Source organism: Stenotrophomonas sp. YJH_SMC_17 (assembly GCF_059371655.1).
Window position 1 is genome coordinate 1 of the sequence record NZ_JCAFUU010000002.1, and the last position, 461373, is coordinate 461373.

Here is a 461373-nt window from a genome sequence, read left to right on the forward strand (position 1 = left end):
CCGTTTGTTTTTCCCCAACGCCAACCCAACGGGCGTTTGGATGGACGGAACACTGCGTTCGTGTGACAACGCGTTTGCCGATCCGGGCCGCTCAACGGCCGGCGTCTGGCCGCCTGTCGTATACGACTTCTGTCTAGCGCCGGGCAAATGCTGCTGTGCGATAATGACCTGATCCCCGGCACAGGCCGAGGACGTCATTCACGTGCCTGACCAATGCGCTTGGGCAGGCGCCTTCCCATGAAGGAGCGCACACAGTGTCCGATCTTGATCAGGTCACGCTCAACGCCGGCGACAAGTCGGTCGTTCTGCCCGTCATCAAACCCACCCTTGGCAACGACTGCGTCGACATCGCGAAGCTGACCAAGGAAACGGGGTATTTCACCTACGATTCCGGCTTCACCGCGACGGCCAGCTGCAAGTCCGCCATCACCTACATCGACGGCGACAAGGGCGTGCTGCTGTACCGCGGCTACCCGATCGAACAGCTGTCGGAAAAGTCGAGCTACGTCGAAGTGGCCTACCTGCTGATCAACGGCGAGCGCCCGAGCGCCGAGCAGCTGAAGGCCTTCACCGATGAGCTGGCTGCCGAAGCCAACGTCGACGATTCGATCAACACCCTGATCGGCAGCTTCGCCAAGGATGCCCATCCGATGGCGATCCTGGCCGCTGCGATCGCGCAGCTGTCGGCCATCTACCACGACTCGCTGGACCTGTCCGACGCCGAACAGCGCCGCCAGGCTGCCGTGCGCCTGATCGCCAAGGTGCCGACCCTGTCGGCGCTGATCTACCGCCACGGCAAGGGCCTGCCGGCCAACAAGCCGGACACCTCGCTGGACTACGTCAGCCGCTTCCTGAAGCAGACCTTCGAGTCGGCTGACGGCCAGTACGATCTGAACCCGGACGTGGTCAAGGCGCTGGACCTGCTGTTCATCCTGCACGCCGACCACGAGCAGAACGCCTCGACCTCGACCGTGCGCCTGGTCGGTTCGACCGGTGCCAACCCGTACGCGTCTGTCGCCGCTGGCGTCACCGCGCTGTGGGGTCCGGCCCACGGCGGTGCCAACGAAGCCGTGCTGAAGATGCTGGAAGAGATCGGCACTGCCGACAACGTCGAGTCCGCCGTGGTCAAGGCCAAGGACAAGACCTCCGGCTTCCGCCTGATGGGCTTCGGCCACCGCGTGTACAAGAACTTCGACCCGCGCGCCAAGGTCATCGGCGAGATGACCAGCAAGGTGCTCAAGCAGCTGGGCGTGCAGGATCCGCTGCTGGACGTGGCCGTGAAGCTGGAACAGGCCGCGCTGCAGGACGAGTACTTCGTCGCCCGCAAGCTGTACCCGAACGTCGATTTCTACAGCGGCATCATCTACAAGGCGCTGCAGATCCCGACCGAGATGTTCACCGTCATGTTCGCCCTGGGCCGTACCTCCGGCTGGGTGTCGCATTGGCTGGAACAGCAGGTCGACCCGGAAATGAAGATCGGCCGTCCGCGCCAGGTCTACACCGGCAGCGACGTGCGCGACTACCAGGGCTGATCGCCCGAGGTCATTCGTGAGAAGAACGCCCCGCATCCGCGGGGCGTTTTTTTCTTGCCGCCACCCCGGTGGGTGCCAACCTTGCTTGGCACGCGCTTCACCGCGCAAAGACCGCGTGATTCAAGGGTCTCGCCAGCTTCACAACCGCTCGCGCAGCCTCAGGACGCCAGCTGCATCCGCAGCACCTGAAATGGAGCGTCCACCCCATGAGTACCCGATTCGACCCACCCGAGCGCGGCCCGCTCGGTCCCGATGTCGCCACTGTCGTCACCGCCCCCATCGTCGCCCCTCCCAGCGAAAGCGCCGTCTCCTGGGGCGCGATCTTCGCCGGTGCCGCCGCTGCCGCCGCACTCTCCCTCATCCTGCTCATCCTCGGTGTCGGCCTTGGCCTGTCCTCGGTATCGCCGTGGTCCTTCGAGGGCGTCAGCAAGGAAACCTTCGGCTGGTCCAGCATCGCCTGGCTCACCTTCACCGCGCTGGCCGCCTCCGGCCTGGGGGGCTATCTCGCTGGTCGCCTGCGCACCAAGTGGACGCAGATCCACGGTGATGAAACCTACTTCCGCGATACCGCACACGGCTTCGTGTCGTGGGCCGTCGCCACGCTGTTGACTGCGGGCCTGCTGACCTCGGCCATCGGCGGCGTGCTCGGCACGGGCGCGAAGGTGGCCGGCGCCACTGCAGGCGCCGCTGCGTCCACGGCCGGCGTAGCCGCCGCAGGTGCCGGTAGCGCCGCCGCGGCCGCACCGGAAGGCGACCTCAACTATTGGGTGGATTCGCTGTTCCGCAACGCCACCCACCCGGGCGCGGATGTCGCAGATGCACCGCCGGCGCCGCCCGCACCCGGCACGGCGCCAGGCAACGGCCCGATGGACCCGGCCGCGCCGCCGCCGGTCGCCAGCCCTGGCCCGCGCGATGCGCGCATGGCGCAGCCGCCGCGTCCGATGCCGGGCCACGGCCCGATGGGCGACCGCCGGGAAGTCCGTGCCGAAGTGAACCGCATCATCGTCAACAGCCTGCAGGGCGATGGCCTCGATCCGGCCGACACCCAGTACCTGTCGCAGCTCATCGCGCGCGAGACCGGCATGAGCCCGGCCGAAGCGCAGGCCCGTGTGACCGATGTGCAGACGCGCATGCGTGCCGCGCTGGAGAAGGCAAAGACCACCGCCAAGCAGGCGGCCGATGATGCGCGCAAAGCAGCGGCTTACGCCGCACTGTGGCTGTTCATCACCCTGCTGATCGGCGCGTTCTTCGCCAGCCTCAGCGCCACCTGGGGCGGCCGCCGCCGCGACCTGTAACCCGCATTCCATGCAAGGAGACCTGCCATGAAAATGATTCTGCTCTGGCTGTTGGGCGTGCCGATTCCGCTGCTGATCCTGTACGCGATTTTCTTCTGATCGCACGTGTTTGAATGCTCTGACCATCAGGCCGCCGCAAGGCGGCCTGATGCGTTTGGCATCCGTGTAAACAACCCACGCATGGCGTGGATCTACTGGGCGCTCGCTCTCCATCCGGTAGCGCCGGGCCATGCCAGCCGGTTGTTGGCGCAATCGACCACTCTCCACGCCTTCCTCGCAAACGCGCAATGCATCTTCTTGCATTCTGTAGTGAGGCAAGTTGCATTCAGTCGGATCATTGAGCCGCGTCGAGGAATGCGCTTAACAATCCGCGATTTAGGAATCGTTGAATGGATTCGGAATAGGGCGGATTTCTACCATTGTCTCCGTCGCCACTTTCCCACCCGGAAGTCGCGGCGCTTCCCTCCCTCCTCCTCCTCCTCCTGGGAGGGAAGCTCTCCCTTTACTGTCCGAGAGAGACAACCCGATGAACGCCATTCTGAAGAAGGCCGCGCTCGCTGCAGCGCTGGTCACCGCGTCGCTGTCCGCGCACGCCGCTGAATCCCACATCCAGGTCTACGCCGATGTCGACCTGACCCTGGCCCTGCTGAAGGAAGACGGCAGCGCGCTGCCCACCGAAGTGCGCCTGAACCATGTGCCGGGCCTGGGCCTGACCCCCTACACCGAGCGCGTGCGCATCTACACCAACGACGAAGACATGGACGTGGGCGTGCGCTTGATCACCGCGCCCAGCTTGGTCCGTACCACCGGCGCGGCACCGGCCGTGCCGCTCACCGTCAGCCTCATGGGGCGCGCGCTCACCGTGGCCGAGCAGGACTTCCTGGCTTCGGATCTCTATAGCGGTGCGCTGGAAGGCCATTCGGTTGTGCTGGATCTCACTATCGGCCAGACCAGCCAGGCCCCGTTGACCGTGGCCGGCAAGTACGAAGGCATGGTCAGCATCGCGATGGTGCAGAAGGCCGGCACCCCGTAACACCCTGTGCCGGCCCGCACGCCGGGTCGGCCTTTCCAGGCCATTCCCCATGAAAGCCCACGCACCCGCCGTCACCCGGCTGGCGATGGCGCTCGCCTTGTCGATGGCCACGCCGCTGGTCGCGGCACGCGGCGTCCCCGCCGGTTTCGAAGATCTGGTCGAAGGCCAGACCGAACAACTCGACATCCGCCTGTTCGGCCGCAGCGCCGGGCTGTCGCCAGTGCGCGTCACTCTGGAACATGTGCAGGTGGAAGATCCCGTACGCGTGTTGCAGGCGCTCGATCTTCCCGCCGAGGCGCAGGCCGTGCTGCTGCCGGCGCTGTCGCAGCCGCTGCCGCGCAACAGCCACCTGGCCTGCCGCTACGGCAGCGGCACCGCCGGCTGCGGCTATCTGGATCCGCCGGAAGACCCCGCGGCCGTGCGCGCGCTGTACGACGAAGGCGAGGGCGCATTGCGTCTGTTCGTGGCCCGGCAGTGGATCCGCGGCGAGCCCGCCAACGATCGCTTCCACCAGATCAGCCGCAACGCCGAAAACGCCTTCCTGCACCAGCAGACCCTCAATTTCAGCGGCGGCCGCGGCTATCAGGCGCTCACCGCGCAGGGCGCCGGCACGCTGGGATTGTTCCAGCGCGGCCACGCCAAGGTCGATTGGAACTTCAACAGCCAGCAGTACCGCGGTGGCCGCCGCCGCCAGGATTTCCAGTTCGACAATGCCTATTACCGCCACGACCTGGGCCAGCAGCACTACCTGCAGGCCGGGCGCATGGACCGCCGCAACCTGTCCAGCCCGCAGGGCGGCACCTTCAGTTTCAGCATGCTGCCGATGGACCGCTTCCAGGGCCTGCGCGTGGGCACCACCCAGGCCTACGTGGATGCAGAGAGCGCCGTGCAGGCCACGCCGCTCACCGTGCTGCTGGCGCGCGATGCCCGCGTGGATGCATTCGATGGCGAGCGCCTGCTGCAGACCTTCTACCTGCAGGCCGGCATCAACGAACTGGACACCCGCCGCTTTCCGTTTGGCAGCTACACCGTGATGCTGCGCATCTACGAAGACGGCGTGCTGGTGCGCAGCGAAGACGCGCCGTTCGACAAGGGCGGCAACTGGGCCAACGGCAGCGTGCAGTGGTTCCTGCAGGGCGGCCGCCGCAACGAGCGCCGCGATGATCGCTTCAACGATGAACTGGCGGCCATGGCCGGCCTGCGCGTGCCGCTGGGGCGCGATGCGGCAGTGACCGCCGGTGTGGCTGACCTCGGCGGCTTCAGCTATGGCGAGCTGCGCCTGGACCTGCGCCGGCAGTTTGAGACCCAGGATATACGCGCCACCTTCAGCGGCCTGCGCGGCAGCGATGGCAGCAGTGGCCAGCAGCATCAGCTGTCGTACCGCCGCCATGCGTCGTGGAATGTTTACCACCAGCGCCTGCGTGGGCAGGCCTGCCAGTTCAACGATGATGCGCGCGACCGCCTGGGCTGCGCCGATTCACTCAGTGCTTCGGTGTCGCTGCCACTGGCAGGCGGCAGTGCCTACCTGGCCTACACCAAGCGCCAGACCTGGAGCCGTGGCGCGCTGCTGCGCGACGAATGGGACGACCCCATGGCCGGCCTTGACCCGCTGCTGCCGTGGCAGCCGCGCTACCAGCGCGAACCACGGCAGAGCCGCACCTGGCAGGCCAGCTACAACCGCATGCAGCGCTGGCAGGAATTCAGCGTGTCCGCGCGCGTGGGCGTGTGGCAGCAGCACAGCCGCAGCCGCCTTAATGGCGATCGCGACCGTGGTGTGTTCCTCAGCCTGTCCTTCAGCCGCCTGCAGCGCCGCGATATCGGCTCATCGCAGCGGCGCTACAGCGTGGACATGCGCCAGCCGCAGCACGCGCGCCCGGAAGTGAACTACAGCGCCTCGCAGACCCTGCGCCAGGAAGTGGATACGCAGTTCCGCGAGGCCACCCTGGAAGTGCGCGGCAACAACAACGAACGCTACAGCGCATCGCTGGGCGGGCAGCTGCAGAACCGCCTGGGCCATACCTCGGTGGCGGTGGCGCACTACGCGCAGCACGGCCGCGATGAACTGTCCTACAGCGCCACGCACAGTTCCGGGCTGGCGCTGGGCCGCCGCGGCTTCTACTGGGGTGGCGGCGTGGGTGCCGATGCCGGCCTGGCCGTGCAGGTGGATACCGTAGACGACCTGGAACTGACCGGCGTGGCTGCCGAACTGCAGGTGGGCGGCATGCGCCGGCAGAAGCTGGCGCTGGGCGAGCGCCGCCTGCTGCCGCTGTCGGCCTACCAGTCGCACCGCGCCGAAGTGCAGGACGCCAGCGCCCTGGGCAGTGATGCCGCCATCCGCGTGAGCGGCGTGGGTGGCGCGCGCCCGCTGTTCCTGGCGCCCGGCCGCCTGCTGCGCCTGCCGGTGCCGATCGAGGTGACCTACACCTTCATCGGCAACGCCCGCGACGTGGCCGGCGTGCCGCTGGGCGGCGCCCGCATCCTCAACGCACCGGTGCCCGGCACCGGCGCCAACGGCGGCTTCGTCGCCGATTTCCCGCGTCGCGAACGCACGCTCTACCTGCTGCAGGACGACCGCCTGCTGCACTGCCCACTGCAGGTGCGCGAGCGCCGCAGCGTGGTGATGCTGGTCGGCGCCGTGCACTGCGAACCGCTGGCCGTGGCCCAGCTGCCGGCGGAAATCCGCCAGCAGGCCCGCGTGACCCGGTTGCTGCAGGAACAGGCGCTGATGGCCGCCACGCCGCAGACCGCAGCAGCAGGAGGTACGCCATGAACCGGCGTGGAGTGTGGGTGGTGATGCTGGTGACCGCACTGGCGGCACTGGTGTGTGTGCCGAGGGCGTGGGGGCAGAGGCCGCCGGAGACGCATCCGGTGAGTACCCACGAAGATGTAGTCGCGTCTTGGGATCGATCATCCAGACCTTCGAATGTCGAGCTCTGGACCTCCAAGAAGTTGATTGCATATGACGCAAGTATGCCGGCGAGCCCCTATGCGACGAGTCATATCGTTTGCTCCTCGGAAGAGGACAGCACAAACGGGAGTTGCCCGACTTCAGGACGCAACTTGACCTCCGGCTATGGAACGATCTATCTCAAGTTTCGGGAGGTCCGATCGGGTTTGGAGACATTAGTAGGGCTCCAAGGTGCTCTCACGCGAGCGATGACGGGTCAGGCATGTAGCAGTGATTACTGGCACGCGTCTAAACGACACTTGTGGTCAAACTCGCTCGATCGATGTGCTTCGGACCAGCCTGCGGGGCTCGGGGTCGAGTTGTTCATCACCGGCACTGAACTGGATAGGTTGGTTGCCGGACATTGGTTGGCCGACCTTCGACTTGAGTTAGTGGGAATCGAGGGTGGAGGAAACGTCAAGTACGACTTCTCGCTCGACTTCACCATCACCGACCACAACGCGGTCTCCATCTATTTCCCGCAGTACGAAAGCACCACGCCACTCGTAAACCTCGACGCACGCTACGACCCCATCCGGCAGACACTGGAAGGCCGTGTGGTCGTGGACATGTGTCTGTACGACGGCCTCGGCTCGCAGGCGTCCTACCTGGCGGTGACCGCGCGCGATACCACCTCGCGCCCGCCGGGCCCAAGCGGCTTCTCGTTGTGGCACGAAACCAGCGGCAGCGATGACAGCCAGCGCCTGGACTACACCATCACGCTGGACCACAACGGCACGCCTGTGCCGCTGGCCAACGGCGTGGAGGAACGGCTTGGTGGCATCGACAGTGCGCGCCTGCGCCTGGTGATGCTGCCGGGCATGAGCCAGCCGGTGTTCTGCGTACCCACGCCGATGACGCTGGACATGCCACGCGTCCCTTCGCCCTCCAAGCGCCCGGGCACCTACTGGGGTGACCTGACGGTCGAGCTCCGCGTGCCTGCTGCCGTGCCCTGATTCCAAGGAGAAACCATGAAGCCCCTTGCCCTCTTTCTGTTGTCCCTGTCGTTGCTGCTGGCATTGCCGGCGCAGGCCAACCTGACCGTGCATCCGATGCGCTCGTCGGTGGATGCCAAGCGCGGCACGCAGATCCGCATCTACTCCCAATCCACCCAGCCACAGTACATCCAGGCCTCGCTGCGGCGCATTGTCGATGCGGCCGACGCCAGCGAGCACGAAGTGGAAGTGGAGCCCAGCGAGGCGGCCATCGCCATCACCCCGGGCAAGTTCGCGCTGGCCGGCGGCGGCAACCGCCTGATCCGCGTCATTCCGCTGCAACCGGTACAACAGGAGACGGCGTACCGCGTGTATTTCGAAGGCGTACGCGGCCCGGACGAAACCGGGCTGGACCCCGCTGACAGCGCACAAGCCAGCGTGGGCGTGAATCTGGTCTGGGGAGCACTGGTGAATGTACTGCCCGCCGACGGCACCGTGCTGCCGCGCGTGCACGGCCGAACCCTGCGCAACGAAGGCACCCTGCGCCTGGGCATCACCAGCATCTCCGACTGCGAAGGCACGCGCTGCACCGCCCATGCGGTGTCGCGAAGCCTGTACCCCGGAAGCGAACTGACCCTGCCGTTCGAAGTGTTGCCCGGCCATAGCGTGCAGCTGCGCTACCGGCTCAGCCGCGATGGCTACCGCGAGCACGTGCAGACCCTTTCCCCCTGATCCCCACACCCCGCCGTGTGCAACGGTGCCGGCGGGTCTCTTTTCCTTCCATTGTTAAGGAGAACCACCATGAACAAGATCTACTGCAAACTTTGGTCCACCGCCCGGCAATGCTGGGTGGTCGCCAGCGAACTGACCACCGCGCGCGGCAAGGCCGCACCTGCAACCCGCGTCGGTGCCAGCCCGATCCTGCTGGCGGCCCTTGCTGGTGCACTCGTGCTGCCAGGTGCACAGGCCTCGCACTTCCTGGGGTGCGACACAAGCGCCGGGGGCCAGCTGGTTCGCTGCGCGCCGTTCGCAGGACATACCGATGGCGTGAACTACGCCGATGCTGCCAACGGTAGCAGGAACTACATGGGATTCGGCGCGGGCAACTACACTGACGGTTCCTACTCGACCAGCTTTGGCAACAGCAGCTATGCCAAGGGTGACTACGTGGCAGTGTTTGGTCACGGCGCCCGTACTACAGACGGCTATTCGGCCGTGTTTGGTGCCCGTGCGCTGGGTGACGGGTTGGGCACCAGCGCCTTTGGCAACGATGCCAAAGCGCGCGGAAAGAACAGCCTTGCCTTCGGCAGTGGCGCGCAGACGGCCGATGGCGGTGGTGAAGATCGCATTGCCATCGGCGGCGATGCCCATGCTGGCAACAGCGGCTATACCGGTGCTATTTCCATTGGTGGCAGGGCCAGATCGGCCTATGATGGTGTCTCCCTTGGCTTCCAGGCGAACGCACAGGCAGCTGGCGCCGTAGCACTGGGCAAGGGCGCGCAGGCACAGCAGACGGGTTCGGTAGCCTTGGGCCGCGATTCGATAGCCACGCAGACCGACACGGTCTCCGTTGGCAATGCAACGAAGAAGCGCAGGATCGTCAATGTCGCTGATGGCGCAGTGAACAGCAGCAGCTACGACGCGGTGAACGGACGTACGCTGCAGCGTGAGAAGGATGCGCTGAATGCAAGTATCGGTACAGTGCGCACTGCGGCGAGCACAGCCAAGACGGCAGCCGACAACGCCCGGTCCATTGCCGACCAAGCGTTGGCCAAGGCCAACACCCAGGGCTACGCGGTAGCCACCGGCTCGCCCGTCACCGAGGCCAACAAGGCTACTGCTACTGGCAACGTGTCCGTGGCGCTGGGTCATTCGGCACGTGCCGAGGGCGCGGCTGCCGCTGCGTTCGGCAACGGTGCCAAGGCCCTGGGTACCAATGCCATCGCCATGGGCAGCGTTGCCGAGGCCAGCGGCACCAATGCCATGGCAATTGGCGGCAACAGCAAGGCCACCCACAACAACGCGGTGGCACTGGGTGAGCGCTCGGTCACCACCGCGGCCGACCAGGTGTCGGTGGGCAACGCCACGCTCAAGCGCAGCATCGTGAACGTAAAGGATGGCCTGTTGGCGGCCGGTAGTAGCGAGGCGGTCACCGGCAACCAGCTGCATGCCACCAACACACAGGTCAATGCGGTGAAAGCCCGCTTGGACGCCGCTGCCGTGGCATTGGGCAGTGCCGCGGCCGCTGAGGGCGGTGGTGCAAGTGCCAGTGCCGCGCTCGGATCCGGCGCCAAGGCGTACAACAGCAACGGCATCGCGCTGGGTGCCGACGCACGTGCCAATGTCGATGCCGCAGGCAACAAGAGCACGGGCACCGGGGGCGTGGCGCTGGGCGCAAACAGCCGCAGCGGTAACGGGGCTGTCGCTGCCGGCCTGCGTGCGTCCGCGGTGGGCGACCGCGGCGTGGCCATGGGGAATGATGCAAAGGCCGAGGGTGCCCAATCCACGGCCGTGGGCTACCAGGCAAGTGCCAGCAATGGGCAGGCTGCAGCGTTTGGTCGGGGAGCCGAGGCATCCGGCTTGTACGCACTTTCCGTTGGCAGCCTCTCCAAGGCCTCCGCACAGGGCGCCGTGGCGCTGGGGAACGGGGCCAACGCTAGCCATAGTGGCAGCGTGGCCTTGGGCCAGGGCTCGGTGACGACGGGCACCAACCAGGTGTCGGTTGGCAAAGCCGGCGGCGAGCGGAAGATCGTCAACGTGGGCGATGGTGCGTTGAATGCCACCAGCACCGACGCGGTGACGGGCCGGCAGCTCAACACCACCAACACCAACGTGACCACGGCGCAGAATACTGCCGCGGCGGCGCAGACCGCCGCAGGCACGGCACAGACCACGGCCAACACCGCTGTGGCCAAGGCCGATGCGCTGGGTGGCCTGGTCAGCCAGGTATCCGCCACGGGCAATGTGCGCCTCGGTGGTGAGAACACCGGCACCACCCTGGACATGCGCAACAAGTCCAACGCCAACCGCAAGCTGAGCGGCGTGGCCGATGCCACGCTCAATGGCACCAGCACCGAGGCAGTGACCGGCCGCCAGCTCAACACCACCAACACCAACGTGACCGCCGCGCAGAACACCGCCACGGCGGCACAGACGGCCGCAGGCATGGCACAGACCACGGCCAATGCCGCCGTGGCCAAGGTCGATGCGCTCGGGGGGCTGGTCAGCCAGGTGTCCGGCAGCGGCAACGTGCGTCTGGGTGGTGAGAACACGGGAACAATCGTGGATGTAGCCAACAAGAACGGCGGCAAGCGTCGGGTCTACAACATTGCCGACGGCGTGGTATCGGGTGGCAGCACCGACGCGGTGACGGGCAGCCAGTTGTTTGCCACGAACGAGCTGGTGCGGGTGCAGGGCGAGAACTTGACCGAGCATGACGGGCGTATTGCTGACAACCGCAGCGAGCTGGAGAAGTTGCGTGGGGAGTTCGACAACTTCGATCCGGAATTGGATGGCGTGGTGAAGTTTGATGCTGATGGCCATGTGGATGTGGCCGGCGGCAAGGTGAAGGGTGTTGCTGCGGGGGATATCAGTTCTGCGGGGAGTACGGATGCGGTTAATGGTGGGCAGTTGTTTGCAACGAACGAGCGGCTCAGGAAAATGGAGCTTGACTCAGAGCTCATTTCGTTGGGTAAGGAGTCGTCGGCTCGCGCTGCCGAAGCAGGAACTTTCTCTGTGGCAATTGGCAACTCGGCCGTCGCCACAACTGCAACAGAGGGTGGGACTGCAGTGGGCAGCTTCGCCGCCGCGCTGGGTAGGAACTCCGTTGCGTTGGGTAGGGCTGCCCAGGTCGAGAGTCATGCCGAAAATGGATTCGCGTTGGGTGCGGGAAGCTTTGTTGAAGCGAATGATGGAGTGGCGATCGGTAGTGGCGCACGCGTGGGTGTTGGGGCTGAGATGGGCGTGGCCGTTGGCGCCAATTCAGTGGCAACGGAAGCAATGACTGTTTCCTTTGGGGATAATTCATTCAAGCGCAGACTCGTTAACGTCGCCCGCGCAAGGGGGAGTAACGATGCGGTAGTTCTCGAGCAGCTTGATGAGGCTGTCTCTGTTTTTGGTGGTGGTGCGGGGATAGATAGGGATGGAAGAATAATCTCGCCGACCTACAACGTTCAAGGTGGAAGCCAGAATACCGTCGGTGATGCATTGGCTGCACTGGACAGTGCCGTCGTAACTGGTGGTGCGCGCGTAGACCGCGTGGAGGATCAGCTTCGTTCAGTGTTCCAGGATGGGCCATCTGTACGCGCTGATGGCTTGGGCCAGCTAAGCCTCTCCGGTGCCAATGGCATGATCCTGTCCAACCTGGCTGATGGCCTTATTGCAGCGGGTAGCCGTGATGCGGTGACCGGCAATCAGCTGTTTGATGTCAAGCAGGACATCGAGAAGAATCGTGCTGGCCTTGAGGATCTTCGGGCTGGTAGTAACGGAAATCCGTCGTTTGATTCCATGTCTACAGCACGGGGGGGCGTGATCGACTTCGGTGGTTCGCGCTTGACCGGGGTTGCTGATGGTTCGCTGTCAAGCGGAAGCCAAGATGTGGTAAATGGTGGGCAGCTCTTTGCGACGAATGTTCGGATTGATGAACTTCAAGAACGTTCAAAGTTCTTTGTGGCGAAGGGAAGCTCCGGGGCTTCAGCTTCTGCGGGACAAGATTCCGTTGCCATCGGGGATTCGTCACGGGCGGGTACTTCGGCCAATGGTGGCGCCACAGCCGTTGGTGCCTATTCAAGTGCGCTCGCCGAGGGATCTGTAGCTATAGGGCGTGGTTCATTTGTATCGATGGGTGCTGAAAATGGGTTCTCGCTAGGGACCGGTGCCAACGTCTATGCGAAAAATGGACTGTCTATAGGCAGGCTTAGTGAAGTTGAATCAACGGCGTATGGCGCAGTTGCCTTGGGGTCTGAATCGGTAGCCTCGGAGGCAATGGTGGTATCGGTTGGCCACCAAAGAATGACAAGGAGAATAGTGAATGTCGGTAGAGGTACTAGCGACAACGACGCAACAACGGTAGCCCAGCTTAGGGATTCTCTCGCTGTACTCGGCGGCGACGTCGACGCCAACGGCAACATCATCAGTCCCACCTTCAACGTGCAGGGCGGCCAGCAGTCCACGCTCAACGATGCCCTGGCCACGCTCGATTCGGCCGTCATCACCGGTACCCAGCGCGTGGACCGCGTGGAATCGCAGCTGCGCTCGGTGTTCCAGGATGGCCCCTCGCTCCGATCCGATGGCCTGAACCAGCTCAACCTGGCCGGTGCCAACGGCATGGTCCTGTCCAACGTGGCCAACGGCTACGTCGGTGCCGGCAGCCGCGATGCGGTCAACGGCGGCCAGCTGTACTCGTTGCAGCAGCAGCTCAATGGCCGCGTGGATGGCCTGGAGCAGCGTCTGGACGGCCAGCCGCAGGCACCGCAGTCGCGTGCGCTCACCATCGCATCGGCTGATGCCGGTGCGCCGGCCGCCGTACCTGCTGCATCGCCCGAGCCGGAGACCCCCGCCACGCCGCCGCCGTCTGCCGCCGACAACAAGGTGGCCGACAACGGCGCGCCGCCGCCGCCCACCCCGCAGGCCGATGCACCGAAGCCGGAAGCGCCCACCCCGCAGGTGGACACCGCGGAGCTGGAGAAGATGCTGGCCCGTGCCAACGAGTACAGCGATGGCATCAGCCGCGAGGTCGACCGCCGCCTGGACAAGATGGACAAGCGCTTCAACCGCATGGCCGCGATGAGCAGCGCGCAGAGTGCGATGGCGATGAACACCGCCGGCTTGAACACCTACAACCGCCTCGGCGCGGGCGTGGGCTACAGCGAGGGTGAATCGGCCATGGCCGTGGGTTACCAGCGCGTGTTGAACGACAAGGGCTCGGCCACCTTCAGCCTCAATGGCGCGTTCACCAACAGCGGCGAACGTACCGTGGGCGTGGGTGTGGGCATCGGCTGGTAAGCCATGACGCCCCGGCGTGGTGCGCGTAACGAGCCCCGCCGCGCCGGGGCACTGGCCGAGGAGATGGCAATGTACGGTTGGGTACGTCGATTCATGAGCTACCGCAGCTTCTATCTGTGGCGTGCGCGGTACTACTACTACACCCGGCACCTGAACGGCTGGATGCTGGCCAGTCTGCTGTGCCTGTCCGGTGTGGTCATGCTGCTCTGGTACTACTGGCGGTTCACCAATGTGCCTCCGCCGCGCATCCACCCGCAGGCGGCCGCGTTGCGGGTGGAGGGCATCGGCAAGGAAGCGATTCACCGCATCGTGCTGGTGCGTCATGGCAGCAACACGCCCGGGCAACCGTACGTCACCGCGGAGGAGATCCGTGCCAGCACGCGGAGAACCATGCGGGTACGGCAGGCGATGGAAAGCGAAGTGGCGTGGCGGTTGAAGGCCAACCTGCTGGCGGACATTGCCGACTACATCGAGACCACGGGCGGCTGTGCGCCCTATCGCTGCACGCGTGTGGTGGACCACATCGCCTCCCTGCGTGAGGCGGCCGAGGAGAACGCCGGCATCAACCGCGCGCTGCAGACCATTCTGGATGGGCCCCACGATCTGGTGCCGAGCCTGGAAAGCAGCGATCGCCAGCGGGTGAAGAGCGGCTGGTCTGATTCGTTCAGCGATATCTATCACCAGGCGTGGTTGTTGAATGACCTGCAGACCATGCACGCGCAGATGATGGACGAGTATCCGAAGCGTGCCGCTGCACCCTGGCTGGCCGAATGGATGAGTGACCCCGAGCCGCTGCGCGGCACCGGATTGCCACTGTAGCGCCGAGCCAGGCTCGGCTGCTCTTCGGCCAGGCATCCGCACCATCTGAAGCACAATGCGGACCAACGGTTCGCACCCACCCAGGGAAGGTGCCGCTGCGCTCGCCGGCCAAAGGCCGGCGCGGCCGTCGTCATCCGCCGATGTACGCGGTGATCTCCGCTTCCGCCAGCACCTGCCGCAACTGCGCGACAGACGCGCGCCGCATCGGCTTCTCATCCACCGGCGACAACGGTGCCTGGCGCAGGGCGTCGTACGGCAGTACGGCCAGGTCGAAGGTCAGTTCCTCGGCACTGAACACCCACACCGGCACGTCCAGGCTGCGCTCGCGGTCCATGCGCAGGCGGCGTACCCGCGATTCTGCAGGAATGCCATGCTCGTCCAGGAAGCGATGCACGGCCTCCGGGTCGTCGCTGTGCAGGTGCAGCTGCACGGGGCTGTTGGCGTCGGCGGTGCCGTCCAGCACCGGGCCGGCCAGGCGCGGGGAGAAGCCGTGCAGGAACTCCAGCGCACGCATTGCGGCCTCGCGACGACGCTGCAGTTCGTTGCGGTGCTGGGGCCCGGAGAACAGCCGCTGGTACTCGCGCAGGGCGTCTTCGATCTCGGTGTTGCGGGGCAGGGAGGCATCGTCGTGGATGCCGAGCCGGCTGGCGGCCTTCAACTTGGCCTGGTGGTAGTCGCGGATGCCGCCTTCGGCCATCAGGCGGGCGGCTTCGTGGGCGAGGCGGTGGCGCCGCTCGCGGGTCTGGCTGGCAGCATGCTGACGGGCGCGGTGCATGCGATGACTCCCTGTTGCGACCTGGCTACAGACTAGCGCACGGATGTGACATCGGCTTGGGTATGACCAATGTTGCTGCTCTGGCAGGTGCCGACCAAGGTTGGCCGCTACCGGGGCAGGGCAGGCCGTTGATCCTGTGGAGCCGAGCCGCTCGGCTCCGGGCCCCGCGGTAGAGCAGCCGAGCATGGGCTCGGCTCTGCAAAGGCGGGGCCAACCAAGGTTGGCACCCGCCCCACCTGCCTCTTAGAAGATATCGAACGCGGCGGCGTCGGCCTGCGGCGTATTGAGGTTCAGGTCGTAGTCGGTCAGGCGGTCCATGTCTTCCACCTTCACCCACTCGGTCGCGCCGTTGAGGGTGGCCTGGACCATGCCGCTGGGCGGATCGTTCTGCGCGATCGGGGTGTCCTTCAGCGCGGTGCGCATGTAGTCGATCCAGATCGGCAGGGCGGCCTTGCCGCCGTATTCGCGGTAGCCCAGCGAGCGGAAGTCGTCGCGGCCCACCCACACGGTGGTCACGTACGGGCCACCGAAGCCGGAGAACCAGGCATCGCGGTGGTCGTTGGTGGAGCCGGTCTTGCCACCCACGTCCTCGCGGCCAAGTACCTTGGCCTGCACGCCGGTACCGCGCTGCACGACGTCGCGCATCATCGACACCAGCTGGTAGGCGGTGCGGGCGTCGATCGCGCGCGGGGCGGTGCGGGCGTCCGGGTTGGCCGGCGCGGCCGGGGTTTCGGTCTTGGCTTCGGCCTTGGCCGCAGCGGCCGGGTCCACCTTCGGGGCCGGGGCGCCGAAGTTGAAGCCGTCCACCACCTGGTTGACCGGCTGGTCGCTGCTGCCGGCGCACTCGCGGCAGGCCAGCGCCGGGTTTTCCTTGAATACCAGGTTGCCGTCGCGGTCGTTCACCTGGTCGATCAGCCAGGTGTCCACGCGCGAGCCGCCATTGGCGAACACGGCGTAGCCGCGGGCCACCGACAGCGGGGTGAGCGAAGCGGTACCCAGCGACATCGACAGGTTCGGCGGCAGTTCCGATTCGGCAAAGCCAAACTCGCTGATGTACTTGCGCGCGTAGTCCACGCCCATGCCGTCCAGCAGGCGCACCGAGACCAGGTTGCGCGACTGCACCAGCGCTTCACGCAGGCGCATGGGGCCGCGGAAGCCGCCGCCGTCGTTCTGAGGTGCCCAGGTCTTGCCGCGGCGGTCGCGGAACACGACCGGGGCGTCGAGCACGATCGAGGCCGGGTTGTAGCCCTTGTCGAAGGCGGCCGCGTAGACGAACGGCTTGAAGCTCGAACCCGGCTGGCGACGGGCCTGGGTGGCGCGGTTGAACTTGTTGCCGGAGAAGCTGAAGCCACCGACCAGCGCCTTCAGCGCGCCGCTGTGGGCATCCAGCGAGACCAGCGCGGACTGGCCGCGCGGGATCTGGTCCAGCAGCCACTCACCTTCCTTGGCACCGGCCCGCACGCGCACGATGTCACCGCGCTGCACCAGCTTGCCCGGGGTCTTGTTGGTCCACTTGGCGGCACCGGCCGGCAGCACGATCTCGGTGCGGTTGGCCAGCACCACGGTGGCGCTGCCATCGGCGCCGGTGCTGGCGACGATCGCGGGCAGCAGGCCGGCTTGGCCGAACATGCCGCGCAGGTGCTCGGCCAGGGCGGCGGCGTCTTCACCGGGGCCCACCTGCACCTGCTTCTCCACGCCGTGCCAGCCGTGGCGGTGGTCGTACAGCAGCAGGCCGTCGCGCACCGACTGGTTGGCGGCGGTCTGCAGGGTGGAGTCGATGGTGGTGGTGACGTGGTAACCCTTGTTGACCACGTCACCGCCGAAGCGGGCGATCATTTCCTGGCGCACCAGCTCGGCCACGTACGGGGCATCGACCTGCACCGGCGGCTCATGCGCGGTGGCGTGCATCGGCACGGCCTTGGCCGCGTCGGCCTCGGCCTGGCTGACGAACTTCAGGTCGGCCATGCGCTGCAGCACGTAGTTGTCGCGGCGCTGGCGGGCACGTTCCGGGTTGGAGATCGGGTTGCCCGACGAGGGGAACTTGGGGATACCGGCCAGCGAAGCCATTTCATCCAGGTCCAGCTCGTTCAGCTTCTTGCCGTAATAGAACTCGGCGGCGGCGGCCACGCCGTAGGCGCGGTTGCCGAAGAAGCTCTTGTTCAGGTACAGCTCGAAGATCTCATCCTTGCTCAGCTCGGACTCGATCTTCCGCGCCAGCAGGATCTCGGCCAGCTTGCGGGTGTAGCTGTACTCGGAACTGAGGAAGAACTGGCGGGCCACCTGCTGGGTGATGGTGGAGCCACCCGGCACGCGCTTGTCGCTGGTGGTGGCCAGCAGCCACACCGCACGGCCGATGCCCATGTAGTCCACGCCGCCATGCTCGTAGAAACGGGCGTCCTCGGTGGCCAGGAACGCCTGCTTCAGCTTCTCCGGCACGTCCTTCATGGTGATCGGGGTGCGTCGGGTCTCGCCGAACACCGCCATCAGCTTGCCGTCGGCAGCATAGACGTACATCGGCTCCTGCATTTCCACGTCGCGCAGGGTCTGCACGTCGGGAAGCTTGGAGGACACAGCGTAGTACAGACCGCCCACGGCGGCCGCGCCGATCAGCGCCAGGACCAGGACAATCAGGAAGATCCAGCGCAGCCAGCGGCGGAGTCGAGTCATCGGGTTCAGATTCCGATTGCGAATTTCGTGGTCGCAGAGTATAGATTACGCAAGGTGGCGGCTGGGGTCGGCACCGGGGAGCGCAAGGGGAACAGTCAGGGGCTGCATCGTGAATCCGTGAGGAACTTCACAGCAGGGCCGTTGCCATTTGCTAAGAATACGTTATTAATGCTCGGACGCAGGTCTTGCGTCCAAGTGCCCGTCGGCAGGGGAGAAACCGTGGGGCTCATCCCAAAAAGTCAGTCGCCGCTTGTAGGCGTCGACATCAGTTCGACTGCGGTAAAGCTTTTGCAGCTGTCCCGCAGCGGCAATCGTTTCCGTGTGGAACACTACGCTGTGGAACCTCTTCCGCCGAATGCGGTGGTGGAGAAGAACATCGTGGAAGTGGAGGCCGTGGGTGAGGCCATCCGCCGTGCGATGAACCGTTCAGGCAGCAAGGCCAAGCTGGCCGCTGCCGCCGTCGCCGGGTCGGCGGTGATCACCAAGGTGATCCCGATGCCGGCCGAGCTCGACGAGAACGACATGGAAGCCCAGATCGAGCTGGAAGCGGTCAACTACATTCCGTACCCGATCGAGGAAGTGAACCTGGACTTCGAGGTGATCGGGGCGATCCCGAACAACCCGGAGATGGTCCAGGTGCTGCTGGCCGCGTCGCGTTCGGAGAACGTGGAACTGCGCCAGTCCGCGCTGGAGCTGGGTGGCCTGCAGGCCAAGGTGATGGACGTGGAGGCCTTCGCGGTCGAGAACGCCTACGCCCTGGTCGCCAGCGAGCTGCCGGTATCCATCGACGGCGTGGTCGCGCTGGTCGACATCGGCGCCACCATGACCACCCTCAATGTCCTGCGCGGTGGCCGCAGCCTGTACAGCCGCGAACAGGTGTTCGGTGGCAAGCAGCTGACCGACGAGATCATGCGCCGCTACGGCCTGAGCTACGAAGAGGCCGGCCTGGCCAAGCGCCAGGGCGGGTTGCCGGAAAGCTACGAGATGGAAGTGCTGGAGCCGTTCAAGGAGGCGACGGTCCAGCAGATCAGCCGCCTGCTGCAGTTTTTCTATGCCGGCAGCGAATTCAACCGCGTCGACCACATCGTGCTGGCCGGCGGCTGCGCCGTGCTGGGGGGGCTGCCGGAGATGGTCGAAGAACAGCTGGGCGTGCCGACCGTGGTCGCCAACCCGCTGGCACAGATGACCCTGGGCCCGAAGGTGAACGCCCATGCGCTGGCCCAGGATGCCCCCGCGCTGATGATCGCCACCGGTCTGGCGCTGAGGAGCTTTGACTGATGGCACGCATCAATCTATTGCCCTGGCGCGCCGAGCGGCGCAAGCAACGCCAGCGCGAGTTCTACGCAATGCTGGGCATGGCCGCCATCGGTGGCCTGCTGCTGTCGCTGCTGATCTGGTTCTACTACGACCGGCAGGTGAGCGGCCAGATGGACCGCAACACCTATCTGGAAGCCGAGATCGAGAAGGTCAAGGAACAGAACAAGGAGATCGACCGCCTCGATGCGCAGAAGGACCGCCTGCTGGCCCGCAAGAAGGTGATCGAGGAACTGCAGGCCAAGCGCTCGCAGATGGTTCACCTGTTCGACGCATTGGTGCGCACGATTCCCGACGGTGTGGTGCTGACTGCGCTGAAGCAGGAAGGTGACGTGCTGACCCTGGAAGGCCGCACCCAGTCCAATGCCCGCGTTTCGGCCTACATGCGCAATCTGGAGACGTCCGGCTGGATGACCAACCCGGAGCTGTCGATCATCGAAGCGCGTGACCCGGAGAAGGACAAGGACGGCAAGGCCGGCCCGCTGGCCGACACCAAGGCGCTGCCGTATGTGTTCGTGGTGAAGGTGAAGCTGCCGGCACAGAGCGAGGAAGTGGCCGGCACGCCAGGCCTCAATGCCGATGGCTCGGTTGCGACGGCCCCACCGGCGCCGGTGGCACCGCTTGCCGCTGGCCCGGATGCCGCCACGCCTGCCGTACCGGCGGCTCAAGCCGCTGGCCCGGCAGCGACCCCGGCGGCACCGACGCTGGCAGCACCGGCCGCACCGGCTGCCAAGCCCGCTCCGAGACCTGAGGGCAGCCGCCTGGCGCAGCCGCCGCAGGCCCTCCATGCCCCGCTGCAGGGGGATCGCGCATGAGCCAGAAAATCGATCTGAAGAATCTGGATTTCAACGACATCGGCAACTGGCCGCAGAAGGCCAAGATCGTCTTCTGCTCGTTGCTGGCCCTGGTCATCATGTTCGTTGCGTGGATGCTGCTGATCAGCGGCAAGCGCGAAGAGCTGGCCGGCCTGGAATCGAAGGAAACCGAGCTGCGCGCCGAGTTCTCCAAGCAGCAGGAACGCGCGGTGAACCTGGGGCCGCTGAAGCAGCAGCTGGCACAGATGGAGCAGGTGCTGCAGCAGATGCTTCGGCAGCTGCCCAGCAAGACCGAAATGCCGGACCTGATCATCGACATCTCGCAGACCGCGCTGTCCAGCGGCCTGACCAGCCAGCTGTTCGAACCGGAACAGGAGCAGGTCAAGGAGTTCTACGCCGAGAAGCCGATCAAGCTGAAGATGGTGGGCAGCTACCACCAGTTCGGCGCGTTCGTCAGTGGCGTGGCCTCGTTGCCGCGCGTGGTGATCCTGACCATGCACGACATCAACCTGAAGCCGGCGGACAAGACCGGCGGCAGCGTGCGCGCCGGTGCGCTGGAGCTCTCCGGTACGGTCAAGACCTATCGCTATCTCGACGAAACCGAGGTGCAGGAACAGCAGAAGGCTGAAGCCGGCAAGGAGGGCAGCAAGTGATCCGTTCCTTCTTTGCACGTTGCGCAATGGTCGCTGCGGTGTTGCTGCTGGCCGCCTGTGGGCGTGGCGTGACCAGCACGCCGGGCGACGCGCCGAATCTCGAGAAGTGGGTGGAAGGCGAACGTGCCCGGCCGGCGCAGCCGCTGGAACCGTTGCCTGTGATGCAGCAGTTCGAGACCTTCGAGTACTCCGCGCAGGGCCTGCGTGATCCGTTCACCGATGCCTGGACCAATCCGCAGGGGAATGGCGGGTTGCGGCCGGATCCGAACCGGCGCAAGGAGCCCCTGGAGGGCTTCCCGCTGGATGCGCTGGACATGGTCGGTACCATCGGGACCGGCGGCGGCACCGTGGCGCTGGTGATGGGGCCGGACAAGGTGACCTACCGGGTGCGCCCGGGCGGTTACCTGGGGCAGAGCGACGGGCGGGTCACCGCGGTCTTCGAAGACCGTGTGGAGCTGATCGAACTGGTGCCGGATGGCGCGGGTGGCTGGCTGGAACGGCCGGCAACGCTCTCGCTTGAAGATCAATGATCGTTTACTGGGGATAGCACGATGACCTTTCACCAAGCCAAGGGGCTGCGTCCCATCCGGCGCTCTACCTTGAACCGTGTCAGCGCGCTGGGAGTCGCGCTGATGCTGGCCTGCGCTCCGGCGCTGGCCGCCGCACCGGCGGAGAAGCCGGTGGGCACCACCGTCGCACCGGCCGCGGCACCCGCCGGCCTGTCGGTGGCCAAGATCGATTTCAAGCGCGGCGATGATGGTGCAGGCCGCCTGATCGTACAGTTTGATGGCCAGGGCGCGATGCCGGACCTGCGCACGCAGGGCAACAGCGTGGTGGTGGACGTCGGCAACGCCCGTCTGCCGGCCAACCTGCAGAAGCCGTTGAACGTGGTCGACTTCGCCACGCCGGTGCAGCGCATCGACGCCAAGCCGTCCGGTGCCGGCACCCAGCTGGTGCTGAGCACCGGCGGTGCCGTGGAGTCGCTGGCCTACCAGAGCGGCAACGAGTACGTGGTCGAGATCAGCCCGCGGCAGGCACCGGCCGCCGTCGGTGCAGTCACTGCCGGCAGCGTCACCCAGGCGGCCAAGGCCGTCGGCCAGCGCGGCTTCACCGGCAAGCCGGTGACCTTCAACTTCCAGGACGTGCCGGTGCGCACCGTGCTGCAGTTGATCGCCGAAGAGTCCAACCTCAACGTGGTCGCCTCCGATTCGGTGCAGGGCAATGTGACCCTGCGCCTGGTCAATGTGCCGTGGGACCAGGCACTGGACATCGTGCTGCGTGCCAAGGGCCTGGACAAGCGACGGGACGGCAGCGTGATCTGGGTCGGGCCGCAGGCCGAACTGGCCAAGTTCGAGCAGGAGAAGGAAGACGCGCGCATCGCCATCGAGAACCGCGAAGACCTGGTGACCGATTACGTCCAGATCAACTACCACAGCGCGACCCAGATCTTCAAAGCGCTGACCGAAGCCAAGGGCATCGGTGGTGGTGGCGCTGGCGGTGCAGGTGGCGGGGGTGGTGGTGGCTCATCGCAGGAGGAAAGTGGCTTCCTGTCCGGCCGTGGCCGCATCGTCGCCGATGAGCGCACCAACACGCTGATGATCAGCGACATTCCGAAGAAGATCGCGCGCATGCGCGAGCTGATCAACGTGATCGACCGCCCGGTCGACCAGGTGCTGATCGAGAGCCGCATCGTCATCGCTACCGATACGTTCGCACGTGAGCTGGGTGCGCGGTTCGGCATCAGCGGCAGCCGCGACAACGCGTATTTCAGCGGCAACCTGGAGGCCAATGAGGCGACCCGCAAGTCGCAGGTCGAAGCCAATGCGACCAATGCCAAGGCGTATCGCGACTGGGTAGCCGGTGGCAGCACGGGCCCGGCGCCGGTCCCGGTCGGCTCGGCGATCACCCGTGGCCTGAACTGGGCCATGCCGGCGGCGTCCACCAACCCGGCGGGCTCGCTGGCGCTGTCGATCCTCAATGCCGGCTACCTGCTGGACGTGGAGTTGTCGGCCATGCAGGAAGAGTCGCGTGGTGAAGTGATCTCCAACCCGCGCGTGGTGACCACCAACCAGCGCGAAGCCCTGATCAAGCAGGGCAAGGAAATCGGCTATGTGACCATCAGTGCCGGTGCGGGCGGTGTCGCTACGCCGAACGTGCAGTTCAAGGAAGTGGTGCTGGAGCTGAAGGTCACCCCGACCATCACCAACGACAACCGCGTGTTCCTCAACATGCAGGTGAAGAAGGACGAAGTGGATCGGCTGATCCAGCTGGAAGGCTACGGCACCGTGCCGTCGATCAACCGCCGCGAAGTGAATACCGCGGTGCTGGTCGAAGACGGGCAGACCGTGGTCATCGGTGGTGTGTACGAGTTCACCGACCGCAACAGCATCAGCAAGGTTCCGTTCCTGGGCGACGTCCCGTTCCTGGGCAACCTGTTCAAGAAGCGTGGCCGCAGCAAGGACAAGGCCGAGCTGCTGGTGTTCGTCACCCCGAAGGTGCTGCGCGTGGCCAAGCAGAACTGAGCCAACGCCACCTGCAACACGAAGGAGGGCCGCCATGTGCGGCCCTTCTTCGTTCATGCAGGTAGATCCACGCCATGCGTGGATGGGATAGCCGTTCAGCCGTTCTTGATGCCAATCGCAAGGCACCCTGCGATGATGTCGGGAACCCGTGCCGTCCTGCGCCGGTCAAAGGCCCCCATGAACCTGCCACCGCCGATGCCCGAAAACGTCTCGCCGCCGCCCGCGCCGGCCACCTCCCGCCTGCATGGCGCCTTCAACCAGTTGCGCGACGCGCTGTCGGCCGAAATCGTCGGCCAGGCGGCCTTGGTCGAACGCCTGTTGATCGCATTGCTGGCCGACGGGCATCTGCTGGTGGAGGGCGCCCCGGGCCTGGCCAAGACCACGGCCATCCGTGCGCTGGCCTCCCGCCTGGAGGCGGATTTCGCGCGCGTACAGTTCACCCCCGACCTGCTGCCGGCCGACCTGACTGGCACCGAGATCTGGCGCCCGCAGGAAGGCCGCTTCGAGTTCGTACCCGGCCCGATCTTCCATCCGATCCTGCTGGCCGATGAAATCAACCGTGCGCCGGCCAAGGTGCAGTCGGCGCTGCTGGAAGCGATGGGCGAGCGCCAGGTCACCGTTGGCCGACACACTTACGCATTGCCGCCGCTGTTCCTGGTGATGGCCACGCAGAACCCGATCGAGCAGGAAGGTACCTTCCCGCTGCCGGAGGCGCAGCTGGACCGTTTCCTGATGCACGTGCGCATCGGCTACCCGGACCAGGCGGCCGAATCGGAGATCCTGCGCCTGGCCCGCGAGCGCGCCCGCGGCGCGTTGGGCGAGGCCGCACCCGCACCGGAAAAGATGCCGATGCAGGATGTGTTCGATGCGCGCCGCGAGGTGCTGGACCTGCACATGGCACCGGCACTGGAACGCTATCTGGTCGAACTGGTGCTGGCCTCGCGCGACCCGTCGCGCTACGACGCCGGCCTCGGCCGCCGCATCGCGTGGGGTGCCAGCCCGCGCGGTTCCATCGCACTGGAACGCTGCGCGCGCGCGCGGGCCTGGCTGGCTGGCCGCGACTTCGTCACCCCAGATGATGTGCGCGCGGTGGCCGCCGACGTGCTGCGCCATCGCGTGCTGCCCAGCTACGAAGCCACCGCCGAGGGCTGGGACGGCGAGCGCCTGGTGCAGGAGCTGCTGGCCCGGGTGCCGGCACCCTGAGCCTGCGCATGACCGATCCGTCCCTGGAACCGGTGTCCACCGTCAGCGATGGCGACGGGCTGCGCCCACAGCTGTCCGAACTGGTCGCCCTGCGCCGCCTGGCGCAACGTCCGCCGCCGCCGCGCCGTGGCCGCGCCGGCAACGCTGGGCAGGCGCCATCGCCATTGCGTGGCCGTGGCATGGAATATGCCGAGTCGCGCGAGTACGTGGCCGGTGACGACGCGCGCCATATCGACTGGCGCGTGACCGCGCGCACCGGCCGTGCCCATACCAAGCTGTTCCAGGCCGAGCGCGAGCGGGTCAGCCTGATCGTGGCCGACACCTCACCGGCGCTGTACTTCGGCACTCGCGTGCGCTTCAAGTCGGTACAGGCCGCACGCGCCGGCGCCGTCGCCGCGTGGTCGGCGCAGCGTCGCGGCGATCGTGTGGGCGCGTTGCGTGGCAGTGATCGCGAGGCACCGATTGCACCGGCGGGTGGTCCGCGCGGCGTACTGCGCGTGCTCGACGCGCTCACCCGCTGGTACGCGCAGCCGCCCGCCGACGATCTCGGCCTGGAGCGCGCGCTGGACCATGCCGCCCGCGTGCTGCGTCCCGGGGCGCGCATGCTGGTGCTGGCCGATCCGCAGCAGGCGGCGCGGATTCCGCCGGTGCGCTGGAGCGCGCTGGCCCAGCACCATGACCTCAGCCTGGTGCTGCTCGTCGATCCGCTCGAACTGCAGCCGCCCTCGGCCGCCCTGCAGTTCCAGGCCGCGCAGCAGCGCATCGGCCTCGACCTGCGCCGCAGCGACGTGCAGGCGCACTGGCAGGCGCACTTCGTCGAACCGCTGCAGGCACTGCGCCGCCAGCTCGGTGCACGCCGTGTCGACGTGCAGGTGCTGTCCACCGATGCGCCCAGCGACGCGTGGCTGGCAGCGTCACCGACCGAGGTGCCGGCATGAGTGCCACCCTGCCGCTGCGCGATGTGCAGCTGCCGCCGGCACCGTCGTGGTGGCCACCGGCACCCGGCTATCTGATGATCGGCGGCGTGGTGCTGCTGGTGGTGCTGGTGCTCGCTGTCATCGGATGGCAGCGCCGCCGCCGTCGCCAGCGTTGGTTGCAGGCATTCGACCAGGAACTGGCCACCACCACCGATGCCACCGCGGAACTGGCGGTGATCGCCGGCCTGCTGCGCCGCGCCGCGCGGCAGGCGCAGCCGGGCAGTGAATCCCTGCGCGACGCTGCGTGGTGGCAGCGTGTGGATCCGAAGGGCACGTTGCCCGATGCGCGGCGCAGCCTGTTGGCCGAAGGCGCCTATCGCCCCCGCGTGGACGCCAGCGAAGTGGCGGCCGTGCGCTGCTGGGCCCGCGAGCGCTACCTGGCGATGCTGCTGGAGCGCCGCCGATGAACCTGCTGGCAAGTTACTGGCCGTGGCCGGACCTGCAGCTGGCGTGGCCGCTGGCCCTGCTGGCGTTACCGCTGCCGCTGCTGATGCGCTGGTGGAAGCGTCGCGCCGATGCGGGTGCGGCATTGCGCGTGCCGTATGCCGCCAGCGAGCTGGAAGCGTTGTCCGGTGGTGGCCGGGTGGACGTGTCGTGGCTGCGCACGGTGCTGCTGTGGCTGGCGTGGTGTGCGCTGTGCATCGCGCTCGCGCGCCCGCAGCAGCTGGGTGAAGCCATCACTCCACCGCAGCAGGGCCGGCAGATGATGCTGGCGATGGACGTGTCCGGCAGCATGGGCGAGGGCGACATGGTGCTGGGTGGGCAGGCGGTCGATCGACTCACCGCCGCCAAGGCGGTGCTGGCCGATTTCCTCGACCGCCGTGTGGGGGATCGAATCGGCCTGCTGATCTTCGGTGATCGCGCCTACACGCTCACGCCGATCACCGCCGATCTGGCCAGCGTGCGCGACCAGCTGCGCGACAGCGTGGTTGGCCTGGCCGGCCGCGAGACCGCCATCGGTGACGCCATCGGTCTGGCGGTGAAGCGCCTGCGCAGCCAACCCGAAGGCCAGCGCGTGTTGATCCTGCTCACCGATGGTGTGAGCAACGCGGGTGTGCTGGAGCCGCTGCGCGCGGCCGAAGTCGCGCAGGCCGAGGGCGTACGCATCCACACGGTCGCGTTTGGTGGCGATGGCAGCATGCGCTTCCTCGGCATTCCCATTTCCGCCGACCAGGACCCGGTCGACGAGGCCACGCTGAAGAAGATTGCCAGCTTGACCGGCGGCCAGTTCTTCCGTGCACGCGATACCGCGCAACTGGCCGGCATCTATGCCGAACTGGACCGGCTGGAGCCGATCGCGGCGAAGGGGCCGAGCCTGCGCCCGCGCGAGGAACGTTATGCGTGGCCACTGGGGCTGGCAGTGTTGCTGGGTGCGTTGGCCTGGCTGTGGCCGGAGCGTCGCCGATGATCGCCCTCGCTTCGAATCTTCCCGACTGGAACGCGCTGCACTTCCTGCGCCCGGAGTGGCTGTGGGCACTGCTGGCGTTGCCGGTGATCGTCGCCGTGGCGTTGTACCGGCAGCGGCGCAGCGACGCGTGGCGTCAGGCGGTGGATGCACACCTGTTGCCGCATCTGCTGGCGGCCGGTGTGCGCCGTCGCGTGCGACTGCCGTGGGCGATTGTGCTGGGCTGGACGCTGGCATCACTGGCCATGGCCGGACCGAGCTGGCGGCAGCAGGCACAACCGATGTTCCAGCCCAGCGCACCGCTGCTGGTGGTGCTGGATCTGTCCAGCCGCATCACTGCCACCGACCTGCCACCGTCGCGCCTGCTGCAGGCACGGGCCAAGGTCGGTGAGCTCCTGCGCGCACGCAAGGGCGGGCAGGTCGGTCTGGTGGTGTACGCCGAAGATGCCTACACCGTGGCGCCGTTGACCGATGACGGCAGCAACGTTGCGCTGTATCTGGATGCCTTGTCGCCGGATGTGATGCCGCGTGACGGCCAGCGTGCCGACCGTGGCATCGACTGGGCCACGCGGCTGATGCGGCAGATCGCTGCACCGCAGGGACAGATCCTGCTGGTCACCGATCAAACCGATGGCGAAGCTGCGCTGGCTGCAGCGCAGGCGCGCGGTCTTGGCCTGCAGGTGTCGGTACTGGGCCTGGGCACGCCCGCGGGCGCGGCCTACCGTGATGGCAGTGGGCAGATCCGCCAGGCCGCGCTGGATGAAGGCAGCCTGCGCGCGGTGGCCACCGCAGGCGGCGGCCGCTATGTGCGCATCGCCGCCGATGACAGTGACCTGCGCGCGCTGGGCGTGCTTGATGCGCGCGAAGGCAGCGCCGCGCAGCGGCCCGGCGAGGGCAAGCAGTGGCGCGATGAAGGGTTCTGGCTGCTGCCACCGGTGATGCTGCTGGCGCTGCTGGCCTTCCGACGCCGCGCGGTGCTGGCGGCGCTGCTGGCGGTGGGCCTGCTGCCGTGGATGAGTGACGTGCACGCGCAGATGCCTGCGGCGCCCGCCTCGCCGCCGGTGCAGGGCTCGCTGTGGAAGCGTGCCGACCAGGTACAGCACCAGCGTTTGGCCGAAGGCGTGCAGGCCTACCGTAACGGCGACTTTGCCACCGCGCGCAGGCAGTTCGAAGGCATCGACAGCGATGCCGGTTGGTATAACCTCGCCAACACGCTGGCGCGCCAGGGCAACTACGACGACGCGATCGCCGCTTACGATCGCGCACTCGCGCTGCATCCCGGCATGGCCGATGCGGTTGCCAATCGTGCGGTGGTCGATGCCGCGCGCAAGCGCAAGCCCCCGGGTGGCAAAGGCCAGGATCAGCAGAAGCCACCGCAGAACGGGCAGCAGAAGCAGCAGAACGATCCGCAGGGCCAGCAGAATCCGCAAGGCCAGCAGCCGCAGCAGGGCCAGAGAGACCCCGGGCAGGGCCAGCCTTCGCCGGGTCAGCAGGGCCAGCCCAAGCCGGGTGACGACAGCACGCAATCGAAGCCGCAGTCTGGCGAACGCAGCCGCGATGGCCAGCAGGCGCCGCCGCAGGTCGAGGATGCCAAGGCCCAGGCGCAGGCCGATGAGCAGCAGCGCCAGCGCATGCAGCAGGCGATGCAGCAGGCGCGCGAAGGCGAAGCGGACAAGGACGGCAAGCCAGTGCCGGCCGGTGACGGCCGCACACCGCGCCAGCGCGAAGAACAACAGGCCGTGGAGGCCTGGATGCGACGTGTGCCGGATGATCCGGGTGCGTTGCTGCGGGCCAAGTTCCAGCTGGAAAACGAACGCAGGAAGAGGGAAGGGCGATGACGCGGGCGATCAACATGCACGGGCACTGGCCACGGCGGGTGCTGGCAGCACTGCTGTTGTGGCTGCCATTGCTGGCCTGGGCGCAACCGCGCGCCTGGCTCGACCGCGACCGCATCGCGATGGGCGATACGGTCACCCTCAATGTCGAGAGCGACCAGGGCGCGCCGGACTTCACGCCGCTGCGCACCGACTTCGACCTCAGCGGGCAGACCAGCAGCCGCCAGGTGGAGTGGAGCAACGGCAGCATGCAGCAGCGCAATCTGTATGGCGTAGCGCTGACGCCGCGACGCAGCGGCGCGCTGGTGGTGCCTGGCCTGCAGGTCGGCAGTGTGCGCACCGCGCCGCTGACCCTGCAGGTGGACGCCGCTGCCGTCGCCGGCCCTGACAGCAATGCGATGGCCTTCATCGAGACCGTTGTCGACGATGAGACGCCCTATGTGCAGCAGAGCGTGGGCGTGGTGGTACGGCTGTACTTCGCATCGCAGCTGGCGTCGGGTGAACTGGTGCTGGATACCCCGGCCGGTGCGTCGTTGCAGCGGGTGGGTGATGACCGCACCGACGTGCGGCAGGTCAATGGCCGCCGCTACAACGTGGTCGAGCGGCGCTTCCTGCTGATTCCTGAGCGCAGCGGTGCACTTCGGCTGGCCGGTGCGCGTTTCAGTGGGCGCAGTGCCGGTGGCTTCTTCGACGACTTCTTTGGCGGCGGCGACGGGCGGATGAATGCCACCGGCGCCGACCGCACGTTGCAGGTACAGGCACAGCCGGCACAGGCGCCGCAGCCGTGGCTGCCGTTGCAGGGCCTGCAGCTGCGCTACACCAGTGCACCGACCAGCGCCCGTACGGGCGAAGCGGCCAATGTGGTGGTCGAAGCGATTGCCGAAGGGGCGACCCGCGCGCAGTTCACCGACCTGCCGGTGCCCGACGTCGGCAGCGCCGCACAGGTGTTCGCCGAACCGGCGCAGTACGAAGAGACCTTCAACGGCAGCACGCCGCGGCTGAAGATCACCCGCCGTTATTCGATCGTGCCGCGCCAGCCGGGTTCGCTGGTGGTGCCGGGGCCGCGCCTGCCGTGGTGGGATGTTCGTGCGGGCAAGCCACAGGAAGCGAAGCTGCCGGACCTGACACTCGCCGTCGCAGCCGGTAATGGCGGCGGCAGTGCTTCACCTGCGCCGCTGCCGCCGATCGACACCGATGCCGCGCTGCCGGGGGGCGATGGCCAGGACAGCCGTATCGCGGCCACCGATCCGCGCGCCAGCGGCCTGGCCGAGCGTCCGTGGCCATGGATGGGCGCCACCATCGGCCTGGCGATGCTGTGGCTGCTGACCCTGCTGTGGGGCTGGCAGCGTGGCCGCCGCCCCCGTGAAACTGCGCCGGTGGCAGGCACGCCGGCTGTGCCGACTGTGGCGAGCGGACGTGCCGGCCTGGCCGACCTGCGCCGCGCACTGGATGGCGAAGGCTTCGATCAGGTAGAAGCGCAGTTGTGCGCGATGGCCGGTGTTGAGCGCATCGAGCAGGTCATCGCGCGGTTGGATGACCCGGCCCAGCGCCAGGTGCTGCAGGACCTGCAGCAGGCCCGCTGGGGCGGGCAGGGCGATCTGGCATCGCTGCGTTCGCGTCTGCGCGAGGTCTTCCGTGACGGACCGCACTGGTCGGCAGCTGCCGGCCCCGCCGACACTGGCCTGGCGCCGCTGTATCCACCGCGGCGAACCTGAACCGGCGTCGCTTGCGCGCTTTGTTAGAGTGCATTCATTTTTCGAGGAAACCCGCGTATGACAGCAGCTGCTGCCGACAAGAAGAAGTTGCCCCTGCATTGGAAGATGGGCATCGGCTTTGCGATCGGCCTGGTCCTGGGACTGATCGTGCACGCCCTGGGCGGCAGCGTCGATGGTCTGCAGGCCGGTGCCAAGTGGGTCATGGACTACGTCACCACCCCGGCGTCGGGCCTGTTCCTCAACCTGATCTTCATGCTGATCGTGCCGCTGATCTTCTCGGCGCTGATCATGGGCGTGTCGGAGATGGGCGACATCCGCGCCCTCGGCCGCATCGGCTGGAAGACCCTGGCCTACACCGTGCTGCTGTCCGGCATCGCCGTGGGCATCGGCCTGGTGCTGGTGAACGTGCTCAAGCCCGGCGCGGGCGTCGACCCGCAGACCGCGGCGCTGATGCTGTCGGAGAACGCCGAGCGCAGCAAGGAGATCGTGGCTGGCATCCATGGCACGCCGAAGGGCATGGACATGCTGCTGTCGATCGTACCGAGCAACGTGCTGCAGGCGGCGTCGGACAACGGCGCGATCCTGTCGCTGATGTTCTTCGCGCTGATGTTCGGTATCGGCATGGTGCTGACCGACAACGAGAAGGTCGCCCCGCTGCGTCGCGCCATCGAAGGCGTGTTCGAAATCTCGATGACCCTGATCAACCTGGTCATCCGCCTGGCCCCGTACGCGGTGGCCTGCTTCATGTTCAACCTGGCCGCACTGTTCGGCTTCGAGCTGATCATCCGCCTCGGTGCCTACGTGGGCGTGGTGGTGCTGGCGCTGGGCCTGCACATGATCGTGACCTACGGCACCGCCGTGTGGCTGTCCGGCCGTTCGCCGCTGTCGTTCTTCCGCGATACCCAGGAAGCGACGGTGATGGCGTTCTCCACCGCCTCCAGCAACGCGACCCTGCCGACCGCGTTGCGCGTGGCCGACCAGATGGGCCTGCCGCAGCGCGTGTCGCGCTTCGTGCTGACCGTGGGCGCCACCGCCAACCAGAACGGCACCGCGCTGTTCGAGGGCGTGACGGTGATCTTCCTGGCCCAGTTCTTCGGCGTGGACCTGAGCATCGGCCAGCAGTTCATGGTGATGGCGGTCTGCATCCTCGGTGGCATCGGTACCGCTGGCGTGCCATCCGGCTCGCTGCCGGTGGTGGCGATGATCTGCGCCATGGTGGGCGTGAACCCGCTGGGCATCGGCCTGATCCTGGGCGTGAACCACTTCCTGGACATGTGCCGTACCGCACTGAACGTGACCGGCGACCTGGCCCTGACCACCCTGGTGGCCAAGGGCGAGCCGCACGACGGCCCGGCGCTGGCACCGCACCAGGACTGAGCCGGGCGCCACTGCTGGCGACCCGATCGGGGTCGGATCCCATTCCGCACGGAATGGGCTCCGACCCCTTTTCACATGCGGCATCGAGCGGAAATCCTCACGTTGCCGTCCAGCGGCCGCCACGACCGGGCAGAGTGGGCTGACCCCCCGCCCGGCGACTATGGGACAATAGGCCGCCCGCACGTCCGCGGCCGCCTCCCGATTCCGACAGAACCATGACGCAGCCTACCCGTCGCCAGTTGGCCAACGCCATCCGCTTCCTTGCCGCCGATGCGGTTGAAACCGCAAAGTCCGGCCACCCCGGCATGCCCATGGGCATGGCCGACATCGCCGAAGTCCTCTGGAACGACTACCTCCGCCATAACCCGAGCAATCCGCACTGGTTCAACCGCGACCGTTTCGTGCTGTCCAACGGCCACGGTTCGATGCTGCAGTACGCGCTGCTGCACCTGAGCGGTTACGACCTGCCGATCGAGCAGCTGAAGCTGTTCCGCCAGCTGGGCAGCCACACCGCCGGCCACCCGGAACGCCACGAGACCCCGGGCGTGGAAACCACCACCGGCCCGCTGGGCCAGGGTTTCGCCAATGCCGTGGGCTTCGCCCTGGCCGAGAAGCTGCTGGCACAGCGCTTCAACCGCCCGGAGCTGGAAGTGGTCGACCACCGCACCTGGGTGTTCATGGGCGATGGCTGCCTGATGGAAGGCGTGTCGCATGAAGCCGCGTCGCTGGCCGGCACCTGGGGCCTGCACAAGCTGGTCTGCTTCTGGGACAACAACCACATCTCCATCGACGGCAATGTCGAGGGCTGGTTCACCGACAACACCCCGGAGCGTTTCGAAGCCTATGGCTGGAACGTGGTCCGCGACGTCGACGGCCATGATCCGGAAAGCATCAAGGCCGGCATCGAGGCCGCGCTGTCGCAGAGCGACAAGCCGACCCTGATCTGCTGCCGCACCACCATTGGTTTTGGTTCGCCGAACAAGGCGGGCAAGGAATCCAGCCACGGCGCGCCGCTGGGCAAGGACGAGCTGGAAGCCACCCGCAAGCAGCTGGGCTGGGAATACGGTCCGTTCGAGATCCCGCAGGCGATCTACGACGGCTGGCGCGCCAATGGCGCCGGCACCCTGCGCCAGGCCGAGTGGGAACAGCTGTTCGACAAGTACGCCAGCCAGTACCCGGCCGAAGCGGCCGAACTGACCCGTCGCTCGCACGGCGAACTGCCGGCCGACTTCGTGGCCAAGGCCGATGCCTACATCGCCCAGGTGGCCGCTGAAGGCCCGACGATCGCCTCGCGCAAGGCCTCGCAGCTGGCCATCGAAGCCTACGCCCCGCTGCTGCCGGAAATCGTCGGCGGCTCGGCTGACCTGGCGCACTCCAACCTGACGCTCTGGAAGGGCAGCACGTCGGTCGCCAGCGACGACGCCAACGCCAACTACGTGTACTACGGCGTGCGCGAGTTCGGCATGACCGCCATTGCCAACGGCCTGGCCCTGCACGGTGGCTTCATTCCGTTCGACGCCACCTTCCTGGTGTTCAGCGACTACGCCCGCAACGGCGTGCGCATGAGCGCGCTGATCCCGGCCCATGCCATCCACGTCTACACCCACGACTCGATCGGCCTGGGCGAAGACGGCCCGACCCACCAGCCGGTGGAGCACCTGGCCTCGCTGCGCTACATCCCGAACAACGACGTGTGGCGCCCGTGCGACGCCGTTGAATCGGCAGTGAGCTGGAAGGCCGCGATCACCCGCCAGGATGGCCCGAGCTGCCTGGTGTTCAGCCGCCAGAACCTGCCGCACCAGCCGCGCAACGCCAAGCAGATCGCCCAGATCGAGCGCGGTGGCTACGTGCTGGCCGATGCCGCCGGTACCCCGGACGTGATCCTGATCGCCACCGGTTCGGAAGTCTCGCTGGCCACCGAAGCCAAGGCCCAGCTGGATGCGGCCGGCCTCAAGACCCGCGTGGTCTCGATGCCGTCCACCGACGTGTTCCTGCGCCAGGATGCGGCCTACCGTGAATCGGTGCTGCCCAACGCCGTGCGCAAGCGCGTGGCGGTGGAAGCCGGCGTGACCGGTTTCTGGCGCCAGTTCGTCGGCCTGGACGGCGCGGTGATCGGCATCGACACCTTCGGTGCTTCGGCCCCGGCCGACCAGCTGTACAAGCACTTCGGCATCACCACCGCCCACGTGGTGGAAGCGGCCAAGGCGCTGTAAGCAGCATCGCAAAGCAGAAAAGGGAAAGGCCGGCGCAAGCCGGCCTTTCTCGTTTTCCTGGGTAGATCCACGCCATGTGTGGACGAGGAAAGGGGACGGCATGTTCCGCCCGGCGGCGGCGCTGTCGCGTTGGCCTCTTCATCTGACCTGCGTTCCTTGCGAAAAGGAGAGTCTGCCGAGGCACCCTCTATAGTAAAAATGGTCAAGAAGCGCGGCGTAGAAACCTGTACTGGATTTGCGGAGTGTAAGGTGTTGCCTTACACTGATGCTGCATGATCGTCAGCTTCAGGCATAAGGGTCTGAAAGCGCTCTATGAGCGGGGCGATATTTCAGGAGTTCGTGCCGATCATGTGGCTCGGTTGCGGCGTTTGCTTCTGCAGTTGGATCAAGCCCGGCTGCCTGGAGACATGGGGCTGCCCGGAAATCGCCTGCACCCCCTGCGCGGAAGCTACAGCGGCTACTGGGCTGTAAGTGTCTCGGCGAGTTGGCGATTGGTGTTCCGCTTTTGCGGGCTGGACGTCGAACTGGTCGATTACCTTGATTACCACTAGGAGGCCGTTCGATGCCGTTGCATGATCCGCCGCACCCCGGAGAATCGCTGCGCGAAGACATCCTGCCGGCGATCAGCATGTCGATCAGTGCGCTGGCGCAGCATCTTGGCTATTCCCGCGGACAGCTGTCGACCATCATCAACGGGCACGCCGGCATCTCCGCGGAGCTGGCATTCCGCCTCGAGCTTGCGGGTCTGGGCAATGCCCGCATGTGGCTGGCGATGCAGGCGGCATACGATCTGTGGCAAGTCGAGCATCGAGCGCATCCACCCATTGCCCGCCTGTACCTTGAGGATGCAGTGAGGATGGAGCGGTAGATCCACGCCATGCGTGGATGAGCGCCGGTGCGTCGGGCGCGTCTCGGAAGCTGTTTCAGCTGGTACGCGCCAACGCCAGGCGCAGCAGGCGCGCATCCAGGCGCTCTGCGAAATCCTTGGGCGCCTGCAGGCCCATGCGCTGCAGGTACACCGCATCGCCGTCGCCGGCCGGTTGTCGCAGCGCGGCCCAGACCGTGCGCAGCTTGTCGCCCCGGGTCTGCGTGTTGGCCTTCAGCCAGCCCAGTGCCTTCACCAGTACCTGCTCGATCTCGTTGAAGTCGCTGCCGAGCGGGTAGTCAGGCAGGCTGCCATCGGCGCGGAACGGGGCCAGTGCCGCGGCCAATGCCTGCGGCGTATTGCGCTGGAGGCGCTGCGGGTCCGGCTGGGTCACCGCCAGCAGCTTGCGCGCGGCCTGCGCCTGCTGCAGCAGGCCACCCTGGAACGGGGCTTCGGTGATCGCGGTCATCGCCTGCACGCAGTCCTCGTCGGTCAGCCCGCGCAGATCGGCGATGCCGTACTCGTTGAGGTAGATGTCGCGCAGGTGGCGTGGGATGGTGGTGTGCCCGTAGTTCCAGCGCACGTTGGATTCGCGGCGCCCCTTGTCATCGCGCGCGGCGCGGAACATCAGCACGCTGCGCGCTTCCGGCAGGGCATGTGCCATCGCCACGAAGTTGTACTGGCCACCCACGCCGGACACCACGCGGCCATCGTCCAGCGCATCCGACACCGCCGCGCCCAGCGCGGTGGCCATCATGCAGGAATTGAAGAAGCGCGCGTGCCGGCGCTGCAGGCGTTCCAGCGTCTCGTTGCCACCGTACAGCTGGTTGATCTCGCTGATGCGGCGCATGCCGATCGCACGGCATTCGTCTTCCGGCAGCGTGCGCAGCCACTCGTAGAACTCCGGGGAGCCCAGGTAGAACGCGCCGTGCAGGTACTCGCCCTCGGCGGCCAGGGTGGCGTGGTCGATGGACAGCGTGCTGCCGTTCTCGATGCGCTGCATCAGCGCCAGGTCGTCGTGCACCTTGCGCTTGATCACCCCGGTCTGCACCAGCCGGCGGAAGCCCTCGTTGAGCATCTCGCTGCAGCCGTACAGGCCGACCTCGAACGGATCCAGCCCGCCGATCTCCTGCACCAGCGGGTGGCTGGCCAGCTGCGGATCCAGCGCATGCAGCACGCGGCGGTAGCGCGCGTTGTCGGTGTGGCGCAGCGCCAGCGCATGGCTGAGCGCGTCGGCCAGCGTGCCGATGCCGATCTGCAGGGTGCCGCCGTCGCGGACCAGGGTGCTGGCATACAGGCCGATGGCGTAGTCGGCATCGCCGACCGGCTGCCGCGGCAGGCCGAACAGTGCCGGATACGGCGGTGGCGGGGTGATCACCAGATCGAAGAACGACACGTCGACCGTGGCCGAGCCGCCCAGGTAGGGCAGCTGCGGGTCGATCTCGGCGATCAGCAGGGGCCGCGGCAGGCCACGCGCGGCGATGGCATCGAGCGTGTCCTGGGTGATGTCGTTGTTGCACGACAGCGACAGCCGACGATCATCCGGCCGCATCGCCACCTTCTGCACGATCACCTGCGGCGCGCGCTGGGCGACCGCGTCGGCGGCGTGGGTGTAGTTCAGGCTGGTATAGCTGGACTGCGCCTGGCGCGAACCGAGCAGGGCGCCGGACTGCATGTAGAACTCTTCCACCTGCACATGTGCCGGCAGCGCGTCGCGTGCAATCGCATCGGCATAGGCCAGGCGCGGGAAATCGTCGCCGAAATGGCGCTGCGCGAACGGCGCCATGAAGCGCGCTTCCAGGCCGTTGCCGCGCGCCTTTGGCGGGTTCAACGATAGCGCGGTATACAGCTGCAATGGCCGCGACGGGTCGTGCTCGACGCGCGCGTACAGGGCATTGAGCAGCCGGTGCGGCTTGCCCAGCGCCAGCGGTGCCCCGATCCGCAACGGCCCGTCCACGCGCGCAAACAACCAGTCGACAGCGGCGTCCAGGTCGGTGAGGTGTTCGGTCATGCGGGGCGGTCCTGCGTGTGGGGGAGTGCGGGCATTACAGCATGTCGGGCTTGAACCGCCGTCGACGCGAGACTTCGGCGCCGGACACCATGAACTGCCCATCGCCGCGGTAGTGCACCGTGCGCGGCAGCTTCGGCCGTGGCGCTACGTGTGCGTGCACGATTTCCCAGATGAACAGGTTGTTCGATGCCACCTGGCTGTCGTCGTACAACCGGCATTCGAAGTTCGAGTGACATTGCCCGACCAGTGGTGCGCCGACCTCGCGTGCGGGCAGCGCGTCAAGCCCGAACCGGGCGAACTTGTCGACCTCGCGACCACTGCAGTTGCCGATGTCCACCACGGTATCGAGCAGCTCCACGCCGGGTACGTTGATCACGCACTCGCCGCTGCCGACGGCCAGTGCATGGCTGTGGTTCTCATTCGACAGGTAGGTTGCGACCAGCGACGGCGAGAAGCCCATCACCATGTGCCAGCCCATCGTCATCAGGTTGCGCTGGCCGCGCCAGGCGGTGCTGACCAGCACGATCGGGCCGGGTTCGAGGAAGCGGCGGGCCTGCTCGACCGGGAAGTCTTTCTTGGGCAGTGCTTTCATCCGAAGCCTGGGGCGGGAGGAACCGATGCTGGCGCAGCCGGGATGAACCCGGAGTCGAGGGGCTTGACAGGTAGTTCGATTACGCGCGTAATCAGATCGTCGATTACGGATGTAAACCATGACCCCGATCAGCGAAGCCGAAGCCGTTGTGATGGAGGTGCTGTGGCAGCAGGCACCGCGTAGTGCCGATGATGTGGTGGCCGCGCTGGCCCATCGCGACTGGGCCGAGCCGACCATCAAGACCCTGCTCAACCGCCTGCTGACCAAGGGCGCGATCGCCGCCGAGCGCGATGGACGGCGCTACCTGTACCGGCCGCTGCTGCAGCGGCAGGCCTGGGTGGAGGCGCAGAGCCAGGACTTCATCGGGCGCGTCTTCGAGGGCCGCGTGGCGCCACTGGTGGCGCACTTCAGCGAACGGGGGCAGCTGAGCGCGCAGGACATCGCCGAACTGAAGAAGCTGATCCAGGAGCTGGACCATGACTGAGCTGCTCGACGGACTGTGGCGGACCAGCCTGTGGCTGGCGGTGGGCGTGCTGCTGCTGGCGGCGCTGCGACCGCTGCTGGTGAGCCTGGGCGGCGCCGGGCTGGCCTATCGCAGCTGGTGGCTGCTGCCGTTGCTGCTGGTGACCTTGCTGCTGCCATTGCCACAGGCTGCGGTGTTGCAGCACGTGCCGACAGTGGCGCTGAAGGTGGTGCCTGGGGCCGTGGATGGACTGACCGGGCAATCACTGCCGTGGACCCTGCTGTTGCTGCTGGCATGGGTGCTGGGGACAGGCATCTGCCTGCTGCGCGACCTGCGTGCGCAGCGCCGTTTCGAACGCAGCATGGGCCCACTGCGTGCGCGTGCCGATGGCAGCTGGCAGGCCAGCGGCGATCCCGGGTTGCCGGCACTGGTCGGCCTGTGGCGACCGCGCATCGTGGTCGGCCCGGCATTCGACCAGCAGTTCACCGCACAGGAGCAGAACCTGATCCTGCAGCACGAGCGCAGCCATCGCCGCCATGGCGACCACTGGGCCAACGGCGCGCTGCTGCTGGTCCGCGCGGTGTTCTGGTTCCACCCGCTGCTGCCGTGGGCCGCACGCCGCTTCCTGCGCGACCAGGAACTCGCCTGCGATGCCCGCACCATCGGCCCGCAGCCTGCGCTGCGGGGCCTCTATGCCAGCACGCTGCTGAAGGCGCAGCTGGTCCACCCGGTTGCGCCAGCGGTCTGCCATTGGCGCAGCCAACCCGTGTTGAAGGAGCGTATCGCCATGTTGAAGCAGTCCAAGCGGAAGGCATTGCCGTGGGTGTCGGGGCAGGTGCTGGTGGTCGGGTTGTGCGTGGGAATGGGCGCGGTGGCGTGGGCCAGCCAGGGCGGTGCGGCCGGTGGCACCCGGATCGGTGTCGAGCCGTTCGAACATGCGCAAGAGGATGCGGCAAAGGCGGGGCTGGACCGTCCCATCCAGGTGGACAAGATGCCGCCACCGTCCTACCCGAAGTCTGCCTTCGAGCAACGCCAGGTAGGCGTGGTCAATCTGCGCATCGAAGTGGATGCACAGGGCCAGCCGACCGATGTGCAGGTGCTCAGTGCGACCAATCCGGGGGTGTTCGACGCCGTCTCCATCGCCGCCGCGCGCAGCTGGACCTATCGCCCCGCGGTGAAGAACGGCAAGGCGGTGGCGGGTGCCGTACGCATTCCGATCACCTACGCCATGGATGACACCGAGGACGCGAAGTGAGGTCCGCGCCGCTGTTGATGATGGCGGCGCTGCTGATGGGGTGTGCAACCCAGGATCGCCTGACCACCGTCGATACCCGCAGCGAGAATGTCGGTCACCAGCGCCTGCGGCCCGATGCGGGGGGAGGGGGCGGCCAGATCCAGCCCTACACGCTGGCCGCCAGCGAAGGCTACCGCATGCCGCAGCTGCATACGGCACCTGACCCGGTGGTGGGCGAGCGCGATCCACGTACGTCGTTGCCGCCGACCACGGTCTGCCTGCAGGTGGTGGTGGATGCGCAGGGCAGCGTTGAGCGCAGCATGCCGCTGACCGACCGCAGCGAATGCAGTGCGGGTCGGGCGCCGGAGAACGCGCCCCTGCTGCAGGCCGCGCAGGAGGCGGTTGCGATGTGGAAGTACTCGTCCGCCGCGGTCTGCCACTTCGCAGCGGGCAAGGTACCTGCCGATCGCGGTGACTGCCGCGGCGCCGAGCGGGTCGAGCCGGTGGCCGTTACCCTGCAGTACGCCTTCACCTTCGAGGTCGTGAAGGGCCAGCATGTGGTGCGTGCACAGGGCCGGTAGTGCCGGGCCATGCGCGACCAGGCAGGCGCCGTCGCCCGCACAGGCGTACAGTGCGGGCGTCACGGCAACGGAAGCTGGGGATGAAGATCTGGACAGTCATGCTGGCCGGGCTTTCCTGTGTACTGGCCGGTTGCACGCCGCATGGGCAGGACAACCACGACCTGGACGCATATCGAAATGGTCCACCGGCCTGCTCGGCCGGCAGCTACCTGGCAGCGCTGGGCGAGCCCGCACGCGTGGCGTATCTGCGGGGAGCGCTGCAGGTCCGCCCGCGACCGCCCTGCATCGCCGAACTGCTCGCCGCCCAGCCGCCGGCCTTCCTGCCGGTTGCACGGCAGGCGATCCTCGATGGGGGAGAGCGCAGTGATCTTTCGCTTCTGGCCGGCGCGGTGGCAATGAAGGTCGATCGCGGCGAAATCACCGCTGCACAGGTGGAGGCGCTGCAGCTGCAGGCGGCCTGTACCGATTCCCCAGGGGCACCGGCGCAATGCGCGGAACAGCTGCAGCGCCTGCGGCAGGCCTTGCAGGAACTGAAGGACCCCTCCTCGCGTGTATTGACGCAGAAGTCGAAGGTACGCCTGTCAGATGCGTCTGCCACCAGGCGGGTGGAAGCCACGCTTGCCATGCGCACGGCCGATGCACCGGCCGCAAGCGGCGTTGCGTGCGGCGGGACCACCGCGCCATGCCGTGAGGTCACGCATCTGGAACTGCGCGTGGACGGCCAGCCGGTTCCCGTGGCGTACTCGGTGTACCGCGATCTCTTCGATCTGCATCGCGGAACCCTGAAGGCAGATGCTGGCGGCGGTGTGCTGGACCTGCAGGGCGGCGACGCATCGGAGAGTTACAACGTGCGCATCCGCTTCGCTGCGCAGCGCGTGCTGTCACGGCAGATGTATGTGGGCACGACGCAGGATGACCTGCTGCAGGAAACCGTCGATCACGAGGTGATCTACGAGTGAGGCGCCTCGATGAAGCGGGCGCGCGCAAGCGTCATGCCCCGCCCTGGATGTTGGCCTTCACCGCCGGCTGCATCAGCGCCGGCTCGGCCAGCGTGGCATCGCGGGCCTGGCGCACGCTGACGAACTCCGCTTCGGCCACGCCGTCATGCACGTGGATGTTGTGCGCGCGCTGTTCGCCGATGGTGGTTTCGTTGGCGAAATCACGACCGCCCGGACCGTAGTCGTGGCAGACGAATACGCGGGTCGCGTCGGGCAGGGCCAGCAGACGCTGGATCGAACGGTACAGCTGCGCGGCATCGCCGCCCGGGAAGTCGCAGCGGGCGGTGCCGCCGTCTGGCATGAACAGCGAGTCGCCGGTGAACAGTGCATCGCCGATCAGGTAGGCGACGCTGTCGCTGGTATGCCCGGGCACGGCGATCACGCGTCCATCCAGTCCGCCAAGGGCGAAGGTTTCGCCATCGCTGAACAGGTGGTCGAAGATGTCATCCGCAGCAGGAAGCCGCAGGCCATAGCGCGGTGCAAACGTCGCCTGCACCGCACGGATGCCTTCGCCGATGGCGAGCGTGGCCTGCGGGAAGCGCTGCTTGAGCCGACGCCCCGCCGACACATGGTCGGCGTGGGCGTGGGTTTCCAGCAGCCAGCGCAGCTGCAGGCCCTGCTGTTCGATGGCCTGCAGCACGTCGCGCAGCGGTGACTCGCTGCTGGCGTCGGTGTCCGGGTCGTAGTCCAAGACCGGGTCGATCAGCGCTGCCTCGCCGCTGGCCGGATCGCTGGCCAGGTAGCTGAAGGTATTGCTGTCACGGTGGAAGAACGACTGCACCTGGACTGACATTGGAACGCTCCTCAGCGCGTGCCGAGCACGCGGTTCAGCAACTGCGCCAGGTTCTCGCCGGCCAGTCGCAGCTGCGCTTCGGCCAGCGGCCGGTAGCGCTCGGTGTATTCATCACCGATCTTACGCGTGGCCGGATAAACGCCAGCTTGCATGGAAATGCGGCAGCTGGCCTCGGCCCAGGCCTGGGGGTCGCGCTGCGGGTTGGACTGGCGTGCCAGCTTCGGCGCGCGCTGGCTCTGCAGCAGCGGCAGGTAGCCGGCATCGTCCAGCTTGCGGGTGTTGAGCATGCCGCTGTCCCACAGCGAGTGCAGGTTGGTACCGCGGTTGCCGAACTGCAGCTGGAAATCGTTGCCGCCCTTGTCATGGGCGTAGCCGGCGTGCATCGGCTGGTGGATGTCACCCACCAGGTGCACGACGAACTTCAGCGCCTGCAGGCGCTCGCCGTCGGTCAGGCTGCGGTCGCCGAGGATGGCACTCTGTGCTTTCAGTGCCTCGACAATGCAGTTGCCGCTCTTGCAGTGCTTCGGTGCTTCGTAGTGGCAGTTGTCTTCGGCGATGTTGACGTAGTGCCAACCGGCCGAGCGACGGCCCAGGCCGGGGTCCTTGGCGCGCAGCTGATCGGCCCAGGGCGCGATGCTGGCCAGGGTGGCGTCTGGCTCGGTGGCCAGCAGACGGTCCACTTCGGCGCGGGCGGCGGGGTTGAGGCGGGCGTCGGCGACTTCGGCAACCAGGCGGTGGCCTTGTGCGCCCCAGGCATGGGCCGGGGCGGAAGCGGACAGCAGGGCCGGCGCCAGGGCGGCGGCGAGGAACAGGGAGTGCAGGGCTTTCATGCGCACATTCTAGCGGGCCTCGGCAGGCCCGGGCTTGATCACGCCTGGCGTTCGCCACGCGGCCTTGATGCGGCGGCCGCTAGGGTGGCCCGTGCACATGCGGGGGAGGGGCCGATGGCGATCACGGACAGGCGCATCACGGTCGAGCATCCCGATGACGGCGGGTTCGCCGCCGCGTTCGATGCCCAGGTGGTCTGGCGCATGCGCTGGGCCTGCGCCGTGGCAGGCGCGTTCTCGCTGGGCTTTGCCGTGCTCGATACCTACTGGTTGCCGCCGGACGTACACGCGCCGGTGCTGCGCTGGCGGCTGGGCGTTCTGCTGCCGGCACTGCTGCTCGGCGTCGCGCTGACCTTCGTGCCGGTGCTGCGGCGCCACCTGCAGTGGCTGGGCGGCAGCGTCGTGCTGGTCAGCGGGCTGGCGCTGGTGACCATGATCTGGACCGCGCATCGTGCCGGCGTGAACTACCCCTACGAAGGCATCAGCCTGTTCCTGTTGCTGAACTACTTCCTGTGCGGGCTGCGTTTCGGGGTGGCGACGCTGACCGGAACCCTGATCGCGCTGGCGTTCGTGCTGGCCGAGCTGCAGGTGGGCCGGCACTGGGCGCAGATGCTGCAGAGCGTGATGTTCGTGCTGGCCAGCAACCTGGCCGGCATTGTCGGCAGCTACATTTCCGAACGGCAGGCGCGTGCAACGTGGCGGGCCGAGCAGCGCCTGGATGCATTGGCCAACCACGATGGGCTGACCGGACTGCTGAACCGGCGCGCCTTCGATCGCCAGGCCAACCAGATCTTCCAGCGCTATCTGCGTACGTCGCATGCGCGTGGCGCACTGCGCATCGCCATGATCGATATCGACTACTTCAAGCGCTACAACGACCACCACGGCCATCCCGCCGGCGACACCGTGCTGCATGCGGTGGCGACGACCCTGGCTGCTCAGCTGCGTGGTAGCGACTCGGTGGTGGCGCGCTACGGCGGCGAAGAGTTCGTGGCGCTGGGGCACTGGGCGCCGGGACAACCGGAATCAGCGCCGTTCGAGCAGCTTCGGCAACAGGTGCAGGCGCTGGCGATCGCACATGCCGATTCGGATGCGGCCCCGGTGGTGAGCGTGAGCATCGGTGTCGCACGCTGGCATGACGATGGTGGCGATACGCTGGAACAGGCATTGGCGCGGGCCGATGCAGCGCTGTACCGCGCCAAGGAAGGCGGCCGCAACCGGGTGGAAGTGGCGCCGGATCAATAATCGACTGAAAGCGAGCCGTGCTCGGCTGCTTTTCTTCGGGTACCTGCGCGCTCCGCGCGATAGCCGAGCATGGCTCGGCTCTACAGATGAGCGCGCCTCTGCATGCTTTCCAAAAAAAGCCCCGGCAAAGACCGGGGCAACATGCTGCGAGGGTTTTGCGTTCAGCGGGGGAGCGGGGGAAGCCCCCGCGCCCGGCACACGCTTAGAACTTGAAGACGTACGACGCGCCGTAGACCAGCGGATCGATGTTGACCGTGCCGATCTTCTCGCCGTTCAACTTCACCTTGCTGTCGATGTCGATCCAGCGCATGTCCACGCGCAGGGCGCCCTTCTCGCCGATCGCGAAGTCGATGCCGGCATGCGCGGCCAGGCCCCACGAATCCTGCAGCTTCAGCTTGCTGCCGGCCAATGCGCCGGTGGTGTCTTCGCTGAAGAAGGTGGTGTAGTTCACGCCGGCGCCGACGAACGGCGAGACCTTGCCCTTGCTGTTGAAGTGGTACTGCAGGGTCACCACCGGCGGCAGCTGCTTGGTGCTGCCCACGCGGCCCAGGCCGTTGATGTTGATGTCGTGCTTGAACGGCAGCGCGGCCAGCACTTCGATGCCCAGGTTGTCGGCGATGAAGTACTCGCCGGTGATGGTCGGCTTGACGTCGTTGTCGACGTCGACCTTCAGGGTGTGGCCGGCCAGCCAGCCGTTGTTCGACTTCGGCGCCACCTGGTGGACGCCGGCCGAGACGGTCCAGTCACCCTTGGACTGGGCCATGGCCGGGGCGGCGGCGAGGGTCAGGGCGGCGGCCAGGCCGGCCAGGATCAAGGGGGAGGTCTTGCGCATGGGGGTGATCTCGTTGCTGGGTGGATGGCGACAGTCTCGGCCTCACGCCGCGCTAACGCTTTGATCCGGATCAAATCCTGTCCGCCCGCCCTCTGGCGCGGGGGCTGGCCCACGGTGGCCTGCCCCGGTTTGCTAGACTTGTGGGCCCTATCCATCCCGCCGCACCCGTCGCGGCCGCAGGAGCTTGAGAACATGGCAATCAAGGTTGGTATCAACGGTTTCGGTCGCATCGGGCGTAACGTCCTGCGCTCGGCGGTGCTGAACTTCGGCGACGACATCGAAATCGTGGCCATCAACGATCTGCTGGAGCCGGATTACCTGGCGTACATGCTCAAGTACGACTCCGTGCACGGCCGCTTCAAGGCCGACGTGGCCGTGCAGGGCAACGACCTGCTGGTGAACGGCAAGAAGATCCGCCTGACCCAGGAACGCGACCCGGCCAACCTGAAGTGGGACGAAGTCGGCGCCGACGTGGTGCTGGAAGCCACCGGCCTGTTCCTGACCAAGGAAACCGCGCAGAAGCACATCGATGCGGGCGCGAAGAAGGTCATCATGTCGGCCCCGTCGAAGGACGACACGCCGATGTTCGTGTTCGGCGTGAACGACAAGACCTACGCCGGCCAGGCCATCATTTCCAACGCGTCGTGCACCACCAACTGCCTGGCCCCGCTGGCCAAGGTCATCAACGACAAGTGGGGCATCAAGCGTGGCCTGATGACCACGGTGCATGCGGCCACCGCCACCCAGAAGACCGTCGATGGCCCGTCCAACAAGGACTGGCGCGGCGGCCGTGGCATCCTGGAAAACATCATTCCGTCGTCCACCGGTGCGGCAAAGGCCGTCGGCGTGGTCATTCCGGAACTGAACAAGAAGCTGACCGGCATGAGCTTCCGCGTCCCGACCTCCGACGTGTCGGTGGTCGACCTGACCGTCGAGCTGGAAAAGGAAGCCACCTACGCCGAGATCTGCGCCGAAGTGAAGGCACAGAGCGAAGGCGCGCTGAAGGGCATCCTGGGCTACACCGAAGACAAGGTGGTGGCCACCGATTTCGTCGGTGAAACCCACACCTCGGTGTTCGACGCCGACGCCGGCATCGCCCTGGACGGCACCTTCGTCAAGCTCGTGTCGTGGTACGACAACGAGTGGGGCTATTCCAACAAGTGCCTGGAAATGGCCAAGGTTGTCGCCGCCAAGTAAGGCCGGCGAAGATCGCACGCGGACCCCGGCCTGGCCGGGGTTCGTCGTTTATGGGGCCGGCCCTGTCGTAGCATGGCCCGGTCGACCGCTGCCGCTGGGGCGCGGGATTGCAATGGAAGCATGCAATGGAAGCATTGATAGCCCTGGTGGTACTGGTTCTGCTGGCCATCCCGCTGCTGCTGGTGGTGGCGCTGGTGATGATTGCTGGCCTGCGCCGCCGTGTGGCCGCGCTGGAAGGTGCCCTGGCCACCATGCCGGCCGCCCGGCCTCCCGCTGCGGCCACCGCCACCGAAGCGGCGCCTGCTCGGCCGGTGGCGACGCCTTCGGCCAGCGCCGATCCGCCGTTCCTGCGGCCGGTGGCGGCTACACCACAACCGCCGCCGGCGCCGCAGCCGCCGGCGCCGGAAGCCCCGCCTGCCGACACGCCTGCGCCCCGTGCCGTCACGCCGCCGCCGGTACCGGTGGCGCCACCGCTGCCGGCCGAACCGGCATTGCCGAATTTCATCGAACGCGGCATCGGCGCGGTCAAGCGCTGGTTCACCGAAGGCAACGTGCCGGTGAAGATCGGCATGCTGGTGCTGCTGGCCGGTGTCGCCGCGCTGCTCAAGTACGTCAGTGACCAGGGCTGGCTGGTGCTGCCGATCGAACTGCGCCTGGCCGGTGTCACCGTGGGTGCACTGGCACTGTTGGCGTTCGGCTGGCACCAGCGCGAGCGCCGGCGCCTGTTTGCACTGGCACTGCAGGGCGGTGCCATTGGCGTGCTGCTGCTGACCATCTTCGCCGCGTTCAAACGGTTCGAGTTGCTCAACCCCGGGTTTGCCTTCGCCAGTTCGATCGCGCTGGTGGCAGGCCTGTGCGTGCTTGCGGTGGTGCAGAACTCGCGAACGCTGGCGGTGCTGGGCATCCTGGCCGGCTTCATGGCGCCGTTGTGGCTGTCCACCGGCCGCGGCAATCACGTGGGGTTGTTCAGCTACTACGCGGTCCTCAATGCCGGCGTCTTCGCCATCGCCTGGTTCCGTCCGTGGCGCGCGCTGAACCTGCTGGGCTTTGCCTTCACCTTCGGCATCGGCACGTTCTGGGGCGTGCTGCAGTACGCGCCGGACAAGTTCAGCAGCACCGAGCCGTTCCTGCTGCTGTTCTTCGCCTTCTACCTGCTGATCCCGCTGCTTTACGCACGCCGGCAACCGGCCGGCCGGCGCGACCTGGTCGATGGCAGCCTGGTGTTCGGCACGCCGCTGGTCGCGTTCTCGCTGCAGGCGGGCATGCTGCATGAGGCGCCGATGACGCTGGCACTGTGCGCGCTCGGCCTGGCCGCGGTCTACGCGGTGCTGGCGTGGGCGTTGATCCGGCGCGCGTCGTACACCGTGCTGGCGCAGTCGCATGCCGTGCTGGCGGTGGGCTTTGCCACGCTGGCGGTGCCGCTGGCGCTGTCGGCACGCGCCACCGGTGCGGTGTTCGCGCTGGAAGGTGCCGGCCTGGCCTGGTTGGGCCTGCGCCAGAAGCGCTGGTTGCCGCAGGTGTCCGGTGCACTGTTGCAGATCGGCGCCGCGTTCGCCTTCGTGGCCGGCGGCGACCACTGGCACGAGGACCTGCGCTTCCTGATCAATCCGACCGCCATCGGCGCGCTGCTGCTGGCGCTGGCAGGTTTCGCCTCGGCATGGAGCTACCAGCGCCGGCCGCGCCATGAGATCGCACTGGTCTACTACCTGTGGGGCCTGCTGTGGTGGCTGGGCGGCCTGGTACACGAGATCACCCGTTTCTTCCCGTACCGCATCGAAGTGGATGCGCTGCTGGTGCTGGCTGCGGTCACGGCCTGGCTGGCCGCCGAAGTGCAGCGCCGCCAGCCGGCCCGTGCGCTGGGCGTGACTGCGCTGGCGATGCTGGCGCTGGGCTTCCCGCTGGCGCTGATGCAGAGCGACGCGCACCAGCAGCCGTTCGCCGGCTACGGTGCGTTGGCCTGGGCGGTATTTGCCGTGCTCGGTGTGCGCACGCTGCTGTGCCTGCGCCAGGGCGGTGACAGCGTGGCGCGCATCGCGCAGTTCCTGTGGTGGCTGCTGTGGCCCTCGCTGCTTTCGTTGCTGGCCCTGTGGGGCGGCGGCGAGGCCGGTCTGGCACAGGGCTGGACGACGCTGCTGGTGACGCTGCCGTGGCTGCTGATGGCGTCACTCTCGCTGTGGCGCTGGAATACGCTGCGCTGGCCATTGGGTGAAGCGTTCGATCCCATGCGCACGCCGCTGCAGTGCGTGCTGTTCGGCCTGCTGTCGATCGGCTGGCTGTTGGGTCAGCTGTTGCCGGGCGATGCTTCTCCGTTGCTCTGGCTGCCGGTGCTGAACCCGGCCGAGCTTGGGCAGTGGCTCAGCCTGTTGCTGCTTGCGCGCTGGCTGTACAGCGACCAGGCGCCGAAGGCACTGCTGGGTATACGCATGCCGCTGCTGTCACTGGCAACGTTCGTTGCGCTGACCAGCGTGGTGCTGCATGGCGTGCACCAGTGGGGCGGCCTGTCGTGGAACGCGTCGATGATGCGCTTCAGCCTGGCGCAGACCAGCCTGACCGTACTGTGGAGCGTGCTCGGCGTGATCGCCTGGGTATGGGGTTCACGTCGCGGCCAGCGCGTGTTGTGGATGGTCGGTGCCGTGCTGATGGGCGTGGTGCTGGCCAAGCTGGTCATCGTCGATCGCCAGCACCTGGGCAACCTGCTGGGCATCGCATCGTTCATCGCCTACGGCCTGCTGTGCACCGTCGTGGGTTATCTGGCACCGGCACCGCCCAGCGCGGCGCCGACTGTGGAGGAAAAACAATGAAAACGTGGAGCAGGGCGCGGCTGCCGGCGATGTTCGGCCTGCTGGCCGCCGTCGCGGTACAGGCCGCCGATTACCGCACGCAGTACGCCGAACAATGGCCGCTGACGTTGTCCAGCGCGCAGTCCGGTGCCTATCGCGTCGTGCTGGAGCCGGCGATCTACCGTCGCGCCGGTACCGCGGACCTGAGCGATCTGCAGGTGTTCAATGCCGCGGGCCAATCGCTGCCGTCCGCCTTGCTGGCGCCCGATCAGCCGCTGGCGCAGCCACCGGTGCAGCGTGAACTGCCCTGGTTCGCACTGCCGCCGCTGGCCGAAGCGCAGCGCAACGATCTGCAGTTGCTGACCGAGCGCGATACCGATGGCCGCGTGCGTCGCGTCGAAGCACGCGTGAGTGGCGGTGCGGCGGCGAGCGGGCAGGGGGGCTGGCTGATCGACGCCAGCGTGCTCGGCCAGCAGCCGGTGGCGGCGCTGGTACTGGATTGGGCCGACAGCGGACAGCCGCTGCAGGCACAGGTGCAGCTGGATGCCAGCGACGACCTGCAGCACTGGCGCCCGATCGGGCGCGATATCCCGCTGGTCGACCTGCAGCGTGCCGGCAAGCGCCTGCTGCAGCGCCGCCTGCAGGTGGACGGCGAGGCCCGCTACCTGCGCGTGCTGGCGCAGGGCGATGCGCGCCTGCCGACGCTGCGCAGCGTACTGGCCGAGCTGCCGCCGGCGCCGGCCACACTGCCGTGGGAGTGGCTGTCGCTGGAGCCGACCTCGCAGGGCAAGGGTGAATACACCTTCGAAATGGATGGCCGGTTCCCGGTTGCGCGTGCCGACGTGGCCAGCACCGACAACAGCCTGGTGCAGTGGACATTGTTCAGCCGCGACAACGAGAGCGCGGAGTGGCAGCGCCGCAGTGCGCCTTGGATTGCCTACCAGCTGCAGCAGGGTACGCAGGGCCCGCGCCAGCAGTCGGCGGCACAGCCGCTGGGGGGCGTGCATCGCGACCGCTACTGGAAGCTGGTTGCGAATCCTGCCGAAACCGCGACTGCGCCGTCCCTGCGCCTGGGCTACCAGCCGGAAGTGCTGGTGTTCCTGAGCCAGGGCGCGGCGCCCTATGCGCTGGCGGTGGGCAGCACCACTGCACGCAGGATGGAGGCGCCGATCGGCGTGCTGATTGAAGAGCTGCGCCAGCGCAATGACCCGTCATGGCAGCCGACGCTGGCGCGCCTGGAGGGCAGCCCGGAGCCGCTGGCGGGTGACGCGGCGCTGCAACCGCAGCGTGACTGGAAGGCGTGGTTGCTGTGGGCCTTGCTGGGGCTGGGTGTGCTGGTGGTGGGTGGCCTGGCGGTCAGCCTGCTTCGGCAGAAGCCTGCGCCTTCGGCGTAGGTTCGGGCGAACGGCGGAGCCCCTCGTGGGTGGGGTGGGTCGTGTAAAGCAGAAGCAAAAGCCGCGCTTGGCCGGGCGGGGTGGGTTCGCGGGAGACGCCGTGAACCCACCCCGCCCGGCCTCTGACAGTTTCCGGTTGCTTCCACCCACGGAAGAGAAAGAAGAAGAGCAAAAGCAGCCTGGCTGCGCGCTTCTTGTAGAGCCGAGCCCACGCTCGGCTGCTGTTCGCGGTAGATCCAGCCGAGCATGGGCTCGGCTCTACAGAACAGCTGACCCCTTCCTTCTTCATCCGACACCGCCCCGGCCCACCCCCAGCATCATGAAGCGCCAGCGCTTTGGCAGTTGCTGTTGCCGTTGCCGTGCGCCTCTGCCTGCCGCAGGCATCGACCCCCCCACCACCCGCACCCGATACAATGGCCGTCTGCCGTAGCCCGGCATCCCGTCCCTGAGCCAAAGAGTTGCCCATGTCCATCGTCCGCATGACCGACCTCGACCTCTCCGGCAAGCGCGTGCTGATCCGCCAGGATCTGAACGTGCCGATCGAGAATGGCCGCATCACTTCCGAACAGCGCATCACCGCTTCGCTGCCGACGCTCAAGCGCGCACTGGAGCAGGGCGCCGCAGTGATGGTCACCTCGCACCTGGGGCGCCCGAAGGAAGGCGTGTGGAGCGAAGCCGAGTCTCTGGCGCCGGTCGCCCAGCGCCTGTCCGAGCTGCTGGGCCGCGAGGTTCCGCTGGTGCGCGACTGGGTCGACGGCGTCGACGTGCAGCCGGGCCAGCTGGTGCTGCTGGAAAACTGCCGCATGAACGTCGGCGAGGGCAAGGACGATGAAGCCCTGTCGAAGAAGTACGCGGCGCTGTGCGATGTGTTCGTGATGGATGCCTTCGGCACCGCGCACCGTGCCCAGGCCTCCACCCACGGCGTCATCCGCTTCGCCCCGGTCGCTGCCGGTGGCCCGCTGCTGATGGCCGAACTGGACGCGCTGGCGCAGGCGCTGGATGCACCGGCCAAGCCGCTGCTGGCCATCGTGGCCGGCAGCAAGGTCAGCACCAAGCTGGAACTGCTGGCCAACCTGGTCGGCAAGGTGGATCAGCTGATCGTCGGTGGCGGCATCGCCAATACCTTCATCGCCGCCGCCGGCTACAACGTCGGCAAGTCGCTGTACGAACCGGACCTGCTGGATACCGCGAAGAAGATCGTGGCCGATGCCAAGGCGCGTGGCGCCGACATCCCGCTGCCGGTGGACGTGGTCACCGCCAAGCAGTTCCTGCCTGATGCCGCCGCGGAAGTGAAGGCGGTCGACGCCGTTGCCGAAGACGATCTGATCCTGGACATCGGCCCGCAGACCGCCGCGCAGTACGCGCAGCTGATCGAAAAGGCCGGCACCGTGGTCTGGAACGGTCCGGTCGGTGTGTTCGAGTTCGAAGCTTTCAGCAAGGGTACCGAAGCACTGGCCCGCGCCATCGCCAGCTCGCCGGCCTTCTCCATCGCGGGCGGTGGCGATACCCTGGCGGCGGTCGACAAGTTCGATATCGCCAAGGACGTCAGCTACATCTCCACTGGTGGCGGCGCGTTCCTGGAGTTCCTGGAAGGCAAGATCCTGCCGGCAGTGGCGGCACTCGACGCGCGCGGCGCATGAGTGCCGACCACGGCAAGGATGTCCTGTTCTTCGACCTGGACGGCACGCTGATCGATTCGCAGGTGGGCATCACCGCCTGCATCGCCTATGCGCTGCAGAAGATGGACCATCCGGTACCGGCGCAGGAAACGCTGCTGGGCTGGATCGGTCCGTCGCTGCGCACCACCTTCGCGCCGCTGTTCGGTGAACCGGCGCGGGTGGAGCAGGCGGTGGACTATTACCGCGAGCGCTTCGACGCCGAAGGTTGGCGCGAGCACACGGTGTACCCGCTGATGGAAGACACGCTGCGCACGCTGCATGGTCGTGGCCACCGCCTGGCGGTGGTTACGGCCAAGAACGAGCCGCACGCGCGGCGCATCCTCGCCCATCTGCCATTTGGCGGATTGTTCGAGGAGATCGTCGGTTCGACCCTGGATGGCTCGCGCAGCCACAAGCCGGAGCTGGTCGGTGAAGCGCTGCGTCGGCTGCAGGTGCAGCCCGCGCAGTGCTGGATGATCGGCGACCGGCGCATGGACATCGAGGGCGCGCGCCACCACGGTCTGCGAAGCGTGGGCGTGCTGTGGGGTTTCGGCGGTGAAGCCGAACTGACCGAAGCCGGTGCCGGCCAGCTGGCCCGTGAGCCGGCGCAGCTGACCACGCTGTTGGCCTAGGCGCCTGTAGAGCCGAGCCCATGCTCGGCTGCTTCGGCGTGTGGCCAGCCGAGCATGGGCTCGGCTCTACAGAATGCCCTGCGCCAGCGTATGTCCGGACCATGTCCTCTCGATGACCCGCGGAGTCAGACAGCACAAGGCTGTAACCGTATACATGCGGCGTGAAGGATGTGCTAATTTCCGTTCTTTATCGGGAGAGGCCCATTCACCATGTTCGAGCGTCAGCGTCGCACCAAGATCCTTGCCACCCTCGGTCCGGCCACCGATCCGCCGGGCGTGCTGGAGGATCTGTTCCGCGCCGGTGTCAACGTGGTGCGCCTCAACTTCAGTCATGGTGACCCCTCCGGCCAGGCCAAGCGTGCCGCCGAAGTGCGTGCCGCCGCCGCCCGCGTGGGCGTGGAAGTGGGCATTCTGGCCGACCTGCCGGGCCCCAAGATCCGCATCGAGCGCTTCGCTGAAGGCAAGGTGCAGCTGAAGGCGGGCGACCGCTTCGACCTGATCGCCAGCGAGAACGCCGGTCCGGGCAATAGCAGCCAGGTCGGTGTCAGCTACCTCGGCCTGCCGCAGGACGTGGGTCCAGGCGACGTGCTGCTGCTCGACGACGGCCTGATGCAGCTGCAGGTGGTGGAAGTACAGGGCGATCGCATCGTCAACACCGTGCTCAACGATGGTGTGCTGTCCGACCGCAAGGGCCTGAACAAGCAGGGTGGCGGCCTGTCGCTGGGCGCGCTGACCGAGCGTGACAAGGAACTGATCGGCATCGTCGCCAAGATCGGTGTCGACTTCATTGCCGTGTCGTTCTGCCGCAACGCGCAGGACATGAACGATGCGCGTGACATCGCACGCTCGCACGGCTGTGATGCGGCCCTGGTGTCGAAGATCGAGCGCACCGAGGCGATCGAGAACCTGGAAGAGATCGTCGAGGCCAGCGACGTGGTGATGGTCGCGCGTGGCGATCTGGGCGTGGAAATCGGCGATGCCGAGCTGCCGGGCCTGCAGAAGAAGATCATCAAGGCCTCGCTGGCGCAGAACAAGGTGGTGATCACCGCCACGCAGATGCTGCAGTCGATGGTGGAAAGCCCGATCCCGACCCGTGCCGAAGTGCTGGACGTGGCCAACTCGGTCATCGATGGCACCGATGCGGTGATGCTGTCGGCCGAAACCGCCGCCGGTGCCTATCCGGTGAAGGCCGTGGAAGCGATGGCGCGCATCTGCCTGGGCGCCGAGCGCCAGTTCCAGACCGAGACCGACTTCAACGCCTCGCCGCGCAACCTGGAACGTGCCGACCAGGCCATTGCGATGGCCACCATGTTCCTGTCGCAGCACGTGGGCGTGCGCGCGATCGTGGCGATGACCGAATCCGGTGGTACCGCGCGCTATCTGTCGCGTTTCCGCGCCAAGGCACCGGTGTTCGCGGTGACCCGCCATGACGGTGCACGCCGACAGATGGCGCTGATGCGCGATGTCTACCCGATCAACTTCGACAGCCGTGGCCTGACCCCGCGCGAAGCCGCGCGTGGCAGCATCCGCCTGCTGGTCGAATCGGAACTGCTGCAGTCTGGCGACCGCGTGGTGTTCACCAGCGGCGAACACATGGAAACCCTGGGCGCTACCAACACGCTGCGCCTGCTGGAAGTAGGCGACGACGGCCGCGCCATCGGCCTGGGCGACCTGTAAGCGGAACCGCCGGGCCAGGGTCAGAGCCCCTGCGGGGATCTGACCCCAGGGCCGGATCCCCGCAGGGGCTCTGATCCCATGGCACAGGACATACGGTGTCCTGTGTGGACATTGGAATCGTTTCCATCCTGACCTCGACACCGGGGCAACGGGTGGCGGGGCTATACTTACGTTTTTCCCGCACCCGCCACAGGAAATACATGAGCATCGAACAGCTGGCCGAAACCGCCCAGGCCATGGTCGCCCCGGGCAAGGGCATCATCGCGATCGACGAATCCACCGCTACCATCGCCAAGCGTTTCGCCGGCGTCGGTATCGAGAACACCGAGGAGAACCGTCGTGCCTACCGCGAGCTGCTGCTGACCACGCCGAAGCTCAACGAGCACATTTCCGGCGCCATCCTGTACGACGAAACCATCCGCCAGTCGACCAAGGACGGCGTGCCGTTCGCCAAGTACATGGCCGACCACGGCATGATTCCGGGCATCAAGGTGGACAAGGGTGCACACCCGCTGGCCGGCTGCCCGGGCGAGCTGGTCACCGAAGGCCTGGACGGCCTGCGTGAGCGCCTGCAGGAGTACTACAAGCTGGGCGCGCGTTTCGCCAAGTGGCGTGCGGTCATCAACATCGGCGAGAGCATTCCGTCGGGCACCTGCATCGAATCCAACGCGCACGCACTGGCCCGTTATGCCGCCCTGTGCCAGGAATGCGGCCTGGTGCCGATGGTTGAGCCGGAAGTGATCATGGACGGCGACCACGACATCGAGACCTGCTACGAAGTCACCGAAGCCACCCTGCGTTCGCTGTTCGACGCGCTGTACCAGCAGAACGTGCTGCTGGAAGGCACCATCCTGAAGGCGTCGATGGTCATCTCCGGCAAGAACTGCGATGAGCAGGCCGACGTCGAGGAAGTGGCCGAATCGACCGTGATGTGCCTGAAGAGCACCGTGCCGGCGATCCTGCCGGGCGTGGTGTTCCTGTCCGGTGGCCAGAGCGACGAGCAGTCGACCGAACACCTGAACGCGATGAACCAGCTGGGCAACCTGCCGTGGCCGCTGAGCTTCTCCTACGGCCGCGCCATGCAGCAGGCCGCACTGAAGCTGTGGGCCAAGGACATGAAGGGCAACTACGCCGCTGCCCAGAAGACCGTGTACGAGCGCGCCAGGGACAACGGCCTGGCTGCGCTGGGCAAGTGGAACGGTTGATCCGTCCCATCGCTGGATGAACAGGGCAACGCCGGCATCACGCCGGCGTTTGCTTTTGCGGGTATCGTTTCCGGCCCCGCGCGCCCGGCCGGCACGCGGGAACTACATGGAAGGCCAAGGAGAAACAACATGCGTTTGGCAGCACTCACACTGACCGTTGCTGCGGTCCTGGTCGCCGGCGGTTGCAACCGCATCGGCAGCAGTGGTGACGCAGGCAAGGCCGCGTCGCTCGATTTCGACAAGCCGGTGTCTGGCGAGATCACCTCGCGCAGTGGCATCAACTTCAACGACGGCAGCCATCACCAGCTCTACCAGATCAAGCTGGAAGACAAGGACCTGGTCGGCCTGAAGCTCACCGGTGCGCTCAGCGGCTCGATCGCCGTGTTCAACAACGGCAGCCTCGTTTCCACCAGCAACACTGGTTACGAGCGCGAAGGCGACGTCTCGCTGGCGTTCCGTGCCAATGGTGGCGGCACCTACCAGGTAGCGGTCAATGCCGATGGCCCGACCGCCTTTGGTCCGTATCGCCTGCGCGCCGAGAAGCTGAAACCCTACGACGGCAAGCCGTTGGCGGGCAGTGGCGAAATCGTGGACATGCTGGCCAGTGACTCGCAGGACTACACCCTGCAGGTGGACAAGGCCGGCCTGTACGAAATCCGCCTGGTGTCGGATGTGTTCGATCCGGTGCTGAAGCTGTCGGGCCAGGGCGTTGAAGCAGAAAACGACGATGGCAACGACAGCACCAACTCGCGCCTGAGCCTGTCGCTGAAGCCGGGCAAGTACACCCTGACCGCGCGTGGTCTTGGCAACGGGGTCAATGGCATGTTCACCCTGTCGGCCAACCGCATCGAGCTGCCGGGCAACCTGGTTGAGCGCGATGGCACGGCGCTGCCGAAGTCGGGCAGCGTGTACACCATGCTGGACAACGAAGGCCGCCGCCGCTTCCTGCTGACCCTGGATCGTCCCGCCGACGTGCGCCTTGATGCGATCTCCAGCCAGGTCGATACCGTACTGCGCGTGGTCGGTGGCGATGTCGAACTGACCGACGACGACGGTGGCAACGGCACCAATGCGCGCCTGGAAGAGACCCTGCCAGCCGGTCACTACACCGTCGACGTGTCGAGCCTGAACGACGCCGCCGGCCTGGTGGAAGTGCGCGTGCAGGTGGATGGTGCCAGCGCTGACGGTGCTGCGGCCTCCGCGGCCCGCGCTGCTGCCGACGCTGCAGCCGCCTCGGCCGATGACGCTGCTGCGGTGGAGGCTGCCAGCCGTTGAACGTGATCCAGGCCATGCGTGGATGACATCAACGGTGCAACGCAAAAAGGCCGGGCAATGCCCGGCCTTTTCTTTTCCATGCTGCGTCGGATTTCAATGCGCAGCGGCAAGGCCTGCATCGCCGAGCGGCGGCAGCATCGTGCCGCGTGGCTCGTTTTCCGTGCTCTGGCCGGCGGCGGCCAGCGCCTGCTGGTAGGCCTTGGCGGTGGCCGTGTTGAACGCGACCAGCACGATGCGCATCGGTTGCGCGTGGCTGCGCTGCCATGCCAGCGTTTCCGTCACTGCGATCTGTGCGGCCTGGTACAGCGGATAGCCATACACGCCGCAGCTGATGGCCGGGAATGCAATCGACTGCACGCCCAGCGACTCGGCCAGCTGCAGCGACTTCCAGTAGCAGTTGGCCAGCAGTGCCGGTTCATCGCGCTGACCGTCGTGCCAGACCGGCCCGACCGTGTGCAGCACATGGCGTGCCGGCAGTGCATAGGCACCGGTGGCGCGCACTTCGCCGGTCGGGCAACGCACGCCCGGGCGCAGCTCCGGCAGCCGCTCGCATTCGGCCAGCAATGCGCGGCCGGCTGCACGATGGATCGCGCCGTCGACACCGCCACCACCGAGCAGTGTTTCGTTGGCCGCGTTGACGATCGCATCCACCGCCAGGGTCGTGATGTCGCCCTGCCAAACTTCGATCTTCATGCGTCCGTCTCCTGCCTGTGAGGTGATCCGCGCAGCATCTGCGCCGGCTGTTCCCACGGTAGGGGACAGGGCATCGATACTGCGTCATGACCGTCTCACGCGCTGCGATCCGACGGCCTCCACGCACGATGGCGGGCGACGCCTTCACGCAGGCTGAAGCAGAACGGGGTCAGAGCCTTTTCCGGATGGAAAAGGCTCTGACCCCGGGTGTCACGGCAGGCCGGCCAGCCAATCGTCGTCGGAGCCCTCATTCACATCAGCAAACAGCGGCGTGGAGAAATAGCGTTCACCGGTGTCCGGCAGCATCGCCAGGATCACCGAGCCCGGTTCAGCGCGGGCCGCGACGTCCAGCGCGCTGGCCACGGTGGCGCCGGCGGAGATGCCGACGAAGATGCCTTCCTCCGCGGCCAGTCGACGTGCGGTAGCGATCGCGCGGTCATCGTCCACCGACACCAGCTCGTCCACCACATCGCGGTTGAGTACATCCGGCACGAAGTCCGGCGTCCAGCCCTGGATCTTGTGCGGCTTCCAGTCATCGCCCTTCAGCAGTGCGGCGCCGGCCGGCTCGGTGGCGATGATGCGGGTCTGCGGGCGCGCAACCTTCAGTACCTCACCGACGCCGGTGAGCGTGCCACCGGTGCCCCAGCCGCTGACGAAGTAGTCCAGCCGCTTGCCGGCGAAGTCGCGCAGGATTTCGGCGGCGGTGGTGTTGCGGTGATACGCCGGATTGGCGGGGTTGGCGAACTGGCTGGCCAGGAACCAGCCATGCTGCTCGGCCAGTTCGCGCGCCTTGCGCACCATCCCGCTGCCGCGTTCGGCGGCCGGGGTCAGGATCACCTTCGCGCCATACGCGCGCATCAGCTTGCGGCGTTCCACCGAGAAGGTCTCGACCATCGTCGCCACGAACTTGTAGCCGCGCGCGGCGGCCACCATCGCCAAGGCAACGCCGGTGTTGCCGGAGGTGGCCTCCACGATCGTGTCGCCCGGCTTGAGCACGCCGCGCGCTTCGGCGTCGAGGATGATCGCCAGCGCCAGGCGGTCCTTCACCGAGCCGCCCGGGTTGAACGACTCGACCTTGGCGTAGAGGCTGACCTGCGGCGGCGCCAGGCGCTGCAGCTTGACGATGGGGGTGTTGCCGACGGTATCGAGGATGGAGTCGTACAGGGCCATGGAAGCGCTCCGGAAACGGGGCCGCGCCGGGCTTCGGCGGGCGAAGGGGGAGGGCTGGCTGTTCAGGCCAGCGGCTGCCGGCTGACCGTAGCGCCGGCATATGACGCCCGGAAATGACCAGATACCTTTCTTAAACAACCTTTGGTTATAAGCTGGTGACGGCAATTGACCCTAGAGTGGACCTCCGCCCCACGCCGCCCGCCTGCCCATGACGCTGACCCAGCTGCGCTACCTGGTTGCCATCGCCGACGCCGAGCTGAACATCACGCTGGCCGCCTCGCGCGTGCACGCCACCCAGCCCGGCCTGTCCAAGCAGCTCAAGCAGCTGGAGGACGAGCTCGGCTTCCTGTTGTTCGTGCGCAAGGGCCGCAGCCTGGAGTCGGTCACGCCGGCCGGCACCGAGGTCATCGCCCGCGCCCGCGCGGTGCTGGCCGAGGCCAACAACATCCGCACCTATGCCGCCAACCAGCGCCGTGAAAGCCAGGGCCAGCTGATCCTGACCTCCACCCACACCCAGGCACGCTTCGTGCTGCCGCCCGCGGTGGCAGCAATCAAGCAGGCCTACCCGCAGGTGAGCGTGCACCTGCAGCAGGCCGGCGAAGCCGACGCGCTGGACCGCCTGAACCAGGGCGATGCCGATATCGCGATCATCAGTACTGCCGGTGGCGAACCCACCGATGGCATCGCGGTACCGCTGTTCCGCTGGCGACGGCTGGTGGTGGTGCCCAAGGGCCATCCGCTGGATCGCGCCGGTCGTGCACCGGACCTGGCCGCGCTGGCCCGCCAACCGTTGATCAGCTACGAATCCTCGACCCGCCCGAACTCGTCGTTGCAGCGCGCCTTCGCTGCTCACGGTCTGGTGCCGGACCTGGCACTGACCGCGCTCGACGCCGACCTGATCAAGACCTACGTGCGCACCGGGCTGGGCGTGGGGCTGCTGGCTGAGATGGCGGTCAGTTCCAACGACGAAGACCTGAGATCGTGGCCGGCGCCGGACCCGATCAGCGAGTGCATCGCCTGGGCGGTGCTGCCGCGCGACCGGGTGCTGCGTGATTACGCGCTGGAACTGGTGCATGTGCTGGCACCGCAGATTGATCCGCGCGATCTGCGAAGAGTTCTGGATGGCAACCAGGCCGCTGCCTGGCCGGTGCCACCGACCTGGGAATCCCTGACCCAGACCATCACGGTGTGAGGTTGGTCGAGCAGGGCTTGCAGCCCTGCACCTGCTGCGGACCAAAGCAACAGCAACAGCAACAGCAGAAGCGGCATTCCGTGGGTTGGCGGGGCGGTGTGGGCAGGCAGGACACGCCGTAAACCCATCCATGGGGGCTCGATGGCGCCATCCATGGCGCCAACGGTCCTGACTGCCCACACCGCCCCACCTCTGACAGATTCCGGCGGCTGTTGGCATGTGTCGACCTTGGTCGACACATCTGTCAGATATCGAGATACATCTGGGGTCAGATCCGTTTTCCTTCGGAAAACGGATCTGACCCCGAGAGTCGTTCTGACAGATCGCTGAAAACTGTCAAAGGCGGGGTGGGTCCGGTTGCGGGAGTGTCCGCGGCATGGATGCCGCGGCCAAGCCCCCAAGGACGGGTTTACGGCGTCTCCCGCAACCGGACCCACGCCGCCCACCCCCAGCAAACCGTTTTTGCTTTTGCCGTTGCTTCGGCTTTTGCCATTGATTCAGCGGGTGCAGGGCTGCAAGCCCTGCCGACAAACCTCCTCCTGCGACGGTTCGTCGCACGGGCAACCCTGTACCCGCCTCTACACTAGCGGGGTGACCCGCTTGTCCCGCCCGCAGCGCCTTCTGCTCCAGCTCGCCATCCTGGCGACGCTGCTGATGGTGCTTGCGCCACTGGTCAGCCGCGCGCTGCAACCGCAGCCGATGGATCACGCGGCGATGGCGGGCATGGACCACGCCGCGATGGGCCATGACATGCACGACATGCCCATGGCCGGGCACGATCAGCACGGCGCTGCGCCGGCAGCGCCCAACCGCCCGGCCGATCCGCACGCCATGCACGGCGAAGCCTGCGAGTACTGCGTGCTGGCGATGCGCCTGCTGCCGTGGCTGGCGGTGCTGGTGCTGCTGTTGCCGCTGTTGTGGCGGCCGCGCCTGGTGTTCCCGTGGTCGCAGCAGGTGCTGCCTGCGCTGCGCTGGCCAGCACATGCCGCGCGTGGGCCACCGCGCGTCTCCATCGTCCGCTGATGTTCCCGTGAATCTGCCGCACGACGCCTGACCGGGCGCCATGCGCGCGTGCGTACCTTGGAGCTGTTCCGATGAAGATGACTTCCCGCCCTGCGGGCGCCTGCGTGCGCCTGCCGGTTGCCTTTGGCCTGGCCGTGGCCACGTCACTGGCCCACGCTGCGCCTGCCGAACAGGCGCGCACCCTCGATACGATGGTGGTCACCGCCGCCGCGCCGTCCTCGCCGCTGCACTGGGTGACCGATCCGCGCCTGCCGCGGCAGCCGGTGCCGGCCAGTGATGGCGCCGATTACCTGAAGACCGTTCCCGGCTTCTCCGCCATCCGCAACGGCGGCACCAATGGCGACCCGGTGCTGCGCGGCATGTTCGGTTCGCGCCTGAACATCCTCAGCAACGACGGCAACCTGATCGGTGCCTGCCCGTCGCGCATGGACAATCCGCTGTCCTACATCGCGCCGGAGAGCTTCGACCGGCTGACCATCATCAAGGGGCCGCAGAGCGTGCGCTGGGGTGCAGGTGCGTCGGCCGGTACCGTGCGCTTCGAGCGCGACACGCCGCGCTTCGAAGAACCGGGCCTGCGTGCCGATGCCAGTGCGCTGGTCGGTTCGCGCAACCGCAACGACCAGGTGCTGGACCTGACCCTGGGCAACCCGACCGGGTACGTGCGTGCCAGCGGCAACCGTTCCGAAGCCGATGACTACAAGGATGGCCACGGTGACGTGGTGCCGTCGAAGTGGCGCAAGTGGAACGGTGACGTGGCCATCGGCTGGACGCCGGACGCCGATACGCTGCTGGAAATCTCCGCCGGTGCCGGCGATGCGATCGCGCGCTATGCCGGGCGTGGCATGGACGGCGCCGCGTTCGAGCGCACCAGCTACGCGGCACGCTTCGAGAAGCGCAACCTGCCGGGCGCGTGGGACACGGTGCAGGCCAACGTGTACTACAACGAAGCCGACCACGTGATGGACAACTACACGCTGCGCACGCCGAATCCCGACAGCATGATGCCGATGCCGATGGCATCGAACGTGGACCGCCGAACCCAGGGCGGCCGGGTCAGTTCCGAGTGGCGTTGGCAGGACGTGCAGCTGGTGGCCGGTGTGGATGGCGAGGACAGCCGCCATCGCGGGCGCATGGGCATGGGCCGCGATACCTACCGCCAGGCCGCGTGGGCGACCGATGCCGACTTCCGCCGCTATGGCGTGTTCACCGAACTGACGCTGGGCGCCGGCACCGACCAGCGCTGGATCAGTGGCCTGCGCATCGATCGCGCCAGCGTGCGCGATGATCGGCAGTCGATCCGCGGCATGATGGAGAACATGCCCAATCCGACGTCGGGCCAACGCCGCAAGGAATGGCTGGGCAGTGGTTTCCTGCGTTACGAACAGGACCTGGCCGATGGCTTGACCGGGTATGCCGGTCTCGGCCACAGCCAGCGCATGCCCGACTACTGGGAGCTGTTCTCGCCCGATCACGGCCCGGCCGGTGCACCGAACGCGTTTGCCGGCATCCAGCCGGAGCGCACCACCCAGCTCGACGTCGGCCTGCAGTACAAGGGCCCGCGCGTGCAGGCCTGGGTCTCGGCCTACGCCGGGCAGATCCAGGACTACATCCTGTTCACCTATCACGGCAGCGGCATGATGGGCATGAGCCAGGCCGGCAACATCGATGCGCGCATCGCTGGTGCCGAGGCGGGGCTGGAAGTGAGCCTGGCCGAACAGTGGAAGCTGGGGGGCACGCTGGCCTACGCCTGGGGCGAGAACCGCGACCAGCAGCGTCCGCTGCCGCAGATGCCGCCGCTGGAAGCGCGTCTGAGTGCGAACTGGGAAGGCCAGCGCTGGAGTGCCGGGGCACTGCTGCGCGCGGTGACCCACCAGCACCGCGTGGCCGACGGGCAGGGCAACGTGGTCGCGCAGGACCTGGGGCCCAGTGCCGGCTTCGCCACGTTCGCGCTCAATGCGGCGTACCGTTTCAGTTCGCAACTGCAGCTCAGTGCGGGCGTGGACAACGTGTTCGACCGCGCCTACAGCGAGCACCTGAACCTGGCCGGCAGTGCCGACTTCGGCTTCCCGGCCGACCCGGTGCGCATCAACGAGCCCGGGCGCAGCCTGTGGATGAAGGTGAACTACCGGTACTGATCCGCCGGGCATGGCCTGGCGCTGCCCACGCGCCGGGCAAAAAAACGGGGCCGGATCCCCGCCAGGATCCGCCCCCTGCCCAACGCCCTCGGTCGGGCAGCTTCGACTCTACGACGGCAATGCCTGCGGTGCACGGCTGGATACACCCCGACACACGCCGACACCGCCGCCATCAGCCTTGCATGGAACGGGTTCAAGGCGCCATCGCGGTGCCGGCTCCACGCCGGTAAACGCTTGGCACATACCGCTTTTGCAGGCCCTTGCCTACACTCGGCGGCCGTGGATCAATCAGGACCGTTCATGTTGGCTCGTATCGCTTCGACCCTGGCCCTTGGCCTCAGCCTGGCCGTGCTGGCCGGGTGCGCAGGCAAACAGGAGGCCGCCGCGCGTCGGCAGGGCGAAGCAGTGCCGGTTACCGCGCAGGTCGTGCAGCCCACGCAGTGGAACGACACCCTGCAGGCACTGGGCACCGCCAAGGCGCGCGAGTCGATCAGCGTCACCGCCAAGGTCAGCGAGATCGTCGAGAAGGTGCATTTCGAAAGCGGCCAGCACATCGCCGCCGGTGCGCCGATCGTGACCCTGCGCGGCCAGGCCCAGGAAGCGGCGCTGGTGCAGGCGCAGGCCACCTTCCACGAGGCCGACCAGCTGTACAAGCGCCAGCGCGAGCTGGCCTCCCAGCGGTTGGTGTCCAGCGCCACGCTGGATACGCAGAAGTCGATCCGTGATGCCGCTGAGGCGCGCGTGATGCAGATGCAGGCCGACATCGGTGATCGCCGTGTGCGCGCACCGTTCGCCGGCGTGCTCGGCATCCGCCAGGTCAGCCCTGGCTCGCTGGTGACCCCGACCACGGTCATCGCCACGCTCGACGACATCGAGCACATGCACATCGATTTCCAGGTGCCGGAAGTGGAACTGGCCGCGCTGGGCGTCGGTGACAAGGTCAGTGCCACCAGCGTGGCGTGGCCGGGCCGTACCTTCGAGGGCGTGGTCAGCACCATCGACGCACGCATCGATCCGGCCACCCGTGCGGTGACCGTGCGCGCCGACTTCGCCAACGGCGACCACGCACTGCGCCCCGGCATGCTGCTGGACGTGCGCCTGTTCCGTCCCGAGCGCCCGGCGCTGGTGGTGCCGGAAATCGCCGTGGTGCAGGTCGGCCGCGATACCTTCGTGTACCGCATCAAGAACGACGACAGCGTCGAGCGCGTGGACGTGGTGACCGGTGCGCGCCGTGCCGGCGTGGTCGAGATCAAGCAGGGCCTGGAGGCCGGCCAGCGCATCGTGGTCGACGGCACCGGCAAGCTGCGCCCGGGCCTGAAGGTCGCGGCCAAGGATGCGGCACCGGCCAGCGGCGCGAAGCCGGCTGACGCGCCGGCACCGGTCGCGGCCGAGGGCCACGGCGGATGAAGCTGTCCGACGTCTCCATCCAGCGGCCGGTGTTCGCCGTGGTGATGAGCCTGCTGTTGCTGGTGCTGGGCGTGATGTCCTTCACCCGGCTGACCCTGCGCGAACTGCCGGCCATTGATCCGCCGATCGTGTCGGTGTCGGTGGACTACACCGGCGCGTCGGCGGCGGTCATCGAAAGCCGCATCACCCAGGTGCTGGAAGACGCACTGGCCGGCATCGAAGGCATTGATACGATCAACGCGCGCAGCACCAACGGCCGCTCGCAGGTCAGCATCGAGTTCACTTCCAACCGCGATATCGAAGCGGCGGCCAATGACGTGCGCGATGCGGTCAGCCGTGTCGCCGACCGCATGCCGGAAGAAGCGCGGCCGCCGGAAATCGCCAAGGTCGAAAGCGATGCCGACCCGATCATCTGGTTCAACATGGTCTCCTCGACCATGGACACGCTGGAACTGAGCGACTACGCCGACCGCTATGTGGTCGACCGCTTCTCCAGCCTCGACGGCGTGGCCCAGGTCCGCATCGGTGGCCGCCAGCGCTACGCGATGCGCATCTGGCTGGACCGTGACCAGCTGGCCGCGCGTGGGCTGACCACCGGCGATGTGGAAACCGCACTGCGCAACGAGAACGTGGAACTGCCGGCCGGCCGCATCGAGTCGACCGACCGCGATTTCACCCTGCGCGTGGAGCGCAACTACATCAAGCCGGAAGACTTCGCGACCATCCCGCTGGGCAAGGGCCGCGATGGCTATGTGGTGCGCATGGGCGACGTGGCGAAGATCGAGCTGGCCTCGGCCGAGCGTCGCGCTTACTACCGCAGCAACGGTGAGCCGGGCATCGGCCTGGGCATCGTCAAGACCTCCACCGCCAACTCGCTGGATGTGGCGCGCACCGCGCGTGCTGAAGCCGAGCGTGTGGCGCTGTCGCTGCCCAAGGGCACACAGATCTTTGTTGCGTTCGACAACACCACCTTCATCGAAGCCGCCGTGGACCGCGTCTACGCCACGCTGGTGGAGGCGATGATCCTGGTGCTGGCGGTGATCTGGCTGTTCCTCGGCAGCTTCCGTGCCGCACTGATTCCGGCGGTGACCGTGCCGGTCTGCCTGGTGGCCGCGTTCATCGCACTGTATGCGTTCGACTTCTCGATCAACCTGCTGACCCTGCTCGCTCTGGTGCTGTGCATCGGCCTGGTGGTGGACGACGCGATCGTGGTGGTGGAGAACGTGCAGCGCCGCATCGATCTGGGCGAGCCACCGCTGGTGGCCTCCAAGCGCGGCACCGCACAGGTCGCCTTCGCGGTGATCGCCACCACCGCAGTGCTGGTTGCGGTGTTCCTGCCGGTCGGTTTCCTGGAAGGCAATACCGGCCGCCTGTTCCGCGAACTGGCGGTGGCGCTGGCGGCAGCGGTGGCGCTGTCCGCGTTCGTGGCGCTGACGCTGACGCCGATGATGGCGTCCAAGCTGCTCAAGCCGCACACGGGTCAGGCACCGCGTGGCCTGCATGGCTTCATCAACCGCAACCTGGAACGCCTGGCCTCGGGCTATGGCCGCGTACTCGACCACCATGTCGACCGCACCTGGATCTACCTGCTGGTGATGGTGGCCGCGCTGGCTGCCAGTTGGGGCCTGCTGAAACTGCTGCCGTCGGAGCTGGCGCCGGCCGAAGACCGCGGTTCATTCCAGATCATGATCGACGGCCCGGAAGGCGCCGGCTACGACTACACCGTGCAGCAGGTGCAGCAGGTGGAAGCGCTGCTGGCACCGCACGTCGGCCCCGACAAGCCGATCGTGCGTGCCAATCCGCGCGTGCCGGGTGGCTGGGGCGCGAGCGAGGAAATGCACACCGGCCGCGTCAGCATCTTCCTGCAGCCGTGGCGCCAGCGCAGCGAGGCCACGCCGGATGTGGCCAATGAACTGCAGAAGGAACTGGACACGATCCGCGGCGTGCGTGTGCGTACGCAGGTGGGCGGCGGGCTGGTGCGCAGTGGCGGCCAGCCCTTCCAGATCGTGCTGGGTGGGCCGGAATACGCGGAAATCGCCCAGTGGCGCGACCGCGTCCTGCTGCGCATGGCTGACAATCCGGGCCTGGTCGGCCCGGATTCGGACTACAAGGAAACCCGGCCGCAGATGCGGGTGAACATCGACCGCCAGCGTGCGGCGGATCTCGGCGTGCCGGTCACCGCGATCGGTTCGGCGCTGGAAACCATGATGGGCTCGCGCCGCGTCACCACCTTCGTCGACAACGGCGAGGAGTACGACGTGCTGGTGCAGGCCGGCCGCGATGGTCGCGCCAGCCCGGCCGACCTGGCCGCGATCCGCGTGCGCGCCACCTCCGGCGAGCTGGTGCCGCTGTCCAACCTGGTCACGCTCAGTGAAGTGGCCGAGGCGGGCACGCTGAACCGCTTCAACCGCCTGCGCTCGATCACCATCACCGCCGGCCTTGCGCCGGGCTATCCGCTGGGCGAGGCCATTGCCTGGGCGCAGAACGTGGCCCGCGAAGAGCTGCCGCAGTACGCGCAGGTGAACTGGAAGGGCGAATCGCGCGAGTACCAGAGCGCCGGTGGCGCGGTGCTGCTGACCTTCGCGATGGCCCTGCTGGTGGTGTACCTGGTGCTGGCCGCCCAGTTCGAAAGCTTCATCCACCCGCTCACCATCATGCTGACCGTGCCGCTGGGCGTGCTCGGCGCGCTGGTCGGCCTGTGGGTGAGCGGGGGCACGGTGAATCTTTTCAGCCAGATCGGCATCGTCATGCTGGTCGGCCTGGCGGCGAAGAACGGCATCCTCATCGTCGAATTCGCCAACCAGCTGCGCGACGACGGGCGCACCGTGCGCGAGGCGATCATCGAATCGGCGATGGTGCGCCTGCGCCCGATCCTGATGACCTCGATCGCCACCGTGGTGGGTGCGATCCCGCTGGTGGTGGCCGGTGGCCCTGGCTCGGCCAGCCGCGGCACCATCGGCATCGTGATCATCTTCGGCGTGACCCTCTCGACGTTCCTGTCGCTGTTCGTGGTGCCGGCGTTCTACGCGCGGCTGGCCCCGTACACCCGCTCGCCGGAAGCAGTGAAGCGCGAACTGGAGAAGCAGGAAGCCGAGTCGCCCTCGGTGGGCGGGCATGCCTGACCCTCGCGCCGACAGGGTCGGACCGGGGGTCGGATCCCTTTCCCAACGGGAAAGGGCTCTGACCCCACCACTGCGAGGCGACGGCTTCCAACTTCGCCCCTGGCGCTCCGACGACCTCGCGTCCCTGCTGCGCCACGCCAACGACCCGGACGTTTCGCGCGGCCTGCGTGACCGCTTCCCTTACCCGTACACCCGCGAGGACGGCGAGGCCTTCCTGGCCGGCCGCGTGCTCGCCCCCGGCACCCTCAACCTGGCCATCGTGATCGATGGCCACGCCTGCGGCAGTATCGGCGCGCAGCCGGGCACGGCCGAGCGCGGGCATGCCGCCGAATTGGGATACTGGTTGGGTCAGGCCCATTGGGGCCAGGGCGTCATGACCCGCGTCGTGGCCCTGTTCGCCCCCTGGGTGATGGACGAGCTGCGCCTGTTCAGGCTGCAGGCCGAGGTCCTGGATTTCAACGAAGGCTCGGCCCGCGTGCTGCTGGCCAACGGCTTCAGTGAAGAGGGCACGGCCCGCTGCGCGGTGTACAAGCGCGGCCAGCTGCACGACCTGCGCCGCTTCGCCCGGGTACGCACGCAGCTGCCCTGAGCGCGCAGGCTGGTCGCTGTAGAGCCGAGCCCATGCCCGGCTGCCCTCGGGGGCCCAAGCCGAGCATGGGCTCGGCTCTACAAGACAGCGCTACCGCAGCGGCCTTCGATCAGGGAGAATCGACCGGTCCCCTCCAGCCGACGGGACGTCCTTACAACCCGCCGACTGGAGAGAGCGCGCGTGGAAGCTACCGTACATTTCATCAACAGCATCATCTGGAGCAAGGCACTGATCTTCATGTGCCTGGCCGCCGGCCTGTTCTTCAGCCTGCGCACCCGCTTCATGCAGATCCGGGGTTTCCTCGAGATGTGCCGCCTCACCGTCAGGGGGGAGAAATCCGATGCCGGCGTGTCCTCGTTCCAGGCCCTGGCCATGTCGATGGCCGGCCGCATGGGCATCGGCAACATCGCCGGCGTGGCCACCGCCATCGCCTTCGGCGGCCCCGGCGCGATCTTCTGGATGTGGGTGATGGGCTTCCTCGGCGCGTCCACCTCGTACGTGGAATGCACCCTGGCGCAGATCTACAAGACCAAGGATGCCGAAGGCCGCTACCGCGGTGGCCCGGCCTACTACATCGAAAAGGCGATGGGCCTGAAGTGGTACGCGCTGGCCTTCGCCATCGCCACGATCATCGCCGCCGGCTTCCTGATGCCGGGCGTGCAGGCCAATGCCATCGCCGACAGCATCATCAACGCCTGCCGCGGCACCGCCCTGTGCGGCCCGCTTGATGGCCAGGCCTTCGGCATGGAATCGGTGCAGGCGCTGAAGCTGGGCATCGGCATCGTGGTGGCGCTGCTGCTGGGCGTGGTGATCTTCGGTGGCGTCAAGCGCATCGCCAACTTCGCCGAAGTGGTGGTGCCGTTCATGGCCGCCGGTTTCATCCTGACGGCCATCGTCATCATGATCATCAACTACGACCGCGTGCCGGACATGTTCGGCATCATCTTCAAGAGCGCCTTCGGCACGCACGCGGCGTTCGGCGCGATGATGGGCCTGGCAGTGGAGTGGGGCATCAAGCGCGGCATCTACGCCAACGAAGCCGGCCAGGGTTCGGGCCCGCACGCGGCGGCCGCCTCGGAAGTCTCGCACCCGGCCAAGCAGGGTTACGTGCAGGCCTTCGCCATCTACTTCGACACCATGATGGTGTGCACCGCCACCGCGTTCCTGATCCTGGCCAGCGGTACCTACAACGTGTACTCGCCGGCAGGCGCCAGCGCGCCGCCGATCTTCCAGGGCCTGGCCGGCATTCCGGAAGGTGCGGGTTACGCGCAGGCCGGCGTGGAAGCGGTGCTGCCGGGCTGGGGCTCGGCGTTCGTCTCGATCGCCATCTTCTTCTTCGCCTTCACCACCATCATGGCGTACTACTACATGGCCGAGACCAACCTCAGCTATGTGAACCACAACAAGAAGCGCCCGCTCACCGTGCTGCTGCTGCGCCTGGGCATCATCGGCATGGTCGTGTTCGGGGCGTTCCACAATGCCACCCTGGCCTGGGCGCTGGGTGACATCGGCGTGGGCCTGATGGCCTGGCTGAACATCATTGCCATCCTCATCATCCAGAAGCCGGCCATGCTGGCCCTGCGTGATTACGAACGACAGAAGAAGCTCGGCCTCGATCCGACCTTCGACCCCGATGCCCTGGGCATCAAGAACGCCGATTTCTGGCGTCAACGCAAGCTGGAGTTGTCCCGTAGTGAATGATCCCTGGAAGAATGCCCGCCGCCCGTCGTCGCGACCGCCGCGGGCCACCCCGCTGCCGCCGCGTGAGGGCGGCACCCCGCCGCCGGGGCGCGGCAACGACGAACTGCGCCTGTATGGCTGGAACGCCGTGCAGGCGCTGTTCGCCAAGCGCCCGCAGGCGTTGCGCAAGCTGTACCTGGTGGACGCGCTGATTCCGCGCATGCAGCCGGTGCTGAAGTGGTGCGTGGCCAACCGCGTGGGCTACCGCGTCGTCGAGGAAGGCGACCTCAACAAGCTGGCCGCCACCACCCATCACGAAGGCCTGGTGGCCGACGTGCTGCGCGCGCCGGTGGTGCCGCTGGCACAGTGGCTGGCCGATCTGGGCGAAGGCCCGGCGCTGGCGTTGTGGCTGGACGGTGTCGGCAATCCGCACAATTTCGGCGCGATCCTGCGCTCGGCCGCGCACTTCGGGGTCAAGGCGCTGCTGCTGCCGGCCGGCAGCACGCTGGCGCTGTCCGGTGCCGCCGCACGCGTGGCCGAAGGCGGTGCGGAATCGGTGCCACTGGTGCAGTTGCCGGAGGCCGCGGAGGCGATGGCACAGCTGCGCAGCGCCGGTTTTGGCCTGGCCGCGACGCTGGTTGAGGGCGGTGATGACGTGTTCCGCGCGTCGCTGCCGGACCGGCTGGTGTATGTGATGGGCGCCGAAGGCGAGGGCATGGACCGTGGCTTGGCGAGCCAGTGCGATCTGCAGGTCTCGATCCCCGGCAGTGGTGCGGTGGAGAGCCTGAACGTGGCCTCGGCCACGGCCGTGCTGCTGGCGCAGTGGGCCAGTCGACGCGATTGAGCCTCTGAGCGGGGTCAGATCCCTCGCCTGCGCGAGGGTTCTGACCCCGCCGGTTCCGGATTCAGGACCCGCCGTGGTGGGTGCGAACCTTCGTTCGCACCGCTCCTGCCGCTGCGCTCGCCGGGCAGGGCCCGGCGCTACCGCATCATTCGTTCGGCGGCGTGGTCGCCTTGGCTTCGCTGCCGAAGTTGCCATCAGCCTCCGCCGCCAGATACGCGAACACGGTGTAGGCAGCCACATTCTGCGCAAGCGCCTTCGGGTCGATCTTGTCCAGCGTGTCGTCGGCGGTGTGGTGCAGGTGGAAGTAGTCCGAGCCGTCCTGCGCCAGCCACGCCCACGCACCGCCCTTGGCGGCCAGCGGGCCGACGTCCGGGCCCGGGCCACCCTTGTCGGCCTGGTACTCGATGCCCAGCGGCTTCATTACTTCGGCAATCTGCTTCGTCGCTTCGCGCGAGCCTTCCGGGTTCGGCGAACCGGTATTGAAGGCGTAGATGCGGCCGGCGCCGAAGTCGCTCTCGGCAGCCAGCTGGTGCAGGGCCACGTCCTTTGCATGCGCTTCGGCGTAGGCCTTGCCGCCATACAGGCCCTGTTCTTCGTTGGCGAAGGCAACCACGCGGATGGTGCGCTTCGGTGCCTGCTTGAGCTGGCCGATCAGATGGCCTGCGGCCATGGTGATGCCCACGCCCGCGCCGTCATCCACCGCGCCGGTGCCCAGGTCCCACGAATCCAGGTGACCACCGATCACCACCACTTCCTTCGGCAGGCTGCGGCCTGTGATCTCGCCGATGACGTTGTACGAGGTGGCGGTGCCATCCCAGCCGCAGTCCAGCGCCACCTTCACCGTGGTGCTGCCACGGGCCAGCAGGCGCGCCAGCTGGTCGGCATCGGGCACCGACAGCGCCGCCGACGGCACGGGGGTCAGGCCCTCATCGAAACGGGTGATGCCGGTATGTGGCACACGGTGCGAGTCGGTACCGGCCGAGCGCATCAGGAAGCCCACCGCGCCCTTGCGGATCGCCTCGGACGGGCCCTTGCTGCGGATCGCGCCGCCACGGCCGTAGTCGCGGCCATCGCGGAACGGCAGCATCTGGTAATCGACAAAGGCGATCTTGCCCTTCAGCGAACCGGCCGGTGCGGCCTGCAGCGCGGCCAGGTCGGCGAAGCGCACCACCTCGGCTTCCACGGTGCCGCCCGGGCTGCCCCCCAGTGCGGTGATCTGCAGCGGCTGCGGGTTCCTGCCGGTCACGGCGGCGTGTTCACTGCGGCGCTCCCACTTCGGGAAGGTCACCGGTTCTTTCCACACCTTGTCGAAGCCCAGCGCCTTGAACTTGGCTTCGGCCCAGGCCACCGCACGGGCGTCGGCTTCGCTGCCGGCAATGCGCGGACCGATTTCGGTGGTAAGCGATTCGACCACCTTCCAGCCGGTGTCGTCGGCCAGCGCCTGGTCGCGCAGCTGCGCGGCCGTGGCCAGCGAGGCCGGGGTCAGGGTGGTGGTGTGCGGTGCTGCAAAGGCCGGAGCGGCCAGCAGGGCAAGGGACGATGCGATGGCAAGGACGCGGCGACGCATGGGCAACTCCGGAAGGGACCAAGCCTTGGAGCTTAACAGTCGTTCAGGCCCGCGCATGGGCGGGAGGTCATGGCTGGCGCGAACGCAGTTTTCCGACACGTCCGGCAAAGCGAAAGCCGCGCCGGAGCGGGGCTTTCGCCTGCTTCTGTAGAGCCGAGCCCATGCTCGGCTGCCTTGCAGATCAGCCGAGCGTGGGCTCGGCTCTACAGGTGGGAGGGGCGCCGATGGCGCCCGGTGCCCTTATTTCTTCAGGCTGTCGCGGATCTCCCGCAGCAGCACCACTTCCTCGGCCGGCGCTGCCGGTGCCGCTTCCTTCTTGCGCGACAGGCGGTTGATCACCTTGATCACCAGGAAAATGGCGAAGGCCACGATCACGAACTGGATCAGCGTGTTGATGAAGTCACCGTAGCCGATCACCACCGCCGGAATCTCCTTGCCGTCCGGCCCGATGCGGGCCGGCGACAGCGTCCACGCCAGCTGCGAGAAATCCACCTTGCCGATCAGCAGGCCCAGCGGTGGCATGATGATCTTCTCCACCAGCGCGGTCACGATCTTGCCGAAGGCTGCGCCGATCACCACGCCGACGGCGAGGTCGATGACGTTGCCGCGCATCGCGAATTCCTTGAACTCGGTGAGCATTCCCATTGTTGTTGTTCTCCGGTGGGGAAGTGGACAGCGCGCAGGGTAGCGCAGGTGATGTCAGCCCGCGATCACGCCATGGCGTTCGGCCACGTTTTCCAGGCGCGCACTGAAGCGATCGCCCGGCTTCAAAGCGGCGACCCCGGACGGCGTGCCCATGAACACCAGATCGCCCGCGCGCAGCTGCCACAGCTTGGACAGCTCGTGCAGGATCTCCGGCACGTTCCAGATCATCTGGTCCAGCAGCGCCTGCTGGCGCACCTCGCCGTTGACCTCCAGCGACAGGTTCAGCGCGGCCAGGTCGCCGACTTCCTCGGCGTGGACGATTTCGCTGATCGGCGCGGAGGCATCGAAGCCCTTGGCGGCGTCCCACGGATGGCCCTTGTCCTTGGCCGCGGCCTGCAGGTCGCGGCGGGTCAGGTCCAGGCCAACGGCGTAGCCGTAGACCAGCGCATCGGCATCGGCCACGGCCAGCTCGCCCGCGGGCGCATCACGGCCGATCGCCACCACCAGCTCCACTTCGTGGTGCAGGTTGGCGGTTGCCGGCGGGTAGGGGATCACGTCGTCGTGGCCGACCACGATGGCATCGGCCGGCTTGCTGAAGAACATCGGGCGGCCGCGGTCATCGTCCGCCGGTACCGCCGCGCCCATTTCACGGGCGTGGTCAGCAAAGTTGCGGCCGACGCAGTAGATGCGGTGCACGGGGAAGCTGCCGCCACCGGCTACCGGCACACGCGGCAGGGCTACGGCAGGGATCACATCGGAGACATCGGACATGCGGGCATCCAGGAAGGGCGTGCCCGCAGTCTAGAACGCATGGCGCCCGCCGTCAGCGGGCGCGGAAGACGTGGATCAGCGCGAGGCCGGCAGCACCGGCTTGCGCACTACGCGGTACTCGCCCTCGACCACGGTCGGGTCGACCGGACGCGCGGCGCCGGGCTTGCGCGAGGCCAGCAGCTTCCACGCCAGGCCGACCAGGATCATCGCCGCACCGACGAACACACCGATGAACACCATCGCGGCCAGGATCGCCAGGCCGAGCAGGCCCACGGCAACGCGCACCAGCGGGTGGCGCGGCTTGCGCGGCGCGAACAGGGTGCGGAACTGGGTGAAGGCGGATGCGCGATTGAACATGGCGGCTCGATAGGCTGGGATCAGCGAAACCAGAGTATCGGGACGCGCCACCGTCATTGAGTGAAAAACTCGTTAAATATAGCCTGTGCTTATTACGGATCAATGACTTGTGTTCATGTCACAGCCAGTCACCTGAGCAGGCATGCGACAATTCCGGTTTACCGTCCGAGCCTTCGCCATGACTACCGCCGCTGCCCTGATCGCCCTTGATGCCATTGCCGATGGCGCCTTTGCCGAGGTCGAAGCGGTGGTCGAGGGCGATGCCGAGTCGCTGGTGCTGTACCGCGACGGCGCGCAGGTGCGGGCGTTCCTGAACATCTGCCCGCACGCCGGCCGCCGCTTGGACTGGGCCCCGGGCCAGTTCCTGAAGAGCCGCGAGGGCCACCTGGTCTGCGCCGCGCATGGCGCCTCGTTCGCGCTGGACAGCGGCGACTGCATTGCCGGCCCCTGCAAGGGCGACCGCCTGCGCGCAGTGCCGTTGGACGTGCGCGACGGGCAGGTGTACCTGGCCTGAGGCCGGGCGATGTTGCCTGAGGTGGGTGCGGACCGTTGGTCCGCACGCTCCGCTGCAGGGAAGCTTCGTGCGGACCAACGGTCCGCACCTACCGATTGCAATCCCGCAGGTGCAGGGCGCAGCCCTGCCGATCAACTCACTCAGAACATCAGGTTGATCATCAACACCACCACGCAGGTGTAGATCAGCGACAGCGGCCCGCCCACCCGCCACATCTCGCGCGGGGTGTAGTTGGCCGGGCCGGTGATCATCGAGATCACCGGGTTGGAGGCCGTCATCAGGTTGTTGGACGCCGACAGCGCTACGATCAGCGCGAACGCGGTCGGGTTGCCGCCCGCTGCCAGCGCCAGGTTCACCGCAATGGGCACCATCACGATGGTCGCGCCCACATGGCTGATCACCAGCGAGAACGCCGTGGTCAACAGCGCCAGCGCCACTTCCAGCACCCAGATCGGAATGCCGGTGGGCAGCTTGTCGATCGTGTGGCCGGCCACCCATGCCGCCGCACCGCTGGAATCCATCGCCCAGCCGAGTGGAATCAGCCCGGCCATCATGAACACCGTCTTCCAGTTGATCGAGGCATAGGCCTCGTCCATCCGCAGCACGCCGGTCAGCAGCATGCCGGCCACGCCGGTCATCAGCGTCAGCGCCACCGGCAGCTTGCTGGTCAGCGCGATCAGGATGGTCAACGCGAAGATCGCCATCGCGATCTTGAACTTGTGCGGGCGCTGTTCGCCCGTCGGGTAGTCGGTGACCACCACGAAATCGCGGCTCTTGGCGGCCTGCGCCAGGTCGGTCCAGATGCTGTGGAAGACCAGCATGTCACCGGCGCGCAGCTGCACGTCGCGCACGTCCTCGCGGATCACCTGCTTGTCGCGGTTGATCGCCAGCAGGCTGATGCCGCGCTCCTTGCGCAGGCGCAGGTCGGCCGCGCTTTTGCCGATCACGTTCGAGGTCGGCGGCACCACCGCCTCGGAAATACCGGCCCGGCTCGGGTTGAACAGGTCGCCCAGGTGCTTCAGGCGCGAAGACATGCGCAGGAACTGGTTCTGCGCGAAATCGTTGATCTGCTGGCGCGGGCCCATCGCACCGAGCACGCTGCCGACCCAGATGCGCATTTCCGCCGGCGGCGCCAGGCGGGTGTCGTTGCCGGTCTTCAACGCCAGCAGCAGCGGGGCATCGTGCAGGTTCTCGGCCTCGCCCAGCGTCATCCCCACCAGCGGGCTTTCGGCGGTGACCACCAGTTCGAATACATCACCTTCAATGCCGTAGGTCTTGGCGAAGTAGCTCTCGGTGCGCGCCGGGGTGACACCGTCGTTGACCAGGCTTTCTTCTTCAACCAGCTTGCGGTCGCCGTAGTAGCGGAAATACAGCAGCGAGGCGATCAGCAGGGCCACGCCGATCGGCAGCGGCGCGAACATGCGCAGCGGCTCGATGGTGGCCAGGCCCGAGGGCAGGTTGTTGTTGGCCGAGGCCAGCAGATCGTTCAGCAGGATCAGCGGTGAGTTGCCGACCATGGTCAGCGCGCCGCCCATCACGATCGCCGCCGAAATCGGCAGCAGCAGGCGCTGCATCGTCAGCCCGGTGCGCGCCGCCAGCCGCGAAGCGACCGGCAGGTACAGCGCCATCACCGACGGGTTCTGCATGAAGGACGAGTTCAGACCGGCGATGGCGGTGGTCATCATCAGCAGCCGCTGCTCGACCCCATGGCCACGCCGCAGCAGCCACGCGGCCAGCCGGTTCAGTGCCCCGGTGCGGTCCAGGCCCGCACCGAGGATGGTGGTGGCGATGATGCTCATCACCGCGTTACCGGAGAAACCGCCGAAGATTTCCTCCGGCGCGATCAGGCCGGTGACACCCAGCACCACCAGCACCACCAGCGCGACCACGTCGGCGCGGATGCGCTCGAACAGGAACATCGCCATCGTGAAGCCGACCAGCCCGAGCACGAGCTTCATGTCGTTGGTCAGCGTCAGCGCGGTGTCCATGTGGGGCGCGGTGTCCTCAGGCGATCGTCAGGTGCGGTCGTACAGCAGGTCCCAGACGCCATGGCCGAGCTTCTGGCCGCGGGTCTCGAAGTGGGTCTGCGGGCGCCAGTCCGGGCGCGGCACGCTGCCACGCGGGCCGGCACGATTGACCAGCCCGGCGGTGGCATCGAGCACGTCCCACATCTGCTCGGCGTAGTCTTCCCAGTCGGTCGCGCAGTGCAGGCGGCCGCCCGGGCGCAGCTTGCGCACCAGCAGGTCGGCGAACGCCGGTTGCAGCAGGCGGCGCTTGTTGTGGCGCTTCTTGTGCCACGGGTCCGGGAAGTAGATGCGCACTTCATCCAGCGCGCCGTCGGCGATCTCGTTCTGCAGCACCTCCACCGCGTCGTGGTGGTACAGGCGCACGTGGTCGGCGTTGTCCTCGGCCAGCGCGTTCAGCAGGCGGCCCACGCCTGGGGCGTGCACTTCAATGCCGATGTAGTCGCGCGACGGGTCGTGCTGGGCGGCGAAGCGCAGCGCGGCACCGTTGCCGAAGCCGATTTCCAGCACCTTGTGCGCCGGGCGGCCGAAGGTGGCGTCCAGGTCACGCGGCTGGCCGTTGTAGTCGATGCCGAAGCGCGGCCAGCGTTCGTCGAACGCGCGCTGCTGGGCGGGGGTGAAGCGGCCCTGGCGCAGCACGAAGCTGCGCACCTCGCGGCGGCCCTCGCTGACGGTGAAGGGCTTGGGCGGAGCCTTGGAGCCGGCGCTGTCAAAAGGATTGGTCATCAGCCGATCAGCCCATCCACCGGAGAGGAGGCGCTGGCGTAGCGCTTGCGCGGGATGCGCCCGGCCAGGAAGGCCTCGCGGCCGGCCTCGACCGCCTTGCGCATGGCGCTGGCCATCAGCACCGGGCTGCGTGCGCCGGCAATGGCGGTGTTCATCAGCACGCCGTCGCAGCCCAGCTCCATCGCAATGGCGGCATCCGACGCGGTACCGACGCCAGCGTCGACAATGATCGGCACCTTGGCGTCTTCGATGATCTGCAGCAGGTTGTACTTGTTCTGGATGCCCAGGCCCGAACCGATCGGCGCGGCCAGCGGCATCACCGCGGCGCAGCCGATCTCTTCCAGGCGCTTGGCCAGGATCGGGTCGTCGGAGGTGTAGACCATCACCTCGAAGCCGTCCTTGACCAGCTGCTCGGCAGCCTTGAGGGTCTGTACCACGTCCGGGTACAGCGACTTCTGGTCGCCCAGCACTTCCAGCTTGGTCAGGTTGTGGCCGTCCAGCAGCTCACGGGCCAGGCGGCAGGTGCGCACGGCATCTTCGGCGGTGTAGCAGCCGGCGGTGTTGGGCAGGATGGTGTAGCGCTCCGGCGGCAGCACGTCGAGCAGGTTCGGCTCGCCCGGGTTCTGCCCGATGTTGGTGCGGCGGATCGCCACGGTGACGATCTGGGCGCCCGCGGCCTCGGTGGCCAGGCGGGTTTCTTCCAGATCCTTGAACTTGCCGGTGCCGGTCAGCAGCCGCGAGCCATAGGTCTTGCCGGCGATCACCAGCGAATCGGGGGAGACATGAACGTTCATGGCGCGATTATCGCTTATCCGCCTGAAGATGGGGTCACGCCGGAAACGGGTTCGGATCCCTTTGCCAGCGGCAAAGGACTCTGACCCGTGGCGCGATGCGTGGGGTCAGAGCCCCTCGCGGTGCGAGGGGATCCGACCCCTTGGCCTCAGCCCCCACCCAGCGCGTGCACGATCTCCACCACGTCGCCTTCGGCCAGCACATGCTCGCTGTGGCGGCTGCGGCTGACGATCTCGCCGTTGACCTCCACCGCCACACGGCGCTGCAGCAGCTGCTCGGTTTCGAGCAGGTCATGGAGGGTCGCCGAAGCGGGCAGGGTACGGGGTTCACCGTTGAGCTGGATGTTCATCCCTGCATTGTCGCTGATGGCCCGCCAGGATCGGAACCTTTGCAATCTGCGCCGGATGCCAGTTCCAGCACAGCAAGGCCTGGCGGGATGAGGCGACAATCCATGCGGCGGCGCAGCGTGAGCAAAAGGCGGCACGGTGAAACCATTCACCGTGCGCCGGCGTACGTGTGCCGGGTCCTTCTCTATTTTTCCCCACAGGAGTTTCCAGATGCAGCTCAGCAAACACCCGATCCGCTCCCTGATGGCGGCCGCGATCGCGCTGGCCGCGCTTCCAGCCATGGCAGGCGAGTCCCCGTTCACGCGCACCGTGTTCTTCGGCGACAGCCTGACCGACAGTGGCTACTACCGCCCGCTGATCCAGCCGGCCGACGCCCGCCCGGTCTCCGGCCAGTTCACCACCAACCCCGGCCTGGTCTGGGCCCAGTTCGTGGCTGACTACTACGGCACCAACGCCAATCCGAACGGCAACGGTCAGAGCGGCGACAACTATTCCGTGGGCGGTGCCCGCGTGGGCGTCGACCTCACCCAGCCCGCCTTCGGCAACGTGCCGGTGCCGTCGCTGAAGACGCAGACCGCCCAGTACCTGGCCGCCAATGGCGGCAAGGCCGACGCCAATGCCCTGTACACCGTCTGGGGCGGCGCCAACGATCTGTTCTCGATCACCGCGCCGGCGCAGGCATCGGCGGTCATCGGCGCTGCCGTGACCAACCAGATCGGCATCGTGGCGTCGCTGAAGCAGGCCGGCGCCCAGTACGTGATGGTGCCCAACCTGCCGGACGTGGGCACCACCCCGGGCTTCATCGATCGCGGCGCAGCCGGCCAGGCGCAGGGAACCGCCCTGTCCACGGCCTACAACAACGCGCTGTATGGCGGCCTGAAGCAGGCCGGCATCGATTTCATTCCGCTCGATACCTACACCCTGCTGCACGAGATCATCGCCAACCCGGGCATGTACGGCTTCAGCAACGTCACCGGCCGCGCCTGCCTGGTGCCGTCGTCGCTGGCCTGCAGCCCGTTGGCCTATGTGCGCCCCGATGCGGCAAGCACCTACCTCTTCGCCGATGACGTGCACCCGACCACGGCGGCCCACCAGATGCTGGGCCAGTACGCCATCTCGATCCTGGAAGGCCCGCGCCTGCAGCAGGTGCTGAGCCACTCGGCACAGACCATCGGCCGTTCGCGCGCCGACCAGGTCAGCCTGCACCGCAGTGGTCGCCCGGCCGACGGCCTGTCCTGGTGGGGCGGCGTGCGCGGTGATCTGCAGCGCTACGACCATGCCGACCTGTACGACGGCATGGCGCCGGCCGGCCTGTTCGGCGTTGACTGGGCCCGCGACGGCATGGTCTTCGGTGGCTTCGCCGGCTTCGGCCGCCTCAATGCCGACTTCGGCAACAGCCGTGGCGATTTCACCCAGAAGGACACCACTGCCGGTCTGTTCGCCGGTTGGTACGGCGACCGCATCTGGGTGAACGGCCAGGTCAGCTACACCTGGCTGTCGTATGACGTGAACCGCAAGGTCCAGCTGGGCCCGGCGACGCGCGAGCACAGCGGTTCGCCCGACGGCAGCAACCTGACCGCAGCACTGAACGCCGGCTATGAGTTCGGCACCGAAGGCGGCTTCCGCCACGGCCCGATCGCTTCGGTGATCTGGCAGAAGGTGAAGATCGACGGCTACACCGAAGGTGCCAGTACCGGCACGATGGCCACCGCTCTGGGCTACGGCAAGCAGGACGCCGATTCCACCGTGGGCCGCATCGGCTGGCAGGCGCGCTTCGATGGCGGCACCGTGAAGCCGTATGTGCAGCTGACCTACGACCACGAGTTCGAGGACACCAAGCAGGCCAGCGCCTGGGTGCAGAGCCTGCCGGCCGTCGGCATGTACCGTGTGCCGGGCATGGACTTCGACAAGAACTACGCCACCGCCATCCTCGGTGCCCGCATGGAGCTGTTCGGCCTGCAGAGCAACGTGGGCCTGAGCGCCACGGCCGGGCAGAAGCGTGCGCAGGACGCGACGCTGTTCGCCAGCTTCAGCGGCAGCTTCTGATCCAGGACGGGGTCAGCGCCCTTTCCTCGCGGAAGGGGATCTGACCCCATTGCGCCAAGGGGCGGATCCGTTGCCGGAAGGAAGCGGCTCTGCCCCCACTGCGGCATGCCGCCATTGCACAACACCGGCAGCTCCGCATAGACTTTCACCCTGCAACGCGGGCGTAGCTCAATGGTAGAGCTGTAGCTTCCCAAGCTACTGACGTGGGTTCGATTCCCATCGCCCGCTCCACGTTTTCCCACAAACTCCGGCTCGCCTGCGCCACTGCCGCACGTCATCGCCTGTTCCGGTACGGAATTCCCCTGCGGTACCTCTCCAGCCCGGAATGCGTTTGCGCCGGATGTCTGCCTGTCTTCGGTCCTGCATGTCGTGCCGCGAGACGAAGGCGGGTCAACGACGCCTGCGCTAGACTCCGCTGAACCCAACACGGAAGTTCTCGCATGCGTCGTCCGATTCTACTGATGGCTGTATTACTGGCGGGGTGCGCGACAAGTCCCAAAGGGCTTGAGCGCCCGGAATACGCCTCTGTGTTTACGGTGGACCAGGGATATCAGCTGACGCTGAAGCGGATTGTTGCGGCCACCGAGGAGTGCCGGCCTGTGCAGCTCCTGCCCGTCGGTCAGCTGATCAACGATGTGCAGAACTACAACGACCTGAAGGAAGCCAGGATCGTCCAAGGCGCATCCGGCGTCGGCACCCAGATTTACAAGGTGATCGCACTCAAGGAAGTGGAGGGCGTCACAACCGTCACCCTGTACACCAAGGCGCGGGCAGGCGAAGCGCTCGCCAGCCTGAAGAAGTGGGCGGCTGGAAGCACCGAGTGCAAATGACGGTGTTCCTGATTGGCTCAGGCCTGCGCGGTCGCCAGTGACTGCGCATACCCTTCGGTAAAGAACTCCGACAACGCCTGCCGCTGCTCAGCGCTGATCGCGCACGACGCATCGGCCGCATAGTCGAAGTGCACCATCACGCAGCGCCCGCTGGCGACCAGCACGTCGTGCTGAAACGCCTGCTGCACGATCGACAGCGAGGAGCGGCCGATGTTCTCGATGCGGGTCTCGATGCACACCTCGTGCCCCGGCTGGATCTGCTGCAGGAAGTCGATTTCGTAGCGGCGCAGGATCAGCGTCAGGTCGCGCATGCTGGCCTCCCGGCTGAAATGCCGGAAGATCTCCTGGCGGCCTTCTTCGAACCAGACGGGCAGGGCGGTGTTGGTCACGTGACCCAGTACGTCCACTTCGGAAAAGCGGGGAGTGACCTTCAGCGCCACGGGGCCTCCTGGGGCGTTGCGGGTGAAGTCCCCGGCGACGGCATTTCCATCGCCGGAGACAGGACGGCGGCTCCCCGCGGTCAGTCGGAGTAGAAGCCGTTTCCGAGCGTGCCGGGCAGGCTGGTTTCCGGCCACGGCATCAGTGACGTGCAGGCGTCATACAACGTGCAGAAATCCTGTCGCAGCTGCGCAGGTACCCAGCTTCCGTAGGAAACGTCAGTGGAATCTCCCACGCAAGCGTAGGACACATCGATCCAGCGCGTATTGGCATGTGAGGCAATGCCCTGGTGCTGGGTCTTGCCCGTGCAATAGCGCAGGCCCTGGCCGATCAGCGTGTTGTTGGCGTCGAAGTAGAGCCGGGAGACTGCATGGGTCGGCGCAGCCTGCACTTGGGCAGCGCCTCCCACCAGGCCAAACAGCAACAACAGCGGAATTCCCATTCGCATCTGTGGTTCTCCTTGGATTGTGTAAGCCGGCCGTGTCCTGTCCTGTAGCCGGCAGGGCATCTTCGCACAGCCCTGCGCAGCCCGCAGATATGGGCGCCGGCACGGCATCATCCACCCGCCACACGCCCGCGCTATGCTGCGCGCCTGCCGTCCGATCCCGCCGCGATGAAGCTCGCCATCCTGTCCCGCAACAGCTCCCTGTACTCCACCCGCCGGCTGGTCGAGGCGGCGCGCGCGCGCGGCCACACCGTGCGCATCCTGGACCCGCTGCGCTGCTACATGCGCATCGCCGCCGATGGCTTCTCGATGCACTACAAGGGCCGGCCGATGACCGGCGTGGACATGGTCATCCCGCGCATTGGTGCCTCGATCACCCGCTACGGCACCGCAGTCCTGCGCCAGTTCGAACTGATGGGCGCGCGCACGCCCAATCCGTCCGATGCGATCCTGCGCTCGCGCGACAAGCTGCGCGCGCACCAGCTGCTGGCGGCCAAGGGCATCGACATGCCGGTCACCGTGTTCGGTGACAACCCCGATGACACTGTCGACCTGCTGTCCATGCTGGGCCCGCCGCCGCACGTGGTGAAGCTCAACGAGGGTACCCAGGGGCGCGGCGTCATCCTCACCGAGAAGGCCAGCGCCTCCCGTGGCATCGTCGAGGCGCTGCGTGGGCTGTACGCCAACTTCCTGATGCAGGAGTTCATCGGCGAGGCCAAGGGCGCCGACCTGCGCTGCTTCGTGGTCGGCGACCAGGTGGTGGCTTCGATGCAGCGCCAAGCACCGGAGGGCGACTTCCGCTCCAATCTGCACGCCGGAGGTACCGCCGTGGCGGCCAAGGCCAGCCGCGCCGAGCAGCAGGTGGCGGTGCGATCGGCCAAGGCACTGGGCCTGTCGGTCTGCGGGGTGGACCTGATCCGCTCCACGCGCGGCCCGCTGGTGTTGGAAGTGAACTCCACGCCGGGGCTGGAGGGCATCGAGGCCGCCTGCGGAGTGGACGTGGCCACGCGCATCATCGAGCACGTCGAGAAGCTTAAAAAGCCCTGACTAATCAATGTCTTGAAATTCTCATGGGTGGATGAGGCGGCACTTAACATGCCTTTAATCGGCCCGGGCGTAGGCTTCAGCGAACCGCAGCTCTGCCTCTCAGCAGGATCGGTATCGGGATACAACTTCAGACCCAGGCGGGGGCACCGCCTGGGTCTTTTTTATGCCGGTCTGTGGTCCGCGCCATCCCTGCCGGAAGTCCCTTGTGGTGAAACAGGCGGACTCGTAGAGTTGGGCCTTCGTTCCGGGATGGATCGGGAGGTTGGCGATGTACCGCATCACGATGATCGCGCTGTTGCTGGGCCTGTCTGCTGTAGCCCAGGCCAAGTCTGAAAAATCCGTGGTCCAGATGGACCGGCAGGCCCCGGTGGCCGAGCAGGTACGCAAGGTCGAAAAGGCCCTGGACGACGGTGATTACAATGAAATCTCCGCCGATGACCGCAATACAGTACGGCAGGCACTGGCGCGCATCAGCCAGCGCATGGGCGACCGCCAGACCGTGCAGGAACTGCCCGGCGCCTCGCAGAACGAAGTCTTCAACGACCAGGAACGGATCAACACCATTCTGGCCCGCGCCCATGATGACAGCCGGCAGATCTGCCAGTACACGCGTGCGACCGGCAGCAACATGCCCAAGAGCCGCTGCCTGACCGTGGCCGAGCGCCGTCGCATCGAGGAGAAGGGCAAGGCGCTGATCCATGACCAGCGGACCTTCAACAACCTCAGTCCGCCCGGCAACCGCTAGGCCGTCCGCCGCCCCGGCGGTTGGCACTTGCTGGCGTGAAGGCGGTGCGAATACAGTCGGCATTCAACCCAAACAAGGATTCGTTTGTCATGAAGCCTCTTCTGATACCTGCAGTCCTGATCCTGGGACTGACCCTGGCCACCACCACCACCAACGCCGCCACCAAGCGGGCCGGTGAGGTCTTCATCCCGGGCAAGCCACTCCAGCAGCAGATCGAGCGCATCGAAGTCGAGCTCAATGATGGCGAGACCTACAGCGAACTGAAGCCGACCGAACGCACCCGTGTGCGCGAGGCGCTGGTACGCATGCGCACCGCTGTCGAGCAGCATCCGAACCGTGATTCGATGCCTGAACAGGTGCGAACCGATGTCTTCAACGACCAGGAGATCGTGAACACGGTTTTGACACAGGCGCGTGAAGATAGTCGTCTAATATGCCAACGTGAAAAGGTCATCGGTTCGAACCGATCCACGACACAGTGCATGACCGTCGCCGAGCGTGAGCGGCAGAAGGACAGGGCACAGCACGATCTGAGCAAGGCTCAGCACGTCGGCAAAATCGTCAATTAGAGGTGACAGTGAGAATCCTGGTAATCGAAGACAACAGCGACATTGCGGCCAACCTGGGCGACTACCTGGAGGACCGGGGGCACACCGTGGACTTCGCGGCTGACGGGGTTACCGGTCTGCACCTGGCCGTGGTGCACGAGTTCGACGCGATCGTGCTGGATCTCAATCTGCCAGGCATGGACGGCATCGAGGTCTGCCGCAAGTTGCGCAATGAAGCGCGCAAGCAGACCCCGGTACTGATGCTCACTGCCCGCGATTCGCTGGACAACAAGCTGGCCGGCTTCGATTCCGGTGCCGACGACTACCTGATCAAGCCGTTCGCGCTGCAGGAAGTGGAAGTGCGTCTGAACGCCCTGTCGCGCCGCGGCAAGGGCGTGCAGACCCGCGTGCTGGAAACCGGCGATCTGGAATACAACCTGGATACGCTGGAAGTGCGCCGCCAAGGCAAGTTGCTGCAGCTCAACCCGACCGCGCTGAAGATCCTGCAGGCGCTGATGGAAGCGGCCCCTGCCGTGGTGACCCGCCAGGAACTGGAAACCCGCGTGTGGGGCGAAGAGCTGCCCGACTCGGACTCGCTGCGCGTACACATTCATGGCCTGCGTGCGGTGGTCGACAAGCCGTTTGAAGTGCCGCTGATCCAGACCCGCCATGGCATCGGATACCGTATCGCCACCCCGGAAGCCTGATTCCGTGGCAGCCAAGGGGGAGCGCCGGCGCACGCCCTATCGGCGGCGCCTGCGCAGCCGCATCATCGTGTCGTTCGTGTTGTTGGGCTTCTGCCTGACAACACTGTTCGCGTTCGCCACCAACTGGGCCCGCCTGCGCGTGGAAAACCAGCTGGTGGAAGAGCTGATGAACCGCAACATCGATGAGTACGCGCGGCGCTACTACGAACACCCGGGCCACAACCCGGACGCACCGGTGCTGCAGATCCGTGCGTATGCTTATTCCAAGGACAAGTTCGACCGTGTGCGCGAAGAGCGCGCGCAGTGGGCGGGCTTTTCCGATGGCATCCACAGCGTCAGCGGCGACGAACACGGCGAACCCTATTCCTACAAGCTGGCCGTGCGGAAGACGCCCGACGCCTGGTTCTTCCTCGCCTATGACATGACCGACAGCGTGCGCGGCGGCAAGCAGCTCAACCGCGCGCTGGTGTTGTCGGTGCTGGTGTTCAGCGTGCTGTCGCTGGTGCTGGGCTGGTGGTCGGCGTCGAAGGTGATGAAGCCGGTGTCGGATCTGGCAGCGCGTCTGCGTGCCTATCGTGGCGGCACCAGCGATCCCGAGCCGTTGGCACCACGCTTCCCCGACGACGAGGTGGGCCAGCTGGCCCAGGCGCTGGACGACTATTCGTCGCGGCTGACCGAAGTGGTGCAGCGCGACCGCGAGTTCAACGCAGACGTCAGCCACGAACTGCGCACGCCGCTGGCGGTGATCCGTGGCGCCACCGAGCTGCTGCTGACCCGGCCCGGCCTGGACGAAAAGGTACTGCAGCGCCTGCAGCGCATCCAGCGTGCCGAGCAGCAGTGCAGCGACCTGATCGGCGCGTTGCTGTTGCTGTCGCGCAACGAGCGCGGGCAGGGCACCAGCAACGTGGCCCGTGTGGCAGAACAACTGCTGGACGCGCACCGCGCGCAGCTGGGCGGCAAGCCACTGGAACTGGCGCTGGAGGGTGAGCGTGATCTGGTCATCGATGCGCCGGAAGCGGCGTTGTCGGTGGCGCTGGGCAACCTGATCGGCAACGCCGTGAAGTACTCGCAGGATGGCGAGGTTCGCGTGCACGTGGGCGCCAACGCGGTGTCGGTGACCGACAGCGGCCCGGGCCTGAGCGAAGAGGACGCTGCCAAGCTGTTCCAGCGCGGCTATCGCGGTACCCACGCCGGCCATTCGCAGGGTGGCGGCATCGGCCTGTCGATCGTCAGCCGCCTGTGCGATCTGTACGGCTGGCAGGTGAGCGTGCGCCCCGGTGGCGAGCGCGGCGTGATCGCCACCCTGACGTTCTCGCCGAAGCCCTTGTAAGCGCCTGCTTCGTGTAGAGCCGAGCCTACGCTCGGCTGCCTTGCCTTGCCTTGCCTTGCCTTTCCGGAGCCGAGCATGGGCTCGGCTCTACAGTAGATCCACGCCACGCGTGGATGAGCACACCAGTAGATCCACGCCACGTGTGGATGAGCGCACCAGTAGATCCGCGCCACACGTGGATGCATTCCGGTGATGCCGGCCGCTGGCCGGCAACCCGGCCTCAGCCCCCAGCCAGCCCCAGGTACCGTGCGTGCAGGGCTTCCACCTGCGCCTGCAGCTCATCCGGGTGCCCATCATTGACCACCACGTCATCGGCCAGCGCCAACCGCTGCGCGCGGCTGGCCTGGGCGGCAATCATCCGGTCGGCCAGCGCGGCATCAATGCCATCGCGCTGCATCAGCCGGGCGTGTTGCACGGCTTCGGGTGCATCCACCAGCAGCACCCGGTCCAGCCACGGGTAGGCCTTCCGCCCACCGACCTCGGTCAGCAGCGGAATGGCGGCAATCGCATAAGGGCTTTCAGCCTGCTCGCACTGCTGTTGCATCAGCAGGCGGATGGCCGGGTGGGTGATGGCTTCCAGTGCCGTCCGTTCTGCCGGATCGGCGAAGACGTGGGCGCGCAGGCGGCCCCGGTCCAGGCTGCCATCGGCCAGCAGCATGCCGGCGCCGAAGCGCTCGGCGATACGGGCCAGGGCGGGGCTGCCGGCGGCGACCGCGGCCCGGGCGGCCAGGTCGGCGTCGGCCACCACGATCCCCAGCGCCTCGAAGCGCCGGGTCACCTCACTCTTGCCAGCGGCGATGCCGCCGGTCAGGCCAACCACATAGCGGCTCATGGGGACTCCCCTCAGCGCAGCCCGCTCATCACCATGTACTGCTCTACCAGCGGTGCACCCCACATGAAGTACAACCAGCCGGCGATGGCCAGGTAGGGGCCGAACGGAATCGGCGTGGCACGGTCACGGCCGCGGCTGTAAAGCCAGATCGAGCCGATGATGGCGCCCAGCACCGACGAAAGCAGGATGATCGGCAGGATGCCCTTCAGGCCGCACCAGGCGCCGAGCGCCGCCAGCAGCTTGAAATCGCCGTGGCCCATGCCTTCCTTGCCGGTCAGCTGCTTGAACAGCCACCAGACCATCCACAGCGACAGATAACCCACCGCCGCACCGACCAGTGCGGGCTTGGCCGGCATGTACAGATTGTCGATGTTGCCTATCAGCCCCAGCCACATCAGCGGCAGGGTGAGCTGGTCGGGCAGCAGCTGCGTGCGCAGGTCGATGCCGGACAGGGCGATCAGGAAGCAGGTCAGCACGATGGCGCCGAAGCCCTGCCAGCCGAAGCCGAACTGCCACACGCAGGCCAGCACCAGCACCGAGGTCAGCGCCTCCACCAGCGGGTACTGCAGCGAGATGGGTGCCTTGCAGTGACGGCACTTGCCACCCTGGATGATCCAGCTGAACAGGGGGATGTTCTCGTACCAGCTCAGCTTGTGCTTGCAGTGCGGGCAGTGCGACGGCTCGACCACGATCCCCGGTGGGGGCGGTTCATAGAAGTCCGGTTCCTCCAGGACCTCGCGCGCATCGCGCTTCCACTGCCATTCCAGCCGCTTGGGCAGGCGCAGGATGACAACGTTCAGGAAACTGCCCAGCAGCAGTCCCAGGGCGGCCGCGGCAGGGTAGCCGAGGCCGGGATGCTGGTCGAGAAAAGCCATGTATGTGTTATCCGACGACGGCGCCGAGTTTGAAGATGGGAAGATACATGGCAATCACCATGCCGCCCACAATGGTACCAATGAACACCATGATCATCGGCTCCAGCAGGCTGCTCAGGGCATCCACCGAATTGTTGACCTCCTGCTCGTAGTACTCAGCCACCTTGAACAGCATGGCGTCCAAGGCGCCGGCTTCTTCGCCGATGCCGGTCATCTGGATGACCATGTGCGGGAACAGGTTGGTCTGCTTCATCGACATGTTCACCGGGTAACCCACCGAGACGTCGTCGCGCATGCGCAGCACCGCCTCCTCGTACACGGTATTGCCGGTGGCGCCGGCCACGATGCCCAGCGCCTCCACCAGCGGGACGCCGGCCTTGAAGGTCACCGCGGTGGTACGCGAGAAGCGGGCGATGGCGCTGTTGTGCATGATCTGCCCGATCACCGGAACCTTCAGCACGAACCGGTCCATCGCGTGCTGCATCTTCGGTGAGCGCTTGTAGGCCATGATCGCACCGACCGCGGTGCCGATCGCGATCAGCAGCATCAGCCACCACCACGACACCATGAATCTCGACAGGTTCACCACCATCTGGGTGAAGGCGGGAAGGTCAGCGCCGAAGCTCTTGAACACGTCCTCGAACTGCGGCACCACGAACACCAGCATGATGCCGCTGACCAGCATGGCCACCACCACCACCATGATCGGGTAGAACAGCGCTTTCTTGATCTTGCCCTTCAGCGCTTCGATGTTTTCCTTGTAGGTGGCCACCGTGTCCAGCACGGTTTCCAGCACGCCAGCGCCTTCGCCGGCCCGCACCAGGTTGCGGTACAGCTCATCGAACTGCACCGGGTGCTTGCTGACCGCCTCGTACATCGAGGAGCCTCCCTCGATGTCGGTGCGGATGGTATCGACCATCTTCTTCATCCGCGGGTTCTTGTGCCCGCTGGCGATGATGTCCAGCGCCGACACGATCGGCACGCCGGATTTCATCATCGTGGCCATCTGCCGGCTGAAGAAGGCGATGTCCTTGGGCTTGACCGGGCTGCCGGCGGCACCGAACAGCGGTTTCGACTTGGGCTTGACCTGGCCCGGGTTGATGCCCTGGCGGCGCAGCTCGGCGCGCAGCAGGTTGGCGTTCTTGGCCAGCTGCTCGCCCTTCATCTTCACGCCCCGCTTGTCGGTCCCCTCCCAGACAAACGGCTGCAGCTCCATGGTGGCGCGCGCCACCGGCTCTTTCTTGATCGCACTGCGACTGACAGACATGTTGGCTCCCCAAGACCCGCCATCCCCAGGCGGGTAACTAGCCATCGATGGTAGCGGGTTCAAGGCCGGATGGGCAGTTGGCGGGCGGCCCAGCGTGCGATTTCGTGCCGGGTGCCGACCAAAGGTGACGCACTGCGTCACATTGCCGCGTCCATCGCAGATTCGGAAGCGGGGGGTTCCCATCCTCGAAATTGCTGCCATCATGGGCGCGGGGAAATCCAGGGGGAGGCGTGCCGGGGTTGGCACGCAACCTGCGTTGATCCACCCGCAGGGCATGGGGCCCGCTCAACCGGCGCTGTCCGGTCCGATCCCGTGCACTGAACTCAACCACCACTATCTTGGGGATGTACCAATGAAGAACCAGAAGGGCTTCACCCTTATCGAACTGATGATCGTCGTCGCGATCATCGCCATCCTGGCCGCCATCGCACTGCCGGCCTACCAGGACTACACCTCGAAGTCGAAGGTCACCGCTGCGCTGGCCGACCTGGCCTCGCACAAGACCCAGTTTGAGATGGAAGTCAGCAACGGCAACAAGCCGACGCTGGCAACCGCTGGCTTCCAGAGCAAGGAAACCGGTAGCTGCAGTGCTATCGATGTGACTGAGGGTGGCATGAAGTGCACCATTCGTGATCCGGGCCGTATCGGTGAGAATTCAACGATCTCGCTGAATTACACGCAGGCGTCTGGTGAGGGCGAGGCTGCGGTGGCAGGTGGTTTCGTTTGTCAGACTTCGGCTGTCGATGCCAAGTTCATTCCGAAGGGTTGTAAGTAATTCAATCGGACCCACCAGGCTTAGTAGTTTAGGTTTGACTAGGCCCTCGTGAGGAGACACAAGGCCCGCTTCGGCGGGCCTTGTGCTGACTGGAATGCGAATCCCGGTCAGCACACAGCAATGGGGATTGCTGGATCAAACAGGGGGAGTCATGAACACACAGAAGGGCTTCACGCTCATCGAGCTGATGATCGTGGTGGCCATCATTGCCATACTTGCCGCGATCGCAATGGTGGCATTTCAGCCTTACATCGTTCGCACCCAGTTGACGGCCGCGCTGGCCGACATCAGCCCTGGCAAGACGCTGGTGGAGATCGTTGTCTATCAGGGACGTCCTGTCAGTGAGGTCACACCTCAACTTATCGGCGGTGCCCAGAACGCCCACTGCTCCAAGGTCGAAGCCGAGCTCAGCGAATCCGGCGTCGGCCACATCAGCTGCACCTTGAAAGGCCACAGCGCGCTGGACGGCAACGACCTGATCCTGCGCCGCTCCGCCGAGGGCATCTGGAGCTGCGATGGCAGCGCGTTCGAAGCGCGCTATCGTCCGACCGGCTGCTGATCACACTTCAGCTTCAATGGGATGCTGGCCGGCCCTTGACGGGGCTATCATCCCCGGGGGAGTCAGGATCGTGCCTGCCAGGCCGGGAATGCCGGGCAAGGCAGTGTTGCTCATGGATTGGCGATGCCGGTGGCCGTTGGGTCGCGGCGGGTTCTGCTGCCCCGTGCGGTGTCCGTGCAAGACGCACGGCATGGCATGACCCCATGAGCCAAGGATTCATATGAACGCTGTCACCACCGCCAATCTTGTCGGCATCACCGGCCTGGCCCGTCGCCTGGTGCAGGACGGGGCCCTGGACGAGGCCTCCGCCCGCGACGCCATGGCCAAGGCCGCGGCCGCCCGCCAGCCACTGCCAACGTGGTTCGCGCAGAACAAGCTGGTCAATGCCTCGCAGCTGGCCGCCGCCAACGCGGTCGAGTTCGGCATGCCGCTTTTCGACGTGTCCACCTTCGACGCCAGCCAGAACGCGATGAACCTGGTCAGCGAGGAGCTGCTGCGCAAGCACAACGTGCTGCCGCTGTTCAAGCGCGGTGGCAGGCTGTTCGTCGGCACCAGCAACCCGACCCACTCGCTGGACGAGATCAAGTTCCACACCAATCTGGTGGTCGAGCCCATCCTGGTCGATGAAGACCAGATCCGTCGCACGCTGGAGCAGTGGCATGCCAGCCACGACGCGATCGGCGACGCGCTGGGGGGCGACGACGAGGGCATGGGCAATCTGGACGTGGCGGCCGGCGACGAGGATCTCGGTGCCAGCAGCGACTCCGGCATCGACGCCAAGGGCGACGACACCCCGGTGGTGAAGTTCGTCAACAAGGTGCTGGTGGACGCGATCCGCAAGGGTGCCTCGGACATCCATTTCGAGCCCTACGAAGACGACTACCGCGTGCGCCTGCGCATCGACGGCCTGCTGAAAATGGTGGCGCGCGCGCCGGTGAAGTTGAACCAGCGCATTGCCGCGCGCCTGAAGGTGATGGCGCAGCTGGACATCGCCGAGAAGCGCGTGCCGCAGGACGGGCGCATCAAGCTCAACCTGTCCAAGACAAAGCAGATCGACTTCCGCGTCAGCACGCTGCCGACCCTGTTCGGCGAGAAGGTGGTGCTGCGTATCCTCGATGGCAGCGCGGCCAAGCTGGGCATCGACAAGCTGGGTTACGAGCCGGACCAGCAGAAGCTGTTCCTGGATGCCATCCACAAGCCCTACGGCATGGTGCTGGTGACCGGCCCGACCGGTTCGGGCAAGACCGTGTCGCTGTACACCGCGCTGGGCATCCTCAACGATGAGACGCGCAACATTTCCACTGCCGAAGATCCGGTGGAAATCCGCCTGCCCGGCGTCAACCAGGTGCAGCAGAACAACAAGCGCGGCATGACCTTCGCTGCGGCACTGCGCTCGTTCCTGCGACAGGATCCGGACATCATCATGGTCGGCGAAATCCGCGACCTGGAGACCGCCGAAATCGCGATCAAGGCGGCGCAGACCGGCCATATGGTGCTGTCCACGCTGCATACCAACGACGCGCCGCAGACCATCGCGCGTTTGATGAACATGGGCATCGCCCCGTACAACATCACCAGTTCGGTGACGCTGGTGATCGCCCAGCGCCTGGCGCGCCGGCTGTGCGGCAACTGCAAGAGGCGTTCGGAGCTTCCCGCACATGCCCTGCTGGCCGAAGGCTTCACCCAGGCGCAGCTGGATGCGGGTATCGAACTGTACGAGGCCGTTGGCTGCGACGAATGCACCGAGGGCTACAAGGGCCGAACCGGCATCTACCAGGTCATGCCGATGACCGATGAGATCGCCACCATCGTGCTGGCCGGGGGCAATGCGCTGCAGATTGCCGAGGCGGCGCAGCAGATCGGGGTGAATGACCTGCGCCAGTCTGCATTGAAGAAGGCCGCGGCAGGTATCACCAGCCTGGCCGAGATCAACCGCGTCACCAAGGATTGAGGTGGAGCCGGGCCATGCCCGGCTGATGGCCCGGAGAGCAGCCGAGCGTGGGCTCGGCTCTACAGTAGATCCACGCCATGCGTGGATGCCCCGCAATGCACAGTAGATCCACGCCATGCGTGGATGCCCCGCAATGCACAGTAGATCCACGCCATGCGTGGATGGCGCGGCGGCGCAACCCCAACCAGGGTTGGCGCCTGCCCGGGCCGTTCGGCCCTTACTCCATCCCCAGTTTTTTCAGCTTGTAGCGCAGCGCACGGAAGGTGATGCCCAGCTGCGCGGCGGTACGGGTCTTGTTCCAGCGGTTCTCTTCCAGCGCACGCTGGATGGCGCTGCGTTCAAGCTGCTCGATGTACGAGGGCAGGGCGGCGCTGCCCGGCTGCAGGTCCGCTACCGCTTCGGCGGGCGCGGCACTGCCCGGCGTACGCGGCGCGTGCTGCGGCAGGCGCAGGTCATCGGCGCCGATGCGGTCTTCTTCGGCCAGTGCCAGCGCGCGTTCCAGGATGTTCTCCAGCTCGCGCACATTGCCCGGGAACGCATAGTGGGCCAGCGCCTCCAGCGCGGACGGCGCCAGCAGCGGGGTGGCGCGGCCGTGGCTGCGGGCCAGGCGGGCCAGCACGGCGGCGGCGAGTTCCGGCAGGTCCTGGCGGCGCTCGCGCAGCGGCGGCACTTTCAACTCGATCACGTTGATGCGGTAGTACAGATCGTGGCGGAAGCGCCCGTCCTCGACCAGTTCGGCCAGGTCCTTGTGGGTGGCCGAGAGGATGCGGACGTCCACCGGCTCTTCGTTGGCCGCGCCCACCGCGCGCACCGACTTCTCCTGGATCGCGCGCAGCAGCTTCACCTGCATCTGCAGCGGCAGCTCGGCTACTTCGTCCAGGAACAGGGTGCCCCCGTGCGCGGCCTGGAACAGGCCCGGCTTGTCGGCGTGGGCGCCGCTGAAGCTGCCCTTGCGGTGGCCGAAGAACTCGCTCTCCATCAACTCGCCGGGAATGGCGCCGCAGTTGACCGGCACGAACGGCCCTGCCGCACGCGCACCCTGGGCGTGGATCGTGCGAGCGACCAGCTCCTTGCCAACCCCGGATTCACCGAGGATGTAGACCGGCGCCTGGCTGCGCGCGACCTTGCTGATGGTGGTGCGCAGTACGTCCATGGCCGGCGAAGCGCCGAGCAGGCGCGCTGCCTGTTCGGTGGCGGGGCCGGGCGCAGGCCGTTCGCTGTTGTTGAGTTCCAGCGCGTGCTTGACCAGCCCACGCAGCACCGAGATGTCCACTGGCTTGCTGACGAAGTCGAAGGCACCGGCCTTCAGCGCCTCCACCGCCAGATCCATGCTGCCGAAGGCGGTGATCATCGCCACCGGCGTGCGCGGGTAGTGCTGGGCGATTTCGCTGACCAGCTCGATGCCGTTGCCGTCCGGCAGGCGCATGTCGGTGATGCACAGGTCGTACGGATTGCTGGCCAGCAGCTCACGTGCCTCGGCCAGGTTGGCGGCGGTACTGATGCGCAGCCCCATGCGGCCGAGGGTCAGCACCAGCAGTTCGCGGATGTCGCGTTCGTCGTCGACGACGAGGGCGCTGCGGGTTTCATTCATGGGCGTGAAAGATAAACGAGGCGGTTGGAAGCGACAAATGTTTGACGCACAGAGTTGGAATCAGCTGGGCAGCAGCGTATGCGGGCCGGGTAGCACCAGGCGGAAGCAGGAGCCACCGGCCGGCACCGCGATGTAGTCCAGGCGGGCCTGGTTGGCGCGGCACAGCTCGCGTGCGATGTACAGGCCCAGCCCGGTGCCATGCTCGGACGTCGTGAAGAAGGGCCGGAACAGCTGTACGGCCACGCTCTCGGGGATGCCCGGGCCACGGTCCATCACGTCGATCACCGCGCTGCGTTCGTGCTGGGCCACGCGCAGCCGCACCCGCGCCGGTTGCTGGCCGATGCGGCCGTACTTCAGTGCGTTGTGCACCAGCACGGTCAGCACTTGGTAGAGATGCTTCGCGTCAACCTGGGCCATCACCGAACTGTCATTGATGATCGGTTCGATGCTGTCGGTCTCCAGTGTCTGGCCCTGCTTGTACTCCAGCACGAAGCGGCGCACGAAGGCGGCCAGGTCCACGTTCTCGGGCGTGGCGCGCTCGCGCCGGGCCAGGCCCAGCACGCTTTCGACGATGCCGTTGGTGCGCTGGCACTGCTGGCGGATGATCTGCAGCAGGCGGCGGTCACTCTCGTTGAAGCCGGTACCTTCCTCAAGCAGCTGCACGGCATAGTTGATCGCCGCCAGTGGGTTGCGGATTTCGTGGGCGAGGCTGGCCGAGAAGCGGCCCATGGCCGAGAGGGTGAGCGATTCGGCGCGGCGCGACACCACGCTGGAATCATCCAGGAACACCAGCGCAAGGTCGCTGCCTGCCAGCAGGCGGGCGAAGCGCGGCTGCACTTCCGGCTGGTCGGGGTTGAGCTGCAGCGGCAGTTCGTCCTGCGCCCAGCCATTGCGCCAGCGCTGCAGGCGGCGCGCCAGTTCCGGCGCGGCGCTGGCCAGGTCCAGGCGACCGCTTTCGCCGTTGCCCTCATTGTCGCCCAGCAGCATCGAGGCGGCTTCGTTGGCCAGAGTGATGCGGTTGTCGGCGTCCACCACCAGCACGCCGGTGCGCATGCGGCGGATGATCAGTTCGTTGATCTGGAACAGATTGGCCACTTCATCGCCGCGCTGGTTGGCCAGCTGCTGGTTGCGGCGGGCGCGGTTGCCCACCTGGTAGCTGATGAAGGCCAGTGCCAGGTAGCTGGTGGCGAACATCGCAAGTTCGGCCAGGGTGCGGGTGGGGTCGCCGCCTTCCAGCAGCTTCCAGGTGTACTCCACGCCGGTGGCCAGGCTGGCGGCCAGTGCCAGGCCCAGCCCCAGGCTGAGCGGCAGCAGGGTGGCGGCCGCGGCGATGTTGAACAGCAGCGACATCGAGATGCCGGCACTGGCGCCGGGCAGGGCGTGCGACAGCAGGGTGGCGGCGACGATATCCACCAGTACGCCGCTGACCACGATCGGGCGCAGCCAGCGTTCGTTGCGGCCGACCACCAGGGCCAGCAGCGACAGGGCCAGGTAGATGACCGCAACGACATCGGCCAGCCGCGGGTGATGGGCTTCGCCGACCATGGCCGACAAGGGGCTGTAGAGCAGGGCGGCGATGACCGTAGCGATCAGCACCCGGTACAGCGCGAAGAAATACAGTTCACGCCGCGGAATCGATTCGATGCGGTCGATCAATGAAGCACTGGGTGACACGCCGGAACTCCCCTTCTGGCTGCCTGGGTGTGGATTCTGCGGCGGGCCTGGCCGGCGTCCCCTGATGCCGGGCCGGCACGTCGCGTTTGCGAAGGCCAGTATAGGGCCCCCGGCCGGGCGCCGCCGACGTGAGCCGGATCGCGCATTTGGCACGTTGCGGACACTGGTGGCCAGCCCCGGCCTGGGTGCAACTGCCTGAATGACCGCGAAAATCCGCCCGCGTCTGGCGTTTTGTACAGACTTCTTTGCGCCCCGGCGCTGGCTCGGCCACAATAGTGGGCCCGCCGCGGTCCATGCCGGCGCCCCGCCGGGGCCCTGAGGAATTGCGTGCGGTCGTTCCTATTCCCACGGTGACGCATGAATTTCCACGAATACCAGTCAAAACAACTGCTTGCCGAGTACGGCATCCCGGTCCCGGCCGGCAAGGTCGCTGCGACCCCGGACGAAGCGGTTGCCGCTGCCAACTCCCTGGGCCAGGGCCCCTGGATGGTCAAGGCGCAGATCCACGCTGGCGGCCGCGGCAAGGCTGGCGGCGTCAAGTTCTGCAAGACCACCGACGATGTGAAGGCCGCTGCGGCCAAGATGCTCGGCACCAAGATGGCCACCTACCAGACCGCAGGCGTTGAACTGCCGGTCAACCTGGTGCTGGTGACCACCGCCGGCGAGATCGTCAAGGAACTGTACCTGTCGGTGCTGGTCGACCGTGGTACCAAGACCATCACCTACATCGCCTCTTCGGAAGGCGGCGTGGAAATCGAGCAGGTCGCTGCTGAAACCCCGGAGCTGATCCACTCGCTGAACGTCGACTTCGTCGAAGGCGTGCAGGGCTACCACGGCCGTGATTTCGGCTTCAAGCTGGGCCTGACCGCCAAGCAGGCCGGCCAGTTCGCCAGCATCATGGTGAACCTGTACCGCCTGTTCAACGAAAAGGACCTGGCCCTGGTTGAAATCAACCCGCTGGCCATCTTGGACGACGGCAACCTGTACGCGCTGGACGGCAAGTTCGACAGCGACGACAACGCCGCGTTCCGCCAGAAGGCCCTGGTCGCCATGCGCGACAAGACCCAGGAAGATCCGACCGAAGTGATCGCTTCGGAGCTGGACATCAACTACGTCACCATGGACGGCAACATCGGCTGCATGGTGAACGGCGCCGGCCTGGCCATGGCCACCATGGACGTCATCAAGCTCAACGGCGGCGAGCCGGCGAACTTCCTGGACGTGGGCGGCGGTGCCAACAAGCAGCGCGTCATCGAAGCCTTCAAGCTGATCCTGTCCTCGGACAAGGTCGAAGGCATCTTCGTCAACATCTTCGGCGGCATCGTCCGCTGCGACATGATTGCCGAAGGCATCATCGCCGCCGTGAAGGAAGTGGGCGTCAAGGTTCCGGTCGTGGTGCGCCTGGAAGGCACCAACGTGGAAGAAGGCAAGCAGCTGCTGCGTGACAGCGGCATGGCCATCATCCCGGCTGACAACATCAACGATGGCGCCAAGAAGATCGTTGAAGCTGTCAAGAACGCCGCCTGATACCGACACCAAGGAATTCCAATGTCTGTTTTGATCAACAAGAACACCAAGGTGATCGTGCAGGGCTTCACCGGCCAGCAGGGCACCTTCCACGCCACTCAGATGATCGAGTACGGCACCCAGGTTGTCGGCGGCGTGACCCCGGGCAAGGGTGGCACCACCCATATCGACCTGCCGGTCTTCAACACCGTGGCCGACGCCGTGCAGAGCACCGGCGCCAATGCCTCGGTCATCTACGTGCCGCCGCCGTACGCGGCTGACGCGATCCTGGAAGCCGCTGCTGCCGGCATCAAGGTCATCGTCTGCATCACCGAAGGCATCCCGGTGCTGGACATGCTGCGCGTCAAGAACGTGCTGACCCGTTCGCATCCGGACACCGTGCTGATCGGGCCGAACTGCCCGGGCGTCATCACCCCGGGTGAGTGCAAGATCGGCATCATGCCGGGCCACATCCATCAGCCGGGCAAGATCGGCATCGTGTCGCGTTCGGGCACCCTGACCTATGAAGCGGTCAAGCAGACCACCGAAGTCGGCCTGGGCCAGTCCACCTGCATCGGCATCGGTGGTGACCCGATCAACGGCCTGAACTTCGTCGACTGCCTGAAGCTGTTCAACGAAGACCCGCAGACCGAAGGCATCATCATGGTTGGCGAAATCGGCGGTGACGCTGAAGAAGCCGGCGCCGAGTACATCAAGAACCACGTGAAGAAGCCGGTCGTCGGTTTCATCGCCGGTGCGTCGGCTCCGGCCGGCAAGCGCATGGGCCACGCCGGTGCGATTGCCTCGGGCGGCAAGGGCACGGCCGAAGGCAAGTTCGCCGCCATGGAAGCTGCCGGTGTCGTCACCGTCCGCTCGCCGGGCGACCTGGGCGCTGCCATCGCCAAGCTGGTGAAATAAGAACGACTGCCTCTGGCAGCCGATTCTGTAGAGCCGAGCCCACGCTCGGCTTGCTTTGGAAAAGCCGCCCTCGGGCGGCTTTTCTGCGTCTGGCGGCCGCCTGGTCGGCCCATCCACGCACGGCGTGGATCTACTGAGCCGGGGCTGTCCACGCAGTGAACGCCTCCGGCGGGCGCATGGCGCAGCGTTACAATGGCGGCATTGCAACCACAGGCTGGATTCCCATGGCTTCGATCCGCATCGCGATGGCGCAGTTCGACTTCCCGGTCGGCGATGTCGCCGGCAACACCGAGCGCATCATCGAGATGATCGGCCAGGCGCGCGATGAGTACGGCGCCGAGCTGGTGATGTTCCCCGAGCTGGCGGTGAGTGGTTATCCGCCGGAAGACCTGCTGCTGCGCCCGGGCTTCCTGTACGAGTGCGAGCAGGCGATGACCCGAATCGCCGCGGCCTGCCGTGGCATCACCGCCGTGGTCGGCTGGCCGCAGGCGGCTGGCGCGGTGGTCTACAACGCGGCCAGCGTGCTGCGCGATGGCCTGGTCGAGCAGACCTACCGCAAGCGTGAGTTGCCCAATTACGCCGTGTTCGACGAACGCCGCTACTTCGATATCGATCCGGACGGCGGCAGCTGCGTGTTCGAGGTCAATGGCATTCCGGTCGGCCTGCTGATCTGCGAAGACCTGTGGTTTGCCGAGCCGCTGGCCGACACCGTGCGCGCCGGTGCGCAGCTGGTGGTGGTGCCCAACGCCTCGCCTTACGAGCGCGGCAAGCACGCCCAGCGCGACGCGGTGCTGGCCGCACGCACCCGCGAGAGCGGGGCGGCGATCGCCTACCTCAACGTGGTGGGCGGCCAGGACGCGCTGGTGTTCGATGGCGCCTCGGTGGTGGCCGATGGCGACGGTACCGTGCATCCGGCGGCGGCGGCGTTCGTCGACCAGTGGCTGGTGGTGGAGTACGACGGCGAAACCCGCCGCTTCATGCCGCATGTGTGGATGGACGACGGCGACGAGAGCATGGACGCGCTGGCCTGGCGCGCCGTTACCCGTGGCATCCAGGACTACTGCCGCAAGAATGGCTTCAGGAAGGTGTGGCTGGGGCTGTCCGGTGGCATCGATTCGGCGCTGGTGCTGGCGTTGGCCGTGGACGCGATGGGCGCCGAGAACGTCACGGCCGTGCGCCTGCCGTCGCGCTACACCGCCGGCCTGTCCAATGATCTGGCCGCCGAGCAGTGCCGGGCGCTGGGGGTGAAGCTGGAGGCGGTCTCGATCGAGCCGGCGTTCAAGGGCCTGATGGAATCGCTGGCGCCGATGTTCGAAGGCACCGCGCCGGACGTGACCGAAGAAAACCTGCAGTCGCGCAGCCGCGGGGTGATCCTGATGGCGTTGGCCAACAAGTTCGGCGGCCTGTTGCTGACCACCGGCAACAAGAGCGAGTACGCGGTCGGCTACGCCACCATCTACGGCGACATGTGCGGTGGCTATGCGCCGCTGAAGGACCTGTACAAGACCGAAGTGTTCGGCCTGTCGAAGTGGCGCAATACAGTGGGTGGTGCACCGGTCATCCCGCCGGCGGTGATCAGCCGCCCGCCGTCGGCCGAACTGCGCGAGAACCAGCTGGACCAGGACTCCCTGCCGGCCTATGACGTGCTGGACGGCATCCTGTACCGCTACATCGATCAGGAACAGTCGCGCGGGGAGATCGTCGCCGCCGGTTACGACGCGGCCGTAGTTGACCGCGTGCTGCGCCTGGTGCGCATCAGCGAGTGGAAGCGGCACCAGGCCGCACCGGGGCCCAAGGTCTCGCGTCGCGCGTTCGGCCGCGAGCGTCGTTACCCGATCAGCAACGGCTACAAGGGGTAAGGGCGGCCCGGCCCCCCTTCCCGGGTAGGTGCGGACCTTGGTCCGCACGGTGTTCGACGATCATCCACGCAGGGCGTGGAACTACTGCGCGGCGTCCAGCAGTTTTTCCAGGCCGATGCCTTCGGCGGCTTCGTCGAAACGGGCATCCGCCAGGCGAGCGCGTACGAACGCCAGCCCATCCGCAGCCGCTGCATCCAGCGTGCCTCGATGGTCAACCGGATATCGACGGAATGCTACCGGCTCGCCTCGCAGGGTCAGGCCTGCGGCATACAGCAGGGTGGTCAGATAAGGCACATCGCGGTCTTCGCTGCCATGGCCCAGCATCAACGGCTGGCTGAAACCGCGGCGTGGTACGCCCAGATAGTCGTGAAGCAAAGCCCAGATGCCGGGCACGCTGGTCAGTGGTGCGCTGAACATCGACCCGGTATCGGCCCCCTCCAATGTGGCCGCCAGCTCGCCCAGGCATTGCTGGCGCGCCAGCGCGACCCGCGCGCGGCCTTCATCGCTGAGGACGCGGTCGATCTGCGGTGCAACCTGCAACAGGCCGTCGAGCAGATAAGCGTGATACGCGTCGAGCGCGCCGGGATTGGCGACGCGGTTGTCCGGCTTCATCACCAGGGCGGTCAGCTCCACGGCGGTGGGCGTTCCCGTGGTGAAGCTGCCGCGGTAACGCAACGACGCCCCACCGTAGGTGGGCGCGAGGTAGCCTGCAGTGAGCGCGGCGGCGCCGCCCTGCGAATGACCCACCGAGACCCAGCGGGGGGAAAGGCGGTTGCCGAGTAACTGGTGGCTGGCCTTGACGAGATCGATGGCGTTGCGCGCGGCAGTGCGCACGTGCAGGTAGGCATGGTCGCCTGGAGTTCCGAGGCCTTGGTAGTCCGCGGCGACGACGGCGTAGCCCTGTGCCAGGAACTGATCGAGGAAGCGCCCGTCGCGTTCGGGTTGGTAGGGGCCGGAGACCGAGGGCGCGCAGTGATCGGCGATGCCCTGGGTGCCATGTGCCCAGGAAACAACCGGCCAGCCGCCCGCTGGCGCCGTGCCTGCCGGCAGATAGAGCAGACCGGTGCCCTGCGCCAACCGGCCGTGATGATCGGGCGTGCGGTAGCTGAGCAGGTACGCCTGGGATGCCTTGGAGGGCACCCAGGCGGCACGATAGGGCGCTGCGCTGAGCAGCTCGCCCGGCTCTGCGGCCTGGACGGCGATGGGCAGGCCCAGCAGGGCAGCGGTGACGGCGGCCAGCAACGGGCGGGCGCGGAAAACGGATGGGGACATGTGGACTCCAGACAGGCGGAAATGGCCGTGCGCCGGAGTGTGGAGGGCGGTGCGCGTGCGGTCTGGGAACGGCATCGCAACGGCAGGGAATTCGTAGTATTCCTAGCGCCAGCGAACCATCCACGCATGGCCTGGACCTACCCACAAAGAAAGGGCCCCTTGCGGGGCCCTCTGCTTTCTTATTTCTTTTCCAGTCGCGCGTTGCGCTGGCCGGTGCTGGCGGACTTCTCGCCGGCGAACGGGTTCAGCTTGCGGATCATCCACGGGTACTTCGGCCACTTGCCTTCCAGCCACGGGTGGTCCGGCTGGTTCAGCTGCAGGACGCGGCGGGCGTCGTCGGCCAGGGTCTTGTTGCCCAGGTGGGTGTAGGAATCGGCCAGGACGGCCACGGCGTCGTACTGGAACGCGCTCTGCGGATAGGTTTCCAGCAGGTAGTTGGCGCGGCCGACGGCCGAGACCCAGGCGCCGCGGCGCATGTAGTACAGGGCGTTGTCCAGCTCGTGCTGGGCAAACACGTCACGCAGTTCCAGCATGCGCTGGCGTGCATCGGCGGCGTAGCGGCTGTTCGGGTAACGGTCAACCACAATGTTGAAGTCCGAATACGCCTGGTGCGGCGTGGACAGATCACGGCGGCTGGCGTCCAGGGACCATACGCGACGCAGGAAAACCGTACTGCGGTTGGAGTTGGCCAGGCCGCGCAGGTAGTACATGTACGCGATGTTGCGGTGGGTCGGGTAGGTACGGATGAAGCGGTCGATGCTGGACACCGCATCATCGTGCTTGCCGGCCTTGTACTGCGCGTAGGCGGTTTCGATCATCGCCTGTTCGGTGTACGGACCGTACGGATACTGGGCCACCAGGCGGCGGAAACTGGATTCAGCCCCGCTCCAGTTGCCACCCTGCATAAGCTTGTGGCTCTTCTCGTACAACTGTTCGACCGGCGTCCCTTCATCGGGCCGATCGCCCTTCTTGGCGCCACGGTGGCAGCCGGTGGCGGCGATGACCAGCACCAGCAGCAGGGCGGTGAGGCGGACGGGCGCGGAGAGCATGGAGGAGCGTCGGATCATGAGGTCGAGGCGGGACGCGGCTGGAATACGAAGGGTCGATGATAGCCTAGTGTCCTGTCCAGCGACTGAAACCGGCCGCCGGGACCCCAAAATTTCAAAGAATGCCCCCTGCCATGTCTGAACAACCCTCTGAATCGGCCCGCCAGGCCATCGTCCCCGACACCGCTGCCGGCCGCCGTTTCGACGCCGTCGTGGCCGAACTGTTCCCCGAATACTCGCGTTCGCGCCTGACCGAGTGGATCAAGGCGGGGGAGGTGCTGCTGGATGGCGCCCAGGTGCGCCCGCGCGATCCGCTGCGCGGCGGCGAGGTGGTGACCCTCAACGTGGTGCTGGAAACCCAGACCGACGCCCAGCCGGAGGACATCCCGCTGGACGTGCTGTTCGAGGATGAGCACCTGCTGGTGATCAACAAGCCGGTCGGCCTGGTGGTGCACCCGGGGGCCGGCAACCACAGCGGCACCCTGGTCAACGCCCTGCTGTTCCGCGACCCGTCGGTGGCGGTGCTGCCGCGCGCTGGCATCGTGCATCGCCTGGACAAGGACACCAGCGGCGTGATGGTGGTGGCCAAGACCCTGGAAGCGCAGACCGCGCTGGTCGAGCAGCTGGCCGCACGCGACGTGCATCGCCAGTACCTGGCGATCGTGATGGGTGCGCTGGTGGCCGGTGGCACCGCCGATGCCCCGATCGACCGCCATCCGCGCGACCGCCTGAAGATGGCGGTGCGCGAGGACGGCAAGGAGGCGATCACCCACTACCGACTGCGCGAGCGCTTCCGTGCGCACACCGCGCTGGAGTGCCGCCTGGAAACCGGGCGTACCCACCAGATCCGCGTGCACATGGCGCACGTGCGCCATCCGATCATCGGTGACCCGCTGTACGGCGGTGCGCTGAAGCTGCCCAAGGGCGCAAGCGACGAGTTGGTGGCCGCGCTGCGCGGCTTCAAGCGCCAGGCCCTGCATGCCGAGACCCTGGAGTTCACCCACCCGATCACCGGTGAGCCGGTGCGCAATACCGCGCCGGTGCCCGAGGACATGCTGCACCTGATGAAGGTGCTGCGCGAAGACAGCGAAGCCTTCGCCGCGCGCGAGCGGGACCGCTGGTGACCACCGCGCTGCCGTTGCTGAAGGCCGACTGGCCGGCGCCTCCGGGCGTCCACGCGCTGACCACGCGCCGGCATGGCGCGGGCATCTCGCCGGCACCGTTCGCGCAGTTCAACCTGGGCAACCGGCACGCGGCCGAGGGTGACACCCCGGCCAACGTCGAGCACAACCGCCAGCTGCTGCAGCAGGGGCTGGCGTTGCCGTCGGCACCGCACTGGCTGCGCCAGGTGCACAGCAGCACCGTGCTGCGCTTCAACGCGCCGCCGGTGCCGGGTGCCGCCGAGCCGGTGGCCGACGCCGCGGTGACCTCGGTGCCCGGCGTGGTGCTGGCGATCCTGACCGCCGACTGCCTGCCGGTGGTGTTCGCCGCCGCCGATGGCAGTGAGGTGGGCGCGGCGCATGCCGGCTGGCGTGGCCTGGCCGACGGCATGCTGGAGGCCACCGTGGCGGCCATGCAGACGCCGCCGGCGCAGTTGCGCGCCTGGCTGGGACCGGCCGCCGGGCCGGCCGATTACGAGATCGGTGAAGAGGTCTACCACGCCTTCGTCGGACACGATCCGGCCGCCGAGGTGGCGTTCGCAGCGACCCGCGCAGGTCATTGGAAGGTGGATCTGTTCGCGTTGGCCCGCCAGCGCCTGCAGGCGGCGGGCATGGACCCGGCGCAGGTATACGGCGGCACGGTGTCGACCATGGCCGATCCGGACCTGTACTCGCACCGGCGCGACCGCCGCACCGGACGCATGGCGACGCTGGCCTGGATCGCACCCTGACTACGCCCCTGTTTGCACGGGTACTGGGGCCGGCCTTCGCCACCCTGGCACCGCCGGTGCAGGCGCTGCACGCCGCACCACAGCCGTGCCGCTACGTGGGGAAGGCGCGGATCCAGCGCGGGCGTCACGGGCTGGTGCCGCTGCTGGCCGCAGTGGCACGGTTGCCGAAGAGCGGCGACGCGCTGCCAACCGAAGTGGTATTCAGCACACACGGGCAGGGCGAACAATGGGCGCGGCGCTTTGGTCGCTGGCCGATGGTGTCGCGGCTGTGGGCGCATGAGGGATACCTGCGCGAGCATCTGGGCGCGGTGCGCTTCGAATTCGACCTGCAGGCCCGCGAGGGTGGCATCGACTGGTCGGTGCGCCGGGTCTGGGCGTTCGGGCCGCTACCGCTACCGGGGCGCTGGTTTGGTGGCGTGCGCTGCCGTGAAGCCTGGCAGGGTGAGCGCTACACTTTCCTGGTCGATGTGACTTTGCCCTGGGTGGGAGCGCTGATCCGCTATGAAGGCTGGCTCGAACCGCAGTGAGGCGGCTGCCGATGGCGGCAGCGCGGTGATCGTGTTCGACGGCGTCTGCGCGCTGTGCAGCCGATGGGTGCGGTTCCTGCTGCGTTTCGACCGCAACGGGCGCTACCGCTTCGCAGCGATGCAGGGCGCGCAGGGCAGCGCACTGCTGCGCACGCACGGGCTGGACCCGCAGGACCCGGCCTCGTTCCTGCTGCTGGATACGCAGGGCGCGTGGACCGATACCGATGCGATCCTGCGCGTGCTGGCGGGGCTGGGCGGTGCCTGGCGCCTGACCTGCGTGCTGCGGTCAGTGCCGCGCGGCTGGCGGGATGCCGCGTATCGCGTGCTGGCGCGCAACCGCTACCGCTGGTTTGGCAGGCATGATGCGTGCCACCTGCCGGCGCCGGAACACCTCGCGCGGTTCCTGGATTGATCGCCTGTCTTCTGTAGCGTCGAGCAAGCTCGACGCTACAGGGGCGGCCTCGTCAGCCCTCCAGCACGTCCAGATAGCTGCGCCGCCAGTGGTTGATGTCGTAGGTGCGCAGGTGCTCCATCATTGCGTGCCAGCGTTCCTTGCGCCTGTGCAGCGACATCGTTGCGGCCGTTGCGATGGCGTCGGCCACGCCGTCCAGATCGTGCGGGTTCACCAGCAGCGCCTGCTTCAGTTCGTCGGCGGCGCCGGCCAGCAGCGACAGCACCAGCACGCCGGGATCGTCCGGGTCCTGCGAGGCCACGTATTCCTTGGCCACCAGGTTCATGCCATCGCGCAGCGGGGTGACCAGGCCCACCGCCGCCGCCCGGTAGAAGCCGGTGAGGGTGGCATGGGTGAAGTTCTGGTTGACGTAGCGCAGCGGCGTCCAGTCCGGCTCGGCGTGGCCGCCGTTGATGTGGCCGGCGATCTGCTCCAGCTGGCTGCGCAGTTGCCGGTACTCGGTGACATCACCCCGCGAGACCGGGGCGATCTGCAGGTAGGTCAGCGAACCGCGCTGGTCCGGATGGCGCTCCAGGTAGCGCTCGAAGCCGAGGAAGCGTTCGGGCAGGCCCTTGGAATAGTCCAGGCGGTCGACGCCGATCGCCAGCTGGCGGTCTCGCAGGCTGGCGCGCAGGTTCTTCACAGCCGCCTTGGCCGCGGCGGTACCGGCCTGCCGCGCGATCAGCTCGGTGTCGATGCCGATCGGGAAGGCGGCCGCACGGAACCGGCGCCCACCGGGCGCTTCCAGTTCGCCGTTGTCGAGCACGCGGCCGCCGCCGAACAGGCGCAGGTAAGTCTGGAAGCGATCGGCATCGCGCTGGGTCTGGAAGCCGACCAGATCGTAGGCGTACAGCGCGGAGAACAGCCGCAGGTGATCGGGCATCGCCTGCAGCAGGTCGGCCGAGGGCATCGGGATGTGCAGGAAGAAGCCGATGCGGCAGCCGATGCCACGCTCGCGCAGCAGCGCGCCAAGCGGGATCAGGTGGTAGTCGTGGATCCAGACGATGTCGTCTTCGCGCAGCAACGGTGCGAGCTTGTCGGCGAACAGCGCGTTGACCTTGTGGTACGTCTCGCGGGTACCGCGGTCGTAGTCGACCAGGTCGAGGCGGAAGTGCAGCAGCGGCCACAAGGTGCGGTTGGCGAAGCCGTTGTAGTAGCCATCCACCTCGCGCTTGCTCAGGTCCAGGGTGACGAATTCGATGTCGCCGTCCTTCTGCGTGTGCAGCGTGCCACTGCCATCGCGCACGCTCTTGCCGCTCCAGCCGAACCACATCCCGCCGCGTTCCTTCAGCGCGGCAAGCAGGCCGACCGCCAGGCCGCCGGCACGGTTTTCGCCGGGCACGGCTACACGGTTTGAAACCACAACCAGACGGCTCACGACGCCTCCTGCCAGGATCGCGACAGGCGCATCGCGGCGGTGATCAGGCCGACGTGCGAATAGGTCTGCGGGAAATTGCCCCAGGCCTCGCCGCTGTCGAAGGCCAAGTCCTCCGACAGCAGGCCCAGGTGGTTGCGCTGCTTCAGCAACGTCTCGAACATCTCGCGTGCCTCATCCAGACGCCCGATCGCGGCCAGCGCATCGATGTACCAGAACGTGCAGATGGTGAAGCTGGTTTCCGGTTCGCCGAAGTCATCCGGTGCCACATAGCGGTACAGCGAGTTGCCATGCTTGAGGTCGCGGCCGATGGCTTCGACGGTCGCGATGAAACGGGCGTCCAGTGCATCGATGAAGCCGATATCGGCCAGCAGCAGCAAGGAGGCGTCCAGTCGGTGACCACCGAAGGTATCGGTGAAGTGGCCAAGCTCGTCGCTCCAGGCTTCAGCCATGATGCGCGCGTGGATGGTGTCGGCGCGCTCGCGCCAATAGTGCGCCCGGTCGTCGCGCTTCAGGCGCACGGCGATCTTGCACAGACGGTCGCAGGCCGCCCAGCACATCGCGCTGGTATAGGTGTGCACCTCGGTACGGCCGCGGAACTCCCACAGGCCTGCATCGGGTACGTCATGCAGGGCGAAGGCCTGCTCGCCGAGCGGTTCAAGGCGGGCGAAGGTGTGTGCGTCACCCGGGTCCTGCAGGCGGCGGTCGAAGAACAGCTGGGTGGAGGCCAACACCACGCTGCCGTACACATCGTGCTGGCGCTGCACCCAGGCCAGGTTGCCACGGCGCACCGGGCCCATGCCGCGGTAGCCGGACAGCGTGGGCACCTCGTCCTCGTCCAGCTTGGCCTCGAAGCCGATGCCATACAACGGCTGCAGCGTGCCGTCGGTGGTAGCCAGGTTGAAGATGTAGCCGAGGAACTGCTCCATCGTGCGCGTGGCGCCAAGACGGTTCAGTGCACGCACCACGAAGGCGGCATCGCGCAGCCAGCAGTAGCGGTAATCCCAGTTGCGCACGCTGCCGGGCGCTTCCGGAATGGAGGTGGTCATCGCCGCGATGATCGCGCCGCTGTCCTCGTACTGGCACAGCTTCAGCGTGATCGCACTGCGGATCACCGCGTCCTGCCATTCCAGCGGAATGGACAGGTAGCGCACCCATTCGCGCCAGTAGTCGCGGGTGCGCTGGAAGGCTTCCTGCACATAGCCGCTGATCGAACGGTTGAGCGATTCGTCCACGCCCAGGATCAGATGGATCGGATGGTTGAGCACAAACGGCAGGCCATCACGCACGAAGCGCACCGGCACGTCGGTGGTGAGCCGCAATACGTGTTCGGGCAGGATCCAGCGCACATGGTTGCTGCCCCAGGTCGACTCGGGAACGCGTGCGCCCCAGTCCGCCAGCGGTCGCGCACGCACGGTGATGCGTGGGCTGCCGGACAAGGGGCGCACCTGGCGGATCAGACTGACCGGCCGGTAGAAGCGGTCGTTCTGGCGCCAGCGCGGGGCGAAGTCCAGGATTTCCAGTGCGCCGCCGTGCGTGTCACGCAGCACGGTGCGCAGGATCGCGGTATTGGTGAGGTATTCCTGCTCGCTGTCGGCGAAGTCCTCCAGCTCGATGGCGAAGTCACCACCGGTCCGCTGGTTGGGACCCAGCAGGGCGCAGAACGTCGGGTCGCCGTCGAAGGTGGGCAGGCAGCTCCAGACAACACGGGCATGTTTGTCGACCAGGGCGCCGAAGCTGCCGTTGCCGACCACGCCCAGATCAAGATCGGGTTGGGTCATCACGCGGTACATCTCGGTTGCGGCCGTGGGGGGGGGCCGGGTCAATAGGCATTCTCACGCAGCCAGGCGTGCACGCTGCGTATGTCGGGCAGTGCGAACACCGCCGCGCTGGGTTCACGTTCACCCACCAGCACGCTCCAGCCATGCTGGCCGTTGGCAGCATCGAAGCCGAATTCATCGGTGAGGTCATCGCCCATGAACACAGGCAGGCGGCCGCGGAACGGCAGGTATTGCATCATCCTTCGTATCGCGCGGCCCTTGTCGGTGCCGACGGGAACGAACTCGACCACGTGGTCACCGGGCTGCAGGCGATAGCTGGTGCGGCCGCGCACGTGGCGGTCGGCGAATGCGCGGACGTCGCGGGCGGCGTGTGGCGCACCGCGCCAATGCAGGGCCAGGCCCACGCCCTTGTCCTCGACCAGTACGCCAGGATGCCCATGGGCGAAACGCATCGCCTGCTGGTGCAGGGCGTGCAGCCATTCGGCGGTGTCGTCGTCGTGCTCGTCGCGCAGGACGCGGCCATCCTGGCCACGCAGTTCGTGGCCATGCAGGCCGGCGGCGGGCAGCTGCAGCGGAGCGAACAGCTGGTCCAGCTGTTCAAGCGGGCGACCACTGACCAGTGCCACGGCACCTTCCAGGCGGTCGCTGATGCGGCCGATGGCTTCACGCACATCCGGCAGCAGCTGCACGGCATCCGGGCGCGCAGCAAATTCGATCAGGGTGCCATCGACATCGAGGAACAACGCGCAGGCGTCGTCCAACAAGGGCGGTGGCGGACGCAGGGGGAGCGGTTCAGCCATGCCCCCACCTTGCCAGCGTGGGCGTGTAGGGCAGGTCGAGGCAGGGCGACAGTTCACTGACCTGTCGGCCCTGGACCGGCGGCGGGGCAGCGCCGACGGGGTAGAGTCGACTGTTAGTCGACTATCGCGCGCAGCGCGGGATTTTCGCGATCTGCGCGAAGAGCAGTCGACTAACAGTCGACTCTACCCCGCCGGCTCCACCGGGTCGATTCTGTGAATCAGAACGTATAGCGGACGCGGCCGTAGTAGTACGCGCCGTTGCTGCCGATCGGCGACAGCACGTCGTACGGCAGGTTGCCGAAGTAGTGGATATCGCTGTTGGATCGATCCGGGTAGTTGTCCGTCAGGTTCTGGCCGCCAATGGCCACGCTCCAGCGCGGGGTGATGCGGTACTCCACCTCGGCATCCAGCTGCCATTCGGCCTGGTAGGTCTGGCGCGGGATGTAGCCGTCACCGAAGTTGAACACGCGGGTGGCGCTGCCATAGCGGTTCACGCGGGTGCTCAGCGACCAGTGGTCGTTGCTCCAGGCTGCCGAGAAACTACCGCGCGTACGCGGCGTGGCATCGGTGAGCGTGTTGGTCTCTTCGATGCCGAACAGCACGTAGTCCGGGTTCAGTGCGCGCAGCTGCGCCGGCGTGGCGAGCACGTTCTTCAGCGTGGTCCTGGTGTAGGCGTAGGTGCCGGTCAGCAGCAGCTGGCCATCGCCCAGCGACTGGCGCCAGTTGCTCACCAGTTCGGCGCCACGGGTGCGGGTGTCGGCGGCGTTGACGAAGAAGCTGGCGCTCTGCAGGCCGGTGACGCCGTAATTGGCCGCCACATAGTCGGTCAGCGCATCACCGGTGATGCTCTCCGACAGCGCGATGCGATCGTCGATGTCGATCTGGAAGAAGTCCAGCGACAGGTCGAAGTGCTCGCCGATGCGGCTGGTGAAGCCCAGCGAGGTGTTGATCGACTTCTCAGGCTTGAGGTTCTGCGCACCCAGGCCACGCGCGATCGGATTGTTGACCGACAGCAAACGGCCCTGCACCAGCTGGCCGCCGGCGTTGTAGCCGGTGGAGGTGGATTCGTAGCCGATCTGCGCCAACGACGGTGCACGGAAATTGTTGGAAATGGCACCGCGCAGCGCGAAGGCCGGCGTGAACGCGTAGCGCAGGCCGAGCTTGCCGGTCAGTTCGCCACCGAAGTCGTCGCTGTGCTCGTAGCGTGCGGCCAGATCGGTGGAGAACGTTTCGCCGAACTGGCTGGACAGGCTGGCATAGGCACTGGCCACATCGCGCGACAGGCGCGCCGCATCCTGCGGGGTCAGGCCGCCACCGGCCTGCGAGCCGGTCGGGCGATCGGTGTACGGGCCAGCGGCGTAGCTGGCCGGGTCACCCGGACGGGTCTGGTAGCGCTCGTGGCGCGCTTCTGCGCCCAGTCCCAGGGTGTGGCTGATGCTCTCGCTCTGGGTGAACACGCGGCTCAGATCGAGGTTGCCCACGGTCTGCGCGTACGCGTAGTCGGCAGTCTTGAAACGGGTCGGGCTGGTTGGGCCCAGCGAGGCGTTGAGCGAGTCGCGCAGGCGGTAGGTGAAGTCGTTCTGGCCGTAATCCACGCTGCCGTCGTAGCTCCACTCGCCCCACTGGCCGCGCACGCCGGCCACGGCCTGCACGTCGCGGTTCTCGCCTTCGGAGATCGGGCGGTAACCGTTCGGATAGACCTGCTTCCAGTTGGCATCGCCATCGGGGTAGCGGAAGTAGTTCGCGCCTTCGGTATCACGCTGGTTGAAGGTGCCGAACGCGTAGAACGTCGAGGTCTGGCCGACCGGGATCTCGGTGTTCAGCCACAGGTTGATGTCCTTGCTCTTGCCATCGCCCAGCACGTAGTTGCGCTTGCCCTGCAATGCCAGGTTGTCGGGGGTCTGGTCCCACGGCGGAATCTGGTCGAAGCCGGCGCGGTTGGTGCCGTTGCGGTGCTTGTATTCCAGGCCGACGCGCAGGAAGCCGCCGTCCTCGCCCAGCGAGGTGCCGACCTTGGCACTGATGTTGCCGGTCTGGCCGTCAGTGAGGGTGCGGCCGATCGGCTTGAGGTCGGTGTGGTTGGCGCCGTAGCTGGCCTCGATCTCGCCGCCGTCGCCGCCGTTGTCCAGGATCACGTTGATCACACCGGCGACCGCATCGGAGCCGTACAGCGCACCGGCACCATCGCGCAGCACTTCGATGCGCTTGATCGCGCTGACTGGAATCGAGTTGAAGTCGACCGGCGTGGTGCCCTTGCCGATCTTGCTGTCGGTGTTGACCAGCGCGGTGTGGTGGCGGCGCTTGCCATTGACCAGCACCAGCACCTGGTCCGGCGACAGGCCGCGCAGCTGCGCGGCGCGCACATGGTCGGCGCCACCGGAGTTGGACTGGCGCGGGAAGTTGAACGACGGCAGCAGCGCCTGCAGTGCGCTGCCCAGCTCACCGTTGACCACGCCGGCCTTGCGGATGTCCTCGGCGGTGAGCACGTCCACCGGCGAGGTCGATTCGAGCACGGTGCGGTCGGCGGCACGGGTGCCGGTGACGATCACCGTGTCCAGGTTGGTGGCGTCCTGGGCCAGGGCCGGGACGGCGGCGGAGGAAAGCGCGAGGGCGATGGCGAGGCCGAGCGGCGACGCGGGCAGGCGGGCGGACATGGGGGCTCCAGCAACAACGACGACGGGGAAGGGGGAGATAGTTTCACTTACATCCATCCGGATGAAGCGATATATTATCTTCGCGTGATGGCTGGTGCCGATGCAAGCCCCTGCCGGTCCGGCATGAGTTGATGCCCTGTTGGCATCAGCACGCCGGGCCGGCGGCGCTGTACGCTGCCGGCTCGCCCTGTCCCCCTTCCCCGGAGCTGTACCGATGAAACACCTTGGTCTCGTCTTTGCCGTGCTGCTGGCCACCAGCGGCTGCGCCAGCCTGTCCTCGCAGGCGCCCAGCGCCTATGCCACGGCCACCACCGCCGACCTGAAGGGCGATGCCGCACGCCCGTCCGATGGCCACGGCTGGGTACGCAGCGAGCTGTACTTCGGCGTGGGCGAGGAGCAGGGCGCGGGCAGCCGTCCGCAGGCCGACACCATCAGCGAGGCGCAGTGGCGCGCCTTCCTGGACAAGCAGGTGACCCCGCGCTTCCCGGATGGCCTGACCGTATTCGATGCCTACGGCCAGTGGCTGTTCCGCGGCGATGACGCGCCCAACCGCCTGCGCACCAAGGTGCTGGTGGTGCTGCATGAGGACACCCCGCAGCGTCGCGCCGATATCGAAGCGATCCGCCTGGCGTGGAAGCAGCAGACCCAGCATCAATCGGTGCTGTGGTCGCGGCAGCCGGTCGAGGTGTCGTTCTGAGTTGAAGGTGCCGCCGCGGTGCCGCAGGAAGCGATGATGAAACTCAGGGAATGCGTGCTGGGCCTGGTGCTGGCAGGACTGCTGGCACCGTCGGCGCAGGCACATGGCGACGACGGCGAAACGCTGCGGTTCCAGGTGGCCGCGCACGTGCAGGCGCATGCCGATCCCCAACAGGATGGCAGCATCGCAGTGCAGCTGTCGCCGTCAGGCAAGCGCCAGACGCTGGCGGGCGCGGCGGATGCCGACGGCAATTCGCGGTGGGGTCTGGAGGACGTCGATTTCGATGGCTACCCGGAACTGGTCGCGCGCGCATCGGTGGGCATGGTCAACGAAGCGGTGGCGGTATACCGGTTCGATCCGGCCAGCGCTTCGTATCGCGTGCTGCAGGCCGAAACCCACGGCAAGGACAGCTGCGGTGACCTGATGGGGCTGAGCGTGGACGTTGCCACCCGCACCCTCAGCAGCAGTTGCCGCAGCGGGCCGATGTGGTACACCGACCAGTACCGGTTCGCGGGTGCGAAGCTCTACCTGTACCGCGCCGAGAGCCTGTTGATGCTCGACGATGCTTTGAACGCCGCGCTGCAGTGGGAACAGACCGAAGAGCAAGGCCCGCTGGCGGTCTGGCGCACCTATGATCCTGCCGGCCGTGTGCTGGAGAGCGCGATTGCCGATGGCCTGGGTGCACCGCCCGATGGTCCGCTCCGTGGCCAGCAGGCCACCGTGATTCCAGCACGCCTGTTCCTGTTCGACCGCCCGGGCGCGCCCAGCACCAAGCGTTACCTGGTGCAGGGCGACCACGTGGAAATGCTGGATGAACAGGACGGTTGGATGAAGCTGCGCTACCGCAACCCGAAAAGCGGCGCGGTGGAAGGCTGGATCAACGCCAATGATTGACGAGACGCCTGCCCTCGGTTTGCACATCGTGGCGACGGGCGGCGTGCCCACGGGGGCATCACTTCATCAGGTCTAGCCTCGGACGTTCCCCCGTTCGAGGATGTATCCAATGAGCAAGCGCGTGGCCGAAATCGTGGTGGACGCCCTGCAGCAGGCGGGAGTCCGCCGTTGCTACGGCATCGTGGGCGATACGCTCAACCATGTGACCGATGCGATGCATGGCAGTGACATCGCCTGGGTGCACGTGCGCCATGAAGAAGTGGCGGCGTTTGCCGCCGGCGCCGATTCGCTGGTGAGCGGTGAGCTGACCGCCTGCGCCGGTTCCTGCGGCCCCGGCAGCCTGCACTTCATCAACGGTGTGTTCGAGAGCAACCGCAATCGTGCGCCGATGGTGCTGATCGCCAGCCAGGTGGTGACCAGCGAGCTGGGCATGGAATTCCCGCAGGAAGTGGACTTCAAGGCGGTGTACGCCAGCTGTTCGGTGTTCTGCGAGCAGGTGCACAGTGCCGAGCAGGCGCGGCGCGTGGTCACCCTGGCCTGCCAGGCGGCGATCAGCCGCCGCGGCGTGGCGGTGGTGATCCTGCCGGCCGACATCAGCCAGGCCGAAGTGAAGCACGATGTGCCGTTCTCGGTGCACTACACCCAACCGGTGCTGCGTCCTTCCGACGCCGAGCTGCAACGCATCGCCGAACTGCTGGGGCAGGGCAGGCGCATCGGTATCTACGCGGGTGCCGGTTGCCAGGGCGCGCACGCGCAGCTGCTGGAACTGGCCCGGCGCCTGCAGGCGCCGATCGCGCACACCTCGCGCGCCAAGGACTTCGTCGAGCCGGACAACCCGTACAACATGGGCATGACCGGCATCTTCGGCATCGAGTCCGGCTTCCACACACTGATGGAGTGCGACACGCTGCTGCTGCTCGGCGCCGATTTCGCCTGGGGCCAGTTCTACCCCGACAAGGCCACGATCATCCAGGTCGACCGCGATGGCAGCCACCTCGGCCGGCGCCATCCGGTGAACCTGGGCGTGGTGGGCGATATCGCGCCGACGCTGGATGCGCTGCTGCCGTTGCTGCCGCCGCGCGAGGACAGCACGTTCCTGGACGAATGCATCGAACGTCGCGACAAGGCGCTGAAGAAGCGCGAGCAGGAAGAGCAGCCGGGCGAAGGCGAGCTGATCCATCCGCAGCACCTGACCGCATTGCTGTCGAAGTATGCGACGGACGATGCGCTGTTTACCGCCGATGGTGGTTCACCGATGGTCTGGGTGCTGCGGCATATCCGCGTCAATGGCCGCCGCCGCACGCTGACCAGCCTGCTGCACGGCACGATGGCCAACGCGATGCCGCAGGCATTGGGCCTGCAGAAGGCGTTCCCGGGCCGGCAGGTGATCTCGCTGTCCGGCGATGGCGGCCTGGCGATGCTGCTGGGTGATCTGCTGACCGCGGTGCAGGAAAACCTGCCGATCAAGGTGGTGGTGTTCAACAACGGCTCGCTGAACTTCGTCGAGCTGGAACAGAAGGTGGAAGGCCTGCTGGACAACTACACCGATCTGAAGAACCCGGATTTCGGCCGCCTTGCCGAAGTGATTGGTTTCCACGGACGCACCGTGACCCGCAGCGAGGATCTGGAAGAAGCGGTGCAGGACTTCCTGTCGCAACGTGGCCCGGCATTGCTGGACGTGCATACCAGCCGCGCCGAACTGGTGATGCCGCCACAGATCGAGGCCAAGCAGGTGGCCGGTACCGCGCTGTATGCCGCCAAGGCGGTGTTGAACGGCCGCTTCGACGACGTGAAGCATCTGCTGGTGGACAACTTCCTGAAGAAGTGAGGGTTGGTCGATGCAGGGCTGCGCCCTGCACCCGCTACGAGCCAGAGCCAGAGCAGAAGCGGGTTTCCTGAGGGATGGCGGGGTGGGTCCGGTTGCGGGGGACGCCGTAAACCCGTCCCTGGGGGCTTGGCCGCGGCATCCATGCCGCGGACACCCCCGCAACCGGACCCACCCCGCCTTCGACAGCTTCCTGCAATCTGCCGGAACGGGATATTGCACTGGTGGGTGTCGACCTTGGTCGACACGGTAGATCCACGCCATGCGTGGATGAACGAAAGAATGATCGGAATGATCTTCTGTAGAGCCGAGCCATGCTCGGTTCGGAGGTTTCGCGTACAGCAGCCGGGCATGGGCTCGGCGCTACAACGAGAGCCTGCCTTTGCCTTTGCCTTTGATCTTTTGATTCTCTTCCGTGGCTGGCACGCGCAGGAAACTGTGGGAGGCCGGTCGGGATGGGCTGCGCAGGACCGTTGGCGCCATGGATGGCGCCATCGAGCCCCCAGGGACGGGTTTACGGCGTGTCCTGCGCAGCCCATCCCGACCGGCCCAACTCGCAATGCCATTCGACTAACAGTCGACTCTACCCGCGCCCAGCCACGAGGGGCCCCGCCGTTGGCTGGAACCCATCATTCCACCGCGGAATTGGCGCCCGGGCCCCGCTGGGCCTACCATCGGCGGTCCCCACCCCCACCGCCCCTTCCATGTCCGCTCCCGCTTCCGCCGCACCGCGTCGCTGGTTCGTCTCCGGCGACTTCAACGGCTTCTTCGGCCTGGTCGTCGACAACCTCTCCATCCTCGGCTTCATCGCCATGGCCCTGGTCGGGATCTTCCAGTTCCCCGCCGACGTGGTGTTCGGCCGCATGTTCCCCGGCACCGCTTTCGGTGTGCTGGTCGGCAACCTGCTGTACACGCTGATGGCGCGGCGCCTGGCGGCGCGCACCGGCCGCGACGATGTCACCGCCATGCCGCTGGGCTTGGATGCACCGACCAGCATCGGCATGGCGCTGCTGGTGCTCGGCCCGGCCTTCCTCGCCTTCAAGCAGCAGGGCATGGACCCGCACGCGGCCGGCATCGCCACCTGGCAGCTGGGCATGGCCGCGCTGGTCATCATGGGCGTGCTCAAGTTCGTGCTGTCGTTCTTCGGCGAAGCGGTCACCCGCGCGTTGCCGCGTGCGGCGCTGCTCGGTTCCATCGCGGGCATCGCGCTGGTGCTGATGGGCCTGCTGCCGCTGCTGGAAACCCTGCGTTCGCCGCTGGTGGGCTTCACCACGCTCGGCCTGCTGCTGTACGTGCTGATCGCCAAGGGCAAGCTGCCGGTGCGTGGCCCGGGCGTGCTGCTGGCCTTCGTGTTCGGCACCGTGCTGTATTACGGCCTCGGCGTGGCCGGACTGGGTGCACCGGGCTTCCATGTGCCGGAATGGGTGCCGCCGCAGGTGGTGCTGCCGCTGCCGACGCTGGGCTTCCTTGAAGGCCTGCCCACGGCGATGACCTACCTGCCGTTGCTGCTGCCGTTCGGCCTGCTGATGGTGGTCGGTGGCATCAACGTGTCCGAGAGCGCACGTGCGGCCGGCGATGACTATCGCACCCGCGACATCCTGCTGGTGGAAGCGGTGGCGACGCTGGTGGCCGGTGTCTGCGGCGGCGTTGCGCAGACCACGCCGTACATCGGCCAGCCGGCCTACAAGCACATGGGCGCACGCAGCGGCTACACGCTGCTGACCGGCCTGTTCGTTGGCATCGGCGGCATGCTCGGCATCATCTCCGGGCTGGTGCAATGGCTGCCGCTGGCGGTGCTGGCTCCGATCATCGTCTACGTGGCCATCGACATCACCACCCAGGCCTTCCAGGCCACGCCGCGCCACCACGCCGGTGCGATGGTGTTCGGCTTCCTGCCGTCGGTGGCCTACCTGCTGGCGATCAAGGCGCCGGGCTGGATCGCACCGGACCAGCTGCCGCAGCTGCTGACCAAGCTCGATGGCCATGGCCTGCCGGAACTGGCGGTGATCTTCACCCTCGGCAATGGCTTCATCATCACCTCGATGCTGTGGATTTCCGCCGTGGCAGCGATGGTCGATGGCCGCCTGCGCCGCGCCTGTGGCTTCCTGCTGGTGGCGGCGCTGCTGACCCTGTTCGGCCTGATCCATTCGGTGGACCCGCGCGGCGGCATCTACCTGCCGTGGGATCTGGAAGGCCTGGCGCGCATCATCAGCTGGCAGTTCGCGGGCGCCTACGTCGCACTGGCGGTGCTGCTGGGGTTGTTGTCGCTGCAGAAGCAGCCGGTGAAACCGCTGGGTGACGGCACCGATCATTGACCGGGGACGCCGGGCATTGCCCGGCGCTACCGTTTTCTTTCCGCCTCGGGATGTTGTAGAGCCGAGCCTGCGCTCGGCTGCTCCGAGCCGAGCATGGCTCGGCTCTACAACAGGAGTTGCAGGCGGCGGTATCAGCGCGCTCCATCCAGCTCGGGGTAGTGGCGGAAGATGCCTTGGGTGTTGAACGCCAGCCGCCGTTCCGAGCGCAGGTAGGCGGCGATGTTCGGCCGCTTCGCCACCCGCTCCTGCAGCGCACGCAGCAGGGGCAGGGTGGGGCCGAGGGCCTGCATGCGGCGCGGGAACATGTAGTCCAGCCCGCTCAGCAGCTGGAACAGCGACAGATCCACATAGGAATGCTCGCGCAATGCATGTCGGCCTCCGTTGGCGGCCAGTACCTGTTCGAAGTAGCCAAGGAACTTCGGCAGGCGTTCATCGCGCAGCGAGACCGCCCGCGCCTTGGCTTCGGTCTTCTGTTCTTCGTAGTACTTCGAGGCCGCGATGGGGTGGTGGGTGTCGTGCACCTCGGCCACCAGGTCGGCGATGGTCAGCTGCAGCTGCAGCGCCTGCATCCGGCGTGAGGCGGCCTGTGGCACCAGGTCCAGCGTCGGGCCGAGGAAATCTAGGATCGCCGCAACCTGCGCGATGACCTGCCGGCCGGCCTTCAGGAACGGCGGCGCGAACGGTTGTGCGCCTTCGCTGCCACCGTCGAGGAACGGCTGCATCACCGCATCGCCGTGCACCCGTGCCATGTCGATGTAGTCCGCCTTGGCATCTTCCAGGGCCAGGCGCACGAATTCGCCACGGCCCTGGATGCCGGTCCAGTAGAACAGCGCGTACTGCATGCCCGTTTCTCCAGAAGACGAGGGCACAGCCTCGCGCGTGCGGTGCAAAGCGGGCGTGAGCGTTGCCTGCGTGCAGGCTCCAACCCCAACGGTAGCGGAACAGACCGGGAACCCGCTGCAATCAGCGAGGTCACACCTTCTCCATGCGTGTGAAACGAGGTGCTGCATCATGCAGACTGGCAAGGCGGTATGGCCCTGGGTGTTGGGTGTGGTGGTGATTGGTGGCGCGGGCGGTTGGTTGTTCCGCGATCAGCTGAAGAGTCTGGCAGACGGTATCCCGGTGCCGGTGCAATCAACTCCCGCCAGTACCAGCGCACCGCCACAACCGCAGGCGGCAGCGGAACCCGCGCCAGCGCCGCCGCCGATCAAGCATCCGCTGGATACCGAAGCCGCCGCCGACCCGGCGCTGCCGAAACTGGCTGACAGCGATGCCGCTGCCTGGGGTGCACTGAGCCAGCTGTTCCAGAGCGAGGGGCCGCTGACCCTGCTGCTGCGCGATCACCTGATCCAGCGCCTGGTCACCCAGGTCGACAATCTGGACAAGCCCAGTGTGCCGTCCACCGCGCTGGCCGCACGGCCGCTGCCGGGCAGTCTGCAGGTCGAGTCCGCTGAGGACGGCGAGCGGATCGCTGCCAGCAACGGGGCACGCTACGCGCCCTATGTGCAGGCATTCACCGCGGTGGACCCGGCGGCGACGGCTACCGCGTACAAGCGCTTCTATCCGCTGATCCAGCAGGCCTATGTGGACCTGGGGCGGCCTGAGGGTTACTTCAACGACCGCCTGGTCGCGGTGATCGATCACCTGCTGGAGACCCCGGACCTGGCGCAGGCGCCGCTGGTGCAGCGCGATGAGCGCGGCCGCTACCGCTTCGTCGATGCGACCCTGCAGTCGCGATCGATCGGCCAGAAGGCGCTGCTGCGCATGGATCCGGCGCAGGCGCGGGCGGTCAAGCAGCAGCTACGGGCAATCCGCAGCGCGATCACCCACTGAACCCGTCCACCGCACGCAACTGATCGGGATCAACGCGCCGACCACACCCGTTCCGGCATGCTGGCCACTGGCTGACTGGCCTCGGAGTGCCGTCGCAGCCACCCTTGAAACCGGGTGGGGCAACCGCATCTTTCCAGCATCGCCGGCACCGGCCGGCACTGATGACCGATGAGGATTCGCAATGCGGATGGACAAGCTCACCTCGCGTTTCCAGCAGGCGCTGGCAGACGCACAGTCGCTGGCCGTGGGCCGCGACAACAGCATCATCGAACCGGTTCATTTGTTCAGTGCGCTGCTGGACCAGCAGGGCGGCAGCACGCGCCCGCTGCTGGCCCAGGCCGGCGTGAACGTACCGGTCCTGCGCGAGCGCCTGACCGAAGCACTGGACGCGCTGCCGAAGGTGTCCGGCCAGGCCGGCAATGTCTCGATGGGCAACGACCTGGGGCGCCTGCTGAACCAGACCGACAAGCTGGCCCAGCAGCACGGTGATGCCTTCATTGCCAGCGAGTGGTTCGTGCTCGCGGCGCTGGACGATGGCGGCACGCTGGGCATGGCACTGCGCGCCGCCGGTGCTGACAAGACCCGCCTGCAGGCTGCGATCGACAAGCTGCGTGGCGGCGAGAACGTGCAGTCGGAGAATGCCGAGGAACAGCGGCAGGCGCTGGAGAAGTACACCATCGACCTGACCGCGCGTGCCGAGAGCGGCAAGCTCGATCCGGTGATCGGACGTGACGAGGAGATCCGTCGCACCATCCAGGTGCTGCAGCGCCGGACCAAGAACAACCCGGTGCTGATCGGCGAACCCGGCGTGGGCAAGACTGCCATTGTCGAAGGGCTGGCCCAGCGCATCATCAACGACGAAGTGCCCGAAGGCCTGCGCGGCAAGCGCGTGCTGTCGCTGGACATGGGCGCGCTGATCGCCGGTGCCAAGTTCCGCGGTGAATTCGAAGAGCGCCTGAAGGGCGTGCTGAACGACTTGGCCAAGAACGAAGGCCAGATCATCCTGTTCATCGACGAACTGCACACCATGGTCGGCGCCGGCAAGGCCGACGGCGCGATGGATGCCGGCAACATGCTGAAGCCGGCACTGGCACGTGGCGAGCTGCACTGCATCGGTGCCACCACGCTGGATGAGTACCGCAAGTACATCGAGAAGGATGCTGCGCTGGAGCGCCGCTTCCAGAAGGTGTTCGTGGGCGAGCCGTCGGTGGAGGACACCATTGCGATCCTGCGCGGGCTGAAGGAGAAGTACGCGCTGCACCACGGCGTGGAGATCACCGACCCGGCCATCGTTGCCGCCGCCACGCTGTCCAACCGCTACATCACCGACCGCCAGCTGCCGGACAAGGCCATCGACCTGATGGACGAAGCCGCCTCGCGCCTGCGCATGGAGATCGACTCCAAGCCGGAGGAACTGGACCGCCTGGAACGCCGGGTGATCCAGCTGAAGATCCAGCGCGAGATGCTGAAGAAGGAAAAGGACGAAGCCTCGCGGCAACGCCTGGCCGACCTGGAAAACGACATCGATGGGCTGGAGCGCGAGTTCTCCGACCTCAATGAAATCTGGAAGTCGGAGAAGGCCGCGCTGCAGGGCGCGACGAAGATCAAGGAGCAGGTCGAACAGGCCAAGCTGGAGCTGGAGGCCGCGCAGCGCCGCCAGGATTTCGCCAAGATGAGCGAAATCCAGTACGGCCTGCTGCCGCAGCTGGAAAAGCAGCTGGCCGCAGCCCAGGAAGCCGAACACAAGGACTTCAAGCTGGTGCAGGACCGGGTCACCGACGAGGAGATCGCCGAAGTCGTGTCGCGCTGGACCGGCATCCCGGTCAACAAGATGCTCGAAGGTGAGCGCGACAAGCTGCTGCGCATGGAAGAGGTGCTGCACAACCGCGTGGTTGGCCAGGAAGAAGCGATCAAGGTCGTCTCCGATGCGGTGCGCCGCTCGCGTGCCGGCCTGTCCGACCCGAACCGTCCGGCCGGCTCGTTCCTGTTCCTCGGCCCGACCGGCGTCGGCAAGACCGAACTGTGCAAGTCGCTGGCCGAGTTCCTGTTCGACAGTGCCGACGCGATGATCCGCATCGACATGAGCGAATTCATGGAGAAGCACAGCGTCGCCCGCCTGATCGGTGCGCCCCCGGGCTACGTCGGCTACGAGGAAGGTGGCTACCTGACCGAGGCCGTGCGTCGTCGCCCATACTCGCTGATCCTCCTGGACGAAGTGGAGAAGGCGCATCCGGATGTGTTCAACATCCTGCTGCAGGTGCTGGACGATGGTCGCCTGACCGATGGCCAGGGCCGCACCGTGGACTTCCGCAACACCGTCATCGTGATGACCTCGAACCTGGGCTCGCACCAGATCCAGGACATGAGCACTGACGACAGCCCGGAGGCCTACACGCAGATGAAGGCGGCGGTGATGGGCGTGGTGCAGGCGCACTTCCGCCCGGAGTTCATCAACCGCCTGGACGACATCGTGGTGTTCCACCCGCTGGACAAGCAGCAGATCAAGCAGATCGCGCGTATCCAGATGCGCGGGCTTGAGAAGCGCCTGGCCGAGCGCGGACTGAAGCTGGCGGTGTCCGATGCGGCGTTCGACCTGCTCGGCAACGTCGGTTTCGATCCGGTGTATGGCGCGCGCCCGTTGAAGCGTGCGATCCAGTCGCAGTTGGAGAATCCGCTGGCGCAGCAGATCCTGTCCGGGGCCTTCGTCAACGGCGACACCATCGAAGTCGGCAACGACGGCGGCCACCTGGTGTTCGCCAAGGCGTGAATCATGCGGGGCGCTGCCTGATCGCAGCGCCCCGTTTTCTCCGGTAGCGCCGGGCCGTGCCCGGCGATTTCTCAAAAGCGGTGCGTGTACCCGCTCATCAAGCCGAACTGGTTCGCCTTCTGCACGATCGGGCTGTCGGCGGCATCGCCAAGCAGGCGCGTGCCTTCGGCCGAGATGTACCAGTTGCCGTTGCGGCCCACGCGGTGGCTCCACTTCAGGCCGATACCGGCACTGACCAGGCCGGCCTTTGGCTTGTGCTGGGCAAAGCCGGTACGCGCCGCCTGTTCCGGGCTGACGCCGTACCAGGTCTGCATGTAGCCGCGGTTGCCGTAGTCGGTGCACACGCTGCCGCTGACCACACCGCCTGCCAGGTCGAACAGCGGCATGCTCAGGTTCAGATGGATCTGCTGGGTGGCCAGGCCGTTCTCGCCCTTGTCCTCGTCCTTGCGGGTGAACTGCCAGGAGCCGCTCAGCACGGCTTCGCCCAGCGTATAACCAGCCGAGACGCCGACCAGGGGACGGGTATCGATATCACCCATGCCGCGCAGGAAGTCGGAACCGCCGAGCAGCGAGTCCTTTTCCTTGCGGATGCCGCTGGCGCCGACATACGCGCGCACGCGGGTGTGCTCGCCGATGGAGGTGCCCCAGCCGATGCCACTGGTGCCCAGAAACCATCCCCCCGGCGAGGTGACATCAAAGGACAACGACGGCGTCGCACGATACTCATCGCTGCCGCTGTAGCGCGGCGCCACGCCACCGCCGGCAGCGACCTCGAAGGTCCAGTGGTCATCCTTGGCGTGGGCGATCGGGGTGGCAAACAGCGGCAACAGGGCCAGGCAGAACAGGGCGGGGGAACGGCGATGCTGGGGCATGGAAACTCTCGACAATGGGAGGAAAGCAGCGCGCGCATCCGGCGAGTGCTGCAGGGTCGCTAGCGTGGCGATACGCCGGCGACCGATCCGTCCGCAGTTGTGCGGGAGTTGTAATCAACTGTAATCGTGCCCGTGGGCGTTCAGCTGGCAGCCAGCGGCCAGTGCATTTCCAGGCGCGCGCCACCCAGCGGGGCGCGGCTGATACGCAGCTCGCCGCCGTGTCGGGCGGCGATGCGGTTGACGATGGCCAGGCCCAGGCCAAAGCCACCGGTATCGCGGCTGCGACTGTCGTCCAGGCGGGTGAACGGACGCATCACCTTCTCGCGATCGGCGTCGGCAATGCCGGGACCGTCGTCATCCACGCGCAGGCAGGCGCGGCCGCTGACATCGACCAGCGAGACGTCCACCTGCGAACGTGCATGGCGCAGCGCATTGCCCACCAGGTTGCTGAGTGCCAGCTGCAGCAGGCGCGGCTCGGCATCCACCCGTGGCAATGCACTGGGCTGCACGCGCAGGACCACTCCGGCACGTTCGGCATCACGGCGCGCATCGGCCAGGCAGGCCTGCAGCCAGTCGTTGGCTTCAATCCGCTGCATCGGCTCACCTTCGCTGGGATGCTCCAGACGTTCATACGCCAGCAGTTCGCTGACCAGCCGGTTGAGCTCGGCGAGGTCTCCGTGCAGGCCTTGCGCCAGGCGCGCACGGCGCTCGGCGTCAGCGCTGTCCTGCATCAGGTCCAGGCCGAATGCCACGCGCGCGATCGGCGTGCGCAGTTCGTGCGAGATCGCATGGGTCAGGTCGCGCTGGCGCTGCACCAGTTCGGCCACGCGTGCGGCCATGCGGTTGGAATGGTCGACGATGACCCGGATCTGCGAACGTGGCGAGACCTGCGCGCGTGCCTGCAGATCGCCGGCGCCGATGCGGTCGGCGTGCAGGCGCAGCGCTTCCAGGTCGCGCCAGAGCAGGCGCACCCACGCATACAGGCTGGCACCGACCAGCAGCAGGATGCTGAGGTAGGCGGCAATGGTCATGTACGTTGTCATCTGCACCGCGCCAGGCAGGCGCAGGTGCAACCAGCGCCCATCGATGCCCTCGATGGGCAGCAGGACCTGCTGGTACTGATCGCGCACGATGAAGCCATCGGCCTTTACGGCTGCCTGTTCCTGCGCGTCGAGCGCGGGAGGCGTGGCGAGCAGCGTCAGGGCGATGCCATAGTGGGGCTGCCACTGCTGCAGGCGCTCACGCTGCTGGCCGGCGTCCAGGCCAGCCAGGCCACTGCGCAGGGCGTATACCTGTCCGCGCACCTGCTCGACGAACACGCGATCCTGCACGGGCGTGTAGATGCCGTCCAGGATGTGGTTGAGGAAGAATACCGACGCCAGGAAGCAGGCACCGGTGACAAACCACAACCACAGGAACAGCCGCTTCATGCCGTCCAGGCCGACGGATTGAACTGGTAGCCACGGCCCCACACGGTCTTGATCCGCCGCGGTTCGCGCGCATCATCGCCAAGCTTGCGGCGCAGCTTGCCGATGCTGACGTCGACGCTGCGGTCCAGGCCGTCGAAACCGATACCGCGCACCGCCTGCAGGATCTGGTCACGCGACAGGATCTGCCCGGGCTGGCTGGCCAGCAGCCACAGGATCTCGAACTCGGTGGTACCCACATCCACCGCCGCACCATGCAGATGGACTTCACGCTGCATGCGATCGATCAGCAGTTCGCCATGCATCAGCCGGCTGGGCGTACCGGTGTTGCCGCTGCCATGGCGACGGCGCAGCAGGGCGCGCAGGCGCGCCAGCAGCAAGCGTGGTTCGATCGGCTTGTGCACGTAATCGTCGGCACCCGATTCCAGGCCCAGTACCTGCTCGATGTCGTCCTCGCAGGCGGTCAGCATCAGGATCGGCACATCGGAGAAGCTGCGGATCTGCCGGCACACATCGATGCCGCCCAGGCCGGGCAGCATCAGGTCCAGCACCACCAGCTCCGGGGCATGCTGGCGGCAGGCCGCGCCGGCAAGGTCACCGCGGGCCACATGCTGCACGGCGAAGCCGTGTTCGTGGAGATAGTCGCTGACCAGTTCGGCCAGGCGACGATCATCTTCCACCAGCAGGACCGGTGTCGGCGTGCCGTTGGCGGTGGGTGTCCAAGGGGATGGCTGCATGCGCGTAGGGCCTCCGTGCCCGGGCAGGAGCGCCCGGCGGCGCAGCCTAGCAACGGCCCATGACGGCTGCCTGAATCGCGGCCAACCTGATAACCGGCGGTACGGACGTCATCGCCAGCGGCTCTCAGCGCCACGCCGAGGCTGGCCTATCGTGGCGGTTTCCCCGGATGGAGCCTGGTGCAATGAGCGACCCGCAGTGGCAACTGGAAACCCTGGCCGTGCACGGCGGCTACCGTCCCGACCCGACCACCCGCGCGGTGGCGGTGCCGATCTACCAGACGGTGGCGTATGCCTTTGATGACACCCAGCACGGCGCCGACCTGTTCGACCTGAAGGTGCCCGGCAACATCTACACCCGTATCATGAATCCCACCACCGACGTGCTGGAGCAGCGCCTGGCCGCACTGGAGGGTGGCATCGGCGCGCTGGCGCTGGCCTCGGGGCAGGCCGCGATCACCTACGCGATCCAGACCATCGCCGAGGCCGGTGACAACATCATCGCCTCCGGCGCGCTGTATGGCGGCAGCCTCAACCTGCTGGCGCACACGCTGCCGCAGTACGGCATCCAGGCGCGCTTTGCTGATCCGGCCGATCCGGCCGCGTTCGCTGCGCTGATCGACGACCGCACCAGGGCGGTGTTCGTCGAATCGATCGGCAACCCGCGCGGCAACGTCACCGACATCGCCGCCATCGCCGAAGTCGCTCACGCGGCCGGCGTGCCACTGATCGTCGACAACACGGTGGCCACACCGTTCCTGCTGCGCCCGTTCGAGCACGGCGCCGACATCGTGGTGCATTCGCTGACCAAGTACCTGGGCGGCCACGGCAACAGCCTGGGCGGTGCGATCATCGACTCGGGGCGTTTCGACTGGGCTGCGCAGCCGAAGCGCTTCGCCCGCCTCAACCAGCCCGACCCCAGCTATCACGGCGTGGTCTACACCGAAGCCTTGGGCCCTGCCGCCTACATCGGCCGCGCGCGGGTGGTGCCATTGCGCAATACCGGCGCGGCGCTGTCACCGTTCAACGCGTTCCTGATCCTGCAGGGCATCGAGACCCTGGCCCTGCGCATGGAACGCATCAACGCCAACGCACTGGCCGTCGCGCAGTTCCTGAAGGCGCACGCCAAGGTGGCCTGGGTGCGTTACGCCGGGTTGGCCGACGATCCGGAACATGCTGCTGCACAGCGCTATCTTGGCGGGCACGGCTCGGGCGTGTTGACCTTCGGCCTGCCGGGCGGCCGCGAGGCAGGCGCACGTTTCCTGGATGCGCTGAAGCTGTTCACCCGGCTGGTGAACCTGGGTGACGCCAAATCGCTGGCGACCCATCCAGCGTCCACCACCCATCGCCAGCTGGATGCCGCTGAACTGGCCAAGGCGGGTGTGAGCGAGGACACCGTGCGGCTGTCGATCGGCATCGAACACATCGGCGACCTGCGCGCGGACCTGGAGCAGGCCCTGGCCGGCGCCTGATAGCCGCGCGCTTGGTGCATATCGCCACAGGCGATCACCATCGGCGGCGCGATGCGCTACGGTGGAACTGCCTCTCCAAGGCGTGGCAACGTGGCGATCCAGATCCCCGGTCGATGCGGGTCGACCGGGGATTTTTTTGTTTCGGGGTCGGATCCGTTTTCCTGTGGAAAACGGATCCGACCCATGCGCCGACGTGTCGACCCAGGTCGGCACCTACCAGAGCAGAACGCCGTTCCGACAGATCGCAGGAATCTGTCGAAGGCGGGGTGGGTCCGGTTGCAGGGGCGTGAGCGCCATGGATGGTGCGACCGAGCCTCCATGGACGGATTCACGGCGTCCCCTGCAGCCGGACCTACCCTGCCATCCCACGGATAGTCAGCTTTTGCCTTTGCCTTTGCTTTTGCCTTTGCCTTTGCCGTTGCCTTGGCAGGTGCAGGGCTGCAAGCCCTGCCGCACCCACACCCCTCACACCACCGGAATGCTGTGCTGCCCCAGGTTCCGGTACGGCGGCGTGGACATGATCATCTCCGCCAGCGAATAGGCCAGCTCGCGCTCGGCCATCACCGTGCCATCGGCACCATGTTCCAGCAGATGCTTCACTTCCGCATCGCTGTGCGCGCGCGCCAGCAGGGTCAGGTCCGGGTTGATCGCCCGCAGCTTCGCCAGCGCCTCACCGGCCTCCAGCGGCTGAGGAATGGCCAGCACCGCGATCTTGGCGCGCTCCGGATGGGCCTCGGCCAATACCCGGTCGGCGGCGGCGCTGCCGCGGATCGCCGCCAGGCCCTTGGCGTGCGCCTGTTCGACGTGTTCCTTGTTGTCATCGATCACCAGCACCGGCACGCCACGGTCGCGCAGCACCTGCGCCAGTTCGCTGCCGACCCGGCCGTAACCAATGACGATGGCATGGTCATGCAGGTCGCGCGAGGGACCGGTGGCCTCTTCGGGTTCGGCGGCCTGGGGCGATTGCTCCTGTTTGGCCTGCCAGCGATCGAGCAGGCCGAACACCAATGGGTTGAGCATGATCGACACCAACGCACCGGCCAGCACCAGCGACTGGCCTTCCTTCGGCAGGATCTGCAGCGCCACGCCCAGGCCGGCGATGATGAAGGCGAACTCGCCGATCTGCGCCAGGCTGGCCGAGATGGTCAGCGCGGTGCTGGTCGGGTGACCGAACGCACGCACGATGAAGAATGCGGCGGCCGACTTGCCGAACATGATGATCAGCACCGTGGCCAGCACCTGCCACGGGTGCTGGATGAGGATGTTGGGATCGAACAGCATGCCGACCGAGACGAAGAACAGCACCGCGAACGCATCGCGCAGCGGCAGCGAATCGTGCGCGGCCTTATGGCTCAGCTCTGATTCGTTGAGCAGCATGCCGGCGAAGAACGCGCCCAGCGCGAAGGAGACGCCGAACAACATGGCCGAGCCGAACGCCACGCCCAGCGCGATCGCCAGCACCGACAGGGTGAACAGCTCGCGCGAGCCGGTGCCGGCGATACGCTCCAGGATCCACGGAATGACCCGGCGTCCGACCACCAGCATCACCGCCACGAACAGGCCCAGCTGCACGAAGGTCCAGCCGATGTCGGCCAGCACGCTGCCCAGCGAGTGCGATTCCTTGGCTGCATCGGGGCCGAACACGCCGGCCATCACCGGCATCATCACCAGTGCCAGCACGCAGGCCAGGTCTTCCACGATCAGCCAGCCGACCGCGATCTTGCCGCGCATCGTCTCCAGCAGACGGCGTTCCTCCATCGCCCGCAGCAGCACCACGGTACTGGCGGTGGCCAGCGAGAAACCGAAGATGACGCCATGGATCGCCGGCCAGCCCATCAGCGAGGCCACGCCCCAGCCGAGCAGGGTGGCCACCGCGATCTGGCCGATGGCGCCGGGGATGGCGATGGCCTTGACCGCCATCAGGTCCTTCAGCGAGAAGTGCAGGCCGACGCCGAACATCAGCAGCATCACGCCCAGCTCGGCCAACTGGTTGGCCAGCGCCTGGTCGGCAACGAAGCCGGGGGTGAACGGGCCTACGCAGATGCCAGCAACCAGGTAACCGACCAGGGGAGACAAGCGGAGCTTGTTGGCCAGCGCGCCGAAGATGAAGGCGAGCCCCAGGCCAACGGCAACGATGTTGATCAGGTCGGTGTCATGGTGCATCGGCACTCGCAGGGAATCGGGGGTGTCCCGATTTTCACCGATGAGGCCAGATACGGCAAACCCTAAATGCGAATGGGGTCAGATCCTTTTTCCCGAAGGAAAAGGGATCTGACCCCACCAGGGAGTTGCCGGCCAGAGGCCGGCACTACCAAGGAACCGCCCGCCAGCACTTACCAGGTGTACTTGATCCGCCCGTACACATACGCGCCGTTGAAGCCGAATGGCGAGTAGTTGCTGTACGGCAGCATGCCGAAGGTCGAGTTCTGCAGGTCTTCGGTGCGGTCCGGGTACTTGTCCAGCAGGTTGTCGGCGCCCACGGTCAGCGTCCAGTTGCTGCTGGGCTTATAGCTGGCCGAGGCATCCACCACCCAGGCATCGCCGTAGGTCTGGTCACGCAGCGCGGTGGCCGAGTTGCGCACGGTGAACTTGCCGTAGCGGGTCGCCGCCAGGCCCAGTTCCCAGTGATCCGAACGCCAGGTGCCGCTCAGGATCGCCTTGTCGCGCGGGTAGCTGTCCTCGATTCGGCCGATCTCATCACGGCCGATCAGCGACTGGGTCAGGCCCAGCGTGCCAAACACCGCCGGGGTGCCGCCGATGCGGCGCACTTCGGTGTCGTTGTAGCTGTAGGCGGCGGTCAGTTCCAGGCTGCTGGCACTGAACGGCACCGTGTAGCTGGACACGAAGTCGACGCCACGGGTGCGCGTATCCAGGCCGTTGGTGAAGTAGGAGAACGCGGTCACCTGCGGCAGGCCGAGGGTGCCCAGCAGCGCGCTGGTGGCGGCGTTGGTGGTGATGCTGGACGACAATGCGATGCGGTCATCAATGTCGATCTGGTAAGCATCGACGGTGATGTACAGGCGGTCGACCGGCTGCAGCACCAGGCCCAGGCTGTAGGAGGTGGAGGTCTCGGCCTTCAGCGGCGAGGCGCCCAGCGCCTGCGCGGCCTGGCTGGTGGTCGGGAAGGTGCCGCGCTCGACGAACACGCCGTTGAGGAACTGGCTGGTGACCGCCTGGTAGCCCTGCTGCGCCAGCGACGGCGCACGGAAGCCGCTGGAGGCAGTGGCACGCAGCGCGACCTTGTCGGTGAATGCGTAGCGCGCCGACAGCTTGCCCGAGAAGCGGTCGCCGAAGTCCGAGTAGTCCTCGTAGCGGCCTGTGATGCCGGCGGAGAACTTCTCGGTCAGGTCCGCTTCCAGGCCGGCATAGACCGCGTAGTTGTGGCGGTCGGCATGCACTTCATTGGTCGGGGTGAAGCCCGCGAAGCCCTGCGCGCCGCTGCCGGTGTACGAGTTCAGTTCGCCGGGCTTCTGGTCCCACTTCTCCTTGCGGTACTCACCACCGAAGGACAGCGTGACCGGGTAGGCCAGGCCCCAGTCCAGCGACTTGGTCAGGTCGGCGTTGAAGATGTCCTGCTGGTACTTCAGCGTGCCGTCGTAGAACGAGCGCGGGCTGGTCGCGCCGAGGCTGTAGTTGATGCTGTTGCGGGTGTGGAAATCGAGGGTGTTCTCGCCATGGTTCAGGCTCAGGTCCCAGGTCCAGCCGTTGTCGGTGTTGCCCTTGACTCCGGCCACCAGCGAACGGTCCTTGGAATACTGGTTGATCTCCGGCACGTAGCCATCCGGGTAGGTCTGCGCCAGCAGTGCGCTCTGCCCGCTGTGGTTGCGCGAGCGGTAGAACGCGAACGAGGTGATGTCGCGGTTGCTCAGCAGCGCGCTGGCGTAGCCTGTCACGTGGTCGCTGAAGTCGAAGCTGGCGTTGGCCGAAGCGGCGGTGGCATCCACGCGCGGGTCGCCGACGATGAAGGTCTTCTGGCCGATGCTGGGGAAGTTGCCGGTGTTCGGCGTGGCGCCGCGGTACGGGCCGGCGCGGTTGCTCTCGTCCTGCTGGCTGATCTGGCCAGCCACGTGCACGCGACCACGGCCGTTGCCGAACTCGACGCCGGTATCGCCGGAGAGCTGGTACTTGTTGCCGTCACCGGCCGAGTACTGGCCGTAGTCCACGGCCAGGCTGCCGCCACGGCCGCTGCCCTTGAGCACGATGTTGATGACGCCTGCAATGGCGTCCGAGCCGTACTGTGCCGACGCACCGTCGCGCAGCACTTCCACGCGCTCGATGGCGGCGATCGGGATCGCATTGATGTCCACCGCCGACGAGCCACGGCCGATGCTGCCGTTGACGTTGATCATCGCCGAGGTGTGGCGGCGCTTGCCGTTGACCAGCACCAGCACCTGGTCCGGCGACAGGCCGCGCAGCTGCGCCGGGCGCACGCCACTGGTGCCGTCGGTCAAGGCCGGGCGCGGGAAGTTCAGCGAGGGCAGGGCGCGCGACAGTGCGGTGGCCAGCTCACTGGTGCCGGTGGACTGCAGCACTTCAGGGGTGATGATGTCGATCGGCGACTGCGATTCGGCGACCGTGCGGTCGGCCACGCGGGTGCCGGTGACGATCACCGTGTCCAGGGTATTGGCGGCGGTGCCGGCCTGCTGGGCAGCGGCAAGGAACGGAGAGCCACCGAGTGCGACAGCGACGGCGGCGGCGATCAGGCTGGTCTTGCGGGTCATCGGGATGGGGCTCCGGTTGGCGGGGGCGGCACCGGACTCGACATCACGGGGGTGAGGCGGACGGCGGTTGTTGCGGTGCGCAATACAGCAATTAACGGGATATTCAGTGCCTGTCAAATGCCGGTCACCGAAAAAAACGTTGCAGCAGCAACCATTTAGCCAGGACCGGCACCGGCGGGGAGGAGACCCGGGACGCGCGCGGCGAGGACGTGGGAGAGAGGAACGTCGGCCACTGCGCATCCCGGGGCGCGTCAAGTATTCGTTAACGCTAGAATTGCGTCGCAGGAACAGTGCTCACCAGCACATTCCATTCGGTTATATGGACGCCTCCCCCGATGATCTCCCTTCGTAATTTCGCCTTGCGCCGCGGCGAGCGGCTGCTGTTGTCCAATGTCGACCTGACCCTGCACGCCGGTTACCGGGTGGGTGTAGTCGGCCGCAATGGCGCTGGCAAGTCCAGCCTGTTCGCGGCGGTGAAGGGCGAGCTGGAGGCCGACAAGGGCGACGTCGACCTGCCCGGCAAGGTCCGTATCGCCAGCGTGGCGCAGGAAACCCCTTCGCTGCCGGACCCGGCGCTGAGCTTCGTGCTGGGCGGCGATATCGATGTGGCCGCGGTGCTGGCCGAAGAGGCGGAGGCGACTGCCCGCGAAGACTGGGAGGCGGTGGCCAACGCGCACACGAAGATGGCCGAGATGGGGGCCTACGACGCCGAAGCGCGCGCCGGCAAGCTGCTGCACGGCCTCGGATTCCCGGCCGAGACCCACCAGCGCGCGGTATCTTCGTTCTCCGGTGGCTGGCGCGTGCGCCTGAACCTGGCGCGCGCGCTGATGATGCCCAGCGACCTGCTGCTGCTGGACGAACCGACCAACCACCTCGACCTGGACGCGGTGTACTGGCTGGAACAGTGGCTGTTGAAGTACCCGGGCACCCTGCTGCTGATCTCGCATGACCGCGAGTTCCTCGACAACGTGGCTACCCACACCCTGCACCTGCACGGTGGCGGTGCCAAGCTCTATCCGGGCGGCTACACCGATTTCGAGCGCCAGCGCGCCGAGCAGCTGCGCCAGCAGCAGATCGCGCACGAGAAGGAACAGGCCGAGCGCGCTCACCTGCAGAGCTTCATCGACCGCTTCAAGGCGCAGGCCAGCAAGGCCGCGCAGGCGCAGAGCCGCATGAAGCGCCTGGCCAAGCTGGCCGGCACCGAGGCGGTGCGTGCCGAGCGCGAGTTCCGCATCGAGTTCGCGCCGCCGGCCAAGCTGCCGTTCTCGCTGATCCGCCTGAACCACGTCGAGGCCGGCTACGGCAAGGATGCGGTGATCCTGCACAACGTCGGCTTCGGCCTGGAAGCGGGCCAGCGCATCGGCCTGCTCGGCCCGAACGGCGCCGGCAAGACCACGCTGGTGAAGACCCTGGTGGGTGAACTGGCACCGATCGTCGGTGAGCGCATGGCGCACCCGGACCTGAAGATCGGCTACTTCGCCCAGCACACGGTGGAGTCGCTGCACGAAGGCCAGTCGCCGATGGAGCACTTCCGCGAGATCGCCCCCGATGCGCCGAACCAGTCGTTCCGCGACTTCCTCGGCAAGTGGAATTTCCCGGGCGATCGCGCGTTCGAGCCGGTCGATGGTTTCTCCGGTGGCGAGCGCGCACGCCTGGCGCTGGCCCTGATCGCCTGGCAGCAGCCGAACGTGCTGCTGCTGGACGAACCGACCAACCACCTTGACCTGGAAATGCGCGAAGCGCTGGCCGAAGCACTGGCCACCTTCGAGGGCGCGATCGTGATGGTCTCGCATGACCGCCACCTGATCGGCCTGGTCTGCGATACCTATTGGCGCGTGGCCGATGGCGTGGTCGAGCCGTTCGACGGCGATCTGGATGCCTACGCCGCGTGGCTGCGTACCCGCCCGCAGGCACAGGGCACCAAGGCCCGCATGGAGCAGGTGGAAGAGCCGGTGGTGGTCAAGACCGCGCCGGTGGCGCAGGTGGTGCAGAAAAAGCCGGTGAACCCGCACAAGCTGGCCGCCGCCGAGGCCAAGGTAGCCGAGCTGGAAGGCGCGCTGGCCGAGCTGGACCGCCAGTTGGCCGACCCGGCCAACTACGCCGATGCCACGCGCATGGCCGTGATTGGCCGTAACCGCGAAACCGCCGCCGCGCAGCTTGAAAAGGCCGAAGCGGCCTGGATGGAACTGCTGGAGTCCTGACCGGTAGTGCCGGCCGCGGGCCGGCTGGCTTTCTTGTGGAGCCGAGCCATGCTCGGCTTGCGCGCGCAGCGCGGCATTGAACACGAAGCAGCCGAGCGTGGGCTCGGCTCTACATCACCCCTGCGCCTGCAACCATTCGCGAAAGCGCTTTGCCGGCTCGCGCTCGGCGCGCGAGCGCAGCCGCGTCAGCCAGTAACGCCCCAGCTCCAGCGTGGTGCTGAACGGCTGCAGCAGGCGACCTTCGGCAAGTTCCTGCTCGAACATGCACAGCGGCAGCAGCGCTACCCCAGCTCCGCCAGCGGCGGCCATCGCCACCGTCAACGAGGAATCGAACACCGGCCCGCGCGCTTCCACGCCACTGACCCCCGCCGCCTGCAACCAGCGCGGCCATTCGTCGCTGCGGTAGGAGCGCAGCAGCGGCAGCGTGCCCAGGTCACGCGGCTGCTTCAGGCGCCGTGCCAGTGCCGGTGCGCACAGTGGCGCGAACGGCGCATCGAGGATCGCGGTGCAGGCCTGGCCCTGCCAGTCGCCATCACCGAAGCGGATCGCCAGGTCCAGCCCTTCACCGGCCAGGTCGATGCGGTTGTTGTGGGTCTGCAGGCGCAGCTCGATGTCCGGATGCGCGCTCTCGAACGCGGCCAGCCGTGGCAGCAGCCAGCCGGTGGCGAAGGTGCCGACCACGCCCAGGGTCAGCACCTCGCGCGCCGGGCCACCGGTGTAGCGGGCGATGCTGGCCGAGATACGCTCGAACGATTCGTTGAGCACCGGGTACAACGCGGCACCTTCATCGGTGAGGGCAACGCCACGTGGCAGCCGATGGAACAGGCGGATGCCGAGCCGGTCCTCCAGGCCGCGGATCTGGTGGCTCAGCGCGGCCTGGCTGACGCACAGCTCCAGCGCGGCGCGGGTGAAATTCTGGTGGCGTGCGGCCGCCTCGAAGGCGCGCAGCGCATTCAGGGGCAGGGTAGGGTGCAGCATGGGCGAGTCGTGAGCCAGGATGATGACGGATCGTACTCTCTGCAGCGGGTTGTCTGGAATCTCAATGGATTGATTGCCAAAGGCATGAGATTTTCTGATGGCTCCCGCTGAAACTTCGCGCTGGTCACCCCGGCAACCGATTTGAATAATCGAGCGGTCATCAGGAGAACCCGCATGCTTGCCCGTCGCCGATTCCTGCACTCCAGTGCTGTTGCCGCTGCCTCTTCGCTTGCCCTGCCATTGCTGGCGCGCGCGGCGGTCACGCCCCCGGCCGCCGCCTCGGCCGATACCGCCATCACTGCCGCCACCGACTTCGCGGCGCTGGAAAAGGCCTGCGCCGGTCGCTTGGGCGTGACCCTGCTCGACACCGCGAGCGGTCGCCGCGTCGGCTATCGCCAGGACGAGCGTTTCCCGATGTGCAGCACCTTCAAGAGCATGCTGGCCGCCACGGTGCTCAGCCAGGCCGAGCGCGCGCCGGCGCTGCTCGACCGCCGCGTGCCGGTGCGAGAGGGCGACCTGCTCTCGCATGCGCCAGTGACCCGGCGCCACGTCGGCAAGGACATGACCGTGCGCGACCTGTGCCGGGCCACCATCATCACCAGCGACAACACTGCTGCCAACCTGCTGTTCGGTGTGATCGGTGGCCCGCCTGCGGTGACTGCCTTCCTGCGCGCCAGCGGCGATACGGTGAGCCGCAGCGATCGTCTGGAGCCGGAAATGAACAGCTTTGCAGAAGGCGATCCACGCGACACCACCACGCCGGCGGCGATGGCTGGTTCGCTGCAGCGCGTTGTCCTGGGTGAGGTGCTGCAGCCGGCATCGCGACAGCAGCTGGCCGACTGGCTGATCGACAACGAGACCGGCGATGCCTGCCTGCGCGCGGGCCTGGGCAAGCGCTGGCGGGTGGGCGACAAGACCGGCAGCAACGGCGAGGATGCACGCAACGATATTGCCGTGCTGTGGCCGCGGGCAGGCGGCGCACCTTGGGTGCTGACTGCCTATCTGCAGTCCGGTGCGATCAGCAACGAGCAGCGCGCCACGGTGCTGGCCCAGGTGGGCCGGATCGCCGATGGGCTGATCGGATGAGGTAACCGGGAGCCATTCATGGGCGGCTTGCCGGATCGGTTCGGCGCGCGCATCCTGCGCGCGTTCGAACCCCACGGAAGACCCCGATGAGCCATGAGTTGATCTACCTGCTGCTGATCTTCGCGCTGCTGGTGATCCCGCGCGCGCTGCAGCGCTTCAGCCTGCCCGCACCCCTGACCTGCCTGCTGTTCGGCATCATCGGCATGCTCTGGCTGGGCGACCAGGCCCACGATGCGGTGATCGGCCTGCTGGCCACGCTGGGTATTTCCTCGCTGTTCCTGTTCGCTGGCCTGGAAGTGGACCTGCAGGCGCTGCGCCGTGGCATGTGGCCGCTGCTGGCGCACCTGGTGATCCGCAGCGCGACCTTGTTCGGGGTCGGCTGGCTGGCCTGGCGCTATGCAGGGTTGCCGTGGCAGGCCGCCGGCCTGTTGGCGCTGGCGCTGCTGACGCCCTCCACCGGTTTCATCATGGATTCGCTGTCACGGCTGGGCCTGAGCGAAGACGAGCGGTTCTGGGTGACCAGCAAGGCCATCGCCGGCGAACTGCTGGCGCTGGCGGCGTTGTTCATCGTGCTGCAGGCCGGTGACCCGGGCCATATGGCGCTGTCCAGCCTGGCCCTGCTGGCGATGATGGTCGGCCTGCCCCTGCTGTTCATCGCACTGGGGCGTTGGGTGGCGCCGCACGCGCCCGGCTCGGAATTCTCGCTGCTGGTGATGGTGGGCATGGTGGCGGCCTACATCACCTATCTGCTGGGCGTGTATTACCTGGTCGGCGCGTTCATCGCCGGGCTGGTCGCGCGCCTGCTGCACCAGCGCATGCCGCTGCTGGCCTCGCACGAGAACCTGCACGCGCTGCGCCTGTTCGCGTCGTTCTTCGTGCCGTTCTACTTCTTCAACGCCGGCACCAAGGTGCCCAGTGAAGCGCTCAGTTTCGAGGCGCTGGGGCTGGGCATCGTGATCACCCTGGTGGTGCTGCCGCTGCGCATCGGCGTGGTCTGGTTGCAGCGCCGGGTGATGTTCGGCGAGAGCTTCCGCAGCAGCCTGCGGGTCTCGCTGGCGCTGGCACCGACGCTGATCTTCACCCTGGTGCTGGCGGCGATCATGCGCGAACGCTTCCAGATTCCTGCAGTGCTGTTCGGCGCGCTGCTGCTCTACGCGGCGTTGACCACGCTGCTGCCGTCGCTGGTGTTCCGCACCCCGTTCGATGTTGATCCGGTGGAACAGGAGCCGGCGGGTGAGGGCGAGGCTGCGCCGGTGGCGGCGACCGAGGTCATCCCCGCCGATCCGCAGAAGGCACCGCTACCACCGCAGGCGTGAGCCGCCACCACGTGCAGCGGCTTGCACTTGCCTGCGGCAACGCAGACACTGCGCGCCCGTGAAGCGCGCCCTGTGAGCGGCCGCCACCGTCAGGAGCAACAGGCGTGACCCAGGAAACCCATCCAGACCGCCGCGTGCTGCCGGGCAGGATCCTGCTGTGGTTTTCAGCGTTCGCGCTGTTGATCCTGCTGGTCTGCAGCTGGTCGATGCCGCCGGTCGATGCGTCTGGCTTCCGGCAGACGCAGACCGCGCTGTCGATCGACTGGCTGCTGCGCGGTGGCCCCTGGCTGGACTACATGACCCCCGTGCTGGGCGCGCCCTGGTCGATTCCCTTTGAATTCCCGTTCTACCAGTGGCTGGCAGCACTGCTTTCCAGTCTCACCGGCATGAGCGCGGACAACAGCGGGCGGCTGGTCTCCACGCTCTTCCACGCCGGCTGCATCTGGCTGGTCTACCGTGCGCTGCTGGCGTGGCGTCCTGATCGCACGCTGGCGGTGTGTGTCGCCGGTGCGTTCGCGGTATCACCGTATGCCCTGTTCTGGGGCCGCTCGGTAATGATGGAATCCAGTGCGGTGTTCTTCGGCCTGCTCTTTGTCTGGGCGATGGCACGTCTGAGCAGCCAGCCGCGCGTGTGGGTAGGACTGGTCGCCGTCGTCGCAGCGATGCTGTCGGCGGCGATCAAGGTCACCTCGTTCTTCGGCTTTGCCGTGTTCGTTGCACTGGCGTTCGCGTGGCTTGCCGTGCGCGAGCATGGCTGGCGTCCGCAGTGGCTGCGGCGGCACTGGCGGCTGGTGTTCTGGGGTGGCCTGTCCGCGCTTGCCGTGCTGGCCACGCTCAGCCTGTGGCTGCAGCATGCCGATGCCCTGAAGGCACAGTCGGCGCTGGGGCGGCAGATCACCTCCGATGCACTGTCCACCTGGAACTATGGCACGCTGCAGCAGCGCCTGGATCCGGCCACCTGGTGGGGCACGGTGTTCAAGAAGCGCTTCTCCGGTGCGATCGGCTCCAACTGGATTTTCCTCATCTTCCTCATCGCCGGGCTGTGGCAGGCACGCACGCGCACGGCGGTGGCGGTGCTGCTGCTGGCCTACCTGGCGCCGTTCCTGGTCTTCACCAACCTGCACATCGCCCATCCGTACTACCAGGCGGCCAACATCGTGTTCGCCACGTCGATCATCGGCCTGGTGCTGTGGTCGACGGTGCTTGCGGCCGAGGCGGCGGGCAGGCCGCGCCGCGGTGTCTTGCTGGCGATCTTCCTGTGTGTGCTGTCGCTGGGTTTCGGTCTGGTGAAGTCGCTGAAGGACATCAGGGAAGCGCGCGCGCTCACGCCGGTTTCGCAGATTGCCGAGGCCATCCGCAATGGCACGACAGCGCAGGGGGTGGTGGTTGCATTCGGCCAGGACTGGTCCTCCGAACTGGCCTATTTCTCTGGCCGCCGCGCCTTGATGGTTCCGGATTGGGCATCGGACGAGGTGCTTGCATCGTTGGCTGCCGATGATGCCGCGCTGGGTGGGCTGCCGCTGGCCGCGCTGGTCAACTGCCCGAACCACCTGGGCAGCACCGCGCAACGCATGCAGTGGCAGGCCATGATCACGGCGCGCTACGCCGCCGGTGGCCAGAAGCAGGATGTGGGAGGGTGCGAGGTCTGGTTGCATCGCTGACGCGCCGTGGCCGATCTGCACGGTTTGCGCGCGCCGGCCATGGCCGTTAGGGTTGGGGCATGAGACCCATTGCCGTTGCCACTGCTTCCGCCCTCCTGCTCAGCCTTGCTGCGTGCACGCAACCCGCCGAGACGGTCACCCATGATCTGGCCACCGCGCCGGCCGATGCGTTCATGGCGGCAATCGCCGCGCACTGCGGGCAGGCCTACGCCGGCAAGGTGGTGGAGGACACGCCTGCACCGACCGGCGAGGATCCGTTCGCCGGGCAGCGCCTGGTGATGCATGTGCGCGGCTGCGCCGATCCGGCGCATGAGCTGCGCATCCCGTTCCATGTCGGCGATGACCACTCGCGGACCTGGGTGCTGACCCGCACACCGAACGGGCTGCGCCTGAAACACGACCATCGCCACGAAGACGGCAGCCCCGACGCGATCACCCTGTACGGTGGCGACAGCACGCCGCCAGGAACTGCCGAACGCCAGCAGTTCCCGGCCGATACCGATTCAGTTGCGATGTTCCGCCGCGCCGACATGCTGGCCTCCACGCACAACACCTGGGCGATGGAGATCGATCCGGACCAGACGTTCGTCTATGAACTGACGCGCCCGGAGGGCCGGCGGTTCCGCGTGCAGTTCGACCTGAGCAAGCCGGTCGACCTGCCGCCGCCACCGTGGGGCGACGACAAAGCGCCCGCACCGTGATCGCGGGGTCGGATCCCTCCTGCGGAGGGCTCGGACCCCGGAAAGACCCCCAGTAGATCCGCGTCATGCGTGGATGCGGAATACCTGATCGGGGGCAGAGCCGTGGCCGCTGGCCAAGGGGCCGCCCCCGCAACTCAACGCGTACCGAAGCGCGCGCGGCAGCCGTTGCTCACCCACACCTGGCCGCGTGAGTAGCCCCAGCTGCGGCCTTCCTGGCAGGCGCTGCCGGACAGCTGCTGCTGCAGCACCGGCCGGCCCTGGCGATCATCCCAGTCGCAGGTCTGCGAACGGTTGTTGTTGCTGCTGCAGGTGACGGAATAGTTGCTGTTGCCACCGCCCCAGCCGCCACCGCCCCCGCCCCAGCCGCGGGCCTCGGCGAATTCGGCGCGGCAGCCATTGCTGACCCAGACTGCGCCGTTGCGCACGCCCCAGGTGCGGCCTTCCTGGCAGGGGCTTCCAGACAGCTGGCGGACCAGGCGGGCGTTGCGCCAGCCGACCGGGCAGCTGCGCTCGCGGTTGTTCTGGCTCTCGCAGCGGATGGTCTCGCCGGGGCGGCCGTTGTTGCCACCCCAGCCACCGCCGCTGCCGCCGCCCCAGCCGCCACGGGCCTCGACGAACTCGGCACGGCAGCCATTGGTGACCCAGATGCTGCCGTTGCGGCTGCCCCAGGTGCGGCCTTCCTCGCAGGCCGAGCCGGACAGCTGGCGGACCAGTTGCGCGTCGCGCCAGCCGGTGTTGCAGACCCGTTCGCGGTTGCTCTGGCTCTCGCAGCGGACCACGCCGTTCTGCGCGTGTGCAGTGGGCGCGGGCAGGGCCACGCTGGCAAGGCAGCCCAGGCTGAGGGTCACGGCCAGGCTGGCCAGGGACGGCAGGTTCATGGCAAATCCCCATACGGTAGGTGGTGCGCGACTATAGGGGCCAGGCAGATAAAGCCGGTGTGACTGACCACATTTGCCCCGGCCGGGGCCTCGGCCGCAGAATACGAGGCTTTCCGGCCCCCATCCGGTGCCGGCGTTCTCCAGCGGAGCTTCCCCCCATGCGTACCCACTTCTGCGGCCTGGTCGACGAGACCCTGATTGGCCAGACTGTCACCCTCGCCGGCTGGACCGACGTGGCCCGTAACCAGGGCGGCGTCTGCTTCATCGATCTCCGCGATCATGAAGGCATCGTGCAGGTGACCGTTGAGGTCGACAACGCCGAAGTGTTCGCCGTGGCCGCCTCGCTGGGTTACGAGGACGTGCTGCAGGTGGAAGGCGTGGTGCGCGCGCGCCACGCGGTGAACGACAAGATGCGCACCGGCAAGGTCGAGGTGATCGCCACCTCCATCACCGTGCTGAACAAGGCCGCGCCGTTGCCGTTCCACGCCCACGAGAACCCGGGCGAGGAAACCCGCCTGAAGTACCGTTACCTGGACCTGCGCCGCCCGGAAATGCAGCGCATGCAGCGTACCCGCATCAAGCTGGTGCAGGCCCTGCGCCGCCACCTGGACGAGCGCGGCTTCCAGGACATCGAAACCCCGATCCTGACCAAGGCCACCCCGGAAGGCGCCCGCGACTTCCTGGTGCCGGCGCGCATGCACCCGGGCGAGTTCTACGCCCTTCCGCAGAGCCCGCAGCTGTTCAAGCAGATCCTGATGGTGGCTGGCTTCGACCGCTATTACCAGATTGCGCGCTGCTTCCGCGACGAGGCCCTGCGTGCCGACCGCCAGCTGGAATTCACCCAGCTGGACATGGAGTTCGCCTTCGTGCGCGAGCGCGACGTGCAGGATTTCGTCGAGGACATGATCCGCGCCATCTTCAAGGAAGTGGTGGACGTGCAGCTGGACGCCAGCTTCCCGCGCATGACCTGGGCCGAGGCCATGCGCCGTTACGGTTCGGACAAGCCGGACCTGCGCATCGCGCTGGAACTGGTGGACGTGGCCGAGCTGGTCAAGGACAGCGAGTTCTCCGTGTTCACCGGCCCGGCCAATGACGCCGAAGGCCGCGTGGCCGCGCTGCGCATCCCGGGGGGGGCGTCGCTGTCGCGCAAGCAGATCGACGAGTACGCCGCGCATGCCGCCAAGTACGGCGCCAAGGGCCTGGCCTACATCAAGATCGCCGACAACGGCGAAGTCAGCTCGCCGATCCAGAAGTTCTTCAGCGAAGAGCGTTTCGCTGCGCTGGTGGCCCACGTCGGCGCCGGCAACGGTGACATCGTGTTCTTCGGTGCCGGTGGCTACAACAAGGTCTCCGACTTCATGGGCGCGCTGCGCCTGAAGGCCGGCAAGGACTTCGGCCTGGTCGCCGACGGCTGGGCACCGCTGTGGGTCACCGACTTCCCGATGTTCGAGTGGGACGAGGAAGAACAGCGCTACGTCGCCCTGCATCACCCCTTCACCGCACCGGCCGTGGACGACATCGCCGACCTGCGCGCCAATGCCCGTACCGCCGTGTCGCGCGGCTACGACATGGTGCTCAACGGCAATGAAATCGGCGGCGGCTCGATCCGTATCCACCGTCCGGACATGCAGAGCGCGGTGTTCGAGCTGCTCGGCATCGGTGCCGAAGAAGCCCGTGCCAAGTTCGGCTTCCTGCTCGATGCGCTGAACTACGGCGCGCCGCCGCACGGTGGCATCGCCTTCGGCATCGACCGCATCGCCGCGCTGATGGCCGGCACCGAGTCGATCCGCGACGTCATCCCGTTCCCGAAGACCACCGGTGCACAGGATCTGATGACCGACGCGCCGTCGCCGATCGTCGACGCGCAGCTGGCCGAAGTGCACATCCAGGTTCGCCCCAAGACCAACTGATCAGGAGATCCAGGCAATGACCGAGTTCGCGTTTTCGCTGGAGTGGGAAAAGCTGGGCAATGAAGGCGCCGAGGCCAATCTGGTCACCGAGCGTGCACGCGTGTTCGGGGGGTGGCTGGTCCGCGTCGGTACCAACCCCGCGGCGATGGCCCTGACCTTCGTCGCCGACGGCGAAGGCCGTTGGGACGGTGAAGACTTCGGCGTCGAGGATTACGAAGACGACGAAGAGGAAGAGTACGACGAGGACGAGGAAGGCGAGGAGGAAGAGGACGAAGAGGAATACGAGGAAGAGGACGAGGAAGACGAAGAAGCGGAGTCGTCGGAAAAGGCTTGACCGCCCCTTCGCGCTGACGTCAACTTCCTGCATGTATTCGATCCGCCGCGCCACTGTGGACGACGCGCCGACCCTGTCGGCGCTGGCCGCCCGCACGTTCACCGAAACCTTCGGCCATCTGTATCCGCCGCAGGACCTGCAGGCCTTCCTCGATGAGGCTTACGCGGTCGAGCGCCAGCGCGTGATCCTGGCCCACCCGGATTACGCGGTGTGGCTGCTGGAGCTGGACGGGGAGGCGGTCGGCCATGCCGCCGCCGGCCCCTGTGGCCTGCCGCACCCGGACGTGAAGCCCGGTGACGGCGAACTCAAGCGCCTGTACCTGATCAAGACCCAGCAGAGCTGTGGCTGGGGCAGCCGCCTGCTGGAAACGGCGCTGGCCTGGCTGGAACACGAAGGCCCACGCACCCTGTGGCTGGGCGTGTGGTCGGAAAACTTCGGCGCACAGCGTTTCTACGCCCGCTACGGTTTCGAGAAGGCCGGCGAGTACCTGTTCCCGGTGGGCGACACCAACGATCTTGAGTTCATCCTGCGCCGCACACCGCGCGCTGCCTGACGTTCACCGCCGCTTGCTGCGCGCGCGTGTTCAATCACCGTACGTTCCTGCCCCGCTGACTGCCAGGCTGTTTGCATGACTCCCCCCGTATTGCTGCTGCACGGCATCTGGAACGCCCGCGCCTGGGTCGGGCCCCTGGCCTGGCGCCTGCGCGCGCGTGGCTTCCAGGTGCACGCATTTGGTTATTCCTCGGTCTTTGGTGGTCCGGACGTGGCCGTACCGCAGCTGCTGGAGCGGCTGGCCGATGCCGGCCCGCTGTCGCTGGTCGGGCACAGCCTGGGCGGGCTGCTGGCACTGGAAGCCCTGCGGCGGCAGCCGCAGCTGGATGTGCAGCGCGTGGTCTGCCTGGGCTCGCCGCTGCGCGGCAGCGGCACCGCACGCTCGTTGTCCGATCATGGCTGGGGCCTGGCGCTGGGCCGTAGCAGCGAGCTGCTGCTGGACGGCCTGCCGGACTGGCAGGGCAAGGCCGAGGTTGGGCTGATCGCCGGCTCAGTGCCGCATGGGTTGGGCAGCCTGCTGGGTGCGATGGACGAGGCCTCCGATGGCACGGTGGCCCTGGCCGAAACCCGCCTGCCGGGCTTGGCCGACCACTGCGTGGTGCGTACCAGCCACAGTGGCCTGGTGGTGTCGCCCGATGCCGCCCGGCAGACCGCGCATTTCCTGCGCCACGGCCAGTTCGACCACAGCCGCGACGCCGCCGCCGCGTAAGGTCCGGCGGTGGGACCGTTTTGTAGAGCCGAGCCCACGCTCGGCTGCTGTTCGGTCAGGCACCGCTGAGCCGAGCATCGGCTCGGCCCTGCAACAATGCTCCCCTAGACACGGTTGCAGCGCCTGATCAGGTAGAATCCGCGCCTTGATCCTGAAGCAGCCAGACGGTAGCACCCATGGGTAGAGGCCCCTCCATCGAAGCCCGCAAGAACGCGTCCGACGCGAAGCGTGGCAAGATTTTCACCAAGATCATCCGTGAGATCGGCGTTGCCGCGCGCGGCGGTGGAGGCGACCCCAACAACAACCCGCGCCTGCGCACGGCGATGGACAAGGGCCTGGCCGTGAACATGTCCAAGGACGTGATCGAACGCGCCATCAAGAAGGCCACCGGTGAACTGGAAGGCGTCGATTACGAGGAAATCCGCTACGAGGGCTACGCCCCGGGTGGCGTGGCCGTGATCGTCGACTGCCTGACCGACAACCGCGTGCGCACCGTGGCCGATGTCCGCCATGCGTTCAGCAAGTGCGGCGGCAACATGGGCACCGAAGGCTCGGTGGCCTTCATGTTCAAGCGCCTGGGCGTGCTCAGCTTCGCCCCCGGCGCCGACGAGGAAGCCATCACCGAAGCGGCCATCGAGGCCGGCGCCGATGACATCGTGGTCTACCCGGACGACGGCTCGATCGACGTGGTCACCAGCCCTGACGCGTTCAACGCGGTGAAGGATGCGATGGTCGCCGCCGGCCATGTCGCCGACCACGCCGAAATCACCTTCCGCGCGGACAATGACATCAAGGTGGAAGGCGACGTCGCCCTGCAGGTCAAGAAGCTGCTGGACATGCTGGAAGACCTGGACGACGTGCAGGACGTGTACTCCAACGCCGAACTCGGCGCCGACGCCTACGCCTGAGCCGTCTTCGACGGCCTGGGCGCGGGCCGTTGAACGGTCACCGCGGACAGTCATGAGCCCATACGCCTGCCAGCGCATCCCGTTCCGCCCCGCCAGGAGTGCAGCATGACCCGCATCCTCGGCATCGATCCCGGTTCGCAGCGGACCGGGGTCGGCATCATCGATGTCGACGCCGCCGGCCGCGTCAGCCACGTGCATCACCAGCCGCTGGTGCTGCTGGGTGCCGACGACTTCCCGCAGCGCATGAAGCTGCTGGTGCTGGGCCTGGCCGACCTGTGCCGGGAGTACCAGCCCAATGAAGTGGCCATCGAACGCGTGTTCATGGCCCGCAACCCCGATTCGGCACTGAAGCTGGGCCAGGCCCGTGGCGCGGCGATCTCGGCCGTGGTGCTGCGCGACCTGCCGGTGCACGAATACGCTGCCAGCGAGATCAAGCTGGCGGTGGTCGGGCGCGGTGGCGCCGAAAAGCAACAGGTTCAACACATGGTCGGGCTCATGCTCAACCTGAAAACCAAGCTGCAGGCCGACGCGGCCGACGCGTTGGCGGTGGCGATCACCCATGCCCACGTAAGGGCAACGGCCAACCGCCTGGGGCTCAGTGCCCGCCAGGCGTGGGGCCGCAAATGAGGAGCTGCACGCAATGATCGGTCGACTGCGCGGCATCGTCGCCTACAAGGCGCCGCCGTGGCTGGTGGTGGACGTGAACGGAGTGGGCTACGAGCTGGAGGCGCCGATGAGCACCTTCTACGACCTGCCCGAGCTCGGCCGCGAGGTCACCCTGTACACCCATTATTCGCAGAAGGAAGACAGCGTCTCGCTGTATGGCTTCCTGCGCGAGGGCGAGCGGCGCCTGTTCCGCGACGTGCAGAAGGTCAGCGGCATCGGCGCCAAGATCGCGCTGGCCGTGCTGTCCGGCGTCACCGTCGAGGAGTTCGCGCGCATGGTCCAGGCCGGTGACATCACCGCGCTGACCCGCATTCCGGGCATCGGCAAGAAGACTGCTGAACGCATGGTGCTGGAGCTGCGCGACCGTGCGGCGCAGTTCGGTGCCGGCGGCGCGCTGCCCACCGGCAGTGGCCCGGCCCCGGCCGACCCGCTGTCCGATGCCACCGTGGCGCTGCAGCAGCTGGGCTACAAGCCGGCTGAAGCCGCCCGCATGGCCCGCGACGCTTTCAACGAAGGCGATGAAGTGGCCACCGTGATCCGCAAGGCGCTGCAGTCGGCGCTGCGCTGATCCGCCTTCCTTTCCTTCAACAAACCCCCTGAGCTTCGCCAGGAGTCCCATGTCCAGCAGTCAAACCCCGCACGCAGCTGCCCCCGGCGGCCACGGTCACGCTCCTCCAGCCGGAGGCATGGCGCTGATCATCGGTGCGATCGGCGTGGTCTTCGGCGATATCGGTACCAGCCCGCTGTACACCCTGAAGGAGGCGTTCTCGCCGCACTACGGGCTCAACAGCGACCACGACACCGTGCTGGGCGTGCTGTCGCTGGCGTTCTGGGCGCTGAACATCGTGGTCACCCTGAAGTACGTGACCATCATCATGCGCGCCGACAATGACGGCGAGGGCGGCATCATGGCGCTGATGGCGCTGACCCAGCGCACGCTGCGTAACGGCTCGCGCTCGGCCTATGTGGTGGGCATCCTCGGCATCTTCGGCGCCTCGCTGTTCTTCGGCGACGGCGTGATCACCCCGGCCATTTCGGTGCTGGGCGCGGTTGAAGGCCTGGAGGTGGCCGCCCCCGGGCTGCATGCGTTCATCGTGCCGATCACCGTGGTGGTGCTGCTGATGGTGTTCGCCGCGCAGCGCTTCGGAACCGAGAAGATCGGCAAGGCGTTCGGCCCGATCACCTCGGTCTGGTTCATTTCGCTGGCGGCGATCGGCATCTACAACATCGTCGACGCCCCGGAAGTGCTGAAAGCCTTCAACCCGTGGTGGGCGATCCGCTTCTTCATGGAGCACAGCTGGCACGGCATCTTCATCCTCGGCGCGGTGGTGCTGGCAGTGACCGGCGGCGAAGCGCTGTACGCCGACATGGGCCATTTCGGCGCCAAGCCGATCCGCCATGCCTGGTACTTCTTCGTGCTGCCGTGCCTGGTGCTGAACTACCTGGGGCAGGGCGCGCTGGTGCTCAACCACCCCGAGGCGCTGAAGAATCCGTTCTTCGAAGCCGTGCCGTCGTGGGCGCTGTACCCGATGATCATCCTGGCCACGATGGCAGCGGTGATCGCCTCGCAGTCGGTCATCACCGGTGCGTTCTCGGTCTCGCGCCAGGCCATGCAGCTGGGCTACATCCCGCGCATGCGCATCAAGCACACCTCGCACGACACCATCGGCCAGATCTACATCCCGGGCATCAACTGGGGCATCGCGGTGATGGTGATCGGCCTGGTGCTGGCCTTCCGCAGCTCGTCCAACCTGGCCGTGGCCTACGGCATCTCGGTGTCGGCCACCATGCTGATCGACACCCTGCTGCTGGCCCTGGTCGCCCGCTCGCTGTGGCCGAAGGCGCGCGCCTGGATCCTGCCGCTGTGCGTGGTGTTCTTCATCATCGATCTGGGCTTCGTCATCGCCAACGGTGCCAAGCTGCTGCAGGGTGCCTGGTTCCCGGTGGTGCTGGGCATCTTCCTGTTCACCATGATGCGCACCTGGCGCCGTGGCCGCGAGCTGCTGCGCGACGAGATCCGAAAGGACGGCATCCGCCTGGATACCTTCCTGCCGGGCCTGATGCTGGCGCCGCCGGTGCGCGTGCCGGGCACCGCCGTGTTCCTCACTGCCGACCCGACCGTGGCCCCGCATGCGCTGATGCACAACCTCAAGCACAACAAGGTGCTGCACGAGCGCAACGTGTTCCTGCACGTGGAAACCCTGCCGATCCCGTATGCGATGGAAGGGCAGCGGTTGAAGATCGAATCGGTGGGCGACGAGTTCTATCGCGTCTACGTGCGTTTCGGCTTCATGGAAACGCCGGACGTACCGCTGGCGCTGATGCGCTCGTGCGACCACGGCGGCATCTACTTCGACCCGATGGACACCACCTTCTTCGCCAGCCGCGAAACCATTGTGGCCACCGCCAACCGCGGCATGCCGATCTGGCGCGACAAACTGTTCGCGCTGATGCATCGGAATGCCGCGCCGGCCACGGGCTTCTTCCGGATTCCAGGCAACCGTTTGGTCGAGCTGGGCGCGCAGGTGGAGATCTGACGTGCGCGGGGTCGGATCCCTTTTCCACAGGAAAAGGGCTCTGACCCCATGTCTTGAGCCATCCACACATCCATCCACGCATGGCGTGGATCTACCGTGTCGACCAAGGTCGACACCCACCAACAGATCGCGGCGATCTGTCGAAGGCGGGATGGGTCCGGTTGAGGGGGTGTGAGCGGCATGGATGCCGCGACCAAGCCCCCAGGGATGGGTTCACGGCGTCCCCCTCAACCGGACCCACCCCGCCATTTCACGTAATGCCTGCCTTTGCTTCGGCCTTTGACGTTGCCGTTGCCTCTGCGGGTGCCGGGCGCAGCCCGGCCGAAACCCGTACTTTTGCCGCATAATCAGCGCATGACCGACGACCGCATCATCGGCGCCGGCGCCACCCGCGAGGATGACGCCGCCGACGCCAGCATCCGCCCCAAGCGCCTTGCCGATTACCTCGGCCAGGTGCCGGTGCGCGAGCAGATGGAGATCTACATCCAGGCGGCCAAAGGGCGTGGCGACGCGCTCGACCACGTACTGATCTTCGGGCCGCCGGGCCTGGGCAAGACCACCCTCAGCCACGTCATCGCCAACGAGCTGGGCGTGGCGCTGCGGGTTACCTCCGGCCCGGTGATCGAGAAGGCCGGCGACCTGGCCGCGCTGCTGACCAACCTGCAGCCGCACGATGTGCTCTTCATCGACGAGATCCATCGCCTGTCGCCGGTGGTGGAAGAAGTGCTGTACCCGGCGATGGAAGACTTCCAGATCGACATCATGATCGGCGAGGGCCCCGCGGCGCGCTCGATCAAGATCGACCTGCCGCCGTTCACCCTGATCGGCGCCACCACCCGCGCAGGCCTGCTGACCGCGCCGCTGCGCGACCGCTTCGGCATCGTCCAGCGCCTGGAGTTCTACAGCGTCGAAGAGCTGACCCGGATCGTGCGCCGCTCTGCCGCCATCCTGGGCATCGACTGCACTGCCGATGGCGCCGGCGAGATCGCGCGCCGCGCGCGGGGTACCCCGCGTATCGCCAACCGCCTGCTGCGCCGCGTGCGCGACTACGCCCAGGTCAAGGCCGGTGGCCACATCGACGAGCCCGTGGCCCAGGCAGCCATGAAGATGCTCAAGGTCGACCCGGAAGGCTTCGACGAGCTCGACCGGCGTCTGCTGAAAACGATGGTGGACTACTTCGACGGTGGCCCGGTCGGTATCGAATCGCTGGCTGCGGCGCTGTCCGAAGAGCGCGGCACGCTGGAAGACGTGGTCGAGCCGTACCTGATCCAGCAGGGTTTCCTGGTGCGCACCGCGCGCGGCCGCATGGCCACCCACAAGGCCTACCGGCACATGGGCCTGAAGCCGAAGAACCCGCCGCAGGACCTGTTCGCGGAGGTTCCCGATGTCGGTTGAGCCGCGATTCAGTTGGCCGACACGCATTTACTGGGAAGATACCGACGCAGGTGGCGTGGTCTACCACGCCCGCTACGTGGCCTTCATGGAACGGGCCCGGACCGAATGGATGCGTGCGCTGGGCTACGGCCAGGAGCGCATGCGCGCCGAGCACGGGATGGTCTTCGCGGTGCGCTCGATGCAGATGGATTTCATCAGGCCGGCACGGCTGGATGACACCCTGCAGGTGAGCGCCCGCCTGGTCCAGCTGAAGAAGGCCAGCATGGTCTTCGACCAGCAGATCCTGCGCGACGGCGAACTGCTGCTGTCGGCCCAGGTCCGCATCGCCGCACTGGAAGCGGCCAGTTTCCGACCGCGTGGCATGGACGACGCCGTCCTTGCCATGCTGCAACCCCACCTCCACCCCGAATCCGAACTTTGAGGAACAACGGATGATCGCAACGCTCCTGGCCCTGCAGGCCACGGTCACCGAGGCACTGCCGGCCGATGTCAGCAACGCCGCGACCCAGACCCTTGCCCAGGCCACCACCGGCGGCGGCATCAACTACCTCGAACTGATGGCCAAGGCCAGCCTGCCGGTGAAGATCATCGTGCTGCTGCTGCTGGTCGGCTCGTTCGTCAGCTGGGTGATCATTTTCCGCAAGGCCCGCGTGTTCAAGCAGGCCACCCGTGAAGCCGACGAGTTCGAGAACCGCTTCTGGTCCGGTGCCGACCTGGGCAAGCTGTACAGCTCGGCCACCGACCGCAGCCGCAACGTCGGCGGCCTGGAAGCCATCTTCGAAGCCGGTTTCCGCGAGTACACCCGCCTGCGCGACAAGCGCCGGCTGGACGGTCGTGCGCAGCTGGAGGGCGCGCAGCGTGCCATGCGCACCACCTACACCCGCGAAGTCGACCAGCTCGAGCGCAACCTGGAACTGCTGGCCAACATCGGCTCGACCGCCCCGTACGTGGGCCTGGTCGGTACCGTGTTCGGCATCATGGTGACCATGCACGACATGATCAGCAGCGGTGCGCAGGCCGGCATCGCCGCCGTCGCGCCAGGCATCTCCGAAGCGCTGTTCGCCACCGCCATCGGCCTGTTCGTGGCGATTCCGGCAGTGTGGGCCTACAACCGCTTCACCACCCGCGTGGAACGCATGTCGGTGCGGTTCGAGACCTTCGCCGAAGAGTTCAGCTCCATCCTGCAGCGCCAGAGCGCTGGCGACGAGTAAGCGCCTGACCCGGGAGTCCAAGCCATGTCCGCTGCCATCGGTCGCCGCAAGCGCCGCAAGCTGAAATCGGAAATCAACGTCGTTCCCTACATCGACGTCATGCTGGTGCTGCTGATCATCTTCATGGTCACCGCGCCGCTGCTCACGCTGAGCTTCGACGTCGACCTGCCGCAATCCAACGCCAAGGCGCTGGAGAGCAAGCAGGACCCGGTGATCGTCTCGGTGCGCCAGGACGGCCAGCTCAGCCTGAAGCTGCCCGATGCCAAGGAACCGACCGCCGTGTCGGCCGAGGAACTGGAAGGCCGCCTGGCCGGCATCGCCGCCCAGGACAAGGGCGTGCGCGTGATCGTCGCCGCCGACCGTGCCGTGGCCTATGAAATGGTCATCGCCGCGATGGATGTGATCAAGCGCGCCAAGGTAGACAAGGTAGGCCTGGCCACCGATGCACGCTGACGCCCTGCCACCTCCACAGCAGCGCGAACCCGGCTGGGGCCTGCCCCTGGCGCTGGCGTTGCTGGTGCACCTGCTGGTTGCGCTGGTCTTCATCGTGGCCTGGTTCTGGTCGCCCGAGCGCAACACCGATGCCGCCGCCGGTGATCCGTCGGTCGAGGCCAGCCTGGCGCTGTCCGCGTCCGAGGCCGCCGCCGCACGCCAGGCGCTGCGCCAGTCGGAAAAGCTGGAAGACCTGCCGCCGCCGGGGGCCGAGCCGATCCCGGTGCCTGAAGACACCGTGCCGCCGCCGCAGCCGATTCCCGAACCGCGCCCGCAGGACGCGCCGACGCCGCAGCAGCAACAGGCGCAGGAGCGTGTGGCCCAGCCGGACACCAAGGACCAGGAAGCGGTCAACGCACTGGCCATCTCGCAGGCGAAGGCCAAGCAGGAACAGGAAGCCAAGCGCCGGCAGGAGCAGATCGACCTGACCGAACGCAAGCGCCAGGAAGAAGCCGAGCAGAAGCTGCGCCTGGCCAAGCAGCAGGAAGAAGACGCCAAGAAGAAGCTGGCCGAACAGGCGCGCCAGGCTGCGGACAAGGCCGAGGCCGAGAAGCAGAAGAAGATCGCCGAGATCCGTGCCAAGCGCGAGCAGGCCGAGAAGGAAGCCAAGCTGGCCGAGCAGAAGCTGCGCCAGGTGGCCGCCGCGCGCAACGCGGCCGGCAGTGCCGCCGCCGGTGCCAGCGGTGTGTCCCAGCCGGCCGCCGGCGGGGGTGGCAACAGCGACGATCTTTCGGCCAAGTACGCCGCCGCGATCCAGGCCAAGGTGCTGTCGCAGTGGGTGCGCCCGGATACGGTGCCGCTGGGCCAGCGCTGCCAGATCACCATCACCCAGATCCCGGGTGGCACGGTGATGCAGGCCAAGGTCAGCCCGAGCTGCCCGTACGACGAGGCTGGCAAGCGCTCGATCGAGGCCGCCGTGCTCAACGCGCAGCCGCTGCCCTACCGCGGCTTCGAGTCGGTGTTCGCACGCACGCTCAACTTCACCTTTACCGCCCAGGATCGCTGAGGCAGGGCAGGGCAACCGTCCGGTCGCCCCTGCCCAAGCCACCCCAAGGTGGCCGCGACGTTAACGGTGCGTGACAACACGGGCTGGAACTGACCCGGAATTCACGTACCCTTGGTTCATGATTGCGAAGCGGTTCACTTCCGCTTTGCTATCCCTCGTCCCGGTTTCCCCCTATTGAGCGCTCCATGAAAAAGATGCCTCGCTGGCTTGCCGTGTTTGCGGCCCTGTTGCTGCCCTTTGCTGCCGTCGCGCAGCAGAAGGGGCTGGATATCGACATCATCGGCGGCAATGCCTCCGCGCTGCCGATCACCATCGTACCGATGCCTTACCAGGGCTCGGCGGCTGCACCGCAGACCGACGTCGCCGGCGTGGTCCGCGCCGACCTCGAGCGCTCCGGCCAGTTCCGCACGCTGCCCGAAGCGCAGATCGTCGAGAAGCCGGTGCGCGGCGGCGACATCCAGTTCGCCACCTGGCGCGCGCTGAAGCAGAACTACATCGTGGTCGGCCGCGTGCTCGATGCAGGTGCTGGCGCCTACCGCGTCGAGTACGAACTGTTCGACGTGCCGAAGGGCGAGCGCCTGCTCGGCCTGGCGATGACCGCCCGTGGCAATGCCATGCGCGACGTCGCCCACCAGATGGCCGACGCCATCTACGAGAAGATCACCGGTGTGCGCGGCGCCTTCTGGACCCGCATCGCCTACGTGACCGCCAGCGGCAAGGGTGATGCCATGCGCTACGCGCTGATGGTGGCCGATTCTGACGGCTTCAACCCGCAGACGATCGTGCGCTCGGCCGAGCCGCTGCTGTCGCCGTCGTGGAGCCCGGATGGCAGCAAGCTGGCCTACGTCAGCTTCGAGCGTGGCAATTCGGCCATCTACATCCAGAACATCGGCACCGGCGCGCGTGAGCTGGTCACCAGCTTCCGTGGCATCAACAGCGCCCCGGCATTCTCGCCGGATGGTCGCAAGCTGGCCCTGACCCTGTCGCGTTCGGGCAATCCGGAAATCTACGTGATGGACCTGGGCAGCAAGCAGCTCACACAGCTGACCAACCACTTCGCCATCGATACCGAGCCGACCTGGGCGCCGGACGGCAGCGCGGTGTACTTCACCTCAGACCGCGGCGGTCGTCCGCAGGTCTACAAGGTCGGTGCGGGCGGCGGCAGCGCCGAGCGTGTCACCTTCCAGGGCAATTACAACGCCAAGCCCTCGGTGTCCTTCGACGGCAAGAAGATCGCCGTGGCCCAGGGCTCGGGCAACAGCTACAAGATCGCGATGATGGACAGCTCGCTGGGTTCGCCGCGCTGGAGCACGCTGTCCCCGGGTTCGCTGGATGAATCGCCGAGCTTTGCGCCCAACGCAAGCATGGTGCTGTATGCCGCCCGCGAAGGTGGCCGTGGTGTGTTGTATGCCGTCTCGGCCGATGCGCGGGTCCGTCAGCGCCTGGTCCTGGCCGATGGTGATGTGCGCGAACCGGCATGGTCCCCATACCGTACCCAGCGCTAAAAGAGTGTTAATATTTTCGTTGTCTTGAACCCCTCATCGGCCTAGGAGCCACAAAGGTATCGCCATGAACAAGTCCACCCGCGTTCTGCTTGTTTCCCTGCTGTCTGTGGCCGTCCTGGCCGGTTGCTCGAAGAAGGTGAAGGAAGAGCCGGCAGCGCCGGTTGACACCGGCACCTCGACCACCACCCCGACCGGCCCGTCGACCTCCGGCCTGTACGGCCCGGGCGACCTGGACACCGACGCTTGCCTGCGCCAGCGCGTTGTCTACTTCGACCTGGACAAGGAAGACGTGAAGCCGGAATTCCAGGCCATCATGGCGTGCCACGCCAAGTACCTGCGTGACCGTCCGTCCTCGCGCATCACCCTGCAGGGCCACACCGACGAGCGCGGTTCGCGCGCGTACAACCAGGCCCTGGGCGAGCGTCGTGGCAACGGCGTCAGCTCGGCGCTGCAGGCCAACGGTGGCTCGGCTTCGCAGCTGACCGTCGTGTCCTACGGTGAAGAGCGTCCGGTCTGCACCGAGTCGAACGAGTCCTGCTGGTCGCAGAACCGTCGCGTCGAAATCGTCTACACCGCGCAGTAATCCATGCGCATTGGCATCAAACTGATGCTGGTCGTTGCGGCAGCCCTCGTGGCTGCCGCACCGGCGCATGCACAGCGACAGAGCCTGGCCGACCGTGTCGGCGCGCTCGAGCAGCAGATGTACAACAACAGTGCCAACCAGGACCTGTTGAACCAGATCAACCAGCTGCGGCAGCAGGTCACCAGCCTGCAGGCCTCGATCGAGCAGTTGCAGCACGACAACGCCCAGCTGAAGCAGTCCGCCCAGGACCAGTACCTGGATCTGGACAGCCGCCTGAACCGGTTGGAAGGGGGCAACGCCGTCCCGGCCCTGCCGCCCGTTCCGGCGAGCGCGCCGAAGGCCGCCCCGGCCCCGGCAAAACCTGCAACGGCGGCCACTTCCGAGCGGCCGCCTTCCGTCCATGGTGACGCCGGCAGCCTGGCCGCCACCGGCGACGAGCGCACCTCCTACAACGTCGCCTTCGATTCGCTGAAGGCTGGCAAGTACGATGATTCGGCGCAGCTGTTCCTGAGCTTCCTGCAGCTGTACCCGAACGGCGTCTACGCGCCGAACGCGCTGTACTGGCTGGGCGAGAGCTACTACGCCACCCGCAATTTCCCGATGGCCGAGACCCAGTTCCGTGAACTGCTCGCGCGCTATCCGACCCACGACAAGGCCGCTGGCGGCCTGCTCAAGGTCGGCCTCTCGCAGTATGGCGAGGGCAAGGTCGACCAGGCCCAGCAGACGCTGGAGACCGTCGTGGCGCAGTACCCGGGCTCGGACGCCGCCCGCACCGCCCAGGACCGCCTGCAATCCATCCGCCTCGGCAAGCAGATCCGCTGATCCGCTGACCCGGCGTACAATAGATGCCCTGTAGAGCCGAGCCCACGCTCGGCTGCTTTCGTTTCCGGATCGGCAAACCCGCCCGGATCCGGTAGAGCCGGGCCATGCCCGTCCGGTTGCTGTTGTAGAGCCGAGCCAGGCTCGGCTGCTTTCGTTACCGGCCACGGTAGCCCACCTGCCACGTGTCCCACCAAGAAGTGCCCGCCATGACCGCCGTTACCCCGTCCAACGCCGTCGCCACCCCCAGCGACATCGTGCAGTCGCCGCTGCCGCGCCTGAAGATCACCGAGATCTTCACCTCGCTGCAGGGCGAAGCCGATACCGCCGGCTGGCCGACCGTGTTCGTGCGCCTGACCGGCTGCCCGCTGCGCTGCCAGTACTGCGACACTGCCTATGCGTTCCATGGCGGTACCTGGTGGGACATCGACGACATCGTGGCCGAAGTGCTGGCCCAGGGCGTGCGCCACGTCTGCGTGACCGGCGGCGAGCCGCTGGCGCAGAAGCGCTGCCTGGTGCTGCTGCAGAAGCTGTGCGACGCCGGCATGGACGTCTCGCTGGAGACCTCCGGCGCGCTGGACGTCAGTGCGGTGGACCCGCGGGTGTCGCGCGTGGTCGACATCAAGACCCCGGGTTCGGCCGAAGTGGCGCGCAACCGATGGGACAACCTGCCGCTGCTGAGCGCCCGTGACCAGATCAAGTTCGTCATCTGCAGCCGCGAAGACTACGACTGGGCCAAGGCCCTGCTGGCCGAGCACGATCTGGTCAAGCGCTGCACGGTGTTCTTCTCACCCAGCAAGGGCGAGATCACCGCACGCCAGCTGGCCGACTGGATCGTCGAAGACCGGCTGCCGGTGCGCTTCCAGATGCAGTTGCATAAAATCCTGTGGAACGACGAGCCGGGCCGATGAGCCCAGGCAACGTTCCCTGATGTAACTCCGGCGCGGGACAGCGTGCTGGCTTTCCCCTCCCAACCGGATGTTTTTCCCATGAAGAAGGCAGTCGTGCTTCTCTCCGGCGGCATGGATTCAGCCGCCGTCATCGCCATGGCCCAGGAACAGGGCTTCGCCGTGCATGCCCTGAGCGTGCGCTACGGCCAGCGCCACACCTCCGAACTGGATGCCGCCGCCCGCGTGGCCAAGGCCCAGGGCGTGGTCGCGCACAAGACCGTGGACGTGGACCTGCGCAGCATCGGCGGCTCGGCGTTGACCGACGACATCGACGTGCCCGAGGCCGGCGGTGCCGGCATCCCGGTCACCTATGTGCCGGCGCGCAACACCATCATGCTGTCGCTGGCCCTGGGCTGGGCCGAAGTGCTCGGCGCCAATGACATCTTCTGCGGCGTCAACGCCGTGGATTACTCCGGCTACCCGGACTGCCGCCCCGAGTTCGTGGCCGCGTTCCAGGCGCTGGCCAACCTGGCCACCAAGTCGGGCGTGGAAGGCGCGGGCATCAAGGTGCATGCCCCGCTGCAGTTCCTCAGCAAGGGCCAGATCGTCAGCGAAGGCGTGCGCCTGGGCGTGGACTTCGGCCTGACCGTGTCCTGCTACAACGCCGATGCCAACGGCGCCGCCTGCGGCCACTGCGACGCCTGCCGCCTGCGCGCGCAGGGCTTCGCCGAAGCCGGCGTGGCCGACCCGACGCTGTACGCCTGATTGCACGGTAGAGCCGGCCGCTGGCCGGCTTCCCCAGTGGATGTGAACTTCCCTCGGTGGGTGCCAACCTTGGTTGGCACTGTGTGCCGGGCACGGTCCGGCGCTACCGCTGCTGCAACCACCCCGACGCCTCGATGAACGCCCGCACCGCCTCCGGATCGGCGTAATCCAACTCGATCATCCGCGCGATCCCCGCTTTCTCATCTGGCTGCCGCCGCATGTACTCCTGCGCGATGCGATACCCGGCGTAATACCCCACATCACTCACTCCGAACGGATTGCGGGCGCTGTTGTACAGCCAGTTGTCGAGGTTGTCCCCGTCCATCTCGGCGATGAAGCGTGTGCGGATTTCCGCCTCGTGCGCGGGCCCGTAGCTGTACAGCGGCAGCGCCGGCCGACGCCCGCTCAGCCGCTCGGCCACATACTCGGCCACCCCTTCGCGCACCGCATACTGCGCCAGGCTGCCGGTGGTCTCGCGCTGCTGCGTGTGCACGTATTCGTGCAGGTTGTTCTGCGCGTTGTTCGCACCCGGCCGGCTGTCATAGAAGATCCGCAGGCGGTCGCGGATCTTCTCCGGCAGCTCGCTCACGTCCACGCGCTCATCGCCCAGCGCCATCTCCGCGCCGATCAGCACCTTGTCGCCCAGCGTGGTGCCACCGGTGCGCAGCACGCCCACCGCATAGGTGATGGTGGCCGGGCGCAGGGCAGGGTAGAGCGCACGGAACGCGACAAGATCGCGTTCCAGCGTGGCACTGGCCCGCTGTGCGTTGGCGGTGAGCGGTCGTACCGAGGTCCAGAAGCGTGGCCAGGCCTGCATGGCCTCGGCGTATTCGCGGGCGGTGTAGTGGCGCACCTGCATCAGCGCATGCAGGCCGGGGCTGCCCGGATCGATGTAGCGCTGCTGGACCAGCGCCACCCGGCGCTCGGCATCGGGCTCGGAGCGCACTGCATCGTAGGTGGCCCAGAAGCGGGCAATGTCGTCGGTGACGACCTGGGACGGGGCGGCCAGGGCAGTGCAGGGCAGCAGCAGGGCGGCAAGCAGGCTGACGATCAGACGCATCCATGGCTCCGGGAGAGGATCATAGATGGGATGCGCCAGTGGCCCGAAAGGTTTAAGCCCGCTGGCCGGCATCCTCGCCACACCGGGGTTCCACGCGACCGGCCAAAATAGGGTAGAATGCCCACCCCGCCGAATGGCCGGGGCAGTGCAATGGGCCGTTAGCTCAGTCGGTAGAGCAGAAGACTTTTAATCTTTTGGTCGAAGGTTCGAATCCTTCACGGCCCACCAATTGCATCAACGACTTAGGCGCCCTTGCGGCGCCTTTTTCGTGCCTCCGGAAAAATTGCCGGAAAAATTAAGTGGTTCCACGCTCAAGTGCATTTCTCCTGCCAGGCGGTTGAACCAACGGCAGTTCATGGTCGTAGCGCTGCCGCATCGTTTCGGTGACGTGGCCGCCTGCAGCCTTGTTGTCGCCGTCCGTGATGCCCCGGTGCTTGAGGCCGTGTAGTGCGAAGCGCTCGCTTTTGGAGATCACACCGACGCGAACCGCTTCGGTAATGAAGCGCTGCCAAGCGCTGTCGAGGGCGGACTTGGTAATGGGGTCGCCTCCTCGCTCCACCAGCAAGAACCTGTCGCTGGCACGTAGCGGAACGGGGCGCACTCGGCCCTTGCGGTTCCAGATGCGGTGGCGCCGCGCCAGCAGCTGATCCCATGCTTCGATCATCGCTTCATCCCACTCCGTCACGTTGTCACGCGATCCTTTGCGGCGATTGCTATGCACCCCTTCGACCTGGCGGTGCGCGTCGGGGATGCCAGCTGTGCAGTCGGCGCTCCTGAATGAGTCGGCCACGCTGTTCCGCCGGAAGTACTACAACAACGGCTCCCACGCCGGTTACATCCTCTACATGACCGATCCGCAGCCGGAAGGGATGGACGTGGACGCATTGCGCGACGCGCTGCGGCAGTCGCGCGGGCCGGGCAATTTTAAGAACCTGTTCGTGCATTCGCCCAACGGCAAGAAGGACGGCCTGCAGGTGATTCCCGTCAGCGAGGTGGCGGCACGCGATGAGTTCGCCGGCATCAAGAGCGTGACCCGCGATGACATGCTGGCGGCGCTGCGCGTGCCGCCTCAGCTGCTGGGCATCGTGCCGCAGAACAGTGGTGGCTTTGGCTCGATCCGCGACGCGGCGGAAGTTTGGGCGGCGATGGAACTGGCACCGCTGCAGGCGCGGATGGCCGCGATCAACGAATGGCTGGGGCAGGAGGTTATCCGCTTCGACGCGTTCGCGATGCCAGAAGCTAGAAGCTAATCCACGCTGGGAAAAGGGCTGGGTCGGGCTGGCTTCTTCGTCCTGTACCTTTCGCGTGGTAATGCCTGAGTTCCTGTCGGGACCACATCGGACTCGGTCAGTCCTTTTAGAACCAAGGCCAATCAGGGATCTTGCGCTTATTATTGGCTGGCGAGAACGGGCGCGCACGCTTCCCCAGCAAGTGTGCGGCTGTTTTACCTCTGGGTGCGGGCATTACGGCGAAGCTCGTATGGCTAGGGGCTTGATCTAAGCCGGTTGAGGCTCGCTGGCGAATAATCAAGCGACGCTCTTTGTTGTACGAGACGCCATCTGCGAAACCTGATATCGCCAGCGTGGGATTATGCTTGTAGAGCCAAGCAAATCTCCTTCGTAGCCATCCCCTAATGAGTCTCACCAGCGCGTCGTCGGGCTTAACGCCGTCGCCTCGATATGGGGGCGTTTCGGTGATGAGGCCGATATTGATGCACAGTGCTAGTAGCTGAGTGCCGTAGAAGTTTGGTGTGCGGTCCAATTCGGTGATTGTCAGCCAGACCATCCTTGCGACCAATTCCTGCACTTCTGTGAACGCTCGTTCGGGTGCCTTACGTTTGAAGGGGTCAAATATTCCCGACCAGGCGATCCCGTAGCCAAAATGCCACGTCTCACCCGGAGGAGACGTCACATATGACGCCGCTAGCAGGATGTGATAAGCGACGCGCGCCAGATGTTGGATTGGATTGTGGTGCTCGCCTAGGCCTCGCCATTCCGAGATTTCCACACCTGTTTCACTGATCCTGTCGCTTACCTCTTTTACCAGCAGAATTAGCTCCCGCAGTATAGCTGCAGCGTCTTGGCGCCCGATCTGACCCGAGGCCAAGCTCAGACGGACCTGGCGAGGGGCCTCCTTTAGCACTTCAAATATATTGTTGACAGCGAAAGAATGCGTAAGCTGGCCCGTATCGGCCAACGCTATGTAGCTCCCGAGCGTCATGCCGGCTGCGCGGAAGAAAGCGCGCCATTGGGGCAATTGCCATTGCGAGATGTCCGGGGCGTTGTAGATGCCGGGCATCTGATCGAGTAAGACGACGTTACCGAATACGGTTCTTGTCACCGGCTGGGTGGACGATGCCGCGCCACGGGTCCAGTCTCTCACCTCTCGGTGTAGGAACGAGTCAGCCTCAGTCACGGCTGCGCTAAGAACGTTAGTGGTCAGAGAGTACGTTGCACGGCTGTTTACAGGCAGGCGGCATAGTTGCTCGTACAGCGCTGTCAGCAGTGCTGGGGATCGAGTGACAAGCACTGAGCAGACCATCGGGTCCGAGAGGAGCGATAGCAGCTGCTCAGCACTTGGCCGGCGCTGACTCAACAGGCGGACTATCGACGGCGCTGACGGTACCAGGGCGTCCGCCATCAGGGCGATATGGGCTTTGTCGCCACTTTTGATTTCTAGAAGCACCGCTCGCTGAAACCTGTCGGCGTTTCCTTCATTGAATTTGGGTGGACGAACGAAAGCAACTAATGCCCAGGTCATGAATGTGGCTAGGAAAGCCAATCCCAGTAGCCCTTGCCAGACCACCGGAGTAATCGGGCCCCACTCCCATACAGGCCATGCAGACGCGCGCCAAACGTCGGTGACAAGGGTGAGAAGCCCAATGATTCCCACGGCCGCGAAGGCTAGACGCCGGATGTCGTATCTGGCGGTTTCGACTCGGAAGCGATAGCGGTAGTCCACCGTGGTCCATGCCAGAACCATCAGTGCTAGCGCTGCGATGTACTCGGCAAACCCGAAGATCTTGGGGTCTGAGGGATTCAGCGTGAAGAAGTGCATTAGAGCCTCCATTCAGGCAAGTCTAGCCTACGGCTCCGCGTGTCCAGCACCAGCGCGATGCCCGTGCACCGCAGCCCGAGGCATGGCGCGCGCACTCGTCTCCCCGCCACGCCTGCGCACTTCATAGGGTGCTTTTTCTGCACTACCTGCGTAACGGCCCAGCACCGGCCCTGCATGGCGTTCTCCGGGCGTCGCCGGCACTGCTTGGCCCTGCGGTTCCCTGCGCTATAGGGGGTGTTTGCGGGGCGCCCGGTGCGTCCTCTGGCCACCTTCGGCCGTCGCCAATTTTTCAGGTGACCACGGGAAGGAGGTAACCAGGTAACACACGGCCCCAAAAGATAGGTAAGCGATTGATAGACAATAGAAAATGGTGGTTACCTTTTGGAGTGATCTGAGGTAATTTCCCGACTCCGATAAAGTAATGTCATTGATTTAAAAGGAAAATTTTTATCATTGATGTTACCTATTGAAAAGGTAATGGGATTACTCATAAGTTACCTTATTGTTACCTTCATATGCTTCATATAAGGCATTGATTCTATTGTTGAATTTTGCTGGTCTATCGGGGTGGTTACCTTTATTACCTCTTTCCCGTGGTCACCTCAAAATTCTCATCTAATCGGGTGTAACGCGGCCATCAGCATCCCCGTCGCCGCACACGCTCGCGCCTGCAGCCCGCTCCCTTGTCGCAGCCTTTGCGACGGCCAGCCGTATCCTCCCGCCATGCCGCTGCCCCCCGACTTCTACTGGACGACGCGCTCTGCCAGCTTTCCCAGCGACAACCCCGCGGTCATCGCTTTGAACGGTGTGTGGGTAGTGGCGCTGAGACAACGGGTAGTTGACGGGATCTGGATCGCCTGTCTCGACCGACAGCCTCCCAGGTGAGGTGCCGACAGTGACCGTGTGCGACGGGGTGTGGGTGGTGGCCACGTTCCAGCGCCTCGAGGACGGCAGCTGGCGGCCACCCTCGACCGGCATCGGAACGGACCACGCGGAACATCCCGCCGCTGCAGCAGCTACGAACAAGGGCGTGCCGGCTCTGAGATGTGGGGGGCCAGGCACGAGGCCTGGCTGCGCGATGACGCGTCGACCAGATCCTGCGATACCGCCAGGCGGTACGGGCGAACAAGCTGGCCACGGGCAGCATCGAGCCGCCTTTTGGCTGGATGGCGTAGGGATCTGCCGACCCCCCAGCACCTACAACTGAGACGAGCGACTGGCGAAGGTTCCATCCTACGAGCTTAAAAATGGCCACAGCCATCGTTGATGGCAAGCACTTCATTGGATCGCCCGCCATCGCCTGTCACAGTGCAGAGGCTAACTAACGCGTAGCCCTCGCTTTGGCAGCCTTCACGTTTAGTAGATGGCTGCGGAAGGCCGGATGGATCTCCCAGTGGGCAGCTTGGAGATTGTTCCAGTTTTCGTAGCGAACGAACTTGGGATCATCCGAGTAGTTTTTGTGAGCAAACCCTTTCGGCTTGGTCTTGTCCACGATGCGAGCGTTGACAAACCCCACTTCATGTAAAAGGGCCAATAGAGCGATGATGTGATCATCTCGGTTCTGCAACGTAGATCCTCGAAGTTGCATCTGTGCAATGCCCAGCGCCCTAGCGAGATGGTCTCGCAACTGTTCAAACCCCATCTCGAAATCGGAGGAATGGAAAGAGTCGATCAACTCTCGGACTGAAGGAAGATCGAGTGAGTACTCATTCGCGACGTCGTCGACCCTCTCGGAAGAGTAGATCGACATTGCGCGATCGGCGTCGTCATCACCGATCTTAGGGTGGGTGTTGTCCTCAGCCACCTCGATCATGCTCTTGATCAACTGCAAAGCATCACGTGGGCGCTCGCGAGCGGACTTCGCGATGAAGTCTGACCAGAGGCGGCGTTGTTTACTGCCTGGGAGCAGAACGTCCTGTCCCTCAAAGAACGGTGCATACGCATTGAGAGCCGGCACTTTCACCGTCTTCATTGCCTCCCGCATACGCCGTTCAATGATTTGGACAATCACTTCATCGCTGGCACGTAGCTGCACAGTAAGCGGACGGATATGATCCACCTGGTCTCGCTGTCCTGCGTTTTCATGCATCAACCTCGACCAGACACTGGATCGCAAGGTAACGATCGGCCGAACGGCGTTGCACTCCATGGCCAGTCGTCTGACCGCGAGAATCAATGCCCATATTTTGTTCAGCTGCTGGCGGTCATCAGGCGCTGCTATCTGATCCGTGTCATCTATCAACAAGAGGAACAGCTTCTCGCTCTTGCTCAACAAGTGGTCATTCAGCGCAGATGTCAAAGCCGCACTTGAATTCCTACCGCTGATGCGACTGAGCAACTTCTTTGTATCGATTTTGGTCACAGGCTCTGCGAACTCTCCGATCAGTGACACCGCCTTAGACACGATGTCTCCTGATGCGCCTCCTGACACAGCCTCGTTGTACAAGGTGGCACGACTGCCAACAAGCGGCAGGTAAGAAGCGATCTGTGAACCGATCTCAACAGCGACCGAACGCAGCAGCGTTTCATAAAAGAACCGCTTTAGCGTTGCCAAGTCAGTCGCGGTGGGGACGCCCGTGCCTACCAACTGATCTGGTCTCACGAGGACGCATGGCGTCTTAGACTCGACTGCCGCCTTCCTGAGCCATTCCGTGAGAGCAGACTTGCCTGCTCCTTTGTTACCCACCAACACGCGCATGCTACCCGGCTCCACGCCGCAGATCGAGGCGAGCTGTGCGGGGGTCACAAAGACGTCGTTGAGGAAGTTGCGATCGCCCTCAGTGGTACCGTGACGAACGTAGGGCAGCAGCTTAGGCAGATAGGACATCGGTCTCGGGTCCTTGAGCGCGTCAGAAGCGCGGGGCCCAATGCGCCAGCGCTCCGGCAAAATTACACGGCCCGCCTTGATATCTCAATGGTTCCACGCAGACCTGCCGGAAAAAAATCCCGCATAAGCTATTGTTTTAACGGCATAGTTAAGCTGTCTTTTAATCTTTTGGTCGAAGGTTCGAATCCTTCACGGCCCACCATTGCATTCAATGACCCAGGTCATTCAGAAAGGCACCGCAATGCGGTGCTTTTTTTTTGGCTGGCCAGGGCCTCTACTTCGGCCGCATTCCCTTGGCTTTCGCGGCCGCCGTGTCGGCAGCTTCTTGTGCGGCCGTCGCTGCCAAATTCGCGGACCGGACCGCCTCCGCTTGAGCTGCCTCGAAATCGGCTCGGCGCTGCGCGCTGATCCGGCGTTCCAGTTCTGAATATGCGACGTAGCTGTCCGGATACTTCGCAGCGCACGCTTGCTGCAGCAGCGGGATCGATTGGTCGGACAATCCCGGTTGGAGGTGGGCGAGCAGGCAGTCCGCATACGCTGCGGATGCTGGCGGAGTGCTGCTGGCCTGCGGTGAGGCGGCGGCAAGGGTGGTGGCGATCAATACACCCAACATGGGAACCTCCTTGTGGAAATGAGCGTGGCGGTGACCAGTCCGTGAGCCAAGGTGCGCGTTGCATGATCATCACCGACTCCATGGTGCTCCAGTTCCGGTGGATCGGCAAAGTGCCGCGAACGACAGTGCCTCCGGCGGTCTATGCTCAGCACTTTCTCAGAATGGGCCATCCCATGCGCTTGATCGTGCTGTCGCTGTTGTTGTCCACCGTCTCCGCTACACCACTGATGGCCGCGGAACCGGCGCCGTCCGCACAATCAGCGGCCGCAACCCCGCTGGTGATCGGCGAAACCTTCACCATCGAATCGAAGGCGCTGGGCGAGACCCGCCGCATCAACGTCTATCGCCCGCAGCCGTGGGGCCTGGATCCGAAGGCGCCGCTGCCGGTGCTCTACATGCCTGACGGCGGCATCGGCGAGGATTTCCTGCATGTGGCCGGGCTGGTGCAGGTGCTGAGTGGCAACGGCAGCATGCGCCCGTTCCTGCTGGTCGGCATCGAGAACACCGAGCGCCGCCGCGACATGACCGGCCCCAGCAAGGACCCGCAGGACCAGAAGATCGCGCCGCGCATCGGTGGCTCGGCGGCCTACCGCGCGTTCCTGCGCGATGAACTGATGCCGCAGGTGCGCCAGCGTTACCCGACCACCGACGAGCGCGCGTTGATCGGCGAGTCGCTGGCCGGGCTGTTCGTGGTCGAAACGTTGCTGCAGGAACCGACGCTGTTCAACAGCTACATCGCGCTGGACCCCAGCCTGTGGTGGAACCGGGGCACCATGCTGGCGGGCGCGGCCAAGCAGCTGCCGGCAGTGACGCGCGCACAGCCGCGCGTGTTCCTGGCCAGCAGTGGGCAGCCGGAGCTGGCTGCGTCCGCCGCGCAGTTGGCCACGCTGCTGCAACAGGCGTCGCCGTCGCCGCTGGTGAAGTACCTGCCGCTGCCGGAGGAAACTCACGCCACGATCTATCACCCGGCCGCATTGCAGGCGCTGCGCACGCTGTTCCCGGCGCCGCCGCCGGCCTCGCCGTAAACCGAAGGATTGGCGTGCAGCCGCATGCCATGTGAGGATGCGGCAGCGGCGCCATCCGGTGCGCCGCCCGTAACGGGAGCGTGTGGATGCAGCGTGTGCGTGGATGGAGTGTGGCGGCCTGCCTGGCCGTCAGTGGCTGTGCGATGTCGGTGGCGCCACCGGCAACGCAGAGTGAAGCGAAGGAGAGCCCGGCCGCCGCTGTGTCGGGCGTGGTATTGCCGGATACCGAAGCGCTGCGTGTGCACGATCCGGTCGGCCGCGATTATCCGGTCTGGGTGGCATTGCCGGCCGACTACGCCGCACATCCGGAAAAGAACTATCCGGTGCTGTACGTGACCGACGCGCTGTACAGCTTCCCGCTGGTGCGCAGCGTGCGCAACATGGTGGGCCAGAAGGGCGTCAACCTCGAGGATTTCATCCTGGTCGGGCTGCCTCCGCAGGAGGGCCTGACGTCCAAGCAGAGCCGCTCGCGTGATTACACGCCCAGCGACCCGGCGCGTACCGATCCGCGTGACTACAGTGATGACGTCAGCTACGGCGGCGCAGCGCACTACCGCGATTTCCTCGCCGAGCAGGTGCTGCCGATGATCGATGCGCGCTACCGCACTGATCCGGCGCGGCGTGCCTATGCGGGGCATTCCTATGGCGGCCTGTTCGGCGCCTATGTGCTGACCACGCGCCCGGACATGTTCCGCACCTACATCCTGTCCAGTCCGTCGCTGTGGTTCGACGACCATCGGGTGCCGCGCATGCAGGCCGAGGCCAAGGCGCCGGCGCAGCCGACCACGGTGGTGCTGTCGGTGGGCAGCTTCGAGACGGTCAAGCCCGAACCGCGTTATTTCACCCGCAACGACATGCTGCGCCACAACGCCGAATTCGCCGAGCAGCTGCGCAACAGTGGGCGATCCTTGAAGGTGGAGAACATGGTGATCGATGACGAGGACCACTTCACCGTTTACCCGGACATGATCACCCGCGCGCTGCTGAAGGTGTTCCCGGGTACCGGGCCGTACAGCAGCGGTTGATGGAGGATTCCATCCACGCCATAGTGGATGAGTGCATCAGGCTGCCTGCGCATCCGGCCCGGTCAATACGCCGACATCGGCATGCCGGAAGCACAGACGGATGGCGTCGAGCAGCTCGCTCATGTTGTAGGGCTTGGGCAGGAAATGGATGCCGTCGCGCAGCTGCGGCAACACCTGGTGCTGGTCCATGCCCGAGGTCACCAGGATCGGCAGGTGCGGGTACAGCCCGCGTACCTGGTTGGCAGCTTCAATACCGCTGATCGCACCCAGGTTGACGTCAGTGAACAGCAGGTCGAAACGCTCTCCAGCGGCCAGCAGGCCCAATGCTGCTTCGGCGGAGCTCACGCCCACCACGTGGCAGGCCTGGCTTTCCAGCGCAAGACGGCTCAGCTCGCGGGTTTCCTCGGCGTCCTCGATCAGCAGGACGCGGGGTTCAACGTGGCGCTTGGACAGCAACATGACGCTACAGCTCCGGAAAGCAGCAATGAAAAGGCGCGCAAGTATGCGCAAGCCGGGGGTGATCCCGGCGTGCACGCCAGGCTAAGCGGGCGTTACAGCGGGCGTGGGCGTCGCCGGCGTACCTGCCAGGCCAGCACCGCCACGGCCAGCAGCGCGGTGCCGATGCGCAGGCTGGTGGCCTGCCAGCCGAGCGCGACGGTGTCATCCAGGCTGAATACATTCCAGGCCAGGTTCATCGATACGTGCAGCACCAGGCCACACCACAGGGTGTCGCCGTCCAGGTGATCCAGCCAGGCGAAGATGAAGCCGCCCAGGGCAATCACCGCGCCGACGAACAGGGCGGTCACGCCACCGTCGAAGCCGCCGAAGCCCAGCCAGTGCACCCAGCCGAACAGCAGCGCCTGCGGCAGTGCCAGCACGGCCCATGGGCCACGAATGAGCTTCACCAGCAGTACGAAACCGAGGCCGCGGAACAGCACTTCTTCGGCCAGTGGGAACAGCCCGGCGAGCATCGTTGCATCCAGGGCGGTCAGTGCGGTGTTGGGCGTGCCCAGTAGCGCCAAGCCCAGCCAGCACGGCAGGCTGGCCAGCAGCACCCACATCGGGCCACGCCAGCCGTTGCTGTGCAGCCCCAGGCTGGCCATCAGACCCATCCCGCGTGGACGCAGCAGCGCGGCCAGCAGCAGGGCCAGCAGCACCGCCAGTGCGTTGTCGAGCAGGCTGCCGCCATAGGCAATGGGCAAGGCGGGAATCGGCGTGCCTGCGGCCACCGCGATATCGCGCAGATTCAGGCCAACGCCGACGCCGAGCAGCGCCAGCACCCATCGCACGGCGTTGGCCAGGCGGGAAAGAATGGTCATGCGCGCACTCCCCGCGGAACCAGCGTGCAGTGTGAAAGGTGGCGAGGGACGCCGGCACGCGCCGGAAGTCCCTGTGCCATCGGTCATGCGTTGCCGCACAGTCATCGCGGTGCAGGTACAGTCGATGCCAGACTGACAGGAGCAATGCCGATGCTGTGCCCCGTGTGCAAGACCCAGACCCTGCAGATGGCCGAGCGCCATGGCATCGAGATCGACTATTGCCCAAGCTGTCGCGGTGTGTGGCTGGATCGTGGCGAGCTGGACAAGATCATCGAGCGCGCCGGCGCGGGTGCAGCGGTGCCGCCGCCCGCCGCGGTGCAGTCGCAGCCAGCTGCCGCGCCGCCGCCGGTGATGCACCGTGACACCCGCCATCTGGGCCAGCGCTACGAGGACAACCGTGGCCAGCAGTACGGTCACAGCTACAAGAAAAAGAAGAAGGACAGCTTCCTGTCGGAGCTGTTCGACTTCTAGCCGCTTCGCTCTTTGTAGCGTCGAGCCACGCTCGACGCTACGGGAGCCGCATGATCACGGCCGGCGCAGGATGAACTCGCGATCGCGGGTATCGCCGACGATGAAGTCGTACTCGCCCACTTTGCTGCAGCCATAGCGTGCGTAGAAGCGCTGCGCGCCGAAGTTTTCTTCCCATACGCCCACCCACAGGGTGCGGCGCTGCGGTTGGTCCAGCCACTCCATGAACGCCTGCATCAGGCGCGCGCCGTGGCCGCCGTTCTGGTAGTCGGCCAGGATGTAGAAACGCTTCAGTTCAATGTCGCCCTCGCGGGCCTCGGCATGCGGCAGGGTGTTGGCACCGGCGGCCAGGTAGCCGACCACGGCGTCGCCGTCCGTCAGCAGCCAGATGGCACTGCGTGGGTCGGACAGTTCGATGCGCTGCGGTTCGCTGCTGTAGTGCGCCTGCAGGAAATCGTGCAGTTCCTGCGGCGGATACGAGTCGCCCCAGGTTTCGTTGTAGGTGGCGATGGCGGTGGCCGACAACGCGTCGACGTCGGCAAGGGTGGCGCGGCGGATCTGCAGCGACATGGCGGGGCCTGCAATGGAACGAGGCGCAGTGTAGCCGGCCCCGGCGGCTGCCGGGGCTGGCGCTTGCTCACGATCCGCTGCTCAGAACCACATCCGCACGCCGGCCACCCAGCGCGTGTCGCGCGCGTGGTCGCCAGCATAGTCGGCGGTGTCGCCGAAACTGCGTTCGTGGCTGATGCCGATGTACGGAGCAAAGCGGCGGCTGAACTCGTAGCGCAGGCGCAGCCCGGCCTCGACCTTGTTCAGGCCGCGGCCGATGCCGTACTCCGGTTCATCCTTGGCCGCGACGGTGGATTCCAGCAGCGGCTGCAGGATCAGGCGGTTGGTCAGCAGAACGTCGTACTCGACTTCGGCCTTGGCCAGCACCTGGCCACCGGAGCCCATGTACAGCGTGGCCGAACTTTCGAACTTGTACGGCGCCAGGCCCTGGATGCCGATTGCCGCCCAGGTGCGCGAGTCGGCGGGGCGGAAGTCCTGGCGCACGCCGACCAGCACGTCCCACCACGGCGACACGCTACGGCCGTACAGGGCCTCCAGCGATGACGACTCGGTGCGGCCCTGGCTGCGTTCACCATCGGTGCGCAGCCACAGGCGGTTGATGTTGCCGCCGATCCAGCCGGTGGCTTCCCAGGCCTGGCCGTTGCTGCTCTTGCCATCCCAATGCTCAAGCCGGTCGATCAGCAGCAGGCTGTTGATCTCCGGCGCGTGCTCCATCGCGCCATGCGCGATCGGCGGGAAGGCGGCGGCGCGGTCGGCGTCGGTCGGGACCGGGATCGGCTCGCGTGGTTCGGTCGGCGCGGGCGCGCCGTGACCCATGGCGGCGTGGTCCATCGTTGAATGATCCATCGCGGAATGGTCCATCGCCGCCGGCTGCATCGCGCCGTGTTCGATCTTCGAGTGATCCATGGTCGAGTGGTCCATCTTCGAATGATCCATCTGCAAATGATCGACCGGTTCGATCGCGGACGTCGCAGTCTTCGCCGGCGCGTCCATCGTGCCCATGTCATGCCCGGCATGCGATTGCGCGAACACCGGCAGTGCGGTGGCCAGGCCCAGCGCCAGCAGGCTGGGGGAAAACAGTGAGCGCCTCATTCTTCGATCCTCACTTCGCGCATCATGCCCGCTTCCATGTGGTACAGCAGATGGCAGTGGTAGGCCCAGCGGCCGAGGGCATCGGCGCGCACGCGGTAGCTGCGGCGGGTGCCGGGTGGCATGTCGATGGTGTGCTTGCGGACCTGGAATTCCTCCTGCGCGTTTTCCAGGTCGCTCCACACGCCGTGCAGGTGGATCGGGTGCTGCATCATGGTGTCGTTGACCAGCACGATGCGCATGCGCTCGCCATAGTTCAGCCGAAGTGGCTCGGCGCTGGCGAAAGGGATCCCGTCGAACGACCAGGAGAATTTCTCCATGTGACCGGTCAGGTGCAACTCGACTTCGCGGCTGGGCTCGCGACCATCCGGGTCTTTGAAAAGGCTGCGCATCGCGCCGTAGGTCAGCACCTGGCGGCCGTTCTCGCGCAGGCCGATGCCGGGGTCGTCCAGCTTCGGCTCGGTGGCCGAGCTCTGCATGTCCACCAGCGGATTGTTGCGCTCGCTGGCCGGGTGCTTTGGCGCCTTGCTGGCGGCATCACCGCCGCCGTGCGCACCGTGTCCCATGCTGGCGCCGCAGCCGCCTTCCATGCCCTTCATCGCGGCCATGCCGTGGCCACCATGGCCACCCGCGCCCATGTCATGACCCATGTCGCTCATCGTCAGCAGCGGGCGCGGGTCGCGTGCAGGGATCGGCGCCTGCAGGCCGTGGCGTACCGCCAGCGTGCCGGCGGCAAAGCCGGTGCGGCCCATGTCCTGGCAGAAGATGGTGAACGCGTCCTGGCCGCTGGGTTCGACCAGCACGTCGTAGGTTTCGGCCGGGGCGATGCGGAACTCGTCGATGCTGACCGGATGGATGTACTGGCCGTCGGCGGCCACCACGGTCATCTTCAGGCCGGGGATGCGCACATCGAAGTAGGTCATCGAGGCGCCGTTGATGAAGCGCAGCAGCACCTTCTCGCCGCTGCGGAACAGCCCGGTCCAGTTGCCGGCCGGGGCGGTGCCGTTCATCAGGTAGGTGTAGGTGTGCGCATTGATGTCGGATATATCGGTGGGCGTCATCCGCATCCGGCCCCACATGCCGCGGTCGGACAGCGCGGCAGACCAGCCGTCGCGCTTCACGTCACGCAGGAAGTCCGGCAGGGTGCGCTTGTAGTAGTTGTCGTGCTCGGCGAGCTTCTTCATGCGCCGGAACAGCGCGCCCGGATCCATGTCGGTCCAGTCCGACAGCAGGATCACGTGTTCGCGGTCGTGGTGGTACGGCGCCGGTTCGGCCGGGTCGATGATCAGCGCGCCGTACAGGCCGGCCTGCTCCTGGAACATGGAGTGACTGTGATACCAGTAGGTGCCCGACTGCTTGAGGTCGAAGTGGTAGTGAAAGGTCTCGCCGGGGCCGATGCCGTTGAAACTCAGGCCGGGCACGCCGTCCATGTTGGCCGGCAGCAGGATGCCGTGCCAATGGATCGAGGTCGGGTGGCGATCGAGCGTGTTGCGCACGAACAGATCCACGGTCTGGCCTTCGCGCCAGCGCAGGATCGGTGCCGGCAGCGATCCGTTGACGGTGATCGCCGGGCGCGTGCGGCCGGTGAAGTTGGCCAGCGATTCGCCGATGGACAGTTCCAGGCGGGTATCGCTGAGTACGGCAGGGGCGCCGGCCAGGCGCGGGGTGGCGCGGGCGGCGGCCAGCGCGCGCTGCGGCACGCCGACGGCGGCGATGCCGGCAACCACGCCGCCGGCAGCCAGGCCTTGGACGAACAGGCGACGCGACGGCAGGGGCGGGGCGCCCGGGCCGGGGGGAATGCGGGTATTCATGAGGTGACTCCAGACACGGAAAAACGCCGGCAAGCCGCCGGCTCCGGTGCGCAGCGCGCACAGTGCATGGGGAATCAGCCGATGGGAGGGCGCGAAATCGGCGGCATCGGCGGCGCCGGGCGGCCAGTGGCCGGCATCGGCTGGGGGACCAGCGACAGGCCCGGGCCCGTCAGGTGCGGCAACGGCTGCACCACCAGCAGCGGGTGCTGCGCGCAGCTGCGCACGCAGTCCTTGATCTGGCAGTGGGCGTCGTGCGCGGGTGCCTTGGCCTGCGGGGCTTCATCGGCCTGCATGCCAGCGTGGTGATGGCAGTCGGCATCGCCGCCCTCAACGCTGGCCGCAACCGCGTGTGCCATCCGGCCCATGTCCTCGTGTCCGCTGGCCATGGCCGCGTTCAGCCCGTTGAGCAACAGGCTGAGCATGAGCACGACGCGGAGCAGGGTCGAGGCGAGGGACATGGCGTCAATTTAGCCGCAAGTGCGCGCGGATGCACTTCTTGCTGAATGGACGGTTCAAGATTGGAGCGGCACCCATGTGGAGCCGGGCCCACGCTCGGCTGCTTCTGCGCGAACAGCGGCCGAGCGTGGGCTCGTGGGTGCCCGCGCGCCGTTGGGGGCATGCCAGGCGGGCGCGCAGCGCGGCACCGCGTTACCGTCAGCCCTCTTCGCGCACGATCTCCACCAGGCGCGGGCCGTAGCGGCTCAGCTTGGTGCCGCCGATGCCGCCGACCCGTGCCAGTTCATCCAGGCTGGTCGGGCGCTGTTCGGCGATGTTGCGCAGGGTGCTGTCGTGGAAGATCACGAAGGCCGGCACGTTCTGCTCGCGCGCCAGTTCGGCGCGCAGGCCGCGCAGGGCGTTGAACAGGGCCAGATCCTGCGGCAGCACCGACAGGCCGGTGCGCTGGGTACTGCGCTCGCGCCCGCTGCTGCCGCTGGCCGGATCACGGCGCATGCTGATCTGGCGGCGGCCGGTCAGCACGTCGCGGCTGGCATCGGTCAGGCGCAGGCCACCGTGGCCCTCGCTGTCCACTTCCAGCAGGCTGGCGGCGACCAGCTGGCGGAACACGCTGCGCCAAGTGCGCGCATCGAGGTCGCGGCCGATCGCATAGGTGCTGAGCTTGTCGTGGCCCTGCTGCTTGATCTTCTCGTTCTCGCTGCCGCGCAGGATGTCGATCAGGTGGCCGACGCCGAAGCGCTGGCCGCTGCGGTAGACGCAGCTCAGCGCCTTCTGCGCGGGGATGGTGGCATCCCAGGCGGCGGGCGGGGTCAGGCAGTTGTCGCAGTTGCCGCAGGGCCGGGGATAGGTCTCGCCGAAGCCGGCCAGCAGCACCTGGCGGCGGCACTGCATGGATTCGCAGTAGCCCAGCAGGTGGTCGAGCTTGGACCGCTCCAGCTGCTTGCGCTCTTCGCTGGCTTCGGACTGCTCGATCATCTGCTTGAGCAGCACCACGTCGCCCAGCCCGTAGCACAGCCAGGCCTCGGCGGCTTCGCCATCGCGGCCGGCGCGGCCGGTTTCCTGGTAGTAGCCTTCCATCGACTTGGGCAGGTCGGTATGCGCGACGAAGCGCACGTCCGGCTTGTCGATGCCCATGCCGAAGGCGATGGTGGCGCACATGACGATGCCGTCCTCGCGCAGGAAGCGGCGCTGGTTGTTCGCGCGCACTTCCGGCGGCAGGCCGGCGTGGTAGGGCAGGGCATTGAAGCCCTGGCCGCAGAGGAATTCGGCGGTTTCCTCGACCTTGCGCCGCGACATGCAGTAGACGATGCCGGCCTCGCCACGGTGGCCGCGCAGGAAATCGGTCAGCTGCTTGCGGGCATTGTCCTTCTGCACCACGGTGTAGCGGATGTTGGGGCGGTCGAACGAGCTGACGAAGTGGCGGGCCTCGGCCAGGTCCAGGCGCTCGGCGATCTCGCGCTGGGTGGGCGGGTCGGCGGTGGCGGTGAGGGCGATGCGCGGAATGTCCGGCCAGCGCTCGTGCAGGACGGTCAGCTGGCGGTATTCGGGGCGGAAATCGTGGCCCCACTGCGACACGCAGTGCGCTTCGTCGATCGCGAACAGGGCGATGTGGCTGCGCGACAGCAGCGACAGGAAGCGGCCGGTCAGCAGGCGCTCGGGCGCGACATAGAGCATGTCCAGCTCGCCGGCGAGCAGTTCGCGCTCGACGCGGCCGGCGGTTTCGGCGTCCAGGGTCGAATTCAGGTACTCGGCGCGCACACCCAGCTGGCGCAGAGCCTCGACCTGGTCCTGCATCAGCGCGATCAGCGGCGAGATGACGATGCCGCAACCGTCACGGAGCAGGGCTGGCACTTGGTAGCACAGCGACTTGCCGCCGCCAGTGGGCATGAGGACGAGTGCGTCATGTCCGGCAGCCACGTGCTCCACGATGTCCTGCTGCGGACCACGGAAATCGTCGTAACCAAAGACGCGTTGGAGCAGGTCGTGCGCGGGACGGGAAGCCATCCGGCTAGTTTACCCCGGCGGGGGAGTCGGCAGGGCTGCGCCCTGCACCTGCTACGAGTCAGAGCAACGTCAACGTCAAAGGCGACAGCCTGCTCTGGGCTGTCTGCTGGCTGGGCACGGCGGTGTGGGCTTGCAGGACACGCCGTAAACCCATCCATGGGGGCTCGATGGCGCCATCCATGGCGCCAACCGTCCTGCAAGCCCACACCGCCCCACCCCCGACAGATCGCCAGTGACGGTGGGGCCATCCACGCGATGCGTGGATCAAAATCCATCGAATCGAATATTTCGAGATCGAAACGAAAAGAGCCGAGCATGGCTCGGCTCTACAAGGGCAGGCAGGCCGCGGGAAACTGTCGAAGGCGGGGTGGGTCCGGTTGCGGGGGCGTGAGCGCCATGGATGGCGCGACCGAGCCTCCATGGACGGATTCACGGCGTCCCCCGCAACCGGCCCCACCCCGCCAACCCCACAGGAAGCCAGCTTTTGCTTCGGCCGTTGCTGTGGCAGTTGCCGTTGCCTGGGCCTCTGCGGGTGCAGGGCGCAGCCCTGCCGCCCCCCCCAAAAAACCCTTACTGGAGCAGGGAACGCAGCATCCAGGCGTACTTCTCGTGGGTCTGCAGGCGCTGGGTCATCAGATCCTCGGTCGGGGCGTCGTCACCCTTGGCGGCCACGTCCAGCACTTCACGTGCCGTACGGCAGACCGCTTCGTTGGCGACCACCAACTGGCGTACCATTTCACGCCAGTCCGCACTGTCGGTCAGGCCCGGTTCCTCGGCGATCGAGGTCAGCGCAGCGAATTCCCGGTAGGAGCCCGGGGCATTGAAGCCCAGCGCGCGGATGCGCTCGGCCACGTCGTCCAGTGCCGCCCACTGCTCGGTGTACTGCGTTTCGAACATGGTGTGCAGCGAGTTGAACATCGACCCGGTCACGTTCCAGTGGAAGTTGTGCGTCTTCAGGTAGAGCGTGAACGCATCAGCCTGGAAGCGCGACAGACCGTCGGCGATCTTCTTGCGGTCGCCCTGGGTGATCCCGATATCGATGTTCGGCGCCGACGGTGCCGCCGCTGCAAGCTTCTGCTTGCCGGTCTTGGCCTTGGTCGTGCTCTTGGTCTTCGCCATGGGGTTCCTCCTTGTGGAATCGTTGGCCTTCACAATAAACCGGTCGTGATGACTGGTCGCTTTCAAAGTTTTGAACGAACCGATTGATGAACTCTATCGATAAAAATCCATCGCCCCGCCTGCGCCAACAGCGCGCCGCCATCAACGGCGCCATGAGCCGCGACCGGGGCCGTTTGCTGGGAATGCTCTCGCGGTGCCAGGCCAAGCCACAGGATGCGGCGCTGGCCGCCACCTTCGAGCAGGCCTTGCAGGCGTCGGTGCAGCGCCGGCAGGCGCGGGCGCAGCAGCAGCCGTCCATTACTCTGGACCCGCAGCTGCCGATTGCGCGTGAAGCCGACGCGATCATCGAACTGATCCGCGACCACCAGGTGGTGGTGATCGCCGGTGAAACCGGCTCGGGCAAGACCACCCAGCTGCCGAAACTGTGCCTGGCCGCAGGCCGTGGCCAGGCCGGCATGATCGGCTGCACCCAGCCGCGACGGATTGCCGCACGTGCGGTGGCCAGCCGCGTGGCGCAGGAACTGCAGAGCGAACTGGGCCAGCTGGTCGGCTACCAGGTGCGCTTCAACGACAAGGTCAGTGACGACAGCCGCATCAAGTTCATGACCGACGGCATCCTGCTGGCGGAGATCGCCAGCGACCGCTGGCTGTCGAACTACGACACGATCATCGTCGACGAAGCGCACGAACGCAGCCTCAACATCGACTTCCTGCTGGGCTACCTGAAGCAGCTGTTGCGCAAGCGCCCGGACCTGAAGCTGATCGTGACGTCGGCCACCATCGACACCGAGCGCTTCGCCCAGCATTTCGACAATGCGCCGGTGATCAGCGTTGAAGGCCGTACCTACCCGGTGGAAGTGCGCTACCGCGCGCTGGAAGGCGAGGGCGAAGACCAGGGCGAGCGCACGGTCAACGATGCCATCGTGTCGGCCATCGACGAGATCACCCGTCTTGATTCGCGCGGCGACGTGCTGATCTTCCTGCCGGGCGAACGCGAGATCCGCGATGCGCACCAGTCGCTGGAGCGCCGCAAGTACCGAAATACCGAGGTGCTGCCGCTGTACGCGCGCCTGTCCAACCAGGACCAGGACCGCGTGTTCAACCCCGGCCCGAACCGGCGCATCGTGCTGGCCACCAACGTGGCCGAAACCTCGCTGACGGTGCCGCGCATCCGCTACGTGGTCGATCCGGGCTTCGCCCGCGTCAAGCGCTACAGCCCGCGCAACAAGCTGGACCGCCTGCACATCGAGCCGATCTCGCAGGCCAGCGCCAACCAGCGCAAGGGTCGCTGTGGCCGTATTGCCGAGGGCATCTGCTACCGCCTGTACGCCGAGGCCGATTTCCAGGCGCGGCCGGAGTTCACCGATCCGGAAATCCGCCGCTCCAGCCTGGCCGGGGTGATCCTGCGAATGCTGCAGTTGGGCTTGGGCCGCATCGAGGAGTTTCCGTTCCTGGAAGCGCCGGACGAGCGTGCAGTGGCCGACGGCTGGCAGCAGCTGACCGAACTGGGTGCGATCGACGCCGAGCGGCGCATGACCACCATCGGCAAGCAGATGGCACGCCTGCCGGTGGACGTGAAGCTGGCGCGCATGCTGGTGGCCGCGCAGGCCGCCGGCTGCCTGCGGCCGATGCTGGTGATCGCCTCGTTCCTGGGCATCCAGGATCCGCGCGAACGCCCGCCGGAGGCGCGCGGTGCGGCCGACAGCGCGCATGCGCAGTTTGCCGATGGCCGCTCCGAATTCGTCGGCGTGCTGCGCCTGTGGGATGCCTACCGGCAGGCCCACGAGGACCTGACCCAGTCCAAGCTGCGTGATTGGTGTGGTCGCCACTTCCTCGGCTTCCTGCGCATGCGCGAATGGCGCGAACTGCATCGCCAGCTGCGCCTGTTGTGCGAGGAACTGGGCTGGAAGGAAGAGGCTGTCGATGCGTCGATGGCACCCTTGCTGGCCGGCAGCAGTGCGCCGGCCCCGGCGCGTGATGACGCGGCCGCAGTAAAGGCCACCCGCGGCCAGTTGCACCGTGCTGCACGCCTGGCCCGCGAAGGCAAAGCGGACGCGGCCCCCGCACCGGTGGCGGTGCGCGCGCAGAAGGAACAGGCGCCCGCCGGAGGCGGCTTCAGCGAACGCGTGCGCGCCGCCGCCTACCAGACCCTGCACCGGGCGCTGGTGGCGGGCCTGCCGACGCAGATCGGCCACCGCACCGAAAAGGGCGATTTCCAGGCACCGCGCCAGCGTCGCTTCCTGCCATTTCCAGGTTCGGCGCTGTCCAAGCGGCCGCCGCCGTGGCTGCTGGTGGCCAACCTGCTGGATACGCAGAAGGTGTGGGGCATGACCCTGGCCGCCATCGAACCGGACTGGGTGATCGCCGAGCTGCCGCACCTGTTGCTGCGCAAGCATTTCGATCCGCACTGGTCGCGCGCACAGGGCCAGGTGCTGGCGTCCGAGCAGATCAGCCTGTTCGGCCTGGTGCTGGCGCCGAAGAAGCCGGTGCACTACGGCCGCATCGAACCCGTTGAAGCGCACGACATCTTCGTGCGCCAGGCGCTGGTGACCGGGGAGATCAACACCCGCGCCAGCTTCGTGGCCGACAACCAGAAGCTGCTGGAAGTCGCGCGCGAGGAAGAGGCCAAGCTGCGCCGCGCCGGAATCGTTGCCGACGAGGACTGGCAGGCACGCTGGTACCTGGACCGCGTACCGCCGCAGATCCATTCGGCCGCGGGCCTGGATACCTGGTGGAAGGGACTGGCGCCGGAACAGCGCAAGACCCTGCACTGGTCGCTGGCAGACCTGCTGCCCGGCGAGGGCAGCGAGCAGGAGCGCTACCCGAAGTACCTGGCGCTGGGCCAGGCGCGCTTGCCGTTGCACTACCGCTTCGAGCCGGGTGCCGACGATGACGGCGTGACCCTGGACGTGCCGCTGCACCTGCTCAATGCACTGGATCCGGTGCAGCTGGGCTGGCTGGCGCCGGGCTTCGTGGCCGACAAGGCCTCGGCACTGATCCGCAGCCTGCCCAAGGCGATGCGCCGCAACTACGTGCCGGCGCCGGATTTCGGCCGCGCATTCTACGAGGCGTTCCCGCAGCCCAGCGCCGACGCCATCACCGGCGAACTGGCGCGTTTCCTGTCACGCGCGACCGGCGCCACGGTGACCGCGCTCGATTTCGAACCCGGCTCGATCGAACCGCACCTGCACATGAACCTTCGCCTGCGCGACGAGCAGGGCAAGGTGCTGGCCACCTCGCGTGACCTGGACGCGCTGCGCGCAAGGTTTGGTGGCCGTGCCGGTGATGCCTTCGCGGCGCGTGCCGGGCGCGAGATGGCGGCCGATGGCCTGCGCACGTTCCCGGCCACGCCGATTCCGCTGCAGGTGCCCGGTGAAGCCGGCGTTCCGGCCTACCCGGCGCTGCTGGACGAGGGCGACAGCGTGGCGTTGCGCATCTTCGCCGACCGCCAGCAGGCACAGGAGGCGCACCCGCTGGGCGTGCGTCGCCTGTTGGAAATCGCCCTGGCCGAGAAGGTCAAGCAGGCACGCAAGCAGCTGCCAGTGGGTGCCAAGACCGGTCTGCTGTATGCCGCGATCGAATCGCAGGAACGCCTGCGCGGGGACCTGGTCGATGCAGCGATGAACGCGGTGCTGGCCGAAGGCCTGGACGACATCCGCGATGCGGCGGCGTTCGAGCAACGCCGCGAGCATGCCGCCAAGGCCCTGTTCGGTGAGGCCATGTCGCGGCTGAAGCTGGCCGAAACCATCCTGGCACTGGTAGCGGAACTGAAGCCGATGCTGGAAGCGCCGTTGATGGGCTGGGCGCGCGGCAACCTGGACGACATGGAAGCGCAGCTGGCCGGCCTGATCCATCCCGGCTTCCTGCGCGATACGCCGGCAGATGCGCTGGCGCAGTATCCGCGCTACCTGAAGGCGATGATCCTGCGCACCGAGCGTGCCAAGCGTGATCCGCCGCGTGATCAGGCGCGCATGCTGGAACTGCATCCGTTCCTGGAGGCGCTGGAGGTGGGCGAGCAGCAGGGGCTGCGCGATCGCCCGCAATGGCAGGCCCTGCGCTGGGATCTGGAAGAACTGCGGGTATCGCTGTTCGCGCAGGAGCTGGGAGCACGCACCGGCATCTCGGCCAAGAAGCTGGCGCAGCGGGTGACGGCACTGCGCCAGGCCTCGTAATCCCGGCCCGACCCCGCCGGAACGATGACCGGCGGGGTGCGGTGGAATGTCATCCACGCGTGGCGTGGATCTACTACTTGGTACGCTGAACCTTCGGCTGGGTGTTGACGCCGTCGACCTTCATGTACCAGACGCCCATCACGCCGGGCTTGATGCTGACCCTGGGCGACTGCTTGCGCACGCCGACGACACTGGTGGCGTCGGTCTGTTCCCACTCCTGGCCGTTGTCCAGCACGTAGACGCGGCCCTTGCTGAAGCCGCGGAATTCGCCCTGCAGCACGCCGGTGATCGGCTCGTTGCTGCCGAAGTCGAAGAAGCCGCGGTTCTTCACGATCACTTCCTGGCGGCCTTCCTCGCGCGCCTGTTCGCGCACTGCTGCCACCGCCTCGGTGGTTGCCGCTTCGACCTTGCCCTGCAGCCAGCGGTTGAGCGTGGCCAGTTCCTGTGCGCTCAGCTTGTCCAGACCGGCCGCCTTGAATTCGGTGGGCGACATCTGCTGTTGCAGGTCACCGCCGACCACGCGCTGTGCCAGCGCAGGCGTCGACAGGGACAGCAGCAGCGCGGCGCAGGCCAGCAGCCGTGGGCGGAAATGCGGGGCGATCGAGGGCATGGCGGGACTCTCCAGGGTTTGCCGGCGAGTGTAGCGGCATGTCTTCATGCCGGGTGATGGTGGCCGTGGTGATTGTCCCTGAACGACGCCGGCGCTAGTGTAGGAACCTCTGTCTTGCCTGCTCGATGCTGTGAACCGCGCTTCCGTCCCCGGCCTGGATGCCTTGTTGAACCGTCCTTCGGCAGCCGTGCTGCCTGCTCCGCTGCGCCAGGCCCTGCGCGAGCACTGGGAAGCGCCGGAGTGCGATCAGCAGATGCGCGCCACCTGGTCGGTGCTGGGTGACACCCTTGATGCCCTGTCGATGCTCTCGGCCGACGAAGGTGCCGTGGTCGCCGCGCTGCTGTTCGACCTGCCCGGCCTGCGCGCAAGCCTGGACCAGCTGCCGTTGGGCAACCACAAGGCGGCGGTGCTCGGCCTGCTCGATGGCCAGGACGCCGCCGACCCGGTGTGGGCCCTGCATGCCGGTCGTGAGGCCGGACGCAACAGCGAAGGCCTGCGCCGGCTGCTGCTGGCGATCATCCGCGACCTGCGCGTGGTGCCGATCCTGCTGGCGCGGCAACTGGCGCGGATGCGCGCAGCCGACAAACTGGACGACGAGCAGCGTCGCGCGCTGGCGCAGCTGACCCGTGACATCCACGCACCGTTGGCCAACCGCCTGGGCATCTGGCAGCTGAAGTGGGAGCTGGAGGACCTGGCCTTCCGTCACCTGGAACCGGAGACTTACCGGCGCATTGCCCGTGAGGTGGACGAAACCCGTATCGCGCGCGAGCGCTACGTCGAGAACGTCAAGAAGGTGCTGTCGCGCGAACTGATCGCACAGGGCATCAAGGCCGAGGTGAGTGGCCGCCCGAAGCACATCTACAGCATCTGGCGGAAGATGCAGAAGAAGCGGCTGGCGTTCGACCAGCTGTACGACATCCGCGCGGTTCGCGTGATGGTGGACGACGTCGCGGCCTGCTACGCCGCGCTGGGTGTGGTGCATGCGCTGTGGGCACCGGTGCCCAGCGAGTTCGACGATTACATCGCCCGGCCCAAGGCGAACGACTACCGCTCGCTGCACACCGCCGTGGTCGGCCCGGAAGGCCGCACCATCGAAGTGCAGATCCGCACCCACGAAATGCATTCGCAGGCCGAGCTGGGCGTGGCCGCGCACTGGAAGTACAAGGAAGGCGGCAAAGGCGCGGAAAAGTCCTTCGACCGCAAGATCACCTGGATGCGGCAGCTGCTGGAGCAGGCCCAGGACGGGCAGGGCAACGAACTGGCCGGCGCGCTCGATGCCGAGCTGACCGAGGACCGGGTCTACGCGCTGAGCCCGAAGGACGAGGTGCTGGACCTGCCGCAGGGCGCCACCCCGCTCGATTTCGCCTACCAGGTGCACACCATGGTCGGCCACCGTTGCCGTGGCGCCAAGGTCAACGGCCGCATCGTGCCGCTGACCTACCGCCTGCGCAGCGGTGACCGCGTCGAGATCCTGACCGGCAAGGAGGCCGATCCGCGCCGCGACTGGCTGATGCCGGCCCACGGCTTCCTGGCCAGCAACCGCTCCCGCGAAAAGGTGCGCAGCTGGTTCCACAAGCTGGATCGCGCGCGCAACGTGCAGGCCGGCCGCGAACTGCTCGAGCGCGAGCTGAAGCGGCTGGGGCTGCAGCATTCTGACCTGTCAGTGGCGGCGAAGAAGTTCCACGCTGACGGCATTGATGACCTGTACATCCAGGTGGCACTGGGCGATACCGGCCCCAACCAGGTCAGCCGGGCGCTGCTGGAGGCCGAGCGTGCCGCAAGCCAGCCGGCACCTGCGCCGAGCCTGCCGCGCCCGACCGCACGCCGCGAGAACCTGGGCAAATCCAAGTTCACCGTGCAGGGCGTGGGCAACCTGCTGGTGCAGTTGGCACGCTGCTGCCAGCCGGTGGCCGGCGAGCCGATCGTCGGCTACCTGACCCGTAGCCGGGGTGTCACCGTGCACCGTGCAGACTGTGCTGCGCTGGCCCGGCTGGCCGCCACCAGCCCGCAGCGCATCCTGCCGGTGGAGTGGGGCCAGGCCGGCGGCGGTTATGAAGTGGACGTGGTGGTCGATGCGGTCGACCGTCGCTGGCTGCTGAAGGACATCACCAACCTGATTGCCCAGGAAGACGCCTATGTGCTCGACATCCACAGTGACAACGTGCGCAACAGTGGCCGCGCCCACCTGCGTCTGCGGCTGAAGGTCAGCGATTACGGCCAGCTGTCGACCCTGCTGGGCAAGCTGGACGCGCTTCCGGGCGTGAGCGAGGCCCGTCGCCTGGGCTGAGCTTCACGCTGCCCCGGCTACCCTGCACGCATGGAACGCGAGCCCCCGCATCGCCTGCATGGCGCTGAACATCCAGCGCTGGACCGCGTCCGCCGTGAAGGCCGTTGGTGGTGGCTGCAGGCCCGCCATGCGCGCCGGGTCTGGCGCTGGGCGCTGGTCGCGGCGGTGGCGGTGTTCGTGCTGCTGGTGCTGCTGCGCAAGCCGCTGGCCGACTGGTTCTGGGATGAGCCGCAGATTGAACAACTGCTGGCAGAAGGCGATCGCGCATTGGCGGCGGGCCGGCTGAGCGAAGCCGATGGCAGTGGCGCACGCGAGCGCTACCAGGCGGTACTCGCGCTGGACGGGGATCGTCCGCAGGCCCGGGAGGGCCTGGCACGCACGGCGGCGGCAGCGCTGCAGCAGGCACGCGACAGGCTGCAGAACGACGACCTCGACGGGAGTGCACAGGCGCTGGCCCTGGCCCGCGACCTGCAGGTGCCGCAGGGCGATGCCGATGCCGTGGCGCGCCAGCTGCAGGCCCGGCGCAGTGCCGGGGCGGGCATCGGTATCTTGCTGGCGCAGGCACGCAATGCCTTCGCCGCGGGTCGCCTCGATGAGGGTGACAACAGTGCCTTGCCGCTGTTCCAGCGCATCCTGGGCCTGCAGCCAGACAACCTTCCGGCGCTGGAAGGGCGCGAGGATGCCCTGAGCGATCTGCTGCAGCGTGCACGGGAGATGGCCGCGCGCGGCGAGCTGGCACAGACCGAGGCCCTGCTGCAGCGTGCGCGCCAGTTCGATGCCGGGCACACCGATCTGCCGGCCAGCCAGGAGGCACTGGCGCGCGCGGTTGACCAGCGCCTGCGGCAGGGCCAGCGTGCGCTGAAACAGCAGAAGCTGGAGGCCGCCTCGGAAGCATTCGAGGCGGTGCTGGCGGTGGCCCCCGATGATTCCAGTGCCTTGCGCGGTCGCGAGCAGACTGCGCAGGCGCTGCTCGCGCGCAGCCAGCGCCATGCGGCTGATTTCGAGTTCGAGGCGGCCGAAGCCGATCGCGCACGGGCGGGCGCGCTGGGCGCATCTGCGGCAGCGATTCAACAGGCGGCCCAGCGCATCCAGCGCGCCCAGCAGATGCAGCAGGCCCAGCAGCATCCGGCAGTGAGCGTGGCCCAGCGCGAACGGCAGCTGCGCGACCGCCTGCGCCAGATCGACCGCGCCGAGCGCGAAGGACGATGGATCAGCCCGCCCGGCCACAGCGCCTTCGACGCGCTGCGCGAGGCACAGGCGCTGGCCCCGCGTGATGCACGGGTCAGGGCGGCAGCGTCGCGCCTGTTGCCGGCCAGCCGGCAGTGCTTCGATGACAACCTGCGGCAGAACCGGGTGCAGGCCGCCGGCGCCTGTCTGCAGGCCTGGCAGACGTTGGCGCCGACCGCACCGGGCCTGCCCTCGTCGCGGGTGCGGCTGGCGCAGCGCTGGCTGGCCATCGGCAGCGAGCGGCTGGGCCGCGGTGACGTGGCCTTCGCCGAGGCGGCCGTGGCCCAGGTGCGCCAGCTGCAACCGGACCTTCCGGAGCTGGCCGCGTTCGAGCAGCGCCTGCGACAGGCCGGCGGGCGGCTGGATTAGTCGAAGAACACCCGCTGCACCGTGGCCCGCGCCGCATCCAGCGAGAAGTGCCGGGCGACGTTGGCCAGGCCGGCATCGGACAGCTGCTGCCATAGCTGCGGATCCTGGTACAGTCGCACCACTGCAGTCGCGAACGCGGCGGCGTCATCGGCCACCAGCACGTCCTGGCCAGGCTGCAGGTGCATGCCCTCCACCGCACAGGTCGTGCCGACCACCGGCTGGCCGTGGGCCATGCTCAGGTTGATCTTGCCCTTCACCCCGGCGCCGAAGCGCAGCGGCGCGATGGCGATGCGCGCACCGTCCATGTACGGGGCGATGTCCTCGACGAAGCCATGCATCTCCACCCCGGGCTGGCCGGCGGCCAGTGCCAGCAGGCTGTCCGGCGCGGCCGCGCCGATACAGTGCAGGCGCACCTGCGGCAGCTGTGCGCGGATGCCGGCGAAAACGTCGCCGATGAACCATTCCATGGCGTCCAGGTTCGGCGGGTGGCGGAAGCCGCCGACGAAGACCAGGTCGTGGCGCTGTGCATACGGTGCGCCGGCACCGGCCACTTCATGCAGGTTGGAAATCAGCTCCACCCGTACACGCGGTGCATCGGCCTGCAGCTGTTTGCGTTCGGCGGCACTGACCAGCACGGTGACATCGCACTGCTCCATCACCGCCAGTTCGCTGCTGCGGGTGCGATCTGCCGCGCGCAGCAGGCTGGCGTCGCCGGCCACTTCGGCGCCGCGGCGCTCGCGCAGGTAATGCAGGTCCACCGTATCGAACACGGTGCGTGCCTGCGGCGCGTAGCGCTTGAGCAGGGGCAGGCACTCGTTGGCGACGTGGTGCCGCACCAGCAGGGCGACATCGAAGCGCGCACCGTGGCTGCGCAGCCAGCCGGCCACGCCCTCCAGGAACGGCGCGTACCAGACTTCCACGCCCATGCGCTGCAGGGCCTCGGTGGCCGCGCCGCCGTGCTCGCGCCGGGTCGGCACGAACACCACGTGGGCACCGCCCTGCAGCAGCAGGCGGATCAGGTTGACCTGGCGCAGCGAGGCGGAATCACGCTCCGGGCGCGGCACTTCCTCGTCCAGGATCAGCACCTGGCGGCGGCTGCGGTACAGCAGGGCGGGCGAGGGCACTTCACCCACGGCCGGATGGCGGGCCAGCTCGGTGGCCCATTTTGCGGCGAAGATGCCCTGGTTGCGCACCTGGTAGGCCTTCACCCCGCTGCCGGTATCGGTGCCGTTGCTGGTGCCTTCATCGTGGATCACCCGGCTGGCAGGCTGCACCACCACGCGGCGGCCCAACGCACGCACGCTGAAGGCCAGGTCGGTATCTTCGTAGTAGGCCGGTGTGTAGCGGGTATCGAAGCCGCCCAGCTGCTGCCACAGGGCACGCGGCAGCATCAGCGCCGCACCGGAGCAGTAGTCGACATCGCGCAGGCTGGCATAGCGCGGGTCGTCGGCGGCCTCGAAGCGGCCATAGCTCCAGCCGCTGCCGTCGGCGAAGATCACCCCGCCCGATTCCTGCAGGCGGCCATCGGGGTAGAGCAGCTGGCTGCCGACCAGGCCCGCTTCCGGCACTGTGTCGAACGTCTCCAGCAGCGCGTCCAGCCAGCCTGGCTGCGGCACCGTATCGTTGTTGAGCAACACCACGTAGCGGCCGCGTGCGCGCGACACACCATCGTTGCAGGCTTCGATGAAGCCGCCGTTGCGTTCGCGCACTTCGTAGCGCAGGCCGGCGATCTGCGGCATCCACTGCACGGTGGCGTCGCTGCTGCCATCATCCACCACCAGGATCTCGCAGGCGGTCGCCGGCGGATGCGCCGCCAGGGCACGCAGGCAGGCCAGGGTGTGATCGGCGTGGTTGTAGACCGGGATGATGATGCTCGCCACCGGCGATTCGCTGAAGGGCACGCTGAACGGCGCGAACGCCTGCGCCGCCGGAAGGTACAGCGGGGCGCGCGGGGCAGGCACCGCGCGCTGGGTGTGCACCCGGATGCGTTGCCACGTGGCCCGCCAGCCGCGGGTACGCAGGCTGGCCAGGCTCCGGCGGGCCAGGCCCGTGAGGCGGTTGATCAGGTATCGGATCTCGGCCAGGGACATCGCCATCCGGTTGCAACTCCAGCTTAAGCAGGGGAACCCGGGAGAATTCGCCAGCCACGGTGGCTGGGGTAGACTCGCCAGACTCTACATTCTCGCATTCCCGTGCCCCGACGCTACGATTCCGACGACATCGACGATTTCGACGACGACGACCAGCAGGACAACGGCCCGCTGTGGCGGCGCCGGCTGATCACCTGGAGCATGGCTGTGGTCGCGTTGGGATTGGGTTTCCTGATCCCCTATACGCTGTACCTGAACCAACAGGTGACCCAGCGCTTCGGCGAACTTCGCTGGCAGATCCCGACCCGCGTGTACGCACGCCCGCTGGTGCTCACGCCCGGCAAGGCGATGGACGCGGCGACCCTGAAGACCGAGCTCGCCGCATCCGCCTACCGCGATGACGGGCAGGGCAAGGAGCCGGGCACCTACGCGGTGAACGGCGGGCGCTTCGTCATTTCCAGCCGTGGCTACAACGATGTGGATGGCCGGGTTGCCCCGCGCCGGCTTGAGTTGTCGTTGTCCGATGGAGCGGTCGGCTCGCTGCGCGACGCCGGCGACCGCAAGGCGCTGAAGGCCGCGCGGCTGGACCCGGCCCGCATCGCCACCCTGTACGGCCAGAAGCAGGAAGAACGCCGCCTGATCCGCATGGATGAGGCGCCGGACCTGCTGGTGACCGGCCTGCAGGCGGTGGAGGACAAGGACTTCAATCGCCACCACGGCATCGACCTGTCCGGCATTGCGCGCGCGGTGTGGGTGACGATCCGCTCCGGTGGCCAGAGCCGCCAGGGCGCCTCAACGCTGACCCAGCAGCTGGCCCGCAGCGGCCTGCTCGGGATCGGCAAGGAGCAGACGATCACCCGCAAGTTCAACGAAGTGCTGTACGCGCTGATCATGGAAGCGCGCTACGACAAGCGCACCATCTTCGAGGCCTATCTCAACCAGGTGTACCTGGGCCAGCGCGGCAGCCAGGCGATCCACGGCATGTCCTCCGGGGCCGAGTTCTGGTTCGGCCGTGACCTGCAGTCGCTGGAAACCGAGCAGATCGCGCTGCTGATCGGCCTGGTCAAAGGGCCGTCCTTCTACGACCCGCGACGGAACCCGGAACGGGCGCTGGACCGCCGCAACTTCGTGCTGGGCAAGCTGCACGAGGCTACGCTGATCGACGATGCCGAGTACCAGCGTGCGCTGAAGGCACCGCTGGGCGTACCGAAGACCCCGGGCCTGGTCGCAGCCAACCGCTTCCCGGCCTATGTGGACCTCGTCCGACGCCAGCTTGGCCATGACTATCCGGAATCGGCGCTGCAGGGCGCGGGCCTGAGCGTGATGACCGGTATGTCGCCGTCCGCGCAGGCCTATGCCGAAGGCGCGGTGACCCGCACCATCAAGTCGCTGGAAAGCAAGCGTCGCCCTGAACTGCAGGCCGGCATGGTGCTGACCGACGTGCACAACGGTGACGTGCTGGCGGTGATCGGCAGCCGTGAAGTTTCCGAGGTGGGCTTCAACCGCGCGATCGAGGCACAGCGGCCGGTCGGCTCGCTGCTGAAGCCATTCGTGTACCTGCTCGCGCTGGCGCAGCCGGACCGCTACTCGCTGGCCAGCTGGGTCGACGATTCACCGGTGACCGTGCAGCTCGGCCGTGGCCGCAACTGGAGCCCGGGCAATGCGGACAACCGCAGCCATGGCACGGTGCGCCTGATCGACGCGCTGGCCCATTCCTACAACCAGGCCACGGTGCGCGTGGGCATGCAGGTCGGCCCGGAGCGGGTGACCCAGCTGATCCATGTGCTGGCCGGCATCAAGGCCGAAGCGAATCCGGCGGTGATCCTCGGGTCGACCGACCAGAGCCCGTATGCGATGGCGCAGCTGTACCAGTTCCTGGCATCCGGTGGTGAGATCCAGCCGTTGCATGCGGTGCGTGGCGTGCTTGATCCGCAGGGCAAGCTGCTCAAGCGTTATGACAAGACCCCGGCACCGGCGCAGGAGGGCGATTCGATTGCCGCCAACCTGATCAGCGTCGGCCTGCAGCAGGTGGTCGCCAGCGGTACTGCCCAGCGTTTGAATGCTGATGGCCTGGGTCGCCTGCAGCCCGCTGGCAAGACCGGCACCACCAACGATGGCCGTGACAGCTGGTATGCCGGTTACACCGGTGATCACCTGGCAGTGATCTGGATCGGCAACGACCAGAACGAGCAGGCCGGCCTGTACGGCGCCACCGGTGCGATGCGGGTCTGGTCGGGCATCTTCCAGCGCCTGCCAAGCGCACCGTTGCGTGTCAGCAACAAGGGGCTGGACTGGCAGTCGGTGGCGCCCACCGGCCTCAACACGACCGATGAAGGCTGCCCGGGCGCCCGCCGCTTCCCGTTCGTGGTCGGTTACGCGCCAGCGTATGCGCCGTGCGCGCCGGCGGTGCCGCCGGACGGGCAGGGCGGTGCCGAAGGTGAAGGCGGTGGCTGGCGCAGCTGGTTCGGCCTGGACCGCAAACCGGATACACCCGCCGAACCTGCCGCCGCCACTCCTCCCCCAAGCCGATGATGCCGATGAACATGCGATCCCTGCTGCAGCCCTTGGCCCTGACCGGCCTCAGCCTGGCCCTGGCCGCCTGCGTGACCAGCGCGCCGCCGGTGGTCAAGCCGGTCGATACCACCACGCCGGCGCAGCGCCTGGCCGCCGTGGACGCGGCCGCTGGCCCGGACGACAAGGAGTTGTCGGTGCAGCCGTTGCGTGACTCGCAGGTGGAAGATCTGCGCGTGACCGCGCAGGCGCAGCGCCAGGCCGGCGATCTGGCGGGTGCTGCCAGCAGCCTGGACCATGCGCTGGAGATCGTGGCCGGTGATCCGGCGGTGCTTCAGGAACGTGCCGAGCTGGCGCTGCTGCAGGGGCAGTGGGCGCAGGCAGAGACGTTCGCACGCAAGGCGGTCGACCTCGGCTCGAAGACGGGGCCGCTGTGCCGCCGGCACTGGGCGACGATCGAGCAGTCGCGCCTGGCGCGGAGTGAGAAGGAGAATGCGGTGTCGGCGCATGCGCAGATTGAAGGCTGCACCGTGCCGGGGATCAAGCGGTACTGAGTTTTCGGCCAACGGCGCAGCCCCTCGTGACTGTGGGTGGGTCGCTGAAGCCAGAAGCAAAAGCCGCGCTTGGCCGGGCGGGGTGGGTTCGCGGGGGACGCCGTGAACCCGTCCCTGAAGTGACCCCCGCGAACCCACCCCGCCCGGCCTCTGACAGTTTTCGTGTGCGTCCAGCCACGGAAAAGAAAAAGAAGATCAAAAGCGGGGCGCGCGCTGCGCGCACTTGCCACTTTCCTTTTCCTTCCCCGTTCCACCAACCGCTTCTGAAATGGCAGTTGAGCAAGCTCGACGCTGCGCCGCGCGCGCATCCGTCACTGGGAAACTGTCGAGGGTGGGGCGGGAGGGGCAGGCAGGACCGTTGGCGCCATGGATGGCGCCATCGAGCCCCCAGGGATGGGTTTACGGCGTGTCCTGCCTGCCCCTCCCGACCCGCCCAGCACGTAGAAACCCAGAGCCATGAACCAAGCTGTTGCTGTTGCTGTTGCTTTTGCTTTTGCGGGTGCTCTGGCTTGAAACGGGTGCCGGGCAGCGCCCGGCCGGGTATCCTTTCCCTCTGATGTCCGACCTCGTTCATGCCAGCCGCGAAGCCCTCAGCGACGGCGGCGCGCTCGCCTCGCACCTGGATGCCTTCAACCCGCGTCCCGCACAGCTGCGCCTGACCGAGGCCATCGCCGACGCGCTGCAGCAGCGCGATCTGTTGCTGGCCGAGGCCGGTACCGGCACCGGCAAGACCTTCGCCTATCTGGTGCCCGTCCTGCTGTCCGGCCTGCGTACCATCATCTCCACCGGCACCCGCGCGCTGCAGGACCAGCTCTACCACCGTGATCTGCCGCGCGTGCGCCAGGCGCTCGGTGTCGGCCTGCGCAGCGCGCTGCTGAAGGGGCGGGCGAATTACCTGTGCCGCTACCGCCTGCAGCAGGCACGCGGCGAGCCGCGTTTTTCCAGCCCGGAACAGGCCGCGCAGTTCCAGCGCATCCTGGCCTGGTCCGGTCGTTCGGAATTCGGTGACATCGCCGAACTGGACGGCCTGGCCGATGATTCACCGCTGCTGCCGATGGTCACCTCCACTGTCGACAACTGCCTGGGCACCGACTGCCCGTTCTGGGACGACTGCTTCGTGGTGCGTGCGCGGCAGCGCGCGCAGGCGGCAGACGTGGTGGTGGTCAACCATCACCTGCTGCTGGCCGACCTGGCACTGAAGCAGGATGGCTTTGGCGAGTTGCTGCCGGGGGCGCAGGCCTTCGTCATCGACGAAGCGCATCAGCTGCCCGAGTTGGCTGCGCAGTTCTTCGGCGAAGGTTTCGGCATGCGCCCGTGGCAGGAACTGGGTCGCGACTGCCTGGCCGAAGCGCGCGGCGTAGGCGGCGCGCAGTCGGCGCTGCAGGAACCGGTCGACCAGCTGCAGCAGTCGCTGCTGGCGCTGCGCGCGGCGATGGAAGGGCTGCCCCCGCGTGGCACGCAATGGCGAGCGCTGGCGATGCCACAGGTGCGGGACGGATTCGATGCGGTGATGGCGGGGTTGGTGACCCTGGAGCAGGCGCTGCAGCCGCTGCGCGAGGCGGCTGCCGGCCTCGATGCCTGCCATGCGCGTGCGCGCGAGGCCGTTTCGCGGCTCAGCCGCTGGCTGGGGGAAGACGAGCCCACACTGGATTTCGATACCGATCCTGCAGAAGCGGCAGGTGCTGCCGATGTGCTCTGGTATGAGCTGACACCACGCGGGTTCCGTTGCCAACGCACGCCCATGGATGTGTCCGGCCCGCTGCGCGAACACCGCGAGCGCAGCCGGGCAGCATGGATCTTCACCTCGGCGACGCTGACCGTTGGCGGGGGCTTCGATCACATCGCTACGCGCCTGGGCCTGGATGATCCGCATACGCTGGTCCAACCCAGCCCGTTCAACTGGCCGGAGCAGGCGTTGTGCTATCTGCCCGAAGGCCTGCCTGATCCGGCCGCGCGTGGTTTCGGGACCGCGCTGATCCAGAGCCTGCGCCCGGTGCTGCAGGCATCGCAGGGCAGGGCGTTCCTGCTGTTCGCTTCGCATCGCGCCCTGCGTGAGGCTGCCGAGGCACTGCGCGATGGGCCATGGCCGTTGTTCGTGCAGGGTGAGGCACCGCGCGCGACGCTGCTGCAGCGCTTCCGCGAATCGGGTAATGGCGTACTGCTGGGCTCGGCCAGTTTCCGCGAGGGCGTGGACGTGGTCGGCGAAGCGCTGAGCGTGGTGATGATCGACAAGCTGCCCTTTGCCGCCCCGGACGACCCGGTGTACGAGGCGCGTCTGGAGGCGATCCGCAGCCAGGGCGGCAACCCGTTCCGCGACGAGCAGCTGCCACAGGCGGTGATCGCGTTGAAGCAGGGGGTCGGCCGCCTGATCCGCAGCGAGAGCGACCGTGGTGTGCTGGTGCTGTGCGACCCGCGCCTGCTCAATCGGGGTTACGGCCGGGTCTTCCTCGATTCACTGCCGCCGTTCCGCCGCACCCGCAGCCTGGCCGATGTGCAGGCCTTCTTTACGCCACAATGGGCGCCCGTGGCCGATGATGCCGTTCCAGCCACCGCCCCGCCGGCGGGCCCGGAACCGGCGCCCGGTGCCACGTTCCCCCTGTTCTGACCTGATCCGATGAAACTGCTCGCCTTTGAAACCGCCACCGAAGCCTGTTCCGTTGCCCTGCATGTCGATGGGCAGGTGCTGGAACGCTTCGAGATCGCCCCGCGCCGGCATGCCGAACTGAGCCTGCCGTGGGCCGAGGCGCTGCTGGCCGAAGCCGGCATCAGCCGCCGCCAGCTGGACGGCATCGCGCTCAGCCGCGGCCCTGGTGCGTTCACGGGCGTGCGCCTGGCGATCGCCATCGCGCAGGGCATCGCACTGGCGCTGGACCGTCCGCTGCTGCCGGTATCGACGCTGCAGGTGCTGGCGCTGCGGGCACCGGCAGAAGAAACGCAGATCCTGTCGGCGATCGACGCACGGATGGGGGAGTTGTACGTTGCGCGCTTCGAGCGTGTTGACGGCCTGCCGGTCGCGCGCGACGGCGAGCGTGTGTGCGCACCGGATGCAGTGGCGTTGCCGGAAGGTTTGTCGGCCTATGGCGTGGGCACCGGCTTCGGTGCGGCCGACGGCGCGCTGGTGGCGCAGCTGGGCAGCGGCCTTCGTGGATTCGATGCCACGGCATTGCCGCGGGCGTCGGACGTGCTGGCACTCGCGGTGCCGGCGTTCGCGCGTGGCGAGGCGATTGCGCCGGAGAAGGTCGAGCCCGCGTACCTGCGTGACAACGTGGCACTGACCCTGGCCGAGCAGCAGGCCGCGCGTGAGGCGAAGGCGAAGGCCAACGGCTGAGCCCCTCGTGGCGGGGCGTTGATCGCGGATTCGTGAGGTTGTCCGAGCGGGTGGGCTGCGCAGGGGGCGCTGCAAGTCCCCCTCCGGGGCCCGGCCCAGCCGCTGGCGGCTGGGCCGGACCCCAGAGGGGGGTTTACGGCGTGTCCTGCAAGCCCACACCGCCCCGCCAAGCCCAACATCCCGACCGCTGCTTTGGCTGTTGCCGTTGCTCTGGCTTTGCAGCGGGTCCCGGGCCGCAGGCCCGGGCAACGAACCCCTACCGGTCGTCGTGCAGGGTGCCGCCCGGCAGGAACACCCAGGTGCGGGTCACCTGCAGGATGTCGATCTCGTCTTCGGTCTTCGGCAACGGCGGGAACGGCTGCGCCAGTTTCACCACCCGCAGCGCCGCCTCATCCAGCAACGGCGTCCCGCTCGAACGCAGGATCCGGCTGCTCTCCACGCTGCCATCGCGGCGCACTCCCACGCTGATCACCACCTGGCCACCGAGGCGGCGCTGCCGCGCCTCGTCCGGATAGTTCAGGTTGCCCACCTTCTCGGCACGGTCCACCCAGGCGCGCAGGTAATTGGCATAGGCATATTCGCGCGTGCTGGCCGACACGAACTTGCGGTTCGGACGCTTGGCGTACTGCGCCGAACGCAGGTGCACTTCAGCCGCCAGCCGCGCCATCTCCACGTCGCGCTGCTCGCGTGCGGTCAACGGTGCGTCCGGCTCGGGGCGTTCCGGGGTGGGCTGAGCCTGCGCCTGTGCCACCGTGTCCTGGCCGTTGCGGCTGCTGACCACCCGTGCCTGCGGCGGCGGAACCGGCGCGGCCGATTGCTGTTGCTGCGGAACCGGGCTCAGCCCGGACTGCGCCTGCGGCACGATGCCGGCCTGGTTGTCGCGCGGGCGCTGCGCGCGGTCATCCTCGCCACCGCCTTCCTGGCTGGCGGCGGCAAGAAAATCAGCCTGCTTCGGCGTCAGCGCGGTGCGGGTCTGGCTGAAGATCACCTCCAGCGTCGGCACCAGCGGCGCATCGCCTTTCACCGCAAAGCCCACGCCCAGGATCAGTAGGGCGTGGACCAGTACCGACAGCGCGATGGTCGCCCCCAGCCGTTGCGCTTCGCGCGGCGCCGGGGGCAGGACGGCAGGTGCGGCTTCCATCAGCGCAGGCCGGCCTCGAGCGCGTCGAACAGGGTGCCGGCAATGTTCAGGCCATACTGCGCGTCCAGTTCGCGCACGCAGGTCGGGCTGGTCACGTTGACCTCGGTCAGGTAATCGCCGATCACGTCCAGGCCGACGAAGCGCATGCCGCGGCGCTTCATCTCCGGGCCAACCTGGGCGGCGATCCAGCGGTCGCGCTCGCTCAGCGGGCGGCCTTCGCCGCGGCCGCCGGCGGCGAGGTTGCCGCGGAACTCGTCGCCCTGCGGAATGCGGGCCAGGCAGTAGTCCACCGGTTCGCCGTCCACCAGCAGGATGCGCTTGTCGCCGGCGGTGATGTCGGGGATGAACTTCTGTGCCAGGGCCAGCTTGCGGCCGCCGTCGGTCAGCGTTTCCAGGATCACGTTCAGGTTCGGGTCGCCCTGGCCGCTGCGGAAGATCGAGCGCCCGCCCATGCCGTCCAGCGGCTTCAGCACGGCCTGGCCATGCTCAAGGGCGAAGGCCTTCAACGCCTTGGCGTCGCGGCTGACCAGGGTGGGCGGGCAGCACTGCGGGAACAGCAGCGCGGCCAGCTTCTCGTTGTAGTCGCGCAGCCCCTGCGGGTTGTTGACCACGCAGGCGCCGGCCGCTGCGGCCACATCCAGCACCTGGGTGTCATAGATGTACTCGGCGTCGACCGGTGGGTCCTTGCGCATCAGTACGATCTGGCCGGGGCCGAATTCGGTGCGGCTGAATGCGCCCAGCTCATACCAGCCGGCCGGGTCGTCGCGCACCTGCAATGGTGCGGTCTGGGCCACCGCCACGCCGCCCTCCAGGGCCAGGCCGCCCGGGCGCACATAGTGCAGGGCATGGCCGCGGCGCTGGGCTTCCAGCAGCATGGCGAAGGTGGTGTCCTTGGCGATCTTGATGTGGGCGATGGGGTCCATCACCACGATGACGTTCAACGGCATGGGCGCACCTGTCAGGCAAGGCGTTGATGGTAGCGGCAACGCCGGTCGCGCGCCTCCCCGCCGTACTGCAACGCTGCGTCCGCCCGGCGCCCGCGCACTCATTGCGAAACCCGTCACGTTCAGGAGGATGCCATGCCCTGCGCCATGGGGCGGCCTTGAAGCGGGCGCGGAAAGTGCGATATAGATACGCTTTCGTAGCGGCCCCCGCCTGAGATCGGGCCGTGCGCTTGGGGATAGGCAATGACTGAAAACACGACTGCGGGCGGGGAACTCGCAGGACTCCGGGTGATGGTCATCGATGATTCGAAGACCATCCGCAGGACTGCGGAAACGCTGCTCAAGCGCGAAGGCTGCGAGGTGGTCACCGCCACCGACGGCTTCGAAGCGCTTGCGAAGATCGCAGACCAGCAACCGCAGATCATCTTCGTCGACATCATGATGCCGCGCCTGGACGGGTACCAGACCTGCGCGCTGATCAAGGGCAACCAGCTGTTCAAGGCGACCCCGGTCATCATGCTCTCGTCCAAGGATGGCCTGTTCGACAAGGCGCGGGGACGCATCGTCGGCTCGGAGCAATACCTGACGAAGCCTTTCACGCGTGAAGAACTGCTGGGTGCCATCCGCACATACGTCAACGCCTGACCAGGGGGGAAAGGCACAATGGCTCGTATCGTTCTGATCGAGGATTCACCGACCGACCGCGCGGTGTTCACCCAGTGGCTGCGCCGTGCCGGCCACGAGGTGCTGGAAGCGGACAACGCCGAGGATGGACTGCAGCTGGTGCGCGACCAGGTGCCGCAGCTGGTGCTGATGGACGTGGTCCTGCCCGGCATGAGCGGCTTCCAGGCGACCCGGGCGATGGCCCGTGACGCAGCGATCAAGCACATCCCGGTGATCATCGTCAGCACCAAGGCGATGGAAACCGACAAGGCCTGGGGCCTGCGCCAGGGCGCGGCCGATTACATCGTCAAGCCGCCGCGCGAGGATGAACTGATCGCGCGGATCAACGAGCTGGTGGCCTGATGCGCTCGCCCTTCGACATCCTCGAAGCCTACGAGCGGCGCAGCCTGGCCCACGCGGTGCAGCTGCCCGAGCGGCAGTTCGCGCAGGACCTCTGGCGTGGCGTGGGTTACCGCGTCGGGCAGCGTCGGCTGGTGTCCGATTTCCGCGAAGTGGTGGAAATCGTGCCGATGCCGCCGGTCACCCCGGTGCCGTGCGCTCAGCCGTGGCTGCTGGGCGTGGGCAACCTGCGCGGCAACCTGTTCCCGGTGGTCGACCTGAAGTACTTCCTGGAAGGCACGCGTACCGTGCAGCAGGAAGGCCAGCGCGTGCTGATCATGCGCCAGGCCGGCGGCGACGTCGCGCTGACCATCGATGAGCTGTTCGGCCAGCGCAGTTTCGAACTGGACCAGCAGATCGAAGCCGGCATGCTTGCCGAAGGGCGCTACGGCCATTTCGTTGACCGCGCCTTCCATGCCGACGGCCATGACTGGGGCGTGTTCTCGCTCTCGCTGCTGTCGCGCACCCCTGAATTCCGGCAAGCCGCGGCCTGAGGCCGGGCATCGCCCCCTGCATTGAAGATCGAGGTTGAACGATGAGTACTGCTTCGGACGCCACCAAATCCGGCAAGCTGCGGCTGGGCGGCAGCAACCTCTGGCTGTTCCTGCTGCTGGCATCGATGATCCTGTTCGGCGTCAACACCGGCGTCGCCACCTGGCAGGGCAGCCGCTTGGCCGATGCCGGCTCCAAGGCCGCCGACCTCCAGGTGCTGTCGCAGCAGCTGGCCAACCAGGGCCGTGATGCCGTCGGCGGCAACGCGCAGGCGTTCACCGCTTTCAAGGCGACCCGCAACGCGATCGAACAGAACGTATCGATCCTGCAGGGGCGCTACGGCAAGGAACCGGGCGTGTCCGGCGCGATCACCACGCTGGCTGAAACCTGGGCGCCGCTGGGCAAGCAGGCCGGCCAGCTGGTCGCCAGCGAGCCGGCGGTGCTGGCGCTGGCCGGCAACGCCAACAACTTCAGCGGCGCGGTGCCGGGCCTGCAGGCCCAGCTGAACGAGTTGGTGCGCGCGATGTCCGCCTCCGGCGCACCGTCGGCGCAGGTGTACAGCGCACTGCAGCAGGTCGTGGTAGCCGGTTCGATGGCGCGCCGCGTGACCGAGATGCGTGCCGGTGGCAGTGCCGCAGCGACTGCCGGCGATGCGCTGGCGCGCGACATCACCGTGTTCTCGCAGGTGCTCGACGGCCTGCGCAACGGCAACGAGGAACTGGGCATCACCGCCGTGCGCGGCGCCGCCGCCATTGCTGCGCTGGAACAGTCCCAGCAGAAGTGGCAGGCGATGAAGCAGGACGCCGATGCGATCCTGGCCAGCTCGCGCCAGCTGTTCGCCGCGCAGTCGGCCGCCACCGCGCTGGGCCAGGGGTCGGCGCACATGCTTGACGACAGCCGCAAGCTGTTCGAAGCGTTCTCCTCGTTCGGCTCGGTGTCCGATACCCGCCTGTTCCCGAACTTCTGGATCGGCGTGGTCTCTGGTGCGCTGTCGCTGATCGCGATCATCGGCTTCGTCTCCACCAACGTGCGCAGCCGCTCGCGCGAGCAGGAACTGCGTTACCAGACCCAGGTGGAATTCAACAGCCGCAACCAGCAGGCGATCATGCGGCTGCTGGACGAAATTTCCTCGCTCGGTGAAGGTGACCTGACGGTGAAGGCCTCGGTGACCGAGGACATGACCGGCGCCATCGCCGACGCAATCAATTACGCGGTCGACGAGCTGCGCCACCTGGTGACCACCATCAACGACACCTCGGCCAAGGTTGCGGTGTCCACCCAGGAAACCCAGGCCACCGCCATGCAGCTGGCAGAGGCGGCGGGCCACCAGGCCAACCAGATCACTTCGGCTTCGGACCGCATCGGCGAAATCGCGGCGAGCATCGAACAGGTGTCGCGCAACTCGGCCGAGTCGGCCGACGTGGCACAGCGCTCGGTGGTGATCGCCGCCGAGGGTGCAGGCGTGGTGCGCGAGACCATCCAGGGCATGGACCAGATCCGCGACCAGATCCAGGAGACCTCCAAGCGCATCAAGCGCCTGGGCGAGTCGTCGCAGGAAATCGGCTCGATCGTGGAACTGATCAACGACATTTCCGAGCAGACCAACATCCTGGCGTTGAACGCGGCGGTGCAGGCGGCTTCGGCCGGTGAAGCGGGCCGCGGCTTCGCGGTCGTGGCCGACGAAGTGCAGCGACTGGCGGAACGTACCTCCGGCGCGACCCGACGCATCGAAAACCTGGTGCAGGCGATTCAGGCCGATACCAACGAAGCGGTCACCTCGATGGAACAGACCACCGCCGAAGTGGTGTCCGGTGCACGCCTGGCCGAGGACGCCGGCACCGCGCTGACCGAAATCGAGCGCGTGTCCAATGCACTGAACACCCTCATCAAGAACATCTCCATCGCCGCCCAGCAGCAGTCGGCCGCCGCCTCGGACATCACCCGTACCATGGGCGTGATCCGGCAGATCACCGGCCAGACCTCGCAGGGTGCCGGGCAGACCGCCGAATCGATCGGCCACCTCGCGCAGCTGGCGGCGGACCTGCGCCGTTCGGTCGCCGACTTCAAGCTGCCGGCGTGACGCGGGCAGGCGGCGAGCAAGGAACCCCTCGATGAAGCATTTCCATTCCCCACGTCAGAACTCGCGCGGCCTCCGCGCGGCGGCGAACGGAGCGCGTCCATGAACAGTCTGCGCGATGCGATGAGCCACGCAGCGCTGGGCTGGGTCAAGCCCGAGCTGGACGAGACCCTGCGCCAGGTGCGCAACGAGGTCGAGTACTACGCGGAAGACCCGACCGATGCCAGCCGCATGCGCATCTGCGCCGGCTACCTGCACCAGGTGCAGGGCACCCTGCGCATGGTTGAACTGTATGCCCCGGCGATGGTGGCCGAAGAACTGGAGCAGCTGGCCAACGCCATTGGCGGCGGACGCGTGTCCGATCGCGATGAAGCGTGCGCGACCCTGATGCGCGGCAGCGTGCTGCTGCCCGACTACCTGGAGCGCCTGCAGAACGGTCATCGCGACATTCCGATCGTGCTGATGCCGCTGCTCAACGAGATCCGCGCCGCGCGTGGCGAGGAAGGCGTGCATGACAGCGTGCTGCTGGCCTTCGCGCCGGACAGCGTCACCGCAACCGAGGCCGAGCTGGACCACGCGCGTGGCAGCCTGAGCGGGCGCAACCGCGAGCTGCTCGACACCGTGGGCAGTGCGGTGAAGGAAGAACTGCTGCGCATCAAGGATGCGCTGGACCTGCACCTGCGTACCGGCGGTGCCCCGGAACAGCTGCAGACCCAGGCCAACGAACTGGGGGCGGTGGCCGATACGCTGGGCATGATGGGCCTGGGCGTGGCCCGTGGCGTGGTCGTGCAGCAGCGCGACGCGCTGCGTGGCGTGGTCGAAGGCCGCCAGCAGATCGACGAGAACCTGCTGCTGGATATCGCCGGTGCGCTGCTCTACGTGGATGCCTCGCTGGATGACCAGGTGGCCCATCTGGGCGCTGGCGGCAGTGGCGAGGACGATCCGAGCGCCGTGGAGAACCGGCGCACGGTAGAGGTGCTGGCCCATGAAGCCATCGCCAACTTCGCTGCGGCACGCGAGCACTTCGTCGCCTTCATCGAAACCAGCTGGAACCATGCCGAGCTGCAGGACGTGCCGCGCCTGCTGGGTGACGTTGCCGGTGCGCTGCGCATGCTCGACCTGGGCACCGCGGCCGATTACCTGCGCGGCGTGCAGCAGTACATCGAGGCCGAGCTGATCGGCCGCCAGCGCGTGCCCAGTGGCCGCCAGCTGGACACCCTGGCCGATGCCATGGCCAGCCTGGAGTACTACCTGGAAGCCCTGCGCGACCGCCGTCCTGGGCGCGAGGACATCCTTGAAATCACGCGCAGCAGCCTTGAGGCGCTGCGCTACTGGCCGCTGCCGGACCGCGATGCCGCCGAGCCGGCCGCGTCTGCGCCGCCGTCGATCGAGCGCGAGCCGGTCGTGCTGCAGGTGGAGGCACTGCAGCCGGAGCCCATCGAGATCGCGGTACGGCCGGCCGCGCCGGCACCCGGCGATGTGCCGGTACCGCTGCCGGACTTCACCTTCGATCCGCCACCGGCCACGCCTTCGCCGGCAGCGGCGGACAACAGATTGGTGTTCGGTGGGCTGGGATCCGTCGCCTCCGCGCCGCTGTCGCTGCGTGACGAGTCGGATGCACCGCTGGTCTTTGCCGCTTCCAGTGCACCTGCACCCGAGGTCCCGCAATGGGATCTGGCATCGTTCCATCCGGAGGCCGATCCGCTCGATCCAGCGGACGATGAGCGCAGTCCGACGTTTGCCAGCTTCGATCCGGTCAGTTTCGAACAGCTCGATGCAGGGCAGGGGGCCGCCACACAGTGGACGCTGTCGGAGGCAACTCTGCCAGTGCAGTCCGATGCGACAACCGGCCTCGACGTCGGGGACGCCGTCGACGCGACGCTGGCCATCGATACCGGGACGGATGCCGCGCCGGTGTTCGACCCCGTGGCCGCCGAACATGATGCGGTTTCTGCAAACGACGACGTCGTGTTTCGTTTCGACGCCGATGCGCTGGACAATGCCGACGACGTGCTGTCGCTGCATGCGATGGAAACGTTGTCGCTGGACGCCGCCGCGCTGCATCCCGCGCTGGAGCTCGATCATGCCACCGCGCCGGCGGCGGTGGATGACGCGCCGGTGGCTGCAGAAGCGGACACCCCCGCAGTGGATGCGGCGCTGGACATGCCCGTACCGCTTGCCGATGCGCCGGCAGCGGCAGTATCGGTGATCGACATCGACACCATCGCGCCGATTGATTTCAGCGAAGCCGACGCGCAGTTCTTTGCCGAGCTGAGCGCGGCCGCCGCGGACTTCAATCCGCAGGCAACCGCGACGCCGGCCGATGCGGAAGCGCCGGTCGCCGTGGGCGACGCGGACGGTGCAGAAGCAGGCTTCGAGGCGGGGTTCGACGACGATGCCGAGAACATCGACGAGGACATCCGCGAGGTGTTCCTGGAAGAGTTCGACGACGAACTGGCCAACCTCGGAACGCTGCTGCCGGCATGGCGCATGCAGTCGGACAACATGGACCGGCTGCGGCCGATCCGCCGTATCTTCCACACGCTCAAGGGCAGTGGCCGACTGGTCGGTGCACGCACCCTGGGTGAGTTTGCGTGGAAGATCGAGGGCATGCTCAATCGCGTGCTCGACGGCAGCCGCCCGGCGACACCGGCGGTGCTGGCCATGGTCGACAACGCGCATGCCGCGCTGCCGCAGCTGAACGCCGCACTGCGCCATGGCCAGCGGATCAGCGTGGACCTGCAGGCGATGCAGGCCATTGCTGATCGCGTCGGTGCGGGTGAGGAAACCTATTACGTACCGTTGCCCGCTGCGGCCGCCCCCGCCGCCCCGCTGGTCGAAGCCGACGGCGAGGACGAGATCAGCCGCATCCTCGAAGCCGAAGCCGTCGCATCGGTGCAGGCCGAAGATCACGCTGCGCCCGAGCTGCCGGGCACGCCGGCCAACATCGACAGCGTGCTGCGCGAGATCCTGGAAGCTGAAGTGGAAGTCCACCAGGCGACCCTGCAGGACTGGCTGCGCTCGGCGCAGCAGGCGCCGCAGCCGGTGAGCGATGCGCTGCTGCGCGCGGTGCACACCATGAACGGCGCCTTCGCGATGACCGAAGTGCCGGAAATCACCGCGGTCACCGGCGGTGCCGAGTCCTACATCAAGCGTGCGCTGGCCGCCGATGTGGTGCCTGGTGACGAGGGCGTGGCTGCACTGGACGCGACCGCGCAGGCGATCACCGCGACCATGGAAGCACTGCAGGCCGAGCAGCCGCAGATCGCGCCGCAGGAAGCACTGGTTCAGCGCCTGCAGGCGCTGGCCGGGGAACTGCCGGAAGCGCGCTGGCCGATGGTCGGGCTGGAAGAGGACGAAGAGGATCTGGCGCTGGAGGCCGAACCCGCGTTCGACGCTGCGCCCGACGCAACCGATGCCCTGGCACCGGCACCCGACGATGCAGTGACCGGATTTACCGGATTTACCGGGCCGGAGCCGGAGCCAGAGCTGCGCGCGGCCGAGGTCCGGGTAACGGAGGCGACCGACGCCGGGCGTGATGTGGGTGAGCTGACCGCCAGCGATGATCTTTCGCGCTACTTCGATGCCGGATGGCCGTCGGTGCCGGGCGAGGGCGAACCCTCGACGCCGGATGCCGGATCGGTTGAATCGATCCAGCCGGACGAGCGCGCGCCGGGTGTCGCAGCGGACGACGGTGCTGCTGAGCCGTCGAGCGCGGTGCTCGACAGCGCCGATCTGACCGTGGCTGACGACCTGTCGCCGTACCTCGATGCCAGCGCGCTGCCGGTGGACGACCGCGACGCGGATGAGATGCCGGTATCCGCGGAGTTTGACGCGATTGACCTGAATACGCTGCAGCCCTTGGACCTGGACGATGCCGACGGCAACGTCTTCGACGACGCTGCTGCACTGCCACTCGACAGCGGGCTGTCGAGCCTGCAGGATGAAATGGCTGCGCCGGGCTTTGCAGAACCGGTCACGCTGGCAGCCGCGCTCGAGGCCGGCCTGCACGTGATCGACGAAGAGCAGGCCCCGGCCGACGACGGGCAATGGCCCGTGCTCGGCCTGCAGGCCAGCGAACTCGCGCCGGGCGAGGCGGAAGCCTTCGCCATGGATGCGGACGTCGGCGGGGAGGCGGCGGTCGGCGAAGGAGAGAGCGCTGGCCAGCCGTCCCCGGCGACGGTGGATGAGGAGATCGCTGCGGACGCGCCGCAGGCCTCCAATGAGCCGATGCGCTTCTTCGAACTCGAAGACGCACCGGGGCAGGGCACGGCGCATGCCGATGCAGCGCCCATCGAGCCCGAAGCCGCCGCCAACGCGCCGACCCACGATGAAGCCGGCGCTCTGGAAGACAGCGCGGACGGTGCCGATGCGCTCGACTTCAGCGTGTACGACCGCGAGCTGGTCGACATCTTCGTCGAGGAAGGCAAGGACCTGCTCGACCACTGCGATGGCCTGATCAGCGAGCTGCGCGATGCGCCGCAGGATCGCGAAGTACTTGCCGGCCTGCAGCGTGACCTGCATACCCTGAAGGGTGGCGCACGCATGGCCGGCATCAACGCCATCGGCGATCTGGGCCACAGCATCGAATCGCTGCTGGAAGCGGTGGCCGCCGGGCGCACCGAAATCGAACGCCGCGATGTGCAGCTGCTGGAGCGCGGTTTCGATCGCCTGCACCAGCTGCTGACGCGCACCGGTGCGCACCGCGTGGTTGAACCGGCGCAGGATCTGGTGGAGGCCTTCGAGGTACGCACCGCCACCGATATCGCGGTTGCAGCCAGGGCGGCGACCGGCGCGGCTGACGTGGCGCCGGTGCAGGCCGCCGCGCCGCCGCCGCTCGCCGTGGCCGACGCACCGTTGTCGGCGCCGTTGCCGGCCGAAGGTGCGGTCGAAGAAGACCCGCTCGCCCGTCCGCAGCAGGAGCAGGTGCGCGTGCGCGCCGACCTGCTGGATCGCCTGGTCAACCATGCCGGTGAAGTGGCGATCTACCGCTCGCGCCTGGAACAGCAGCTCGGCGCATTCCGCGGCGCGATGGGCGAACTGGAGCGCACCAATGCGCGACTGCGCGACCAGCTGCGCCGCCTCGACCTGGAAACCGAAGCGCAGATTGTCGCCCGCTACCAGCGCGAGCAGGACCAGGCTGACCAGAAGTTCGACCCGCTGGAGCTGGACCGTTTCTCCACCCTGCAGCAGCTCAGCCGCGCGCTGAACGAGTCCGCCGCCGACCTTGGCGGCCTGCAGGGCGTGCTGGACGATCTGTCGCGCCAGTACGACTCCCTGCTGCAGCAGCAGTCGCGCGTCAGCTCGGAACTGCAGGACGGCCTGATGCGCGCGCGCATGGTGCCGTTCGATGGCCTGGTGCCCCGCCTGCGCCGCGTGGTCCGCCAATCCGGCATGGATACCGGGAAGCAGGTGCACCTGACCCTGGAAGGCACTCACGGGGAACTGGACCGCAATGTGCTCGACCGCATGGTCGCGCCGCTGGAACACATGCTGCGCAACTCGGTGGCTCATGGCCTGGAAGCGCCGGAACAGCGCCGTGCCGCCGGCAAGCCGGAGGAAGGCGAGATTGCCATCCGCCTGCACCGCGAAGGCTCGGAAATCGTGCTGGAAGTGGCCGACGACGGTGCCGGCCTGGACCGCGAAGCGATCCGTCGCCGCGCCATCGACCGTGGCCTGCTGGCGGCCGATGCACAGCCGGGCGAGCAGGAACTGGACAACCTGATCTTCGCCTCCGGTTTCTCCACCGCCGACCAGGTCAGCCAGCTGGCCGGCCGCGGCGTGGGCATGGACGTGGTGCGCAACGAAGTGCGCCAGCTCGGTGGTTCGGTCGACATCCAGTCGGTGCGTGGCCAGGGCGTGCGCTTCACCCTGCGCCTGCCGCAGACGCTGGCCGTCACCCAGGCGGTGTTCGTGCAGATCGGCGAAACCACGTTCGCGGTGCCGGTGGCCTCGGTCAGTGGTATCGGCCGCCTGTCGCGCGAACGTTTCGAAGCCGCCGACAGCAGCTATCGCTACAGTGGCGAGGACTATCCGCTGTACGACCTCGGCAGTCTGGTCGGGCAGGCGCCCGCCCGTGCCGATGGCCAGGACCAGGTGCCGCTGCTGCTGGTCCGCGCCGGTGACCTGCGCGCCGCCGTGGCGATCGACCAGGTGCTGGGCAACCGCGAAATCGTGGTCAAGCCGGTCGGCCTGCAGATCGCCTCGGTGCCGGGCATCTATGGTGCGACCATCACCGGCGATGGCCGCGTGGTGGTGATCCTGGACGTGGCACCGCTGGTGCGTCGCTTCCTGGCCAACCCGACACTGCCGGTGCTGGCCAGCACGCCGCGCCAGGAGCGCCAGGTGCCGCTGGTGATGGTGGTCGACGACTCGCTGACCATGCGCAAGGTCACCGGCCGCATCCTCGAACGCCACAACTTCGAGGTCAGTGTCGCCCGCGATGGCGTGGAAGCACTTGAGCGTCTGGAAGAGCGCGTACCGGATCTGATGCTGCTGGATATCGAGATGCCGCGCATGGATGGCTACGAGCTGGCCACCGCAATGCGTGCCGACCCGCGCTACAAGGATGTGCCGATCGTGATGATTACTTCGCGCAGCGGCGACAAGCACCGCCAGCGCGCCTTCGAGATCGGTGTCCAGCGTTACCTGGGCAAGCCGTACCAGGAACTGGACCTGATGCGTAACGTGTACGACCTGCTGGGGATCGCCCGTGTCCGTGAGTGAAACCCATCCGGCCCCGGCCGTCGCCCTGCTGGCCCGCCCCGGTGCAGCGCGCGAGCGACTGCGCGAAGCGCTGTCGCATGCAGATGTGCAGCTGGTGCTGGAAGATGACCCGAACGGGCTGGAGCCGCAGCTGCTGCAGGACGCCCAGCCGCAGATCGTGGTGATCGCGCTGGAGGCGGCCATCGAAGACGCGCTGGAACGGCTTGAGACCGTGCTGTCCGCGCCAGGCCTGACCCTGGTCTTCGACGAAGCCGAACTGGCGGCCCGCCGTGATGGCTGGGAGGCGCAGCGCTGGGGCCGTCATCTGGCCGCCAAACTGCATGGTCATCAGCAGGTGCTGCCGCCGGGTGCCGAAGACGAGCCCGCCCTGCAGCTGGAACCGGGGCACCCGGCACCGCCGCCGGCCCCGCAGGAAGAAGCGCTGCAGCCGCATCTGGACCAGGCGTTGAGCTGGGCCGACGAGGTACCGGCGGACGGCCTGTACGCGCCGCCGGCGCAGCTGCACGAACCGATTGCCCTGGAGCAGGCGTTGGCCGCACTGCAGCCGGTCGTGCCCGAGCCGCTGGAGGCCGCGCCGCGGCCGATGCCGTCCGTAACCGCTCCGGCACCGCCGGTCTCTTTCGATCACACCGCGTGGTCGCTGGTCGAGGACGCTGCCGATGCGCTGGCGCCCGCCGCCCATATCGCGGCGATGGAAGCACCGCTGCCGTCCTTCGATACCGATCACCTGAGCCTGGTCGATCTGGATGCCGCCGCGCCTGCCGGTGCACGCGCAGCATCGCTTCTGGTGTTGGCAGGTATTGGTGGCCCGGATGCGCTGCGTCGCCTGCTCGGTGCGCTGCCGTCGTCGCTGAGCGTGCCGGTGCTGGTGCACATGCGCCTGGATGGCGGCCGCTACGGCAACCTGGTCAAGCAGATGGCCCGCGTGTCGCCGCTGCCGGTGCAGCTGGCCGAAGCCGGCCAGCGTGCGGTTCCCGGCGAGGTACATGTGCTGGCCGATGACATCGGCGTCAGCGTGGCCAGCGATGGCCTGCATTTCCTCAGCGATGCACAGGGCATCTCGCTTGCCGCGCTGCCTGCCGAACACACGGCGCTGGTGCTGCTCAGCGGCGCCGACCTGGCCCATGTCGGGCCGGCACTGGACCTTGCGGCGGCCGGTGCCTGGGTGGCCGGACAGGTCGGGGAAGGCTGCTACGACCCCGCCGCGGCGACGGCCGTGGTGGCTGCCGGCATGGTGGCCGGCGAACCGCAGGACCTGGCGCAGGCCATCGCCGCGCGCTGGGGCGAGCAGGACGACAACGGAGACGCACCATGAGCTATGCCAGCAATGACGAAATCCGCGGCGTCCTGATCCAGGCCGGCAACGAGCGCGTGCTGCTGCCCAATGCCACCGTGGCCGAAATGATGTCGCGGGTGCCGGTGCAGCCGGTCTCCGATGCGCCGCGCTGGCTGGTCGGCGAGATCGGCTGGCATGGCTGGCAGGTGCCGTTGGTGTCGTTCGCGCGCCTGTCCGGACTGGGTGAGGAAGCGGCAGGCGGTCACAACAAGGTGGTGGTGCTGAAGGCGCTCAGCGGCAACGCGCAGCGCCCGTACTACGCGCTGCTGACGCAGAACTTCCCGCAGTTGATCTCGGTGCCGCGCGATGGCCTGCTGGCTGATGCCTCCGAGGAAACCCTGCCGCAGATCGTGCACATGCGCGTGCTGCTGGGTGAGCAGAGCGCGCTGCTGCCGAACCTGGACGCGCTGGAAGCCGCACTGGATTCGTTGGCGGCCTGATCTACCAAACGGTAGTGCCGGCTGCCGACCGGCACCGAGCCGAGCATGGCTCGGCTCTACAAGGAAACTGCAATCTGGCGCGGGCCCTGTAGAGCCGAGCCTACGCTCGGCTGCTGCCCTGGACGCGCTCGTCGCGGTAGTGCCGGCCAGCGGCCGGCACCACCACGAATCAGCCTTATCCCAGATCTCCCAACCGCGCCTGCAACGCCGCGATTGCAGCCAGGCCTGCCGTCTCCGTACGCAGGATGCGCGGGCCGAGTTGCAGGCCCTGGAAGCCTGCTGCCGCCAGCTGATCACGGTCGCGCGGCGACCAGCCGCCTTCCGGGCCGATCGCGATCACGATGCCGCCTGCCGGCGCCGCGTCCAGCGTCGACAGGCGATGGGCACCGAGCGGGTCCAGCGTCAGCCGCAACGTGCCGGCCGGCAGTACCGCCGCTGCCTGCGCCAGTGACAACGGCGATCCCACCTGCGGAATGCGCGCGCGACCGGACTGGCCGCAGGCCGAGGTCACCACGTTGTTCCAGTGCGCCACGCGTTTCTCCGCGCGCGCGGCATCCAGCTTCACTTCGGTTCGCTCGGCGTTGACCGGAATGATCGCGGCCACGCCCAGTTCGGTGGCCTTCTGCAGGATCAGGTCCATCTTCTCGCCGCGCGCGATGCCCTGCAGCAGGGTGATCGCCAGCGGCGATTCGTTGCCCACAACCTGCACGGCGTCGATGCGCACCTGTACCTCACGCTTGCCGGCTGCGGTCAGCGTGGCGCTGTAGTCGTTGCCGTCGCCGTTGAACAGCACGCAGGTATCGCCTTCGCGCAGGCGCATCACCCGCACCAGATGGTTGGCGGTCTCTTCCGGCAGGGTCACGGTCTGGCCGCTGTGCAGCGCCAGGTCGATGGGGCAGCGGGTCACGCGCATGCAATCGCCTCGTCGATGGCTGCCAGCGTGGTATGTGCCAGCAGCTCCAGTTGTTCGTCATCCACGCAGTAAGGTGGCATCCAATACAGCACGTCGCCCAGCGGGCGCAGTACCACGCCACGCTTCAGCGCGGCCTTGTAGGCGTGCAGGCCCAGTCGCAGCGCCGGGTCGAACGGGGTGCGCTTGTTGCCACCACGCGACAGCTCGAAGGCCACCACCATGCCGGCCTGGCGCACATCGGCCACATGCGGATGGTCGCTGAATGGCGCTGCCAGCGTGCCCATCACCGAGGCGATGCCACGGTTGCGGGCGATCACATCGTCGTCGCGGAAGATGTCCAGCGTCGCCAGCGCAGCCGCACAGGCCAGCGGATTGCCGGTGTAGCTGTGCGAATGCAGGAAGGCGCGCTCGCGCGAATCGTCAAGGAAGGCGTCGTACAGTGCCTGCGTGGCCAGTACGGCGGCCAGCGGCAGGAAGCCGCCGGTCAGACCCTTGGACAGGCACATCAGGTCCGGCATCACGCCAGCCTGCTCGCAGGCGAACAGCGTGCCGGTACGGCCGAAGCCGGTGGCGATCTCGTCGGCGATCATGAATGCGCCGTGTGCGTCACACAGCTCGCGCACCCGCTGCAGGTACACCGGGTCGTGCATGCGCATGCCACCGGCGCACTGAAGGCGCGGTTCCAGGATCACCGCGCAGATCTCGCCCGGATGCTGGTCGAACAGGGTCGCCAGGCCATCGGCGGCCTGGCGTGCACGATCAGCCGCACTCTGGCCCGGCTCGGCCAGGTAGGCATCGGGCGAGGGTGCGAACAGGCTCTCGGCCAGCAGCGGTGCGTAGACGCGGCGGTACAACGGGATGTCCGCCATCGCCAGCGCACCCAGGGTCTCGCCGTGGTAGCCGTTCTCCAGCGCGACGAAGCGGGTGCGCCGGGGTTCGCCACGGTTCTGGAAATACTGGAAGGCCATCTTCAGCGCGACTTCCACGCCGGCCGAGCCGTTGTCGGCGTAGAACACCTTGGCCAACGGCGCGCGGCCGGGCTGGCGTGGCGCCAGCGCCAGCAGGCGCTCGGCCAGGGTGATCGCCGGCTCGTGGCCGAAGCCCGCCAGCATCACCTGTTCCAGCTGCCCGGCCTGCGCCGCGATGGCGCCGCCGATGCGCGGCTCGGCATGGCCGAACAGGTTGGTCCACCAGCTGCTGACGGCGTCCAGGTAGCGGTTGCCGTCGTGGTCGATCAGCCATGCGCCTTCACCACGGGCGATCGGTACCAGCGGCAAGGTGTGCGGGTGCTCGCGCATCTGCGTGCACGGGTGCCACAGCACCTGCAGGTCGCGTTGCCGCCAGTGCTGGGCCAGCGGGGAGGGGGTTGGGTCTGCTAGCATTTCGGGCTCATGAACATGTTGCTGCCTGCACATTCTATCGGCCCCGGCGCTGGCGCCGGCCGCCGCGGAGATTCCGCATGAACGATGACCGTGCCGGCCGTCGCTTGCCGATCATCCATCGGATCACCGATGAGGAAAACGGCCCCTTCCAGCGCCAGCACCTGGACCTGGAGTTCTCCAACGGCGAACGCCGCCGCTTCGAACGTCTGGTCAGCCGTGGCCATGGCGCGGTGGTGGTGGTACCGATGCTCGACGACGAGACCGTGCTGCTGGTACGTGAATACGCCGCCGGCATGCACCGTTACGAACTGGGCCTGGTGAAGGGCCGGATCGACGCCGGCGAGAGCCCCGAGCAGGCCGCCGACCGCGAACTGAAGGAAGAGGCCGGTTATGGCGCGCGCCGGATCGACGTGCTGCGTGCGATGACCCTGGCCCCCACCTACATGAGCCATCAGTCGTGGCTGGTGGTGGCACGCGATCTGTACCCGGAAAAGCTGGCCGGCGATGAGCCGGAGGAACTGGAAGTGGTGCCGTGGAAGCTGGCCGACCTGGACCAGCTGATGCTGCGCGAGGACTTCTCCGAGGGACGCTCGCTGGCGGCGCTGTTCATTGCTCGCCAGTGGCTGCAGGGAACGCGATGATCAAACTGACCACGGACCTGCGCGAGACCGCCATCGCCATCGCCCAGGAAGCCGGACAGGCCATCATGCAGGTCTATGCCGATGGCTTCGAGGTGCAGATCAAGGGTGACAACAGCCCGGTCACGGCCGCCGACCTGGCCGCCAACCAGGTCATCGAACAGGGTCTGCAACAGCTGACCCCGGACCTGCCGATCCTGTCCGAGGAATCGGTGCAAGTGCCGTGGGAGCAGCGCCGTCACTGGGGCGCCTACTGGCTGGTCGATCCGCTCGACGGCACCCGCGAGTTCGTCAAGCGCAATGGCGAGTTCAGCGTCAACATTGCCTTGATCTACCAGGGCGCACCGGCCTTCGGCGTAGTGTTGGCACCCGTCACCGGCATCGTCTGGCATGCCATGCGTGGCGAGCTGGCCTATCGACGGCAGGGCCTGCACGACACCGTGCTGCGCACCCGTACGCCGGCCACCGCCCCGCTGCGCGTCGCTGCCAGCCGCTCGCACCGCTCGCCGGAAACCGAGGCGCTGCTGGCGCGCATGGGCCGCATCGAGACCATCGCGCAGGGCTCGTCATTGAAGTTCTGCCGGATCGCCGAAGGCGGCCTGGATGTCTACCCGCGCTTGGGCCCGACCTCCGAATGGGATACCGCCGCCGGCCAGTGCGTGCTGCATGCCGCCGGCGGCGCGGTGCTGTCTGCCGCGACCGGCAAGCCGTTCCGCTACAACCGCCGCGAAACCCTGTTGAACGGCGATTTCATTGCCCTCGGCGACACCAGCCTGCCGTGGCGCGACTGGTTGTCCGATTGACCCTGGAGGCCGCATGAGCGCGCACGACACCCCCATCACCGGCAGTGCCGCAAGCAGCGAACTGGAGCGCCTGCTGGCGATCATGGCGCGCCTGCGCGACCCGCAGGGCGGCTGCCCGTGGGATCTGGAGCAGAACTTCGCGACCATCGCGCCGTACACCATCGAGGAAGCCTACGAGGTGGCCGATGCGATCGACCGCGGCGACCTCGACGACCTGTGCGACGAACTGGGCGACCTGTTGCTGCAGGTGGTGTTCCATGCGCGCATGGCCGAAGAGCAGGGCAGCTTCGCCTTCGCAGACGTGGCCCGCGCGATCAGCGACAAGATGCAACGCCGCCACCCGCACGTGTTCGCCGAGGTCAGCGTCGATGATGCCGACGGGGTGATGCGCAACTGGGAGGCGATCAAGCGCGCCGAGCGTGCCGCCCAGGGCGAGCAGGACACCTCCGCGCTGGCCGGCATCTCGCGTGGCCTGCCTGAATGGCAGCGGGCGGTGAAGCTGCAGTCGCGCGCGGCCAAGGTCGGGTTCGACTGGCCGGGCCCGCTGCCGGTGCTGGACAAGGCAGCCGAGGAACTGCAGGAGCTGCGCGAGGAGTTCGAGCGCGGCGACATCGCCGGCAACAAGGCGCGCCTGCAGGAGGAGCTGGGTGACCTGCTGTTCGTCTGCGCCAACCTGGCCCGCCATGCCGACATCGACCTGGGCGCGGCGCTGCGCGGTGCCAACCACAAGTTCGAACGCCGCTTCCGTGCGATGGAAGCGCAGGCCGACGCGCAGGGTGAGGCGTTGGCCGCGATGGACCTGGAGGCGCAGGAAGCGCTGTGGCAGCACGCCAAGGCAGCGGAGAAGGCGTGAAGACACTCGGCCTGTTCCTGCTGACCGCGCTGGCCGAGATCGTCGGCTGCTACCTGCCGTGGCTGTGGCTGCGCAAGGGCGGCAGCATCGGGTTGCTGCTGCCGGCGGCCGCCAGCCTGGCGCTGTTCGCCTGGCTGCTGACCCTGCATCCCACCGCCAGTGGCCGCGTCTATGCCGCCTACGGTGGCGTTTACATCGGCACCGCGCTGTTCTGGTTGTGGCTGGTCGATGGCATCCGGCCCAGCCGCTGGGACATGCTGGGTGCGGCGCTGTGCCTGGCCGGCATGGCAGTGATCATGTTCGGGCCGCGCACCTCATCGGTGTAGGGCCGGGCTTGGCGGTTCTGTAGAGCCGAGCCCACGCTCGGCTGCGCTTGCTTCCGACCACGCTGGCACGCGCAAGCCGAGCATGGCTCGGTGCTGCAAGACAGCGCAGCGCCCCCCGAAAGGCGCATGATGGGCCCGACCATGGCCCCGGAGCACGCGCATGTCCAGCTTCGCCAGCTTCCGCGAGTTCTATCCGTTCTACCTCAGCGAGCACCGTCATCCGGTGTCGCGCCGGCTGCACTTCGTCGGCAGCTGCGGGGCGCTGCTGCTGGTTGCGGCGGCGATCCTGCGCGGGCAACCCATCCTCGTGCTTGCCGCCCTGTTCTGCGGTTACGGCTTCGCCTGGGTCGGTCATCTCTTTTTCGAGAAGAACCGTCCGGCGACCTTCCAGCATCCCCTGTACTCGTTCATGGGCGACTGGGTGATGTTCACCGACATCCTGCGCGGGCGGGTGCCCTGGTAGCGTCGCTGTACCTGCCGGCTTCACGCGCTATGCTGGGGACTGGGCGACATAGATAAGGAAAGCGCGATGTTCCCGACCATGTTCTTTACCGTGGTACTGGCCTTCGTGGCCGTGGTGATCCTGTTCAAGGCGGTGCGGATGGTGCCGCAGGGGTACGAATGGACCGTCGAGCGCTTCGGGCGCTACACGCACACCATGACCCCCGGCCTGCACTTCCTGATCCCGATCGTGTACGGGGTGGGACGCAAGGTGAACATGATGGAACAGGTGCTGGATGTACCCAGCCAGGAAGTGATCACCAAGGACAATGCCGCCGTGCGCGTGGATGGCGTGGTGTTCTTCCAGGTCCTGGATGCTGCCAAGGCGGCCTATGAGGTGGCCAACCTGGAAGTGGCGATGATCGCCCTGGTGCAGACCAATATCCGTACCGTGATCGGCTCGATGGACCTGGACGAATCGCTCAGCCAGCGCGAGGTGATCAACGCCCAGCTGCTGAGCGTGGTCGACCATGCCACCAACCCGTGGGGCGTGAAGGTCAACCGCATCGAGATCCGTGATATCCAGCCGCCGCGCGACCTGCTGGATGCGATGGCGCGGCAGATGAAGGCAGAACGCGAGAAGCGCGCGCAGATCCTGGAAGCCGAAGGCTCGCGGCAGTCGGAAATCCTGCGCGCCGATGGCGAGAAGCAGGCCACCGTGCTGGAAGCCGAAGGCCGCCGCGAGGCTGCGTTCCGCGATGCCGAGGCCCGCGAGCGCCTGGCCGAGGCCGAAGCCAAGGCAACCCAGATGGTGTCGGCGGCAATTGCCGAAGGCGACGTGCAGGCGATCAACTACTTCGTGGCCCAGAAGTATGTGGAAGCATTCAAGGAGCTGGCCAGTTCGCCGAACCAGAAGCTGGTGCTGATGCCGATGGAGGCCAGCGGTGTGATCGGTTCGATCGCCGGCGTGGCCGAACTGGCCAAGCAGGCACTGGGCGACCAGAACAACAAGGCCGCGGGCAAGCGACCGCCGCCGATCGGAGGCTGACATGCGCTGGGAGGTCGTAGGCTGGGGCGCGCTGGCACTGCTGCTGTTCGCCGCCGAGGCGCTGGCGCCGGGTGCGTTCATGCTGTGGATCGGCATCGGCGCGGCGGCTGTGTTCGTGCTGGTGGCGGTGTTCAGCGGCATTCCATTGCTGTGGCAGGTCGTTGCCTTCGTCGTGCTGAGCGTGGTCGCGATCCAGTGCTATCGGCGCTGGGGCAAGGCAAGGGCGCGGCCCAGCGATGCGCCGTTGCTCAACCGCCGTGCCGAGCAGCTGGTCGGCCGGGTGGTGCCCTTGCAGCAGGGCATCGTCGATGGGCTGGGCCGGGTCAGCATCGATGATGCGTACTGGCAGGTCAGCGGCCCGGAACTGCAGGCCGGCAGCCTGGTGCGGGTGGTGGCCGTGCAGGGCACGGTGCTGGTGGTCGAGGACGCAGGCCGCCCCCTGTAGAGCCGAGCCCACGCTCGGCTCCCCCACGAAAAGCAGCCGGGCATGGGCTCGGCTCTACAGCGCCGGCGCTGCGCTGCGGCACGCCTGCGGCCGACCGATCTGGGATAATGGGGATTCTTGTTTCCTCTGCTGCCGGACCCGGTCATGACCCAGAAGACGCTGCTCAACGATACCCACCGCGCCCTCGGCGCCAAGATGGTCGATTTCGGGGGTTGGGACATGCCCATCCACTACGGCTCGCAGCTGGACGAGCACCACCTGGTGCGTCGCGAGGCGGGTGTGTTCGACGTCAGCCACATGACCGTGGTCGACCTGCGCGGTGACCAGGTCAAGCCGTTCCTTCGCCGCCTGCTGGCCAACTCGATCGACAAGCTGAAGGTGCCGGGCAAGGCGCTGTACTCGTGCATGCTGAATCCGCGCGGCGGCGTCATCGACGACCTGATCGTCTACTACCTGGGCGACGATTTCTTCCGCATGGTGGTCAACGCCTCCACCCGCGAAAAGGACCTGGCCTGGCTGCGTGAGCAGGCCGCGCCGTTCGGCGTCAGCGTCGAGCAGCGCCCGGACCTGGCCATCCTGGCCGTGCAGGGCCCGCAGGCGCGCGACATCGTGATCGGCCTGGCCCGCGAATCCGAGCGCGAGGCGCTGACCAAGCTGGGCCGCTTCGCTGCCCTGCAGGTGCAGTCCGACGACGGCATCGAGCTGTTCGTTGCCCGCACCGGCTACACCGGCGAGGACGGTTTCGAGATCCTGCTGCCGCAGGATGCCGTGGTCGCGTTCTGGAACCGCCTGCTGGCAGCGGGCGTGAAGCCGGCCGGCCTCGGTGCGCGCGACACCCTGCGCCTGGAAGCCGGCATGAACCTGTACGGTCAGGACATGGACGAAGAGATCAGCCCGTACGAAGCGGCGCTGGCCTGGACCGTGTCGCTGGACGAAGGCCGCGACTTCATCGGCCGCGACGTGCTGGAAGTGCAGAAAGCCGCCGGCACCGCGCGCCAGATGATCGGCCTGGTGATGGACGAGAAGGGCGTGCTGCGCCACGGCCAGGCGGTGACCACCGCGGGCGGCCAGGGCGAGATCCTGTCCGGCACCTTCTCGCCGACCCTGGCCAAGGGCATCGCTTTCGCCCGCGTACCGGCCGGTGAACTCGGCGAAGTCACCGTCGACATCCGCGGCCGGCAGGTGCCGGTGCGCGTGGTCAAGTTCCCGTTCGTGCGCGAAGGCCAGGCCCAGCCCGGCGTGCTCGCCGACGCCTGATCCGAACATGCCGGTCGTCACTGACAGCAGTGACGGCCGGTTGGTTACACTAGCCCCGTTTTTTCCACCCCTGCATATCTCTGGAGCAGTCCCATGAGCGAGATCCCCGGCGACCTCAAGTTCCTCAAGTCCCATGAGTGGGCCCGTGTCGAAGGCAATGGCCGCGTCACCGTCGGTATTTCCGACCACGCCCAGGGCCTGCTGGGTGACCTGGTCTACGTCGAACTGCCGGAAGTCGGCGCCGACGCCAAGGCCGGCGAACAGATCGCCGTCGTCGAGTCGGTGAAGGCCGCCTCGGACGTCTACAGCCCGGTCAGCGGCAAGGTTGTCGAGGTCAACTCGGCCCTGTCCGACAAGCCGGAAACCATCAACGAAGATGCCTACGGCGAAGGCTGGATGTTCGTGGTCGAACTGACCAACGCCGAAGAGGTCAACGAGCTGCTGGATCCGGACGCGTACGCCGAAGCCCTGGAGAACGACGACCACTGAGTCGTCGTTTCCGGGTTCTGCAACGGCCACCATCGGGTGGCCGTTTTTGTTTTGGCGAGTACGTTGGACTCATGACGCAGGGTTTGCTGCGCGCCCTCGACGCGGCATCAGCAGACCCGCGAACGGTACCGAGGAATGTGCGCAGTTTTGCGCAAATCCGCGTTTCCACCCCGCGCCGGCGCGTCCGGATGTGAAAACTTTCCGCCCCCCGTTGCGGTGCCGTTGTGCTGGCGTTGGTGCGGGCGGCGACCGCTGCTGGCGATGCGTGCATGCAGTGGCTGCCAACATGCATGCATCTGCGCGGAGTGCTTATTTCAAGTGCTTTTTGTTCAACGCGTGCGTTGTTGTTGTTGCAGGCAACGTGCGTGCGTGGCGCTTTGCTGGTCGTCGAACGCGGAGCGTGGCGACCGTGCGGGCACCACCGTGGATGGCGCGGATGTGAAAATTTTTCGCGGGGGTTGTTGACAGTAAAAAAAACCGTGATTAGGTTTCGCCTCAGCAGACCTTGCCTGCCCAACCGAGTGCGCAGAATCAATCGTCCGATGCGAAGCAGCCCCTTCAAGACCACCGCGACCCAGATGACGGTGGACATGGCCCCGCTTCCCCCGGAGAAATGCAAGGCACCTTCCGTTCCGATGCCCGCTCCGCCGATCGAGGCGGGCATTGCCGTATCCGTAACGGCGCGCCTGACGCGCCGGCGGTCCCCGCACGCAGCATCCGCGGGTTTGATCCACCTGGGCGTTTCAACTCCCTATCACTGACGAGGAGCCATCCCATGGCAACCAAGAAAGCTGCGAAGAAGAAGCCCGCCGCCAAGAAAGCGGTGAAGAAGGTCGCGAAGAAGGCCGCTGCCAAGAAGGCAGTGAAGAAGGTCGCGAAGAAGGCGACCGCCAAGAAGGCAGTGAAGAAGGCTGCGAAGAAGGTCGCCAAGAAGACCACTGCGAAGAAGGCAGTGAAGAAGGCGGCAAAGAAGGTAGCCAAGAAGTCCACTGCCAAGAAGGCCGTCAAGAAGACCGCGAAGAAGGCCGCCAAGAAGGTAGCCAAGAAGGCCACCAAGAAGACTGCCAAGAAGGCAACGGCCCGCAAGCCGGCAAAGAAGGTCGCCAAGAAGGCCACTGCCAAGAAGGCCGTCAAGAAGACCGCCAAGAAGGCAGTCAAGAAGACCGCGAAGAAGGCCACCAAGAAGGCTGCCCCGAAGAAGGCAGCGAAGAAGGTTGCCAAGCGCAAGCCGGCCGCCCGCAAGAAGAAGGCCGCTCCGGTCGCTCTGCCGGCAACCCCGGCGCCGCTGATCTAAGTACTTCCCGATAGCCGCATCCTGAAACCCCCTTCCCTGGCTGCCCAGCGGGGAGGGGGTTTTTTTATGGGGTGATTTCTGGCGTCGAGCCATGCTCGACGGCCTTTCTGATGATTGACGCTAGCGGTGCGGCACCGGTGGAAAGCGCTCAACCAGGAAATCGATGAAGCTGCGCAGGCGGGTCGAGCGATAGCGGTCATGGGCGTAGACCACGTGCATCGGCCGCCCAGCCTGGCCGTGCTCCGGGAACAGCTGCACCAGACGCCCGGCACCGACGTCCTCGGCCAGGAGCAGCGCCGACTGCAGGACGATGCCCATGTCACGCAACGCCGCTGAGCGCAGCGCTTCGCCGTTGTTGATCCGCAGGCGACCCGAGGGCACATGGTCGAGCCCGCCAGCATCGGCGCGCAACCACTGCGCCAACGCGCTGGGTTCGAAGGACAGGCATTGATGCCGGGAAAGTGCCTGCAGGTCGGAAGGCGTACCGTGCCGGGCGAGGTATCCGGGCGAGGCGCACATCATCAATCGATACGGCGTCAGCGCACGTGCGACCAGCGCGCTGCTGTCGGCCAACGTGCCGATTCGCAGGGCGGCTTCGAAACCTTCCTCGGCGAGGTCGACGACGCGGTCGGTCAGCTCCGCGTCGACACGCACGTCGGGATGGCGCGCCATGTAATCGGCCAATGCCGGTACCAGCGCATGCGTGCCGAAGATCACCGGTGCGCTGATGCGCAGCGTGCCTGCCGGTGCCAGGTGCTGGTGCTGGGCCTGCGCATCGGTTTCCTCCACCAGCCGCAGGATCTCCCGGCAGCGGGCGTAGTAGTCCTCGCCGAACGGCGTCATGTGCTGGCGCCGGGTGGTACGACTGAGCAACTGCATGCCGAGCCGCGCCTCCAATGCACGCAGGTGTTTGCCGGCCATCGTCGCGGAGATGTCCAGTGCTGCTGCCGCAGCGCTGAGACTGCCCTTGTCCACGATCAGCACGTAGACCTGCATGCTTTCCAGCAGGTTCATCTGACACCCCAGGTGTTGAATGCTGAAACCTGTGCGGAGTTTATCAATCAGGGGTGATCAAACAGCATGCATCGCACGGGCCGGAGGCACCGGCCGCGCTGACAGGAGAACACCATGGATCTGAACCTTGAGGGACGTACTGCACTGGTCACCGGGGCGGGCAGCGGCATCGGTGCCGCTGTCGCCAGGCAACTGGCCGCACAGGGCGTGCGTGTCGCCCTCTCGTCACGGCGGCAGCCACCGCTGCAGGCGCTGGCGGCAGAGATCGAAGCGACGGGCGCACCCGCGCCGATCATCCTGCTGGGCGATGTCACCGACGCCGGGGACGTGCGCCGCATCGCCGACGCCGCGCTGGCAGCGTTGCAGCGGGTGGACGTCCTGGTCAACGCAGCTGGTGGCTCGCGGCCAACAACCGTCGATGCCGCCGACATGATCTGGGAGGAGGCAATGGCGCTGAACTTCTCTGCCGCACGACGGCTGACCCAGGCACTGCTGCCGGCGATGCAGGCGCAGGGATGGGGGCGGGTGATCAACTTCAGTGGCTCGATGGAGCCGCGCGCAGTGAACGCGGCCACGGCGGCCAAGGCGGCACTGCATCTGTGGAGCAAGGGTCTGTCGTCCGAGGTGGCCGGGCAGGGCATCACGGTGAACGCAATCGCGCCAGGACGGATCAACAGCCCGCAGATTCTTGATCGCCTGCATCCCACCGAGGACAGCCGGCGCGAATTCATTGCGCGCAACATTCCGATCGGGCGCTTCGGCGAGCCGGATGAAGTGGCGCCGCTGGTGGCCTTCCTGGCTTCGCCGCTGGCCGGCTACATCACCGGTGCGGTGATTCCGGTGGACGGCGGCATGCACTACTTCGCGCACTAGCGCTCCGAAGCTGTAGAGCCGAGCCCATGCTCGGCTGCCTTGCGCCAGAATTCCGCTCAGCCGAGCACGGCTCGGCTCTACACAACAACAAAAAGGGCGGCCCATGGGCCGCCCTTCATGCTTACGGTCGAGCCCGCCTGATCAGCGCGGGGACGCCACCGCGCGGTTGCTCGAGGCACCCTTGCCCTTGCGCTTGTCCTGCTGCGCCGGGGTTGCGCCTTCGGCCATCAGGTTGTCGCTGCCGAAGTCGGTGTCCACATCCAGCCAGCGCTGCGCCGGCAGGCCGAGCGCGGAATCGAGCACGGTCGGCAGCAGGCCGCTGGGCAGGCCGCTTTCGCCGTTCCACAGGATGGCGATGCCGAGATCGCGTTCCGGCACCAGTGCCACCAGGCCGCGGTAGCCCTGCACGGCACCGGCATGGAACACCACGTCGTGGCCGGCGTAGTCGAAGGTGCGCCAGCCCAGTGCGTAGCCGGCCGAGTGCAGGCGCTCGCGGCGCCAGCCCGAACGCATCTCGCCGGGAGTGTTGATCAGGCTGGAGTGCAGGGTGGCCAGCAGCGGCGCCGGCAGCACGTCAGGGCGGTGCCCGGTGTGGGCGAGCAGCCACTGCGCCATGTCGCTGGCGCTGGCATTGACGCCGGCCGCCGGGGCGACGCGGTAGTAGGTCGGCTTCGGCGTCAGCGACACCCAACCGTTGCGGCTGCGCACGTGCGGACGCGCCCAGCGCGAGCTGGCCTGGATGCCAGCCAGGCCGAGGCTGGCATCGTTCATGCCCAGCGGCTTGAAGATGCGGCGCTCGACCGACTGCTCATAGAAGCTGCCGGAAGCGGCGTAGACAACGTCACCGATCAGGCTGAAGGCCACGTTCTGGTAGGCGTAGCAGTCGCCCGGCAGGCATTTCAGGCTGGTGTTGGCCAGCTTCTGGGTCAGCGAGTAGTACTCGGCGTTGCCTTCGATGTCGCGGTCGTAGGCGTTGTAGGGCAGGCCGACGCGGTGGCTGAGCACATCGGCCACCGTCAGGCGGTCGGTGGCTTCGGGCGAGTTCAGGCGGAAGCCCGGTACGTAGTCGGTGACCTTGCTGTCCCAGCGCAGGGTGCCGTCGTTGACCAGCAGGCCGGCCATGGTGCCGGCGAAGGCCTTGGACAGCGACGCCAGGCGGAACACGGTGTGCGCATCGACCGGCAGCGGATTGTTGACGTCGGTAACGCCATAGCCGCGCGCGCTGAGAATGCGGCCGCCCTGCACGATCGCCACCGCCATGCCCGGCACGCGCTCGCCATAGGTGAGCTGCTGCGCCATCGACTCGATGTTGGCGACGTTGAAGCCGGCAGCCGGCGCCTGCACCTGCGGTACCAGGCCGGTGCGGTAGGCCGCGGGCTGGGTGTGGGCAACGGCGGTGGCGGCAGCGGACTCGATGTTGGCCGGCATCGGCGGCAACGGCGGCGGGGTCTGCGCGGTGGTGGACAAGGCAACAGGCATCAACATGCCCAGCAAACCGGTGGCCGCCGAACGGATCGGACGACGCAGGCTGTTCTTTTTCATCGGTTGGACCCGTGCGCGACTGCTTATGGCGATTCTAGCGCCGCTTTTCCTCTATGCACAAACAAAGCGAAGATGAATGCGCATCTCGTTGAAAAAGTTGGAATTTTGACGCTCCGGAAGCGTGTGTCGGAACGTGTCATCCAGGCCCGGTCATGACACTGCGTTGCAGCCTTCAGACGGCCACCTGCTGGCGATGTTGCAGTGCATTGGATAACGTACGCGCTTCACCGCCCCCGGAGCCTGCCATGCCGCTGTCCAACCGCCGTCTTCTGGCGAGGGACACCGCGTGAGCGCGGTGAAGGGCAAGGGGCCGCTGCGTGGGCTGATGGCGGCACTGCGCGAGTCACCGGCGCTGTGGTGGTCGTTCCTGTATTTCTTCTGCCTGCTCAGCGGCTACTACGTGCTGCGCCCGGTGCGCGAGGCAATGGCCGCATCGGCCGACCTGGAGACGGTGTTCCCACCGCTGCTGATCGCCTGGTTCGGAAGCCATGGCATCGCACTGAAGGACTTCGTGCTGCAGTTCCTGTTCACCTGCGTGTTCGTGATCATGCTGGTGCTGCAGCCGGTCTATGGCTGGCTGGTCAGCCGCTTCCCGAGGCGGGTGTTCCTGCCGGCGGTGTACGGCTTCTTCATCGTCACCCTGCTGGGTTTCTACGCGTTGTTTGATAGCGACGTGCCGGGGCGAGGCATGGCGTTCTTCTTCTGGATCAGCGTCTTCAACCTGTTCGCGGTGGCCGTGTTCTGGAGCTTCATGGCCGATGTGTTCTCCAATGCGCAGGCACGGGCCTATTACGGCTACATCGGCGCAGCGGGCACGATCGGTGCCTTCCTCGGTCCGTTCATCACCAGCGTGCTGGTGCAGCGGCTGGGTATTGCCAACCTGATGCTGGTATCCACCGGATTCCTGATGGTCTGCCTGTTCTGCATCTGGCGCCTGCGGCACTGGGCGGTGCTGCGCGAGCGTGAGCAGCGGCTGATGTCGGGAGAAAAACCGATGGGCGGTAGTGTGCTCGATGGCCTCAAGCTGATCGTTCGCGAACCCCTGCTGCGCTGGCTGGCCATCATGGTGCTGTTCGGTGTGGGCATTGGCACCCTCCTGTACAACCAGCAGGCCACGATCGTGCGTGCCTCATTCAATGATGCAGGCGCCGCCACCGCGTTCTTCTCGCGCATCGACCTGGCCGTGAACGCGCTGGCGCTGTTGATGCAGCTGGGCCTGACCCGCTGGCTGCTGTCGCGCCATGGCATTGCACCGGCGCTGCTGATTCCCGGCTTCGCGATCCTGATCGGCTTCTCGGTGCTGGCCGCTTCGCCGATGCCCTTGCTGGTGGCGGTGGTGCAGGTGATGACCCGCGCCAGCGAGTTCGCCCTGGCCAAGCCGGCACGCGAGACGATCTACACCCGCGTGGACCGCCAGTGGCGCTACAAGGCCGGTGCGGCGATCGACACCGTGGTCTACCGCGGTGCGGACCTGAGCTTTGCCTGGGTGCACAAGGGCCTGTCATTGTTCGGCTCGCACGTAGTGTTCATCGGCGGCATGCTGGTGGCCGCGTGCATGACCGCCGCCGCGTTTGGCGTGCTGCGCGAAGAAAAGAAACTGCCACGTGACCGCTGATTTTCCGGGGTCAGATCCCTTTCCCGCGGGGAAAGGGATCTGACCCCATTCTTCTTCCCCGTCCAAGGAACCGCCCATGTACTGGATCGCACTCGCCCTGACCTTGCTGGTCGCACTGCTGCACGTCTATTTCCTGGTGCTGGAGATGTTCCTGTGGACCCGCCCGCTGGGCCTGAAGACGTTCCGCAACACAGCGGAGAAGGCCGAGATCACGCGCGTGCTGGCGGCCAACCAAGGGCTGTACAACGGCTTCCTGGCGGCCGGCATCGTGGTGGGACTGGTGATCGACCAGCCGGTGCTGGTGACGTTCTCGCTGGCGTGCGTGGTGGTGGCCGGGTGTTACGGCGCGTACAGCGTAAGCCGCCGCATTTTCATGATCCAGGCGCTGCCGGCGATCCTGGCGCTGGTTCTTCGCGCGGTGGCGTAGTTTCCAGCCAACGGCGCAGCCCCTCGTGGGTGGTCGCGGAATGCGGGTCATGGGTTGGGTGTGGCGGATGGGCCGTGCAGGGGACGCTGCAAGTACGTCCCTGTAAGCTCGGTGACGCCATCCATGGCGCCAACGCCCCTGCACGCCCCACCCGCCACACCCCTGGCAGGTTCCGTGTGCGGCCAGCCCACGGAGAAGAAAAAGAAGAGCAACAGCAACAGCGGATCGCTGCGCTCGTGGGTTCTGCGCGCATGAAAAAAGCGGCCGAAGGGCCGCTTTTGCTTTTGCTTTTGCTCTTCTTTTTTCTCCTCCGTGGGTGGACGCCACAGAGATCTGTCAGAGGTCGGAGGTGGGGGGGGGCCGGGCGGGGTATCCGCGCCATGGATGGCGCGGCTAAGCCTACAGGGGTGAGGGCGCTTTGCTTGCGAAGCATTGCTTCGCAAGCGACCGAACGCACAGCCGCCAGCGGCTGGGCCGGGCCCCGGAGGGGTACTTGCGGCGTCCCCGTCCGGCCCCTCCCTCCGGCCCAGCCGACAAACCGCATTTCGCGACCCACCTACGAGGGGCTGCGCCGTTCGCGGGTACACACTACTTCGCCGGCGACATCCACATGGCGATGACCGCGCTGAACACCTCCGTCCCCGCACGATCCCGCACACTCACCGTCACCGGCAGCGCGTAGCCCTGCGCCGCCGCCACGATCGGCTGCGCCGGCAGCGCCACCGCCTGCAGTGTTCCGCGCGCCTTGGCCAGGTACTGCACCTGCATCCCCTTCGGAATCCAGCGCATGCCCTTCGGCAGCGATGCATCCACCATCAGCCCGGCGGTCAGCTCGGCCAGGTTGCACATCGCGATCGCGTGCACCGTGCCGATGTGGTTGCGCACCTTTCGGCGGTCGGCCAGCGTGCCTTCGCAGTGGCCGTGTTCCAGGCGGGTGATGCGTGGCGCGATGCTGGCGAAGTAGGGCGCCTTGAAACACACCGCGCGTGAGAACAGCCAGGTGCCGGCGGGCCAGCGCTGCAGGCGGTTGTAGAGCGAGAGCAGGGGCGTGGACATGAGGAGGATTCCGGTCGGCGGATAAAGCGACGGCGGGCCGAGGCCCGCCGTCGAAGGCAACGCGTGTCGCGGGCGATCAGGCCGCCTGCGAATGCGGGTCCTTGTGCTGGCGGTCGTAGTAGCTGGCCGCGCGCAGTTCGTGGGTATCGAAATCGTCCACGGTGATGGTGTCCAGGGTCAGCGTGCGCAGCTCTTCCAGCAGGCTGCGTTCGTCCTGGGTGATCACGCCTTCAGCCACGGCCTCGTCCAGCTGCGCCTTGAAGTCCAGCGCCTCGATGCCCTTGCTCTTCAGCGCCTTCAGGAACTTGCGCTCCACCGGCTCGGCCATGATCGCCTTGCTCAGGTAGCTGTTGATGCGGCCACCCGGGTTGTTCTCGCACGGGGTCAGGAACACGCCACTGGCCAGGCGGTCGCGGGCTTCGTTCGGCGCCATCAGCAGGGCGGCGACGCGGCGGCTCAGGCGGTCGCCCGGGGCTTCGGCACGACGGCCCAGCGGGAAGATCAGCGCCCACATCAGCCAGCCGATCGGACGGATCGGGAAGTTGCGCAGCGCCGCCGACAGCGACTCTTCGATCTTGTGCACGCTGTCATGGAACGCCCAGGCCAGCAGCGGCTGGTCGGCCTGCGGTGCGCCTTCGTCGTGGTAGCGCTTGAGCATGGCGCTGGTCATGTAGACATGGCTCAGCACGTCGCCCAGGCGCCCGGACAGCGATTCCTTGAACTTCAGCTTGCCGCCGAGGGTCATCATCGAGATGTCGGCCATCAGCGCCAGGTTGGCCGAGTAGCGGTCCAGCTTGCGGAAGTAGCGGCGGGTGTAGGCGTCGCCCGGGGCGGCACCGAAGCGCGCACCGGTCAGGCCGAACCAGAACGAACGCACCGCATTGGAGATGCCATAGCGGATGTGGCCGAACAGGCTGCGGTCGAAGTCCTGCAGGCCGGCACGGGTGTCCGGATCCTGCGCGGCCTTCATTTCCTTCAGCACCCACGGGTGGCAGAGGATCGCACCCTGGCCGAAGATCAGCAGGCTGCGGGTCATGATGTTGGCGCCTTCCACGGTGATCGCGATCGGCGCGGCCTGCCAGCTGCGGCCAGCGAAGTTGCGCGGCCCCAGGATGATGCCCTTGCCGCCGATCACGTCCATCATGTCCGAGATCACTTCGCGGCTCATGCTGGTGCAGTGGTACTTGGCGATCGCCGAGGGCACCGACGGCACGTCGCCACGGTCGACCGCTGCAGCGGTGGCCTGCGACAGCGCGCTGATCTTGTAGGCCTTGCCGCCGATGCGGGCCAGCGCTTCTTCCACGCCTTCGAAGCGGCCGACCGACAGGCCGAACTGCTTGCGGATGCGTGCGTAGGCGCCGGTCACGGCAGCACCGGCCTTGGCACCGCCGCTGGCGGTGGAGGGCAGGGTGATCGAACGGCCCACGGCCAGGCACTCGTTGAGCATGTTCCAGCCCTTGCCGGCCATGGCTGCGCCACCGATCAGCTGGGTCAGCGGAATGAACACGTCCTTGCCGCGGATCGGGCCGTTCTGGAACGTCGAGTTCAGCGGGAAGTGGCGACGGCCGATCTCAACGCCGGCAGTGTCACGCGGCAGCAGGCCCAGGGTGATGCCGATGTCGCGGGTATCGCCGATCAGGCCGTCCGGATCGTACATGCGGAAGGCCAGGCCGATCAGCGAAGCGACCGGGGCCAGGGTGATGTAGCGCTTGTCGAAGGTCAGCTTGACGCCGAGCACCTGCTCGCCGTGCCACTCGCCCTTGCAGACGATGCCGTAGTCCGGAATGGAGGTGGCGTCGGAACCGGCGAACGGACCGGTCAGGCCGAAGCACGGCACTTCGCGGCCATCGGCCAGGCGCGGCAGGTACTGGTCCTTCTGTTCCTGGGTGCCGTAGTGCACCAGCAGTTCACCCGGGCCCAGCGAGTTCGGCACGCCGACGGTGGAGCTGACCACCGAGGACACCGAGGCCAGCTTCTGGATGACCTTGTGGTGGGCCAGCGCGGAGAAGCCGAGGCCGCCGTATTCCTTCGGGATGATCATGCCGAAGAACTTGTTCTTCTTGATGAAGGCCCACAGCTCCGGCGGCAGGTCGGCATGGACGTGGGTGATTTCCCAGTCGTTGACCATCGCGCACAGCTCTTCGACCGGGCCATCGAGGAAGGCCTGCTCTTCAGCGGTCAGCTGCGGCTTGGGGTAATTCAGCAGGATGTTCCAGTCCGGGTCACCGGTGAACAGCTCGCCTTCGAAACCGACCGAGCCGGTTTCCAACGCGATGCGCTCGGTCTGCGACAGCGGCGGCAGCACCTTGCGGAACACCTTCATCATCGGACCGGTCAGCAGCGGCTTGCGGATGAACGGCAGCAGCAGCGGCACGGCGATGACCGCCAGCACGGCGGCCGCAACGATCGTGGCGGTCTGGTTGACGTAGGGCACGAACCAGCAGACGGCCAGCAGGGCCAGGCTGATCAGCGTCCAGGTCAGCAGGCGCATGCGGTGGTAGGCGACGAACGCGCCTGCCAGCAGCAGGGCGAGGAAGGGAAGAACGATGCTCATGAGCGTGCTCCGGTGACGTGCTCGTTTGTGGCGGACGAAGCTGCAGCATCCGCTGCGGGCAACACGTCCAGATAGTCCAACACAGTAGCGGTAAAGGCGTCGTTGTCATCGCCGGCGACCATGTGCGTGGCCTGCGGCAACTGTACGTGGCGCGCGTGCGGCGCCAATGCCAGGAATTCGGCGACGGTCTGCGGGGTGACCAGATCGCTGCGGCCGCCACTGACCAGCAGCAGCGGGCACTTCACCTGGCGTGCGGCATCGGCCAGCGCGTCCTGGTGCTGTTCGCTGTCACGCGCCAGCTCGGCCACCAGGCGCGGGTCCCAGTGCCAGCGCCAGCGGCCATGGCCGTCCTCGCGCAGCAGTGGGCGCAGCGACTGCTCGGATTTGCGAGGGCGGTGCGGCATGTAGGCCGAGATCACGTCGGCGGCCTGGGTCAGCGAGGCGAAGCCGTCGGGATGGGCGGTCATGAAGGCCAGGATGCGCTCGACACCGGCGGTATCCCAGCGCGGGGTGATGTCGACCAGCACCATTGCCGAGAACAGGCCCGGCCAGCGCGATTCGGCCAGCAGGCCGAACAGGCCGCCCATCGAGGCGGCAACCAGCACCGGCGGACGCGGCTGTTCCCCGGCCAGCACGATCAGGTCATCAGCGAACTGTTCACCGTGATAGGGCAGGTCGGCGGCATTCCAGTCGGAATCGCCGTGGCCGCGGGCATCGTAGGCCAGGGTCTGCAGCCCAGCGGCGTTCAGTGCGCGCGCCGTGGCATTCCATGCGTGGCGGGTCTGGCCGAAGCCGTGCGCGAACAGCACGCGGCCACGTCGGCCATGGTCGCTGACGGTCGCGGCCAGGCGCGCGCCATGGGCGGCGTCCAGGCGCAGATCATGGAACGCAGCGGGAGTAGGGGACGTAACCATACTTGATAGTATGGATTGCTTGAAGGGGAAGTCAATACTGTACGGTATGGTGCAATGCGGCAGGCGGTTGGCAGGGGGCGCGACGGTTTCGGCCGTAACCGCGTACTGCAACGAACCCCTGCGTATGGTTAAATCAGCGCATGAATCAACCTGACGCTTCCGCCGGCGAACCGCGCGCCGGCCGCAACAGCCGCCTGAGTGCCGAAGACTGGGCCCAGGCCGCTCTCGATCTGATTGCTGAACAAGGTGTGGGTGCCGTCGCGGTGGAACCGTTGGCGCGGCGCCTGGGCGTGACCAAGGGCAGCTTCTACTGGCATTTCCCTTCGCGGGATGCCTTGCTGCAGGCGGCCCTGGAACGCTGGGAGCTGTTCGAACAGGAGCAGGTGTTCGGCAGCCTTGAGGATGTGCCGGATCCGCGCGTGCGCCTGCGTCAGTTGTTCCAGATGGTCGCGCATGAAGTGCAGCCGCACATCATCTACAGCGAGCTGCTGAAGGCGCTGGACCACCCGATGGTGCGCCCGGTGATCGACCGGGTGTCGCAGCGCCGCCTCGACTATCTGATCGCCTCGTTCCGCCAGGCCGGGCTCAGCTCGACCGATGCGCGCCACCGTGCACGCCTCGCCTACGCCGCCTATGTCGGCTTCCTGCAGTTGTCGCTGCAGTTGCAGCAACCCAAGCAGGCGCGCGAGGATTTCGAAGCCTACGTCGAGCACCTGATCGAGACGCTGATTCCGAACGGTTGAGGCCGCCGCACGGGAACATGCAAAGGCCGCAGCCCAGCTGCGGCCTTTTTGTTTTTGCATTGCGCTGATCCTGGCTGCCGGCCGCACAACGGAAACGGGGCCCCGAAGGGCCCCGTTTGCAGTTCTGCTGCTTACACCCGTGCTTCCATCAGAAGCGCTGGCGGTACTCCATGTACATGTAGCGCCCCGGGGTGTCGTACTGGTAGTCGAAGGAGTTGGCGAAGGCCTGGGTGGCCACCGGCGGTTCCTTGTTGAACACGTTGGTCAGACCGACCGAGACGGTACCGTTCCACGGCAGGTTATAGCGCACCTGCAGGTCGTGGTAGGTGGTAGCGGCCAGGTGGTTTTCCGGATCCGCACGGCCTTCCAGGCCGATCTTGTCCGGATTGCTGCACAGCTCAGCCACGCCCGGGAACTTGCAGTTCTCGTTCAGGCCCGAGAAGTAACGCACCGTCCAGCTCACGCCGAAATCACCGTAGGTCCAGTTGGCGGTCAGGTTCGAGCGGATGCGCCACACCGGGGTGTCGCGGGTGTAGGTGCCGACTTCAGACGGATCCCAATCCGAGTCCGGGGTGGCCTTCTGGCGGTAGTTGCTCATGTAGACGCTGTCCCACACGAACGAGAACGAGCCATAGCGGGTATCCGGCAGCTGGTAACGCATGGTCAGGTCGTAACCTTCCACTTCCAGCTCACCCAGGTTCTGCAGGTAGCGGGCCATGTAGGTGATCTGGCCGAGTGCATTACGGGTCAGGCCCGAGTTGCCCAGCACGTTGCACCAGCCGGCGTTGCCCTGCACATAGCACTGCTCGAGCATGTAGTCGGCGGTCGGACGGCTGATCACGTCCTTGATGTTGATCTTCCACCAGTCCAGCGACACGTCGAAGCCGCGCACGAAGCTTGGGCTGTAGACGATGCCCAGGCTCTTGGAGGTCGAGGTTTCCGGGCTCAGCTCCTGGTTCGACTTCCACTCGAACGGCCATGCGGTCTGGCCGCCGTAGCCCTCGCGCTGCTGGTAGCTGGCCGGAATGCCTGCTGCGGCACAGCGGGCAGCAACGGCGGCGTTGCTGATGTACGGGCTGCCGATCGAGCACGGATCGCCGTAGCTGTCGTAGGCCTCACCGGCACCACCGAACAGGTTGGAAATGGACGGGGCACGGAAGCCCTCGGCCCAGTTGCCGCGGACCATCAGGTCTTCGATCGGCTTCCACTTGAATCCGAACTTGCTGTTCAGGGTCGAACCGAAGTTGCTGTAGTCCGAACGACGGGTGGCGGCGCTCAGTTCCAGCGACTTGGCACCCGGCAGGTCCTTCAGCAGCGGCACGGCCAGTTCCAGGTAGACGTCGGTCAGGTCGTAGGCGCCGGAGGTCGGCTTGCGGCCATTGCCCGAGCTCAGACCGGCCGCCACGAACGCGTCGGGCATGTCGTAGCCCGATTCCTTGCGGCGTTCCACACCGGCGGCGAAGCCCATCATGCCGCCCGGCAGTTCGACGATGTCGCCGGACAGGTTGGCGGTGAACGACTTGGACTTGTTCTGGAACTTGTCCTTGGCGTTGAACAGGATGTAGTCGAGCTGGTCCTGCGGCATGGTGCCGGCGCTGGTGAACGGGTTGAACGGCACGCAGCCTGCGATGACAGCACCCGGTGCGCCGCACTTGACCACGCCGTCGGTATCCAGGAAGGACGCACCGGTGGCCTGGTACAGGTTGCCCATGTTCACGTCGCCAACCTGGGTGTCGACCTGGTCGGACACGTTGTAGGCGGCACCCGCATCCCAGTTGAAGTAGCGGCCGGCCACTTCGAACGAACCTTCAAGGCCACCATACCAATGGAAGGTCTTGACGTCCTGCTCGTAGTAACGGTCCTGTTCGACCAGACGACGGTTCCAGTTCAGTTCGCGCGGATTGTCGGTCAGGCGGGTCGGGTTGTAATAACTGTCGGCCGACAGGCCCTGGTTGCCACCGAGGTAGCTGCCCGCGCTCAGCGGGTAACCAGCCAGCTGCTGGGCCGACAGGCGCTGGTTGTACAGCGCGTCGGTGCGCAGGGAGATCGAATCGGTCAGGTCGTAACGACCCTGGATGTAGATCGACTTGCGCTCCTGCGGCGTGCGCAGGTAGTTGTCCTTGGCGTAGTTGTACGAGTCGGCCGAGCTGAAGTTGTGGAAGTTGGCCAGATTGGTGCCGTCGGCACCCGCATTGATCACGCGGCGGTTGAGCCCCGCACGCGCAGCGGTAGCCGGGTCGTCGCTGCCGGCCAGGTCGCTCCATGCATCGTAATTGTCGGTGCCGACGCCATCGATGGTCAGGTCCCACAGGCCGCCGGAAGAGGTCTGGCTGCTGTACTGCGAAGCGCCCAGGCCGTACACCGGATCGCGCGAGATCTTGCGCGCACCGGCCATGACGGGTTTTTCCTTCACGTAGCTGGCGCCGAACACCAGGCTGCTGCGGTCGTTGCTGCTGCCCAGGGTCAGGTCCAGCGCCTGGCGCTCGCCGTCACCCTTGCTGAACTGGCCGTAGTAGACGTGCGCTTCGCCACCGTTGAAGTTGTCGCGGGTGATGATGTTGACCACGCCGGCGATCGCGTCCGAACCGTAGATCGAAGAGGCGCCGTCCTTCAGCACTTCAATGCGCTCGACGATGGCGGTCGGGATGGTGTTCAGATCGACGGTACCGTCCAGGGCCTGGACCCAACGACGGCCGTTGACCAGCACCAGGGTGCGCGAGGAACCCAGGTTGCGCAGGTCGACACCGGCCGAGCCGTCGCCACCGTTGTTGAACTGGGTGTTGATGGCTGCACCGTTGGTGGCGATCTGCTGCAGCACTTCGGCAACGTTGGTACGGCCGGTCTGCTGGATCGTTTCGCGGGACAGGGTCAGGACCGGCTGCTGCGTTTCCAGGTCGACCGAGCGGATGCGCGAACCGGTGACCTGGATGCGATCCAGGTTGGTCGCACCTGAGGCGGCCTCCTGGGCTTGGGCGGTCGCGATGGAGGCACCGGCGACCAGCGCGATGACAACTGCATCGCGCAGCGTGTTGGACTTCAAATTCATTGGCTCTCTCTCTCCAAGGAAATCTTGGCTGGGTGATTGCCTGCGTGCGGAGCGAAAAAAGTGGCTCCAAAAAACGCGAGGCTGAACCGATAGTAACGGCGCCCCTTGGAAAATTAAAGCTGCGTTAATTCTGGGTGTTGACTATCTTTACACCGCACTGAATCGTTGCGATTCAATGATTTGCACGGCCTGCTTGGTACCGTTTCGTGATCACGACCGTGTTTTGTGATCATATTCGTTTCTTTTGATACATTTCGCTGTGTTTCGGAATGTATCAAATCGGGCGTATTCCGCCGCCTGCGGTACCTGCAGAAACAGGAAAGGCGCCCGGAGGCGCCCTGCGTCGGTTGCAGTGATGCTGCGCGCTGATGGCCCGATTACAGATCCTGCTCGTAGCGCACGTACGGCACGGTGCCGTCGTCGTTGCTTTCGTTGCGCGGCGAGAACGGGTTCTTGCCGCGGCTGATCACGTTTTCGGCGCCCACCGTCAACTGGCCGGACCACGGCGTGCGCCAGGTCAGGCCAATACCCAGCCCTTCCCATTTGCCGGGCTTGCCGGGCACGTCGATGACGCGGCCGATGATGCTGCCGGTGAAGTTGCCGTAGCCGGCGCCGATGCTCAGGCTCTTGCTGTCCCAGCGATCAGCGATCGCCGGCGAAGCATCGGCCAGCGGCACCAGGCGCGCCTTGGCGTAGGTGCCGGCAATGGACACGAAGCCTTCGCGACCGATGTTCTTCTGCGCGAAAACCGTCAGGTCATTCTGTTCGGCACGCAGGGCCGGCGTCTTGTTTGGACCGGCCAGCCAAGCCGGCAGGGTTTCACGGCCGGTGCCAGCGGTGATGCCCAGCCGGTTGTTGCCACGGTTCAGCGCGGCGGTGCCGGTGAAGCGGCGGCTGTTGAGGTCATCGTCGTCGCCGAGGCTGGCCAGCATGCAATGACTGGCCAAGCCGCTCATGCTGGTTCCGCTGCTGCTGTTGCAGAGCAGGCCCAGCGAATCGCCAGAAGACAGGCCGAAGGCCGCATCCAGCGAGTTGCGGCCGAAGTGCCAGCGGGCGCCGGCGGCCTGTTCGCCGGTGGGCTCCAGGTACAGCAGGGCCTCGACCTTGCCGCTGCCCTTGTTCCACACCGGCAGGACGGTCCGGGTGTCCTTGCTCTGCGCGTGCACGCCCGTGATCGCGCCAAGGGCGATCATCAGGGCCAGCGGTAGACGCAGGAAGGTACGCATCGGACCAGTTCAGACAGGGACGGACAACGGAAGTTCCCGCAGAAACGGGAACCTGATCGTAGGGTGTTTATGAATTCTTAACAAGCCTTGATCCCCCCAGATGCAAGACAAGCCGTTACTGAAGCCGTTCAGGCGCCGGTACAGTCCCCTCGGCACCGTGGAACAGTATGCCGAACTCCGTCAAAGGAAAGTGATACTCCCGCCCGCAGAATTCGCAACGGACCTCGACGGCGCCGGTGTCCACCGCCGCGGCACGGGCCTCGTCCTCGCCCAGCGACTGCAGCATCGATGCGACCCGCTCGCGGGAACAGGAGCAGGCGAAGGACAGCGGCTTGTCGCCCATCAGTTCCGGCTTCTCTTCGTGGAACAGGCGGTGCAGCAGCTGCTCGGCCGGGGTGGCCAGCAGCTCGGCCTTGCCCAGGGTATCGAACAGGGCGCTGGCACGTGCCCAGCCGTCCTCGTCGCCCTCGTCGCCCGGCAGCTTCTGCAGCAGCAGGCCCGCGGCACCGTTGCGGTCGGCGGCCAGCAGCAGGCGGGTCGGCAGCTGTTCGGACTGGCGGAAGTAGTCCTCGAAGGCTTCGTCCAGCTCCGGCGCGGTCAGCGCGACCAGGCTCTGGTAGCGCTGCGGCTCGCGCGGGTCCAGGCCCGGGTTCTCGATGGTGATCGCGAGCAGGGCGTCATCACCCAGGCTGGACAGGTCGCGCGGCGCATCGGCGCCCTCGCTGAGCTGGGCGATGCCGCGCAGGGTGCCGGCGGCGGTGCATTCGGCGAACAGGGTGCGCAGGGCGGTGCTGCTGCGCAGCTGGATCGACAGGCGCCCATCGATCTTGGTATGGCCAGTGAACAGCGCCGAGGCAACACAGGCCTCGCCGAGCAGTTCGGCAGCGGTGTCCGGGTACGCGGCGTGGGACAGGATTTCCTGCCAGGTGGCCTGCAGGCGCACGTGGACGCCACGGACGCCAGCGTCGGGCAGCAGGAAGCGGATCAGGGAATCGGGGTTGGCGGTCATCGGCTCACATCGCGCGTAAACGGGGGCGGTTGCCGGATAATGCGCCGACAACCAGATAGAAGAAGGATGCACCAGTAATGGGGGCAGGGGGAGAGCAGCACAAGGTGGAAGCCGTAGCAGAAGGCCCACGCCGCAGGCGCTGGCGCTGGAAACGGCTGCTGTGGCTGCCGGTGCTGCTGGCTGCTTTCAGCTGCCTGCAGGTCCTGGTGCTGCGGTTCATCGACCCGCCGGTGTCCATGGTGATGCTGTGGCGCTATGGCGAGGCGCTGGGCGAGGCCGATTGGTCCTATCGCCTGCATTACCAGTGGCGCGACCTGGACCAGATGGCGCCGAGCCTGCCGATCTCGCTGGTGGCGGCCGAAGACCAGCGCTTCCCCGACCACAACGGTTTCGACCTGCAGGCCATTGAGAAGGCCCGCGACCACAATGCCAAGGGCGGGCGCCTGCGCGGTGCCAGCACGATCAGCCAGCAGGTGGCCAAGAACCTGTTCCTGTGGCAGGGCCGCAGCTGGATCCGCAAGGGCCTGGAAGTCTGGTACACGGTGCTGATCGAAGCGTTGTGGCCGAAGGAGCGCATCCTGGAGATGTACGCCAACATCGCCGAGTTCGGCGACGGGGTGTACGGCGCGCAGGCGGCGGCCCGGAAATTCTGGGGCAAGGACGCGGCGCGGCTGAGCCCGGCCGAGAGCGCGCGGTTGGCGGCGGTGCTGCCGGCACCCCGGCGCTACAACGCGGCCGCGCCCGGGCCTTACGTGCAGCGGCGTGCCGCCTGGATCCAGCGCCAGGCGCGGCAGCTGGGTGGCGCCGCGTACCTGTCGGACGAGTGAGCGCGCGCTGCCTGATCTGCGGGCGGCGGCAACGTACAATCCGGGCATGACCCGCGAACGGCTTACTTTCGTCATCGCCGCCTACAACGAGGCCCTGGCATTGCCGTTGCTGCATCCGCGGTTGTGCGCGGTGCTCGATGCGCTGCCCGACATCGACGGCCACATCCTGTACGTGGACGACGGCAGCCATGACGGCACCTGGGAGGTGATCGCCCGCCTGGCCCAGTCCGATGCGCGGGTTTCCGCACTGAAGCTGTCGCGCAATTTCGGCAAGGAAGCGGCACTGACCGCTGGCCTGGACCTGGTGCGCGAGGGTGCGGCGATGATCCTCGACGCCGACGGCCAGGATCCGCCCGAACTGGTGCCGCAGTTCGTCGCGCGCTGGCGCGAGGGCCATGACAACGTCTATGGCACGCGCATGGCGCGCGACGGCGAAGCCTGGGTGAAGCGTGCCACGGCAGCGATGTTCTACCGGGTGATGGGGCGCCTGTCGCGTACGCCGATTCCGGCCGACACCGGGGATTTCCGCCTGCTGTCGCCACGCGCGCTGAGTGCGCTCCGCGAGATGCGGGAGCGCCACCGCTTCATGAAGGGGCTTTTCAGCTGGGTGGGTTTCAAGCGGATCGCGGTGCCCTATCACCGCCATGCGCGCGTGGCCGGCACCAGCAAGTTCAGCTTGTGGCGGCTGTGGAACTTCGCGCTGGAGGGCATTACCGGCTTCTCCACCGTGCCGCTGCGGGCGGCGACCTACCTGGGGCTGGCAACGGCGGCGGTGGCCTTCGTGTTCGGCGTGTGGGTGATCGTCAAGGCCGCGCTTTACGGCGACCGGGTAGCAGGCTGGCCGACGATGATGGCGGTGATCCTGTTCCTGGGCGGCGTGCAGCTGATCGCGCTGGGCCTGATCGGCGAGTACCTGGGGCGGCTGTACGAAGAGTCCAAGCAGCGGCCGTTGTACCTGGTTGACGCGTGGCTAGCATCGTCCGTGGCAGACTCGGCGCTGCAACCCACCCTCGGAGGGCAGGCGGATGACCACGGTACGGCAACTGTTGGACGGCAAGTCTCCTGAAGTGCATGCGGTCGCGCCGGATGCGGCGGTGATCGATGCGATCCGGTTGATGGCGGAAAAGGGCATCGGTGCGGTGCTGGTGATGGACGGGCCGAAGTTGGTCGGCATCCTGTCCGAGCGCGATTACGCGCGCAAGATCGTGCTGCGTGATCGTTCCTCACGCGATACGGCGGTGGCGGAGATCATGACGGCGCAGGTGGTGACGGTGTCGCCGGGTGAGCAGGTGGAGCACTGCCTGCAGCTGGTGACCGACTACCGCATCCGCCACCTGCCGGTGGTGGAGGGCGCGCAGGTGCTGGGGGTGATCTCGATCGGTGACCTGGTGAAGTCGGTGATCGATGCGCAGCGGCGCGAGCTGGATCAGCTGCAGCAGTACATCGTCGCCGGGTGAGGGTATCGCTGGCGGGCCTGCGGCCCGCCGGCCCGCTTTTTGAAGCCAGAGCCAGAGCTGAGAGCAGCGCCTTCCTGATACGTTGGGAGGCGAAGGGTGCGGCTGGGCAGGACACGCCGTAAACCCATCCATGGGGGCTCGATGGCGCCTTGCTCGTGTGCGCTGTCCTGCGCACACGGCAAGACCAGGGTTGGGCGTCCTGCCCAACCCGCCCGAGGCATGCCTCGGGCCCATGGCGCCAACGGTCCTGCCCAGCCGCACCCTCCGCCTCTGGACACATTTCTGCGAGCGCGGTGCGTACATGCGCGGTGCCTCGCCCTTGGTAGCTGCCAACCTTGGTTGGTAACAGCTTTTGACTGTGCTTTTTTCTTTTGACTTTGAATTTCCGCTCTCGTTCCGCGCGCGGGAGACTGTCCGGAGCCGGAGCAAGGCGGCAGGCAGGACCGTGAGGCGCATGGATGCGCCGACCGAGCCTACAGGGACGTATTTACGGCGTGTCCTGCCTGTCGCCTTGCTGCGGCTCTATGCGCGGAAAAAGAGGCGCCGCGAACAACGCTGTAACCCTACTTCGCATACTGCCCACCGCAGTCGGCATCCTTCCCCGGCCCCAGCTCGATCGTTGCCAGCAATGCCGCCGGCGGGGCAATGCTGCCCAGCGCCAATGCCACGGCGCCTCGAATGCCCAGCGCCTTGAAGTCCGGACGGAACGAGGGGTCCTTGAACGTGCCCGTGATGTGCAGCGGCGAGCGCAGCACCAGGATGCTCTTGTCCTTCGGGCGGGGCTTCAGCAGCAGATCCAGCGTCTCGTCGTGCAGGCTGACCGTGCCTTCACCGATGAGGATCGTGTCGGTGGTATCCACCGCCAGTGCCTGGCTGGTCATCAGGCCGTCGCGCACGCCGAAGTCGGCGAAGGCACAGCGCAGCGGAATCTGCTTGTCGCCGGTCACCAGGAATTTCAGCGACTCGGTGATGTCCAGCCCGGCCAGTTCCATCACCAGGTTGCCGACGTGGCCGCGACCCATCGCCAGGCCGACCTTGCCACTGCTGCTGCCCAGCATCGCGGCGATCGAGTTGCCACGTCCGCTCAGGTCCACTTCACCGCCGATGCCGCCCTTGGCCTGCTCGGCCAGCTTCGCATCGGGGAACAGCTGGCCCAGCTGCACGCCGCGCACGGATGCCTTCAGCGCGGTGCGGATCTGCGGCTGGCGTGCATCCATGCGGATCGTGCTGCGGATATCGCCGCCGGCCACGCCGAAGTTCAGCGGGTCCAGCCGCAGCACGCCGTCATCCAGCAGCAGGTGCGCGTCCATGTCGTCCAGCGGCAACGAGGGTGCGTTGATACGGTGGGCCTTCCAGCGCACGTCGGCGTCCATCGCGCGCAGCTTGCCCAGGTTGTAGGGCGTGTCGGGCAATACCCGGCTGCTGGCGGCGACACGCGCGGCCTGCGCCTTTTGTTCGGCATTGGCGGTTTCACCGCTGCCGGTCTTCGGTGGCGCGCCGACGAAGCCGGCCAGGTCATCGAAGTCCAGACGCTTGGACTCCAGCGTCGCGGTCAGTCGTGGACGGTCGCGTCCCACCTCGAACTGCAGGTTGCCACCCAGGTCGCTGTCGCCAACCTTGCCGGTGAAGCTGTCGTAACGCCAGACGTTGTGGTCGCGCTTCAGGCGTCCGTCCAACGCATAGGGCGGTGAGGGCGGGATGGCGATGCCGAGCAGCGGGTAGAGGTCGGCCAGATCCTGGCCGCTGAGCGCGAACTGCAGGTCGAACACGCGCAGCTGGAACGGATTGGTCAGCGTGCCGCGGGCTACTGCGTGGGTGGCACCGGCGCGGCCGTCGAGGTGGATGCGGAACGGGTGATCGCTGTCGGTCAGTTCCAGCGGTGATTCGGTACCGCCCTGCAGGGTGAACGGGTTGCCTTGCCAGTGGCCCTTGCCCTGCACCAGCAGCGGCGGCGAGGCATCGGCCTGTTTCGGTTGGCCGCTGCGCACGCCCACGCGGATGTCGGTGCGGCCGAGTGCGTCGAGGAACTGCAGCCGGCCGTCGTCGATGCGCAGCCGCTTCAGCTGCGGGCTTGTTCCGCCGCTGCCGTCACCCAGGAAATCCCAGTTGCCCGGCTCGCCCTTGCGCGGGGCGGTTTCCAGCAGCACGTCCGGTCGGGTCAGGCGCACTTCCGGCAGCTGCACGCTGCCGCGCAGCAGGGGCCACACCCGCACGTCGATCTCGACGCGGTCGGCCGTGGCCATGTTCGGCTGCTTCGCCCAACCGGCGTTGGCGAAGGTGATCGCATCGGCGCGGATGGTGCTGGTGCGACCGAGGTCGACATCCAGGTGGCCGATGTGCAGTGCACGACCGGTGCGTGCCTGCACCGCGCGCTCGACCGGACCCTTGAACCAGTTCCAGTCCCACAGCGCGATCACCACCAGGATCACCGCCAGCACGAAGACCAGGACCGTCAGCCAGTGCCGGCCGCGCGGGCCAGGTCTGCGGAGGCGCCAACGGGAAGCGCGCGTTGTGGCAGGGGAAGCGGCAGCATTCACGCCGCCATGGTTGCCCCTTCATCGTGGACAGGGCGCGAAGCGTCCATGTGCGCGGTGTGCACAACCCGCGCGCCGTTACAGCACCTGCATGGTCACCGCGACGAAGTGGCAGACGCTGCCGCCGATCACGAACAGGTGCCAGATCGCATGCGAATAGGGGATCGATTCGCGGTGATAGAAGTAGGTGCCCAGCGTGTACGACAGGCCGCCGGCCAGCAGCCAGCCCAGCGTCCAGCCGTCGATCGAAGCCAGCATCGGCTTGATCGCCACGATCACCAACCAGCCCATGGCGATGTAGATGCCGGTGGAAAGCGCCTTGAAGCGGCCGGTGTAGAACAGCTTGAACACCACCCCGGCCAGGGCCAGGGTCCAGATCGCGGCGAACAGGCCCCAGCCCCACGGGCCACGCAGGCCGATCAGGGTGAACGGGGTATAGGTGCCGGCGATCAATACGTAGATCGCGCAGTGGTCGAACACCTTCAGCCGGCCCTTGGCGACCGGGTGCTGGATGGCGTGGTACAGGGTGGAGGCGGTGTACAGCAGCAGCAGCGCAATGCCGAATACGATGGCGCCGGCCAGCTGCCAGCCATCGCCGTAGATGGCGGCCAGCGTGATCAGTACCGCACCGGCGCCCAGGGCGAGCACGGCACCGAGGCCGTGGGTCAGGGCGCTGGCGATTTCTTCGCGGATCGAAGCAACGGAAGTCGTGGACATGGCGTAGGCATCGTTCGCGGGGAGGGGGACCCGCACCCCCCTATCATCGCCGCGATGGGCGGCGCGTGCACGCCGGTCACCGTATGGTGGATGAATCCCCGGGTCGCACGGATGAACCGGCGACGGGTGCTGGGGTCAGAGCCCTTTACTGCGGAAAGGATCCGACCCCGTGGCATCAGCCCACCGAAGCCGTATGCGCCGCTTCGCGGGTGGCCGAGAAGCGCACGTCCGGCGAGCGTTCCTGCGCCAACTGCAGGTTGACCCGGGTCGGTGCGAGATAGACCAGGTGTCCGGCCGCATCCAGTGCCAGGTTCAGCGCGTTCTTCTCGCGGAACTCTTCCAGCTTCTTCTCGTTGCTGCAGTGGACCCAACGCGCCGTGGTCACGCTGACCGGCTCGAAGGTGGCTTCCACGCCGTACTCGTCCTTCAGGCGGTAAGCGGCCACGTCGAACTGCAGCACACCGACCGCACCCAGGATCAGGTCGTTGCTGGTCAGCGGGCGGAAGAACTGGGTCGCGCCCTCTTCGGACAGCTGGGCCAGGCCCTTCTGCAGCTGCTTGAGCTTGAGCGGATCGCGCAGGCGTGCGCGGCGGAACAGCTCCGGGGCGAAGTTCGGAATACCGGTGAAGGTGACCGCTTCGCCTTCGGTGAAGGTATCGCCGATGGAGATGGTCCCGTGGTTGTGGATGCCGATCACATCGCCTGGCCACGCCTCGGCGGCGATCTCGCGGTCGCTGGCCATGAAGGTCAGCGCGTTGGCCAGCTTCATTTCCTTGCCGGTGCGCACGTGGAAGGTCTTCATGCCGGCGCTGAAACGGCCCGAGCAGACGCGCATGAACGCCACGCGGTCACGGTGCTGAGGATCCATGTTGGCCTGGATCTTGAACACGAAGCCGGTCAGCTTGTTCTCTTCCGGGGCAATCTCGCGGCCGGTGGTGGAGCGTGCCTGCGGCGACGGCGCATGCTCGACGAAGAAGTCCAGCAGTGGCTGCACGCCGAAGTTGTTCACGCCCGAGCCGAAGAACACCGGGGTCTGCTTACCGGCGCGGTAGGCCTCCAGGTCGAACGGGTGGCTGGCGCCCTGCACCAGTTCCAGTTCGTCGCGCAGGTCGGCCAGCATCTGTGCACCGATCTTCTCGGCCAGGCCGGGCGCATCGATGGACGGGAAGATGGTCGAGTCCTGGCGGGTGAAGTTGCGGCCCGGTTCATACAGGTGCACTTCGCCGGTGAGCAGATGCACCACGCCCTTCAGGCGCTGGCCCATGCCGATCGGCCAGGTGACCGGGGCGCACTGGATGCCCAGCACGGTTTCCACTTCATCCAGCAGCTCGATCGGGTCCTTGCCCTCGCGGTCGAGCTTGTTGATGAAGGTCATGATCGGGGTGTCGCGCAGTCGGCAGACTTCCATCAGCTTGATGGTGCGCTCTTCCACGCCCTTGGCCACGTCGATCACCATCAGCGCCGAGTCCACCGCAGTGAGCACGCGGTAGGTGTCCTCGCCGAAGTCGGCATGGCCGGGGGTGTCGAGCAGGTTGACGATCTTGCCTTCGTAGGGGAACTGCATCACCGAGGAGGTGACCGAGATGCCGCGTTCCTTTTCCAGCGCCATCCAGTCGGACGTTGCATGGCGGGCGGCCTTGCGGCCCTTGACCGAACCGGCCATCTGGATCGCGCCTCCGAACAGCAGCAGCTTTTCGGTCAGCGTGGTCTTGCCGGCGTCAGGGTGGGAGATGATGGCGAAGGTGCGGCGACGCGACGCTTCGTTGGCGACTTCGGACATGGCAGTGGCGCCCGCCCGGGGCGCTTTTCAAAGAGATAAGCGCCCGATTATACCGGCCAGGGCCGGTCAGCGCCCGGTGCCGCCGTCGGCCTCGCCCTGGCGGGCGAACTGCAGCTGGCCCTGCTCGGTGAAGATGCGCGCCGGCACCGAGCGCAGGCCCATGCCGCGGTTGACCTGTACCACGAAGTGCAGGTGTGGGGCGCTGCTGTAGCCACTGTTGCCGGACAGGCCGAGGGGGTGCCCGGCTCCCACCGCCTGGCCACGGCGCACGCGCATGCCGCCCGCCTGCAGGTGGCCGTACAGGGCCATGCTGCCGTCGCTGTGCAGTAGGCGGATGAAGTTGGCACGGCCGCCATCGCGTTCGCGGTCCTGGCCGTTGCCACGGAAGCCATCCTCGATCTGCATCACCGTGCCCTCGCGTGCGGCCAGCACCAACGTGCCTTCAGGCAGTGCGAAGTCGACCGCATCGCGGTTTTCCTCGTCATCGTGGCTGAACCGGCCCTGCGGCGCCTGGTCCACGCGCGGGCGCGCATCATCGAAGGGCAGGCGGTAAGCCACATCCTCGGCCTGTGCGGCGGGGTTGCCCGGTACCGACTGCAGGCGCAGGTCCAGCATCCGGCCGTTGATCGGCGCGGGCAGGTGGCCGACCACCAGGCTGCTGTCTCCTTGGATCAGTGATTGAACCGGCAGTCCGTCGATCGGGTGCCCGGGGGCTGCGCGCAGTTCGATCTGCAACGGGCCGGCCAGGGTGTTGTCGATGCGGGCCTGCCACTGTTCGCCGATCGGCTGCAGGCGCAGCCGGGCCATCGGTGCGGCAGCCTCGGCCTCGCCTGCGTGGGCGGCAGAAGCGGGAGGAGGCACCAGTCCCCAGCCCTGGCGCCAGTCGCCAGCGCTGGCCGTCGTACTCGCCAGCAAGGGCAGCAGGAGGCAGGTCAGGGGCAGGCGTGGCATCGGCGGTTCCAGCGGCAGGGACCGCGGGGACTGTACCGGAACGGGACGACCGCGACGCTCCTCGCATACCCGGAATGAAAGTATTCATCGCTTTATCCGCATGAAGGGATTGACAGTTCCCGGAAGGGCTGGCATCGTGGCCCCACCATCGAGACCGGCAGAGGGACAGGCCCTTTGAAGCCGGGGCAGCCCGCGGATGCGAAAGCGTCCGCGTAGGTGCCAAATCCTGCGGGGACCGTGGCGTCCACCGAAAGATGGTTCGAACCATGCACCGCACGTGCATCTCGAACGCGGGCCCGCGAAGGCTCGATGGCCGATTCCCCAACCGGATCCCGCCATGAGCTTCGCCGCCAGTACCGCCATTCGCCCCGAACCCTTTGTCCCCGTCAGCGTGCCGGTCGAAGACCACGTGCATGCCGAGCGCGGTGAGTTCGCCGCGGTGCTGTCGATGCGTCATGCCGGCCCCAGCCCGGTGCGGCTGCGCTATGAGTGGGTCGGTCCGGCCAACGCGCCGGTAGTGGTACTGGCCGGCGGCATTTCCGCCCACCGCCATGTGGCCTCCAACGCACAGTTCAGCGAGAAGGGGTGGGCCGAAGACCTGGTCGGCAGCGGACGCACGCTGGATCCGCAGCAGCTGCGCGTGCTGGCGTTCGATTTCATCGGGGCCGACGGTGCGCTGGACGTGCCGATCGATACCGCCGACCAGGCCGATGCGTTGGCACTACTGCTGGATCATCTGGGTATCCGCACGCTGAAGGCCTTCGTCGGCTATTCGTATGGCGCGCTGGTCGGCCAGCAGTTCGCGATCCGTCATCGTGCCCGCGTGCGCCAGCTGGTGTTGGCCAGCGGTGCGCATCGCCCGCACCCGTATGCCGCCGCTTGGCGCGCGTTGCAGCGCCGGGCCGTCGCGCTGGGCCAGCTGCAGTGCGGCGAAGACCATGGCCTGGCGCTGGCCCGGCAGTTCGCCATGCTCAGCTACCGCACCCCGGAAGAGTTCGGCGAGCGCTTCGACGCTGCGCCGGAAGTGATCAACGGCCGCGTGCGCGTGGCCGCCGAAGACTATCTCGACGCCGCCGGCGCGCAGTACGTGGCGCGCACACCGGTGACCGCCTACCTTCGCCTGTCCGAATCGATCGACCTGCACCGCGTCGACCCCGCCGCCATCCTGCCGCCGACCGTGGTGGTGGCCGTGGAAGGTGACCGCCTGGTGCCGCTGGCCGACCTGGTCGGCCTGGTCGAGGGGCTGGGACCGCGCGGCAGCCTGCGCGTGCTGCGTTCGCCCTACGGCCACGACGCCTTCCTCAAAGAAGCCGATCGCATCGACGCGATCCTGGCCACCGCCTTCCGCACCTCTGGAGAGTCCGCATGAGCCTGCACGCCAACGAGCCGTCCTGTAGCCGCACCACTGCCGCCGTCCGTGCCGGCATCGATCGCGACACCGCGCATGGCGCGGTCACGCCGCCGATCGTGCTGTCGTCGAACTTCAGCTTCGAAGGCTTCGGCAACAAGCGCCAGTACGACTACACACGCAGTGGCAACCCTACCCGCGACCTGCTGGGTGAAGCGCTGGCCGAGCTGGAAGGCGGCGCGGGTGGCGTGATCACCGCCACCGGCATGGGTGCGATCAACCTGGTGCTGAACGCACTGCTGCAACCGGGCGATACCCTGGTGGTGCCGCACGATGCCTATGGTGGCAGCTGGCGCCTGTTCAATGCGCTGGCAAAGAAGGGCCACTTCGAACTGGTCACCGCCGACCTGACCGATCCGCGCGCGCTGGCGCAGGCGCTGGCCACCCAGCCGAAGCTGGTGCTGGTGGAAACCCCGTCCAACCCGCTGCTGCGCATCACCGACCTGCGCTTTGTCATCGATGCCGCGCACAAGGCCGGTGCCCTGGTGGTGGTCGACAACACCTTCCTGTCGCCGGCCCTGCAGCAACCGCTGTCGTTCGGTGCGGATCTGGTGCTGCATTCCACCACCAAGTACATCAACGGCCACAGCGATGTGGTGGGCGGCGCGGTAGTCGCGCGCGATCCGGCAGTGCACGAGCAGCTGGTGTGGTGGGGCAACGCGCTGGGCCTGACGGGTTCGCCGTTCGATGCCTTCCTGACCCTGCGCGGCCTGCGCACGCTGGATGCGCGCCTGCGCGTGCACCAGGAGAACACCACGTCGATCGTTGCGTTGCTGGACCAGCATCCGGCGGTCGGCCGCGTCCATTATCCGGGTCTGGTCGATCACCCGGGCCACGCCATCGCTGCCCGCCAGCAGAGTGGTTTCGGCGCGATGCTGTCGTTCGAGCTGGCTGACTGCGAAGGCGACGATCCGTATGCCGCAGTGCGTGCCTTTGTCGATGGCCTGCGCTGTTTCACCCTGGCCGAATCGCTGGGCGGCGTCGAAAGCCTCGTCGCGCATCCGGCCACCATGACCCATGCGGCGATGACGGCCGAAGCGCGTGCCGCCGCCGGCATCAGCGAAGGCCTGCTGCGCCTGTCGGTGGGCATCGAGGCCGAGCGTGACCTGCTGACCGATCTGGGCGCCGCGCTGCAGCGCGCCGAAGCGGTGATTGATGCGGCTGCGCGCCGCAAACAGGTGGTGGATGCATGAGCGCGCTCGCCGCTGACATTCCTGCGCTGGGCGTGGGACGCCTGGCGCTGCTCGGTACTGGTACGGTCGGCTCGGCCTTCGTGCAGCGTTACCAGGCATTGCGGGCGCGCGGGCTGGAACTGCCCAGCGTGCAGTGGCTGGCCAATTCACGCACTGCGCTGGAGATCGATCGTGATCTGGCGTTGCCGCTGGAGCTGGCACGGCGTGCACCACGCGATGGCCAGAGTTCGCCGCCGTGGGCGAGTGCCGAAGGACTGGAGCGTGGCGACGTGGTGGTCGACGCCACCGCGAGCGAGGACGTGGCCGCGCGCCACGTGCAGTGGCTGGCGCGCGGCGTGCACGTGGTGACCGCCAACAAGCTGGGCCGTGGTGCGCAGCTGGCACGCGCGCAGGCGATTGCCGAAAGCTGCGCCGACAGTGGCGCGCGTTATGGCGACAGCGCGACGGTGGGCGCGGGCCTGCCGCTGTTGAGCAGCCTGCGTGCACTGGTGGCCGGGGGCGATCACATCCATGCCATCGAGGGTGTGCTGTCCGGTTCATTGGCATGGCTGTTCCATCGTTACGACGGCCAGTCGCCGTTCTCGGCGGCGGTGCGCGAGGCGCTGGCAGCCGGCTACACCGAGCCCGATCCGCGCCTGGACCTGTCCGGCGAAGACGTGCGGCGCAAGCTGCTGATTCTCGCCCGCAGCAGCGGCCTGGCGCTGGATGCCTCGCAGGTGCAGGTGGATTCGCTGGTGCCTGCGGCGCTGGCAGCGTTGCCGTTGGATGAAGCGGTGGGCGCGCTGGAACAGCTGGACGCGCCGTTGCAGGCGCGCTGGCGGCAGGCGCGCGACAACGGCCACGTGCTGCGTTTCGTTGGCCGTGTCGACGGCGAGGGTGCGCAGGTAGGCCTGCGCGAGCTGCCGGCCGATCATCCGCTGGCACAGGGTGCAGGCACCGACAACCGCGTGGCCATCCACAGTGATCGCTATCAGCGCCAGCCGTTGTTGATCCAGGGCCCGGGTGCGGGCGCTGAGGTGACTGCGGCTGCGTTGCTGGATGACGTGCTGCGGATCGTGGGATGAGCGCACCGCTTCTGTAGAGCCGAGCCCATGCTCGGCTGCCCCTGACAGAATCCCCCTCCTGCCGGATGAGCCGAGCATGGGCTCGGCTCTACACGAGCACGCCAGCTGATCAGCGCGCCTTCAACGCCTTCAACAACGCGCTGTTGAACTGCTTCGGGTCCTGCACCTGCGGCGAATGGCCCAGTTCGGCGAACTCGACCAGCGTTGCGCCGGGAATGGCGGCCGCTGCGGCCTTGCCGAGCACCGGGTAATTGCCCAGCGTCGCTTTCACCGCCGGCGGCGCCTGGTCCCGGCCGATCGCGGTGCGATCCTTCTGGCCGATGAACAACGTGGTGGGTACCTGCAGGTTCTTCAGTTCGTAGACCACCGGCTGGTTGAACACCATGTCCGAGGCCAGTGCCTGGCTCCAGGCAACGGCCTGCTTGCCGGGCCCCTCGTACATGCCCGACTGCATGCGTGCCCACGGCTCGTAGGCTGGTTTCCATTTGCCGTCGTAGTACACGTCCAGCTGGTAGCGGCGGATGCTGTCATAGCTGATGTTCATTTCGCCGGCATACCAGGCATCCACGCTGCGCCATGGCACGCCCAGCGCCTTCCAGTCTTCGAGGCCGATCGGGTTGACCAGCGACAGGCTGCGCAGGTCCTGCGGGTACATCAGCGCGTAGCGCACCGCCAGCATGCCGCCCATCGAGTGGCCGACCAGGTGCACCGGCACCTCTCCCAGCTGCAGCTGCTGCAGCAACGCATGGGTGTTGGCGGCCAGCTGCGCGAACGTGTACTGGTAGCGCTCGGGCTTGCTGGACTTGCAGAAGCCCACCTGGTCCGGGGCAATGACCCGGTAGCCGGCGGCGATCAGTGGCTTGATCGATTCCTTCCAGGTGGCCGCACAGAAGTTCTTGCCATGCAGAAGCACCACGACGCCGACCGGTGCCTTTTTCGGCGCGATGTCCAGGTAGGCCATTTCCAGCGACTGCCGCTGCGACTCCAGTGCGAAGGTCTTTACCGGATAGCCGTAGTCGAAGCCCTCCAGGCGTGGCCCATAGGTGGGCGCGGCGAGGGAGGACAGCGGAAGGCTGGCAAGCAGGGCGGCGGCGACCACGCGCATGGGGCAATCCGGGGCGGGGGAGCCCCGAGCCTAACCGGAACGCAGTGACGGTGTTGTCCGACCCGGCAAGGGCGACTGGGTAGCGTCGACTGTTAGTCGGCTACCGCGCGCAGCGCGGGATTTTCGCGGCCTGAGGGAAGAGCAGTCGACCCACGGTCGACTCCATCTGCGGCCCGGAGCCATTGCGCCGGGGCCCGCCACCCTCAGCACTCGATGACGTTCACCGCCAGGCCACCACGGCTGGTTTCCTTGTACTTGTCTTGCATGTCACGGCCGGTATCGCGCATGGTCTTGATCACCTTGTCCAGCGACACCTTGTGCTTGCCGTCGCCACGCATGGCCATGCGCGAGGCGTTGATCGCCTTCACCGCGCCCATCGCATTGCGCTCGATGCACGGAATCTGCACCAGGCCTCCGATCGGGTCGCAGGTCAGGCCGAGGTTGTGCTCCATGCCGATTTCCGCGGCGTTCTCGATCTGGCTGGGGTTGCCGCCCAGCGCGGCGACCAGGCCGCCGGCCGCCATCGAGCAGGCCACGCCCACTTCACCCTGGCAGCCCACTTCGGCGCCGGAGATCGAGGCGTTCTCCTTGTAGAGGATGCCGATCGCTGCCGAGGTCAGCAGGAAGTCGAACACGCGCTGCTCGTTCGCACCCGGGCAGAAGCGATCAAAGTAGTGCAGCACCGCCGGCAGCACGCCGGCCGCACCGTTGGTCGGCGCGGTGACCACGCGACCACCGGCGGCGTTTTCCTCGTTCACCGCCAGCGCATAGAGGTTGACCCAGTCCAGCGTGGTCAGCGGATCGCGCATCGCCGCTTCCGGCTTCGATGACAGCTCGCGGTACAGTGCCGGCGCGCGGCGGCCCACCTTCAGGCCACCCGGCAGCACGCCTTCCTCGCGGATGCCCCGTGCCACGCACGACTGCATGGCGCTCCAGATCTCCCGCAGGTTGGCGCGGATCTCGTCTTCGCTGCGCCAGCACTTCTCGTTCTCGAACATCAGCTGGGCGATGCTCAGGCCGCTGCGCGCGGTCTGCGCCAGCAGCTCGTCGCCGCTCTTGAACGGATAGGGCAGCGGGGTCTCGTCGGGCACGATGCGGTCATCGGCCGCGTCGTCCTGGTTGACCACGAAGCCACCACCGACGGAGTAGTAATCGCGGGTGGCGATCACTTCGTCCTCGGCGTTGTACGCGGTGAAGCGCATGCCATTGGTGTGGTACGGCAGCTTCTGGCGCTTGTTCATGCCCAGGTCGCGCTTCTCGTCGAAGGCGATCTCGTGCTGGCCCATCAGCTGGATGCGCTTGCTGCTGCGGATGCGCTCCAGCGTGGCCGGGATGATGTCCGGGTCGATCAGGTTGGGCCGCTGGCCTTCCAGGCCCAGCAGGATCGCCTTGTCGGTGCCATGGCCGCGGCCGGTCAGCGCCAGCGAGCCATAGACATCGGCGCGGATGCGCGCGACCTCGTACAGGCGACCCGGGTCGAGCAGCCAGCGGTGGATGAATCGCTCGGCGGCCTTCATCGGCCCGACGGTGTGCGAGGAGCTCGGGCCAATGCCGATCTTGAAAACGTCGAACGTGCTGACAGCCATGGTTGCCGTACTGCGGGTACCGGAAGAGACCGCTATTCTAGCGGTTCATGCCGCACTTCCATGGCTGCGGCGCAGCATTTCGGCAGAGGGAGCCAAACCGGTGTTGACCCTGTTCCAGCGCGACGACTGCCATCTGTGTGACATGGCCCTGGCCGAGCTGGCCAAGGCGCGGGCACCGGAGTTCGAATCGGTGTTCCTGGATGACCAGCCGGCGCTGGAAGCACGCTATGGCGCCCGCGTGCCGGTGTTGCGCGACGAGGCAGGCGGCCGCGAACTGGACTGGCCGTTCGACGCGGCCCGCGTGCGGGCCTGGCTGGCCGCGGGTTGAATCCGCCGGGCAGGGCCCGGCGGCAGATGCGGTCGCGGCGCGCGCAGCAGCCGAGCGTGGCTCGGCTCTACAGAATGCGGCCGGGGCGGTGCCCCGGCCCAGTGCTCATTTCGCGTCAAACTTCACGATCGTGCTGATCGCGGTTTCGTCCGGGATGGTCTTGGTGTCGGCCCAGTCGCCGCCGCCGACGCCGAAGTCCAGGCGCTTGACCGTGGCCTTGCCGGTCAGCACCGGCTGGGTGCCCGGCTTCCAGGTGAAGGTGAGGGTGACCGGCTTGCTGACGCCACGCAGTTCCAGGGTGCCATCGGCGGCGAACTGGTCATTGCCCACCGCGCGGAAACCCTTTGCGGTGTAACGCGCGGTGGCGAACTTGCCGACGTTGAAGAAGTCGGCACCCTGCAAGGTCGAGTCACGGTCGCTGTTGCCGCTCTTGGCGCCTGCAAGCGGGATCACCACGTCCAACGAACCAGCGGCCGGATTGGCCGGGTCGAAGCTGAGCTTGGTGGCAAAGCCCGGGAAGCTGCCGGTGAACACTTCGCCGTCGTACTTGGTGGCGAACACCAGGATCGAGCCCGCGCCGGGGGCCTGCGCATAGTCGGCGGCGAGCACCGGGGCGGTGGCCAGCATGCCGGACAGGGCGGCGGCCACGGCGGCCGGAGTGGTCAGTTTCAGGTTCATCGGTCAGTCCTTCTGAGGGGAGGCGAGCCAGCCGCGCGGCAACATGCGGGACAACGTCGCATCGCGCTGGAAGAGGTGGTGGTAGAAGGCAGCGCCGGCATGGGCCAGCACCACCGCGATCAACAGCCAGAAGCCGTATTCGTGGATGGCATGCGATACCGCCACCACCTGCGGATCGGGGCCGCTCAGCTTGGGCACGTCGACCAGGCCGAACCAGCGGAACGGGCGCAGGCCACTGGCCGAGTCGTACAGCCAGCCCGACAGCGGGATGGCGAACATCAGCACATACAGCAGCACGTGGGTGGCACTGGCGATGCGTTCCTGCCAGCTGGGCACGCCCGGTACCGGCTTCGGCGCGCCGGCATACAGGCGCCAGCCGAGGCGGAACAGCACCAGCGCCAGCACGGTGATGCCGATCGACTTGTGGGCGGTGTAGACCCAGAAGTACTTCGGGGTCTTGGGCAGTTCACCCATGGTCAGGCCGACCACGCCCAGGGCGAGGATCAGCAGTGCGATCAACCAATGCAGGATCTGGCTGACACTCCCCCAGGCGGCGGGGGTGTTCTTGGCGGTCATGAAGGGTCCTCTAGCGGGCCGTCTTGGGGTCGGAGTGCGGAACAGGAGCGGGAGTTCCCGGGGCGTCGCTGCGGTCGAGGGTGGCTTCAGCCTCGATCCTCAGGTGTACTGCATCACCGATGACGCCCGGCCAGGCGGTGATGCCGAACGCGCGCCGGCTCAGCGTGGTGCTGGCGGAAAAACCGGCGGTGCGTCGGAACGGTGGGAGCGGGTAGCGCTTGATGGCATTGAGGGTCACCTCCAGCGTGACCTCCTGGCTGACCCCGCGCAGGGTCAGCGTGCCGATCACGTGCGCGCGCCTGGCATCGATCGGTTCGACCCGGCTGGAGACGAAGCGCGCGCTGGGGAAGCGCTCGCCGTCCAGGAGGCTGCGGGCCAGGGTGGCCTCGTTCCACTTGGCATCGCCCAGGTCCAGTCGCGACACCGGTACGCTGACGTCCAGTGTGGCGCCGCGCCAGTTGTCGGGATCGAACTGCAAGCGGCCCTCGCTGCCGGAAACCGTCCCCATGGCCTGCGAATAGCCGGCATGGTCGATGCTGAACAGCACCCGCGTGTGCACCGGATCGATGCGATAGGTATCGGCGTCCGCCCAGGCAGGGGCGGTGGCGAGCAGCATCGGCAGCAGGGCCAGGCAGGGACGCATCGATGGCGGGCTCCGGAGAGGGACGCTGTGATCATACGCACAGGCCCCTGCCAAGGATGCGTGCATGGCTGCAACAGTTCGTGGTGGCCTTGCGCCGGCAACAGGCTGTTGCAGCCATGGACCCGGCCTGTGTGACAATCGGGCCAGGACAGGGGGTTCAGGATGACGAGCGGCTGGCGCCTGTGGTGCCTGGGCATCGCGGGAACGGGGCTGCTGCTGTTGGCGTCCGCCACAGCGGCTGCGGCCCTGGACATGGCAGAAACACCGCGCCTGCGGCGCTTCGGTGCCGCCGAAGGCATGCCGTCGCGCATGGTGCTGGCGCTGGCCGAGGACCGCCAGGGCCATATCTGGGCTGCAACCGATGGTGGCCTGGTGCGTTACGACGGCAGCTCGCTGCGGGTCTGGGAGCACGATCCGGAGCAGCCTGGCTCGTTGCCCGGCAACGAGATCGAGACCCTGCTGGTCGATCCGCTGGACCGGGTATGGGTGGGCATCAATGGCAAGGGCGTGGCCCGCCTGGATGCCGACCGCGAGCGCTTCAGGACCTTCGATGCGGTCAATGGCCCCTGCATGAGCCAGTTCTGGACACTGGCGTATGCCGCGGACGCGTTGTGGATCGGCACCAGCAGCCAGGGCATCTGCCGGTTCGGCGAGGACGGCAGCCTGCGTTTCTTCAAGCACGACCCGGCCCGCGCCGACGGCCTGCCCAGCAACACCATCTACAGCAGCCTGGTCGATGCCCGCGGCCGCCTGTGGATCGGCACCGAGGCCGGGGTCGCGCGCTGGAACGGCGTTGGCTTCGAGCCGGTGGCACCGCACGAACTGGGCGCGCTGAGCGTGCTGCGGATGAGCCGTGATCCGGACGGTTCGATCTGGCTTGGCAGCCAGAACGACGGCCTGTACCGCATCGATGCGCAGGACCGGGTCAGCCGTCCGCGCTGGAGCGACAGCGCCCGCCTGCGCTCGGCGCTGGTGCTGGCCGATCGGCGGGGTGGCTACTGGGCCGGCACGTCCGACGGCCTGCTGCGCGGCGACGCCAGTGCGCTGTGGCGCCTCGAGGGCGACCGCGGCAGTGGTTTCCTCACTGCACAGAGCGGTGTGCTCGACATGCTGCAGGACCATGAGGGCGGACTTTGGGTGGCGTTGTTGACCCAGGGCCTGGCTTACCTGCCGCCGGACTGGCGCCGCTTCTCGATCTGGAACCAGCTCGATGGCAAGCCGCTGGACAGCCAGTACCTGCTGGGCGCGGCCAGTGATGGCCACAACTACTACGTGGGTTCGGCGCATGGCGTGTATCAGCTGGATGCGAAGGGCACGCTGCGCCTGCTCGCCAGCGACCGCCAGATTGGCAGTGGTGCGGTGTGGTCTGTCCTGCCGCGGCCGGACGGGCGCCTGTGGCTGGGGCGTGCCGGCCGTATCAGCGTGTATGACCCGGCCACCCACGCGCTGCACGATTGGCATATCGATGGAGGCGCCGACCTGCGCCAGCGCATCGACCTGATGCGGCAGGCACCCGATGGCACGGTCTGGCTGTCGGTGATGAATCTGGGCCTGCAGCAGCGCAGTGCGGATGGCCGGGTGCTGCGCAGCTATCCACTCGATGATTTCCGCAAGGCGGCCGATTCACCCATCGAGCAGATCCGCTTTGATGCCCATGGCAAGGCGTGGGTGATGGGCGACATGGGTATCTGGCGCGAGCAGGCCGGACGCTTCGAAGCGGTGCCGGGTGTCTCGCGTGGTCTGATCTACGACCTGGTGTGGGTGGATCCGCAACAGTTGTGGCTGGCCCGCCAGGGCGCGCTGGAGCGCTACCAGTGGGATGGCATGAGCCTGCGCCTGATCCAGCGCATTGATGGAAGCGCCGGAGTGCCGCCGGTCAGCATGGGCGGCCTTGCATTGGCCGACAATGGCCGGGTGTGGGCAACCACGCCGCGCGGCCTGCTGCGCTGGGATCCGAAAGCACGGCGCCTGCAGTTGTTCAACGAACGCGACGGCCTGTCCGATGCCGAGTTCACCAGCCGTCCGCCGGCGGTGAATGCCGATGGCCGCGTGCTGGCCGTGGCCCAGACCGGCCTGGTCGCTTTCGACGTGAATGCCGACGACGTCGTGCTGCCCGGGTCGTCGCTGGTGATTGCCGAGGTGCGCGTGCGCCGCGACGACGCGCGCGGCTGGCAGCCGCTGCCGAACACCGGCACCCTGCTGCTGGGACCGGATGATCGCGATCTGCAGATCGATGCGCGGCTGCTGTCGTATGCCAACCCCCAGGGCAACCGCTACCGCTTCCGGGTACGCGGGTATGACCAGAACTGGGTGGAGCAGGGCGGCGACGGTCAGCGCACACTATCGAGACTGCCCACCGGCAGCTACGTCATCGAAGTGCAGGCGGCCACCGCCAATGGTGCGTGGACGCCTTCGCAGCAGCTGCAGGTGAAGGTGCTGCCACCGTGGTGGCGCAGCGGCATGGCGATCTTCGGCTACATCCTGATCGGTTCGCTGCTGCTGCTCATCCTGGTCTGGTCGATCCGTGCGCGCCTGCGCCGTCGCCAGCAATGGCAGTTGACCGTGCACAAGCAGGAGCTTGCCGAACAGGCCTCGCAGGCCAAGAGCCGGTTCCTGGCCACGCTGGGGCACGAAGTGCGCACGCCGATGACCGGCGTGCTCGGCATGAGCGAGCTGCTGCTGGCCACACCGCTGGACCCGGTGCAGCGCAGCTATGCCGGCTCGATCCAGCAGGCCGGCAGCCATCTGCTGCGGTTGGTCAACGATGCGTTGGACCTCGCGCGCATCGAGGCGGGCCGGCTGGAGCTGGATCTGCGCCCGTTCGACCTGGCCGGCCTGCTCGACCAGGTGCAGGCGCTGATGCAGCCCATGGCGAGGCAGCGCAGGCTGGATTTCCAGCGTGGCGACGATCCGCCTGGCCCGATCAGCGTCAGTGGCGACGAGATGCGTGTGCGGCAGATCCTGCTCAACCTGCTGGGCAATGCGATCAAGTTCACCGAGCGCGGTCATGTCGGCCTGGCCGTGCACCTGGAAGCGAACGGCGGCGGGCTCTGTTTCGAAGTGCATGACAGTGGCCCGGGCATCAGTGCCGAGCAGCAGGATCGCCTGTTCCATCGCTTCGAACAGGCCGATGGTCCGCGCACGGCATCGCGTTATGGCGGCAGCGGGCTGGGCCTGGCGATCTGCCAGGAGCTGGCCGTGGCGATGGGTGGGGGCATCGAAGTGGACAGCCAGCCAGGCAAGGGCGCGCGCTTCCGGGTGCGGTTGCCGCTGCCGTGGACCCGGCAGGCAGCGGCCGCTGCAGGCGAAGCGACGGCGCCGCTGGTGCTGCCGCCATTGCGCATCCTGCTGGTGGAGGACGATGCCACCGTAGCCGAGGTCATCGCAGGCCTGCTGCGCAGCCGTGGCCATGACGTGGTGCATGTGCTGCACGGCCTGGGAGCCTTGTCGGAGATCGCGACCGACGGCTTCGATGTCGGCCTGCTCGACCTCGACCTGCCGGCGCTGGACGGTACTGCGATTGCACGCCAGCTGCGCACTCTGGGCTACGAGCTGCCACTGGTGGCGGTCACCGCACGCTCCGATGCCTATGCTGAATCGCAGGTGCTCGCTGCCGGTTTCGATGGCTTCCTGCGCAAGCCGGTCACCGGCGACATGCTGGTGACAGCGATCATCCAGGCGCGCACTAAACGACAGACCACGACTTGAAAACGTCGGCGCCGGGCGTGAACGGCGCGACTTTCGGTTTACCATGCCGACGCCCGCAGCGCGGGAATCATCAGGGCAGCGTGAGGAGGCAATCGGTGGCGTATCTGCGGGCGGCGATGCTGCTGCTGATCCTCCTGTGCTGCCTGTCACCCGCTGCCGCGCAGCCGGTGCCCCCGAGCCCGCGCCAGGTGACGGTGTTCGACGGCCTGCCCTCCAATACCGTCAACCGCATGGCCGAAGACCGCTACGGCTACCTGTGGATCGCCACCAACGACGGTCTGGCTCGTTACGACGGGCGCAACTACCGGATCTGGCGCTCGGAGGATGGCCTGCGCGACAACCGCATCTGGACGGTCCTGGTCGATGCGCGCAACCAGCTCTGGATCGGGACCGAGAACGCGGGCCTGGTACGGATGTCGGCCGACCGCCGCCAGCTGCATTTCTACGACCGCAGCAGCCAGCCACTGATGGGGACCAACACGGTCTGGAGCCTGGCCACCACCCCCGACGGTGCGATCTGGTTCGGCACCCACGAAGGTGGCCTGTACCGGCTGGACAGCCAGGACCGCCTGCAGCGTTTCCTGCCCGAGGCCAACAATCCGCGCAGCCTGCCCGCCGCCTCGGTGCCGTACCTGGCCACGCTGGCCGATGGCAGCCTGTGGGTCGGCACCAAGCATGGCGTGGCGCGCTGGACCGGCACCGACTTCGAGCGGGTCGGCACGGATGTTATTCCCAGCCTGCTGATCAATGGATTGACCAGCGAACCCGATGGCAGCCTGTGGATCAGTACGACGGCCGGCGCCACGGTGCGTCGCCCCGACGGGCGTTTTGAATCGCCGCCCTGGAAACTACCGTCGGGCGAGCAGGTGCTCGGCATGATGCTGCGCGATGAACAGGGCGGCCATTGGCTGGATACCCGTACCGGGCTGGGTCGGGCCGTGGATGGGCAGTACCAGACCGTTCCGCTGTACAGCGCCGTTGCGCGCGGGCCGGTGCGGCCGAACTGGACTGGCGCCTACGAGGACCGCGAAGGCGGCATCTGGCTGGCCAGTACCAATGCCGGCCTGTGGCACCTGCTGCCGCGCTGGTGGCAGTTCTCGGTGCTGTCGCGGCTGGAGGATGACGCCGGTTCGCTGCGCAATGCCTTCGTGCTGGGCACCAGCCCTTCCAGCAATGGTGGCATCTGGACGGTCGGCAGCCACGGCGCGCTGGACCGGTTCGATCCCAGGACCGGCAGGATCGAGCAGCACCGCACCTGGGTCAACGGCATGTACTGGCTGTCCTCGGTACGCGAGGATCGCCGCGGCCAGGTCTGGATCGGCTCGACCGATGCATTGCTGCGCTATGACCCGAAGCGACGTGAGCTGCGTCGCTGGGGCCGTGATGCAGGGGCCGACGCGGCCATGGAAGGGGTCATCGAGTCGATGATGACCTGCGACGGCGACAGTCTCTGGTTGATGTTGCCTGCAGGCCTGCAGCAGCGTGACCTCGACGGTCGCCTGCGCCGCCAGCTGGAAAACGGCCAGCGCGGCCTGCAGCAGGGCCAGCTCAACCTGGATGTGGAATGCGGGCCGCAGGACCACATCTGGCTGGCCAGCAGCCGTGGCCTGCTGCAGTGGCTGCCGGAAAGCGAGCGCTTCCAGCCGGTGCCGGGTGCGCCGGCGACCGCGATCCATGCGTTGCACGTGGGCCGCGATGGCCAGGTCTGGCTGTCGGAGGACGGCCGCCTGTCGCGCTACCGCTGGAGCCACGGCCGGTTGGAGCGGCAGGCCGTTGTCGGCGCGGAGCAGGGCTACCCGGCGATCTCCGCCTCCGGGCTGGTGGTCGATGCACAGGGCGTGGCCTGGGCCACCAGTGCGCGCGGCCTGGTCCGGGTGGGCGCCGACGGGCAGAGCGTGCGCCTGTACGGCGTGCACGACGGCCTGCCCAGCCAGGAGTTCCGCGAGCACACGTTGGCGATGTCCGGCGATGGCCATCTGGTGGCCGGTACCCCGGCCGGCGTGGTGGTGTTCGACCCGGAACAGGTGCGGCCGTCGGTGCGGCGCGCGCCGCTGGTGATCGAGCGGGTTGAAGTCCGCCGCAACGAGCAGGTACTCGACCTGACCCACGACACGCCCCTGCAGATTGCCGATGGTGATCGTGACCTGCGCATCGTCGCGCGGTTGCTGTCATTCGCCGATTCGGCGTCCAACAGCTATCGCTACCGCCTTGCGGGCTACGACCCCGATTGGGTGGAAGTAGGCCCGGCCGGTGAGCGCCTGTTCTCGCGCCTGCCGCCGGGCAGCTACCGCCTGGAAGTACAGGCGCGCTCGGCCGACCACGTCTGGTCGCGGGTGCAGAGCCTGGAATTCCGCGTGCAGCCGCCATGGTGGCGCAGCCTGTCCGGAGTGCTGGTACTGGCTTCGATCGCACTCCTGTTGACCAGCTGGTTTGCCTGGCTGTACCGCCGCCGCCTGCAGCGGCGCCATGCCTATCAGCTGGCACTGCACAAACAGGAACTGGCCGAACAGGCCTCGGCGGCCAAGACCCGCTTCCTGGCCAATCTCGGCCACGAAATCCGCACGCCGATGACCGGCGTGCTCGGCATGAGCGAACTGCTGCTGGCCTCGCCGCTGGACCCCCAGCAGCGCGGCTACACGCAGTCGATCCGGCATGCCGGCGAACACCTGCTTCACCTGGTCAACGATGCCTTGGACCTGGCACGGATCGAGTCCGGACGGCTGGAACTGCAGTCAAAGCCGTTCGCGCTGAGCTGCCTGCTGCAGGATCTTGCCGCCCTGATGGGACCGCTGGCAGCACAGAAGGGCCTGCGCTTCACCCTCGACAACCAGCTGCCGCCGGGCCTGCAGGCCACCGGCGATGCAATGCGGGTACGGCAGATCCTGCTCAACCTGCTCTCCAACGCGGTCAAGTTCACCAGCCGCGGCACCATCACCCTGCATGCGCGCAGCGACGGCGAGCTGCGCGCGCTGCATTTCGAAGTGCGCGATACCGGTCCGGGCATCAGCCAGGAACAGCAGCAGCGCCTGTTCCGCCGCTTCGAACAGGCCGACGGCGCCCGCACCGCCGCGCAGTACGGCGGCAGCGGCCTGGGCCTGGCGATCTGCCGCGAACTGGCGCAGGCGATGCAGGGGCGTATCCAGGTAGAGAGCCAGCTGGGTCGCGGCACGTGTTTTGGCGTGACCCTGCCGTTGCCGCTGGTGGTCGATGCAAGTACTGAAGCCGACGGCCAGGCGCACCGTGAAGAGGCGGCCAACATGCCGCCGCTGCGCGTGCTGCTGGTCGAGGATGACGCGACCGTGGCCGACGTGGTACGCGGCCTGCTGAGCGCGCGTGGGCATGAGGTGGTGCATGCGGGGCATGCGCTGGCGGCGCTGCGCGAGATCAGTGCCGGTGATTTCGATGTCGGCCTGCTGGATCTGGACCTGCCGGGCCTGAGTGGTTTCGAGCTGGCCCAGCACCTGCGCAACCAGGGCTACATGCTGCCGCTGCTGGCGGTGACGGCGCGGACCGATCCGGACCTGCAGCAGCAGGTGGAAGCAGCCGGCATCGGCGGTTTCCTGCGCAAGCCGGTGACCGGTGAGCTGCTGGTGGAAGCGATCGCCCGGGTGATGGGGCGGTAGGGTTCATTGCAGGGCTTGCAGCCCACCACCCACGGAATGCTCGCTGTTGTTGTTGCTTCGGCCTCTGCGGGTGCAGGGCCGCAGGCCCTGCAGAACCCCCTCACTCCGCGACGTGCTCGACCTGCCGTGGCTCAGGCTTGGTATCGGGCAGCTGCCAGAAGATCATCGTCGAGGTCAGCGTGATCGCGCCCACACACAGGAAGGTGGCATGCAACGCCGCCGTGGCATCGGTGCTGTCCAGATGATTGCCGAATGCGGCCAGCAGGCTGCCGGCGGCAGCAGCACCGAAGCCGGCCGCGAGCATCATCACCATCGACAGCAGGCTGTTGCCGGAACTGGCGAATTCGCGGTCCAGATCACGCAGGGTCACGGTGTTCATCACGGTGAACTGCAGGGAATTGACCGCGCCGAAGAACGCCAGCTGCAGCAGGCGCCAGGCCAGGTGCTGGCCCGGTGTCATCAGGATGAAGCTGGCCATCGCCAGGCCCACCAGCACGGTGTTGACCATCAGCACGCGGCGGTAGCCGAAGCGTTCGACCAGCTTCACCGCCAGCTGCTTGGAGACCATGCCAGCGGCGGCCACCGGCACCATCATCAGGCCGGCGTTCATCGGGCCCAGGCCCAGGCCGACCTGCAGCAGCAGCGGGATCAGCATCGGCATGGCGCTGCTGCCGATGCGCGAGAACAGGTTGCCGAGGATGCCGATGCGGTAGCTGGGCACGCGGAACAGCGCCAGCGAGAACAACGGTGCGGTCGAATTGGCCGCATGCAGCCAGTACCCGACCAGCGCGGCCAGGCCGGCCACGGTCATCAGCATGATCAGTGCGTGCGGCGTGCCCAGTCCGGAGATGCCATCCAGTGCCAGCGACAGCACCACCATCGCGAAGGCCAGCATGATGTAGCCGCGCAGGTCGAAGCGGGTGCGATGGCTGGCGTAGTGGTCCGGCATGATCTTCATCGCAGCGATGAAACCGATCACGCCGATCGGCAGGTTGATCAGGAACACCCAGTGCCACGAGGCGATTTCCACCAGCCAGCCGCCGAGGGTGGGGCCGATCAACGGGCCGACCAGGGCGGGGATGGCGATGAAGCTCATCGCGCGCAGGAAATCCTCGCGCGGCACCGAGCGCATCACCGCCAAGCGGCCGACCGGCAGCAGCATCGCGCCACCGATGCCCTGCAGCACGCGCGCGCCGACCAGCTGGTGCAGGTGCTGGGCCAGCGCGCAGGCCAGCGAGCCGAGGGTGAACAGGATGATCGCTACCAGGAAGGTGCGGCGGGTGCCGTAGCGGTCGGCGATCCAGCCGGAGGCGGGGATGAAGGTGGCGACCGCCAGCGCGTAGCTGAACACCACCGACTGCATCTGCAACGGGCTTTCGCCCAGGCTCTTGGCCATCGCCGGCAGCGCGGTGTTGACGATGGTCGAATCGAGCATCTGCATGAAGATCGCCAGCGAAACCAGCCAGAGAAGCGGGCGGAAACGGGCGTATTCGGCGGCGGATGCGGCGGTGTCGGGTGCGGGCGCGCCTGCGGGCGACGGTTCGGACATGGCGTGGGGGCCGGTGCAGCGTGGGGCGCCATGATCGCGCAATGCGGGTCACGGCGCGATCAATGCCGCGCCGTGGCCCGTGCCGGGGTTCAGCGCTGGCTGTGCGCGTGCACTGCGTCGACCAGCACCTGCACGTGCGCCGCGTCCATGTCCGGCGACATGCCGTGGCCGAGGTTGAATACATGGCCCTCGCGCGAACCACCATTGCCCGCGGCATAGGTATCGAGCACGCGCGCGGCAGCGGCGGCGATCGCATCCGGCGAGGCGTACAGCGTGGTCGGGTCGAGGTTGCCCTGCAGGGCGACGCGACCACCGGTGCGGCGCATGGCCTCGTCCAGGTCCAGTGTCCAGTCCAGGCCCAGCGCATCGGCGCCGGTCTGCGACAGCGCTTCCAGGTGCAGGCCGGTACCCTTGCCGAACAGGATCAGCGGCGTGCGCTCGCTGCCTTCGCCGCGTTCCAGGCCTTCGGCGATGCGCTGCAGGTAGCGCAACGAGAACTCGCGGTACATCGCCGGCGACAGCACGCCGCCCCAGGTGTCGAACACCTGCAGGGCCTGTGCGCCGGCCGCGCGTTGCGCGCCGAGGTAGGCGATGACCGCGTCGGTGGTGACCTCCAGCAGGCGGTGCAGGGCCTGCGGGTGGTTCAGCGCCATCGCCTTGATGCGCGCGAAATCCTTGCTGCCGCCGCCTTCCACCATGTAGCAGGCCAGCGTCCACGGGCTGCCGGAGAAACCGATCAACGGTACCTGGCCGTCCAGCTCGCGGCGGATCAGGCGCACGGCGTCCATCACATAGCCCAGGTCCTGTTCCATGTCCGGCACCGCCAGCCTGGCGATGGCGGCTTCATCGCGCACCGGGTGGCGGAACTTCGGGCCTTCGCCCTCAACGAAGTACAGCTCCAGGCCCATCGCATCGGGAATGGTGAGGATGTCCGAGAACAGGATCGCGGCGTCCAGCGGGAAGCGGCGCAGCGGCTGCAGGGTGACTTCACAGGCGATCTCCGGGTTCTTGGCCATGGCCAGGAAGCTGCCGGCCTTGGCCCGGGTCGCGCGGTACTCCGGCAGGTAGCGGCCGGCCTGGCGCATCAGCCAGACGGGGGTGCAGTCCACCGGTTCGCGGCGCAGGGCGCGCAGCAGGCGATCGTTGCGGAGAGGGCTGGTCACGATGGGCATTCCTTGGACGAAAGTTGGCAGCGGCGTCAGTCGCCGTGCGAAATGATCTGGAAGCCGCGATGCAGTTCGGCATCGCGGGCTTTCTCGAAGGCATGGCGGGCTTCGTCGGCCTGCAGGAACAGCTCGCGCCGCAGCTGCGAGCGGCTGCCGACACGGCCGCTCTCGCGCAGCAGCTCCCAGCCGCCGAACAGGTCCGGCTGCAGGCTCAGGCGCAGGAAGCGCGGTGCCTGCGCACCGGCGTCGGGATGTTGCAGGTAGACGTGCATGGCGCCGATTGTATCGCCCCGGTGCGGCACGGACCTGTAGAGCCGAGCCCACGCTCGGCTGCGCTTCATGCCGCGGCACAATCCGTTAGCGCCTGGCCATGCCCGCCGAACGCGGAAAGGTCAGCCCGCGCCCAGCACCTTCAGCACCGCCGCCTCATCCACGTCCGGCACCACTTCGGCGCGGCCCATGCCCCGCCACAGCACCAGGCGCAGGCGGCCGGCCACGTTCTTCTTGTCCAGCCGCATGCGGCCGAGCAGGGCCTGCGGGTCCAGTCCGGCCGGGATCGCCACCGGCAGGCCGAGGCGTTCCAGCAGCGCCTGCAGGCGCTGGCGGTCGGCATCCTCGGCCAGGCCCAGGTGGGTGGACAGCTTCGCCGCCAGCACCATGCCCACCGCCACGGCTTCACCATGGTTCAGTGCATCGCGGCCCGGGGCCGAATAGCCCTGTTCGGTTTCGATGGCATGGCCGAAGGTGTGGCCCAGGTTGAGCAGGGCACGCTCGCCCTTCTCGAAGGGGTCGCGTTCGACGATCGCGGCCTTGTGCCGGCAGCTGCGCGCGATGGCTTCGGAAAGCACGTGGTCTTCACCGGCGACCAGCGCATCGGCATGCTGCTGCAGCCATTCGAAGAACACCGCGTCGCCCAGCGCACCGTACTTCACCACTTCGGCCAGGCCTGCACGCAGTTCGCGCGGCGGCAGGGTGGCCAGCACGCGGGTATCGGCAATGACCGCACGCGGCGGATGGAAGGCGCCGACCAGGTTCTTGCCGGCCGGGATGTCGACGGCGGTCTTGCCGCCCACCGACGAATCGACCATCGCCAGCAGGGTGGTCGGCAGCTGCACGCAGTCCACGCCGCGCATCCAGCAGGCGGCAGCGAAACCGGCCAGATCGCCAACCACGCCGCCGCCAAGGGCGAACACGCAGGCGTCGCGGGTGGCGCCGAGCGCCGCAAGCGCTTCGATCGCGCGGCCGAATTCGGCCAGCGTCTTGGAGGCCTCACCGGCGGCCAGCACGTGCTCGCCGATGATCAGGTCGGGGCGCGCGGCCAGCAGGGTCTGCTTCACGGCATCCAGATAGCGCGTGGCTACTTCGCTGTCGCTGAGCAGCAGCACATGGCGGCCACGAACGTGCGCGGCCAGCGCGGCGCCATCGGCCTGCGCACCGGCGCCGATGGTGATGGTGTAGGGGCGGTCGCCGCCAACGGCGACCTGCAGCAGGGCGGGGGAAGTCATGCAGTCAGGTCCTGGCGCTGCCATTGCGTGGCCAGCTTGACCACCAGCTGGGCAGTCGCATCGGCAGCGGTGTACGGGTCGGTATCGAGGGTGAGGTCGGCCAGTTCGCGGTATAGCGGGTCGCGGTGTGCGGCCAGGTCGTGCAGCACCTGCTCGCGGTCCGGGCGTTGCAGCAGCGGCCGGCCCTTGTCGCGGGCCAGGCGCTCCAGCTGCGCGGCTACGCTGACACGCAGGTAGACCACGAAGCCTCGCTGGGCGATCAACGCCCGGTTGTCCGCATCCAGCACCGCGCCGCCACCGGTGGAAACCAGTTGGCCGCGACCGGCCAGCACCTGGGCCAGGGCTTGGCGTTCATGGCTGCGGAAGCCGGCTTCGCCGGAGTGCTCGAAGATGGTCGGAATGCTTGCGCCGGCGGCATCGACGATGGCCTGGTCGACATCGACGAAGTCCAGCGTGAAGCGCTCGGCCAGGCGGCGGCCGATGCAGGTTTTGCCGGCGCCCATCGGGCCGATCAGGATCAGGTTCGGAGCGGGATTCATGCCCTCTGATGCTAACACCTCCGTGCCCCGGCCTTTACGTTCTTCACGTCAGGGTGGGCGTTCCTGCGGGGTTTCCCGCGCCAGCCGGAGTACAGGCCATGACGGTCGCCAAGGTCATCGAAATCACCGCCTCCTCGCCGAAAAGCGTAGAGGACGCGGTACGCAGCGGGTTGAAGAAGGTCTCCGAGACGGTCAAGGGCATCCAGGGCGCCTGGGTGAACGAGACCAAGGTGGTCACCAACGGCAGCGGCGAGATCACCGAATGGCGGGTCAACCTGCGGGTGACCTTCCTGGTGGAGTAGGCGTGCTCAACGCACTGCCTGCACCTGTCGCTGTCCGTCCAGCATCACCACGTGGTCGGCGAGGGCGGGCAGGGCACGCAGCGCCTGGCGGCTGACCCGCTCGTAGTACTGCACGAACCGCTCCAGCTGTGGCCGGCTCATGCCGTGCCGGCCCGGCTGCGCGGCCTGCAGGTTCTGCTCCTGCTGCCAGCGCCAGCGCGGCACCACCGAAAAATCCGGCGGCTGCAGGAACCACAGCCGGTCGCAGCGCTGCCACAGCGCCGGGTAGTCGCGGGCCAGTGCCAGGTTGCACCAGCGCCGCCAGCGGCCGTCGCCATCGGCTTCGCGTTCCAGTGCGTTCAACGGGCTGTCCAGCGCGCCGTCATCCTGCGCGGGTGTGCCCAGGAACCAGCCTTCGAACACCAGCAGGTCGAGGGGCTGCTCGATACGTGGCCATTGCGCTTCGGGCAGTCGTTCGTCGGCCAGCTTGTCGAAACGGGGCAATGCGAAGGGCTGGCGCGCGGCTACCGCGTCCAGCACGCTGTGGGCCAGCGGCAGGTCATGGGTGCCGGGTGGGCCGCGGGTGATCAGCAGCGGGTGCACCTGTCGGGCCAGCCGCTGGCGCTGTGCGCGGGTCAGGTAGACGTCATCGATGGACAGCGTCGCCGCGTTCAGGCCGCGCGCCCGTGCACGTGCCACCACCTGCGCGGCCAGCGTCGATTTGCCGCTCCCCTGCAGGCCGCTGATCGCCAATACTGGAACCGCTGCGCCGCTGCCCAGCGCATCGTCCAGCGCCTGGTCGGCCAATGTTTCCGGGAATCCTTTCACCTGGGGCATATACGCAGCAGCGGCCATGAAGCCACAATAGCCCAATACGTGTGAGAAGAACGCAATCATGAGCGACCTGTACGCCGAAGCCCTGTCCACCTTTGCCGCCCTGTTCGACGAGGCCAAACAGAGCCGCGAGGTCGAGCCGAATGCGATGACCGTGGCCACCGCCGATACGCACGGTCGTCCCTCGGCGCGCACCGTGCTGCTGAAGGCGTTCGACGAGCGTGGCTTCGTGTTCTACACCCACCTGGACAGCCACAAGGGGCGGGAACTGCAGGCCAATCCCCAGGCTGCGCTGTTGTTCCTGTGGCGCAGCCTGCGCGAGGCCGGCATCCAGGTACGCATCGAAGGCCGCGTCGAGCAGGTCGCCGATGCTGAGGCCGACGCCTATTTCGCCAGCCGGCCGCGCATGAGCCAGATCGGCGCCTGGGCTTCGCAGCAGTCGAAGACGCTGGCAACGCGCGAGGAATTCGACGCGCGCGTGGCCGAGGTCGAAGCGCGCTTCCAAGACAAGGACGTGCCGCGCCCGCAGGGCTGGAGTGGCCTGCGCGTGGTGCCCGACCGCATCGAGTTCTGGTACGGCGCGCAGTTCCGCCTGCACGAACGCTGGTGCTATGAAGCCGGTGCCGAAGGGCACTGGAGCAAGCGCCTGCTGTATCCGTAAGGCAACCCGATGCAACGCCTGCCGCTGTACCGCGTTGTGGTGTTCGTGCCGCCGGCAGCACTGGACGCGGTGAAGCAGGGCATCCTCGCAGTGGACGCACTGGCGGCCGGCGACTACGAGCACGGTATGTGGTGGTCGGCGCCGGGGTTCGAGCAGTTCCGCCCGCGGGTGGGGGCGTCGCCCGTCCAGGGGGAGGAAGGACGCACCGAAGTGGTCGACAGCGTGCGCCTGGAGTTCTGCCTGCCTCGGGATACGCAGCGGCTGCAGCGGATCTTGGAGCAGGGCATCGTGCCGCATCATCCGTGGCGGGTGCCGGTGGTGCAGGTGGAGGAGATCGAGCTGCTGCTGGCCGTCGGGCTGCCGTCGTAGAGCCGAGCCCATGCTCGGCTGCTTCCGCGGGAACATCAGCCGAGCATGGGCTCGGCTCTACAACCCCTCCGCGCGCAGCCAGCGCCACAGCGTGGTGCGTGATACGCCCAGTGCCTGCGCCATGCCCTCGCGGTCATTGCGGTGTTCCTGCAGCAATGTTTCCAGCTGCACACGTGGCGGGCGCTTGCCGTTGCTTTCCAGTGGCAGTGCTGTCGCGCCTTCGCTTGTCAGCTCGGGCGCAAGCTGCAGCAGTCGCGCGGCATCAATAGGCCCTTCAGCCGGCTGCCAGTGAATGCGCAGGCGATCCACCAGATTGCGCAGTTCGCGCACGTTGCCGGGCCACTCGGCGGCGGTCAACACTGCCATCGCAGCGTCATCCAGTGGCGCGTCGATGCCGCGCAGCTGGCGGAAGAAGTGCTGTGCCAGCACTGGAATGTCGCCACGCCGCGCACGCAGCGAGGGCAGGGCGATGCGCAGCGCGGCCAGGCGGTAATACAGATCGCGGCGGAAGCTGCCAGCCGCTGCGCGCTGTTCCAGCGATTGCAGTGTCGCGGCAACCACGCGCAGGTCCACCGGCGTCGGTTCGGTGGCACCCACGCGCAGGACTTCGCGCTCCTCCAGCACCCGCAGCAGGCGGGTCTGCAGGGGCAGCGGTAGTTCGCCGATCTCATCCAGGAACAGGGTGCCGCCGTCGGCGGCTTCAACCAGGCCGACGCGTCCGCCACGGCGGGCGCCGGTGAATGCACCATCGCTGTAGCCGAACAGCTCCGCTTCCAGCAGCGATTCGCTGATCGCGCCGCAGTTCAGCGCGACGAAGCGGCCACGACGGCCGCTTGCCGCATGCAGCTGGCGCGCCACCAGCTCCTTGCCTGTGCCGGTTTCGCCGGTGACCAGCACAGTGCTGTCATGTGGTGCATAGAGCGAGATCTGTGCGCGTACCTGCGCCATCGCATCGCTGTCGCCGAGCAGGGCATGCGCATCATTGCGTGGGGCGGCACGCCGACGCGCGGCCGGCCGGCTGCCCCCGGAGCGGGCCAAGGCCTGGGTCAGTTCCAACGCATGTTCGAAGGCATGGCGCACCGAATCGGCCGAGTACAGCAGTACACCCGGCAGGCCGGCCTGTTCGGCGTGGTCGATGGCCATGCCGGTACCGACGATCACCTCGATGCCGTTGGCGCGCAGGTCGGCGATACAGTCGCGCGCGTCCTCGCGGGTGACGAAGCGGCGATGCTCGATGTCCAGCCCGAAGCTCTGCTGGAAGTTGCTGAACACCGGTACGTCGCTGGCGTGGGTGACCAGGCCGATGCGGCTGGCGATGCGGCGTGCGCGCGCCAAGGCTTCCATCAGGTCGAAGCCGTTGGCCTGGATCGGCACCAGCGGCAGCTCCAGGCGGCTGCGCAGCCAGGCGGCGTTGGAGCCACCGGCGATCACCACGTCGCAATGCTCGCGGCGCAGGCGCTGGCCGATCACCGATACCGCGTCCTCGAAGCCGAGGTTGATCTGCTCGATGCGCGCGCGGCGGTCGAATTCGGGAATGACATCGCCGAGCAGGCCGGTCAGGCGCGAGACGCTGACGGTCCAGATGACCGGGCGTCCGGGGTCGGCATCGGCATGGCGCAGGGGCGAGCGGGGCAGGTACATGGCAGCCGCAAGGGGTAGGGGTGTTTCATGATACATCTGTTTCAGTGTTTCATTTGTTTCATCGTTGCAATGCGGTCATGCCTTTGAAATCAATCGCTTGCAGCTTGGCATGGTGCTTGCGCCCTCTATCCCGTTCCCAACCTGGATTGCCGCATGACCGCTTCGACTCCTTCTTCCGCCGGTGCCCGCTTCCGTGAGGCACTGGCTGCCGAATCGCCGCTGCAGGTGATCGGCGCGATCAACGCCAACCACGCCCTGCTGGCCAAGCGCGCCGGCTTCCGCGCCATCTATCTGTCCGGCGGCGGTGTTGCCGCCGGCTCGCTGGGCCTGCCGGACCTGGGCATCAACACGCTGGAAGACGTGCTGGTGGACGTGCGCCGCATCACCGATGTCTGCGACCTGCCACTGATGGTCGACATCGACACCGGCTTCGGCCCGAGCGCCTTCAACATCGCGCGCACCGTGAAGTCGCTGATCAAGGCTGGCGCAGCGGCCTGCCATATCGAAGACCAGGTCGGCGCCAAGCGCTGCGGCCATCGCCCGGGCAAGGAAATCGTCTCGCAGGGCGAAATGGTCGACCGCGTGAAGGCCGCCGCCGATGCCAAGACCGATCCGGACTTCTTCCTGATCGCGCGTACCGACGCCATCCAGGTGGACGGTGTGGACAAGGCCATCGAGCGCGCCATCGCCTGCGTCGAGGCCGGTGCCGATGGCATCTTTGCCGAGGCCGCCTACGACCTGGAGACCTACCGCCGCTTCGTCGACGCGGTGAAGGTGCCGGTGCTGGCCAACATCACCGAGTTCGGCGCCACCCCGCTGTTCAGCCGCGATGAACTGGCTTCGGCCGGTGTTGCGATCCAGCTGTTCCCGCTGTCGGCCTTCCGCGCCGCCAACAAGGCGGCCGAGAACGTCTACCAGGCGGTGCGCCGCGATGGCCACCAGCGCAACGTGGTGGAGACCATGCAGACCCGCGAAGAACTCTACGACCGCATCGGCTACCACGCGTTCGAGCAGCAGCTCGATGCACTGTTCGCCGCCAAGAAATAAGCAGTACCCTGCACCATCAAGTTTTCGGAGGGAAACATGAACGATACGACCGCAACCCCGACCTTCAAGCCGAAGAAGTCCGTCGCCCTGTCCGGCACCGCCGCCGGCAACACCGCGCTGTGCAGCGTCGGCCGCAGTGGCAACGACCTGCATTACCGCGGCTACGACATCCTGGACCTGGCCAACACCAGCGAATTCGAGGAAATCGCCTACCTGCTGGTGCACGGCAAGCTGCCGACCCGCGCAGAGCTGGTTTCGTACAAGGCCAAGCTGAAGTCGCTGCGTGGCATTCCGGCGGCGGTGAAGGCGGCGCTGGAAGAACTGCCGCCGTCGGCACACCCGATGGACGTGATGCGCACCGGCGTGTCCGTGCTCGGCTGCGTGGCGCCGGAAAAGGATGACCACAACCATCCGGGCGCGCGTGACATCGCCGACAAGCTGATGGCCTGCCTCGGCTCGATGCTGCTGTACTGGTACCACTGGAGCCACAACGGCCGCGCCATCGACGTGGAGACCGACGACGACTCCATCGGTGGCCATTTCCTGCACCTGCTGCACGGCGAGAAGCCGCAGGATTCGTGGGTGAAGGCGATGCACACCTCGCTGATCCTGTACGCCGAGCACGAGTTCAACGCCTCGACCTTCGCCTGTCGCGTCATCGCCGGCACCGGCAGCGACATGTACAGCGCGATCTGCGGTGGCATCGGCGCGCTGCGCGGCCCCAAGCACGGCGGCGCCAACGAAGTCGCGTTCGAAGTGCAGAAGCGCTACGACAACCCCGATGAAGCCGAGGAAGACATCAAGGCCCGCGTCGAGCGCAAGGAAGTGGTGATCGGTTTCGGCCACCCGGTCTACACCGTGTCCGATCCGCGCAACAAGGTGATCAAGGACGTGGCCCGCGAGCTGTCCGAAGAACAGTCCAGCATGAAGATGTACGACATCGCCGAGCGCCTGGAGACGGTGATGTGGGACATCAAGAAGATGTTCCCGAACCTGGACTGGTTCAGCGCCGTCAGCTACCACATGATGGGCGTGCCGACCGCGATGTTCACCCCACTGTTCGTGATCGCCCGCACCGCCGGGTGGAGCGCGCACATCGTCGAGCAGCGCATCGACGGCAAGATCATCCGACCGAGCGCCAACTACATCGGTCCGGAAGATCGCGAGTTCGTCGCCATCGACAAGCGCGCCTGATCCACCTGCTGTACCCATCCGGCCGGCCGCGCGCCGGCCGGATGCCTTCGTTGCCGCTTCGACGGCACCCGGCCCGCCTCAAGTACTCCGCCAGCCCATGAATACCGATTACCGCAAGAACCTCCCCGGCAGCACGCTGGACTATTTCGATGCGCGCGCCGCCGTCGACGCGATCCAGCCCGGCGCCTACGCCACGCTGCCGTACACCTCGCGCGTGCTGGCCGAGAACCTGGTGCGCCGCTGCGACCCGGCCACGCTCAGTGACTCGCTGGCGCAGCTGATCGAGCGCCGCCGCGACTTGGATTTCCCGTGGTTTCCCGCACGCGTGGTCTGCCATGACATCCTCGGCCAGACCGCGCTGGTGGATCTTGCCGGCCTGCGTGATGCGATCGCCGACAAGGGCGGCGACCCGGCCAAGGTCAATCCGGTGGTGCCGGTGCAGCTGATCGTCGACCACTCGCTGGCGGTGGAATGCGGTGGTTTCGACCCGCAGGCATTCGAGAAGAACCGCGCCATCGAAGACCGACGCAACGAAGACCGCTTCCACTTCATCGACTGGACCAAGCTGGCGTTCGAGAACGTGGACGTGATTCCGCCGGGCAACGGCATCATGCACCAGATCAACCTGGAGAAGATGTCGCCGGTGATCTACGTGCAGGACGGCGTGGCCTTCCCGGATACCTGCGTGGGCACCGACAGCCACACCCCGCACGTGGATGCGCTGGGCGTGATCGCCATTGGTGTTGGCGGTCTGGAAGCAGAGAACGTGATGCTGGGCCGCGCCTCGTGGATGCGCCTGCCCGACACCGTCGGCGTCGAACTGAGCGGCCGCCCGCAGCCGGGCATCACCGCCACCGACGTGGTGCTGGCCCTGACCGAGTTCCTGCGCAAGGAGCGCGTGGTTGGCGCCTGGCTTGAATTCTTCGGCGAGGGTGCGGCGGCACTGACCATCGGTGACCGCGCCACCATCTCCAACATGTGCCCCGAATACGGCGCCACCGCCGCGATGTTCTACATCGATGCGCAGACCATCGATTACCTGCGCCTGACCGGCCGCGAGGAATCGCAGGTGGCGCTCGTGGAGAACTACGCACGCACCACCGGCCTGTGGGCCGATGACCTGGCCACCGCGCAGTACGAGCGCGTGCTGCGCTTCGACCTGTCCAGCGTCGTGCGCAACATGGCCGGCCCGTCCAACCCGCACAAGCGCGTGGCCACCGCCGAGCTGGCCGAGCGCGGCATCGCCGACGAAGCCAAGCTGGAAGCGGGCAGGGCCGAGCAGGCGCAGGGCCTGATGCCTGATGGCGCGGTGATCATCGCCGCCATCACCAGCTGCACCAACACCTCCAACCCGCGCAACGTGATTGCCGCCGCACTGCTGGCACGCAACGCCAATGCGCGCGGCCTGCAGCGCAAGCCGTGGGTGAAGTCGTCGCTGGCGCCGGGTTCGAAGGCCGTGCAGCTGTATCTGGAAGAATCCGGCCTGCTGCCCGACCTGGAGCAGCTCGGCTTCGGCATCGTGGCGTTCGCCTGCACCACGTGCAACGGCATGAGCGGCGCGCTGGACCCGAAGATCCAGCAGGAAATCATCGACCGTGACCTGTACGCCACGGCGGTGCTGTCGGGCAACCGCAACTTCGACGGCCGCATCCACCCCTACGCCAAGCAGGCCTTCCTGGCCTCGCCGCCGCTGGTGATCGCCTACGCCATCGCCGGCACCGTGCGCTTCGACATCGAGAAGGATGTGCTGGGCCTGGACGCTGACGGCAACGCGGTGCGCCTGAAGGACATCTGGCCGAGCGACGCCGAGATCGACGCGGTGGTGAAGGCTTCGGTGAAGCCGGAGCAGTTCCGCAAGGTCTACAACCCGATGTTCAATGTGCGCGTGGAGCACGGCACGGCGGTCAGCCCGTTGTACGACTGGCGCCCGCAGAGCACCTACATCCGCCGTCCGCCGTACTGGGAGGGCGCACTGGCCGGTGAGCGCACGCTGGCCGGCATGCGCGCGCTGGCGGTACTGCCGGACAACATCACCACTGACCACCTGTCGCCGTCCAACGCGATCCTGGCCTCCAGCGCCGCCGGCGAGTACCTGGCGAAGATGGGCCTGCCGGAAGAGGACTTCAATTCCTACGCCACGCATCGCGGTGACCACCTGACTGCGCAGCGCGCCACCTTCGCCAATCCGAAACTGTTCAACGAGATGGTGCGCAACGACGACGGCAGCGTGAAGCAGGGTTCGCTGGCGCGCGTGGAGCCGGAAGGCAAGGTCATGCGCATGTGGGAAGCGATCGAGACCTACATGGAGCGGAAGCAGCCGCTCATCATCATTGCCGGTGCCGACTACGGCCAGGGCAGCTCGCGCGACTGGGCCGCCAAGGGCGTGCGCCTGGCCGGCGTGGAAGCGATAGTGGCCGAGGGCTTCGAACGCATCCACCGTACCAACCTGATCGGCATGGGCGTGCTGCCGCTGGAGTTCAAGCCGGGCACCACCCGCCTGACCCTGGGCATCGATGGCACCGAGACCTTCGACGTGGTGGGCGAGCGTACCCCGCGCGCCGACCTGACCCTGGTCATCCACCGCCGCGACGGCCAGGACCTGATCGTGCCGGTCACCTGCCGCCTGGACAGCGACGAGGAAGTGGCCATCTACGAGGCCGGCGGCGTGCTGCAGCGCTTCGCACAGGACTTCCTGGAAGGCGCCAAGGTAGCGTGACGCAACCGACGGCCCGGCAACGGGCCGTCTTTCATTGCAAGGGATCTTTCATGGCATTTCTCCCCCAACTCCGCATTCCCGCCACCTACATGCGCGGTGGCACCAGCAAGGGCGTGTTCTTCCGCCTGCAGGACCTGCCCGAAGCCGCGCAGGTGCCGGGCGCCGCACGCGATGCGCTGCTGATGCGCGTGATCGGTTCGCCCGATCCGTATGGCAAGCAGACCGACGGCATGGGCGGCGCCACCTCCAGCACCAGCAAGTGCGTGATCATCTCCACCGCCTCGGTGCAGGACCACGACGTGGACTATCTGTACGGCCAGGTCTCGATCGACACCGCTTTCGTCGACTGGAGCGGCAACTGCGGCAACCTCAGCACTGCGGTAGGCCCGTTCGCGATTGCCAATGGCCTGATCGATCCCGCCCGCGTGCCGCGCGATGGCCTGTGCACCGTGCGCATCTGGCAGGCCAACATCGGCAAGACCATCATCGCCCACGTGCCGATGCGCGATGGCGAAGTGCAGGAAATCGGCGATTTCGAACTGGATGGCGTGACCTTCCCGGCTGCCGAGATCCAGCTCGAATTCATCGATCCGTCCGATGACGGCGATGCGGGCGCGATGTTCCCGACCGGCAATCTCGTCGATACCCTGGAGGTGCCCGGCGTGGGCAGCTTCGAGGTGACCATGATCACGGCCGGCATCCCGACCATCTTCCTCAACGCCGCCGACCTGGGCTACACCGGCACCGAGCTGCAGCCGGCGATCAACGAAGACAAGGCAGCGCTGGAGCGCTTCGAGAAGATCCGCGCCTACGGCGCCTTGCGCATGGGTCTGATCAGGAACCTGGAAGACGCGGCGACCCGCCAGCACACGCCGAAGGTCGCCTTCGTGGCGCCGGCGCAGGACTACGTGTCGTCCAGCGGCAAGGCCATCCCGGCCTCGGCCATCGACCTGCACGCGCGTGCCCTGTCGATGGGCAAGCTGCACCACGCGATGATGGGCACTGCCGCCGTGGCGATCGGTACCGCGGCGGCGATTCCGGGCACCCTGGTCAATCGCGCGGCCGGTGGTGGTGAACGCGAAGCGGTGACCTTCGGCCATCCCTCCGGCACGCTGCGCGTGGGTGCGCAGGCCGCGCTCGTTGACGGCCAGTGGACGGTGACCAAGGCCATCATGAGTCGCAGCGCCCGTGTGCTGATGGACGGCAAGGTGCGGGTGCCGGCCGAATAGCGCTCTGGTAGATGCCAACCTTGATTGGCACGGTGCACGGGCAACCGTGCACCCCCGACGAGGAGACCTGCGATGCCCGACAGCCACACCCCATCCAACGAACGTGCAGCGTGGGATGCGCTGCTGGTGGACATCGTCGATTACGTACGCGACGCCCGCATCGACTCGCCGCTGGCCTTCCAGACCGCACACCATTGCCTGCTCGACACGCTCGGTTGCGGGCTGGAGGCGCTGTCCTTCCCGGCCTGCAGCAAGTTGCTCGGGCCGCTGGTGCCGGGCATCAGCGTGGTCAATGGCGCGCGCGTGCCCGGCACGCATTACGTGCTGGACCCTGTGCAGGCCGCCTTCAACATCGGCGCAATGGTGCGCTGGCTCGACTTCAACGATACCTGGCTGGCCGCCGAGTGGGGCCATCCTTCCGATAATCTCGGCGGCATCCTGGCCGTCTGCGACTGGCTGGGGCGCAACGCGCCGGCCCTGCGTCGCCCGCCGCCGACCGTGCACGACGTGCTGCTGGCGATGATCAAGGCGCACGAGATCCAGGGCGTGCTGGCGCTGCAGAATTCCTTCAACCGGGTCGGGCTGGACCACGTGGTGCTGGTCAAGGTCGCCACCACTGCGGTGGTCTCGCAGCTGCTCGGTCTGGACCGCGAGCGCATGCTCAATGCACTGTCACTGGCCTGGGTCGATGGCCAGGCGCTGCGCACCTACCGGCACGCGCCGAACACCGGTTCGCGCAAGAGCTGGGCGGCCGGTGATGCGACGAGTCGAGGCGTGCGCCTGGCGCTGATGGCGGCCAGCGGCGAGATGGGCTATCCCAGCGTATTGAGTGCACCGACCTGGGGTTTCGAGGCCGTATCCATGCGCGGTCAGGCGTTGACGCTGGGGCGGCCGCTGGGCAGCTATGTGATGGAGAACGTGCTGTTCAAGATCAGCTATCCGGCCGAGTTCCACGGCCAGACTGCGGTGGAGGCAGCGATCAGGCTGCACCAGCAGCTGCGCGCGATGGGGCGACGGGTCGAAGACATCGCGCATATCGCGATCCGGACCCAGGAAGCCTGCACCCGCATCATCGACAAGCAGGGCCCGCTGCACAACCCGGCCGACCGCGACCACTGCGTGCAGTACATGGTGGCCATCGCGTTGCTGCACGGGCGGTTGACGGCGGAGGACTACGAGGATGACGTCGCCGCCGACCCGCGCATCGACGCACTGCGCGCGAAGATGGCCTGTCATGAGGATCCGCAGCTCAGCGCCGATTACCTGGACCCGGACAAGCGCAGCATCGCCAACGGCCTGAGCGTGCGCTTCAGCGACGGTACTGGGCTGCCCGAGCTACTGGTGGAATACCCGCTGGGCCACGCGCGCCGACGTGAGGAGGGCATTCCGTTGCTGATGGACAAGTTCCGCCGGCACCTGGCCCACCGCTTCCCGACCACCCAGCAGCAGCGCATCCTGGCGGCATCGCTGGATCCGGTGGCGCTGGCGGCGATGCCGGTGTCCGATTACGTGGACCTGTTCCTGCCAGGGTAGGGAGCGCTTGGCTGGGGACCGGCCCGCCGGGCATGGCCCGGCGCTACTGCCCCGGTGCATTCCTGCCGAATCCGCGTCAACACCTTGACGCGGCCTGCCTATAATGGCCACTTCGATCAAGGAGTGACGACATGAGCGGTCCGGCACGGCGGAAGCGGTGGGGATGGGCGGCGGCGGTACTGGCAGGAGGCCTGTTGCTGGGCCTGGCCGGCTGCCGCAACGACAGCGGGCAGCTGCCCAAGGCCAGTGGTGAAGCGATCACCACCAAGGCCGAGCAGGTGAAGGAGTTCACCCTGCTGCGCGCCTACCCGGACCAGAAGAATGACGGCCTGTCGCTGGCGCTGGAGTTCTCGCGCCCGCTGGTCGGCACCCAGGACTTCGACACGCTGGTGCGCTTCGAGGAAAAGGTCGGCACCGACGACAGCAGCTGGACGCTGTCCGATGACGGCCTGACCCTGCGCTACCCGTTCGTTGAGGCCGGCAAGGAGTTCAGCCTGGTGGTCTCACCGGACCTGCTGGCCGCCGATGGCAGCCGCCTGGGCAAGGAACTGAAGCAGAAGGTGTTCAGCGGCGAGCTGAAGCCGGTGGTCGGTTTCGCTTCGCAGGGCAGCGTGCTGCCGGCCAAGGACAGCCGTGGCCTGCCGGTGGTGTCGGTGAACGTGCCGGAGGTCGACGTCGAGTTCCTGCGCGTGCGCGAGAAGGACCTGCCAACCTTCTTCAGCCAGTACCAGCGCGGTGGCCGCCGCGGCAGCTGGGAGCTGAGCAGCGACTACGAGCGCACCCCGATCAACAAGCTGGCCGAGCCGGTCTACGTCAACCGCTTCATCCTTGGCGGCAAGCAGAACGAGCGGGTGCTGACCTACCTGCCAACCCAGGACATCAAGGAACTGCAGGAGCCGGGACTGTACTTCGCCCTGCTCAAGCGCACCGGTGACTACGAGGGCGAGTTCGATACCGCGTTCTTCTCGGTCAGCGACATCGGCCTGCATACCCGCGCGTACAAGGACAAGCTGTTCGTGCACACCGCCGGCCTGAAGGACGGCGCGCCGCTGAAGGGCATCGACCTGCGCGTGCTCGACGCCAAGGGCGAGGTGGTGCTGAAGGGCAGCACGGATGGCAATGGCAACGCACTGCTGAACTACACCCTGGACGCGACCCACGTGCTGGTCGCCAGCAGCGGCAAGGACACCAGCTTCCTGCCGTTCAACCAGCCGGCGCTGGACCTGAGCGAGTTCGCCGTGGCCGGCCGTGACAATGCCTGGTTCGACGTCTACGCCTGGTCCGGCCGCGACCTGTACCGCCCGGGCGAGACCGTGCGCCTGTCCGCGCTGCTGCGTGACAACGATGGCAAGCCGGTCAAGGCGCAACCGGTGTTCCTGCGCCTGAAGCAGCCCGACGGCAAGACCTTCCGCGAGACGCGCCTGCAGCCGGGCGACCAGGGCTACATCAACTTCGAGCAGGTGATCCCCGCCGAGGCGCCGACCGGGCGCTGGCAGGTCGAGTTCCGTACCGACCCGGCCAGCAAGGAAGCGATCCAGGGCATGACCCTGCGTATCGAGGAGTTCCTGCCCGAGCGCATGAAGCTGGACCTGGACAGCGCGCAGAAGACGCTGAAGCCGGGCGAGGAGCTGCGCCTGCAGGCCAATGGCGCCTATCTGTATGGTGCGCCGGCCGATGGCAACCGCTTCACCGCGCGCATGGCAGTGGCGGCCGAGCAGCAGCCGGTGGAGGGCCTGCCGGGCTACTTCTTCGGCGACCCGACCCTGCAGTTGCCGCGCGAAGCCAAGGACGTGATCGACACCACGCTGCCGGCCAACGGCCAGTTGCGCGAGGACGTGGCCCTGCCGGAAGAGGCGGCCAAGGCCAAGGCGCCGATCGCGGTGGTGCTGTCCGGCAGCCTGTACGAGACCGGCGGCCGTACCGTCACCCGCACCCTGAAGCGGGTGATGTGGCCGGCCAATGCGCTGGTGGGCGTGCGCCCGCTGTTCAATCCCGAAGACGGTGCCGATGCCAACGGCAATGCGCGCTTCGAGCTGATGCGCGTGGATGCAGCGGGCAAGCCGCAGCCGGCCAAGGGCCTGAAGATCACCCTGGTGCGCGAACTGCGCGATTACCACTGGACCTTCAACGACAACCGCTGGGACTACGACTTCACCCGCCGTTTCGAGAACAAGGAAACGCGCACCGTCGATGCCGGCGGGAGCGCGGTGGCCTTCGATGTGCCGGTGGAGTGGGGCGAGTACCGGGTGGACGTGTTCGATCCGTCCACCGGCCTGACCAGCCGCTATCCGTTCCGCGCCGGTTGGAGCTGGGGCGATGACAACCGGGGCCTGGATGCACGCCCGGACAAGGTCAAGCTGGGCCTGGACAAGACCGGCTACAAGGCCGGTGACACGCTGGAGGTGACGGTGACCCCGCCGCATGCCGGCAAGGGCATCCTGATGGTCGAGACCGACCGCATGCTGTACGTGCAGGACATCGAGGCCAAGCCGGGTTCGACCTTCAAGATTCCGGTCACCGCTGACTGGGAACGCCACGACGTCTACATCACTGCGCTGGTGTTCCGTGGCGGCAGCGCGCCGAGCAAGATTACGCCGGCCCGTGCCGTGGGCGTGGTGCATGTGCCGATGGACCGCAAGGGCCGCACCGTGGCCGTCGGCCTGGCCGCGCCCAAGCAGATGCGCCCGGAGCAGGACCTGCCGGTGACGGTCAGCGCACCACAGTTGGCCGGCAAGATGGCGCACGTCACCGTCTCGGCGGTGGACGTGGGCATCCTCAACATCACCCGCTTCCCGGTGCCCGACGCCGGTGCGCACTTCTTCGCCCAGCGTCGCCTCGGCATCGATGCCTACGACATCTACAGCCGGGTCATCGAGAGCTTCGACGGCAGCAGCGGCAAGCTGAAGTTCGGTGGCGACATGGCGCTGCAGGCGTTGCCGCAGGCCAAGCGCCCGACCGCGCGCGTGCAGACCGTGGACCTGTTCTCCGGCCCGGTGCCGCTGGATGCCAAGGGCAACGCCCGCATCCGCCTGAAGGTGCCGGACTTCAACGGTACCCTGCGCGTGTCGGCGCTGGTCTACAGCGATGACCAGTACGGCAAGCGCGACGTGGAAACCATCGTGCGTGCGCCGATCCTGGCCGAAGCCAGCATGCCGCGCGTGCTGGCCCCGGGCGACCGCAGCACCGTGACCCTGGACGTGCAGAACTTCACCGGCAAGCCGGGCCAGTTCAACGTGAAAGTGGAAAGCGAGGGCCCGCTGAACCTGGGCGAGGGCAGCCGCAGCGTGCAGTTGAATGCCGATGCCAAGACCACGTTGAGCTTCCCGTTGTCCGCACGCGAGGGCCACAGCGTGGCCAAGGTGCGGGTGCGCGTGGACGGCAACGGCTTCAAGGCCGACCGCCGCTACGACCTGCCGGTGCGTGCTGCGTGGCCGCAGGTGCTGCGTTCCCAGGTGCGCACGCTGGATCCGCTGGCGGCGGTCAGCCTCGACAACAGCCTGACCGACGGCCTGATGTCCGAGTCGGTGAACGCACGGCTGCTGGTCAGCCCGTTGCCGCCGATTCCGTTCGCCAGTGCCCTGCAGGGCGCGTTGAACTACCCCTACGGCTGTGCCGAGCAGACCACCAGCAAGGGCTACGCCGCGCTGATCCTGGACCAGGCGACGTCGTCGATGCTTGGCGCCGATGGTCTGGATGCCAAGACGCGCCGCGAACGCATGGAAGGCGCGTTCGGTCGGTTGGCGTCGATGCAGGTAGCCAATGGCAACTTCTCGATGTGGGGTGACGACGGTTACGTGAACCCGTGGCTGACCCCGTACATCACCGAGTTCCTGCTCGATGCCAAGGACGCCGGCTTCGCCGTGCCCGACAACGTGCTGCAGAAGGCGCTCAACCGCCTGAGCGAGGATCTGCTGTCCGGCGGCAACCAGTTCTACGGCCAGGATGACCGCGAGAAGCTGAAGTTCGCCAACCAGGCGTATTCGGGTTACGTGCTGGCGCGGGTCAACCGCGCACCGCTGGGCACCCTGCGCACGCTGTACGACAACGAGCGCAGCAAGGCGGTTGGTGGCCTGTCGCTGGTCCATCTGGGGGTGGCGCTGTCGCTGCAGGGCGATGCCAAGCGTGGCCAGGCGGCACTGGCGGCGGCGTTCGCCAAGTCCAGCAGCGAGCGCCCGTCGTACTTCGGCGACTACGGCAGCGCGATCCGCGATGACGCACTGATGATCGCGCTGACGCACGAGAACATGCTGGCCAAGCCCGCCTGGGACGCGCGTGCTGTCGATCTCGGCCGTGGCCTGGATGCGCGCCGCAATGCCGGCTGGATGTGGCTGAGCACGCAGGAACAGGTGGCGATCGCCCGCCTCGGCAAGGCGCTTGCTGCCAATCAGAAGGCGCTGGTGGCCGGTGAGCTGGTGATCGGCGCCAACAGCGAAGCCATCGGCGAGCGCAAACTGTTCGGCCGCAACTTCAGCGCCAGCGAACTGGCCAGCGGCGTGCGCTTCACCCCGCAGGGCCAGCCGCCGATGTTTGCCAGCATCGACGTGGCCGGCATCCCGCGCAGCGCACCGGCGCCGGACAACAGTGTGCTGGGTGTTGAACGCAGCTACTTCGGCACCGATGGCAAGCCGTGGACGCCGCGCCCGCTGAAGGAAGGCGAAGTGCTGATCGTGCGCGTGACCGTCACTGCCGACACCACCATGCCGGATGCGCTGCTGACCGACCTGCTGCCGGCGGGCCTGGAGATCGAGAACTTCAACCTCGGTGATGCCAAGCAGTGGGCCGACGTGGTGGTCGATGGCATCACCATCAGCGACCGCAGTGAAGCGGCCGATACCAAGCACGAAGAGTTCCGCGATGACCGCTACGTGGCCGCGCTGAAGCTCTCGCGTGGCAGCAAGGCCAACGTGTTCTACCTGGTGCGTGCGGTGACCCCGGGTACCTACTCGGTGCCGCCGCCGCTGGTGGAGGACATGTACCGACCGCAGCTGCGTGGCGTTGGCCGCAGCAACCCGACCACGATCACGGTGGTGCAGCCGTGATCCCATGGATGGGCCGCGCAGGCGCGGCCCGTCCTGCGGGCAATGTGCGATGAAAGACGCAATGAAAAACCGGCTGGCGGCCCTGCGCCGCCGGCTGCAGCCGCTGTGGCCGTGGCTGCGCTGGGGTACCGCGGCGCTGCTGGCGCTGCTGCTGGTGCTGGATTTCGCCTTCCCGCCGCCCTTGCCGAAGCAGCGCGACACCAGCACTCTGGTGGTGTCGGCGGACGGCACGCCGCTGCGCGCGTTCGCCGATGCCGAGGGCGTGTGGCGCTATCCGGCTTCGATCGACAGCGTCTCGCCGCTGTACCTGCAGGCGTTGCTGACCTACGAAGACCGCTGGTTCTGGAACCATCCGGGCATCAATCCGCTGGCGATCCTGCGGGCAGGCGGCCAGCTGCTGCGCGGCGGCCGCATCGTGTCCGGTGGCTCGACCCTGACCATGCAGGTCGCGCGCATCCTCGACCCGCATACGCGCACGCCGTGGGGCAAGCTCAAGCAGATGCTGCGCGCGGTGCAGCTGGAAGTGCACCTGAGCAAGCGGCAGATCCTGGCCCTGTACCTGGAGCGCGCGCCGTACGGCGGCACCATTGAAGGCGTGGAAGCGGCCAGCTGGGCCTACCTTGGCAAGCCGGCGGCGCAGCTGTCGCATGCCGAGGCCGCGCTGCTGGCGGTGCTGCCGCAGGCGCCGAGCCGGCTGCGCCCGGACCGTCATCCGGAAGCGGCGCAGAAAGCGCGCGACAAGGTGCTGTCACGCATGGCCGAACTGGGCGCGTGGACACCGGAAGAGGTGGACGACGCGCGCATCGAGAACGTGGTGGCACGCTCGCTGCGTCCGCCGCTGCACGCCGCGTTGCTGGCGCAGCGCCTGCATTCGGCGCATCCGGGCCAGGCACGCATCCAGAGCAGTATCGACATTGGGCTGCAGCGCACGCTGGAGGAACGCGTGGCCAGCTATTTCTCGACGCTGCCCGAACGCACCTCGGCCGCGCTGCTGGTGGTCGACAACCAGACCCTGCAGGCGCGTGCCTACGTCGGCACGCTGGCGTTCGGCGATCGCCAGCGGCTGGGTCACGTCGACATGGTGCAGGCCTGGCGCTCGCCGGGGTCCACGCTCAAGCCGTTCCTGTATGCGATGGCGCTGGACGATGGCCTGATCCATTCGGAAAGCCTGCTGGTCGATGCGCCGCAGAGTTTCGGTAGCTACCGCCCTGGCAACTTCGACATGGCCTTCAACGGTCCGATCGGCGCTTCCAGTGCGTTGCGCCTGTCGCTCAACGTGCCCTCGGTGGACCTGCTGCAGCGGGTCGGTGCGGCGCGCTTTGCTGCGCGGCTGTCGCACGCCGGCATCCAGCTGCGCTTCCCGCCGGGCAGCACGCCCAACCTGTCGCTGATTCTGGGGGGTACCGGTGCGCGGCTGGAAGACCTGGTCGGTGCATTCGCTGCACTCAACCGCAATGGCATCGCCGGGCGCGTGCGCTACTCCGATGACGAGCCGATGATCGAGCGGCGCCTGGCCTCGCCGGGTGCCAGCTGGATCGTGCGCGAGATGCTGGAGTCGAATCCACGCCCGGGGTACAGCATGGGAACCTTCGATGTCGGTGGCCGCCCGCGCGTGGCGTGGAAGACTGGCACCAGTTACGGGTACCGCGATGCATGGGCCATCGGCAGTACCCGACACTACACCGTGGGCGTGTGGGTAGGCCGGCCGGATGGCACGCCACTGCCGGGCCAGTACGGTGCGGTCACCGCATTGCCACTGATGTTTGAAGTGGTGGACAGCCTGCCGCGCCAGCGCGGCGATTCGGCGGCCGCGCCGATGCCGGCCACTGTCAGCCAGGAGGATGTCTGCTGGCCCACCGGCGAACGTGCGGAAGGGCTGCCAGCGGCACTGTGCCAGCGGCGGATGTCAGCGTACTTGCTGGATGGCGCAGCACCGCCGACCTTCCCTGAACGCGAGGCGCGGCGCTGGCAGCCAGGCCGGCAGCGCTACCTTGCCGACGCGCATACCGGGCTGCGCGTGTCGGCCGATTGCCGCTTGCCGCACGACGAAGTCGCGCGTGAGATCGCGCGCTGGCCGGCGTTGCTGTCACCGTGGCTGCCCAAGGCCACACGCGAGGCCTCGCAGCTGCCCGCGCTGTCGCCGGATTGCCGTGATGATGGACGCGAGGCCAGCGTCGCGTTGCACATCGATGGCCTCAATGATGGTGCCGCACTGGCGCGCGCACCCAACGCCGAACATGGCGTACGCCTGCAGCTGCGCGCGCTGGGCAGCGAGCAGACGGTGGACTGGTTGCTGGATGGTCGCTGGATCGCGCAGACCCGTGGGGCGCAGCTGATGCAGCGCGAGTTCGCCGAACCGGGCGCGCACACCCTGACTGCGTTGGCCGCTGATGGCGCGTGGACGCAGGTGCGGTTCACCGTACTCCGGTAGGTGCCAACCTCGGTTGGCACGTTCCGTATGTTTGCCACGCTGTTGTAGAGCCGAGCCCATGCTCGGCTGACCGCTGCACGCACGTCGCAGGAGCAGCTGAGCATGGGCCCGGCTCTACAGGGAGCGTCAGGCCGTCATTCCCCAATCCACCCATCCAGCAGATCGGCGAATTCATCAGCGTGTTCCTCTTCCTGCGCCAGGATGTCCTCAAGGATGCGCTTGGTGGTGGTGTCGCGGTCGCCGATGAAGTTGATCATTTCGCGATAGCTGTCGATGGCGATGCGCTCGGCCACCAGGTTCTCGCGGACCATGTCGCGCAGGTCGCTGCCTTCCTTGTACTCGGCATGCGAACGCGCGGTGAGCGTATCGGGGTTGAAATCAGGTTCGCCGCCGAGCTGGACGATGCGCTCGGCCAGCTTGCCGGCGTGTGCCTGCTCCTGCTGTGCGTGCTCCAGGAACTCTGCCTTGACCGCGTCGGCCAGCATGCCCTTGGCCATGAAGTAATGCCGGTAGTAGCGCAGTACGCAGACGTACTCGGTGGCCAGCGCGTCGTTGAGCAGCTTGATCACCACCTTGCGGTCGGCGCTGTAGCTGTCGGTGATCGCGCCGTCCTCGATGTTGCTCCGGGCGCGATCACGCAGGGTCTTGCGGTCGCTGATGCCGGGAACTTTTTCGGCGGGCTTGGGGGTTTTGGCTGGCTTGCTGGACATGGCTGGCCGTTTCCTTTTGCGGTGGAAAATCAGGTGGGCAGATGCTCCAGCACGTACTCGGCTGAAGAGACTTCGAATTGGCCGGCTTGTTCAATCCAGGCTGCGCGCACCATGCCATCGACCACGTACAGCGCGAAGCGACGCGAGCGGATGCCCATGCCCGAGGCGCTGGCGTCGAGCTCCAGGCCGAGCGCGCGGGTCAGTTCGGCATTGCCGTCGGACAGCATCAGCAGCCCGTCGGGCACGTGCTGGTCGGCGGCCCAGGCCTTCATCACGAACGGATCGTTGACTGCCATGCAGTAGACGTCGATGCCGCGCTGGCGGAATGCCTCGAACTTTTCGACGTAGCCAGGCAGGTGACGGGCCGAACAGGTGGGGGTGAACGCACCGGGCACGGCGAACAGCACCACCTTGCGCGCGTCGAACAGCGAATGCGTATCGAGCGTTTCGATGCCCTCGCGGATGCGCTTGAGGGTCACTTCCGGAATGCGGTCGCCAACGTGGATGGTCATGGTGGACTCCTTGCAGGGGCAGGCTAGAGGCCGGCGTGGGACAGGGGCGTCAAGACATTGGAAAACCGGCGTGCAGGCCCCATCTTCAGGCCTGGCGGGTCAGGCTTCCAGTCACAGCCTGGGGCATGGGGATGGCAGCCGCATTGCGCAGGATCAGTCGGCCTCACCAGGGCCGCACGAGGGGCGGCGTAGCATCGCCGGCGCGTAGAATGAACCCGGGGCGGCGCCACCGGCGCGGCCGAAGCGAATCGAGGTAGCTGGATGGAATTCAAGGATTACTACGCCACCCTGGGGGTGGAACCGAGCGCGGGCGAGGCGGAGATCAAGACCGCCTACCGCCGGCTGGCACGCAAGTACCACCCGGACGTCAGCAAGGAGGCCGGGGCCGAAGACAAGTTCAAGGCGGTCAACGAGGCCTACGAGGCGCTGCGTGACCCGGAAAAGCGCGCGGCCTACGACCAGCTGCGCGCGCAGGGCTATCGCCCGGGCGAGGAGTTCAACGTGCCGCCGAACTACGGCGGCGCCGGGGGCTTCAATTTCGAGGAAGTGTTCGGCGGTGGTGGCCCCAATGGCGGCTTCAGCGACTTCTTCGAAAGCCTGTTCGCGCGCCAGCGTGGTGGCGCCGGTCCGGGCCCGGGCTTCAGCAGCCAGGGCCATGCGCCCAACCGCGATACCCGCGCCAAGCTGTCGGTACCGCTGGAGGCGGCCTACAACGGTGACAGCCTGCGCATCACCGTCAACGGCAAGCAGCTGGACGTGCGCGTGCCCAAGGGCATCCGTCCGGGCCAGGTGATCCGGCTGGCCGGGCAGGGCAACCATGGCGGCAACCTGCTGCTGGAAGTGGAGTACGCCGCGCACCCGCAGTTCGAGGTCGATGGCCGCAACATCCTCTATACGCTTCCGGTCACCCCGTGGCAGGCCGCATTGGGCACCAGCATCAGCGTGCCGACCCTGGGCGGTGCGGTGGAGCTGAAGATCCCGGCCGACTCCGACGCCGGCCGCAAGCTGCGCCTGCGCGGTCGTGGCCTTCCGGGCAATCCGGATGGCGATCAGATCGTCGAAATCGAGATCGTGGCCCCGGCCGCAACCGACGAGGCGCAGAAGAAGGCGTACCGGAACCTGGCCAAGGCGTTTGGCGAGACGATCTGAGACCGATTGTGGTGGGTGCGGACCTTGGTCCGCGCGCCTTTTGGCCGTTCAAAGCGTGCCAACCAAGGTTGGCACCTACCGGAGCGATGTGCCAACCAAGGTTGGCACCCACCGGAATGTTTCAGCCCTGCCCGGCGAACACGCGCTCCAGTACCTCGGACAGTTCGTCTTCCGAGAATGGCTTGGTGATGTAGGCCTTGGCGCCCTGGCGCATGCCCCACATGCGGTCGGTATCCTGGTCCTTGGTGGTCACCAGGATCACCGGGATATGCCGGGTCGCCTCTTCGCGGGCGAGGGTGCGGGTGGCCTGGAAACCGTTGAGGTTCGGCATCACCACGTCCATCAGGACCAGGTCGGGCAGCTCGGCCTTTGCAGTTTCGACCCCGGCGGCGCCATCGGTGGCGGTCAGGATCTGGTGCCCGAGCTTCTCGACGATGCGCTGTATCCCCAACAGCTGCGACGGTGAGTCGTCGACGATCAGAATGCGTGCCATGTTGTTCCCCATGTAATGCCCGCAGTGTAGTGCGGGCACATTACCGGCGGGAGGGGCGCATCTGCCGTCCGTCGCCTGCCTGCGACGTTCAGTCGATCCGCACCACCGTGCGCCCCAGCGAGCCGCCGGCCAGCATCCGCTGGAATACAGCGGGCAGGCCATCAAGGCCGACTTCGGCAGTGCAGATGCGTTCCAGGTGCTGCGGCTTCCATTCGTTGCCCAGCCGCGCCCAGACTTCCTCGCGAAGTCCGCGTGGCGCATTGGCTGAGGACACGCCCAGCAGTGAGACACCGCGCAGGATGAACGGCATCACGGTCATGTCCAGCGTCGGGCTGGCGGCCAGGCCGGCACTGACCACGCTGCCGTAGGGCACGGTCTGCGCCAGCAGGCTGGCCAGCATGTCGCCTCCGGCATTGTCGAGGCCACCGCCGAAGCGAGCCCACTGCAGCGGGCCGGTGTCGGCCAGCGCGTCGCGCGGCAGTACCTCAGTGGCGCCGATGCCGCGCAGGAAATCGGCCTGGTCCGGCTTGCCGCTGACCGCGTGCACGCTGTAGCCGGCACGGCTGAAGATCGACAGTGCCAGCGCACCGACACCGCCGCTGGCACCGGTGACCGCCAGCGGGCCGAGTTCCGGGGTCTGCCGGTTGTCCTGCATGCGCAGCAGGGCCAGTGCCGCAGTGAACCCAGCAGTGCCCAGCACCATCGCCTCGCGTGGGGTCAGCCCGGCCGGCTGGGCGATCACCGCGCGGGATTCCAGCCGCACGTACTGGCTGTAGCCGCCGTCGCGGGTCTCGCTGAGGCCGCAGCCCGTGGCCAGCACTTCGTCGCCTTCACGCCAATCCGGATCGGTGCTGGCGACCACGGTGCCGGCCACGTCGATGCCCCCGACCAGCGGGAAGCGGCGCAGGATCTTGCCTTTGCCGGTGCCGGCCAGGGCGTCCTTGTAGTTGACCGAGGACCAGTGGGCGCGGATCAGCACCTGGCCGGGGTTGAGGTCGTCGACACCCAGCTGGGCCAGGCCGCTGCGGTAGCCTGCGTCGTCGTTTTCGATGCGGAAGGCGGTGAACGGGGTGGTGGGGGCCATCGGCGTTGCCTGACTTCGAGGAAAACGTCACCTTACCCCGTTGCCCCCCTTTCGATCCTGCCGATCCGCCCCATCTTGTATGATCGGTGATGGTTTCACGGCTGGCGGTGCGGGAAGGGCCCGCGCCGCAGCCCACATCTTGATGGAGCGTGCATGGCCTGGAATACACCCGGCGGCAACAAGGGCGGACAAGGCCCCGAGGACAATCGACGCGGGCCGTTCGGGTCACGCGGCGGTGGCAATGGTGGTGGCTGGGGCGGACTGCCCGGACCACTGAAGGACCTGTTCGACGGCGGCATCGTGCGTTGGGTGGTGGCGGCCGTGGTGCTGCTGGTGCTGTTCTCCAGCTTCCAGCTGATCGGCGAACAGCAGCGTGGCGTGGTGCTGCGCTTCGGCCAGTTCTCGCGCATCCTGCAGCCCGGCCCGAACTTCAAGCTGCCGTGGCCGATTGAGTCTGTCACCAAGGTCAACGCCACCGAGATCAAGACTTTCTCGATCCAGGTGCCGGTGCTGACCCGCGACGAGAACATCGTCAATGTCTCGCTGAACGTGCAGTACCGCATCGACGACCCGCAGACCTACCTGTTCGGTACCTTCAACGCCGACCAGGTGCTGGAGCAGTCCGCGCAGAGCGCGGTGCGCGAGGAAGTCGGCCGCGCCGACCTCAACGCCGTGCTGAACAACCGTGGCCCGCTGGCCGTGGCCGCCGAAGAGCGCCTGCAGGCGCTGCTGAAGGCGTTCAAGACCGGCCTGACCGTGACTGGCCTGACCCTGCAGGACGCCCGTCCACCGGAAGAAGTGAAGCCGGCCTTCGACGAGGTCAACGGCGCCCAGCAGGTCAAGGAACGCCTGATCAACGAAGCCCAGGCCTACGCCGCCAAGGTCGTGCCGGAAGCCCGAGGCCAGGCCTCGCGTGCCCGTACCACCGCCGAAGGCTACAAGCAGGCCGTGGTGTCCAAGGCCGAGGGTGACGCGCAGCGCTTCAGCCTGTTGCAGGCCCAGTACAAGGACGCCCCGGAAGTGACCCGCAAGCGCCTGTGGCTGGAGACCGTGCAGCAGGTGTTGAGCGAGAACCGCAAGGTGATTGGTGGCGATGGCCGCCAGCTGATCTACGTGCCGATGACCGGCGATACCCGTCCCACCACCTCGGCCCCGCCGGGGGTGACCAACCCGGAGGTGGTGATGCCGTCGCTGCCGGGCGCAGCGGTGGAACAGTCCCGTGATCCGGGCCGGCCGGTGGGCCGCCCGACCGGGCGACCGAGCGGCCGTGAGGAGGGCAGCCGATGAAGAGTCCTATCTGGATCGCCGTGATCGTGGCGGTGGTGCTGGGCCTGCTCGGCTCGGTGTACGTGGTCCGTGAGGACCAGACCGCCATGGTGCTGAACCTGGGCAAGGTGGTGCGTTCGGACATCAAACCGGGCCTGCACTTCAAGGTGCCGGTGGTGGAAACGGTGAAGGTCTTCGACCGCCGCTTCCAGGTGCTCGACACCGCGCCGGCGCGGTACTTCACCGCCGAGCAGAAGGACGTCAGCGTCGACTTCTTCGCCATCGGCTACATCTCCAACGTGGGTGACTACTTCCGGGCCACCGGCGGCGATCCGCGTATCGCCAACGCTCGCCTGGCGCCGATCATCACCGACTCGCTGCGCAACCAGATCAACTCGCGCACCCTGCAGCAGCTGGTGTCCGGCGACCGCAGCGAGCTGATCGCCGAGCAGCTGAAGGGGATCAACGAAGCCGTGGCCGGCCTGGGCATGCAGATGATCGACCTGCGCATCAAGCAGGTGGACCTGCCGACCGACAGCCAGGTGATCAACGACGTGTACGAGCGCATGCGGGCCCAGCGCAAGCAGGAAGCCGCCAAGCTGCGGGCAGAGGGCGAGGAGCAGTCGCTGACCATCCGCGCCCAGGCCGACCGTGACAGCACCGTGCTGATCGCCGAAGCCGAGCGAGATGCCCAGCGTCTGCGCGGTGAAGGCGATGCCGACGCCGCCCGCATCTACGGCAAGGCCGGCTCGGCCGACCCGTCGTTCTATGCGTTCTACCGCAGCCTGGAGGCCTACCGCGGCTCCATGAGCGACGGCAATGGCGTGATCGTGCTGGACAAGAACGACCCGTTCCTGCAGTACCTGAAGAACGACCGCTGAGGTCGCAGGGCATTACCCCACGGGGCCCGGATGAATGCCGGGCCCCGTGCTTTTTCTGGAGTTCCCCCATGAAAGATCTGTTCGCCGCCGTCTGCCTGGTCGCGGTGCTGGAAGGCCTGTTCCTGTTCGCCGCACCGTTCGCCTGGAAGCGCATGGCCGAACGCCTGCTGGACCTGCCCAGCCCGGCCCTGCGCAGCTTCGGCGGGCTGGTGCTGCTGGCCGGCCTGAGCCTGCTGTGGTGGGCACGGCACTGAACCCCGCCCTGTAGCGTCCGAGCCCATGCCCGGGCGGCGCCGCGCAGCGGCGGGAAGGCAGCCGAGCATGGGCTCGGCTCTACATGAGACGCCGGCCTGACCGGCCGGTGAAGCCGCCCGTCGGAAAGGTGGCACCGGACCCCGGAAACCCGGATAATGCACAAAAGCCGGACGGGCCTCCCCGTTCGGCTTTTTCCGTGTCTGGGCCTTCCATCACCGGCCGCTCCCCGTTTGGAGCCGCCCTCCAGGTGCTGGCCAGCCCCGCCACGGTTTACCCGTCCGCGGCCCCGATGGCCGCAACATATGAGGAGCCCGTCATGGGTCAGTCTGTCGTAGTGCTTGGTGCCCAGTGGGGCGATGAAGGCAAGGGCAAGATCGTCGATCTGCTCACTGAGGAGATCGGCGCCGTCGTGCGCTTCCAGGGCGGTCACAACGCCGGCCACACCCTGGTCATCAACGGCAAGAAGACCGTCCTGCACCTGATCCCGTCGGGCATCCTGCGTGACGACGCGCTGTGCCTGATCGGCAACGGCGTGGTGATCTCGCCGGCCGCGCTGCAGAAGGAAATCGCCGAGCTGGAAGCCTCCGGCGTGGAAGTGCGTTCGCGCCTGAAGATCTCCCCGGCCGCCCCGCTGATCATGCCGTACCACATCGCCCTGGACCAGGCGCGCGAGCGCGCTGCCGGCGGCAAGGCGATCGGCACCACCGGCCGTGGCATCGGCCCGGCCTACGAAGACAAGGTGGCGCGCCGCGGCATCCGCATCGCCGACCTGCACTACCCGAAGCAGCTGGAAGAACTGCTGCGCACCGCGCTGGACTACCACAACTTCGTGCTGACCAAGTATCTGAACACCGATGCGGTCGACTTCCAGAAGACCTTCGACGAAGCGCTGGCCTTCGGCGAGTACGTGCAGCCGATGAAGTCCGACGTGGCCGGCATCCTGCACGACCTGCGCAAGCAGGGTAAGCGCGTGCTGTTCGAAGGTGCGCAGGGCGCGCTGCTGGACATCGACCACGGCACCTACCCGTACGTCACCAGCTCCAACACCACCGTCGGTGGTGCGCTGGCCGGTTCCGGCGTCGGCGCCGATTCGATCGACTACGTGCTGGGCATCGCCAAGGCCTACGCCACCCGCGTCGGTGGTGGCCCGTTCCCGACCGAACTGGACGACGAAGTCGGCCAGGGCATCCGCGATCGCGGTGCCGAGTACGGCGCTTCGACCGGCCGCCCGCGTCGTTGCGGCTGGATGGACATCGTCGCACTGAAGCGCGCCGTGGCCATCAACGGCATCAGCGGCCTGTGCATCACCAAGCTGGACGTGCTCGATGGCATGGAAAAGCTGAAGGTCTGCATCGCCTACGAATACAACGGCAAGCGCACCGAGTACGCGCCGCTGGACGCGCAGGGCTGGGAAGAGTGCACCCCGGTGTACCTGGAGTTCCCGGGCTGGAGCGAGAACACCCACGGCATCACCCACTGGGACGACCTGCCGCCGGCTGCACGTGCCTACCTGCGCTCGCTGGAAGAGCTGGCCGGTTGCCCGATCAGCATCGTCTCCACCGGCCCGGACCGCGACCACACCATGGTCCTGCAAGATCCGTTCGCCTGAGTGCGTGACCGGTAGCGCTGGGCCACACCCGGCGTCGCTGCAAGAAGAAGCCCCGCGAAAGCGGGGCTTCTTCGTTACTGTGTCAGCGGGGCCGGCGAGGAAGCAAAGCGATGACCAGGATGTCAGCGTGAAAGGCGAGACCGTGGTTCGGATCACCCTGTGGGTGTTGTGGAGCCTGTGGGGCATCGCCTGCGTGGTTCTGGCGCTCGGCGCCATCGCCAACCAGCTGGCCTCGCGCACCCAGACCCTGCCGCTGCTGCTGAGCCCGGGCGCGACGGCCGAGGTGACGGTCTACCGCTTCATCGATGACCATCTGAGGCTGCGGCTGCGGTATGCCGCAGACGGTGCTGAGGCTGACCCTGACGTGCTGCTGCGCATCGATACTCCCACCAATCATGGAGATTTCCGCGCGGGGGAGCGTTCGGGCGCGGCCGGGCAGGGCATCGATCGCAGGCTGGCGTCGGTTGAATCCAGCGGTCTCATGACGTCCTACTTTGGTTATGGCCGCGGCGATGCATTGCCACGCGGACGCTCATGGCTGCGGGTAACCGTGCTGGAGGTGGACCCGGCGCTGGCGGGCAGGGCGGCCTTGATCGAACTGCAGCCCCCACTGGACCTGTTGAAGCTGACCGACCTCGACTACGTCTGGCTGTGGCCGTTCTTCTTCTGGAAGCCGGTGGCGATGTTGCTTGTGATATTCGGTGTCGGGCTGGAGGTGGCCAGCATTGCGCTGCGCCGTATCCCCGCCCGGTAGCTGGCGAAGGCACTTGCGGAATACCCAATATGGGCACAATAATGCCCAGTATGGGTATATCTACCGCCACTGCATCTTCGTCCAGCCCCATCGGCCTGGCCGATGCACTGTTCACCCAGACCCAGCAGCGGGTGCTGGCGCTGCTGTTCGGCCAGGACCGTCGAGATTTCAGCATCTCCGAGCTGATCAGTGGCAGCGGTGCCGGCTCTGGCGCCGTGCAGCGGGAAGTGGCCAAGCTGGTCGCAAGCGGCCTGGTGGAGCAACGAAAAGTCGGTAACCAGAAACGTTATCGGGCATTTGCCGGCTCCCCCATCCATGCCGAACTGGTGGCGCTGGTGCACAAGACCATCGGCCTCGCGCAGCCGCTGCGCGAGGCGTTGCAACCGCTGCAGGACCAGATTGCGCTGGCCTTCGTCTTCGGTTCGGTGGCCAAGCGCACCGACAGCGCGCACAGCGATATCGATCTGATGCTCGTGTCCGATACGCTGGGTTATGCTGAGTTGATGGCGGTGCTTGATCCTTTGGAGGAACGTCTGGGACGGCCGGTTAACCCGACGCTGTACACGCACGACGAATTGAATGATCGCCTGCGCAAGGGCAATGCCTTCCTGCAGCGTGTTCTCGAACAACCCAAGGTGTGGGTGATTGGAGGAAAGGATGACCTCGCCATTGCAGAATCTGGTCGGGGCGGGTAAACCGCTTACCGCCGAACCGCCCGATCCGCGGGAGATTGAAGGGCTGCAGCGCTCGGGCCTTGCGCGGCTGCGTGACGCACGCAATGCCACGTTGTCGCTGGAAAGCCGCTTCGACCTTGCCTACAACGCCGCGCACGCCTTGAGCCTGGCCGCGCTTCGCGCGAAGGGATTCCGGCCCAGCAACCGCTACATCGTGTTCCAGTCGCTCCAGCACACGCTCGGCGTTGGTCCGGAGGTGTGGCGCGTACTCGACAAGTGCCACCAGCAGCGCAACATCGCCGAGTACGAGGGCGAACTCGATGTCAGCGGGCGCCTGGTGGAAGACCTGATCACAGCCTGCGAAGCGGTGCGTGTTGCCTCTGGCCTCTGAGCAAAGCGAGGGCTGACGCGTCAGCGTTCGGCCGCCCGCAGCAATGGATAGGGATTGATCGATTCCCCCTTCCACCACTGTTTTTCAGGCCCCAGCACGTGCACCTCGAAGTGCAGGTGCGGCGCGTCCGCACTGGCATTGCCGGTGCTGCCTACATAACCGATCACCTCGCCGCGCCTGATCACCTGCTTTTCGGCCAGGCCATCGGCATAGCGCTGCAGATGCGCGTAGTAGTAGCACCAGCGTCCGCTGGGCTCGAACTGGTAGATCGTCAGCCCACCGCGCTTGCTGTCGAACAGCTTCTCCACCGTGCCGTCGGCCACCGCCAGCACGGGCGTCCCGGCATCGGCCATGATGTCGATGGCATCGTGCACGCGTCCTTCGCTGCGGGCGTCGGTGAAGGTGTCGCGCAACTGCGAGGGTAGTACGCCCTGCACCGGCAGCAGCAGACCGCCCTGTGCTGCGTCCAGGCTGGCCGGCAGCGGCGCGCTCGGTGTGGTCGGTTCCGCCGTCGGCGTTGCCGACACGGTGGGGGTCATTGCTGGCGAGGACGCCGCCGTGGGTTCGGCGGCATCGCGGCGCAGCCACCAGCCCAGTCCCACACCCAGCAGCACGCCCAGCACGATCAGCTGCGAAAGACGCATCGGCTTACTCCTGCATCACCACGGGGACGGAGGTATCCACCGCATCGGCCACGCGCAGCGCATCCCAGTTGGTCATGCGCACGCAGCCATGCGATTCGGTCTTGCCGACATGGCCGGGCACCGGCGTTCCATGCAGGCCATAGTGGGGCTTGGACAGATCAATCCAGACCCTCCCCACCGGGTTGTTCGGACCCGGAGGCAGCGTAGCCTTCTTGTCGCCCTTGCGCGCATCCCAGAACAGCTTGGGGTTGTAGTGGAACGGCGGGTCACGATACACGCCAAGAATTTTCCATTCACCGATTGGCAGCGGATCGTGTTGGCTGCCGGACGACACTGGCACCTGTGCGATCACCTTGCCCTGCGCATCCAGCAACTGCAGGGTGGAATCGGACTTGTCGACCACGATCTTCGCCGCCTTCGGCAATGCAGCCGGTGCGATGTTGGGTACCTGGATGCGGTTGCCGGCCTTGGCCAGATCGACGCCGGGGTTGAGCGCCTTCAGCAATGTTGGCGAAGCATGGAAACGCTCGCCCAGTGATTCCTCGACGCTGCTGTAGCCCAGTGCCCTCAGCTTTGCCTGCGCGGCGGGTGTCTTCGGTAGGGCGACGAACGGCCCGGCCACGTCCTCGGCGGTCAACGTGTAACTGGCGAGCGGTGTGGTCGCATCGGCCTGCAGCGCCTTCCAGGTGCTGTCGTCCAGCTCTCCGCTCACCGTCAGGCCGTGAGCGGCCTGGAACCCGGCCACGGCGCGTCGCTGGTTGCTGCCGACTTCACCGTCGATCTCGCCCGGGGAGAAATTGGCCCGGTCCAGAAGCACCTGGGCGTGCAGCGGCGAGCGCGCCGCCGTATCGGGGCCGGCCTTCTCGGCAATGGGCTCCGGCAGCTGGGCTGGCGGCGGCACCTGCGCGAAGGCGGGGGACACCAGCAAGGACAGGGCGAGCAGGGCGGGGCGGTGTACGGGCATGAAGATCTCCGGCAGATGGCCGCTCCACCCTGCCCGCAGAGGCTGCGCAGCCTCCGTGAAAGCAACCTGATGCCGGCATGAGCAGGGCGGCCCTGGCGTGGCCCGGGCCCTTGTCGCAGAAGCACCGTGCATGGTCTCACCAAGGTGAACGGCTACCGACGCCCGTGCATGTTGCCAGTCAAGATTGCCGGTGGCACGGCCGATACGGCCACATCCCCCCGTTTTGGATGTACCCATGAACTACTTGAGGAATGTCAGGGTTGCCTGGCGTCTTGGGCTGGGCTTTGGCCTGTTGCTGCTGCTGGTCACCGCCGTGGTGGCCACTGGCGCCACCGCCAGTGTCGTGCAGAAGCGCGCGATGCAGCAGGTGGTCGACGTCAGCGTGGCCAAGGTACGGCTGCTGTCGCAGATGCTCGATGCCAACAACCAGATGATGGTGGTGCGCCGCGAGATGCTGATCCGCCAGGGCGAAGACCGCGGACACGACGAGCAGCGCATCGCCGATCTGGTCAAGCGCTACGAGGCCAGCTGGACCGCCTACCAGGCGCTGCCCAGCGACGCCCAGGGCAAGGCCATCGCGGAAACCATTGCCGCCAAGCGTGCCGTCGCGCGCCCGCTCAACAAGCAGACCAGCGAACTGATGGAGCAGGGTGACTATCCGGGCGCCGTGGCGCTGACCCTGGGCCCGGTGCAGGAAGCCGCCAATGGCTGGAACAAGGCGCTGTCGGACGGCGTGGACTTCGAAGAGAAGGAAAGCCGCACCGCCGCAGCCGAAGCGATCCGCCTCGGAGAGCGCAGCCTGCTGCAGCTGCTGGTGCTGGGCGGCGTGGCCTTGCTGGTCGGCATCGGTGCCTCGGTGATGATCGGCCGCAGCCTGACCGGCCCGCTCGCGCGCGCGGTGAACCTGGCCGAGCGCCTGTCCAGGGGCCAGCTGGACCAGGAATTCCGCCTCGGTGGGCGCGATGAACTGACCCAGCTGGGCGAGGCGATGGCCAGCGTGCGGCAGAGCGTGCAGGCAGCGATCGGCGCGCAGTTGCAGATGGCCGAACAGCACGAGGCCGGCGCGATCCGCTATCGCATGGACGCCAGCGCGTTCCCGGGCGACTTCGGCCGCATGGTTCAGGCCACCAACAGCCTGGTGGAATCGCACGTGCAGGTGGAACTGCTGATGGCCGAAGTGATGCAGCGTTACGCCATCGGCGACCTCAGCCGCGACCTGCCGGACTACCCGGGCGAGAAGGGTACGCTGACCCGCACCCTGGCCTCGGTGAAGCAGAGCCTGATGATGATCAATGCGCAGATCGATGAACTGGCCCGCGCCGCGCGCGCCGGTGATTTCAGCATGCGTGGCGATGCCGCTGCGTTCCAGTTCCAGTTCAAGGCGATGGTCGAACACCTCAACGGCATGATGGCCAGTTCGCAGGCCAGCATCGCCGATGTCTCCGACGTGCTACGCGCGATTTCGCACGGCGACCTGACCGCACGCATGGACGGCGAGTACGACGGTGTGTTCGCCCGCATGCGTGACGACGCCAACACCACCACTGCGCAGCTGACCGGCATCGTGCGGGGCATCCAGGTGGCCGCCGACAGCATCAACAACGCAGCGCAGGAACTGGCTGCCGGCAACAACGACCTGTCGCGCCGCACCGAGCAGCAGGCCGCCAACCTGGAAGAGGCCGCAGCCTCGATGGAGGAACTGACCTCGACCGTGCGCCAGAACGCCGAGCTGGCGCGACAGGCCGACAGCGAAGCGCATGCCGCCGGTGCCGCCGTGCGCGAGACCGAGCAGGCGATGGCACAGATGGCGTCGGTGATGGGTGAGATCGATCAGTCCTCGGCTCGTATCTCGGAGATCTCCACGTTGATCGACGGCATCGCGTTCCAGACCAACATCCTGGCGCTGAACGCTGCCGTGGAAGCCGCCCGTGCAGGCGAGCAGGGCCGTGGTTTCGCCGTGGTCGCCAGCGAAGTGCGCACGCTCGCGCAGCGTGCCGGTGTCGCCGCCAAGGAGATCAAGGAGCTGATCGAAGACGCCGCTGCCAAGGTGAAGAGTGGCCTGGCAGTGACGGTTGAATCCGAAGCCGCGATCGCGCGCGTGGCCCAAGCGAGTTCGCGTACGACCCAGTTGATGAGCGACATCGCCGCGGCCAGCAAGGAACAGGCGGCCGGCATCGAACAGGTCAACCAGGTGGTGGTGCAGATGGATCAGGTGACCCAGCAGAACGCTGCGCTGGTGGAAGAAGCGACCGCGGCCAGTCGCGCGCTGGAGGAGCAGGCGCATGCACTGAGCACATCGGTGGCGGTATTCCAGATCGAGCAGGACGGTGCGGCCCGCGCCGTGGTGGCGCGCGCGGCCTGATCGTTACCGCGTCGGCACGGCGAAGTGCCGTGCCGACTGAAAAGACCTCAGCGCTTGAACAAGCGCTCGTGCATCCAGCCGTCGTTGGTCAGCACGAGCGTTGCTTTGCCATCGATTTCGTCCTTGGCTTGATCCGCGAGGTTACGGTAGCTGGCCTGGACATCTTTCGATCTGGCCCAGCTGTCCGCATCTTCGACCTTGTAGCGGAAGTTCACCTGAGACAATTTCACGCCCATCATCTCGCTGGGCTCGGTAAAGGTGTGCACCTCTGTCACCCTGAACTTGCCGGTGCAGAACGCTGCTTGACCTGCAAATGTTTCTGCGCCGCCTTCTACGAGGAACTTCTTTCCTTTGGATGTAAGCGCGTACTCGCCAGCCGGTACGGTCGATGTGCCAAACATCGATTTCATTTCAGATGCTTGGCGGTTCAGCAACCCGGCCTCGACCAAGGCGTTGGCCTGCAGGCGCGCGCGCTCTCCCAAGCTGCCATCGTTGGCCAGTTTGAAGGGGAGTTCCCGAGCGGGCAAAGCAGCGCAGAGCCCGTTCTTGGTATCAAGATATTTCTGAATAGCCTTGCCGAAATTGCCCTTGTTGGCGGTCTGGGAACTGCTGCATGCCGCCAGTACAAGCATCAGCGCGCTGGTCGCCAGAACTCGGTTCACATTCTTCATCTCAACCATCCCTGTCAGTGGGTCAATCAACGTAGCCGCTACCACCGAGCGAAGCTACAGGTGGGGGGGGGGGAAGTCGATGATCTGTCCTTGAGGGAGCCTAGCGAAGAGGCTCTGAAGGCGATCAGCAGTGCCAGATGACTTCCGGATTGCTCTGCACGGGATGTAGCCGTTTACGACAAACTGCGCGACGTGCACTCACTGCCTTCATCGGTGTGCCTGAGCCACGAGTGGCTCTGGATGGCAGAACAGGTGAGTCGCGCTGTCGCCGCTGTCGTACGGCCGTTGGGACCGATCCAGGGAAAGTAGGCGCTGCGCCACACGTCCCGCGCCTGCGATGCGGGCGCGGGTTGCTCCCCGTTTTCGGGAACGATCAATCTCTGCTCCGCGTTCGGGCAGCCTTTTTCGCTGCGGTCTTGCGTGTCGCTGCCTTTCGGGCACGGGTAGCCGCCGCCTTCTTGGCGGCGGCGCTGCGGGTTGCGGCGGTAGCCTTCTTGACCGGCGGCTTTTTGGGAGCGGCTTTCTTCGCCGTGCTGGATGCAGGAGCCCTCCCTGCAACCGTCCTTTCCGCGGCCGATTCATCGGCGGCCGCTCTCTTCGCCGCAGACTTCTTCGCAGGCGACTTTTTCACGGACGACTTTTTCTCAGCCGGTTTCTTGGCAGTCGACTTCTTTGTAGCAGTGTTCTTCACAGCGGCCTTCTTCGCCGGTGCCTTCTTCGCCGCCTTGCGCCCACTGCCACCGCGCTTGCCTCCACCATCCTGCTTGTTCACGGTGGCCCAGGCGATGCGTTCGGCGGTGCTTTCGCTGGCACCGCGCTCGCGCTCGCTGTCCTCGATATGCTCGGCCTGGCGCTTCTGCTTTTCGGTATAGGCGGACTTGTCACCACGTGGCATGGCCGGATCTCCGGTGGGGGCTGGGCTCCACGGTGGGCCTGGCGGCGTTAAGCGCAAGTCCCGCAAGGGTGATCGCACCGGCAAGGGGCCTCGGCTATGCTTGCCGCATGCGAGTCGAGCCTGCCGACATCGAAGCCCTGTTCGACGCCATCCCGGATGTGCTGTTCTTCATCAAGGATCTTCAGGGGCGTTACACCCACGTCAACCAGACCATGCTGCGGCGGCTGGGCCTGCGCGCGCGCAAGGACGTGATCGGGCGCACGGCGGCCGAAATCTACCCGACCGGACTCAGCGCGGACTACGTTGACCAGGACGCGCGGGTGCTGTCCGGCGAGGTGATCGAGAACCTGATGGAGCTGCACCTGTTCGCCAACCGCGAACCGGGCTGGTGCCTGACCTGCAAGCGCCCGCTGGTGGTTGATGGGGCCATCGAAGGGCTGATCGGCATTTCCCGCGACCTTGGCCAGAAGGACAGCCTGGGCGCCCAGTACGAACAGCTGCGGCTGGCGCTGGCCCACCTCAATGCGCACTACGCCGAGAACGTGCGCATGCAGACCCTGCTGGACATCACCGGCTTTTCGCTGTCCAAGCTGGAGCGCAGCTTCCGCAAGGTGTTCCAGATGACCCCGCAGCAGGTGCTGACCCGGCTGCGGATCCAGATGGCCATGCACCTGCTGCACGGTGACGAGAGCATCGCCAGCATCGGCCAGGCCTGCGGTTTCAGCGACCAGAGCGCCTTCACCCGCAAGTTCAAGGCTGAAACCGGTTTCTCGCCGCGCGCCTATCGCGCCCGTATCGGCGGCAGCGTCGGCGAGCCGGCACTGGCCTGATCCGCCTGCTGCGCTGTGCCTATCCCCGCGGGCATGGGACAGGGTAAGGTGTCGCCCCTGTAGCCCGCCGCCAGCCCCGCCGATGCCCAACTCGATTCCGACCGCTTCGCCGTCCCGCCTCGGACATTCGCTCAAGCCCCGCCAGCTGATCATGATGGGCCTGGGCAGCGCCATCGGCGCCGGCCTGTTCCTCGGCTCGGGCGTGGGCGTGCAGGCGGCCGGCCCGGCGGTGCTGGTGTCCTACCTGGTGGCCGGCGCGCTGGTGATCATCGTGATGAACGCACTGGGCGAGATGGCGGCGGCCAAACCGACCAGCGGCGCGTTCTCGGTGTATGCCGCCGATGCCATGGGGGCCACCGCCGGTGCCACCGTCGGCTGGTTGTGGTGGGTGCAGCTGGTGATCGTGATCGCTGCCGAGGCGGTGGGCGCGGCCGGGCTGCTGGCGACGGTCTGGCCGGCGGTACCGGTACCGATGGCAGCGTTGGCCTTCATGCTGTTCTTCACCGCGATCAACCTGCTCGGCGTGAAGAACTTCGGCGAGTTCGAATTCTGGTTCGCCATCCTCAAGGTGGCGGCAATCCTGGCCTTCATCGCCATCGGCGTGGCGCTGCTGATGGGCTGGCTGCCGCAGGTGACCTCGCCCGGCCTGAGCAACTTCACCGAACACGGTGGCTTTGCACCGAAGGGCCTGGCCGGCATCGGTGCGGCGCTGCTGGTGGTGGTGTTCGCCTTTGGCGGCACCGAGATCGTGGCCGTCGCTGCTGCCGAGACCGAAGACCCGGAACGCAGCATTGCCCGTGCGATCCGCACCGTGGCCTGGCGCATCCTGGTGTTCTACATCGGCTCGCTGAGCGTGATCATCGCCGTGGTGCCGTGGACCAGCGAGGCGCTGAAGTCGCCGTTCGCCGCAGTGCTGGATATCGCCCGCATCCCGGGTGCCGGCACCGCCATCACGCTGATTGCGGTGATCGCGCTGCTGTCGGCACTCAATGCCAACCTCTACGGTGCCTCGCGCATGATGTATTCGCTGGCGCAGCGTCGTGAAGCACCGGCTGTGCTGGGTTGGACCGACCCGCGCCAGGTGCCGGTGATCGCCGTTCTCGCCAGTGTGCTGTTCGGCTTCGCCGCCACGGTGATGGAACTGCTGTTCCCGGACCGGGTACTGCCGGTACTGCTGAACATCGTCGGTTCCACCTGTCTGCTGGTGTGGACGCTGTCGCTGGTCTCGCAGCTGGTGCTGCGCCGCCGTGCTGATCGACTGGGCACCCGACTGCCGTTCCGCATGGCCGGTTTCCCGTGGCTGACGGTGTGCGCGCTGGGCATCCTGGCGCTGATCTTCGGCCTGCTGCTGAGTGAATCGCATACCCGCCTGCAGTTCCTGTCGATGGTGGCGCTGACCGCTACGATCGCCGCAGGCAGCGCCATCGCACGGCGCATGCGCGAAGCATGATCGGGCAGAGCCGACCCCACGGTCGGCTGCGGTTGCCGGACCTTCTGTAGAGCCGACCCTATGGTCGGCTGCCGTTCGCGTGGTCGCCAGGCGAACACGGGCTCGGTTCCACAGCAGGCATACATCCGCCGTGCCATCCTGAGCGCGTAGGCCGTCATCGGCCCGTCGACCGGGAGTACCGCATGCTGCGCAGCCGTCCGTTCCTGATGTTCACCGGCCAGGCCGAGGCCGCCCTGGCCCTGTACGCTGAAGCCTTCGCCGATTTCCGCCTGCTGGCCCTGCAGCGCCACCCGGAGGGCGCCGGTGCCGGTGTGCCCGGGCAGGTCCGCCAGGCCATCTTCCTGCTCGGCGGCACCCACTACCTGTGCTTCGACAGCCTGGACGTGCACGACTTCACCTTCAGCCCGTCGATCTCGCTGTTCGTCGAGTGTTCCGGTGCAGAGCAGTTCGAGCGCGCGGCGCGCGTGCTGGGCGAGGGTGGGCACTGGCTGATGCCGGTGGGCGATTACGATTTCAGCAACCGCTACGGCTGGGTGCAGGACCGCTTCGGCGTATCGTGGCAGTTGAGCCTGGGGCAGATGCCGGACCCGTGATTATTGTGGGTGTGGGCCTTGGTCCACACGCCCTTATGAGAACGGCCCGCTTGCGCGGGCCGTTTTCATTTCCGATGGAGCGAGGAATCACGCCTCGACTTCATCATCCTTGTAGGCATCGACCGGGATGCAGGCGCACATCACGTTCTTGTCGCCGTACACGTTGTCCACGCGGGCCACCGGCGGCCAGTACTTGCTCTGCTTCAGGCTGGCCAGCGGGAAGGCGGCCAGTTCGCGCGGGTAGGCATGGGTCCACTCGCTGGCGGTCACCGCGGTTGCAGTGTGCGGCGCGTTCTTCAGCGGGTTGTCCTCGCGGTCCAGGCGGCCGTCTTCGATCGCGGTGATCTCTTCGCGGATCTGGATCATCGCGTTGATGAAGCGATCCAGCTCGTGCAGCGATTCGCTTTCGGTCGGCTCGACCATCAGCGTGCCAGCCACCGGGAAGCTCAGGGTCGGGGCATGGAAGCCGAAGTCGATCAGGCGCTTGGCCACGTCTTCGGCGCCGATGCCGCTGGTCTTCTCCAGCGGGCGCACATCCAGGATGCACTCGTGCGCGACCAGGCCGTTGCGGCCGGTGTACAGGGTCTTGAAGTGCGGGGCCAGGCGCTTGGCGATGTAGTTGGCGTTGAGCTGCGCGACCTGGGTGGCCTTGCGCAGGCCATCGCGGCCCATCATCGCGATGTACATCCAGCTGATCGGCAGGATCGAGGCGCTGCCGAAGCTGGCCGCGCTGACCATGCCGACCGGGCCGTTGTCACCCAGCTTGCCCGGCAGGAACGGGGCCAGGTGTTCCTTGACCGCGCACGGGCCAACGCCCGGGCCACCGCCGCCGTGCGGGATGCAGAAGGTCTTGTGCAGGTTCAGGTGCGAAACGTCCGAACCCCACTTGCCCGGCTTGGCCACGCCGACCAGGGCGTTCATGTTGGCGCCGTCGGTGTACACCTGGCCACCGTGCTGGTGGATGATCTCGCAGATCTCGACCACCTCTTCCTCGAACACGCCGTGCGTGGACGGGTAGGTGATCATGATCGCGGCCAGGCGGTCGCTGTACTTCTCGGCGTTGACGCGGATGTCTTCGACGTCGACGTTGCCGTTGGCATCGGTCTTGGTCACCACCACCTTCATGCCGCACATCTGTGCCGAAGCCGGGTTGGTGCCGTGGGCCGAATCCGGGATCAGGCAGATGTCGCGGTGGCCTTCGCCGCGCGAGCGGTGGTAGGCGCGGATCGCCAGCAGGCCGGCGTACTCGCCCTGCGCGCCGGAGTTCGGCTGCAGGCTGACCGCGTCGTAGCCGGTGCATTCCACCAGCATCGCTTCCAGCGTATCGATCAGTTCCTTGTAGCCCAGCGCCTGGTCGGCCGGCACCAGCGGGTGGATCTGCGAGAACTCCGGCCAGGTCACCGGAATCATTTCGGCGGTGGCGTTGAGCTTCATGGTGCACGAGCCCAGCGGGATCATCGTGCGGTCCATCGCCAGGTCCTTGTCGGCCAGCGAACGCAGGTAGCGCAGCAGTTCGTGCTCGCTGTGGTGGGTGTTGAACACCGGATGGGTCAGGAACGCGGACTGGCGCAGCAGGCCGGCCGGCAGCGCGTCGGCGGTGCTGGCGTCCAGCGCGTCGACGTCGGCCTGGGCACCGAACACCGCAGCCAGCGCAACCACGTCGGCGCGGGTGGCGGTCTCGTCCAGGCTGATGCCGACCGAGTCGCTGTCGATCGCGCGCAGGTTGTAACCGGCAGCGCGTGCCTTGACGTGGATCTCATCGGCGTGCACGCCGGTGACATGCAGGGTGTCGAAGAAGTCGCCACCGACCTGCACGCCGGCATTGCGCAGCGCTGCGGCCAGGATCGAGGCCAGGCGATGGGTGCGGCGGGCGATGCGGGTCAGGCCTTCCGGGCCGTGGTAAACGGCGTACATCGAGGCCATCACCGCCAGCAGCACCTGCGCGGTACAGATGTTGGACGTCGCCTTCTCGCGGCGGATGTGCTGCTCGCGGGTCTGCAGGGTCAGGCGGTAGGCCGGGTTGCCCTGGGCATCGACCGAAACACCGATCAGGCGGCCCGGCATCGAACGCTTGTAGGCATCGCGGCAGGCCATGAACGCCGCATGCGGGCCACCGAAGCCGAACGGCACGCCGAAGCGCTGGCTGTTGCCGACCACGATGTCCGCGCCCCATTCGCCCGGGGCGGCCAGCAGGGTCAGGGCCAGCAGGTCGGTAGCCACGGCCACCAGGCCGCCACGTGCGTGCACGGCATCGACCAGCGCCTTGTAGTCGCCCACCTGGCCGAAGGTATCCGGATACTGCAGCAGCAGGCCGAAGGCTTCCGCATCCAGCGCTTCGGCCGGGGTGCCGACACGCAGCACGATGCCCATCGGCTCGGCGCGGGTGCGCAGCAGTTCCAGCGTCTGCGGATGCACGGCGTCGTGCACGAAGAAGGTGTCCGACTTGGACTTGGCCGAGCGCTTGGCCAGGGTCATCGCTTCAGCAGCGGCGGTGGCTTCGTCCAGCAGCGAGGCGTTGGCGATTTCCATGCCGGTTAGGTCGGCACACAGGGTCTGGAAGTTGATCAGCGCTTCCATGCGGCCCTGCGAGATTTCCGCCTGGTACGGGGTGTAGGCGGTGTACCAGGCCGGGTTTTCCAGGATGTTGCGCAGGATCACGTTCGGCGTGTGGGTGCCGTAGTAGCCCTGGCCGATGAAGCTGCGCAGCACGGTGTTCTTGTCGGCGATGGCACGGATCTTCGCCAGTGCCTGCACTTCGGTCATCGACTCCGGCAGCGCCAGCGGCGCCGGCGACTTGATCTTGGCCGGCACGATGGCATCGGTCATCGCATCCAGCGACGCGTGGCCGACGACATCGAGCATCTGCGCGATCTCGGCGTCGTTGGGGCCGATGTGGCGCTCGACGAACGCGTTGTGGTGCTCGAGCTCACGCAGGGAAGGGGTGTTCTGGGACATGGCGAAGGATCCGTCAGGAAAGGGCACACGCACGGGCACAAGCCGCCGGTCGGCGGTCTGCGGGGCGCCCCTCTGTCCTTTTGCCTGAGAGTTTAAAAGCGCGGAAAACCGCAGCTTCGTGCCCCTTCGGCGCCGGATCGAACCGGTCTCTCCAGAGTTGTGTTACGGGTGGTATCGGGCCTGAGCGATTACGGGCGTTGCGCCTTCGGCAGCGGTGTTCCGCTTCTCCCACCGTGTTGCCCGCCGATTATAGCCCCTTGCGGGCCCGGCCAGCGGCTGCTGGTCGGTGCCGCCGCGCCTGAATGGCCGATGGCCCGGCCGTGCGTTTTGTGCAGTGCTGCATGGCGTCAGGCGCAATCCCCACCTATGATGGGCGGATACCCGAATTCATCTGGCGTCGTCCCCGTTGCTGCGGGACCGGCGCCCGCCGTGCGTGCCCCGCACGGACCTGCCGGACGCTGCCTCCATGACCGCCGCTGTTGCCCCCTCCACCCGTCGCATGGCCCTGCTGCTTGCCGGCCTGGCCATGTTCGGCCCGTTCTCGATCGACACCATCTTCCCGGCGTTCCCGCAGCTGGCCCAGCGCCTGGCGGTGGACGAGGTGGCGGTGCAGCAGACCATCAGCGTGTACCTGCTGTTCTACGGCCTGATGAGCCTGGCGCACGGCCCGCTGTCCGATGCCTGGGGCCGCAAGCGGGTGATCCTCGGCGGTCTGGTGGTGTTCGTCGGTGCCTCGGTCGGCTGCGCGCTGTCCACCGACCTGCCCACGCTGCTGGCGTTCCGCGCGCTGCAGGGCCTGTCGGCGGGTGTCGGCATGATCGTCGGCCGCGCGGTGATCCGCGATCTCTACCATGGCCATGACGCGCAGCGGCTGATGAGCCAGGTGTCGATGCTGTTCGGCATCGCCCCGGCCATCGCACCGATCATCGGCGGCTGGATCCTGCTCAGTGGTGCAGGCTGGCCGCTGATCTTCTGGTTCCTGGTGGTGTTCGCACTGGTCCTGCTTGCGGCCACCGCGCGCTTCCTGCCGGAAACCCATCCGGTCGAGGCGCGGGTGCCGCTGTCGCCGCGCGTGCTGCTGCGTGACTACGTGCGCATCGGCTTCAACCCGCGCTTCCTGCGCCTGGCGCTGGCCGGCAGCATCGGTTTCGGCGGCATCTTCCTGTACATCTCCTCGGCGCCGGTGTTCGTGATGCAGCACCTGCATCTGGGCGAGGGCGGTTTCGCCTGGTTGTTCATTCCCACCATCGGCGGCATGACCACCGGCTCGTTCCTGTCCGGGCGCATGGCCGGGCACACCACGCCCACACGCCAGGTCGCCATCGGTTTCAGCCTGTGCGCGCTGTCGGCGCTGCTGAATGTCGGCTACGTGGCGCTGTCGCCGCAGTTCGTGCTGCCGTGGGCGGTGCTGCCGATCTTCCTGGGCGGCATGGGCATGTCGCTGATCTTCCCGATCCTGGCCCTGGCGGTGCTGGACATGTACCCGCACCAGCGTGGCCTGGCGTCGTCGCTGCAGGCCTTCGTGCAGCTGATGATCAGCACGGTGGTGGCGGGCGTGGTGTCGCCGCTGCTCAGTGCCAGCCCGCTGCACCTGGCGCTGGGGCAGGCCGCGTTCTTCGCTGCTGGCTTCGTGTTCTGGTACTGGGAACACCAGCGTGAACGCGCAGCGCAGGCAGCCTGCACGGGCCATTGAGCAGCGCGCAGGGGTAGGGCGGGCCGCGATGCCCGCAACGCTTGCGACGAGGAACGACCGGACTAGGCTGACGACTCCAGCCAGCCGGTGCGTGGATGCACGACAGCCAGCCGATCCGATGTCGTTGCATGAGGTTCCCATGGCTGCGCAGCAGACCTACCGCCTGTTCGAGGTGGCGCTGAAGGAGCGCCGCGTTCTTTCCCCTTCCCTGGACCGCATGGTGTTCACCGGTGCCGACGTGGCGCGGATGAAGACCGAAGGCCCGGACCAGCGCATCAAGGTGTTCTTCCCCTTGCCCGGCCAGGACGTCCCGCAGGTGCCCAGTGGCGAGGACTGGTACCCGCGCTACCGGGCGTTGCCGGACGACCAGCGTCCGCCGATGCGCACCTACACCATCCGCCAGCTGCGCGCGGAACAGTGCGAGGTTGACGTGGATTTCGTCCTGCATGGCGAGACCGGGCCGGCCTCGCGCTGGGCCATCCACGCCCGCCCGGGCGACCGCGTGGTGCTGCTGGCCCCCGATGCCGACTGTACCGACAGCAGCGAAGGCTGGGAGTGGAAGCCGCCGGCGGATATCGGCCAGGTGCTGCTGGTGGCGGATGAAACCGCGCTACCAGCGGTGGCCGGCATTCTCGAGGAACTGGCCACGCTGGCCGATCCGCCACGCACGCTGGCGCTGCTGGAAGTGGCGCACGCCGGCGATGCGGTGCCGCTGAAGGCCCCGGAAACGGCCGAGCTGGTCTGGCTGCCACGCGGGCAGGCGACCTACGGGCAGCCTCTGTTGCAGGCGGTGCAGGCGCGGCTGACAGCGGCCTCGAGCGTGGGCGCAGGCGACGAACTGGAAGAGATCGACATTGACGCGCAGATCCTCTGGGAACAGGCTGATGCCAGCGTGGCCGGGCCGCTGTATGCCTGGGTCGCAGGCGAGGCAGGAGCGGTGATGGCGATCCGTCGCCATCTGGTCCGCGACTGCGGGCTGGACCGCCGCGCGATCACCTTCATGGGCTACTGGCGGCACGGCAAAGTGCTGGACTGAGGGGTGTGAAGCGGCGTGGCGGGCGGGGTGCGCTATCCTTGCGCCCCCTTTCGCAGCGGTACCGCACCATGTCCACCAGCTCCAAGACCCGCCGCGACCAGCGCCGTCGCCAGGAAAAGCAGGCCGCCAACAAGGCTGCCGCGCAGGCGTCGCCGGTGGAACCGCATGCCGAACTGCGCGATGCACAGCGCACCCTGCTGGCCGGTGTCGTGCGCCGCGACGGCGAATGGGTGCTGGGCATGGATGGCCGCATTGCCGGCCACAGCGAGAGCGCTGCGCAGGTGCTGGCGCTGATCATGCAGGCCGGTGAGCTGCACGAACGCAATGGCACGCCGGTACGCCTGATGTACTCCGACGCACTGCGCGATGCCGCACAGGCCGAAGCCAAGGAGAAGGGCCAGACCTTCGAGGAATTCAAGGCCGAGCTGGCCGCGGCGATGGCGGCGAAGAAGAACAGCTGATCGCGCCGAATCTGTAGAGCCGAGCCGTGCTCGGCTTGCCGTGCGCAGCACGGTGGAAACGCAGCCGAGCATGGCTCGGCTCTACAACACGGAGAAGGGGCGGATCCGTGCGGACCCGCCCCTTCTTTCATTTCGCCGCCGGCGCCGCGTTGGCCTGCCAGCCGCACATCTGGCCTGCGTTCTGCTGCTTCAGCCACTCGTTGACCGGTGTGAAGTACTCGATCATCGGGCCGGCATCGAGCTTGTCGGTACCCGTCAGCTCCTTCAGCGTGGCCTGCCACGGCTGGCTGGCGCCCTTGCTCAGCATGGCCCAGTACTTCTGGCCGGCTTCCTTGTTGCCGTAGAAGGTGCACTCATGCAGCGGTCCCTTGTAGCCGGACGCGTCGCACAGGCCCTTGTAGAACTGGAACTGCAGGATGCGCGCCAGGAAGTAGCGGGTGTACGGGGTGTTGCCCGGCACGTGGTACTTCGCGCCCGGATCGAAGAATTCCTCGCCACGGGTGCTGGCCGGGGCCACGCCCTGGTACTTGGCCTTAAGGTCCCACCACGCCTTGTTGTAGTTGTCGGCGGTGATCGAACCGTCGAACACGCCCCAGCGCCAACGGTCGATCATCAGACCGAACGGCAGGAACGACACGCCCGACAGCGCCATGCGCATCTGGTTGTTGATGACCGCCTCGCGGCTCTCGGTCGGCGCGTCGACCAAGCCGATCGAGCTGAGGTACTTGGGCGTCATCGCCAGCACGATGGTGTCGCCGATCGCTTCATGGAAGCCATCGTTGGCACCGCCCTGGAAGAGCGGCGGCAGCGGGTTGTAGGCCAGGTCGTAATAGATGTGGCCCAGCTCGTGATAGATGGTGGTGAAGTTCTCTTCGTTCGGCTTGATGCACATCTTGGTGCGCACGTCGCCTTCCATGTTCATGTCCCAGGCGCTGGCGTGGCAGACCACGTCGCGGTCGTCGGGCTTGATGAACTGGGTTTTCTCCCAGTACGACTGCGGCAGCGACGGCATGCCGAGCGACACGTAGAAGTCCTGCGCGCGCTCCGTCATCTGCTTGGCGGTACGGAGTTCGGCCTCACGCTGCGCCTTGTACTGCGCGGCCACGTTGGCATCCTTGCCGGCCTTGGCCAGCGCGGCGCTCAGGTTGGTCTGGTACTGCTTCTCCAGTGCCGCGGTGATGTCCAGGCTGCCGGCGCCCGGGTAGGGTTCCAGCTGGTCCCACAGGTTCGACCAGTCCTGCTGCCACATGTTGCCGAGCAGGTGCGCCGCGATCAGGCCATTGCCCACTTCGGCCTTGTCCTTGCCGTAGGTCTTGTCCAGCTTGCCGCGCGCGTAGCAGTGCAACTGTTCGTACATCGGCTTGACCTGTTCCCACAGGCGGTCGGTTTCCGGGCCGATCTGCTCCGGCGGCATGTCATAGCCGCTGCGCCACATCTGGCCGGCATCGGTGAAGCCCATGCCCTTGGCGCCTTCGTTCACCAGCCCGACGAACTTCTGGTAGTCGCCACGCATGCTCTTGGTGGTGCTGTGCCAGCCCTGCCATGCATCGAGCTGCTTGTCGTAGTCGCGGCTGCGCGCCAGCACCTGCTCCAGCTCGCCGAGCTGGCGGCAGGAGTTCGGATCATTGGCATCGGTGCAGTACTTGCCGGCACCGTAGCTGCCTTCCATGCGGGTGGCGATCTGGGTCAGCTCGGCCAGCTTGGCCGGGTCGCGCGGCGCCGGCATCGAGGACATCAGCTTCAGCAGGTGGATGGCGCGCTTGCTGTCCTCGCTCATCGGCTTGCCATCGAATTTGGCAGCCTGTTCGATCCAGCTGTTGAGCTGGGTCAGCGAGCGCTCGTTGGCCTTGGCCGCGATGCGTTCCGAATCACTGTTGATGTAGGTGGAGGACAGCCACTGCGCCGAGGTCATCTCCGGGTAGGCGGCCTTGAATTCGGCATTGATGCGGGCCACGAACTGGTCCGCGGTTTCGCCGGCCGGGGCGCTGCTGCTGGCGGTATCGGTGCCTGGGGTGGGTTCCTTTTTGCAGGCGACCAGGGCCAGCGTGGCGGCGGCGATTGCCGAGGCCAGCAGGAGATGACGGTGTTTCACGGGCGGTCCTTGGGTGGTGAACGACGGCCGAAGGCTAGTGGGCAGTCGCTGCCACCGCAAGTGGCGGAAGTCGGCCGGGCGGCGCCCGGCACCCGCAGAGGCCTTCAAGCAAGCGCAACGTCAACTTCAAAAGCAACGATTCCATGGTTTGGCGGGGCGGTGTGGGCTTGCAGGACACGCCGTAAACCCGTCCATGGGGGCTCGATGGCGCCATCCATGGCGCCAACGGTCCTGCAAGCCCACACCTCCCCACCTCCGACAGATTCCGTGTGCTGTGGGTAGGTGTCGACCTTGGTCGACACATCTGTCAGGTATCGACAATCAAAATGGGGCCAGATCCGTTTTCCTCCGGAGAACGGATCTGACCCCAAGGTCATTCCAGCAGATCGCGGAAAACTGTCGAAGGCGGGGTGGGTCCGGTTGAGGGGGCGTGAGCCGCATGGATGCGGCGACCGAGCTTACATGGACGTACTTGCAGCGTCCCCCGCAACCGGACCCACCCCGCCAACCCACGGGATGCCAGCTTTTGCTGTTGCTTCGGCTCTGACCTCTGCAGGTGCAGGGCTGCAAGCCCTGCCGAACAAACCTCAACTCTCGCAGTTGGCGAACACGTCGCGATCGCGCTCGTACAGCGCCGTCTTCACCTGCATCAGGCCCAGCACCGACGGGAACAGGTTGTCATGGTCGGTGTACGCCGCCGAACGCTTGCGCACGCACTGCAGGTCCAGCCCACGGCTGCTGGCGAAGCCCGGCGAGAACCACATCGTCATCGGCACGCGGGTCTGCTCGGCCGGGGCGATCGCGTACGGCACGCCATGCAGGAACAGGCCCTTCTCGCCCAGCGACTCGCCGTGGTCGGACAGGTAGATCATCGCCGTGTCGTAGTCCTGCATGCCCTGCAGCGTGCCGATGGTCTTGCTCAGGAAATGATCGGTGTACAGCACGGCGTTGTCGTAGCTGTTGGTGATTTCCTCGCGTGAGCAGCGGCCGATGTCACGGGTGTCGCAGGTGGGCTTGAAGCGCGCAAATGCGGCCGGGTAACGCTCGAAATAGGCCGGGCCATGGTTGCCCAGCTGGTGCAGCACCACCACGCGGTCGCCGTGCTTGGCGCGCACCTGGGTGGCCAGGTCCTGCAGCAGGATCTCGTCCATGCAGCGGCCGTCCGCGCACAGGCCTGGGGTGGTCGCATCGGACAGCGACTGGAAGTCCAGTCCTTCGCACACACCCTTGCAGCCGGACTGGTTGTCACGCCACAACGGTGCGATGCCGGCGCGGTTCAATACGTGCAGCAGCGACTGGTGCGCGCGGATCTTCTTCTCGTCGTAGTCGTGGCGACCCCACGGCGAGAACAGGCACGGCAGCGATACTTCGGTGCTGGTGCCGCAGGAGTGCATGTCGGGGAAGTTGATCACCGATGCCTGGGCCAGCTCCGGGGTGGTGTTGCGGCCACCGTTGAGGCCCCAGTTCTGCGCGCGCACGGTCTCGCCCATCACGATCACCAGCAGGCGCGGCTTGCTGGCCGGGGCGCGTGGCGTGGCCTTGGCGTCGGTGCCGATCGGCAGCTTCGGCGCGCGCTGCACCGGGTTGTCGCCCCGCAGTGCACGCGGCAGGCCCAGCAGCACGTTGGCCGGGGTGGCCAGGTAGCGCACTTCACGCTGGTTGCGCATCAGCGCCGAGACATCCTGGAACGAAATCAGCGCACCGCCCACCGCGGTCACCGCCGCCACCAGCAGGAACCCGAGGCGCCACAACAGGCTGCGCCCCCAGCTGCGGCGGCGCAGCTGCACGCGCCACAGCACGATCATCGGCAACACGGCCAGCAGCAGGACCGGCCACAGCAGCGACACGGTCATCAGTTCGCGGCTTTCCTTGGGGTCGGTCGCCAGCACGTTGCGCAGCATGTCCGCATCCAGATAGATGTGGTAGCGGCTCATGTAATGCGCAGCGAATGCGGTCACCAGCAGCAGCAGGCTGATCACCACCTTGGCGTTCCAGCGCCAGACCAGGATGCCCAGCAGCACGCCGTGCGCACCCAGCAGCAACAGCAGCAGCGACAGCGCGTAGCGCAGGCTGCCCGGATGGCTGGCCATCGCGCTGTGCCAGAACAGGCCGTTGCCGGCCACCGCAAAGAACAGGCTGGTCAGCGCGATCAGTGCTTCGGTGGAAAGCTGCGGCCGCCAGTGGCGAATACCCGCGAGGGCGGGGAGGCGGGCGGGGCGTTGGACCGATGCACTCATGCGTTTGCCTCCTGGCGGTTGGGACGGTCCAGCTGACGGCGGATCAGAGCATACAGGCCCAGCGAAAGCAGCCAACATATCAACGCGGTGGCAACGTCATGCGAAAGGAAATGGGCGCCCCGCAGCTGCTGGCTGATGCCGAACACCAGGCCGGTGCCGAGGCCGATCCACAACCCGGCCCAGCGCCAGGACGGGCGCCACAGCAACCCGAAGAAGTACAGGCAGAGCCATGCATAACCCGCGCTGGCGTGCCCGGCCGGGAAGCATGCCTGGGGGGCCATGCCGCTCGGGCGCAGGGTGAACAGTCCGATGAAGGGTTCGTGGCCGCCGTAGCGCAGCAGGTCCCAGGGGCATTCCATCGGCACCAGCGACTTCAGCAGGGAGATCACGCCGGTACCCAGTGCCATGGCAATCACGACATAAAGCAGCGCCCACTGCAGGGTGCGATCGCGACCCTTACGCCAGTGATGGAAGCACAGCAGGATCGCAACCAGCGCCGCTGCCGTGCTCAGCCATTTGCCGGCCTTGTGCACCAGCGTGCGGGTGACCCAGGCGTCCTGCAACGCCCAATGGCCGCCCTCAAGACGGAACAGGTGGTCGGCCACCCATTGATCGCCGCCGAATCCCATCAGCAGCGTAAACACGGGCAGACCGATTGCGACAGGCAGCCAGAGGTGAGTTACGGCAAATCGTGACGCCAGTGGCGATGTCGCAAGCGGCGCTACCGAATCAAGGGGACGGACGGGCATGCTGGGAACGAGCGGTTCGGGAATCCGCGGTCATGCTCGTCACCTTGATGTCGGAGAAGGGTCGGACGCTCGTTCGTGCTGGGTTAATGGTTGCCCGACGGGTGTCAACGTTCAGTCTTCTTCGGCGGTCGATCCTGTCCGCTCGGCATGGCAGTCCGGGTTCCATGCGGTACCGGGAAGCAGTTGCCAACGATTCCTGTTGGCAACACCGATATCGATCACCTTGGCCGGGTCAACACAGGGGCTCATCGCGTCGTCCAGCACCAGCAGCCAGCGCTTTCCAGGCGCCTCGGCCAGCCACGGGCCGGCGTCATGCCATTGCTCGGCCCATGGGCGCTTGAAGCCGAACTCGCGTACCGAGCGGTCGGCCTGTAGCAGGTTCTGCTCGCGCCAGGCCACCAGCGCCAGTTCCGCATCCGGACCGATCCGTGCGCCAACCCGGCGCATCAGCGCCGACGCCGATGCGTACGGGTCCAGCGCCGGGATCAGTACCAGGCCGTAGAGCATCCACAGCATGCCGTGGGTCAGCAGCACCAGCGTCGCCGCGCGGCGCACCCGCAACCAGACGATCAACGTAGCCAGGGCGATGGCGAAGGTCAGCAGGCCATCGCCCAGCACCGGAAGCAGGGTGTCGGGCATGGCCCTCCGTTCCAGCTGGGCCAGGGCCCACGGGTGCTCGGTCAGCAGCATTACGCCCAGCACGCCGGTGGCCAGCATCAGCACCACGCTGTAGCCGAACAGGTAGCGACGCACGCACAGGCGGCGCAGCAGGCCGGGCAGCAGCGGCGCCACGGCCAGCGCCATCGCCGGCAGCATCGGCAGCAGGTAGACCTCGCGCTTGCCCGGGCTGGCGCTGAAGAACACCAGCACCAGCACGGCCCAGCCCAGCAGCAGCCACTGCCTGCGGTCGCCTCGGCGGATGCGGCGCCACCAGGGCTTGAACAGCATCGGCAGCAGCAGGCTGCCCGGCAACCACAGGGTCAGGATCACCTGCAGGTAGTACCAGGCGGGCTGCCGGTGGTGCCAGGCGTTGGCATAACGGGTGCCGGTCTGCTTGAACAGCAGCTCATGCGCGTAGGCCTGCAGTTCGGCCGTGGGCGTGTGCAGCAGGGCCCAACCCAGTGGCGCCAGCCACACCCCCACGCCCAGCAGGAAGGCCGGGATCAGCCACAGCAGGGTGGCCGGGTGCGGGCCCTCCACGTTGTGCCCGCGGCGGCGCTGGTACAGCCACCAGCCGAACCAGGGCAGCACCATCAGCAGCGGCAGGAAGCCCACGCCCTTGGTCACCGTACCCACGCCGGCGGCGAAGCCGGCCAGCCACAGCGCCGGCAGGTTGCGACGTTCGCACAGGTGGCGCATCAGGCCCCACAGGGCCAATGTGGTCATGCCCACCAGCACCATGTCGATCTGCGCGCGCTTGGCCATCAGCCCGAACTGCAGGGTGCAGAACAGCGCCGCCAGGGCGTAGATGGAATGCCGTGGCGACCACAGCCGGCGGGCCAGGTCCGACACAAGCCACAGGCTGAGCAGGGCACCCAGCAGCGAGGGCAGCAGGAACGACCACTGCCAGCTGCCGACAATCTCGTAGGCGGCGGCCTGCAGCCACATGAAGACCGGCGGTTTCTCGGCGTACAGCTCCACGCCGCGGTGCGGGAGCAGCCATTGCCCGCTCTCGACCATGGTCCGCGCCGCCAGCACGAAGCGCGGCTCGTCCGGCGGCTGCGGCTGCCGAAGGCCGATCCCTGCTGCCAACGCAGCAATGATCAGCAGCCACAACAGGGGCAGGCGCCAACGGCGGGGCAGGGCTACGGGCACGGCAGGCTCCGGGAGCAAAACGGCCATTCTGAGGTGGCGGGGGTTGGAAAAGCGTCAGAGGAGGCCGGGGCGACCGCATTCCGACATGCGCAGCGCTACCATGGTACGAACTTCCGTGGATGTTTCGTGCATGCGTCTGTTGGTGATCGAGGACAACCGCCAGCTGGTGGCCAACCTGTTCGACTATTTCGAGTCGCGCGGGCATGTGCTCGACGTGGCGCCCGATGGCATCACCGGGCTGCACCTGGCCGGAAGCCATCCGTATGACGCGGTCATCCTGGACTGGATGCTGCCGCGCATGGAAGGCCCGGAGGTGCTGCGCCGGCTGCGTGCGGAGCATGCGTCGGAGGTGCCGGTGATCATGCTGACCGCGCGTGACGAACTGCCGGACAAGATTGCCGGTTTCCGCGCGGGCGCCGATGACTACCTGACCAAGCCGTTCGCACTTCCCGAGCTGGAAGTGCGGCTGGAAGCGCTGCTGCTGCGGGCGCAGGGCCGCAACCCCCGCAAGCGCCTGCAGGTGGGCGACCTGGTGCTGGACCTGGCGACCCTTGAGGCCCAGCGGGGCAACCAGGTGCTGCACCTGTACCCGGCCTGCCGCAAGCTGCTGGAGGTACTGATGCGCGCCAGTCCGGGCGCGGTCACGCGGCAGCAGCTGGAATTCGCCCTGTGGGGCGACGAGCCACCGGATGGCGACCTGCTGCGCTCGCATGTCTACGAGCTGCGCCGCAGCGTTGATGGCCCGTTCGCCGACAAGCTGATCCACACCCTGCCGCGGGTGGGCTACCGGCTGGCAATGACCGCAGCCAGCGATGCGGGCAAGGTTGACGATGAAGGCGCGTAAGCCGGGACCGCTGTACCGGCGCGTGGTGTGGTGGTTGCTGGGCTACCTGGCGCTGCTGTCGATCGCGGTATTCAGCGTGGGCAACTACGTGCACGAGCACGCCGAGCATGCGGCGTGGCGCGCGCTGCTCAACTCCGAACTGGACAGCATCGTCGAACATACCGAGCACGAGCCGCACTATCGCTGGCAGGACTCGGACACGCTCAGCCTGTTCCGCTTCGGTGAGGGGAACATGCCCGAAAGCGTGCGCTCGCTGCACCCGGGGCTGCACGACGGCGTGCCGATCAAGGACCGCCAGACGGCGGTGATGGTGCGTGACACCGGCTCGATGGGACGGGTCGCGCTGGCACTGGACATCTCCGACTTCCATGACCTGGAACAGTTCGCCACGCGCTGGGTGATGCTGGCCGGGGTGATCATGATCTTCGTCACCGTGCTGATGGCGTCGTTCGGCATGGAACGCATGGTGCGCCCGCTGAGCCTGCTGGCACAGCACATCGCTGCATTGCGGCCGGGCGTGCAGGGCCAGCGCGTCGAGGTCGACCCGCGTGGCAGCTCGGAGCTGCACACCATCGCCGATGCGCTGAACGACTATCTGGATCGCAACGAGCAGTTCGTCGAACGCGAGCGGGTCTTCATCAGCACCGCCAGCCATGAACTGCGCACGCCGATCGCGGTGATGACCGGCGCTGCCGAGCTGGCGCTGGAGCAGCCGGGGCTGCCCGAACGTGCACGTCAGCAGATGCAGCGCGTGCTGCGCACCGCGCAGAGCGTGGAACAGTTGATCGAGCTGTTGCTGGTGCTGGCCCGTGATCCGGCCCGACTGGCCGCGCGTGCCGAGCGTATCGCGCTGGACCAGCTGCTGCCGGAGATCGTCGATGACCACCGCCACCTGCTGGGTGACAAGGATCTGAGCATCGGCATCCAGGCTGCGCCGGTGGACATCGTCGCGCCGCTGGCCGTTGTGCAGGCGGCGATCGGCAATCTGCTGCGCAATGCCATCGAGAACAGTGGGCGCGGCCATATCGAACTGCGGCTGAGTTCGTCGGCGGTGCTGACCCTGCAGGATCCGGGGCATGGCATGAGCCCGGAGGAGATTGCGGCGATCCACGCGCGCATGGCCCGTGGTGAACGCGCGGACCGGGGCGGTGGCATCGGCCTGGACCTGATCGCACGCCTGTGCGAACACCTCGGTTGGACCCTGCAGCTGGATCCCTGCGAGCCGCGAGGCACGCGCGCCACGCTCGACTTCAGCGCCTCACGTCCGGCCTGAACCGGCTGTCCTGCTGGATACCAACCCTGGTTGGCATGCCGTCCGCGTCAACGTCCGTGCGGCCGCGCCACGTGCTGGTCGATCAGGATCACGTTGCCATCCGGATCGGCCAACTGCAGATAGCCGGTGCCCTGTCCACCAGGGTCGGTGCGGACTGCCAGTTCTAGGCCCTCCGCATCCAGCGCCGCCTGCAGTTCACGCACATCCTGGAAATCAGGCAGTTCCTGCCTGTACTGGTCCCAGCCCGGGTTGAAGGTCAGCAGGTTGCCCTCGAACATGCCCTGGAACAGGCCGATGACGATGCCGTTGCTGCGCATCACCAGCCAGTTGTGCGCCGGCTCGCCACCGGTCACCGAGAAGCCCAGTGCCTCGTAGAAGGTGCGGGAGGCCTGGAGGTCTTTGACCGAGAGACTGACCGAGAAGGCACCGAGCTGCATGGGACGGGCTCCGGGATGGACAGCCGGCACTGCAGCATGACCCGGCGTGAAGACAATGTTAATCTCGGGGTGCGCCGCTTTATGCGGCGCTTTTTTTTCCCGCTCTTTCGATCGACAGAGGATCCCATGCCGACCGAACCCGCTACTGCCCTGATCAGCAACGACATTGTTGGACTGGGCCTGATTGCTGCCACCCTGGCCCTGATTTTCTGGGCTGCCAGTGGCCCGACCCCACTGCTGAAGAAGATCTTCGCCTGGGTGCCGGCGCTGCTGCTGTGCTACTTCATCCCCGCCATCTACAACACCGCGGGTGTCATCGATGGCCACAACACCTCGCTGTACAACCCGGTCGCGCGTGACGTGCTGCTGCCGGCCGCGCTGGTGCTGCTGACCCTGTCGATCGACCTGAAAGGGGTCATCAAGCTTGGCCCGAAACTGCTGATCGTGTTCTGCGCCGGCACTGCCGGCATCATGCTGGGCGCCATCGTCTCGTTCCAGCTGATGAAGCTGATCCACCCGGAAACCGTGGCCGGTGATACCTGGGCCGGCATGGCCGCATTGGCCGGCAGCTGGATTGGCGGCGGCGCCAACATGGTCGCCATGCGCGAAGTGTTCGGCACCGATGCCACCACCTTCGGCCAGTTCGCCGTGGTCGACGTGGCCTGCGCCAGCCTCTGGATGGCGATCCTGTTGTTCCTGGCCAACCGCGCACAGCAGATCGACACCCGCAACGGCGCCGATACCCGTGCCATCGACGAGATGAAGGCGCGCATCAGTGCCTACGAGGCGCAGAACGCGCGCATTCCCAGCATGACCGACCTGATGGTGATCGTTGGCGTGGCACTGGGCGGCGTCGGTCTGGCCCATGCAATCGCCGCGCCGCTGTCCGGCTGGTTCAAGGCCAATGTCAGCTGGGCCAGCCAGTTCAGCCTGGACAGCCAGTTCGTGTGGGTGATCCTGCTGTCCACCGCGATGGGCCTGGGCCTGAGCTTCACCCGTGCGCGCAGGCTGGAAGCGGCCGGTGCATCACGGCTGGGCACGGTGTTCCTGTACTTCCTCATCGCCTGCATCGGCATGCAGATGAACCTGCTGTCGCTGCTGGATCGGCCGTGGCTGTTCCTGCTGGGTGCGATCTGGATGGCCACGCACGTGCTGGTGCTGTGGGTCGTGGCCAAGCTGCTGCGCGCACCTTTGTTCTTCTTCGCGATCGGTTCGCAGGGCAACATCGGTGCGGCGGCGTCGGCACCTGTGGTGGCAGCGGCGTTCCACCCGACGCTGGCGCCGGTGGGCGTGCTGCTCGGCACGGTGGGCTATGCCACCGGCACCGGGCTGGCCTATGTCACCGGCCTGATCCTGAAGTGGATGGCCGGGGCCTGAGTCCTGAGCTGACGATCATGTTGCGTGTTCACGGCAATTGCCGTGAACACGCTTTCCCCGTGTAGAGCCGAGCCCACGCTCGGCTTTCTTTTTGCCTGCCACCGGGTAGATCCACGACATGCGTGGATGCATTTCATGGAGATCCATGAACAAAGAAGGGGTCAGATCCGTTTCCCGGAGGAAACGGATCTGACCCCTGATGCTTCTCGCCGTCACCGGAAATCTGTCGAAGGTGCGGGCGCCGGGCTGCAAGCCCGGCACCCGACTTTCAACAGCAGCGACCGCCGTTGCGACCGCCGTAGCGCGCTTCCTGGCGCTCGCGGAAGAACGTCTTGTAGTCCATCGGCTCCTGGTCCGGATGCTTTTCCAGCATGTGCCGGACGTAGTTGTCGTAGTCAGGAATGCCACAGCACAGTCGTGCGGTCTGCACCAGGCGCCGCCAGATGCGGCGGTGCGCCTGGTACTGGCCAACGGGAACCAGTTGCGTGCTCATCACAGATCCACCATCTCATGCGGCTTCAGTGCCACGTACGGGGTCTCGCGGTCGCTGCGCTGCGGATTGCGGCGGGCCGCCAGGATGGTCTTGATCGAATACACCAGCACTGCGCCCACCACCAGCAGGAACAGCGCGGTCAGGCCGGTGTTGACGTAGGCGTTGACCACGATCTGCTTCATCTGCGCCACTGACTTGGCCGGAGCGGTGATGGTGTCGCTGGCGAGGGCGGCCTGGAACTTGTGTGCCTGTGCCAGGAAGCCCTGCGCCGGGTTGCTGTCGAAGATCTTGATGAAACCAGCGTAGGTGGTGCAGATCAGCAGCCAGATGGCCGGTACTGCGGTGACCCACGCATAGCGGTCACGCTTCATCTTGAACAGCACCACCGTACCCAGCATCAGCGCGATACCGGCCAGCATCTGGTTGGAGATGCCGAACAGCGGCCACAGTGTCTGGATGCCACCGAACGGATCGACCACGCCGGTGTAGAGCAGGTAGCCCCACAGCGCCACGCAGCCGGCGGTACCGATGATGTTGGCGGTCCACGACTCGGTCTTCTTCAGCGCAGGCACGAAGTTGCCCAGAAGATCCTGCAGCATGAAGCGGCCTGCGCGGGTACCCGCGTCCACTGCGGTCAGGATGAACAGTGCTTCGAACAGGATCGCGAAGTGGTACCAGAACGCCATCATCGCGTCGCTGCCACTGGGAATCGCTTCGTGCAGGATCTGCGCGATGCCCACCGCCAATGTAGGTGCGCCGCCTGCGCGATGCAGGATGGTCGGTTCACCGATGGCGGCCGCGGTCGCGGTCAGCTGTTCGGGCGTGATGGTGAAGCCCCAGGTGTTGGTGATGTAGTGCGCCGCCGACGCAGCATCGGCACCGATCACCGCGGCCGGGCTGTTCATCGCGAAGTAGATGCCCGGGTCGATGATCGACGCTGCGACCAGTGCCATCACCGCAACGAACGATTCCATCAGCATGCCGCCATAGCCGATGTAACGCATGTGCGCTTCATTGGCCAGCAGCTTCGGCGTGGTGCCCGAGGAAATCAGTGCGTGGAAGCCGGACACCGCACCGCAGGCGATGGTGATGAACAGGAAGGGGAACATGCCACCCTTCCACACCGGGCCATCACCGCTGGCGGCGAACTGGGTCAGCGCCGGCATCTTCAGTTCCGGCATCACCACCAGGATGCCGATGGCCAGCGCGATGATGGTGCCGATCTTGAGGAAGGTCGACAGGTAATCGCGTGGCGCCAGCAGCAGCCACACCGGCAGCACCGAGGCGACGAAGCCGTAGCCGATCAGCATCCAGGTGATCTGGGTGCCGGTGAAGGTGAACGCAGGGCCCCACACCGGATCGGCGGCGACCTTGCCGCCGTACCAGATCGCGGCCAGCAGCAGGATCAGGCCGACCACCGAGATCTCGCCGATCTTGCCGGGGCGGATGTAGCGCATGTAGACGCCCATCAGGATCGCGATGGGCATCGTCGCGATCACCGTGAACATGCCCCATGGGCTTTCGGCCAGCGCCTTGACCACCACCATGGCCAGCACCGCCAGGATGATGATCATGATCAGGAACGCCCCGAACAACGCGATGGTGCCGGGCACCTGGCCCATTTCTTCTCTTACCAGGTCACCCAGCGAACGACCGTTGCGGCGGCTGGACAGGAACAGGACCATGAAGTCCTGTACCGCGCCGGCCAGCACCACGCCCACCACCAGCCACAGCAGGCCCGGCAGGTAGCCCATCTGCGCGGCCAGCACCGGGCCGACCAGGGGACCGGCACCGGCAATGGCAGCGAAGTGGTGGCCGAACAGCACGTGCTTGTTGGTCGGCACGTAGTCCAGGCCATCGTTGTTGATCACCGCCGGGGTGGCCCGGGTCGGATCCAGCTGCATCACCTTGTTGGCGATGAACAGGCTGTAGAAGCGGTAGGCCACCAGGTACAGCGAAACCGCGGCGACGACGATCCACAGCGCATTGATGTGTTCGCCGCGGCGCAGTGCCACGGTGCCCAGACAGAAGGCGCCGAGCAGGGCGAGGGCCGCCCAGCCTATTTTGGAAAACCCTTTCATGAGGTGCTCTCTCCCGGAAAGACAGTCAAAGAGTCCCGCGTGCCCTCGACAGGGTCAATTGGCACAGGACGAATCGGCGGTAGTACTTTGGTCGTACGTTTGTTGTGCTGACGTGCAGCGAACATCAGGGATGGAACAATCGGTTGCGGCGCCGTCCATTGGCGCGCGGCCGTGTGGCGTCCATCTTCAGTGGCATCCATCCAACAGGAGTCGCCATGAGCTTTCCCGAACCGGTCCGCGTGCTGCGGACCATCCGTGGCATGCCCACCTCCGACGGTGCCGGCGTGCGCCTGACCCGCGTCATCGGTGGCCCGACGCTGCCCGACCTGGATCCGTTCCTGCTGCTTGATGAATTCGGCACCGACCGTGCCGAGGACTACATCGCCGGCTTCCCGGAACATCCTCATCGCGGCTTCGAAACGGTCACTTACATGCTCGACGGGCGGATGCGGCATCGTGACAACCACGGCAACGAGGGCCTGCTGACCCCGGGCAGCGTGCAGTGGATGACCGCAGGCCGCGGCTTGGTGCATTCGGAGATGCCCGAGCAGGAAAGCGGGCAGATGCGCGGCTTCCAGCTGTGGGTGAACCTGCCGGCGAAAGAAAAGATGACGGACCCGAAGTACCAGGAATTCGCCCCTGAGCGGATTCCGGTGGTGCACCCGGAAGCGGGCGTGGACGTGAAGGTGATTGCCGGCAGCGTGGATCGCACACAAGGCCCGATCGTGCAGCCGGCCACCGAGCCGCTGTACCTGGACATCACGCTGGCCCCGGATCGCGCCTGGACCTATGCGTTGCCGGAAGGGCACAACGCCTTTGCATACGTGTTCGAAGGTGGCGTGACCGTGGGTGAGCAGGACGCCGCGCGCGATGTCGCCCGCCAGGAGCTGGCAGTGCTGGGCGGTGGCGAGCAGCTGCATCTGTCGGCCGGCAGCGAGGGTGCGCGGCTGATCCTGGTCGCCGGTCGCCCATTGCGCGAGCCGGTGATGCGGCATGGTCCGTTCGTGATGAACACGCGGCAGGAACTGATGCAGGCCTTCGTCGATTTCCAGGAAGGCAAGTTCTGAGGAAGTGCGCCGGGCCATGCCCGGCGAAAGAAACCAGTAACGCCGTCGGGTAATACCCGGCAGATGTTCCGCGTGTCGGATCCTGCGGGGATGCTGCCAGGCAGTCATCCCCGTCACCTTCAGCGTCCGGCGGCCACGGCCGACGGGGTCAGGCTCATGCCCTGCGCCAGCTGCTGCAGCGAGCCCAGTTCCTGCGCGTTGTCCGGATACAGCGAAATCTGCGCGTAACGCCCTTTGTCGAGCTTGACCACGCTGATGCGGCGCTCGGCATAGCCGGGCGGCTGCTGGCCCCCCAGGTCGGGCTGGTACCAGTACAGCGATTCACCGCCGAAACTGCCTTTCTCCTGGCGCAACGAGCGGTTCAACGGCAGATTGGGATCGCGCGTGCTGAGCATCAGGCTCAGTACCTCGCGGCCGTCGTTGGTGCTGGCGCGGCAGACCAGGAAATCGGCCTGGGTCTGCTGTTGCCACTGCAGGCCGCTGCTGGCCGGCAGGGAAGGACATTCGGTGGGTGCCTGCGCGGCGGCCTGGGCCGCAGCGAACAGCAGGCTCGTCAACACTACACGCGCGAACTTCATGCATCCCCCAAGGTGGTGTGTCGTTGGCGCCGCCGGATGGAACGGCGGCCGTGGCATCCCATCCCCGGATGCCCCCCGTCGGCATGTGCACGGCAGGTCAACTCAACCTTAACGGAACGTGAGCGATCGCACAAATTGCGGTTACAAGCGTAACCATTGCGACCGAAGGTCGGCCGCAATGGCCCGCACAGGCCTCAGCGGTCGTTGCCGATCCACTTGTAGATGATGCCGCCGATCGCACCGCCGAGCAGCGGGGCGACCCAGAACAGCCACAGCTGGCTGACCGCACCGCTGCCGGCGAAGAAGGCCACGGCGGTGGAGCGGGCAGGGTTCACCGAGGTGTTGGTGACCGGGATGCTGATCAGATGGATCAGGGTCAGCGACAGGCCGATCGCCAGCGGCGCGAAGCCGGCCGGCGCCTTGCCGTGGGTGGAGCCCATGATCACGATCAGGAACACTGCGGTCAGCACCACTTCGCACAGGAAGGCCGCTGCCACGCTGTAGCCGCCAGGCGACAGCGCGCCATAACCATTGCTGGCGAACGCACCGGCCTGGCTGCCATCAATGGCGAAGCCGCTGGCACCGGACGCGATCTGCAGCAGGATGAAACCGGCCACCAGTCCACCGGCGACCTGGGCGATGATGTAGGGAATCAGGTCCTTGGTCGGGAAGCGACCACCGGCCCACAGGCCGACGCTGACTGCCGGATTGAAGTGGGCGCCGGAGATATGGCCGAACGCATAGGCACCGGTGACCACGGTCAGGCCGAAGGCCAGCGCCACGCCGAGGAAACCGATACCCAGCGGGTTGCCGTCACCGCCGAACTTGGCTGCCAGCACCGCACTGCCGCAGCCCCCCAGAACCAGCCAGAACGTGCCGAGGAATTCGGCGGACAAGCGTTTACCCATGCTCATGTGTTGCACTCCTTTGACGGCTAAAGTGTGATTTATGTCACATTTCAGTGTTCAGCGGGTGACTGTGGTGTCAACGCCGGGTGCAGGAGTACACCTTCGGATGTGTGCAACACGCGATGTTCAGTACTGCGGCAGCGGGATGAACTCCTTGTCGTCGCCCGGGATGGTGCCGAAGCGACCGGCCTCCCAGTCGTGCTTGGCCTGCTCGATGCGCTCCTTCGAGCTGGACACGAAGTTCCACCACAGGTGACGCGGGCCATCCAGCGGCTCGCCACCGAACAGCATCGCCTTCACTGGCGTCTTCGCGCGCAGGCGGCCCACGGCACCGGCTTCGGGAATGATCAGGTGCTGGGCGGGAATGTCCACGCCGTCCAGCTGGGCCTGGCCTTCGAGGATGTACAGTGCGCGTTCGCGATGGCCGTTGTCGATGTCGATCTCCGCATCCGGGTCGAGGTCGATCGCCACGTTGAGGGTGTCGGCGAATACCTTCACCGGCGATTCCTCGCCATAGGCGCGGCCAGCGATCACCCGCAGCCAGGCGCCGTTGCGGCGCTGCTCGGGTAGGGTGGCCGCGGCGTGGTGGTAGAACGCCGGTTCGATTTCCTCGTGCGACTTCGGCAGCGCCACCCAGGTCTGCATGCCATGGATCGGGTTGTCATGGTCGCGGTCCGGCTGCGGCGTGCGCTCGGAATGGGCGATGCCGCGGCCGGCGGTCATCCAGTTGACGTCACCGGGACGGATCACCTGGTCCGAGCCGAGCGTATCGCGGTGGCCGATCGCACCCGACCACAGGTAGGTCACAGTGGCCAGGCCGATATGCGGATGCGGGCGTACGTCGATGGCGGTGCCCGGGTGCATGAGTGCCGGGCCCATCTGGTCGACGAACACGAACGAACCGATGCTGCGGGCCTGCAGGGTGGGGATGGCGCGACGGACTTCGAGGCCGCCGATGTCGTGCACGCGCGGGGCGATGATGGTGGTCATGCGGGCGTTCTCGCTGGCAGGGATCAGGGCGTCAGCATCGCATGCAGCTGTGACGGGGACATGCCCCGTCTGGGTAACAGGTTGTTCCAGCCAACGGCGCAGCCCCTCGTGGCTGGACGCGCAATGCATATCTCGTGTTTGGCCGGGCGGGTGAGTTGCGCAGGACACGCCGTAAACCCGTCCATGGGGGCTCGATGGCGCCATCCATGGCGCCAACGGTCCTGCGCAACCCACCCGCCCGGCCTCTGACAGTTTCCGTGTGCGTCCAGCCACGTAGAAGAAAAAAGAAAATCAAGATCAAACACCGGTCGCTTCGCTCGCATCCACGCATGGCGTGGATCTACTGCGGCAGCCAAGGTCGGCACGCTCCGGAATCGGAGTTCACCCACCGTCACCGGGAAACTGTCGGGGGTGGGGCGGTGTCGGGTTGCGGGGTGTCCGCGGCATGGATGCCGCGGCCAAGCCCCGGGGGTCACTTCAGGATGGGTTTACGGCGTCCCCGCAACCCGACACCGCCCCGCCCAACAAACAGAAAAGCCAGAGCCGGCTGATGCTCTGGCTCTGGCTCTGGCTCTGGCTCTGGCTTCGGCTGTTGCTGTTGCCTCTGCGGGTGCCGGGCCGCAGGCCCGGCCGACAAACTCACACCACCGGTTCGCGCAGGGCGGGGTTGTCCCAGCCCGGGCGGGGGGCGAAACGGTCGCCGTGGCGCTGCTGCAGCGCCTTCAACCGCTCGACGATCGCATCGGCACCCACCGCACGGATGTGCTGGATCGGACCGCCACGGAACGGGGCAAAACCGGTACCGAAGATCACGCCCGCATCCAGCAGGTCCGCATCGGCCACCACGCCTTCGTGCAGGCATGCCACTGCTTCGTTCAACAGCGGCAGGATCAGGCGGTCCTCCAGATCGGCCGGGGCCTGGTAATCGCTGGCCACGTCCGGCTTCTTCGGCTTGCCGTTCTCCCAGGTGTAGATGCCCTGGCCATCCTTCTTGCCGCGCTTGTCCGGCTCCACCGTCTGCAAGGCCGCCGGGATCTGCAGGCCGAGGAACGGCGCCAGTTCGCGGCCCACGCCCGCAGCCACGTCCAGGCCGACGGTGTCGATCAGTTCGATCGGGCCCATCGGCATGCCGAACTTCACGGCGGCCTTGTCGATCACCGGGCCCGGAATGCCTTCCGCATAGGCGGTGGCCGCTTCCAGCATGTACGGGAACAGCACGCGGTTGACCAGGAAGCCCGGGCTGCCGGCCACCGGCACCGGGAACTTGCCCAGCGCCTTGCAGAACGCGGCCAGGCGGCGTTCGGTCTCCGGTGCCATGCCGTCGTGGTGGATGATCTCCACCAGCGGCATCTGCGCCACCGGGTTGAAGTAGTGCAGGCCGGCGAACTGGGCCGGACGCTGGATGTGGTCGCGCAGTTCCACCAGCGGGATCGACGAGGTGTTGGTGGTCAGCAGCGCGTCCAGCTTCATCTTCGGTTCCAGCGTCTGGTACAGCGCACGCTTGGCTTCCGGATTCTCGATGATCGCCTCGATCACCAGGTCGGCGTCGGCCACGCCGTTGCCTTCCAGGTCGGCGCGCAGGCGTGCGGCCACCGCCGGGCGCTTGCTCTCGTCGCGCACCTTCTTGGCGAACAGCGCCTGCGCGCGTTCCATGGCGGGGTCGATGAAGCGCTGCTCGCGGTCCTGCAGGGTTACGTCGAAGCCCTTGTAGGCCGCCCACGCGGCGATGTCGCCGCCCATCACGCCGGCGCCGACCACGTGCACGTGGCGGATGCCGGAATCGCCACCACCCAGGCCCTTCAGGCGCTCGGTCAGGAAGAAGATGCGGATCAGGTTGCGTGCGGTCGGCGTGCTGGCCAGTTTGACCACCGCGCGGCGTTCGGCATCCAGGCGTGCCTGGATCGGCTTGCCACCGCTGCGCTGCCAGGTGCTGATCAGCGCGTAGGGCGCCGGGTACTGGTCCTTCTTGGCCTTGCGCGCCACCTGCTTGACCATCCGCGGTGCCAGCAGGGTACGGGCCAGCCAGGTGTTGGTCGCCCACGCCGTGGCGCGCTGCTTGAACGGGCGCGTGGTGCCGGACAACGCCAGCGCCACGGCGGTATCGAGCACCACCGCCGGTGCCACCACCTTGTCGACCAGGCCGATGCCACGCGCGGCCGAGGCCGACAGGGTGCGGCCGGTCAGCATCATGTCCATTGCCGCCGGGGCGCCCACCAGCTGCGGCAGGCGCGCGCTGCCGCCCCAGCCGGGGAAGATGCCGAGCTGGGTTTCCGGCAGGCCGATGCGGGTGCTGCTGTCATTGGAGGCGACGCGGTAGCGGCAGGCCAGTGCCAGCTCGGTGCCGCCGCCCAGGCAGTGGCCGTGGATGGCCGCCACGGTCGGGCAGGGCAGCTCGGCCAGCTTCTGGTAGGTGGCCTGGCCGCGGCGGATGGCATCGTTGACGGTGCCGCGGCGGTCGAATTCCTGGAACTCCTTCAGGTCCGCGCCGGCAATGAACCCCGCCTTCTTCAACGACTGGATCACCACGCCCTTGGGCGGGTCCAGCGCGATGCGTTCCAGCAGGTCCCCCAGTTCCAGCAGCACGTCCTGCGACATCGCGTTGACGCTGCTGTCCTGACGATCGAGAGAGAGAACCACCACGCCGTCGTCGCGGATCTCGGGGTGCCAGTGGCTGAAGCGGAGACCATCGAAGCCTGAGAGCATGGACGTTCCATCCGGTTGTGTATGGAGAAGCGGCTATGATCCAGAGGTTGTTTCCCCCGCGTCAAATCCCAATAGCAGGGGAGTGGCGACCCCGGATCCATGGCCGTGGACCGGGACGCTAACGGAACGGTGGTTAAAAGCTGGTGCGGCGCCGGGTGATCGGCGACTGAACTTTTCCCGGGATTGGCAGTCTCATTGCCCGACGTCGGTTGGGCTGACAGGAGTGCGGCCCCTCATGGCCGAGGTTGATACACCACAGGAGCTGGATCTGGAACTGGTCCGGCGCGTGCAGCACGGCGAGAGCGCCGCGTTCGATGTCCTGGTGCGCAAGTACCAGCATCGCGTGGTGGCCCTTGTCGGTCGCTACATCGCCGACTGGAGCGAATGTCAGGACGTCGCCCAGGACACTTTCATCCGTGCCTACCGCGCGATCGGAAGTTTCCGTGGCGACGCCCAGTTCTCAACCTGGTTGCATCGAATCGCCGTGAATACCGCCAAAAACTACCTGGCTTCACACAATCGACGGCCACCGACCGATGACATCGACATCGGCGATGCCGAACAGTTCGACAGTGGGACGCGCCTGCGCGACACCGACACGCCCGAACGCGAGTTGATGCGCCAGGAGCTGGAACAGACGGTGATGAAGGCCGTCAACGCGCTGCCGGAAGAGCTCCGGTCGGCGATCACCCTGCGCGAGGTGGAAGGCCTGAGTTACGAGGATATCGCGCAGAAAATGGGGTGCCCGATCGGCACCGTGCGCTCACGGATCTTCCGGGCGCGCGAGGCGATCGACACCGAACTCCGGCCGCTGTTGGACATCGGCAGCGCCACCCGTGAGAAGAGCCGCGTATGACCAGTAAACCGTTCAACGAATCGCAGAACCATCAATCGCCCGCCGGGCAGCGCCTGGACCAGCGCCATCGCGAGCAGCTGTCGGCCCTGGTCGATGGCGAGCTGGGCGCCGATGAAGCGCGCTTCCTGCTGCGCCGCATGGAACACGACCCCGAGCTGGCCGGATGCCAGGAGCGCTGGCAGCTGCTGGGCGATGTGATGCGCGGGCAGGCGTCGGCACTGGCGCCGGCCGGCTTCAGTGCCGCCGTGGCTGCCGCCATCGCCGCCGAGCCTGCGCCGCAGGCCGAGCCGCGCCGTCAGGTGCGTCGCAGTGGCTGGCGTGCCTGGGGCGGTGGTGCCGCACTGGCCGCTTCGGTGGCGGCGGTGGCGTTGTTCATGGGCGGCGAGAAGCTGAAGGAGGCCACCCCGGGCGAACCGTTGGCACCGCAGGTGATCGCCAGCCAGGCCGAGCTGCCGGCCGCGCCGACCGATCCCGCCCCGGTGACAGACGCCTCGGCGGACACTGCCGCGATGGCCGTGGCGGCGGCACCCGCCCTGGCGATGGCCGCTGCCAGTCGCCGCCAGGACACCCGCCGCGCGAGTGCCACCCGCAGCCAGCAGGCCGCGCGTGCCGCCCAGCGTGAGGACGTGCCGCAGCGTGCGGTGGCAACAGTTCAGGCGCCGCTGACCCCGACCGTGCCGGCCAACGCGACCCGCAACCTGCCGTTCGGCGAGGTCAGTGGGCTGCAGGCCCGGCCGTGGCCGCGCTCCAGCCTGGCGCCGGCCGCCGGTGGCGCGCTCAATGCCAGCTTCCCGGCCCATGCCGGTGGCGCCGCGTTCTACCCGTTCGAGCCGCGCCTGCAGGATGACCTGCCGGTGCCGCCGCGCCCGCGCGACTGAGCCGGGCGCTTTCACGCCCCGCCGTCGGCGGGGGCCGTATTCCTCTTTCCATCCGATCCGGAGGTTGCCGTCCGATGACTCCCCGACTCCGCACGCAGGCCATCGGCCTGCTGGCCCTGACCCTGCCGCTGGTGGCCTGCGCGCAGGCCCCGGCTCCGGCCGCTCCGCCCCAGGCTGCACCGGCCGCCGCGCCGAGGGCGCCGGCACAGCCGCTGGTCACCGGCCTGCCCGATTTCACCAACCTTGTTGAACAGGTCGGGCCGGGTGTGGTCAACGTCGACACCACCATCGTCCGCAACAACCGCCAGGCTTCGCGGGGCCCGATGGGCGGTGACGATGACATGCCGGAGTTCTTCCGCCGCTTCTTCGGCCCGGACTTCCCGATGCCGGGGCAGGGGCCGGGTGGGCAGGACGGCGGCCCCAGCATCAAGGGCCGTGGCATGGGTTCGGGCTTCATCATCTCGCCCGATGGCTACGTGCTGACCAACTACCACGTGGTGGCTGATGCCAGTGACGTGAAGGTCAAGCTGGGCGATAGCCGTGAGTTCAACGCCAAGGTAGTGGGCAGCGACCAGCAGTACGACGTGGCGCTGCTGAAGATCGATGGCAAGAACCTGCCGACCGTGCGCGTGGGCGATTCCAACACGCTGAAGCCCGGCCAGTGGGTTGTCGCGATCGGCTCGCCGTTCGGCCTCGACCATTCCGTCACCGCCGGCATCGTCAGCGCACTGGGCCGCAGCACCGGCGGTGCCGACCAGCGCTACGTGCCGTTCATCCAGACCGACGTGGCGATCAACCAGGGCAATTCCGGGGGTCCGTTGCTGAACACCCGCGGTGAGGTGGTCGGCATCAACTCGCAGATCTTCTCCGCCTCCGGCGGCTACATGGGTATCAGCTTCGCGATCCCGATCGACCTGGCGATGAGCGCGGTCGAGCAGATCAAGAAGAGTGGCAAGGTCACCCGCGGCCAGCTCGGCGCGGTGGTCGAACCGATCGATGCGCTGAAGGCGCAGGGCCTGGGCCTGCCGGACAGCCGTGGTGCGCTGGTCAACCAGATCGTGCCGGGCAGTGCCGCGGAGAAGGCCGGTGTGCAGATCGGCGATGTGGTGCGCTCGGTCAATGGCAGTCCGGTCAACAGCTGGTCCGACCTGCCGCCGCTGATCGGCGCGATGGCGCCGGGCAGCCGGGTCACCCTGGGCGTGATCCGCGACGGCAAGCCGCGTGACCTCAGCGCCACCCTTACGGCGCTGAACGAAGACGGGCAGGGCAATGCCCGTGCGGCCGCTGCCGCCAAGCCTGATGCGGCACCGCAGGCCGGCGCCAATGCCCTGCTGGGCCTGGACGTGAGCGACCTGACCGCGCCGCAGCGCAAGCAGCTCGGCCTGGATGGCAACGAAGGCGTGCGCATCACCGGGGTCAAGGGCCAGGCCGCGCGTGATGCCGGCCTGTCTCCGGGCATGGTGATCCTGCAGGTCGGCCGTACCCCGGTCGGCAGCGTGGAGGGCCTGAACCGGGCGCTGTCCAGCTACAAGAAGGACGATGTGGTAATGCTGCTGGTGCGCACCGGCAACGGCAACAGCGCCTTCGTGGCGGTCAAGGCCGGCCAGTAAGGCCTGCCCGGGCCGCGCCCGCGGCCCTTGTTCGTCCCCCGAAGCCCCGCCCTGGCGGGGCTTCGGCCGTTCCCGGCCCGCCCCGATGAGGCTGCTTTCGCGGCGGGGCGCCGGGCATGCGATAATCGACCGTTACCCTGACGACGCCGCGCGCCGCCGCCACCTATGTCTTCTGATTCGATGCGGAACATCCGCAACTTCTCCATCATCGCCCATGTCGACCACGGCAAGTCCACGCTGGCCGACCGCATCATCCAGCTCTGTGGTGGCCTGCAGGCCCGCGAGATGGAAGCGCAGGTGCTCGACTCCAACCCGATCGAGCGCGAGCGTGGCATCACGATCAAGGCACAGTCGGTGTCGCTGCCGTACCTGGCCAAGGACGGGCAGACCTACCACCTGAACTTCATCGACACCCCCGGCCACGTCGACTTCTCCTATGAAGTCAGCCGCTCGCTGGCCGCCTGCGAAGGCGCGCTGCTGGTGGTCGATGCGGCCCAGGGCGTGGAAGCGCAGTCGGTGGCCAACTGCTACACGGCAGTGGAGCAGGGCCTGGAAGTGGTGCCGGTGATCAACAAGATCGACCTGCCCACTGCCGACATCGAGCGCGCCAAGGCCGAGATCGAGGCCGTGATCGGCATCGACGCCTCCGATGCCGTGCCGGTCAGCGCCAAGACCGGCCTGAACGTGCAGGACGTGCTGGAAGCGATCGTGCATCGCATCCCGCCGCCGGCACCGCGCGACACCGAGAAGCTGCAGGCGCTGATCATCGACTCGTGGTTCGACAACTACCTGGGCGTGGTCTCGCTGGTGCGCGTGATGCAGGGCGAGATCAAGGCCGGCGACAAGCTGCAGGTGATGTCCACCGGCCGCAACCACCAGGTCGACAACGTCGGCGTATTCACGCCCAAGCGGAAAGTGCTGCCCGCGCTGCGTGCCGGTGAAGTGGGCTGGGTCACCGCCAGCATCAAGGACGTGCACGGTGCGCCGGTCGGCGACACCCTGACCCTGGCCGGCGATCCGGCACCGAAGCCGCTGCCGGGCTTCCAGGAAATGCAGCCGCGCGTGTTCGCCGGCCTGTTCCCGGTCGACGCCGAGGACTACCCGGACCTTCGCGAAGCGCTGGACAAGCTGCGCCTGAACGATGCCGCGCTGCGCTTCGAGCCGGAAAGCTCCGAGGCGATGGGCTTCGGCTTCCGCTGCGGCTTCCTGGGCATGCTGCACATGGAAATCGTGCAGGAGCGCCTGGAGCGCGAATACAACCTGGACCTGATCAGCACCGCGCCGACGGTGGTGTATGAAGTCCTGAAGACCGATGGCTCGATCATCAACATGGACAACCCGGCCAAGCTGCCGCCGGTGAACCAGGTCGAGGAGATCCGCGAGCCGATCATCCGTGCCAACGTGCTCACCCCCGAGGAGTACATCGGCAACATCATCAAGCTGTGCGAAGAAAAGCGCGGCAGTCAGATCGGCATCAACTACCTGGGCAGCCAGGTGCAGATCAGCTACGAGCTGCCGATGGCCGAAGTGGTGCTGGACTTCTTCGACAAGCTGAAGTCGGTCAGCCGTGGCTATGCCTCGCTGGACTACCACTTCGTACGCTTCGACGCCGGCCCGTTCGTGCGCGTGGACGTGCTGATCAACGGCGACAAGGTCGACGCGCTGTCGCTGATCGTGCACCGCAGCCATGCCGATCGCCGCGGCCGCGAGCTGTGCGAGAAGATGAAGGACCTGATCCCGCGCCAGATGTTCGACGTGGCCATCCAGGCCGCGGTCGGCTCGCAGATCATCGCCCGTACCACGGTCAAGGCCATGCGCAAGAACGTGCTGGCCAAGTGCTATGGTGGCGACGTTTCGCGCAAGAAGAAACTTCTGGAAAAGCAGAAGGAAGGCAAGAAGCGCATGAAGCAGGTCGGCCGTGTGGAGATCCCGCAGGAAGCGTTCCTGGCCGTGCTGCAGATGGACAACAAGTAATCCCGCACCGGCCCTGCGGGGCCGGTCGTCCGGTGACGTTGCAAAGGACCCTGAATGAAACTGTTTGAGATCCTCCTGGTCGTGCTGACCCTGGCCTCGGGCCTGATCCTGCTCGCGGACAAGCTGTACCTCGCCAAGCGCCGCGCCCAGCGCGCGGGCCTGCTCGATTCCGAGCCGGTGCTGGTGGACTATTCGCGTGCGTTCTTCCCGGTGCTGGCGATCGTGCTGATCGTGCGCAGCTTCATTGCAGAACCGTACAAGATCCCGTCCAGCTCGATGATGCCGAACCTGCTGATCGGCGATTTCATCCTGGTCAACAAGTTCTCCTACGGCCTGCGCCTGCCGATCAGCAACACCAAGATCGTGCCGTTCGGCGAGCCCTCGCGTGGTGACGTGGTGGTGTTCCACTTCCCCGGCCACAGCGACAACGACCCGGCCAAGGGCGAGAACTTCATCAAGCGCGTGATCGGCGTGCCGGGTGACACCGTGGTCTTCGAAGGCGACGGCGTGATCCTCAACGGCGAGCCGCTGAAGTACGACAACAAGGGCATCTACGCCGGCCACAAGGGCCAGGGCGAGGGCGCCAACCTGCTGGTCGAGCACCTGCCGGGCCGCACCCACACCGTGCTGGAGACCGACTACCCGCGTGGCCAGGGCCAGTGGACCGTTCCGGCCGGCAAGTACCTGGTGATGGGCGACAATCGCGACAACAGCGACGACGGCCGTTTCTGGGGCCTGCTGCCCGAAGAGAACCTGCGCGGCAAGGCCTTCCTGATCTGGCTGAACTGCCAGGGCTGGTTCTGCAAGGATGGCTTCGAGCCGTCGCGGATCGGCTCGAGCATCAACTGACCGGGCATCAACCGAGTACCTTCACATCCAACGCGTATCTGGGGAGAACGCAATGAAGACGATGAACACGCAGCGTGGCATGACCCTGACCTCGTTCCTGACGGTCCTGATCGTGGTCGGTTTCTTCCTCTACATCGGCATGAAGCTGTTCCCGATGTACCAGGAGTACTACGCCGTGCGCTCGGCGATGAAGAGCCTGGCCAATGAGCCGGGCGTGGGCAGCATGGAGCCGTCGCGGATCCAGGACCTGTTCTTCAAGCGTCTGTACATCAACTACTCGGACAATGTGAAGCCAGCCAACGTGAAGTTCGACCGTCGCGACAATGGCTGGACCCTCAAGGTCAACTACGAAGTGCGCCGCCCGCTGATCGGCAACCTCGATGTGGTTGGCAAATTCGATTCATCCCAGGACCTGACCCGAAGCGGTGCCGAATAAACCTTTCCAACGTGGCGACCTGATCGGTCATCCCTTCCGCGATGAAGCCCTGCTCAAGCAGGCGCTGACCCATCGCAGTGCCGGCGCGCCACACAACGAACGCCTGGAGTTCCTGGGCGACAGCATCGTCAACATGATGGCGGCCGAGGCGCTGTACCGACGCTGGCCCAAGGCCGACGAAGGGGCGATGACCCGTGCCCGTGCCGAGCTGGTGCGTGAAGGCGCGTTGGCGGTGATCGCGCGCACCCTGCAGCTGGGCGAGCGGCTGACCCTGGGCCCGGGCGAAATGAAGTCGGGCGGCCATCGCCGCGACTCGATCCTGGCCGATGCGGTTGAAGCCGTGGTGGCCGCGATCTACCTGGATGCCGGCTTCGAGGCCTGCCGGGCGGTGGTACTGCCCTGGTTCAGTGCTTCGATCGAGGCACTGCCGGCCTCCGGCCGCCCCGAGAAGGACCCCAAGACCCGTCTGCAGGAATGGCTGCAGGCCCGACAGAAGGCGTTGCCGCAGTATGAACTGGTGTCAGAATCCGGTGACGACCACGCCAAGCACTTCCGGGTACGCTGCAACGTAGCCGACCCGGCCGCCAGCACCGAGGGCGAAGGCGCCTCGCGGCGGCTTGCCGAACAACAGGCGGCTGCGGCCGTCCTAGAACAACTGGATTCCAAGTGAGCGAACAAACTCCCCATCATTGCGGCAGCGTGGCCGTCATCGGCCGCCCGAACGTGGGCAAGTCGACCCTGACCAATGCCCTGGTCGGCGCCAAGGTCAGCATCGTTTCCAACCGCCCGCAGACCACGCGTCATCGCCTGCTGGGCATCGCCACCTACCCGGAAGGCCAGCTGGTGCTGGTCGACACCCCCGGCCTGCACAAGGTGCAGAAGCGGGCGATGAACCGGGTGATGAACCGCGCCGCGCGCGGCTCGCTGGAAGGCGTCGATGCCGGCCTGCTGGTGATCGAAGCCGGCCGCTGGGACGAAGAGGACAGCCTCGCCTTCAACGTGCTGCGCGATGCCGGCATCCCCGTGGTGCTGGTGGTCAACAAGATCGATCGCCTGAAGGAAAAGGGCGCACTGCTGCCGTTCCTGCAGCAGGTGACCGAGGGCCGCGATTTCGCCGCCGTGCACCCGATTTCCGCGCAGAAGCGCAACGGCCTGGAAGCACTGGTGCGCGACGTGCTGAAGCTGCTGCCGGAAGCCCCGCCGATGTTCGGCGAGGACGAGATCACCGATCGCAGCCAGCGTTTCCTGGCCGGCGAACTGGTGCGCGAGCAGCTGATGCGCCAGCTGGGCGAAGAACTGCCCTATGCCACCACCGTGGAGATCGAGCGTTTCACCGAGGATGGCAACCTGCTGCGCATCGGTGCGGTGATCTGGGTCGAGCGCGAAGGCCAGAAGGCCATCGTGATCGGCAAGGGCGGCGCCCGCCTGAAGGAGATCGGCGCCAAGTCCCGCTTGCAGATGGAACGTCTGTTCGGTGCCAAGGTGTTCCTGGAGACCTGGGTGCGCGTGCGTGAAGGCTGGTCCGACGACGAGGCCGCACTGAAGGCCTTCGGTTACGACTAAGCCATTGCAGTCGCTTCGATGATGATCGAGGACGACACCGGCTTCGTGCTGCATGCACGGGCCTACCGCGAGACCAGCCTGCTGGTCGAAGTGCTGAGCGCGCAGCACGGCCGTATCGGCCTGCTCGCGCGTGGCGTATCCACGGCCAAGGGCCAGGTGCTGCGCGCCGCCCTGCAGCCGCTGCAGTGGATCCGTTTCAGTGCCCAGCAGCGCGGTGAACTGGCCCAGCTGCGTGGCGCCGAGGCGCTGGATGCCGCACCGCGGCTGGTCGGCCAGGCGATGCTGGCCGGCTTCTACCTGAGTGAGCTGACCCTGCGCCTGGCCCCGCGCCAGGACCCCCTGCCTGAGTTGTACCTGGCCTATGGCGAAGCGCGCGCGCGGTTGGCGGTGGGCGCCGGCCTGGCCTGGACCCTGCGCCGTTTCGAGCGCGAACTGCTGTCCGCGCTGGGCCTGGGTTTCGAGCTGGACAGTGCCAGTGATGGCCAGCCGATCGACCCGGCGGCACGTTACGAACTGGACCCGCAGGAAGGGCCGCAACGACTGCTCAGCGAGCGCGGCGGCGAGCGCCGCGCCGCCGCCACCGGCTCGGCATTGCTGGCGTTGGCGGCCGACGAGGAGCCCCAGGCAGCCGACCTGGCCAGCCTGCGCCTGCCGATGCGGCGGGTGCTGGCCCATCATCTGGGGGCCAGGGGCCTGAAGTCCTGGGAACTGCTGGAGCAGCTGGCTCCCCGACGGTAGGGGGTGTTGGGCAGGGCTTGCAGCCCTGCACCTGCCGAAGCCGAAGCAACAGCAAAAGCTGGCTATCCGTGGGTAGGCGGGGTGGGTCCGGTTGCGGGAGACGCCGTAAACCCGTCCCTGGGGGCTTGGCCGCGGCATCCATGCCGCGGACACTCCCGCAACCGGACCCACCCCGCCTTCGACAGATTCTTGCGAGCTGTTGGACATGCCGACAGGGTCAGATCCGTTTTCCTTCGGAAAACGGATCTGACCCCAGTTTGAATTTCGATATCTGACGGATGTGTCGACCAAGGTCGACACCTACCAACAGCCGAGTGAACCTGTCGAAGGCGGGGCGGTATCGGAGTGCGGGGTGTCAGCCGCATGGATGCGGCTGCCAAGCCCCCATGGACGGGTTTACGGCGTCCCCGCACTCCGATACCGCCCCGCCAACCCACGGAATGCCAGCTTTTGCTGTTGCTGTTGCTGTTGCCGTTGCCTTGGCTTGAAGCCTCTGCGGGTGCAGGGCGCAGCCCTGCCGACCAACTCTCAATGCAGGAGCGCTGCCACCGCGGCGCGGAACCCGTCCTGGGCCTGCCCGGACTCCGGCGCATGATGCAGCTGCCGCACCGCGCGTCCCAGCCGTGCCGCCCCGACAAAACCACAACTGGCCTGCAACCGGTGCAGCTGGCTGCGCAGCTGGCGCTCGTCGTGCTGGTCCACCGCCTGCTCGACCGCGTCGCGTACCCCCGGCAACTCGGCCAGGAACAGCTCGCGCAGGGCGATCAGGTGGTTGCGCTGGCCATTGAGCGCGGCCAGTGCCGCGGTCTCGTCCCAATCCTGCACCTGCAGCTCGACCGCTGCCGGTGCCTGGGCAACGAAGATCCCCGCCGGGCTGTTCACCAGCGCGCGCCGCACCGCCTTCAGCAGCTGGTCACGGCCCAGCGGCTTGACCAGCGTGTCGCTGAAGCCGGCTTCGCGCAGGCGGGCATGAATGGAGGTGTCGCCGTCGGCGGTATGCGCCAACGCCGGGGTATCGGGATGCGAACGGCGCAGCTCGCGCAACAGTTGCGCGCCATTGCCGTCCGGCAGGTTGACGTCGATCAGCCACAGGTCATGTGCGCCGGGCTCGGCGCTGGCCAGGGCACTGGCCAGGGAATCTGCGGTGTCCACGTCCGCCGGTAACGTTTCCAACGCCGCTTTGAAAAAACCGCGGCTGATGATGTCGTCCTCGACAAGCAGGAAGCGGGGCCGGCTGGCCCGCGGGGTCATCTGCATCAGGGCTGCCTCCATGTCAGCTGGTGCAATCATCAAGCACGGCGGCGGCGGGCGCAAGCGGGTCCGGACCCTGCCGGTCAGGATCTGCGACAATACGCCCCCTTTTTTGCCCGCAGCCAGTCGCCACGTGGCCCGATCCCGCTCCCGCATCGACCGTACCCCGTTCCAGACCGAGATCCTCGACCTCAGCCATGATGGTCGCGGCGTCGCCCGCCGTGAAGGCGAGGGCGGCAAGGTCACCTTCGTCAGCGGCGCCCTGCCGGGCGAGGTGGTCATGGCGGAACAGACCGCCCGCAGCCGCCATTTCGACGAGGCGCGCACCATCGAGGTGCTGCAGGCCTCGCCGCAGCGCGTGGCCCCGAAGTGCCCGCACTTCGGCACCTGCGCCGGCTGTGTGCTGCAGCATCTGGACGAAGACCAGCAGATCGTCGCCAAGCAGCGCGTGCTGATGGACAACCTGGAACGCATCGGCCATGTGAAGCCGGGCGCCGTGCTGCCGCCGCTGGTGGGCGAGAGCTGGGGCTACCGTCGCAAGGGCCGCTTCTCGGTGCGCCGGGTCGAAAAGAAGGACAAGACCCTGGTGGGCTTCCGTGAACAGGATCCGCGCTTCGTCGCCGACCTCAGCCAGTGCCTGACCGTGATCCCCGAGATCGGCACCAAGGTCGAGGCGCTGTCCACCTTCATCGAATCGCTCGATGGCAAGCGTGACATCCCGCAGATCGAGTTCATCGCTGGCGACCAGGCCGTGGTGCTGACCGTGCGCCACCTGCAGCCGCTCAGCGATGCCGACCGTGCGGCCTGGGCCACCTTCGGCCAGCAGCATGGTTTCGTGATCTACCTGCAGTCTGGCGGCGTGGACACCGTGCAGCCGCTGGACGGGCAGGGCGTGCCGCTGTCGTTCCGTCTGGCGCCGTGGGACGTGGAACTGGCATTCCGCCCGCTGGACTTCATCCAGGTCAATGCCAAGCTCAACGAGAAGATGATCGCCCACGCCCTGGACCTGCTGGAACCGGGTGAGGACGAGCGCGTGCTGGACCTGTTCTGCGGCCTGGGCAACTTCACCCTGCCGCTGGCGCGCCGCGTGCGCGAAGTGGTCGGCGTGGAAGGCGACGCCGGCCTGGTCGCGCGTGCGCGTGAGAACGCCGAGCGCAATGGCCTGGCCAACGCGCAGTTCTTCAGTGCCGACCTGACCCAGGACCAGCGCAGCACCCCGTGGATGCGCCAGGGCTTCGACAAGCTGCTGCTGGACCCGCCGCGTTCGGGCGCGATCGAAGTGCTGCAGCAGCTGCCGCTGAAGCAGTTCAAGCGCATCGTCTATGTCAGCTGCCATCCGGGCTCGCTGGCGCGCGATGCCGGCTATCTGGTCAACGAGCAGGGCTTCACCCTGGTCAGTGCCGGCGCCATGGACATGTTCCCGCACACCGCACATGTGGAAAGCATCGCGGTGTTCGAGAAGCGCTGACAGGCTGTCATGCCCATCGCGCATAATGGCGCGATGGGCATCGAAATCGAACGCAAATTCCTGGTCAGCAGTGACGGCTGGCGCACCGCCGCGCACCGGGTGATCCCGATGGCGCAGGGCTACATCAACGACATGGGTGCGCTCGACCGCGGCACCCAGAACGCCTCGGTGCGGGTGCGCATCGAAGGCGATCACGCTGCGCTGAACCTGAAGTCGCGCACCATCGGCCACACCCGCCAGGAGTTCGACTACCCGATCCCGGTGGACGATGCGCGCGCATTGCTGGCGCTGTGTGTCGGCGGCCTGATCGACAAGCGCCGTCATCTGGTCGAACACGCCGGCCTGACCTGGGAAGTGGATGAATTCCTTGGCGACAACGCCGGTCTGGTGGTAGCCGAGGTCGAGCTGGACAGCGCTGACCAGATCATCGACCTGCCGGACTGGGTGGGCGCGGAAGTGACCGACGACGCCCGCTACTACAACGTCGCGCTCGCCAGCCACCCCTATTCACAGTGGTGAAACCCTGAGAAGGGGGACGGAGGGGATTAGCTCGTCTTTACCCCGCCTGTGCGGAAAGCGACTTAATCCCCTCCGTCCCCTTTATTCGGCGGGAGCGGGCCCCATGTGGCTGGGATGAGAATTGACATCTACTCTGACGTGGTCTGCCCCTGGTGCTGGATCGGCAAGCATCGTTTCCAGCAGGGCGTGCAGTTGCTGGGCGCCGATGCGCCTGAACTCGACGTCCATTGGCAGCCGTTCCAGCTGGATCCGGACGCGGACGCCACCCCGGTACCGCTGCGCGAGGCCTATGTGCGCAAGTTCGGCGGCACCGAACGTACCGAGCAGATCCTCAGCCAGACCCAGACCACCGCGCGGGCCGAGGGCCTGCCGATGGATTTCAACCAGGGCCAGGTGCGGGTGACCACGCTGCCGGCGCACCGGGTGCTGTGGCTGGCCGGGCAGCACGACGTGCAGGACGCGGTGAGCGAGGCGCTGTTCCGCGCCCACTTCGAGCAGGGCCAGAACCTGGCTGACCCGGCGGTGCTGATCAAGGCCGGCGTCGCTGGCGGTCTCGATGCGGGTGAGATCGCGCAGATGCTGGCCTCCGATCGCGGCCTGGCCGAGGTCGACGCCAAGCTGGCACAGGCCCATGCGCTGGGCATTTCCTCGGTGCCGACCTTCGTCATCGATGGGAAGTGGGCCATTTCCGGCGCGCAGCCGCCGGAGGCGTTCGCCAATGCGCTGCGCCAGATCGCCGCCGAGCAGGGGGCCCCGGCAGCTTCGGCTGACGGCGACGAGGCCTGCGGCCCGGACGGCTGCAAGGTCTGAGCCGGGCGGGGGCAGGGCCCCTGCGGGGATCCGACCCCGGGGTCAGACCCCACGCGTTCCTTGTGCCTTGACCACTGCGCCTGTCGGCCGGTTCTGCGACAATGCGGCACTGCGCCATGCGGGCGCGCGTTGTGGAGATCGACCATGCTGCTGATCGGCGTTGCCGGCACCGAACTGACCGCCCAGGAACGTGACTGGCTGCAGCACGATGCCGTGGCCGGAGTGGTGCTGTTCAAGCGCAACTTCGCCTCGCGCCAGCAGGTGACCGATCTGAGTTCGGCCATCCGCGCCGCCGCGCCGCGCCCGCAGCTGATCTGCGTGGACCAGGAAGGCGGCCGCGTGCAGCGTTTCCGCGAGGGTTACAGCGATCTGCCGCCGCTGCAGGACATCGGTGCGCTGTACGCCACCGACCCGCAGCAGGCCTTGGCACTGGCCGAACAGCACGCCTGGCTGATGGCCAGCGAGGTGCGCGCCAGCGGCCTGGACCTGAGCTTCGCCCCGGTGGTCGATCTCGGCCGCGGCAACCGCGCCATCGGCAACCGTGCCTTCAGTGAAGACCCGCAGGTGGTGGCCGCGTTCACCGCCGCCTATGTGCGCGGCATGCACGCGGTCGGCATGGCCGCCACGCTCAAGCATTTCCCCGGCCACGGCACCGTGCTCGAAGACACCCACGTCGATACCGCGATCGACCCGCGCGCGCTGGACGAACTGCGTGCGCAGGACCTGGTGCCGTTCCAGGCCGGCATCGCCGCCGGTGCCGATGCAGTGATGATGGCGCACGTGATCTACCCCCAGGTAGCGCCGGAACCGGCGGGCTATTCGCCGCGCTGGATCCAGGACATCCTGCGTGGCGAACTCGGCTTCCGTGGCGTGGTGTTCTCTGACGACATCGGCATGGCCGCCTCGCACCGCGCCGGCGGTGTTTCCGCGCGCGTGCACGCCCATCTGGACGCCGGCTGCGACGTGGTGCTGGTCTGCCACCCGGAGCTGGTCGATGAAGCCCTGCACGCGGTGCAGGGGCGCTCACTCAATACCGCTGCGCTGCTGGGCCTTCTCGGCCGCGGCGCGCTTGGCTGGGACGGCCTGCTGGCCGATGTCCGCCATGGCGACACTCAATCCCGTCTGCTTGAAACCCTTGGAAGAACCGTCTGATGCCCAACCTCACCATTTCCCAGGCCCTGGCCCAGGCTGACCTGCTGGTCGACCGTCCCACCATCGACAAGGCCATCGCCGGTATCGCCGACGCCATCGCGCGCGATTACAAGGGCGAGGTGCCGCTGTTCCTGTCGATCATGCACGGTGCGTTGCCCTTTGCCGGCCAGCTGGCGCTGGAACTGGGCGCACGCGGCCAGGACGTGCAGTTCGATTACCTGCACGCCACCCGCTACCGTGGCGAAACCACCGGCGGCGACCTGGTCTGGAAGCACAAGCCGGCCACTTCGCTGTTCGGCCGCCGCGTGCTGCTGGTCGATGACATCCTCGACGAGGGCTACACCCTGCAGGGCGTGCGCACCTGGTGCCTGGAGCAGGGCGCGACCGACGTGCGCATCGCCGCGATGACGGTGAAGAAGCACGACCGCGCGCTGCCGGACGTGACCGCCGACTATGCCGGCATCGAACTGCCGGACCGCTACGTGTTCGGCTTCGGCATGGACGTCAATGAAACCCTGCGCTGTGTGCCGGCCATCTACGCAATGAAGGAATAACGGCGCAGCCGCCCGCGGCGCGTCCTTTCCACCGCCGGCATCCTCGGGTGCCGGCGTTCGTCTTTTCATGGAGTGCTTCGAATGCAAGAAATTGCCCTGGCCGTGATCGGCGGTACCGGTGTCTACAACCTGGCCAAGCTCGACGACGTGCAGACCCACGAGGTCGATACGCGCTTTGGCCGCCCGTCCGGCCCGGTGCGCGTGGGCACGCTGCTGGGTCATCGCGTCGCCTTCCTGGCGCGCCATGGTGAAGGCCACTCGCTGCCGCCGCACAAGATCAACTACCGCGCCAACCTGGCCGCGCTGCAGCAGCTGGGCGCGCAGCGCGTGCTGGCACTGAACACGGTCGGCGGCATCACCGAACACTTTGGTCCGCGCGTGCTGGCCTGCCCGGACCAGATCATCGACTACACCTGGGGCCGCATCAGCACCATCTGTGAAGAAGAAGGCACCGACGTGGTCCACGTCGATTTCGGCCACCCCTACACGCCCATGCTGCGCAGCAAAATCCTGGCAGCGGCCAAAGTGACCGGTGTCACGGTCCGTGACGGTGGCTGCTACGGCGCAACGCAGGGCCCGCGCCTGGAAACCATCGCTGAAATCGCCCGCATGCGTCGTGACGGCTGCGACCTGGTGGGCATGACCGGCATGCCCGAAGCGGCGCTGGCACGGGAGCTGGGCCTGGATTACGCCTGCCTGGCGATCATTGCCAACTGGGCGGCGGGCTGCGGCGATGGCGAGGAGATTACGATGGCCGAAGTGCTGGCCAACGTGCAGGCGGCCAGCAACGGACTTCCGGAACTGGTGGGCGAATTGGCACGGGGGTGATTGTCTTCCCCGAGCAAGCTTTGCATACTCAGCTTGTGCGCGGGTTCAGCGTACACCACCCATTCATTGCATAAGGTCTCGCATCACCATGCCGAACGGTACCGTCAAGTGGTTCAACGACGCCAAGGGATTTGGCTTCATCTCGCCGGAGGATGGCAGCGCCGACGTGTTCGCGCACTTCTCCGCCATCAACTCCAAGGGCTTCCGCAGCCTGCAGGAAGGCCAGCGTGTCACCTATGACGTGACCCAGGGCCCGAAGGGCGCCCAGGCTTCGAACATCACGCCGGCCGAGTGATCCACTCGACAGTGCGTTGAAAACCCCGCTCCGGCGGGGTTTTTTTTGCGCGGCATGCCCGCGGCCCGTTCACGATCCACCCGCCTCGGGCACAATGCAGTCATGACGGAACGACTGCGCATCGCCGTGATCGGCTACGGCACCGCTGGACAGGCAGTGTCCATCCTGCTCACCCGTGATGGCCACGAGGTGGAGATCTTCGAACGCGTGCCCACGCCGGGGCCGGTGGGCGCCGGCTTCCTGCTGCAGCCCAGCGGCCTGCAGGTGCTGTGGCAGATGGGCCTGCTGGATGCGGTGCGCGCGTATGCCGCGCCGGTGCACCGCCTGTATGGCGACACGCCGTGCGAGCGCGCGGTGATGGACATGCGCTACGACGGCCTGGATGCGCGCCTGCATGGCCTGGGCATGCAGCGGGGCGCATTGTTCTCGCTGCTGGATCAGGCGCGCGCGGGCGCAGGCCATCTGCATGCGGGCGTCACCATCACGGCGGTGGACGCTGGGCAGGGCCGCCTGCGCGACAGTGAAGGCCGCATGCACGGCCCGTTCGATCTGGTGGTGGCCGCCGATGGCGCGGCTTCTACGCTGCGTGGCACGATCGCCGGTGGTGCCGGGCTGGATCGCGTGTATCCGTGGGGAGCGCTGTGGTGCCTGTTGCCGGCCGAAGACTGGCCGCACGTGCAGGAGCTGCGGCAGCGCTACGTGGCCGCGCGCAAGATGATTGGCCTGCTGCCGGTTGGTACGCGCCCGGGCGATGACACGCCGCGCCTGAGCTTCTTCTGGAGCCTGCCACGTGCTGATTTCGAGCGCTGGCAGGCCGATGGCATGACGCCTTGGCTGGACGAGCTGCATGCACTGTGGCCGCAGGCCAGCGCGCGCTTCACCCACTTGCGCGATGCCGGCCAGCTGGCGCGCGCGGTCTATCGCGATGCAGTGATGACGCGTTGGCACCAGGGCCGCATGGTGCTGGCAGGCGATGCCGCGCACGCGATGAGCCCGCAACTGGGGCAGGGCGTGAACATGGCACTGCTCGATGCGTTGGCATTGCGCGATGCCGTTCGCACGCATGGCGGTGGTGCCGAAGCGTTGCAGGCGTATCAGGCGCAACGCAGGGCACACGTTGCGGTCTACCAGCGCTGGAGCCGTTGGTTGACGCCGCTGTTCCAGTCCGACCGCGACGCTTGGGCGAAGGCGCGCGATGTGCTGCTGGGCCCGATGGGGCGCCTGCCCGGAGGCCGTGGCCACATGCTGCGTGTGCTCAGTGGCACGCAGCATGGCTGGTTCGGTGCGCTCGCATTGCAACCGGCCTTTGTCGACGCAATGGCGATGGTGGCGACGCCTCGCATCAGCGCGATCACCGCCAGTGCGTGAAGCATGCCGTCACGTGAATTAACGGTTGCCTCACCGCAGGTGTGCGAGAAGTAGGTTGCACGCGATCGCGCGTCGCCCGTTTTCCTTTCCGTGATCAACATCGCGCGTGGCCCGGGCTGCGCTGCCGTTGCGGCCTGTTGCGGCCCGGACGTGCCGCCTGATGTTGAAGAGGAGGATGCCATGTTGTTCGCGGTCCAGGAGCTGGAATCGGAAATCTGCAAGCTGCGCGGCCTGCTGCAGATGCTGCACGAGGACCAGCCCGACGTACTGGAAGACGTGTTCGAGTTCCACGTTGGCAGCCTGATCAGCCATGCGTCACCGGAACACCACGCACGCATCCGCACCTGCGCGCAGGAGATGCTGGCGACGGTCCAGTCCCTGCCGCGCCGGCGCGAGGATGACACGCCCGATTTCCAGCTGATGCCGCAGCTGGACATCCGCCCGGCCTGAGTCAGGCGACCGGCAGTTCCACCAAGCCGCTTTCCACGCAGGCGACCATCTGTTCGCCGCGAGCGGGCACAGGCACGATTCCGGCAGTGAATGCGGAGAACGCCGGCAGGATCGTCGTCCGGTCACGCAACCAGAATGCGGGGAAGCGCCTTCGCAAGGGCGCCAGAGCGATCTGCGGATGCAGATGTCCTGCGATCACGTGCAACGCTGCATCGGGCGCCGGCTCATGGCGAAGCAGGAACGGTGGCAGCTGTACGTCATCGTGGATCTGAACCTGCAGCTGTGCATGCGGCAGCTGCCGGTCGTGGTTGCCGCGAATGACGTGTACGTCCAGCGATGCGTTGCGTTCGCGCCATCCCAGCCACTGCTGGTACCACGCGGCGCGATGCGCCGGTCCATGCAGGATGTCGCCCAGGATCCACAGTTCGCGGCAGGCATGCAGGTCCAGAAGCCGCTGCAGGCGTTGCAGGTCTTCGCCGGTGCCGCCGCTGGGCAGCGCGATGCCGGCACGTCGGAATACATCGGCCTTGCCAAGGTGCAGGTCTGCGATCAGCAGTGCCTGCCGCGCGGGCCAGTACAGCGCACGCGCGCCCAGCAGAACCACGGACTCTCCGGCAAGCCGCAGCGGCAGTTCATCGGCCATGGCGGCGCTCCAGCTGCTGCGCCGCGCGTTGTACGCGTGTACGCCAGTCTTCGTTGCTGAACTGGCCGCGCAGGCGTTCGGCCCACAGTGGAAAGCCCAGTGGCGTGAGTGAGGAAGGGCGCTGCACCGACAACCGTTGCGTGCCGATGCGCTCCAGTACCTGCTGCAGGCCCGGCAGGTCGAGGCTGTCGTACAGCACTTCACGTTCCGCCAGCGCCAGCAGCAGGTGATCCGGATCGTGTTCGCGCAGCACGTCGTACAGCAGGCCTGCGGACGCCTGCAGCTGGCGCAGTGACCGTGGCATGCCTCCGGGCAGGCTGGGTACCAGCAGGCCCGCCACGCGCGCGATGCCACGGAACTGGCGTCGCGCCAGCTCGCCCAGGTTCACCGCCGCGCGCAGATCATCCAGCAACTGGTCGTTGCTGAACAACGCGCGCCATTGCGCCGCATCCAGATCGATGGTCTGCGCCGGTGCCAGCACCAGGCCGTGATCGTTCACCGCATAGCCGATGCTGTTGCGTTGCTGGCGGGTGCAGCGCAGCGCCAACAGTGCCGCCAACGCTTCGTGCACGTGGCGGCCGGCAAAGGGATAGACGAACAGGAACTGGCCGTCGCGGCGCCTCACGTCTTCCAGCAGCAGATGATCCGCACCGGGGCGTGCCGACAGGCGTGCCTGCAGTGCCAGCAGGGGCGCCAGCCAGCGTGATTCCGCGCTGTCATCGCGACCGGAAAGTACCGTTTCCAGTTCGCGGCCGAGCGCCATCGACAACGGCAGCTGGCCCCCTTGCCAGCGCGGCACCACACCGTCACCGCGCCCGCGTGCCAGACGCACGAACGCAGTCATGTCGCGCAGCTGCACCAGTTCCAGCAGGCGCCCTGCGAACTGGAAGCGGTCGCCGCGACGCAGGTGGCTGGCGAACTGTTCTTCCACTGCGCCCAGGCCGCCCCCACGCAGGAACTGCACGCGCACGCTGCCATCGCTGCTGATGGTTCCGATCGACAACCGGTGCCGCAGCGCCTGCCGACGGTCGTGCATGCGGTAGCAGCCATCGGCGTCACGCACGACTTTGTGGAAATCGGGGTACTGGGCCAGGGCCTGGCCGCCTTGCACGATGAACGTCAGCACGGCCTGCCATGAGGCATCGCCGAGCGACGCGAAGGCATGCGTACGCCGCACCTGCGCCAGCAGCACGTCACCGTCGAAGCCGCCGGCCAGTGCGCGGCTGACCGCATGTTGGGCCAGTACATCCAGCGACAGCGTCGGCGGCCTGCGTGCTTCGACCACGCCTTCGGCCAGTGCACGGCGCACGGCGGCGTACTCGGCCAGCTCCAGCGCATGGCTGGGGATGCACAGGATGGCACCGCGGGCGCCGGGTCGGTGGCGCGCACGCCCGGCACGCTGGCGCAGCCGGGCAACGCCCTTCGGGCTACCCAGCTGCAGCACCTGGTCGACCTCCGGGAAGTCGACGCCCAGGTCGAGGCTGGACGTGGCGACGACGCAACGCAGCGTGCCCGCGCGCAGGCCGTCCTCCACCTGTTGGCGCAGTGCCGGGTCCAGCGAGCCGTGATGCAGTGCCAGCGTATCGGGGTCTTCCGGCCAGACCGCCGCCAATGCCTGGTGCCACAGTTCGGCCTGCGCCCGGGTATTGGTGAAAAGCAGGCTGCTGCGCGCCTGCATCAGCGCATCCAGCACGCGCGACAGCTGTGCCAGCCCCAGGTGCCCGGCCCACGGAAAACGTTCGCCGGGTTCCGGCAGCAGGCTGCGCACGCTGATCGCGCGCGGGCGAACGCCCTGCACGATCGGTGCATCCGGCTGGTCAGGCAGCAGCACGTCGCGGGCCTGGGGCAGATTGCCCAGCGTGGCCGACAGGCCCCACAGCTGCAACGAAGGGGCGGCTTCGCGCAGCACGGCCAGGTTCAACTGCAGCAGCACCCCACGCTTGTTGCCCAGCAGTTCGTGCCATTCGTCCACCACTACACAGCGGAGCTGGCGCATGCGGGGCAGCGTATCGGGATAGCTCAGCAGCAGCGCCAGCGATTCCGGCGTGGTCACCAGCACGTCGACGCGGCCCTCGCGTGCCTGTCGTCGCTCGCGGCTGCTGGCATCACCGCTGCGCAGGCCGACCCGCCAGCCCAGCCCCAGTCCATCGACTACCGTCTGCAGCGCGCGCGCGGTGTCGCTGGCCAGTGCGCGCAGGGGCGTCACCCACAGCACCTGCAGTGGCCGCACTGCACTGGCGCGGCGGAGTGGCGGTGGCGGATCGATCATCGCCTGCAGCAGCGGCCCACCGAACATCGCCAGTGTCTTGCCGCTGCCCGTAGGCGTATGCAGCAAGCCGGATTCGCCAGCGAGATAGTGACGCCACATCGCGCGCTGGAACGGCAGCGAACGCCAGCCGCGACCGGCGAACCAGTCTTCCAGCCGGCGCAGCGCCTGGCTGCGCGTCATCGCGCCAGGGCCTGCAGGGCGGCGAGCTGGTCGGCTTCGCTGGCCGGCTTGTCGTGGCGCCAGCGCAGGATGCGTGGAAAGCGCACGGCGATGCCCGACTTGTGCCGTGAGCTGCGGTTGACCGCCTCGAAGCCCAGCTCAAACACCTGCTCGGCACGCACGCTGCGCACCGGGCCGAAGCGCTCGCGGGTATTGGCGCGGATCCAGCGGTCGAGCGCGAGGATCTCCTTGTCATCCAGGCCCGAGTAGGCCTTGGCGACCGGCACCAGCGTGTCGCCGTCCCAGACCCCGAAGGTGTAGTCGGTGTACAGCGTGCTGCGCCGCCCATGGCCGGCCTGGGCGTACAGCAGCACCGCATCGAGGGTGAGCGGATCGACCTTCCATTTCCACCAGTCGCCGCGGCGGCGTCCGCTCTGGTAGGAGGACGTGCGCCGTTTCAGCATCAACCCCTCCACGCCGCGTTCGCGTGCAACATCGCGCATCGCGGCGGCCTGCGGCCAGTCGTCTGCTGCGACGTCGGGCGAAAGCTGGATCCGCGCATCATCCAGCGCGCCGATGACCTCGGCCAACTGTGCACGCCGTTGCTGCAGCGGCAGCCCGCGCAGATCCTCGCTGTTGCGTTCCAGCAGATCGTACGCCAGTACGCGCACCGGCGTATTGCGCAACGTCGCCGCGCCCGGCTTGCGGCGCTGGATGCGGGTCTGCAGTGCAGTGAACGCGCGCGGCAGGTTGCCGGCTTCGTCCCACGCCAGCAGCTCACCGTCCAGCACGCAGCCCTCCGGCAGCGCCAGCGCTGCGTGCTCGATCTCGGGAAAGCGGCCATCCAGTCGTTCCTCGCCGCGCGACCACAGCGCCACCTCGCCACGGCGGCGCAGCAGCTGCAGGCGGATGCCGTCCCATTTCCACTCCAGCAGCCAGTCGTCGATGGGCCCGAGGCGCTCGGCCGGCTCGCCTTCGATCGGCGAGGCGAGGAAGAACGGGTAGGGCTGCTGCCGGTCCGATGGCAGCTCGTCCGGCGACAACAGCTGGGACAGCACGCCCGGCGAGGGCACCCACTCGCCGAGCATGCGCTGGGCAATGCGTGCGATGTCCAGGCCGGACCATTCGGCCAGTGCCTGCTGTACCAGGCGTTGCGAGACACCCACCCGCAGGGCGCCTGTCAGCAGCTTGTTGAACACCAGGCGTTCGCTGGCCGGCAATTGTCGCCACCCCGCGAGCACGGCGGCCCGGCGTTCCTCCTCGGGCCGGTTGGCGACGGCCAGCAGGTGCTGTTCGATCCAGTCGGCCAACGGGCGGTCGGGGGCAACCTGCGCCGGATCATCCAGCAGCAGGGTCAACGTTTCGGCCAGGTCGCCCACCTGCGCATAGCTGTCCTCCACCAGCCATGGCGGCAGGCCCGATTCCTCGCTCACCCACGCGCGCAGTTCGCCGCTGGCGGCGATCTTCCGGCGTGCGCCGCCCACCTTGCCGCCGCTGAGCAGGTACAGCGCCCAGGCCGCGTCATGCGCGCGAGCCTGGCGGAAGTAGTCGACCAGCGCCGCACGCTTGTCCAGCGTGGCGGTGCTGCGGTCCAGACGCTGGTAGAGCGCGGCGAAGCTCTTCATTCCTCGCTCCCGAAATCGGTGCGGAAGGCTTCAGCCGCCACGCCGCGCTCGCGCAGGAACGGGATCAACGCATCGGTATTGCCATGGGTGGCGATGACCCGCCGTGCGCCGGTCTGCTCAATGGTCTGCAGCAGCGCGGGCCAATCAGCGTGATCGGAAATGACGAAGCCACGGTCGACGTTGCGTCGCCGCCGATTGCCGCGCAGCTGCATCCAGCCCGAGGCGAAGCCGAGCTGATGGCGGCCGAAGCGGCGCATCCAGGGCGTGCCGGCCGCCGAAGGAGGGGCGAGGATCAGCTGGCCTGCGGCATCGGGTTGGCGCCCCTGCTCGGCAACGGTGAGCGTTTCCAGCATCGGAATGCTGGCCTGCCGGTACACCGCCACGCCGTTGGCGATGGCGCCATGCAGCCAGGCTGGGCGGTCGTCCAGTGGCAACAGCTCGCCCAGCACCCGCTGCGCCTTGCCGAGTGCATAGCACAGCAGGATCGCCGCTTCGCCACGTTGCTCGCATTCGCGGCGCCACGCCACGATTTCCGCAGCCACCGCAGGCGTGTCCGGCCAGCGGTAGATCGGCAGGGCGAACGTCGCTTCGGTGATGAACGTGTCGCAGGGCACCACTTCGAAGGGTGTGCAGGTCGGGTCCGGTTGGCGCTTGTAGTCGCCGGATGCCACCCAGACCTGTCCGCCATCGTCGATGCGCACCTGCGACGAGCCGAGCACATGACCGGCAGGATGCAGCGATACCTGCACCCGTCCCAGCCGGAAGGGCACGCCCTCGGCATGCACCTGCACCGGCACATCGCCCAGCCGCCAGCGCAGGATGGGCAGGCTGCCTTCGCTGCAGTGGTACTCGCCCATGCCCGGGCGCGCGTGGTCGCCGTGGCCATGGGTGATGACCGCGCGCGGAACAGGGCGCCACGGATCGATATGGAAATCGCCAGCTGCGCAGTACAGCCCTTCCGGGCGCAGCACCACCAGATCATCATTGCCTGCCATGCGGCCACTGTGGCGTGCGCCTCGTGCACGGGGTGAGAACCGGCCTGAACACGGGCTTGGCGGGGCATGCGGCACAATCGGACCGCATACCTCTTGCCGCCAGGATGGACCGGATGAGTGGACCCAGCTTCAGCAGCAGCGCGCCGTTTGAAACCCACGTGGTGCTGAACCAGCCGCCACCGTTCGCGGGCCGCCAGCTGTGGACCGACGACGTGGCGTTGATGGAGGCGGTGCAGCGCGAGGGGGCCGGAGCCTTTGCGCCACGCCTGGCCGTGTACGGGGCCCTGGCCGGCGACGAGTTGTACCGGCTCGGCTTCGACGCCAACCGTGATCGCCCGCGGCTGCGCACGCACGATGCGCAGGGCCATCGCATCGACACGGTGGAGTTCCACCCTGCGTACCACCAGCTGATGGGCGCCGCGAAGCAGCATGGCGTGGCGGGATTGTCCTGGCACGAGCCGCAGCCTGGCGCGCACGTGGCGCGTGCGGCACTGAGCTATCTGCATCACCAGGCCGAAGCCGGCACCAGTTGCCCCTTGACCATGACCCATGCGGCAGTGGCGGTGCTGCAGTCGCAGCCGCACCTGGCCGAATGGGCGCGCAAGGCGGCCGCGCCGGTCTACGACCCACGCGATGTGCCGGCAACCGACAAGACCGGCATCACCCTGGGCATGGGCATGACCGAGAAGCAGGGCGGTTCGGACGTGCGCGCCAACAGCACGCGCGCCGAACCGATCGATGGCGAGCGCTATCGCCTGGTGGGCCACAAGTGGTTCTTTTCCGCGCCGATGTGCGATGGCTTCCTGGTGCTGGCGCAGGCACCCGGCGGACTGACCTGCCTGCTGATGCCGCGCCGGCTGGCCGATGGCGACCGCAATGCGTTCCGGCTGATGCGGCTGAAGGACAAGCTGGGCGATTGGGCCAATGCGTCCAGCGAGGTCGAGTTCTGTGGCGCGCAGGCCTGGCGCGTGGGCGAGGAGGGACGCGGCGTGGCCACCATCATCGGCATGGTGATGATGACCCGCCTGGACTGCATGCTCGGTGCGGCGGCGGAGATGCGCATGGCGCTGGCGCAGGCGTTGCACCATGCGCGCCACCGGCGCACGTTCGGCAAGCTGCTGGTGGAGCATGCGCTGATGGCCAACGTACTGGCTGATCTGGCGCTGGAGTCGGAAGCGGCCACGGTGCTGGCCATGCGCATCGCGCGTGCGGTGGACCGTGCCGGCATGGATGCCAACGAAGCCGCGTTGGCACGATTGGGGACGGCACTGGGCAAGTACTGGCTGTGCAAGCGCGCGCCGGCGTTCGTCAACGAAGCGCAGGAATGCCTGGGTGGCGCAGGCTATGTGGAGGAGTCGATGCTGCCGCGGCTGTACCGCCAGGCGCCATTGAATTCGATCTGGGAGGGCAGCGGCAACATCCAGTGCCTGGACGTTCTGCGCGCGCTGGCGCGTGAGCCGGAGGCGATGGCGGCGCTGCGCGGTGAGTTGGCGGCGGTGGCCGATCGCGATGCGCGCTATGCAGCGGCATTGCAGCGCTGGGCAGCGGCGCCACCGCCGGAGGAGGCGCAGGCGCGGCAGTTCTGCGAGCGCACTGCGCTGCTGCTGCAGGCGGCACTGCTGCTGCATGCGCGCAGTCCGATGGCGGAGGCGTTCGTGCGCAGCCGGCTGGACGGTGAACATGGGCTGGCATTCGGGACGTTGCCGGCCGGGTTGGATCTGTCGGCGATGCTGGTGCGTGCGCTGCCGTAGGGAATGGCCAACGGCGGAGCCCCTCGTGATGGGCGCTGATATCGGCGGTGGCCGCGCGAGTGGGTTGCGCAGGGGGCGCCGTGAACCCGTCCTTGGGAGCTTGGCCGCGGCATCCACGCCGCGGACACCCCTGCGCAACCCACCCGCGTGGCCTTGGACGGTTTCCGTGCCGTCCACCACGGAGTCAACAGGAAAAGCGGAGAGCGAAAGCGAAAAGCCGCGGCAGTGCCGCGGCTTTTCCTGTAGCGCCGAGCCGATGCTCGGCTGGCTGGTAGCGCCGGGTCATACCCGGCGAACGCGGAGACCTCAGTGCTTGGCTTCTTCCTTGGCGGCATTGGCCTTGGCGTCATTGGCGACATCACGTGCCTTGTCGGCGACCTTCTGCGCAGCGTTGGCGGTGGCGTCGCTGGCGTGTGCGGCGGCGTCGGTTGCAGCGTCCTTGGCCTTGTCGGCGGCGTTGGCAGTGGCGTCGGCGGCCTTGTCCAGCGCCTGCTGGGTATCGGCGGCGGCCTGTTCGGAAGCGGCGGCGGTCTTGTCGGCGGCTTCACGGGTGGCAGCGGCGGCCTTGTCGACGGCATCGCGGGCGGCAGCACCGGCACTGTCAGCGGCCTGCTGCGCGTCCTGCTTGGCCTGTTCGGCTTCCGGGCCCTTGCAGGCGGCCAGGGCCAGCAGCAGGGAGGCGGCCAGCAGGGTGGTGGTGATCGGACGAATCTTCATGGCGGTCTCCGGTGCTGCAATGGATGGGGACGCCAGCCTATTCATGCCATTGTGAAGACCGGGCAAAGAAAAAGCCGCTGGCGAACCAGCGGCTTTTCCAGAACAGCGTGAAGAAAGAAGTTATTACTTCTTGGCTTCTTCAGCAGCGTCCTTGGCCTTCTCGGCGGTGCCTTCAGCAGCCTTGGCAGCGTCAGCAGCGGCGCCGGCAGCAGCGTCGGTGGCAGCACCGGCGGTCTGGGCAGCGGCGTCGGTGGCAGCGTCAGCAGCGGTGGCGGCGGTGTCAGCGGCCTGCTGGGCAGCGTCGGCGGTCTGGGCGCCGGCAGCGGCGGCCTGGTCGGCAGCAGCCTGGGCTTCGGTGGCGGCTTCGTTGGCCGAAGCAGCGGCGTCCTGGGCAGCTTCCTGCTTCGAGCAGGCGGCCAGGGCCAGAGCCAGGGACATCGCGACCAGCAGCTTGTTGATGCTCATTGTGTGAATCCTCGTCGTTAGATTAGGCAACGCGCAACTGCGCGCCGGCAACATGATGACAAGCCAAGATTGGGTGTCAAGCGATCCCGCATTCATTTTTGCGAAATCATCGTTAAATCTTTTTAAATCAACTCGATGGCAATTGCAGTTGCTTCGCCGCCGCCGATGCAGAGGGTGGCAATGCCGCGCTTGCCACCGCGCGTGCGCAGGGCATTGACCAGGGTCACCACCAGCCGTGCACCGGATGCACCGATCGGATGACCCAGCGCGCAGGCGCCACCATTCACGTTGAGCTTGTCGTGCGGGATGCCCAGTTCGCGCATCGGTGCCATCGCGACCACGGCAAAGGCTTCGTTGATTTCGAACAGGTCGACCTGGTCGAGCGACCAGCCGGTCTTGGCCAGCAGCGTGTGCAGCGCGCCGATCGGGGCGGTGGTGAACCATTCCGGTTCCTGCGAATGGGTGGCATGGCCAACGATGCGCGCCAGCGGGGTGATGCCACGCGCGGCCGCATCTTCCTCGGTCAGCAGGACCACCGCGGCGGCGCCGTCGGAAATGCTGGAAGAGCTGGCTGCGGTCACGCTGCCGTCCTTCTTGAAGGCCGGACGCAGGGTCGGGATCTTGGCGATGTCGGAACGGCCCGGCTGCTCGTCGGTGGCGACCTCGACCTCGCCCTTGCGGGTGGCGACCTTCACCGCAACGATCTCGTCGGCGAACGCACCGTTGGCCTGCGCCGCCTGCGCGCGCCTGACCGACTCGATGGCGTAGGCGTCCTGCTCTTCGCGGCTGAACTTGTACTTGTCCACCGCGCACTCGGCGAATTCGCCCATGGCCTTGCCGTCATAGGCATTGACCAGGCCATCGTGGGCCATGTGGTCGACCGCCTGGAAGTTGCCGAAGCGGTTGCCGGTGCGCGAATTGGGCAGCATGTGCGGGGCGTTGGACATCGATTCCATGCCGCCGGCGACCACGACCCTGGCCGAACCGGCCTTGATCAGGTCATGCCCGAGCATGATGGTCTTCATGCCCGAGCCGCACACCTTGTTCAGCGTGGTGGCACCGGTCGACAGCGGAATGCCGGCGGCGATCGCGGCCTGGCGGGCGGGCGCCTGGCCGAGGTTGGCCGGCAGCACGCAGCCCATCAGGACTTCGGAAACGTCGCTGGCCGGCACACCCGATTGTTTCAGGGCGGCGGCGATGGCGGCCGCGCCGAGGGTGGGGGTGGGCACGCCGTTGAACTGGCCGAGGAAGGAGCCGATGGCGGTGCGCTTGGCGGCGGCGATGACGATGTTGGACATGGCAATCTCGTTGATGCGTAAGCAATGTTCGGAAAGGAGACCGGGGGCCGTTGGATACGTCCCGGTTTCCCGGCAGACTGCGTGGGGGTCGGCCCCAGTATAGAGGGTCGCGAAGGGCCGCCGCTGGGCGCGGCCGCACACCTGCCAGGCCGATGGCAGGACAACGTTCATGGGAAGGAATCGATGGAACGCATGATGAAGGTGAGGTCCGGGCTGGCAACGGCGCTGGCGGTGGCACTGACGGCCTGTGGCGGCGGCGGGGGCGGCAGCAACATCCGTGTCGACCCGCCACCGACCACGCCGCCCACCCCGCCTCCGCCGACGACACCACCGCCGGCCAAGCCGCAGGAGCCGGCCTTCGATGCGCATCTTTCAGTCACCAACGCGCGTGCTGCTCAGGCGGCCGGCCTGACCGGGCAGGGCGTGCGCATCGGCATCGTCGATTCGGGCGTGCAGCGCAACGCGGTGGCGCTGAATGGACGGGTGCTCGCGAACCTGAACTACATCGATCCCGCCAGGAACAATCTGGCGGTCGACGACGTGGTCGGTCATGGCACCGCCGTGGCCAGCCTCGCCGCCGGTGCGGCGGTGGGATCGTGGCCGGGCGGCATCGCGCCGGGTGCGCAGATCGTCTCGGCGCGGATCATTTCCGACAAACCGCCGAGCGATGACGGCAGTGGCCAGGGCAATGCCTTCAGTGGGCCGCTGGGCGTGGCCCAGGTTCACCAGGACCTGATCAACTACAACGTGAAGGTGATGAACAATTCGTGGGGCGGCCTGTACTGGACCGACCTGCCGACCACCGCGCAGGTGGCCGCCGAATACCGGCCGTTCGTGATCAACCACGGTGGCCTGGTTGTCTTCGCTGCCGGCAACGATGGCCGCAGCGAGCCGAGCAGCCTGGCCGCGCTGCCCAGCCAGAAGGGCGTGGCCGGCACGCTGCCGGCGGCTGATCTGGAACGCGGTTGGCTGGTGGCCACGGCGGTGGATCCGTATACGCCGGGCGCATTGGCCAGCTATGCCAATGCCTGCGGCCAGGCGGCACGCTACTGCCTGGCAGCACCGGGCAGCGCGGTTTACCCGGATGCCAACGGTGGCAGCTACTACTGGAACTACGGCACCTCGTTCGCCGCGCCGCTGGTCTCCGGTGCGGCGGCGCTGGTCTGGCAACGTTTCCCCTACTTCAACAACGATCTGGTGCGGCAGACCCTGCTGGGCACCGCCAAGGACATCGGTGCGCCCGGGGTGGATCCGGTGTTCGGCTACGGCCTGCTCGACATCGGCCGCGCGATCAACGGACCCGGCCGCTTCGACTGGGGCGATGTGGTTGCCAACGTCGATGCCGGCTCGACCAACTCGATGTGGAGCAACGACATCACCGGCAACGGTGGCCTGGTCAAGCAGGGCGGGGGCAAGCTGGTACTGGCCGGCAACAACAGCTATTCCGGCGCCACCCGCATCGAGCGCGGCATCCTGTCGCTGCAGAACGGCGGCGTCATCCGCTCCAACGTGACGATCCTGCCCCAGGCCGACCCGGACTCCACCGGCCTGCAGTTCAATGGAGGCACGCCACGGGTGATCGGCAACGTGATCAACGGCAGCAGCGTGTTCCTCACCACCGGCAACACCACCGGCACCATCGAGGGCAACTACACCCAGCAAGCCGGTGCACAGCTGATGATCGCGCTCGGTGCCAACGCGCTGCAGGTCACCGGCAACGCCACGATCGACGGTGGCGTGCGCGTACACGGCTTTGTGTCCGGCTACGTCCCGCAGAACGGCACGCGCCAGGACCTCATCCACGCCGCGGGGGGCCTGAACGGCACCTTCAGCACCCCGGCCAGCGCGACCGGTCTGCAGGGGCTGTCCCTGCTTCAGAGCAGCTATGGCTACGACAGCAACAACGCCTGGTTGAACGTGACCCAGGTCAGCGTCACCGCCGCGGCCAGTGGACTGGGCGCATCTGCGCAGGCGGCGGCGCAGCGTCTGGAAGGCGCATTCGCGGTGCTCGACGGCAACCCCCGCCTGCAGGGATCGCCCTTCGGTACGGCGGCCGGCGCGCTGCAGTGGGCCGGCGGGGGCCAGCAGGGCCTGGCGGACAGTCTGCAGAGCCTGTCCGGACAGGCGCATGCGCGTGCCGAGGCCGCCACGTTCGACAGCATCGACATGTCGCGGCGTGCGATTGCCGAGCGCTTCGATCGCGTACAGGCCACGCCACGGCTGCGCGGCAGCTGGCGGGAGGCGCTGGGCGAAGCCGGGCAGGGCAGCTTCGCCGGCAACAGCGCCGACAGCCGTGGCTGGATGGCCGGCCAGGACCTGCCATTGGGCAGCAACGGCCTGATGGGCGTGGCCTTCGGCGAGACCCGCAGCAATGGAGGCAGCAGCTTCGGTGGTGATCGCGGGCGTGATCGCCAGGCACAGGCGCAGCTGTACGCCGGATGGAGCCTGGGGCGTGGCTATGCGCTGGCCCAGCTCGGCAGTGGCCAGTTCACCCGCGCGCTGGATCGCCAGCTGCTGCTGGGCGCAGGCGCGTACGGCGTTTCTTCGCGCTATGGCGGTCGTTTCAGCAGTGCCAGCGTCGAAGGCGGATATCGCCTGGGCCGCGCCGGCGCTTCATTGACCCCCTACCTGGGCGCCAGCACCACGCGTGTCGATACCGATGCCTTCAATGAACTGGGCGGTTTCGGCTTCGGCCTGCGGGGGGATGCCACCGGCGTGCAGCGCAGCCAGATGCTGGCCGGCATCCGGGGGGAGCGTGGCTGGGGGCGTTGGACACTGCGTGGACATGCCGAGTGGCAGCAGCGGCTGGACGGCGGTGACGCCGATTGGCAGGCCAGCTTTGTCGGCGTGGATGCCTGGGCGCCACTCGCAGGCTGGAATGCGCCGCGCGGCAGTGCGTTGATCGGCGTGGCGCTGGAATCGTGGTGGGGCCGCAATGGCCGCCTGAGCGTCGGCTTCGACCAGCGCGTCGGTGGCGAGGGTGCGCGGCAGGCCGCGTTGCGCTACAGCACCGGGTTCTGAGCCATCGGTCGCGCCGGGAAGACTCCCGGCGCGACATCTGCAGGCTCAGCCGCCGCGCAGGTTGCCCAGGCGCGGCGTGCTGCGGCCCAGCGGCATCTTCAGCTTGCCGATCGACAGGATGCGGCTTTCGGCGATGCGGTCGGCTGCGCGCTGCGGCGCGATGTTCTCGCGCTGCGACAGTTCGAAGATGCGGGTAAGGTTGTGGTAGATGCTGCGGATCAGGCGCATCGCGCGTTCGCGGTTGTAGCCGTCGATCTCCAGCGACACGTTCATCACGCCGCCGGCGTTGACCGCGTAGTCCGGCGCGTAGAGGATGCCGCGCGCGTGCAGTTCGTCGCCGATCTCCAGGCTCGACAGCTGGTTGTTGGCGGTGCCGCAGATGATCTTCGCCTTGATCCGCGGCAGGGTATCGGCGTTGATCGCGCCTTCCAGCGCGCACGGCGCGAACACGTCGGCGTTCACTTCGTGGATCTCGTCCGGCTTGACCGCTTCGGCGCCGAAATCGCTGACCGCGCGATCCACCAGCGCACTGTCCAGATCGGTGACGTACAGCTTGGCGCCGCGGTCACGCAGCAGCTTCACCAGTTCCATGCCGATATGGCCCAGGCCCTGCACCGCGATGCTGGTCTTGCCCACTTCCTCGTGGCCGAACTTGAAGCGCATCGATGCCATCAGTGCCTGCAGTGCACCGTAGGCCGTGAAAGGCGCCGGGTCGCCGGAGCCGCCATGGACCTGATGCACGCCGGTCACGAACTGGCTCTCCAGGTAGATGTTTTCCATGTCGTTGACGTCGGTGCCGACGTCCTCGGCGGTGATGTAGCGCCCGCCCAGCGAATCGACATAGCGGCCGAAGGCGCGGAACAGCACCTCGGTCTTGTCCACCTTCGGGTCGCCGATGATGACCGCCTTGCCGCCACCCACGTTGAGGCCGGCCAGCGCATTCTTGTAGGTCATCGTCCGGCTCAGCCGCAGCACGTCGGCCAGCGCCTCGTCGGTACTGGCGTAGGGGCGCATGCGCACGCCGCCCAGGGCCGGGCCCAGGGTGGTGTTGTGGATGGCGATGATCGCCTTCAGGCCGGCATCGTGGTTGTGGCAGAACACCACTTGTTCGTGGCCGGTGGTGGCGAGGGTTTCGAATAGCATGGCGTCTCCGATGGCGCGAACAGCGGCGAACTGCAGCGAACGGCCAGTGAACGGTAGGGTCCCAAAACAAAAAAAGCGACGTCGTCGGTGCAGGGGGACGGGTCGCGCGGCGCCATTCTAGTCCATTCGCCCGGTCGCTGCCGTCGACATCGGCGACCGTCCGGTTAAAGAAGATGAAAGTGCGGCCGATGCTGCGACGACGGCGGGTGGCCGGATTCGCGTGAAGAGGCAGGCGGTCAGTGACGGCAAGGGCACCACAACAACAGAGCGGGCGGCGATGACGCCGGCCTGGTGGCGATCGCTGCGTGGCTGGCTGGCGCGCCTGACCGGGGCGGCTCCGTCACGCCTGGCGGCGGTTTCGCGACAGGCGGTGGCCGCCGCCGCGGCCAGCCTGCAGGGGGAGGCGCTGCCCGCGGGCGAGATCGCGGCCCACCTGCAGCGCGGCCTGCATGCGCTGGCCCTGTACCCGCGTTTGGCCGACGGGCCGGCAGCGGCCGAGGTATCAGCGCTGGGCGAGGCGGTGGCGCGCGCGCTGCAGGACCGCGACTGGGCGGCCCGGCAGCTGCCGCGCCGCCCGCAGCTGCTGCCGCAGCTGATCCAGACGGTGAACGACGATGCGGCTTCGGCGCGGGTGATGGCGGCGATCATCGGCCAGGACCCGGTGCTGACCGGCAACCTGCTGCGCATCGCCAACAGCCCGGCCTACAAGGTGCATGAGCGGCCGGTGGAAAGCCTGCAGCGGGCGGTGACCCTGGTCGGTACCGAAGGCGTGCGCCAGATCATCAGCGCGGTGCTGGTGCAGCCGGTGATGCAGGTGCAGTGCGAGGTGTTTCCGCAGTTCAGCACGATCATCTGGGAGCACGCCCTGCTGGCGTCGCGTGCGGCGGCCGATCACGCGCGCACGGTCACCTTCGGCGACGCTTTCGCCGCCCAGTGGCTGGGGCTGGTGCAGGGACTGGGCTCGGCACTGGTGATGCGGCAGTTGCTGCAGGAAGCGCAGGCACGCGGCGAAACCGTAGAGCCGGCGCTGGCCCTGCAGCTGCTGCAGCAGTGGTCGTTGCCACTGGCACAACGCGTGGCTGCAGCCTGGGAGCTGCCCGAGCCGGTGCACCAGGCGTTGGCGCCGGAGGCGGACGGCCCGCTCGCCGACAGCCTGCGCCTGGCTCGTGCGGCGGCAGCGGCCAGCCTGCTGTGCCGGCATGGCCACGCCAGCCAGAACCGCATGCTGGCGCTGCTGGAACAACTGCCGTCGGCACCGCCGCATGCACTGCGCTGGATCTGGCGGCGCCTGCATGGGCGCAGCGTGGAAACGCTGGACGAAGCCGGGCAGGCGCAGGGCCGTCCGGTACCGTGAGCGCTACAGCTGCGATTCCACCGGCAGCCAGCTGATCACCCGTGCGGTCCAGCGTTTGCCGAGGCTGGCACCGGGCTCGGTCTCCACCCAGTGAGGAGGCGGTTGCCGTTCCAGCCAGCGCAGCGCATCGTTGTGGCCCAGGGCCAGCCACCAGCTGTACGCAGGGCTGGCCAGGCGCAGGTACTCGTCGCGCAGCTGCGCGCCGAGCACCGGGTCATCGAACAGCACGCCCATTTCGGTGTTGAGATAGGCCGAGCGCGGGTCGAGATTGAACGAGCCGACGAAGCCACGGCGGTTGTCGACCACGAATGCCTTGGTGTGCAGGCTGGCGCCGCTGCTGCCGAACAGGCTGGCATCGGGCCGGCCATGCGCCTTCAGTTCGTACAGCTGCACGCCGGCCTGCAGCAGCGGCACGCGGTAGCCCATGTAGCCGCCATGCACGGCCGCCACGTCGTTGGCAGCCAGTGAATTGGTGACCACGCCAACCTGCGCGCCACGTGTGGCCAGCGTCGAAAGTGCCTCGACGCCGTCGTGGCCGGGCACGAAATAGGGCGAAATCAACAGCGCACTGCGGCGGGTGCTGCGCAGTTCCTCGCTGAGCGTGCTGACCAGCCAGCTGCGGCGATCATCGTCGCGGTGCTTCATCGGTGGATCGGACGCGATCCGCACGTGCGCGCTCCAGTGCAGCGGTTCCGGGCTGGGCCGTTGCCGCTGGCGTGATTCGGCCACGCGCTGCAGGTAAGGCTGCGCCTTGGCATGCATCGCATCCAGGTCCGACTGGCGCACCAGCTGCCGCAACTGTGCATCGGTGTAGGACGCCAGCGCGGAAATCGGGATGGCCGCGCTGCTGTTCCAGTAGTCGTCGAAGATCCGGTTGGCCTGCTGCACGGCCGGCCCGGCCACGACCAGGTCCAGATCCTGGAAGTTCACGTCGTCACGCGCGCTGAAGTACTCCTCGCCGATGTTGCGGCCACCGACGATCGCAATGCGGCCATCGGCGATCCAGCTCTTGTTGTGCATGCGGTGGTTCACGCTGAAGGCGCGTTGCACCAGCTCCAGCGTGCGCGCGATGCCGCTGCGGTTGCGGAACGGGTTGTACAGGCGCAGCTCGATGTTGGGATGTGCATCGAGCGCCATCATCAAGGCGTCCTTGTCCTTGGCGTTCATGTCGTCGAGCAGGATGCGCACACGCACCCCACGCTCTGCGGCGTCGTACAGCGCCTTGGCCATCAGGTGGCCGACCAGGTCGTCGTGCCAGATGTAGTACTGCAGGTCCAGGCTCCGGCCAGCCTGTGCGGTGATCATTGCGCGTGCGGCGAAGGCATCCATGCCATCACTGAGGAAAGCCACGCCGGACTGCCCGGGATGGGCCTCCTGCAATGGCACGATCTGCTGGTCGATGCGGGTCTGCGCCGGCTGCAGTGGCAGCACCTGCGAGGGTGTGCCCCGTGCCTGCGGCGTGAGATGGTCGGCCAGCAGCAGGCCGGACAGCACCAGCAGCAACAGCGCAGCGAGAATGATTGCAGCGATGCGCAGCAGGCGTCGCCAGAAGGGCTTGGACAGGCTCATGCCCCGATGGTAGATCCACGTCATGCGTGGAAGAAGATCTGCAGGATCAATCCGGGCTCAGAGCCATTGCCTGCGGCAAGGGGGCCGACCCCGGCGGGCGTCACGGATGGGGTCGGCCCCCTTTTCACAGGAAAGGGCTCTGACCCGGGAGCCTCAGAAGCGCTCGTCGCTGCCCAGGTAACGCCACTGACCCGGCGACAGCGGCCCCAGCGCCACGCGGCCGATACGCAGCCGGCGCACCCCGATTACCTGCAACCCGGCGGTTGTCACCGCCGAACGCAGGCCCTTGGCGGTCAGCCCCTTGCCGGCGAACCGCAGCCGCTGCTCGCTCTGCCAGCTGACCTTGCCGCCGCCGGCCTCCTGCTGCAAACGTGCCATCAGCCATGGCCCACGCTCCGGGCCGCCCTCGGCCACTTCGATCAGGTATTCCTGCTCAGTGCGGCCCAGATTGCGCTGCAGATGCGCCAGCGTGGCCGGATCCTGGCTGACCACGACCAGGCCGCTATCGGCCGCAGGCAGTGATGCGGCCAGCTGCAGGCCGTGGAAATGCCGCTGCAGCGGTCGGATGTCGCTGGCATCGAGCTCGCTGCGGCTGTCACTGCTGACCAACGCGCACAGGGTTTCAGCGGCGACACCGGCCGGCTTGTTCAACAGCATGCTGACCCGTTCGGCCTTTTCGTCACTGGCCTGCTGGGCCACCACGATCACCGCGCTGTCATCGACCGGGCGCTGCGGCTGTTCCACCACCTCGCCATTGACGGTGACCCAGCCACCTTCGATGTAGCGCCGCGCTTCGCCGCGCGGGATGCCGAGCAGGGCGGACAGGCGTTTGTCGAGACGGATCGGTTCCATGGCGGGCAGGTCGGGCAGGGGGCGCGCAGTGTAGCTGCTGCGGCCGGTCAGCGCTGGCTGCGGTTGGCCAGCTCGGTCAGGTACAGGCGGGTATCGAACTCCAGTTGCAGGTAATCCGGCTCCATGTGCTGGCACAGCTGGTAGAAGGCCTTGTTGTGGTCGGCTTCCTTCAGGTGGGCCAGTTCATGCACCACGATCATGCGCAGGAACGCCGCCGGGGCCTGGCGGAACACGGTGGCGATGCGGATCTCGCGGCTGGCCTTGAGGCGGCCACCGTGCACGCGGGAAATGGCGGTGTGGGTGCCCAGCGCATGCTTGATCACTTCCAGCGTGTTGTCGTAGCAGACCTTGTTGAGCGGCACCGACTTGCGCAGGTAGCGGTCCTTCAGGTCCTGCGTGTAGTCGTACAGCTGGCGGTCGCTGCGTACCTCGTGCGGGTCGGGGTAGCGCTGTTGCAGCCAGGGGCCGAGCTTGCCCTGCGCCAGCAGTTCGCTGACCTGGGCGACCAGGGGTTCGGGATAGCCGGTGAGGTACTTCAGGACTGCCATGCAGGGGCGGCGGGGCGTCGGTAGAATGGGGCATCCAAGATTACACGCGGTACACATCGACCATGGCAAAGCCCAACGCGCTGCAGGAACAATTGCTCAAGGCCGGCCTGGCCAAGAAGTCCCAGGCAAGCGCCGCCGCGAGCGCGCAGGCCAAGGCCCGCCAGGGCAAGGCCGAATCGACCTCGGCCGAGGTCCAGCGCGAGGCCGAGCGGGCCCGTGCCGAGAAGGTCGAGCGTGACCGCGCGCTGGCTGCCGAGCGCAATGCGCAGGCCCGTCAGGCTGAGCAGAAAGCCCAGGCCCGGCAGATCATCAGCGCCCATGCCGTGCCTCACAAGGGCGATGACGAGTATCGCTTCAGCGATGGCGCAGCGATCCGCACCCTGCTGATCGACCCCAAGCTGCGCAAGGCGCTGTCGGTCGGTGTACTGGTCATCGTTGCCCACGGCGACGGCTACGCCCTGCTGCCGCGTGCCGCCGCCGAGAAGGTACGTGAACGCGCCCCGGAGGCGATCATCGTCGACCACGGCCAGCCGGGCTCGACCGCTGAGATCTCCACCGGCAACGCCGAGGACGACGCCTACTACGCCCAGTTCCAGGTACCCGACGACCTGGTCTGGTAAGGCGCGGCTGAACCGGCCGCTACGCCCGCCGGGCACGGCCCGGCGCTACCGTTTGCGGCGCAGTGTATCGTCCCCATATCAGGCGACACACCTGCGGAGGATGGCCATGGCCACCGGTTGGGCGGGAGACGGCGCGGTCCAGGACCAGATCGACGCCACCGTCGACGATGCGATCGCCCGCGCGCGGCGGCAGCTGCGCGAGGGCCCCGGTCTGGAACACTGTGAGGAATGCGACGCGCCGATCCCGTTGGCGCGGCGCCAGGCCGTGCCCGGTGTCCGGCTGTGCGTGGCGTGCCAGCAGGCGCACGATGACGAAGAGCAGGCGCATGCCGGCTACAACCGGCGTGGCAGCAAGGACAGCCAGCTGAGGTAAAGGTTGTTCGGCAGGGCTGCGCCCTGCACCTGCCGAAGCAACGTCAACGTCAACGTCAAAAGCGGGCATTCCGTGGGTTGGCGGGGCGGTGTGGGTAGGCAGGACACGCCGTAAACCCGTCCCTGGGGGCTCGATGGCGCCATCCATGGCGCCAACGGTCCTGCCTACCCACACCGCCCCACCTCTGACAGATTTCCGCGATCGGGTGGATCCACGCCATGCGTGGATGAAATCTGTCAGATATCGAAATAAATCGGGGTCAGATCCGTTTTCCGCAGGAAAACGGATCTGACCCCATCGGCATGTCCAACAGACCGCAGGAAACTGTCGAAGGCGGGGTGGGTCCGGTTGCGGGAGTGTCCGCGGCATGGATGCCGCGGCCAAGCCCCCACGGATGGGTTCACGGCGTCTCCCGCAACCGGATCCACCCCGCCATCCCACGGATAGCATGCTTTTGCTGTTGCCTTTGCCTTGGTTTGAAGCATCTGCGGGTGCAGGGCGCAGCCCTGCCGAATCCCCCAACCTCAGCCGTCGCCCTGGATGCCGCCTGGCGCTTGTCCCGGGTCGCGCCAGCGGCGCACCGTGCGCTGGAAGAACAGGTTGTTCGGCAGCTGCAGCACCGTGCCCTCGTGGCCGTCGCCGGTTTCCTGCAGCGTGGTGTAGATCAGGTTCACGTCGATCACCCGGCCCTTCAGGCCCGGCTTCTCGCCGTTCTCAAGCACTTCGATGTAGTCATGCAGGCGGAACGGGCGGGTGGTGAAGATCAGCAGCGTGCAGAAGATGTTGGACAGCACGCTCCACGCTGCGAAGAAGGCCACCGCACCCACGGCCGCGAAGCCGGTGAACGCGGTCCACAACACCGACGGCGAGGCGCCGAGCAAGCTGAGGATGTACAGCACTGCGCTGAAATAAACCACGAAACTGCTGATCCGGCGCGCGCCCATCGCCATCTCAGGCGGCAGCGTGTAGTGCTCGGCGAAGCGGCGGATCAAGCGCCGCGCCATCACCCGCAGCAGCCACGCGGCCAGCAGGGTGAGCAGGATCTTCACGGCGATACCCGCGTCGTGGAGCCAAGGGTAGGTCCAGGCCGGCAGGTGATCCTTCAGCGACAACATCATGGTGGCGACAACAGGTGGCAGTAACGACCTTCGATGTTACCCGGCGCGTGCCGTGGATTCGACCGCCGGGGCCCAGGCCAGGCACACCAGCTCCTGGCGATGCTGCTGCAGGCAGGCGCGGCCGTTGTCGGGGCGCAGCTGCAGCGACAGCCCCAATGCCTGCAGCACGACGCAGGCGGCGATCACCAGCAGGGCGGCGCAGGTTGGGCTGGACATGGCAGGACTCCCGGACGGTAGTTTCGCGAAGGACCATCCATGGATGCGGCAGCGGCAAAAAAGGTTGCATGCCATCGATCATCGATCGGTTCTAAACCTTTTCCCGGGTCGCCGCATCCAAGCGATATGCTCGACACCACCATGCCCGCGCCGCCTGCCGCCAACGACGCCGCCGACGAACCCGCCCTGGTGCGGGCGGCGGCCGCGGGCGACACCGCTGCCTATGAACTGCTGTACCGGCGTCACGCGCCGCGTGTATTCGCTGTGCTGTGGCGATTGTGTGGCGGCCAGCAGGCACGTGCCGAGGATGCGCTGCAGGAGGCTTTCCTGCAGGCCTGGAAAGCACTGCCGGGGTTCCGTTTCGAGAGCAGCCTGTCCACCTGGCTGCATCGGCTGGGCGTCAACGCCGCGCTGATGGAACTGCGCGGCCGGGCGGCCGGTCAGGATCACGACAGCCTGGACAATGTCGACGGCGGCCTGCAGGAACTGGCGGTGCATGACCGTTGTGCCGGGACCGAGCGCGATCTTGAGCGCGCGCTGTCGACACTGCCACCACGGGCGCGTGCGGTACTGGTGCTGCACGACATCGAAGGCTGGAAACACCAGGAAATCGCCGAGCAGCTGCAGATGGCCGTCGGCAGTTCCAAGGCACAGCTGCATCGTGCGCGCGGCCTGTTGCGCGCACGGCTGGGAGACATGACATGAGTACACACGAACACGATTCCGATCACGACCTGCTGGCCCGGCTGCGCGGGCTGCCGAACGAGCGCGATGTCCCCACCGATGGTTGGGCGCGCCTGTCGGCACAGCTGCCGCCGCGCGAACCGCAGGCAGCACCTCCGCCAACGGGCAACGTGGTGGCCCTGCCAACCCGTTCGCGGCGCCGCTTGTGGCTGCCGGTGGGCGCCGCGCTGGCCGCCAGCCTGGCACTGTATGCGGTGGCGCCGTGGCGCCACGCGCAGCCGGACACGCCGGTGCCGTCCGCGCTGCAGCTGCAGGCAGCGGCGATGACCGAACAGTACCAGCAGGCCGTGGCCGCGCTGCCCGATGGCCGGGCGCCGGAATGGCAGCCGGCCCTGCATGAACTGGATGAAAGCGCGGCGCAGATCCGTGCCGCCTTGGCGCAGGACCCGCGTGCGCCGCACCTGCTTGGCCAGCTCAAGCGCACCTACGCGCTGCGGCTGGAACTGACCCGGCAGGCGGCCTATGCCGCCGAGTCCGGCCTGACGACCTGAGGAGACTCCCCATGACCCGAACCCTGATTTCCTGCTGCGTCGCGCTGCTGCTGGCCCCCGCCGTGGCGCTGGCCGACACCCGTATCGACGAGCGCCACACCCTGGCCGCGGGCGGTCGCATCGAGCTGAGCAACGTCGCTGGGAAGGTCACCGTGCGTGGTTGGGACCGCAATGACGTGCAGCTCACCGGTACGCTCAGCGACGGCCTGCAGCTGCGCCAGGAGAAGAGCGCCAACCGTGTGCGCTGGGAGATCGAATACCCCCGCCGCAACAACAACGGCGGCGCGACGCTGGTGCTGAACGTGCCGCATTCGGTGGAGTTGCTGCTGAGCACGGTCAGTGCCAGCCAGGACATCAGTGGCATCGATGTGCGACGGCTGCAGGCCGACACGGTCAGCGGCAGCCTGAGCGCGGCTGGCCGCAGTGGCGACAGCAAGCTCAACACGGTCAGTGGCAGCGTCAGCGCACGCCTGCAGACGCCGAAGCTGGATGTGAACACGGTCAGTGGCCGGATCGAGGCCGGCGGCGGCGTGTCCGGTGATATCGGTGCGCAGACGGTGTCCGGCCGGGTCGAGGTCGACGCCGGGCGCGTGCAGCGGCTGGCGGTGGAGACCGTCTCAGGCAGCATCGACCTGGCAGCAGCCGGGTTGGCGCCCGGCGGCCGCATCAATGTTGAATCGGTCAGTGCCTCGGTCACGCTGAGCCTGCCGCGCGCAGTGTCGGCACAGCTGTCGGTGAACAGCTTCAGCGGCTCGATCAACAGCGATGCCGGCCAGGTGGAGCGGCCACGCTACGGGCCGGGCAGCCACCTCGACACGCGGCTGGGCGGCGGCGACGGTGACATCCGCATCCAGTCGCATTCGGGCAGTGTGCGGGTGCGGCTGGACCGCTGAGCACGGTCCGGCAGGCCGCGGCGGCAGCGCCGCCGCGGTCGGTGCTGGGTCAGCTGGCTTTCTTCAGCGCCCAGGTGGTGCCGAGGACTTCGATCTTGCCACCGGCCTTGCGGAACGCTGCCAGGTCCGAAGCGATCGAATCGCTGCTGACCACGGTGCTGGCGGCCGCGCCCTTGCGTTCGCTGCGGATGCTGTTGCTGGCCTTCGCGGGGGTCTTTGCCTTGCGGGGCATGGTTGCTCCTGTCAGGTGGAAGGGGAGGAAAGCGCGCAGGCATCGGCCTGGCGCAGGTAGTCCTGCCGCTCGCGGCGGCAGTCATCGCCGCCCATTGAGAACTGGCGGCAGATCGCCGGGCGCTGCGAATAGATCGTGCAGCGCAGGTGATAGGGATCGATCGCCGCGCACCAGCCTTCCTCGTTGCGCGCCATCACGGCACGGCCGTGCGCGTCGCGCGCGAGGAACTGGCCGGGCACCTGGTCGCCGGGCTGCAGCAGCACGGGCAACCGGCAACAGACCGCGTCACAACGGCGGCAGTCGATGGGTGCAGGTGCTGCGTCAGGTTGTAAGGCCTCAGGGGCCTGGCGGGTGCCCAAAGCGGGTCTCGATGGCGGCTCCGGTAGTGCGCGGACCATGAACGAGCCAGGAAGGCATGGCCGCTAGGCCCGCAGGGCGGGCCGGGCTGCAGGGTGGACACACCGGCGTGGCTGGTGGAAGGTGCAGCTGGAATCTAGCCGACAAAGAGTAACTTAGACCGCGTAACGTTTTGTTAATCCTGGCTGGCCGCCGCCAGCGCCAGGCCCTGGACCACGCCCAGCGAGGGCTCGCCGTGGACCATGCGGGCGCCCGGGAATGCCTCGGCCACAGCCTGGCGCAGGTAGCCGGCACGGGACATGCCGCCGGTCAGGAACACCGCATCCGGGTCGCCACCGATGTCGCTCCGGACCTGGGCCAGGAGTTCGCGGATCTGCTCCAGGTAGCCATGGGCGGCGGCGGCCAGGCCGTCGGCGCTGCTGTCGGCATGCAGGTCGCGGGCGATGTAGTCCAGCGTGCTGCGATGCTCGCTTGCAGCACTCAGGGCGATCTTGGCGCGTTCGACATCGCGGTACAGGCGGGCGGTATTGCCGGTGTCCTGCAGGGCCTGCAGGCGGTCGCCCCACGGTGCGTCCACATGATCGTACTTGTGCAGGCGGAACTCGCGCTGGCGGGTCATGTCCTGCACCGTGGCCGCTTCCACGTAGTGGTGGGCGGGCACGCGGGTGATGCCGCGACCGAACAGCGGCATGTAGCTGGACAGGCTCAGCGCCAGATCGATGTCGGTACCGCCGCGGGCGATACCCCAGGCGCGGTGGATGCGCGGGGCGTCGTCGCCGCCGACTTCGGCATGCGCGATGTCGGTGGTACCGCCACCGATGTCGACGATCACCGCCTGGTGCCGCTCGCGGCTTTCGGCGTGGTAATGCATGGCCGCCGCAGCCGGTTCCTCGAGGAAATCGATCTGGTCGAAGCCGGCCTGGGTGGCGGCCTCGCGCAGGATGTCCAGCGCCTGGTCGTTGCCGGCCGCACCGATCGAGCTGCGGAACTGCACCGGGCGACCGAGCAGGGCCGCGCGCAGCGGCTGGCCGAGCTGGGCGCTGGCGGTCAGTCGGATATGTTCGAGGATGTGCGCCGCGATACCGGTGATGGTCTGCTTCGCACGCGGGTGGAGGTTGTAGCCCAGCATCGACTTCGGGCTCTGCACCAGGTTGCCTTCGTGTTCCTCGAAATAGGCTTCCAGCGCTTCGTCACCGTAGACCGCGTTCTGCAGCAGGTCGCTGGCGCTGCGTTCCTTGCCGGCGCGGGCTTCCATCCATTCACGGCGCAGGGCACGCAGGGCTTCGCGGCGCAGCGCCTGCGGCGTGCGTTCCTGGCCGGCGGCACGGGCTGCGCGCGCGGCACTGTCGATCATCTGCTGCAGCTGGTGTTCCTGGCCGTCATCAAGCTGGAAGTCGTCCGGGTCGGGTACCACGCCAGGGAAATACACGCTGGTGCGGAACTGCTCGGCGTCGCCGAAGCGGATCGGCAGCAGTTTCCCCTCATGCACGATGGCGGCGGCGGAGTTGCTGGTACCGAAGTCGATGCCGAGGCGCATGGGTGAGTTCCGGGGGGCGATCAGGGGCCGCGCACTCTGCTGCAGTTCGCCGCCGACTGCAAGTTCCGGCATCACGCTGCTCCCACTGCGGCCATTGCGGCGGCAGCGCACCGGCGGGGAAAGGGCGCCGAGGGCTGGCCGGTTACAATAGCCACTGTTGATTCACTTTGAGGTACTTGCCGATGTCGTCTGTTCCCGCCTGCCCGCAGTGCACCCTGGAAAACACCTACGCCGATGGCGCGCTGTGGATCTGCGCCGATTGCGGTTTCGAATGGACCGTCGAGGAAAGCGCCGGTTCGGCCCTGGTCGTGCGTGACAGCAACGGCAATACCCTGCAGGCCGGCGACACCGTCACCGTGATCAAGGACCTGAAGGTGAAGGGCTCGTCGATCCCGCTCAAGCAGGGCACGGTGATCCGCAACATCCGTCTGGTCGAGGACGATGCCGAGCACATCGAAGGCAACTCGGACAAGATCAAGGGCCTGGTGCTGAAGACCTGCTTCCTCAAGAAGGCCTGATCGCCTTCAGCGTCGCGCCTGTTGCTGGCTGCGCAGGCGCGCCAGGCTGTCCAGCTTGGCCTGGTAACGCGCCTGTTCAGTGGTTCCGCCCAGCGACCGCGCGCGCAGCAGCTCGCGGTCGGCACGGGCGACCTGGCCGCTGAGGAAGTACGCGCGCGCCAGCCCGAAATGGAACTGGTGCGCGTTTTCATACAGTTGCACCGCGCGCCGGTAATAGCGGATGGCCGTGGCCAGATCGCCACGACGCTCGGCCGCCGCCCCCTGCATGTACTGCACGAAGGGATCTTCCCGCTGCACCGACGCCAGGCGCCGTTCCAGTACCAGTGCCTGCGTGGTCAGGCCCATCCGGCGGTACAGCACGCTGGCATTGGTCAGTGCCGCGTCCTGGCGGTCGTCCACGCGCAGCGCCTTTTCCAGCGCTGCCCGTGCGCCGGCCAGATCGCCCTGGCGGCTGTCGAGCACGCCCAGGTTGTTCCAGGTTGCCGAAAAGTCCGCATCCTGGGCCAGCGCCGCATCGAAGAATGCACGCGCGCCCGCCAGGTCGCCCACGGCCATGCGTTCGGCGCCGCGGTTGTTGTAGAAGTGCGCCAGCGCCCGCTCACCACTGATCGGGTGTGGGCCGCGGCGGTCGTACAGGATGTTGCGGTCCAGATCGACGGTGCCGTTGCGCCCCTCCACGAGCACGCCCACGTTGACGTGCCCCACGCTGTAGACCACGCCCTGGTTCTGGTCCTGGTACCAGGACACCACCCGGTCCACTTCCTGCACGCGCGCCTGGATGCGTGCCTCGCGTGCCATGGTCACGAACAGCAGGGTGAAGGCCAGGCAGTTGGCGCGCCGGTGCTGCCAGATCTCCGACACGGTGTAGGTCGCATTGGGGTCGTACTGCAGGTCCAGCGCCTGCGCACCGAAGATCATTTCAACCAGCGCCTGCAGGCGCTGCTCGCGCGCGTTGTGGCGGGCGATCACCTGTTTCTGCAGCATCTCACGCAGTTGCGGCGGAATGGCCAGTACCTGTTCCGGCGTTGGTACGGTCGCCACGCTGGGCGGCGTGGCTGGCGCCACGTAGGGGGCCGGCGGTGGCGGCTCCTGGGCCTGGGCGATGGGCGTGCAGGCGATCGCCAGCAACGGGGCAAGGAAGCAAGCGGCAAGACGGCGCATGGCGGTTCCCGGCGACGGCGGGCGCCCCCGCCTGGCGGCAGTGTAGACCCGCGGCAGGGGCCCCGCATCTACCGCCGGTCGGTCGCCGGTTCATCCACACGTGGTGTGGACCAGCCCTCGACAAAGCTGTGGACAACCGCATCGCAGCGTTGCCCCGCAAGCGATGTGAGGGGCTGGTGAAAAATTGTCCAGCTTGCCCGGCGCGGTCGCTGGCAGGATGATCGCCGCATGGACTTCGCCCCGATCCCGATTGCACCGGCGCAATGGCAGACGCTGCAGGATGCCTATGCAACGCCGCCACGCGCCTACCACCACTTCGGACACGTGCGTGCGGTGCTGCAGCACTGCCAGGACGTGGCCGATGGCCCGGGCTGGCAGCAGCCGGCCGAGGTCTACCTGGCCGTGCTCTACCACGACGCGATCTACGAGGCCGGCCGCAAGGACAACGAGGCGCGTTCGGCGGCGCTGGCGTTGCAGGCGATCGCCCGGGCGCCGGAACTGGCCGGGGTCGACGCGGCCCGGGTCGAGCAGTTGATCCTGCTGACCGCCCGGCATGGCGCGCTCGGCGCGGCGGATGTGGATGCCGAGGCCGCCCTGTTCCTGGACTGCGACATGGCGATCCTGGCCGCGCCCGAGCCGGTGTTCGCCGCTTACGATCGTGGCGTGGCCGAGGAATACAAGGGCGTGGTGCCGGGTTTCCTCTACCGCGCCGGCCGTCGTCGCTTCCTGCAGGGCCTGCTGCGTGCGCCGCGCATCTTCCTCAGCGACTTCTTCCACCAGCGCCTGGACGCGGCCGCGCGGGAAAACCTGCGCCGCCAGCTGGGCGCCTGAGCCGGGCCGTTACACTGGGGCCTGTCTCCCTATTGTCGCTTCCAACCGTGTCCGTTCCCGATCCCGATCCCCGCCCGCTGCCACCCGAAGAGCCCGGTCCCAACGAGTGCTGCGGCAGCGGCTGTCCGCTGTGCGTGCTGGACCTGTATGCCGATGAGCTGCAGCGCTATCGCAAGGCGTTGGCCGAATGGAAGGCACGGCATCCGGAGGCAACGCCATGAGCCGTGCACGCCTGGCGGCAGTGCTGGCACTGGTGGCGTTGCTGCTGTTCGTGGCCACTGCGCTGTGGACCCAGTTCGCACGCACCGACCTGGACTGGATGCGGGCCACGCTCAGCCTCTACCTGCATGGCCCGTGGGGGCTGGCGTTGCGCGCGGCGTACTGCGTGCTGGCGCTGGCCATCGCGGTACTCGGCATTGCGCTGTATCGCGGCAGCATCGGCCCACGCCGCAGCGCCGCCGCACCGCTGCTGTTCACCCTTTCCGCGCTGGGCCTGTCCACCGTCGCCATCGGTGACAGCTGGCTGCCGGAAGCAACCCCGCTGCTTGCACCGTTCATCCATGGGTTGGCGGCCAACACCGCGTTCCTGTGTGCCAGCGTGGGCATGCTGCTGCAGGCCTGGTACCTGCGCCGCGAACCGGGCTGGCAGTCTGCCGCCGGCCTGCTCTGGGGCTGGGCCTGGCTGGCGTTCGTTCTGTTGTGGCTGCATGTGCTGTGGCGCGCCGGTCCGCCACGCGGGCTGGGCCAGAAGGCCGTGATCGTCGTGATCGTGGGCTGGCTGTCGTACCTGGCGCTGGCGCTGTACCGGCGCAGTCGCCGCACCGTGGCCCACTGAATCCCCAACGGCCTGCGCCGGTACGTGCCGTGCACGCGGCGGCGGCGTATCGTGTGCGCATTCCATCGGGGACGCGATATGAAGCGTGCAGGGCTGGGCAGGGCAATGGGTGTGGTTCTGGCGCTGGCGGCGCTGCCGGCAATGGCGGCGGCCAACGTGCAGCAGTTCAGCCACGGGCGGTTCGAGCAGATTCCGGTGCACATGCCAGCCGGCACGCCGCAGCGGGTGGTGATCTGGTTCCATGAACCCACCGCCGGTGGTGATACCAGCCGCCTGCCGATCGAGGCCCTGCGTGCTGATGGCGCGATGGTCGCGGCCGTGGACATCGCGCATCTGCGCGGCGTGCTCAAGCGCGAGGGTGATCCGACCTGTTCGTTCGGTTCCGGCGACGTCGAGAACTTCTCGCGCTGGCTGCAGGCGTCCTTGCATCTGCCCGGCTACCACCTGCCGCTGGTCGGTGGTGACGGCGAAGGCGCCGAGATGGCCTATTCGCTGGCGGCACAGGCCGATACCCAGGTGTTCGCCGGCCTGCTGACCACCGGCTTCTGCCCGGACCACAGCCACGAGCGCATGGTCTGCGGCGACGGTGTGAAGCGGAACAGGCTGCAGCCGGCCGAACTGAACTTCCCGTGGTTGAGCGCCGCCGGCGACCACGGCTGCAAGGTGGGTGAAGCCGCCCGGTTCGTACAGCAGGTGGCGATGGCGCGCGAGTTCAAGCGCACCGCGCGCGGCGATGCTTCACCGGGGCTGGTGGCGGCGGCGCGGGTGATGGGCGCGCAGGCGGGCGTCAGCCTGGCACCGCCCCCGGCCGCGCTGAAGGGCCTGCCGGTGGTAGAGGTGCCGGCTGCCGGCAATGGCGACACGCTGGCCGTATTCGTTTCCGGCGATGGTGGCTGGGCGGGTTTGGACAAGGACGTGGCATCCTCGCTCAACGAGCATGGCGTGGCCGTGGTCGGCATCGACTCGCTGCGCTACTTCTGGAGCGAGCGCACGCCGAAGGGCTTCGCCGCTGACCTGCAGAAGATCATCGACCACTACCGCCAGCAGTGGCACCGCGACAAGGTGATGCTGATCGGCTTCTCGCAGGGCGCCGACGTGCTGCCGGCCACCATCAACCAGCTCGATGCCAGCACCCGCGAGGCGCTGGACCGTATCGTGCTGCTGTCGGTGGGGAAGAAGGCCGACTTCGAATTCCATGTCAGCAACTGGCTGGGGGGCGGCGGCGACGGTCTGCCGATCGCGCCGGAAGTGGCGAAGCTGCCGGCGGCGAAGACCCTCTGCGTGTATGGCGACAAGGATGACGACGCGCTGTGCCCGGACCTGCCGGCCAACGACGGCGTGCAGAAGGTGAAGCTGCCGGGCGACCATCACTTCAATGGTGATTACGACCGCCTGGCCGAGGTGATCCTCAAGGGCGGCGCGTAAACCGGAAAGCGGGCGAACCAGCGGTTCGCACCCACCAGAGCGAGCCGGTAGCGCCGGGCCATGCCCGGCGCCTCCGGGGGCGTCAGTTACGCCGCGGGTCCAGCGAGATCAACCGCGTGGCATCGAGCAGCGCGGCCGGCAGATGCATGCCGCCCGGTGCGGCCAGGTAGCGCGGCCGCCACTGCGGGTCGAACTTCGACTTGAAGCGGCGCAGGCCACTGAACCCGTAGAAGCGTTCGCCGTGCCGCGCCAGCAGGCCGGCCAGCCGGTTCCAGCGACCGGCCAGGCGATGCTGGGCCAGGCCGGACAGTGGGGCCATGCCCAGCGAGAAGCGCGCATAGCCCTGTGCCCGTCCCCACAGGAACAGCTCGATGAACAGGAAATCCATCGTTCCCTTCGGCGCCTCGCTGACGTGGCGCATCAGGTCCACCGACAGCTCGGCACCGGCCGGGGCCTGCCACAGGTTGGCGAAGGCCACGATCTGGCCCTCGGCTTCGACCAGTGCCACCGGGAAGCGCGCCAGGTAATCCGGGTCGTAGCTGCCCAGCGAGAAGCCCTTCTCGTCGCCGGCCTTGTCTTCCAGCCAGGCATTGGAAATTGCATGCAGGCGCGGCAGCAGGCTGGGAATCTCCTCCACCGGCGCCACGCGGAACGACAGGCCGCTGCGCTTGCCGCGGTTCCAGGCCTGGCGCAGGTCGGCACGTTCGCGGCCTTCCAGCCCGAAGTCATGCAGCGGCACTATGGCTTCCTCGCCCAGCTTGACCAGGCCCAGGCCGAGGTCGAGATAGGTCTGCCAGTAGGTCTCGCCAACCTGGTAGAACACCGGGCGAAGACCGAGCCGATCGGCTTCCTCGCGGAAGCGCCAGATCAACGCGCGCGCGACCTCCGGCGGCCCGACCGGATCGCCCATCGCGATCAGCGAGCCGCCATAGCGCTGCATCATCACGAAGCCCTGTTTGGCATCGTCGCGCAGCACTGCCTTGTCCGCGGTCAGCACCAGGCAGGCCTGGGTATCGGTGGCACCGGCCAGGACCAGCGCCAGCGATTGCAGCGTGGGTTCGTCGGCCGCCGGCAGCGGGCTGCGCGTGCTGTGCAGCAGCCGCGCCAGTCCGAACATCACCAGTGCGATGGCCACCACCAGCAGCGCACGCAGCGCACGTGGCGCGTTGCCGGACAGGGCGAATTCCCACCACAACTCGTTCTGGTATTCGACGTGACTGTAGGTGAAGAACAGCAGCCACGTGACCGCCACCAGCACCAGGCCGAGGTTGCGCAGCCACGGCCATGACCAGGCCTCGTCCAGCAGCGCACCCTGGCGGTAGAACTCGCGGCGTGCGGCCCACAGGGCCATTGCCACCAGCAGTGCGGACACCGCGATCAGCGGCTGGCCACCGCGCAGCCACAGCGGCAGCGGGGTGATCACGCACACCGCCATCGCCAGCATCCACGCCGCATGGCTGCGGCGGGCCAGGCCCTGGCCGATCAGCAGCAGCGCCACGCCGCTGAGACTGCCGATCAGATGCGAGGTTTCCAGGATCGGCAGCGAGGCGTTGACCAGATGACGGCGTGGCGTCGGCAGCGTGCCGTCGATGACCAGCGCGGCGCCGATGCTGAACGCTGCCAGCGCGATGATCTGCGGCAGCCACGGGCGCAGCGCGTTCCAGCCGGCCCGGGTTGCCCCGGCGCCAGCCTGCAGCGGCTGCCGCAGTGCGGGTGCCAGCGCAAGCAGCGTGGCCAATACCAGTGGCAGCACGTAATAGGTGACGCGGTAGATCAGCGCAGCGGCGAGTACCGCCGCCGGTGCCACCTGTGGCAGCAGCTTCAGCAGGCTCCATTCGAACACGCCCAGGCCGGCGGGAACGGTCGAGACCAGGCCGGCCAGCACCGCAACCAGGTACAGGCCGACGAAGCCGGGCAGGCCGGTCGGTGTCGAGTCCGGCAGCAGTACGTAGAACGCGGCGCTGGCCAGCACCAGCTCGATCACGCTGAGCACGGTGACGCCGATCATGGTGCGACGGTCAGGCAGCCACAAGGCGTGCCCGAGGATGCTGAACTGACGCCCCTCACGACCGACCAGCAGCAGGGTGGCCGCATAGGCGAGCAGCGCGACGATGCCGACCACGCGCACCGCTTCCGGATCGAGGGGGAGCGCCAGCGCCGCGGCCGCCGGTTCCATGCACAAGGCCACGCTGATCAGCAGCCACGCACCGAACACGAAGCCGAGCGTGCTCATCAGCACCACCTGGCCGATCTGCGCAAGGTCCAGGCCGGCGGTGCGGTAGCCGCGCAGGCGCACCGCGCCACCGGTCAGCGCGGCAAAGCCCACGGTCTGGCCGAGCGTGTGTGCAAGAAACGCCGTAATGCCGATGCGCGCCGGATGCACACGGATGCCGCTGCGGCGCAGGCCGATGGCATCAAAGCCGATCAGGCAGGCATAGCTGGCCAGGCCCAGCACGACGGTGAGCGCGATCTGCGTGCCACTGAGCTGGTGGAAGGCATGGCGGATCGCGCGGTAGCCGTTCTCATCGAACTCGTTGGCCAGGCCGTGCAGCGCCAGGGCGAGAATCAGCAGGGGGACGACGATGGTGAGGACCCGCTTCCATGCCGGGGTGGAGGGAGCGGTGGCGGGGTCGGTGGTTTCGGTCATCGGCGCAAGCGTGCGTCAGGGAGGGCGAGGGCGGTGTCAATGCAGCCGTGGCGCATCGTGCGCCTGTCGCTGGCATTTGACCAGCGTCGCTGTCGGAAGCCGGTAGTGACCGTGCGTGGATGGCGGCCCTGCACCCACCGTCGACCGGTTTGGAGGACAATGCAGGCCTGATCACCCGCAGGAGCCACGCCCATGATGGAGCGTTACGACGTCGGACCGCGCATGTCCGAAATGACCGTGTACAACAAGGTCGCCTACCTCTCCGGCCAGATTCCGGAAGACACCAGCCAGGACATCACCGGGCAGACCCGGCAGGTGCTGGCCGAGATCGACAAGCTGCTGGCGCTGGTGGCCAGTGACCGCCAGCACGTGCTGCGCGCCGAGGTATTCCTGGCCGACATCGCCGACTTCGACGGCATGAACAAGGCGTGGGACGAGTGGGTGGTCGAGGGTGCGACCCCGGCCCGCGCGACGTTCGAAGCCAAGCTGGCCCACGCCGAGTGGAAGGTCGAGATCGTGGTGACAGCGGCCGTGCCGTAACCCTTGTACGGGGCCAGATCCCTTTTCCCACGGAAAAGGGATCTGGCCCCTTGTTACAGGGGCAGCAGCTCGATGCAGTCCACCGGGCACGGCGGGATGCACAGCTCGCAGCCGGTGCACAGGTCGGCAATCACGGTGTGCATGTACTTGGCGCCGCCGACGATGGCGTCCACCGGACAGGCCTGGATGCACTTGGTGCAGCCGATGCAGTCGGCTTCCACGATCAGCGCCACCTGCGGCGCCTTGTGCGCGCCGCGCGATCGATCGAAGGGAATGGCAGGTACGCCCAGTACCTGCGCCAGCGCGCGCGCTCCCGCATCGCCACCGGGCGGGCAGCGGTCCACGCCCGCCTCGCCACGCGCCATCGCCTGCGCATACGGTCGGCAACCCTCGTAGCCGCATTGCCCGCATTGGGTCTGCGGCAGCAGGCGGTCGAGGCGTTCGGTGAGGGGCGGGATCAGGCTCATGCGTGGCGAAGGCTGCGCGTTGGGTTACTTCAGGGGTTTGCCGCGGAACCAGCGCTCGTGGGCCAGCGCCAGCATCGGCTTGTCTTCGGAACTGTCACCGTAGGCATGGATGCGCACGTAACGCGACAGATCGAACTGGCGACGGATGTGCTCGACCTTGCGCGGGCCACAGTCGCCACCGGCGTAGCGGCCGGTCAAGCGTCCGTCCTGGCTTTCCAGCCGGTTGCAGATCAACTGCAGGCCCAGCTGCTCGCACCACGGCCGCAGGTACAGGTCCAGCGAGCCGGACACGATCACCACGGTGTGCTGCTGTTCCTTGTGCCAGCGGATCTGCTCCAGCATTTCCGGGCGCACCACGTCGGGCAGGAACTCGCGCGAGAAGCCGGCGGCAAGGGTGGCGATGTCGTCACTGTGGCGGTCGCTGAAGGTCAGGCGGGTGACCCGCGCACGGATACGTTCGGCCGAGATCAGCTTCAGCTTGTACGCGAGCAGCCACGGGCCGACCTTCCACCAGGCCTGCGCCAGCTGTTCGGCAGTGGCCACGCGGCGCAGGAAACGGCCATAGGTATCGCAGGTGGTCACGGTGTGGTCGAAGTCGAACAGCGCCAGTTCCATTCCGTTGCCTCCCATCGCGTTGCCCCGTGACCGGTGCTGCCGGCGGGCGTGGCCGCAACCACGCCCGCTGCGGCATCAGCGGACCGGCATGCCCGGCTGCGCGCCGCTGTCGGCGTCCAGCAGTGCCAGCGCGCCACCGTCGAAACCGGCCGACAGGATCATGCCTTCGCTCAGGCCGAAGCGCATCTTGCGCGGGGCCAGGTTGGCGATGAACACCACGCTGCGGCCCACCAGCTTCTCCGGCTCGCCGTAGCTGCCACGGATGCCGGAGAAGATCTGGCGCTTGCCCAGCTCGCCGGCGTCCAGTTCGAAGCGCAGCAGCTTGTCCGAACCGTCCACGAACTCGCAGACCAGCACCTTGCCGATGCGCAGGTCGAGCTTGGCGAAATCGTCGATGCCGATGTAGGCCGGGGCGTCGGCGCCCTTGGCTTCGTCCTTGGCCGGTGCCGGTGCGGCCGGCTTGACCGCTTCGGTCCTGGCGGCGGGGGCGGCGGCAGCGGCCGGCTGCAGGGTGTCCTTGGAGGCGTCGATCATGGAGTCAATCTTCTTCGGGTCGATACGGGTGAACAGGGGGGTGTAGTCGGTGATGCGGTGGCCCAGCAACGGCTGCGCCAGCTCGGTCCAGTCGTTCACCGGCGCGGCCAGGAAGGCCTCGGCCTGCGCGGCGGTGGCCGGCAACACCGGCTTCAGGGCGGTGACCAGCACGCGGAACAGGTTCAGGCCCTGGCTGCACACCGCCTGCAGCTGCGCGTCGGCGCCTTCCTGCTTCGCGATCACCCACGGCTTGACGTCGTCGATGTAGCGGTTGGCTTCGTCGGCCAGGGTCATGGTCAGTCGGATCGCCGCGGCCGGGTCGTTGCGCTCGTAGGCTTCACGGATCGGCGCCAGGCCATCGACGAAGCGCTGGTACTGCGCGGCATCGGGCAGCTGCGCGGCCAGCTGGCCGTCGAAGCGCTTGCTGATGAAGCCGGCGCAGCGGCTGGCCAGGTTGACGAACTTGCCGACCAGGTCGGCGTTGACGCGGGCGATGAAGTCACCCAGGTTCAGGTCGAGATCATCGACGCCACCGCCGGACTTGGCTGCGTAGTAGTAACGCAGTGCTTCCGGTTCCAGCCCCGCGTCGAGGAAGGTGCGCGCCATGACGAAGGTGCCGCGCGACTTGCTCATCTTGGCGCCGTCCACGGTCAGGTAGCCGTTGACGTGCAGGCGGGTCGGCGCGCGGTGGCCGGTACCGTGCAGCACCGCTGGCCAGAACAGGCCGTGGAAGTTGACGATGTCCTTGCCGATGAAGTGGTGCAGCTCGGTGCTGGTACCGGCACGCAGGTGCGATTCGAAGTCTTCGCCGAGCTTGCCGCACAGGGTCTGGAAGCTGGACAGGTAGCCGATCGGCGCGTCCAGCCAGACATAGAAGTACTTGCCCGGCTGGCCGGGAATCTGGAAACCGAAATACGGTGCATCGCGCGAGATGTCCCACGCGCGCAGGCCACCTTCGGCATTGAGCCACTCACCCAGCTTGGCCTTCACGCCCGGCAGGGCGACGTCGCCGGCCAGCCATTCGCGCAGGAACGCATCGAAATGGCCCACCTCGAAGAAGAAGTGCTCCGAATCGCGCATTTCCGGCGTGGCACCGGAGATCACCGAACGCGGCTCCTTCAGGTCGGTCGGCGCATAGGTGGCGCCGCAGACTTCGCAGTTGTCGCCGTACTGGTCGGGGCTGCCGCAGTTCGGGCAGATGCCCTTGACGTAGCGGTCGGGCAGGAACATGCCCTTGGCCGGGTCGTAGAACTGCGCCACCGAACGGCGGCTGATGTGGCCGGCCGCTTCCAGCTTCAGGTAGAACTGCTCGGTCAGCGCCTTGTTGGCTGCCGAGTTGGTCGAGTCGTAGTGGTCGAAGGCCACGCCAAAGGCGGCGAAGTCACGTTCGTGGCTGGCCTGGATGTTGGCGATGAAGGTTTCCGGGGTGACCCCGGCCTTTTCCGCGGCCAGCATGATCGGCGTGCCATGGGTGTCGTCGGCGCACACGAACCAGGCCTTGCCGCCGCTCATTCGCCGCGCGCGCACCCAGATGTCGGCCTGGATGTAGCCGACCAGGTGGCCCAGGTGCAGCGGGCCGTTGGCGTAGGGCAGGGCGGTGGTGACGAGCGCGGTACGGGTCATGGTCGCGGGGTGAAGCCGAGGGGAACCGCAGAGTATCGCATGCCCGCAACGAGGTGACCCGGCCGGGGCCGGGTCACGGGGGTTCTGCGCGGGCCGGGGCGGTTACTCGCGCACCCAGGTCTGGGTACGGCAGATGAAGGCGATGCAGCCGGCCACGTCCAGCTTGGTGCCGCCGGTCTGCAGTTCCATCTTCGATTTGTAGGTCTTGCCGTTGGCCGGATCGAGGATGGTGCCGCCGGACCACTTGTTGCCGCCGTCGGACTTCAGGTTCCAGAGGATGGTCATGCCCTTGACCGGCTTGTTCCTGTTGGCGCCTTCGCAGCCATCGCAGATCGGGTTCGGGCCCTTGTCCGAATGCAGGATCTCGACCACCTTGCCGGTCAGGGTGCCATTGGCGGCCTGGCTGATCTCGACGATCGACTTCACCTTGCCGGTCTTGTCATCGATGGTCTTCCAGCGGCCGGCGGCACTGTCGGCGGCCTGCGCCGAGAGCGCGGCCAGGCACAGCGGCAGCGCCAGCAGCAGGGTCTTGAAGGTCTTGCGCATGGTCCCCTCCCAGGGTTCATTCCGGCACGATGCCGGTACAGGTCGACTGTATACCCATTCGGCGGGGTATGGGGAAGGGGGCGTTGGCCGGGTTGCACCCGGCACCCGCAGAGGCGAAGGCAACAGCAACAGCCAGCACTCCGCGGGATGGCGGGGTGGGTGCGGTTGCGGGGGACGCCGTGAACCCGTCCCTGGGGGCTTGGCCGCGGCATCCATGCCGCGGACACCCCCGCAACCGGACCCATCCCGCCTTCGACAGTTTCCGGAGATCTGTCGGAATGGAACGGCCTGCTCTTGGTGGGTGTCGACCTTGGTCGACACGTAGATCCACGCCGTGCATGGATGAATCACGATTGAAGAACGCTCAACCGACTTCGTAAAGCTCCAGCGGCAGGCCATCCGGATCGGCGAAGAAGGTGAAACGGCGGCCGGTGTATTCGTCCACCCGGATCGGTTCGCAGTCCACGCTGTGCTCTGCCAGGCGCTGGATGAACGGTTCCAGTGTGGCCACGCGGAACGCGAGGTGGCGCAGGCCCTGGGCTTCGGGGCGGCTGGGGCGTGGCGGTGGCGAGGGGAAGGAGAACAGTTCCAGCTGGCCGCCGTCGGGCAGGGCCAGGTCCAGCTTCCAGGAGTCGCGCGCGGCACGGTAGTTCTCGGCCAGCACGCGCAGGCCGAGGATGCGCACGTAGAAGTCCTTCGAGCGCGCGTAGTCGCTGCAGATCAGGGCGGCGTGGTGGATGCCCAGCAGGGTGTCGGACGCAGCGGTCATTGCAGGATGTCCAGCCAGCGCTGGGCGATCTTCTGCGCCAGCGGATAGGGTTCGGGGTCATTGCGGTTGGTCAGCACGATCACGGTCAGGTGCTTTTCCGGGTGGCGCACGATCACGTTGCGGAAGCCGATGCTCTCGCCGCTGTGCCATTGCACCTGGCCGTTCAAGCGCCAGCCGAAACCGTAATGCGGCACGTCCGGTTCCGATGTGGTCGTGGCCGGGCTGAACATCGCGCGGCGCGAAGCTTTCGACAGCAGGCGGTCGTCATACAGTGCGGCGTCCCAGCGGGCGAGATCGTCCAGCGAGGAATAGATGCCGCCGTCGCCGAGCACGGCGCTGGTGGTGCTCTGGTCGGTGCGCTGCCAGCGGCCGTCGATCAGGCTGTAGCCATAGGCACGTGCCGCCACTGTATCAATACCGTCCTGGTGGGCCACGGTGCGGGCCATGCCCAGCGGCGCGAAGATGCGTTGCTGCAGGAAGGCGGCGAAATCCTGGCCGGACGCGCGGCCGACGATGAGCGCGAGCAGTGCATAGCCGCTGTTGCTGTAGCGGTACTGCGTGCCGGGTGCAAAGTTCAGGCGATCCTGGCCCGACAGCAGGGTCAGCACATCGGCGTCATGCACCTGGCGGGTGTCGGCCGGGTCCATCAGGTCTTCGTAGTCGAGCAGGCCGCTGGTATGCGACAGCAGCTGGCGGACGGTGATGGCCGCCGCTGCCGGCGGCAGCTCGGGCAGCCACCGGCGGGCGGTCTGGTCCAGCCCAAGCCGGCCGTCTTCCACCAGCAGCAACACCGCTGCGGCGGTGAACTGCTTGCTGACCGAGGCCAGCCGGAAGTTGCTGGCGGCGGTCACCGCAGTACCGTCTTCCACCACCGCCAGGCCGTAGCCGCGGCGGAACACCGGTTGTCCGTCATGCAGCACCAGCACTGCGGCGCCGGGCACCTGGCCATCGTAGGCCCGCATCAGGCCGTCGATACCCGCATCCGGTGGGGTCAGCACCGGTGCGGCGGAGGCGGCCAGCGGCAGCAGGCCCAGCACGACGGCGAACAGGGCGACGGCAGGGCGCATGGCGGCTCCGGACGGGTCAGGGCGAAGGGGCGGGGGGGCTGCTGGCGGGCTGCGCCATCCAGCGGTCCATCTTGCGGCCCAGCACATCCAGCGGCATCGAGCCGTCCTTCAGCAGCTCGGCGTGGAAGCGACGCAGGTCGAAGGCGGCGCCCTGGCGGGCCTTGGCCCTGTCGCGCAGGGCGACGATGGTGGTCAGGCCGGCCACGTTGGACAGCGCCTGGCCGGGCTGGGCCATGATCCGCTCGACTTCGGCGTTGGCGTCATCGCTGCTCATGTCCACGGTCTTCTGCAGGTAGGCCACGGCCTGCTGCTTGCTCCAGCCCTGCGCATTGACGCCGGTGTCGGCCACCACGCGCGCGGCGCGCAGCAGTCGCGAGTACAGGTAGCCGATACGGTCGTAGGGATCGGTGTAGACGCCGAGGTCTTCGCCCAGCGTTTCGGCGTACAGTCCCCAGCCTTCGACGAACGCAAGATCGCCACCGAGGCGACGGAAGCGCGGCAGCTTGGCCAGTTCCTGTTGCAGGCCCAGCTGCACGTGATGGCCGGGAACCGCTTCATGCAGGTACTGCACCGGCACGTTCCAGCGCTTGCGGCTCGGCAGGTCGCGGGTGTTGATGTACAGCACGCCCGGTTGCCCGGCCGCCGACGGCTGGTAGGCGGCAGCAGCGGCGGTCAGTGCGCGCTCCGGCTCCACCGCACGGACCTCCAGCGGTGCCTTCGGCAAGGTATCCAGCACCTGCGGCAGGCGCGCGTTGACCTGTTGCTGTACCTGGCGGTAGCGGTTGATCAGCGCATTGGCATCGCCGTACTGGAACTGGCGGTCGTTGCGCATGCTGCGCAGCAGCTTGGCCGGCGTGCCACGCAGCTTGGCATCCTTCATCACCGTGGCGATCTGCGCCTGCAGTTCCTGCACGCGCTGCTCGCCCAGCGCGTGCAGCTGCGCGGCGGTCTGGTCGCTGGCGGTGGTCTGCACGATCAGGTTGGCGTACCACGCCTGGCCATCGGGCAGCGCGCCCAGGCCACTGCTGGCGCGCGTGGCGGGCAGGTATTCGGTGGCGATGAAGCCGCGCAGGGCGCGGTAGGCCGGCATGATGCGCAGTTCGATCATGCGCTTGTACTCGGCGCTGATGCGGGCCTTGTCTTCAGCCGCGATGGTGTTCGGCATGGTGCGGATCGGCGACCAGAAGATGCTCTCTTCCGCGGTCGGCTTGATCACCGCATCCAGCTGCGGCAGCACCTTTTCCATCAGGTCGCGCGGCTGGACCACGCCCGCCTTCATGCCCTGGCGCATGTTGTCGATGGCCTGGTCGAACAGCTCGGGAATGCCGAGCGAGCGGCGCGACCAAGTGTCGTAGTCCTGCACGGTGTTGAAGGGCTGCGCGCCGGCGCCGGCACCGAGGATCGCCATGATGCTGCCGATGTTGTAGTACTGGCTGATCGGCATCATCCAGCTCGGGTAACGCTCGGCGGCGAGCGAGGCGCGCGCGTCGCGCACGAAGATCTCGTAGCTGAGCAGGTCCTGGCCCTGCAGTCCGTCGCTGCCGACTTTTTCCACTTTGCCCAGCCATTGGGTGGTGAAGTCGTGCGACTGCTGGCGCCAGGCGGCGGACAGGATGTTGGGCAGCTGGTCGTTGTAGCGGGTCTCGCCCTGGAAGGTGGCCTGCAGCGGGTTCAACCGCATCGAGGCATCCCAGTATTCGTCGTACAGGCGTTCCAGCTGCACCTGCTTGGGTACGGCGCGGGCCGGCGCGACCGGACGCGGCGCGGCGCGGCGCGCCGAGCTGCCGCGGGCCGGCGCGGTGGCGCGGGCGGGCCTGGCCTTGGGTTTGGCAGCCTGGCGGGTCTGCGCGGCGGCAGGGCGGCTGGCCTTCTTCTTCGCTGCTTCGGCCGACGGCACGACGCTGAACAGGAACAACGCGGCGATGGCGGCGGCCAGGACGCGAGTGGGATGCGGCATCAGGAGCTTCCGTGGAACACAGACGTGGAGCTTGCACGATCCGGCCGCGTACGGCCAGCGTGAAGGCGCAGTCAGCGTTTCGCTGCTGGGCCTTCAGTCAGCCGCAGCGGCGGCACGCAGCGCGGCCGCGCGGTCGGCGCCCAGATAGCGGGTGATCGCGCGCCGCATCAGGTACAGCAACGGAATCAGGGCGATCGCGAACCCCATCTTGTAGACGTAGTTGACGCTGGCGACCGCCAGGAACAGCGAGGTCGGCCAGTGCTGCGGGCCGAGCACAAAGGCGATCCAGATCACCACGAAGCTGTCCACCACCTGCGAGATCGCGGTCGAACCGGTGGCGCGCAGCCACACATGGCGTTCGCCGGTGGCCTGGCGGATGCGATGGAACACTGCCACGTCGATCAGTTGGCCGAGCAGGAAGGCCACCAGCGACCCGGCGATGGTCCACATGCCCTGGCCGAACACGGCGGCGAACGCGGCCTGGTAATCGGGCACGCCGTGGGCATCCATCGAGGTGACCCACCAGCTGGCCGGCGCCAGCGAGATGGCCGCGAACGCGAACAGGAAGCCGTAGCCGATCAGCACCACCGCCAGCCACGAGATGAAACGCACCCCGCGCTTGCCGAAGAACTCGTTGATGGTGTCGGTCATGATGAACACCACCGGCCACAGCAGCGTACCGGCGGTGAAGCTGAGCGAGCCGGTCTGGCCGAACAGGTTCCAGTTCAGCGGGTCGATGCCGAGGGTGTCTTCCAGGGCGAAGATCTTCACCCCGATCAGTTCGGCCAGCACCGCGTTGCCGCAGAAGAACGCAGCCAGCACGATGAACAGCAGGACCGCACGATCCTGCAGCGGGCGCTCGATCGGCGCCGGTGTCATGCGGTGCGTTCGCCAGCGCGGGTGAACGGCACGCTGGCCGGTGCCACGGCGCCACCGGAAATGATGAAGCTCATCGCCTGGTCCACGGTCCAGTCGGTGGGGGTGAGCAGCTCCACCGGCACGATTTCCAGATAGCCCGAGGTCGGGTTCGGCGTGGTCGGCACGTACACCGCGGCCAGCTCACGGTCGGTGCCGTGTTCCTTGATGACGCGGGTCACCAGGCCGACCGATTTCATGTCGCGGTGCGGGAAGTCGATCAGCACCACGCGCTGGGTGCTGCCCGGTTCGGTCTGCAGCATGTCCAGCAGCTTCTTGGCGCTGTCGTAGATGATGCTGGCCAGCGGAATGCGCTTGATGACCGCGCCGACCCAGCGCAGCAGGCGCTGGCCGAGCACGCGGCGGCTGGCCACGCCCACCGCCAGGATCACCAGCAGGGTGGCCAGCAGGGCGATGGTGTCCTGGATCCACTCGGCACGGACCCAGCCGAGGTAATGCGGGAAGCTGGTCGCGATCTGTTCGGACAGCGGCACCACCAGCGGGCTGGAGATGCCCGACAGCAGCACGAACACGAACTTGACCACGACCCAGGTCAGCCAGATCGGCAGCAGGGTCAGCAGGCCGGTCAGGAACAGGCGCTGCAGGGAGGGACGGGGAACCAGGGCGGGGGCTTCGAGCGACATGTGCGCATTGTAGCGGTCAGTACCGGTCGATTACGCTGGGCAATCGACAGCGGCAACGGCACATGGAAGGGAAGCTGTGTTGAGGATTCTGCGCGGACTGGGCTGGACCCTGGCGGGCGTGCTGGTGCTGGCCATCGTGGTGTGGTGCGCCTCACGCATGTGGCCGGTGCCCGAATCGCGGCTGCAGGCGCAGCAACGGCTGGAAGCGCGGCTGCCGGCGATCGGGCGCAATGGCTATCCGCTGCTGTGGACGCTGGCGTTTGACGACCTGGATAGCCGCCAGCGCGAGCAGGCGCTGGCCGAGGACGTGCGGCGCTGGGAGGCCGACCCGCGCGGTGACAGCCTCACGCCGTCGCACCTTGCGGCGAACCATCGTGAACTGCGCGCGCGGGCGTCCGCCAGCTGCGGGCCCAGCGCCCGCGACTGCCTGGCACAGGTGCGGGCCGACCCGCAGCGGTTTGCCGACGCCCATGCCGGCCACCACCAGCTGCACGCACGGCTGGACGCGCTGGCCGACGCGGACCACTTCGTGTCGCCGTTCCGGCCGAAGGGCGACGGGATGATGGTGCCGCTGCCGACCTACGGGCTGATGCTCGATGCCACCAGTGCACGTGCGCTGGCCTATGTGCAGGGCGATATCGATGGCGCGCTGCGTGGCAGCTGCCGTGGCCTGCAGCTGGGTCGTCGGCTGGTGCCCGGTGGCAGCTATCTGGTCGAGAGCATCATCGGCGCCAGCCTGGTGCAGGCCAATGCGCAGCTGCTGGCCGACATGCTGGTGGAATTGCCTGCCGACCACCCGCTGCCGGACGAATGTGAACGTGCCATGCAGCCGATGCTGGCCGACGAGCAGAGCCTGTGCCGTGCAATGCAGGGCGAGTACGCGATGAGCCGCGCGGCAATCGAGTCTTCGGCCCGGGAATTTGGCGGGGTCCTGGTGCTGGACCGCAGCAGCACGCTGGCGCGCGCGGCCGGCAATCTGGGTTGGGCCTGTGGGGCGGCAGCGACCGTGGCACTGGAGGCGGATCGCCCACTGCCGGTAGCGGCACCGCTGCAGCATGACTTCGGGTGCCTGTCGAACGTGATGGGCTGCGTGCTGACCGACATCGCTGGCCCGGTCTATCCCGCCTATTCGTCACGCACCCAGGATGCCGCGGCGATGCTGCGCCTGCTGGGCGCGCAACGCTGGCTGCGGCAGCAGGCGGGAGACCCGATGGATGCGCTGCAACGGTTGCCGGCGCAGTTCGCCTCGCCGGTGCGGGTGCCGCAGCTCGCCGCCGACGGGCGTTCCCTGCAGGTGCCGCGTCGCTCGCCCACCCGCGGCAACGACGAAAGCCCATGGCTGTCGGTGCCACTGGTGGCCGCTGACGCCGCAACAGCAACCGCAACCGCCCGCGCCCGCGACTGAGCAGAACCCTGGTCGGCGCCGGCCAGCGGATCGAATGCCCAGCCATCGCCCACGCTCTGCAGCGTCCAGCGCTGGCTGCTGCGCAGTGGGTGCCAGCGCACGCTCTCCTTGTCGTCCTCGATGCTGCCCTCGGTACGTTTCACCTTGCGCGTGGAAAAGTTCACGCTCACCGAGGTGGTCTGTCCGGAATTGCGCATCACCGAGTTCTGGTCGTAGCCGATCAGCGCGAAGGCATCGTCCTGCCACCGGAAGGTGAAGGCGGTGGTCCCCATCGACCAGCTTCCCGCGCTGGAGAAGGAAAACAGGGCTACCCTCAACGTGCCGCGCTGGATGCTGACACCGCCATCCTCAAGCGGGTCGCTCATCACCGGGTTGTCCGGGCGCGGAATCAGCTGGTGGTCCTGCACCGCCAGCACATAGCCGGCCGGGCGTGACCACGCAACGGCGAGAATGCGGGGGTTGCTGTCGTACGGCGATGGGCCGAAGCCATCGTGCTCGATGACGTTGCGCGGGTCCTGCTGGCGCAGTACCAGGACCAGATCAGCGCGGCCATCCTGGTCGAGATCGCCTTCGATGCTGGATTCAAGCGTCCAGCCGTTGGGCACGAAGCCGGCCGCATTGGCGGCCTGTGCCGGCAGCGTCGGGTACTGCACAGGCGGCAGGTCGAGGGAATGGGCCGCAAAGGGCAGGGCGGTCAGCAGTGCGGCAACGGCGGACGGGCGCATCGGAGCCTCCATGGCAGGGAGGCAGAGGATAGCGCCCGCGCACGGGGTCAGCGCGCGTGGGGCTTCAACCGCAGGTAGACCTGCTTGCGCACCTGGGCCACCACCTCGCCGCTTTCATCAACCACGTCGTTGCTGAACCAGCGCAGCACCTTGTCACCATTGGCGGCTTCGGCACGCAGCTCATCCAGCAGCGTGTCGTCGATGCGGAAGGAGGTGCGCACCGTGCCGCGGCCGGGCTTGAGGAAGTCGATGGCGCCTGCGCGGTCCCACACGTAGTAGTCGCGGCCGAGGATGTGCAGCAGGCCCAGCATCCAGAACGGATCGGTCATCGCGAACAGGCTGCCACCGAAGTGGGTGCCGACGTAGTTGCGGTTCCACGGCCTCAGGCGCAGCGCGACGTCGATCTGCCGATAGTCGGGCGTGATGCGGGTGACGTGGATCCCGGTGAACAGGAACGGCGGCCAGAGGTTGATGCCGAAGCGGAACAGGCGGGCGTTCATGCGGATCCGGGGCGCTGGGCGAGGCGCCCAGTCTAACCATTCGCATGCGTATGTTGCACCCCGGTGACGCCGGTCACGCTTCGCCGTCGACCACATACCCGTCGCGGCCATTGGCCTTGGCCTGGTACAGGGCGGTGTCGGCGCCTTCGACGAAATGGTGCGGCTGCAGCTCGGCGCCGGGCACGCGGGTGAACACGCCGATGGTGAGCGTGACCCGGTCGTCGCTGCCATCGCCATGGGCGGGCAGCGTACGCACACAGTCGATCAGATCCTGGATCACCTGCCGCGCACCTTCGGCCGGGGTATCGGGCAGCACCAGCGCGAATTCGTCGCCGCCGTAGCGTGCAGCCATGTCGCGCGGCCGGCGCGCATGCGCGCCAATCAGCTGGGCAACGTCCCGCAGCACGCGGTCGCCGACCTGGTGGCCGTGGCGGTCGTTGTGGCGCTTGAAGTGGTCGACGTCGATCAACGCCAGGCTCAGTGGCTTGCCGCTGCGTCGTGCGGCATCGCACTCCTGCTGCAGCGACTGCTCGAAGCGCAGCCGGTTGCCAAGGCCGGTCAGGGCATCGCGGTTGGCCTGGCGGTGCCAGGCCGAGATCCGCCAGATCGCCCAGCACAGCAGCACCAGCACGATGCCCAGCAGGGCGGTGGCCGGCGCCCACCACAGGTCACCGGCCCGCAGCAGCAGCCAGCTCAGCAGCGGCGCCGCGGGCAGCGACATCAGCGCCACCAGCCAGGGCAGGCGCAGGCCGAGCAGGATCACGCACAGCGCCACCAGGACGGCACTGATCACGTGTTGCCAGGGGCGTGGCAGCACGTCGATCTGCTTGTGCTGCAGCAGCATCGAGGCGATGTTGGCCTGGTACTCGCTGCCGCTCATCCAGAACTCGCGGGTGGTCGGAGTCAGCAGCCGTGGTGCGATGCCGCTGGCGGTCATGCCCACCACGATGCGGCGGCCATGCAGCATCGCCATGTCCACGTGACCATCCAGTACGTCGGCATAGGACACCTGCGGCAGCCGTTCGGGTGGGCCGGCATAGCGCACCCGAACGTAGTCGTCGCGCCGCCATTGATATGGGGAATCCACCTCCGGGTCGGGGTCGGGCAGCCCGCGTGCGGCGCCGGCCGGCAGTCCGGCAAGGGCCAGCCCCAGCGCCGGCCAGTGGGCCTTGCCGATGCCAGCGTGCAGATAGACGCCGCGGGCCACACCATCACCGTCCACTTCCACGTCGGTGTGGCCGATGGCGGCCGCACTGGCGGCGATCTGCGGGATCGGCAGCATTTCCTCGGCCATGCGGTCGCCGGCCGCGGGCGCGGCCAGCACCGGCAGGACAACGCGCCCGTTGCGCCGTATCGCGGCAGCCAGCGTTTCGTCCTGCCGATTGTCGCGACGGTCCGGCTCGGACAGCATCAGGTCCAGTGCCACGCGTTCAACGCCGGCATCGGTCAGCCGGTCCAGCAGCCGTGCATGGATCGAGCGCGGCCACGGCCACTGGCCGATGCGCTGCAGGCTGCCTTCGTCGATCGCCACGATCAGCACGCTGGGATCGGGGCGGTACTCCCAGCCACCGACCATCGCGTCGTAGGCGGTTTCGTCCTGGCGCCACAGCCACTGGCCCTGGCTGGCCACGGCCGTCAGTATTCCGGCCAGCGCCGCCAGCAGGATCCGCTTCGACCACGGCAGCGGTGAGCGCCTCACAACAACAGCCACAGCAGCAGCGCGCCGCCGCCGGCACCGTAGCAGAGACGGCACGGCAAGGTGATCTGCTGGGCGGGCGAGAATTCGCCGGCGTGGCCGTCATCGTCGATGTACTGCACGCGTACATGCAGCGTGCCGCGCCACGGGCGCTTGAAGCTGATCTGCGGTTCGGTCACGGTTTCGTCGACCTGCGGCGCCTTGAAGTCGCCACGGCGGTCAACCTGCACCCGGTAGCGCTGGCCTTCGCTGCCGGCCTGCCAGCGCAGGGTCAGTTCGCCGTGCGCGGCTTCGGGCGGCTGCAGCGCGGGATCAACCGGTTCGTTGCTGAGCTGCAGCGGCAGTGCCTGGCCATAGCGGCCCTGGTGGCCGTTGGCATCGCGCGAGGCAACCCGCCAGAAGTACTGGCCAGGCGGCAGTGGCTGCGCCAGGCGCAGGTCGGTTCCGGTGCTGGCCTGTTCCTGCAGCGGCTGTGCGAAGGTGGCATCGGCCGCGATCTGCAGCACGCTGCTGCGCGCGCCGGGGGCCTGGGTCCAGCGGAAGCGGGGACGATCGCTGTTGACCGTCTGCCCGTGCAGCGGCGATACGGTGATCGGCGGTGGCGGCTGGTCGCTGAGTTCGAAATCGGCGCTGGCGTCGAGGCCTTCCACGCCCTGCGCATCGACCGCGCGCAGCAGGACGCGCAGCTGGCCCGGCGGCAGGTCGCCGATGGCCAGGCGGGTATCGGTGGTGGTGGCAGCAAACAGCAGGATTTCCGGTGTGGTTGCCTGCACCACTTCCACGCGGTAGTGCGCGGCGCCGGTGACCGGCGCCCACGCCAGCAGTGCCGGCAGGGGCGCCAGGCGCAGTTCGTCGTTGCGCAGCTGCGGTGCCGGCAGCAGCGGGGAGACCGCGTCCGGTGCGGCATCGGCGCTGCCGCTGAGCGTGGCCTGGCCCGGCCGGACCAGGCGCTGTCCGTGGGTGTTGCCGACCTGCACCTTGCCCTGGAGCACTTCGGTGGCGCCCACATGGCCGGCGTCTCCGGCACTGACGCGGAACACGGTGCCGCGCACGCTGCTGGTGGCGGTGGGCGCATCGATGATGTAACGCGATGCCGGACCGCGCGCGGGCGTCACCCGATTGCTGGCGCGGCCCTGCTGCAGGCGCAGGCGGGTGTCCACCATGCCGGTGTGGCCATAGCGGCTGAGCTGGTCCAGGCGCAGGCGCGAGTACTCACGCAGCTGCAGGCGCGATGCATCGGCAAACTCCAGCGTGACGCTGGATTCGCCCTCGGTCTGCACGGTGTCACCGATGTGCAGCTGCTCGCCGGCCTGGATGGCGCGGCTGGCGCTGCCGTCGCCGGCGGACAGTTCGACCTTGCCGCGGACCGAGAGCACCCGCGCCGGCGCCGGTTCGGTGCGCAGCCAGCTGATCGGAAAGCGCAGCAGCTGGCCGGGCGGCAGCCGGTAGGGGTTGTCGATGCGGTTGTGCTGCTGGAGCTGTTGCCAGCGCACCGAGGGCTTCAGGTACACGCCCCCCAGGTCCCACAGGGTATCGCCGGGGCGGACCCGGTAGTTCCAGTCCTGCGCGGAGGCGATGGCCGGCAGCAGAAGGAGGGCACAGAGGACGGCGCCCCTGGAGCGCATGGCAGAAAACAGCGAGCGGACGAAGGTCACAGTTTTGCAATCCCGGCAATGCGGGGGTGCAGCTGCAAGACCCCATGGCCCCGACCTCATCCCCCCGAACGGATCGTGGCGGCCGTACGGCCGCCATCGCACGCATTATTGCCCGCGTCCAGTGCAGGGATTCTGAACGAACCCGGCTGCCGTTCAGAACAGCAGGGATGCCATCCTGCGCCGGTACTGGCCGACCAGGTCCTCGTCGGAGATCACATTGAAGGCATCGATCAGCGCCTTGCGCGGCAGGCCGTCCTCGAAACTCCGGTCGATCCGCAGCATTTCCAGGAATTGTGCCAGCGCGGCTTCGTCATGGCCGCCCAGCAGCAGCTGCACGCCGCGCAGGTGGCGGGCCCTGAGGTCGTTGCCGTCGGCGGCGATACGCGCGTCCAGCACCTCGGCGGCCGGGGCGTCCTTCAGCGCCGCGGCAAAGGACAGGCGGGCGCGGGCGCGCACGGCGCGGTCGTCGGTGGCCAGGTTGGCGGGGAGGCCGTCGATCAGCGTGCCGGCTTCGTCCACGCCGCCGATCTGCAGCAGGGCCAGGGCCAGGTCGAGCTTCAGTTCGTCCTTGTCCGGCTCGGCGGCGATCTGCGCACGCAGTACATCCACCTGTGCCTGCGGATCCAGCGGCGCTTCGTCTTCGGCGGCGGTGTCACCGACATCAGCCGGCACGATGCCGTGCTGGGCCAGGAATTCACGCAGCTGGCCTTCCGGAATGGCACCCGGGAAGCCGTCCACCAGCTGGCCGCCCTTGACCAGGAACACGGTCGGCACCGAGCGGATCTGGAAGGCGGCGGCGATCTGCTGTTCCTTGTCGACGTCGACCTTGGCCAGCTCGAAGGCGCCGTTGTACTCAGCGGCCAGCTTTTCCAGCATCGGGCCCAGGGTCTTGCACGGCCCGCACCACGTGGCCCAGAAGTCGACCAGCACCGGCGTCTGCAGCGACTTCTGCAGGACTTCGGCCTCGAAGGTCGCAGTGGTGGCGTCGAATACGTAGGTCGTTTCGGTCATGGGGGAGGCATCGTTTGGCATCTGGAGACCGATTCTATGGTGACGATCGCTGCCGGTCTCAACCCGGGGTGCGGCAAATGCCCGACAATGCCGCCTTCCCGTCGTCGTTGTTCCGGAGCCCGCATGTCGTCACTGTCCTCGTTGCTGCGCCTGTCCGGCCTGGTCGCTGCGCTGCTGTTCGTGCTGGCAGTACTCGGCTTCGGTGCCGGCCTGGACGGTTATGCACAGGTCCGCCATCCGGTGGCCCTGCTGGGCGCGCAGGGCGTGCCGCATGCCCTGGCCTTCAATCTGCTGGGCTTCGTGCTGCCGGGCCTGCTGGCGGTTGTCGTGGCCGAGTGCCTGCGCCGTGGACTCCCCGCAACGGCAGGGTGGGCGCCGCGGGTGGGCAGCCAGATGCTGCTGCTGGCGGGACTGGCCTTTGCCGCCATGGGCCTGCTGCCGCTGGACGTGGACGACCTGCATGGCCCGGCCAGCCAACTGCACGCCAGCGCCTGGATGATCTGGGTGCTGGGCTTTGTCGCCGGCACCCTGCTGCTGGGCATGTCCCGGTTGCGCCAGGCGCAGGGCCGTGGCCTGGGGGGAATGGCGGTGGCCTGCGGCGCGCTGGCGGGGCTTGCCGCCTTCGCCCTGCAGGGATTGCTGCCGGCACCGCTGGCGCAGCGGATTGCGTTCGCCTGCTGGGCGGGCTGGCTGGCGCTGGCCCTGCCGCTGTCGCGGCCACGCTGAGACCGCTTCCGGGTGCCCGTGGCACCCATGGCCGGCGGACAGGATTGGAGCCATTTGCCGCACTGCGGTACGCTGTACCGCTTTGCCGCCGCATCCGCGTGTTCCATGACCAGCGCTGAAACCAACGCCTACGACCCGCAGCAGGTTGAATCCGCCGCCCAGCAGTACTGGGACGCCACTCGTGCCTTCGAAGTCGACGAGACTTCGGACAAGCCGAAGTACTACTGCCTGTCGATGCTCCCGTACCCGTCCGGTGCGCTGCACATGGGCCACGTGCGCAATTACACCATCGGCGACGTGATCAGCCGCTACAAGCGCATGACCGGCCACAACGTGCTGCAGCCGATGGGCTGGGACGCGTTCGGCCTGCCTGCGGAAAATGCCGCGATCAAGAACAAGACCGCACCGGCGGCGTGGACGTACAAGAACATCGAGCACATGCGTGGCCAGTTCAAGGCCATGGGCTATGCGGTGGACTGGTCGCGCGAATTCGCCACCTGCCGCCCGGACTACTACGTCCACGAGCAGCGCATGTTCACCCGCCTGATGCGCAAGGGCCTGGCCTACCGCCGCAACGCGGTGGTGAACTGGGACCCGGTCGACCAGACCGTGCTGGCCAACGAGCAGGTCATCGACGGCCGTGGCTGGCGCTCCGGCGCGCTGGTCGAAAAGCGCGAGATTCCGCAGTGGTTCCTGCGCATTACCGATTATGCCCAGGAGCTGCTGGACGGCCTGGATGAACTGGATGGCTGGCCGGACTCGGTCAAGACCATGCAGCGCAACTGGATCGGCCGTTCCGAAGGCCTGGAGATCCAGTTCGACGTGCGTGACGTCGACGGCGGCGTGCTGGACCCGCTGCGTGTGTTCACTACCCGCCCGGACACCGTGATGGGCGTGACCTTCGTGTCGATCGCCGCCGAGCACCCGCTGGCGCTGCACGCGGCGAAGAACAACCCGGAACTGGCTGCGCTGCTGTCGGAAATGAAGCAGGGCGGCGTGTCCGAGGCCGAGCTGGAGACCCAGGAAAAGCGCGGCATGGACACCGGCCTGCGTGCCATCCATCCGGTCACCGGCGAGAAGGTGCCGGTGTGGGTCGCCAACTTCGTGCTGATGGGCTATGGCACCGGTGCGGTGATGGCTGTTCCGGGTCATGACCAGCGCGACAACGAAGTGGCCAACAAGTACGGCCTGCCGATCGTGCAGGTCATCGCCCTGAAGGACCCGCGCAACGACGACGAGCGCACCTGGGACGGTGCCCGCTGGCAGGACTGGTACAGCGACAAGAGCCGCCAGACCGAACTGGTGAACTCGGCCGAATTCGACGGCCTGGACTTCCAGGGCGCCTTCGAAGCCCTGGCCGAACGTTTCGAGCGCAAGGCCCAGGGCCAGCGCCGCGTCAATTACCGACTGCGCGACTGGGGCGTGAGCCGCCAGCGCTACTGGGGCTGCCCGATTCCGGTGATCTACTGCGCCAAGTGCGGCGCGGTGCCGGTGCCGGAAGAACAGCTGCCGGTGGTGCTGCCGGAGGACGTGGCGTTCTCGGGTACCGGTTCGCCGATCAAGACCGACCCGGAATGGCGCAAGACCACCTGCCCGGACTGCGGTGGCGCGGCCGAGCGCGAGACCGACACCTTCGACACCTTCATGGAGTCGAGCTGGTACTACGCGCGCTACACCTCGCCGGGTGCCCGTGATGCGGTCGACAAGCGCGGCAACTACTGGCTGCCGGTCGACCAGTACATCGGCGGCATCGAGCACGCGATCCTGCACCTGATGTATTTCCGCTTCTACCACAAGCTGCTGCGTGACGCGCGGATGGTGGACAGCAACGAACCGGCGCGCAACCTCCTGTGCCAGGGCATGGTGATTGCCGAAACCTACTACCGCCCGAACCCGGATGGCTCGAAGGACTGGATCAACCCGGCCGATGTGGAAGTGCAGCGCGACGAGCGCGGCCGCATCACCGGCGCCACCCTGATCGCCGACGGCCAGCCGGTGGTGGTCGGTGGCACCGAGAAGATGTCCAAGTCGAAGAACAACGGCGTGGACCCCCAGGCGATGGTCGACAAGTACGGTGCCGACACCGTGCGCCTGTTCTCGATGTTCGCTGCGCCGCCGGAGCAGTCGCTGGAGTGGAACGAAGCCGGCGTGGACGGCATGGCCCGCTTCCTGCGCCGCCTGTGGGCCCAGGTGCAGAAGCACGCGGCCGATGGCCCCGCCCCGGCGCTGGATGTGGCCGCGCTGGATGCCAACCAGAAGGCGCTGCGCCGCAAGACCCACGAGACCATCGGCAAGGTCGGTGACGACTACGGCCGCCGCCACAGCTTCAACACCGCCATTGCCGCGGTGATGGAACTGATGAACGCGCTGGCCAAGTTCGATGACGGCAGTGCTCAGGGGCGCGCTGTGCGTCAGGAAGCGCTGCAGGCCATCGTGCTGCTGTTGAACCCGATCACCCCGCATGCCAGCCACGCCCTGTGGCAGGTGCTGGGTCATGACGAGACGCTGCTGGAAGACCAGCCGTTCCCGCAGGCCGACGCCGGTGCCCTGGTGCGCGACGCGCTGACCCTGGCGGTGCAGGTCAACGGCAAGCTGCGTGGCACCATCGAAGTGGCCGCCGATGCCGCGCGCGAGCAGGTCGAGGCGTTGGCGTTGGCCGAGCCGAACACTGCCAAGTTCATGGAAGGCCTGACGGTGCGCAAGATCATCATCGTGCCGGGCAAGATCGTGAACATCGTCGCCGCTTGATGTACCCCGCATCCGCCGCCTGCAGGGTGGCGGGTGTCCTCCCGGTGCAGGGCCACTCAGTTGATGGCCCTGCATTCACGCGGCTTCGGGCAGGCTGTGTGTTGCCGTGATCGCCCGGCTCCGCCAGACTGTCCTCATGACCCGAATCCTGCTTGCCCTCGTTCTCGCCCTCGGCCTCGCCGGCTGCGGCTTCCATCTGCGCAACAAGCTGATGCTGCCGACCGACACCGCGCCGGTGAAGGTGGTCTCCACCGCGCCGTACAGTGAACTGGTCAAGCTGCTCAACCGCAGCCTGCTGGCGTCGGGTGCCAAGCTGGCCGACGAAGACAGCAAGGAACCCAGTACCCAGCTGCAGGTGTTGTCCGAACGCTGGGGCGACCTGCCGATCGCCATCGACTCGCAGGGCCGTGCCCAGGAATACAGCCTGCGCTATGCGGTGATCTTCATCTTCCGTCGTGAGGACGGCAGCGAGCTGGTGCCGCAGCAGGTGATCGAACTGTCGCGCGATTACGTGTCGCCGCCGACCGACGCCACCGGTACCACCACCGAACGCGAGATCCTGGCCGATGAACTGCGCCGGGAAATGTCCGCATCGATCATCCGCCGCATCGACAGCGTGGTCCGTGCCGAAATCGAGAAGGGCGGCAGCCTGTCGGCGCCGAAGGCCAGGCCGGTTGAAGGGGCGGTGCCGGCCGAGCCGGTCCCTGCAGCCAAGCACTGAGCCGCGGCGATGGAACTGCGTCCGGAGCAGCTGGCCAGCCAGGGCGCTGATACCGCGCTGGCGCCGGTCTACCTGATTGCCGGCCCGGAAACCCTGCGTGTGCTGGAGGCGGCCGACGCCATCCGTGCGCGCGCGCGCGCCGCCGGTATCGGCGAGCGCGAGGTGTTCGACGCCGATGGCCGCGACTTCGACTGGAACCAGCTCGACGCCAGTTTCAATGCGCCCAGCCTGTTCAGCGCCCGCCGCCTGGTCGAGGTGCGCCTGCCCAGCGGCAAGCCGGGCAAGGACGGGGCCGAGGTGATCAGCCAGTTCTGCGCCAACCCGGCGCCGGACGTGGTGCTGATGATCAGCGCCAACGAATGGAGCAAGGCCCACCAGGGCAAGTGGGCCGAGGCAGTCAACCGCATCGGCGTGCTGTCGGTGGCCTGGGCGATCAAGCCCCACGAACTGCCGGACTGGATCGAGCGCCGCCTGCGTGGCAAGGGCCTGCGCGCCGACCCGGCCGCCGTGCAGCGGTTGGCCGAGCGGGTGGAAGGCAATCTGCTGGCCGCTGCCCAGGAAATCGACAAACTGGCGCTGCTGGCCGATGGCCAGCCGCTGGACGTGGAACGGATGGAGTCACTGGTGGCCGATGCTGCCCGCTACGACGTGTTCCGCCTGGTGGAGGCCGCGTTCTCGGGCCAGCCGCCGGCGGTGCTGCGCATGCTGGCGGGCCTGCGCGGCGAGGGCGAGGCGGTGGCCGCGCTGATGCCGATGGTGATCCGCGAGCTGCTGGCCGGTGCCGGCCTGGCCCGGGTACAGGCGCGCGGCGGCAACCTGGCCGCCGAAATGAAATCGCGCGGTATCTGGGAATCGCGGCAGGCACCCTACAAGCGTGCGCTGCAGCGGCACCCGGAAGGCAAGCGCTGGGAGCGCTTCGTGGCCGAGGCGGGGCTGGTCGACCGCATCGCCAAGGGGCGCGCTGACGGCGATGCCTGGCTGGCGCTGGAACGCCTGCTGGTGGCGGTGGCCGAACCGCGTGCCGTGCGCCTGCTGGCGCGGGCCTGAGTGATGAGCCTGCGGATCTATTACGGGGGCACCTTCGATCCGGTGCACCTCGGCCACCTGGCGATCGCGCGCGCCGCCCGGGATGAGCTGCAGGTTGCCGTACGCATGCTGCCGGCGGCGGATCCGCCGCATCGCGCAGTGCCGGGCGCAAGCGCTGACCAGCGCTTTGCCATGCTCTCGCTGGCCATCGGCGATGAACCCGGCCTGCTGCTGGATCATCGCGAGCTGGACCGGGCGCTGCGTTTCCCGGGCCGCCCGTCCTACACCGTCGACACCCTGCGCGAGCTGCGCGGTGAGCTCGGCCCGAGCCGGCCGCTGGCCTGGCTGGTCGGTGCCGACAGCCTGCTGGGCCTGACCCGCTGGCACGAATGGGAGGCCCTGTTCGGTCTGGCCCATTTCGTGGTGGCTGAGCGGCCGGGCAGCCCGCTGCGCGCTTCGGTGGATGGCGAGCTGGGGCGCGCGCTGGAAGGGCGCTGGGCCGACAGCGAACAGGCCCTGTTCGCCAGCCCGGCCGGGCGCATCCTGCGCCTGCACCATCCGCTGCGCGAGGAGTCGGCCAGTGCCGTCCGGTCGCAGATCGCCACCGGCGGCCCCTGGCGCGCACTGCTGCCGCCGGCCGTTGCGGACTATGTCGCTGCACATGGGCTGTACCGCCCGGCATCGCCGTGAATGGCGCCGCCGCGCCATCCCCGTATAATCGCCCCCACGTTTATCGAGTCGATCCACTTTGAGCAACCAGACCCAGCCCCAGACCATCAAGGTCGATCTGCCCAGCCCGCCGCCGTCCGTGCCGGAACTGCTGGCCAGCGTCCGCCAAGCCACCGAAGACCTGAAGGCCAAGGACCTGGTCGAGATCGACGTGCGCGGCCGGTCCAGCGTTGCCGACTACATGATCGTCGTTTCGGGCACCTCGACCCGCCACGTCAAGTCGATCGCCGATGAAGTCGTGCGCTTCGCCAAGAACATCGACGTGATGCCGCTGGGTGTTGAAGGTGAGCGCGAAGCCGAATGGGTGCTGGTCGACCTGGGCGACGTGATCGTGCATGTGATGCTGCCGCGCGTGCGTGAGTTCTACGCCCTCGAGCGCCTGTGGACCGTCGGCGACCAGCCGCCGTCCAGCGACGACGAAGTGGCCTGAGCCGCACGTTGATGCATCCCTTCGACGGCGCCGATGGCGCCGTCGACGTTTTGGAGGACCGTTGATGAAAGCCCGCCTGATCGCCACCGGTGAACGCGCGCCCAGCTGGGTGGCGCAGGGTTTTGCCGAGTACCAGAAGCGGCTGTCGCACTGGTTGCCGTTCGAGCTGGTGGAAGTCGAGCCCGGCCTGCGCGGCAAGGGCCGCGATGCGCGTCGCGCCACCGAGGACGAAGGCAAGCGCGTGATCGCCGCGTTGCCGAAGAATGCCTACGTGGTGGCGCTGGATGTGCCCGGCCGGCAGCTCAGTTCCGAACAGCTGGCGCAGCGCCTGGAACACTGGCGTGGGCAGGGCAGGGACCTGGCGTTCCTGATCGGTGGCCCGGAAGGACACTCGCCGGAAGTCTCCGCGCTGGCCGATGAAAAGTGGTCGATCGGACCGCTGACGTTGCCGCACATGCTGGTGCGGCTGGTGGTGGCCGAGCAGTTGTATCGGGCAGCGGCAATGATTGCCAATCACCCCTACCATCGCGCGTGAAGAGTGGTTATACTAGTCGTCTGCCCGAATAGCTCAGCCGGTTAGAGCACTTGACTGTTAATCAGGGGGTCGTTGGTTCGAGTCCAACTTCGGGCGCCACCTTGAAGAGACCTGCATCGCAAGATGCAGGTCTTTTTTTTGCGTTGTTGCAGCGCCGAGCCCGTGCTCGGCTTCGAGGGTGCAGCCGAGCATGGGCTCGGCTCTACAATCTGCTGTATCCAACCACGGATGTTGATCGTGCGCGCACTCCTGTCCGTCGTCCTTCTGCTGCTTGCACAGCCAGCCTTCGCCGCAGCGAATGCCGCACCACCGACCTGGCATCCGCCGCAGGGCACCACCGAGCTGCCATTGTGGCCGCAGGGCACGGTGGAGCCGCCGCCAAAACTGAAAGGCCCCGAGCAGGTTGGCGAAGCGGTTTCCAAGGCCAGCGGAGAACGCTGGACGATGCTGCAGAACGTGGCCGTGCCGACCCTCACCGTGTTTCCGCCGAAGGGGCCGGCCAATGGCACCGCGGTGATGGTGGTGCCTGGAGGGGGTTACCGGGTGCTGGCGATGGACCTGGAAGGCAGCGAAATCTGCGACTGGCTGAACGCGCAGGGCATCACCTGCGCGCTGCTGAAGTACCGCGTGCCGGCGTCCGGCCCGAACTGGGATCCCGACTGCAACTGCCGCGACATTCCGTCGGTACCGATGGCGCTGCAGGACGCACAGCGCGCCATGGGGCTGCTGCGTGCGCAGGCACAGCGCTGGAACATCGACCCGAAGCGGGTGGGGGTGATCGGTTTTTCTGCGGGTGGTCATGTGGTGGCGGGACTGAGCACGCACGCACGTCGTAGCTACACCGCGGTCGACGCTGCCGACTCACAGTCCAGCCGCCCGGATTTCGCGATGGTGATGTATTCCGGGCACCTGTGGGCAGGGCACGGCAACGGGCTGTCGCTGGTCAAGGACATCGTTGTTGATGGAACGGTGCCGCCGACGTTCATTGCGCAGGCCACCGATGATCGCACCGATGACGTGCGCGAATCACTGGCCTACTACCAGGCCCTGATCGACGCCGAGGTGCCGGTGGAAATGCACCTGTTCGCACGTGGCGGCCATGCGTTCGGGCTGCGCGTGAAGGATGCACCGGTCGCGGCGTGGCCGCGGCTGGCCGAGCGCTGGATGCAGGACATCGGCATGCTGCCGCAACGCCAGCTGTAGAACCAGACCATGCTCGGCGTGCCTGTGCGAAGCCGAGCGTGGGCTCGGCTCTACAGTGCCAGCGCACCTCTGGAGAACGCCACCAGCGTAGCGATCGCCACCACCACAATGGCGCCGAACAACACCCACTCCCAGCGCGTGAACACCTTCTCGCCGCGCTGGCGTCGGGTCAGCGCGAACAGCACCACGCCGGGCACGTACAGCAGCACCGACAGCAGCAGGTTGTCGAGGCCGCCGGCATACACCAGCCACAGCGCATAGGCACTGGCCAGCAGCGCGACGACGAAATCGCGCCAGCGCACACCGGGTTCACCGGCATAGGCCTGGCCGCGCCAGGCCAGCTGCACGCCGAACGCGGTGGACAGGAAGTAGGGCACCAGGCTCATCGATGCGGCCAGCAGCACCAGACCGGTGTAGCTGCCGGAATTGACCAGCACCAGCAGCAGGAACAGCTGGATCAGCCCGTTGCTCAGCCACAGTGCGTTGGCCGGCACGCCGCGCGCGTTCTCGCGGCCCAGGAACGCCGGCATCGTGCCGTCACCGGCCGCAGCGTACAGCACTTCAGCACACAGCAGCACCCAGGCCAGCAATGCGCCCAGCACCGAAATGATCGAACCGATGATGATCACCGTCGCGCCCCACTCGCCGACGATCGCGCGCAGCACATAGGCCATCGACGGATTGGGCAGCCCGGCAAGTTCCGCCTGCGACAGCACGCCCATCGACAGCAGGCTGACCAGCACCAGCAGCAGCCAGACGCCGAGAAAGCCGATCACCGTGGCACGGCCGACATCGGCACGTCGCGCAGCGCGGCGCGAGTAGATGCTGGCGCCCTCGATGCCGATGAATACCCACACGGTCACCAGCATCATGCCGCGCAGCTGCTGGCCGAGATCGCCCAGTGCAGGCGTACCGAAGAAGTCGGCACGGAAGACATCCATGCGGAACGCGCCGGCGGCCAGGATCAGGAACAGCGCGATCGGCAGCAGTTTGGTCACCGTTACCAGTCCATTGACGATGGCGGCGGTGCGCAGCCCACGCAGCACCAGCAGGTGCACGGTCCACAGCAGCAGTGACGAGGCGGCCACGGCGGCCGGCGTATTGCCTTCGCCGAAGACCGGCATGAAGTGGCCGAGGCCACTGAAGATCAGCACGAAGAAACTGGCGTTGCCCAGTACCGAGGCGACCCAGTAGCCCCATGCGGCGGAGAAGCCGATGTAGTTGCCGAAGCCCTCGCGCGCATACGCGTAGATGCCGGTATCAAGGTCCGGCCGGCGGTTGGCCAGGGCCTGGAACACGAAGGCCAGCATCAGCATGCCGGCGCCACTGACCGCCCAGCCGATCAGCGCAGCGGCCGGGCCGGCGCTGCGCGCCACGTTCTGCGGCAAGGAAAAAATGCCGGCACCGACCATCGAGCCGACCACCAGTGCGGTCAACGCGGGCAGGCCAAGGCGTTGCGATGTCGCGGCCATGGAGATCCCCTGCGGCGGTGATGCCGCGTGCACACGGTAGCGGTGTACCCGTGAACATGCGCGCAAGAGGCGCCGCAACGACGAAGGCCCGGGCAGGTGCCCGGGCCTTCGAAGGTGATGCTGCAGACGGTATTACTTGAACGTGTACTTGGCACCCACGGTGAAGTAACGGCCCAGTGCACCGGAGAAGTGCATCGGGTTGTAGTTCACGCCGCCGTAGGTGGTGGGATCGAGCGGTGCGATGCGGTCGAACACGTTGGCCACCGAGGCATTGAGCTCGAAGGCGTCGGTGATGTTCCAGCGGCCGGACAGGTCGAAGGTGGTGAACGAAGAGATCTTCGTCACCGGCGTGCCATCCTCATAGAACGCCTGGTAATCGCCGCCACGCTTGTCGGTGTTGTCCATCTTGCTGATGTAGTTGGCAACACCGCTCACGCTCCACGCGCCCTGCTTCCAGGTGGTGCCGAAGTTGATCTTGTCCTTCGGCGTGCCGATGCAGTTGGTCACGTCGCAGTTACCGTGCGTGCCGGCATAGTCAACGGTCTCACCGCCTTCGGTGCGCTCGAACTTCAGGATGTGGCTCCACTGCAGGTCCAGCTCCAGCTGGCCCGGACCCATATCGAAGGTCTGGCGGATATCGGTATCGATACCGCGGACCCGCGACGAGCTGGCGTTCACGTAGCCGGTGTTGACGGCCAGGATGCTGCCGGAGTTCGGCACGCCACCAATGTTGTTGGAGTCACGCAGCACGTTGCCGGCCAGGATGGCGGCCGCGGTGTTGCCCTGCACGATCTCGTTGGTGCGCTTGATCTGCCAGGCATCAACGGTCATCGAGGTGGTCGAGGTCGGCTGCAGCACCAGGCCCACCGAGTAGCTCTTGGACTCTTCCGGCTTCAGGTCCTTGTTCGGGCGGGTGATGATCGCGATCGAGCGCGGCGTGCATTCGCCGGCATCGATGGCGCAACGCACCGGGTCGCGGGCGTTGGAGAAGGCAGCCAGGCCACCGTCACCGTTCTCGGCCGGGTTCGGCGCGCGGAAGCCTTCGGCGTAGCTGGCGCGCAATGCGATCCAGTCGGCCGGGGTCCACTTCACGCCCAGCTTAGGCGTGGCCTTGCCCTCACCGCTTTCGTACTTGTCGTAACGCACCGCGCCGGACAGTTCCAGCTGCTCCAGCACCGGTGCCGACAGTTCGACGTAGCCGGCATAGACGTTCTGGGTACCGTCATAGGCCGAGTAGCCCAGGCCGATGATGTCGCCCTGGTCGGTGTAGGTCTGCGGGGTCAGGCTGTTGCTGGTCTTGCGCCACTCGGTACCGATGGCCAGGCCCAGCGGGCCACCCTTCAGGTCCATCAGGCTGCGCGACACGGTGAAGTCGAACATGTCCAGGCTGGACTTGGCGCGCGCGCTGATGGTCGGCGAGATGTAGTCGTACAGCGCCTGCGAGTTCAGGTTGGCGTTGTCGCCGATGCGCCACGTACCGCCGGCGCAGTTCGGGTTGCCCAGCGCGCACAGCACCGAGCTGTAACGCAGGAAGCCGGTGCGCTTGTTGACCAGGTCGGTGCCCGAATGCAGGTAGGCGGTGTCATAGCTCCAGTCGCCCCAGTTGCCCTTGGCGCCAACCAGGAAGCGGTTGAACTCGTTGGTGTTGTTGGTCACGCGTGGGCCGACGTCCCACGCGCTGTAGCGCAGGCGCGCCGCGTACGGCAGCGGGTTGTCCGGATGCCCGGCATAGAGCATCGTCGCGCCGGCACCGCTGCTGGCGTTTCTCGGACCGCCGGGGAAGCCCCAGCCACCGGACACGCTGGAAGGGGTATTGCTGAAGATGGTTTCCTTCTTCGAGTAGCCGATCTCGGTGTAGATCTCGCCGCCTTCGCCGAAGGCGAACGTGGCGCGGCCGAACACGTTGATGTACTTCTCTTCCGGGGTCAGGTCGCGAAACTGCTGTGCCGGATCCCACAGGCAGCCCTGCGCCGCCGAAGAGGCTTCGGTCTGGCCGGGAATGGTGCTCAGGTTGGCGCAGCCCGGCAGGGCGACCAGGTGCGGCGACGGTGCATCATTGTTGAACACCGAGCCGTTCGGGCCGACGCCGCCGTTGGTGCGGCCGCTGAGGTAGGCGCCGCCGAGGAACTGCGCGTCGGTGGCGTCATAGCCCCACTGGCGCGTGTCGCCGGTGCCGATCCACTTGCGGTTCTTGCGGTCGCTGATCTTGATCGCGTCGGACTTGCCGACATCCAGGCTGAAGAATGCGTTCCAGCCATCCTTGGACAGGTCACCGGTACCGGCGGTCAGGGTGGCCTTCTTGGTATCGCCGTCGCTATCGCCGGACAGGCCGTAGGACGCGCGCAGGATCGCACCTTCGAAGTCGGTGCGCAGGATGATGTTGACCACGCCGGCGATGGCGTCGGAGCCGTAGATCGCCGAAGCGCCGTCCTTCAGCACTTCCACGCGCTCGACGGCATCGAGCGGAATGGTGCTGAGGTCGGTGAACACCTTCTGGCCGTCATCGGCCAGGCCATAGGTCGCCATGCGGCGGCCGTTCAACAGCACCAGCGTCGAGCCGGCACCGAGGCCGCGCAGCGAGATGCCAGCGCCGCCACCGGCGAAGCCGTTGCCGAAGGTCTTGGGAATGGAGCCGGCGCCATCGGCGGTGATCGTCTGCAGGTACTCGGCCAGGGTGGTCTTGCCACTGCGGTCGATTTCCTGACGGCTCACCACCTGCACCGGGGACGGCGTCTCGGTGTTGGTACGCGGGATGTTGGAGCCGGTGACCGTGATGCGGTCGAGGTTGGTGGCTTGTTCCTGCGCGAAGGCGGAGGAGGAAGCCACGGCGCCGACCAGCAACAGGGCGCCGCCGGTGAGGATGTGGGTGATGGACGATGCCAGGGTGTTGCGGCGGCGGCTGGCGGGCCGTTGGATCAGGTGTTTCACAGCTTCTCTCCTAACTGGAAAACCGTAGCGTTGAGGGCTGTCTCCGGACTATCCGGGACGCGTCAATCTAGGTTTCCGACGGGTGACGAAGTCGTGAAATTTTGCTTAATTCGTAACGTTTGGATCTGGACTTTGCCGAGTTTGGCGTTTTGGCCCCGGGGGCCGGTCCGACGGACGGTCGGACCGGCTCCGAATCGTCAGTCCGGCAACGAGAACTGCACCGGCACCAGGCCGATGGCCGGGACCGCTACGCCATCACGCTGGGCCGGTTCAAAGCGCCAGCGCTTGAGCACCTGCTGGCGCGCGGCCTGGTCCAGGTGCCGCGAGCCGCTGCTGCGCTCGATACTGACCGCCACCGGCTGGCCACTGCTGTCGACCTCCACCCGCAGCAGCACGGTGCCCTGCTCGTGGTTGCGCAGGGCCGGCACCGGATAGTTCGGCGGCGGCGCGCTGCGGTACTGCAGCTGGGCGCCGGCCAGCGGCGTGGTGCTGTCGATGCTCGGTGCGAGTTGCGGCGCGGCCTGTTCGGCGGCCGGCAGCGCGATGCCCTGGGTTTCTTCCGCGGTCGCGGTAGGGGCGGGCAGTGGCGGTGCCGCCGGCTGTGCCTGCGGTTTCGGCACGACCCGGGCGACTTCCTTCGGTTCCTGCAGCACCGGCGGGGGCGGTGTTGGCGGGATCTTCTCGATCAGCCTGACCGTCGTCTTGTCACGCGGGACCTGCACGGCCTGGTAGGTCGCCGGAATCAGCAGCAACAGGAACGCGAGCAGGTGCAGGGCGATGGCCGCGCTCCAGGCGGCAACGCGGGCGGGGTCGAAGTGCGGGGATGCAACGGGATACGTACGAACCATGGTCCACCTCCATGCCAGTGACGAAGTCCTCAACGCACCAGAGTCCGTGGCGGGGTTGCCGCACGCGGCTGGCAGTCCATCAGTAGCGCGGTGGGACGGCCACTGCCTAGAGGCAGGGTCAGGATCGTTGGGCTGGCCTTCAGCCAGCGCCGGCTGCACGCATGAAAAAGGCGGGCCCCTGCGGGGGCCGCCTCTGTGCACCGGACCAGGAGGCGATCAGCGGCCCAGTTCGAATACCACGTCCAGATTGACCGACACGGTGGATTCGCCTGGGGCGACCGGGGTGGCCTTGTCCATCGCAGCGCCAGCGGACATGGTCCGCATCATCGGCATCGGGCGGTAACCACCACCGGCATTCTCGGAGATGCTGACGATGCGGCGCACCTGCAGGCCCAGCGACTTGGCATAGGTCTGGGCACGGGCCTGTGCCTTCTTCAGCGCGGCCAGGCGGGCTTCGTCATACACCGGCTCGGGCTGGTCGATCTCGAAGCTGGGGCCGTTGATCTGGTTGGCGCCCTGGGCGGCCAGCGCATCAAGCACCTTGCCGAGCTTGGCGATGTCGCGCACCTTCAGGCTGACCGTGTTGCTGGCCTGGTAGCCGGTGATCTTCGGTGCTTCGTTGTCGGTATAGCGATACTGCGGGTTGAGGCTGACGCCGCTGGTCTGCACGTCGCGCTCGGCGATGCCGGCGGCCTTGATCGCGGCCAGCACCTTGTCCATCTGCTGGGCATTCTGGCGCATCGCGCTGTTGCCATCGGCGGCCTGGGTCACCACACCGGCCGACAGGGTGGCCACGTCCGGCACGCGGGTCGCTTCGGCGTTGGCCGAGATGTTCAGCAGCGTGCCTTCGGCCGCGGCGGCGATCGACGGCGACGACGGGGCAGCATGGGCAGTCATCGAGGTTCCAAGGGCGAGGGACAGGGCAAGCAGCATCGGGGTGGCAGTCAGGCGCATGGGAACTCCTTGTTGTGTGATGAGGGTGGTGTCGTAGCGATGAACGCGCTGTGAGCCTGATCGGGGTCGACCACGTCCCGGAGCAGGTTGCCGACGATTCAGGTGGCGGCCTCAGGTTATGCTGTGCCGATGCTCTATCTTGCTTCCCGCTCCCCCCGACGCAACCAGTTGCTGGCCCGACTCGGACGCCCCTTCCAGGCCCTGGACCTGGAGGTCGTCGAGCAGCGCGCCGCATCCGAGAGCGCCGAACAGTATGTATGCCGGGTCGCCGCCGACAAGGCGCGCGCCGGGCTGGCCCGGGTGCTGGCCGATGACCCGCAGGCGCGGGTGCTTGGCTCGGATACCGAGGTGGTGCTGGACGGCGAGGTGTTCGGCAAGCCTGTCGATGCTGCCGACGCGCGCGCGATGCTGGCGCGGCTGGCCGGACGTACCCATCAGGTGATGACCGCCGTAGTGGTGGTGGGCGCCGACGGCGTGGACACCGAGCTGGTCGTTTCCGAAGTGACCTTCGCTCCGATCGCCGACGCCGACATCGCCGCCTACGTCGCCACCGGCGAACCGCTGGACAAGGCGGGGGCCTACGCCATCCAGGGCGGGGCCGAGCGTTGGATCGAACACCTGTCCGGCAGCTACTCCGGCGTGATGGGGCTGCCGCTGCTGCATACCGATCGTCTGCTGGCGCGCTGCGGCGTGCCGGCCCCCACTGCCGATGCCGCCAGGGAGGCTGCTGATGTCTGAGGAAATCCTGGTCAATGTGACCCCGCGCGAAACCCGGGTCGCGGTGATCGAAAACGGCATGCTGCAGGAACTGCACATCGAGCGCGGTTGGCGCCGGGGTGTGGTCGGCAACATCTACAAGGGCAAGGTGCAGCGGGTCATGCCGGGCATGCAGGCGGCCTTCGTGGAGGTTGGGCTGGAGCGCGCCGCGTTCCTGCACGCCAACGACGTGGTGCGTCCGGCGCCGGTGGCCAGCGCCGATACCGAGAACACCACCCTGCCGCCGCCGGCCAGCGTGCCGATCGTCGAGCTGCTGCGTGACGGCCAGGACATCGTGGTGCAGGTGGTGAAGGACCCGATCGGCACCAAGGGCGCCCGCCTGACCACGCAGATCAGCATTCCCTCGCGCTACATGGTGCTGCTGCCGCAGTCCAAGGTGGTGGGGGTGTCGGCGCGCATCGAGGACGAAACCGAGCGTGCGCGCCTGAAGGCGCTGGTGACCGAACTGTCGGCCCAGCATGGTGGCTACGGCTACATCGTGCGCACCAATGCCGAAGGCCAGCCGGCCGAGGCCATCGCCGAGGACATCGCCTACCTGTCGCGCGTGTGGAACGTGGTCGAGCGCCGGGGCCGCGAAGCCCCCTCGTGCAGCAACATCTATGAAGACCTGAGCCTGCCGCTGCGCTCGGTGCGCGACCTGATCCGCAAGGACGTTGACAAGGTGAAGGTGGATTCGAAGGAGACCTTCGCCCAGCTGCAGGCCTTCGTCGCCAAGTACATGCCGGTGCTGGCCGAGAAGATCGAGCTGTATTCCGGCGATCGTCCTATCTTCGACATGTTCGGGGTGGAGGATGAGATCGGCCGCGCGCTGGACAAGCAGGTACCACTGAAGTCCGGTGGCTACCTGGTGATCGACCAGACCGAGGCGATGACCACCATCGACGTCAACACCGGTTCGTTTCTCGGCCAGCGCAACCTGGAAGAGACGGTGTTCCGCACCAACCTGGAAGCGGCGCAGGCCGTGGCGCGCCAACTGCGGCTGCGCAACCTGGGCGGCATCATCATCATCGACTTCATCGACATGGACGATGCCGAGCATCGCCGCCAAGTGCTGCGTACGCTGGAAAAGGCGCTGGCCCGCGACCATGCCAAGACCACCGTGTACGACTTCTCGCCGCTGGGCCTGGTGGAAATGACCCGCAAGCGCACGGTGGAAAGCCTGGAGCGCCAGCTGTCGGAAACCTGCCCGCAGTGCAGCGGCCGCGGCAGCATCAAGACCGCCGAGACGGTGACCTATGAAATCTTCCGCGAGATCACCCGTGCCGTGCGCCAGTTCGATGCCGCGCGCCTTCTGGTGATCGCCTCGACCAAGGTCGTGGCGCGCATCACCGACGAGGAATCCGCGGCGGTGGCCGAGCTGGAGGAATTCCTTGGCAAGAGCATCCGCTTCCAGGCGGACGAGCAGTACCTGCAGGAGCAGTTCGATGTGGTTCTGCTCTGATCCTCGCCGGCTGCAGGCCGGCGGTGGCCGATGAGCGCGCCGCCGCGCCTGCGACTGCGAAGGATCCGCCGTCATTTCATTTCCGCCTGCGCGGTGGGCCTGGTCGGGCTTGCACTGCTGGTGGGCTCGCTCAGCCAGCTGCTGCCGCTGGCCGAGCGCCATCCCGACAGGATTGCCGCCTGGCTGAGTGAGCGTGCCGGCCAGCCGGTGCGTTTCGACCAGCTGCAGACCGCGTGGACCCGTCGTGGCCCGCTGCTGCAGCTGAAGGGCCTGCGCATCGGCGCGGGGCAGGGCCTGGCGATCGGCGAGGCCGAAGTGCTGGTGTCGATGTACAGCGGCCTGCTGCCCGGCCGCTCGCTGACCGAACTGCGCCTGCGCGGGCTGGCGCTGGACCTGCAGCAGGGCGAGGACGGCCGCTGGTCGGTGCGTGGCCTGCCGCAGTCCGATGCCGGTGGCGATCCGCTGGATGCGCTGCGCCGGTTGGGCGAGCTGCAGGTGATCGAAGGCCGTCTGGGCGTGCATGCGCCGGCGCTGGGCATCGACACCACGCTGCCGCGCATCGATCTGCGCCTACGCGTCAACGGCGACCGCCTGCGTGTGGGCGTGCGCGCCTGGGCGCAGACCGATGCCCTGCCACTGACCGCGGTGCTGGACGTGGACCGCGGGCGCGGCAACGGCCAGGCCTGGCTGGGTGCCGATCCTGTCGATTTCCATGCCTGGTCGCCCCTGCTGGCGGCCGGTGGCGTGCGCCTGCGCGAGGGCAAGGGCGAACTGAACCTGTGGCTGACCCTGCGCGATTTCGCACCGGTGGCATTGACCACCGATTCGGACCTGCGCGACGTGCGCGTCGACGGTGCACCGATGCCCGACGTGGCGACGCCGCAGTTGCAGCTGCAGCGCTTGCAGGCACGCCTGCGTTGGCAGCGCCAGGCCGATGGTTGGGCGCTGCAGGTGCCGCGCCTTCGTCTGAAGACGGAAGACGGCGAACAACAGCTCGATGGCCTGCAGCTGCAGGTCGGCAAACAGCTGCGGGTGAGTGCCGGCGATGTGCAGGCCGGTACCGCGCTGCGGGCGCTGGCGCTGAGTGATCGCCTGGAGCCGGGCCTGCGTCATTGGCTGTTCCTGTCCAGGCCGCAGCTGGAGGTGCGTGAGCTGCAGCTGGCCGGTGAACGCGATGGCCCGTTGTGGGCACAGGGCGAACTGGCGTCGCTGGGCTTTGCCAGCGTGGGGCATTCCCCGGGCCTGCGCGGCCTGGGCGGGCGCTTCGAGGGCGATGCCAATGGCTTCAGCCTGCAACTGCAGCCGCAGCGCCAGTTGCAGTTCGACTGGCCAACCGGTTTCGGCGTGCGCCATGACCTGCACCTGGCGGGCCAGGTGGTGGGTTGGCGCGACGAAGGCGGCGGCTGGCGCATCGGCACTGCAGCGATGCGCGTGGAAGGCACCGACTATGCGGCCGACGTGCGTGGCGGCGTCTGGTTCCAGGGCGACGGTACGCGGCCGTGGCTGCAGCTGGCGGCCAAGCTGGACGATGTGCCGATGACCGCGGCCAAGCGCTTCTGGATCCACTCCAAGATGAGCAAGGGCGCCACCGACTGGCTGGACATGGCACTGGCCGGTGGGCAGGTGCGCAACGGTGTCGGCCTGGTCAGCGGTGACCTGGATGACTGGCCGTTCGACAACAATGATGGCCGCTTCGAGGCCACCGGCCACATCAGCAACGGCGACATCCGCTTCCAGCACGACTGGCCACTGATGCGCCAGGTGGACGCCGACATCGCCTTCATCGGCCCCGGCTTCGACATGCGTGGGCGCGGCGATCTGGCCGGGGTGGCGGTGCAGGCCTTCGAAGCCGGCATTCCGGACTTCGGTCACCAGCCGCTGTACGTGCGCGCCGATGCCCCCAGTGACGCCGCCAAGCTGCTGGCGATGCTGCGACAGAGCCCGCTGCACAAGGACTATGGCGATACCCTGGACAACCTGGTCGCCAGTGGTCCGGCGCACGTGACCTTCGACCTGCTGCAGCCGCTGCACGAGGATGAAGGCCAGGGGCATCTGCAGGGCACGGTTGACCTGAGCGGCGTGAAGCTGGTGGACAAGCGCTTCCAGCTGACCTTCGACAACATGCACGGGCAAGCGCGCTACAGCAACGGTGGCTTCGGTGCCGAAGACCTGGCCGTGCGCCACCTCGGACAGGACGGTCGCTTGAGCCTGCGTGCCGGCGGTTACGTGCACGACAGCAAGCTGGCGTTCGAGTCGCAGCTGACGGCCCGCCTCGATGCCGGCGTGCTGATTGACCGTGCCCCGGAAATGGCGTGGCTCAAGCCCTATATTGCGGGTACCTCGCCGTGGACGATCGCGGTCAACCTGCCCAAGGTCGCGCCGGGAGCCCCGGCACCGCCAAGCGAACTGCGGTTGAGTTCGGACCTGGTCGGCACCCGGCTGGACCTGCCGGCGCCGCTGGACAAGCCTGCGGGTGAGCCGCTGGCGACCACGGTGGCTGCGCAGCTGCCGATGGGCGCGGGCCGCATCGACGTAGCCTTTGGCCAGCGCCTGGCCCTGGCCGCGCGTAGCCACAACAACCAGACCGGTGTGCAGGTCACCCTGGGCAGCGACCATGTCGATCGCGAGCCGCCGCCGAGCGGGCTGTCCGTCAACGGCCGCAGCCCGACCCTGGATGCGCTGGAGTGGATCGGCCTGGCCCGTGGTGGCAATGACGATGACGGCATGCCGCTGCGCGCGGTGGACGTGCAGGTTGGAAAGCTGATGCTGATCGGTGGCGTCTTCGAACAGACCCGCCTGCAGCTGCAGCCGGGCCCGCAGGCACTGGATGTGCGGCTGGATGGACCTTCGCTGGCCGGTCGCCTGACCGTACCCAATGCCGAAGGGGGCACCATCAGTGGCCAACTCGACCGCGTGCACTGGCAGTCGCTGCCGCCGGCACCGGGCGCGGCCGCGCCAGCGCGGGTGCACGCGGGCGCCAATGACATGGATCCGGCCAAGCTGCCGCCGTTCGCACTGGACATCGCCGACCTGCAGTTCGGCAAGGTCGTGCTCGGCCAGGCGGTGCTGCGCACGCGGCCGCTGGCCAACGGATTGAACGTGGACGAGCTGCGCTTCCGTGCACCGGACCAGGAGATCGACATCAGTGGCCGCTGGCTGGGCCGCACCGGTGGCGCCCGCACCGAGCTGACCGCGCAGGTGCGCAGTGAAGACCTGGGGGGCCTGATGCAGAACCTCGACTACGGTGGCCAGCTGCGGGGCGGTTCCGGCCAGGCACAGCTGCAGGCGTCGTGGAGCGGGGGGCCCTCGGACTTCCAGCTGGCCAACCTGCAAGGGCGCCTGGACCTGCACGCACGCAACGGCCAGCTGCTGGAACTGGAGCCCGGCGCCGGCCGCGTGCTCGGCCTGCTCAGCGTGGCCCAGCTGCCGCGTCGCCTGATGTTCGACTTCCGCGACTTCTTCTCCAAGGGCTTCGCGTTCAACCAGGTGGATGGCAGCGTGCAGTTCGGGCAGGGCGTGGCGCGCACCGACAAGGTACTGATCGAGGGTCCGGCGGCGAACATCACCATCCGTGGCCAGGCCGACCTGCGCAACCAGCAGTTCGACCAGACCATCGACGTGAACCCGCGCGCCGGCAACCTGCTGACCGTGGTGGGGGCCGTCGCCGGCGGCCCGGTCGGCGCGGCGCTCGGCGCGGCGACCAATGCGGTATTGTCCAAGCCACTGGGCGAGATCGGCGCCCGCACCTACAAGGTTACCGGTCCATGGAAGGAGCCGAAGGTGGAAGTGATCGAACGCAGCCGCGACAAGACGCCGCCCGCACCCACACCGGCACCGGCGGTTCCGCCGACGGTGACCGACCTGCCACGCTCGCGTTCACGCTGAGCATGGTGTTCCCGTTCACGGGGCTTGCCTGAGCGCCCCCGCACCCCCAGATCGAGACCATGACTGATATCGCCCTGACGCTTGCCCAAGACCGCCTGCTGCGCCCTGGTGGCCTGGATACCGCTGGCCTGGAGCGCACCTTCGGGCAGTTGCTCGGCCCCGGTGTGGACTTTGGTGACCTCTACTTCCAGCACGCCCGCCGCGAGAGCTGGAGCGTGGAGGATGGCATCGTCAAGGACGGTGCCCATTCCATCGAGCAGGGCGTGGGTGTGCGCGCGATTTCCGGTGAGAAGACCGGCTTCGCCTACTCCGATGACATCCATGCCGACGCGCTGCTGGCTGCGGCGCAGTCGGCGCGTGCGATCTCGCGCGAAGGTGGCGCCCAGACCGGGCGTTCGCTGCTGCGGGGCAATGCGCGCGCGCTGTATCCGGCGCTGGACCCGATCGACGGCATCGGCAACGAGGCCAAGGTCGAGGTGCTCAAGCGCCTGGACGGCTATCTGCGTGCCGCCGACCCGCGCGTGAAGCAGGTGATGGTGAGCCTGTCCGGTGGCGTTGACACGGTGCTGATCGCCCGCAGCGACGGTGTGCTGGGCGCCGACGTGCGCCCGTTGGTTCGCCTGAACGTGCAGGTGATCGTCGAGCACAACGGCCGTCGCGAGTCCGGCTATGCCGGTGGCGGTGGCCGCTATGGCTACGAGGCGCTGTTCGCCGATGGCCGCCCGGAAGCCTTTGCCCGTGAGGCGCTGCGCCAGGCGCTGGTGAATCTTGAAGCGGTACCGGCACCGGCCGGCGTGATGCCGGTGGTACTGGGCCCGGGCTGGCCCGGCGTGCTGCTGCATGAAGCGGTCGGCCATGGCCTGGAAGGCGACTTCAACCGCAAGGGCACCAGCGTCTACGCGGGCCGGATCGGCGAGCGCGTTGCCGCCCCGGGCGTGACGATCGTCGACGACGGCACGCTGGACGGACGCCGTGGCTCGTTGAACATCGACGACGAAGGTCATCCCAGCCAGTGCACCACGCTGATCGAGGACGGCATCCTGGTCGGCTACATGCAGGACAGCCTCAACGCGCGCCTGATGGGCGTAGCGCCGACCGGCAACGGCCGCCGCGAATCGTTCGCGCACATGACCATGCCGCGCATGACCAACACCTACATGCGTGCGGGCCAGCACGACCCGCAGGAGATGATCCGTTCGGTGAAGAAGGGCCTGTACGCGGTCAACTTCGGTGGCGGCCAGGTCGACATCACCAGCGGCAAGTACGTGTTCTCGGCCACCGAGGCGTACCTGATCGAGGATGGCCGCATCACCACGCCGGTGAAGGGCGCGACCCTGATCGGCAACGGTCCGGAAACCATGCAGAAGGTGCGCATGGTCGGCAACGACCTGGCCCTGGACGAGGGCGTGGGCATCTGCGGCAAGGACGGGCAGAGCGTGCCCGTGGGTGTCGGCCAGCCCTCGCTGTTGATCGAGGGCATCACCGTCGGCGGTACCCAGGCCTGAGCCGGGCGATGGCCAGCGCCACCACCCCGACCGGCGCGGACTCAGCCCTCGTCGGCCTCGTCGGTCTCGACTTGGCCAGCGTCTTCGCCGCTGGCCTTCAGGCCCAGCGCCGCCGGCAGCATCAGCGCGCGCAGCACCTGGTAGATCTCGCGGTAGGCACGCGGCGGCTTGTTCTTCGCCTTCTCGGCCTGCGCGTTGCGCACCAGCGTGCGCAGCTGCTGGCGGTCGGCCTGCGGGTAGTCGTCCAGCAGGGCGGCCAGCGCCTTGTCACCTTCGGCCAGCAGGCGTTCGCGCCAGTCTTCCACGCGGTGCATCATCGCCACTTCGCGGCGGCCGGTTTCGCTGTTGGCATCCAGCGCATCGCGGATCGCATCCAGCGTGGCGTCCTCCTCGCGACGCATGTGCTTGGCCAGGAATGCCAGCTGGCGCTTGTGCGCGATGTGGGCGGTGATGCGCTTGCACTCGGCGATGTGCGGCAGCAGGTCTTCCGGGATCGGCAGGCGCGCCAGCTGGGCCGGGGTCAACGACACCAGCTTCTCGCCCAGGGCCAGGACGTCGAGCGCGTCGCGCCGGTTCTGGCTGCGGCTCTTGTCGTGGAATTCACCGGTTTCTTCGTCGCGTCCGCGCATCGTCCCTACCTGATCTCAAAAAAAGTCGCCCGGCGTGATGCCGGGCCCAACCTGTACAGGATAAAGCATTGAACGTGATCGCCCCTGAAGCCGCCGTTGGCGACGACAGCCCGGCCCGGCTGGAACGGCTGGCCGACCTCTCCCAGCAGCTGCTCGACCGCGCCCGCGCGCTGGGCGCCAGCCAGGCCGAGGTCAGCTGCAGCGAGGACCGTGGGCTGGAGGTCAATGTCCGCCTTGGCGAGGTCGAGACCGTGCAGTCCACCCGCGACCGCGGGATCGCTGTCACCGTCTATTTCGGCCAGCGCAAAGGCAGTGCCAGTACCGGTGACCTGAACGAGGCCAGCCTCGCAGCCACCGTCGAGCAGGCCTGCGCGATCGCCCGCCATACCGAAGACGATCCGGCCGCCGGCCTGGCCGAGGCCGGCCTGATGGCCACCCACTTCCCGGACCTGGACGGCTGGCACCCGTGGTCGCTGCAGGCCGACGAGGCGGTGGACCTGGCCCTGGCCTGCGAGACCGCAGGCCGTGAGGCCGATGCGCAGATCCGCAATTCCGACGGTGCCTCGGTGTCCAGCATGCAGAGCCTGTCGGTCTATGCCAATTCGCATGGCTTCATCGGCCGTGAGCGCGGCACCCACCACTCGGTCGGTTGTGCGCTGATCGCCGGGCAGGGCGATGGCATGCAGCGTGACGGCTGGTACACCAGCGCGCTGGCTCGCGAGGACCTGGAGGATGTCGGCCTTGTCGGTCGCCGTGCCGCCGAGCGCACTGTCGCCCGCCTGCAGCCCCGCACGATGGCCACCGGCAGCATGCCGGTGCTGTTCGCCCCGGAAGTGGCACGCAGCCTGGTTGGTCACCTGCTGTCGGCGGTGTCCGGCGGTGCCCTGTACCGCCAGGCCAGCTTCCTGCTGGACAGCGTTGGCCAGCGCCTGTTCCCGGAATGGATGCAGATCGACGAGCTGCCGCACCTGCGCCGTGGCCTGCGCTCGGCGGCGTTCGACGGTGATGGCGTGGCGACCCGTGCCTCGGCGCTGGTCCGTGACGGCGTACTGCAGCGCTACGTGCTGGGCAGCTATTCGGCACGCAAGCTGGGCCTGCAGACCACCGCCAATGCCGGTGGCGTGCACAACCTGCAACTGGCCGCCAACGCAGGCTCCCTGCAGGAGATCGCGCGGCAGATGGGCGATGGCCTGCTGGTGACCGAGTTGATGGGGCAGGGCGTGAACGGGGTGACCGGCGACTATTCGCGCGGCGCCGGCGGCTTCCGTGTCGAGAACGGCGAGATCCAGTACCCGGTGGACGGCATCACCATCGCCGGCAACCTGCGCGAGATGTTCAGCAGCATCGAGGCGGTCGGCAGCGACGTTGACCCGCGCTCGCACATCCGGACCGGCTCGATCCTGCTGGGGCGGATGACCATCGCGGGTAATGATTGATGGCATTGATGGCGTAAGCTATGCCCGCCTGACGCAGCCAGCCTTGCGCTGGTGGGTCAAGACCACCCAATGAAAAGGAGTTTTGTCGTGAGTGAATTCGATAACGTCCCGCCGCCGCCGGCCACCACCAACGCACCGGCCGACCAGCGCACCATGGCCCTGGCTGCGCACCTGCTGGGCATCTTCACCTGGTTCATCGGCCCGCTGATCATCTGGCTGATCAACAAGGACGATGCCAGCAAGTCCTTCGTGACCGACCAGGCCAAGGAAGCGCTGAACTTCCAGATCACCATCACCATCGCGATGCTGATCTGCATCGTGCTGGCCATCGTGATCATCGGCGGCATCCTGGCCCCGATCGTCGGCCTGCTCAACCTGGTGTTCTGCATCATTGCAGCAGTGAAGGCCAACAACGGCGAAGCCTACCGCTACCCGTTCGCGCTGCGCCTGGTCAAGTAAGAGCGTCCGCACGCGGATACGAAAACGCCCGGCACTGCCGGGCGTTTTCCGTTGCGCGGTAACGCCGGGCCATGCCCGGCGAGCGCGCCTCGCGCCAGCGATCAGTGATCGCGTTCCACCGCCAGCGTGGCCAGCGCACGCAGCGCATCGGCCTCTTCGCCGTAGCCGGCCAGGAGGGACTGCATGCGCGCAGCGAGCTCATGCAGCTGTGCCTTCGCACCGTCCATGCCGAGCAGGGCGGGGAAGGTGCTCTTGTCCTGCGCCTGGTCCTTGCCGGCGGTCTTGCCCAGCTGTTCGGAACTGGCCTCGACATCCAGGATGTCGTCGCGTACCTGGAACGCCAGGCCGAGCGCATCGGCGAAGCTGTCCAGCTGGGCCAGCTGTGGCTCGTGGGCCTGGCCGCACAGTGCGCCCATGCGCACCGCCGCACGGATCAGTGCACCGGTCTTCAGCGCATGCATGCGGGTGAGTGCCGCCAGCGTCTGCTGCTGGCCAGTGGCATCGATGTCCAGCGCCTGGCCGCCACACATGCCGGCGGCACCGGAGGCATGGGCCAGGGTCTGCAGGCAGGCCACGCGCAGGGTGGCCGGCAGCGGTGCATCGGCCAGCAGGCCGAAGGCGCGGGTCTGCAGGGCGTCGCCGGCGAGGATCGCGGTGGCTTCGTCGAAGGCGATGTGGGTGGTCGGCTTGCCGCGGCGCAGGGCATCGTCGTCCATCGCCGGCAGGTCGTCATGCACCAGCGAATAGGCGTGGATCAGCTCGACGGCCATCGCCGCCGCATCCAGGTGTTCCGCCTGCGCGCCGAACAGGTGTCCGCTGGCGTACACCAGCAGCGGGCGCATGCGCTTGCCACCGCCCAGCACCGAATAGCGCATGGCCTGGTGCAGGCCCTGGGGAGGGTCAGCAGGCGAGGGCAGGGCAGCGTCGAGCTGGCTTTCGATACGGTCGCGCCAGCGCGCGAACAGCGCCTCAGCCGTCATGGCTGGGCGGATCGAAGGGCTCGGCAGTTTCCGGCTGGGCGGGATCGCTGAGCAGGCGCACGCGCAGTTCGGCCTGCTCCAGTGCCTGCTGGCACTGCCGGTACAGACCGACGCCACGTTCGTAAGCGCTGAGTGATGCTTCCAGGCTCAGCTCGCCGGTTTCCATCTGCTCCACCAGCTGCTCCAGCGATTCGAGCGACTGCTCGAACTGGGCGACCGGGGAGGCGTTTTCGGGGGACTTCTTGGCCATGCGGCAAGTGTGGACGGGCCGCGCGCGGGGGTCAATTCACCAGCCGCCGGGACGCCACTGCAGCTGTGCCTCATTCGCCTGCAACCAGGCCTGCAGGGGCGCGGCGATGACCACGTCGGCGGCGGCCAGCAACTGCGGACCATCGAAGATCAACGGCAGCTGCATGCGTCGCCACGGCGCGAGATGTTCGCGCTGCAGGCAGTCCTTCAGCGCGTGCGAATGCTGGCGGCCGGGCAGCAGGATGCGCTCGCCGCCCACGCGTGCACGGACCTGCAGTGGCTGTTCGAAAGCGGTCGCGCCCTGCAGCCGAAGTTGGCCGCCATCGGGCAGTGCGAGTGGTACCTGCCCATCCCACTCGGTCTGCCAGTCGCTCGGCAGGCTGGGAAGTTGCGCAGGCAGCAGATAGGCGTGGTCACGCCATTGCTGGATCACGTGATCGTGCCAGCGTACCCGTGCCTGGCGATCGTTGCCGGCCGGCAGCAGTTCATCCAGTGCCTGTTGCAGCACTGTGGCCGGCAGCGGTGCTGCGCCATGGCCGATCACCCAGGTGCGCAGCACGCGTGCCACGCGAGCCGATGATACCTGGCGCAGCAACTGCAGCGACAGCACGCGCGGTGCCACTTCCAGGTGCGCGATCAGTTCGGCGTCTTCCTCATCCAGCAGTTCGCGGGTCTGCCGGCAATGCAGGGCGCTGCCGGCCAGCGCGGCGGCGGCGTGCGGCCAGCGCTGGCGCAACAGTGGCAGCACCTGCAGGCGCAGGAAGTTGCGATCGGCGTGGTCTTCGGCGTTGCTGGGATCCTCGATCCAGTGCAGCGCGTGTTGCCGGGCATAGTCGAGCAGCGTGCTGCGCGGTGCGTGCAGCAAAGGACGCCACAGGCGATGCGTACCGAGCCGACCATGTTCGGCCATCGCGGCAAGGCCATCGACACCGGAGCCGCGCAGCGCGCGCAGCAGGAAGGTCTCGGCCTGATCGTCCTGGTGCTGTGCCAGCGCAAGTGTTTCCCCCTCGCGCAACTCGGTGGCGAACGCCGCACGCCGTGCCTGGCGCGCCGCGCCTTCGAGGCCCAGGCCTGTGGAGTCGTCGACCTGGACGTGGTGCACGGCCAGCTCGACGCCCAGCGCGGCGCACTGCTGCTGGCAATGCCGCACCCAGTCGTCGGCGGCGGGCTGCAGACCGTGGTGTACGTGCACCGCACGCAGCGGGGTGCCGGTGGCCTGTGCGCAGCGCCACAGCCAGTGCAGCAGTACGGTGGAGTCGACACCGCCGCTGTAACCCACCAGCAGCGGCGCATCCAGCGGAACGAGGGCGGGGAAGGCAGTCACGGCGGCAAGTATAGGGTGGGGTTTGCCTGGCAGGGCTGCGCCCTGCACCCGCTACGAGCCAGAGCAACAGCAACGGCAGAAGCTGGCTTCATGAAGGTGGGCGGGGTGGGTCCGGTTGCGGGAGACGCCGTAAACCCGTCCTTGGGGGCTTGGCCGCGGCATCCATGCCGCGGACACTCCCGCAACCGGACCCACCCCGCCTTCGACAGATTCCTGCAGTCTGTTGGAAATGCCGATGGGGTCAGATCCGTTTTCCTGCGGAAAACGGATCTGACCCCGGATTCAATTCGATCTCTCACAGATCTGATCCACGCAAAGCGTGGATGGTCCAGCCGTCACCGGAAATCTGTCAGGGGTGGGGCGGTGTGGGGGGGGCAGGACCGTTGGCGCCATGGATGGCGCCATCGAGCCCCCAGGGACGGGTTTACGGCGTGTCCTGCCCCCCCACACCGCCCCGCCCAACTCACAGAAAACCAGAGCCGCTTTGGCTGTTGCTGTTGCTCTGGCTCGTAGCGGGTGCAGGGCGCAGCCCTGCCGAAAACCCTACTTCACCCGACGGCCCGCGCGGTCGATCCGGAACCACTCTCCGCCTTCCATCGGCGAGTGGCCATCGGCATCCGGCGTGCCGCGACGGCAGCCGTTGCAGACCTCGGCCACGCCGTCGCGGAACGGCCAGGCGAAATCGAAGGTGCCCGGCACCACCTGGCGGAATGCCAGATCGAAGTAGCCCACGCGATTGCCGACGCGGCCGCGCAGCAGGCCTTCTTCCGGTATCTCCGGGCCGTTGTCCCAGGTCAGTACCGGTAGGCTGCGGCCCTTGCGGTCGACGTAGTGGAAACCCTGGTCGGCATACACCACGGCCAGGCCGTGGTCATCAAAGTTCAGGTCTTTCAGGGTGTCCGGCTGGATCTTCGGCCGGTGGTCGACCACTTCGCAGTTGGGCAGCGGCCATAACCCATGCTCGTCGGTCAGCAGCTTGCACGCCGGTGCCTGTGCCAGCGCGTTGGCACTGGCCAGCATGCCGAACAGGGCCAGCGACCGCGCGAGGCGGCCGCCGGCGGGGGCAGCGCAGGCCTGCCGTTCGATCACTTGGCTTCGGCCTTGCGCTCGAACGCGGTCGGCACCGGCAGCTGCACCGGCACGCCCTTGTCGTCGCAGGTGCCGGCCTGGCACAGGCGCTCGCGCAGGGCCGGGGTAGCCTGCACGATCATGTGGTAGATCGCGTTCTGTTCCAGCGTACCGCGGATCGCCTTGCTGCCCGGGCCACGTGCCCAGATGCCGACGTCTTCGCCGCCGTGCGATTCGGATTTCATCGGCACCAGTGCTTCCTGCATGTAGTCCGGATGCTCGGTGTCGACCTCGCGCAGGTTCGGGCGGCCGTTGGCCGGTTCGAAGCTGCTCGGATTGTGCGGGTAGCGCTTCGGGCCGGCCGGCTGCTGGTTGCTGCTGCCGGTATGGCCCGGGCCATTGGCGTAGCTCAACGTGGTGTACGGCTGGCCGGTGCCGTCCAGCGCGTAATCCAGCTTGCCGGCGCCGTCTTCGCCGCCCTTGTCCTTCACCTTGCCCAGGATCGGGTTGCCGCGTGCCGGGTAGCCGACGAAGTTCAGCGTGTGCGAGTGGTCGGCGGTGACGATGATCAGGGTGTCATCGGCCGAGGTCAGCTCGTTGGCCACGCGCACGGCGTCGGAAAGGGCCACGGTTTCGGTCAGCGCACGATAGGCGTTGCCGCTGTGGTTGGCATGGTCGATGCGCGCACCTTCGATCATCAGCACGTAGCCTTCCTGGTGCTGGGACAGGTTCTTGATCGCCGCTGCGGTCAGTTCGGCCAGGCTCGGCTCGCCGCCCGGATCCTGCGGACGCTCGTACTCGTAGCGCATGTGGTCCGGTTCGAACAGGCCCAGGATGGCCGGCGCATTGGCGGCGGCTGCCAGCTGCTTGCTGTTCCACACGTAGGCGCCCTGCGGATGGGCCTGCTGCCATTCCTGCACCAGGCTGCGGCCATCCAGGCGCTGGCCGACCTTGTCGTCGTATTCCGGATCGCGTTCTTCCACGGTGGTGAACTCACCACGGCCGCCGCCAAGGGCAACCAGCGGGCCGCGGCCATAGCGCGAGGTCGACAGCAGCTGCTGGGCGATGTCCTTGCAGCCGGCGGCCTTGGCGGCCTCGGTCAGGTCGGTGTCGTTTTCCCAGTTGCGCTCGGGCGAGTGCGCATAGGTGGCGGCCGGGGTGGCATGGGTCAAGCGCGCGGTGGAGACCACGCCGGTAGCCAGGCCGGCGCTGTCGGCCAGTTGCAGCCAGGTCAACAGGCCCTTGGACAGGCTGTCGGCGCAGTCGGTGCGGCTGCCGGCACTGACGCCGATCGCGCCCATGTGGGTCTTCACGCCGGTGGTGATGGCGGTCATGGTGCCTGCAGAATCGGGCGTCTGCGAATCGGTGTTGTAGGTCTTGCTGAACGCCGTGGCCGGGAAGCGTTCCCAGGACAGCAGGTTCTCTTCGCCCGAGCCCCCCTTCTGCTGGCCTTCGTAGATGCGCGAAGCGGCCACCGTGGTCAGGCTCATGCCGTCGCCGAGGAACAGGATGACGTTCTTGGCCTTGCCGGACATCGCGCCGTTGGCGGCGGCCTGGGCGGCGCCGCTGCGGTACCACCACTGCGGCGTCTCGCCGGCCGGGTGGGCGACGGGATCGACGGCGACCTTCAGGCCGGCCGGAGCGGACGCGGGGGCGGTGCTGGCGCAGGCGCCCAGCAGCAGGGTGGTGGCGCAGGCGGCCAACAGGGAGACGGAACGGCGCATGGACGCTGGGATCTCACAAACTGTAACGGGACGTTCATTATGCCCGCCCCTGCAAGGCACGCCGATGACACACTGATTTGTCGGCGTGGCGGTCGTTCCGCGGCCCCCGTTGGGCTATCGTGCCAGCATCCCTTCCTTCCCTCTGGATTGCCTATGAAACTGGTCTCTGCCTGGCTGCGGATTCCATTCTGGCAGCGCGTGGTCGGTGGCTTCGTGCTCGGCGCGCTGGCCGGCTGGGCGCTTGGCCCGGCCGCGGAAACGTGGTTCGGCCCGCTCGGCGAGCTGTACGTCACCCTGATCAAGATGATCGCGGTGCCGCTGGTGTTCTTTGCAGTCATCAATGCGATCTCGTCGCTGCACGGCCAGAAATCGGTCGCCGCGCTCAGTGGCCGCACCTTCCTGTGGTTCGTGATCACCGCTGCGCTGGCGGTGTGCGTGGGCCTGGCCGTAGGCAGCGTGCTGCAGCCCGGCGCCGGTGGCCTGCAGCTGTCGATGGCCAGCAACTACGTGCCGCGCGAAGTGCCGAGCGTCGTCCAGGTGCTGTTGGACGTGGTGCCGGCAAATGTCTTCTATGCGCTGTCCGGCATCGGCACCAAGGTCAATGCCGCCGGTGAGACCGTGCTGGCCGCGGGCCGTGGCTCGATCCTGCCAGTGATCTTCTTCGCCGGCCTGGTGGGCTTTGCCATCGTCAAGCTGGGCGAGAAGGTGACCGAGGCGCGCAAGCTGGTCGGCCAGATGAGCGACATCATGATCCAGGTGACCCGCTTCGTGCTGGAAGTCACCCCGATCGGCACCTTCGGCCTGATTGCCGGCCTGGTTGGCAGCTACGGGTTCGAGAAGCTGCTGCCGCTGGGGCACTTCGTGCTGGCCCTGTACGTGGCCTGCGCGCTGCATATCGTGGTGGTCTACAGTGCGCTGCTGCTGGCGCACGGCCTGAACCCGCTGAAGTTCTTCCGTGGCGCGGCGCCGGGCATGCAGGTGGCCTTCGTCAGCTCGTCCAGCTTCGCCGCGATGCCGGTGGCGCTGCGCTCGATCACCCACAACCTGGGCGTGAACAAGGACTACGGTTCGTTCGCGGTGCCGCTGGGCGCCAGCATCAAGATGGACGGCTGCGGCGCGATCTATCCGGCGCTGTGCGCGGTGTTCATTGCACAGTACAGCGGTGTGCCGCTGACCCCGGAACAGTACGTGGTGGTGCTGATCGCCTCGGTGCTGGGCAGCTTCGGTACGGCCGGTGTTCCGGGTACCGCGGTGATCATGGCTACGGTGGTGCTGAGCGCGGCCAATCTGCCGCTGGAGACCATCGGCTACCTGTATGCCATCGACCGCATCCTGGACATGATGCGCACGATGACCAACGTGACGGGCCAGATGCTGGTGCCGGTGATCGTGGCCAAGGAAACCGGGCTGCTCGACCAGGCGGTGTATGACAACCCGTCCAGCAACGTGGGCGTGGATGATCCCGACCCGACGCCGCCACAGCGCTGAGCTGCGTGGAGATGAAAGGCCCGCCCTGACCGGCGGGTCTTTTGTCTGGGGGATCGTTGATGCGGTGCCGACCAAGGTCGGCACCCACCGGGGCGCAAACGAAAAAGCCGCTGCAGGGCAGCGGCTTCTCGCATCAGGCGGCGCGATGGCGCCAACCGGTCAGAGGTCGACCCGGCGGGCCTGCATGAACTTGTTGCCCCAGTAGCCGCTGAGCAGGGTGTCCACGCGCACGTCCTTGCCCGAGCTCGGCGCATGCAGGAAGCGGCCATCACCCACATAGATGCCGACGTGGTCGACGCGGCCCTTGCGGCCGAAGAAGACGAGGTCACCGGCGGCCAGCGCGGTGCGGTCGTTGATCAGTTCGGCGTTGTCGTCGTGTGCCATCTCACGCGAGACGCGCGGCAGCTCGATACCCAGGGCCGAGCGGAACACGTAACCGACCAGGCCACTGCAGTCGAAGCCGCTGTCCGGGTTGCTGCCACCCCAACGGTACGGGGTGCCCAGCAGGGTCATCGCGCGACGCAGCAGCGACTGCACCTTGCCGTTGTCGGCAGCGGTACCGACAACGCTGCCATTGGCGGCGCTGCTGGTGTCGTAGTTGGCGAGCAGGCGGCTGAGGTCACCGGCCACCACGGCCGAGCGGTCCATCAGCGGAATGGTGTCGTTGGCGGCCAGGTGCGGCAGCAGGGCGGCCAGCGTGGCGCTGGCGGCGGCATCGACGCGGCTGCGCTGGGGAGCGGCAGCCTCGGCCTTGGTGGCCGGTCGGGCGGTGCTCTCGGCCACCGGGGCCGGGGTCACATCGGAGCGGTTCGGAGCGGTCTGCGACCAGGCCGGAAGGCTGGTCAGACACAGTGCCAGGCCAAGCAACAGCGGGCGGGCACTACGTGAAGATACGGAAGTCTGGCCTTCGCTTTTCAGGTCGTCAGTCGTCACGCGTCGGTCACAGGAAAAAAACGATGGGGCATCATGCCCTGTAAAAGCGGCAATAAGTTAAAAATTCCGTTAGTAAATCGTTAGTTTGCGAGTGATAGGCGTCACAGTTTTGAACATATCGCCTGTTCATTTTAGCGAAGGACACGTTTCGCCCCTGTGTAGTGGTCTCTCCAGTAGGGACCGCTGAGCGAGTCGAGGCGTACCGTGCCGCCGGTGCTCGGCGCGTGCACGAAGCGCCCTTCACCCACATAAATACCGACATGGGTGACGCTGCCGCGGCTCCCGAAGAACACCAGGTCGCCGGTGGCCAGGCGCTGCGGATCGATCTTCGGGCCCTGTACCGCCGCCAGGTCGCGCGAGGTGCGCGGTAGTTTCAGGTCCAGCATCTCGCGATAGACATAGGCGACCAGGCCGCTGCAGTCGAAGCCGGAATCGGGGGTGTTGCCGCCGTAGCGGTAGGGAGTGCCGACCAGGCTGATGGCGCGCATCAGCACCGAGTTGGCCGCCTCGGGGTTGTCCGGCACGGTCTTCGGCCAGTTCGCCGTAGGCGGGGGAGGTGCAGTGCGGGTGGCCTTGCCGCCGCCGCAGGCGGTCAGCAACAGGGGCAGGGCCAGCAGCAGGGCCGGGGCGAAGCGCCGGCGCAGGCCGGACGAAACTGGCGTGATGTGCATGATCTCCGGATAATGCGCCACCTTGGATTGGCCGTCATGATGGCGGCGTCCCCGCCGGGCGACAACCCGCCCCAACCCGCCTGCCTCCGGCAGATCCAGACAGAGTTGCGCATGAAGATCGAAAAAGACCGCGTTGTCCGCTTCCACTACACCGTTTCCGAAGTCGGCCAGGAGCCGATCGAATCGTCCAAGGACCGCGGCGAGCCGCTGGCGATCCTGATCGGCCACGGCAACATCATCCCGGGCCTGGAAAACGCCATGATGGACAAGGAAGCCGGCGCGACCTTCAGCGTCGACGTCAATGCGGCCGATGCCTACGGCGAGCGCCGCGAGGGCCTGTCCCAGCGCGTGCCGAAGAAGCACTTCGGCAACACCAAGCTGGCCCCGGGCCAGCAGGTCGTGCTGCAGACCAACTTCGGCCCGCGTGCAGTGACCGTGCAGAAGGTCGGCATGAGCGTGGTCGACGTTGACCTGAACCACCCGATGGCCGGCAAGGACCTGCACTTCGACGTGGAAATCGTTGATGTGCGTGAAGCCGGCCAGGAAGAGATCGACCACGGTCACGTCCACGGCGACGGTGGTCACCACCACTGATCGCAGCGCGATCGTGATGGCAGCAGCGGCCCGCTTCGGCGGGCCGTTGCGTGTCTGGAACACGGCGCGGCCATCCATGGCGCACAGGCGGGCTGCATAATGGCGGACCTGCCCGACGGACGCCCCGTGAACGCCGCTTCTTCTTCCCTGCAGCCGATGGCCTCCGGCGAACGCATCGCCGTGCTGGATGTGCTGCGTGGTGCCGCGCTGCTGGGCATCCTGCTGATGAACATCGAGGCCTTCAGCGGACCGCTGGACCTGGCCTTCACCGGCATCGACACGCACTGGCAGGGCATCGACTACTGGGCTGATGCGTTCGTCTACGTGTTCGTGCAGGGCAAGTTCTTTACCCTGTTCTCGCTGTTGTTCGGCGCCGGCTTTGCGGTGATGGCGCAACGTGCCGAGCTGGCCGGGCGTGATTTCACCCCGTTCTATCTGCGTCGCAGTGCCGGCCTGCTGCTGATCGGCCTGTGCCATGCCCTGCTGGTCTGGTCCGGTGACATCCTGGTGCTGTATGCGCTGGTGTCGTTGCCGTTGCTGGCCTGCCGCGAGGCACCACGGAGCTGGCTGCCGTGGATGGGCGCGATCGTCTATCTGGGCGGCGTGGCGATGATGCTGCTGGTCGGCGCGATGGTGTCGATGGCCTCGGCCGAGGACGTGCAGAAGATGCTCACCGACGCGCAGCAGAGCATCGACCTGCAGCGGCAGGTGTATGGGCACGGCAGCTGGATGCAGGCCACAGCGCAGCGCCTGGGTGAATTTGGCGCGTCGATGGGCGCGCTGCTGATCACTGGCCCGGAAATACTGGGCATGTTCCTGATCGGCAGCTGGTTTGCCGGCAGCGGCGCGCTGTCGGCGCCAGAACGCTTCCCGCGGCTGTACGCGGTGTTGCGTTGGGTGGCGCTGCCCCTCGGCCTGCTGGTCACGCTGCTCGGCGTGGCCTGGAAGCCGTATCTGGCCCCGGGGGCCTACGATCTTCCGGTGACGGCAGCGATGGCGCTGGTATCGATCGGAGGGTTGCCGATGTGCCTGGGCTATCTGGCGTGGATCGTGCACTGGCGCGCGAGGCTTGCGTGGCTGGCACCGGTCGGGCGCATGGCGCTGACCCACTATCTTGGCCAGTCCGTGTTGTGCACCTGGCTGTTCTACCACTACGGTCTGGGCGCGTTCGAAATGATGCCACGCAGCGTGCAGCTGCTGTTCGCGCTGCTGCTGTTCGCCGCACAGGCAGGCCTCTCGCACGCCTGGCTGCGCCACTTCCGCTTCGGTCCGATGGAATGGCTGTGGCGCGCGATGACCTACCGGCAGTGGCCGCCGATGCGGCGCGAGGCCGGGCAGGGCTGAACGATGCAGGGCGCGCGCGAGGATGTGATCGTGGTGGGCGCCGGTGCCATCGGCCTGGCCACTGCGCTTGCGCTGCGCGCGCACGGGCGGCAGGTGCGTGTGATCGAGCGGGGACGCGTGGGTGCGGCGACTTCGCATGGCAACTGCGGCACCATCACGCCGAGTCATGCGCCACCGCTGGCGGCCCCCGGCGTACCGCTGCGTGCGCTGCGCTGGATGCTCGACCCGCGCGCACCGCTGTATGTGCGCACGCGGCTGGATCCGGCGCTGTGGCGCTGGTTGCTGCAGTTCGGTGCGCGCTGCAACGCGCGTGACTGGCTGCAGTCCACGCGGGCACGCGGCGCACTGTTGAATGATTCACGGCTGCGCTTGGCGCAGTGGGTGAAGACGCATGCGCTGGACTGCGAATTCGAGGCGCGCGGTCTGGACTATGTGTTCGGTGACGCCCACACCTTCGACCGTTACGCGGCCGAGTGTGAGGCATTGAACGCGCAGGGTATCGCCGCGACCTGCATCGCGGGCAGTGACTATGCGCGCGACAATCCTGCGTTCCATGATCGCCTTGCCGGTGCCGTCCACTTTTCCGGCGATGCACAGCTTCGCCCGGACCGCTATACCGCCGAGCTGGCGCGCGTGCTGCGTGCGCAGGGCGTGGTCATCGAGGAACACGCGGATGTGCAGGATTTCAGTGCCGATACGCAGGGTGTGCGCGTCCACGTCGGCGAACGCACGCTGCGGGCGCGCGAGCTGGTGCTGGCCACTGGCCCGTGGTCGCCGCGCTGGGCACGACAGCTGGACCTGCGCGTGCCGATCCAGCCGGGCAAGGACTACTCGCTGACCTGGTCGCGACCGGCGCAGGTGCCGCAGCGTCCGGTGGTGCTGAAGGACCATTCCGTGTTCGTGATCGCCTGGCGCGACGCGTTGCGCCTGGGCGGCACCATGGAATTCGCGGGTGCCGACCCGCAGCTGCGTGCGACCCGCCTGCAGGCGTTGCAGCGCGCCGCCGACCACTACCTGCGCACGCCGCGTGGCGCGCAGCTGCAGGAGCAGTGGTGCGGGTGGCGTCCCATGAGCGTGGACGATGTGCCGATGATCGGCCGCGCGCCCGCGCATCCTCACGTCTGGCTTGCAGCAGGGCATGGCATGCTCGGCATCAGCATGAGCGCCGGCAGCGGCCAGCTGATTGCCGATCTGGTCTGTGGCTGCACGCCGGCGATCGATCCTGCCCCTTACCGACCCGAGCGATTCCGATGAGCACTGCACCCTATGATTACGACCTGATCGTCCTTGGCGGCGGTTCCGCCGGCCTGGCCGGTGCGATCCGCGCGGCGCAGCATGGGAAGCGGGTGGCGATGCTGGAGCCTGGCGAACTGGGCGGCACCTGCGTCAACGTGGGCTGCGTGCCGAAGAAGGCGATGTGGCTGGCGGCCGACCTGCACGAGCGCATCGGCCTGGCCAGCGCGATGGGCTTCGATGTCGAAGCGCGCCCGGCGCTGTCGTGGAAGGAGCTGGTGATCCATCGCCAGGCCTACATCAGCAACATCCACACCAGTTATCACAAGCGCCTGGATGAAACCGGCGTGGTGCGCATTCCTGCGCGTGGCCATCTGCTGGATGCGCACACGGTGGCCTGCAGCGACGGCGTGCGTTACAGCGCCGAACACATCCTGATCGCCACTGGCGCGCATCCGCTGCGCCCGGACATTCCTGGTGCGGAACTGGGCTTGGTTTCCGATGACTTCTTCGATCTGCGCGCGGCACCGGCCGAGGTCGCGATCATTGGTGGTGGCTACATCGCCGTGGAACTGGCCGGCCTGCTGCAGGCACTGGGCAGCCGGGTGAGCCTGCTGGTGCGCGGCAAGCGGCTGCTGGAGCGCTTCGACTTCGAACTGACCGATCAGCTGGCCGAGAACCTGAGGCAGCAGGGCGTGCGGATCCATTTCGACTACCGCCTGCGCGAACTGCAGCGCGATGGCGAACGCGTGCGTGCGTTCGGCCATGACGGCCCACTCGACAGCGTGTTCGACGCGGTGTTCTTTGCTACCGGTCGCCGCGGCAACAGTCGCAATCTTGGACTGGAAGCGCTGGGCATCGGCATTGGCGAGCACCAGCAGGTGGAGGTGGACCAATGGCAGACCACGAGCGTGCCGAGTGTGCATGCCGTGGGTGACATCGCCGGCAAGGTCGGCCTGACGCCGGTGGCGGTGGCTGCATCGCGGCGCCTGATGGATCGCCTGTTCGGCGGACGCCCGCAGTCAAAGATGGATTATGAGAACGTGGCCAGCGTTGTGTTCTCGCACCCGCCGCTGGGTGCGGTGGGCATGAGCGAGGAAGAGGCGCGAGCGCGTTTCGACCAGGTGAGCGTGTACCACAGCCGCTTCCGCCCGATGCTGCAGGCGCTGGCCAATGGTACCCAGCGCAGCCTGTTCAAGATGGTCTGCGCGGGCCCGGAAGAACGCGTGGTGGGCATCCATCTGCTGGGTGAAGCGGCGGACGAGATCCTGCAGGGCTTCGCGGTGGCGGTGAAGATGGGCGCGACCAAGGCCCAGTTCGACGACACCGTGGCGATCCACCCGACCTCGGCCGAGGAAGTGGTGCTGATGCGCTGAGCCGGGCTGTTGTAGAGCCGAGCCCACGCTCGGCTGCTTTCCGTGCAGTCCTGTTGCAGCCGAGCGCAGGCTCGGCTCTACAGGGCTCCTGTCGCACCCATGCGACAATGAGGGTCCCCACGCCTTACCGGGCCGCTCTGCGCGGCCCGCCGTCGTCCTGATGTCCACTCCCGCTTCCCGCATCGCTACGCCTTCCCCCCGCATCGCGCTGGGGGGTATCGGCCTGGCCGCGATCGGCGCCATTGCTGCTTCCGGCAAGGCCATCATCGTCAAGCTCGGCCTCCGTCATGGCGTCGATGCCACCACGCTGCTGGCGCTGCGCATGCTGATGGCGCTGCCGTTGTTCGTGTTGATGGCACTGTGGGCCGCGCGCCGGGCCGGGCCGCTGTCCTGGGCCGACCGCGCCCGCGTGCTGTGGCTGGGCTTCACCGGCTACTACCTGTCGAGCCTGCTCGATTTCCAGGGCCTGCAGTACATCAGCGTGACGCTGGAGCGGTTGATCCTGTACCTGAACCCGACCCTGGTGCTGCTGATCAACGTGCTGCTGGCACGGCAGCGGCCGGGCCGCTGGCAGATCGGCGCGCTGGTGCTGAGCTATCTGGGCGTGCTGCTGGCCTTCGGCCACGATCTGCAGCGCGAAGGTGGGCAGATCATCGTCGGCAGCCTGCTGGTGCTGGGCAGTGCGCTCAGCTACGCGCTGTACCTGTTCGGCAGCGGGCAGGTGGTGGCACGCATCGGCGCGGTGCGGTTGACCGCCTACGCCAGCTGCGTGGCCAGCGTGCTGGTGCTGCTGCACTTCGCGGTGACCCACCCGCTGCCCTTGCTGTGGCAGGCGCCGGCAGCAGTGCAGTGGCTGTCGCTGGTCAATGCCACCGTGTGCACGGTGCTGCCGGTGCTGGCGATCATGCTGGCGGTGCAGCGCGTGGGTTCGTCGCTGGCCGCGCAGGTCGGTATGCTGGGTCCTGTTTCCACCATCGTGATGAGCCTATGGCTGCTCGACGAACCGATGGGGCCGGCGCAGATCGCCGGCACCGTGCTGGTGCTGATCGGCGTACTGCTGGTGACCCGCCTGCGGCGCTGACGCCGGAGCAGGCACGTGCGCGCATCCTGGCGGTGATCCGCGCTATCCCGGCGGGGCAGGTGATGGGCTATGGCCAGGTGGCGATGCGCGCCGGCCTGCCGGGGCGTGCGCGTTTGACCGCACGCATCCTCGGCCAGAACGACGACCCGGACCTGCCTTGGCATCGCGTGCTGCGTTCGGATGGGCGCATCGCCATGGAAGAGGGATCGGCCGGCTGGCGCGAGCAGTCACAGCGGTTGCGCGCGGAGGGCGTGGTGGTCGAGAACGGCCGGGTGCGGATGCCGGCCACCGATCCGGCGGCCGCACTGGATGCCGCCGTGTGGGGCCCGGGCTGAGCGCCGCTGGCGACTGAACGGGCTGCGCCTGCCGGTCGCCAACAAGACGCGGTGCTGCGGCTATGATGGAGGTCGTTCCATGCCGGTACTCCCATGTTCCCGCGACTGCCCACCGTCACCAAGGCCCTGCTGATCGCCAATGCGATCCTGTTCCTGCTGCAGCAGCCGTTCCTGCTCGGCATGCAGACCTTCGAGCCGTTCATGCTGCAACCGCTGCAGCAGGGCTTCGATGCGTTCTCGCCGGGCGGCAACTTCCAGCCGTGGCAGCTGCTGACCTATGGCTTCCTGCACGGCAGTTTCGGGCACCTGTTCTTCAACATGCTGGCGGTCTTCATGTTCGGCGCGCCGCTGGAGCAGACCTGGGGCGAGAAGCGCTTCCTGCTGTATTATCTGGTGTGCGTGGCCGGCGCCGGTGTCTGCCAGCTGCTGGTGGGTACCCTGCTGGAGAATCCGGCCACGGTGCTGGGCGCCTCCGGCGGCGTGTTCGGCCTGTTGCTGGCCTACGGCATGCTGTTCCCCAACCAGCGGGTGATGCTGCTGTTCCCGCCGATTCCGATGAAGGCGCGGACCTTCGTGATCCTGTTCGGCGTGGGTGAGCTGGTGCTGGGCATGACCGGCTGGCAGCCGGGCGTGGCCCACTTCGCGCACCTGGGTGGCATGCTGTTCGGTTGGCTGCTGATCCGCTACTGGCGCGGGCAGCCACCGTTCAACAAGCGCCGCCCGCCCGGCCCGCCGAACCGCCCGAACCATCTGCGAAGCGTGAAGTGAGGCGCGATGCGCCTCGCTTCACGCGGGTAGGTGCCAACCTTGGTTGGCACGCTTTGAATGGGATCCTTTGATGCTGTAGGTGCCGAACGTTGCTCGGCACACCTCTACAGATCCTGCAACACCACCTGCGCGGCGTTGTGGCCCGGCGCACCGGTGACACCACCACCGGGATGGGTACCCGACCCGCATAGATACAACCCGGGCAGGGCGCCGCGATAGCCTGCCTGGCCCACCATCGGCCGCGCCGAGAACAACTGGTTGGCACTGAGCGCACCGTGGAAGATGTCGCCGCCGAGCAGACCGAAGGTGCGCTCCAGATCCAGCGGTGACAGCACCTGCCGACCGAGCACGCTGGCGGTGAAGCCGGGCGCATACCGTTCGACCGTGGCGATCATCAGGTCGGCCACGGTCTCCTTGTGATCATCCCAATGGCGGCCTTCAGGCAACACCGGTGCCACATGCTGGCAGAACAGGCTGGCCACATGCTGTCCGGGCGGCGCCAGTGAATCGTCCAGCGTGCTGGGAATGAGCATTTCCACGATCGGTTCGCGTGACCAGCCATCGCGGCGCGCATCCAGCCAGGCGCGGTCCATGTAGTCGAGGCTGGGCGCCATGATGATGCCGGCGCTGAGGTGATCGCCGAAGCCGGGCAGGGAGCGGAAGTCCGGCAGCCGCGACAGCGCGAGATTCATCCGGAACGTGCCGGAACCGCAGCGCCAGTGTGCCATCCGCTCGCGCGTCGCCGCCGGTACCTGCGCCGGTTCCAGCAACTGCTCGTACAGCAGCTTGGGGTTGACGTTGGCGATCACCGCGCGTGCGCGCAGGGTTTCGCCGCTGGTCAATACTACGCCGACCGCCTGGCCGCCCTCGATGAGCAGCCGCTGCACGCCGGCATCCACGCGCAGTTCGGCCCCGGCTTCGCGCGCCGAAGCGGCAATCGCCTGGCTGATCGCGCCCATGCCACCGATTGCATGGCCCCAGGCACCCTTGATGCCATTGCACTGGCCGAACACGTGGTGCAGCAGCACGTAGGCGCTTCCGGGCGTGTAGGGGCTGGCATAGTTGCCGACGATGCCATCGAAACCGAACAGCGCCTTGATCGGCGCGCTCTCGAACCAGCGGTCCAGGTACTCGGCCGCTGAAAGCGTGAACAGGTCCAGCAGCTCCTGACGCAGCGAAGCGTCCAGCATTGCCAGTTCGCGGCCGAGTTTCCCCATCTGCCACAGTGCGGGAAGCGCACGCCAGCCACCGGCAACGCCAATGTCCGGCGGCGCACGCAGCGCCCACGCACGCAGCACGTCGGCGAAGACCTCCAGGCGCGCTTCGTATGCGGGCAGGCGTTGTGCATCCCGCTCGGAAAACTTCGCCACCTCGGCCCGGGTGCGGCCGGGCGCCGACAACAGGTAGCGGCCGTCCGGCAATGGCAGGAAGTTGTTGGCCGGGCGCGCGACAATGCGCAGCCCATGCGCCTGCAACTGCAGGTCGTCGATCACCTTCGGCTGCAGCAACGACACCGTGTACGACGCCACCGAGTTGCGGAAGCCGGGATGGAATTCCTCGGTGACCGCGGCGCCGCCGAGCACGCCACGTCGTTCGAGCACCAGCACCTGCTTGCCGGCGCGTGCCAGATAGGCTGCACAGACCAACCCGTTGTGGCCACCGCCGACGATGATTGCGTCCCAGGTCATCAGCACCTCTGGAAAAAGGGGACGGAGGGGATCAAGTCGTAATCGGCATCTGAGCACAGACCCGTGCGGGAAGCGACTTAATTTGCGCCGTCCCCTTTTTGGATGGCGGCTTCGATGGTGGCGATGTCGATTTTCTTCATCGGCATCATCGCGTTGAAGGCGCGCTTGGCCAGTGCCTTGTCCTTGCTGGTCACTGCTTCGATCAGCATGCGCGGGCTGATCTGCCAGGAGATGCCCCAGCGGTCCTTGCACCAGCCGCATTGGCTCTCCTGTCCGCCGTTGCCAACGATGGCGTCCCACAGCCGGTCGGTCTCGGCCTGGTCCTCGGTCTGGATCTGGAACGAGAAGGCTTCGCTGTGCTTGAACGCGCTGCCGCCGTTGAGGCCGACGCAGGGAATGCCGCAGACAGTGAATTCGACGGTCAGCACGTTGCCTTCCCTGCCGTCCGGGTAGTCGCCCGGCGCGTGATGCACGGCGGTGACCGCGCTGTCGGGCAGGAGGCTGGCATAGAAGGTGGCGGCCTCGAGCGCGCCGTTGTCGTACCAGACACAGATGGTGTTCTTGTGTGCCATGTCGGGGTTCCGCGATGGACGAAGCCGCAGCGATAGCACGCCCGGTGTTAACCCCGGATCGTGCTGCACATGCAGAAAGGGCGCCCGAAGGCGCCCTCTGCACTACCTGTCCATCAGCAGGCTCAGCGCCAGACCTTGATCTGGTCGGCGTCGCTGCGCTGCATCGGCTGGCCGGCCTTGCAGCTGAACGTGGCGCCAAATGCCGGCAGGTTGGCCAGCGTGCCGTTGCTGCGCCACAGGCCCGGTGCACGGATGTCGGCGGTCAGGCGACGCGCGGCCTCGTTCGGCGATAGCTGCTGCGCCCACAGCGCCGACCACGCGCGGAAGAAGCCCTGCTGCTGTGCCTGCTTGGCCATCGGTTCCTGCGCGGTGTAGGCCGCCCAGGCCAGTTCCAGGCCTGCGATGTCAGCCAGGTTCTCTTCCTGGGTGAGCGTGCCGTTGACCTTGGCACCCTTCACGCCCGGGAAATCGTAGGCGCTGTACTGCGCAGCCACGCGGCTGCCGAGCAGGGTCCAGGCGGTCTTGTCGGCCGGGGTCCACCAGCTGCGCAGCTCGCCCTTGGCATCGACCAGCGCGCCCTTGGCATCGATCGCGCGGGTCAGCTCATGGCCGACCAGGCCACCGAAGCTGCCGAACTTGTCGGCGGCGTCGGCCTTGGCGTTGAACACCGGGCCCTGCAGGATCGCGGCGGTAACGATCAGGCGGTTCTGCGCCAGATCGTAGGCCAGCGACGGCTGCTGCGGCAGCACGTCCCAGCGACGGTCGGCGTTGCCCTTGCCGATTCGCTTCATTTCCTCACGATGGCGCCAGGTCGAAGCGATCAGCATGTTGCCGCCGAACGAGCCGCGCCCCATGGGCTGCACGCTGTAGTCGAGGTCACGCAGCGGGGTGCCGATTTCGATCTTCAGCGCGGCCAGCTTGGCCTGCGCTTCAGTCTTGGCCTCGGCGCTCATCCAGCTGCTGTTCTTCACCGCCTCGATCTGCACTTCGCGCACCTTGTCGACGATCCACGCCGCCTGGCGACGATCTTCGGCCGACAGATAACGGGCGGCGTACTCGCGACCGACCATCGGGCCGGCGGCAACGTTGATGGCGTCCAGCACGTCTTCCCAGCGCTGCGGCGGCAGGGTCTCGCCGCGCAGCACACGACCGCGGAATTCGAACTCGGCGTCGCGGTAGGCCTTGGACAGGTACGGCGCCATCGAGTCGCCCACGCGCCAGCGCAGGTAGGCCTTCCACTGGTCAGGCTTGAGCTTGGTGACCATGCCGTCGAGCTGCTTGAACAGGCCCGGGTCGGCCAGAGAGACCAGGTCGTCGTCCACGCCCTGTGCCTTCAGGAAGGCATCCAGCTGCAGGTTGCGGTAGCGGCTGTTGAGCTCCTTGGTGGAGATCGGCGCGTAGTTGTTGAACGGGTTGTTGATGCCGGCCAGCGACTGCGCGTTGCGCGCCAGTTCGGTTTCCAGCGCGATCACCGACTGCGACTCGGCATCCAGCTTGGCGGCCGGGGTGCCGGTCAGCGCCAGGATCTGCTTGACGTAGTTGCGGTAGCGGCCCATCAGGGCAACCGTGTCGGCATCGGTGCGGGTGTAGAACGCCGGGTCCGGCAGGCCCATGCCGCCCTGCATGAAGTAGCCGATGTGGCGGTCCAGCGCCTTCAGGTCGACGTCGGGACCGAAGTTGAAGGCCACCGGGATGCCGACCTGGTGCAGCGCGGCGATCGAGGCCGGCACATCCTTGGCCTTCTTGATGGCGTTGATGCGGGTCAGCAGCGGGGCGATCGGATTGGAACCGTCGGCTTCCACGGCAGCTTCGTCCAGGCCGCTGGCCCAGAAATCGCCGAGCAGCTTCTGCACGTTGCCCTGTGGCGACTTCATCGCTGCGTCGAGCAGTTCGCGCTGCTGCTGGCGGCTGCGGTCGACCAGCTGGCCCAGCGCGGTGGTGGCACCGGTCTGCGGCACCGGATTGGCCTTCAGCCAGCCTGCGTTGGTGGCGTCATAGAAGTCGCTGCACTGGGCACTGACAGCCGGGGCGCGGGCGGCCTTCTTCTTGGCGGCGGCGAACGCATCGTGGGTCGGAACCAGGGTCGCCAGGCTGATGCCCAGGGCGACGGCAAGCGGACGGAAATTGGGCATGTGGAACGAATCCGTGATGGATTGAGGGCGCGCGCACTATAGCAAGCCGGGCATGGACGCGGCATGCACGCGTTGCGGTGCTGCGGTGGGTCCACGTCCCGTGTGGATGACGGACGCCGACCAATGTCGGCAGCAACCGGAGATCGCCGGCATCAGTAGATCCACGCCGTGCGTGGATGGCGCTCTCTGCAAACAACAAAGGCCCGGGAAATCCCGGGCCTTTGCAGGTCTACCTTGGCGTCAGCCGTGGCTTACCAGATCACCACCTGCTGGTCGCCAGTGCGGACCATCGGCGAACCGGCCTTGCACTGGAAGGCCGCCGCGAAGGTCGGCAGGTTCGACGGTGCACCCATCGCGCGGAACTGCGCCGGGGCGTGCGGGTCGGTCGCCAGGCGGACCTTGGCGTTTTCCGGGGTGTACTTGGTGCGCCACACGGTGGCCCAGTTGAAGAAGAAGCGCTGGTCGCGGGTGAAGCCGTCGATCTTCGCATCTTCCTTGCCGGCGGTGGCCTTCTGCAGGGCGTCGTAGGCGGTCGCCAGGCCACCCAGGTCGGCGATGTTCTCGCCCAGGGTCAGGTGGCCGTTCACCGGCTGCCCGTCGACCTTGTACTGGTCGAACTGCTTGACCAGCTTGCCGGTCAGGCCCTCGAAGTTCTTCTTGTCGGTCGGGGTCCACCAGTCTTCCATGTTGCCGGTCGGCCCGAAGCGCGCGCCCTGGTCGTCGTAACCGTGGGTCATTTCGTGGCCGATCACCGCACCGATGCCGCCGTAGTTCAGCGCGTCGTCGGCCTTCGGGTCGAAGAACGGCGGCTGCAGGATGGCGGCCGGGAACACGATCTCGTTCTGCAGCGGGTTGTAGTAGGCGTTGACCGTCTGCGGGGTCATGCCCCACTCGGTCTTGTCCACCGGCTTGCCGATCTTGGACAGGTTGAACTTGTAGTTGAACTCGTTGGCCGCGCGCACGTTGCCCAGGAAGCTGTCGCGCTGGGTCTGCAGGCCCGACCAGTCACGCCACTTGTCCGGGTAGCCGATCTTCGGGGTGAAGGTCTCCCACTTGGCGATGGCCTTGGCCTTGGTTTCCTCGCTCATCCAGCTCAGGCCCTGGATGCGTTCCTTCAGCGAGGCGGCCAGGTTCTTCACCAGCTCTTCCATCTTCGCCTTGGCTTCCGGCGAGAAGGCGACCTTCACGTACAGCTGGCCAAAGGCTTCACCGGCGTCGTTCTCGATGGTGCCCAGCACGCGCTTCCAGCGCGGCTTCTGTTCCTTCTGGCCGTTGAGGGTCTTGCCGTAGAACTCGTAGTTCTCCTGCACGAAGGCGTCGGCCAGGTACGGCGAGGCGCTGTCCACGGTGTGGAAGCGCAGGTAGGCACGCCACACCGACGGATCGGTGTCGCCCAGCGCCTTGCTCACTTCTTCATGGAAGGACGGCATGGCCAGCGAGAACCTCTCCGGCGCGGCCACGCCCTGCGACTTGAAGAACTCGGTCCAGCTGAAGTTCGGGGTCAGCTTGTCGGCGTCGGCCAGGGTGACCGGGTTGTAGAACAGCTCGACGTTGCGCGACAGCTCGACGCGCGACTTGGAGGCCTTGGCCAGGCGGGTCTCGAACTTCACCACTTCCTCGGCCTGCTTGGCGGCGTCGGCTGCCGCGACGCCGGACAGTTCCAGCACCTTGGCCACGTGTGCCTGGTAGGCCTTCAGCTTGTCGGCGTTCTTGGCATCGGTGTAATAGGTGGTGTCCGGCAGGCCCAGGCCGCCCTGGCTGGCGTAGGCCATGTTCACGGCCGAGTTCTTGAAGTCGGCTTCGGCGCCGAAGCCGAACAGGATGTTGTCACCCTTGGCCGCGCTGGTGCGCAGGTAGTTGGCGATGGCAGCCTTGTCCTGCAGGCCGTCGATCGCGGTCAGGTCGGCCTTCAGCGGCTCGATGCCCTGCGCGTTGATCTTGGCTTCGTCCATGCCGGTGGCCCACAGGTCGCCGACGATCTTCTCGATGTGGTTCGGGTTCTTCACCTGCGCCACCTGCTCGGCCAGCTGGTGCTGTACGGCCACCGAGCGCTCGTCGAGGATGGTGAAGGCGCCCCAGCTGGTGCGGTCGCCCGGAATCTCGTTGGCGGCCAGCCACTTGCTGTTGACGTAGTCGCCGAAGGCGCCGCAGGCGTCCTTGCTGGTATCCAGGTCGCTGGGCTGGAAGGCGTTGTAGGCCGGCAGCTTGCTCTCGTCCAGGGTGTAGTGGGTGGCTTCGGTGGCAGCCGGCGTGGAGGCGGTGGCGTCCTTTGCCGGGGCTTCGGTCTTGCCGCAGCCGACCAGCGCGGCCGAAACGGCCAGGGTCAGCAGCACGATCTTGGGAGTACGGGTCACTTGAATGGCCTCCAGGCCGAGTGAGTCAGGGAAGGGCCGTGGGCCGGCCGTGGGCCGAACGATACGCCGCCGGCCTGCCCTGCAAGGGTGTCGAAGGTCATGGCCGGGCGCAAGGGGGCAGGGCTGCGGCCGGAAAAGACAGACCCGGCAAAAGCCGGGTCTGTCGGGGTGTTGCGGTTCTGGACGGATCAGAACTTGTAGGTGATGCCCATGTACATGTAGCGACCGATGCTGTCATACAGCGCCGCACCGGCGTCCGCGCCGAAGTAGTTCACCGGCGGATCCTTGTCGAACACGTTGTCTACGCCCACGTAGACGTCGATGCCCGAGCCCGGGAACTTATAGCCAACCTGCATGTTGTGGTACAGGTACGACGGGTTGCGGATCGGGCTCTGCGAACCCGGGTTGGAGTTGTAGCTGTCCGGGGTCACGCGCAGGTTGCCGTCGACGTAGGTCATGTCCCAAGACGCGCGCCAGTCACCACGCTTGTAGCTGGTGCTGAACTGACCGCGCCAACGCGGATCGGTGTAGTAGGTCACGTACTCGGTGTATTCGTCCGGGAAGGACTGGAAAGCCCACTCACGCGACTGGATCAGGCGGGTACCGACCAGGCGGAAGGTGGTGAAGCCGCCCAGCAGGTCGAAGCGGTAGTCCATTTCCAGGTCGACACCGACGCGACGCGACTTGGCCAGGTTCTCCGAAATCGCAGTCCAGTTGTAGATGCTGTAGTCCGGGAACGGAGTGCCGGACGGCGAGGTGTAACCGCCGACCGGGGCGCGCTTGATCGAGTCGCAGAACGAGTTGTTCTGCACGCCCCCGGGCGAATCCACGCAACGGGTGGCCAGGGTCTGGGCGGTCACGGCTCCGATTGCATCGGTCAGGGTGATGCGCCAGTAGTCCATCGACATGCCGAAGCCCGGGAGGAACTCAGGCTGCCATACGAAGCCGAACGAAAGGGTCTTGGCTTCTTCGGCCTTCAGATCCGGATTGCCGCCGCTGACACCCGGACGGGTTGCGGTGTAGGTATCCACCCAGTTGTTCGGGATGCCCAGCGCGGCGCAATTGGCGGCGCGCAGGGCCGGGTCCTTGGCGGTGGCCGGACGATTGCTGTTGGTGGACAGCGTGTTGCACGGGTCGTTGATGGTGGCGAAGTTCTGCGACTGCGGATTGTAAAGTTCGCCGATGCTTGGGGCACGCACCGCGCTGGCGTAGGAGCCGCGGATACGCAGCGAGCTCAGCACTTCCCAGTCCAGGCCAACGTTCCAGGTCTTGGTGTCACCGATGGAGCTGTAATCCGACCAGCGGCCGGCCAGGTCCAGGTTCAGGCGGCGGATCAGCGGCAGATCAGCCAGCAGCGGTACGGTGGTCTCGGCGAAGACTTCACGCACGGAGTACTCGCCACCGCGGCTCGGGATCGCGTTGAGGAAGGTCAGGCCCAGTGCCGCCAGCGGGTCGGTGTTCTCCTGGCTCTGCTCCTTTCGGTACTCGACACCACCTGCGATGCCGACGTCACCGGCCGGCAGCGAGAACAGCGAGTTGTTGGCCGCCGATGCGCTGAACACCTGCTGCTTGAGCTTCGACTGGTTCTGCGAGGAGGTGTTGAACCATGCGGCGGCATCGGCCGGGATCGCGCCGTTGCCGAACACGCTGAACGGAACGCAGCCCGCGATCAGCGCCTGGTTGTACCGCTGCCCGGTGTTCGGGTTGATCGCGGTCGGATCCACCGAGGCACGGCAGACCAGCTTGCCGCTGGCGTCACGGATGACGTCCATGCCAGCGTGCCAGCGCTCGTTGATGCGGTTGTTCAGGTTGAGGCGATCAATGGTGGTCTGGCCGAAGTTGGCCGAGGTTTCGTACGTCCAGTTCTCACCCAGGTTGCCTTCCAGGCCGAACACCACGCGGCTGGTCTGGCGCTCGATCTTCTCACCACGACGGCCTGCGTCGACATTGAAGCGATTCAGCACCAGGTTGCTTTCAGCAGCATTCGGATCGCGCGACACTGCACGGACAACGCTGGTGCCATCGCGGTTCTGCACCCGCACCGTGCGCGCGTCGAGAATGGCGCCCAGCTCGTTGGAGATGTAGGCATTGTCGCGACGCAGGCGCAGGCCGGTGTCGAACGCGGGCTGGCCGTAGAACTCCGACTCGGTCTTGGTGTACTTGCCCTCGAAGAAGAAGCGATGGTCATCGTTCAGGTCGAAGTTGACGATCGTGTTGAAGCTGAAACGATCGAACGACGGCTGCAGATCGGCCACCGCGTTGAGGTCGGTGAAGTCGCAGTCTACGCAGCTGCTGGCGCTGACGATGGTGCCATCGTAGCGGTTGCGACGGAACGTGCCATCGTTGTTGAACAGGTAGCGCGAGGCCGGGTTGAAGGCGATGGAGCGGGTGCCGGTCGGCGAGATGGTGATCTGGCCCAGGTCCATGGTGCCGCCGTAGGACGTGGAGTGATTGCCACCCGGACGGTCAAGGATGGTCTGCGGGTTGCTTTCGCTCGGCGGACGGGTCGGATCGAAGTTCGGGTTCGGCACCGAGACTTGATAGCGACGGCCGATTTCACGGTCGCCACGGCCGAAGCGGCCCTGGGTACTGTATTCCATGGCGATTGCCGCGTTGCCGCGACCGTCGGCGAAGGGCTTGCCGGCCGAGAAGCTGGCGAAGCGACGGTCGAAGCCGCCTTCGTTGGCCTGGCCGGTCTGGCCACGGAATTCATAGCCGTCGAAGGACTTCTTCATGATGAAGTTGACCACGCCGGCCACGGCGTCGGCACCGTAGACGGCAGACGCGCCACCGGTGATCACTTCCACGCGCTCGATCCATTCCACCGGGATGGTGTTGACGTCGACGGAGGTGGAGCCAGGGCTCGCGCCCACATGGCGGCGGCCGTTGACCAGCACCAGGGTGCGCGATGGGCCCATGCCACGCAGGTCCATCAGGCCAAGGCCGGCGGTGCCGATGAAGCGGGTCGAGTTGCCCAGCGAGTAGCTCGGGGTCAGCTGCGGCATCTTGTTCATCAGGTCGCCGATGTTCAGCGCACCGGTGGTACGGATTTCTTCGGCGGTGATGGCCGTGACCGGCGAGGGGGTCACGAAGCCGGTGCGCGCGATACGCGAACCCGTCACGCTGACGCGATCGAGGTCGATCGGGTTGGAACCTGAGCTGGCTTCCTGGGCCAGGGCCGGGCCGGCAGCGGCCATCATCAGGCCGACCAGCAGGGCATTGGTCAGCGGGTGGCGGCCGGGAGTGCGGTGGTGCGTCATCAAGTGAATCCCCCTAGTGGACAGAATGCTGTCGCTTCCGTGCAGTTGTTATGTTGGTGTTCAGATGTCGTCCTGACTTGACGCGAACCTAACACGCCCTTAACGCAAATTGTCCAATTGAGGTATGCATTGACACTCTCCGTGTCCACTCGCTACATAAAACTGCAACAAATACAGGCACTTGGTATCAGTTGTAATTTCGTTGTCGAGATAGCGGGATGAATGCTGAATGGGTCGTTAAGTTCAACTTTGCGCAAAAAGGCGGTTCGCTATGCCTTGGCAAGGGCTTTGGAGAGGGGCAGACCGATCTTTTCCCTTTGCTCTTTTCCCGCATTCAGCTGCGGGACGGCAGTGGTCAAGGTGTGGTCGAGCTTTCCTGCAGTGCGCGCATCTCGAGATGCGCATCCGGTTCGCACGGGTAGCGCCATGTGTGGCGTCAACTGGGTCTCCAGGACGCTCCAAGGGCCTTCAAGTCGTCGGTGGCCGATCCGGTCGAACGCGGGGAACCGGCCTGCAGAAAGGCGTCAGGGAACCCTGTGGGATCCCGGGATCCAGCACGGTGCTGGCGTGGCTTCGCCGACATGGCCGGCAAGCGGGGTCAGGGCAGGCATCATGGCCTCCCATGACGACTGCCCCGGAAACGGAACAGCCAACGCAAACGCCCGATGCGGTGCATCGGGCGTCCTTGGCCACCTGAAGGCGGCAGGACCCTCCACGCCACAGGTGCAAACCCATGGCGGGAGGAGTCATACACTGCAGGATCAGAACTTGTAGGACACGCGCGCGAAGAACGTCCGGCCGTACCAGTCGTACTGCGAGGCGTAGAGCGGCACGTTGCCGTAGCGATCACCGGCACCGGCGGAGATAAGGTCCGGCGCCTTGTCGAACAGGTTGCGCACGCCGACCATGATGTTCCAGTCGTCCATGTCGTAGCCGACCGAGACGCTATGACGGAACTGCCAGCTGGCCTTGATGTCGCGGGTGGCGTTCTGGTAGCCGGAATAGGTGAAGTTCGGGCTCAGGTCCTTGTTCTGCGTGCTGCTGACGTAGGTGCCCTGCCAGTTGAACGTCCAATCGCCGCGTTCCAGGCTGACGCTGGCCAGGCCGACGGTCTTCGGGCGGCCGATGTAGCCAACCTGGTCGGAGGTGCTGATTCCGCTTTCAGCAGCCGAATCGAACAACTGATAGGTGTCCTCCAGGGTATAGGTCACCTGTGCTTCAGCGGAGAGCTTGCCGAACGAGAAGTCGTTGTCGTAATTGATCTGCAGGTCGTAGCCGCGGGTGCGCTCGCGGTTGATGTTGATGTACTTGTTGTAGATCGTGGTGATGTTGTTCGGCGCCGTTGGATCCGTGGGGCTGTTGCGGACCAGCTGGTTGCAGAACGCGTTCGGGAAGACCGCCGAACCGTAGCAACCGGCGACGATGTCGTACTCGTCAAGCTGGGTGATTTCGCCACGCACGTCGTAATCGAAGTAATCCAGTGCGACGTTGAGGTTGGCGAAGGTCGGGCTCCAGACCAGGCCCAGGGTCTTGGCCTTTGAGGTCTCCGGCTTCAGGTTGTTCTTGCCGCCACCACCCGAATAGATGGTCGCGCCGGTGCCGCCTCCGACATACGTGTCGGGAATGCCAGCAGCAGCGCAGTTGGCACGGATGAAGGTGTTGTTGCTGTCGGCCCACTGGATGCACGGATCGATCTGATTCTGTGCCTTGAAGCCCGTCTGGTCACCCAGGTACAGCTCGTACAGCCCCGGTGCGCGGAACGAGGTACCGATGGTGCCTCGAACGCGCAGTGACGGCACGATCTGCCAGTTCAGGCCGGTCTTCCAGACATGGTCTGAACCGGGTACCGAGTCGTACTCGAACACACGACCTGACAGATTGACAGACAGCGACTCGATGCCGGGAATGCCCTTCAACAGCGGCACATCCACCTCGGCGAAGGCTTCCTTGACCTTGTCCGTGCCACGGGTCACGCCTGCCGAGGTCGAGTTCCAGGAACGATCGGCCAGCGCAAAGTCAGACGGGGTGTCGTTGATCTTGTAGTGACGGAATTCGACGCCGAACGCAGATGCGACATCACCCGCAGGCAGCTTGAACAGGTTGCCGCTGAAAATGGCATTGGCACTGGACTGTTCATAGGTCGTCTTGCCGGTATGCCATTGGCCGACCGCAGCGATCAGCTCGTCCATGCGGGCACCGCTGAGGAAGCCCGGGTCGAAGTAATTCACCGGCATGTCGTCGTCGGTGTAGTTCAGGTCACCCGCACGATCGACGTCGATCGAGAGCGCGCTGTACTTGCCGCTCGAGCGGCTGTAACCGGCATTGACTTCCCAGGACCAGCTGTCGGTGGACTTGAACTGGCCATCGAACTTGGTGGTGCCGTAGAAGTAGTCGACCGTGACCTTCTGGTCGCTCGGGAACGGCATGATGGTCTGGAAGTAGTCATCTGCCGCTTCGTTGTACACGGTCGGATAGAACTGGCGCCAGCTGTGGGCCTTGGTCTCGCGACGGTTGTACAGGAACTGGGTCTTCCAGTTGAAACTGTCGAAGCTGAAGTCGGTTGCCCCGTAGAACGATGCGCGCTCCCGCTGGTTGATCACTTCCTGGTCATGGAAGAACGGGAAGTTCAGCACATCCTGGTAGTACGCGGTGCCGCCATTGGCGTAGGTCGGGGTCGGTCGCGGGCGCGGACGATAGCCCGGGAAGGGGCCGACCGTGCTGCCATCCGGCGAAGGCACATAGCGGATCGCCGAGTTGCTCAGCCGGATGATGGTGTTGGCGTACAGGTTGCCGGAGCTGCAGCCGGCAAGATTGGTGCCGGCCAGAATCGAGCGGTCTTCGCGGTCGATGCGCTGGCCGTCCGTGCCCCACACCCGATCCTGGGCACAGCTGAAGTAGTCGCGGTCACCCACGGTCAATGCGTTCAGCCGGTCCCACTGCACCGCAGCCACGATGCTCCCCTTGTCGAAGTTCCAGCCGTTGGCGATCGACGCCGAGAACTGCTCGCCACCGCCGTGTTCGGGCACGCTCATCGCGTACGTCATTTCCGGGCGATCAAGGGTCTTGCGGGTGATCAGATTGACCACGCCGGCCAGCGCATCCGAACCATAGATCGAGGAAGAGCCGTCCTTGACGATTTCAATGCGTTGCAGGATCGACTGCGGGATGACGTTGAGGTCGAACGCGGCGACCTGGCCGCGGGTACCGGCAGGGCCGGGGCGCTGGCCATCGAGCAGGATCAGGGTGCGGTTTGCGCCCAGGCCACGCAGTGAAACGGTCTGCACGCCGGTACCGCCTTCGACGACATAGCCGCCGAACTGATTGTTCATCTGGGTGGAGCCGGCCGCGATCGCCGAAGTCTGCAGGAAGTCGGCCGTATCAAACTGGCCAGCAGCGACGCCCTTGTCGATCGAAATGACCTGGACCGGCGATGTGCTTTCGTACTCCGGGCGCTTGATCAGCGAGCCGGTAACCGTGACGGTGTCAAGGTTGGTGGCACGCTTGGACGCGGTATTGGTCGTTGACGGGGGCGGATCCTGCTGGGTGGATTCCTGGGCGAATGCCGGCACGGCGGCAAGGGTGGCCAGGACCGCAAGAGTCAGCGGAACACGCTTCGGAGTGGAAAGACGGAAAACGTCGCGCATCTTGAAAATATCCTTATTTGTTACGCTTCGGTTAACTGAGTGTATGGTTCTCGTAAAGTAAATGCAACATGAACAAATGTGGCTTTCCTGCCTCAATTGTTAATGTCGGATTCACCGTATTTAGTTTTCGCCCCCGCCGGATTGGCGGGAGCGAACAACGCCGGTGTGCGTGCTCAAAGTCCGCCAGGTCCGCAATCGTTCTTCAGGAAGCTCTCGATCAAGTGGAGCGTTTCCCGTTGCTGGCGCGGATACCACGGCATGCTGTGCTGCTGGTCTGCAATCAGGTGCATCTGCGCCGGCACTTTGCCCTTCACTGCGTCATAGAACCCCTGTGCATGGAAGGAGGGCGTACGTACGTCACGGTCACCGACAAACAGCATCACCGGGATGTTGGCGCTTGCGGCATTCCGCATGGGATCCATGCCCTTGACCGTCTGTCCCTGCAGGATGCGCTGCAGTCGGTTGTCACTCCAGGTTGTACCCAGGCGCGCCAGATCGGTGACCGGTGCGCCGGCGATCGCGCACTGATACGGCGAGTTGGGCCGCACGGTGGCTGCTGCGGCCGCAAAACCGCCGTAGGAATAGCCAAAGATTGCGATCCTGTCCTTTGCGGCCAGTCCCTGTGCTACCAGCCACGCTGCGCCATCGTCATTGTCATCGGACATTTTCTGGCCCCATTCGCGGTCGCCTGCGATCCACAGCTCACGACCCAGCCCGGATGAGCCCCGATACTGCGGGCGCAGCACCGCATAGCCACGCGATGTCAGCAGCGCGACCCATCCGGAAGGGTCCCACTGCATGTAGTCGCGTGCCCAGGGACCGCCATGGGGGTGGATGATCGCCGGTGGCGCGGCGTCACCTTCCTTCCATCCGGCAGGAAGGTCCAGGATGGCGGGTATCTCCCTGCCATCGCGCGCCTTGAAAGAGACCCAGCGCTGTTCACCCACCGCGGTTCTGCTGATCCACGGTCGTTCGCTGCCCAGGTTCACCACCTTCTTCCGATCGAGCAGCAGGTAGTGGGTGGGAGGTGCATCCGCACTGGTCGCGCGGAACAGAATGCGCGAGAAGTCGTCGTTGAGCCGGGTGATTTCGATCTGCCGGCCAGGAGCCGCCTGCTGAAGGGATTCCTGGATGGACTTCATGGTCGGATCGACATAGACCGTCTGCAGCGCCGGTCCATCAAGGGTGAATCCCACCACCTGGTTGAATGTACTCGGCCGGGTGCTGAACACCAGGCCGGCGATCGAGAAATTCGGGTTGGCCAGCACCGGTTCCTGGTCGAATGCCTGGGTCCTGGCATCGTAGAGGTGCACCTGCACCTTGTCCGAGAACAGATCGGTCAGCACGTAGTACTTGCCGGTGGCGTCGTTCACGCCCGCCACTTCCACGGTGTGCCGGTTGGAAAGACGTGACAGCAGGGGCTTCTGAAGGACGTACTGGCCACTGGCCGGGTCGAGGATCAGGATCTGCTGGTCGTAGTCGCCACTGACCGGTTCAATCTGGGTCTTGGCCAGCACCTTGCCGGTTCGTGGATCGAACAGTGCTGGCTGGGCGCGCGTTCCGCCACGGAACAGGAGCTCGGTTTCTTTCGTCTTGAGGTTGTAGAGGTAATAGTTGGAGGTCAGTGAAATCTCGCTGAGCTGACGGATGATGACCCTGTCGGGATCCAGTGGCAGCATGTTGACCAGTGACGCGCTGCCACCCAGTTCGAGGCAGCGCTGAGTCTGTTCGCTGACGCCGAGTTTGCGCGTGTTGTCGGCGAACGCCTCGTTGAAGTTCTTCTGGCTCTGGTCGGTCAGGTAGGTCTTGACCACGAAGGTCTTGGTTGCCCCCGACACACTGCCTTCGCCGCACCCCCCCAGTTGTCCGGTCCATTCCTGACGGCCCACCGCAAGAATCTGATCCGATTTCAGTGCGCCGACGGCGATGAATTTCATGCGTTCGCCGGAGGGGGTGATGACCTTCGGGGCGCCGCCCAGGGCGTCGGTGTCCCAGCTGGCCAGTGCGGTCTCTTCCGGATTGCCCGGCGAGGGGATCAGGGCCACCAGATGTTTGCCATCCGGGCTCATCGATACCGATTGCAGGGCCGGCAGCCGTGCCAGATCTTCGATCGGGATGGGGGCGGCGTGCGCGGCCGTGGCGGCCAGGGCCAGCGAGAGGGCGGCGCACAGCGTGCGGCCATTAATCACGTGCATGTCTTGTCCTTTAGCAGCGCGCTGATTGAGTGAAGCTGACTGTAATGTGAACGAAATCGGAAGTTACCAGATGTTCCCCAGCCGTGGCAGTGCCGCACAGGCAAAAAAAGACCCCGCCGAAGCGGGGTCTTCCATGCAGTACCGGCCGGCCTCAGTGGCTGCCGAACTCGTACTTGGCCTGCACGTAGATGGCACGCCCATAGGCGTTGTACAGGTAGTTGTTGTACGGCTGGCCACTGGTACCGGCGTAGCTGAAGCGCTGGTTGTCCGGCATCTTGTTGAACACGTTGTTGACCATCAGCGACAGGGTCAGGTTGTCCATCGCGCGATAGTTCACGCTCAGGTTGTAAGTGGTGTAGGAACCCCACTTGCCCGCCTTGTAGCCGGAGCTGTGGACGTAGTCGTAGCCATTGCCCACGTATGCCATGTAGTTCGGCGTCTTGCCGATGTAGTTGGCATACAGGGTGGTGGTCCACTTGTCCTTGGCCCAGCCGATCGAGCCGTCCGCGCGCACCTTGGCGTAAGAGTCGTACACCCACATCGCGTACGGGTCACGCAGCAGGTCCAGGAAATCATCACCCGGCTGCGGCTGCAGTTCGCGCTTGAGCATGTCGGTGTAGTTGGCCGAGAACTGCAGCGAACCGAAGCGACCGATATCCTGCACGTACTTGAAGCTGGCAGTCAGTGCTTCCAGGTTCTGGCGGGCAACGTTCATCTTCGGGGTGTAGATCTCGTCCAGCACACCGGAGGCGTCACGGGTGATCCAGTCGTTGACGTTCTGGCAACTGGCAGAGGTGTTGTTGGCCTGGTTGTTGCGGCAGTAGTACTCGGCCAGCAGCAGCTGGTCGGAGCTGAGCGTATCGACCTCGTTCTTGATCTTCCAGTTGTAGTAGTCGACCGACAGCGACAGGTTGTTGATCGGTGCCCACACCACACCCGCATTCCAGACATCGGCGGTGATCGGCTCCAGGTCCGGGTTGCCCGAGCGGGTACCGAACACCGACACGCTGTCGTACGGGCAGCCGGTGGTGTTGGCCGGGTCGTAACCCAGCTGGCCGCAACGGTAGTAGTCGGTGGAGCCGTTGGCGTAGTAGCCGCTGCGGCCCTGGAACGCATCGGACAGGGTCGGCGCGCGGAAGGCCGTGCCGTACTTGCCACGGAACAGCAGGCTCTCGATCGGGCGGAACTCGATGCCGATGCTGTAGGTGGACTTGTCGACGGTGTTGCTGCCGATCTTGAAGGCGTCGTAGCGGCCGGATCCGGTCACCGTCAGCGTGTCATGCAGCGGCAGGCGCAGTTCGCCGGTCACGGCATAGTTGCTGCGGTGGCCGGCACCGGAGACTGCGGTCGTGCCCCACACGCTGCCATCCATCAGGCCCGGATCGGGGGTGTAGTCCCAACCTTCGCTGCCCCCTTCAACCACCACCGCCAGACCGGCGTCGCCACCGGGCAGCTTGAACAGCGACCCGTTGGTGACCTGGGCCCGGGCCAGGTTCTGCCAGGTACGGCTCTGGCTGTAGCTGTAACCGGTGAAGCTCTGGAAATCACCGCTCGGCAGTGGCGAGTAGAACGCTTCCCAGTTCGGGCTGTAGATGTTGTAGCCGGTGCTGGTGGTGCCCAGCACCGGGCCCAGCACGCGCTGCTCGAAGTAGTCGTTGATCGGGTCGTTCCAGCGCACGAAGTTGCGCTCGGTCAGCTTGTACTCGCCGCGGGTGAAGCTGAGGCTGTAGTCCCAGTTGCCGGCCGTGCCGCGGCCGCCCAGTGTCACCTGGTAGGCCTTGTTTCGATCGGTGTTCATGATGTCGCGGTAGCCGGCGCCGCCGATGTCTTCCGGCGCGAACACGCGCTGCAGGTTCATGTACTGGCCGCTGGCCTGGTCGTAGAAGCGACCCCAGCCGGACGAGGTGCCCCACCAGGTGTAGTTGGAGCCGGTCGCATACTTGACCTCTTCCAGGCTGTACAGCGCATCACCGAACAGCTGGAGATTGTCATTCACGTCAAAGGTGGCAGAGCTGTAGATCTGCGCGCTTTCCTTGCCGTTCTTGATGGTCTTGTAGCCGGTGCCGTATGCAGAGCCGCAGGCCTGGCCGGTCGGGCGGGTGCCCAGCACGGTGGTGCCGTCGAACTGGCCCGCCACGTTGGCGCACAGGTTCGGGTCCATCATGGCGTAGCGGTTGTTGGCGGCCGGCAGCAGCACCAGGAAGTCATTGGAAACGTACTGCGGGCTGTAGCCGTCCGGATTGTTGACCTTGGTCAGGTCGCGCTGGTAGCCCCAGATCGGGCTGGTCTTTTCGTATTGCACGTTGACCAGCGCGTGGAAGCGGTCATCGACGCCATTGAACCCGTGTGCGCCGCTCAGGCGGAAACTGTTGCCACCACCCTCGCTGTAGGCGCCGCCACGGACATTGAGCACGCCGCCGTCCATGCGCTCCTTGAGGATGATGTTGACCACGCCGGCAATCGCATCCGAGCCATACAGGGAGGACTGGCCACCCGGCAGGATCTCGATGCGCTCCACGATGTCGATCGGAATGCCGCTGATGTTGTTGAACGTATCGCCGCCGTTGTAAAGCGCCGGATACGAAAGCATCGGGCGGCCATTGATGAGGTACTTGGTGTAGCCCGGGCTGAGGCCGAACATGCCGGCCGCTTCAGCGCCCTGGGTGAACGAGGCCGAAGTCTGGCCGCCCTGCAGGCCGCCCGTGGACAGTGAGGACTGCTGCAGCACGTCGGCCACGCTGGTGAAACCGCGGGTCTGGATGTCCTCGGCGGTCACCGTCAGGACCGGCGTGTGGTTCTCGATTTCGGTCTGCGGAATCAGCGAGCCGGTGACGGTGACGCGGTCAAGCTGGGTCGGCCCGTTGCCGCTTTGCGCCAGCGCTGTACCGGAGGCGAGCAGGGTACCGAGCAGGGCGAGGGTCAGAGGGTGGCGCGAGAGTGTGGAACGATGGCGAGACATGGAAAATTCCCGTAGTGAGCAATGTCCTGGCGACCGGCCTCCTTGTCGGTTTAACGAACTGTTCAGTTGCATTCCATTCAGCTGGACCGTAACACGCGTTTAACGTTACGAACACATGGCCGTCATCTCGCCAAATGGCCTTGCGGTTGAAAAGCGCTGGAGAATCAATGGGTAGCGGCAATTGTTTTGGTGTGTTTCAAAACATGCCGATGTACGGGGCAACTTGTCGTACTACAGGGAATGCTTTTGCATCAATGGTTTGCGTCATCCCCAGGCGGGGTTGACGCGCGTGGCGATCCCGTCGTCAATCGCCCGCCGGAGGCAAAAAAAAGGCCCCGCCGAAGCGGGGCCTGGTCCGGAATCAAACCCGGAAAACGACGGGATTACTTGCCGAAGTCGTACTTGGCCTGCACGTACACGGTGCGGCCGTAGACGTTGTACAGGTAGTTGTTGAACGGCGTGCCGGAGGTGCCCTGGTAGCTGTGGGCCTGCTGCTCGGGCATCTTGTTGAACACGTTGTTGACCATCAGCGACAGGGTCAGGTCATCCTGCGCGCGGTAGTTCACGCTCAGGTTGTACGTGGTGTACGAAGCCCACTTCCCTGCCTTGTAGCCCGACGCGGCGTGGGTGTACTCGTAGCCGTTCAGGCCTGCCAGGTAGTTCGGGGTGTGGCCGATGTAGTTCGCGTACAGCGTGGTGGTCCACTTGTCCAGCGACCAGGCCACCGACGCATCGGAACGGACCTTGGCGTAGCTGTCGTAGTTCCACATCGACTTCGGGTTGCCCAGCAGGTCCTGGAAGTCCTCACCCGGCTGCGCCTGCACTTCACGCTTCAGCATGTTGGTGTAGTTGCCCGAGAACTGCAGCGAGCCGAAGCGGCCGATGTCCTGCAGGTACTTGAAGCCGACGGTCACGGCCTGCAGGTTCTGGCGGGCCACGTTCATCTTCGGGGTGTACAGCGAGCTCAGGTTGCCGGCCGAATCACGGGTGACCCAGTCAGCCACGTTCTGGCAGGTGGCCGAGGAGCCGTTCGGCAGGCCGTTGCGGCAGTAGTACTCGGCCAGCAGCAGCTGGTCGGTGCTGGCCGTATCGACTTCGTTCTCGATCTTCCAGTTGTAGTAGTCGGCCGAGATCGACAGGTTCGCCATCGGCGCCCAGACGATGCCCGCGTTCCAGACGTCGGCGGTGATCGGCTCCAGGTCCGGGTTGCCGGCACGCTCGGAGTAGACCGAGACGCTGTCGGCGTAGCGGCAGGCGTCGGTGTTGCCCGGGGTGTAGCCCAGCTCGCCGCAACGGTAGTAGTCGGTCGAGTTGGCAGCGTAGTAGCCGCTGCGGCCCTGGAAGGCGTCGGGCAGGGTCGGCGCGCGGAAGGCGGTGCCGTACTTGCCGCGGAACAGCAGGCTTTCGATCGGACGGAACTCAACGCCCACGCTGTAGGTGGCCTTGTCGACGGTGTTGTCGGCGATCTTGAAGGCGTCATAGCGACCGGAAGCGGTCACCGTCAGCGACTCCAGCAGCGGCATGCGCAGCTCGCTGGTCACCGCGTAGTTGCTGCGATGGCCATTGCCGGCAACAGCCGACGAGCCCCACACGTCGCCGTCCAGCAGGCGCTGGTCGGGGCTGTAGTCCCAACCTTCGCTGCCGCCTTCGACGACCACGGCCAGGCCGGCATCGCCACCCGGCAGCGAGAACAGCGAACCGTTGGTGACCTGTGCGCGCGCCAGGTTCTGCCAGGTGCGGCTGTGGTTGGTGGTGTAACCGGTGAAGCCAGCGAAATCTTCCGGCGAGATCGGCGAGTAGAACGCGCCCCAGTTGGTGTTGTAGATGCCGAAGCCATCCTTGGTGCCCAGCTGCGGGCCCAGCACCTTGTCGGCGAAGTAGCTGTTGATGGCATTGCCGAAGCGCTGGAACTTGCTTTCATCCAGGCGGTATTCACCGCGGGTGAAACTCAGGCTGTAGTCCCAGTTGCCGACTGCGCCTTTGCCGCCCAGGGTGACCTGGTAGGCACGGCTCTTGTCGTTGTTCAGGATGCTCTTGTAGCCTTCGCCGCCGATGTCTTCCGGAGCGAATGCGCGCTGCAGGTTGACCAGCTTGCCCGACGCCTGGTCGTAGAAGCCGCCCATGGTGCTCTTGGTGCCCCACCACAGGTAGTTCGAGCCCGAGGTGAATTCGGTCTTTTCCTTGCTGTACAGCACGTCGGCGAACAGCTGGAAGTCGTCGTTCACGTCGAAGGTCATCGACGAATAGAACTGGCCGCTGTCCTTGCCGTTCTTCAGGGTCTTGTAGCCGGCGCCGAACACCGAGCCGCAGGACTGGCCGGTCGGGCGGTTGCCCAGCACGGTGGTGCCGCCGAACTGGCCGGCGACATTGGCGCAGTTGCCCGGATCCATCATGTACAGCGCATTGGTCTTGGCGTCGATGACGGCGAAGTCGTTCGACGGCAGCTGTGCGGTGTAGCCGTGGGTGTTGTTCTGCTTGGTCAGGTCACGCTGGTAACCCCAGATCGGGTTGCTGCTTTCGATCTGCACGTTGACCAGTGCATTGAAGCGGTCGTCCAGCGCCGAGAAGCCGTGGGCACCACTGATGCGGAAGCTGCTGCCACCGCCTTCGGTGGAGGTGCCGCCACGCACGGACAGGCTGCCGCCTTCCATGTGGTCCTTCAGGATGATGTTGACCACGCCGGCGATCGCGTCCGAACCGTACAGGGAGGACTGGCCACCCGGCAGGACTTCGATGCGCTCGACGATGTCGATCGGAATGCCGCTGATGTTGTTGAACGCGTCGCCGCCGTTGTACAGCGCCGGGTAGGACATCATCGGGCGGCCGTTGATCAGGTACTTGGTGTACCCCGGATTCAGGCCGAACATGCCAGCGGCTTCGGCGCCCTGGGTGAACGAGGCGGAGGTCTGGCCGCCCTGGATGCCGCCGGTGGTCAGCGAGGACTGCTGCAGCACTTCGGCGACGCTGTTGAAGCCGCGCGACTGGATGGCTTCAGCGCTGATGGTCATGACCGGGGTCTGGGTCTCAACCTGGGTCTGCGGGATCAGCGAACCGGTGACGGTGATCTTGTCCAGGTTGGTGGCCTTGTCCTGGGCCATTGCCGGCGAGGCGGCGACCAGGGCGGAGATCAAGGCGACAGCGAGGGTGTTGCGACGTGCGGAATTGCGAAGGTCTTTCATGTAGTTCCGTTCAAAGAGCAAATACGAATACGGCACTGCGCATGCGCCATCGTGCGCGCCGTGAAACAGCGACGCAGCCCAAAACCAGTGCTCAGCGAACGTAACATGAACTTAACAAGCTGTGCACGAATCTGTAGCAATCCTGAATTTCAGTCAGGCTACGTCCAGCTTGTATGATGTTGGGTTATCCCCCTCGATACCGCTGGTGCCCGTTGTGAACAGTTCTCCCCGCCGTCCCCATGCCAGCCAGGTCCAGAAGGGACTGACGCCACATGCCCGCATCCGCAATGTCATTGCGGTCGGCTCGGGCAAGGGCGGTGTCGGCAAGTCGACCACGGCGGTCAATCTGGCGGTCGCACTGCAGCAGCTGGGCGCCCGGGTGGGTGTGCTGGATGCGGACATCTACGGCCCCAGCGTGCCGGCCATGCTGGGCCTGTCAGGTCGCCCGGAAAGCCCGGACAACAAGAGCATCGAGCCGCTGCGCGCGTTCGGCGTGGACACCATGTCGATCGGCTACCTGATCGAGGAGGACACGCCGATGATCTGGCGCGGGCCGATGGCCACCTCGGCGATGACCCAGCTGTTCAACGACACCCTGTGGGACGATCTGGACTACCTGCTGATCGACCTGCCGCCGGGTACCGGTGACATCCAGCTGACCCTGACCCAGAAGATTCCGTTGGCCGGTGCGGTGATCGTCACCACGCCGCAGGACATCGCCACGCTGGATGCGAAGAAGGCGCTGAAGATGTTCGAGAAGGTCGAGGTGCCGGTGCTGGGCATCGTCGAGAACATGGCGGTACATACCTGCAGCAACTGCGGGCATGTCGAACACCTGTTCGGCGAAGGTGGCGGCGAACGCATGGCCGCCCGGTACGGCGTGCCGTTGCTCGGCTCGCTGCCGCTGCAGATCGGCATCCGCGAACAGGGCGATGCCGGCACCCCGATCACCGTGGCCCAGCCCGATTCGGTACCGGCACAGGCCTACCGCCACGCCGCGCAGCGCCTGATCGAGGAAGTGGGCAAGCGCCCGCGAGCCTCGATTCCGATCCTGTCGTCGCTGCTGTAAGCACCTCGGCGGGGCCGGCGGCGACGCCCGGCCCCCTGCTAGAATCCTCGCGCCCCCTCGCACCCCCAGGACAGAGCATGAGCATCAAGAGTGACCGTTGGATCCGCCGCATGTCCGAGCAGCACGGCATGATCGAGCCGTTCGAGGCCGGGCAGGTCAAGCAGGCCAACGGCGAGCGCATCGTCAGCTACGGCACCTCCAGCTACGGCTACGACGTGCGCTGCTCGCGCGAGTTCAAGGTGTTCACCAACATCAACTCGACCATCGTCGATCCCAAGCACTTCGATCCGGGCAGCTTCGTCGATATCGTCGGTGATGAGTGCATCATCCCGCCGAACAGCTTCGCGCTGGCACGCACCGTGGAGTATTTCCGCATCCCGCGCGACACCCTGGTGGTGTGCCTGGGCAAGAGCACCTACGCGCGCTGCGGCATCATCGTCAACGTGACGCCGCTGGAGCCGGAATGGGAAGGCCACGTCACCCTGGAATTCAGCAACACCACGCCGCTGCCGGCGCGCATCTACGCCAACGAGGGCGTGGCGCAGATGCTGTTCTTCCAGGCGGCGGCCGATGACGTCTGCGAGACCTCGTACAAGGACCGCGGCGGCAAGTACCAGGGCCAGACCGGCGTAACCCTGCCGCGGACCTGATCGCCCGCGTCATCGCATGACGAAAACGCCGGGCCATGCCCGGCGTTTTCACATGGGTCTCGCGGTGCGTTCGCCGGGCATGGCCCGGCGCCACCTTACTTGCCGCGACCGAACAGCATCGCGATGCCGACACCCACCAGCGCCACTGGCCACCAGGTCAGCAGTAGCTTGGACAGGTTCAGGTGCGTCCAGCCGAGATTGCTGGCGAGCATGAACAGGCCGATCAGGATCAGCAGGATGGCGGCAACGAGGTTGAATCGCATCGGGTCGGCGAAGGCTCAGGTGTGGGCTGGATATCCTAGCCGTTCCTTCCAGTAGGCGACATGCTGGTCCAGTGCCGCCGCCTCGTAGCGGTGCGCCGGGCCGCTGCCCCAGACCGGGCCCGGCCAGGCCGGATCACCGTCATGGCGACCGATCACGTGGAAGTGCAGCTGGCGCACGATGTTGCCCAGCGCGCCGATGTTGATCTTCTCCACCCCGTCGGAGCCCTTCAGGGCCTTGCAGGCGCGGTTGAGCTCGGTGCGCAGCTTGTCCTGCTGTTCGCCGTCCAGCTCGATCCACTCGGTGACCCCGGCCAGGCGCGGTACCAGCACCAGCCAGGGGAATCGTTCGTCGTTCATCAGCCGCACTTGCGACAACGGTCCTTCAGCCACCAGCACGCTATCGGTGGCCAAGCGTGAATCGAGTTCGAAATCGCTCATCCAAGATGCTCCGAGAAGAAGTCCAGGGTGCGTTGCAGCGCCAGGGCGGCGCTGTCTGGATCATACGCATGTCCGACCTCCCGGTTGAAGGCGTGGTCGGCCGGATAGACGAAAGTGGCCATCTGCGGCAGCTTTTCGCGGTGGGCCTGCACGGCTTCCGGCGGGATGCTCTTGTCCTGGGCGCCGAAATGGAAGATGACCGGGGCCTTCGGCGTCTCATCGAGGAAATTGACGTTGCGGCCGCCGTAGTAGCTGGCCGAGGGCAGGCCCAGGCGCATCGCCGCCAGCAGGGCCACGCTGCCGCCCCAGCAGTAGCCGACGGTGCCGACCTTGCCGTAGGGGGTCAGGCGCGTCGCCGCGGCGCGGACCACTTCCAGCGCCTTCTCCATGCCCAGGGTGTTGACCCGCTCCAGGCCGTCCTTCACGCCCTCGGGGCTGTAGGGCAGTGCATCAGGGTCGGATTCCGGGCCATCGACCAGGTCGAAGAACGACGGTGCCAGCACCGCGTAGCCCTCGGCGGCGAAGCGCTCGGCCACGCCGCGGATGTGCGGGTTGGCGCCGAAGATTTCCTGCACCACCACCAGCCCGCCGCGCGGGGTGCCTTCGGGGAGCGCCTGCCAGGCCCGTACCGCGCCGTGGTGCGTATCCAGGGTGATCCATTCGGCCATCGTCATCTACTCTCGTTGCAGGGGACAGGGCTGCATTGTCGGTGCTGCGCGGGTTAGCGCGGTGTCAGTGGCTGTGCGCGATCGGGCGGCTGGCCGTTCAGAGCGAGGCCGCCAACCCCGGTATACTGGCGCCCTTTCAGGCCCCGGCCCCCAGGAACCCCTGCCATGCCGGCAGGGGCCCAGGCCCCCAGAGTCCCGCGATTCCATGTCCCAGCTGAACCCCAAAGTCGGCTTCGTCAGCCTTGGCTGCCCGAAGGCCCTTGTCGATTCCGAACGCATCCTGACCCAGCTTCGCTCGGAAGGCTACGACATCGTGCCGTCCTATGATTCGGCCGACGTGGTGGTGGTCAACACCTGCGGCTTCATCGATTCGGCGGTGACCGAGTCGCTGGATGCGATCGGCGAGGCGATGAACCAGAACGGCAAGGTCATCGTCACCGGTTGCCTGGGCAAGCGCCCGGAGCAGATCCGCGAGGCGTACCCGAACGTGCTGGCCGTGTCCGGCCCGCAGGACTACCAGAGCGTGATGGAGGCGGTGCACGAAGCGCTGCCGCCCAAGCATGATCCGTTCGTGGACCTGGTGCCGGACTACGGTATCAAGCTGACCCCGCGCCACTACGCCTACCTGAAGATTTCCGAAGGCTGCAACCACACGTGCAGCTTCTGCATCATTCCGTCGATGCGCGGCAAGCTGGTCTCGCGCCCGGTGGACGAGGTACTGCGTGAAGCCGAGCGCCTGGTGCGCGGCGGCGTGCGTGAGCTGCTGGTGGTGTCGCAGGACACCTCCGCTTACGGCGTGGACGTGAAGTACGCCGAGAAGATGTGGCGCAACAAGGCCTACCAGACCCGCCTGAAGGCGCTGTGCGAAGGCCTGTCCGAGCTGGATGCGTGGGTGCGCATGCACTACGTCTACCCGTACCCGCACGTGGACGAGGTGGTGCCGCTGATGGCCGAAAACCGCATCCTGCCGTACCTGGACATTCCGTTCCAGCACGCCAGTCCGCGCATCCTGCGCCTGATGAAGCGCCCCGGCGCAGTCGAGAAGACCCTGGAGCGCGTGCAGAACTGGCGCCGCATCGCGCCGGACATCACCGTGCGTTCGACCTTCATCGTCGGCTTCCCGGGCGAGACCGAGGCCGAGTTCGAAGAGCTGCTGTCGTTCCTGGACGAGGCGCAGTTGGACCGCGTGGGCGCGTTCGCCTACTCGCCGGTCGAGGGTGCCACCGCCAACGACCTGCCCGATGCCGTGCCGGAAGAAGTGAAGCAGGAGCGCCTGGCCCGTTTCATGGAGAAGCAGGCGCAGATTTCCGCCGCGCGCCTGGAAGCCAAGATCGGTACCGTGCAGCAGTGCCTGGTCGATGCCATCGAAGGTGATATCGCGGTGGCCCGTTCCAGGGCCGATGCGCCGGAGATCGACGGTCTGGTGCACATCCAGAACGCCGACCAGGTGCCGCTGCGCGTGGGTGAGTTCGTCGACGTGGAGATCACCGAGAGCGACGAACACGACCTGTATGGTGACGCGCTGGCCAGTGCCACGCGTCCGGCGTTCGACCTCAAGGTGCTGTGACCCTTGCGCCGACCGCCACCGGCGACGGCGGCGGTTCCCGGCGCTTCGTGCCGCCGCCACGCGCGGCGGTAGCTGCGCGGCGGTTCGAGCATCCGCTGTTTGCCGGACTGCATGACTTCCGCGATCTGCTGGACGGCACAGCATGGCCGTCCATCGCGGCGCTTGATGCACGCCTGGCCGTCCCGGGCAAGCGCCTGGTGGAACAGGACGCCGCGCTGCTGGCCGACGGCCTGCATTACGAAGCGCGCATCGCGCAGGGGCGTATCGCCACCCGTGCCGACAACTGGCATGACCTGTTCAATGCACTGGCCTGGGCGCGCCATCCGCAGCTCAAGCATGTACTCAACGTGCAGCAGTGCCTGCATATCGACGCCATGCCTGCAGGTCAGCGCAATCGTGCGCAGGCCGCACTGACCCAGTTCGACGAGAGCGGGGTGATCGTGCGTATGCGCGAGGGCACCCTGCTGGCCGCGTGGGACGCGCATGACTGGCCTGCAGTGTTCGAGCCGGCGCGCTGGCAGAACGGGGACATCGCCATCGCCACGGTGTTCGGTCACGCGTTGATGGAACAGGCGCTCCTCCCGGGGCGTCTGCTGGTGGGCAAATGCGTGGTGGTACAAGGCAGGGATGACAATGCCTGCATTGCCGAAGTCACTGCGGCCATCGGTGGGGGCAGGGTGCTGACCGATCCGTTGCAGCTGCGACCGCTGCCCCTGGCGGGTATTCCCGACTGGCATGAAGGGCAGGATGCCACCTTCTACGCCAACACCGATTACTTCCGCCCGTTGCGTGCCGGGCGCCAGTATCCGCCACCGGTGCACACGGCCCTGTAGCGTCGACTTTCAGTCGACTGCTCTTCGTTCCGATGTCGTGCACGACTGACAGCTGGCATCGGTGAGTCATCAACCGCGATGGGGATCGCGGTGCGTTTGCTGTCCGGCTGCGGAGGTTTGTGCCGCGCTTCGCGCGGTAGTCGACTGACAGTAGACTCTACAGGACCCGGTTTCGTTGCCGGTCACGCGGCATATTCCACGCCGATCACCGCGAAGGTGAACAGCCCGCCGGGCAGTTCCACCGAGAACTCGTCATCCAGGCGCTTCTTCAGCAGCGCGCGCGCCAGTGGCGAATCGATGCTGATCCAGCCAAGCCCCGCGTCCGTCTCATCCGGCCCGACAATGCGATAGCGGCTGGTGTCGCCGCTGTCGACGTTTTCCAGCTCCACCCACGCGCCGAAGAACACCGCCTGCGGATCGGTCGGTGTGGTGTCGACCACGCGCAGCGATTCCAGCCGCTTGGTCAGGTAGCGCACGCGGCGGTCGATCTCACCCAGCTGTTTCTTGCGGTAGGTGTACTCGGCGTTCTCGGAGCGGTCGCCCTCGGCCGCGGCGGCGGCCAGCGCCTTCACCACCTCGGGGCGACGCACCCGCCACAGGTCATCCAGTTCGGCCTTCAGGCGCGCATGCCCGGAGGCGGTGATCAGGGCGGTGCTCTTTTCTGCGGGGGGACGCCAGCGGGACATGCAGTGCGACTTCTTTTCTGGATGACGAAGGGGAGAGCGGTCAGAGCCCTTCCTTGCGGAAGGGATCCGACCCCGGGGTCAGATCCCTTTCACACGGAAAGGGCTCTGACACCAACGGGTGCAACTCAGCGCTTGCCGCCGAAAATGCCACCCAGGATGCCGCGCACGATCTGGTTGCCCAGCTTGGTGCCGACCGTGCGCGTGGTCTGCTTGGCCATCGTCTCGATCATGCCCTGGCGGCGCTTGGTGCCGAAAATCGCATCCTTGATCGCCTGGCCGAAACCGCCTTCCTGCGCTTCGTCCTGCTCGCGGCTGCGGGCGGCCGGCGCCTGCGCCTGCTCGACCGTCTTCTGCGCGCGCTGGGCCAGCAGTTCGGCGGCCGATTCACGGTTGATCGCCGTGTCGTAACGACTGCCGACCGGGCTGCCGGCACGCACCTGGGTACGCTCGGTCTCGGTGATCGGTCCCATCCGGCAGCGCGGCGGCGCGATCATCGTCTGCTGCACCGGCATCGGCACACCCTTGTCCTGCAGCGTGGACACCAGCGCCTCGCCGGTGCCGAGCTGGCTGAGCACCTTGGCCACGTCCAGCTTCGGGTTCGGCACGAAGGTTTCGGCAGCGGTCTTCACTGCCTTCTGGTCGCGCGGGGTGAACGCACGCAGCGCGTGCTGCACGCGGTTGCCGAGCTGGCCGAGGATGTTGCCCGGCACGTCATCAGGGAACTGCGAGCAGAAATAAACGCCCACGCCCTTGGAGCGGATCAGCCGCACCACCTGCTCGATGCGCTGCACCAGCGACGCGGGCGCGTCGTCGAACAACAGGTGGGCTTCGTCGAAGATGAAGACCAGCTTCGGCTTGTCCAGGTCGCCCACTTCCGGCAGCTGCTCGAACAGTTCCGACAGCAGCCACAGCAGGAAGGTGGAATAGAGCTTGGGCTTGAGCACCAGCTGGTCGGCGGCGAGGATGCCGATCATGCCGCGGCCGTCGTGATTGACCCGCATGATGTCGGCCAGTTCCAGTGCCGGTTCGCCGAAGAAATTCTCGCCGCCGTCCTGCGCCAGGCGCAGCACCGAACGCTGGATCGCGGCGATCGACTGCGCGCTGACCAGGCCGTACTCGGTGGAGATGTCCTTGCGCTCCTCGGCCACCAGGCCGAGCAGGGCGCGCAGGTCGTCCATGTCCAGCAGCAGCAGGCCACGGTCGTCGGCCAGCTTGAACACGATGTCGAGCACGCCGGACTGGGTGTCGTTCAACTCAAGGATGCGCGCCAGCAGGGTCGGGCCCATCTCGCTGACCGTGGTGCGCACCGGGTGGCCGAGCTTGCCGTACAGGTCCCAGAAAATGGTGGGGCTTCCGGCCGGCGCATAGTCCGCCACACCGATCTCGGCGGCGCGCTGGAGCAGGGTCTCGGCGCCGGTGCCGGGCACCGCCAGGCCGGACACATCGCCCTTCACATCGGCCAGGAATACCGGTACGCCCAGCCGCGAGAAACCCTCGGCCAGGGTCATCAGGGTCACCGTCTTGCCGGTGCCGGTGGCGCCGGCCACCAGGCCGTGGCGGTTGCCGAGTTTCGGCAGCAGGGTGACGGCAATATCGTCGGTAATGCCTTTGCCGAGCAGAATCGGATCCATGGTCCAGCCCTTGTGGTGAATAGCCCAATGTTAACCGTCGGCGGAGACGGGCCGAAGGTCGGCTTGCCCGGACCTTGGCGGCGCCGCTACTCTGCCTGCCTGTTTCGCACACAGTGCCATCAATGCCCGTTCCTGTCCTGATTTCCCGTGGTTGGCCGCTGCTGGCCCTGGCCGGCCTGGTTTCCCTGGCACCCGACGCCCATGCGCAGCGGGTTTCGGCCCGGGACAAGGTGAAGGTGGATGCGCTGCAGCAGCGCATGACTGCCGCCGAGAAGCGCTACAGCGACGCCCTGTTGCTGGTCGCCAATTCCGACCCGAAGGGCAGCAACGAGGCTGATGCCGCGCTGGAGGACATGGAAGACGTCCTCAACGACTGCGTGAAGCAGAAGGGCTGCCAGATGGGCACCCTGCTGGCAAGCTACAAGCGCCTGCTCAAGCACGACGCCGATGCGGCAGGCAACGATGAGGTGGCCGACGAGAGCGGTGACCGCCTGGAGGCCGACCCCGACCATATCGGCCCGCTCACCGCCGACGTGCCCGAGGCCGCCCGCGCCGCCGCGCTGCTCAACGACAAGCGGCACGCCTTCGACACCATGGTCGAGTACAACCCTGCCGTGCAGGCGGGCATCCGCCGCTGGCTGACCGACATGCGCCCGGCGCTGCTGACCAGCTACGAGAACTACCAGAACCTGCGCGCGGTGATGTGGCCGGAATGGGAAAAGCGCGGCCTGCCCGAGGCGCTGCTGTTCGGCATCATGGCCAAGGAATCCAACGGCCGCGTGCATGCGTCCTCACGTGCCGGCGCCGCGGGCCTGATGCAGTTCATGCCGGCCACCGGTCGTCGTTTCGGCCTGGGCCCGGATGGCACCGGCTTCGATACGCGCTTCGATGCGCGCAGCGCCGCCGAGGCCAGCGCCAGCTATCTCAACGAACGCCTGCGCGAACTGAACAACAACGTGGAAATGTCGGTGGCTGCCTACAACGGCGGTGAGGGCCGTGCGGCGCGCGTGTTCAAGCAGAGCGGCGGGCAGAGTTTCTGGACCGACAGCGTCTACAACCAGTTCCCCGGCGAGACCAAGGACTATGTGCCGATGGTGATCGCGGCGGCCTGGATCTTCCTGCACCCGCAGCAGTACGGCGTGGAATTCCCGAAGATCAGCGCACAGCCGGCTACGCTGCGCCTGGCCAAGTCCACCACCATCTACGAACTGACCATCTGCCTGGGCAGCCACGGTACCCGCGATGGCTACATGCGCGCGCTGCGCAACCTCAACCCGCGCTACGAAGCCGACGGCTGGATTCCGGCCGGCACGCTGATCAACGCGACGACGCGCATCGCCGGCCTGTACCAGCGCAACTGCGTCAGCGGCCCGCGTGCCGACCTGGCCCGTAC

At 67.0% G+C, this 461373-nt stretch carries 380 protein-coding genes, 3 tRNA genes, 1 pseudogene and 2 riboswitches (1 of these 386 only partly in view); of the genes and pseudogenes, 225 read left to right on the forward strand and 159 right to left on the reverse strand.

Features of this window, described 5'->3' with window-relative positions; genetic code table 11:
• The first annotated feature begins 254 nt into the window (after positions 1-254).
• The 8 genes from AC5P8Z_RS05200 (at position 255) to AC5P8Z_RS05235 (ending at position 14564) form a co-directional block, all read left to right on the forward strand.
• Positions 255-1532, forward strand: coding sequence for a citrate synthase (locus AC5P8Z_RS05200; protein ID WP_049404024.1), 1278 nt, complete (start codon positions 255-257; stop codon positions 1530-1532).
• Positions 1533-1738: 206 nt separating this feature from the next.
• Entirely contained in the window at positions 1739-2827 is a 1089-nt protein-coding gene (locus AC5P8Z_RS05205; RefSeq protein WP_495228335.1) for a hypothetical protein, read from the forward strand.
• Between the two features lie 526 nt (positions 2828-3353).
• On the forward strand, positions 3354-3860 hold the full coding sequence (locus AC5P8Z_RS05210) for a CS1 type fimbrial major subunit (protein ID WP_286069699.1): 507 nt from the start codon (positions 3354-3356) through the stop codon (positions 3858-3860).
• A 49-nt stretch (positions 3861-3909) separates the two neighbouring features.
• Positions 3910-6630, forward strand: coding sequence for a TcfC E-set like domain-containing protein (locus AC5P8Z_RS05215; protein ID WP_495228338.1), 2721 nt, complete (start codon positions 3910-3912; stop codon positions 6628-6630).
• Positions 6631-6653: 23 nt separating this feature from the next.
• Positions 6654-7763, forward strand: coding sequence for a CblD like pilus biogenesis initiator family protein (locus AC5P8Z_RS05220; RefSeq protein ID WP_495228927.1), 1110 nt, complete (start codon positions 6654-6656; stop codon positions 7761-7763).
• A 15-nt stretch (positions 7764-7778) separates the two neighbouring features.
• Positions 7779-8474, forward strand: a complete 696-nt coding sequence (locus AC5P8Z_RS05225) for a pilus assembly protein (RefSeq protein ID WP_495228340.1) — start codon at positions 7779-7781, stop codon at positions 8472-8474.
• Positions 8475-8543: 69 nt separating this feature from the next.
• Positions 8544-13745, forward strand: coding sequence for an ESPR-type extended signal peptide-containing protein (locus AC5P8Z_RS05230; RefSeq protein WP_495228342.1), 5202 nt, complete (start codon positions 8544-8546; stop codon positions 13743-13745).
• 69 nt (positions 13746-13814) lie between these two features.
• Positions 13815-14564: a hypothetical protein gene (locus tag AC5P8Z_RS05235; protein WP_286069691.1), complete on the forward strand. Its 750-nt coding sequence runs from the start codon at positions 13815-13817 to the stop codon at positions 14562-14564.
• 130 nt (positions 14565-14694) lie between these two features.
• Here AC5P8Z_RS05235 and AC5P8Z_RS05240 read toward each other — a convergent pair whose 3' ends face one another.
• Both AC5P8Z_RS05240 and AC5P8Z_RS05245 read right to left on the reverse strand, forming a co-directional pair.
• Positions 14695-15339: a hypothetical protein gene (locus AC5P8Z_RS05240; protein WP_495228343.1), complete on the reverse strand. Its 645-nt coding sequence runs from the start codon at positions 15337-15339 to the stop codon at positions 14695-14697.
• A gap of 243 nt (positions 15340-15582) precedes the next feature.
• On the reverse strand, positions 15583-18006 hold the full coding sequence (locus AC5P8Z_RS05245) for a penicillin-binding protein 1A (protein ID WP_286069690.1): 2424 nt from the start codon (positions 18004-18006) through the stop codon (positions 15583-15585).
• A 219-nt stretch (positions 18007-18225) separates the two neighbouring features.
• Here AC5P8Z_RS05245 and AC5P8Z_RS05250 point away from each other — a divergent pair, with 219 nt between their 5' ends.
• The 15 genes from AC5P8Z_RS05250 to AC5P8Z_RS05320 all read left to right on the forward strand — a co-directional run bounded on the left by AC5P8Z_RS05250 (position 18226) and on the right by AC5P8Z_RS05320 (position 34903).
• Positions 18226-19284 carry a pilus assembly protein PilM gene (locus AC5P8Z_RS05250; RefSeq protein WP_005410860.1) on the forward strand — a complete coding sequence of 353 codons (1059 nt, stop codon included), beginning with the start codon at positions 18226-18228 and terminating at the stop codon, positions 19282-19284.
• Entirely contained in the window at positions 19284-20135 is an 852-nt protein-coding gene (locus AC5P8Z_RS05255) for a PilN domain-containing protein (RefSeq protein WP_495228345.1), read from the forward strand. The genes AC5P8Z_RS05250 and AC5P8Z_RS05255 overlap by 1 nt, the downstream gene beginning before the upstream one ends.
• Positions 20132-20788, forward strand: a complete 657-nt coding sequence (locus AC5P8Z_RS05260; RefSeq protein ID WP_286069687.1) for a type IV pilus inner membrane component PilO — start codon at positions 20132-20134, stop codon at positions 20786-20788. Before AC5P8Z_RS05255 ends, AC5P8Z_RS05260 begins: the two co-directional genes overlap by 4 nt.
• A gap of 26 nt (positions 20789-20814) precedes the next feature.
• A complete protein-coding gene (locus AC5P8Z_RS05265) occupies positions 20815-21318 on the forward strand; it encodes a pilus assembly protein PilP (RefSeq protein ID WP_043035665.1) in 504 nt (167 codons plus the stop codon).
• 21 nt (positions 21319-21339) lie between these two features.
• Positions 21340-23310, forward strand: a complete 1971-nt coding sequence (locus AC5P8Z_RS05270; RefSeq protein WP_286069685.1) for a type IV pilus secretin PilQ — start codon at positions 21340-21342, stop codon at positions 23308-23310.
• A 177-nt stretch (positions 23311-23487) separates the two neighbouring features.
• Complete coding sequence (locus tag AC5P8Z_RS05275; protein ID WP_495228348.1) at positions 23488-24513, forward strand: AAA family ATPase; 1026 nt, start codon at positions 23488-23490, stop codon at positions 24511-24513.
• Between the two features lie 8 nt (positions 24514-24521).
• Positions 24522-25451 carry a DUF58 domain-containing protein gene (locus tag AC5P8Z_RS05280; protein WP_495228350.1) on the forward strand — a complete coding sequence of 310 codons (930 nt, stop codon included), beginning with the start codon at positions 24522-24524 and terminating at the stop codon, positions 25449-25451.
• Positions 25448-25897, forward strand: a complete 450-nt coding sequence (locus tag AC5P8Z_RS05285) for a DUF4381 family protein (RefSeq protein WP_286069681.1) — start codon at positions 25448-25450, stop codon at positions 25895-25897. Before AC5P8Z_RS05280 ends, AC5P8Z_RS05285 begins: the two co-directional genes overlap by 4 nt.
• Complete coding sequence (locus tag AC5P8Z_RS05290) at positions 25894-26898, forward strand: vWA domain-containing protein (protein WP_286069680.1); 1005 nt, start codon at positions 25894-25896, stop codon at positions 26896-26898. Before AC5P8Z_RS05285 ends, AC5P8Z_RS05290 begins: the two co-directional genes overlap by 4 nt.
• Positions 26895-28733: a VWA domain-containing protein gene (locus tag AC5P8Z_RS05295; RefSeq protein ID WP_495228351.1), complete on the forward strand. Its 1839-nt coding sequence runs from the start codon at positions 26895-26897 to the stop codon at positions 28731-28733. Before AC5P8Z_RS05290 ends, AC5P8Z_RS05295 begins: the two co-directional genes overlap by 4 nt.
• A complete protein-coding gene (locus AC5P8Z_RS05300) occupies positions 28730-30445 on the forward strand; it encodes a BatD family protein (protein WP_295566693.1) in 1716 nt (571 codons plus the stop codon). The genes AC5P8Z_RS05295 and AC5P8Z_RS05300 overlap by 4 nt, the downstream gene beginning before the upstream one ends.
• Positions 30446-30502: 57 nt before the next feature.
• Positions 30503-31822 carry a dicarboxylate/amino acid:cation symporter gene (locus tag AC5P8Z_RS05305; protein ID WP_286069676.1) on the forward strand — a complete coding sequence of 440 codons (1320 nt, stop codon included), beginning with the start codon at positions 30503-30505 and terminating at the stop codon, positions 31820-31822.
• A 215-nt stretch (positions 31823-32037) separates the two neighbouring features.
• Positions 32038-34035 carry a transketolase gene (gene tkt / locus AC5P8Z_RS05310; RefSeq protein ID WP_495228353.1) on the forward strand — a complete coding sequence of 666 codons (1998 nt, stop codon included), beginning with the start codon at positions 32038-32040 and terminating at the stop codon, positions 34033-34035.
• A gap of 272 nt (positions 34036-34307) precedes the next feature.
• Positions 34308-34586: a type II toxin-antitoxin system RelE/ParE family toxin gene (locus tag AC5P8Z_RS05315; protein ID WP_495228355.1), complete on the forward strand. Its 279-nt coding sequence runs from the start codon at positions 34308-34310 to the stop codon at positions 34584-34586.
• Between the two features lie 11 nt (positions 34587-34597).
• Positions 34598-34903, forward strand: a complete 306-nt coding sequence (locus tag AC5P8Z_RS05320) for a HigA family addiction module antitoxin (protein WP_286069673.1) — start codon at positions 34598-34600, stop codon at positions 34901-34903.
• A 55-nt stretch (positions 34904-34958) separates the two neighbouring features.
• Here AC5P8Z_RS05320 and AC5P8Z_RS05325 read toward each other — a convergent pair whose 3' ends face one another.
• On the reverse strand, positions 34959-36911 hold the full coding sequence (locus AC5P8Z_RS05325) for an acetyl-CoA hydrolase/transferase C-terminal domain-containing protein (RefSeq protein ID WP_495228357.1): 1953 nt from the start codon (positions 36909-36911) through the stop codon (positions 34959-34961).
• A gap of 34 nt (positions 36912-36945) precedes the next feature.
• Complete coding sequence (locus AC5P8Z_RS05330; RefSeq protein WP_495228359.1) at positions 36946-37503, reverse strand: flavin reductase family protein; 558 nt, start codon at positions 37501-37503, stop codon at positions 36946-36948.
• 118 nt (positions 37504-37621) lie between these two features.
• On the opposite strand from AC5P8Z_RS05330, the gene AC5P8Z_RS05335 reads away from it, so the two are divergent.
• The 4 genes from AC5P8Z_RS05335 (at position 37622) to AC5P8Z_RS05350 (ending at position 40740) form a co-directional block, all read left to right on the forward strand.
• Positions 37622-37987, forward strand: coding sequence for a BlaI/MecI/CopY family transcriptional regulator (locus tag AC5P8Z_RS05335; RefSeq protein WP_010484077.1), 366 nt, complete (start codon positions 37622-37624; stop codon positions 37985-37987).
• The gene (locus tag AC5P8Z_RS05340) at positions 37980-39221 is read left to right on the forward strand and encodes a M56 family metallopeptidase (RefSeq protein WP_495228361.1); all 1242 of its coding nucleotides are present in this window, start codon (positions 37980-37982) and stop codon (positions 39219-39221) included. Before AC5P8Z_RS05335 ends, AC5P8Z_RS05340 begins: the two co-directional genes overlap by 8 nt.
• Positions 39218-39781 carry a hypothetical protein gene (locus AC5P8Z_RS05345; RefSeq protein WP_286069670.1) on the forward strand — a complete coding sequence of 188 codons (564 nt, stop codon included), beginning with the start codon at positions 39218-39220 and terminating at the stop codon, positions 39779-39781. Before AC5P8Z_RS05340 ends, AC5P8Z_RS05345 begins: the two co-directional genes overlap by 4 nt.
• An 80-nt stretch (positions 39782-39861) precedes the next feature.
• A complete protein-coding gene (locus AC5P8Z_RS05350) occupies positions 39862-40740 on the forward strand; it encodes a hypothetical protein (protein ID WP_495228363.1) in 879 nt (292 codons plus the stop codon).
• 31 nt (positions 40741-40771) lie between these two features.
• Here the strand turns inward: AC5P8Z_RS05350 and AC5P8Z_RS05355 are convergent, their stop codons facing one another.
• A complete protein-coding gene (locus AC5P8Z_RS05355) occupies positions 40772-41572 on the reverse strand; it encodes an MBL fold metallo-hydrolase (protein WP_286069667.1) in 801 nt (266 codons plus the stop codon).
• Positions 41573-41583: 11 nt separating this feature from the next.
• Positions 41584-42402 (reverse strand): S1/P1 nuclease, encoded by an 819-nt coding sequence (locus AC5P8Z_RS05360; RefSeq protein ID WP_019660010.1) that lies wholly within the window; start codon positions 42400-42402, stop codon positions 41584-41586.
• A 114-nt stretch (positions 42403-42516) separates the two neighbouring features.
• Here AC5P8Z_RS05360 and AC5P8Z_RS05365 point away from each other — a divergent pair, with 114 nt between their 5' ends.
• Positions 42517-43644: a GGDEF domain-containing protein gene (locus tag AC5P8Z_RS05365; RefSeq protein WP_495228365.1), complete on the forward strand. Its 1128-nt coding sequence runs from the start codon at positions 42517-42519 to the stop codon at positions 43642-43644.
• 202 nt (positions 43645-43846) lie between these two features.
• Here the strand turns inward: AC5P8Z_RS05365 and AC5P8Z_RS05370 are convergent, their stop codons facing one another.
• Complete coding sequence (locus AC5P8Z_RS05370; RefSeq protein WP_295566675.1) at positions 43847-44476, reverse strand: OmpW/AlkL family protein; 630 nt, start codon at positions 44474-44476, stop codon at positions 43847-43849.
• A gap of 192 nt (positions 44477-44668) precedes the next feature.
• Between AC5P8Z_RS05370 and gap the strand changes: the two genes are divergently transcribed.
• From gap to AC5P8Z_RS05410, 8 genes are all read left to right on the forward strand, one after another.
• Positions 44669-45673, forward strand: a complete 1005-nt coding sequence (gene gap / locus AC5P8Z_RS05375; protein ID WP_019660012.1) for a type I glyceraldehyde-3-phosphate dehydrogenase — start codon at positions 44669-44671, stop codon at positions 45671-45673.
• Positions 45674-45798: 125 nt separating this feature from the next.
• Positions 45799-48474, forward strand: a complete 2676-nt coding sequence (locus AC5P8Z_RS05380; protein ID WP_495228367.1) for a DUF2339 domain-containing protein — start codon at positions 45799-45801, stop codon at positions 48472-48474.
• Positions 48471-49847 (forward strand): DUF3999 domain-containing protein, encoded by a 1377-nt coding sequence (locus AC5P8Z_RS05385; RefSeq protein ID WP_495228369.1) that lies wholly within the window; start codon positions 48471-48473, stop codon positions 49845-49847. Before AC5P8Z_RS05380 ends, AC5P8Z_RS05385 begins: the two co-directional genes overlap by 4 nt.
• Positions 49848-50311: 464 nt before the next feature.
• A complete protein-coding gene (locus AC5P8Z_RS05390) occupies positions 50312-51487 on the forward strand; it encodes a phosphoglycerate kinase (RefSeq protein ID WP_495228370.1) in 1176 nt (391 codons plus the stop codon).
• Positions 51484-52137 carry an HAD hydrolase-like protein gene (locus AC5P8Z_RS05395; protein WP_286069659.1) on the forward strand — a complete coding sequence of 218 codons (654 nt, stop codon included), beginning with the start codon at positions 51484-51486 and terminating at the stop codon, positions 52135-52137. The genes AC5P8Z_RS05390 and AC5P8Z_RS05395 overlap by 4 nt, the downstream gene beginning before the upstream one ends.
• Before the next feature lie 210 nt (positions 52138-52347).
• The gene (pyk, locus tag AC5P8Z_RS05400) at positions 52348-53814 is read left to right on the forward strand and encodes a pyruvate kinase (protein WP_286069658.1); all 1467 of its coding nucleotides are present in this window, start codon (positions 52348-52350) and stop codon (positions 53812-53814) included.
• A 200-nt stretch (positions 53815-54014) separates the two neighbouring features.
• The gene (locus AC5P8Z_RS05405; protein ID WP_286069657.1) at positions 54015-55019 is read left to right on the forward strand and encodes a class I fructose-bisphosphate aldolase; all 1005 of its coding nucleotides are present in this window, start codon (positions 54015-54017) and stop codon (positions 55017-55019) included.
• A gap of 129 nt (positions 55020-55148) precedes the next feature.
• Positions 55149-56294 carry an ABC transporter substrate-binding protein gene (locus AC5P8Z_RS05410; RefSeq protein WP_495228372.1) on the forward strand — a complete coding sequence of 382 codons (1146 nt, stop codon included), beginning with the start codon at positions 55149-55151 and terminating at the stop codon, positions 56292-56294.
• A gap of 93 nt (positions 56295-56387) precedes the next feature.
• Here the strand turns inward: AC5P8Z_RS05410 and AC5P8Z_RS05415 are convergent, their stop codons facing one another.
• Both AC5P8Z_RS05415 and cysK read right to left on the reverse strand, forming a co-directional pair.
• On the reverse strand, positions 56388-56987 hold the full coding sequence (locus tag AC5P8Z_RS05415; RefSeq protein WP_295566665.1) for an O-acetyl-ADP-ribose deacetylase: 600 nt from the start codon (positions 56985-56987) through the stop codon (positions 56388-56390).
• 210 nt (positions 56988-57197) lie between these two features.
• Complete coding sequence (cysK, locus tag AC5P8Z_RS05420; protein ID WP_295566663.1) at positions 57198-58157, reverse strand: cysteine synthase A; 960 nt, start codon at positions 58155-58157, stop codon at positions 57198-57200.
• 208 nt (positions 58158-58365) lie between these two features.
• Here cysK and AC5P8Z_RS05425 point away from each other — a divergent pair, with 208 nt between their 5' ends.
• The 8 genes from AC5P8Z_RS05425 to AC5P8Z_RS05460 all read left to right on the forward strand — a co-directional run bounded on the left by AC5P8Z_RS05425 (position 58366) and on the right by AC5P8Z_RS05460 (position 70149).
• Positions 58366-59349, forward strand: coding sequence for a LysR family transcriptional regulator (locus AC5P8Z_RS05425; RefSeq protein WP_495228374.1), 984 nt, complete (start codon positions 58366-58368; stop codon positions 59347-59349).
• Positions 59350-59940: 591 nt separating this feature from the next.
• Entirely contained in the window at positions 59941-60372 is a 432-nt protein-coding gene (locus AC5P8Z_RS05430) for a DUF2946 domain-containing protein (protein WP_495228376.1), read from the forward strand.
• Positions 60373-60443: 71 nt separating this feature from the next.
• Positions 60444-62507, forward strand: coding sequence for a TonB-dependent copper receptor (locus AC5P8Z_RS05435; RefSeq protein WP_495228378.1), 2064 nt, complete (start codon positions 60444-60446; stop codon positions 62505-62507).
• Between the two features lie 300 nt (positions 62508-62807).
• A complete protein-coding gene (locus tag AC5P8Z_RS05440; protein ID WP_286069648.1) occupies positions 62808-63914 on the forward strand; it encodes an efflux RND transporter periplasmic adaptor subunit in 1107 nt (368 codons plus the stop codon).
• Positions 63911-67036 carry an efflux RND transporter permease subunit gene (locus tag AC5P8Z_RS05445; RefSeq protein ID WP_495228379.1) on the forward strand — a complete coding sequence of 1042 codons (3126 nt, stop codon included), beginning with the start codon at positions 63911-63913 and terminating at the stop codon, positions 67034-67036. Before AC5P8Z_RS05440 ends, AC5P8Z_RS05445 begins: the two co-directional genes overlap by 4 nt.
• The gene (locus tag AC5P8Z_RS05450) at positions 67029-67625 is read left to right on the forward strand and encodes a GNAT family N-acetyltransferase (RefSeq protein WP_495228381.1); all 597 of its coding nucleotides are present in this window, start codon (positions 67029-67031) and stop codon (positions 67623-67625) included. Before AC5P8Z_RS05445 ends, AC5P8Z_RS05450 begins: the two co-directional genes overlap by 8 nt.
• A gap of 180 nt (positions 67626-67805) precedes the next feature.
• Positions 67806-69326, forward strand: coding sequence for an alanine/glycine:cation symporter family protein (locus AC5P8Z_RS05455; RefSeq protein ID WP_495228382.1), 1521 nt, complete (start codon positions 67806-67808; stop codon positions 69324-69326).
• Positions 69319-70149, forward strand: coding sequence for a TrmH family RNA methyltransferase (locus AC5P8Z_RS05460; RefSeq protein WP_495228384.1), 831 nt, complete (start codon positions 69319-69321; stop codon positions 70147-70149). Before AC5P8Z_RS05455 ends, AC5P8Z_RS05460 begins: the two co-directional genes overlap by 8 nt.
• A 145-nt stretch (positions 70150-70294) precedes the next feature.
• Here the strand turns inward: AC5P8Z_RS05460 and AC5P8Z_RS05465 are convergent, their stop codons facing one another.
• The 4 genes from AC5P8Z_RS05465 to AC5P8Z_RS05480 all read right to left on the reverse strand — a co-directional run bounded on the left by AC5P8Z_RS05465 (position 70295) and on the right by AC5P8Z_RS05480 (position 73489).
• The gene (locus AC5P8Z_RS05465) at positions 70295-71716 is read right to left on the reverse strand and encodes a M28 family peptidase (RefSeq protein WP_495228385.1); all 1422 of its coding nucleotides are present in this window, start codon (positions 71714-71716) and stop codon (positions 70295-70297) included.
• A 240-nt stretch (positions 71717-71956) separates the two neighbouring features.
• Positions 71957-72361, reverse strand: a complete 405-nt coding sequence (gene mscL, locus AC5P8Z_RS05470) for a large-conductance mechanosensitive channel protein MscL (RefSeq protein ID WP_049447393.1) — start codon at positions 72359-72361, stop codon at positions 71957-71959.
• A gap of 54 nt (positions 72362-72415) precedes the next feature.
• A complete protein-coding gene (locus AC5P8Z_RS05475) occupies positions 72416-73132 on the reverse strand; it encodes a fumarylacetoacetate hydrolase family protein (RefSeq protein ID WP_286069642.1) in 717 nt (238 codons plus the stop codon).
• Positions 73133-73207: 75 nt separating this feature from the next.
• Positions 73208-73489 (reverse strand): hypothetical protein, encoded by a 282-nt coding sequence (locus AC5P8Z_RS05480; RefSeq protein ID WP_286069641.1) that lies wholly within the window; start codon positions 73487-73489, stop codon positions 73208-73210.
• A gap of 178 nt (positions 73490-73667) precedes the next feature.
• On the opposite strand from AC5P8Z_RS05480, the gene AC5P8Z_RS05485 reads away from it, so the two are divergent.
• Complete coding sequence (locus tag AC5P8Z_RS05485) at positions 73668-74003, forward strand: Rieske (2Fe-2S) protein (protein WP_286069640.1); 336 nt, start codon at positions 73668-73670, stop codon at positions 74001-74003.
• Positions 74004-74143: 140 nt separating this feature from the next.
• On the opposite strand, the gene AC5P8Z_RS05490 is transcribed toward AC5P8Z_RS05485, so the two are convergent.
• The 4 genes from AC5P8Z_RS05490 to thiS form a co-directional block, all read right to left on the reverse strand.
• On the reverse strand, positions 74144-75991 hold the full coding sequence (locus AC5P8Z_RS05490) for an SLC13 family permease (protein WP_286069639.1): 1848 nt from the start codon (positions 75989-75991) through the stop codon (positions 74144-74146).
• A 27-nt stretch (positions 75992-76018) separates the two neighbouring features.
• Positions 76019-76753: a tRNA (guanosine(46)-N7)-methyltransferase TrmB gene (gene trmB, locus AC5P8Z_RS05495; RefSeq protein ID WP_049429900.1), complete on the reverse strand. Its 735-nt coding sequence runs from the start codon at positions 76751-76753 to the stop codon at positions 76019-76021.
• Complete coding sequence (locus tag AC5P8Z_RS05500; RefSeq protein ID WP_010481470.1) at positions 76753-77547, reverse strand: thiazole synthase; 795 nt, start codon at positions 77545-77547, stop codon at positions 76753-76755. The genes trmB and AC5P8Z_RS05500 overlap by 1 nt, the downstream gene beginning before the upstream one ends.
• Positions 77548-77693: 146 nt before the next feature.
• Positions 77694-77894, reverse strand: a complete 201-nt coding sequence (gene thiS / locus AC5P8Z_RS05505; protein WP_286069638.1) for a sulfur carrier protein ThiS — start codon at positions 77892-77894, stop codon at positions 77694-77696.
• Positions 77895-78102: 208 nt separating this feature from the next.
• Here thiS and AC5P8Z_RS05510 point away from each other — a divergent pair, with 208 nt between their 5' ends.
• From AC5P8Z_RS05510 to AC5P8Z_RS05520, 3 genes are all read left to right on the forward strand, one after another.
• Complete coding sequence (locus tag AC5P8Z_RS05510) at positions 78103-79938, forward strand: autotransporter outer membrane beta-barrel domain-containing protein (RefSeq protein WP_495228388.1); 1836 nt, start codon at positions 78103-78105, stop codon at positions 79936-79938.
• A gap of 157 nt (positions 79939-80095) precedes the next feature.
• Positions 80096-80169 (forward strand) — tRNA-Gly (locus AC5P8Z_RS05515).
• 209 nt (positions 80170-80378) lie between these two features.
• Positions 80379-80768 (forward strand): hypothetical protein, encoded by a 390-nt coding sequence (locus AC5P8Z_RS05520; protein WP_495228390.1) that lies wholly within the window; start codon positions 80379-80381, stop codon positions 80766-80768.
• 17 nt (positions 80769-80785) lie between these two features.
• Here AC5P8Z_RS05520 and AC5P8Z_RS05525 read toward each other — a convergent pair whose 3' ends face one another.
• Positions 80786-81208, reverse strand: a complete 423-nt coding sequence (locus AC5P8Z_RS05525) for an acyl-CoA thioesterase (protein ID WP_495228392.1) — start codon at positions 81206-81208, stop codon at positions 80786-80788.
• A gap of 80 nt (positions 81209-81288) precedes the next feature.
• On the reverse strand, positions 81289-81654 hold the full coding sequence (locus AC5P8Z_RS05530) for a hypothetical protein (RefSeq protein WP_286069628.1): 366 nt from the start codon (positions 81652-81654) through the stop codon (positions 81289-81291).
• A gap of 165 nt (positions 81655-81819) precedes the next feature.
• Between AC5P8Z_RS05530 and rimK the strand changes: the two genes are divergently transcribed.
• From rimK to AC5P8Z_RS05555, 5 genes are all read left to right on the forward strand, one after another.
• Positions 81820-82698 (forward strand): 30S ribosomal protein S6--L-glutamate ligase, encoded by an 879-nt coding sequence (gene rimK / locus AC5P8Z_RS05535; RefSeq protein ID WP_286069627.1) that lies wholly within the window; start codon positions 81820-81822, stop codon positions 82696-82698.
• A gap of 268 nt (positions 82699-82966) precedes the next feature.
• Positions 82967-83443, forward strand: coding sequence for a hypothetical protein (locus tag AC5P8Z_RS05540; protein ID WP_286069626.1), 477 nt, complete (start codon positions 82967-82969; stop codon positions 83441-83443).
• 89 nt (positions 83444-83532) lie between these two features.
• On the forward strand, positions 83533-84012 hold the full coding sequence (locus AC5P8Z_RS05545) for a hypothetical protein (RefSeq protein ID WP_286069625.1): 480 nt from the start codon (positions 83533-83535) through the stop codon (positions 84010-84012).
• Between the two features lie 8 nt (positions 84013-84020).
• Positions 84021-84698: a response regulator transcription factor gene (locus tag AC5P8Z_RS05550; RefSeq protein ID WP_005410804.1), complete on the forward strand. Its 678-nt coding sequence runs from the start codon at positions 84021-84023 to the stop codon at positions 84696-84698.
• On the forward strand, positions 84661-86028 hold the full coding sequence (locus AC5P8Z_RS05555) for a sensor histidine kinase (protein ID WP_286069622.1): 1368 nt from the start codon (positions 84661-84663) through the stop codon (positions 86026-86028). Before AC5P8Z_RS05550 ends, AC5P8Z_RS05555 begins: the two co-directional genes overlap by 38 nt.
• Before the next feature lie 220 nt (positions 86029-86248).
• Here AC5P8Z_RS05555 and coaE read toward each other — a convergent pair whose 3' ends face one another.
• The 3 genes from coaE to AC5P8Z_RS05570 are packed head-to-tail and all read right to left on the reverse strand — an operon-like array spanning position 86249 to position 89002.
• Positions 86249-86860, reverse strand: coding sequence for a dephospho-CoA kinase (coaE, locus tag AC5P8Z_RS05560; protein WP_495228395.1), 612 nt, complete (start codon positions 86858-86860; stop codon positions 86249-86251).
• Between the two features lie 11 nt (positions 86861-86871).
• The gene (locus tag AC5P8Z_RS05565; protein ID WP_286069620.1) at positions 86872-87735 is read right to left on the reverse strand and encodes a prepilin peptidase; all 864 of its coding nucleotides are present in this window, start codon (positions 87733-87735) and stop codon (positions 86872-86874) included.
• A 7-nt stretch (positions 87736-87742) separates the two neighbouring features.
• Positions 87743-89002 (reverse strand): type II secretion system F family protein, encoded by a 1260-nt coding sequence (locus AC5P8Z_RS05570; protein WP_286069619.1) that lies wholly within the window; start codon positions 89000-89002, stop codon positions 87743-87745.
• A gap of 352 nt (positions 89003-89354) precedes the next feature.
• Here AC5P8Z_RS05570 and AC5P8Z_RS05575 point away from each other — a divergent pair, with 352 nt between their 5' ends.
• The 3 genes from AC5P8Z_RS05575 to pilB all read left to right on the forward strand — a co-directional run bounded on the left by AC5P8Z_RS05575 (position 89355) and on the right by pilB (position 92287).
• The gene (locus AC5P8Z_RS05575) at positions 89355-89777 is read left to right on the forward strand and encodes a pilin (RefSeq protein WP_295566624.1); all 423 of its coding nucleotides are present in this window, start codon (positions 89355-89357) and stop codon (positions 89775-89777) included.
• A 151-nt stretch (positions 89778-89928) separates the two neighbouring features.
• The gene (locus tag AC5P8Z_RS05580) at positions 89929-90336 is read left to right on the forward strand and encodes a pilin (RefSeq protein ID WP_495228397.1); all 408 of its coding nucleotides are present in this window, start codon (positions 89929-89931) and stop codon (positions 90334-90336) included.
• A 220-nt stretch (positions 90337-90556) separates the two neighbouring features.
• Positions 90557-92287, forward strand: coding sequence for a type IV-A pilus assembly ATPase PilB (gene pilB, locus AC5P8Z_RS05585; RefSeq protein WP_495228398.1), 1731 nt, complete (start codon positions 90557-90559; stop codon positions 92285-92287).
• A 217-nt stretch (positions 92288-92504) separates the two neighbouring features.
• On the opposite strand, the gene AC5P8Z_RS05590 is transcribed toward pilB, so the two are convergent.
• Together AC5P8Z_RS05590 and AC5P8Z_RS05595 are read right to left on the reverse strand one after the other, a co-directional pair.
• Positions 92505-93878, reverse strand: coding sequence for a sigma-54-dependent transcriptional regulator (locus tag AC5P8Z_RS05590; protein ID WP_286069617.1), 1374 nt, complete (start codon positions 93876-93878; stop codon positions 92505-92507).
• A gap of 60 nt (positions 93879-93938) precedes the next feature.
• Positions 93939-95552: a sensor histidine kinase gene (locus AC5P8Z_RS05595; RefSeq protein WP_495228400.1), complete on the reverse strand. Its 1614-nt coding sequence runs from the start codon at positions 95550-95552 to the stop codon at positions 93939-93941.
• A 357-nt stretch (positions 95553-95909) separates the two neighbouring features.
• On the opposite strand from AC5P8Z_RS05595, the gene sucC reads away from it, so the two are divergent.
• The 3 genes from sucC to AC5P8Z_RS05610 all read left to right on the forward strand — a co-directional run bounded on the left by sucC (position 95910) and on the right by AC5P8Z_RS05610 (position 99835).
• Complete coding sequence (sucC, locus tag AC5P8Z_RS05600) at positions 95910-97079, forward strand: ADP-forming succinate--CoA ligase subunit beta (RefSeq protein WP_004154430.1); 1170 nt, start codon at positions 95910-95912, stop codon at positions 97077-97079.
• Between the two features lie 21 nt (positions 97080-97100).
• Positions 97101-97976: a succinate--CoA ligase subunit alpha gene (gene sucD, locus AC5P8Z_RS05605; RefSeq protein WP_005410793.1), complete on the forward strand. Its 876-nt coding sequence runs from the start codon at positions 97101-97103 to the stop codon at positions 97974-97976.
• A gap of 224 nt (positions 97977-98200) precedes the next feature.
• Positions 98201-99835 carry an NAD+ synthase gene (locus AC5P8Z_RS05610; protein ID WP_286069613.1) on the forward strand — a complete coding sequence of 545 codons (1635 nt, stop codon included), beginning with the start codon at positions 98201-98203 and terminating at the stop codon, positions 99833-99835.
• A gap of 81 nt (positions 99836-99916) precedes the next feature.
• Here the strand turns inward: AC5P8Z_RS05610 and AC5P8Z_RS05615 are convergent, their stop codons facing one another.
• Both AC5P8Z_RS05615 and AC5P8Z_RS05620 read right to left on the reverse strand, forming a co-directional pair.
• A complete protein-coding gene (locus AC5P8Z_RS05615; RefSeq protein WP_495228402.1) occupies positions 99917-101107 on the reverse strand; it encodes an alpha/beta hydrolase in 1191 nt (396 codons plus the stop codon).
• Between the two features lie 179 nt (positions 101108-101286).
• Positions 101287-102174 (reverse strand): outer membrane protein assembly factor BamD, encoded by an 888-nt coding sequence (locus tag AC5P8Z_RS05620; protein WP_286069611.1) that lies wholly within the window; start codon positions 102172-102174, stop codon positions 101287-101289.
• Positions 102175-102287: 113 nt separating this feature from the next.
• Here AC5P8Z_RS05620 and rluD point away from each other — a divergent pair, with 113 nt between their 5' ends.
• The 4 genes from rluD to AC5P8Z_RS05640 are packed head-to-tail and all read left to right on the forward strand — an operon-like array spanning position 102288 to position 104983.
• Positions 102288-103277, forward strand: a complete 990-nt coding sequence (gene rluD, locus AC5P8Z_RS05625) for a 23S rRNA pseudouridine(1911/1915/1917) synthase RluD (RefSeq protein ID WP_019660164.1) — start codon at positions 102288-102290, stop codon at positions 103275-103277.
• Positions 103274-104044, forward strand: a complete 771-nt coding sequence (pgeF, locus tag AC5P8Z_RS05630) for a peptidoglycan editing factor PgeF (RefSeq protein WP_495228404.1) — start codon at positions 103274-103276, stop codon at positions 104042-104044. The genes rluD and pgeF overlap by 4 nt, the downstream gene beginning before the upstream one ends.
• A complete protein-coding gene (locus AC5P8Z_RS05635) occupies positions 104029-104571 on the forward strand; it encodes a DUF4166 domain-containing protein (RefSeq protein ID WP_495228928.1) in 543 nt (180 codons plus the stop codon). The genes pgeF and AC5P8Z_RS05635 overlap by 16 nt, the downstream gene beginning before the upstream one ends.
• Complete coding sequence (locus AC5P8Z_RS05640) at positions 104546-104983, forward strand: thiol-disulfide oxidoreductase DCC family protein (protein ID WP_295566608.1); 438 nt, start codon at positions 104546-104548, stop codon at positions 104981-104983. Before AC5P8Z_RS05635 ends, AC5P8Z_RS05640 begins: the two co-directional genes overlap by 26 nt.
• Before the next feature lie 52 nt (positions 104984-105035).
• Here AC5P8Z_RS05640 and otsA read toward each other — a convergent pair whose 3' ends face one another.
• The 4 genes from otsA to AC5P8Z_RS05660 form a co-directional block, all read right to left on the reverse strand.
• A complete protein-coding gene (gene otsA / locus AC5P8Z_RS05645) occupies positions 105036-106400 on the reverse strand; it encodes an alpha,alpha-trehalose-phosphate synthase (UDP-forming) (protein WP_295566605.1) in 1365 nt (454 codons plus the stop codon).
• Complete coding sequence (locus AC5P8Z_RS05650) at positions 106397-108178, reverse strand: glycoside hydrolase family 15 protein (protein ID WP_295566582.1); 1782 nt, start codon at positions 108176-108178, stop codon at positions 106397-106399. The genes otsA and AC5P8Z_RS05650 overlap by 4 nt, the downstream gene beginning before the upstream one ends.
• Before the next feature lie 41 nt (positions 108179-108219).
• Positions 108220-108978 (reverse strand): trehalose-phosphatase, encoded by a 759-nt coding sequence (gene otsB / locus AC5P8Z_RS05655; protein WP_286069605.1) that lies wholly within the window; start codon positions 108976-108978, stop codon positions 108220-108222.
• Positions 108979-109196: 218 nt separating this feature from the next.
• Positions 109197-111632 carry a TonB-dependent receptor plug domain-containing protein gene (locus AC5P8Z_RS05660; protein ID WP_295566579.1) on the reverse strand — a complete coding sequence of 812 codons (2436 nt, stop codon included), beginning with the start codon at positions 111630-111632 and terminating at the stop codon, positions 109197-109199.
• A gap of 214 nt (positions 111633-111846) precedes the next feature.
• On the opposite strand from AC5P8Z_RS05660, the gene AC5P8Z_RS05665 reads away from it, so the two are divergent.
• The 4 genes from AC5P8Z_RS05665 to AC5P8Z_RS05680 all read left to right on the forward strand — a co-directional run bounded on the left by AC5P8Z_RS05665 (position 111847) and on the right by AC5P8Z_RS05680 (position 117363).
• On the forward strand, positions 111847-112329 hold the full coding sequence (locus AC5P8Z_RS05665) for a DUF3574 domain-containing protein (RefSeq protein ID WP_495228407.1): 483 nt from the start codon (positions 111847-111849) through the stop codon (positions 112327-112329).
• 36 nt (positions 112330-112365) lie between these two features.
• Positions 112366-113223, forward strand: a complete 858-nt coding sequence (locus AC5P8Z_RS05670) for an XAC2610-related protein (protein ID WP_295566575.1) — start codon at positions 112366-112368, stop codon at positions 113221-113223.
• A gap of 109 nt (positions 113224-113332) precedes the next feature.
• Complete coding sequence (locus AC5P8Z_RS05675; protein WP_495228409.1) at positions 113333-115051, forward strand: thiamine pyrophosphate-dependent enzyme; 1719 nt, start codon at positions 113333-113335, stop codon at positions 115049-115051.
• 701 nt (positions 115052-115752) lie between these two features.
• On the forward strand, positions 115753-117363 hold the full coding sequence (locus tag AC5P8Z_RS05680; RefSeq protein WP_286069600.1) for a SulP family inorganic anion transporter: 1611 nt from the start codon (positions 115753-115755) through the stop codon (positions 117361-117363).
• Positions 117364-117494: 131 nt separating this feature from the next.
• On the opposite strand, the gene AC5P8Z_RS05685 is transcribed toward AC5P8Z_RS05680, so the two are convergent.
• Positions 117495-118205: a glutathione S-transferase gene (locus AC5P8Z_RS05685; RefSeq protein ID WP_286069599.1), complete on the reverse strand. Its 711-nt coding sequence runs from the start codon at positions 118203-118205 to the stop codon at positions 117495-117497.
• A 169-nt stretch (positions 118206-118374) separates the two neighbouring features.
• On the opposite strand from AC5P8Z_RS05685, the gene AC5P8Z_RS05690 reads away from it, so the two are divergent.
• On the forward strand, positions 118375-119196 hold the full coding sequence (locus AC5P8Z_RS05690) for a DUF3014 domain-containing protein (protein WP_286069598.1): 822 nt from the start codon (positions 118375-118377) through the stop codon (positions 119194-119196).
• 181 nt (positions 119197-119377) lie between these two features.
• Positions 119378-121963 (forward strand): ATP-dependent chaperone ClpB, encoded by a 2586-nt coding sequence (clpB, locus tag AC5P8Z_RS05695; protein WP_495228410.1) that lies wholly within the window; start codon positions 119378-119380, stop codon positions 121961-121963.
• Between the two features lie 71 nt (positions 121964-122034).
• Here the strand turns inward: clpB and AC5P8Z_RS05700 are convergent, their stop codons facing one another.
• The 3 genes from AC5P8Z_RS05700 to AC5P8Z_RS05710 all read right to left on the reverse strand — a co-directional run bounded on the left by AC5P8Z_RS05700 (position 122035) and on the right by AC5P8Z_RS05710 (position 124999).
• Positions 122035-122835, reverse strand: coding sequence for a MipA/OmpV family protein (locus tag AC5P8Z_RS05700; RefSeq protein ID WP_286069596.1), 801 nt, complete (start codon positions 122833-122835; stop codon positions 122035-122037).
• Positions 122836-122975: 140 nt separating this feature from the next.
• Positions 122976-124265 (reverse strand): ATP-binding protein, encoded by a 1290-nt coding sequence (locus AC5P8Z_RS05705; RefSeq protein WP_495228412.1) that lies wholly within the window; start codon positions 124263-124265, stop codon positions 122976-122978.
• Positions 124262-124999 (reverse strand): winged helix-turn-helix domain-containing protein, encoded by a 738-nt coding sequence (locus AC5P8Z_RS05710; RefSeq protein ID WP_286069594.1) that lies wholly within the window; start codon positions 124997-124999, stop codon positions 124262-124264. The genes AC5P8Z_RS05705 and AC5P8Z_RS05710 overlap by 4 nt, the downstream gene beginning before the upstream one ends.
• A 182-nt stretch (positions 125000-125181) precedes the next feature.
• On the opposite strand from AC5P8Z_RS05710, the gene AC5P8Z_RS05715 reads away from it, so the two are divergent.
• Positions 125182-126468: an O-acetylhomoserine aminocarboxypropyltransferase/cysteine synthase family protein gene (locus AC5P8Z_RS05715; protein ID WP_495228413.1), complete on the forward strand. Its 1287-nt coding sequence runs from the start codon at positions 125182-125184 to the stop codon at positions 126466-126468.
• Between the two features lie 465 nt (positions 126469-126933).
• On the opposite strand, the gene ybaL is transcribed toward AC5P8Z_RS05715, so the two are convergent.
• Positions 126934-128631: a YbaL family putative K(+) efflux transporter gene (ybaL, locus tag AC5P8Z_RS05720; RefSeq protein WP_286069591.1), complete on the reverse strand. Its 1698-nt coding sequence runs from the start codon at positions 128629-128631 to the stop codon at positions 126934-126936.
• Between the two features lie 170 nt (positions 128632-128801).
• Positions 128802-131189 carry a TonB-dependent receptor plug domain-containing protein gene (locus AC5P8Z_RS05725; RefSeq protein ID WP_495228415.1) on the reverse strand — a complete coding sequence of 796 codons (2388 nt, stop codon included), beginning with the start codon at positions 131187-131189 and terminating at the stop codon, positions 128802-128804.
• A gap of 335 nt (positions 131190-131524) precedes the next feature.
• Here AC5P8Z_RS05725 and AC5P8Z_RS05730 point away from each other — a divergent pair, with 335 nt between their 5' ends.
• On the forward strand, positions 131525-133390 hold the full coding sequence (locus tag AC5P8Z_RS05730) for an ABC-F family ATP-binding cassette domain-containing protein (protein ID WP_295565424.1): 1866 nt from the start codon (positions 131525-131527) through the stop codon (positions 133388-133390).
• A gap of 114 nt (positions 133391-133504) precedes the next feature.
• Here the strand turns inward: AC5P8Z_RS05730 and ampR are convergent, their stop codons facing one another.
• Positions 133505-134368, reverse strand: coding sequence for a LysR family transcriptional regulator AmpR (gene ampR / locus AC5P8Z_RS05735; protein ID WP_295565422.1), 864 nt, complete (start codon positions 134366-134368; stop codon positions 133505-133507).
• Positions 134369-134542: 174 nt separating this feature from the next.
• On the opposite strand from ampR, the gene blaL2 reads away from it, so the two are divergent.
• The 4 genes from blaL2 (at position 134543) to AC5P8Z_RS05755 (ending at position 139132) form a co-directional block, all read left to right on the forward strand.
• Entirely contained in the window at positions 134543-135454 is a 912-nt protein-coding gene (gene blaL2, locus AC5P8Z_RS05740; RefSeq protein WP_495228416.1) for a L2 family extended-spectrum class A beta-lactamase, read from the forward strand.
• A gap of 86 nt (positions 135455-135540) precedes the next feature.
• Positions 135541-136770 (forward strand): cation:proton antiporter, encoded by a 1230-nt coding sequence (locus AC5P8Z_RS05745; RefSeq protein ID WP_295565418.1) that lies wholly within the window; start codon positions 135541-135543, stop codon positions 136768-136770.
• Between the two features lie 104 nt (positions 136771-136874).
• Entirely contained in the window at positions 136875-138431 is a 1557-nt protein-coding gene (locus tag AC5P8Z_RS05750; protein WP_495228418.1) for an ArnT family glycosyltransferase, read from the forward strand.
• 59 nt (positions 138432-138490) lie between these two features.
• A complete protein-coding gene (locus AC5P8Z_RS05755) occupies positions 138491-139132 on the forward strand; it encodes a hypothetical protein (RefSeq protein WP_295565414.1) in 642 nt (213 codons plus the stop codon).
• A gap of 134 nt (positions 139133-139266) precedes the next feature.
• Here the strand turns inward: AC5P8Z_RS05755 and AC5P8Z_RS05760 are convergent, their stop codons facing one another.
• Positions 139267-140010 (reverse strand): DUF3011 domain-containing protein, encoded by a 744-nt coding sequence (locus AC5P8Z_RS05760; protein WP_295565412.1) that lies wholly within the window; start codon positions 140008-140010, stop codon positions 139267-139269.
• Between the two features lie 158 nt (positions 140011-140168).
• Here AC5P8Z_RS05760 and aspS point away from each other — a divergent pair, with 158 nt between their 5' ends.
• From aspS to queC, 18 genes are all read left to right on the forward strand, one after another.
• Complete coding sequence (gene aspS, locus AC5P8Z_RS05765; protein WP_295565410.1) at positions 140169-141920, forward strand: aspartate--tRNA ligase; 1752 nt, start codon at positions 140169-140171, stop codon at positions 141918-141920.
• Positions 141921-141936: 16 nt separating this feature from the next.
• On the forward strand, positions 141937-142254 hold the full coding sequence (locus tag AC5P8Z_RS05770) for a DNA primase (protein ID WP_099552810.1): 318 nt from the start codon (positions 141937-141939) through the stop codon (positions 142252-142254).
• 31 nt (positions 142255-142285) lie between these two features.
• On the forward strand, positions 142286-142807 hold the full coding sequence (locus tag AC5P8Z_RS05775) for a GNAT family N-acetyltransferase (RefSeq protein WP_286069576.1): 522 nt from the start codon (positions 142286-142288) through the stop codon (positions 142805-142807).
• A 75-nt stretch (positions 142808-142882) separates the two neighbouring features.
• Positions 142883-143515 carry an esterase/lipase family protein gene (locus AC5P8Z_RS05780; protein ID WP_286069575.1) on the forward strand — a complete coding sequence of 211 codons (633 nt, stop codon included), beginning with the start codon at positions 142883-142885 and terminating at the stop codon, positions 143513-143515.
• A gap of 176 nt (positions 143516-143691) precedes the next feature.
• Positions 143692-144423 (forward strand): YebC/PmpR family DNA-binding transcriptional regulator, encoded by a 732-nt coding sequence (locus tag AC5P8Z_RS05785; protein WP_286069574.1) that lies wholly within the window; start codon positions 143692-143694, stop codon positions 144421-144423.
• 105 nt (positions 144424-144528) lie between these two features.
• Positions 144529-145050: a crossover junction endodeoxyribonuclease RuvC gene (ruvC, locus tag AC5P8Z_RS05790; RefSeq protein ID WP_286069573.1), complete on the forward strand. Its 522-nt coding sequence runs from the start codon at positions 144529-144531 to the stop codon at positions 145048-145050.
• 13 nt (positions 145051-145063) lie between these two features.
• The gene (gene ruvA, locus AC5P8Z_RS05795; protein ID WP_005410756.1) at positions 145064-145657 is read left to right on the forward strand and encodes a Holliday junction branch migration protein RuvA; all 594 of its coding nucleotides are present in this window, start codon (positions 145064-145066) and stop codon (positions 145655-145657) included.
• 49 nt (positions 145658-145706) lie between these two features.
• Positions 145707-147626 carry a potassium transporter Kup gene (locus tag AC5P8Z_RS05800; RefSeq protein WP_099560253.1) on the forward strand — a complete coding sequence of 640 codons (1920 nt, stop codon included), beginning with the start codon at positions 145707-145709 and terminating at the stop codon, positions 147624-147626.
• Positions 147627-147980: 354 nt separating this feature from the next.
• Positions 147981-149021 (forward strand): Holliday junction branch migration DNA helicase RuvB, encoded by a 1041-nt coding sequence (gene ruvB / locus AC5P8Z_RS05805; RefSeq protein ID WP_286069571.1) that lies wholly within the window; start codon positions 147981-147983, stop codon positions 149019-149021.
• Positions 149011-149442, forward strand: coding sequence for a tol-pal system-associated acyl-CoA thioesterase (gene ybgC / locus AC5P8Z_RS05810; protein ID WP_495228423.1), 432 nt, complete (start codon positions 149011-149013; stop codon positions 149440-149442). Before ruvB ends, ybgC begins: the two co-directional genes overlap by 11 nt.
• Positions 149443-149452: 10 nt before the next feature.
• A complete protein-coding gene (tolQ, locus tag AC5P8Z_RS05815; protein WP_006438802.1) occupies positions 149453-150232 on the forward strand; it encodes a protein TolQ in 780 nt (259 codons plus the stop codon).
• A gap of 24 nt (positions 150233-150256) precedes the next feature.
• On the forward strand, positions 150257-150685 hold the full coding sequence (gene tolR, locus AC5P8Z_RS05820; RefSeq protein ID WP_495228425.1) for a protein TolR: 429 nt from the start codon (positions 150257-150259) through the stop codon (positions 150683-150685).
• Positions 150675-151730: a cell envelope integrity protein TolA gene (gene tolA / locus AC5P8Z_RS05825; RefSeq protein WP_495228426.1), complete on the forward strand. Its 1056-nt coding sequence runs from the start codon at positions 150675-150677 to the stop codon at positions 151728-151730. Before tolR ends, tolA begins: the two co-directional genes overlap by 11 nt.
• Positions 151731-151915: 185 nt before the next feature.
• A complete protein-coding gene (gene tolB, locus AC5P8Z_RS05830) occupies positions 151916-153235 on the forward strand; it encodes a Tol-Pal system beta propeller repeat protein TolB (protein WP_286069566.1) in 1320 nt (439 codons plus the stop codon).
• Positions 153236-153299: 64 nt separating this feature from the next.
• A complete protein-coding gene (gene pal / locus AC5P8Z_RS05835) occupies positions 153300-153818 on the forward strand; it encodes a peptidoglycan-associated lipoprotein Pal (protein ID WP_005418510.1) in 519 nt (172 codons plus the stop codon).
• A gap of 3 nt (positions 153819-153821) precedes the next feature.
• Positions 153822-154640, forward strand: a complete 819-nt coding sequence (gene ybgF / locus AC5P8Z_RS05840) for a tol-pal system protein YbgF (protein WP_495228427.1) — start codon at positions 153822-153824, stop codon at positions 154638-154640.
• A gap of 206 nt (positions 154641-154846) precedes the next feature.
• Positions 154847-155548: a 7-carboxy-7-deazaguanine synthase QueE gene (queE, locus tag AC5P8Z_RS05845; RefSeq protein ID WP_286069564.1), complete on the forward strand. Its 702-nt coding sequence runs from the start codon at positions 154847-154849 to the stop codon at positions 155546-155548.
• Between the two features lie 78 nt (positions 155549-155626).
• Positions 155627-156292, forward strand: a complete 666-nt coding sequence (queC, locus tag AC5P8Z_RS05850; RefSeq protein WP_014038216.1) for a 7-cyano-7-deazaguanine synthase QueC — start codon at positions 155627-155629, stop codon at positions 156290-156292.
• A gap of 103 nt (positions 156293-156395) precedes the next feature.
• Here queC and AC5P8Z_RS05855 read toward each other — a convergent pair whose 3' ends face one another.
• Positions 156396-157352, reverse strand: coding sequence for a DUF2268 domain-containing putative Zn-dependent protease (locus AC5P8Z_RS05855; protein ID WP_495228429.1), 957 nt, complete (start codon positions 157350-157352; stop codon positions 156396-156398).
• A 152-nt stretch (positions 157353-157504) separates the two neighbouring features.
• Between AC5P8Z_RS05855 and AC5P8Z_RS05860 the strand changes: the two genes are divergently transcribed.
• Positions 157505-157580: transfer RNA gene (locus AC5P8Z_RS05860), tRNA-Lys, on the forward strand.
• A 67-nt stretch (positions 157581-157647) separates the two neighbouring features.
• Here AC5P8Z_RS05860 and AC5P8Z_RS05865 read toward each other — a convergent pair.
• On the reverse strand, positions 157648-158037 hold the full coding sequence (locus tag AC5P8Z_RS05865; RefSeq protein WP_414496175.1) for a site-specific integrase: 390 nt from the start codon (positions 158035-158037) through the stop codon (positions 157648-157650).
• Positions 158038-158101: 64 nt separating this feature from the next.
• Between AC5P8Z_RS05865 and AC5P8Z_RS05870 the strand changes: the two are divergent.
• Positions 158102-158602: pseudogene (locus AC5P8Z_RS05870) on the forward strand (phage portal protein); the annotation flags it as partial.
• 106 nt (positions 158603-158708) lie between these two features.
• On the opposite strand, the gene AC5P8Z_RS05875 reads toward AC5P8Z_RS05870, so the two are convergent.
• From AC5P8Z_RS05875 to AC5P8Z_RS05885, 3 genes are all read right to left on the reverse strand, one after another.
• On the reverse strand, positions 158709-160409 hold the full coding sequence (locus AC5P8Z_RS05875) for a hypothetical protein (RefSeq protein ID WP_495228431.1): 1701 nt from the start codon (positions 160407-160409) through the stop codon (positions 158709-158711).
• A gap of 1321 nt (positions 160410-161730) precedes the next feature.
• The gene (locus AC5P8Z_RS05880) at positions 161731-163236 is read right to left on the reverse strand and encodes a P-loop ATPase, Sll1717 family (RefSeq protein WP_495228432.1); all 1506 of its coding nucleotides are present in this window, start codon (positions 163234-163236) and stop codon (positions 161731-161733) included.
• 274 nt (positions 163237-163510) lie between these two features.
• On the reverse strand, positions 163511-163849 hold the full coding sequence (locus AC5P8Z_RS05885) for a hypothetical protein (RefSeq protein WP_295565397.1): 339 nt from the start codon (positions 163847-163849) through the stop codon (positions 163511-163513).
• Between the two features lie 173 nt (positions 163850-164022).
• Between AC5P8Z_RS05885 and AC5P8Z_RS05890 the strand changes: the two genes are divergently transcribed.
• Both AC5P8Z_RS05890 and AC5P8Z_RS05895 read left to right on the forward strand, forming a co-directional pair.
• Positions 164023-164874, forward strand: a complete 852-nt coding sequence (locus AC5P8Z_RS05890; RefSeq protein ID WP_495228433.1) for an alpha/beta hydrolase — start codon at positions 164023-164025, stop codon at positions 164872-164874.
• Positions 164875-164960: 86 nt separating this feature from the next.
• Positions 164961-165899 carry an alpha/beta hydrolase gene (locus tag AC5P8Z_RS05895; RefSeq protein ID WP_495228434.1) on the forward strand — a complete coding sequence of 313 codons (939 nt, stop codon included), beginning with the start codon at positions 164961-164963 and terminating at the stop codon, positions 165897-165899.
• A gap of 36 nt (positions 165900-165935) precedes the next feature.
• On the opposite strand, the gene AC5P8Z_RS05900 is transcribed toward AC5P8Z_RS05895, so the two are convergent.
• Together AC5P8Z_RS05900 and AC5P8Z_RS05905 are read right to left on the reverse strand one after the other, a co-directional pair.
• Positions 165936-166358: a response regulator gene (locus AC5P8Z_RS05900; RefSeq protein WP_057496965.1), complete on the reverse strand. Its 423-nt coding sequence runs from the start codon at positions 166356-166358 to the stop codon at positions 165936-165938.
• A gap of 92 nt (positions 166359-166450) precedes the next feature.
• Complete coding sequence (locus AC5P8Z_RS05905) at positions 166451-167218, reverse strand: CPBP family glutamic-type intramembrane protease (protein WP_495228436.1); 768 nt, start codon at positions 167216-167218, stop codon at positions 166451-166453.
• Between the two features lie 150 nt (positions 167219-167368).
• Between AC5P8Z_RS05905 and AC5P8Z_RS05910 the strand changes: the two genes are divergently transcribed.
• Positions 167369-167689, forward strand: a complete 321-nt coding sequence (locus AC5P8Z_RS05910) for a TFIIB-type zinc ribbon-containing protein (protein WP_295572912.1) — start codon at positions 167369-167371, stop codon at positions 167687-167689.
• Between the two features lie 54 nt (positions 167690-167743).
• Here the strand turns inward: AC5P8Z_RS05910 and AC5P8Z_RS05915 are convergent, their stop codons facing one another.
• The 6 genes from AC5P8Z_RS05915 to AC5P8Z_RS05940 form a co-directional block, all read right to left on the reverse strand.
• Positions 167744-168256: a GNAT family N-acetyltransferase gene (locus tag AC5P8Z_RS05915; protein WP_495228438.1), complete on the reverse strand. Its 513-nt coding sequence runs from the start codon at positions 168254-168256 to the stop codon at positions 167744-167746.
• A gap of 81 nt (positions 168257-168337) precedes the next feature.
• Positions 168338-169348: a copper resistance protein B gene (locus AC5P8Z_RS05920; RefSeq protein WP_495228440.1), complete on the reverse strand. Its 1011-nt coding sequence runs from the start codon at positions 169346-169348 to the stop codon at positions 168338-168340.
• A complete protein-coding gene (locus AC5P8Z_RS05925; protein WP_495228441.1) occupies positions 169345-171156 on the reverse strand; it encodes a copper resistance system multicopper oxidase in 1812 nt (603 codons plus the stop codon). The genes AC5P8Z_RS05920 and AC5P8Z_RS05925 overlap by 4 nt, the downstream gene beginning before the upstream one ends.
• 74 nt (positions 171157-171230) lie before the next feature.
• Positions 171231-171614, reverse strand: coding sequence for a CopL family metal-binding regulatory protein (locus tag AC5P8Z_RS05930; RefSeq protein WP_295572922.1), 384 nt, complete (start codon positions 171612-171614; stop codon positions 171231-171233).
• Positions 171615-171810: 196 nt separating this feature from the next.
• Positions 171811-173616, reverse strand: coding sequence for a DNA helicase RecQ (gene recQ, locus AC5P8Z_RS05935; protein ID WP_295572925.1), 1806 nt, complete (start codon positions 173614-173616; stop codon positions 171811-171813).
• Between the two features lie 570 nt (positions 173617-174186).
• Complete coding sequence (locus tag AC5P8Z_RS05940; protein WP_006439098.1) at positions 174187-174735, reverse strand: Dps family protein; 549 nt, start codon at positions 174733-174735, stop codon at positions 174187-174189.
• 86 nt (positions 174736-174821) lie between these two features.
• Between AC5P8Z_RS05940 and hrpA the strand changes: the two genes are divergently transcribed.
• Positions 174822-178907 carry an ATP-dependent RNA helicase HrpA gene (gene hrpA, locus AC5P8Z_RS05945; RefSeq protein WP_495228443.1) on the forward strand — a complete coding sequence of 1362 codons (4086 nt, stop codon included), beginning with the start codon at positions 174822-174824 and terminating at the stop codon, positions 178905-178907.
• A 73-nt stretch (positions 178908-178980) separates the two neighbouring features.
• Here the strand turns inward: hrpA and AC5P8Z_RS05950 are convergent, their stop codons facing one another.
• Entirely contained in the window at positions 178981-179517 is a 537-nt protein-coding gene (locus AC5P8Z_RS05950) for a hypothetical protein (protein WP_286069528.1), read from the reverse strand.
• Positions 179518-179647: 130 nt separating this feature from the next.
• Here AC5P8Z_RS05950 and AC5P8Z_RS05955 point away from each other — a divergent pair, with 130 nt between their 5' ends.
• Together AC5P8Z_RS05955 and AC5P8Z_RS05960 are read left to right on the forward strand one after the other, a co-directional pair.
• Positions 179648-181804 carry a RelA/SpoT family protein gene (locus AC5P8Z_RS05955; RefSeq protein WP_495228444.1) on the forward strand — a complete coding sequence of 719 codons (2157 nt, stop codon included), beginning with the start codon at positions 179648-179650 and terminating at the stop codon, positions 181802-181804.
• A 30-nt stretch (positions 181805-181834) separates the two neighbouring features.
• Entirely contained in the window at positions 181835-183400 is a 1566-nt protein-coding gene (locus AC5P8Z_RS05960; RefSeq protein ID WP_495228446.1) for a hypothetical protein, read from the forward strand.
• On the opposite strand, the gene AC5P8Z_RS05965 is transcribed toward AC5P8Z_RS05960, so the two are convergent.
• Entirely contained in the window at positions 183397-185496 is a 2100-nt protein-coding gene (locus AC5P8Z_RS05965; protein WP_495228447.1) for a glycosyltransferase, read from the reverse strand. The genes AC5P8Z_RS05960 and AC5P8Z_RS05965 overlap by 4 nt on opposite strands.
• Before the next feature lie 96 nt (positions 185497-185592).
• Between AC5P8Z_RS05965 and mrcB the strand changes: the two genes are divergently transcribed.
• The 4 genes from mrcB to tsaB all read left to right on the forward strand — a co-directional run bounded on the left by mrcB (position 185593) and on the right by tsaB (position 191883).
• Positions 185593-188022, forward strand: a complete 2430-nt coding sequence (mrcB, locus tag AC5P8Z_RS05970) for a penicillin-binding protein 1B (protein ID WP_286069522.1) — start codon at positions 185593-185595, stop codon at positions 188020-188022.
• Positions 188019-188555, forward strand: a complete 537-nt coding sequence (locus tag AC5P8Z_RS05975) for a tetratricopeptide repeat protein (protein ID WP_286069521.1) — start codon at positions 188019-188021, stop codon at positions 188553-188555. Before mrcB ends, AC5P8Z_RS05975 begins: the two co-directional genes overlap by 4 nt.
• A 556-nt stretch (positions 188556-189111) precedes the next feature.
• Complete coding sequence (yoaA, locus tag AC5P8Z_RS05980; protein ID WP_295565373.1) at positions 189112-191160, forward strand: DNA repair helicase YoaA; 2049 nt, start codon at positions 189112-189114, stop codon at positions 191158-191160.
• 9 nt (positions 191161-191169) lie between these two features.
• Complete coding sequence (gene tsaB / locus AC5P8Z_RS05985) at positions 191170-191883, forward strand: tRNA (adenosine(37)-N6)-threonylcarbamoyltransferase complex dimerization subunit type 1 TsaB (RefSeq protein ID WP_286069518.1); 714 nt, start codon at positions 191170-191172, stop codon at positions 191881-191883.
• Positions 191884-192139: 256 nt separating this feature from the next.
• Here tsaB and AC5P8Z_RS05990 read toward each other — a convergent pair whose 3' ends face one another.
• Both AC5P8Z_RS05990 and gshB read right to left on the reverse strand, forming a co-directional pair.
• Positions 192140-193024 (reverse strand): energy transducer TonB, encoded by an 885-nt coding sequence (locus tag AC5P8Z_RS05990; RefSeq protein WP_286069517.1) that lies wholly within the window; start codon positions 193022-193024, stop codon positions 192140-192142.
• Positions 193024-193971, reverse strand: a complete 948-nt coding sequence (gene gshB / locus AC5P8Z_RS05995) for a glutathione synthase (RefSeq protein ID WP_012481045.1) — start codon at positions 193969-193971, stop codon at positions 193024-193026. Before gshB ends, AC5P8Z_RS05990 begins: the two co-directional genes overlap by 1 nt.
• 240 nt (positions 193972-194211) lie before the next feature.
• On the opposite strand from gshB, the gene pilG reads away from it, so the two are divergent.
• The 7 genes from pilG (at position 194212) to AC5P8Z_RS06030 (ending at position 206101) form a co-directional block, all read left to right on the forward strand.
• On the forward strand, positions 194212-194613 hold the full coding sequence (pilG, locus tag AC5P8Z_RS06000; protein ID WP_005418455.1) for a twitching motility response regulator PilG: 402 nt from the start codon (positions 194212-194214) through the stop codon (positions 194611-194613).
• A gap of 18 nt (positions 194614-194631) precedes the next feature.
• On the forward strand, positions 194632-194994 hold the full coding sequence (locus AC5P8Z_RS06005) for a response regulator (RefSeq protein WP_005410717.1): 363 nt from the start codon (positions 194632-194634) through the stop codon (positions 194992-194994).
• Positions 194994-195524: a chemotaxis protein CheW gene (locus AC5P8Z_RS06010; RefSeq protein ID WP_049431795.1), complete on the forward strand. Its 531-nt coding sequence runs from the start codon at positions 194994-194996 to the stop codon at positions 195522-195524. Before AC5P8Z_RS06005 ends, AC5P8Z_RS06010 begins: the two co-directional genes overlap by 1 nt.
• Positions 195525-195565: 41 nt before the next feature.
• Positions 195566-197602, forward strand: a complete 2037-nt coding sequence (locus tag AC5P8Z_RS06015) for a methyl-accepting chemotaxis protein (protein ID WP_286069512.1) — start codon at positions 195566-195568, stop codon at positions 197600-197602.
• Between the two features lie 99 nt (positions 197603-197701).
• The gene (locus AC5P8Z_RS06020; protein WP_495228449.1) at positions 197702-204325 is read left to right on the forward strand and encodes an Hpt domain-containing protein; all 6624 of its coding nucleotides are present in this window, start codon (positions 197702-197704) and stop codon (positions 204323-204325) included.
• Positions 204312-205640 (forward strand): chemotaxis protein CheB, encoded by a 1329-nt coding sequence (locus AC5P8Z_RS06025; RefSeq protein ID WP_495228450.1) that lies wholly within the window; start codon positions 204312-204314, stop codon positions 205638-205640. The genes AC5P8Z_RS06020 and AC5P8Z_RS06025 overlap by 14 nt, the downstream gene beginning before the upstream one ends.
• Complete coding sequence (locus AC5P8Z_RS06030; RefSeq protein ID WP_295565362.1) at positions 205637-206101, forward strand: chemotaxis protein CheW; 465 nt, start codon at positions 205637-205639, stop codon at positions 206099-206101. Before AC5P8Z_RS06025 ends, AC5P8Z_RS06030 begins: the two co-directional genes overlap by 4 nt.
• A gap of 175 nt (positions 206102-206276) precedes the next feature.
• Here the strand turns inward: AC5P8Z_RS06030 and AC5P8Z_RS06035 are convergent, their stop codons facing one another.
• Together AC5P8Z_RS06035 and bioA are read right to left on the reverse strand one after the other, a co-directional pair.
• Positions 206277-207014 (reverse strand): 16S rRNA (uracil(1498)-N(3))-methyltransferase, encoded by a 738-nt coding sequence (locus AC5P8Z_RS06035; protein ID WP_495228452.1) that lies wholly within the window; start codon positions 207012-207014, stop codon positions 206277-206279.
• Positions 207005-208396, reverse strand: coding sequence for an adenosylmethionine--8-amino-7-oxononanoate transaminase (gene bioA, locus AC5P8Z_RS06040; protein WP_286069503.1), 1392 nt, complete (start codon positions 208394-208396; stop codon positions 207005-207007). The genes AC5P8Z_RS06035 and bioA overlap by 10 nt, the downstream gene beginning before the upstream one ends.
• Before the next feature lie 77 nt (positions 208397-208473).
• Between bioA and nudE the strand changes: the two genes are divergently transcribed.
• The 10 genes from nudE (at position 208474) to AC5P8Z_RS06090 (ending at position 215990) form a co-directional block, all read left to right on the forward strand.
• Entirely contained in the window at positions 208474-209037 is a 564-nt protein-coding gene (gene nudE, locus AC5P8Z_RS06045; protein WP_286069501.1) for an ADP compounds hydrolase NudE, read from the forward strand.
• Positions 209034-209837: a 3'(2'),5'-bisphosphate nucleotidase CysQ gene (cysQ, locus tag AC5P8Z_RS06050; protein WP_286069500.1), complete on the forward strand. Its 804-nt coding sequence runs from the start codon at positions 209034-209036 to the stop codon at positions 209835-209837. The genes nudE and cysQ overlap by 4 nt, the downstream gene beginning before the upstream one ends.
• A gap of 13 nt (positions 209838-209850) precedes the next feature.
• Positions 209851-210690 carry a nucleoside triphosphate pyrophosphohydrolase gene (gene mazG, locus AC5P8Z_RS06055; RefSeq protein WP_495228454.1) on the forward strand — a complete coding sequence of 280 codons (840 nt, stop codon included), beginning with the start codon at positions 209851-209853 and terminating at the stop codon, positions 210688-210690.
• The gene (locus tag AC5P8Z_RS06060; RefSeq protein WP_286069498.1) at positions 210687-211016 is read left to right on the forward strand and encodes a YnfA family protein; all 330 of its coding nucleotides are present in this window, start codon (positions 210687-210689) and stop codon (positions 211014-211016) included. Before mazG ends, AC5P8Z_RS06060 begins: the two co-directional genes overlap by 4 nt.
• 160 nt (positions 211017-211176) lie before the next feature.
• Positions 211177-211479, forward strand: a complete 303-nt coding sequence (locus AC5P8Z_RS06065; RefSeq protein ID WP_286069497.1) for an Mpo1-like protein — start codon at positions 211177-211179, stop codon at positions 211477-211479.
• A 66-nt stretch (positions 211480-211545) separates the two neighbouring features.
• Positions 211546-212505 carry an SPFH domain-containing protein gene (locus AC5P8Z_RS06070; protein ID WP_049431762.1) on the forward strand — a complete coding sequence of 320 codons (960 nt, stop codon included), beginning with the start codon at positions 211546-211548 and terminating at the stop codon, positions 212503-212505.
• Between the two features lies 1 nt (position 212506).
• The gene (locus AC5P8Z_RS06075) at positions 212507-212950 is read left to right on the forward strand and encodes an NfeD family protein (RefSeq protein ID WP_495228455.1); all 444 of its coding nucleotides are present in this window, start codon (positions 212507-212509) and stop codon (positions 212948-212950) included.
• A 144-nt stretch (positions 212951-213094) separates the two neighbouring features.
• Complete coding sequence (gcvT, locus tag AC5P8Z_RS06080) at positions 213095-214207, forward strand: glycine cleavage system aminomethyltransferase GcvT (RefSeq protein WP_286069493.1); 1113 nt, start codon at positions 213095-213097, stop codon at positions 214205-214207.
• A gap of 93 nt (positions 214208-214300) precedes the next feature.
• Positions 214301-214696 (forward strand): glycine cleavage system protein GcvH, encoded by a 396-nt coding sequence (gene gcvH, locus AC5P8Z_RS06085; protein ID WP_286069492.1) that lies wholly within the window; start codon positions 214301-214303, stop codon positions 214694-214696.
• A 775-nt stretch (positions 214697-215471) separates the two neighbouring features.
• Entirely contained in the window at positions 215472-215990 is a 519-nt protein-coding gene (locus tag AC5P8Z_RS06090; RefSeq protein WP_495228456.1) for a hypothetical protein, read from the forward strand.
• 120 nt (positions 215991-216110) lie between these two features.
• Here the strand turns inward: AC5P8Z_RS06090 and AC5P8Z_RS06095 are convergent, their stop codons facing one another.
• Positions 216111-217004, reverse strand: a complete 894-nt coding sequence (locus AC5P8Z_RS06095; protein WP_286069489.1) for a LysR substrate-binding domain-containing protein — start codon at positions 217002-217004, stop codon at positions 216111-216113.
• 114 nt (positions 217005-217118) lie between these two features.
• Here AC5P8Z_RS06095 and AC5P8Z_RS06100 point away from each other — a divergent pair, with 114 nt between their 5' ends.
• Entirely contained in the window at positions 217119-217877 is a 759-nt protein-coding gene (locus tag AC5P8Z_RS06100) for an SDR family NAD(P)-dependent oxidoreductase (protein ID WP_495228458.1), read from the forward strand.
• 141 nt (positions 217878-218018) lie between these two features.
• On the opposite strand, the gene AC5P8Z_RS06105 is transcribed toward AC5P8Z_RS06100, so the two are convergent.
• Entirely contained in the window at positions 218019-219419 is a 1401-nt protein-coding gene (locus AC5P8Z_RS06105) for a serine hydrolase domain-containing protein (protein WP_286069486.1), read from the reverse strand.
• 325 nt (positions 219420-219744) lie between these two features.
• Here AC5P8Z_RS06105 and AC5P8Z_RS06110 point away from each other — a divergent pair, with 325 nt between their 5' ends.
• Both AC5P8Z_RS06110 and AC5P8Z_RS06115 read left to right on the forward strand, forming a co-directional pair.
• Positions 219745-221034 (forward strand): NTP/NDP exchange transporter, encoded by a 1290-nt coding sequence (locus tag AC5P8Z_RS06110; RefSeq protein ID WP_495228929.1) that lies wholly within the window; start codon positions 219745-219747, stop codon positions 221032-221034.
• Positions 221035-221110: 76 nt separating this feature from the next.
• On the forward strand, positions 221111-221461 hold the full coding sequence (locus tag AC5P8Z_RS06115; protein WP_286069485.1) for a DUF1304 domain-containing protein: 351 nt from the start codon (positions 221111-221113) through the stop codon (positions 221459-221461).
• A 588-nt stretch (positions 221462-222049) separates the two neighbouring features.
• Here the strand turns inward: AC5P8Z_RS06115 and AC5P8Z_RS06120 are convergent.
• The 3 genes from AC5P8Z_RS06120 to AC5P8Z_RS06130 form a co-directional block, all read right to left on the reverse strand.
• Positions 222050-222517, reverse strand: a complete 468-nt coding sequence (locus AC5P8Z_RS06120; RefSeq protein WP_495228459.1) for a hotdog fold domain-containing protein — start codon at positions 222515-222517, stop codon at positions 222050-222052.
• A gap of 76 nt (positions 222518-222593) precedes the next feature.
• A complete protein-coding gene (locus AC5P8Z_RS06125) occupies positions 222594-225071 on the reverse strand; it encodes an acyl-CoA dehydrogenase (RefSeq protein WP_286069483.1) in 2478 nt (825 codons plus the stop codon).
• Complete coding sequence (locus tag AC5P8Z_RS06130; protein WP_495228461.1) at positions 225068-225985, reverse strand: alpha/beta fold hydrolase; 918 nt, start codon at positions 225983-225985, stop codon at positions 225068-225070. The genes AC5P8Z_RS06125 and AC5P8Z_RS06130 overlap by 4 nt, the downstream gene beginning before the upstream one ends.
• Before the next feature lie 140 nt (positions 225986-226125).
• Here AC5P8Z_RS06130 and AC5P8Z_RS06135 point away from each other — a divergent pair, with 140 nt between their 5' ends.
• Positions 226126-226728: a TetR/AcrR family transcriptional regulator gene (locus AC5P8Z_RS06135; protein ID WP_006464233.1), complete on the forward strand. Its 603-nt coding sequence runs from the start codon at positions 226126-226128 to the stop codon at positions 226726-226728.
• Between the two features lie 148 nt (positions 226729-226876).
• On the opposite strand, the gene AC5P8Z_RS06140 is transcribed toward AC5P8Z_RS06135, so the two are convergent.
• From AC5P8Z_RS06140 to hslO, 3 genes are all read right to left on the reverse strand, one after another.
• Positions 226877-229774 carry a TonB-dependent receptor domain-containing protein gene (locus AC5P8Z_RS06140; protein ID WP_286069478.1) on the reverse strand — a complete coding sequence of 966 codons (2898 nt, stop codon included), beginning with the start codon at positions 229772-229774 and terminating at the stop codon, positions 226877-226879.
• Positions 229775-230151: 377 nt separating this feature from the next.
• Complete coding sequence (locus AC5P8Z_RS06145) at positions 230152-230967, reverse strand: XOO1806 family protein (RefSeq protein WP_286072054.1); 816 nt, start codon at positions 230965-230967, stop codon at positions 230152-230154.
• Positions 230968-231115: 148 nt separating this feature from the next.
• On the reverse strand, positions 231116-232009 hold the full coding sequence (gene hslO / locus AC5P8Z_RS06150; protein WP_495228463.1) for an Hsp33 family molecular chaperone HslO: 894 nt from the start codon (positions 232007-232009) through the stop codon (positions 231116-231118).
• 77 nt (positions 232010-232086) lie between these two features.
• Here hslO and mtgA point away from each other — a divergent pair, with 77 nt between their 5' ends.
• The 3 genes from mtgA to AC5P8Z_RS06165 are packed head-to-tail and all read left to right on the forward strand — an operon-like array spanning position 232087 to position 234293.
• Entirely contained in the window at positions 232087-232836 is a 750-nt protein-coding gene (gene mtgA, locus AC5P8Z_RS06155) for a monofunctional biosynthetic peptidoglycan transglycosylase (protein ID WP_495228464.1), read from the forward strand.
• 46 nt (positions 232837-232882) lie between these two features.
• On the forward strand, positions 232883-233902 hold the full coding sequence (locus AC5P8Z_RS06160; protein ID WP_286069475.1) for a glycosyltransferase family 2 protein: 1020 nt from the start codon (positions 232883-232885) through the stop codon (positions 233900-233902).
• A complete protein-coding gene (locus AC5P8Z_RS06165) occupies positions 233862-234293 on the forward strand; it encodes a CBS domain-containing protein (protein ID WP_286069474.1) in 432 nt (143 codons plus the stop codon). The genes AC5P8Z_RS06160 and AC5P8Z_RS06165 overlap by 41 nt, the downstream gene beginning before the upstream one ends.
• A gap of 563 nt (positions 234294-234856) precedes the next feature.
• Here AC5P8Z_RS06165 and AC5P8Z_RS06170 read toward each other — a convergent pair.
• From AC5P8Z_RS06170 to AC5P8Z_RS06185, 4 genes are all read right to left on the reverse strand, one after another.
• Complete coding sequence (locus AC5P8Z_RS06170) at positions 234857-236830, reverse strand: AsmA family protein (protein ID WP_286069472.1); 1974 nt, start codon at positions 236828-236830, stop codon at positions 234857-234859.
• A gap of 75 nt (positions 236831-236905) precedes the next feature.
• Positions 236906-237544 (reverse strand): PAQR family membrane homeostasis protein TrhA, encoded by a 639-nt coding sequence (gene trhA, locus AC5P8Z_RS06175; RefSeq protein WP_049409061.1) that lies wholly within the window; start codon positions 237542-237544, stop codon positions 236906-236908.
• Between the two features lie 175 nt (positions 237545-237719).
• Positions 237720-239324 (reverse strand): peptide chain release factor 3, encoded by a 1605-nt coding sequence (locus AC5P8Z_RS06180; RefSeq protein ID WP_286069471.1) that lies wholly within the window; start codon positions 239322-239324, stop codon positions 237720-237722.
• A 66-nt stretch (positions 239325-239390) separates the two neighbouring features.
• On the reverse strand, positions 239391-240275 hold the full coding sequence (locus AC5P8Z_RS06185) for a M23 family metallopeptidase (protein ID WP_495228465.1): 885 nt from the start codon (positions 240273-240275) through the stop codon (positions 239391-239393).
• A gap of 142 nt (positions 240276-240417) precedes the next feature.
• A riboswitch (SAM riboswitch) is annotated at positions 240418-240536 on the forward strand.
• Between the two features lie 76 nt (positions 240537-240612).
• On the opposite strand from AC5P8Z_RS06185, the gene metX reads away from it, so the two are divergent.
• Genes metX through AC5P8Z_RS06200 form a run of 3 tightly spaced genes read left to right on the forward strand, consistent with a single transcriptional unit; the run spans position 240613 to position 243940 of the window.
• Positions 240613-241644 (forward strand): homoserine O-succinyltransferase MetX, encoded by a 1032-nt coding sequence (gene metX / locus AC5P8Z_RS06190; RefSeq protein WP_495228466.1) that lies wholly within the window; start codon positions 240613-240615, stop codon positions 241642-241644.
• Positions 241641-242876, forward strand: coding sequence for an O-succinylhomoserine (thiol)-lyase (locus AC5P8Z_RS06195; RefSeq protein WP_495228467.1), 1236 nt, complete (start codon positions 241641-241643; stop codon positions 242874-242876). The genes metX and AC5P8Z_RS06195 overlap by 4 nt, the downstream gene beginning before the upstream one ends.
• Positions 242873-243940, forward strand: coding sequence for a homoserine dehydrogenase family protein (locus AC5P8Z_RS06200; RefSeq protein WP_295565315.1), 1068 nt, complete (start codon positions 242873-242875; stop codon positions 243938-243940). Before AC5P8Z_RS06195 ends, AC5P8Z_RS06200 begins: the two co-directional genes overlap by 4 nt.
• A gap of 109 nt (positions 243941-244049) precedes the next feature.
• On the opposite strand, the gene AC5P8Z_RS06205 is transcribed toward AC5P8Z_RS06200, so the two are convergent.
• Both AC5P8Z_RS06205 and AC5P8Z_RS06210 read right to left on the reverse strand, forming a co-directional pair.
• Positions 244050-245045, reverse strand: a complete 996-nt coding sequence (locus tag AC5P8Z_RS06205; RefSeq protein WP_495228469.1) for an alpha/beta fold hydrolase — start codon at positions 245043-245045, stop codon at positions 244050-244052.
• 203 nt (positions 245046-245248) lie between these two features.
• The gene (locus AC5P8Z_RS06210) at positions 245249-246631 is read right to left on the reverse strand and encodes an L-serine ammonia-lyase (RefSeq protein ID WP_286069465.1); all 1383 of its coding nucleotides are present in this window, start codon (positions 246629-246631) and stop codon (positions 245249-245251) included.
• Positions 246632-246731: 100 nt separating this feature from the next.
• Between AC5P8Z_RS06210 and AC5P8Z_RS06215 the strand changes: the two genes are divergently transcribed.
• Positions 246732-246959 carry a glutaredoxin family protein gene (locus AC5P8Z_RS06215; protein ID WP_286069464.1) on the forward strand — a complete coding sequence of 76 codons (228 nt, stop codon included), beginning with the start codon at positions 246732-246734 and terminating at the stop codon, positions 246957-246959.
• A gap of 105 nt (positions 246960-247064) precedes the next feature.
• On the opposite strand, the gene AC5P8Z_RS06220 is transcribed toward AC5P8Z_RS06215, so the two are convergent.
• From AC5P8Z_RS06220 to AC5P8Z_RS06230, 3 genes are read right to left on the reverse strand one after another with little or no spacing between them, the layout of a single operon-like run.
• Complete coding sequence (locus AC5P8Z_RS06220) at positions 247065-247637, reverse strand: YceI family protein (RefSeq protein WP_286069462.1); 573 nt, start codon at positions 247635-247637, stop codon at positions 247065-247067.
• Between the two features lie 3 nt (positions 247638-247640).
• Entirely contained in the window at positions 247641-248213 is a 573-nt protein-coding gene (locus AC5P8Z_RS06225; protein WP_005410672.1) for a cytochrome b, read from the reverse strand.
• A 10-nt stretch (positions 248214-248223) separates the two neighbouring features.
• Positions 248224-248856 (reverse strand): YceI family protein, encoded by a 633-nt coding sequence (locus AC5P8Z_RS06230; protein WP_495228471.1) that lies wholly within the window; start codon positions 248854-248856, stop codon positions 248224-248226.
• Between the two features lie 162 nt (positions 248857-249018).
• Here AC5P8Z_RS06230 and AC5P8Z_RS06235 point away from each other — a divergent pair, with 162 nt between their 5' ends.
• Entirely contained in the window at positions 249019-252564 is a 3546-nt protein-coding gene (locus tag AC5P8Z_RS06235) for a hybrid sensor histidine kinase/response regulator (RefSeq protein ID WP_495228472.1), read from the forward strand.
• A gap of 95 nt (positions 252565-252659) precedes the next feature.
• Positions 252660-256187 (forward strand): hybrid sensor histidine kinase/response regulator, encoded by a 3528-nt coding sequence (locus tag AC5P8Z_RS06240; RefSeq protein ID WP_495228474.1) that lies wholly within the window; start codon positions 252660-252662, stop codon positions 256185-256187.
• Between the two features lie 100 nt (positions 256188-256287).
• Here the strand turns inward: AC5P8Z_RS06240 and mdtD are convergent, their stop codons facing one another.
• The 5 genes from mdtD to AC5P8Z_RS06265 form a co-directional block, all read right to left on the reverse strand.
• On the reverse strand, positions 256288-257736 hold the full coding sequence (gene mdtD / locus AC5P8Z_RS06245) for a multidrug transporter subunit MdtD (RefSeq protein ID WP_286069456.1): 1449 nt from the start codon (positions 257734-257736) through the stop codon (positions 256288-256290).
• 89 nt (positions 257737-257825) lie between these two features.
• Positions 257826-258908 (reverse strand): uroporphyrinogen decarboxylase, encoded by a 1083-nt coding sequence (gene hemE / locus AC5P8Z_RS06250; protein ID WP_495228476.1) that lies wholly within the window; start codon positions 258906-258908, stop codon positions 257826-257828.
• A 26-nt stretch (positions 258909-258934) separates the two neighbouring features.
• Entirely contained in the window at positions 258935-259174 is a 240-nt protein-coding gene (locus tag AC5P8Z_RS06255; RefSeq protein ID WP_295565301.1) for a WGR domain-containing protein, read from the reverse strand.
• Positions 259175-259294: 120 nt separating this feature from the next.
• Positions 259295-260407: a 3-dehydroquinate synthase gene (gene aroB, locus AC5P8Z_RS06260; RefSeq protein WP_495228477.1), complete on the reverse strand. Its 1113-nt coding sequence runs from the start codon at positions 260405-260407 to the stop codon at positions 259295-259297.
• Positions 260404-260946, reverse strand: coding sequence for a shikimate kinase (locus tag AC5P8Z_RS06265; protein ID WP_286069454.1), 543 nt, complete (start codon positions 260944-260946; stop codon positions 260404-260406). Before AC5P8Z_RS06265 ends, aroB begins: the two co-directional genes overlap by 4 nt.
• Positions 260947-261044: 98 nt before the next feature.
• On the opposite strand from AC5P8Z_RS06265, the gene AC5P8Z_RS06270 reads away from it, so the two are divergent.
• Positions 261045-261248 (forward strand): dodecin family protein, encoded by a 204-nt coding sequence (locus AC5P8Z_RS06270; RefSeq protein WP_005410663.1) that lies wholly within the window; start codon positions 261045-261047, stop codon positions 261246-261248.
• A gap of 6 nt (positions 261249-261254) precedes the next feature.
• Here the strand turns inward: AC5P8Z_RS06270 and AC5P8Z_RS06275 are convergent, their stop codons facing one another.
• Complete coding sequence (locus AC5P8Z_RS06275) at positions 261255-262082, reverse strand: kinase (protein WP_495228479.1); 828 nt, start codon at positions 262080-262082, stop codon at positions 261255-261257.
• Between the two features lie 40 nt (positions 262083-262122).
• Here AC5P8Z_RS06275 and pdxH point away from each other — a divergent pair, with 40 nt between their 5' ends.
• Both pdxH and AC5P8Z_RS06285 read left to right on the forward strand, forming a co-directional pair.
• Complete coding sequence (gene pdxH / locus AC5P8Z_RS06280; protein ID WP_286069451.1) at positions 262123-262722, forward strand: pyridoxamine 5'-phosphate oxidase; 600 nt, start codon at positions 262123-262125, stop codon at positions 262720-262722.
• A 9-nt stretch (positions 262723-262731) separates the two neighbouring features.
• Positions 262732-263091: a YqfO family protein gene (locus AC5P8Z_RS06285; protein ID WP_295565294.1), complete on the forward strand. Its 360-nt coding sequence runs from the start codon at positions 262732-262734 to the stop codon at positions 263089-263091.
• Between the two features lie 57 nt (positions 263092-263148).
• On the opposite strand, the gene prpR is transcribed toward AC5P8Z_RS06285, so the two are convergent.
• On the reverse strand, positions 263149-264732 hold the full coding sequence (gene prpR / locus AC5P8Z_RS06290) for a propionate catabolism operon regulatory protein PrpR (RefSeq protein ID WP_495228480.1): 1584 nt from the start codon (positions 264730-264732) through the stop codon (positions 263149-263151).
• A gap of 153 nt (positions 264733-264885) precedes the next feature.
• On the opposite strand from prpR, the gene prpB reads away from it, so the two are divergent.
• From prpB to pbpC, 7 genes are all read left to right on the forward strand, one after another.
• On the forward strand, positions 264886-265779 hold the full coding sequence (gene prpB / locus AC5P8Z_RS06295) for a methylisocitrate lyase (RefSeq protein ID WP_286069448.1): 894 nt from the start codon (positions 264886-264888) through the stop codon (positions 265777-265779).
• Between the two features lie 36 nt (positions 265780-265815).
• Positions 265816-266973 carry a bifunctional 2-methylcitrate synthase/citrate synthase gene (gene prpC / locus AC5P8Z_RS06300; protein ID WP_108765944.1) on the forward strand — a complete coding sequence of 386 codons (1158 nt, stop codon included), beginning with the start codon at positions 265816-265818 and terminating at the stop codon, positions 266971-266973.
• 97 nt (positions 266974-267070) lie between these two features.
• Complete coding sequence (gene acnD, locus AC5P8Z_RS06305) at positions 267071-269689, forward strand: Fe/S-dependent 2-methylisocitrate dehydratase AcnD (protein WP_495228482.1); 2619 nt, start codon at positions 267071-267073, stop codon at positions 269687-269689.
• Positions 269690-269739: 50 nt separating this feature from the next.
• Positions 269740-270918 (forward strand): 2-methylaconitate cis-trans isomerase PrpF, encoded by a 1179-nt coding sequence (gene prpF / locus AC5P8Z_RS06310; RefSeq protein ID WP_286069445.1) that lies wholly within the window; start codon positions 269740-269742, stop codon positions 270916-270918.
• A 72-nt stretch (positions 270919-270990) separates the two neighbouring features.
• Complete coding sequence (locus AC5P8Z_RS06315) at positions 270991-272451, forward strand: bifunctional 2-methylcitrate dehydratase/aconitate hydratase (RefSeq protein ID WP_495228483.1); 1461 nt, start codon at positions 270991-270993, stop codon at positions 272449-272451.
• A gap of 131 nt (positions 272452-272582) precedes the next feature.
• Positions 272583-277490 (forward strand): alpha-2-macroglobulin family protein, encoded by a 4908-nt coding sequence (locus AC5P8Z_RS06320; RefSeq protein ID WP_495228485.1) that lies wholly within the window; start codon positions 272583-272585, stop codon positions 277488-277490.
• A gap of 49 nt (positions 277491-277539) precedes the next feature.
• Complete coding sequence (gene pbpC, locus AC5P8Z_RS06325) at positions 277540-279921, forward strand: penicillin-binding protein 1C (RefSeq protein WP_495228486.1); 2382 nt, start codon at positions 277540-277542, stop codon at positions 279919-279921.
• A gap of 134 nt (positions 279922-280055) precedes the next feature.
• Here pbpC and AC5P8Z_RS06330 read toward each other — a convergent pair whose 3' ends face one another.
• Positions 280056-280631 (reverse strand): ferritin-like domain-containing protein, encoded by a 576-nt coding sequence (locus tag AC5P8Z_RS06330; RefSeq protein ID WP_495228487.1) that lies wholly within the window; start codon positions 280629-280631, stop codon positions 280056-280058.
• A gap of 29 nt (positions 280632-280660) precedes the next feature.
• The gene (locus tag AC5P8Z_RS06335; RefSeq protein ID WP_495228489.1) at positions 280661-281143 is read right to left on the reverse strand and encodes a peroxiredoxin; all 483 of its coding nucleotides are present in this window, start codon (positions 281141-281143) and stop codon (positions 280661-280663) included.
• Between the two features lie 261 nt (positions 281144-281404).
• Between AC5P8Z_RS06335 and AC5P8Z_RS06340 the strand changes: the two genes are divergently transcribed.
• Positions 281405-282292 carry a DnaJ C-terminal domain-containing protein gene (locus tag AC5P8Z_RS06340; RefSeq protein WP_049457947.1) on the forward strand — a complete coding sequence of 296 codons (888 nt, stop codon included), beginning with the start codon at positions 281405-281407 and terminating at the stop codon, positions 282290-282292.
• Between the two features lie 121 nt (positions 282293-282413).
• Here AC5P8Z_RS06340 and pilH read toward each other — a convergent pair whose 3' ends face one another.
• Together pilH and AC5P8Z_RS06350 are read right to left on the reverse strand one after the other, a co-directional pair.
• Positions 282414-282785: a twitching motility response regulator PilH gene (gene pilH, locus AC5P8Z_RS06345; protein ID WP_495228491.1), complete on the reverse strand. Its 372-nt coding sequence runs from the start codon at positions 282783-282785 to the stop codon at positions 282414-282416.
• A gap of 88 nt (positions 282786-282873) precedes the next feature.
• Complete coding sequence (locus AC5P8Z_RS06350) at positions 282874-283869, reverse strand: YhdH/YhfP family quinone oxidoreductase (RefSeq protein WP_495228492.1); 996 nt, start codon at positions 283867-283869, stop codon at positions 282874-282876.
• A 153-nt stretch (positions 283870-284022) separates the two neighbouring features.
• Between AC5P8Z_RS06350 and hflK the strand changes: the two genes are divergently transcribed.
• The 7 genes from hflK (at position 284023) to AC5P8Z_RS06385 (ending at position 289699) form a co-directional block, all read left to right on the forward strand.
• Positions 284023-285156 carry an FtsH protease activity modulator HflK gene (gene hflK / locus AC5P8Z_RS06355; RefSeq protein WP_495228493.1) on the forward strand — a complete coding sequence of 378 codons (1134 nt, stop codon included), beginning with the start codon at positions 284023-284025 and terminating at the stop codon, positions 285154-285156.
• Positions 285153-286016: a protease modulator HflC gene (gene hflC / locus AC5P8Z_RS06360; RefSeq protein ID WP_088026795.1), complete on the forward strand. Its 864-nt coding sequence runs from the start codon at positions 285153-285155 to the stop codon at positions 286014-286016. The genes hflK and hflC overlap by 4 nt, the downstream gene beginning before the upstream one ends.
• 68 nt (positions 286017-286084) lie before the next feature.
• A complete protein-coding gene (locus AC5P8Z_RS06365) occupies positions 286085-286270 on the forward strand; it encodes a DUF2065 domain-containing protein (RefSeq protein WP_286069434.1) in 186 nt (61 codons plus the stop codon).
• Between the two features lie 317 nt (positions 286271-286587).
• On the forward strand, positions 286588-287880 hold the full coding sequence (locus AC5P8Z_RS06370; RefSeq protein WP_142806544.1) for an adenylosuccinate synthase: 1293 nt from the start codon (positions 286588-286590) through the stop codon (positions 287878-287880).
• A 127-nt stretch (positions 287881-288007) separates the two neighbouring features.
• On the forward strand, positions 288008-288634 hold the full coding sequence (locus AC5P8Z_RS06375) for a hypothetical protein (protein ID WP_495228495.1): 627 nt from the start codon (positions 288008-288010) through the stop codon (positions 288632-288634).
• 50 nt (positions 288635-288684) lie between these two features.
• The gene (locus AC5P8Z_RS06380) at positions 288685-289329 is read left to right on the forward strand and encodes a transcriptional regulator (protein WP_295565278.1); all 645 of its coding nucleotides are present in this window, start codon (positions 288685-288687) and stop codon (positions 289327-289329) included.
• Positions 289292-289699, forward strand: a complete 408-nt coding sequence (locus AC5P8Z_RS06385; protein WP_495228496.1) for a hypothetical protein — start codon at positions 289292-289294, stop codon at positions 289697-289699. Before AC5P8Z_RS06380 ends, AC5P8Z_RS06385 begins: the two co-directional genes overlap by 38 nt.
• 20 nt (positions 289700-289719) lie before the next feature.
• On the opposite strand, the gene AC5P8Z_RS06390 is transcribed toward AC5P8Z_RS06385, so the two are convergent.
• Both AC5P8Z_RS06390 and AC5P8Z_RS06395 read right to left on the reverse strand, forming a co-directional pair.
• Entirely contained in the window at positions 289720-290343 is a 624-nt protein-coding gene (locus tag AC5P8Z_RS06390; protein ID WP_495228497.1) for a M23 family metallopeptidase, read from the reverse strand.
• 4 nt (positions 290344-290347) lie between these two features.
• Positions 290348-291307, reverse strand: a complete 960-nt coding sequence (locus AC5P8Z_RS06395; RefSeq protein WP_295565271.1) for a L,D-transpeptidase family protein — start codon at positions 291305-291307, stop codon at positions 290348-290350.
• Positions 291308-291542: 235 nt separating this feature from the next.
• Here AC5P8Z_RS06395 and AC5P8Z_RS06400 point away from each other — a divergent pair, with 235 nt between their 5' ends.
• The gene (locus AC5P8Z_RS06400) at positions 291543-293669 is read left to right on the forward strand and encodes a methyl-accepting chemotaxis protein (protein ID WP_495228499.1); all 2127 of its coding nucleotides are present in this window, start codon (positions 291543-291545) and stop codon (positions 293667-293669) included.
• A 47-nt stretch (positions 293670-293716) separates the two neighbouring features.
• Here the strand turns inward: AC5P8Z_RS06400 and AC5P8Z_RS06405 are convergent, their stop codons facing one another.
• Both AC5P8Z_RS06405 and AC5P8Z_RS06410 read right to left on the reverse strand, forming a co-directional pair.
• Positions 293717-294340 carry a hypothetical protein gene (locus AC5P8Z_RS06405; protein WP_286069424.1) on the reverse strand — a complete coding sequence of 208 codons (624 nt, stop codon included), beginning with the start codon at positions 294338-294340 and terminating at the stop codon, positions 293717-293719.
• Between the two features lie 373 nt (positions 294341-294713).
• Positions 294714-295235, reverse strand: coding sequence for a histone H1-like repetitive region-containing protein (locus AC5P8Z_RS06410; RefSeq protein ID WP_495228501.1), 522 nt, complete (start codon positions 295233-295235; stop codon positions 294714-294716).
• A 107-nt stretch (positions 295236-295342) separates the two neighbouring features.
• Between AC5P8Z_RS06410 and AC5P8Z_RS06415 the strand changes: the two genes are divergently transcribed.
• The 3 genes from AC5P8Z_RS06415 to AC5P8Z_RS06425 all read left to right on the forward strand — a co-directional run bounded on the left by AC5P8Z_RS06415 (position 295343) and on the right by AC5P8Z_RS06425 (position 298108).
• A complete protein-coding gene (locus AC5P8Z_RS06415; protein ID WP_495228502.1) occupies positions 295343-296065 on the forward strand; it encodes a helix-turn-helix transcriptional regulator in 723 nt (240 codons plus the stop codon).
• Between the two features lie 82 nt (positions 296066-296147).
• On the forward strand, positions 296148-297515 hold the full coding sequence (locus AC5P8Z_RS06420; protein ID WP_197632910.1) for an amino acid permease: 1368 nt from the start codon (positions 296148-296150) through the stop codon (positions 297513-297515).
• 182 nt (positions 297516-297697) lie between these two features.
• Complete coding sequence (locus AC5P8Z_RS06425) at positions 297698-298108, forward strand: VOC family protein (RefSeq protein ID WP_005418291.1); 411 nt, start codon at positions 297698-297700, stop codon at positions 298106-298108.
• Positions 298109-298195: 87 nt separating this feature from the next.
• Here the strand turns inward: AC5P8Z_RS06425 and gcvP are convergent, their stop codons facing one another.
• Positions 298196-301063, reverse strand: coding sequence for an aminomethyl-transferring glycine dehydrogenase (gene gcvP / locus AC5P8Z_RS06430; RefSeq protein ID WP_495228504.1), 2868 nt, complete (start codon positions 301061-301063; stop codon positions 298196-298198).
• Positions 301064-301125: 62 nt separating this feature from the next.
• A riboswitch (glycine riboswitch) is annotated at positions 301126-301228 on the reverse strand.
• A gap of 301 nt (positions 301229-301529) precedes the next feature.
• Here gcvP and AC5P8Z_RS06435 point away from each other — a divergent pair.
• The 3 genes from AC5P8Z_RS06435 (at position 301530) to AC5P8Z_RS06445 (ending at position 304253) form a co-directional block, all read left to right on the forward strand.
• Positions 301530-302756: a multidrug effflux MFS transporter gene (locus tag AC5P8Z_RS06435; protein WP_295565259.1), complete on the forward strand. Its 1227-nt coding sequence runs from the start codon at positions 301530-301532 to the stop codon at positions 302754-302756.
• Positions 302757-302895: 139 nt separating this feature from the next.
• A complete protein-coding gene (locus tag AC5P8Z_RS06440; RefSeq protein ID WP_495228505.1) occupies positions 302896-303792 on the forward strand; it encodes a siderophore-interacting protein in 897 nt (298 codons plus the stop codon).
• 68 nt (positions 303793-303860) lie between these two features.
• On the forward strand, positions 303861-304253 hold the full coding sequence (locus tag AC5P8Z_RS06445; RefSeq protein WP_008265644.1) for a hypothetical protein: 393 nt from the start codon (positions 303861-303863) through the stop codon (positions 304251-304253).
• A 127-nt stretch (positions 304254-304380) separates the two neighbouring features.
• On the opposite strand, the gene AC5P8Z_RS06450 is transcribed toward AC5P8Z_RS06445, so the two are convergent.
• The 4 genes from AC5P8Z_RS06450 to AC5P8Z_RS06465 form a co-directional block, all read right to left on the reverse strand.
• Complete coding sequence (locus AC5P8Z_RS06450; protein WP_495228506.1) at positions 304381-306345, reverse strand: M2 family metallopeptidase; 1965 nt, start codon at positions 306343-306345, stop codon at positions 304381-304383.
• Between the two features lie 587 nt (positions 306346-306932).
• Complete coding sequence (locus AC5P8Z_RS06455) at positions 306933-308582, reverse strand: phosphoethanolamine transferase (RefSeq protein WP_495228507.1); 1650 nt, start codon at positions 308580-308582, stop codon at positions 306933-306935.
• Entirely contained in the window at positions 308579-309331 is a 753-nt protein-coding gene (locus AC5P8Z_RS06460) for a phosphatase PAP2 family protein (RefSeq protein WP_286069412.1), read from the reverse strand. Before AC5P8Z_RS06460 ends, AC5P8Z_RS06455 begins: the two co-directional genes overlap by 4 nt.
• A gap of 111 nt (positions 309332-309442) precedes the next feature.
• A complete protein-coding gene (locus tag AC5P8Z_RS06465) occupies positions 309443-311173 on the reverse strand; it encodes an ArnT family glycosyltransferase (RefSeq protein WP_495228508.1) in 1731 nt (576 codons plus the stop codon).
• A 103-nt stretch (positions 311174-311276) separates the two neighbouring features.
• Here AC5P8Z_RS06465 and AC5P8Z_RS06470 point away from each other — a divergent pair, with 103 nt between their 5' ends.
• Together AC5P8Z_RS06470 and AC5P8Z_RS06475 are read left to right on the forward strand one after the other, a co-directional pair.
• A complete protein-coding gene (locus AC5P8Z_RS06470) occupies positions 311277-311990 on the forward strand; it encodes a response regulator transcription factor (protein WP_495228510.1) in 714 nt (237 codons plus the stop codon).
• Entirely contained in the window at positions 311977-313263 is a 1287-nt protein-coding gene (locus AC5P8Z_RS06475; RefSeq protein ID WP_286069408.1) for a sensor histidine kinase, read from the forward strand. Before AC5P8Z_RS06470 ends, AC5P8Z_RS06475 begins: the two co-directional genes overlap by 14 nt.
• Before the next feature lie 47 nt (positions 313264-313310).
• Here the strand turns inward: AC5P8Z_RS06475 and AC5P8Z_RS06480 are convergent, their stop codons facing one another.
• Positions 313311-313700 carry a VOC family protein gene (locus AC5P8Z_RS06480; protein WP_286069407.1) on the reverse strand — a complete coding sequence of 130 codons (390 nt, stop codon included), beginning with the start codon at positions 313698-313700 and terminating at the stop codon, positions 313311-313313.
• Positions 313701-313826: 126 nt separating this feature from the next.
• Between AC5P8Z_RS06480 and AC5P8Z_RS06485 the strand changes: the two genes are divergently transcribed.
• A complete protein-coding gene (locus tag AC5P8Z_RS06485) occupies positions 313827-315077 on the forward strand; it encodes a DUF819 family protein (protein WP_014648008.1) in 1251 nt (416 codons plus the stop codon).
• A 268-nt stretch (positions 315078-315345) separates the two neighbouring features.
• Here the strand turns inward: AC5P8Z_RS06485 and AC5P8Z_RS06490 are convergent, their stop codons facing one another.
• Both AC5P8Z_RS06490 and AC5P8Z_RS06495 read right to left on the reverse strand, forming a co-directional pair.
• Positions 315346-315570, reverse strand: a complete 225-nt coding sequence (locus tag AC5P8Z_RS06490; protein WP_049467479.1) for a YbdD/YjiX family protein — start codon at positions 315568-315570, stop codon at positions 315346-315348.
• Positions 315570-317651, reverse strand: a complete 2082-nt coding sequence (locus tag AC5P8Z_RS06495) for a carbon starvation CstA family protein (RefSeq protein WP_049427667.1) — start codon at positions 317649-317651, stop codon at positions 315570-315572. The genes AC5P8Z_RS06490 and AC5P8Z_RS06495 overlap by 1 nt, the downstream gene beginning before the upstream one ends.
• Positions 317652-317866: 215 nt before the next feature.
• Between AC5P8Z_RS06495 and AC5P8Z_RS06500 the strand changes: the two genes are divergently transcribed.
• On the forward strand, positions 317867-318718 hold the full coding sequence (locus tag AC5P8Z_RS06500; protein ID WP_495228513.1) for a pirin family protein: 852 nt from the start codon (positions 317867-317869) through the stop codon (positions 318716-318718).
• A gap of 119 nt (positions 318719-318837) precedes the next feature.
• On the opposite strand, the gene AC5P8Z_RS06505 is transcribed toward AC5P8Z_RS06500, so the two are convergent.
• The 4 genes from AC5P8Z_RS06505 to AC5P8Z_RS06520 form a co-directional block, all read right to left on the reverse strand.
• The gene (locus tag AC5P8Z_RS06505) at positions 318838-319296 is read right to left on the reverse strand and encodes a hypothetical protein (protein WP_495228514.1); all 459 of its coding nucleotides are present in this window, start codon (positions 319294-319296) and stop codon (positions 318838-318840) included.
• 194 nt (positions 319297-319490) lie between these two features.
• The gene (gene aqpZ / locus AC5P8Z_RS06510; protein ID WP_142806529.1) at positions 319491-320210 is read right to left on the reverse strand and encodes an aquaporin Z; all 720 of its coding nucleotides are present in this window, start codon (positions 320208-320210) and stop codon (positions 319491-319493) included.
• A gap of 120 nt (positions 320211-320330) precedes the next feature.
• On the reverse strand, positions 320331-321194 hold the full coding sequence (locus AC5P8Z_RS06515) for a pirin family protein (protein WP_495228515.1): 864 nt from the start codon (positions 321192-321194) through the stop codon (positions 320331-320333).
• Positions 321195-321833: 639 nt separating this feature from the next.
• Complete coding sequence (locus AC5P8Z_RS06520; RefSeq protein ID WP_495228517.1) at positions 321834-323897, reverse strand: 3-hydroxyacyl-CoA dehydrogenase NAD-binding domain-containing protein; 2064 nt, start codon at positions 323895-323897, stop codon at positions 321834-321836.
• Between the two features lie 235 nt (positions 323898-324132).
• Here AC5P8Z_RS06520 and rpoE point away from each other — a divergent pair, with 235 nt between their 5' ends.
• From rpoE to recO, 9 genes are all read left to right on the forward strand, one after another.
• Complete coding sequence (rpoE, locus tag AC5P8Z_RS06525) at positions 324133-324753, forward strand: RNA polymerase sigma factor RpoE (RefSeq protein WP_005418256.1); 621 nt, start codon at positions 324133-324135, stop codon at positions 324751-324753.
• Positions 324750-325631: a sigma-E factor negative regulatory protein gene (locus AC5P8Z_RS06530; protein ID WP_286069397.1), complete on the forward strand. Its 882-nt coding sequence runs from the start codon at positions 324750-324752 to the stop codon at positions 325629-325631. The genes rpoE and AC5P8Z_RS06530 overlap by 4 nt, the downstream gene beginning before the upstream one ends.
• Positions 325632-325705: 74 nt before the next feature.
• Entirely contained in the window at positions 325706-327241 is a 1536-nt protein-coding gene (locus AC5P8Z_RS06535; RefSeq protein ID WP_495228518.1) for a DegQ family serine endoprotease, read from the forward strand.
• Between the two features lie 180 nt (positions 327242-327421).
• Positions 327422-329215, forward strand: coding sequence for a translation elongation factor 4 (gene lepA, locus AC5P8Z_RS06540; protein WP_164145992.1), 1794 nt, complete (start codon positions 327422-327424; stop codon positions 329213-329215).
• 54 nt (positions 329216-329269) lie between these two features.
• The gene (gene lepB / locus AC5P8Z_RS06545) at positions 329270-330064 is read left to right on the forward strand and encodes a signal peptidase I (RefSeq protein WP_014038087.1); all 795 of its coding nucleotides are present in this window, start codon (positions 329270-329272) and stop codon (positions 330062-330064) included.
• A gap of 52 nt (positions 330065-330116) precedes the next feature.
• Positions 330117-330500 (forward strand): DUF4845 domain-containing protein, encoded by a 384-nt coding sequence (locus AC5P8Z_RS06550; protein ID WP_286069394.1) that lies wholly within the window; start codon positions 330117-330119, stop codon positions 330498-330500.
• Positions 330490-331170: a ribonuclease III gene (gene rnc / locus AC5P8Z_RS06555; RefSeq protein ID WP_286069393.1), complete on the forward strand. Its 681-nt coding sequence runs from the start codon at positions 330490-330492 to the stop codon at positions 331168-331170. Before AC5P8Z_RS06550 ends, rnc begins: the two co-directional genes overlap by 11 nt.
• On the forward strand, positions 331167-332063 hold the full coding sequence (gene era / locus AC5P8Z_RS06560) for a GTPase Era (protein WP_495228519.1): 897 nt from the start codon (positions 331167-331169) through the stop codon (positions 332061-332063). The genes rnc and era overlap by 4 nt, the downstream gene beginning before the upstream one ends.
• 18 nt (positions 332064-332081) lie before the next feature.
• Positions 332082-332801, forward strand: a complete 720-nt coding sequence (gene recO, locus AC5P8Z_RS06565; RefSeq protein WP_495228520.1) for a DNA repair protein RecO — start codon at positions 332082-332084, stop codon at positions 332799-332801.
• Between the two features lie 528 nt (positions 332802-333329).
• On the opposite strand, the gene AC5P8Z_RS06570 is transcribed toward recO, so the two are convergent.
• Positions 333330-334058, reverse strand: a complete 729-nt coding sequence (locus AC5P8Z_RS06570) for a hybrid sensor histidine kinase/response regulator (protein ID WP_286069391.1) — start codon at positions 334056-334058, stop codon at positions 333330-333332.
• Positions 334059-334185: 127 nt separating this feature from the next.
• Between AC5P8Z_RS06570 and rlmD the strand changes: the two genes are divergently transcribed.
• The 9 genes from rlmD to AC5P8Z_RS06615 all read left to right on the forward strand — a co-directional run bounded on the left by rlmD (position 334186) and on the right by AC5P8Z_RS06615 (position 341496).
• On the forward strand, positions 334186-335520 hold the full coding sequence (gene rlmD / locus AC5P8Z_RS06575; RefSeq protein ID WP_286069389.1) for a 23S rRNA (uracil(1939)-C(5))-methyltransferase RlmD: 1335 nt from the start codon (positions 334186-334188) through the stop codon (positions 335518-335520).
• Positions 335521-335553: 33 nt separating this feature from the next.
• Positions 335554-336039 (forward strand): CYTH domain-containing protein, encoded by a 486-nt coding sequence (locus AC5P8Z_RS06580; protein ID WP_286072053.1) that lies wholly within the window; start codon positions 335554-335556, stop codon positions 336037-336039.
• A 114-nt stretch (positions 336040-336153) separates the two neighbouring features.
• A complete protein-coding gene (locus AC5P8Z_RS06585; RefSeq protein ID WP_286069388.1) occupies positions 336154-336849 on the forward strand; it encodes a DsbA family oxidoreductase in 696 nt (231 codons plus the stop codon).
• Between the two features lie 144 nt (positions 336850-336993).
• Positions 336994-338001: a beta-N-acetylhexosaminidase gene (gene nagZ / locus AC5P8Z_RS06590; RefSeq protein ID WP_286069386.1), complete on the forward strand. Its 1008-nt coding sequence runs from the start codon at positions 336994-336996 to the stop codon at positions 337999-338001.
• Complete coding sequence (locus tag AC5P8Z_RS06595; RefSeq protein ID WP_005410592.1) at positions 338001-338555, forward strand: hypoxanthine-guanine phosphoribosyltransferase; 555 nt, start codon at positions 338001-338003, stop codon at positions 338553-338555. The genes nagZ and AC5P8Z_RS06595 overlap by 1 nt, the downstream gene beginning before the upstream one ends.
• 81 nt (positions 338556-338636) lie before the next feature.
• Positions 338637-339383 carry an S-methyl-5'-thioinosine phosphorylase gene (locus AC5P8Z_RS06600; protein WP_286069383.1) on the forward strand — a complete coding sequence of 249 codons (747 nt, stop codon included), beginning with the start codon at positions 338637-338639 and terminating at the stop codon, positions 339381-339383.
• Between the two features lie 88 nt (positions 339384-339471).
• Positions 339472-339678, forward strand: coding sequence for a cold-shock protein (locus tag AC5P8Z_RS06605; RefSeq protein WP_005410590.1), 207 nt, complete (start codon positions 339472-339474; stop codon positions 339676-339678).
• Positions 339679-339780: 102 nt separating this feature from the next.
• Positions 339781-341046 (forward strand): FAD-dependent oxidoreductase, encoded by a 1266-nt coding sequence (locus tag AC5P8Z_RS06610; RefSeq protein ID WP_286069380.1) that lies wholly within the window; start codon positions 339781-339783, stop codon positions 341044-341046.
• Between the two features lie 180 nt (positions 341047-341226).
• The gene (locus tag AC5P8Z_RS06615) at positions 341227-341496 is read left to right on the forward strand and encodes a hypothetical protein (protein WP_286069379.1); all 270 of its coding nucleotides are present in this window, start codon (positions 341227-341229) and stop codon (positions 341494-341496) included.
• A gap of 1 nt (position 341497) precedes the next feature.
• On the opposite strand, the gene pdeM is transcribed toward AC5P8Z_RS06615, so the two are convergent.
• Genes pdeM through AC5P8Z_RS06635 form a run of 4 tightly spaced genes read right to left on the reverse strand, consistent with a single transcriptional unit; the run spans position 341498 to position 347187 of the window.
• Positions 341498-342139: a ligase-associated DNA damage response endonuclease PdeM gene (pdeM, locus tag AC5P8Z_RS06620; protein WP_286069377.1), complete on the reverse strand. Its 642-nt coding sequence runs from the start codon at positions 342137-342139 to the stop codon at positions 341498-341500.
• Positions 342129-344588, reverse strand: coding sequence for a ligase-associated DNA damage response DEXH box helicase (locus AC5P8Z_RS06625; protein WP_495228522.1), 2460 nt, complete (start codon positions 344586-344588; stop codon positions 342129-342131). Before AC5P8Z_RS06625 ends, pdeM begins: the two co-directional genes overlap by 11 nt.
• Entirely contained in the window at positions 344585-346192 is a 1608-nt protein-coding gene (locus tag AC5P8Z_RS06630; RefSeq protein ID WP_295565223.1) for an ATP-dependent DNA ligase, read from the reverse strand. Before AC5P8Z_RS06630 ends, AC5P8Z_RS06625 begins: the two co-directional genes overlap by 4 nt.
• On the reverse strand, positions 346189-347187 hold the full coding sequence (locus tag AC5P8Z_RS06635; RefSeq protein WP_295565221.1) for a ligase-associated DNA damage response exonuclease: 999 nt from the start codon (positions 347185-347187) through the stop codon (positions 346189-346191). Before AC5P8Z_RS06635 ends, AC5P8Z_RS06630 begins: the two co-directional genes overlap by 4 nt.
• Before the next feature lie 113 nt (positions 347188-347300).
• On the opposite strand from AC5P8Z_RS06635, the gene AC5P8Z_RS06640 reads away from it, so the two are divergent.
• Positions 347301-348938 carry an acyl-CoA dehydrogenase family protein gene (locus AC5P8Z_RS06640; protein WP_286069372.1) on the forward strand — a complete coding sequence of 546 codons (1638 nt, stop codon included), beginning with the start codon at positions 347301-347303 and terminating at the stop codon, positions 348936-348938.
• A gap of 306 nt (positions 348939-349244) precedes the next feature.
• Here the strand turns inward: AC5P8Z_RS06640 and AC5P8Z_RS06645 are convergent, their stop codons facing one another.
• From AC5P8Z_RS06645 to AC5P8Z_RS06655, 3 genes are all read right to left on the reverse strand, one after another.
• Positions 349245-349655, reverse strand: coding sequence for a hypothetical protein (locus AC5P8Z_RS06645; RefSeq protein ID WP_006461120.1), 411 nt, complete (start codon positions 349653-349655; stop codon positions 349245-349247).
• Positions 349656-349778: 123 nt separating this feature from the next.
• On the reverse strand, positions 349779-350120 hold the full coding sequence (locus AC5P8Z_RS06650) for a hypothetical protein (RefSeq protein WP_005410581.1): 342 nt from the start codon (positions 350118-350120) through the stop codon (positions 349779-349781).
• Positions 350121-350242: 122 nt separating this feature from the next.
• Positions 350243-351418, reverse strand: coding sequence for a thiolase family protein (locus tag AC5P8Z_RS06655; protein WP_495228523.1), 1176 nt, complete (start codon positions 351416-351418; stop codon positions 350243-350245).
• Positions 351419-351601: 183 nt separating this feature from the next.
• Here AC5P8Z_RS06655 and AC5P8Z_RS06660 point away from each other — a divergent pair, with 183 nt between their 5' ends.
• Positions 351602-354439, forward strand: a complete 2838-nt coding sequence (locus tag AC5P8Z_RS06660; RefSeq protein WP_495228524.1) for a S8 family serine peptidase — start codon at positions 351602-351604, stop codon at positions 354437-354439.
• Between the two features lie 45 nt (positions 354440-354484).
• Here AC5P8Z_RS06660 and AC5P8Z_RS06665 read toward each other — a convergent pair whose 3' ends face one another.
• A complete protein-coding gene (locus tag AC5P8Z_RS06665) occupies positions 354485-355582 on the reverse strand; it encodes a Glu/Leu/Phe/Val dehydrogenase dimerization domain-containing protein (RefSeq protein ID WP_286069366.1) in 1098 nt (365 codons plus the stop codon).
• A 277-nt stretch (positions 355583-355859) separates the two neighbouring features.
• On the opposite strand from AC5P8Z_RS06665, the gene AC5P8Z_RS06670 reads away from it, so the two are divergent.
• On the forward strand, positions 355860-356936 hold the full coding sequence (locus AC5P8Z_RS06670) for an HDOD domain-containing protein (protein ID WP_495228930.1): 1077 nt from the start codon (positions 355860-355862) through the stop codon (positions 356934-356936).
• Positions 356937-356939: 3 nt separating this feature from the next.
• On the opposite strand, the gene AC5P8Z_RS06675 is transcribed toward AC5P8Z_RS06670, so the two are convergent.
• The 3 genes from AC5P8Z_RS06675 to AC5P8Z_RS06685 all read right to left on the reverse strand — a co-directional run bounded on the left by AC5P8Z_RS06675 (position 356940) and on the right by AC5P8Z_RS06685 (position 359905).
• Positions 356940-358529 carry a phospholipase D family protein gene (locus AC5P8Z_RS06675; RefSeq protein ID WP_286069363.1) on the reverse strand — a complete coding sequence of 530 codons (1590 nt, stop codon included), beginning with the start codon at positions 358527-358529 and terminating at the stop codon, positions 356940-356942.
• A gap of 129 nt (positions 358530-358658) precedes the next feature.
• Positions 358659-359357: an RNA pseudouridine synthase gene (locus tag AC5P8Z_RS06680; RefSeq protein WP_495228525.1), complete on the reverse strand. Its 699-nt coding sequence runs from the start codon at positions 359355-359357 to the stop codon at positions 358659-358661.
• Positions 359358-359404: 47 nt separating this feature from the next.
• Positions 359405-359905 (reverse strand): M48 metallopeptidase family protein, encoded by a 501-nt coding sequence (locus AC5P8Z_RS06685; RefSeq protein WP_100473548.1) that lies wholly within the window; start codon positions 359903-359905, stop codon positions 359405-359407.
• Between the two features lie 62 nt (positions 359906-359967).
• Here AC5P8Z_RS06685 and AC5P8Z_RS06690 point away from each other — a divergent pair, with 62 nt between their 5' ends.
• Together AC5P8Z_RS06690 and AC5P8Z_RS06695 are read left to right on the forward strand one after the other, a co-directional pair.
• Positions 359968-360525 (forward strand): DUF2058 domain-containing protein, encoded by a 558-nt coding sequence (locus AC5P8Z_RS06690; protein WP_286069361.1) that lies wholly within the window; start codon positions 359968-359970, stop codon positions 360523-360525.
• Positions 360526-360631: 106 nt separating this feature from the next.
• Complete coding sequence (locus AC5P8Z_RS06695) at positions 360632-360898, forward strand: DksA/TraR family C4-type zinc finger protein (protein ID WP_010482865.1); 267 nt, start codon at positions 360632-360634, stop codon at positions 360896-360898.
• Between the two features lie 524 nt (positions 360899-361422).
• Here AC5P8Z_RS06695 and AC5P8Z_RS06700 read toward each other — a convergent pair.
• The gene (locus tag AC5P8Z_RS06700; protein ID WP_286069360.1) at positions 361423-362016 is read right to left on the reverse strand and encodes a mechanosensitive ion channel family protein; all 594 of its coding nucleotides are present in this window, start codon (positions 362014-362016) and stop codon (positions 361423-361425) included.
• 36 nt (positions 362017-362052) lie between these two features.
• Positions 362053-362232 carry a hypothetical protein gene (locus AC5P8Z_RS06705; protein ID WP_286069359.1) on the reverse strand — a complete coding sequence of 60 codons (180 nt, stop codon included), beginning with the start codon at positions 362230-362232 and terminating at the stop codon, positions 362053-362055.
• A gap of 126 nt (positions 362233-362358) precedes the next feature.
• Here AC5P8Z_RS06705 and AC5P8Z_RS06710 point away from each other — a divergent pair, with 126 nt between their 5' ends.
• Genes AC5P8Z_RS06710 through AC5P8Z_RS06720 form a run of 3 tightly spaced genes read left to right on the forward strand, consistent with a single transcriptional unit; the run spans position 362359 to position 364360 of the window.
• Entirely contained in the window at positions 362359-362937 is a 579-nt protein-coding gene (locus AC5P8Z_RS06710) for an RNA polymerase sigma factor (RefSeq protein WP_286069358.1), read from the forward strand.
• Positions 362934-363467 (forward strand): hypothetical protein, encoded by a 534-nt coding sequence (locus AC5P8Z_RS06715; RefSeq protein ID WP_286069357.1) that lies wholly within the window; start codon positions 362934-362936, stop codon positions 363465-363467. Before AC5P8Z_RS06710 ends, AC5P8Z_RS06715 begins: the two co-directional genes overlap by 4 nt.
• Positions 363468-363478: 11 nt before the next feature.
• Entirely contained in the window at positions 363479-364360 is an 882-nt protein-coding gene (locus AC5P8Z_RS06720) for a DUF4097 family beta strand repeat-containing protein (protein ID WP_495228527.1), read from the forward strand.
• Positions 364361-364409: 49 nt separating this feature from the next.
• On the opposite strand, the gene AC5P8Z_RS06725 is transcribed toward AC5P8Z_RS06720, so the two are convergent.
• The 3 genes from AC5P8Z_RS06725 to AC5P8Z_RS06735 all read right to left on the reverse strand — a co-directional run bounded on the left by AC5P8Z_RS06725 (position 364410) and on the right by AC5P8Z_RS06735 (position 366486).
• Complete coding sequence (locus AC5P8Z_RS06725) at positions 364410-364592, reverse strand: hypothetical protein (protein WP_005410566.1); 183 nt, start codon at positions 364590-364592, stop codon at positions 364410-364412.
• 11 nt (positions 364593-364603) lie between these two features.
• On the reverse strand, positions 364604-364897 hold the full coding sequence (locus tag AC5P8Z_RS06730; RefSeq protein ID WP_295565442.1) for a YkgJ family cysteine cluster protein: 294 nt from the start codon (positions 364895-364897) through the stop codon (positions 364604-364606).
• A gap of 227 nt (positions 364898-365124) precedes the next feature.
• On the reverse strand, positions 365125-366486 hold the full coding sequence (locus AC5P8Z_RS06735; protein WP_054172280.1) for an Hsp70 family protein: 1362 nt from the start codon (positions 366484-366486) through the stop codon (positions 365125-365127).
• A gap of 182 nt (positions 366487-366668) precedes the next feature.
• Here AC5P8Z_RS06735 and AC5P8Z_RS06740 point away from each other — a divergent pair, with 182 nt between their 5' ends.
• Positions 366669-367004: a zinc ribbon domain-containing protein YjdM gene (locus tag AC5P8Z_RS06740; RefSeq protein ID WP_286069350.1), complete on the forward strand. Its 336-nt coding sequence runs from the start codon at positions 366669-366671 to the stop codon at positions 367002-367004.
• A gap of 6 nt (positions 367005-367010) precedes the next feature.
• On the opposite strand, the gene AC5P8Z_RS06745 is transcribed toward AC5P8Z_RS06740, so the two are convergent.
• Entirely contained in the window at positions 367011-368165 is a 1155-nt protein-coding gene (locus tag AC5P8Z_RS06745) for a transglutaminase domain-containing protein (protein ID WP_495228529.1), read from the reverse strand.
• Positions 368166-368393: 228 nt separating this feature from the next.
• On the opposite strand from AC5P8Z_RS06745, the gene AC5P8Z_RS06750 reads away from it, so the two are divergent.
• The 4 genes from AC5P8Z_RS06750 (at position 368394) to AC5P8Z_RS06765 (ending at position 371256) form a co-directional block, all read left to right on the forward strand.
• Positions 368394-368996: an HD domain-containing protein gene (locus AC5P8Z_RS06750; protein WP_286069348.1), complete on the forward strand. Its 603-nt coding sequence runs from the start codon at positions 368394-368396 to the stop codon at positions 368994-368996.
• Between the two features lie 47 nt (positions 368997-369043).
• The gene (locus AC5P8Z_RS06755) at positions 369044-369217 is read left to right on the forward strand and encodes an oxidoreductase-like domain-containing protein (protein WP_049402330.1); all 174 of its coding nucleotides are present in this window, start codon (positions 369044-369046) and stop codon (positions 369215-369217) included.
• Positions 369214-369831, forward strand: a complete 618-nt coding sequence (locus tag AC5P8Z_RS06760) for a DUF998 domain-containing protein (RefSeq protein ID WP_286069347.1) — start codon at positions 369214-369216, stop codon at positions 369829-369831. The genes AC5P8Z_RS06755 and AC5P8Z_RS06760 overlap by 4 nt, the downstream gene beginning before the upstream one ends.
• A 78-nt stretch (positions 369832-369909) precedes the next feature.
• A complete protein-coding gene (locus AC5P8Z_RS06765; protein ID WP_495228531.1) occupies positions 369910-371256 on the forward strand; it encodes a virulence factor family protein in 1347 nt (448 codons plus the stop codon).
• Between the two features lie 82 nt (positions 371257-371338).
• Here AC5P8Z_RS06765 and mprF read toward each other — a convergent pair whose 3' ends face one another.
• Positions 371339-373903 carry a bifunctional lysylphosphatidylglycerol flippase/synthetase MprF gene (gene mprF / locus AC5P8Z_RS06770; RefSeq protein WP_495228533.1) on the reverse strand — a complete coding sequence of 855 codons (2565 nt, stop codon included), beginning with the start codon at positions 373901-373903 and terminating at the stop codon, positions 371339-371341.
• A gap of 192 nt (positions 373904-374095) precedes the next feature.
• Between mprF and AC5P8Z_RS06775 the strand changes: the two genes are divergently transcribed.
• The gene (locus AC5P8Z_RS06775) at positions 374096-374443 is read left to right on the forward strand and encodes a RidA family protein (protein ID WP_005418155.1); all 348 of its coding nucleotides are present in this window, start codon (positions 374096-374098) and stop codon (positions 374441-374443) included.
• 53 nt (positions 374444-374496) lie between these two features.
• On the opposite strand, the gene rnfB is transcribed toward AC5P8Z_RS06775, so the two are convergent.
• The 9 genes from rnfB to AC5P8Z_RS06820 form a co-directional block, all read right to left on the reverse strand.
• Complete coding sequence (rnfB, locus tag AC5P8Z_RS06780; protein ID WP_286069342.1) at positions 374497-374910, reverse strand: Rnf electron transport complex subunit RnfB; 414 nt, start codon at positions 374908-374910, stop codon at positions 374497-374499.
• Between the two features lie 24 nt (positions 374911-374934).
• The gene (locus tag AC5P8Z_RS06785) at positions 374935-375525 is read right to left on the reverse strand and encodes an HAD family hydrolase (RefSeq protein WP_049426797.1); all 591 of its coding nucleotides are present in this window, start codon (positions 375523-375525) and stop codon (positions 374935-374937) included.
• Between the two features lie 75 nt (positions 375526-375600).
• Entirely contained in the window at positions 375601-377682 is a 2082-nt protein-coding gene (metG, locus tag AC5P8Z_RS06790; RefSeq protein ID WP_495228535.1) for a methionine--tRNA ligase, read from the reverse strand.
• Between the two features lie 102 nt (positions 377683-377784).
• On the reverse strand, positions 377785-378228 hold the full coding sequence (locus AC5P8Z_RS06795) for a DUF2147 domain-containing protein (RefSeq protein ID WP_286069339.1): 444 nt from the start codon (positions 378226-378228) through the stop codon (positions 377785-377787).
• A gap of 364 nt (positions 378229-378592) precedes the next feature.
• Complete coding sequence (gene gloA2, locus AC5P8Z_RS06800) at positions 378593-378997, reverse strand: SMU1112c/YaeR family gloxylase I-like metalloprotein (protein WP_495228537.1); 405 nt, start codon at positions 378995-378997, stop codon at positions 378593-378595.
• Positions 378994-380064 carry a serine hydrolase domain-containing protein gene (locus tag AC5P8Z_RS06805; RefSeq protein ID WP_495228539.1) on the reverse strand — a complete coding sequence of 357 codons (1071 nt, stop codon included), beginning with the start codon at positions 380062-380064 and terminating at the stop codon, positions 378994-378996. The genes gloA2 and AC5P8Z_RS06805 overlap by 4 nt, the downstream gene beginning before the upstream one ends.
• Positions 380065-380080: 16 nt before the next feature.
• A complete protein-coding gene (locus AC5P8Z_RS06810; protein ID WP_295565206.1) occupies positions 380081-382021 on the reverse strand; it encodes a DUF885 domain-containing protein in 1941 nt (646 codons plus the stop codon).
• Positions 382022-382114: 93 nt separating this feature from the next.
• The gene (locus AC5P8Z_RS06815; protein WP_295565204.1) at positions 382115-382900 is read right to left on the reverse strand and encodes a queuosine precursor transporter; all 786 of its coding nucleotides are present in this window, start codon (positions 382898-382900) and stop codon (positions 382115-382117) included.
• A complete protein-coding gene (locus AC5P8Z_RS06820; protein WP_286069332.1) occupies positions 382897-383580 on the reverse strand; it encodes a DUF502 domain-containing protein in 684 nt (227 codons plus the stop codon). The genes AC5P8Z_RS06815 and AC5P8Z_RS06820 overlap by 4 nt, the downstream gene beginning before the upstream one ends.
• 76 nt (positions 383581-383656) lie before the next feature.
• On the opposite strand from AC5P8Z_RS06820, the gene AC5P8Z_RS06825 reads away from it, so the two are divergent.
• Positions 383657-384985, forward strand: coding sequence for a hypothetical protein (locus AC5P8Z_RS06825; protein WP_495228540.1), 1329 nt, complete (start codon positions 383657-383659; stop codon positions 384983-384985).
• A gap of 772 nt (positions 384986-385757) precedes the next feature.
• Here AC5P8Z_RS06825 and AC5P8Z_RS06830 read toward each other — a convergent pair.
• The 4 genes from AC5P8Z_RS06830 to trxA all read right to left on the reverse strand — a co-directional run bounded on the left by AC5P8Z_RS06830 (position 385758) and on the right by trxA (position 390572).
• A complete protein-coding gene (locus tag AC5P8Z_RS06830; protein ID WP_286069330.1) occupies positions 385758-386210 on the reverse strand; it encodes a DUF4442 domain-containing protein in 453 nt (150 codons plus the stop codon).
• 73 nt (positions 386211-386283) lie between these two features.
• Positions 386284-387909 carry a CHASE2 domain-containing protein gene (locus AC5P8Z_RS06835; protein WP_495228542.1) on the reverse strand — a complete coding sequence of 542 codons (1626 nt, stop codon included), beginning with the start codon at positions 387907-387909 and terminating at the stop codon, positions 386284-386286.
• Positions 387906-389531 carry a FecR family protein gene (locus tag AC5P8Z_RS06840; protein ID WP_495228544.1) on the reverse strand — a complete coding sequence of 542 codons (1626 nt, stop codon included), beginning with the start codon at positions 389529-389531 and terminating at the stop codon, positions 387906-387908. The genes AC5P8Z_RS06835 and AC5P8Z_RS06840 overlap by 4 nt, the downstream gene beginning before the upstream one ends.
• A gap of 183 nt (positions 389532-389714) precedes the next feature.
• Entirely contained in the window at positions 389715-390572 is an 858-nt protein-coding gene (trxA, locus tag AC5P8Z_RS06845) for a thioredoxin (protein ID WP_286069327.1), read from the reverse strand.
• 123 nt (positions 390573-390695) lie between these two features.
• On the opposite strand from trxA, the gene AC5P8Z_RS06850 reads away from it, so the two are divergent.
• From AC5P8Z_RS06850 to AC5P8Z_RS06890, 9 genes are all read left to right on the forward strand, one after another.
• A complete protein-coding gene (locus tag AC5P8Z_RS06850; RefSeq protein ID WP_495228545.1) occupies positions 390696-391298 on the forward strand; it encodes a DUF998 domain-containing protein in 603 nt (200 codons plus the stop codon).
• 105 nt (positions 391299-391403) lie between these two features.
• Positions 391404-394046 carry a leucine--tRNA ligase gene (leuS, locus tag AC5P8Z_RS06855; protein WP_495228547.1) on the forward strand — a complete coding sequence of 881 codons (2643 nt, stop codon included), beginning with the start codon at positions 391404-391406 and terminating at the stop codon, positions 394044-394046.
• Between the two features lie 136 nt (positions 394047-394182).
• Positions 394183-394767 (forward strand): LPS-assembly lipoprotein LptE, encoded by a 585-nt coding sequence (locus AC5P8Z_RS06860; protein WP_286069324.1) that lies wholly within the window; start codon positions 394183-394185, stop codon positions 394765-394767.
• A gap of 9 nt (positions 394768-394776) precedes the next feature.
• A complete protein-coding gene (gene holA / locus AC5P8Z_RS06865; RefSeq protein ID WP_295565195.1) occupies positions 394777-395814 on the forward strand; it encodes a DNA polymerase III subunit delta in 1038 nt (345 codons plus the stop codon).
• Positions 395815-396483, forward strand: a complete 669-nt coding sequence (nadD, locus tag AC5P8Z_RS06870; RefSeq protein ID WP_495228549.1) for a nicotinate-nucleotide adenylyltransferase — start codon at positions 395815-395817, stop codon at positions 396481-396483.
• A 58-nt stretch (positions 396484-396541) separates the two neighbouring features.
• Positions 396542-396952 carry a ribosome silencing factor gene (gene rsfS / locus AC5P8Z_RS06875; protein WP_005418109.1) on the forward strand — a complete coding sequence of 137 codons (411 nt, stop codon included), beginning with the start codon at positions 396542-396544 and terminating at the stop codon, positions 396950-396952.
• A 64-nt stretch (positions 396953-397016) separates the two neighbouring features.
• The gene (gene rlmH / locus AC5P8Z_RS06880) at positions 397017-397487 is read left to right on the forward strand and encodes a 23S rRNA (pseudouridine(1915)-N(3))-methyltransferase RlmH (protein ID WP_495228550.1); all 471 of its coding nucleotides are present in this window, start codon (positions 397017-397019) and stop codon (positions 397485-397487) included.
• A 22-nt stretch (positions 397488-397509) separates the two neighbouring features.
• Positions 397510-397586, forward strand: a tRNA-Asn gene (locus AC5P8Z_RS06885).
• A 150-nt stretch (positions 397587-397736) separates the two neighbouring features.
• A complete protein-coding gene (locus AC5P8Z_RS06890) occupies positions 397737-398690 on the forward strand; it encodes an alpha/beta hydrolase (RefSeq protein ID WP_495228931.1) in 954 nt (317 codons plus the stop codon).
• 50 nt (positions 398691-398740) lie between these two features.
• Here the strand turns inward: AC5P8Z_RS06890 and arcD are convergent, their stop codons facing one another.
• The 4 genes from arcD to AC5P8Z_RS06910 form a co-directional block, all read right to left on the reverse strand.
• On the reverse strand, positions 398741-400162 hold the full coding sequence (gene arcD, locus AC5P8Z_RS06895; protein ID WP_295565186.1) for an arginine-ornithine antiporter: 1422 nt from the start codon (positions 400160-400162) through the stop codon (positions 398741-398743).
• A gap of 132 nt (positions 400163-400294) precedes the next feature.
• Complete coding sequence (locus AC5P8Z_RS06900; RefSeq protein ID WP_286069318.1) at positions 400295-403090, reverse strand: TonB-dependent receptor; 2796 nt, start codon at positions 403088-403090, stop codon at positions 400295-400297.
• 197 nt (positions 403091-403287) lie between these two features.
• Positions 403288-403938, reverse strand: coding sequence for an energy transducer TonB (locus AC5P8Z_RS06905; RefSeq protein WP_295565184.1), 651 nt, complete (start codon positions 403936-403938; stop codon positions 403288-403290).
• Positions 403939-404154: 216 nt separating this feature from the next.
• Positions 404155-404892, reverse strand: a complete 738-nt coding sequence (locus AC5P8Z_RS06910) for an SIMPL domain-containing protein (RefSeq protein WP_286069315.1) — start codon at positions 404890-404892, stop codon at positions 404155-404157.
• Positions 404893-405021: 129 nt separating this feature from the next.
• Between AC5P8Z_RS06910 and AC5P8Z_RS06915 the strand changes: the two genes are divergently transcribed.
• The 4 genes from AC5P8Z_RS06915 to tldD are packed head-to-tail and all read left to right on the forward strand — an operon-like array spanning position 405022 to position 412500.
• Positions 405022-405630 carry a Maf family nucleotide pyrophosphatase gene (locus tag AC5P8Z_RS06915; RefSeq protein WP_286069314.1) on the forward strand — a complete coding sequence of 203 codons (609 nt, stop codon included), beginning with the start codon at positions 405022-405024 and terminating at the stop codon, positions 405628-405630.
• The gene (rng, locus tag AC5P8Z_RS06920) at positions 405623-407110 is read left to right on the forward strand and encodes a ribonuclease G (RefSeq protein ID WP_286069312.1); all 1488 of its coding nucleotides are present in this window, start codon (positions 405623-405625) and stop codon (positions 407108-407110) included. The genes AC5P8Z_RS06915 and rng overlap by 8 nt, the downstream gene beginning before the upstream one ends.
• Positions 407111-407140: 30 nt before the next feature.
• Positions 407141-410995: a YhdP family protein gene (locus tag AC5P8Z_RS06925; protein WP_495228553.1), complete on the forward strand. Its 3855-nt coding sequence runs from the start codon at positions 407141-407143 to the stop codon at positions 410993-410995.
• Positions 410996-411054: 59 nt separating this feature from the next.
• Complete coding sequence (gene tldD / locus AC5P8Z_RS06930; protein WP_286069309.1) at positions 411055-412500, forward strand: metalloprotease TldD; 1446 nt, start codon at positions 411055-411057, stop codon at positions 412498-412500.
• Between the two features lie 41 nt (positions 412501-412541).
• Here tldD and yjgA read toward each other — a convergent pair whose 3' ends face one another.
• Positions 412542-413129 (reverse strand): ribosome biogenesis factor YjgA, encoded by a 588-nt coding sequence (gene yjgA, locus AC5P8Z_RS06935; RefSeq protein ID WP_495228554.1) that lies wholly within the window; start codon positions 413127-413129, stop codon positions 412542-412544.
• Positions 413130-413197: 68 nt separating this feature from the next.
• Between yjgA and pmbA the strand changes: the two genes are divergently transcribed.
• On the forward strand, positions 413198-414565 hold the full coding sequence (gene pmbA / locus AC5P8Z_RS06940; RefSeq protein ID WP_495228555.1) for a metalloprotease PmbA: 1368 nt from the start codon (positions 413198-413200) through the stop codon (positions 414563-414565).
• An 87-nt stretch (positions 414566-414652) separates the two neighbouring features.
• Positions 414653-415024: a DUF4870 domain-containing protein gene (locus tag AC5P8Z_RS06945; RefSeq protein ID WP_286069307.1), complete on the forward strand. Its 372-nt coding sequence runs from the start codon at positions 414653-414655 to the stop codon at positions 415022-415024.
• A gap of 101 nt (positions 415025-415125) precedes the next feature.
• On the opposite strand, the gene AC5P8Z_RS06950 is transcribed toward AC5P8Z_RS06945, so the two are convergent.
• From AC5P8Z_RS06950 to AC5P8Z_RS06970, 5 genes are all read right to left on the reverse strand, one after another.
• A complete protein-coding gene (locus AC5P8Z_RS06950; protein WP_286069306.1) occupies positions 415126-416004 on the reverse strand; it encodes a polyprenyl synthetase family protein in 879 nt (292 codons plus the stop codon).
• Positions 415994-416254, reverse strand: coding sequence for an exodeoxyribonuclease VII small subunit (locus AC5P8Z_RS06955; protein WP_006381978.1), 261 nt, complete (start codon positions 416252-416254; stop codon positions 415994-415996). The genes AC5P8Z_RS06950 and AC5P8Z_RS06955 overlap by 11 nt, the downstream gene beginning before the upstream one ends.
• A gap of 36 nt (positions 416255-416290) precedes the next feature.
• Positions 416291-417577 (reverse strand): tRNA lysidine(34) synthetase TilS, encoded by a 1287-nt coding sequence (gene tilS, locus AC5P8Z_RS06960; RefSeq protein WP_295565177.1) that lies wholly within the window; start codon positions 417575-417577, stop codon positions 416291-416293.
• A gap of 543 nt (positions 417578-418120) precedes the next feature.
• Entirely contained in the window at positions 418121-418666 is a 546-nt protein-coding gene (locus tag AC5P8Z_RS06965) for a WG repeat-containing protein (RefSeq protein ID WP_286069304.1), read from the reverse strand.
• Positions 418663-420369 (reverse strand): alkaline phosphatase, encoded by a 1707-nt coding sequence (locus tag AC5P8Z_RS06970; protein ID WP_286069303.1) that lies wholly within the window; start codon positions 420367-420369, stop codon positions 418663-418665. The genes AC5P8Z_RS06965 and AC5P8Z_RS06970 overlap by 4 nt, the downstream gene beginning before the upstream one ends.
• A gap of 153 nt (positions 420370-420522) precedes the next feature.
• Between AC5P8Z_RS06970 and AC5P8Z_RS06975 the strand changes: the two genes are divergently transcribed.
• Positions 420523-421857, forward strand: a complete 1335-nt coding sequence (locus AC5P8Z_RS06975) for a dicarboxylate/amino acid:cation symporter (RefSeq protein ID WP_286069302.1) — start codon at positions 420523-420525, stop codon at positions 421855-421857.
• 159 nt (positions 421858-422016) lie between these two features.
• On the opposite strand, the gene AC5P8Z_RS06980 is transcribed toward AC5P8Z_RS06975, so the two are convergent.
• Positions 422017-422790, reverse strand: coding sequence for a C40 family peptidase (locus tag AC5P8Z_RS06980; RefSeq protein ID WP_010482985.1), 774 nt, complete (start codon positions 422788-422790; stop codon positions 422017-422019).
• A 131-nt stretch (positions 422791-422921) separates the two neighbouring features.
• On the reverse strand, positions 422922-423461 hold the full coding sequence (locus AC5P8Z_RS06985) for a C40 family peptidase (RefSeq protein WP_495228557.1): 540 nt from the start codon (positions 423459-423461) through the stop codon (positions 422922-422924).
• Between the two features lie 111 nt (positions 423462-423572).
• Here AC5P8Z_RS06985 and AC5P8Z_RS06990 point away from each other — a divergent pair, with 111 nt between their 5' ends.
• The 7 genes from AC5P8Z_RS06990 to AC5P8Z_RS07020 all read left to right on the forward strand — a co-directional run bounded on the left by AC5P8Z_RS06990 (position 423573) and on the right by AC5P8Z_RS07020 (position 430192).
• A complete protein-coding gene (locus tag AC5P8Z_RS06990; protein WP_099554997.1) occupies positions 423573-424055 on the forward strand; it encodes an FKBP-type peptidyl-prolyl cis-trans isomerase in 483 nt (160 codons plus the stop codon).
• A 99-nt stretch (positions 424056-424154) separates the two neighbouring features.
• Positions 424155-425399 carry a DUF418 domain-containing protein gene (locus AC5P8Z_RS06995; protein WP_495228558.1) on the forward strand — a complete coding sequence of 415 codons (1245 nt, stop codon included), beginning with the start codon at positions 424155-424157 and terminating at the stop codon, positions 425397-425399.
• A gap of 3 nt (positions 425400-425402) precedes the next feature.
• A complete protein-coding gene (locus tag AC5P8Z_RS07000; RefSeq protein WP_495228559.1) occupies positions 425403-426653 on the forward strand; it encodes an NAD(P)/FAD-dependent oxidoreductase in 1251 nt (416 codons plus the stop codon).
• The gene (gene gorA, locus AC5P8Z_RS07005; protein ID WP_495228560.1) at positions 426650-428008 is read left to right on the forward strand and encodes a glutathione-disulfide reductase; all 1359 of its coding nucleotides are present in this window, start codon (positions 426650-426652) and stop codon (positions 428006-428008) included. Before AC5P8Z_RS07000 ends, gorA begins: the two co-directional genes overlap by 4 nt.
• A gap of 160 nt (positions 428009-428168) precedes the next feature.
• Positions 428169-429089 carry a DMT family transporter gene (locus AC5P8Z_RS07010; RefSeq protein WP_495228562.1) on the forward strand — a complete coding sequence of 307 codons (921 nt, stop codon included), beginning with the start codon at positions 428169-428171 and terminating at the stop codon, positions 429087-429089.
• On the forward strand, positions 429086-429424 hold the full coding sequence (locus AC5P8Z_RS07015; RefSeq protein WP_224329410.1) for an MGMT family protein: 339 nt from the start codon (positions 429086-429088) through the stop codon (positions 429422-429424). Before AC5P8Z_RS07010 ends, AC5P8Z_RS07015 begins: the two co-directional genes overlap by 4 nt.
• 93 nt (positions 429425-429517) lie before the next feature.
• Complete coding sequence (locus AC5P8Z_RS07020) at positions 429518-430192, forward strand: rhomboid family intramembrane serine protease (protein ID WP_008267505.1); 675 nt, start codon at positions 429518-429520, stop codon at positions 430190-430192.
• A gap of 104 nt (positions 430193-430296) precedes the next feature.
• On the opposite strand, the gene AC5P8Z_RS07025 is transcribed toward AC5P8Z_RS07020, so the two are convergent.
• The 9 genes from AC5P8Z_RS07025 to AC5P8Z_RS07065 form a co-directional block, all read right to left on the reverse strand.
• Positions 430297-431880 (reverse strand): phytoene desaturase family protein, encoded by a 1584-nt coding sequence (locus AC5P8Z_RS07025; protein WP_495228563.1) that lies wholly within the window; start codon positions 431878-431880, stop codon positions 430297-430299.
• Between the two features lie 77 nt (positions 431881-431957).
• On the reverse strand, positions 431958-432452 hold the full coding sequence (locus tag AC5P8Z_RS07030; RefSeq protein WP_495228564.1) for a VOC family protein: 495 nt from the start codon (positions 432450-432452) through the stop codon (positions 431958-431960).
• 122 nt (positions 432453-432574) lie between these two features.
• Complete coding sequence (locus tag AC5P8Z_RS07035) at positions 432575-434584, reverse strand: M13 family metallopeptidase (RefSeq protein WP_495228565.1); 2010 nt, start codon at positions 434582-434584, stop codon at positions 432575-432577.
• Positions 434585-434835: 251 nt separating this feature from the next.
• The gene (locus tag AC5P8Z_RS07040) at positions 434836-436938 is read right to left on the reverse strand and encodes a M13 family metallopeptidase (protein ID WP_286069289.1); all 2103 of its coding nucleotides are present in this window, start codon (positions 436936-436938) and stop codon (positions 434836-434838) included.
• Positions 436939-437126: 188 nt separating this feature from the next.
• The gene (locus AC5P8Z_RS07045; protein WP_495228932.1) at positions 437127-440138 is read right to left on the reverse strand and encodes a TonB-dependent receptor domain-containing protein; all 3012 of its coding nucleotides are present in this window, start codon (positions 440136-440138) and stop codon (positions 437127-437129) included.
• Positions 440139-440959: 821 nt separating this feature from the next.
• Positions 440960-443842 carry a TonB-dependent receptor domain-containing protein gene (locus AC5P8Z_RS07050; protein WP_286069285.1) on the reverse strand — a complete coding sequence of 961 codons (2883 nt, stop codon included), beginning with the start codon at positions 443840-443842 and terminating at the stop codon, positions 440960-440962.
• Positions 443843-444015: 173 nt separating this feature from the next.
• A complete protein-coding gene (locus AC5P8Z_RS07055) occupies positions 444016-446037 on the reverse strand; it encodes an alpha/beta hydrolase family protein (RefSeq protein ID WP_495228568.1) in 2022 nt (673 codons plus the stop codon).
• Between the two features lie 151 nt (positions 446038-446188).
• Complete coding sequence (locus AC5P8Z_RS07060) at positions 446189-448996, reverse strand: TonB-dependent receptor domain-containing protein (protein ID WP_286069281.1); 2808 nt, start codon at positions 448994-448996, stop codon at positions 446189-446191.
• 383 nt (positions 448997-449379) lie between these two features.
• Positions 449380-452175, reverse strand: a complete 2796-nt coding sequence (locus tag AC5P8Z_RS07065) for a TonB-dependent receptor domain-containing protein (protein WP_295568571.1) — start codon at positions 452173-452175, stop codon at positions 449380-449382.
• A 214-nt stretch (positions 452176-452389) separates the two neighbouring features.
• Here AC5P8Z_RS07065 and apbC point away from each other — a divergent pair, with 214 nt between their 5' ends.
• Both apbC and dcd read left to right on the forward strand, forming a co-directional pair.
• Entirely contained in the window at positions 452390-453244 is an 855-nt protein-coding gene (gene apbC, locus AC5P8Z_RS07070) for an iron-sulfur cluster carrier protein ApbC (RefSeq protein WP_286069278.1), read from the forward strand.
• Positions 453245-453321: 77 nt separating this feature from the next.
• Complete coding sequence (gene dcd, locus AC5P8Z_RS07075) at positions 453322-453894, forward strand: dCTP deaminase (RefSeq protein WP_108750257.1); 573 nt, start codon at positions 453322-453324, stop codon at positions 453892-453894.
• A gap of 95 nt (positions 453895-453989) precedes the next feature.
• Here dcd and AC5P8Z_RS07080 read toward each other — a convergent pair whose 3' ends face one another.
• From AC5P8Z_RS07080 to AC5P8Z_RS07090, 3 genes are read right to left on the reverse strand one after another with little or no spacing between them, the layout of a single operon-like run.
• Entirely contained in the window at positions 453990-454157 is a 168-nt protein-coding gene (locus AC5P8Z_RS07080) for a LiaI-LiaF-like domain-containing protein (RefSeq protein WP_005410498.1), read from the reverse strand.
• A 15-nt stretch (positions 454158-454172) separates the two neighbouring features.
• Positions 454173-454595, reverse strand: a complete 423-nt coding sequence (locus AC5P8Z_RS07085; RefSeq protein ID WP_164137230.1) for an HIT domain-containing protein — start codon at positions 454593-454595, stop codon at positions 454173-454175.
• Complete coding sequence (locus AC5P8Z_RS07090; RefSeq protein ID WP_295568620.1) at positions 454592-455263, reverse strand: dienelactone hydrolase family protein; 672 nt, start codon at positions 455261-455263, stop codon at positions 454592-454594. Before AC5P8Z_RS07090 ends, AC5P8Z_RS07085 begins: the two co-directional genes overlap by 4 nt.
• Before the next feature lie 205 nt (positions 455264-455468).
• Here AC5P8Z_RS07090 and rimO point away from each other — a divergent pair, with 205 nt between their 5' ends.
• Both rimO and AC5P8Z_RS07100 read left to right on the forward strand, forming a co-directional pair.
• The gene (rimO, locus tag AC5P8Z_RS07095; RefSeq protein WP_295568577.1) at positions 455469-456830 is read left to right on the forward strand and encodes a 30S ribosomal protein S12 methylthiotransferase RimO; all 1362 of its coding nucleotides are present in this window, start codon (positions 455469-455471) and stop codon (positions 456828-456830) included.
• On the forward strand, positions 456827-457663 hold the full coding sequence (locus AC5P8Z_RS07100) for a DUF3025 domain-containing protein (protein WP_295568579.1): 837 nt from the start codon (positions 456827-456829) through the stop codon (positions 457661-457663). The genes rimO and AC5P8Z_RS07100 overlap by 4 nt, the downstream gene beginning before the upstream one ends.
• Positions 457664-457845: 182 nt before the next feature.
• Here the strand turns inward: AC5P8Z_RS07100 and greB are convergent, their stop codons facing one another.
• Complete coding sequence (greB, locus tag AC5P8Z_RS07105; protein ID WP_286069270.1) at positions 457846-458349, reverse strand: transcription elongation factor GreB; 504 nt, start codon at positions 458347-458349, stop codon at positions 457846-457848.
• A 125-nt stretch (positions 458350-458474) separates the two neighbouring features.
• The gene (locus tag AC5P8Z_RS07110; RefSeq protein WP_495228572.1) at positions 458475-459980 is read right to left on the reverse strand and encodes a helicase HerA-like domain-containing protein; all 1506 of its coding nucleotides are present in this window, start codon (positions 459978-459980) and stop codon (positions 458475-458477) included.
• 122 nt (positions 459981-460102) lie between these two features.
• Here AC5P8Z_RS07110 and AC5P8Z_RS07115 point away from each other — a divergent pair, with 122 nt between their 5' ends.
• Positions 460103-461373: the 5' portion of a transglycosylase SLT domain-containing protein gene (locus AC5P8Z_RS07115; protein WP_495228573.1), read on the forward strand. It continues 343 nt past the right edge of the window; the window shows 1271 of its 1614 coding nt (coding positions 1-1271); the start codon lies at positions 460103-460105; its stop codon lies off the right edge, out of view.

Coding starts and splice junctions, on each gene's coding strand:
- AC5P8Z_RS05205 (WP_495228335.1), top strand. CDS start 1,739: ATGAGTACCCGATTCGACCCACCCGAGCGCGGCCCGCTCGGTCCCGAT.
- AC5P8Z_RS05210 (WP_286069699.1), top strand. CDS start 3,354: ATGAACGCCATTCTGAAGAAGGCCGCGCTCGCTGCAGCGCTGGTCACC.
- AC5P8Z_RS05215 (WP_495228338.1), top strand. CDS start 3,910: ATGAAAGCCCACGCACCCGCCGTCACCCGGCTGGCGATGGCGCTCGCC.
- AC5P8Z_RS05220 (WP_495228927.1), top strand. CDS start 6,654: ATGCTGGTGACCGCACTGGCGGCACTGGTGTGTGTGCCGAGGGCGTGG.
- AC5P8Z_RS05225 (WP_495228340.1), top strand. CDS start 7,779: ATGAAGCCCCTTGCCCTCTTTCTGTTGTCCCTGTCGTTGCTGCTGGCA.
- AC5P8Z_RS05230 (WP_495228342.1), top strand. CDS start 8,544: ATGAACAAGATCTACTGCAAACTTTGGTCCACCGCCCGGCAATGCTGG.
- AC5P8Z_RS05235 (WP_286069691.1), top strand. CDS start 13,815: ATGTACGGTTGGGTACGTCGATTCATGAGCTACCGCAGCTTCTATCTG.
- AC5P8Z_RS05240 (WP_495228343.1), bottom strand. CDS start 15,339: ATGCACCGCGCCCGTCAGCATGCTGCCAGCCAGACCCGCGAGCGGCGC.
- AC5P8Z_RS05245 (WP_286069690.1), bottom strand. CDS start 18,006: ATGACTCGACTCCGCCGCTGGCTGCGCTGGATCTTCCTGATTGTCCTG.
- AC5P8Z_RS05255 (WP_495228345.1), top strand. CDS start 19,284: ATGGCACGCATCAATCTATTGCCCTGGCGCGCCGAGCGGCGCAAGCAA.
- AC5P8Z_RS05260 (WP_286069687.1), top strand. CDS start 20,132: ATGAGCCAGAAAATCGATCTGAAGAATCTGGATTTCAACGACATCGGC.
- AC5P8Z_RS05265 (WP_043035665.1), top strand. CDS start 20,815: ATGGTCGCTGCGGTGTTGCTGCTGGCCGCCTGTGGGCGTGGCGTGACC.
- AC5P8Z_RS05270 (WP_286069685.1), top strand. CDS start 21,340: ATGACCTTTCACCAAGCCAAGGGGCTGCGTCCCATCCGGCGCTCTACC.
- AC5P8Z_RS05275 (WP_495228348.1), top strand. CDS start 23,488: ATGAACCTGCCACCGCCGATGCCCGAAAACGTCTCGCCGCCGCCCGCG.
- AC5P8Z_RS05280 (WP_495228350.1), top strand. CDS start 24,522: ATGACCGATCCGTCCCTGGAACCGGTGTCCACCGTCAGCGATGGCGAC.
- AC5P8Z_RS05285 (WP_286069681.1), top strand. CDS start 25,448: ATGAGTGCCACCCTGCCGCTGCGCGATGTGCAGCTGCCGCCGGCACCG.
- AC5P8Z_RS05290 (WP_286069680.1), top strand. CDS start 25,894: ATGAACCTGCTGGCAAGTTACTGGCCGTGGCCGGACCTGCAGCTGGCG.
- AC5P8Z_RS05295 (WP_495228351.1), top strand. CDS start 26,895: ATGATCGCCCTCGCTTCGAATCTTCCCGACTGGAACGCGCTGCACTTC.
- AC5P8Z_RS05300 (WP_295566693.1), top strand. CDS start 28,730: ATGACGCGGGCGATCAACATGCACGGGCACTGGCCACGGCGGGTGCTG.
- AC5P8Z_RS05305 (WP_286069676.1), top strand. CDS start 30,503: ATGACAGCAGCTGCTGCCGACAAGAAGAAGTTGCCCCTGCATTGGAAG.
- tkt (WP_495228353.1), top strand. CDS start 32,038: ATGACGCAGCCTACCCGTCGCCAGTTGGCCAACGCCATCCGCTTCCTT.
- AC5P8Z_RS05315 (WP_495228355.1), top strand. CDS start 34,308: ATGATCGTCAGCTTCAGGCATAAGGGTCTGAAAGCGCTCTATGAGCGG.
- AC5P8Z_RS05320 (WP_286069673.1), top strand. CDS start 34,598: ATGCCGTTGCATGATCCGCCGCACCCCGGAGAATCGCTGCGCGAAGAC.
- AC5P8Z_RS05325 (WP_495228357.1), bottom strand. CDS start 36,911: ATGACCGAACACCTCACCGACCTGGACGCCGCTGTCGACTGGTTGTTT.
- AC5P8Z_RS05330 (WP_495228359.1), bottom strand. CDS start 37,503: ATGAAAGCACTGCCCAAGAAAGACTTCCCGGTCGAGCAGGCCCGCCGC.
- AC5P8Z_RS05335 (WP_010484077.1), top strand. CDS start 37,622: ATGACCCCGATCAGCGAAGCCGAAGCCGTTGTGATGGAGGTGCTGTGG.
- AC5P8Z_RS05340 (WP_495228361.1), top strand. CDS start 37,980: ATGACTGAGCTGCTCGACGGACTGTGGCGGACCAGCCTGTGGCTGGCG.
- AC5P8Z_RS05350 (WP_495228363.1), top strand. CDS start 39,862: ATGAAGATCTGGACAGTCATGCTGGCCGGGCTTTCCTGTGTACTGGCC.
- AC5P8Z_RS05355 (WP_286069667.1), bottom strand. CDS start 41,572: ATGTCAGTCCAGGTGCAGTCGTTCTTCCACCGTGACAGCAATACCTTC.
- AC5P8Z_RS05360 (WP_019660010.1), bottom strand. CDS start 42,402: ATGAAAGCCCTGCACTCCCTGTTCCTCGCCGCCGCCCTGGCGCCGGCC.
- AC5P8Z_RS05365 (WP_495228365.1), top strand. CDS start 42,517: ATGGCGATCACGGACAGGCGCATCACGGTCGAGCATCCCGATGACGGC.
- AC5P8Z_RS05370 (WP_295566675.1), bottom strand. CDS start 44,476: ATGCGCAAGACCTCCCCCTTGATCCTGGCCGGCCTGGCCGCCGCCCTG.
- gap (WP_019660012.1), top strand. CDS start 44,669: ATGGCAATCAAGGTTGGTATCAACGGTTTCGGTCGCATCGGGCGTAAC.
- AC5P8Z_RS05380 (WP_495228367.1), top strand. CDS start 45,799: ATGGAAGCATTGATAGCCCTGGTGGTACTGGTTCTGCTGGCCATCCCG.
- AC5P8Z_RS05385 (WP_495228369.1), top strand. CDS start 48,471: ATGAAAACGTGGAGCAGGGCGCGGCTGCCGGCGATGTTCGGCCTGCTG.
- AC5P8Z_RS05390 (WP_495228370.1), top strand. CDS start 50,312: ATGTCCATCGTCCGCATGACCGACCTCGACCTCTCCGGCAAGCGCGTG.
- AC5P8Z_RS05395 (WP_286069659.1), top strand. CDS start 51,484: ATGAGTGCCGACCACGGCAAGGATGTCCTGTTCTTCGACCTGGACGGC.
- pyk (WP_286069658.1), top strand. CDS start 52,348: ATGTTCGAGCGTCAGCGTCGCACCAAGATCCTTGCCACCCTCGGTCCG.
- AC5P8Z_RS05405 (WP_286069657.1), top strand. CDS start 54,015: ATGAGCATCGAACAGCTGGCCGAAACCGCCCAGGCCATGGTCGCCCCG.
- AC5P8Z_RS05410 (WP_495228372.1), top strand. CDS start 55,149: ATGCGTTTGGCAGCACTCACACTGACCGTTGCTGCGGTCCTGGTCGCC.
- AC5P8Z_RS05415 (WP_295566665.1), bottom strand. CDS start 56,987: ATGAAGATCGAAGTTTGGCAGGGCGACATCACGACCCTGGCGGTGGAT.
- cysK (WP_295566663.1), bottom strand. CDS start 58,157: ATGGCCCTGTACGACTCCATCCTCGATACCGTCGGCAACACCCCCATC.
- AC5P8Z_RS05425 (WP_495228374.1), top strand. CDS start 58,366: ATGACGCTGACCCAGCTGCGCTACCTGGTTGCCATCGCCGACGCCGAG.
- AC5P8Z_RS05435 (WP_495228378.1), top strand. CDS start 60,444: ATGAAGATGACTTCCCGCCCTGCGGGCGCCTGCGTGCGCCTGCCGGTT.
- AC5P8Z_RS05440 (WP_286069648.1), top strand. CDS start 62,808: ATGTTGGCTCGTATCGCTTCGACCCTGGCCCTTGGCCTCAGCCTGGCC.
- AC5P8Z_RS05445 (WP_495228379.1), top strand. CDS start 63,911: ATGAAGCTGTCCGACGTCTCCATCCAGCGGCCGGTGTTCGCCGTGGTG.
- AC5P8Z_RS05450 (WP_495228381.1), top strand. CDS start 67,029: ATGCCTGACCCTCGCGCCGACAGGGTCGGACCGGGGGTCGGATCCCTT.
- AC5P8Z_RS05465 (WP_495228385.1), bottom strand. CDS start 71,716: ATGCGTCGCCGCGTCCTTGCCATCGCATCGTCCCTTGCCCTGCTGGCC.
- mscL (WP_049447393.1), bottom strand. CDS start 72,361: ATGGGAATGCTCACCGAGTTCAAGGAATTCGCGATGCGCGGCAACGTC.
- AC5P8Z_RS05475 (WP_286069642.1), bottom strand. CDS start 73,132: ATGTCCGATGTCTCCGATGTGATCCCTGCCGTAGCCCTGCCGCGTGTG.
- AC5P8Z_RS05480 (WP_286069641.1), bottom strand. CDS start 73,489: ATGTTCAATCGCGCATCCGCCTTCACCCAGTTCCGCACCCTGTTCGCG.
- AC5P8Z_RS05485 (WP_286069640.1), top strand. CDS start 73,668: ATGACTACCGCCGCTGCCCTGATCGCCCTTGATGCCATTGCCGATGGC.
- AC5P8Z_RS05490 (WP_286069639.1), bottom strand. CDS start 75,991: ATGGACACCGCGCTGACGCTGACCAACGACATGAAGCTCGTGCTCGGG.
- trmB (WP_049429900.1), bottom strand. CDS start 76,753: ATGACCAATCCTTTTGACAGCGCCGGCTCCAAGGCTCCGCCCAAGCCC.
- AC5P8Z_RS05500 (WP_010481470.1), bottom strand. CDS start 77,547: ATGAACGTTCATGTCTCCCCCGATTCGCTGGTGATCGCCGGCAAGACC.
- thiS (WP_286069638.1), bottom strand. CDS start 77,894: ATGAACATCCAGCTCAACGGTGAACCCCGTACCCTGCCCGCTTCGGCG.
- AC5P8Z_RS05510 (WP_495228388.1), top strand. CDS start 78,103: ATGCAGCTCAGCAAACACCCGATCCGCTCCCTGATGGCGGCCGCGATC.
- AC5P8Z_RS05520 (WP_495228390.1), top strand. CDS start 80,379: ATGCGTCGTCCGATTCTACTGATGGCTGTATTACTGGCGGGGTGCGCG.
- AC5P8Z_RS05530 (WP_286069628.1), bottom strand. CDS start 81,654: ATGCGAATGGGAATTCCGCTGTTGTTGCTGTTTGGCCTGGTGGGAGGC.
- rimK (WP_286069627.1), top strand. CDS start 81,820: ATGAAGCTCGCCATCCTGTCCCGCAACAGCTCCCTGTACTCCACCCGC.
- AC5P8Z_RS05540 (WP_286069626.1), top strand. CDS start 82,967: ATGTACCGCATCACGATGATCGCGCTGTTGCTGGGCCTGTCTGCTGTA.
- AC5P8Z_RS05545 (WP_286069625.1), top strand. CDS start 83,533: ATGAAGCCTCTTCTGATACCTGCAGTCCTGATCCTGGGACTGACCCTG.
- AC5P8Z_RS05555 (WP_286069622.1), top strand. CDS start 84,661: ATGGCATCGGATACCGTATCGCCACCCCGGAAGCCTGATTCCGTGGCA.
- coaE (WP_495228395.1), bottom strand. CDS start 86,860: ATGAGCCGCTATGTGGTTGGCCTGACCGGCGGCATCGCCGCTGGCAAG.
- AC5P8Z_RS05565 (WP_286069620.1), bottom strand. CDS start 87,735: ATGGCTTTTCTCGACCAGCATCCCGGCCTCGGCTACCCTGCCGCGGCC.
- AC5P8Z_RS05570 (WP_286069619.1), bottom strand. CDS start 89,002: ATGTCTGTCAGTCGCAGTGCGATCAAGAAAGAGCCGGTGGCGCGCGCC.
- AC5P8Z_RS05575 (WP_295566624.1), top strand. CDS start 89,355: ATGAAGAACCAGAAGGGCTTCACCCTTATCGAACTGATGATCGTCGTC.
- AC5P8Z_RS05580 (WP_495228397.1), top strand. CDS start 89,929: ATGAACACACAGAAGGGCTTCACGCTCATCGAGCTGATGATCGTGGTG.
- pilB (WP_495228398.1), top strand. CDS start 90,557: ATGAACGCTGTCACCACCGCCAATCTTGTCGGCATCACCGGCCTGGCC.
- AC5P8Z_RS05590 (WP_286069617.1), bottom strand. CDS start 93,878: ATGAATGAAACCCGCAGCGCCCTCGTCGTCGACGACGAACGCGACATC.
- sucC (WP_004154430.1), top strand. CDS start 95,910: ATGAATTTCCACGAATACCAGTCAAAACAACTGCTTGCCGAGTACGGC.
- sucD (WP_005410793.1), top strand. CDS start 97,101: ATGTCTGTTTTGATCAACAAGAACACCAAGGTGATCGTGCAGGGCTTC.
- AC5P8Z_RS05610 (WP_286069613.1), top strand. CDS start 98,201: ATGGCTTCGATCCGCATCGCGATGGCGCAGTTCGACTTCCCGGTCGGC.
- AC5P8Z_RS05615 (WP_495228402.1), bottom strand. CDS start 101,107: ATGTCCCCATCCGTTTTCCGCGCCCGCCCGTTGCTGGCCGCCGTCACC.
- AC5P8Z_RS05620 (WP_286069611.1), bottom strand. CDS start 102,174: ATGATCCGACGCTCCTCCATGCTCTCCGCGCCCGTCCGCCTCACCGCC.
- rluD (WP_019660164.1), top strand. CDS start 102,288: ATGTCTGAACAACCCTCTGAATCGGCCCGCCAGGCCATCGTCCCCGAC.
- AC5P8Z_RS05640 (WP_295566608.1), top strand. CDS start 104,546: ATGAAGGCTGGCTCGAACCGCAGTGAGGCGGCTGCCGATGGCGGCAGC.
- AC5P8Z_RS05650 (WP_295566582.1), bottom strand. CDS start 108,178: ATGACCCAACCCGATCTTGATCTGGGCGTGGTCGGCAACGGCAGCTTC.
- otsB (WP_286069605.1), bottom strand. CDS start 108,978: ATGGCTGAACCGCTCCCCCTGCGTCCGCCACCGCCCTTGTTGGACGAC.
- AC5P8Z_RS05660 (WP_295566579.1), bottom strand. CDS start 111,632: ATGTCCGCCCGCCTGCCCGCGTCGCCGCTCGGCCTCGCCATCGCCCTC.
- AC5P8Z_RS05665 (WP_495228407.1), top strand. CDS start 111,847: ATGAAACACCTTGGTCTCGTCTTTGCCGTGCTGCTGGCCACCAGCGGC.
- AC5P8Z_RS05670 (WP_295566575.1), top strand. CDS start 112,366: ATGAAACTCAGGGAATGCGTGCTGGGCCTGGTGCTGGCAGGACTGCTG.
- AC5P8Z_RS05675 (WP_495228409.1), top strand. CDS start 113,333: ATGAGCAAGCGCGTGGCCGAAATCGTGGTGGACGCCCTGCAGCAGGCG.
- AC5P8Z_RS05680 (WP_286069600.1), top strand. CDS start 115,753: ATGTCCGCTCCCGCTTCCGCCGCACCGCGTCGCTGGTTCGTCTCCGGC.
- AC5P8Z_RS05685 (WP_286069599.1), bottom strand. CDS start 118,205: ATGCAGTACGCGCTGTTCTACTGGACCGGCATCCAGGGCCGTGGCGAA.
- AC5P8Z_RS05690 (WP_286069598.1), top strand. CDS start 118,375: ATGCAGACTGGCAAGGCGGTATGGCCCTGGGTGTTGGGTGTGGTGGTG.
- clpB (WP_495228410.1), top strand. CDS start 119,378: ATGCGGATGGACAAGCTCACCTCGCGTTTCCAGCAGGCGCTGGCAGAC.
- AC5P8Z_RS05700 (WP_286069596.1), bottom strand. CDS start 122,835: ATGCCCCAGCATCGCCGTTCCCCCGCCCTGTTCTGCCTGGCCCTGTTG.
- AC5P8Z_RS05705 (WP_495228412.1), bottom strand. CDS start 124,265: ATGAAGCGGCTGTTCCTGTGGTTGTGGTTTGTCACCGGTGCCTGCTTC.
- AC5P8Z_RS05710 (WP_286069594.1), bottom strand. CDS start 124,999: ATGCAGCCATCCCCTTGGACACCCACCGCCAACGGCACGCCGACACCG.
- AC5P8Z_RS05715 (WP_495228413.1), top strand. CDS start 125,182: ATGAGCGACCCGCAGTGGCAACTGGAAACCCTGGCCGTGCACGGCGGC.
- ybaL (WP_286069591.1), bottom strand. CDS start 128,631: ATGCACCATGACACCGACCTGATCAACATCGTTGCCGTTGGCCTGGGG.
- AC5P8Z_RS05725 (WP_495228415.1), bottom strand. CDS start 131,189: ATGACCCGCAAGACCAGCCTGATCGCCGCCGCCGTCGCTGTCGCACTC.
- AC5P8Z_RS05730 (WP_295565424.1), top strand. CDS start 131,525: ATGATCTCCCTTCGTAATTTCGCCTTGCGCCGCGGCGAGCGGCTGCTG.
- ampR (WP_295565422.1), bottom strand. CDS start 134,368: ATGCTGCACCCTACCCTGCCCCTGAATGCGCTGCGCGCCTTCGAGGCG.
- blaL2 (WP_495228416.1), top strand. CDS start 134,543: ATGCTTGCCCGTCGCCGATTCCTGCACTCCAGTGCTGTTGCCGCTGCC.
- AC5P8Z_RS05745 (WP_295565418.1), top strand. CDS start 135,541: ATGAGCCATGAGTTGATCTACCTGCTGCTGATCTTCGCGCTGCTGGTG.
- AC5P8Z_RS05755 (WP_295565414.1), top strand. CDS start 138,491: ATGAGACCCATTGCCGTTGCCACTGCTTCCGCCCTCCTGCTCAGCCTT.
- AC5P8Z_RS05760 (WP_295565412.1), bottom strand. CDS start 140,010: ATGAACCTGCCGTCCCTGGCCAGCCTGGCCGTGACCCTCAGCCTGGGC.
- aspS (WP_295565410.1), top strand. CDS start 140,169: ATGCGTACCCACTTCTGCGGCCTGGTCGACGAGACCCTGATTGGCCAG.
- AC5P8Z_RS05770 (WP_099552810.1), top strand. CDS start 141,937: ATGACCGAGTTCGCGTTTTCGCTGGAGTGGGAAAAGCTGGGCAATGAA.
- AC5P8Z_RS05775 (WP_286069576.1), top strand. CDS start 142,286: ATGTATTCGATCCGCCGCGCCACTGTGGACGACGCGCCGACCCTGTCG.
- AC5P8Z_RS05780 (WP_286069575.1), top strand. CDS start 142,883: ATGACTCCCCCCGTATTGCTGCTGCACGGCATCTGGAACGCCCGCGCC.
- AC5P8Z_RS05785 (WP_286069574.1), top strand. CDS start 143,692: ATGGGTAGAGGCCCCTCCATCGAAGCCCGCAAGAACGCGTCCGACGCG.
- ruvC (WP_286069573.1), top strand. CDS start 144,529: ATGACCCGCATCCTCGGCATCGATCCCGGTTCGCAGCGGACCGGGGTC.
- ruvA (WP_005410756.1), top strand. CDS start 145,064: ATGATCGGTCGACTGCGCGGCATCGTCGCCTACAAGGCGCCGCCGTGG.
- AC5P8Z_RS05800 (WP_099560253.1), top strand. CDS start 145,707: ATGTCCAGCAGTCAAACCCCGCACGCAGCTGCCCCCGGCGGCCACGGT.
- ruvB (WP_286069571.1), top strand. CDS start 147,981: ATGACCGACGACCGCATCATCGGCGCCGGCGCCACCCGCGAGGATGAC.
- ybgC (WP_495228423.1), top strand. CDS start 149,011: ATGTCGGTTGAGCCGCGATTCAGTTGGCCGACACGCATTTACTGGGAA.
- tolQ (WP_006438802.1), top strand. CDS start 149,453: ATGATCGCAACGCTCCTGGCCCTGCAGGCCACGGTCACCGAGGCACTG.
- tolR (WP_495228425.1), top strand. CDS start 150,257: ATGTCCGCTGCCATCGGTCGCCGCAAGCGCCGCAAGCTGAAATCGGAA.
- tolA (WP_495228426.1), top strand. CDS start 150,675: ATGCACGCTGACGCCCTGCCACCTCCACAGCAGCGCGAACCCGGCTGG.
- tolB (WP_286069566.1), top strand. CDS start 151,916: ATGAAAAAGATGCCTCGCTGGCTTGCCGTGTTTGCGGCCCTGTTGCTG.
- pal (WP_005418510.1), top strand. CDS start 153,300: ATGAACAAGTCCACCCGCGTTCTGCTTGTTTCCCTGCTGTCTGTGGCC.
- ybgF (WP_495228427.1), top strand. CDS start 153,822: ATGCGCATTGGCATCAAACTGATGCTGGTCGTTGCGGCAGCCCTCGTG.
- queE (WP_286069564.1), top strand. CDS start 154,847: ATGACCGCCGTTACCCCGTCCAACGCCGTCGCCACCCCCAGCGACATC.
- queC (WP_014038216.1), top strand. CDS start 155,627: ATGAAGAAGGCAGTCGTGCTTCTCTCCGGCGGCATGGATTCAGCCGCC.
- AC5P8Z_RS05855 (WP_495228429.1), bottom strand. CDS start 157,352: ATGCGTCTGATCGTCAGCCTGCTTGCCGCCCTGCTGCTGCCCTGCACT.
- AC5P8Z_RS05875 (WP_495228431.1), bottom strand. CDS start 160,409: ATGCACTTCTTCACGCTGAATCCCTCAGACCCCAAGATCTTCGGGTTT.
- AC5P8Z_RS05880 (WP_495228432.1), bottom strand. CDS start 163,236: ATGTCCTATCTGCCTAAGCTGCTGCCCTACGTTCGTCACGGTACCACT.
- AC5P8Z_RS05885 (WP_295565397.1), bottom strand. CDS start 163,849: ATGTTGGGTGTATTGATCGCCACCACCCTTGCCGCCGCCTCACCGCAG.
- AC5P8Z_RS05890 (WP_495228433.1), top strand. CDS start 164,023: ATGCGCTTGATCGTGCTGTCGCTGTTGTTGTCCACCGTCTCCGCTACA.
- AC5P8Z_RS05895 (WP_495228434.1), top strand. CDS start 164,961: ATGCAGCGTGTGCGTGGATGGAGTGTGGCGGCCTGCCTGGCCGTCAGT.
- AC5P8Z_RS05900 (WP_057496965.1), bottom strand. CDS start 166,358: ATGTTGCTGTCCAAGCGCCACGTTGAACCCCGCGTCCTGCTGATCGAG.
- AC5P8Z_RS05905 (WP_495228436.1), bottom strand. CDS start 167,218: ATGACCATTCTTTCCCGCCTGGCCAACGCCGTGCGATGGGTGCTGGCG.
- AC5P8Z_RS05910 (WP_295572912.1), top strand. CDS start 167,369: ATGCTGTGCCCCGTGTGCAAGACCCAGACCCTGCAGATGGCCGAGCGC.
- AC5P8Z_RS05915 (WP_495228438.1), bottom strand. CDS start 168,256: ATGTCGCTGCAGATCCGCCGCGCCACCCTTGCCGACGTCGACGCGTTG.
- AC5P8Z_RS05920 (WP_495228440.1), bottom strand. CDS start 169,348: ATGAGGCGCTCACTGTTTTCCCCCAGCCTGCTGGCGCTGGGCCTGGCC.
- AC5P8Z_RS05925 (WP_495228441.1), bottom strand. CDS start 171,156: ATGAATACCCGCATTCCCCCCGGCCCGGGCGCCCCGCCCCTGCCGTCG.
- AC5P8Z_RS05930 (WP_295572922.1), bottom strand. CDS start 171,614: ATGTCCCTCGCCTCGACCCTGCTCCGCGTCGTGCTCATGCTCAGCCTG.
- recQ (WP_295572925.1), bottom strand. CDS start 173,616: ATGGCTTCCCGTCCCGCGCACGACCTGCTCCAACGCGTCTTTGGTTAC.
- AC5P8Z_RS05940 (WP_006439098.1), bottom strand. CDS start 174,735: ATGGCGAAGACCAAGAGCACGACCAAGGCCAAGACCGGCAAGCAGAAG.
- hrpA (WP_495228443.1), top strand. CDS start 174,822: ATGAACTCTATCGATAAAAATCCATCGCCCCGCCTGCGCCAACAGCGC.
- AC5P8Z_RS05950 (WP_286069528.1), bottom strand. CDS start 179,517: ATGCCCTCGATCGCCCCGCATTTCCGCCCACGGCTGCTGGCCTGCGCC.
- AC5P8Z_RS05960 (WP_495228446.1), top strand. CDS start 181,835: ATGGAACGCGAGCCCCCGCATCGCCTGCATGGCGCTGAACATCCAGCG.
- AC5P8Z_RS05965 (WP_495228447.1), bottom strand. CDS start 185,496: ATGGCGATGTCCCTGGCCGAGATCCGATACCTGATCAACCGCCTCACG.
- AC5P8Z_RS05975 (WP_286069521.1), top strand. CDS start 188,019: ATGATGCCGATGAACATGCGATCCCTGCTGCAGCCCTTGGCCCTGACC.
- yoaA (WP_295565373.1), top strand. CDS start 189,112: ATGTCCGACCTCGTTCATGCCAGCCGCGAAGCCCTCAGCGACGGCGGC.
- tsaB (WP_286069518.1), top strand. CDS start 191,170: ATGAAACTGCTCGCCTTTGAAACCGCCACCGAAGCCTGTTCCGTTGCC.
- AC5P8Z_RS05990 (WP_286069517.1), bottom strand. CDS start 193,024: ATGGAAGCCGCACCTGCCGTCCTGCCCCCGGCGCCGCGCGAAGCGCAA.
- gshB (WP_012481045.1), bottom strand. CDS start 193,971: ATGCCGTTGAACGTCATCGTGGTGATGGACCCCATCGCCCACATCAAG.
- pilG (WP_005418455.1), top strand. CDS start 194,212: ATGACTGAAAACACGACTGCGGGCGGGGAACTCGCAGGACTCCGGGTG.
- AC5P8Z_RS06005 (WP_005410717.1), top strand. CDS start 194,632: ATGGCTCGTATCGTTCTGATCGAGGATTCACCGACCGACCGCGCGGTG.
- AC5P8Z_RS06010 (WP_049431795.1), top strand. CDS start 194,994: ATGCGCTCGCCCTTCGACATCCTCGAAGCCTACGAGCGGCGCAGCCTG.
- AC5P8Z_RS06015 (WP_286069512.1), top strand. CDS start 195,566: ATGAGTACTGCTTCGGACGCCACCAAATCCGGCAAGCTGCGGCTGGGC.
- AC5P8Z_RS06020 (WP_495228449.1), top strand. CDS start 197,702: ATGAACAGTCTGCGCGATGCGATGAGCCACGCAGCGCTGGGCTGGGTC.
- AC5P8Z_RS06030 (WP_295565362.1), top strand. CDS start 205,637: ATGAGCTATGCCAGCAATGACGAAATCCGCGGCGTCCTGATCCAGGCC.
- AC5P8Z_RS06035 (WP_495228452.1), bottom strand. CDS start 207,014: ATGCGCGTGACCCGCTGCCCCATCGACCTGGCGCTGCACAGCGGCCAG.
- bioA (WP_286069503.1), bottom strand. CDS start 208,396: ATGCTAGCAGACCCAACCCCCTCCCCGCTGGCCCAGCACTGGCGGCAA.
- nudE (WP_286069501.1), top strand. CDS start 208,474: ATGAACGATGACCGTGCCGGCCGTCGCTTGCCGATCATCCATCGGATC.
- cysQ (WP_286069500.1), top strand. CDS start 209,034: ATGATCAAACTGACCACGGACCTGCGCGAGACCGCCATCGCCATCGCC.
- mazG (WP_495228454.1), top strand. CDS start 209,851: ATGAGCGCGCACGACACCCCCATCACCGGCAGTGCCGCAAGCAGCGAA.
- AC5P8Z_RS06065 (WP_286069497.1), top strand. CDS start 211,177: ATGTCCAGCTTCGCCAGCTTCCGCGAGTTCTATCCGTTCTACCTCAGC.
- AC5P8Z_RS06070 (WP_049431762.1), top strand. CDS start 211,546: ATGTTCCCGACCATGTTCTTTACCGTGGTACTGGCCTTCGTGGCCGTG.
- AC5P8Z_RS06075 (WP_495228455.1), top strand. CDS start 212,507: ATGCGCTGGGAGGTCGTAGGCTGGGGCGCGCTGGCACTGCTGCTGTTC.
- gcvT (WP_286069493.1), top strand. CDS start 213,095: ATGACCCAGAAGACGCTGCTCAACGATACCCACCGCGCCCTCGGCGCC.
- gcvH (WP_286069492.1), top strand. CDS start 214,301: ATGAGCGAGATCCCCGGCGACCTCAAGTTCCTCAAGTCCCATGAGTGG.
- AC5P8Z_RS06090 (WP_495228456.1), top strand. CDS start 215,472: ATGGCAACCAAGAAAGCTGCGAAGAAGAAGCCCGCCGCCAAGAAAGCG.
- AC5P8Z_RS06095 (WP_286069489.1), bottom strand. CDS start 217,004: ATGAACCTGCTGGAAAGCATGCAGGTCTACGTGCTGATCGTGGACAAG.
- AC5P8Z_RS06100 (WP_495228458.1), top strand. CDS start 217,119: ATGGATCTGAACCTTGAGGGACGTACTGCACTGGTCACCGGGGCGGGC.
- AC5P8Z_RS06105 (WP_286069486.1), bottom strand. CDS start 219,419: ATGAAAAAGAACAGCCTGCGTCGTCCGATCCGTTCGGCGGCCACCGGT.
- AC5P8Z_RS06110 (WP_495228929.1), top strand. CDS start 219,745: ATGGCGGCACTGCGCGAGTCACCGGCGCTGTGGTGGTCGTTCCTGTAT.
- AC5P8Z_RS06115 (WP_286069485.1), top strand. CDS start 221,111: ATGTACTGGATCGCACTCGCCCTGACCTTGCTGGTCGCACTGCTGCAC.
- AC5P8Z_RS06120 (WP_495228459.1), bottom strand. CDS start 222,517: ATGTCCACGCCCCTGCTCTCGCTCTACAACCGCCTGCAGCGCTGGCCC.
- AC5P8Z_RS06125 (WP_286069483.1), bottom strand. CDS start 225,071: ATGAGCATCGTTCTTCCCTTCCTCGCCCTGCTGCTGGCAGGCGCGTTC.
- AC5P8Z_RS06130 (WP_495228461.1), bottom strand. CDS start 225,985: ATGGTTACGTCCCCTACTCCCGCTGCGTTCCATGATCTGCGCCTGGAC.
- AC5P8Z_RS06135 (WP_006464233.1), top strand. CDS start 226,126: ATGAATCAACCTGACGCTTCCGCCGGCGAACCGCGCGCCGGCCGCAAC.
- AC5P8Z_RS06140 (WP_286069478.1), bottom strand. CDS start 229,774: ATGAATTTGAAGTCCAACACGCTGCGCGATGCAGTTGTCATCGCGCTG.
- AC5P8Z_RS06145 (WP_286072054.1), bottom strand. CDS start 230,967: ATGATCGCCCTTGGCGCGATCACGGGCGTGCACGCGCAGAGCAAGGAC.
- hslO (WP_495228463.1), bottom strand. CDS start 232,009: ATGACCGCCAACCCCGATTCCCTGATCCGCTTCCTGCTGCCCGACGCT.
- mtgA (WP_495228464.1), top strand. CDS start 232,087: ATGGGGGCAGGGGGAGAGCAGCACAAGGTGGAAGCCGTAGCAGAAGGC.
- AC5P8Z_RS06160 (WP_286069475.1), top strand. CDS start 232,883: ATGACCCGCGAACGGCTTACTTTCGTCATCGCCGCCTACAACGAGGCC.
- AC5P8Z_RS06165 (WP_286069474.1), top strand. CDS start 233,862: ATGACCACGGTACGGCAACTGTTGGACGGCAAGTCTCCTGAAGTGCAT.
- trhA (WP_049409061.1), bottom strand. CDS start 237,544: ATGTCCACGACTTCCGTTGCTTCGATCCGCGAAGAAATCGCCAGCGCC.
- AC5P8Z_RS06180 (WP_286069471.1), bottom strand. CDS start 239,324: ATGTCCGAAGTCGCCAACGAAGCGTCGCGTCGCCGCACCTTCGCCATC.
- AC5P8Z_RS06185 (WP_495228465.1), bottom strand. CDS start 240,275: ATGCCACGCCTGCCCCTGACCTGCCTCCTGCTGCCCTTGCTGGCGAGT.
- metX (WP_495228466.1), top strand. CDS start 240,613: ATGAGCTTCGCCGCCAGTACCGCCATTCGCCCCGAACCCTTTGTCCCC.
- AC5P8Z_RS06195 (WP_495228467.1), top strand. CDS start 241,641: ATGAGCCTGCACGCCAACGAGCCGTCCTGTAGCCGCACCACTGCCGCC.
- AC5P8Z_RS06200 (WP_295565315.1), top strand. CDS start 242,873: ATGAGCGCGCTCGCCGCTGACATTCCTGCGCTGGGCGTGGGACGCCTG.
- AC5P8Z_RS06205 (WP_495228469.1), bottom strand. CDS start 245,045: ATGCGCGTGGTCGCCGCCGCCCTGCTTGCCAGCCTTCCGCTGTCCTCC.
- AC5P8Z_RS06210 (WP_286069465.1), bottom strand. CDS start 246,631: ATGGCTGTCAGCACGTTCGACGTTTTCAAGATCGGCATTGGCCCGAGC.
- AC5P8Z_RS06220 (WP_286069462.1), bottom strand. CDS start 247,637: ATGAACCTGAAACTGACCACTCCGGCCGCCGTGGCCGCCGCCCTGTCC.
- AC5P8Z_RS06225 (WP_005410672.1), bottom strand. CDS start 248,213: ATGACCGCCAAGAACACCCCCGCCGCCTGGGGGAGTGTCAGCCAGATC.
- AC5P8Z_RS06230 (WP_495228471.1), bottom strand. CDS start 248,856: ATGCGTCCCTGCCTGGCCCTGCTGCCGATGCTGCTCGCCACCGCCCCT.
- AC5P8Z_RS06235 (WP_495228472.1), top strand. CDS start 249,019: ATGACGAGCGGCTGGCGCCTGTGGTGCCTGGGCATCGCGGGAACGGGG.
- mdtD (WP_286069456.1), bottom strand. CDS start 257,736: ATGTCCGAACCGTCGCCCGCAGGCGCGCCCGCACCCGACACCGCCGCA.
- hemE (WP_495228476.1), bottom strand. CDS start 258,908: ATGCCCATCGTGACCAGCCCTCTCCGCAACGATCGCCTGCTGCGCGCC.
- AC5P8Z_RS06255 (WP_295565301.1), bottom strand. CDS start 259,174: ATGCACGTCTACCTGCAACATCCCGACGCCGGTGCGCAGGCACCGCGC.
- aroB (WP_495228477.1), bottom strand. CDS start 260,407: ATGACTTCCCCCGCCCTGCTGCAGGTCGCCGTTGGCGGCGACCGCCCC.
- AC5P8Z_RS06265 (WP_286069454.1), bottom strand. CDS start 260,946: ATGAATCCCGCTCCGAACCTGATCCTGATCGGCCCGATGGGCGCCGGC.
- AC5P8Z_RS06270 (WP_005410663.1), top strand. CDS start 261,045: ATGACGGTCGCCAAGGTCATCGAAATCACCGCCTCCTCGCCGAAAAGC.
- AC5P8Z_RS06275 (WP_495228479.1), bottom strand. CDS start 262,082: ATGGCCGCTGCTGCGTATATGCCCCAGGTGAAAGGATTCCCGGAAACA.
- pdxH (WP_286069451.1), top strand. CDS start 262,123: ATGAGCGACCTGTACGCCGAAGCCCTGTCCACCTTTGCCGCCCTGTTC.
- AC5P8Z_RS06285 (WP_295565294.1), top strand. CDS start 262,732: ATGCAACGCCTGCCGCTGTACCGCGTTGTGGTGTTCGTGCCGCCGGCA.
- prpR (WP_495228480.1), bottom strand. CDS start 264,732: ATGTACCTGCCCCGCTCGCCCCTGCGCCATGCCGATGCCGACCCCGGA.
- prpB (WP_286069448.1), top strand. CDS start 264,886: ATGACCGCTTCGACTCCTTCTTCCGCCGGTGCCCGCTTCCGTGAGGCA.
- prpC (WP_108765944.1), top strand. CDS start 265,816: ATGAACGATACGACCGCAACCCCGACCTTCAAGCCGAAGAAGTCCGTC.
- acnD (WP_495228482.1), top strand. CDS start 267,071: ATGAATACCGATTACCGCAAGAACCTCCCCGGCAGCACGCTGGACTAT.
- prpF (WP_286069445.1), top strand. CDS start 269,740: ATGGCATTTCTCCCCCAACTCCGCATTCCCGCCACCTACATGCGCGGT.
- AC5P8Z_RS06315 (WP_495228483.1), top strand. CDS start 270,991: ATGCCCGACAGCCACACCCCATCCAACGAACGTGCAGCGTGGGATGCG.
- AC5P8Z_RS06320 (WP_495228485.1), top strand. CDS start 272,583: ATGAGCGGTCCGGCACGGCGGAAGCGGTGGGGATGGGCGGCGGCGGTA.
- pbpC (WP_495228486.1), top strand. CDS start 277,540: ATGAAAGACGCAATGAAAAACCGGCTGGCGGCCCTGCGCCGCCGGCTG.
- AC5P8Z_RS06330 (WP_495228487.1), bottom strand. CDS start 280,631: ATGTCCAGCAAGCCAGCCAAAACCCCCAAGCCCGCCGAAAAAGTTCCC.
- AC5P8Z_RS06335 (WP_495228489.1), bottom strand. CDS start 281,143: ATGACCATCCACGTTGGCGACCGCATTCCGGAAGTGACCCTCAAGCGC.
- AC5P8Z_RS06340 (WP_049457947.1), top strand. CDS start 281,405: ATGGAATTCAAGGATTACTACGCCACCCTGGGGGTGGAACCGAGCGCG.
- pilH (WP_495228491.1), bottom strand. CDS start 282,785: ATGGCACGCATTCTGATCGTCGACGACTCACCGTCGCAGCTGTTGGGG.
- AC5P8Z_RS06350 (WP_495228492.1), bottom strand. CDS start 283,869: ATGGCCCCCACCACCCCGTTCACCGCCTTCCGCATCGAAAACGACGAC.
- hflK (WP_495228493.1), top strand. CDS start 284,023: ATGGCCTGGAATACACCCGGCGGCAACAAGGGCGGACAAGGCCCCGAG.
- hflC (WP_088026795.1), top strand. CDS start 285,153: ATGAAGAGTCCTATCTGGATCGCCGTGATCGTGGCGGTGGTGCTGGGC.
- AC5P8Z_RS06365 (WP_286069434.1), top strand. CDS start 286,085: ATGAAAGATCTGTTCGCCGCCGTCTGCCTGGTCGCGGTGCTGGAAGGC.
- AC5P8Z_RS06370 (WP_142806544.1), top strand. CDS start 286,588: ATGGGTCAGTCTGTCGTAGTGCTTGGTGCCCAGTGGGGCGATGAAGGC.
- AC5P8Z_RS06380 (WP_295565278.1), top strand. CDS start 288,685: ATGGGTATATCTACCGCCACTGCATCTTCGTCCAGCCCCATCGGCCTG.
- AC5P8Z_RS06385 (WP_495228496.1), top strand. CDS start 289,292: ATGACCTCGCCATTGCAGAATCTGGTCGGGGCGGGTAAACCGCTTACC.
- AC5P8Z_RS06390 (WP_495228497.1), bottom strand. CDS start 290,343: ATGCGTCTTTCGCAGCTGATCGTGCTGGGCGTGCTGCTGGGTGTGGGA.
- AC5P8Z_RS06395 (WP_295565271.1), bottom strand. CDS start 291,307: ATGCCCGTACACCGCCCCGCCCTGCTCGCCCTGTCCTTGCTGGTGTCC.
- AC5P8Z_RS06400 (WP_495228499.1), top strand. CDS start 291,543: ATGAACTACTTGAGGAATGTCAGGGTTGCCTGGCGTCTTGGGCTGGGC.
- AC5P8Z_RS06405 (WP_286069424.1), bottom strand. CDS start 294,340: ATGAAGAATGTGAACCGAGTTCTGGCGACCAGCGCGCTGATGCTTGTA.
- AC5P8Z_RS06410 (WP_495228501.1), bottom strand. CDS start 295,235: ATGCCACGTGGTGACAAGTCCGCCTATACCGAAAAGCAGAAGCGCCAG.
- AC5P8Z_RS06415 (WP_495228502.1), top strand. CDS start 295,343: ATGCGAGTCGAGCCTGCCGACATCGAAGCCCTGTTCGACGCCATCCCG.
- AC5P8Z_RS06420 (WP_197632910.1), top strand. CDS start 296,148: ATGCCCAACTCGATTCCGACCGCTTCGCCGTCCCGCCTCGGACATTCG.
- AC5P8Z_RS06425 (WP_005418291.1), top strand. CDS start 297,698: ATGCTGCGCAGCCGTCCGTTCCTGATGTTCACCGGCCAGGCCGAGGCC.
- gcvP (WP_495228504.1), bottom strand. CDS start 301,063: ATGTCCCAGAACACCCCTTCCCTGCGTGAGCTCGAGCACCACAACGCG.
- AC5P8Z_RS06435 (WP_295565259.1), top strand. CDS start 301,530: ATGACCGCCGCTGTTGCCCCCTCCACCCGTCGCATGGCCCTGCTGCTT.
- AC5P8Z_RS06440 (WP_495228505.1), top strand. CDS start 302,896: ATGGCTGCGCAGCAGACCTACCGCCTGTTCGAGGTGGCGCTGAAGGAG.
- AC5P8Z_RS06445 (WP_008265644.1), top strand. CDS start 303,861: ATGTCCACCAGCTCCAAGACCCGCCGCGACCAGCGCCGTCGCCAGGAA.
- AC5P8Z_RS06455 (WP_495228507.1), bottom strand. CDS start 308,582: ATGAGTGCATCGGTCCAACGCCCCGCCCGCCTCCCCGCCCTCGCGGGT.
- AC5P8Z_RS06460 (WP_286069412.1), bottom strand. CDS start 309,331: ATGCCCGTCCGTCCCCTTGATTCGGTAGCGCCGCTTGCGACATCGCCA.
- AC5P8Z_RS06465 (WP_495228508.1), bottom strand. CDS start 311,173: ATGGCCGTTTTGCTCCCGGAGCCTGCCGTGCCCGTAGCCCTGCCCCGC.
- AC5P8Z_RS06470 (WP_495228510.1), top strand. CDS start 311,277: ATGCGTCTGTTGGTGATCGAGGACAACCGCCAGCTGGTGGCCAACCTG.
- AC5P8Z_RS06475 (WP_286069408.1), top strand. CDS start 311,977: ATGAAGGCGCGTAAGCCGGGACCGCTGTACCGGCGCGTGGTGTGGTGG.
- AC5P8Z_RS06480 (WP_286069407.1), bottom strand. CDS start 313,700: ATGCAGCTCGGTGCCTTCTCGGTCAGTCTCTCGGTCAAAGACCTCCAG.
- AC5P8Z_RS06485 (WP_014648008.1), top strand. CDS start 313,827: ATGCCGACCGAACCCGCTACTGCCCTGATCAGCAACGACATTGTTGGA.
- AC5P8Z_RS06490 (WP_049467479.1), bottom strand. CDS start 315,570: ATGAGCACGCAACTGGTTCCCGTTGGCCAGTACCAGGCGCACCGCCGC.
- AC5P8Z_RS06495 (WP_049427667.1), bottom strand. CDS start 317,651: ATGAAAGGGTTTTCCAAAATAGGCTGGGCGGCCCTCGCCCTGCTCGGC.
- AC5P8Z_RS06500 (WP_495228513.1), top strand. CDS start 317,867: ATGAGCTTTCCCGAACCGGTCCGCGTGCTGCGGACCATCCGTGGCATG.
- AC5P8Z_RS06505 (WP_495228514.1), bottom strand. CDS start 319,296: ATGAAGTTCGCGCGTGTAGTGTTGACGAGCCTGCTGTTCGCTGCGGCC.
- aqpZ (WP_142806529.1), bottom strand. CDS start 320,210: ATGAGCATGGGTAAACGCTTGTCCGCCGAATTCCTCGGCACGTTCTGG.
- AC5P8Z_RS06515 (WP_495228515.1), bottom strand. CDS start 321,194: ATGACCACCATCATCGCCCCGCGCGTGCACGACATCGGCGGCCTCGAA.
- AC5P8Z_RS06520 (WP_495228517.1), bottom strand. CDS start 323,897: ATGCTCTCAGGCTTCGATGGTCTCCGCTTCAGCCACTGGCACCCCGAG.
- rpoE (WP_005418256.1), top strand. CDS start 324,133: ATGGCCGAGGTTGATACACCACAGGAGCTGGATCTGGAACTGGTCCGG.
- AC5P8Z_RS06530 (WP_286069397.1), top strand. CDS start 324,750: ATGACCAGTAAACCGTTCAACGAATCGCAGAACCATCAATCGCCCGCC.
- AC5P8Z_RS06535 (WP_495228518.1), top strand. CDS start 325,706: ATGACTCCCCGACTCCGCACGCAGGCCATCGGCCTGCTGGCCCTGACC.
- lepA (WP_164145992.1), top strand. CDS start 327,422: ATGCGGAACATCCGCAACTTCTCCATCATCGCCCATGTCGACCACGGC.
- lepB (WP_014038087.1), top strand. CDS start 329,270: ATGAAACTGTTTGAGATCCTCCTGGTCGTGCTGACCCTGGCCTCGGGC.
- AC5P8Z_RS06550 (WP_286069394.1), top strand. CDS start 330,117: ATGAAGACGATGAACACGCAGCGTGGCATGACCCTGACCTCGTTCCTG.
- recO (WP_495228520.1), top strand. CDS start 332,082: ATGATGATCGAGGACGACACCGGCTTCGTGCTGCATGCACGGGCCTAC.
- AC5P8Z_RS06570 (WP_286069391.1), bottom strand. CDS start 334,058: ATGCAGATGACCCCGCGGGCCAGCCGGCCCCGCTTCCTGCTTGTCGAG.
- AC5P8Z_RS06580 (WP_286072053.1), top strand. CDS start 335,554: ATGGGCATCGAAATCGAACGCAAATTCCTGGTCAGCAGTGACGGCTGG.
- AC5P8Z_RS06585 (WP_286069388.1), top strand. CDS start 336,154: ATGAGAATTGACATCTACTCTGACGTGGTCTGCCCCTGGTGCTGGATC.
- nagZ (WP_286069386.1), top strand. CDS start 336,994: ATGCTGCTGATCGGCGTTGCCGGCACCGAACTGACCGCCCAGGAACGT.
- AC5P8Z_RS06595 (WP_005410592.1), top strand. CDS start 338,001: ATGCCCAACCTCACCATTTCCCAGGCCCTGGCCCAGGCTGACCTGCTG.
- AC5P8Z_RS06600 (WP_286069383.1), top strand. CDS start 338,637: ATGCAAGAAATTGCCCTGGCCGTGATCGGCGGTACCGGTGTCTACAAC.
- AC5P8Z_RS06605 (WP_005410590.1), top strand. CDS start 339,472: ATGCCGAACGGTACCGTCAAGTGGTTCAACGACGCCAAGGGATTTGGC.
- AC5P8Z_RS06610 (WP_286069380.1), top strand. CDS start 339,781: ATGACGGAACGACTGCGCATCGCCGTGATCGGCTACGGCACCGCTGGA.
- AC5P8Z_RS06615 (WP_286069379.1), top strand. CDS start 341,227: ATGTTGTTCGCGGTCCAGGAGCTGGAATCGGAAATCTGCAAGCTGCGC.
- pdeM (WP_286069377.1), bottom strand. CDS start 342,139: ATGGCCGATGAACTGCCGCTGCGGCTTGCCGGAGAGTCCGTGGTTCTG.
- AC5P8Z_RS06625 (WP_495228522.1), bottom strand. CDS start 344,588: ATGACGCGCAGCCAGGCGCTGCGCCGGCTGGAAGACTGGTTCGCCGGT.
- AC5P8Z_RS06630 (WP_295565223.1), bottom strand. CDS start 346,192: ATGAAGAGCTTCGCCGCGCTCTACCAGCGTCTGGACCGCAGCACCGCC.
- AC5P8Z_RS06635 (WP_295565221.1), bottom strand. CDS start 347,187: ATGGCAGGCAATGATGATCTGGTGGTGCTGCGCCCGGAAGGGCTGTAC.
- AC5P8Z_RS06640 (WP_286069372.1), top strand. CDS start 347,301: ATGAGTGGACCCAGCTTCAGCAGCAGCGCGCCGTTTGAAACCCACGTG.
- AC5P8Z_RS06645 (WP_006461120.1), bottom strand. CDS start 349,655: ATGAAGATTCGTCCGATCACCACCACCCTGCTGGCCGCCTCCCTGCTG.
- AC5P8Z_RS06650 (WP_005410581.1), bottom strand. CDS start 350,120: ATGAGCATCAACAAGCTGCTGGTCGCGATGTCCCTGGCTCTGGCCCTG.
- AC5P8Z_RS06655 (WP_495228523.1), bottom strand. CDS start 351,418: ATGTCCAACATCGTCATCGCCGCCGCCAAGCGCACCGCCATCGGCTCC.
- AC5P8Z_RS06660 (WP_495228524.1), top strand. CDS start 351,602: ATGGAACGCATGATGAAGGTGAGGTCCGGGCTGGCAACGGCGCTGGCG.
- AC5P8Z_RS06665 (WP_286069366.1), bottom strand. CDS start 355,582: ATGCTATTCGAAACCCTCGCCACCACCGGCCACGAACAAGTGGTGTTC.
- AC5P8Z_RS06670 (WP_495228930.1), top strand. CDS start 355,860: ATGACGCCGGCCTGGTGGCGATCGCTGCGTGGCTGGCTGGCGCGCCTG.
- AC5P8Z_RS06675 (WP_286069363.1), bottom strand. CDS start 358,529: ATGACGTGGATCTACCATCGGGGCATGAGCCTGTCCAAGCCCTTCTGG.
- AC5P8Z_RS06680 (WP_495228525.1), bottom strand. CDS start 359,357: ATGGAACCGATCCGTCTCGACAAACGCCTGTCCGCCCTGCTCGGCATC.
- AC5P8Z_RS06685 (WP_100473548.1), bottom strand. CDS start 359,905: ATGGCAGTCCTGAAGTACCTCACCGGCTATCCCGAACCCCTGGTCGCC.
- AC5P8Z_RS06690 (WP_286069361.1), top strand. CDS start 359,968: ATGGCAAAGCCCAACGCGCTGCAGGAACAATTGCTCAAGGCCGGCCTG.
- AC5P8Z_RS06695 (WP_010482865.1), top strand. CDS start 360,632: ATGGCCACCGGTTGGGCGGGAGACGGCGCGGTCCAGGACCAGATCGAC.
- AC5P8Z_RS06700 (WP_286069360.1), bottom strand. CDS start 362,016: ATGATGTTGTCGCTGAAGGATCACCTGCCGGCCTGGACCTACCCTTGG.
- AC5P8Z_RS06705 (WP_286069359.1), bottom strand. CDS start 362,232: ATGTCCAGCCCAACCTGCGCCGCCCTGCTGGTGATCGCCGCCTGCGTC.
- AC5P8Z_RS06710 (WP_286069358.1), top strand. CDS start 362,359: ATGCTCGACACCACCATGCCCGCGCCGCCTGCCGCCAACGACGCCGCC.
- AC5P8Z_RS06715 (WP_286069357.1), top strand. CDS start 362,934: ATGAGTACACACGAACACGATTCCGATCACGACCTGCTGGCCCGGCTG.
- AC5P8Z_RS06720 (WP_495228527.1), top strand. CDS start 363,479: ATGACCCGAACCCTGATTTCCTGCTGCGTCGCGCTGCTGCTGGCCCCC.
- AC5P8Z_RS06725 (WP_005410566.1), bottom strand. CDS start 364,592: ATGCCCCGCAAGGCAAAGACCCCCGCGAAGGCCAGCAACAGCATCCGC.
- AC5P8Z_RS06735 (WP_054172280.1), bottom strand. CDS start 366,486: ATGCGCCTCGGCATCGACTTCGGTACCAGCAACTCCGCCGCCGCCATC.
- AC5P8Z_RS06740 (WP_286069350.1), top strand. CDS start 366,669: ATGTCGTCTGTTCCCGCCTGCCCGCAGTGCACCCTGGAAAACACCTAC.
- AC5P8Z_RS06745 (WP_495228529.1), bottom strand. CDS start 368,165: ATGCGCCGTCTTGCCGCTTGCTTCCTTGCCCCGTTGCTGGCGATCGCC.
- AC5P8Z_RS06750 (WP_286069348.1), top strand. CDS start 368,394: ATGGACTTCGCCCCGATCCCGATTGCACCGGCGCAATGGCAGACGCTG.
- AC5P8Z_RS06760 (WP_286069347.1), top strand. CDS start 369,214: ATGAGCCGTGCACGCCTGGCGGCAGTGCTGGCACTGGTGGCGTTGCTG.
- AC5P8Z_RS06765 (WP_495228531.1), top strand. CDS start 369,910: ATGAAGCGTGCAGGGCTGGGCAGGGCAATGGGTGTGGTTCTGGCGCTG.
- mprF (WP_495228533.1), bottom strand. CDS start 373,903: ATGACCGAAACCACCGACCCCGCCACCGCTCCCTCCACCCCGGCATGG.
- AC5P8Z_RS06775 (WP_005418155.1), top strand. CDS start 374,096: ATGATGGAGCGTTACGACGTCGGACCGCGCATGTCCGAAATGACCGTG.
- rnfB (WP_286069342.1), bottom strand. CDS start 374,910: ATGAGCCTGATCCCGCCCCTCACCGAACGCCTCGACCGCCTGCTGCCG.
- AC5P8Z_RS06785 (WP_049426797.1), bottom strand. CDS start 375,525: ATGGAACTGGCGCTGTTCGACTTCGACCACACCGTGACCACCTGCGAT.
- metG (WP_495228535.1), bottom strand. CDS start 377,682: ATGACCCGTACCGCGCTCGTCACCACCGCCCTGCCCTACGCCAACGGC.
- AC5P8Z_RS06795 (WP_286069339.1), bottom strand. CDS start 378,228: ATGCGCAAGACCTTCAAGACCCTGCTGCTGGCGCTGCCGCTGTGCCTG.
- gloA2 (WP_495228537.1), bottom strand. CDS start 378,997: ATGACCGCTGCGTCCGACACCCTGCTGGGCATCCACCACGCCGCCCTG.
- AC5P8Z_RS06805 (WP_495228539.1), bottom strand. CDS start 380,064: ATGCGCCCTGCCGTCGCCCTGTTCGCCGTCGTGCTGGGCCTGCTGCCG.
- AC5P8Z_RS06810 (WP_295565206.1), bottom strand. CDS start 382,021: ATGCCGCATCCCACTCGCGTCCTGGCCGCCGCCATCGCCGCGTTGTTC.
- AC5P8Z_RS06815 (WP_295565204.1), bottom strand. CDS start 382,900: ATGACACCGGCGCCGATCGAGCGCCCGCTGCAGGATCGTGCGGTCCTG.
- AC5P8Z_RS06820 (WP_286069332.1), bottom strand. CDS start 383,580: ATGTCGCTCGAAGCCCCCGCCCTGGTTCCCCGTCCCTCCCTGCAGCGC.
- AC5P8Z_RS06830 (WP_286069330.1), bottom strand. CDS start 386,210: ATGAACGCCCGCCTGTTCCGCTTCGGCATCAACCTCTGGCCGCCGTTC.
- AC5P8Z_RS06840 (WP_495228544.1), bottom strand. CDS start 389,531: ATGCGCTCCAGGGGCGCCGTCCTCTGTGCCCTCCTTCTGCTGCCGGCC.
- trxA (WP_286069327.1), bottom strand. CDS start 390,572: ATGACCGAAACGACCTACGTATTCGACGCCACCACTGCGACCTTCGAG.
- AC5P8Z_RS06850 (WP_495228545.1), top strand. CDS start 390,696: ATGTCGTCACTGTCCTCGTTGCTGCGCCTGTCCGGCCTGGTCGCTGCG.
- leuS (WP_495228547.1), top strand. CDS start 391,404: ATGACCAGCGCTGAAACCAACGCCTACGACCCGCAGCAGGTTGAATCC.
- AC5P8Z_RS06860 (WP_286069324.1), top strand. CDS start 394,183: ATGACCCGAATCCTGCTTGCCCTCGTTCTCGCCCTCGGCCTCGCCGGC.
- holA (WP_295565195.1), top strand. CDS start 394,777: ATGGAACTGCGTCCGGAGCAGCTGGCCAGCCAGGGCGCTGATACCGCG.
- rlmH (WP_495228550.1), top strand. CDS start 397,017: ATGAAAGCCCGCCTGATCGCCACCGGTGAACGCGCGCCCAGCTGGGTG.
- arcD (WP_295565186.1), bottom strand. CDS start 400,162: ATGGCCGCGACATCGCAACGCCTTGGCCTGCCCGCGTTGACCGCACTG.
- AC5P8Z_RS06905 (WP_295565184.1), bottom strand. CDS start 403,938: ATGGTTCGTACGTATCCCGTTGCATCCCCGCACTTCGACCCCGCCCGC.
- AC5P8Z_RS06910 (WP_286069315.1), bottom strand. CDS start 404,892: ATGCGCCTGACTGCCACCCCGATGCTGCTTGCCCTGTCCCTCGCCCTT.
- AC5P8Z_RS06915 (WP_286069314.1), top strand. CDS start 405,022: ATGCTCTATCTTGCTTCCCGCTCCCCCCGACGCAACCAGTTGCTGGCC.
- rng (WP_286069312.1), top strand. CDS start 405,623: ATGTCTGAGGAAATCCTGGTCAATGTGACCCCGCGCGAAACCCGGGTC.
- AC5P8Z_RS06925 (WP_495228553.1), top strand. CDS start 407,141: ATGAGCGCGCCGCCGCGCCTGCGACTGCGAAGGATCCGCCGTCATTTC.
- tldD (WP_286069309.1), top strand. CDS start 411,055: ATGACTGATATCGCCCTGACGCTTGCCCAAGACCGCCTGCTGCGCCCT.
- yjgA (WP_495228554.1), bottom strand. CDS start 413,129: ATGCGCGGACGCGACGAAGAAACCGGTGAATTCCACGACAAGAGCCGC.
- AC5P8Z_RS06950 (WP_286069306.1), bottom strand. CDS start 416,004: ATGACGGCTGAGGCGCTGTTCGCGCGCTGGCGCGACCGTATCGAAAGC.
- AC5P8Z_RS06955 (WP_006381978.1), bottom strand. CDS start 416,254: ATGGCCAAGAAGTCCCCCGAAAACGCCTCCCCGGTCGCCCAGTTCGAG.
- AC5P8Z_RS06970 (WP_286069303.1), bottom strand. CDS start 420,369: ATGCGCCGTTCCGTCTCCCTGTTGGCCGCCTGCGCCACCACCCTGCTG.
- AC5P8Z_RS06975 (WP_286069302.1), top strand. CDS start 420,523: ATGAAACTGGTCTCTGCCTGGCTGCGGATTCCATTCTGGCAGCGCGTG.
- AC5P8Z_RS06985 (WP_495228557.1), bottom strand. CDS start 423,461: ATGCACATCACGCCAGTTTCGTCCGGCCTGCGCCGGCGCTTCGCCCCG.
- AC5P8Z_RS06990 (WP_099554997.1), top strand. CDS start 423,573: ATGAAGATCGAAAAAGACCGCGTTGTCCGCTTCCACTACACCGTTTCC.
- AC5P8Z_RS06995 (WP_495228558.1), top strand. CDS start 424,155: ATGGCGGACCTGCCCGACGGACGCCCCGTGAACGCCGCTTCTTCTTCC.
- AC5P8Z_RS07000 (WP_495228559.1), top strand. CDS start 425,403: ATGCAGGGCGCGCGCGAGGATGTGATCGTGGTGGGCGCCGGTGCCATC.
- gorA (WP_495228560.1), top strand. CDS start 426,650: ATGAGCACTGCACCCTATGATTACGACCTGATCGTCCTTGGCGGCGGT.
- AC5P8Z_RS07010 (WP_495228562.1), top strand. CDS start 428,169: ATGTCCACTCCCGCTTCCCGCATCGCTACGCCTTCCCCCCGCATCGCG.
- AC5P8Z_RS07020 (WP_008267505.1), top strand. CDS start 429,518: ATGTTCCCGCGACTGCCCACCGTCACCAAGGCCCTGCTGATCGCCAAT.
- AC5P8Z_RS07025 (WP_495228563.1), bottom strand. CDS start 431,880: ATGACCTGGGACGCAATCATCGTCGGCGGTGGCCACAACGGGTTGGTC.
- AC5P8Z_RS07030 (WP_495228564.1), bottom strand. CDS start 432,452: ATGGCACACAAGAACACCATCTGTGTCTGGTACGACAACGGCGCGCTC.
- AC5P8Z_RS07035 (WP_495228565.1), bottom strand. CDS start 434,584: ATGCCCAATTTCCGTCCGCTTGCCGTCGCCCTGGGCATCAGCCTGGCG.
- AC5P8Z_RS07045 (WP_495228932.1), bottom strand. CDS start 440,138: ATGATGGCCGCTGCCGGCCCGGCCCTGGCCCAGGAAGCCAGCTCAGGT.
- AC5P8Z_RS07050 (WP_286069285.1), bottom strand. CDS start 443,842: ATGCGCGACGTTTTCCGTCTTTCCACTCCGAAGCGTGTTCCGCTGACT.
- AC5P8Z_RS07055 (WP_495228568.1), bottom strand. CDS start 446,037: ATGCACGTGATTAATGGCCGCACGCTGTGCGCCGCCCTCTCGCTGGCC.
- AC5P8Z_RS07060 (WP_286069281.1), bottom strand. CDS start 448,996: ATGTCTCGCCATCGTTCCACACTCTCGCGCCACCCTCTGACCCTCGCC.
- AC5P8Z_RS07065 (WP_295568571.1), bottom strand. CDS start 452,175: ATGAAAGACCTTCGCAATTCCGCACGTCGCAACACCCTCGCTGTCGCC.
- dcd (WP_108750257.1), top strand. CDS start 453,322: ATGAGCATCAAGAGTGACCGTTGGATCCGCCGCATGTCCGAGCAGCAC.
- AC5P8Z_RS07080 (WP_005410498.1), bottom strand. CDS start 454,157: ATGCGATTCAACCTCGTTGCCGCCATCCTGCTGATCCTGATCGGCCTG.
- AC5P8Z_RS07085 (WP_164137230.1), bottom strand. CDS start 454,595: ATGAGCGATTTCGAACTCGATTCACGCTTGGCCACCGATAGCGTGCTG.
- AC5P8Z_RS07090 (WP_295568620.1), bottom strand. CDS start 455,263: ATGGCCGAATGGATCACCCTGGATACGCACCACGGCGCGGTACGGGCC.
- rimO (WP_295568577.1), top strand. CDS start 455,469: ATGTCCCAGCTGAACCCCAAAGTCGGCTTCGTCAGCCTTGGCTGCCCG.
- greB (WP_286069270.1), bottom strand. CDS start 458,349: ATGTCCCGCTGGCGTCCCCCCGCAGAAAAGAGCACCGCCCTGATCACC.
- AC5P8Z_RS07110 (WP_495228572.1), bottom strand. CDS start 459,980: ATGGATCCGATTCTGCTCGGCAAAGGCATTACCGACGATATTGCCGTC.